A 349552-nucleotide genomic window follows, 5' to 3' on the forward strand; every position below is an offset into this window, starting at 1 on the left:
CGGGGAACTGCGCGACAAGCCACCCCAGGTGGTGGGTCGCTCAGCGAGCAGGGCCATCCGCACAGGGTGGTTGCTCGCGCAGTTCCCCGCGCCCCCATTCGGGATGCTCAATTGCCTCAGGTTCCCCGCCCCCTGGACGTTTGCATGGCCCGGGTCTATCTTCGGTTTTGAGCGAGTGCTCAAAAACGGGGGCGGCCATGGCCACAGCAGAAACCCGCGATGCGCTGATCGAAGGTGCGATCGCGACGCTCCGCGAGAAGGGGCACGCGCACGCCAGCGCACGCGAGATCGCGGCGCGGGCGGGCTGCAATCAGGCGCTGATCTTCTATCACTTCGGTTCCGTCGAGCGCCTGCTGCTCGCCGCGCTGGACCGGGTCGCCGAGTCAAGGCGTGCGCGGTACCAGGCGATGGTGGACGAGAGCCGGAGTCTGAAGGAGCTCGTCAGGACCGCCCGCGCCGTGTTCGAGGAGGATCTCGACCACGGCCACGTCGCCGTCCTCGTCGAGATGATCGCCGCCGCCCAGTCGGACGACTCCCTGCGTCCCGAGGTCGCCGAGCGGCTCCAGCCCTGGCGCGGCTTCGCCGCCGACGCGTTGCGCGGGACGCCCGCCGCGCGGCTGGGCGGGCCCGACGAGCTCGCCCACGGCGTCGTCGCGCTCTATCTCGGCCTGGAACTGCTCGCCAACCTCGACGGAGACCGCGCGCCCGCGCTCGCGCTGTTCGACCGCGCCGCTTCCCTCGCCTCGCTGCTCGATCTCTTCACGCCACGGAGGAAATCGTGAACCCCCAGCGTTCCAGCCGCAGTTGGCCCTGGTTCCTGGCCTGGGCCGGAGTCGGCGCCGGGGCGGTGACCGCACTGCTGACGATCCTGACGATCGGCCTCTACGTCGGCGCTCTGACGCTGGTCGGCTTGGTCATGCTGGGACGCCTCCAGCGTTCACAGCGCGGCACGCCCGGCCTGATCGCCGGCGCGGGCCTGATGCCGCTGTGGATCGGCTGGCTGAACCGCGGCGGCCCGGGGAACGTCTGCGACGCGCACAGCTGCACCGAGGAGTGGAGCCCCTGGCCCTGGCTCGCCGTCGGCGTCGTCCTGGTGGTGGCCGGAACAGTGATCTGGGCCCGGTGGGGAAGGCACTCCCCGACCGGGCCCAGTCAGCGTTGACGACGACTGCGAGCGTCAGCGCTTGTTCGCGAGACCTGACGCCCAGTCGCCCCACAGGAACGAGTCCAGGTAGGCGGCGGTCGGCGAGCCGACACCCGTGGCGTTGTCGAAGCCGGGGGTCGCCTGCAGGCTGGTGTCCTCGCCGAAGGCGATCAGGCGGACCCGGAGCGAGCCGCCGATCACGCCGAAGTCGACGACGTTGCTCAGCGGCGCCTTGTGGTGCAGTGCCTGCTTGTTGACGACGTCACGGAAGAGGCCGAGCTGCGAGCGGAGGTAGATCTCCGGGTTGGCGAAGCCGATCGGCGAGCCCTGGGCCTCGATCGCGTCCGCCTGGACCGCGGAGAACAGCGGCGCCGAGACGCTGGTGCCGCCCACGCCGCCCTCGCTGTAGACGCCGCCGCTGGTCTGGCCGACCAGGACCGAGGTGTACAGGTCGCCGTTCATCGCCACGTCCGGGGTGACCCGCTGCGCGGTGCTGCTGTGCGCGCCGGTCATGAGCGTGTGCGAAAGGGAACCGGGGACGACGCCCTGCTGGTACCACGGCTGGGCGAAGTCCTCGCTGGTGCCGCCGCCACCGCCGAAGTAGAAGAAGCCGGGGTTGGGGTTCCAGGACTTGCCGTCGACCGAGAGGACCGAGCGGAGGTTGCCCATGGAGGTCTCGAAGCCGTACTTGCCGCTCTTGTCGGCCAGGCCGAGCGCGGTGCCGCCGACGTCGGTGACCCAGGGGCTCGACGACGGATAGTCGGCCTGCGCGCGCGGGGTGTCCTTCTGGCAGTTGACGCCGGTCGCGGCGGCGGTCGGCGACTGGTCGCCGCAGTCGCCCGCCGAGAAGTCAAAGCCGATGCCCTCGATCGCGCCCTGCTGGAAGATCTGCTCGTACGCCGCGATCGTGGTCTGCGCCATGTCGCCCTGGTCGGTGGTGTGCATGATCTCGCTCCAGGAGTTGGAGACGACATCCGCCAGGTGCTGGTCGACGACGGTGGCCAGCGAGGCCATCAGGTCGGGGTCCATGCAGGAGTTGGCGCCGACGTAGACGACCTTGGCGTCGGGGGCGAGCCCGTGCACCATCTCGACGTCCAGAGACTCCTCGCCGGCCCAGCCCGCGGCGCCGCCGCAGGCGTCCTGCTGGGTCCACTTGGACTGGTCGACGACCTCGGAGTACTGGCCGGCCCGGAATGCCTGGTCACCGTGGGCGGTGGCGAAGGTGTTCGCGTCAGACAGCATCGTCGGCGAGCCGTAGGCGTCAATGACGGCAACGGTCGCGCCCTTGCCGGTGAGGCCCGAGGCGGTGATCCCGTAGGCCTTGCGCAGCTGCGAGGGGACGAAGGAGCACTGGTCGAAGGGGACCGCGCCGTTGACGTAGCCCTGGGGGGCGCCGGTGGCGATCTTCTGGCCCCAGTAGTCGGAGCAGGTCGAGACCTGCGGCAGGCCGTCGCCGGGCTTGCTGCCGGAGCCGGCGAGCGTGTCGCGGACCTTGACCGACTGCGGCTTGGCGACCTGTCCCACGTGGGAGCTCAGTCCGATGACGCCGAGCACCGAGTCGGCGACCGCGGCCGGAACGACCACGTCGCTCACGGGCGCGTGGACCAGCTTGCCGCCGACGCTGAACTGGTGGATGCGGGTGCCGAACGCACGGGCCATGGCCTCGCTGCTGCCGGAGACCTTGACAGCGTGCTGCGTCGTGCTGAGGACCGTCACGCCGGCGCCGCGCAGCCACGACTGGACGGCGGCGATCTGCGCGTCGGTCGCGCCGAAGCGGGCGCGGAACTGCGAGGTGGAGAGGAACTTGCGGTAGCTCGGGTTGTTCCGGTCCGAGACCGCCTTGGCGTAGGCGGCGAGTCCGGCCGGGTCCTGGCCCTGCAGGTAGACGGTGGCCGTGAGCTGCGTCGCCGCAGCGAGGCTGCCCTGGTCGGCGTGGCCGGTCGCCCAGGCGGGGTGGCTGTCGGCGACGGTCTTCGGGGCCGGAACGGGCGTGCGGGCCTGAGAGGGGGCGGCCAGGGCCAGCGAGCCGGAGGCCAGCGCCAGCGCGGCGGTGGCGACCGTGGCTATCCGGGCGCGGCTGACACGAGAGGTGTGGTTCGCGGTGGTGATGACGACTCCAAGATGACGGTCCGTCAGGGCAAGAAGAGCGGCGAGGAGCGACAACTGTTCGATCGATCCCGGTCTGATGTGTACACGGGCTGTGTTTTGTGGCGCAAGAGTCGTCCGAGGGGAGATTCGACATCTGCCACCCCTGGGAGTGGATACAGCGTCAGCTTTGGCGCAGCATGTTCTGATTGTCCGCCAAATGAACAATCAGCTACGGATATAGGACGCGAGGAGGCGGGCAGCGGCGCGACATCCAAGGCATACCCGGACAAGAGGGCGCCCATGACGCCCGTGGAATCAGGCGCAGTTGTGGGGCGCAACCGATCTCGCGCACGCCCCCCGGTCGGGGGCCCCCGACCGGCGGGAATTTCTCTTCGTGTTCAGACGACCTGATGCAGCCAGCGAACCGGTGCGCCGTCGCCGGCGTGACGGAACGGCTCCAGTTCGTCGTCCCAGGGCTTGCCGAGCAGGCGGCAGATCTCCGACTCCAGCCCGCCGTCGCCCAGGCGCGCGCGGAGCAGCGCCGCGCGGAGGCGGTCCTCCGGGATCATGATGTCGCCGTGAACGCCCGTCACGGCATGGAAGATGCCCAGCTCGGGCGTGCTGCTGAAACGCTCCCCCTCGGCGCCGGTCACCGGCTCGGCGGTCACCTCGAAGCGCAGCAGGTGCCAGCCGCGCAGCGCCGAGGCGAGCCGGGAGGCGGTGTCGGGCGCGCCCTGCCAGGAGAGCTCGGCCCGCCAGGTGCCGGGTGCCACCGGCTGACGGATCCAGTCCAGGCTCACGCGCTGCCCGAGCACGCCGGCCACGGCCCACTCGACGTGCGGGCAGAGTGCGCGCGGCGCGGAGTGCACATAGAGAACTCCACGAGTCGTCACCGGACCTCCATTGTGGTGCGAGGGGCGCCTTCCCCAGCGGTCTCGTCCCACGTCGTTCCGGTACGTCTGATGACGGTATGTCCGGTATTTCTGTTATGGGCTGACGACTACCCATATCAGATTGCGATAAACCACCGAACGACTCCACAGCCGAGATTCTCGGATCGGGCCGTGCGCGCCGGACCTGTCGACCACGTGACCCTGGGCAGAAACGGTACCGCTGAACTCGGCCGCGCGGGCCGTAGTCCAGCGGAACCACCCGGACGGCACGTTGATCCGCCCGAGTGGTCGCACCACTGCTGACTGATTGTCAGACCGGCTCAGCCGATCCGACTCAGCCGATACCCCTCAGCCGATCCGGACGAGCATCTTCCCGGTGTTCGCGCCGCGCAGCAGGCCGAGGAACGCGTCCACCGCGTTGTCGAAGCCGTCCACCACCGTCTCCTCGAAGCGCAGCCGGCCGTCACGAAGCCAGCCGCCGACCTCGGCGACGAACTCGGGCTGCAGGTCGTAGTGGTCGCCGACGAGCATGCCGTTCAGGCTGAGCCGCTTGCCGATCACCATCGCCAGGTTGCGCGGAGCGGCCGGCGGGGTGGTGTCGTTGTACTGGGCGATCGCGCCGCAGAGCACGGCGCGGCCGTGCACCTTGAGGGCGCCGATCGCGGCCTCCAGGTGCTCGCCGCCGACGTTGTCGAAGTAGACGTCGATGCCTTCGGGGGCGGCCTTCGCCAGCTGCCCCGCGATGTCGCCGTTCTTGTAGTTGAAGGCGGCGTCGAAGCCGAACTCCTCGACCAGCCTGCGCACCTTCTCGTCCGAGCCGGCGCTGCCGACGACCAGCGAGGCGCCCCGCAGCTTCGCCACCTGCCCGACGACGCTGCCCACCGCTCCGGCCGCACCGGAGACGAAGACGGCGTCGCCCTCCTGGAACCGGCCCGCGCGCAGCAGTCCGGCGTAGGCGGTCAGTCCGGGCATGCCGAGTACGCCGAGGTAGGCCTCGATCGGCACGGCCGACGCGTCCACCTTGATCGCGTGCTGGGCGGGGACGTCGGCGTACTCGCGCCAGCCGAGCCCGTGCAGCACCGCGTCGCCGACCTGGAAGCCCTCGGCGGCGGAGGCGACGACCCGACCGACGGCTCCGCCCTGCATGGCCTCGCCCAGCTGGTACGGCGGGGCGTAGGACTTCACGTCGTTCATCCGGCCGCGCATGTAGGGGTCGACCGAGAGGTACTCGTTGCGGACCAGGATCCGGCCCGGCTCCGGGGCGGCGACGGGCGCCTCGACCAGGGCGAAGTCGGCGTCGGCGGGCCAGCCCTGCGGGCGGGCGGCGAGCTGCCACTCGCGGGCGGTGGCGGGGACGGTCGGGATCGGCTCAGTCATGGCGGTTCTCTTTCAGCCTGAAACGTTGACTACCTCAAGCAACGTTGGGGGAAAAGGTTCAGCATGTCAAATATTCAGGTAGCCTCGAAGCATGCACCAGCACACCGAGCCGGCCGATCCGACCAATCCCGGCGACCCCGGCGACCCCGGCGACCCGCTCACCCAGGAGGTCGTCGAGCTGATGGCCGCCCTGGTCGGGGTCTTCCACAAGGAGTACGACGTGGCCGCGGCCGCGCGCTCGCTCACCGGCGCCCAGGCCAAGGTGCTGGCCCTCCTCCGGCGCGGCCCGCTGCCGATGCGCCAGATCGCCCAGACGCTCGCCTGCGAGCCCTCCAACATCACCGGCATCGTCGACCGTCTGGAGGCCCGCGGCCTGGTCGAGCGCCAGCCCGACCCCGAGGACCGAAGGGTCAAGCGCGTCGTCGCCACCGAGCCCGGCCGGACCGCGGCCGCCGAGCTTCGGGCCTCGCTCGGCTTCGCCCGAGAGCCGCTGGCCGCCCTCGATGCGGAGGAGCGGGCGCAGCTCCGCGATCTTCTGCGACGCATGCTGGCCGGGGCCCGGCGTCAGGACTGATCACACTCCTGAAGGATGGAACCCCGCGCGCACGGGCGGCGTCTCACCAGCTATGCTGCGGCGAGCGGCCCAAATACAGGGCCGCTCGTGCTGATGTACGACAGGCGCGGCATAACGGGGCTGTAGCTCAGCCGGTTAGAGCAGGGGACTCATAATCCCTTGGTCGTGGGTTCGAGTCCCACCGGCCCCACTCAGGTTGACCTGGCTGTACGTTAGCGAAAAGGCTCCGCGGTGCATGCACCGCGGAGCCTTTTTCACTCGAACGGGGGCGGGCGACGCCCGAGGGCCGCCGAGGACCTGCCCCGGCTACGGCTGACGCTCCGCCACCCCGCGCGAGCGACGGAAGAGCGCTGTCCCCGCCGCCGCGCAGGCCACCGTCGGCAGCAGCATGGCCAGGGCGACGCCGCCGCCGCCCGCAGCACCCGCGAAGGCTCCCATCACCGCCACCCCGAGCGTCGCCCCGACCTGGCGGGCGGAGTTGAGCAGGCCGCCCGCCGCGCCCATGCCGCGCTCAGGGGCGGTGGCGACCACGGCGGTGACCAGCGCCGGCAGCGCGAAGGAGACGCCGAAGCCCGCGCAGAGCAGCCCCGCCGCGAGCAGCGGATACGGCGAACCCGCCCATACCGCCACGGCGAAGACCAGGCTGCCGACCGAGAGCAGCGCGAGACCGCCCGTCGCCGGCTTCCACGGCCCGACCTTCGCGACCAGACGCCCGGTCAGCAGCGGGTTGAAGCCCGGCGGCAGGGTCATCGGCAGGAAGGCGGCCCCGGCGAGCGCCGGGGAGAGGTGAAGCGTCTGCTGGAGCAGCAGCGGCAGCAGGAAGAGCACGCCCAGCATGGCGAAGTTGACCGCGGCACCGGCCAGCAGCATCGTTCGCATGCCGGGCGCCCGGAGCACCGAGGCCTGGAGCACCGGCGCGGGGCTGCGCCGCTCGCGGACGACGAACGCCACGCCCGCGACGAGCGCTCCGGCGGCCGACCAGCCCGCGTGGGCCCAGGCGGTCGAGCCGAGCGCGATCAGCGCGTCGGTCAGTAGGGCGAGCACGGCGCACGCGGCCGCCTGGCCCCACCAGTCGACGCGGCGCTCACCGCGCGGGCAGCGCAGCGAGGGGCCGACCGTGAGGGCCAGCACCACGACCGCCAGCGGCACGTTCACCCAGAACACGGCCCGCCAGCCGTCCAGGCCGACCAGTACACCCCCGACGACGGGCCCGAAGGCCATCGCACAGCCGCTGACAGCGGCCCAGACCGCGATGGCCCGCGCCCGCTCGGCCGGCACCGGGTAGAGCCTGCCTATCAGACCCGACCGGCGGGCGCGACGGCCGGCCCCCGACAGCCCGGCTCAGCCGCGCAGGGCCGCCACCACCCTGGCCATCGCGTCCTCGGCGGCCGCCGGGTCGGTGCGCAGGAAGCCGTGACCGGCGCCCGGGTAGGCGACGAAGCTGTGCCGCTCCCCCGCCTCGGCCAGCGCGGCGGCGATCCGGCTCTGCTCCGCGAGCGGGATGACGTGGTCCTCCTCGCCGACCAGGTAGAGGAGCCTGCCGGTGATCTTCGAGGTCAGGGCGAGCGTGGGCTCCGGGCGGCTGAAGGGCATCTCGGTGCCGGTCAGCCAGCCGCCGTAGAAGACGGCCGCGACCGGCAGGTCGTAGGCGGTGGCGGCGAGGTAGGTGAAGTGGCCGCCGACGCTCAGCCCGAGCATGCCGGCGGGCCGCACGCCGAGCTCGCGCATCCGCGTAAGCGTCGCGCCGACGTCTGCGAGGATGCCCTCGCGGGTCAGCCCGGCCAGCAGCTCGAAGCCGTGGGACCGGCCCGCGTCGTCGCGCGGGCACTCCGCGTCGGGCTCCAGGCGGTGGTAGAAGTCGGGGGCCAGCGCGGTGAATCCGCGCGCCGCGAGGTCGTCGCAGACCTTACGGACGTGGGCGTCCACGCCGAACAGCTCCATGGCGACGATCACGCCGGGGTGCTCCCCCTGGCCCTCCGGCCGGGCGAGGTAGCCGCCCATGGGCGGACCGTCGGGGACCGGGATCTCGATACGCTCGGTGGTGATCATGTCTCGACGCTAGACCGCCCCGAACGGCCGGACCAGACGGCGCGCATCCCGGTATCGCGAGCACCCGAATACCGCAACCCGTCGTGTACCCCGGGCGTTACCATGCAGCACAGCTGTCGCGGCCTGCTGACTCGTCCTCATATAGCCGAGCCCGCCGACATTTTGGGGACGAACGGGGGAAATCCGTCATGACGGATCGTGCGGACGGTGTCGAACCCGGTACGGGCGAACGGACGGCGGACGCGCAGCCCTCGCTGAACCTGCGTACCGACGTCCCGCACTCGGCCCGGATGTACGACTACTACCTGGGCGGCAAGGACAACTTCCCCGCCGACAGGGCCGCCGCCGAGCACGTGGTCAAGCTGTTGCCGACGGCCCCGGCCGGCGCCCGCGCCAATCGCAGATTTCTCGGCCGAGCCGTCCGCTTCGCCGCCCAGGAGCTGGGCATTCGTCAGTTCCTCGACATCGGCACCGGCATCCCCTCGGCCAACAACACCCACGAGGTCGCGCAGTCCTTCGCGCCCGACTCCCGCGTGGTCTACGTCGACAACGACCCGATCGTGCTCACCCACGCCCGCGCGCTGCTGCGCGGCACGCAGGAGGGCCGCACGGCCTACCTGGACGCGGACTTCCGCGAGCCGGAGAAGATCCTCGCCGCCCGGCAGGCCCGCGAACTGCTGGACTTCTCCGCCCCGGTCGCTCTGCTCGCCGTCGCCCTGCTGCACTTCGTCCCCGACAGCGACGAGCCGGGCCGCGTCCTGGCCCGGCTCGCCTCGGAACTCGCGCCCGGCAGCGTGCTGATCATCTCCCACATCACCGGTGACCTGCTCCCCCAGCAGGACCGCGCGGCCGGCGGCGACAACGTCGTCCCGACCTACCGCAGCGCGGGCGTGCAGCTCGTGCCGCGCAGCCACGAGCAGGTCGCGGCCCTGTTCGCGGGATTCGAGCTCTGCGAGCCCGGCATCGTCCCGGTCCACGAGTGGCGTCCCGACGGCAACCCCGAGGACGCCGCCCTGCCACGTGCCCACGCCCACGCCTACGGCGCGGTCGGGATCAAGCGCTGAGGCCGACGCCTTCGGGCGCTAAACGCCGGGCGGAATCGACTTCGCCCGGCTGCGGACCTGGATCCCGGTGGCGATCTCGACCACGCCCATCACCAGCAGCCAGATGCCCGCGAAGACGGTCAGCACCGCGATCGACGCGAACGGCGAGACCAGCACCACGATGCCGCCCAGCGTGCTCACGACGCCGCCGAAGATCTGCCAACCCCTGGCCGGCATGAAGGGGTCGGAGACGGCGGCCATGGTGTGGGTGATGCCCCGGAACAACCAGCCGATGCCGATCCAGAGCGCCAGCAGCAGAATCGATTCCAGCGCGCCACGGAAACAGAAAAGTCCCAGCAGGATCGAAAGCGCTCCGCTGATGAACGCCATCACGCGCAGCGCCGTCGAAACATGGGTGCCGAACGCGGCCACCAGCTGGAACACACCCGCGAGCAGCAGGTAGAGACCGAAGAGCACGCCGACGACGGTGAGCGACGCCTTGGGCCAGGCCAGCACGGCGACGCCGAGCAGCAGCGTCAGCACGCCGAGCACCAGCACCACCTGCCACGCGCTGCGGGCAAGCTGCTGGAGCGGGCCGGGGAGTGATTCCGAGGAGGGGTCCATGACCACCATCGTCGGAGAGAAGCGTCGGTCGCGCACGGCGAGGACGCTGGAAAGAGGGGCTCCCCCAATTGGACTCGAACCAATAACCTGCCGATTAACAGTCGGCTGCTCTGCCAATTGAGCTATGGGGGATCGAACTTCGGCACTGCAGGGATACTGCGCTCCCCCAATTGGACTCGAACCAATAACCTGCCGATTAACAGTCGGCTGCTCTGCCAATTGAGCTATGGGGGATCGTTCACCGCAGCTGCCCCACCCCGGCGGACCGTGGTGGCGCTTGCTGCGGGTCATACATTAGCGCACGTGGGGGGGTGCTCCGCCAATCCATTGCGGTTCGGGGCCTCCGGCCGGCGGTTCGGGGCCTCCGGCCCGGGGTAGGCGCATGTGACGGGGCTCTCGCCGGACCCCGGCGGCGCGCCGAACAGGCAGCCCCGAGCGGCCCCGCCTAGGCTCCAGGGAGAGCGGCGGCCGAGCAGCAGCCGAGCAGCAGAGCAACTTACGCAGAAGGGCGGAGGGTATGCGCAAGCTCACTTTCATCGCGGGCCTGGCCATCGGCTACGTGCTGGGCACGCGTGCGGGGCGGGAGCGGTACGAGCAGCTGCGCAAGACGGCGCGGGACCTCCAGCAGACTTCCGCGGTGCAGTCCGCGACCCGTAACGCGAAGCAGGCGGCGGGCAGCGCCGCGAGCAAGGCGGGCCAGGCGGTGGCGGGCAAGGTCGGCGACCGCCTGCCGAACGCCGTCACCGACCGCATCCCCTACCTGAGCAACCGGGCCGGGACGCTGGACGACTGGGACAGCCAGGCCTGAAGCCACGCCCTTCATCCTCGCAGCCCGAACCCACGCGTTTGAGTGACCGGATGAGGCATGATCTCGGCATGGCCATCGCCGCGGGAATCGACTGCTCGACCCAGTTCACGAAGATCGCCGTCTGCGACACCGACACCGGCGCCGTGCTGCGCGAGAGCCGCGCTCCGCACCCCGGCGTCCCCGCCGGCTCGGCCCCGGCCGAGATCGACCCCCAGGCATGGCTCCGCTCGCTCGGCGCGGCGGCCGAAGGCGGCCTGCTGGAAGGCATCTCCGGCATCGGCGTCTCCGCCCAGCAGCAGGGTCTCCTCGGCCTGGACGCGGGCGGCGTGCTGGTCCGCCCCGCGATGCTGCGCAACGACCCGCGCGCCGCGCAGTCCGCGATCGCCCTGGTCGAGGAGCTGGGCGGCCCGGCGGCCTGGTCGCACGCGATCGGCGCGGTCCCGCTGGCCTCTGCCACCGTCGCCAAGCTGCGCTGGCTGGCCGACCACGAGCCGCAGTCGGCGAAGCGGCTCGCCGAGATCCTGCTCCCGCACGACTGGCTGGTCTGGCAGCTGCTCGGCCAGTCCGCCCGCCGGACCACGGACCGCGGCGACGCGTCCGGCACGGGCTACTGGTCGGCGGTCGAGGAGCGCTACCGCCCCGACCTGGCGGCGCTGGCCCTCGGCCACGAGCTCCAGCAGTTCCCCACCGTCCTCGGTCCGGCGGAGGCCGCCGGACACAGCCCCGAGGGCCTGCTGATCTCCGCGGGCACGGGCTCCACGATGGCGACCGCGCTGGGCCTCGGGCTCGGCGCGGGCGACGCGATGGTGGCCCTGGGCAGCTCGGCGACGGTGCATGCGGTGCACGAGGAATCCCTGACCGACCCCGCCGTCGCCACGTACGCGGACGGCACCGGCCGCTACCTGGCACAGGTGGTCACCCTCAACGCGGCCCGCGTGCTGCGCGCGACAGCCCTGATGCTGGGCACGGACCTCCAGGGCCTGAGCGAGCTCGCGCTCCGCTCGACACCCGGCGCGTACGGCCTGGTCCTGCTGCCCTTCCTGGAGGGCGAGCGCACGCCACCACTCCCGCATGCCGCCGGCACGCTGGCGGGGCTGCGGGTGGAGTCGATGAAGCCGGAGCACATGGCCCGCGCGGCGGTGGAGGGCATGCTCTGTGGCCTCGCCGACGCGCTGGACGCGCTGCGCGCGGCGGGGGTCCCGGTCCGCCGGGTCTTCCTGACGGGCCTGGCGAGCCGCCTGCCGGCCGTGCAGGCGGCTGCGCCGGGCATCTTCGGGGTCCCTGTGGTGGTCCCGGCGCAGGCCGAGTTCGCAGCGATCGGCGCGGCGCGCCAAGCCGCGTGGGCCCTGGCGGGCACCGCCGAGCCCCCGACCTGGGAACCGCCGACGCCTCACACTGTCCTCGACCCCACGGACGACGCCGCGGTCGGCAGCGCGGTCCGCGCGCAGTACCAGGCGATCCTGAAGCAGACCCACCCGGAGCTCAACTCTTCACGCTGAGCTTGGGTTGCACCTCCAGGGGCGCGGGGAACTGCGCGAGCAACCACCCTGCGCGGATGGCCCTGCACGTTCGGTCTGCCAGCTCCGTGGGTGGCTTGTCGCGCAGTTCCCCGCGCCCCTGGAGGTGCAACCTGAGCAGTTGCCCTACGCTGCGCGCCGTTTCAGTCGAGATAGCCGCGGAGTTGGTCCGCGAAGGCGTGGTCGCGGAGCTTGTTCAAGGTCTTCGACTCGATCTGGCGGATGCGTTCGCGCGTGACCCCGAAGAGCCGTCCGATCTCCTCCAGCGTGCGCGGACGGCCGTCCGCCAAGCCGTACCGGAGCTGGACCACCTTGCGTTCGCGTTCGCCCAGGGTGTTGAGGACCGCCTCAAGATGCTCGCGCAGCAGCAGGAACGCCGCCGACTCCACCGGCGAAGCCGCGTCTCCGTCCTCGATGAGATCACCGAGCGCGACGTCGTCCTCCTCCCCCACCGGCGCATGCAGCGAGACCGGTTCCTGCGCCAGCCGCAGTACCTCCATCACCCGCTCCGGCGCCAGGTCCAGCACCGCTGCCACATCCGCCGTGCTCGGCTCCGCTCCGCGCTCCTGGAGCAGCCGCCGCTGGACCCGCACCACCCGGTTGATCAGCTCAACCACATGCACCGGCACCCGGATGGTCCGGGCCTGGTCGGCCAGCGCGCGGCTCATCGCCTGGCGGATCCACCAGGTCGCGTACGTCGAGAACTTGTAGCCCCGCGCGTAGTCGAACTTCTCCACCGCGCGGATCAGCCCGAGGTTGCCCTCCTGGACCAGGTCCAGCATGGTCAGGCCGCGGCCGACATAGCGTTTGGCCACCGAGACGACCAGCCTCAGGTTCGCCTCGATCAGGCGGCGCTTGGCCATCCTGCCGCGGACGATCAGCTGGTCCAGCTCGTCGGCGAGCTGGTCGTCCACGATGTCGTGACGGAGCGCCAGGTACTCCTCCGCGAAGAGACCGGCCTCGACGCGGCGGGCCAGTTCGACCTCGTCCGCCGCCGTCAGCAGCGGAATGCGGCCGATCTCGCGCAGGTACTGGCGGAAGAGGTCCGCCGAGGGGCCGCCGCTGTCGTCGAGTGACGGCAGCGGCTCGTCCTCGACCGCGCGCAGGTCGTCCTGGGTCGGTTCCTCCACCGGGAGGGGAGCAGGCGGGGGCGGGTCGGTTGCGGGGACCGACTCCAGAGCTGGCGGTCGTGGAACGGGAACGGTCGAGGGGGGGTAGAGGGCCGTGGCAACGTCCACGTCCATCCCTTCCGGCGCCGGAGGACGCCCCGGAGGAGGGGCCGACGCCTGCTGGGGGGCGGCGATCGGGACACGCGGCATCGGGACGCGGGGCGGTTCGCCGCCCTCCGTCCGGGAAGCCTGGGGCGCGGCACCGCCGGGGTCGACGGCGCGCGACTGAGAGGAATGGGGCACCGAGACCAGTGTGCGGCAGGCCCGGGGCGGCAGCAGAGACCCGTGCGGAGAGTTTCTGTAAAGGAGCGGTCACCTAGGGTAAAGAGGAACGATCTCCGGACGCTCCGTCAGAGCCCTTCCGCGCCACGGGATCGGAGCGTCTGGCCGTACTGCTGCAACATCCACAGCTCGCCCTGGACGGCCGCCTGCTGCGCCGGGTCCGCGTTCGAGCCCAGCCGCTGCAGCTGCCCCCGGCATGCGGCCACCCGCCGCTCCACCGCCTGGAGCCGCAGCTTGACCAGGAACTCCCCCGCGTAGACGGCGTCCGGCGCCCGCCTGGTCCGCACCGGTTCGACCGCCAGCTCGGTGATCAGGCCGCGCACGGCGTCGTCCGGTGCGACCTCGCGCAGCACGTCGACCCAGACGTCCGCGGCTGCCGCCCCCGCGGTGACCCCGCCGGCCGCCGTGATCGCCGCGCGCACGGCGGCGTAGGGCGGCGTGGGGAACTCCTCGGGTGCGAAGGCGTCCAGCACCGGGGCGACCAGTACGGGGAACTGAAGGGCCAGCTTGAGCAGTTCGCGTTCGACGAACTGGGCCGGGTTGCGCGCGTCCAGCCGGAACGCGGGCCGCTGCGGTGCCGCCTGCGGCGCCTGCTCCTGCCGCCGCTGCTGACCGCCCGCGCCGCCGCCCGCCGCCTCGCGCCGGGCCTCCCAGCGCGCGAGCTGACCGACCCGCCGCACCACGAACTGCTCGTCGAGGATGCCCAGCAGCCCCGCCAGCCGCACCGCGTACTCGTGCTGGATGGACCGGTCCTTGATCCGCGCCACGATCGGCGCCGACTGCTCCAGCGCGGCGGCTCGGCCCTCCGCGCTCTCCAGGTTGTGGCTGCCCACGGCCGCCTTGATGGCGAACTCGAAGAGCGGGACCGGGTGTTCGATCAGGTTGCGGACCGCGTCGTCGCCCTCGGCGATGCGCAGCTCGCACGGGTCCATGCCGCCGGGGCTGACCGCGATGGAGGTCCGGGCCGCGAACTTCTGGTCGTCCTCGAAGGCCCGCAGCGCGGCCTTCTGACCGGCCGCGTCGCCGTCGAAGGTGAAGACGATCTCGCCCTTCCAGGCGGAGGTGTCCATCAGCAGCCGGCGCAGGATCTTGATGTGGTCCTCGCCGAAGGCGGTGCCGCAGGTCGCCACCGCCGAGGGGACGCCCGCCAGGTGACAGGCCATCACATCCGTGTAGCCCTCGACGACGACGGCCCGGCCGGTCTTGGCGATCTCCTTCTTGGCCAGCTCGATCCCGTACAGGACGTGGGACTTCTTGTAGAGCGGGGTCTCCGGTGTGTTGAGGTACTTCGGCCCGGTGTCGTCCTCGCGCAGGCGGCGCGCGCCGAAGCCGACGACCTCGCCGGTCAGGTCGCGGATCGGCCAGATCAGCCGGGCCCGGAACCGGTCCATCGGGCCGCGGCGGCCCTCCGAGCAGATGCCGGAGAGCAGCAGCTCACGGTCGCTGTAGCCGCTGCCGCGCAGGACCCGGGTGAGGTTCTCGAACCCGGCGGGCGCGTAGCCGACGCCGAAGTGGGCGGCGGCCTCGCGCTCGAAGCCGCGCTCCTTGAGGAAGCGGCGGCCGATCTCGGCCTCGGGGCTGTTCAGCTGCTCCTGGAACCAGGCGGAGGCCAGCTTGTTGATCTCCAGCAGTCGGGTGCGCTCACCCTGCTGGCGGCCGGGGACGTAGGAGCCGCCCTCGTATCGCAGCGTGATGCCGACCGACGGCGCGAGCCGCTCCACCGTCTCCACGAAGGAGAGGTGTTCGAGCTTCATCACGAAGCCGATGGTGTCGCCGCTCTCCTGGCAGCCGAAGCAGTTGTAGACGCCCTTGCTCGGGTTCACGTAGAAGGACGCGGACTTCTCGTCGTGGAACGGGCACAGGCCCTTGAGCTGGCCGCCGCCGCCGTTGGCGAGCTGGACGTACTCGCCGACGACAGCGTCGATCCGCAGCGCGGTCTTCACCGCCTGCACGTCCTCGTCCTTGATGCGTCCCGCCACGCTCTGCAGTCTACGGGCGCACCAGGACAATCCAGCGACGTCGGAGCAGCGCTACTGCCCCAGCAACTGCTCCAGCGGGACGGAGGGGTCGGCGAGGCGGTCGGGGTCGACCGGGAGGCGGGACCGGACCAGGGCCTGGATCGGCGTTGTGACGTCCCACACGTTCACGTTCATGCCCGCCAGCACCCGGCCGTCGCTCCCCTGCCAGAAGGCCAGGAACTCGCGCTTGCCCGCGTCGCCCCTGAGCACCACGCGCTCGTACTCGCCGGGCGCGGCGAAGCCCGAGTACTCCATGCCGAGGTCGTACTGGTCCGAGTAGAAGTAGGGCACGCGGTCGTAGACGACCTCCTGCCCGAGCATCGAGCGCGCCGCCGCCGGGCCGCCGTTCAACGCGTTGGCCCAGTGCTCGACGCGGAGACGGCGCTCGAAAAGCGGGTGCCAGGCGCCCGCGACGTCTCCGGCAGCGAAGATCGCCGGGTCGGAGCTGCGCAGCGAGGCGTCGACGGCGATGCCGCCGCCTTCCTCGCGCGGGGCCAGCTCCAGGCCCGCCTGCTCGGCCAGCCCGGTCTCCGGGATCGCGCCGACCCCGATCAGCACCGCGTGCGCGGGGTGCTCCTCGCCGTCGTCGGTGTGCACGGCGAGGACCATCCCGTCGCGGCCCTCGATCTCGCTGACCGTCGCGCCGAAGTGGAACTTCACGCCCCGGTCCTGGTGCAGCTCCGCGAAGAACGCGCCGAGCTCCGGGCCGAGCGCGGCCTGCAGCGGCGTGGACTGCGGCTCGACGACGGTGACCTCCGCGCCGTAGCCGCGCGCGGCGGCGGCCACCTCCAGGCCGATCCAGCCCGCGCCGACCACGACCAGCGTGCCGTTCTCCCGCCCGAGCGTCTGCAGCGTCGCCCGCAGCCGCTCGGAGTCGGCCAGCCGGCGCAGATAGTGGACGCCCCCCAGAGCCGTGCCGGGGATGTCCAACTGCCGTGGGGCGGAGCCGGTCGCCAGCAGCAGTCGGTCGTAGCCGATGACGCCGCCGTCTCCGCCGAGCCTGAGCTCGCGCGCCTGCCGGTCCAGGCCGACGACGGGCGAGCCCAGATGCAGCTCGACGTCGTGCGCCGCGTACCAGGCGGAGTCGTGCACGAAGACCTCCGCCCGCTCGGTCGTACCGGCCAGGTAGCCCTTGGAGAGCGGGGGACGCTCGTACGGCTGGTCGCGCTCGGCGCCGATCAGTATCACGCGGCCGGTGAAGCCCTCCGCGCGCAGGGTCTCCGCAGCCTTTGCGCCGGCCAGTCCGGCCCCGACGATCACCATCGTCGCGTGCGCGTCCGCCATGTCCCGTTCTCCTCTGTCGGCTCGCTCGGTGCTCGTCCCGCTGTCCCTCGGCGCCCCGTGGGTGGGTGGTCCGTGCCCGGGCGCTCCTGCGAGCCTCCCGCATGGCCACCCCGAGGTGAAGAGGGCGTCACTGATCGTTCGTCATGTGGCTGCCTTCGTCCTGCCGGGTGTCAGGAAGTCATGAAGATCATGTGATCCTGGTGAGCGCTCGGTGCCGGGCCAGCGCCGAGGCGTCGGTGAGGGTCGCGATCTGGTCGATCACCGCGCGCAGCCGCCCGGCGTCGTCGGCGGCCTCCTCGTAGAGCGTGCGGAAGACCGGATCAAGGCCCTCGGGCGCAGACCTGACCAGGGCCTGGGCCAGCTCGCCGATCACCACGCGCTGCCGCTGGCGCAGCAGCTCCTGGTCGTCACGCTGCATGACGTAGCGGTCCGCCACCGCCTTGAGCACGGCGCACTCCAGCCGGACCGTGCGCGGCACGATGAGATCCGCCTGGTAGCGGGTCAGTGGCCCGGGCCCGTGTGCGGCGCGCGTGGCCGCCTCGGCGGCGGTACAGAAGCGGCCGATCAGCTGACTGGTCATGTCCTTGAGGCGGGCCCGGTCGCGGGCGGAGCCGTTGTAGCTGTGCGGCCACCACTCCTCGGCCCGGAGCCGGTCCAGCGCGTCGGCGAACTCGTCCGGGTCGGCGTTGGGCGCGTAGCGGGCGGCGACCTTGCACAGCTCGGCGCGCTCGGTGCCGGAGGCGAGCGCGGTCGGGTCCAGGTGGCCGGCGTGCAGGCCGTCCTCCACGTCGTGGACCGAGTAGGCGACGTCGTCCGACCAGTCCATCACCTGCGCCTCGAAGCAGCGCCGGTTCGCGGGCGCGCCCTGCCGCAGCCAGGCGAAGACGCCCTGGTCCTCCTCGTACACGCCGTACTTGTGCGGCAGCTCGGGGTGCGCGCCGCGCCGCCACGGGTACTTGGTCGCTGCGTCGAGTGTCGCTCTGGTCAGGTTGAGGCCGACGCTGATCGGGCGGCCGTCGGCTTCCGCGTGCGGGACGAAGCGCTTGGGCTCGAGCCTGGTGAGGATGCGCAGGCTCTGCGCGTTGCCCTCGAAACCGCCGCAGGCCTGGGCGGCCTTGTCCAGGGCCTCCTCGCCGTTGTGGCCGAAGGGCGGGTGGCCGATGTCGTGCGCGAGGCAGGCCGTCTCGACCAGATCCGGATCACAGCCGAGCGCGGCCCCCAGCTCCCGCCCGACCTGGGCGCACTCCAGCGAATGCGTGAGCCTGGTCCGCGGGAAGTCGTTCTCCAGCGGGGCGACGACCTGCGTCGTCCCGGCGAGCCTGCGCAGGGCGGCGGAGTGCAGCACCCGCGCGCGGTCGCGCTGGAACGCGGTGCGGCCGGGACGCTTGTCCGGCTCCTCCACCCAACGCGCCTGCGCGGCGGGGCTGTAGCTGGTGACCTGCGCGGTTTCGTCCATCCACGCCACGGTAACGCGCTGGGCCGACACGGCGGGTCAGGCTCGCAGTCCGGTGCCCCGTCCGACGTCCGGTCAGGCGCGCAGAAGCCGCCGCCAGCGGGGTAGCTCTGTGACACAGCAGGCCAGCGCGAGAACGGTGACCAGCACGGCGACCCAGCTCCAGAAGAGCAGCCAGGCGGCAGCGACGGCACCGCCGAGCTCGGCGAGGACCATCACGACGGTCACCTACCCGGGCACGGCGATGACCGTCCCCGGCTTGTCCCCGGGCGTCTGCAGCACGGCGGGGACGCCGATCAGCAACACGTCCACGCCGATGGCGAGCAGGATCGAGTGCGACCAGAGCGCGATCGGCAACCCGATCCAGCCGACCACCTCCAGCCCGGCCCGCAGCGCGGTGGCATAGCGCGGCTCGACGTACGGCGCGGCCGCCTGCTCCATGGATTCCCCCTCAGCACCGCGCGACGACGTAGCCCCGCAGCGGATCAGGCTACCGAGCGCACTCCTGCGCCGCTACGAAGATCGAGAGCCCTCTGGACACCGCGGCCCGAGCGCACGGGCACTGCGTGAGCGGACCCACGGCCGGCCGCGAGGCGGTGCCGGCGACCGACTCACGGCAACCGCCCTGCGGGCACAGCGTCAGCGGACCGACGGCCTGCGGTCGGCGGCGAGATACCCGGGGGCCAGTGCACGGCACGCGCCGCGCAGGCACTGCCTCAGGGCAAAGAGGCGGACGGTGGCTGGCAGCTGGCCGCGAGGCGGGTGCCCGTCGAGCTACTCACGGCAGCCGCCCTGCTGCGGGCACAGCGTCAGCGGACCGACCGCCTGCGGACGGCGGCGAGATACCCGCCCGCCGACTCACGGCCCGCGCCGCGCGGCGCGCAGGCGCAGTGTCAGGGCTGCGAGGCGGACGGCGAAGCCGAAGACGAGCCGGACCCCGGCCCGGGCGGCGTTGCCGCGGCGGACGCCGAGGGCGCGCCCGCCGCTGCGGCCTGGGTGTAGAGGGCCTGGGCGCGGTCGGCGAAGGCGGCCGAGTAGGAGACGTCGTCCGAGTCGCCGCCCTCCTGGTACCCCCCTATCACCCCGACCATGGTCCCCAGGCCGGTCACCGGGTCGATGCCGCGCAGCAGCGGGCCGCCGCTGGTGCCGTCGGTGAACCCGGTGCAGTCGAACTCCGACTGCGTCGCGCTGTAGGCCGTCAGCGTGTTCAGGCATGAGATCGGCCGGTCCGTGGCGCCCGGGTAACCGATCACACCCACCGTCATCGGCCGGGCCGCGCCGAAGGCGATGCGCTCCGCGCCCACCACGTCCTGGATCCGCGCCGCGGCGTCGCCGTCCTTGTGGACCACCACGAAGGCGAAGTCGGAGTCGGGGTCGCTGTTCGCCGCCCAGTGGGGGTCGACCAGGATCGCGCTGGACTTCCAGATCCCGAAAGGCTGCTGTCCGTCGTGGTAGCCGGGCACGAAGACGACCGGCGTCACCGTGGAGGTCCCCTGGGCCGGGTCGCTCAGGCAGTGCGCGGCGGTGGCGATCACATCCCCGCCCGGCGAGTCGACGACGCTCGCGGTGCAGAAGTGGTGACCGAGACCGTTGGAGCCGTCGCCGACGAAGAGGGTGCCGACCGCAGGCAGGCCGAGAAACTCGGCGCTGTGACCGTTCGGGGCGGCCTGCGGCCCGGCGAGCGTCGCGGGCACCGAGGCACGCGGGCCGGTGAGGCCGCGCGGACCAGCGGGGCCACCGGCCCGGTCCTCGGCCGTTGAGGGTCCCGCTCCGGACGCGCCCGTCCCGCCATGCACCAGAACCAGCAGGAAGCAGACAACGAAAGCCAACGCTCCAACAGAGCGTGAGATTCGTCGCAGCTGCGCTCGGTCCACCCGACGGATCATAGACAGAGCCCACCAGGACCTGTCGAGCGGCGCGACGTGGCCATTCACAGGTTCTTCGACAGTTCTGTCACGAACGTCCGGGTAAGAGCTCCCGCTCACCTGTCATCGCTAGCCTGCAAATAGCATGAAGCTGCCTGCGATGCCCGCCGCCGGCGGGCATCCTGACCACCGGGCCTGTCCATCTCCCGATTGCGAAGCGAAGAGACCCAGACGTGAGCCTCACCGGAACAGCCTTCTTCTACCTGCTCATCATCGCGACCATCGTCGCGGTCGCGGGCACCCTGGTCCTGTGGGGCATGATCCGGGGACCGCAGTGGCTTCGCTGGACGAGCCGGTTGGCAATGATCGGCGTGTGCCAGTTGACGGCGATCGCGGTGGTCGCGGTCTGGATCAACAACGCCAACGGCCTCTACACCTCGTGGGCGGACCTCTTCGGCCAGTCGCAGCAGGCGAACATCCCGATCGCGAGCCAGGACAGGAACCAGGGGCTCAAGTTCTCCAACGACCGGGCCGGGTTCCAGCGGGCCGGTTTCTACGGCAAGGCGTCGGGCATGGGCGGCGAGATGCTCGTATGGACTCCGCCGCAGTACAACGATCCGCAGTTCCGCAGCTACGACTTTCCCGTGATCATGCTGCTCCCCGGTTACCCGGGCAGCCCCTGGTCGTGGATCGGCGGCGGCGGCGTGCCCGGCGTGCTGGAGCAGATGATGGCGAACGGCACCCTCAAGCCCGCCATCGTGGTGATTCCGAGCATCACCCCCAGCGGCCAGAACACGGACTGCACCGACGTCGGCAAGGCCAAGAACGGCACCTGGCTCGGCGTCGACGTACCGAACATGATCAAGAGCCAGTTCCGCGTCATCAAGAACGCGCACGGCTGGGGCCTGGTCGGCTACTCCACCGGCGGTTACTGCGCCCCCAAGCTCACCCTGCAGTACCCGACGACCTTCGGCGCCGCCGTGGGCCTCAGCCCCGACGACTTCCGCGGGGACCCGGGGACCATCCGCGACCCGAAGATCAGGGCGACGCAGAACCCGCTGGCCATCGCCGCCCGGGCGAAGAACGCCGACGTGTCGATCCTGCTGGCCACGAGCAAGAGCGACCGGTTCAGCACCCCGGCCAACGTCGAGGCGCTGCGCAAGGCGGTGAAGTGGCCCGTGCAGATGCCGGCACCCATCGTGCTGAAGGACGGCGGCCACAACTGGAACACCTGGCGCGGCCTCTATCCGGTGATCTTCCCCTGGCTGAACGATCAGCTCATGGCCCCGCAGATGGCCGCGGCACCGCCCACCAGCTCGCCCTCACCGGTCGTGAAGAGCGCGGCCTCCACGATCAGCCTCGGCGTCCTCGCGACGCCGGGCAGGCCCCACAGCTGACGGCTGCCCCCGGCCCCTGATGGCGGTGGCCCTGGTCGACGACACGTCGTCGACCAGGGCCACCGCCATCAGTCGTTACTCGTCACTCGTCCCGGTCGCCGTGCTCCGCCAGGAACTCCTCGAACGCGCGGCCGAGCTCGTCCGCGGAGGGCAGCTCGACCGGCTCCGCCAGCAGGTTCTCCCGGTCGGCCGCGCCGGCGACCGCGTCGTACTGCTGCTCCAGGCCCAGGATCGCGCCGCGCAGCTCCGCGTCGCCCTCGGCGATCTGCTGGTCGATGTCGGCGCGCACGTCGTCCATCCGCTCGCGCAGGCCCGTGCCGGGCAGCATCAGACCCGTCGCGGACTGGACGGCCTCCAGCGCGGCCACGGCGGCCTGCGGGTAGGGCGTGCGCGCGAGATAGTGCGGGACGTGGGCGGCGAAGCCGATGACGCCGTGCCCGGCCTCGTCGAGGCGATACTCCAGCATCGCCCCGGCGCTGGCCGGAACCTGGACCTTCTCGAACCAGCGCGGGTGCGTGCCCAGCAGCTCCTTGCGGTTGCCGTGCGGGGTGAGCCCGACCGGGCGCGTGTGCGGGACGCCCATCGGGACGCCGTGGAAGGTGACCGCGAGGCGCACGCCCAGCCGCTCCACGACGTCCTTCACAGCCGCGGCGAAGCGCTCCCACTCGACGTCCGGCTCCGGCCCGGTCAGCAGCAGGAAGGGCGCGCCGACGGCGTCGTGGACCCGGTACAGATCGATCGTGGGGGCCTCGTAGGAGGCCCAGTGGTCGTGGTCGAAGACCATCACCGGACGGCGGGCCCGGTAGTCCACCAGACGGTCGGCGTCGAAGCGGGCGACGAGCCTGCGCTCAGGGTCGTCGAGCAGCTCGGCGACGATCTGCTCTCCGGTCTCGCCCGCGTCCATGAAGCCCTCGAAGAAGTGCAGCAGGATCGAGGCGTCCGCAGCCAGCTCCTCGGCGTCCGGCTCGAATGCGTACAGCCCCTGCGGTTCCAGCACCTGCGCCCCACTCCCTGTCCATAGCTGTCCGTTGCCGTCCTGCGACGCGTGTCGCCGTCCGGCGGAAACAGCTTCTTTTACCCTGGTTCAAGCATCCCGGAACGTACGTTCATTCCCCAACTCGGTGCGCGAATGCCCTCCGCGCGCCCCTCGGACACGCCGTGCACGTCGGATTCGCGCGGCTGGGGTGACTTAGACCCTCAGGCCGGGTATGGTCCTCTCGCTGCACTCCACTCTCGGCAACCCGCACGCTGCGTGGAGACGGCCCGCACGACCCTCGCTTCGCACCTTGCCTTCACTTGGCCGCCCGCTGTCCTTCGCGCTCTCGTTTCCTCCTCGGCCATCTTTCGGACACACACTGTCCCCTCGCTCCCCGCGCGCCCCACGGCGAACGCGATCCGTCGCCGTACCCAAAACGCGCCGGGGGGCAAGTCTCCCGACCCCACCCGCCGAAGGACCTAAGGCCAAGTGCCCGTACCCGTCTTCCTCTGCGGCCGCACTGTGCGGCTGGAGCCGCTCGCCGAGCGGCACATCGAGGCCCTGGCCGCGGCCGCGGCTGAGGACCGCAGCAGCTATGCCTTCACGCCGGTGCCCCATGGCGTCGAGGCGACGGAACGTTACGTCAACGAAGCGCTGACCGCCCAGGCGGCGGGCCGGGCGCTGCCCTTCGCCACGGTGAGAGCCACCGACGGTGTGGTGGTCGGCTCGACCCGGTTCCTGGAACTGGACTACTGGCAGGGCCCGGTCATCTGGCCGCCGGCCCCGCGCGGTCCGGTGGGCGACCCGCTGACGGCGATCCCCGACGCCACCGAGATCGGCGCCACCTGGCTCTCCTCACGGGCCCAGGGCACCGGGATCAACACCGAGGCCAAGCTCCTGATGCTGCGTCACGCGTTCGAGACATGGGGCGTCCGCCGCGTCTCCATGCGCGCCGACGCCCGCAACGTGCGCTCGCGCGCGGCGATCGAACGCCTCGGCGCCGTCCTGGAGGGCGTGCACCGCATGCACACCCGTGGCCTCGACGGCATGGTCCGCGGGACGGCCTTCTACAGCATCCTCGACGAGGAATGGCCCGAAGCGCGGACCTCCCTCGAACGCCGCGTCCTGACCGGCCCAACCCCGGTCCTGAGCACCCGCCCGCTCATCTCGGCGTAGCCGAGGTGCCGCCTCCGGCGCGTGGGCGCGACAGGTTAAGACGCAGGGCCGGTTGCACCTCCTCAGGGGCGCGGGGAACTGCGCGAGAAACCACCCTGTGCGGATGGCCCTGCGCGTTCGGCCAGACACCTGCGTGGGTGGCTTGTCGCGCAGTTCCTCGCGCCCCTGGGGGAGATGCAACTAGCCCTTGACGACGACGGTGACCTTCCAGGTCGCTCCGGAGGCGGTCCCGCTGGTCAGCACCGCCGTGCCGTCCGTCGCGCCGATGAACATCGCGGGGGTCACCCCGAGCGGCGCGGTCATCACGCCGGTACTCGTCGGGGCGAGGACGCCGTCGCCGGAGGCGTGGACCGGTTGCCACTGACCGCCCTTCGCCGCTGTCAGGAAGACGTCCACCCGCTCGCCGCGCGGCAGGCAGTACGCGCCGGTCTGCTGTTCCGTCAGCATCCCCGCCGAGTGCGGGAGCACCGCGTCCGGCAGCCTCGTGCAGGCCACCGCCTGCGGCGTGGGGACGGCCGTCGGCGGAGTCGACGCAGCCGCGTCGCACGCCGTCGTCGTGACGAGCAGCAGCAGCGCGGCCGGGCAGAGGCGCAGAACTCGGTTCACTGGATACTCCTCCGTGCAATGGCCGAAGGCCGAGCCCGACCCGGGGAGGGCGGCGGACTCGGCCTCAGGACTGTGTCAGCGTCAGTGCTGGTTCGTCGCGCTGGTGTAGGAGGTCACGCAACCACCCGCACCGCCGCTGAAGTTGTTGCTCCACAGCGACTGAACTGCGAAGTTCGCGCCGTTCAGGCTGATGATCGAGGACGCACCCTGGCCGCTGGCGATCCAGGCGCACTTGTCGCCGGTCTCGTATCCGGTCGAGTCCACCCAGCCGCTGCTGGGCGCCGGGTCGGTCAGCGTCTCGGCGTACTCGTGACCGCCGACGATGGTGACACCCTCGGTCGCGCCGTTGACACCGGTGCCGCCGGTGGCCACGAAGTTCGCGCCACAGCCGGAGCCCGCGTCCGAGACGTACGGCATGTTGGTGTACGGGAGGTCCGCGCCCGTCCCGGTCGTGGTGTGGTCGTGCCAGGCGCAGTACTGCGTCTTGAAGCCGGAGGGCGAGAGGCCCTGCGGGACGTCGACGATGATCTGGACGTTGTCGCCGGAGACCCCGAAGTGGGCGGCCGCGCGCACCGCCTCGGCGGCTATCTGCGAGGTGCCGATCCGCTTCGGCGCGGTGACGCCACTGTCGAGCCAGGTGCCGCCGACCGGGTTGGACGCCGGGTGCCCGACCGCCGTGCCGGCGCCGTTGCACTGGGTGGTGCCGACGGCCACGCCCTGGCAGTACTGGGTCTGCGAGTTGGACCAGGTGTCACCGTTGCCGTAGGCGTGCTGGAAGAAGCTCAGCTGCAGCGGGGCCTCACCGGCCGGGTCGTTGGTGACGGTCGAGCCGCTGCCCCACTGGCTGCCCCAGTAGACGACGTAGACGGTCGGGCTCGTGACGACGTTGCCACCCTTGTACGCAAGGTTGCCACTGCCGGTGGTGGCGGCCGCGGCGAAGTGGGGGTTCATGTGGTGCGGCGCGAGCTCGTTGGCGCCGGCAGGTGAGGCGGCGAGCATGGTGGCAGCGGCAAGCGCGGTGGCGCCGGCGGCGACGAGTGCGGAACGAAGCACGGGTAGTGCCCTTCTCGATGGGGAGCGGGAGGGCTGTGCAACGCCGCTGGCCAAGCGGCTGGATGGTGTCACCACGGTGAAGGGTTGCTCTGGTGTTCCGAGACGTTAGTGATCTGACACCCCGTGTTCAAGAGCACGTCCCCCGGCTCAGAGCGAACTCTGAGGCTCCGGAAACAAAGTGTCAGCGCGCCGCAATAAATGACTCGACATAACGACCCGCAGCACAAAGCCGGGGCGGGAACGGACGCCGTTGTCCGTTCCCGCCCCGGCGGGAGTCCGCTGCGGCTACTCTGCGCCGAGCTCCGCAGCAGACGTTCGGTGCGGGCAGCGCCCCCTCCGTCCTTGCATCAACTCATCCTTGGTCGGGGACGGTGACGATTCGGAGGGGGGTTACCTCGCGCTGGCACCCGATGAGGGACCGGGTGAGGGTATGTCAGCGCGAGTCGCTGCCCGCCGTCTCGATGGCGGCGCGGCCTGCCTCCAGGCGCGCCACCGGGATCCGGAAGGGAGAGCAGGACACGTAGTCCAGCCCGACCTCGTGGAAGAAGTGGACCGACTCCGGGTCGCCGCCGTGCTCGCCGCAGACGCCGAGCTTGAGGTCGGGGCGGGTTTTCCTGCCCTCCGTCACGGCGTGCTTGACCAGCGCGCCGACGCCGTCGCGGTCGATGGTCTCGAACGGGGAGACCCCGAAGATGCCCTTCTCCAGGTAGGCGGTGAAGAAGCTGGCCTCGACGTCGTCGCGGCTGAAGCCCCAGACCGTCTGGGTCAGGTCGTTGGTGCCAAAACTGAAGAACTCGGCGGCCTCGGCGATCTGACCGGCGGTCACCGCGGCACGCGGCAGCTCGATCATGGTGCCGAGCGAGATCTTCAGGTTGACCCCGGTCGCGGCCTGGACCTCGGCGAGGACCTGCTCCGCGTCGTCCCGCACTATCTCCAGCTCCTGGACCGTGCCCACGAGCGGGATCATGATCTCGGCACGCGGGTCGCCGCCGTTGAGCTTGCGCTCGGCCGCGGCCTCGGCGATCGCCCGGACCTGCATCGAGAAGAGGCCGGGGATGACCAGACCCAGGCGGACGCCGCGCAGACCCAGCATCGGGTTCTGCTCGTGCAGCCGGTGCACGGCCTGGAGCAGGCGCAGGTCGTTCTCGTTCGAGTCCTTGCGGGCCTCGGCGAGCGCGACGCGCACCGAGAGCTCGGTGATGTCGGGCAGGAACTCGTGCAGCGGCGGGTCCAGCAGGCGGACCGTGACCGGCAGGCCGTCCATGGCCGTGAAGAGCTCGACGAAGTCGTTCTTCTGCAGCGGCAGCAGGACGGAGAGCGCGGCCTCGCGGTCCGCGTCGTTGTCGGCCAGGATCAGCCGCTCGACCGACTTGCGGCGCTCCTCGCCGAGGAACATGTGCTCGGTGCGGCACAGGCCGATGCCCTGGGCGCCGTAGCGACGGGCGCGGTTGGCGTCCTCGGCGTTGTCGGCGTTGGCGCGGACCCGCAGGCGGCGGACCGAGTCGGCGTGCGACATGAGGCGGTGGACCGCCCGGACCAGGCCGCCCTCCTCGTCGGCGCCGGCGTGCAGGGTGCCCTCGAAGTACTCGACGACCGGGCTCGGTACGACCGGTACCTCACCGAGGTAGACCTTGCCGGTGGAGCCGTCGATGGAGATCAGGTCGCCCTCTTCGACGACCCGTCCGTCGGCGGTGGTGAACCGGCGCTTCTTGGTGTCGACCTCGAGCTCCTCGGCGCCGCAGACACAGGTCTTGCCCATGCCGCGGGCGACGACGGCGGCGTGCGAGGTCTTGCCGCCGCGCGAGGTGAGGATTCCGTTGGCGGCGATCATGCCGTCGAGGTCGTCCGGGTTGGTCTCGCGGCGGACCAGGATGACCTGCTCGCCGGAGCGGGACCACTTCACCGCGGTGTAGGAGTCGAAGACGGCCTTGCCGACAGCGGCGCCGGGCGAGGCCGCGATGCCCCAGCCGATCCGCTCGGACTTCGCGTCCTCGTCGAAGCGCGGGAACATCAGCTGCGCGAGCTGCGCGCCGTTGACCCGGTGCAGCGCCTCGTCCAGGTCGATCAGGCCCTGGTCGACCAGCTGGACGGCGATCCGGAACGCGGCGGCGGCGGTGCGCTTGCCGATGCGGGTCTGCAGCATCCAGAGCTTGCCGCGCTCGATGGTGAACTCGATGTCGCAGAGGTCGCGGTAGTGGTTCTCGAGCTTCTGCATGATGGCCATGAGCTCGTCGTACGACTTCTTGTCGAGCTGCTCCAGCTCGGCCAGCAGCACCGTGTTGCGGATGCCGGCGACGACGTCCTCGCCCTGGGCGTTCTGCAGGTAGTCGCCGTAGACGCCCTCGTGTCCCGAGGCCGGGTCACGGGTGAAGGCGACGCCGGTGCCGGAGTCCTCGCCGAGGTTGCCGAAGACCATGGTGCAGATGTTGACCGCGGTGGCCAGGTCGTGCGGGATGCGCTCCTGGCGGCGGTAGAGCTTGGCCCGGTCGCTGTTCCAGGAGTCGAAGACGGCGTCGACGGCGAGGTCCATCTGCTCACGCGGGTCCTGCGGGAAGTCGCGGCCCGTGTGGTCCTTGACGATCTTCTTGAAGGTCTTGACCAGGGCCTTGAGGTCCTTGGCGTCCAGGTCGAGGTCGTTCGCGGTGCCCTTGGCCCGCTTGACCTCGTCCAGGGCCTCCTCGAAGAGCTCGCCCTCGACGCCCAGCACGGTCTTGCCGAACATCTGCACAAGACGTCGGTAAGAGTCCCACGCGAAGCGTTCGTTGCCGCTCTGCTTGACCAGACCGGCCACCGAGGCGTCCGAGAGGCCGATGTTGAGGACCGTGTCCATCATGCCGGGCATGGAGAACTTGGCCCCGGAACGGACCGAGACGAGAAGCGGGTCGGCGGCGTCGCCGAGCTTCTTGCCCATGGCCGCCTCCAGCGCGACGAGGTGCGCACTCACCTCGTCCCGCAGCGCGTCCGGCTCGGCGCCGGTCTCGAGGTAGACCTTGCAGGCCTCGGTCGTGATGGTGAACCCCGGAGGGACGGGGAGCCCGAGATTGGTCATCTCGGCGAGGTTCGCGCCCTTGCCGCCGAGAAGATCCTTGAGGTCCTTGTTGCCCTCGGTGAAGTCGAAGACGAACTTTTCCAACTTGCCCTGAGTGGCCACGAGCCGGTCTCCTGCCGCACGGTTGCCCTGACGCCGGAGAACATACCCAGATCAAAGGCAGTTGGCTGCCCCCACTAGGCCGTCAGTGGCTGGTACCGACAGGTAACCAGCGAGATCGAAAGCCCGGAATCGGCCTTCGCCTGCGAAAGTAAAATCGTCGCCCTGACGCTAGCTCGCGTTCATAGGTTGAACGCGGGGAAACCAGAAGATCACAGAATGCTGGAGTCCGCCACACGGTCGGCGACGAACGTGTTGCCTTGGCTTGATGTAGTGGACACAACCGGGGCGCGAGACGTGAGGGAACGTTCGGGAAGCGTTTCACACCCCGCGCCACCTGCGGTTTTACGTCCATCTGACGCAAAGTGACCGCGAATGTGGCCGGAGTCACGCCTCGTTTGCAGGCCCGTCTCACCCCTCGTACGTACCGGGTCTCACCATCCGTCGCGCGGCGTCCACCCTCCGTTCCCAACGAGAGGCCACACTGCGCGCAGCAGGACAGCGCACGGGCGAACGCCGGTCGGTCTCAGCCGCCGGAGGTGTCCAGCTCGGCATCCGCCGACGGCACGGCGCAGTCGTACGGGTCGTCAAGCCAGCCCTCCGGCAGCACGACGCGGGCCGCGCCCGAAGTGCGGCCGCGCGGGCCGTCGGCACTGTCCGGCCAGTGCTGAGCGGCGTCGATGCGGGAGAGGTGGTCCTCCAGCTCCGCCAGGGAGGAGGTGGTCGCCAGCGCGTTGCGCAGCTCCGAGCCGACCGAGAAGCCCTTGGTGTACCAGGCCACGTGCTTGCGGAAGTCCACGACGCCGCGCTTCTCGTCGCCGATCCACTCCCCCAGCAGCTCCGCGTGGCGCACCATCGTCCGGGCCACGTAGCCGAAGTCGGGGCGCGCGTAGTCGATCTCTCCCTCGAAGACGCTGACCAGCTCCTTGAAGAGCCACGGCCGACCGAGGCAGCCGCGGCCGACCACCACGCCGTCGCAGCCCGTCTCGCGGACCATCCGCGCGGCGTCGTCCGCCGACCAGATGTCGCCGTTGCCGAGCACCGGCACGTGGGAGGGGACGGTCTCGCGCAGGCGGGCGATCGCGGACCAGTCGGCCTGGCCGCTGTAGTGCTGGATCGCGGTGCGCCCGTGCAGGGCGATCGCCGCCACGCCCTCCTCTGCGCCGATGCGCCCGGCGTCGAGGTAGGTGATGTGGTCGTCGTCGATGCCCATGCGCATCTTCATGGTCACCGGCAGGTCGCCCGCGTTGCGCACGGCCTGGCGGAGGATGTCACGGAGCAGGTTCCGCTTGTAGGGCAGGGCCGAGCCGCCGCCCTTGCGGGTGACCTTGGGGACCGGGCAGCCGAAGTTGAGGTCGATGTGGTCGGCCAGGCCCTCCTCGGCGATCATCTTCGCCGCGCGCCCGACCGTCTCCGGGTCGACGCCGTAGAGCTGGACGGATCGCGGCTGCTCGCTCGGGTCGAAGTGGATCAGCTGCATGGTCTTGGCGTTGCGCTCGACCAGGGCCCGGGTGGTGATCATCTCCGAGACGAACAGCCCCTTGCCACCGCTCTGCTCGCGGCAGAGCGTGCGGAAGGGCGCGTTCGTGATCCCCGCCATCGGCGCGAGCACGACCGGCGGCCAGACCTCCAGCGCGCCGAGGCGCAGCGGTGCGGCGGTGGCGGGCGCCACCGGGGCAGCGGTGTCCGTGGTGGTCATCCGGGCGGTCCTTCGCTAGGGCAGGCAGGTACGCAAGGCGCAAGGCAAGCAGGCAGAACCTCTAGTGTCCCATCGCCGCCAGTCGCGCCACGCGCTCCCTGGTCTCCGGGTCCGCCGGAACATAAGTGATCATGCGGTGGCCGGGACGGGGTCCGAGCCACAGGTTGGTGTACTCGAAGTTCAGCAGGCCGACCTCGGTGCTGAGGAAGCGCTTGTGCCCCTCCGAGGAGCCGGTCACGTCGTGGTGCTCCCACTGCTCGGCGAACTCGGGGGAAGCCAGCTGCAGGCGCTTGAGCAGCGATTTGTAGCCGGGCTCGGCCACGTGGTCGCCGAGCGCGACCCGGAACTTGGCCACCATGTGCCCGACGGCGACGTCCCAGTCCGGCAGCAGCGTGCGCCAGCCCGGCTCGGTGAAGGCCAGCCAGAGGAGGTTGCGCTCCTCCGGCTCGTAACGCTCCAGGCCCCCCACGATCCGGGAGTAGACGTCGTTGCTGGCGATGACGTCGAAGCGGCTGTTCAGCACCAGGGAGGGCATCGGCGCCAGTTGGTCGAGGATGGCGCGGACCACCGGGGTGACGACCGGACACACCTTCGGCCTGGCCGGGTCGCTCGCACCGGCCAGCACGAACAGATGCTGCCGCTCGACCTGGTCGAGCAGCAGGCCGCGCGCGATGGCGTCGAGCACCTGCGTGGAGACCTGGATGTCGCGGGCCTGCTCCAGCCACGTGTACCAGGTGACGCCAACAGCGGCGAGCTGCGCGACCTCCTCGCGACGCAGCCCGGGCGTCCGGCGTCGGCCGCCTGCGGGCAGGCCGACCTGCTCCGGCGCGATGCGCTCACGTCGGCTGCGCAGGAACGCGGCGAGCTCACGACGGCGCAGCTCGCCGGGCCGGCCGGAGGGGGGAGCCGAGTGGACGAGCTCCAGGGGTGGGGTGGACGCCGCAGCGGTGGTCATGTATCCCAGGATGCATCGGTTCTCATCCCGTTGCCAGGTACTCCTGGTACCAGGATAAGCAGACACTGGTACCAGGGTACTGGGCGGCGGACAGTAGTCCTCGTGAGCATCCACAGCACACCCCAGCAGACCGCCGGGACACCCACCCGGGCCAACGTCCTGCCCCGCGTCATCCGCGTCGGCGGCACCTCTCCTGCTACCCCCACGTCTCCTCCGTCGTCAGGGACCGCTCCTCGGCTGAGCACCCTGGGCCTGGTCACCGTCCTGCTCGGCGCCTTCCTGCCGATGCTGGACTTCTTCATCGTCAACGTCGCGCTGCCGACCATCGACCGCGACCTCTCCGCCGGACCGGCGACGCTGGAACTCTTCGTCGCGGGCTACGGCATCGCCTACGCGGTGCTGCTGGTCCTCGGCGGCAGGCTCGGCGACCTCTACGGCCGCAAGAAGCTCTTCATCGCGGGCGCGCTGCTCTTCGGACTCACCTCACTGGCCTGCGGACTCGCCCCCACCGCACTGGCCCTGGTCGTCGCGCGCGTCGCGCAGGGCGCCTCCGCCGCGCTGATGCTGCCGCAGGCGCTGGCCACCATCCAGGCCGCGACCGACGGCGAGCGCAAGGCCAAGGCCATGGGCATCTACGGCGCGGTCGGCGGCATCTCGGTCGTGATCGGTCAGGTGCTGGGCGGCGTGCTGCTCTCGGCGAACCTGTTCGGGACCGGCTGGCGCTTCATCTTCCTGGTCAACGTGCCGGTCGCGCTCGCGGCGGTGCTGCTGGCGAGCCGCTCCGTCCCGGAGACCCGTTCGGCCAACCCGGCGCGCGTCGACGTCCCCGGCACGGTGCTGCTGGCTTCGGCGCTGCTCGCGCTGCTGGTCCCGCTGATGGAGGGCCGCTCGCTCGGCTGGCCCGCGTGGACCTGGGCGCTGCTGGCCGCGTTCCCGTTCCTGCTGGCCGGCTTTATCGCGGTGGAGCGGCGCGGTGAGCGGACGGGCCAGGTGCCGCTGGTGCCGCTTTCCCTGGTGAAGCTGCGCGGGCTGCGGGTCGGCCTGACCATGGCCGTGCCGTTCTTCGCGGGCTTCGGCGGTTTCATGATGGTGATGGCCGTCGCGCTCCAGGTGGGCCTGCACGAGGGCCCGATCGCCTCGGGTCTGGCCATGGTGCCGATGGCGACCGGCTTCTTCGCCGCCTCGCTGGCTGGCCCTCGGCTGCTGAGCCGTTTCGGCTCGCGCGTCATCGTCACCGGTGCGGTGATCCAGGCACTCGGCCTGGGCGTGCTGACGCTGACGGTGCTGAACGACTGGTCCGGGCTGAGCCCGTGGACGCTGCTGCCCGGCATGGCGATCGCCGGTACCGGCCAGGGCCTGGTCATGCCGCCGCTGATCCGGCTGGTGCTGGGTCAGGTCCCGGTCGAGCGGGCGGGCGTGGGCGGCGGGATCCTGGCCACCACCCAGCAGTCCTCGCTGGCGCTCGGCGTCGCGACCCTGGGCACGCTCTTCCTCTCCCTCTCCCCCACCATGGGCATGCACCACGCGCTGGCGCTGGTCCTGGCCCTGCAGTTCGCGGCGACCTTCGTGGTCATCGCCCTGGCGACGCGGCTGCCGCGTTCGGTCGGGTGAGCGCGGTGACTCCCCCTGTGGATAACCCTTCGCTCGGTGTCACACCCTCGTGCAAGCATCCTTCCCATGAGCGCGCACGAGATCGACACCCACGGCCACCCTGCTGCGACCCGTAGCCGGGAGCAGCTCGCCGCACTGACGGCAGCCGGCGCGCGTCCCAAGTGGCTGATGTTCTGGGGGCATCAGCCACAGAAGGACGGCAGCGTCGGCTCCGGCGCGCTCAGCCAGTGGTGGCCCTGCCGCTTCGAGATCGAGGGCGTCGAGTACCGCAGCGCGGAGCACTGGATGATGGCCGCCAAGGCCCGGCTGTTCGATGACGAGGCGTCGGTCGCACCGATACTCGCGGCCCATACCCCGGCCGAGGCCAAGGCGCTCGGCCGCCTGGTGTCGGGCTTCGACGAGTCCCGCTGGGCGGCGGCGCGCTTCGAGCTCGTCGTCGAGGGCAACGTCGCCAAGTTCGGCCAGGACGCCGCGCTCCGCGCCTACCTCCTCGCCACCGCCAACCGCGTCCTGGTCGAGGCCAGCCCCCGCGACCGCATCTGGGGCATCGGCCTCGGCGCGACCAACCCCGCCTCCACCGACCCCTCCCGCTGGCGCGGGCTGAACCTGCTGGGCTTCGCGCTGATGGAGGCGCGGGATCGGCTGGCCGGTCAGCGGTAGCGGATAGAGATCGCCCCGCTGGTGGCCGTGGCGGTGAGGCCAGCGTCCCGATGGTGTCGTAGGTGCCGAGCCGGCTGTCGTCAGTTGCGCAGGCAGTGACGGGCGGTCCGTCCTAGCGTGGGACTCATGGACCACGAGCCGACCGCCCCAGCCGAGCTGTTCGAGGAACTCGCCCCACGGGAGGCCGTGCGGCAGATGTGACCGGGCAGACCGACCCTGGAGACGACATGGCACATGAGACTTTCGAGGTGCACCCGAGGAACGGGGCAGATCTCCACTCCCTTCGGGGCTGGCTTGAGCGGGATTCCTCACTGGCCGGCGCACAGCTGACGCAGCAGCCCGAGATCGAGGAACGCGGCGGTGGCGACGTCGCCATGTGGCTCAGTGTCGGCATTTCCGGCGCTCAGCTGGCTCAGGCGCTGATCACCAGCGTGTGGACGTGGACCCGCGCGCAGCCCGCACCCACCAGAGTTCGGATGCGGCGGGGCGACGCCGAGATCGACATCACGGCGAACCTGACCCCGGATGCGATCGAGCGGCTCGTGGAGCGCTTCCTGCAGAGCTGAGTCAGGCTGCCAGAACGTGTCTTCTCTCGCTGGCGGCCGGTAACAACGATCAATGCCAGCGCTCTGCGTGCCGATCAGCAGAACATCGAGGCCCCGCTGGACTTCCCCCTCAGCGGGGCCTCCGCCCTGACGGGTGGCAGAGTGCGGCGTCAGCGCCCTCAGCGAAGGCGTAGCCCGCCCAGCCTTCAGCCACTTCGTCTCCCTGCGGCAGAAGGCCCGGTCTGGGTTCTTGGCCGCTTGGAAGATCCGCGTGCGGATCTGAGGTGCCCCGCCTCTGGAGGCTGGCGCGGCCTCAACCTCCTCGGCTTCGCACTGATGGAAGCGCCGGTGCGGCTCTCGGCGGAGCGCCCCTCTCGCGGGTGCGCCACGAACTTCGCGACGAGGAGACCCGTTGACCGGCGCAGCCGACTTCCGCGATCTTGCTACCCAAGGTAGTAACATCAAGGCATGAGCCAGGACGCGCAGCCCGGCGAGCGAGCCGGCCAAGCCAAGAAGTACAGCGTCTCCATGCCCGAGGACATAGCGTCCGAGGTCCGTGAACTCGTGGGCAAGGGATCGTTCAGCGCCTACGTCACCTCGGCGGTCCAGCGGCAGCTCGAGCGGGACCGCCTCGCCGAACTCGTCCACGACCATGAGCAGCGGCTGGGGCCGATCGACGACGATCTCGTCGAGGCAGCCGCCTCCGAGACCGCCGAGGCCGAGCGGAGGTACGCCACGTGGCTCGCGGCACAGGAGCAGCGCCGAGCCGGCTGACCAACGGGACGCTGTTCCTGGATTCGCAGGGCTTGTCACTGCTATTCGACGACGATCTCCGCATGGCCGCACGCCTCAAGGACGCGGTGCAGCAGGACCTCCGTATCGCCACGAGCGTGGTCACGCTGGTCGAGGCGATGAACCCGAAGCGCGCGCAGCCGCGCTGGCAGTACGTCCTGTCCAGGATCAATGTGCTCGATGTGACCCGCCCGATCGCGGACCATGCGGCCGATCTGCTCCGTGCCGCCGGCCTTCACGGCCACAAGTACGCGATCGACGCGATCGTGGCGGCAACCGCCATGGCCCAGCCGGGGCCGACCCGACTGTGCACGAGCGACGTCGACGACGTGTCCCGGCTCTGCGACGGCAGCATTCTGCTGATCGCGGTCTGAGTCGTCCCGCGCCTCGAGCGCGGCCCGGGCACGGCCTGCGCTCACCGCTCATTCGAGTGAGAGCGACGCATGATTACTGCCGACGCCGCACGGTGCGGCCTATCGTGAGTCGTATGACCGCACGTCTGCCGATCCGCCAGCTGCAGCAGCACGCCAGCGAGCTCGTCGACCGCGCCGCCGCGGGCGAGCGCATCGAGATCACCCGCAACGGGCGGCTCGTCGCCGTGCTCACCCCACCGCCCCCGGAGCAGCGGGTCCTCGAGGACCTGGTCAGGGACGGCACGCTCGATCCCCGCAATGTCGAGCAGGCGCGTGGGCTCGGCGACTGGGAGCCGCTGCCTGGCCGGTCCCTCTCCCGTCCGCTCTCCGAGGTCCTCCAGGAGCTCCGCGACGAGGAGGACAGGTGATCTACCTGGACTCCTGTGCGTTGCTCAAGCTCCTGGTGACCGAGCCCGAAACGGATGCACTGCGCGCATTCCTGACCGCCCGGGCCACCGAGGGGCATGCGAGCAGCGCATTGGCCCAGACCGAGGTGGGCCGCGCGCTCGTCCGAGTCGACGCCGACCAGGAGCTGCTGGAGGGAGCGGACGAGCTGCTCCACCGAATCCTGCGGATCCGCGTCACCGACCCGATCCTCCGGGCCGCAGCCCGCCTGCCGATGACGCACCTACGCAGCCTCGACGCCATCCATCTGGCCAGCGCCGAGTTCCTGGAGCAGGCACTGACCGCCTTCGTCAGCTACGACAAGCGCCTGCTCACCGCAGCCGAGGAGCGTGGGCTGCCAGTGGAGTCGCCCGGCCGTCATCGGTAGTGAATGTCGATCGCGCCGCTGGTCGCGGTAGCAGTGATGGAGCCGGACGACGCGGATGTCGGCGCGGGGGTGGCGCCTGGGGCTGAGGGGGCGCTGGGGGGTGAGGTGACGGCGAGGCCCTGGTCGATGGCGGGGTCGCCGCCGGAGTAGGTGGAGGCGGTGATCCGGTACTGGCTGCCGCGCGGCAGGGAGAGGTTGATCGCGCCGGAGGTGACCTTCGCGGTGACCTGGGTCGGCGGTTTGGCGAAGTCCAGGGATACGGCGCCCGAGAAGGCCACGGCCGAGACCTGGGCCGACTGGAGGCTGTCGCCGGTGATCTCGCCGCTGGAGGCCTGCGCCCTCACCTCCCCGGAGAGGTTGTTCAGATGAATCGCCCCCGAGCTGGTCTCGACGTCGACCGAGCCGGACAGACCGGTGATCGTGGTCGAGCCCGAGTCGCTCTGCGACAGGACCGAGGCCGCGGCCGGCACCTGGATGTCGAGCTGTGCGCCGCACCCTCCGCCACCGAGGAACTTCTCCGGGGAGTCACAGCGCACCGCGATCTTCAGGGTCCCGCTGGCGGGGTCGAGCGTCTGGTCGACCACCGGCTTCGAGGTCACCCAACTCAGATTCTCCGTGACCGAGGCCGTTCCGTCCTGTCCGGCGACGACCCGGATCGAAGCGGACGGGGCGTCGACCTTCACGGTGCGGACATTGCTGTTCGCGTAAGGCGTGGTGTGGCTCGCGTGCTGCTCGACCAGCCAGGTCACCACGCTGGTCCCCGAGACCGCCACCGTGACCACCACGACCAGCGCCGCGAGCGCATACCAGAGGCCGCGGCGCGGCCGGACGAAGGCAGACGTCATGAGGACTCCTCCGACTCCAGGAACCGCAGCACCGCCATGACCCGCCGGTGCTCGCCGTCCGTCGGGGCGAGCTGGAGCTTCATGAAGATGTTGTTGATGTGCTTGGCCACCGCGCTCTCGCTGACCACCAGCCCCTGCGCGATCGCCGCGTTGGAGCGACCCTCCGCCATCAGCGCCAGCACCTCCCGCTCGCGCGGGGTCAGCAGATCCAGCGGGCCGCTCTGCCGGCGCAGCAGCAGCTGTGAGACGACCTCCGGGTCCAGCGCCGTGCCGCCCGCCGCCACCCGCTCCAGCGCGTCGAGGAAGTCGTCAACATTGCCGACCCGCTCCTTGAGCAGGTAGCCGACACCCCGGGTGTTGCCGGTCAGCAAGTCGGCGGCGTAGCGCTCCTCGACGTACTGGGACAGCAGCAGCACCGCCGTCTCCGGGTGCTGACGCCGGATCAGCAGCGCGGCCCGGACGCCCTCGTCCGTGAGCCCCGGCGGCATCCGCACGTCCGTGACCACCACGTCCGGCCGGTGCTCGTCCACGGCTGCCAGCAGTTGCTCCGCGTCGCCCACAGCTGCCACGACCGTGTAGCCCACAGCCTCCAGCACCTTGACCAGGCCTGCCCGCAGCAGGACCGAGTCCTCGGCGATTACAGCACGCACGGCAGCTCCACTCGAAGAGTCGTCGGGCCCCCGAGGGGGCTGGTGATCTGCAGGATCCCGTCCACCGAGGCGGCGCGCTGGCGCAGCCCGACGAGGCCGGTGCCCTTGGCCGGGTCAGCTCCGCCGACGCCGTCGTCGACCACTGTGATGATCAGACGGGAGACATTCTCGCGGACCACGATCTCCGCGCGGGACGCCTGGGCGTGCTTGGCGATATTGGCCAGCGCCTCGGAGACCACGAAGTAGGCCACCGCCTCCACGGCAGGCGCAGCCCGCCGCTCCAACGCGACATCGAGCTTCACCGGCAGCGGCGCCCGCGCCGCGATCCCGGACAGCGCCGCGTCCAGGCCCCGGTCCTCCAGCACCACCGGATGCAGGCCGCGGACCAGGTCGCGCAGCTCGGCGATGGCGGCCTGGGCCTCGTTGTGGGCCTCCTCGATGACCTCCATCGCGCGCGGCGCCTGCTCCTCGGCGGGCAGGTTCTTCAGCATCCGGCGGGCCAGGCCCAGGTTCATCGCCAGCGAGACCAACCGTTGCTGCGCACCGTCGTGCAGGTCGCGCTCGATCCGGCGGCGCTCCGCGTCCGCGGCGTCCACGACCTCGGCCCGGCTCTCCGCCAGGTCCTCGACCCGGCGCGCGAGTTCGCGCGTCCGGCTCGGTCCGAGCAGGCCGGCCGCGGCTCGCGTGTCCATCCACCGCCCCAGCCACGCCAGCCACGGCGCCGCCAGCAGCAGGACGACGCCGAGCGTCGTCGTCCACATCAGGCTGTGCGAGTTGGCGCGCACGTCGACGCTGTCCGGGAGCGCGAAGTACCAGGAGGGCAGGCTCGCCAGCACCACTCCGGCCGCCAGGACGAAGAGCACGCCGACGCCGTAGAGCGCCACGACCGCGTTGACCAGGACGTGGTAGGCGAACTGCCGCCAGGTCGCCTCCGCGGTCACGATCCGCCAGCGCGCTCGCGGGCTCGGGACCACCGGGATGTCCAGGCGCAACTGTGAGAGGAAACGGCTGCGCTGGACGCGAGTCAGCCACGGCAGCAGCACGAGTGTGGCCACCGGCACCAGGGCCAGCGTGACGCTGCTCGGCGCGCTGAAGAAGACGGTCGCCGGCAGCAGGGCCGGCGGCACGGCCGTGGCGAGGAAGGCGATGTCGCGCAGACCCTGACGCCCGTAAGGGGCCAGGACCCAGCGGATCACCCGAACGATTGGCATGCGCCCAGGCTAGAGGCTGATGATCACACCTGTCGCTGAACCCTGAGCCCCCCTAAGGGTGTACCTGGCACCACCCTCAAGACGGCGACGGACACCACCGATTTTCACAGAGAGATCGGCCAGTCTTGGCTGAAGCACGGACCCGACGCCAGGAGGACACCATGGGCGACACCGAACTCAGCACGCTCGACCTGGAGTTCCGGGGCCTCCCGCTGCTGGACTCCCCCTGGTCGGTCCGCTTCGCGCAGGGCACGCGGGGACGCCGGGCGCTGGAGGTCTACAACAACGGCCTGCTGCTGGACGTGATGGTGGAGACCGCGCTGGCCCCGCAGCTGCTCCGCGGCGCGCGGCGCGGCGCCCGCGACGGACGTCGCTCGGTGCTCGCCTGGGGCCACGTACCGCCTGGCGGCGAGCCCCCACGGGTCGTCCTCGGCCGGACGGGCACCGAGGCCGAGGCTATCGTCGCCGCCGGCGGCTTCTGGCTCGCCCTGGCGGAGGGCGACGCGGACCGCGTCATCGCGCGGAGCGCGGACGGAGTTGAGGAGCAGTTGCGGGTCCGGGCCGGCTGGTCGCGCTAGCGCGGAAGGGGCGCGAGGAACTGCGCGAGCAACCACCCTGTGCGGATGGCCCTGCTCGCTGAGCGACTCACCACTTGGGGTGGCTTGTCGCGCAGTTCCTCGCGCCCCTGATGGTGCAACTGACCCTGCTGCCGACCGGTCGCGCCCAAGCGGCGGAGCCGCAAATCAGCAGAGCCTCGCGCCCCTGATGGTGCAACTGACCCTGCAACCGACCCGCCGCATATCAGCAGAGCCTCGCGCCCCTAAAAGTGCGACTGAGCGTCTGCTACTAGCAGCCCAGCAGGCGCGGAGCCAGGAAGTTCTGGACCTGGTCCAGCGACACGCGCGTCTGCTCCATCGTGTCGCGCTCGCGGATCGTCACCGCGTTGTCGTCCAGGGTGTCGAAGTCCACCGTGATGCAGAACGGCGTGCCGATCTCGTCCTGGCGGCGGTAACGACGGCCGATCGCGCCGGCGTCGTCGAACTCGACGTTCCAGTTCTGGCGCAGGTCCGCGGCCAGACCGCGGGCCTTCGGGGAGAGGTCCGCGTTGCGCGACAGCGGCAGGACCGCGACCTTGACCGGAGCCAGGCGCGGGTCCAGGCGCATGACGACGCGCTTCTCCATCACGCCCTTCGCGTTCGGCGCCTCGTCCTCGCGGTAGGCGTCGATCATGAAGGCGAGCATGGCGCGGTTGACGCCCGCCGCCGGCTCGATGACGTAGGGGTACCAGCGCTCGCCGGACTCCTGGTCGAAGTACTTGAGGTCGACGCCGGAGGCCTCGCTGTGCGACATCAGGTCGTAGTCGGTGCGGTTGGCGATGCCCTCGAGCTCACCGAACTCGTTGCCGCCGAAGTTGAAGCGGTACTCGATGTCCACGGTGCGCTTGGCGTAGTGGGAGAGCTTCTCCTTCGCGTGCTCGTAGAAGCGGATGTTCTCCTCGCGGATGCCGAGGCCGGTGTACCAGTCCCAGCGCTCCTGGAGCCAGTACTCGTGCCACTTCTCGTCCTCGCCCGGCTTGACGAAGAACTCCATCTCCATCTGCTCGAACTCGCGGGTGCGGAAGATGAAGTTGCCCGGCGTGATCTCGTTGCGGAAGCTCTTACCGGTCTGGGCGATGCCGAACGGCGGCTTCTTGCGCGAGGTGGTCTGCACGGCGGCGAAGTTGATGAAGATGCCCTGGGCCGTCTCCGGACGGAGGTAGGCCAGGCCGGAAGCGTCCTCGGTCACGCCCAGGTGGGTCTTGAGCATGCCGGAGAACTGCTTGGGCTCGGTGAACTGGCCCTTGGTGCCGCAGTTCGGGCAGTTGACGTCGGCCAGCCCGTTGGCGGGCAGTCGGCCGTGCTTGGCCTCGTACGCCTCCTCCAGGTGGTCGGCGCGGTAGCGCTTGTGGCAGGAGGTGCACTCGGTCAGCGGGTCGTTGAAGGTGGCGACGTGTCCGGAGGCCTCCCAGACCTCGCGGGCCAGGATCACCGAGGAGTCCAGACCCACCACGTCCTCGCGCCCGGTGACCATCGCCCGCCACCACTGGCGCTTGATGTTCTCCTTCAGCTCGACGCCCAGCGGCCCGTAGTCCCAGGCGGCGCGCTGGCCGCCGTAGATCTCACTGCACGGGTACACGAAGCCACGGCGCTTGCTCAGGCTGACGATGGTGTCGATCTTGTCGGCGGCCACAGTGCTCTCTTCAGGTACGACGAAGGCGGTCAAGGATGGATTTCCATGCACGCGGATATCACAGGCTACCGGGCTGCGCCGGTCAGGTTTCAAATCGATTGTCCCTCGGACCATCATTTGACAATCATTTTCATCTTAAGTGAACATGGTTTTCATGAACACGCGCTCCGTTCCGCCTCGCCGCTCCCGTCGTCTCCGCATGACCATCGCCCTGGCGGCCACCGTCGCGGTCGCCGCCACCGCCGTCGTCAGCGGCTTCGGCATGGTCGGCAGCAGCGCGGAGGAACGGGACGCGAACGGCAGGCTCGACGTGGTCGCGTCGTTCTATCCGCTGGAGTACCTGGCGAAGACGATCGGCGGCAGCCACGTCCAGGTCACCGACCTCACCGCGCCCGGCGTCGAGCCGCACGACCTGGAGCTCAGCCCCAAGCAGGTGGCCGCCGTGGGCGAGGCCGACCTGGTGCTCCAGCTCAAGGGCTTCCAGCCGGCCGTCGACGCGGCCGTGAAGCAGGCCGCCCCGGCCCACGTCACCGACGCCGCGGCCCTCTCGCCCCTCGTCGAGCACAGCGGAACAGGCGAGGACGGCCACGACCACGGCGGCGCCGACGCGCCCGACCCGCACATCTGGCTCGACCCGAGCCGCTACGCCGCCGTCGCCGAAGGCGTCGGCGCGCGGCTCGCCACCGCCGACCCGGCCCACGCCGCCGCGTACCGGGCCAACACGGAGGCCCTCACCGCCAAGCTGAAGGCCCTCGACGCCGACTTCCGCACCGGCCTGAAGAACTGCGCCGGCAAGGACTTCCTCACCAGCCACGCCGCCTTCGGCTACCTCGCCGACGCCTACGGCCTGCACCAGATCTCCGTGAGCGGCATCGACCCCGAGGCCGAGCCCAGCGCCGCGCGCCTCGCCGAGGTCAAGCGGGAGGCCAGGGAACACGGCGTCAGCACCGTCTTCACCGAGACCCTGGCCAGCCCCAAGCTGGCCGAGACCCTGGCCAAGGAGCTGGGCCTGAAGACCGCCGTGCTCGACCCCCTCGAAGGCGTCGGCAACGGCCACGACTACTTCTCCGTCATGCACGCCAACCTGCGCGCCTTGCAGGACGCTCTGGGGTGCACGGCATGACCACCCCGACCGCGCTGACCGTCCCGACCGCGCTGACCATGCGCGCCGTCCACGTCGTGCGCGGCGGCCGGCCGGTGCTGCGCGGGCTGGACCTCACCGTCCGGCCCGGCGAGATCGTCGCGCTGCTCGGCGGCAACGGCTCCGGCAAGTCCACCGCCGTCCAGGCCGCCGTCGGCGCGCTGCCGCTCGCGGCCGGACGCGTCGAACTCTTCGGCACCCCGCTCCCCCGCTTCCGCGCCTGGAAGCGCCTCGGCTACGTGCCACAGCGCAGCACCGCCGCGAGCGGTGTCCCTGCGACCGTCCGCGAGGTGGCCGCTGCCGGGCGGCTGGCGCACCACCGGCTGCTCCCCTTCCGCCGCGTCGACGCGGACGCCGTGGACGCGGCCCTGGACGCCGTCGGCCTGCTGGACCGCGCCGACGACGGCGTCGAGTCGCTCTCCGGCGGCCAGCAGCAGCGCGTGCTGATCGCCCGCGCGCTCGCCGGACGGCCGGACCTGCTGGTGATGGACGAGCCGCTGGCCGCCGTCGACACCGCGCAACAGCAGGTGCTCGCCGACGCCGTCGCGGCCGAGGCCTTCCGCGGCACGGCCGTTCTGCTCGTGCTGCACGAACTCGGCCCGATGCGGGGCCTGATCGACCGCCGCGTCGTCCTCGACGCCGGACGCGAGCTGAAACCCGACACCGGCTGCTGCCCCGGCCCGGTCGGCTCCCCCGCCGACCTCACCGCGACGATCGGCCTCCTCGCATGAACGGCCTGCTCTCCCACGAGTTCATGCGCAACGCGCTGCTCGCCGCGATCCTGGTCGGCGTCGCCGCGCCCGCGGTCGGGATCTACCTGGTCCAGCGGCGACAGGCGATCATGGGCGACGGCATCGGGCACGTCGCGCTGACCGGTGTCGCGCTCGGCTTCCTCTTCCAGACCAGCCCCGTCTGGACCGCCGTCGTCGTCTCCGCGCTCGGCGCGGTGGCGATGGAGCTGATCCGCGCCCACGGCCACGCCCGCGGGGATCTGGCCCTGGCCATGCTCTTCTACGGCGGCATGGCCGGCGGCGCGCTGATCATCAGTCTCGCCCCCGGGGCCTCGATGGCCAGCCTCAACACCTACCTGTGGGGCTCGATCCTCACCGTCTCCCGCGCGGACCTGCTGGTCATGGCCGTGCTCGCGGCACTGGTCTGCGCGATCTGCTTCGGGCTGCGGCGGCAGCTCTTCGCGGTCTGCCAGGACGAGGCCTTCGCCAGGGTCACCGGTCTCCCGGTCCGCCTGCTCAACCTGCTGCTCGCGGTCACCGCCGCCGTGACCGTCACCGTGGCGATGCGGGTCGTCGGACTGCTGCTGGTCAGCGCGTTGATGGTGGTGCCGGTCGCGGCGGCGCAGCGGGTCGGCCGGGCGTTCGCGCTGACGCAGGGGCTGGCCGTCGTCATCGGCGTGCTGGTCTGCCTGGGCGGAACGGTCGGTTCCTACTACGTGGACGTGCCCTCCGGGCCGGCGATCGTCGTGCTGGCGATGGCGGCCTTCGCGTCGCTCGCGGTGGCCGGATCCGTGCTCGCCAAGCTCCGCTCGCCCAGACTCTCCCGCAGTTCGGCATCCGATCGGCCTCGAACTGGCACAATGGCGGCTGAAGTATCCGTTCGAGAGCCGCAGGAGAGCCGGTGACCCCCGCGAACCAGTCGTCCCCCGCCAGGTCGACCCGTCAGCGCACCGCCGTCGCCTCGCTGCTCGCGGAGGTCGACGACTTCCGCAGCGCGCAGGAGCTGCACGACCTCCTCAAGCACCGGGGCGACTCGGTCGGCCTGACCACGGTCTACCGCACCCTGCAGTCGCTCGCCGACGCGGGCGAGATCGACGTGCTGCGCACCGACGACGGCGAGGCCGTCTACCGCCGCTGCAGCAGCGGTCACCATCACCACCTGGTCTGCCGCTCCTGCGGCCGGACCGTCGAGGTCGAGGGGCCGGCCGTGGAGCGCTGGGCCGAGGGCGTCGCCAGCGAGCACGGCTTCGTCGACATCGCGCACACCTTGGAGATCTTCGGCACCTGCGCCGAGTGCGCGGCCGCCCAGGCCGCCGCGCAGTCCTGACCTCAGCTCTCCCCGGACTGCGCCGGAACCGTCGCCTCGTTGGGCAGCGCCCCGCCGTAGCGGCGGTCGCGCATCGCGAACTCCTCACAGGCCCGCCACAGGTCACGGCGGTCGAAGTCCGGCCAGAGCACGTGCTGGAACACCATCTCGGCGTACGCGGACTGCCAGAGCAGGAAGTTGGACGTGCGCTGCTCGCCGCTCGGGCGGATGAACAGGTCCACGTCCGGCATGTCACGGTGGTACATGTACTTCGCGAAGGTCTTCTCGTTGACCTTGCCCGGGTCGAGCCGCCCCTCCGCCACGTCCTTGGCCAGCGCCGCCGCCGCGTCGGCGATCTCGGCGCGGCCTCCGTAGTTGACGCACATGTAGAGGGTCATCGCGTCGTTGTCGCGGGTCATCTCCTCGGCGACCTGGAGCTCCTGCACGACGGACTTCCACAGCTTGGGCATGCGGCCGGCCCAGCGGATCCGGATGCCCATGTCGTTCATCTCGTCGCGGCGCCGGTGGATGACGTCGCGGTTGAAGTTCATCAGGAAGCGGACCTCGTCGGGCGAACGCTTCCAGTTCTCGGTGGAGAAGGCGTAGAGCGAGAGGTTCTTCACGCCCAGCTCGATGCAGCCCTTGAGCACGTCGAGGACGACGGCCTCGCCGACCTTGTGCCCCTCCGTGCGCGGCAGCCCGCGCTCCTTGGCCCAGCGACCGTTGCCGTCCATGACGATGGCGACGTGTTCGGGGACCAGCTCACCCGGGATCTTGGGCGGCTGCGCGCCGCTCGGGTGCGGGGTGGGCGGGAGGTACTCCCGGGTTCGCCTGCTGCCGAAGAGTCCGCGCCGTGCCGTAGCCATGTGCCTCTGCTTCTTCTCTCGATCAGTGGGCTGCTTCTCCAGTGTGCGGCGTCTCTAGTGAGCGACGTACTTGAGAGAACGCAGGCCCCGCTCCAGGTGCCACTGGACGTAGGCGGCGACGAGGCCGCTTCCCTCCCGGCGGTGCCGGGGCTCGCAGGCGTCCGCGGTCTCCCAGTCGCCGGACAGCAGCGCGCCCAGCAGCGCCAGTGTCTCAGGGGAGGGTACGACACTCCCCGGCACCCGGCAGTCGCTGCACAGGGATCCACCGGTCTGCACCGAGAAGAACCGATTCGGCCCGGGAAGACCGCATTTGGCACAGGCCTCGAAGGAGGGCGCGTAGCCGTTGACCGCGAGCGAGCGCAGCAGGAACGCGTCCAGAACCAGATGCGGCTCGTGCTCGGCACCCGCTAGGGTCCGCAGCGCGCCGATGAGCAGCAGGTACTGCTGGACGGCGGGCTCGCCCTCGTTCTCGGTGAAGCGCTCGGCCGTCTCCAGCATGGCCGTCGCGGCGGTGTAGCGGTCGTAGTCGTTGGCTATCCGGCTGCCGTACGGGGCGATCGTCTCGACCTGCGTGAAGAGTGCCAGATGCCGCCCGACCAGCTCGTCCCCCCGGCAGAAGAACTGCACGTCGACATGGCTGCACGGCTCCAGCCGCGCGCCGAACTTCGACTTGGTCTTGCGCACCCCGCGCGCCACCGCGCGGACCCGGCCGTGCTCCCGGGTCAGGATGGTGATGATCCGGTCCGCCTCCCCCAGCTTCTGGGTGCGCAGCACCACCCCGTCATCGCGGATCAGACTCATGCGCCCATTCTCACCCCTCGCGACCGTGCAAGGGACCTGAGCCCGTCGGCTGCTCAGGAACGGGGCGTCCGCGCCGCCGCCGCCAGCGTGGCGTCCGTCTCCTCGCGGCCCAGCCCGAGGCACTGGCCGACGACCCGCAGCACGGACCGCTCCGCGGGCCGGTAAGGTCCGTCGGCGAGGGCGATCAGGGCGCCCTGCGTCAGCAGCCTGGTCAGTCCGGGGCCGAGCAGGTGCGGCGCGAGCGGTTCGATCGCGGTGTGCAGTTCGACGAGGAGGGCTGCACCGCAACCGCAGATGTCGATGCCGACGTCCGCGCCATCCGCGCCGTCGGCGCTGTCCGGGTCGCCGTCGTCCGAACCGGCCACGGCGAGCTCCGCGAGCAGCTTGGGCGCGTCCAGGTCGGTGTACCCGGCCCCGCGCAGCGCGGTGACCGCGGCGTCCCGCACGCCGGGAGCGGCGTCCTGCCCCCCGCTGGCCGCGAGAACAGCGAGGGCGATGGCGTGGTGGGCGTTGCGCAGCATGGCCAGCAGCAGGCTGGAGGTGGGGTGCGCGAGCGCGTCCATCCCGTAGCGGGCCCGGCAGGAGGTGCACTGCAGGGTGGCCGCGGTGCGACGCAGAGGCAGCAGCGGGATCCCGGCGACGCGAAGCCAGTTGCGCCCGCGCTGTCTGCGGTAGTTCCGGTCGCCGCCGCAGGCGAGGCAGTAGAACTCCCCAAGCAGCTCGGTGTGCCACCGGGCTGAGACAGCGACCACGTGCGTCACGGCGCGCTCCCGACTGCGTCGACCGGAGCGGCCCCGTCGCTGCTGCCGGCTGACCAATGATGCTGCCACGCAGATGACGTGATGTCAGCACCCCCGGCAAGCGCGGATGCCTTTGGGCAGGCGGGGGGGCCTTCGCCCTGATCGGTGGACACGCTGATACTGGATCTGCTTGATCCGGAGGAAGCGAGAACACCGCCGATGGCGATGAAGGACTACTCGGACGAGTTCAAGGCCGACGCCGTGGCCTTGTACGAGTCCACGCCCGGGGCGACCTACAAGGACATCGCCGCTGACCTGGGCATCAACAGGGCGACGCTGCGCGAGTGGGTGCTGCGGGACCGCGACCGCCGCGGCATCGCGCCCGCTGACGCCCGGCAGGGCGGGACGGCACCGGCTCGGGCAGGACAGTCGCCTGCGTCCGCCGATCCCGACGAGCGGATCCGCCAGTTGGAGGCGCGGGTGGCCGAGCTTGAGGCGAGCGAGCGGAAGCTGGCCACCGAGCGAGACATCCTGCGGAAGGCAGCCAAGTATTTCGCCGGCGAGACGAACTGGTGAGCTGCTTCCAGTTCGTCCACGACCACCGGGACGCCTACGAGGTGAAGCGGCTGTGCCAGGTCCTGGACGTCAACCGTTCCAGCTACTACAAGTGGCTGGCCGGGGCCGACGCCAGAGAAGCTCGTCGACGCCAGGACCGGGTCCTGGCCGAAGAGATCCGCCGGATCCACGCCGGTTCCGGCGGCGCCTACGGCTCTCCGAGGGTGACCGCAGAACTGCGGGACACGGGTGAGCGGGTCAACCACAAGCGGGTCGCCCGGGTCATGCGGACGCACTCCATCGTGGGCATCCGTCTGCGAAGAAGGGTCCGCACCACCGTTCCGGACCCGGCGGCAACGACCGTCGCGGACTTGTTCCAGCGGGACTTCAGCGCCCCGGAACCGGGACACAAGTACATGGGCGACATCACGTATCTGCCGCTGGCGGGCGGGGAGTTCCTCTACCTGGCGACGGTGTTGGACTGCTTCAGCCGTAAGGTCGTGGGCTGGTCCATCGCCGACCACATGCGCACCGACCTGGTCGCCGACGCACTGCGCATGGCGGCCGCGACGCGCGGTGGCCTGGATGGGGCGGTGTTCCACAGCGACCACGGGGCGCAATACGGGTCCCGGGCTTTCGCCGAGCTGTGCTCGGATCTGGGCGTCACCCAGTCGATGGGCGCCGTCGGCAGCAGCGCGGACAACGCGGCCTGCGAGAGCTTCCACGCCTCCCTGAAACGCGAGACGCTCCAGGGCGCCGGCAACTTCGGCGACCCCGTCGGTTGCAGGAGGACCGTCTTCGCCTGGCTGACCCGCTACAACACCCGCCGCCGACACTCCGCCAACGGACACCTCAGCCCCAACGACTACGAACACCGACACCACACGGCTAAGCTCACGCTCGCCGCGTGACAACCAACCGCGTGTCCACCTTCACGGGCGAAGGCCCGGGCAGGTGCACTACCTCAGGGGCGCGGGGCTCTGCTCGATGAACCGCGTGCGCGACAACCCACCCTGTGTGGTGGCTCGCCGAACGAGCAGGGCCATCCGGACAGGGTGGTTGCTCGCGCGCGCAGTTGATCAAGCAGAGCCTCGCGCCCCTAACGAACTGCGACTTGTCCTAGTGACTAACGCTGCGCCCTGTTGACCGCAGAGACGATCGCCTTGATCGACGCCCGCACGATGCTCGTGTCGATGCCGACGCCCCAGACGACCTTGCCGTCCACCGCGCACTCCCAGTACGCCGCCGCCTGCGCGCCCGAGCCCTGGCTCAGCGTGTGCTCCGCGTAGTCCAGGACCCGTACGTCCACGCCGATCTGCGCCAGCGCCGCGACGAACGCGTCCGCCGGGCCGTTGCCCGTGCCGCGCAGGGTGACGTCCGAGCCGTCGACGACCGCGTCGACCATGATCGTGTCGGTGCCGTCCGCCGTGGAGGACGCCTGGTGCGAGCGCAGCTGCACGCGACCCCAGGGAGCGTCCGGCGTGGGCAGGTACTCGTCCTCGAAGACCGACCAGATCTGCTGGGGCGTGACCTCGCCGCCCTCCGCGTCCGTCTTGGCCTGGATGGTCCGGGAGAACTCGATCTGCATCCGGCGCGGCAGGTCCAGGTTGTGGTCGTTCTTCAGGACGTACGAGACACCGCCCTTGCCGGACTGGCTGTTGACCCGGATGACCGCCTCGTACGAGCGGCCCACGTCCTTCGGGTCGATCGGCAGGTACGGGACGCCCCAGGTCTGCTCGCCGACGGGGATGCCCGCCGCCTTCGCGTCGGCCTCCAGCGCGTCGAAGCCCTTCTTGATCGCATCCTGGTGCGAGCCGGAGAAGGACGTGTAGACCAGGTCGCCGACGTAGGGGTGGCGCTCCGGGATCGACATCTGGTTGCAGTACTCCCAGGTGCGCCGGATCTCGTCGATGTTGGACAGGTCGACCTCGGGGTCGACGCCCTGCGAGAACAGGTTCAGCGCGACGTTGACCAGATCCAGGTTGCCGGTTCGCTCGCCCTGCCCGAACAGGCAGCCCTCGACGCGGTCCGCGCCGGCCATCACGGCCAGCTCCGCCGAGGCCACGCCGGTGCCGCGGTCGTTGTGCGGGTGCGTGGACAGCGCGACGAACTCGCGGCGGGACAGATTGCGCGACATCCACTCGATCTTGTCGGCGTAGACGTTCGGCGTGGAGCGCTCGACCGTCGTCGGCAGGTTCAGGATGATCTCGCGGCCCTCGCTCGGCTGCCAGACGTCCATGACCGCCTCGCAGACCTCCAGCGCGTAGTCCAGCTCGGTGTCGATGAAGACCTCGGGCGAGTACTGGTAGCCGAAGACCGTGTCCTCGCCCAGGATCTTCTCCGCGTACTCCATCACCAGACGGGTGCCGTCGACGGCGATCTGCTTGATCTCGTCCTTGGAGGCGTGGAAGACGACCCGGCGGAACAGCGGCGCGGTCGCGTTGTACAGGTGGACCGTCGCGCGCGGGGCGCCGCGCAGGGACTCCACCGTGCGCTCGATCAGTTCCTCGCGCGCCTGGGTCAGCACGGAGATGGTGACGTCCTCGGGGATCGCGCCCTCTTCGATGATGGAGCGCACGAAGTCGAAGTCGGTCGCGCCGGAGGAGGGGAAGCCGACCTCGATCTCCTTGTAGCCCAGCTTGACCAGCAGGTCGAACATGGCCCGCTTGCGGGCCGGCGACATCGGGTCGATCAGGGCCTGGTTGCCGTCACGCAGGTCCGTGGACAGCCAGCGGGGGGCCTTGCTGATGACCTTGCTCGGCCAGGTGCGGTCCGGCAGGTCGATCGTGCCGAAGGGAACGTAGCGCTGGAACGGCATCCCGGACGGCTGCTGGCGCACGCCGGCGGCAGTGATGGGCGTGGGGCGCTCGTTGAAGGGCTGCTGGCTCATGGTGGGTAATCTCCTGCGAGTCGTCGCTCCGAGAGGCGGCCGACGACTGCGGCATCCAGAAACGCGCAGCACCCACCCCCGCGGCGAGGGAGTCGGCCTCGATTAACTCGGGCCCTCGCCGCGGCAGCTAAGAAGAAGCAGCCCGTAACGCATGATGCTGCCAGAGTAACCCAAGCCGCGCGGAGGTCTAAGCGCCTCCCGCGAGTATTCCGCTCTGTGAGACGAGGCAGCCGGGGGGCGAAGTCAAGACAGAGTCAAGACCCTGAGGCACTCCTCTTTCGTCGCTCCTCGGAGCACACTGATTACTATGCGCATCATGGTCACCCGTACGGGCGGGTTCACCGCGATCGAACACCGGGCTCTGCTGGACACGGAGGGGCGCCCGGACGCCCCCCACATACACGCCATGGTGCGCGAGGCCCTGGGCGCCTGCGGGCGCAGCCCGTCGCTCGGCGTCCCGGACGGCTTCCACTACGCGATCACTGTGAACGGGCGCCCGACGGGCTACTGCGCCGATCCGCAATTGACGTCCAGTCAGCGATCGCTGATCACTCTGGTGCTGAACGGCAGCTGACGCACGGCCGGGCCCTGGGCGCTCCGTGCAAAATTGCAGAGATTTCTCTGCAGAGGACTCTTTGCAGAGAAGCCTCTGCGGTGTAGCTTCTTGCCATGAGCAAGGAAGAGCACGCCGAACCCACCGCCGAACCCACCGCCGAACCCCCGCGCACCCTCGATCCGCGCAGCCTGCGAGCGCTGGCCCACCCCCTGCGGATGCGGCTGCTCGAGCTGCTCACCGAGGGCCCCGCCACCGGCACGATGCTGGCCGAGCGCGTCGGCGAGAGCACCGGCACCGTCAGCTGGCACCTGCGCAACCTCGCGCAGCACGGCTACATCGAGGAGGACCGGGGCCGGGGCAGCAAGCGCGAGCGCTGGTGGCGTCGGGTCGAGACGGCGACCGTGGTCAACACCGCGGAGCATCGCGGTGACCCGGAGGCCCGCGCCGCGCTGTCCGTCTATCTCCAGGAGACGGTGCAGCTCCAGTTCCGGCGAGTCAGCGACTACCTCAGCCAGGAATGGCCGGAGGACTGGCGCGGCACCGGCAATGTCTCCGACTTCAGCCTCCGCCTCCCTCCCGAGCGACTCCGCGAGCTCAACGCGGAGCTGATGGCCGTCGTCGAGCGCTACCGGCCCTCCGCCGACACGTTGCCCGAGCCGGGCGCACTGCCGGTCACCGTCCAGTTCCAGACCTTTCCGAGAAGGGAAACCGACGCATCATGACCAGCCTCCTGCGCCGCCACCGCGACTTCCGACTGCTCTGGACCGGCGAGGTCGCCGGCCAGTTCGGCAGCAGCGTCACCGGCGTCGCGATGCCGCTGATCGCGCTCACCGTGCTGCACGCGGACGCCTTTCAGGTCAGCCTGATCACCGCCGCAGGCTGGCTGCCGTGGCTGCTGATCGGCCTGCCCGCCGGAGCCTGGGTGGACTGGCTCCCGCACCGGCCGGTGATGGCCGCGGCGCAGGCCGTCGCGCTCCTGGTCGTGCTGAGCGTGCCGCTCGCCGCCTGGGCCGGGGCGCTCAGCATCGCCCAACTCCTGGGCGTGGCGCTGCTGCGGGGCGTGGCGCAGGTGTTCTTCCAGACCGCGTACACCGCGTACCTGCCCGTCCTGCTCGAAACCCCTGACCGCGCCGAGGGCAACGCGAAGCTGCAGGGCAGCGCCTCCGCCGCACAGATCGCCGGGCTGGGCTCGGGCGGAGCGCTCACTCAGATCCTGGGCGCGACCGGCGGCATGCTCGTCAACGCGGCCACCTTCGTCCTGTCGCTCGCGTGCCTCGGTGGCATCCGCCACCGCGAGGCCGGCTCCGGCACGACGAAGCAACGCCGCGCGCTGCGCGAGGAGATCGGCGAGGGCCTGCGCCTGGTCGCCGGCGACCGGTGGCTCCGCTCGTTCACGATCTTCGGCGCGAGCTCGAACCTGGCGCTGACCGGCTACCAGTCGATCCTGGTCGTGTTCCTGGTCCAGCGTGCGGGGGTCGGCGCGACGGCTGTGGGCATGCTCATCGCAGCGGCGAGCCTCGGCGGCGTCCTGGGCGCATTCGCGAGTCGCAGGCTCGCTGCGCGGATCGGCACCGCACGGGCCATGCTCTTCTTCGAGCTGGGGCTGCCGGTGTTCGCCCTGCTGATTCCGCTGGCCTCGCCGGGGGCCGGAGTCTGGCTCTACCTGGTCGGCGGGTTCTGCGTCTCGCTCGGGATCGTGGCCGGGAACATCATCAAGGCAGGCTTCCAGCAGCGCTACTGCCCCCCGGAGCTGCTCGGCCGGCTCAGCGCCAGCTCCGCGGTGCTGAACTTCGGGACCATCCCGCTCGGCGCGGTGCTCGCCGGCACCCTGGCCGGCGCGCTGGGCCTCCAGACGGCGATGTGGATCACCACGGCGGGCGTCCCGCTGGCCGCGCTCCTGTTGCTGGCCTCCCCGCTGCCGCGCTATCGCGACCTGCCGACCGAGGACCGGCTCGCGGTTCCCCTGCCCCGGCAAGCGGCAGCGACGGCGACGGCGACGGCGACGAGCGGGAGCGTGGCGGCCCCCGTCGCGGTTCCGAACGCGAACTGAACGCGCGTCGATCCGCACGACCATCCGCACGACGATGCGAGCGACCCCGCCGCCCCGAGCCAGGCACGGCTCAGGGACGACGGGGTCGCTACGCCGCGTCAGCTCGGGAGAGGCACCTCCAGCGCGACGCTCAGCGGCAGGTCCGCAACACTGCGACCCGCCCGTACCTGGTAGTCGCCCGCGCGACCCACCCAGCCGTCCACGCCGCCCCAGATCTGGAACGCGCGCAGCGGCAGCTCGATCCGCGCCTCGGCCAGCTCGCCCGGCGCGGCCGTGACCACGGCGAACCCTGCCAGCGCACAGCCCGGACGCGTCACGTCCCCGTCCTGCGGGCACAAGTAGACCTGGACGACCTCGCGCCCGGCCCGCGCCCCGCTGTTGCGGACCCGGACCACGGCCTCGGCCACCCCCGCGTACGGGTCGGCACCGCCGGACGCCGGTGCGAGCAGGCGCAGCTCCAGGCCCTCGTAGGACCACTCGGTGTAGCCCAGCCCGTGGCCGAACCAGTACGCGGGAGCGGCGCCGTCGCGGCGCTGCCAGGCCCGGTAGCCGATGAATAGGCCCTCCTCGTAGTCGAGTCGGCCGTCCGTCGGGGCCACCTCCCAGACCGGCACGTCCGCCTCGGTGGCGGGCCAGGTCGTCGGCAGCCGACCGCCCGGCTCCGCCGCGCCAGTGAGGACGTCGGCCAGCGCCGAGCCCGCCTCCTGGCCGGGGAACCAGCTCAGCAGCACCGCTGCGACGTCCTCGCGCCAGGGCATCAGCACCGGCGCGCCCGCGTTGACGACCACGACCGTGCGCGGGTTGGCCGCGGCGACCCGCGCCACCAGCTCGTCCTGGCGTCCGGGCAGGGCCAGCGAGGCGCGGTCGACTCCCTCGCTCTCGACCTCCTCGGTCGTGCCCACGACCACCACGGCGACGTCGGCGGCGGCAGCCACCGCCACGGCCTCGTCCAGCAGTTGGTCGTCCGTGCCGATCGGCTCGCCGTGGCCGAGGAGGAAGGAGACCAGGCCGAAGCCGGCGAAGCCGCTGTTCTCCGGCAGCAGGTAGCGCAGCTTGAGCGCGACCGGCGCGGTGGCGTTTAGCTCCAGCTCGAAGACGCGCTCCGGCGGGTTCAGGAAGGCGGCGGCCGGGTCGGTTCCCTCGGGGGCGAGCAGGCCGTCGAAGAGGACCTCGCCGTCCGCCTCCAGCGCGAAGGAGCCCACACCGCGGATGCCGAGGCGGTGCGCACCCGTGCGCTCGGGGGTGAGCGTGCCGGTGAGCTCGACGGCCGCCAGGCCCTCGAAGGAGAGCCCGGCCGGCAGCTGGCCGATCCAGCGGGCGGTGCCGTCGGGCAGCGCGACGCTGCCGAGCTCGCCGCCGTCGCGGTCGAGGAAGCGGGCCTGGGTGGCTGCGGCCAGCGGACGCAGGTGGACGTTGGGGTCCGCGCCGATCGCGAAGCTGAGCGCGGTGCCCTGCGGCAGTGCGGTCCGCAGGCCCTCCAGCGGGCTGACCACGCGGGTCGGGAAGACCTGCGCGGAGCCGCCGCCCCCGATCCGCGCCTCGGCGGCGGCCGCGCCGATCAGCGCGACCGAGCCGAGTCCGGCCGCCAGCGGCAGCACGCCGTCGTTGGCGACCAGCGTCATACCGGCTGCGGCGACCTCGCGGACCAGGGCCTCGCCGTCGATCGGCGCGGGCAGCTGCTCCGCGGGGACGACGGCGGGCGCGTCCGCGAGCAGACCGACGCGTGCGGCCAGCAGCAGCACCCGGCGTGCCAGCGCGTCGACGGTCTCCTCGGGCACCAGGCCCTCGTTGACCGCGTTCACCAGGTGCTCGCCGTAGACGGTGACCGGGCCCGGCATCGCGATGTCGAGGCCGCCCAGAGCGTTGCGAACGGTGTCGCGGGCGCCGGTCCAGTCCGAGACCAGGATTCCGTCGAAGCCCCAATCCTCGCGCAGCACCCGGTTGTTGAGCTCGTCGTGCTCGCTCATGCTGTGGCCGTTGACCCGGTTGTAGGCGGCCATCAGGCCCCAGGGGGTGGCCTTGCGCACGATCGCCTCGAACGGCGCCAGGTAGAGCTCGCGCAGGGTCCGCTCGTCCGCGCGGACGTCGACGGTGTAGCGGTCGGTCTCGGAGTCGTTGGCCACCCAGTGCTTGGGCGTGGTCCCCACACCGCCGGACTGGATGCCGGAGACGTAGGCCGCGCCGATCTCGCCGGTCAGCAGCGGGTCCTCGGAGTACGCCTCGAAGTGGCGGCCGCCGCGCGGGCTGCGATGCAGGTTGATCGTCGGGGCGAGCACGACGTGCGCGCCCTTGCGGCGGGCCTCCTGGGCCAGCAGCCGGCCCGTTTGGTGGGCAAGCTCCAGGCTCCAGCTCGCGGCCAGGGCGGTGGGCGAGGGGACGGAGACGGACGGGTCGTCAGCCGTCCAGTTCTCGCCGCGCACACCGGCCGGGCCGTCCGACATCACCAGCCGACCGAGGCCGATGTCCTCGTTCGCCGGCAGCGACCACATGTCCGCTCCCGCGAGCAGGGCGACCTTGCCGGTCAGGTCCAGCTTGCCGAGCGCCGCCTCGACGGCGGTCTCGCGCTGCTGATCGGGTGTCATCTCTCCAGCATCCTTTCTCACTCCCCCGCCTACGTACTGAGTTTGCGTCAGATCCGTGCTGTGCTGGATCCGTGCTGTGCCGGATCCAGCCACCTGTCAGATCCAGCCGTCGAGGGAGGTCATGAAGCCCGCGAAGTCGTCGCGGTGGATCGTGTGCCCCGCACCCTCGACGGTACGCACCTCGAAGCCCCGCTCGCGGAGCGTCTCCTTGTCCTCCGCCGAGAGCAGGAAGCTCGGGTCCGCCACCTGCACCAGCGAAGGCACGACCGGCTTCTGCGGCAGCACGGCGAAATCCGCCAGCCCGGAGAGGGCGGTGGCCGTGGCCGGGTCCCAGACGGCGAGGGTATCCAGCTCGACCTGGACGTCCTCCGCGGCCCAGCGCGGGTTCATCGCCGCGACCGTCTCCCGCGTGGCCATCGCCGCGAACTGGACGAACATCGCCGGGTCGAAGCCCTGCTCGGGCTGGACGAAGTGCCAGGCCGGGTCGGAGAAGACGGCCCGCTCCGGCTGCAGCCGGTCCACCGCCAGCGAAAGCGTCAGGCCACCGAGGGAGTGGCCGATGGCGAGGTCCGCGCCACCGGGCAGGGTCTCGGCGAGGTCGTCCGCGTAGTCCGCCGGGGCGTACTCGCCACGCCCTGACGCCCCGTGGCCGCGCAGGTCGACGGCGATGACGCGGTAGCCGCGCTCCGCCAGCGCCGGGCCGACCAGCCGCCAGGTGCGCGAGTCGGACATGATCCCGTGGACCAATAGGGCGACCCGGTCGCCGCTGCCCCATTCGCGGGTGTTGAGCTTCATCGGTGCATTGCCTTTCTAGCGGACGGAACGGATCGGTCGGACGGCCAGCGCCCCGAGGACGCTGAGCACGCCGCCGAGGGCGAAGAGCGTGTCGTAGCCGGCGAGGCTGACGACCGTGGACGCGATGAACGGCGCGATGATCTGCGGGCCGGCGTTGGCGATGTTGAGCACGCCCATGTCGCGGGCGGCGTCCTCGGCCTTGGGCAGGACCAGGGTGACCAGCGCCGTGTCGACCGCCATGAAGCAGCCGAACGCGAGGCCGTTGACGACGGAGAAGATCAGCATCCCGGTGAAGTTCGGGCTCACGATCGGGATCAGCGCCGAGACGCCGGAGGCCGCGGCCGAGACGCCCACGAAGCGCTTGCGGGCGTCGAGGCGGTCGGAGAGCGGTCCGCAGACCGCGATCGAGACGAGCATCGAGACGGCCGAGAGCGGCGTCAGTACGGCAGCCGCGGCGGTCGCGCTCATGCCGTGCGGCAGGGTGATGTGGTCCTGGAGGACGTAGAGCTGGTAGCCGCTGATCGCGAAGTAGCCGAGCACCAGCAGCGCGCGGCCGATGAAAGCCCAACGGAAGTCGTGCGCGCGCAGGCTGTCGGTGAAGGCGCGGACCTGCTCCCTGAACGAGACCGGGCCCTTGGCCGGACGGCGCTGCTCCTTGCTCAGCCCGGAGACCAGCAACGCGGCCATGGCGACGAGCACGCCGAGGATCAGGTAGCCGGTGCGGAAGCTGCTCGCGCAGGCGTTGCCGACCAGCACGCCGACGATGCTGCCGACCGGCAGGCCGAGCCCGACCGCCGCCGAGGCGGTTCCGCGCTTCGCGGCGGGCACGCGGTCGGGGACGATCGAGGTGATCGCGGCCTGGTAGACGTTCATCACGGCCTGGCCGAGACACCAGGCGATGGCGACCAGCAGGATCGAGTTGACCGCACCGAGCAGCGCCATGGCCGGGACGGCCAGCAGGCCACCGGCGAGGATCCACGGATTGCGCCGGCCCGAGCGGTCCGACAGCGCGCCCGCGACGGGGTTGAAGACGGCGGCGAAGATCGCGCTGACCCCGGAGACCAGGCCGAGCATGGCGACCTTGTCATGCGGGGCGATGTGCTGGATCTGGAGCGGCAGCAGGATGGCACCCACGCCGACATAGAGGGCGTACATGGCCGCGTTGCCGGTGAACAGCAGCGGCAGCAGACCTCTGGACGGCTGGGCGGGTGCCCCGGCGTCGACGGCGTGGACGTCGGCGGGGGTGGGGGTGGGGGTCGACTCGGAAAGGGCCACGTTGCCCTCCTGTTTCGTGAGGTGGCGCGTGATGGGGGTGGGTACGTCCCGGCCGGCTGAGGGGAGCCCGCCGGGACCTGGGGTCTCGCAACCCCGCGCCGCTGCTCGTGTTTCGCATTGGTTACACGTGTCATGATGACTCGTGTAATCACATGTTTTAGCACCCGTTTCAGCGGCGCACCAGCCCTTGGTTCTGGAAAGATGTGGAGCGCAATGACACAGCCATCACCCACGGCGGCTACCGCCGCTCCCACCAGCGCCGACGTCGCGCGCCTGGCCGGCGTCTCGCGCGCCACGGTCTCCTACGTGCTCAACGACACCGTCGGCGGTCGCGTGAGCGAGCAGACCCGGCTCCGGGTCCGCGCCGCCGCCGAGCAGCTGGGCTACGTCCCGCACGCCGCCGCGCGCTCCCTGCGGGCCGGACACTCGGGCCTGGTGCTGCTGGCCACGCCGGAGATCACCTTCGGCCCGCTCTTCAACGAGTTCTTCGGCGAACTGCGCGCGGGACTGCGCGACCACGGCTACACGGCCGTCCTCTACGGCAACCGCTCCGACCTGGCCGGGCACGACGTCGCCCGGGCCTGGGCCGAGCTGCGCCCGACGGCCGTGCTGGCCGGAATGGGCGACGAGCTCACGCCGGAGGGGGTCGAGATGCTCAAGCGCTCCGGCACCCGCGCAGTGCTGACCCTCGCCGGGCGGCCGGTGCCCGGCACGCACTCGCTGATCCTGGACCAGCGCGAGGTCGGAGCGACCGCCGCCGCACACCTGCTCGCGCGCGGCCATCGCGCCATCGGGGTGCTGATGCCCACCGACCGCACCCTGCGGCAGTTCAGCGAGCCGCGCCTGGCCGGCGTCCGCGCGGCGGCGGCCTCGGCGGGCATGGCCACGCCGGGCGGCGTCCGGGTGGAGCCGCTGGAGCTCGACTACACCGAGGAATCGGCCGCGGCCCTCGCGGCCCGCTGGCGCTCACTCGGGCTGACGGCGCTCTACTGCTACAACGACGAGTACGCGGCGCTGACCCTGGCCGCCTTCCAGGACGCGGGCATCGCAGTCCCGGCGGAGGCCGCGCTGGTCGGCGCGGACGACCTGATGCTGGCTCGGGTGCTGCGGCCGCGCCTCACCTCGGTCCGGGTGGCCCTCCCGGCCGGACGCGGGCTCGCGGACCTGATCGACCGTCTGATCCGCGAACCCGACCACGAGGTGGAGACCCATCACCTCGGCAGCAGCCACATCATCGTGCGCGACAGCGGCTGACCGCCGTTGAGGATCAGAACCCCAGCTTGCGCAGCTGCTTCGGGTCGCGCTGCCAGTCCTTCGCGACCTTGACGTGCAGGTCGAGGAAGACGGGCGTACCGAGCAGCGCCTCGATCTGCTGGCGGGCGACGGTGCCGACGTGCTTCAGGCGCGCGCCCTTGGCGCCAATGACGATCGCCTTCTGGCTCTGGCGCTCGATGTAGACGTTCGCGTGGATGTCCAGCAGCGGCCGGTCGGCCGGGCGACCTTCGCGCGGCAGCATCTCCTCGACCACGACGGCCAGCGAGTGCGGCAGCTCGTCGCGCACGCCCTCCAGCGCGGCCTCGCGGATGAGCTCGGCGATCATGACCTGCTCGGGCTCGTCGGTGAGGTCGCCCGCCGGGTACAGCTGGGGGCCCTCCGGGAGCAGCGGGATCAGCAGGTCCACGAGCAGGTCGACCTGCTTGCCCTCCTTCGCCGACACCGGGATGATCTCGGCCCACTCGATCCCGAGCTCCGCGCCGATCTTGGCGACGTCGAGCAGCTGCTCAGCGAGGCGCTTGGAGTCGACCAGGTCGGTCTTGGTGACGATGGCGACCTTCGGGCGACGTTTGATCGCCGCGATCTCCTTGGCGATGAACTTGTCGCCGGGGCCGATCTTCTGGTCGGCGGGGAGGCAGAAGCCGATGACGTCGACCTCGGCCCAGGTCGTCCGCACGACGTCGTTGAGTCGCTCGCCGAGGAGCGTGCGGGGCTTGTGGAGACCGGGCGTGTCGACGAGCACGAGCTGCGCGTCGGGGCGGTGCACGATGCCGCGCACGGTGTGCCGGGTGGTCTGGGGACGGTCGGAGGTGATCGCAACCTTGGTGCCGACGAGCGCGTTGGTGAGCGTGGACTTGCCGGCGTTGGGGCGCCCGACGAAACAGGCGAAACCCGAGCGGTGCTGCTGGGCGGGGCTGGAACTCATGCGGCCATTCTCCCCTACGCGGGGAGCGGGCTCATGACCAGTCGTCCATCCTCCCCAAGTCGATGGTCAGTGGAAAGGGAGCGCTGAGGTTCAAGACACCGCGATGCGCGCCCTTCGACTCGTAGGAGCGCGCCACCGGGTCGAGCTCGTAGACATGAACCACGGGCTCGCCGTTCTCGTTCTCCACAAGCCAGTAGTGCTTGATACCGGCAGCCGCGTACTTGCGGGGCTTCAGCTCCTCGTCGCGCTCCATCGAGTCAGGTGAAACAACCTCCACGGCCAGCACGACGTCCTCAGGCCGGTAGAAGGTCTGGGTTCGATCTCTCATGGCTTCGGCGTGGACGACCATCACGTCCGGCTCCGGCCGGTCTCGTTTGTCCAGGACGAGGGACATCTCCCGGACGGCCTTGAACTCCTCAGGGCGCGCCTGGAGCAGGCCGTAGTGCAGAAGGCTGACAGCGGCGTAGTGAAAATTGCGCTGCGGACTCATGAAAACGAGGTTCCCGTCGAGCAGCTCCGTGTGCGGAGGCAGGTCGGGGAGCCCGTCGAGATCCTCCGCGGTCCAACCGCCGTCCGGCGGAACTGGCCAGGTGGGGGTGTTCGTCGGTGCGACGGTCATCGTTGCTCCCATGGGCGAGATCCTCGTCGTCCTGCCCAGCGTACCCACAGGCTTTCGCTGATCACTCACCCGAACGTGGGAGCGCACAACCGTGGCACGCTACTTTCCGCGCTTGAAGAGCGCCCCCAGCCCCCCGATCAAGGTGAACAGCGCCACGATGATGGACGCCGCCAGCCAGCCGGGGTTCTGGTCCTGCTGCCAGTGACCCATGCCCATCAGCACGAACAGCACGCCCGCGATGAACGCGATGCCCTTCACCCGTACCCACCCCCACCGGTCGCCCGGAACGCCACCGCCCCGACCCTAGCGGGCCCCAGGCGGTTGGCAAGACGTCCGTGCAGGTACCCGCGTCAGTCCAGCACGACCGTCTGCCGGACGGCCGCGTCCGTGTCGGCCAGGAAGACGGACGTCCCGGCACCGCCCAGGTCGCGGGCGGCGGCGAGGTCCTCGTCCGCCAGATGGTTGGCGTCGCCGACGACCGCCGCGGCCTCCAGGCCCTTCGCGCCGCTCGCGACCGCCATCGCTACTGCCGTCTGCAGCGCGCTGAGGTGCAGCGACGGCAGGGAGACCGTGCCGGCGACGTAGGTCCGCCCGGTCTCGTCCCGCACCGCCGCGCCCTCGGCCACACCGTTCCGCGCACGGGCCGAACGGGCCAGGGTGATGATCTTCTTGTCTTCTGCGTCAAGCTCGACGGGCTGCTGCTCGCTCATGCCAAGAGAATACGGTCTACCGACCGCACGCGATCGGATACCTTCGCCGCCATGACAGACCTTCGTATCGGCGTGATGTTCGACCGCTCGTGGGACCCGGCCGGGTTGCCCGGTTTCGCCAGGGAGGTCGAGCGGCTCGGTGTGGACGACCTGTGGGTCGTCGAGGACCTGGGGTGGAACGGCGGGATATCGGCCGCCGGCGTCGCGCTCGGGGCGACGGAGCGCATCAGGGTCGGGCTCGGCATCGCGCCCGCGCCGCTGCGCAGCCCGGCGTTGCTGGCGATGGAGGTGGCCACGCTGGCGCGCGTCTTCCCCGGGCGGTTCGTCGCCGGGATCGGGCACGGCGTGCGGGAGTGGATGGAGCAGCTCGGCGTCGCGCCGCGTTCGCCACTCGCGCTGCTGGAGGAGACGCTGACCGTCGTGCGCGCGCTGCTGCGCGGCGAGTCGGTGACCGTGGAGGGACGCGAGCTGCGGCTCGACGGGGTGCAGCTGGTGCACCCGCCCGCGCCGGACGCGGTGCCGCCGGTGATCGCGGGGGTGGTCTCGCCGAAGTCGCTGGAGCTGGCCGGCCGCGCGGCCCAGGGCACGCTCGTCGCCGAGGGCCACGGCCCCGACGACTTGCGGACCGTCCGCGCCGCGGCGGAGCGTGGCGGCGCGGACGCGGACTTCACCCTCACCGTCTTCGCCTTCCTCGGCGTCGGCGAGGCCGCCGTCCCCGCCCTGCGGGAGGCCGTCGCAGGCCACGCCGAGTGGCTCGGCCGCGGCCCCAAGGACACCTTCTCCGTCTCCGGCTCCCCGGCCGAGGCGAGGGCTGCGATCGAGGCCCTGGGCTCCGCCGGGGCCGGGACCGTCGTGCTCCGCCCGGTCGGCCCCGACCCGTTGGGACAGCTCGCGGCCGTCCTGACGACGCTCGGACGCTAGCGCCGCGCCCGGTGCGTGCAGCTGCAAGGCGGCGGAGCGCCCTCGCACTGGACCGTACTTGGGTGCTTCGCCAACGCAGCAGATGAGCGTGCCGGGCTCCCCCAGCCTTCGGCCGGGAAGTGCCCCCTGCGGCGGGGCGAAGGTTCGCGGGCGCGGCGTGAGCGCCCGCTACTCCCGCGCCAGCCGGGCGATCGCCAGCTGCGCCAGCAGCGCCGCGCCGTCCGCGAGGACGGAGTCGTCGAACAGCGCCTCCGGCGAGTGGTTGTACGCCGCCGTGGCGTGGTCGCGGTCCGGCGGGCACGCGCCGAGGAAGAAGTAGGCGGAGGGGACCCGCTCGCAGACGTAGGAGAAGTCCTCCGCGCCCGCGAGCGGCTGTGCCATCGGACGGAAGCGGTCCTCCCCGAAGAGCTCGCGCACCGTACGCGCGGTGAACTCCGCCTCCGTACCGTCGTTGACCGTCACCGGGTAGAGCCGCTCGTAGCGGGCGTCGACCTCCAGGCCGTGCGCGGCGGCGACGCCGCGCACCACCCGGAGCGTCTCCTCCTCGGCCCGCGCCCGCGCCTCCGGCGAGAAGGAGCGGATCGTCGCCTCGAAGGTCGCGTCGTCCGGGATCACGTTGTTGATCGTGCCGCCACGGATGTAGCCGACGCTGAGGACGACCGGGTCGAAGGCGTCGAAACGGCGGGTCACCATCGTCTGCAGCGCCGTCACCGCCTCGCACAGCGCCGGGATCGGGTCGAGCGCGGCGTGCGGCGCGGAGCCGTGGCCGCCGCGTCCGCGCATGGTGACGTGGAGGGTGTCCGCCGCCGCCATCGCCGCGCCCGGACGGCCCGAGACCACCCCGCCCGGCAGCATGCCGCTGACGACGTGCAGCCCGTACGCGGCGACGACCGGCGCGCCCGCCGCGTCCAGCAGCCCTTCGTCCAGCATGATCTTCGCGCCGCCCCGGCCCTCCTCGCCGGGCTGGAACATGAAGACGACCGAACCGGCCAACTCCTCCCGCCGCTCCGCGAGCAGCTTGGCCGCGCCGACCAGCCCCGCCACGTGCAGGTCGTGCCCGCAGGCGTGCATCGCCCCGTCGATCGTCGACGCGTACGGCAGCCCGCTCGTCTCCTGCACCGGCAACGCGTCCATGTCCCCGCGCAGCAGCACCACAGGTCCAGGACGACCGCCCCGCAGCACCGCCACCACGCTGCTGAGCTTCTCACCCAGCGTCAGCTCAAGCCCGAGCCCCGCGAGCGCCGCCACCACCCGCGCCTGCGTCAACGGCAGCTCCAGGCCGATCTCCGGCTCTGCGTGGATCGCCCGCCGCAACGCGGCGAGCTCGGGCTGGAGGAGCGCCGCGGAATCGAGCAGGGTGGGTGTGGGCGTGGCTGACGGTGCGGTCATGGACGGGCCTCCCGAGGGTGATGATCACACTGGCTGTTCCGAGGCTAGCCGCCCGACGCTCGCTGCGGCAGGAGTCACGCGCAGCGCCAGCGCCACCGGCACGCCGAGCGCGCAGAGCAGCGCGCAGGCGGCCCAGATCGCGACATACGCGTCCTGCGTCGGCACGCCGGGACGCAGCAGCAGCGCGTCGAGCACGGCCGCGCCGACCGCGCCCGCTGCCGCGCCCGCGAGGGGCGTCGGGTGGGCGAAAGGATGGCTAATCTGGGTGCCCATGACCCGCCGCCGCACGAATCGGCAGGCAGCTGCCTCCGCGCGCAAGGATCAGCCATGATCGGCGAACTATGATCGACGAACTCGACCTCGCCCTCGTCGACGCGCTGCGCGTCGATCCCCGGGCTCCCTGGTCCAAGTTGGCCGGCCCGCTCGGCGTCGATCCGGCGACTCTCTCCCGCCGCTGGGCCCGCCTCTCGGGCGACGGGGACGCCTGGGTGACCTGCTACCCGTCGGCGGAACGGATGGGCGTCGGGCTGACCGCGATGGTCCTCGTCGAGTGCCGGGCCGACTCCGTCGCCTCGGTCGCGGCGACGCTGGCCGGGGACCCGCAGACCCCGACGGTGGAGGTGGTCAGCGGCGAGGCGGACCTGATGCTCACCGTCGCCGCGCTGGAGCCGGGCCAGATCACGGCCTATGTGCTGGACCGGGTCGGGCGGGTCCCCGGCGTGCTGCGCACCCGTACCGCGTTCGTGGAGCGCACCCTGCGCGAGGGCAGCCGCTGGCGCGAGGGCGCGCTGGACCCGGCGCAGCGCGAGGCGATCGGCGGCGGCTTCACCGCGCCCGCGCTCCCCGTCGACCGGGCCCTGCGCGAGACGCTGACCGGCCGCGCCCTGGCGGACCGCGCGCTGATGCAGGCCCTGGGCGGGGACGGCCGGATGCCCTTCGCCGAGCTGGCCGAACGCACCGGCCTGCCCGCCACCAGCGTCCGCCGCCGGGTCGGCGAGCTGCGGCAGTCCGGCCGCCTGGTGCTGCGCTGCGACGCGAGCCCGCGCCTCGGCGGGCACGTGGTCGGCACGATGCTCTGGCTGGACGTGCCCGCCCGCGAACTGGACGCCACGGCCGGGTGGCTGGGCGAGCTGCCCGCCACCCGGATGTGCGGACTGGTGGCCGGCTCACCGGCGAACGTGGCCGCCTACGTGATGACCCACCAGGTCGGCGACGCCCGCCGGATCGAGGCGTCCCTGGCGCAGCGCCGCCACCACCCGCGCCTGCGTCAACGGCAGCTCCAGGCCGATCTCCGGCTCCCGGTGCAGTTCTCGACGCAACGCGGCGAGCTCGGGCTGGAGCAGGGCGGCGGACTCGGCAAGCGTGGGCGACATCGGCGTCTCCTCCGGGGACACGGGCTGGTGGCCCCATCGTCAGCCGCAGACCGCTCTTCCCGGCAGAGGCGCACGGATCGACCGCCGACGAGCGGCAGCACGCACGGATCAGCCGCGCACGGATCAGCCGGCCAGCGGTCGGATCCTCGAACGGCGGCCCTCGGGGGAGGCCAGCCACTCCAGCTTGCGCAGGGTGTCCGTGCCCGGCAGGGCGTTGTGCAGCACCACCGTGAGGTCCGGCCGGTCAGGGACGCGCAGCTGCGTGCTCTCGAAGCACAGCTCGCCGACGAGCGGGTGCTGCAGCTGCTTCGGCCGGGTGCCCGCCGGACGGACATCCCCGCGCGCCCACATCTCCGCGAACAGCTCACTCTTGGCGCTGATCTCGTCCACGATCGCGACGAAGCCCTCGTCCCCGGGGAACTCGGCGGCCGCGGCCCGGTACTCGGCGGCGACCAGCGCCGCGTCCTGCTCCCAACCGACATGCCGAGTGCGGTAGATGGGGTCCGTGAAGTAGGCGCAGAGGCAGTTCGTCCAGCGGTCGGTGAAGTCGAAGGCGTCGGTGGCGGCCGCGTTGAAGGCGATGTTGTTCCAGTAGCGGTCGATCACGTTGGCCGGCAGCGGCATCCACGCGTCGATCAGCCGCTGCATCGACTCCGTGACGGCGGTAGCGCTCCGCGGCACGACCGCGAGCGGCGGGTTGAGGCCCGCCAGCACGTAGAGATGACGCCGCTCGGGCTCGTCCAGCTTGAGCACCCGCGAGACGGAGTCCAGCACCTGCCCCGAGACGGTGATGTCCCGCCCCTGCTCCAGCCACTGGTACCAGCTCACACCGACCCCGGCGAGCACCGCGACCTCCTCCCGCCGCAGCCCCGGCGTCCGCCGGCGCGCACCGCCGTCGGGCAGCCCCGCCTCACCAGGACTGACCTTCGCCCGGCGGCTCATCAGGAACTCGCGCAGATCCGCGCGCCGCCGCGTCGCAGCGGCCGTGCTGGTGCGAACGTCCACAGTCTCCCCTGCCTGGTGGTTGTACCAACAGGATAAGCGCCCTCTCTCCACCACCCTTGGAACGGCGGAAGCATGATGGACATGGCGATCGACACCACGACCACGACGGCCGGCCAGCAGCCGGCGGCCTCCGCTCCCGCAACCACGGACGAGAAGCTCTCCCTACGGGCCAGGCTCGTCCTCTTCGTCCTCTGCGCCGCCCAGTTCGCGGTGGCCCTCGACTTCTCCATCCTCAACATCGCGCTGCCGACGCTCGGTCAGTCGCTCCACCTCTCGCAGGCGAACCTGCAGTGGGGCATGACCGCGTTCGCGCTCCCGTCCGGCGGGTTCCTGCTGCTGTTCGGGAGGATCGCCGACTCGGTCGGACGTCGACGCGTCTTCCTGATCGGCCTGACGCTGTTCACCGCAGCCTCCGTGCTGGCCACCGTGGCCTGGTCGCCCGCGAGCTTCCTGGCCGGGCGCGCGCTCCAGGGTCTCGGCGCGGCGGCGATCGTGCCCTCCGGCATGGCGCTGCTGACCACGACCTTCAAGGAGGGCCCGCAGCGTGACCGGGCGCTCGGCGTCATGGGCAGCCTGATGGCGATCGGCTTCACCTGCGGCATGGTGCTGGGCGGTCTCCTGACGCAGCTGCTGACCTGGCGGTCCACGATGGGCCTGAACGTGCTGATGGGCGCGGCCGTGCTGGTCGCGGCTCCGCTGCTGCTGACCGAGTCGCGCAACGCCGTCCGCCCCCGGATCGACGTCCCCGGCGCGGTGACGGTCACCGGCGGGCTGCTCTCGCTGATCTACGCCCTGTCCACCGCGGCGCAGCGCGGCTTCGGCGACACCTCGGTGATCGCGACGGTGGTCGCGGCGGCGGTCCTGCTCACCGCGTTCGTGGCGATCGAGGCGCGGACTGCCGAGCCCTTGGTCTCGCTGCGCATCCTGCGCCGCCCGACCGTCGCCTTCGGCAACCTCGGCGGGATGGCGACCATCGCCACCATGACGGCGGCGGTCTTCCTCGGCACGCTGTACCTGCAGCAGGTCAACGGCCTGTCGCCGGTGCTGACCGGTCTGGTCTTCGGCGCGCTCGGCCTGACCTGCGCGGTGACCGGCACCTTCGCGCCTCGGCTGGTGGCCCGCTTCGGCTCGGCGAAGGTTCTTTCCGGCGGCCTGCTGCTGCAGGCGGCGCTGACCTTCGGCCTGCTGGGCATCGGAGCGGGCGCGGCGGGCACCTGGCTCTTCCTGGTGGTGATCTCGCTGGCCGGCGTCGGCCACATGGCGGCGATCGTCGCCTACAACGTCACGGCGACCTCGGGCCTGCCGGACGACGAGCAGGGCCTCGCGACGGGCCTGGCGACGACGACCCAGCAGGTCGGCATCACCGTCGGCATCCCTCTGCTGAGCGCGCTGGCCTCGACCCGCGGTGACGTTCTCAGCGGCGTGAAGCTGGGCCTGGGCGCGGACGCGCTGGCGGTGACGGCGCTGGGGATCGCTGTCGCGATCGGCCTCGGAGCTTCTGCCAAACGACGCTGAGGTAGTTGCCATTGCTGGGGGCGCGGGGCTCTGCTCGATCTACTGCGTGCGCGACAAGCCACTGACGAGCAGATGGTCCTCAACGCGCAGGGCCATCCGCACAGGGTGGTTTCTCGCGCACGCAGTAGATCGAGCAGAGCCCCGCGCCCCTTACGTCTCAGTCGGATTCCGGCCGCAACGCAGCTTCTTCCTCGTCATGGCGGGAGGCCCTCGGGACCGCGACCGCGAGGAGCGTGCCGATGCGGTTGCGGCGGCCGGCCGTGCTCTCGGCCGTCAGGCGGATCGCTGCGATGGGGAGTTCGTCGTCGTCGGGGACCGGGACCTCCGCGTCGGAGCCGGGGATCGGGACGCGGCCGAGGGCCTTGGCCAGCAGGCCGCCGACCGTCTCGACGTCCTCGTCCTCCAGTTCTATGCCGAAGAGCTCGCCGAGCTCCTCCACCGGCAGCCGCGCCGTGATCCGGTAGGAGCCGTCCGCGAGCGGTTCGACCGGCGGGGTCTCGCGGTCGTACTCGTCGGTGATCTCGCCGACGATCTCCTCCAGGATGTCCTCGATCGTCACCAGCCCCGCCGTGCCGCCGTACTCGTCGATCACCACCGCGACGTGGATGCGGTCCCGCTGCATCTCGCGCAGCAGGTCGGCGACCGGCTTGCTGTCGGGTACGAAGGTCGCCGCGCGCATCACGTGGCCGACCGGCTCGTTCTCCGCGTCACGGTTGGCGTGGGTGCGGCGGACCAGGTCCTTCAGGTACGCGATGCCGACGACGTCGTCCTCGTTCTCTCCCACCACCGGGATCCGGGAGAAGCCGCTGCGCAGCGCCAGCGTCAGCGTCTGCCGGACGGTCTTGCCGCGCTCGATCATCACCAGGTCCGTGCGCGGCACCATCACCTCGCGGACGATGGTGTCGCCCAGCTCGAAGACCGAGTGCACCATGCGGCGCTCGTCGTCCTCGATCAGGTCGTCCTTCTCGGCCAGGTCGACCAGGGCGCGCAGCTCCGCCTCCGAGGCGAACGGCCCCTCGCGGAAGCCCTTGCCCGGCGTCAGCGCGTTGCCCAGCAGGATCAGCAGGCGCGGGATCGGGCCCATCACCCGGGCCAGCGGCAGCAGCACGAACGAGGCCGCCGTCGCCGAGTTCAGCGGGTGCTGCCGCCCGATCGTGCGCGGCGAGACGCCGACCGCGACGAAGGAGACCAGCACCATCGCCCCGATCGCGACCAGCACCGCCTGCCAGGTCTGGTGGAAGCTGCGCACGCAGACGACGGTGACCAGCACCGCCGCCGCCATCTCACAGGTGACCCGGATCAGCGTCGCCAGGTTCAGGTACCGAATCGGGTCGCTCGCCAGCGCGAGCAGCCGTTTGGAGCCGCGGCGGCCGGCCCGGACCGCCTCCTCGGCACGGAAGCGCGATACGCGCGAGATGCCCGCCTCGGCGCAGGCGGCGAGCCACGCGCAGATGACGAGCAGCACCGCCCCGACGAGGAAGCTGGTACTACTGCCGCTCATTTCCCCGTACCCGCTTATCGGGTCGTGGGAGCCGGGGACGGACCGGTCTCGCCGCGCGAGGTGCGCCAGTCGTCCAGGATCCGCTTCTGCAGACCGAACATCTCACGCTCCTCGTCCGGATCCTCGTGGTCGTAGCCGAGCACGTGCAGCACGCCGTGGACGGTGAGCAGCTGGAGCTCCGCGTCCATGGAGTGCCCGTTGGCCGCGCCCTGCTTGGTCGCGACCTCCGGGCAGAGCACGATGTCGCCGAGGAGCCCCTGGGGCAGCTCCTCGTCCTCCTTGCCGGGCCGCAGCTCGTCCATCGGGAAGGACATCACATCCGTCGCGCCCGGCTCGTCCATCCACTGCACGTGCAGGGCCGCCATGGCCTCCTCGTCGATGACGATGACGGAGAGCTCGGACAGCGGGTGGATGCGCATCCGGTCCAGCGCGAAGCGGGCGACGTCGAGGAGCGCCTCCTCGTCGACCTCCGTGCCGGATTCGTTGTTGATGTCGATCGCCATGGCGGGTGCGGGTCTCGGCTTTCTACTGACGTGCTGTGAGTGAGTGGTTACGGGTGATCAGTCGGAATGGCGGTGCTCGTGGTGCGGTGCCGCGCTGTGGGCGTCGTAGCGGTTGTAGGCGTCGACGATGCGGCCGACGAGCTTGTGCCGGACGACGTCCGCACTGGTCAGGCGGGTGAAGTGGATGTCGTCCACGTCGCCCAGGATGTCCTGGACGATGCGCAGGCCGCTGATCGTGCCGCCGGGCAGGTCGATCTGGGTGATGTCACCGGTGACCACGATCTTGGAGTTGAAGCCGAGCCGGGTCAGGAACATCTTCATCTGCTCGGCGCTGGTGTTCTGCGCCTCGTCGAGGATGATGAACGCGTCGTTGAGCGTGCGACCGCGCATGTACGCGAGCGGCGCGACCTCGATGGTCCCGGCCGCCATCAGGCGCGGGATCGAGTCAGGGTCGATCATGTCGTGCAGCGCGTCGTAGAGCGGGCGCAGGTAGGGGTCGATCTTCTCGTAGAGCGTGCCGGGCAGGAAGCCGAGCCGCTCGCCGGCCTCGACGGCGGGCCGGGTCAGGATGATCCGGTCGACCTGCTTGCTCTGCAGCGCCTGCACGGCCTTGGCCATGGCCAGGTACGTCTTTCCGGTACCGGCCGGGCCGATGCCGAAGACGATGGTGTGCCGGTCGATCGCGTCGACATAACTCTGCTGGTTGAGCGTCTTGGGGCGGATGGACCGGCCCCGGTTGGACAGAATGTTCGCTGTGAAGACGGACGAGGGGCTCTCGTGCGCCTCCGGGCTGGAGGGGTCCTCGGCGGCCTTGCGCAGCATGGCGATCGAACGCTCCACGGTGTCTTCGGTCAAGGGCTGGCCGGTGCGCAGCACCAGCATCATCTCGTCGAACACGCGCTGCACCAGAGCGGTCTCGACCGGGTCTCCGGTGACGGTGACCTCGTTGCCGCGGGCATGGATGTCGACGGTGGGAAAAGCGTTCTCGATCACACGGAGGAGTGAGTCCCCAGTGCCGAGCACCATCACCATCGGATGCTTCTCCGGAATGACGATGCGCTCCTGGGTCCGTGCCCGCCCTGCCTGCGCGGGCTGAGTGTCGGAGGGCGCCTGTGTTTGAGAAGTCATAGGTCGGCGCTGAGGCCTGCCTCATCCCATTTCACTGTCGGGTCCATCGTGCCGGATAGGAAAAGGGTACGACGGACGGAACGGCCGGGAACAATGATGCTGCGCTGCTCAGCGGAGATCCGCCAGTGTTTTATGCCCGTTCACGCGCCCGCCCGTTCATGTGCGCGTCGGCACCGCTACCCGCATCAGGTCCTCGGCGACGACGATCTCGCCGTCGAAGTGGTGCCGGGCCTCGGCCAGATGCCCGTCCAGACCCGGGTAGCGCTGCGAGAAGTGCGTCAGCACGAGCGTGCGCACGCCGGCCTCGGCGGCGACGCGCGCCGCCTGCGCGGCGGTGAGATGACCGTGCTCCTGGGCCAGGTGGGCGTCCGCGTCCAGGAGGGTCGCCTCGATGACCAGCAGATCCGCTCCCTCGGCCAGCGCGTGGACGCCGTCGCAGAGGCGGGTGTCCATGACGAACGCGGCCCGCTGACCACGCCGCGTCTCGCTCACCTCGCCGAGCGTGACGTCCGGCCGGCCCGCGCGACTCAGCCGCCCGTCGCGCTGGAGCCGCCCGACATCGGGACCGCCGATGCCGAGGGCGCCCAGCCTCTCCGGCAGGATCCGGCGGCCGTCGGGTTCGACCAGGCGGTAGCCGTAGGACTCGACGGGGTGCGAGAGCCGCGCCGCCTCCAGCGCGAAGGGCGCGCCCTCCCGGCCGGGCGCCTTGAGGGCCCCGCCCTCACCCGTGACGGGTTGGGGCTGGAGCTCGACCGTCTCGTAGAACGCGCTGGCGTTCCGCAGCCGCTCGAACCAGTGCGCGCCGGAGGCCGGGAAGTACGCCGTGACCGGGTGCGGCACCCGGTCGAGGTTGATCCGCTGGATCACGCCGGGCAGGCCGAGACAGTGGTCGCCGTGGAAGTGCGTGACACAGATCCTGGTGATGTCGTGCGAGCTGACCCCGGCGTACAGCATCTGCCGCTGGGTGCCCTCGCCCGGGTCGAAGAGCAGGCCCTCGCCGTCCCAGCGCAGCAGGTAGCCGTTGTGGTTCCGGTGCCGGGTGGGCACCTGGCTGGCCGTACCGAGCACGACCAGCTCGCGCGCGGACACCTGTCTCAGACCAGCCGCTCGCGCAGCCCGGCGTTTCCGCCGAGCACGTGCACGTGGGCGTGGAAGACGGTCTGACCGGCACCGCTGCCGGTGTTGAAAATCAGCCGGTACCCGCTGTCGACGACCTTCTCCTCCTCGGCGACCCGCCCCGCCTCGGCGAGCACGACCCCGGCGAGCTGCGGGTCCGCGTCGGCGAGGGCGGCGGCGTTGGGGTAGTGCGCCTTGGGCACGACGAGGACATGCGTCGGCATCTGCGGGTTGATGTCACGGAAGGCGAGCGTGTGCTCGGTCTCGCGCACCTTCGTGGACGGGATCTCGCCCGCCACGATCTTGCAGAACAGGCAGTCCACCTGGGCCTCGCCGGCCATCCCGCACGCTCCCTCAGTCCGTCACCACTTGGCCTGCATCGTACGCCAGCCGGGCAACACCCCCAGGGGCGCGAGGCTTTGCTTGATTCACTGCGTGCGCGACAAGCCACGGTGTGTGGTGTGCCGCCGAACGAGCAGGGCCATCCGCACAGGGTGGTTGCTCGCGCCCCTGGGTAGTGCACCTACCTGTCGTGCTCCGACCGGTCACCTCGGTGCAACTGCTGCAGGGCCCTCTCGAGTCGCGCCTGCCTGGCCTCCGGCGTCAGCGCCTGCAGCAACGGCAGGATCAGCTGGTAGCGCCCGGAGCGGTCGAGAGCCTCGAAGGCTTTCCGTGCCTCAGGGGCCGCGTCGAGCCGCGCCGCGAGGTCGGGTGGCACCGTCGCCGTCCGCTGCGATGCGTAGGCCGCCGCCCACCGGCCGTCCGCCTGGGCCCGGCGCACCTCGGCCAGCCCCGGCTCGCGCATCCGCCCGACGGCCGTCAGCCCCGCGACGCGGTCCACGTTGACCTGCGACCACAGGCTCCTTGGCCTGCGCGGCACGTATTTCTGCAGGTAGTAGCGCTCGTCGAGGGACCGGCGCTGCCCGGAGATCCAGCCGAAGCAGAGCCCTGCGTCGACCAGTTCGTCGTCGGTGACGCTGGGAATGCCGGAGTTCTTCTTGGCCACCTTGATCCACACACCCTCGCGGCGGGTGTGGTGCTCGGCCAGCCAGCTCTCGAACACCGCGCCACTCGCGAAAGTGACGACCTCCACACCGTCGACCTCATCCATGCGGGCCAGGCTAGCGCCGTGGCGGCCGGACTACCCCCAGCGGCCGCTGCGCCCCAGCAGCAGGGCACCGGCCGCGACGCCGGCGGTCGACGTGCGGAGCACCGACGGGCCGAGCAGGTAGGCGCCCGCGCCGGCGGTGGCGAAGGCGGCGAGCTCGTCCGCGGAGACGCCGCCCTCCGGGCCGACGACGAGGACGACGGAGCCGGTCGCCGGAAGGTCGGCGGCGGCGAGCGGCGCGGCGCCCTCCTCGTGCAGGACGGCAGGGAAAGTCGCCGAGGCGAGCAGGGTGGCGACCTGGCGGGTCGTCATCAGGTCGTGGACGAGCGGGAAGCGGAGCCGGCGCGACTGCTTGCCCGCCTCGCGGGCGGTCGCCCGCCACTTCGCCAGCGACTTGGCGCCGCGCTCGCCCTTCCACTGGGTGATGCAGCGCGAGGCGGACCAGGGGACGATCTCGTCCACGCCGACCTCGGTCATCAACTCGACCGCGAGTTCGCCGCGGTCGCCCTTGGGCAGCGCCTGGACAACGGTGATCCGCAGCGGCGGCTCCGGCTCGGCCAGCACCTCGGTCACGCTGACGTCCAGCGCGTCCTTGCCCTCCACCGCGGCGACCGTGCCCCGCACGCCCGCCCCCTGACCGTCGGTGAGCACCAGCTCCTCACCGACGGTCAGCCGCTTGACCGCGACCGCGTGCCGCCCCTCCGGGCCGTCCAGGCGGATCACCCGGCCCACGGGGGCGAGGCGGTCGGTGTCCAGCAGGAAGACGGGGGCGGTCACGTGCTGCTCTGTTCTGTGCGGAGGATCGGGCGTCGCCGCGTCAGCGGCCGTTGAAGGCGTCCTTGAGGCGCGAGAAGAGACCCTGCTGCCCCGGCGCGAACTGGCCGGACGGGCGCTCCTCCCCGCGCAGCTTGGCGAGCCTGCGCAGCAGATCCTCCTGCTCCGCGTCGAGCTTGCTCGGCGTCAGGACCTCGACATGCACTATCAGGTCGCCGCGCCCGCCGCCGCGCAGGTGCGTGATGCCCCGGCCGTGCAGCGGGATGGACTGGCCGGACTGGGTGCCGGGCCGGATGTCGATCTCGGCCACCCCGTCCAGGGTCTCCAACGGGACCTTCGTGCCCAGCGACGCCGCCGTCATCGGCAGCGTCACCGTGCAGTGAAGGTCGTCGCCGCGCCGCTGGAAGGTGTCGTGCGCGATCTCGGAGATCTCGACGTACAGGTCACCGGCCGGGCCGCCGCCGGGGCCGACCTCGCCCTCGCCGGCCAGCTGGATCCGGGTGCCGTTGTCCACGCCCGGCGGGATCTTGACCGTCAGCGTCCGCCGCGAGCGCACCCGGCCGTCGCCGGCGCACTCGGGACACGGGGTCGGCACGACCGTGCCGAAGCCCTGGCACTGCGGGCAGGGACGCGAGGTCATGACCTGGCCCAGGAAGGAGCGGGTCACCTGGGAGACCTCGCCGCGGCCGCGACACATGTCACAGGTCTGCGCCGAGGTGCCGGGGGCCGCGCCCTCGCCGTTGCAGGTGGTGCAGACGACGGCGGTGTCCACCTGGATGTCCTTGGTGGCGCCGAAGGCCGCTTCCTTCAGATCGATGTCGATCCGGATCATGGCGTCCTGGCCGCGCCGGGTCCGCGAACGCGGGCCGCGCTGGCCGCCGGCCGCGCCGAAGAACGCGTCCATGATGTCGCTGAAGCCGAAGCCCGCACCGGTGCCGAAGCCGCCCGCCCCGCCCGCGCCGCCGGTCGCGGAGAGCGGGTCGCCGCCGAGGTCGTAGACCTGGCGCTTGTTCGGGTCCGAGAGCACCTCGTAGGCGGCGTTGATCTCCTTGAACCGCTCCTGGGTCTTCGGGTCCGGGTTGACGTCAGGATGCAGCTCACGCGCCAACCGGCGGAAAGCCTTCTTGATCTCGTCCTGACTCGCGTCCCGTCGGACGCCGAGTACCGCGTAGTAGTCCGTGGCCACCAAAATGCTCCGCTAGTCTCCGTGTGAGGCTCGTGCCGTGTCGTGTCGTCGTCTTCGTTGTCCAGGACCAACATCGTCCAGGACCAGGTAGGACTAGGACGCGGCCAGGATCTGACCGACGTACCGTGCAACCGCTCGGACGGCCCCCATGGTTCCCGGGTAGTCCATCCTCGTCGGCCCGACCACCCCGAGTTTGGCGACGGTCTCATCGCCCGAACCGTAGCCCACCGAGACGACCGAGGTGGAATTCAGGCCCTCATAGGCGTTCTCGTGACCGATCCTGACCATCACCCCTGGATCTCCGGTCTCACCCAGCAGCCGAAGCAGAACCACCTGCTCTTCCAGCGCCTCAAGGACCGGCGCGATGGTGAGCGGGAAGTCGTGCGGGAACCGGGTCAGGTTGGCGGTGCCGCCGAGGACGACGCGCTCCTCGGTCTGCTCGACCAGGGCCTCGAAGAGGGTGGACAGCACGGTCGTGACCGCCGCCCGGTCCTGGTGGGCGAAGCTCTCCGGCAGGTCCTGCAGCAGCGTCGGGACCTCGGCGAAGCGGCGACCGGCCGCGCGCGCGTTGAGCCTGCTCCGCAGGTCGGCCAGCATCGCCTCGCCGACCTGGCTCGGGCAGTCGACCAGCCGCTGCTCGACCCGTCCGGTGTCGGTGATCAGCACCAGCATCACCCGGGTCGGCGTCAGCGCGACGAGCTCGACGTGCCGGACGGTGGAACGGGTGAGCGAGGGGTACTGGACCACCGCCACCTGTCTGGTCAGCTGCGCGAGCAGCCGGACCGTGCGGGCGACGACGTCGTCCAGGTCCAGGGCGTGGTCGAGAAAGTTGGTGATCGCCCGGCGCTCCGCCGTCGAGAGCGGCTTGACCTCGGTCAGTCGGTCGACGAAGAGGCGGTAGCCCTTGTCCGTGGGCACCCGGCCGGCACTGGTGTGCGGCTGGTGGATGTAGCCCTCCTCCTCGAGGATGGCCATGTCGTTACGGACGGTAGCCGAGGAGACACCGAGATTGTGGCGCTCGACCAGCGCCTTGGAGCCGACCGGCTCCTCGGTGCCGACGTAGTCCTGCACGATGGCGCGCAGCACCGCGAGCTTGCGGTCGTCGAGCCGACGCTCCTCACGCACGGGTACGCACCTCCAGTCGTCGGGTCCAGCAGCCGGTCGTCCAGTGCTGGGAGGGGCGCGGTCGGCGCCTTGATCCCGTCACTACACCTGCCCTGGCACTCTTGACTTACGAGTGCCAGCTTTCGTCGTGTGCCAGTGTAAAGCGCCAGGGTCCGCGACCGGAACGACTGGACCTCGTCAGACGTACCACATAGCGAGGGCGACACGGCAGAATGGCGTCCGCAGTTCACCGCCCAGGAGGGACACCATGTCCAGGACTCGTTTCGCACCGGACCGCGGGCTGACCACCCGCATGCTGATCACGATGTTCATGATCGGCCTGCTCTTCGTGGTCTTCGTCGGCGTGCTGCTGGTGGTGCTGCGCGGGGCGTGGCCGCTGGTCGCCATCATCGCGGGCGGGCTTTTCATCGCCCAGTTCTGGTTCAGCGACAAGATCGCCGCCTTCAGCATGGGCGCCCGCGAGGTCACACCCGAGGAATACCCGGAACTGCACGGCGCCATCGACCGCCTGTGCGCTCTCGCGGACATGCCGAAGCCGAAGGTCGCTGTCGCGCAGAGTGACATGCCCAACGCGTTCGCGACCGGCCGCAACGAGAAGAACGCCATCGTCTGTGTGACGACCGGGCTGCTGCGCCGCCTGGAGCCGGAGGAGCTGGAGGGCGTGCTCGCCCACGAGCTCTCCCACGTCGCGCACAAGGACGTCGCCGTGATGACCATCGCCGGCTTCCTCGGCGTCCTGGCCGGCATCCTCACTCGCGTCGGCCTCCAGTTCGGCCTGTTCGGCGGCTTCAACAGCCGCGACGACCGGGACGGCGACAACGGCAACGTCGCGCTGATCGCGGTCATCGCTGTCAGCGCTGTGGTCTACGGGATCAGCTTCCTGCTGACCCGCCTTCTCTCGCGCTACCGCGAGCTCTCGGCCGACCGCTCGGCCGCGCTGCTCACCGGCAAGCCTTCCGCCCTGGCCTCGGCGCTGACCAAGGTGACCGGCGACATCGGCGCGATCCCGACGCAGGACCTGCGCCAGTCGCAGCCGTTCAACGCCTTCTACTTCGCCCCGGCCCTGTCGGCGCGCGAGGTGGCGAGCAGCGCCTTCTCCACCCACCCCTCGCTCCAGCAGCGGCTGGAGCAGCTGGGCAAGATCTCCGCCGAGCTCGGCCGCAACTGAAGCGCTCCGCGCGGCCGCACGTGACAAGCGCTTCGCGCGCCTGAGAGGACACATACCGCGATGGGTTTCCTGGACGCCCTGCTCGGCCGGACCAAGCCGGTCAAGCCCGATCTGGACCAGCTCTTCGGCCTTCCCTCGGCCGCCATCACCCTGGAGGCGGCCGCGGGCTTCAAGCCCACCGGCGTCGGCTCGGTCTGCTTCGCCGCGGCCGAGGGCAACGCCTTCGCCCAGGTCCAGCAGGACGTCCAGGCCCTCCTGGACGCCGACACCGCGCGCGGCGGCCAGCCGGTCGAACTGACCCCGCGTGACGCCTACGGCTACACCTGGCTCACCTCCCGCCAGGACCCGGACGACATCGTCTCGCTGGTCAACGACGTCCACGCAGTCAACTCCGCACTGGAGTCCCAGGGCTTCGGCCCGCAGCTGCTCTGCTCGCTGGTCAACTTCTCCGACGTGCAGGGACGCCGCCTCGCCCTGGTCTACCTCTACAAGCGGGGCTCCTTCTACCCGTTCGCGCCGCTGGTGGGCGAGAAGCGGGACAACCCGCTGGAGTTGCAGATCAAGGCGATGCTCGGCAACGACCTGCGGCTCGAGCAGGACCTCACCCGCTGGTTCCCGGTCTGGGGCGCACCGGGGCTGTAGCGGTCGGCGCTCTGCGGCCCGAGTTCTGTAATGATCGGTCGGTGAGCCGATACGACGCCCGTGGCCTGACCGATCTGACGCCCCCGTGGAAGCGTCAGTCTCCCGTGCCGGAACTGCCGGCCGAGCGGGACCTGGTGGTCGAGGAGGCGTCAACCGGCTTCTGCGGGGCGGTCGTCCGCTGTGAGAAGACGGCCGAGGGCTTCACCGTCACGCTCGAGGACCGGCACGGCAAGCTGCGCGTCTTCCCGCTGGCCCCCCGCGGCTTCCTGGTCGACGGCGAGCCGGTGACGCTGGTGCGGCCGCAGCCGGGCGGGGCGCGGCCGGTGAGTCCGACCCGTACGGCGTCCGGCTCCGTCGCCGTGGTCGGCGCGAAGGCGCGCGTCGCGCTGCCGAGCCGGATCTACGTCGAGGGCCGCCACGACGCCGAACTGGTCGAGCGGGTCTGGGGTGACGACCTCCGGATCGAGGGCGTGGTCGTCGAGTACCTGGAGGGCATCGACGACCTCCCGGCGATCGTGACCGAGTTCGGCCCGGAGCCGGGACGGCGGCTGGGCGTCCTGGTGGACCATCTGGTGCCCGGTTCGAAGGAGTCCCGGATCGCGGCGCAGGTCACCGGCGCGCACGTGCTGGTGGTCGGGCACCCGTTCATCGACATCTGGGCGGCCGTCAAGCCCGCCGCCGTGGGCGTCACGGCCTGGCCGGACGTGCCGCGCGGCGAGGACTGGAAGACGGGCGTCTGCGCCCGGCTGGGGTGGCCGCTGGACACCCCAGCCGCGTGGCGCCGCATCCGCGGCTCGGTGCACTCCTACAAGGACCTCGACCCGGCCCTGCTCGGCCGGGTCGAGGAACTCATCGACTTCGTCACCGCGCCCTGATCAGGCCAGCAGTTCGACGCAGTCGTAGGCGAAACCGGGGCTCAGAAACCGCGCGCCGCTCATCCCGCTCACGACGTTGATCCGCAGCACGTTGACGCCCGCCGTGAAAGCGTTCGCCGGAACCGTCCAGCTGAACATGTGGTTGCTGCCGCGATAGGAACCGACCGTGAGCGACCGGGTGCTCGGCTCGGTGGCGGCAGGCAGAACCGGGGAGGTCCAGCGGTTGACCCGGATCTGCGGTCGGCCGTTGGCGTAGGCGGTGGTGATCCCGATCCTGAGTACGTGCGCCTGGGCCGCCTGGGCCGCGGTCAGCGTGAAGCGGACCTGCAGGCCGTCGTTGACGTCTCGCCACTGGTAGGCGGGGAAGGAGGCGACCGGCGTCGAACCCACGGTGAAGTCGCCCGTCCAGGCCGCCGCGCGGGCGTCCGACGGGTGCATGTGCGTCATCAGCGCGGCGTTCTTGAACCCGAGCGGCGTGCCGTCCCAGTCGCCGATCCGCCACAGCGCCCTCGTGCTGCTCGGGTCGCCGCTCGGGCCGCCGCTGAGGGCGATCGTGTGCAGGCCGGTGGTCTGCCCGGCGCGGACGGTCACCGAGCCGCTGTGGACGGCCAGTTCGCCCTTGTAGACGGTGACGGCGTAGCTGCCCGGCAGCATCCGCACGCAGGAGAAGGCGCCGGTCGCCGGATCGGCCGTGGCCCAGTACTGCGCCTGCGTGTTGGCGAAGCCGACGGTGTAGGCATGGCCGGGGGCGCGTCCGCTGATGCCGACCCCGGCGACCCGGCCCCGGCCCTTGTCGCCGACCCAGCCGACCAGTCCCAGTCCGTCCACCCAGCCGGTGTCGATCCGGTCGTGGGCGAGGGTGGCGGCGGGCGCGCCGCCGTCGGTGAACGCGAGCACGTAGGGGCCCTGGAGCCCGAAGCGCATCGGCTCGGTCTGGTTCTCGCCGTAGTAGAGGATCTCGTAGAGTCCGGCGCCGTCCTCGTAGTGGTGGCGCATCAGCGAACGGTAGAACGGGCCGCCGGAGGCCTTCTCGTGGTTACTGCGCACCATCCACAGGCCCACCGCGCCGGTGCTCCAGCCGACGTGGTCGTAGTCGATCACGCGCTGGTTGGAGTAGTGCTTGGAGCGGGTGGTGCCGTCCGGCTTGCGGCGGACGTCCTGGGCCTCGATCAGGACGTCGGTGCGGGAATCCCAGCTGTCCGGATTGTCGCAGGGGAACAGCCCCGGACGGACGCGGACGATGTACCGGGTCGCGGTGATCGAGGCGTCGGCTTTGTTCGTCCACAGGTAGACGTTGTTCTCACCCGGCCGGGCCGCGTAGTAGTGGTGCATGGTGCCGTGGACGACGGTGACCAGAATGGCCCCCGGCGTCTTCCCGATCCGCACCGAGGAGGCGCCAAGGCCGGTCTCCACCTGGGAGTTGCGGCCGCCGTAGCCCTGGTACTCGGTGCCCCGGTAGACCAGGGAGACCAGATCGCCGTTGCTCTTGCTGACCTTGAAGACGAGCTGCGCTCCGGTGTCGACGACGAAGTTCGCGCCGTCGTCGGCCCAGCCGAAACGGCCGGTGACCGCGCCGGAGGCACCTTGGGAGGCGGCCTGAGCGGCGGAGAGCAGGGCCCCCGCGGTCGCGCCAGCCGAGCCCAGCCCGAGGCTGGTCGCGCCCGCGCGGACCAGGAAGGTCCGGCGTGGCAGCCGGTGTCCTTGCTGCGTGTTCATGGGAGGTACGGTCCTTTGCTCGCGGTTCACAGCGCGGGGAACGTCGGGAAGACACACGCGGGTACCGAGCCGCTGCCGCCGACCGAAGTGACGCTCACGCCCGTGCCGGAGGGCACCATGTTGTCGGCGTAGCGGGTGATCGCCGCGTAGGCGGCGGTGTCGGCCGTCGCGTCCATGGAGACGTTCAGCAGGGCGAGACCGAGCGGGTGACTCGGGTCCAGGCCCACGAAGGTGGACTTGGCCCCGCTCGCTGACGCCGTCGACCGGAAGCCGTCGACGGTGATCCGGGTGAAGAACGGGACTCCGGAGCCGGTTCCGCTCGCGTAGTGGGTGTCGAAGACCATCGGCGCGCGCACGGCGGTGACGCAGGTGTCGAGGTAGGTCACGTCGCTGACGGTGCCGCCGTTGGCGGGTGAGGACTTGATCCGGATACCGGTGCTGCTGCCGCTGGCGTTGCCGAGGCTGTCCACGCCGGTGAGCGTGTTGTTCCGGACCAGGATGTTGCTGACCCCGCCATTGGTCTCGCTGCCGATGGAGATGCCGTGGGTGCCGTAGAAGTGGCTGTTCTCGATGGTGATGTTGCGGCTGGCCGAACCGCCCTTGATGGCCACGCCGTCGTCGCCGGTCATGATGTAGCTGTCATTGACGGTGACGTCGGTGGCGCCGGCCGGGTCGATGCCGTCGGTGTTGCGGGCGTTGTCGGGCGTCCTGATCCGCACGCCCCAGGCGGTGAAGCCGGTGCCGCCCTGGTAGACCACGTGGAAGTTCGGCGAGTTGAGCACGTCCAGGTGGTAGAGGGTGAAGTTGTCGGAGTTGACGGCCTGGATCAGACGCGGGTTGTTCTGGTTCTTGCCCGCTTTCTGCGCGGCGGTGGCCAGGCCCCACCAGGTGGTGCTCTGGCCGAGGATCGCCTGGTCGCCACGCCCGTCGATCCGGCCCTGTGAGCCGTCGGCGGCGCGTACCGCCTCGATCCCGGCGTTGGCCCCCGCGACGCTGATCAGCGGCCTGCAGCCACCGTGGGCGGTGGACAGCGTGCCGCAGGTGGGCTGGCCGCTGACCTGGTAGTCCGCCGGGTTGCGGGAGGCGTAGAGGGTGACGCCCGAGTCGAGCAGCAGCACCTCTCCCCGGTGCACGGTCAACGGGCCGCTGAGGAAGGCGTTGTGAGCGGCGTCCGTGGCGGTGAGCCGGACGGCGACGGTCGCCGTGCCCGTCTGTGTGCAGGCGTCCAGGGCCCGCTGGATGCGGGCCGTGTCGGGCGGGCTGCTCTCGGCGGCGCCGCTCGCCGTGCGGGCGGGCATGGCCAGGCCGGCCGCGACGGAGGCACAGACGGTGCCCGGCACGGCGGGCTCACTGACCTTGCGGGCGTCACCGGTGGCGCTGCCGACGGCGGGAGTGGTGGGTGGCGGCGAGGTGGGCGGCGTGGTGGTGGGCGCGGCGATGGGGTTCCAGCCGTCGGTGCCGGCCAGGTACGTCTGGGCGGTGTACTTCGCCGCCTCGGACGTGCTCAGCTGGGGGCTGTTAGCGCTCACATCATTGGCGTTCGCGCCCGTGCCGCTGTTGCGGTAGGAGCCGAAGCGGGCGGACTGCCACGGGTACCCGCCCATGCTCGCCCACGGCGCGGCGCCCCTGATCGCCGCCGGGAGCACGGTGTTCCGGACCACCACCTGGGCGACGGCGCTCGGCGTCGGGTGCCAGGAGCGGCCCAGGTAGTACGTCCTGGCCTTCGCCGAACTGGTCACCGTGCTGTCGGTGATGAGGAAGCCGTACGCCTTGCTCGCCTCGGTGTTCGCCGCCGTCAGGGAGCCGTTCAGGCCGTCGGCGGCAGCGCCGTCGTCCAGGGCGTTGATCGTCGCGTGGTCGAAGACGGCGGTGGCGTTCCCGAAGAGGAAGTCGACGTCGCCGCTCACGTACACCGAGCGGAAGTACTGCCGGGTCTGCGCGGTCGGCGAGGGGGACCAGGCGAGCAGGGTGTCCTGGTGGCCGAGGAACCGGTCGTTCAGGTAGACCTGCCGGTCCCCCTCGGCGGCCAGGGCCACCGCCTGGCTGCCGTTGATGCCCGGGTTCGCGGCCTTGGAGAAGGAGTTGGCAACGGTCAAGTTCTTCACCGACATGCCTGCTGCGGCGAAGGTCGCGGTCGCGCTGCCCATGGTTCCGTAGCGGGAGCCGTCCGGCCTGCCGGCGCCTGCGGCGTTGCCGAAGGTGATCACGACGTCCGCGGCGCTGCCGGTCGCCCCGACCAGGTTAAGCCCGGTCTTGGTCGCCGGAACGGTCACCGTCTCATGGTAGGTGCCCTTGGCGATGAGGACGGTGTCGCCTGCGGAGGCGGCGTTCACCGCGGCCTGCACGGTCCGGTACTGCGCGCCGCCGCCGGCCGCGACGGCGAGCGTTCGGGTCGAGTGCCCGGTGGTGGCGGGGGTGCTGCTTGCGGATGCGAGCAGGGGTATCGCCGCGATGCCGCCGCCGGCCACCAGCAGGGCGGCGGCGAGGGCCGGGGCACGCCGGACGAGGCGGGAGCGGCGGTGCGTCGTGGGTTGAGGCGTCGGTGACACAGGGTCAGTCCTCTGTTTCCGGTGCTGCTGTTCGGACGGTTACCCCTCTCAGTGGTCCGGGGCGCGCGAAAGGTTGCCCGAGTGGCGTGAATTTCTCGCAGCAGGGCCGGTTGGCAGGGCTACTGCGCGGCGACCGGGTAGAAGTTGCCGTAGACGAGGACCTGGCTGCCGTGACCCGTCGCCGTGGCCCGGTAGTCGTCCTGACCGGCGTCGCGGCCCCCGGCTGCGTGGTTGTACTGGCCCGCGAAGGTGCAGGTCCCCGGCGCCAGGGTGACTCCGGGCTTGAGCGTCCACTCGTAGACCAGGTCGCCGCCCTGCCTGGTCACGGTGGCGACCAGGTCCTGCGCGGGCACGGAGGACCAGATCCCCGTGCTCCCCACCCCGGGCGTGAGCGCCACACGCAGCCGGACGTCGAGCACGGTGAGCGTGAAACTGCTCTTGAGGGTGACGTCGCTCTGCGCCCAGTTCGCCGTGCTGCCCGGGCCGATGGAGCCGTCCGACCAGAGAAAGCCCTGCTGGACACGGGTTCCGGCTGCCGACGACGCGGCCGAGGAGGCGGGTGGAGCAGGCGACGGAGAACCGGATCCGGACGGTCCGGACGTCGGCGCGGTGGAGGCCGACGACGCGGCGCTGCGTCCGCCCATCGGCCCGGCGCCCGGCCCGATCGGCGAGGCCGAGGGCCGCGGGATACTCGTCGCGGACCCCAGTTCGGACGAACCACCCGGCGCCGTGCGCGAGGCGGGCTCCGGGCTGACGTACCGTCCCACCGCCGCCCAGGTCCCCGCCACGCTCAACCCCAGCAGCAGCGCCGAGACCACGCCGAACCCCGCCAGCCGCGCCACCGGCCGTCGCGACCGCGTCACGGGCCGCGTGGACGCCCGACCGGCGGTGACGCGGGCCAGCATCGCCTCCCGGTCGGGCCTGTGCCGCGCGACCTCGTCGCGCAGGGCCTCGCGGAGCCGATCCTCACGGGGCTGACCTTCGCCGGGCTGACCTTCGCTGGGCTGATCCTCGCGGGGTCGTCCGGAGGACGTGTGGTGACGCTCCATCAGTTCTCCTCCCCCGCCTGCCGTGCCGACACCAGCCATGCCTCCGAGCGCCGTCCGCCCAGGAGTTGCGCGAGTTGCGCCGCTCCTCGCGAGGTCTGGCTCTTGACCGTCCCCACGCTGATCCCCAGCGCCTGCGCCGTCTCCCGCTCGGAAAGGTCGAACGCATAGCGTAGGACGACGCAGGCCCGGCGTCGGTACGGAAGCTGCCGCAGCGCGCCGCGGACGTCGACGACGGCGGGCACGTCGGTCGTGTGAGCGTTCTCACGCCACAGCGCGCTCCATCCGCGCAAGCCGCTGCGCTCCCGCCCCAGGCGGCGGAGCCGGCTCCGGCAGAGGTTGGCGAGCACCCCGCGCGCGTAGGCCGCCGGGGAGTCGGCGGCGCAGACCCGGTCCCAGTGACGCCAGACCTCAAGCAGCGCGTCGGCGGCGAGGTCGTCGGCGGCGTCGGGCTCGCCGCTGAGCAGGTACGCGAGGCGTGAGAGCTCGGCATGGTGCCGTTCGAAGAACGCGTGGTACGCGCTCTCGGCCGCGCCGTCCCGCATGGCCACCCGAACCCTCCCCAACGCCGCCCACAGGACAACTGCCGCGCAACCGCCGCAGAGGCCGCGAGCCTACCAATGCGGTCCGGCGAGCGAACAACCCCCCGGCAGCAGCGCGGGACAGACGCCGCGTCAGTCGACGAGGTCCCGGACCACCGCGTCCGCGAGCAGACGGCCGCGCAAGGTGAGGACCGCGCGACCCTCGCCGAACGGGCCGGATTCGAGCAGTCCCTCGGCGAGCGCGCGGTCCGCCGCCGCGCGGCCTTCCGGGCGGAGCAGGTCCAGCGGGCAGCCGGCGGAGAGGCGCAGCTCCAGCAGGATCCGCTCGACCCGGCGATCCTCCGACTCGAGGCGTTCGCGGCCCTGCGCCGGGGTCTCCCCTGTCGCCAGCGCCTGCGCGTACGCGGCCGGGTGCTTGCGGTTCCACCAACGGACGCCCCCCACGTGGCTGTGGGCGCCCGGCCCGGCGCCCCACCAGTCGGCGCCGGTCCAGTACAGCTCGTTGTGACGGCAGCGGGCGGACGCGGAACCGGCCGTGGCCCAGTTGGAGACCTCGTACCACTCCATCCCGGCGGCGCTGAGCAGTTCCTCCGCCATGAGGTAGCGGTCGGCGTGGACGTCGTCGTCCGTCATCGGGATCTCACCGCGCCGGATGCGGGACGCGAGCTTGGTCCCCTCCTCCACGATCAGCGCATACGCGGAGATGTGGTCCGGCTCTGCCGACAGCGCGGCCTCCAGCGAAGCGCGCCAGTCCTCCGCCGACTCCCCCGGGGTGCCGTAGATCAGGTCGAGATTGACGTGCTCGAAGCCCGCGGCGCGGGCCTCCGCGACGCAGGCCTGCGGGCGACCGGGCGTGTGGTGGCGGTCGAGCAACTGCAGCACGTGCGGGCGGACGCTCTGCATGCCGAAGCTGAGCCGGTTGAAACCGCCCTCGCGCAGTTCGGCCAGGTAGGCCGGGTCGACGGATTCGGGGTTCGCCTCTGTCGTGACCTCGGCCCCCGCCGCCAGCCCGAACTCGTCCCGGATCGCCCCCAGCATGCGGACCAGGTCCCGCGCGGGCAGCAGCGTCGGCGTCCCACCGCCGAGAAAGACCGTTTCGACGGGCAGGTCCGCAGCACCCAGCACCTTGCGCGCCAGCCGGATCTCGGCGATCAGGTGCTCCGCGTAGGTCTCCTGCGAGGCGACCGTGCCGGAGGAGCGCAGCTCGGTGGCGGTATAGGTGTTGAAGTCGCAGTACCCGCAGCGGGTCGCGCAGTACGGGACGTGGACGTAGAAGCCGAAGGGACGCGTACCGAGCCCGGCCAGGGCGGTCTCGGGGAGCGAACCGTCGGCCGGGACGGCTTCGCCGTCGGGCAGAGCGGAGGGCATGTACTCCATTGTCCGCTATTCACGCATGCGAGCGTGCCGACGGGCGGCCCGGTAGGGCGGCTCGTCGGCACGCTGACGCTCTATCGCGGGTAGCGGGTATTCGGGGGTGGCGGGGCCCCGTCGGGCCTCCCCGTCACGCCTCCCGCGCGCCCGCGTACATCGCCTCGATCAGCTCCGCGTTCTCGCGCTCCACGACCGGGCGCTTGACCTTCAGGCTCGGGGTCAGCTCACCGTGCTCCACGTCCAGGTCGCGCGGCAGCACGGTGAACTTCTTGACCGTCTGCCAGCGCTGCAGCTGGCCGTTGAGCTGGTCGACGAAGCCGCCGATCAGCGTGTGGACCTCGGGCGAGGTGCAGACGTCCGCGTAGCTGCGGCCGGCCTGACCGTTTCCGCCGGCCCACTGCATGATGGCCGGCTCGTCCAGGGTGATCAGCGCCGTGCAGAAGTTGCGGCCGTTGCCGATGACCAGGATGTTGCTGACGAACGGGCAGACCGCCTTGAACCGGCCCTCGACCTCGCTCGGGGCGACGTACTTGCCGCCCGACGTCTTGAACATGTCCTTCTTGCGGTCGGTGATCCGCAGGAAGCCGTCCTTGTCCAGCTCACCGATGTCGCCGGTGTGGAACCAGCCGTCCTCCTCCAGCACCTCCGCCGTCTTCTCGGGCTGGTTGTGGTAGCCGCGCATGACGCCGGGGCCGCGCAGCAGGATCTCGCCGTCCTCCGCGATCCGCACCTCCGTGCCCGGCAGCGGGCGGCCGACCGTGCCCACCCGGTAGCTCTCGCCCGGGTTGACCGTCGAGCCCGCGCTGGTCTCGCTCAGCCCGTAGCCCTCCAGGATGTGGACGCCGGCACCGGAGAAGAAGTAGTTGATGTCGGGCGCCAGCGCCGCCGAGCCGGAGACGCAGGCACGCAGCCGACCGCCGAAGGCGGCACGGATCTTCGCGAAGACGAGCTTGTCCGCCACCGCGTGCTTGAGCTGCAGCGGCAGCGGGACGGTGCGCGAGCCGGTCGCGATCTCGTTCTTCTGCGCGGTCTCGGCGTACTCTCGGGCCACGCCCGCCGCCCACATGAAGATCTTGTACTTGGCGCCGCCCTCCGCCCGGGCCTTGCTGGCGATGCCGTTGTAGACCTTCTCGAAGATGCGCGGCGCGGCTGCCATGTACGTGGGCTGGACCAGCGGCAGGTTGGTGATGATCTTGTCGATCCGGCCGTCCACCGCGATCACCGAGGCCTGCTGGATGTGGCCGGAGGTGAGCGTCTTGCCGAAGACGTGGGAGAGCGGCAGCCACAGGTACTGCACGTCGTCCTCGCCCGTCAGCCCCAGCGAGGACTGTGCCGCGGCCTGGTAGGCCCAGCAGTCGTGGACCAGGCGGACGCCCTTCGGGCGGCCCGTCGTGCCGGAGGTGTAGATCAGGGTGGCGAGCTGCTCGCGCTTGATCGCGGCCACCGTCTTCGTCACCTCGTCCGGGTGCTCCTTGAGGTAAGCGGCGCCGCGCTCCTCCAGCTCGGCCAGCGAGAGGACCTCGATGCCGGCCGCCTCCGCGACACCCGCCGCGTCGCCCTCGGGCTTGCTGCCGTCGATGGTGACGATCGCCTTCAGCTCCGGCGTCTCGGGAGAGGCGGTGAGCATCTTGGCGAGCTGCTTCGCGTCCTCGACGATGATCGCCCGGCTGCCGGAGTCGGAGAGGATGTAGGCCGTCTCCTCGGCGTTGGTGCTCGGGTAGACGGCGGTGACGGCCGCGCCCGCGCACATGATGCCGAGGTCGGCGAGGATCCACTCGATCCTGGTGGAACAGGAGATGCCGACCCGCTGCTCGGGCTCGACCCCGAGGGTCATCAGTCCGGCCGCGATGTCCTGAACTCGCGCTGCAGCCTGACCCCAGGTCATCGGGCGCCACTGCTCGGCGCCTGGCCTGCTGTCCGCCGCGTGCTCGTCGACGGGCACGGGATAGCGGTAGGCCACCCGGTCCGGGGTGGCCGCCACGCGGGCCAGGAACAGCTGGGCCACAGACTCGGGGCGGTTGTCCAGCAGCGGTGCTGCGACGAGCGGCTTCAAGCTCACGGCTACCTCCGGGGCCCGCGCGGCCGGTGTGGGTCGGCCGACGGGCGAATGCAGTGCGGACGGCGGGGCGTACAAGCGGTGGGGCGTTCAAGCGGTGGGGCGGGCGCTTCAAGCGGTGGAGCGCTATTTAACTCGCGAGTAACTGGCGGGCAACGATCAGCGTAGGACGTTATGGCCTCGGACGTAAGGGGGAGAAGGTGACGCGGGTCACGTTACTTGCCGGTCGGCAAGTAAGCTCTCTAGTATGACGCGGCGACCTCGTCCAAATAAAGAGATGGCCCCTGCGACGGCCAACCGGGTACGGTGTACGCAGATGAATATCAGCAGCCTTCACGACAGCAGTACCGACAGCACCGGCACCGCCGACAGCACCACTCCTTCCGCATCCGCCCGCCGAGCCATCCTGAGAGACCCGTTGTGCTGATCCGACTCCTGCGCGCCCACCTGGGGCCCTACTCCAGGCCGATCACCGTGCTGGTCCTGCTCCAGCTGATCCAGACGATCGCGACCCTCTACCTTCCCACCCTCAACGCCGACATCATCGACAACGGCGTGGTCAAGGGCGACACCGGCTACATCCTGCAGACCGGTGGCATCATGATCGGGGTCACTGTCGCCCAGGTCATCTGCTCCATCGGAGCCGTCTACTTCGGCGCCAAGACCGCCATGGCGCTGGGTCGGGACATGCGCGCCTCGGTCTTCGACCGGGTGCAGTCCTTCTCCGCGCGCGAGGTCGGCCAGTTCGGCGCGCCGTCGCTGATCACGCGCAGCACCAACGACGTGCAGCAGGTCCAGATGCTGGTGCTGATGACCTTCACGCTGATGGTCTCCGCGCCGATCATGTGCGTCGGCGGCATCATCATGGCGCTCAACCAGGACGTGCAGCTCTCCACCCTGCTCATCGCGATCGTGCCGATCCTCGGCATCCTGATCGGCGTCATCGTCACCAGGATGCGCCCGCTGTTCCGTTCCATGCAGGAGCGGATCGACACCGTCAACCGCGTGCTGCGCGAGCAGATCAGCGGCCTGCGCGTGATCCGCGCCTTCGTGAAGGACACCCACGAGCGCGAGCGCTTCGGCGTCGCCAACGACGAGCTGACCGATGTCGGTCTGCGCGTCGGCCGGCTGATGGCGCTGATGTTCCCGCTGGTGATGATGGTCGTGAACCTCTCCAGCGTGGCCGTCATGTGGTTCGGTGCGAAGCGGATCGACAGCGGCGGCATGCAGATCGGCGCGCTGACGGCCTTCCTCAGCTACCTGATGCAGATCCTGATGTCGGTCATGATGGCCACCTTCATGTTCATGATGGTGCCGCGCGCCGAGGTCTGCGCCGAGCGCATCCAGGAGGTGCTGGACACCGACACCACGGTCGTTCCGCCCGCCTCCCCCGTGCGGGAGCTCTCCCGTCGTGGCTTCCTGGAGCTGCGCGGCGCCGACTTCCGCTACCCGGGCGCCGAGGCGTCCGTGCTGCGCGACGTCAGCTTCACCGCCCGGCCCGGCGAGACCACGGCGATCATTGGCTCCACGGGTTCCGGCAAGACGACCCTGCTCAGCCTGATCCCCCGGCTCTCCGACGCGACCGACGGCTCGGTCCTCGTCGACGGTGTCGACGTGCGCGAGCTGGACCCGGTGCTGTTGGCGAAGACGGTCGGCCTGGTCCCGCAGAAGCCCTACCTCTTCTCCGGCACCGTGGCCACCAACCTTCGCTACGGCAACCCCGACGCGACCGACGACGAGCTCTGGCAGGCGCTGGAGACCGCGCAGGCCAAGGACTTCGTCAGCGAGCTGACCGACGGCCTGAACGCGCCGATCGCCCAGGGCGGCACCAACGTCTCCGGCGGCCAGCGGCAGCGCCTCGCGATCGCCCGCGCGCTGGTCCGCAAGCCGGAGATCTACCTCTTCGACGACTCCTTCTCCGCGCTCGACTACGCGACGGACGCGCGCCTGCGCGCCGCGCTGTCGCAGGAGACGGCGGACGCCACGGTCGTCATCGTGGCCCAGCGCGTCAGCACCATCCGCGACGCGGACCGGATCATCGTCCTTGACGAGGGCCTGGTCGTCGGTGAGGGCACGCACCACGAACTGATGGACGACAACGAGACCTACCGGGAGATCGTGCTCTCCCAGCTCACCGAGGAGGAGGCGGCATGAGTTCCGGCGGCGACGAAGCGAAGGCGGCAGCAAGCCGCCGCCCCGGTGCGGCGGTCGGACCGGCCCGCTGGATGGGCGCGCAGCCCACCGAGAAGTCGATGAACTTCAAGGAGTCCGGCAAGCGCCTGCTCGGCCGACTCCGGCCCGAACGCCCGCTGATCGCGGGGGTGCTGGCGCTGGCCACGGTCAGCGTGACGCTCTCGGTCATCGGCCCGAAGATCCTCGGCCACGCGACGGACCTGATCCTCGGCGGCGTCTTCGGCAAGAAGCTTCCGGCCGGAACCGACCCGAGCCATCTCAAGCTCAACCACGACCAGCAGCAGATGCTGTCGTCGATCCACTTCACCCCCGGCAAGGGCATCGACTTCGGCGCGGTCGGCACGGTCCTGCTCTGGGTCGCGGTGATCTACGCCTTCGCCGGTCTCTGCGGCATCGTGCAGGCGCGGCTGGCCAACGTCGCGGTCCAGCGCGCGGCCAACCGGCTGCGCGGCGACGTCGAGGACAAGCTGTCCCGGCTGCCGCTGAGCTACTACGACAAGCAGCCGCGCGGCGAGGTGCTGAGCCGGGTCACCAACGACATCGACAACATCGCCCAGACGCTGCAGCAGACCATGTCCCAGATCATCACCTCGCTGCTGACCGTGGTCGGCGTGCTGTCGATGATGTTCTACATCTCCTGGCTGCTGGCGCTCATCGCGCTGGTCTCGATCCCGGCCTCGGCCGTCATCGCGGCGAAGGTCGGCAAGCGCGCGCAGCCGCAGTTCGTGCAGCAGTGGAAGTCCACCGGCAAGCTGAACGCCCACATCGAGGAGATGTACAGCGGCCACGCGCTGGTCAAGGTGTTCGGCCGGCAGGAGGAGGCGGCGCAGCAGTTCCGCGCCGAGAACGACAAGCTCTACGCCAGCAGCTTCAGGGCGCAGTTCATCTCGGGCCTGATCCAGCCGTGCATGATGTTCATCGGGAACCTCAACTACGTGCTGGTGGCCGTGGTCGGCGGTCTGCGGGTCGCCTCCGGCGCGCTGTCGATCGGTGACGTGCAGGCGTTCATCCAGTACTCCCGGCAGTTCAGCCAGCCGCTGACCCAGGTTGCCTCGATGGCCAACCTGGTGCAGTCCGGCGTCGCCTCGGCCGAGCGGGTGTTCGATCTCCTGGACGCGCCTGAGCAGTCGGCGGAGCCGGAGCACCCGACGCGCCCGGCGCGCGTCGAGGGCCGGGTCGCGTTCGAGCACGTGGCCTTCCGCTACGACCCGGAGAAGCCGCTCATCGAGGACCTCTCGCTGACGGCCGAACCCGGCCACACGGTCGCCATCGTCGGACCGACGGGCGCGGGCAAGACCACGCTGGTCAACCTGCTGATGCGGTTCTACGAGCCGACGGCCGGGCGGATCGTGCTGGACGGCGTCGACGTCGCGGCGATGAACCGGGAGGAGCTGCGCGCCAACATCGGCATGGTGCTCCAGGACACCTGGCTCTTCGGCGGCACGATCGCGGAGAACATCGCCTACGGGTCAGAAGGGGGGGCGGCGCGCAGCGCCTCGGACAAAGGTGGTGGCGGGCGACGGGTGGGCGCGACGCGCGAGCAGATCGTGGCGGCGGCCAGGGCCGCGCACGTCGACCGGTTCGTGCGGACGCTGCCGGAGGGCTACGACACCGTCATCGACGACGAGGGCACCGGCGTCAGCGCGGGCGAGAAGCAGCTGATCACCATCGCGCGGGCGTTCCTGTCGGAGCCGTCGATCCTGGTCCTCGACGAGGCGACGAGCTCGGTCGACACCCGCACCGAGGTGCTGATCCAGCGCGCGATGGCCAAGCTGCGCACCGGCCGCACGGCTTTCGTGATCGCGCACCGGCTCTCCACGATCCGCGACGCGGACACCATTCTGGTGATGGAGGACGGCGCGATCGTGGAACAGGGCGACCACGCCTCGCTGCTGGAGCAGGGCGGCGCGTACGCGCGGCTCTACCAGGCGCAGTTCGCGCAGGCGGTCGCCGAGGTGGACTGACGCCCGGACGACGGCAGGGAGGGGGGTGGGTGCTTCGTCGAAGCGCCCACCCCCCTCCCGTTGCCGCTACCGCACGCTGACGACGGGGCTCGGGGACGGCGGCGAGGGCGTCGGGTCGTGGTGGGTGCCCTGGGTGAGCATCCAGGCGACGGCTGCTCCCGCGATGAGCATGCCGCCGGCTCCGGCGAGCCGGGGGTCGAGCAGGGGGTTGCGCGGGACCGCAGGGTCCTTGTCGTCCTTCGCTGCCGCCACCCGTCCAGGCTAGTGTTCAGCCGCCGCGGACGTAACGGGTCGGCGGGACGCCGACGACGGCGGTGAAGTCCCGGGTCAGGTGGGCCTGGTCAGCGTAGCCGAGGTCAGCGGCGAGGGCGGCCCAGTCGACCGCGCCGCTGTCCGCGCGCTGCGCGGCCTCCTGCAGGCGGGCCCGTCGCAGTACCCACTTCGGCGAGACGCCGACGTACTCCGCGAACAGCCGTTGCAGGGTGCGCGGCGAGAGGTCGAAGCGGGCCGCGACCTGCTCGACGCGGAGCAGCATGTGATCCGCCGTCATGACCTGCACGATCTCGGCGATCTGCGCGGCGAGGGGATCGGCGTCCGGCGTCGGCAGGAACGCCTCGACCAGCCGGACCATCTCGCTCGTGTCCTCACACGCCAGGACCTCGCCGTTCAGCGCGTCGACGCCGGGGCCGAAGAAGCGCGCGGCGGGCAGGACCTGGTCCGTGAGCTCCTGCACCGGGCCCGCCGTGAAACCCCGGAAGCCGCCGGGCAGGAACTTGACCCCGTGCACCTGACCGGCGTCGACCAGCCGGCGCGTGTAGACGCCGCGGTTCACGCCGTAGAGGAGCGGCCCGGGTTCTTCGAAGACCAGGTGGACGCTCGGGTGCGAGAGCACCTGCTGCTCGTACGGCGGCCTGCCGGTCACGTCCCAGCAGACGATCCAGTGGTACTCGACGAAGGGCGCGAGCGCGGGGCCGGGCGGAACAGGCGTGACCGTGAACAGTCCCGCTCCCTGCTCCGGACGCAGCACCCCGCGGGGGCCCTCGCCGCCTGCCGACCTCTCCATGCTCGCAGCCTAACTGTCGCGTTTCTTCAAGACCGGCAGCGACCTGGGCGCCTACCGTCGTGCTCATGAACGAGCTGCCTGAACTGCACGAACGACTGAGCACCGTCGCCGCAGAGACCGTCCGCGTCGTGCGCGGCATCGACCCGTCCGCCCTGGACGCGGCGACCCCCTCCGCGGAGTGGGACCTGCGCGCCGTGGTGAACCACCTGACCCTCTGGACCGCGCACAGCTTCGCGCTGCGCGCGGAGGGCGCGTCCGTCCCGGCCGACTGGTACGAGCGCGACTTCACGGCCGAGCCCGGCTGGGGCGAGGCCTACGCCGTCCAGGTCGACAAGGCGCTCGCCGCCTGGTCGGACCCATCGGTGTGGGAGCGGGAGATGCCGATGGGCGACTCCGCCGTCCCGGCGACGGCGATCGCCGGGATGATCCTGCTGGAGTTCGCCCTCCACGGCTGGGAGGCAGCGGAGGGCTCGGGTCAGACCTACACCCTCCCGGAGCCGGCCGCGGCGGCGGTGCTGGGACAGGTGGAGCAGTGGGCGGAGATGTTCCGCCAGTACGACGGCTTCGCGGAGGCGGTGCCGATCGGCGACGACGCGGGCGCCTTCGCCCGTGCGTTGGCCCTCTCGGGACGCAGGCCGCGCTAGCGGTCGCGGCCTCGGTCAGCACCCTCCTAACAGTTGCTGGTGCTGCGCAGGGCCGGCCAGGTGTTCGGGCCGACTCCGCCGTCAGCGCTGAGGCCCATACAGCTCTGGAACGCCTCCACGGCCTTCGCCGTGCCGTCGCCGAACTGCCCGTCCATCCCGCCGACGGGGGCCAGGATGGCCTGGTACTTCGAGCCGCGGTACCAGAGCAGGCACTGCACCTCCTTGTTGGCGGCGGTGTTGGAGTTGTGGGGCGCGTACTTGTCGGTCTCCTCGCTGCCGGAGTAGTAGGTGCAGTTCTGGATCCAGGCCGGCGGGGGCGGAGGGGGCGGCGGAGCCGAACTGTGCGTCGCGGCGGGCGTGGACTGCTGCGGCGCGGGGGTGCCCGGCGTGGTCGCGGGAACGCCGCCGGGTTGGCCGCCGGGCTGGGCGGAGCTGCCGCCCGCCGGGGTTGTCCCCGGCTGGGCCGCCGTGGAGCGGGAGGCGCTCGCGGAGGGCACCGCCGACGTCCCGGCGTTCGAGGGTGCCCCCGATCCGGAGGCGGAGGCGGAGGCGCTCGCGCTCGCCGGAGCCCCGTCCACGCTGCCGCCGGTGCCCTGCTGCTGGGCCACGGTGTGCGGGTCGGCGGGCTTGCTCCCGCCCGTCAGCGCGATCGTCGTGCCCGTGAGCGCGGCCACCGCGATGACCGCCGCGACGGCGAGCAGGACGCCGCGGCTGCTGCGGCGTCGCTCCTCCGGCTGCGCCGGGGTCAGGCCGGGCGCGACGGAGAGGTAGCCGGGCAGCACGGGAGACGGCGACGGTACGGCCGTAGGCTCCGGCATGGCCGGGACGGTCGGCGGGGTCGGCCGTCCCTGCGCGAACGCGGTCGGTGGAGTGGGCGGCACGGCAGGTGTGGGGGCGCCGGCCACCGGGGCGCCGGAAGCCGACGCACCCGCGACAGCCGCGCCGCCTGCGCCACGGCCCAGCAGGATCGTGCCGTCGTCGGCCACCGGCGCCTCGGTCGTGGGCAGCGGCAGGCCCTGAACGGCGGTCGCCACCTCCACGCGGCTCATGATCGCCGCGCTCAACTCCGCCGACCAGGGCGCGGCCACCTGCCGGGGCGCCGCGCGGTCGATGACGTCCTGGGCGGTGGGGCGGGCGTCCGCGTTCTTGTCCAGGCAGGCGCGCACCAGTTCCGCCAGCGTGGGGTCGACCACCTCGATCTCGCCGAGCACCGCCTCCTTCGGTTCCTCGAAGGCGACCCGGTGCAGCACGTCGACGGTCGTCCCGTCGCCGAAGGGGCCGTGACCGGTGAGCGCGAAGGCGATGACCGAGCCGAGGGCGAACAGGTCGGACGAGCTGGCGACCACCTGGCCGCGCACCTGCTCCGGGGACATGTAGGCCGGAGTGCCCACCTGCTGGCCCGTGGTGGTGATGGAGCTGGTGTCCGCGGCCTGGGAGATGCCGAAGTCGATGACGCGGCAACCGGCCGGTCCCAGAATGACGTTGGACGGCTTGATGTCGCGGTGGACCACGCCGACCCGCTCCATCGCCGAGACCGCCTGGGCGAGTTCGAGTGCCAGGCGCCATGCCGCCGTCGCGCCCACCGGACCGGACGTGGCCACGGCCTCGGAAAGGCTGGGGCCAGGTATGTACTCCGTTGCCATCCAGAGCAGGTCGCCGTCGTAGCCGCTGCCGAGCAGCACCGCGGCCTGCTCGCCGCGCACGCGTCCAAGGGCGGACGACTCGCGCTCGAAGCGCCGCCGGAAGCCCTCGTCCTCCGCGTACTCCGGCCGGATCACCTTGACTGCGGCCAGGCCTGACGCGCCGTCCACCGGACGCCCGAGGTAGATCCGTCCCATTCCGCCGCCGCCGAGAAGCGCGAGCACCCGGTACGGGCCGACCTGGCGCGGGTCCATCGCGCGCAGCGGGGACGCGCCGAGGCGGTCGAGTCCCGTCGAGCCGAAGAGTCTGGGATCTGCGAACACGTCGTTCTGCTCGGTCATTTCGGCGGGCCCCCGGTTGGCAGAGCGGTCAGAAGGTCGGTCAAATGCGGTCACACAGGCACCGGGAGATTACCGCAATCACCTAGCGATCGGACAAAATGCGAGACCCCCACACGTCTGAGCGTGCGGGGGTCTCGATCTGTCCGTTGCTGCCGGGCGGGCTACTTCTTCTTCTCGCCCGCCGGGCCCTCGGCGTCCGTGGACAGCGCGGCGATGAAGGCCTCCTGCGGGACCTCCACGCGGCCGACCATCTTCATCCGCTTCTTGCCTTCCTTCTGCTTCTCCAGCAGCTTCCGCTTACGGGAGATGTCACCGCCGTAGCACTTGGCCAGCACGTCCTTGCGGATCGCGCGGACCGTCTCACGGGCGATGACGCGCGAGCCGATGGCGGCCTGGATCGGCACCTCGAACTGCTGGCGCGGGATCAGCTTCTGCAGCTTGCCGGCCATCATCACGCCGTAGTTGTAGGCCTTGTCGCGGTGCACGATCGCCGAGAAGGCGTCGACCTGCTCGCCCTGGAGGAGGATGTCCACGCGGACCAGGTTCGCGCTCTGCTCGTCGATGGGCTCGTAGTCCAGCGAGGCGTAACCGCGGGTCTTGGACTTCAGCTGGTCGAAGAAGTCGAAGACGATCTCGGCCAGCGGCAGGTTGTAGCGGATCTCGACACGGTCCTCGGAGAGGTAGTCCATGCCCTGGAGCGCGCCGCGTCGTTGCTGGCAGAGCTCCATGATCGCGCCGACGAACTCGTTCGGGGCGAGGATCGTGCCGCGCACGATCGGCTCGTACACCTCAGCGATCTTGCCGCTGGGGAACTCGCTCGGGTTGGTGACGACGTGCTCGCTGCCGTCCTCCATGACGACGCGGTAGACCACGTTGGGGGCGGTGGAGATCAGGTCGAGGTTGAACTCACGCTCCAGCCGCTCCCGGATGATCTCCAGGTGGAGCAGGCCGAGGAAGCCACAGCGGTAGCCGAAGCCGAGCGCGACCGAGGTCTCCGGCTCGTAGACGAGCGCGGCGTCGTTGAGGCGCAGCTTGTCGAGGGCGTCGCGCAGCAGCGGGTAGTCCGAGCCGTCCAGCGGGTAGAGGCCCGAGAAGACCATCGGCTTCGGGTCCTTGTATCCGCCCAGCGCCTCGGTGGCGCCCTTGTGCATCGAGGTGATCGTGTCACCGACGCGGGACTGCCGGACGTCCTTGACGCCGGTGATCAGGTAGCCCACCTCGCCGACGCCGAGACCCTTGGACGGGATCGGCTCGGGCGAGATGACGCCGATCTCCAGCAGCTCGTGGGTGGCGCCGGTCGACATCATCTGGATGCGCTCGCGCTTGTTGAGCTGACCGTCGATGACTCGGACGTAGGTGACCACGCCGCGGTACGCGTCGTAGACGGAGTCGAAGATCATCGCGCGGGCCGGGGCGTCCTTGACGCCGACCGGGGCCGGGACCCGCTCGACGACCGCGTCGAGGATCTCCTCGACGCCGAGACCGGTCTTGGCGCTGGCGCGCAGCACCTCGCTCGGGTCGCAGCCGATGATGTGGGCGATCTCGTCCGCGTACTTGTCCGGCTGGGCGGCCGGGAGGTCGATCTTGTTCAGCACCGGGATGATCGTGAGGTCGTTCTCCAGCGCCAGGTAGAGGTTGGCGAGGGTCTGCGCCTCGATGCCCTGGGCGGCGTCGACGATCAGCAGGGTGCCCTCGCACGCGGCGAGGGAGCGGGAGACCTCATAGGTGAAGTCGACGTGGCCCGGCGTGTCGATCATGTTCAGAATGTGCGTCGTGCCGACGTCGGCGCCCGTGCGCGGAGCCCAGGGCAGACGGACCGCCTGCGACTTGATGGTGATGCCGCGCTCGCGCTCGATGTCCATCCGGTCCAGGTACTGGGCGCGCATCTGCCGGGGGTCGACCACGCCGGTGATCTGCAGCATCCGGTCGGCAAGCGTGGACTTGCCGTGGTCGATGTGGGCGATGATGCAGAAGTTGCGAATCAGCGCCGGGTCGGTGCTGGCGGGCTCCGGAACGTTGACGGGGATGGCGGACACGCAGGATCCAGTTCTTCTGATCGGCCGGGGGACTCGGTCGCGGTGAGGTGGTCGGGGTCAGGGTCGTTCGAGTATCAGTTGCGACGAGGCTCGTCGCAGGCCTGACTTCGTCAATCCGTCCTATGGTCCCATGGCCCGGCGCTGGTGCAGAATCCTGGGCCATGATCATGGAATCCGCGCTGCTCGACGTCCGCCCCGGCCAGGAGGACGCCTTCCTCGCCGCCTTCACCGAGGCCCGCCCGCTGATCGCAGTGCAGGCGGGCTTCCGCTCGGTGGAGCTGCGCAGGGGACTCGACGAGGGCAACCGTTCGCGTTTCCTGCTGCTGGTGGAGTGGGAGCGGCTGGAGGACCACAGCGAGGGCTTCCGCAGGTCCGCCGAGTACGAGAAGTGGCGGGCACTGCTCCACCACTTCTACGAGCCCTTCCCCCTGGTCGAACACTTTGGCGAGTCGCTGGTCTGATATCGTGGGCCATTGTGTTTGTGCTGTGCCATGCCCTCTAACCTGGCTCGGCGCGAGCACGGTCCCAGAAGAATCAACTCAGACTGAGGCTCATTCGTGGCGAACATCAAGTCCCAGATCAAGCGCATCAAGACCAACGAGAAGGCTCGTCAGCGCAACAAGGCTGTCAAGTCCTCCCTCAAGACCGCCATCCGCAAGACCCGTGAGGCTGTGGAGGCGGGCGACTTCGAGAAGGCCGGCGTCCTGGCCCGTGAGGCGTCCAAGGAGCTGGACAAGGCTGTCAGCAAGGGCGTCATCCACAAGAACCAGGCGGCCAACAAGAAGTCCGCGCTTGCCATCAAGGCTGCCGGCCCCAAGGCCTGATCTTTCTTGATCCCATGCTCGACCGGATGCGCTCCCTCTCAAGTGCCCCGGACGAGTCGCACAACCTGGCAGCCCACGCGGCCTGCGTTCGCCACGCGGGTGGGCTGCGGTAGCTGAAGCTGACGGAAGGGCCCCGCGATCCTCTTGGATCGCGGGGCCCTTCTGGTTGTCCGGCTCCTCGGAGTGTCAGCGCTGGTTCTGGGAGCGGGCGGCTCTGGCGACCGCCACCACGCACTGCTCCAGCGCATACGCCGGGTCGCCCGAGCCACCCTTGACCGCGGCGTCCGCCTCGGCGATCGCGCGCAGTGCGGTGGCGACGCCGTCGCCCGTCCAGCCGCGGACCTGTTGGCGGACGCGGTCCACCTTCCACGGCGGCATGCCGAGCTCGCGGGCCAGATCGGCCGGGCGCAGCGAACGGTCGGCGGTGGCCACGCGGCCGATCGCACGGACGCCGGAGGCGAGCGCGAAGACGATGCCGGTGGGCTTCTCCCCCACCGCGAGTGCCCAGCGCAGCTGGCCCAGCGCGTCGGCGGCGCGGCCGGCGACGGCGAGATCCGCGACCTGGAAGCCGGTCGACTCGGCCCGGCCGGTGTAGTAGCGGGCGACGACCGTCTCGTCGATCGTGCCCTCCGTGTCGGCGGAGAGCTGGCTGCAGGCGGAGGCGAGCTCGCGCAGGTCGCCGCCTACGGCGTCGAGCAGGGCGCGGCAGGCGTCCTCGCTGGCGGAGCGCCCGGCGGAGCGGAACTCCGCCTTGACGAAGGCGAGCTTCTCGGCGGGCTTGGCCAGCTTCGGGCAGGCGACCTCGCGGGCCCCGGCCTTCTTGCCGGCGTCGAGCAGGCCCTTGCCCTTGACCCCTCCGGCGTGGACCAGGACGAGCGTGACATCGGGGGCCGGGTCCTCGATGTAGGCCTTGAGCTCCTTGACGACGTCCGCCCCGGTGTCCTGTGCGGCGCGGACGACGATGACCTTGCGCTCGGAGAAGAGCGAGGGGCTGGTCAGCTCGCTCAGCATGCCGGTCTGGAGCGTGCCGGGCTGGAGATCGCGCACGTCCGTGTCCGCGTCGACGGCCCGCGCGGCGGCGACGATCTGCGCCACGGCGCGGTCGAGCAGCAGCTCCTCCTGACCGACGATCAGGGTCAGCGGGGAGAGCAGGTCTTCGATCGGTTTCCTGGCCATTGCCCCTCACCCTATCCGGGCACACCGACACGCGGCCGCCGCCGGCCGGGATGGCCTAGCAGTCCTCGAGCCACCCGTCGTACTCGGCGGCCAGTGCGGTGAGGTCCGCAGTGGTGAGGGTGGCGGGCAGGGGTGGGGCGAGTACCACCAGCCACTGGGCGTCCTCGGCGTCGTCCTCCCCCGCGAGCGCCTCGCGGTGCAACTCGGGCTCCGGAAGGGTGGGGTGGCTCGCGGTGAGCTTCTCCGCGAGAGCCTCGGCGGCGTCGCGGTCGGGCAGCACCAGGACGTAGTGGTCGATCGGGTCACGCTCTGTGGTCACCCGCCCATTATCCGCCCCTCCCCGAGCTGCCCCGCTCCCCCTGGGGGTCACGGCCGTCGGGTGGCGACGGCGAGGTGGCCGTCGGTGTCGAGCACCGCGAGATCGCCCTGCTGGTCCGTGCGGACGACGGCGGTGCCGAGGGAGCGCAGCAGCCGGAGAGTGACCGGGGCCGGGTGGCCGTAGCGGTTGTCCGGGCCGACCGAGATGAGGGCGAGCCGGGGCCGGAGGGCCGCCAGCAGGGCTGGATCCTGCTGGGCGGAACCGTGATGGGCGACCTTGAGCACGTCGACGCCGCGCAGAGCGGGGAAGTCGGCCAGGTCGGCGAGGAGGCGCTGCTGGGCGGGAGGTTCGAGATCGCCGAGCAGGGCGACGCGCAGCCCCGGGGTGGTGACCAGGAGAACGACCGAGGCGTTGTTGGGACCGCGCGGCGTGGTCGGGTCCGCCGCGTCCGGCCAGAGGACCTGCCAGCTGAGCCGGCCGAGCGTTCGGCGCTCGCCGCGCGCCGCACGCAGCAGCGGGACCTGGGCCTCGGCGGCCCAGCGGCGGACGTGGGCGTACTCCGTCGCGGGTTCGTCCACCGTCGTCGTCTCGATCGCGCCGACGCGGCGGCCCCGGAGTACGCCGGGCAGGCCCTCGACGTGGTCGGCGTGGTCGTGAGTGAGGATCACCAGCGGGATCACCGTGATCCCGAGGGCCCGCAGGCAGACGTCGACGGCGTGCGGGTCAGGACCGGCGTCCACGAGCAGCGCCGTGTCCGGTGCGCCGCCGGGCGAGAGCACCAACGCATCGCCCTGGCCCACCTCGCACGCGACGACGCGCCAGCCGTCCGGGGGCCAGCCGGTGGCGAAGCGGGCCAGCGGCGCCGGGCGCAGCAGTGTCAGCAGCAGGCAGAGGGCGAGCAGCACCGCGACGAGCGGCCGCCGCAGGAAGGCGGCCGCGGCGACCAGCGCGCAGGTGAGTGCGATCAGCAGCCCGGCCCCGAACCAGCCGCCCGGCCAGTCGATCTCCGCGCCCGGCAGCTCGGCCCCGAAGCGGGCCAGGGCGATCAGCAGCGCGACCGGGACAGCCGCGAGGCGGGCGATCCACTGCGCGAGAATGAGCGAGATCGGCGCGACTGCGAGCACCGCGAAGCCCAGCACGGTGGCGGGCGCGACGCAGAGCTCCGCCAGCAGGTTGCACGGGATGGCCACCAGGCTGACCCGTGCCGCGCGCAAGACGAGCAGCGGACCGCACCAGGCCTGCGCGGCGAACGCGGCGGCGAGGGGCTCGGCGAGCCGGTGCGGGCAGCCGTGCGCCTGCAGCGCCTCCGCCCAGCGCGGGGCGGTCGTCACGATCCCGGCGGTGGCCAGTGCCGAGAGGGCGAATCCGTAGGAGTGGGCCAGGGCGGGATCACCCAGGATCAGCAGCAGCGTCGCCCCGGCCAGCGCAGAGAGCGGCGCGGCCCGGCGACCCGTGGCCAGGCCCAGCAGCATGATCAGCCCGGTCCCCGCAGCCCGCAGCACACTGGGCTCCGGCCGGCACAGCACCACGAAGCCGACGCACAGCAGCGCACCGCCGAGTGCCGTGGCCCGGAGCGGCAGCCCGATGTGCGCGGCCAGCCCACCGCGTTCGGCGGTGCGCGCCCGGGAGGCCCGGCCGAGCAGCAGCACCAGGATGACCGACAGGTTCGCCCCGCTCACTGCGGTGAGGTGGGTGAGGTCCGTGGCGGAGAAGACCTCGTCCAGCTCGGGCGTCATCGCGCTGGTGTCGCCGTCGACGAGGCCCGGCAGCAGCGCCCGCTCCTCGGCAGGGAGCGGCGCGACCGCCCGCAGCAGACCCGCCCGGAGCGCACCCGCCGCACGCTGGACCGTGCTGGGCGGCGCAAGCACGCGGGGCTGATCCACCGTCAGCAGCGTCGCCGCGATGTCGGGGCGACCGTCCGGACCGGGCAGCTGCGCGCGGGCGGTGACGGAGACCCTGGTGGACGGCAGCAGCCCCAGCCAGGCCGCTGCGGCCTGTCCCCTGACGACGAGGGTGACCGGCGTCCGGGTGGCAACGCCGCTGTCGGCGACGCTGACGCGTTCGACGACGGCCCCGAGGGTGGTTGCGCCGTCGGTCTCGCGGGAGTGCGGGTCGGTGTCGACGGTGAGCTCCACCTCAGCCGGGTGCCCGGCTCGGGCCAGCGCCGGCACCGGGCCGCCGGCCAGCGCGGCCCCGGCGAGCCCCGTGCTGAACGCCGCCGCGGCAGCACTGAGGAGCAGCGCGGCCAGGACTCTGCCCCGGCCACGCAGGAGCAGCACCACGGCGAGCAGCGCCAGTCCGAGAGCCGCCCCGAGCACCCAGGCCGTGTGGGCTCCGCGCAGCCCGAGAAGCAGCGCGCTCACGCCCCACACCGTCGCGGCCGGCCCGACCAGCCGCAGATCCGGCGCGGCCCGCTCGGTGACGGCCCCTCTGGCTGTCATGGCCGGAGCTGGGACCGGAGGTCCTGGAGGCGGCGCTCGCCGAAGCCCGGCACCTGACGGAGCTGGTCCACCGACCGGAAGCCTCCGTGCTGCTCACGGAACTGGATGATGCGCTTGGCCAGCACCGGTCCGACCCCGGGGAGTGCGTCCAGCTGGGCCTCGGTCGCGGAGCTGAGGCTGAGCGGCCCTGCGGCCGCGCCCGCTGCCGCAGCGGCAGCGGGGCTGCCGACGATGATCTCCTCGCCGTCGTTGAGCTTGCGGGCGAGGTTGAGGCCGGTGAGATCGGTGCCCGGGAGCGCGCCGCCGGCGGCGGTGACGGCGTCCTGGACCCGGGAGCCGGGCGGGAGCGTGCGCAGGCCGGGCGAGCGGACGCGGCCCGACACGTCGACGACCAACCCCGCGATCGCCGTCGCCGACGCGGCCGCCGAGGGCGATCCCGCTCCCGCCGCGGCCGTCCCCTCCACGGCCGGGGCGGGGACGGCGACCGCTTCGGGCCGACCGGCCCAGAAGTGCTGGACCCCGTAGCCGAGTGCCAGCACGAGCAGGACCGCGAGCCCCAGGACCGCGCGCCGGTCCAGATCCCACCGCTCCTTGAGCGCGAGGGCGAAGGACAGCCGGAACCTGGGCGGCGGCGGATCCGGCGAGGCGGCGGGGAGGGACGCGGCGGCACCCGACGCGGCGGCGCGCGAGGCCGCAGCGATCGGCTCCTGAGGCAGCGGGAGCGGCAGCGGGATGGGCAGGGGCAGTGGGTCGGGCAGGGGCAGCGGCGGCGGCATGGGTACCGCTGAGGCGACTCGCTGGGCCACCGGAAAGAAGGGGTCCTGCGGACCGAAGAGAGTGTCCATCCGGTGGCGGACCAGGGCGGTCGTGGCTTCGCGGCGGGCACGGGACGCGGGAGTGAAAGCGGTTCGCATGCGACAGACGCTAGGACGCGCGACGCACAATCGTCCCTGGCGAGCTGACGGCCTGTGGAAAAACCGGCCCTGTGGAAAACTCGCTCACCCGCACGAGCTACAACGCCGACTCCTCCGGCAGGAACTGGTACGCGCAGTGACGGCAGTACAGCAGCCGTTCCCAGTCCCCGCGGATCCGACTCGCGCCCTCGACGGCCCGGGCCACGGCGAAGCCGACCACCGCGGCGGTGAGCAGCAGCAGCATCCCCAGCAGAGTGTTGCCGGCCGCGAGCGCGAGCAGGCCGAGCAGGGCGACCGCGACGGGACCGGTCCAGCCCGCCACCCGGGTCGGCGGCGGCGCGAGCGCGGATTTGAGCTCGGCGTCCTGGGCGAGCGACCTCCAGAAGGCGTCGAGCTTGAAGACCTGTCCGGGCAGCCCGCAGCTGGGGCAGGCGAAGGCCATGGTTCCTCCTCCCTCTTGTGGGGAGACTGCCCATTCCAGGCCAGAGAATTCACGCCCGCGCGGCGCGCCGAGCCCTCGGTCGGGTGACCGCTCAGCGCGGCGACACCACCACGGCCAGCAGGCCGGGACCGACGTGCGCGCCGATGACCGCGCCGACCTCCGAGACCGTCAGCTCGCCCAGATTCGGCACCCGCTCGCGCAGGCGCTCCGCCAGCGCCTCGGCGCGCTCCGCCGCCGCCAGGTGATGGACCGCCAGATCCACCTCCGCCGCGCCTGCGTGGGCGAGGGCGAGCTCCTCCAGGCGGGCGATCGCCTTGCCCGCCGTGCGGACCTTCTCCAGCGGCTGGATCCGGCCGTCGGCCAGGTGCAGCAGTGGCTTGACGGCGAGCGCCGAGCCCAGCATGGCGCGTGCCGCGCCGATACGGCCGCCTCGGCGCAGGTACTCCAGGGTGTCGACGTAGAAGAGGCCCGCCGTCCCCTTGGCCCGCGCGTTCGCTGCGGCGACCGCCTGGTCGGCGGTGCCGCCGGCCTGCGCGACCTCCGCCGCGGCAAGCACGCAGTAGCCCAGGGCCATCGCGACCATGCGGGTGTCGACCACCCGCACCGGCAGCGTCGCCTCCTCGGCCGCCAGCAGGGCGGCCTCGTAGGTGCCGGAGAACTCCGCCGACAGGTGCAGCGAGACGACCTCGGTCGCGCCCGCCTCGGCCGCCGCGCGGTACGCGGCCGCGAAGGCCTCCGGGTTGGGCCGGGAGGTGGTGACCTGGGCCTTGCGCAGCAGCGCCGCGGCGACGTCGCTCGGCGAGATCTCGGTTCCCTCGGCGAAGACCTGGTCGCCGATCACCACGCTGAGCGGGACGACCGAGATCCCGTAGCGGGCCACCGCCTCCGCCGGAAGGTACGCGGTGGAGTCGGTGAGGATGGCGACTGACATGGCCTGGAGGTTACCTGCCGATGCACCGGAAGGGACAGGCGGACCCGTCCCTTCCGGATGATTGGTGTCAGCTCGTCGGACGCGGCTGCCCCATCCGACACGCCCGCTGACTCAGCAGACCGAGATGACTCAGATGACGATGTTGACCAGCTTCGGCGCGCGGACGATCACCTTGCGCACCTCGGCACCGCCCAGCGCCGCCACGACGGCCGGGTCGGCCAGCGCCAGCGTCTCCAGTTCGGCGTCGCCGATGGCCGGCGGCACCTCCAGGCGGGCCTTGACCTTGCCCTTGATCTGGACGACGCAGGTCACCGAGTCCTCGACCAGGTAGACCGGGTCGGCCTCGGGCAGCTGCGCGTGCACCAGCGAGGTGTCGTGGCCCAGCTTCTGCCACAGCTCCTCGGCGATGTGCGGGGCCAGCGGGGCGACCAGCAGCACCGCCTGCTCGGCCACGGGGCGCGGCGTGGAACCGCGCTTGACCAGGAAGTTGTTCAGCTCGGTGGCCTTGGCGACCGCCGTGTTGAAGCGCAGGTTGGCCATGTCCGTGCGGATGCCGTCGATCGCCTTGTTCAGCGCACGCAGCGTCTCCTCGTCCGGCGTCTCGTCGGTGACGACGACAGCACCGGTCTCCTCGTCGACGATGTTGCGCCACAGCCGCTGCAGGAAGCGGTACGAGCCGACGACCGCACGCGTGTCCCAGGGGCGCGAGACGTCCAGCGGGCCCATCGCCATCTCGTACAGGCGCAGCGTGTCGACGCTGTACTCGGAGGTGACCTCCTCCGGCGCGACGACGTTCTTCAGCGACTTGCCGATCTTGCCGATCTCCCGGCTGACCACCTCGTCGCCGTGGTACCAGACGCCGTCCCGCTCCTCGACCTCGGCGGCCGCGACCGGGAAGCCGCGCTCGTCGCGGTAGACGTAGGCCTGGATCATGCCCTGGTTGAACAGCTTGTGGAACGGCTCGGGCGAGCTGACGTGGCCCAGGTCGAACAGCACCTTGTGCCAGAAGCGCGCGTACAGCAGGTGCAGCACGGCGTGCTCCGCGCCGCCGACGTACAGGTCGGCGCCGCCGGACTTCTTGGCCGCCGTCGGACCCATCCAGTACGCCTCGTTGGCCGGGTCGACGACCTCGGCGTCGTTGTCCGGGTCGACGTAACGCAGCTCGTACCAGCAGGAACCGGCCCAGTTGGGCATGGTGTTGGTCTCGCGGCGGTACGACTTGACGCCCTCGCCGGCGCCCAGGTCCAGCTTGACCTCGACCCACTCCTCGGCGCGCGACAGCGGCGTCTCGGGCGAGGTGTTCGCGTCGTTCGGGTCGAAGGTGCGCGGCGAGTAGTCGTCGATCTCGGGCAGCTCGACCGGCAGCATCGACTCGGGCAGCGGGTGGGCGACGCCGTCCTCGTCGTAGACGATCGGGAAGGGCTCGCCCCAGTAGCGCTGACGGCTGAACAGCCAGTCGCGCAGCTTGAAGTTGACGGTGCCCGCGCCGATGCCGCGCTCGGCCAGCCAGTCGGTGATGGCCTTCTTGGCGTCGACGACACCCAGACCGTCCAGGCTGATCGACTCGTTGGCGGAGTTGACGATGGCCGCGTCGTAGGAGACGAAGGCGTCGTCCCAGGTCGACGGGTCGGTACCACGGTCGTCGGAGGGCTGGACCACGCAGCGCATGGGCAGCTGGAACGCGCGGGCGAAGGCGAAGTCGCGGACGTCGTGCGCCGGGACGGCCATGATCGCGCCGGTGCCGTAGCCCATCAGCACGTAGTCGGCGATGAAGACGGGGACCTGCTCGCCGCTGACCGGGTTGATCGCGTAGGCGCCGGTGAAGACGCCGGTCTTGACCTTGGCGTCGGCCTGGCGCTCCACGTCCGACTTGGCGGCGGCGGTGCGGCGGTAGGCGGCGACCGCCTCGGCGGGCGTGGCGAAGCCGCCGGTCCACTCGGCGGGCAGGCCGCCTTCGGCGGAGGGCCAGGCGGCCGGGACGATCGAGTCGACCAGCTCGTGCTCGGGCGCCAGCACCATGTAAGTGGCGCCGAACAGGGTGTCCGGGCGGGTGGTGAAGACGGTGATCGCGGCGTCGCCGCCGGTGCCGTCAGCCGTGTGGACGGCGAAGTCGACCTTGGCGCCCTCGGACCGGCCGATCCAGTTGCGCTGCTGCAGCTTGATCGCGTCGGGCCAGTCCAGCATGTCCAGGTCGTCGATCAGGCGGTCCGCGTAGGCGGTGATCCGCATCATCCACTGGCGCAGGTTGGCCTTGAACACCGGGAAGTTGCCGCGCTCGGAGCGGCCGTCCGCGGTGACCTCCTCATTGGCCAGCACGGTGCCCAGCCCGGGGCACCAGTTGACCGGGGCCAGCTTGATGTAGGCCAGGCGGTACTCGCCCAGGACCTCGTCACGCTCGGCCGGGGTCAGCGCGGACCAGGCGCGACCGTCCGGTGTCGCCTGCGCGCCGGAGGCGAACTTCGCCACCAGCTCGGTGATCGGACGGGCCCTGCCGGCCTCGGGGTCGTACCAGGAGTTGAAGATCTGCAGGAAGATCCACTGGGTCCACTTGTAGTACGACGGGTCGATCGTGGCGATCGACCGCCGCAGGTCGTGGCCCAGGCCCAGGCTGCGCAGCTGACGACGGAACTCGACGATGTTCGCCTCGGTCGTCACCCGGGGGTGCGTGCCGGTCTGCACGGCGTACTGCTCGGCCGGCAGGCCGAAGGCGTCGAAGCCCATGGTGTGCAGCACGTTGTGGCCGGTCATCCGCAGGTGACGGGCGTACACGTCGGTGGCGATGTAGCCCAGCGGGTGGCCCACGTGCAGGCCCGCGCCCGAGGGGTAAGGGAACATGTCCATGATGAACGCGTGCGGCTGCTCGACGGTGTCGTCGCCGGGCTCGGCCAGGCTGCCGACCGGGTTGGGCGCGGCGAAGACGCCGTCCTTCTCCCAGCGGTCCTGCCAACGGGCCTCGATCTGCGCGGCCAGCGCGGGGGTGTACCGGTACGGAGCGGCCGCAGCCGCCTCGGGGGTGCTCTCGCTCATCGTCCTCAGACTCCAGGGGTGCCAGCTCGGAAGGGTTAGCCGGAAACGAAAAAACCCCTCGTACATGAGGGGTCGCCACGCTGACTCCGGCGCTCGCTTAGAGCCGGCCGGTCCGTGTCAGCGCGGCCGGCTAAGGAGCAGGCGCGCAGTTCGCATGGGCACAGGGTACCGCACGGCGATACCCGGGCAGCCAGTTGCACTCACCTCAGGGGCGCGGGGAACTGCGCGACAAGCCACCCTGTGCGGATGGCCCTGCGCATTCGGGGCTCTACCTCGCAGGGTGGCTTGTCGCGCAGTTCCCCGCGCCCCTGATAGTGCAACTGAACGCTCTGGGAACTTCAGCGCAGCGCGGGGGCGCCGCCGCGGGGGCCGTAGGAGGGGAGGTAGCCGGCGGAGGGGGAGCCGACGCCGGTGACGGCGTCGTAGCCGGGGGTCGCGTGCAGGGAGGTGTCGTGGCCCAGGGTGCGCAGCGAGGTCACCGTGCCCGAGGTCGCGTCGACGCCGTTGCGGTAGTCCAGCCGGACCTCCGCCAGCTGCACCTTCTTGCCGAACGGCGTGTCCGTGACATCGTGCAGCGCCTGCGTGCCGAAGCGCTCGTAGATCGCCGGGTTCGCGAAGCCCAGCGGTGCGCCCGCCTCCTGCTGGGCCAGGGCCTGGAGGCCCGCGATCACCGGCGCCGCCAGGCTCGTGCCGCCGATGCGGTACTCGCTGTACTGGGTCGTCCCATCAGGGAGGCTCTGCGTCTGGCCGACCAGGAAGCCGGTGCTGGAGTCCGCCACCGCCGCGATGTCGGGGACCACCCGGTGCCGGGCGCCCGCCACGAGCGCCAGCGAGCCCGGCACCACCGGGCGCTGGTAGTCCGGCTCGGTCACCCGCGCGCTGGTGCCCCCGCCCGCGCCGGCCACGAAGGCGCCCGGCAGGCTCGACCAGGAGGTGCCGGACAGCGACAGCAGCGCCTTGTCCGTGCCCCATCCGGTCTCGAACAGGTACTCGCCGTTCGGGCCGATGGCCAGCGAGGTGCCGCCGACCGCGGTGACCCATGGCAGCGACGCGGGCATGTCGGTCTGCTTCGTGCCGGTCGCGGCCTTCTCGTCGCCGCCGTCACCGCTGGAGAAGTAGAAGCCGATGCCTTCCAGTGCGCCGGTCATGAAGATCTTGTCGTAGACCGAGTCCATCGACGGGTCGCCGGCGTTCTCCGGCTCGCCCCAGGAGTTGCTGACGATGTCGGCCAGGTGGCCGTCGGTGATCTTGTTCAGTGAGTCGACCAGGTCGGCGTCCATGCAGGAGGCCGCGCCGACGTAGGTGATGCCGGCGGCGGGGGCCATCGCGTGCACGGCCTCGACGTCGAGCGTCTGCTCGCCGTACCAGCCGGAGGCGCCGCAGCCGTCCGGGCTGCTCGGACCGTTGGGCGCGGTGTGTGTCCAGCTCGCGGCGTCCTGCCGGGTCAGCTGGTCGGGGGCGTAAGCCGCGTCGCCGTGGGCGGAGGCGTACTGGCTGGTGTCGGAGAGCAGCGTCGGTGAGTCGTAGGCGTCGACGACGGCGACGCGGACGCCCGCGCCGGTGAGGCCGGAAGCGGTGGCGCCGTAGGCGGAGCGCAACTGCTTGCCGGTGTAGCCCTTGACCACGTACGGCATGGTCCGGCCGTACGCCTTGGGCGTCGCGTTCGCAGACTGTTGTCCGTAGTAGTCGGACATCGGCGGTGCGTTGACGAAAGCGTTGGCGGGACCGGGGAGACTGTCGCGACGACCGTGGTGGGCCTGGTGCGGCGAGGTGTCCAGGCCGGTGACCGCGAGGACCGCCTCGGCCACCGAGGCGGGCACGGTGGTCAGCCCGTCGGGCGCGGTGTAGACGTGGCCGTTCTTCCGGTACGCGTGCAGGTGCGCGCCGAAGGCCCGGGCAGCGCCCGCGGCGTCGCCCTCGACCGAGAGGTAGTGCGAGTTCGTCGCGGTGATCCGGAATCCCGCGGCGGCGAGCCAGGCGCTGACGGCGTCGACCTGCGCCTTGCTCGGCCCGAAGCGGGCCTGTAGCTGTGCGGGCGTCAGATAGTGCCTGTACGAGGCGGACCTCGGGTCGGAGACGGCGTGCGCCTGCGCGGCGAGGGCGCCGCGCTCGCGTCCCGCCAGGTAGACGCGGGCGCTGACGGCGGCCGTGCCGGGCACGCTGCCCTGGTCGGCCTGGGGCGCGGTCCAGACGGGTGCGGAGCCGGGCAGCGGAATCCGCTCCGGTCGGGATTCGGCGCCGGCCGCGGTGGGGAGCGCGGCCGCGGCCGTGACGCCTGCGCAGAGCAGGGTGGCCGTCAGGGCCAGGAGCCTGGAGCGACGCATGGAAGGAACACCTCTCTTGTCGGTACGCGATCCACTGGAGGATGTGCCGACGGAGAGGAGCCGCAGCAGGCTTGCGGCCGATCGCTCCGATGATTGGCTGATTATTCATCAGTTCGGGTTGATTGCCCGGTTCGAGCGCGTGTGCGCAGATAGTGCTCCGTTCGGGGCGGAGCTGTGCACGTTTTCGAACAACTCATCAGACAGTCGGCCGCTGTCAGTAGGTCTCGCTAGCATCACGGACACATCACGACTTCCCCGGCGTCACAGCCCACGAGTGATCACAGCCCACGAGCGATCGGAGGCCGCAGAGATGACGAAGAGGCAGCGGAACGGGGGGTTACCGTTCCCGGTATTCCTGCTCGCCGTGTGCGCGGCGGTGACCGTCGGCGCGACGTCGGTGCGCGCGCTGGCCGCCGGTGGCGGCATGGGCGGCGGCGCGGGCGCGGCGGTGGCCGGTACGGCGGAGCGACTGCTCGCCTTCCTGGACTACTTCGCCGGGGTCTTCACCCTGCTGGCGCTCACGGCGGCGGTCGTCTGCGGGCTGGCGGCGACGGACCGGCTGGTCCTGACGCCGAGGCTGCGCGTCGCGGCGCAGTCGGTGCACCGCGCCACGTCGGTCGCTGCGCTCGGGTTCCTCGGCACGCATGTGGCCGTCAAGCTCGCCGAACACGACGCGACGCCACTCGGCGCGCTGCTGCCCTTCGGCGGCGGCGCGACCTTCGCGGTCGGCCTGGGCACGCTGGCTGCGGACCTCCTCGTGCTCGCGGCGGCGACGGGCGCGGTCCGGGGCCGCTTCGCCGGCTCGCGCAGGCCGTGGCTCTGGCGGGTGCTGCACGCCTCCGCGTACGCGTGCTGGCCGCTGGCGCTGGCCCACGGGCTGACGGCGGGGCGCGCGGCGGCGGTCTGGGTGCTCTGGAGCTACGGCGGTTGCGCGACGCTGGTCGCCCTGGCCCTGCTGCCCCGCGCGCTCGGCGCGGCCGACCGCCTCAGCCCGGGCAGTCACCGCGGCACGCTCCGCGCCCACGCCCCCGCTCCCCCGTCCCGCGCCGCCCTCAGCGCGCTCCGCGCGCTGTCGCGCGAACACGCCCCGGTTCCGTACGCCGCGCGCGCGGCGGAGCAGCCGTCGGCGAAGGCGGCGACTCCGGGGGTGCGGCGGCGCGAGCACGCGGCGGCCCCGTCCCGCCCGGCCTGGTCGGTATCCCGGACGACCTCCGAAGCGCGACCGAGCTACGCCCCCATGCCTGGCGCGTGGCCGGAGGCACGCGAGCATCCCCCGCTGGCCGAGACACCACCCCACGGGATCCCGGCCCCTGCCGGGCCGCTCGCTCCGCACGCGATCTCCGAGATGTGGGCCGCCCAACCCGCCGGCGCAGCAATGAGCACAGACCTCTGGTCGTCGCTCGGCGAGCCGCCCCACGACACGCCCTGGCCCCTCACTCCTCACCCGACCGCCGAGACGTGGGCCACCCAACCCGCCGGCACAGCCACGAGCACCAACCCATGGCCATCGCTCGGGGCAACGCCACCCGACCATATATCCGGTTCGACCTGGCCCCCTGCCAACGGCGGACAGGGGGCGCGGACCACACAGGCACGGGTCGGCTGCGGCGACTGCACGGCGCAGGCCGCACCCCGGGCTGACTGGTCGTCAACCATGGACCCGATGGGCTGGGCTGCCCCCGTCTGGCCCGAACCTGCCTGGGTGGAAGCGCCGTCGGGAGTGGCGGCTGCCCGTGAGTGAGCCGCTGGTCGTGCCTGAGGTGCGGCGGCTCGGGCCTGCGCGGTTGACGGCGGGAATGGACCGGTGGGACCGGCTGGACTTCGCCGCGCATCGGCGGACTCACGGCCCGCTGCCGCGAGCGAGCCGTTCCGAGCTGCTGGCCGTCGCCGACCGGATCGACCTGCGCGGGCGCGGCGGGGCCGCGTTCCCCTTCGCACGCAAGGCGCGGGCCACGCTCGGGGCGGCGGAGCGGAGCGGGCGCGCACCGGTGCTCGTCGTGAACGGCGCCGAGGGCGAGCCGCCGAGCGTCAAGGACGCGACCCTGCTGGCCCGCGCGCCGCACCTGGTGCTGGACGGGGTCACCCTCGCGGCCCTCGCCTTCGGCGCCGCCGAGGTCGTGGTCGCCGTCGCGAGCGGCAGCGCGGCGGAGCTGTCCGTCCCGGCCGCGATAGCAGAGCGCGGCCGGGACCCGGTGCCGATGCGGACGCTCTGCGTACCCGACCGCTTCGTCTCCGGCGAGTCGGGCGCACTGATCCGCGCCGTCAACGGCCGGGCGGCGCTCCCGCCGAGTCGACCCGTGCGTGCCGCCGAGGGCGGCCGCGGCGGGGTGAGCGGCCGTCCGACCCTGCTCTGCAACGCCGAGACCTGGGCCCAACTCGCCCTCGCCGCCCGGCTCGGCCCCGACGCCTTCGCCGTCGTCGGCACGCCGGACGAGCCGGGCACGCTGCTGGTGACGGTGAATCGGTCCCCGCGCCCGCCGGTCGTCGTGGAGGTTCCGGCCGGGGCCTCGCTCGCCGTCGTCCTCGACGCCTGCGGCGTCGACCCCGGTGCGGGCGTCCTGGTCGGCGGCTACCACGGCGCGTGGCTGCCGCCGCACCTCGCGCCGGACCTACCGCTCTCCCGCACGGGCCTCGCCGCCGCCGGTGGCACGCTCGGGGCCGCGAGCGTCGTCGCGTTGCCGCGCGGGGTCTGCGCGCTGGCGGAGATCACGGCCGTCGCCGGCTGGCTGGCCGACGAGTCCACAGGCCAGTGCGGCCCCTGCCGACGCGGCCTGCCGGAGACCGTGGACGCCCTGCGCGCCCTGAGCCGCGGCGCCGGCTCGGCAAGCGCGGTACGCCGTGCGGCCGCGCTGGGACGCGGCCGCGGCGCGTGCGCCCACCCGGACGGAGTGGCCCGGTTCGTGCTCTCCGCGCTCACCGTCTTCGCGGAGGACATCGCCACGCACGCATCCGGTTCCGGCTGTGGGCTCTCCTCCGGCCTGACGCTGCCGCTGCCGCGTCAGGCAGGCGAACGGCTCGCCGTGGACTGGGCCCGCTGCGCGGGCCACGGCCTCTGCGCGTCCCTGGCCCCGGACCTCATCACCCTGGACCCGCACGGCTTCCCGCTGCTGCGCGAGAACGCGAACCTAGCTCCCTGGCAGCGGCCGCAGGCGCGCCGTGCCGTCGCCCGCTGTCCGGCGCTGGCCCTGCGGATCGGCCGGTAACGCCACCGAGGTTTCCACCCCGACCGTGCCCAGCCACGGGCATCGGTAGCCGCCCTGACGCCGGCGACGCCGAGCCCGCCGTACACAGTTCCGGGGCTGCGCCGAGCGCCGCCCCGCGCACCACCTACCACTCCCCGCGAGGAATGGCGTCGGCACACGGAAATCGGGGAACAGGAAAGGGCCGGAATCCATTTCGGATTCCGGCCCTTGTGCCATTCTGTGGAGCTACGGGGAATTGAACCCCGGACCTCTTGCATGCCATGCAAGCGCTCTACCAACTGAGCTACAGCCCCGCACACCTCGCGGCGATGTGCCTACTGTACACGCTGCGCGAGGCCGCCCACCAATCAGTTCCGCCGCCCGGCGTCCGTCGTCCGTGTCAGTCCCTTCCGGCACGATAGGGCCATGACGACCGACGCGCCCGATCGCCGTAGCCAGCTCGCCGCGTTCCTCAAGGCTCGACGGGCACGGGTGACTCCGGAGCAGGTCGGGATGGCCCCCGGGCTGCGTCGGCGCACGCCTGGCCTGCGGCGGGAGGAGGTCGCGCAGCTCGCCGGGGTCGGCGTCACCTGGTACACGTGGCTGGAGCAGGGGCGGGCGATCAACGCCAGCGAGCAGGTGCTGTCGGCGATCGCCAGGACCCTCCACCTCGACCTGGCCGAGGAGTCCCACCTGTTCCGGCTCGCCGGGCTGCGCCCCGCCGCGCCGGACTCGCCCGAGTGCGCCACGCAGCCCCAGGTACAGGCGATCCTGGACGCGCTGGACCCGCTGCCGGCCGCGATCAGCACCGCTCGCTACGACATCCTGCGCTGGAACGCCGCCTACGAGTCGATCTTCCCCGGCGCCACGCTCACCGACGCCTACCGGCGCAACTCCCTCTGGGCCGCCGCCGTCGTGCCCTCGTGCTGCAGCGCCTTCGTCAACAGGGACGAGGAGCTGCCCCGCATGATCGCGGTGCTGCGTTCGAGCTACGGGGATCACGTCGGCGATCCGGAGTGGGAGCAGTTCATCGCCGATCTCATCGCGGCCAGCGAGGACTTCGCGAAGCTCTGGGCGCAGCAGGACGTCGCGCTGCAGTCCGCGCGGCTCAAGGTCTTCCGGCACGGCTCGGTGGGCGAGATGCGGATGACGGCGACCAATCTCCAGGTGGTGGGCATGCCCACGGCCCGTATGGTCGTCTACACCCCCAATGACGAGGAGAGCCGCCTGCGCATCGCGCACCTCCAGGCCAACCCCGGCCTGCCGATGGTCGACCACACGCACTGAGGCCCCGGCGCACGGAGGCCACACGCACTGAGGCGAGGCAACGAGAAACCGCCCCCGGCGCGGGCCGGAGGCGGTTCGAATTCTGTGGAGCTACGGGGAATTGAACCCCGGACCTCTTGCATGCCATGCAAGCGCTCTACCAACTGAGCTACAGCCCCTCACGATCCTGCTGTTCATTTGTTTTGCGTGGAGCTACGGGGAATTGAACCCCGGACCTCTTGCATGCCATGCAAGCGCTCTACCAACTGAGCTACAGCCCCGTGGTCCGCGTCCGGCATCCGCCTCACTGTGAACAGCTGCGAACACCTGCGAACGAGGAAGACTTTAGCGGTTCGGGGGCCGAACTGCGAAATCCGGCCCCTCCCCCTCGAACCGCAGGCTCACGTGTCGTCGCCGATCACCGGCTCGGGCAGCGTCCCCGCGTTGTGCTCCTCCAGGCGCCAGCCGCGGTAGCCCTCGCCCAGGACCGACCAGCAGCAGTTCGAGAGGCCGCCGAGGGCCTCCCAGCTGTTCGGCTCCAGACCGATCAGGCGACCGATCGCCATCCGGATCGTGCCGCCGTGGCTGACCACGACGAGGGTGCCGCTCTCGGGCAGCCGGTCCACGGCGTCCAGCACCACGGGGACCGCGCGGTCGGCGACCTCCGTGTGCAGCTCGCCGCCGCCGCGCCGGACCGGCTCGCCGAGCTTCCAGAGGCGGTACTCCTCGGCGTACTGCGCCTGGATCTCCTCGTTGGTCAGGCCCTGCCAGGTGCCTGCGTAGGTCTCACGCAGGCCCGGGTCGTGCTTGACCTCGAGGCCGGTCACCTCGGAGAGCTGCTGCGCGGTGGCGGAGGCACGCTGCAGGTCGGAGGCGACGATGGCGTCCGGGTTCAGCGCGGCCAGCAGGCGCGCGGCACGGCGCGCCTGGGAGAGACCGGTCTCCGTCAAGGGAATGTCCGTGCTGCCCTGGAACCGGCCTTCAAGGTTCCAGGACGTCTGGCCGTGCCGCCAGAAAACGACGCGCCGCCCGCCGGCCCGGCCGCTCAGCGCCGCGCCTTGGAAGCCTTGGTCGCGGCCTCGGCCGCCAGGACTGCCTCCACGTGTGCGAACTCGCGCGGCTGCTCGACGGGGGCCTCGTCCGACTCGGCGGCACGCTGGCGGCTGGCCTTGGCGTCCTCCGGCAGCTCCAGCTCGGGGCAGTCCTTCCACAGCCGCTCCAGGCTGTAGTAGGCACGCTCCTCGGAGTGCTGGACGTGGACGACGATGTCCAGGTAGTCGAGCAGAATCCAGCGGCCCTCACGCTCGCCTTCGCGGCGAACGGGCTTGACCTCGTGCTCCTTGGCGAGCTTCTCCTCGATCTCGTCCGCGATGGCCTTGACCTGGCGGTCGTTCGGCGCGGAAGCGAGGACGAAGGCGTCTGTGATGGCCAGGACCTCACTGACGTCGAAGGCGATGATGTTGTGGGCCAGCTTGTCAGCGGCGGCCTGGGCGGCCGAGGAGACGAGTTCGAGGGCCCTGTCAGTTGCGGTCACAGCATGCTTTCCGTCAAAGGGTAGATACGTCCAGGATCTCATGAACTGCGGACAGCCCGCGAAGCCGTTTGCTCCGCGGGCTGTCCGCAGCGCCCCTGGCGGCCGTCCGAAGCCCGGCCGCGACCACATCCGCCCAGGTCAGGCGCCGACCTTGTAGTCCTTCCCGAGGGTGACCACTAGGTCGACCGACTGTCCCGAGGCTCCCTGCTTCACCGCCGAGGCCGGAAGTCCGAGGCTGGTGGCCACGGCCAGGGCGTCCGTCTTGCGGCTGGGGTCGGTGTAGGTGATCTCGCTGGTGCTGCGGGGCGAGGCTTTGGCGATGCCGGGGACGAGCGTGAAGCCCGCGTTGGTCACCGCCGCCTGGGCGAAGTCCGAGGCCTTGGCCTTGCCGGTGGCGTCGACCAACTGGACTCGGGCCACCGTCTGCTGGCCGTTCTGGCTGTTGACCTTGCCCTGCAGCACGCCGGAGACGATGGTCGCGGCGTTGCTGCCGAGCGTGCCGTTGGGCTGCACCGGCAATGTCTCGGTGGAGTAGGCGCCCGAGTGGGCGTCGGTGGAGAGCTTGGCGAGCAGCGCGCCGAGCGTCGCGTCGGAGAGCGAGGGGTCGGCGACCGCGCCCATGCGGTCGATCTGACCGGCGGCGGAGGTCGGGTCCGTCGGCATGGCCTTGACCAGGGCCTGCAGCATGATGCCGAATCGGTTCAGCTGGGCCTGGTCGCTCTCGCCCTTGGCCTTGTAGGTGGCGAAGGCCATCGCCGCCGCACCGTTCATCGTGGACTGGCCCGGCGAGACCAACTGCTTGCCGTTGACGGTGATCGCGACGTCGGAGTTGATCTGGAGGCCGCCGAGCAGGTCGACCAGGTTCTGCAGGAACGGGGTGTGGATGTCCCAGGTGGCCGAGATGTCGGTGCCGAGCAGCGTGTTGATCCCGGTCCGGGTGCCGTAGGTGCCCTGGTTGTCCACCGCCGTGGAGAGCGCGACGAGCGCTCCCCCTGAGCTGTCCTGGGGGATCCCGAGCGTGCCCGGCAACAGCAGGGTGATGCCCTTCGCGGGCGAGGGCTCGGAGACCAGCAGGGCGCTGTAGACGTTCTTGTTCAGGTCGTGCATGTGGATCGCGACGACCTCGCGCTGGGTGCTGGCGGCGACGGCCGCCGGGCCGGACTGGAAGATCTTCCCGGTGGCCCACAGGTAGCCGACCGATCCGACCGCCACCAGCGCGAGCGCGAGCGCGCCGGCGACCGCCCGGCTGCGCAGCTTGCGGCGTCGCTCGTCGCGGCGCTCGCCACGGGTCTCGGAGAACTTGACCCAGTCGATGACGTCCTCGGACTCCTCCTCGTCGTCGACGAAGGTGAAGGACTCCGTGCCGTAGTCACGCCCCTTGGCGCCGGCGCCGGCGCCGCCACCGGGCGCGCCGGGCGCAGCGCTGGGCGCGGCAGCGGCGGGCTGAGCCTGGTAGGCGGGCGAGAAACCCGCCTCGGGCTGTGCCTGCGACTGCGACCGGGACTGGGGCTGCGGCTGGTACGGCGGGGACTGTGGAGCCTGCTGGGGCGACTGGTACTGCTGGGGCTGCTGCTGATACTGCTGCGCCTGGTAGTAGTCCTGCTGCTGACCGTAGTCCGGCTGCTGCGCGTAGCCCTGCTGCTCGTACCCGGGCTGACCGTAGTCCTGCTCGCCGTAGTACGGCTGCGGCGGCGGCTGTGCGTGTGACTGCGGCTGCTGCGACTGCTGTTCGTGTCCGGGCGGCTGCTGTTCGTACGGGTCGTAGGCAGGCCGCTGTTGCTGCGAAGGGAAGACCCACTCACCCGTGTAGGGGTCCTGGTATGCCTGCTCGTAGGAGTGCTGCTGCGGTACCTGGCCGTAGTACTCCTGGTACTCCTGTCCCCCCGGTCCCCTGCGGTCTGCGGTTCCGGTCACGCCGCCCCTATCCCAGTTCCCTCGTTCGGCCCGCCCTGGCCACCCGGCTCGGTCGCGGCGTAGAGGTGGCGCTTGTCGATGTAGCGCACCACGCCGTCCGGAACCAGGTACCAGACCGGTTCGCCCCTGGCGACCCGCACGCGGCAGTCGGTGGAGGAGATGGCCAGCGCCGGGACCTCCATCAGCGACACGCCGCCCTCGGGCAGACCGGGGTCCGTCAAAGTGTGCCCTGGCCGGGTCACTCCGATGAAGTGCGCCAGGTCGAACAGCTCCTGCGCGTTGCGCCAGGAGAAGATCTGCTCCAGGGCGTCCGCCCCGGTGATGAAGAAGAGGTCCGCGTCCGGATGGAGGGCCTGCAGGTCACGCAGCGTGTCGATGGTGTACGTCGGGCCCTTGCGGTCGACGTCGATGCGGCTGACCGAGAACTGCGGGTTGGAGGCGGTGGCGATGACCGTCATCAGGTAGCGGTCCTCGGCGGGCGAAACGGGCCGCCTGCCGCTCTTCTGCCACGGCTCGCCGGTCGGTACGAAGACGACCTCGTCGAGGTGGAACATGCTGGCCACCTCGCTCGCGGCGACCAGGTGGCCGTGGTGGATCGGGTCGAACGTGCCACCCATCACCCCGAGCCGCTTCTTCTGCGGCTCGGCACCGGCCTGAGACTCGGCGTGCTCTCTCATAGGCGGTCACCCTACGCGATCCGGCCGGGCCACGACCGTCCCGCCCGTGACCCGACTGCCGACCGTGACGGACCCGGGACTAGCGGTCCTTGTTGAAGCTCATGGTGACGACCAGGAGCAGGATCAGGATCGCCAGGGCGCCACCACCGGTGAGCCACGGCTGGAGCGAGTCGTGCATGCCGTTGCCCTCGGCGAGCTGGGCGACAGTGGCGGCAGGAGAGGTCATCTGTGGTCGGACTTTCTGACTCGGCGACAGGTGTGGCAGGTCGTGCTCATGCTACGCACTCCGGTCAGTCGCCGTAGCCGCGCAGCAGCAGCCATCCCAGAAGCACCACTCCGACGACGGCCACGATGACGATCACCCGGAGGAACATCCCGGGGCCGCTGCCGTCGGAGATGGCCGCGAGCTGGAGCAGCGCGTCGGTGGTGTGCATGGGAGGAGCCCTTCGAACGGAGAGGTGGCGCGCATCGAGACTAGCCCCGCCCCTGCGGGAACCTCACACCGGCCCGGAACGTCTCCCCCGTGAGGGGACGAGCTTCAGACCGTCGGTCTTGGCGCGACGGAGAGTCCAGTCCACAGGACAGCGGGGGACGGTGGCAGCACCGGGACCGCTGGATCCCGGGAGGAAGCAGCAGATGACCCAGCCCAACGACAGCAGCGGCAACGTGCCGAGCCGCACTCGCAAGCGCTTTCCCGGGATCTCCACCCGGGCCTGGGAGCACCCGGCCGACCGCTCGGCGCTCGTCGCCCTGCGCAGGCTCAGCGGTTTCGACGACATCCTGAAGAAGCTCGGCGGCCTGGTCTCCGAACGCGCGGTGCGGCTGATGTTCCTGGCCTCCGCCGTCCGTGCCTCCGAGCGGCAGTTCCCGCACCTGCACGAGATGGTCAGGGACGCGGCCTACACCCTCGACCTGGAGAAGGTCCCGGCGCTGTACGTCACGCAGGACCCGGTCCCGAACGCCATGTGCATCGGTATGGACAACCCCGTCATCGTGGTGACCACCTCGCTGGTCGACCTGCTCGACGAGGAGGAGATGCGAGCGGTCGTCGGCCACGAGGTCGCGCACGCGATGTCCGGCCACGCGGTCTACCGCACGATGCTGATCATCCTGACCAACATCGCGCAGCGGATCTCCTTCATTCCGCTGGGCGGCCTGGCCATCACGGCGGTGATCACCGCGCTCAACGAGTGGTTCCGCAAGGCGGAGCTGTCCTGCGACCGGGCCGGTCTGCTCGTCGGCCAGGACCTGCAGGCCTCGATGCGCGGCCTGATGAAGCTGGCCGGCGGTCACCACCTGCACGAGATGAACACCGACGCCTTCCTGGAGCAGGCCGAGGAGTACGACAAGGCGGGTGACCTGCGCGACAGCGTGATCAAGCTGCTGCAGGTGCTGCCGCAGTCGCACCCGTTCGCGGCGGTCCGGGTGGCGCAGATCAAGAAGTGGGCCGAGAGCGACGAGTACGGCTCGATCATGGCCGGTGCCTACCCGCGTCGCGAGGACGACTCGAACACCTCCGTCCGTGAGCAGGCCAAGGCGGCGGCGGACTCCTACGCGCAGTCCTTCAAGGACACCAAGGACCCGTTGATGGGCCTGATCCGCGACGTCGCGGGCGGCACAGCGGATCTGGGCGGCAAGCTGCGCGACGTCTTCGCCGGACGCACCAGCGGCGGCTCCGGCGGCTCGGGCGAGCAGCAGCCGCCCGCCGACGGCGAGAACCACGGCAGCGGCGGTAACAGCACCTCCTGAAAGCGCAGACGAGAGGGGCCCTCCAGCGCACGACTGGAGGGCCCCTCTCGCGCGGTGCGCCGCCGCTGCCGCGCTACAGGCTCCCGGAGAGCTGACCGCAGACCGTCCAGGCGCTGCGGTTGTGGTCGAAGGGGTCGATCCCGTTCGGTGCGCCGGTCGCCGTGGCGCCGGTGCTCGGACGCGCGGACGGCTTGGCGCTCGCGTGCTGCTGCGGGAAGAGCGGCTGAAGGTAGGCGCTGTTGTCCGCGTCGCAGCTGGTGGCACCGGCCTGGACCACGGAGTCGACGAGCTGGACGTGCCGGCCGGCGATGTCGTCCGGCGTCAGCCAGTAGGTGAGGGAGCGGCGGACTGCGAAGTAGACGATCGGCGTGGCGGTGGGCGGCGTCGCGACCGGGCCGACGGAGACCGGGGCGGTGCCGGACGGGGTCGCGGAGGCCGAGGCGGAGGCCTGCGCGCTGGAAGAGGCGGCCTGCTTGGGGCTCAGCGCGTAGAGGAAGGTGTAGTCGCTGGTCACCTGGAGGGTGTTGTTGTCCAGCTCCTGGTAGTTGATCTTGCCGGGAGCCACCAGCACCTGGTCCGTCGCGAGCTGCACCTTGGTCGGGTCGAAGCGGACCATCCAGCCCGTCGCCTCGTGGAGCTGGTCGTTCGCCGGGTGGTCGACGCTCGTGTTGAACTGCGGGAACTGGCCCGGGGAGATCCACTCCCTGACCCGCTCGGCGTTCTGCCCCACCAGCACCTCGGGGTTGAGCGAGGAGGCCCTGAGGTAGCCCTGGACGGTCTGCAGGGCGGAGCTCACCTGGTCGTGGCTGAAGTGGTCGGTGGCCCGCACGTTCGGCAGATTGAAACCCGTGTCCCCGACGGCGAGGAACTCGCCGTTCGGCAGACCGGCGTAGGCCGGGTCCAGGCTCGGCGTCGAGGAGCCCGTCGGCGAGGAGGACCCGGAGGGCGACGTCGGCCCGGCACTGGCGCCGGCCCCGCCGCTCGGCGAGGCGGATCCGGAGGCCGTGCCGGGGAGGGCCCCGGACGTGGACCCGGACACGGACCCGGAGGGCTTCGGGACGGCCGTGGCACTGCTGCGGCCGGTGGGGATGCCCGCAGGCCCCGGCTGCAGCGGGATGATCTGGACGCTGAGGTTGGCGGCGACTCCGGAGACCGGCGTCGGGTAGGGGTGACGGACGCCCATGTAGACGGCGGTCGCGAAGGCGAACCCGATCAGCAGCATCAGGGCGAGCGCCTGGCGCGGCAGCCCGCCGCGCCCGCCGCGTCGCCGGACGGAACGGTGCGCGCCGGAGAGGCGCTCGCTCGCGGACAGCTCCTGGATGCGCGCAGCCCGAATGAACGACTCGTCGAACACGACGGGTCGGAACTCGTCCTCGCCCCCGGCGCCACCCTCGGGCCCGCCCTCGGGGGGCTCTGCCCGGCCACCCATGCCTCAAGGGTAAATCGCCGCGAGGGGAGTGGAGAGGCCCAGCCGCGACAAGTTCTGTTCCAGAAGTGGCCTTGATTGCTCGTCAGCTGACGTACAAATGGGACATAGCTGACATATGGCATGAAAGGTCGGCGCAACGGTGGGCTGTGTCAGCTGCGCGCGAGGGCCGTGGGCGCGGGCGCGGAAGGGCCCGGCGCGTGGTTGGTGCCCGGCCCCGAGCCTCCGGAGGCCCGGTAGACGGCCGCTGCGGCGCCCAGTACGGCGATGATTCCTATGACCACGAGCATCACCCGCGCGAGCATCCGCTGCCAGCCGCCCGTGCGGCTCGGCTCGTACGGCATCGGCTTGAGCTCCAGCGGGAGGCCGTCCGGATCGTCCTCGTCGTCCTCGGCCAGCGCGTAGTCGAAACGCGGGGTCCGGGTCGGCCCCCCGGCCAGGGCGCGCTCGTGCGCGGAGGGCTCGTGCACCAGTGCCGACCGGACGAACGCCTCGTCGAACACCACGGCGGCGAACTCTCCGTTCGCCGGGCCGTGGTCGTCGTCGCCCGCGCCTTCGAACCGGTCGAAGCCGCGGTCGGGACCGTCGGACACAGCATCAGCGTAGGGCAGGGTGCCCGCTTTGTCTGCGGGTTCGACCAGGTCGGCGCGTCAGCGGCGAGTCAGCGGGGCGTCAGCGGGCATCAGCGGCGGATGTGTCCGTCGCCGGTGACGATGTACTTCGTCGACATCAGCTCCGGCAGGCCCATCGGGCCGCGGGCGTGCAGCTTCTGCGTCGAGATGCCGATCTCCGCGCCGAAGCCGAACTGACCGCCGTCGGTGAACCGGGTGGAGGCGTTGACGGCCACGGTGGTGGCGTCGACCAGCTGGGTGAAGCGACGGGCGGCGGCCTGAGAGGTCGTCACGATCGCCTCGGTGTGGCCCGAGGACCAAAGCCGGATGTGCGCGACCGCGTCGTCGAGCGAGTCCACGACGCCGGCCGCGATGTCGTAGGAGAGGTACTCCGTCTCCCAGTCCTCGGCGGTCGCCGGCACGATCACGGCCTTGCTGCCCTCGCGCTCCGCGACCTCCTGCACGCGCGGGTCGGCGTGAACGGTCACCCCCGCCTCGGCGAGCGCGTCGAGGGCGAGCGGGAGGAAGGCGTCGGCGATGTCCCGGTGGACCAGGAGGGTCTCGGCGGAGTTGCAGACGCTGACGCGGCTGGCCTTGGAGTTGATCAGGATCTCGACGGCCATGGCCAGGTCGGTCTCGGCGTCGACGTAGACGTGGCAGTTGCCGGTGCCGGTCTCGATCACCGGAACGGTGGACTGCTCGACGACCGTGCGGATCAGCGAGGCGCCGCCGCGCGGGATCAGCACGTCGACCATGCCACGCGCCCGCATCAGCTCCTGCACGGAGTCCCGGCCCTCCCCCGGCACCAGCTGGACCGCGTCCGCGGGCAGCCCGGCACCGCCGACCGCGTCGCGGATCACCTCGACGAGCTTGCGGTTGGAGGCGATGGCGGAGGACGACCCGCGGAGCAGGACGGCGTTGCCGGACTTGAGGCAGAGCGCGGCGGCGTCGACGGTGACGTTGGGCCGGGCCTCGTAGATGATCCCGATCACCCCGAGCGGGACCCTGACCTGGCGCACGTCGAGCCCGTTGGGGAGGGTGTAGCCACGCACGACCTCACCCACGGGGTCGGGCAGCCCGGCGACGCGGCGCACGTCGTCGGCGATGGCCGCGACGCGCTCGCGGGTGAGCGTGAGCCGGTCGATGACGGCCTCGTCCGTCCCCGTGGCGCGAGCCCGCTCGACGTCCTCGGTGTTTGCCTCGACGATCTCCCTGGTCCGCACTTGCAGCGCGTCGGCGATGGCGAGCAGCGCGTCGTCCTTCGGCGTCCGAGGCAGCGGCGCGAGCGTCGCGGCGGCGGCCTTGGCCCGGTAGGCGGCCTGCAGCACGGCTGACTTCGGCAGCGGCGACGGCAGGTCGGGCGAGGGAAACTCGGCGGAGTGGCTGCTCATACGCACAGCGTACGGCCTGCGGCCGGGCCCGAATGAGACGTTTCCGCTGACTGAGACACCTTCGGCGCTGCCGCATGTAGTTGCACTTCCAGGGGCGCGGGGAACTGCGCGACAAGCCACCCACGCAGGTAGAGCCCCGAACGAGCAGGGCCATCCGCATGCCGGTGGTTTCTCGCGCAGTTCCTCGCGCCCCTGGAGGTGCAACTGCAGCTCAGTAGGGATGGACTCCGCCCAGGAAGGCAGGGGGTTCGCCGTAACCCTCGGCGATGCGCTTGTGGTAGGTCGGGCGGTCCACGACTTCCAGGCCCACCACCTCCCACGGCGGCAGCGCCGCCGAGACGCGGTGTTCGCCCCAGAGGCGGAGGGCCATCGCCGCCGCGTCCTGGAGGTCGTCCGCCTGTTCCCAGTAGCGGATCTCCGCGTGGTCCGAGGCGTAGCGCGCGGTCAGGAAGGGCGGGTGCTCATGGGCGAGCTGTTCGAGCCCCTGCTTCAGCTGCGGCAGCGGCGTGACCTGGCCCGCCACGTTGAGCACCACGTGCCATATCCGGGCGCGCTGCCCGATCTCCGCCGCGCTGGAGCCGGGCGCGATCCGCTCCGCCGGTCCCTGACCCTGCGTGCGGCCCGGGACCGGCGATGGCTCCGCGCCGCCCTGGATGCTCGTCAGCACGACTCCCGACCGCCCTGTCTGCCGCACCCCACGCGTCTTGTTCTCACTGCCGTCGCTGCCACTGCCGTTACTGCCCACGGGCCCCGCACCTTGGCGCCTGCGTCCCACCGGCGGCCTCCCTGTCGGCGTTTCGTCCCCGCGGTCCGGGCAGCCGCCGCCGACCCGTCAGCCGGACAGCACGACGAGGTCGTCGCGGTGCACGACCTCCCGCTCGTACGCGGGGCCCAGCTCCCGGGCCAGGTCCCGCGTCGACCGGCCGAGTAGCCGGGGAAGTTCCCTTGCATCAAAGTTGACCAGTCCGCGCGCGACGATGTGGCCGTTTTCATCAAGAAGGTCCACCGGATCGCCCGCAGCGAAATCTCCCTCAACTCCGGTCACACCGGCGGGGAGCAGCGAGGTTCGGCGTTCCACCACGGCCGTGACCGCACCCGGGTCGAGGGTGACCGCGCCGCGGGGCGAACTGGCGTGCTCCAGCCAGAGCAGCCGGTCGGCCGCGCGGCGGCCGGTGCGGTGGAAGAGTGTGCCGGTGTCGCGGCCGGCCAGCGCGTCCGCGGCGTGGCGGGCGGCGGTGAGGACGACGGGAATGCCCGCGCCGGTGGCGATCCGCGCGGCCTCGACCTTGGTGACCATGCCGCCGGTGCCGACGCCTGCCTTGCCCGCGCTGCCGATCTCGATGCCCTCGAGGTCGTGAGGGCCGCGTACCTCGGTGATCCTGCTGGTCCCCGGCTTGCTCGGGTCGCCGTTGTAGAGGCCGTCGACGTCGGAGAGCAGCACCAGCAGGTCGGCGCGGACCAGGTGGGCGACCAGCGCGGCCAGCCGGTCGTTGTCACCGAAGCGGATCTCCGCGGTGGCCACGGTGTCGTTCTCGTTGACGACCGGGACCGCACCCATGGCCAGCAATTGCTCAAGCGTGCGATACGCGTTGCGATAGTGCGCGCGGCGGCTGGCGTCGTCGGCGGTCAGCAGGACCTGGCCGACGCGCAGGCCGTAGCGGGCGAAGGATGCGGTGTAGCGGGCGACCAGCAGTCCCTGGCCGACGCTCGCAGCGGCCTGCTGCCGGGCGAGGTCGGAGGGGCGCTTCTCCAGGCCCAGCGGCGCGAGACCGGCGGCGATCGCGCCGGAGGAGACCAGCACGATCTCGACGGGCTCGGCCTCGGTGCCGCGCTCGCGCGCCTTGGCCAGCACGTCGACCAGCGCGTCCACGCGATCCGCGTCCAGGCCGCCGGACGCGGTGGTGAGCGAGGAGGAGCCCACCTTCACGACGATCCGCCGCGCCCGCAGCACGTCTTCCCGAAGGGTGGTGCCTGTCACGCCGTCGCTCCTGTACGTCCGTACGCCTGATGCGTCTCCGCTGCGCTCAGCAATCTACGCGAACCGGACCAGACGACTCACCCGGGTTTCAGCCCTCGGGACGTCAGGCCGCTCGAACCGGTCGAGCCGCCTGACGCCCCGACAGAAGCTGTGCCCCTGCGGGTCAGTAGTCCTCGTCGCTCTCGATCGCGTTGCGACGCAGCGGGTCGAAGGCCTCGAACTCCTCGGACGCCGAGTCGGCGCGCATGCGCTCGCGCTCGCGGCGGCGGGCGACCGCGTCGCGCGGGGCCTCGAAGCGGTGGTCCTCGCCACGGCGGCCGAGCATCTCCGCGCCGGCGGCCATGGTGGGCTCCCAGTCGAAGACGACGGCGTTCTCGGTCGCGCCGATGACGACGGTGTCGCCCTCGCGGGCGCCCTGCTTCATCAGCGCGTCCTCGATGCCGAGGCGGTTGAGGCGGTCCGCGAGGTAGCCGACGGCCTCGTCGTTGCTGAAGTCCGTCTGCTTGACCCAGCGCTCCGGCTTGGAGCCGGTGACCCGGTAGAGGTCCTCCGCCTCGTCGTAGACGACCGTGAAGCCGGCGTCGTCCACGGCCTTCGGACGGATCACGATGCGGGTCGACTCGTCCACCGGCTTCGCGGCGCGCGCCTCGGCGACGATGCCGGCGAGGGCGAAGCTCAGCTCGCGCAGGCCCTTGTGGGCCACGGCCGAGACCTCGAAGACCTGGTAGCCGCGCTCCTCCAGACCCGGGCGGACCAGGTCCGCCAGATCCTGACCGTCGGGCACGTCGATCTTGTTGAGGGCCACGATGCGCGGGCGGTCATCGAGACCGCCGTACTGCTTGAGCTCGTCCTCGATGACGTCGAGGTCGGTGATCGGGTCGCGGTCGGACTCCAGCGTCGCGCAGTCCAGCACGTGCACCAGGACCGAGCAGCGCTCGACGTGACGCAGGAACTCCAGGCCCAGGCCACGGCCCTGGCTCGCGCCGGGGATCAGGCCCGGCACGTCGGCGATGGTGTAGACCGTGTCGCCCGCGTTGACCACGCCCAGGTTCGGGATCAGCGTGGTGAAGGGGTAGTCCGCGATCTTCGGCTTGGCGGCGGAGAGCACCGAGATCAGCGAGGACTTGCCCGCGCTCGGGTAGCCGACCAGCGCCACGTCGGCGACGGACTTGAGCTCGAGCACGATGTCCGCGTCGTCGCCGGGCTCGCCCAGCAGCGCGAAGCCGGGCGCCTTGCGGCGGGCCGAGGCCAGCGCCGCGTTGCCCAGGCCGCCACGGCCGCCGGCCGCGGCCACGTAGGTGGTGCCGTTGCCGACCAGGTCGGCCAGCACGTTGCCCTGCTTGTCCAGCACGACCGTGCCGTCAGGGACGGAGAGGATCAGGTCCGTGCCCTCGGCTCCGGTGCGGTTGGCGCCGGCACCGGGCTTGCCGTTGGTGGCCCTGCGGTGGGGGTGGTGGTGGTACTCGATCAGCGTGGTGACCTGCGGATCGACGACGAGGGTCACGTCACCGCCGCGTCCGCCGTTGCCGCCGTCCGGGCCGCCCAGCGGCTTGAACTTCTCGCGGTGAACGGAGGCGCAGCCGTGGCCCCCGTGACCCGCGGCGACATGCAGTTCGACGCGGTCGACGAAGGTGGTCATGATGCGGGCGCCTCTCAGTCGGCAAAAAGCTCAGTAATCAAAAAGCTCGGTAAGTCTTCTCAAACACCAAGGGTGGACCGGAATGTTCCGATCCACCCTCAGCGAGGTACTGCGTTGTCCTACGTGTCGGCCGAGAAAGCTCAGGCGGCCGGGACGATGTTGATGACGCGGCGGCCGCGGCGGGTGCCGAACTGCACCGCACCGGCCTCCAGCGCGAACAGCGTGTCGTCGCTGCCACGGCCGACGCCCGCACCCGGGTGGAAGTGGGTGCCGCGCTGGCGGACGATGATCTCGCCCGCGTTGACAACCTGGCCGCCGAAACGCTTCACGCCCAGGCGCTGAGCGTTCGAGTCACGACCGTTACGGGTAGAGCTTGCGCCCTTCTTGTGAGCCATGGTTCCCCTCGCCCCTTACTTCGCCGAGTCGATGCTGGTCACGCGAAGCGCGGTGTGGCGCTGACGGTGGCCCATACGCTTCTTGTAGCCGGTCTTGTTCTTGTACTTCTGGATGCGGATCTTCTCGCCCTTGTGGTGGTCGACCACCTCGGCGCGGACCTTCACACCCGCCAGGACCCACGGGTCGCTGGTGATGGCGTCACCGTCGACGACCAGGATCGTCGAGAGCTCAACGGTCTCGCCAACCTTGGCGTCGACCTTGTCAGCCTCAAAAACATCGCCGACGGCAACCTTGTGCTGCCGTCCGCCGCTACGCACGATCGCGTACACGTTGAACCCTTCTCGATTCGGTCGGAACCCCTGACGCCAGCCGCACCGGCACCGATCGGCCGGGGGCCTCCCCCGAGCGCTGGGCGCCTGGGAGGTGTTTGCTCAGAAGCGGGCGCAGCTCGCTGAATGCAAAGCACGCCGAGGGTCAAGACTACGGAAGCCCGGACCCGGGGTCAAACCAGCCCATCAGGGCGCAGGCCCGGACGTCTGTGCAGCTCGGGGCCGGTCCGCGGATGGCGGACCGGCCCCGAGCCGACTGACCTTGTCGCCCCGTGTTACTCCGCGGCGGGCTCGGCCGCGGACTCGCTCGGGGCGGTCTTCTTGGTCGTCCGCTTGGCCGCCGTCTTCTTGGTGGCGGTCTTCTTCGCGGCGACCTTCTTGGCGGCCGTCTTCCGCGGCGCGCGCTTGCGTGCCGGGGCGGGAGCCTCGGCCTCCGCGTCGGCGGTCTCGGTGGCCGCAGCCTCGGCCACCGGCAGCTCGGTCTGCACCGGCTCGGCGGCGACCTCGACGGCCTCAGCCACCTCGGCAGCCGGGGTCTCGCTCGCGATCACGACGACGGCGGGCTCCTGGCCGACCGTCGTCGTGGCCTTGCGCACCGCGCGGCGGCGGGTGCGGCCACGCGTGGCGGGGGCCTCGATCATCGCGTCGACCATGGCCTCGGCCTCGGCCTGCGCCGCGGCGTCGACCACCGGGGCGACGGGCGCGGCAGCGGCCACGACGGGCACGGCGACCTCAGTGCCCTCGACGGTCTCGACGACCTCGGGCTCGCGGGAGACCAGCTCGATGTCCTCGTGCTCGTGGTCGTGGACCTCGTGCTCGTGGATCTCGTGCGTCTCGGGCGACTCCGCCTGGGCGTCGCCGCCACGGCCGCGACGGCGGCGCTTGCTGCCGCCCTCCTCGGCCTGCTGCGGCTGACCGCCGCCGACACCCGGCTTGGGGCCGGCGAAGCCCTTCGGCGCGGGCACCGTCTGCTCCATGTGCACGATGACGCCGCGGCCGTTGCAGTGGACGCAGGTCTCGGAGAAGGACTCCAGCAGGCCCTGGCCGACGCGCTTGCGGGTCATCTGCACCAGGCCCAGCGAGGTGACCTCGGCCACCTGGTGCTTGGTCCGGTCCCGGCCCAGGCACTCCAGCAGACGGCGCAGCACCAGGTCGCGGTTGGACTCGAGCACCATGTCGATGAAGTCGATCACGATGATGCCGCCGAGGTCCCGCAGCCGCAGCTGACGGACGATCTCCTCGGCCGCCTCGATGTTGTTGCGGGTGACGGTCTCTTCGAGGTTGCCGCCCTGGCCCGTGAACTTGCCGGTGTTGACGTCGACGACGACCATCGCCTCGGTCTTGTCGATCACCAGCGAACCGCCGCTGGGCAGCCAGACCTTGCGGTCCAGCGCCTTCATCAGCTGCTCGTCGATCCGGTACGTCGCGAAGACGTCGACCTCGGAGGTCCACTTCGTCAGACGCGGGGTCAGGTCCGGCGCGACCCCGGAAACGTACTCGTGGATCGTCGACCAGGCGTTCTCGCCAGAGACGATGACCTTGGTGAAGTCCTCGTTGAAGATGTCGCGGACGACCCGGACGGTCATGTCAGGCTCGCCGTAGAGAAGGGTCGGCGCGTTACCGCTGCTGGCCCTCTTCTGGATGTCCTCCCACTGCTGCTGCAGCCGCAGGACGTCGCGGGTCAGCTCCTCCTCGGACGCGCCCTCCGCGGCGGTGCGCACGATGACGCCTGCGTCGTCGGGAACGATCTTCTTGAGGATGTTCTTCAGGCGCGCCCGCTCGGTGTCCGGCAGCTTGCGGCTGATGCCGGTCATCGAGCCCTCGGGCACGTAGACCAGGTAGCGGCCGGGCAGCGAGATCTGGCTGGTGAGGCGGGCGCCCTTGTGGCCGATCGGGTCCTTCGAGACCTGGACCAGCACGGACTGCCCGGACTTCAGCACCGACTCGATCCGCCGCGGGCCGTTCTTCAGGCCGAGGCCCGAGAAGTTGACCTCACCGGCGTAGAGCACGGCGTTGCGGCCCTTGCCGATGTCGACGAAGGCGGCCTCCATCGACGGCAGCACGTTCTGGACCTTGCCCAGGTACACGTTGCCGACGTAGGAGCTGGCCTGCTCCTTGTTGACGTAGTGCTCGACGAGGACGCCGTCCTCCAGCACGCCGATCTGGGTGCGCTCGCCCGTCTGGCGGACGACCATGACCCGCTCGACCGCCTCGCGGCGGGCCAGGAACTCGGCCTCGGTGATGATCGGGACGCGGCGGCGGCCCTGCTCGCGACCCTCGCGGCGACGCTGCTTCTTCGCCTCCAGGCGGGTCGAGCCCTTGATGGACTGGACCTCGTCGGGGTCGAACGGCGCCTCGTGCGTGCGGTGACGCGGCTCGCGGACCTTGACGACGGTGCGCTCCGGGTCGCCTTCGCCGGCCTCGGGCTCCGGGCCGGAGTCCCCGCTGCGACGCCGACGGCGGCGGCGACGGCGGCTGGACGCGGAGAGTGCGTCGCCCAGGGCGTCGCCGTCCTCCTCGTCCTCCTCGGACTCGGGCTCCTCGCCTTCCTCCTCGGCGGAGCCGGCGGCCTCGTGGTCGTCGCCCTCGCCACGGCGACGGCGACGGCCGCCACGACGGCGACGACGGGAGGGACGGCCCTCCTCGGCCTGCTGCTCGTCGGCCTCGGTCTCCTCGTCCTCCTCGGCCTCTCCTTCGATCTCGACGGGCTCGGCGCCCTCGGCGATCACGAAGGCGGGCGAGGCGGCACGACGGCGACGGCGACGCCCGTGGGCAGGCTCAGCGGCCTCGTCCTCGACCGGCTCCGCGTCGGCCGACAGCGGCGCACGAGTCGAGACCTGCTCGAAGACGGCGGGCTCGGTCGGTGCGGCCGGAGCGGCGGCACGGGTGCGGCGGGTGCGGCGACGGCCACCGGCCGTCTCCTCGGCGACCTCCTCCGCGACCTCGGCCGGGGCGGCGGCCACGGCGGGCGCGACAGGCGCACTGGCCGGGGCCTCGGCGCGACGGCGGGTGCGGCGACCTGCGGCCGGGGCGGCCTCGGCGGCGGTCTCGTCCGGCACGACGAAGGCGGCGGCGGGCGCGGGAGCGCGACGCTCGGCCGGAGCGGGCGCCTCGGCCGCGGCGGGCTGCGGGGCCTGGAACACCGGCGGCTGGAAGACGGCGGTGGCGGGACGCACGGCGCGGCGACGGCCGCGCGGGGCGGTCTCCTCGGCGGCGGCGACGGGCGTCTCCACGACGGGAGCTGCGGCGACCGGCGCGGGGGCAGGCTGCGCGGCGCGCTGCTGAAGCGCGGCGAGGCGCTGCTCCAGCTGGCTGCCGGCCTCGACCGTGAGCGCGCCGCTGACGCGGGCGACCAGGTCGGCGACGAGCGCCTCCAGCTCGGTCCCGGCGGCGAGCAGGCCGGACTCGACCCGCTGCTCGACCTGGTCCAGCTCGCCGAGCAGCGCGAGGCTGTCGGTGGCGGGCGCCTCCGGAGCGGTCTCGGCCTTCTTGCGGGTCCGGCGGGCGCGCTTGACCGGCTCAGCGACGGCAGCGGGCGTCTCGGCCGCGGGCTCGACCGGGGCGGCCGGGGCAACCGGTGCAGCCTCGACGACGGCCGACTCCTCGGGAGCGACCTCGGCCTTCTTGCGAGTGCGGCGGGCGCGCTTGACCGGCTCAGCGGCCGCAGCGGGCGCCTCGGCGGACGTGGCGCTCGCGGACTGCGCGGCGACGGGCTCGGCAGCAACAGGCTCGGCGGCGGCGTCTGCCGCGCCCGGCGCCTCGTTCACCGGCGGGCCGGCCGGACGGCTGGCGGCGCGACGGCGACGCGGGGCGACCTTGGGGGCCGCGGCCTGCGCTTCGCTCTGTTCGTTGTTGTCATTGGTGATATCGGGCATGCGGGCGGTTCTCCCGTCACGCCCCCGGGCGCCGCACCTCTTGGGCGGGCGCCGCACGGGGGCTCGCGTATGTCTTTGGGTGGCGTCCCCGCGAGGCTCGCGGGCGCGCCGAAGTCTTCAGGCCGCGCCCCTGGTGACCGGGCCCCGGATGGCTCCCAGGACCCTGATCGGGCGCCGACGGCGCCGCGCTGCCGACCGGTCGCCGCTACGCGTTCTGCGGCTCGGCCGCCTCGGATGGGAGGGCCAGAGCCGCGTCGCGGTCGGACGCGAACGGGTCGGTCACCGCACCGGTCTCCTCGTCGAGCGGCCCCTGCGCCAGCCTGGTCACCCCAGCGGGGACCGGCAGCGCGAGGTCGGCCGTCGCACGAAGACCGGAGAGGACGTCGTCGGGTCGGACGGCGGGTGTGGCGTGCCGAACAACCAGCCGCAGTATCGCACAGGCGCGGCCTGCGCGGATATCGGTCGTACTTTCGGGTAGGCCGAGCGCACCCGCGTCGACCTGCGGATCCACGACCTCGAGAGAGATCACGGCGCCGCGCGAGTCGAAGGTGCGCAGGCCGTTCTTGGTCTGTCGCGAGACCTCGACCTCGTCGGCTGCGAGAAAGGCGGCGACAGCGGTACGGGCGGCGTCGGGCTCGACGTCGTCCAGACGGAGCAGCCAGACGGAAGCCTGCAGCCGCTCCATGAAGTCCTTGCCGAACGCCTCGACCGCGTCGATCACGTCCAGGCCGGGCGGCAGCGACTCGTCCAGCTGCTTGCGCAGCAGCTCGGGCTCGCGCCGCTCGGAGAGGGCCAGCTCCACGTATTCGGCCTCACTCGCGGCACCGGTGGGCGCGGCGTTCATGAAGCTGATCTTGGGGTGGGGGGTGAAGCCGGCGGAGTACGCCATCGGAACGGCGGATCGGCGCAGGGCGCGCTCAAGGGCCCGCTGGAAGTCGCGGTGGCTGGTGAAGCGGAGGCGACCACGCTTGGTGTAGCGGAGACGGATCCGCTGGACCGCGGGTGCGGGCGGCGGACCGTCGGGCGTGCGGCGTGCCAGTGCGCTCAGTCCTTCGGCAGTAGGGGCGGTGTTGCGCCTCCAAGGGTACGCGGCGCTGTCAGGGGATGGTCCCGGGCTCTGCGAGCCGCCCGATAAGCGCGCATTTTCGCACGACTTCCGCATACGGCCATGCTGCACCAGCGCCCGCGTCCAGCCGGCGATCGGTCGTAGTAGAGCCAGCGGCAGTCCTCCGCCGCGCAGGCCTTCAGGCGGAGCCAGTCGCGGCCCGCTGCGGCAATCGCGGCAGCGACCTGCGCAAACAACAGCTCCGTGGGCGGCAGGCCCGGCGCGAGGACGAGCTCGACGCTCCCGTCATATCGCGGCGACAGCACCAGAGCGGCGAGTGAGAGCTGCTCGCTGAACATATCGAGCGAGTCACTGGAGATATCCAATCCCGCATGCGCCATGCCCGCCTCCCGCAGCAGTTCGCGGAAGTCGCGCACCCGCTCGACGTCGACGCCCTCCCCCACGAACGCCTCCAGCTCGTCCACGCCGCTCTCGACATCGAGCGTGTTGACGAGCTCCTGCACGAGCTTCAGCGGACCCGGGGCGTCTCCCATGCTTGCGATGTTACCGATAGTGCGGCAGCATCCAGTAACGGCAGTGGTTACCCACAAACCGCATCTATCGGTAACGGAGTCTCGACATGATCGGCACCCTTCGCGCTTACGCCCTCGACTGTCCCGACGCCACGGCCCTCGCCGGGTTCTACGCCGAGCTCGTCGGCGGCAAGGTCGTGGAGGAGGAGGACGACTGGGTGGAGCTGGTCGACGAGGGTCGACCCACCCTCGCGTTCCAGCGGGTCCCGGACTATCGCGAACCCCAGTGGCCGGGCGGGGACGTGCCTCAGCAGGGCCACATCGACATCGGCGTCACCGATCTCGACGCCGCCCAGGCCCAGGTCGTCGCGCTCGGCGCGACCCTGCTCGAGGACTGGGGCGGCGCCAAGACCTGGCGCGTCTTCGCGGACCCGGCCGGTCACCCCTTCTGCCTCTGCGCCTGCTGATCGGCAATTTCGCTCCGGAAAGGGGCGTAAATGACATCTGCCCCTTTCCGGGTGTTCCGTCAAAAAATAAACACGGTAGTTACCTTGCGGTAGCAATCAGCCCTGTGTCAGATTCTGCGCACCGGCCGGTGAACCCCACCCCTCATCTGGAGTTCACCCATGATTGGATCCGCCAAACCGGTGCGGCTTACCGTCGCATCGCTGACCACGCTTTTTGTGCTCTTTCCGCTTTTCGGTGGAACGGGCGCCGCACACGCCAGCTCGGGAGGCGCCGTCGTCTCCATGGGCGACAGCTACATCTCCGGCGAAGCCGGTCGGTGGCTGGGCAACAGCGACACCTCCTCCGGCAGTCGCGACGGCACCGACCGCGCCTACGTCAACGGCGGCTACGACCCCACCGTCGTCTACGGCCCGACCTATGCGAGCGGGTGCGACCGCTCGGACACGGCCGAGGTCAACGGCGCAGCCGGCCTTACCGACAGCCACTTCAACATCGCCTGCTCCGGCGCCACCACGGCCGACGTCTTCCGCGCGGTCGACGGCGGCCAGACCTACAAGGGCGAGGCGCCGCAGGCGGACCAGCTCGCGCAGATCGCCGCGAGCAACGACGTGAAAACCATCGTCCTCTCGATCGGCGGCAACGATCTCGGCTTCAGCAGCGTGATCACCAAGTGCGTCGAGGACTACGAGGTCTGGTACAGCTACTGCAACCCCTCGCAGCAGCAGGTCATCGCCTCCGCGCTCCCCGGCGCGATGGCGAACGTCGGCAAGTCCGTCGACGAGATCAACGCGGCCATGGCCGCCGACGGTTACGCCGCAGGGAGCTACCGGATCATCCTGCAGTCCTACCCGTCCCCCATCCCGCGCAGCAGCGAGAACCGCTACCCGGAGAGCGGCTGGAGCCGCACCAACAACGGGGGCTGTCCGTTCTGGAACGGCGACTCCGACTGGGCCAGGGACACGCTGATCCCGGAGATCTCCTCCGCGCTGCGGAACGTCGCGAACGCGAAGGGCGTCCAGTTCCTCGACCTGCAGAACGCCTTCCAGGGCCACGAAACCTGCGCCGCCTCGGCACAGTTGGCGACGGCCACCCAGCCACCGTCCGCTGCGACCAGCGAGTGGGCCCGCTTCCTCACCACGGGCGCCTCGCAGGGCACCATGCAGGAGTCCTTCCACCCCAACGCCTACGGCCAAGCGGCCCTCGGCCGCTGCCTCGCGCTGATCTACGCCCAGCCCACGGGTGACTTCACCTGCGACAACACCCCCGGCACGGACGCCTCCGGCATGACGCTCACGGCACTGCCCTGAACACCTGAATGACAGAAGGGCGGCCCGGTCGAATCGACCGGGCCGCCCTTCGCCGCAACTGCGACTACTTGTTGACCACGCTCAGCGGCAGCAGCTTCTGGCCGGTGGGGCCGATCTGGATGTGCGTGTCGAGCTGAGGACACACGCCGCAGTCGAAGCACGGGGTCCAGCGGCAGTCGTCGACCTCGACCTCCTCGAGGGCGTCCTGCCAGTCCTCCCAGAGCCAGTCCTTGTCGAGACCGGAGTCCAGGTGGTCCCAGGGCAGGACCTCCTCGTACTGGCGCTCGCGCGTCGTGTACCAGGCGACGTCGACGCCGGTGCCCTCGAAAGCCGACTCCGCGCAGCGGATCCAGCGCTCGTAGGAGAAGTGCTCGCGCCAGCCGTCGAAGCGGCCGCCGTCCTCGTAGACCGCGCGGATGACCGCGCCGACGCGGCGGTCGCCGCGCGAGAGCAGGCCCTCGATGATGCCGGGCTTGCCGTCGTGGTAGCGGTAGCCGATGTTGCGGCCGTACTTGCGGTCGTTGCGGATCGCGTCGCGGAGCTTCAGCAGTCGGGCATCCGTCTCCTCGACACCCAGCTGCGGGGCCCACTGGAACGGCGTGTGCGGCTTGGGCACGAAGCCGCCGATGGAGACCGTGCAGCGGATGTCGTTGGTGCCGGTGACCTCGCGGCCCTTGGCGATGACGTTCTTCGCCATCTCGGCGATCTGCATGACGTCTTCGTCGGTCTCGGTCGGCAACCCGGCCATGAAGTAGAGCTTCACCTGACGCCAGCCGTTGCCGTACGCGGTGGCGACCGTTCGGATGAGGTCCTCCTCGGACACCATCTTGTTGATCACCTTGCGCAGGCGCTCGCTGCCGCCCTCGGGGGCGAAGGTCAGGCCCGAGCGGCGGCCGTTGCGGCTGAGCTCGTTGGCGAGGTCGATGTTGAAGGCGTCCACGCGGGTCGACGGGAGCGAGAGGCCGACCTTGTCGTCCTCGTAGCGGTCGGCCAGGCCCTTGGCGACGTCGGCGATCTCGGTGTGGTCGGCGGAGGAGAGCGAGAGCAGGCCGACCTCTTCGAAGCCGGTGGCCTTGAGGCCGCGCTCGACCATTTCGCCGATGCCGGTGATGGAGCGCTCGCGCACCGGGCGGGTGATCATGCCCGCCTGGCAGAAGCGGCAGCCGCGGGTACAGCCGCGGAAGATCTCCACCGACATCCGCTCGTGGACCGTCTCCGCCAGCGGCACCAGCGGCTGCTTCGGGTAGGGCCACTCGTCGAGGTCCATCACCGTGTGCTTGGAGACGCGCCACGGAACACCGGAGGCGTTCGGCACGACGCGCGCGATGCGGCCGTCGGCCAGGTACTCGACGTCGTAGAACTTGGGGATGTAGAAGCCGCCGGTCCGCGCCAGGCGCAGCAGCACCTCGTCGCGCCCGCCGGGCTTCCCCTCGGCCTTCCAGCCGCGGATGATCTCCGTCATGTCGAGAACGGCCTGCTCGCCGTCGCCGACGACGGCGGCATCGAGGAAGTCCGCGATCGGCTCGGGGTTGAACGCGGCGTGGCCTCCGGCCAGCACGATCGGGTCCTCGTCGGTGCGGTCCGCCGCGAGCAGCGGGATGCCGGCCAGGTCGAGGGCCGTCAGCATGTTGGTGTAGCCGAGCTCGGTGGAGAAGCTCAGACCGAAGACGTCGAAGGCCTTCACCGGACGGTGCGCGTCGACGGTGAACTGCGGGACGCCGTGCTCGCGCATCAGCGCCTCGAGGTCCGGCCAGACACTGTAGGTGCGCTCGGCCAGGACCCCCTCGCGCTCGTTGAGGACCTCGTAAAGGATCATGACGCCCTGGTTGGGCAGTCCGACCTCGTAGGCGTCGGGGTACATCAGGGCCCAGCGGACATCGCAGGCGTCCCAGTCCTTGACGGTGGAGTTGAGCTCACCGCCGACGTACTGGATCGGCTTCTGGACGTGCGGGAGGAGGGCCTCCAGGCGCGGGAAGACCGACTCGACAGACATAGAGGCAGGGACTTTCGTGTGGACACCGGGGTGACCCTCAAGGTTACCGCAGGGTCTAAGGTTGCTGGTTTGACCGATTTGCCACCGCGATCATGATGCTAGGAAGAGACGCGTGCCCATCCCCAAGGCGGAACTGCACCTGCACATCGAGGGGACGCTGGAGCCCGAGCTGGCCTTCGAACTGGCCCACCGCAACGGCGTCGACCTCCCCTACGCCGACCCCGAGCAGCTGCGGGCCGCCTACGCCTTCTCCGACCTGCAGTCCTTCCTGGACCTCTACTACCAGCTGATGGACGTGCTGCGCACCGAGGAGGACTTCACCGAGCTCGCCGAGGCCTACCTGGCCCGCGCGGCGCGGGACGGGGTCCGGCATGCGGAGATCTTCTTCGACCCGCAGGCGCACACCGCGCGCGGCGTGGAACTGGACGCGGTGGTGCGCGGCCTGGACCGGGCGCTGTCGCGTTCGTTCGAGCGGCACGGGGTCAGCACGAAGCTGATCATGTGCTTCCTGCGCGATCTGCCGGAGGCTTCGGCGCTGGCGACCTTCGACGCCTGCCGCCCGTACTTCGGCGACGTGATCGCGGGCATCGGCCTGGACTCGGCGGAGGTCGGGCACCGGCCGGCGAAGTTCGCCACGGTCTACCGCCGGGCCAAGGAGGCCGGCCTGCGGCTGGTCGCGCACGCGGGCGAGGAGGGCGGTCCCGACTACGTGCGCGAGGCGCTGGACCTGCTCGGCGTCGAGCGGATCGACCACGGCATCCGGGCCCTGGAGGACCCGGAGCTGGTCAAGCGGCTGGCCGAGGAGCGGATCCCGCTGACGGTCTGCCCCTTCTCGAACGTCCGGCTGCGCTGCGTGGCCACCCTGGCCGACCACCCGTTGGTCGCGATGCTGGACGCGGGGCTGGTCGCGACGGTGAACTCCGACGATCCGGCGTACTTCGGCGGCTACGTCGAGGAGAACTTCGCCGGCGTGCGCCGCGCACTTGGCCTGACGGACGACCAGCTGCGGCTGCTGGCACGCAATTCGTTCGAGGCGAGCTTTCTGGAGGACGATGAGAGGCGGGAGGCGTTGATCGCAGAGGTTGACGCCTACCGATTCCCGTGAGACCTCAGGGGCGCGAGGCTCTACCGAGATGCGGCTCCGCCGCGTGAGCGCGACAAGCCACCCGCGAGGTGAGTCCCCGAACGCGCAGGGCCATCCGCAGCGGGTGGTTTCTCGCGCTGTTCCTCGCGCCCCCAGGGTGCTGCCATCATCCCCCGCAGCAAACGGCTCGGCTCGATCCCCAACTCGCCTTCCAGCAGTCGGCGGTAAGCCTCGTAGTGGCGCAGTGCCTCGGAGACGTTGCCCTCGCGCAGGTGTATCTCCACCACCGCGCGGTGCGCGCTCTCGCGCAGCGGGTCGACCTTGACGGCGGCCAGGGCCATGGCGAGCGCGTCCGCGTACTCGCCGCGGGCGCGCAGATGCGCGGCGACGCGCTCCATCGCGTGCAGGCAGGACTGCCGCAACTCCTCCTGGTCCACCAGGAGCCAGTCGTCGTACCAGTCCGGCAGCAGACAGCTCTCCCCCAGCCAGGCCGCGTCGGGCAGCGGCGGCTCCGGTACGCGGGCCAGCGTGCAGCGAAGTTCCCGCAGGTCGAGGCGGACTTCGGGCCCGAGCTCGACCCAGTCCCCGCGCGTGATGATCAGCTGCTCCAGGCAGCGGCGGATTCGCCAAAGGGTGGACCGGAGGGAACCGTTCGCCTGGTGCTCGGGTGTCTCCGGCCAGAGCGCGCCGACCAGGTGCTGGCGGGTGGCCGGGCCTCGGACCGCGACGTAGGCCACCACTCTTCGTCCCGACTCCGGCAGGGCGACCGGGATCCCGTCCGCAGTCAGGCGCCATCCGCCGAGCAGGGACAGATCGATCATCACCACCACCGCCGTCCTCGGGTGCCGTGCCTCTTCGCACTCTTGACTGGCCGCAGGCGGAAGTCAACCGCGTGGCGGGTCGGGCACGGGCGTGCGCGGGTGGTGACGCGCCGGTGACGCGCGCCGCGTAGGCATAGGGGTGTTCCCACTCAGGGAGCACATCTGACGACTCCTTCAAGGAGGAGAGCATGCCCGCACAGCCGGCAGTCAAGGACCGCGTCGCCCTGCTCGGGAGCGAACGCAAGCCGCGCAAGGGCCAGTTGCTTATCGGCCCGGCCGACTCCCACGAGAAGATCACCGTCACCGTCCAGGTACGCCGCAACCCCGCGTCCACCGCGCCCCTGCCCGACATGGACGAGCTCGGCCGCCAGCGGCCCAGCCGCCGCCCCGCGATCAGTCGCAAGAGCGCGCTCGCGCCCTTCGCGGCGGACCCCGCCGACCTGGACCGGGTGCGCAAGTTCGCAGAGCAGCACCAGCTGCGCGTGGTGGAGAGCAGCCCCGAGCGGCGCTGCGTCACGCTGCAGGGCACGGTCGCGCAGTTCGACGCGACCTTCGGGGTGCAGCTCAAGCAGTACCGCGAGGGCGACCACAGCTACCGCAGCCGCCAGGGACAGGTCTACGTGCCGCGCCACCTGCACGGGATCGTGGAACGCGTCTCCGGCCTGACGAACCGTCCGCTGACCCAGCCGCACCTCAAGATGACGCCGAAGCTGCAGCAGGGCGTGACCGCGCAGCAGGTGGCGCAGCTGTACGACTTCCCGCAGGGCGTGGACTGCTCGCGGCAGAACATCGCGATCATCGAGCTCGGCGGCGGCTACAGCCAGAACGACCTGACGGCCTACTTCGGTCAGCTCAATCTGCCGCTGCCGACGGTCACCGATGTGTCGGTGGACGGCGGCGCCAACGCCTACGGCGACCCGAGCGGCGCGGACGGCGAGGTGGAGCTCGACATCGAGATCGCCGGGACGATCGCGCAGGGCGCGAACATCCAGGTCTACTTCGCACCCAACACGGAGCAGGGTTTCATCGACGCGATCCTGACCGCCGTCCACAACCAGCAGAACCCGCCCACGGCGATCTCCATCAGCTGGGGCGCACCGGAGGACGCGGGCTGGACCTCGGCGGGGCTCGCCGGCATGGACGCGGCGTTCTACCAGGCCGCGGTGGCCGGCATCACCGTCTGCGCGGCGTCGGGCGACAACGGCAGCAACGACGGTGTCTACGACGGGCAGGCGCACTGCGACTTCCCGGCCGCCGACCCGTACGTGCTGGCCTGCGGCGGCACGCAGCTTCAGCTGGACGGCAACGGCGCGCTGCGCAACGAGGTGGTCTGGAACAACGGCAACGGCTGGGCCACCGGCGGCGGCGTCAGCGACCGGTTCCCGCTCCCCGCGTGGCAGCCGACCGCCGAGATCCCGCACCAGGTCGACTCCGGCATGGTCGGCCGCGGCGTCCCGGACCTCGCGGGCAACGCGGACGCGCTGGTCAGCCCGTACGAGGTGGTCGTGGACGGCACGTGGATGTCGGTCGGCGGCACCAGCGCCGTCGCGCCGCTCTACGCGGGTCTGATGGCCGTCATCGCGGCGAGCAGCGGCGTCCAGCCCGGCTTCCTCAGCCCGTACCTGTACCAGCTGATGAACCAGCCGAACATCTTCTTCGACGTCGACTCCGGCTCCAACACCGTCCCGCCCGCCCCCGGCTACTCGGCGATCAAGGGCTGGGACGCGTGCAGCGGCATCGGCCGCGTGAACGGCAACCTGCTGCTGGCCCAGATCTGAGCCCAGCTCAGTCCAGCAGATCCAGCAGGGGTGCGAGCCCGGCCGGTCGGTCATCGACCGGCCGGTGCTCGACCGCGTGGAACGGGCATCCGAGCGCGGTCGCGCCGCCGTCGGCCGTCAGGTCGTCGCCGACCATCAGCACGTCGGCGGGATCGTGGCCGAGCTCCCGGCATGCGGTCTCGAAGATCGCAGGGTCGGGCTTCTGCACTCCCTGCTCGAAGGAGAGGACGTAGGCGTCGACCAGCTCGTCGAGGCGGTGGCGCCGGAAGACCGGCCGCAGGTCCCAGCCGATGTTGCTGACCACGGCGACCGGCACGCCGCGACGGCGCAGCTGGGTGAGGACCGCGGCGGTGTCCGGGTAGGGACGCCACGCCTCAGGGCTCCGGTGGCGCTCGTAGAGGGCGTCGGCGAGCCGGTCGTCCGGCAGGTCCGCCGCGCGGGCGAGCCCGGTGTACGCGGCGCGGTGGCGGACCATGTCGAGGTCACGCTCCTGCCACAGCGTGGCGAGCTCCTCCGGGACGGTGCCGGAGGGACTGCCGGGGAGGGCGCCGAGCCGCCTCAGGCGCGCCACGCACGCGGCGGCCCCGGCCTCGGGCAGGTCCAGGCCGAGCTCGGCGACAGCCGCCTGCCACCACGCCTCGACCGACTCGATCCGGAAGAGCGTGCCTGAGAAGTCGAACATCACCGCTTTGATCATGCCCGGCACGCTACCCCAGCCCGACGGAGCGGCCTCAGCCCGCCATCGAGCGCTGCATCTTGACCGACTGGAGCAGGCCGATGCCGATCCAGATCGCGAACATCGAGGAGCCGCCGTAGCTGACGAAGGGCAGCGGGATGCCGGCCACCGGCATGATCCCGAGCGTCATGCCGATGTTCTCGAAGCCCTGGAAGGCGAACCAGGTCACCACGCCCGCCGCCAGCACGGTGCTGTAGAGGTCCGAGGCCTCGCGGGCGATCCGGCAGGCGCGCCAGAGGATGATGCCGAGCAGGCAGATGATCAACATCCCGCCGAGGAAGCCGAGCTCCTCGCCGGCCACCGTGAAGACGAAGTCGGTCTGCTGCTCGGGGACGAACTGCCCGGTGGTCTGCGTCCCGTGGAAGAGACCCTTGCCGGCCAGGCCGCCGGAGCCGATCGCGATGCGGGCCTGCGCGGTGTTGTAGCCGACCCCGGCCGGGTCGAGGGCCGGGTTGGCGAAGGCCGCGAAGCGGGCGATCTGGTACTGCTTCAGCAGGTGCAGCTGGACGACCGCCGCCGCGCCGGCCGCGCCGATCAGGGTCAGGCCGCCGATCGCGCGGGCGGGCGCACCGGAGGCGAGCAGGACGCCGAGGATGATGACCACCATGACCATGGTGGAGCCCAGGTCCGGCATCAGCAGGACGATCCCTATCGGGACCCCGGCGAGCATCAGCGCCTGGAGGACCGAGCGGCCGTTCGGCTGCTGCATCTCCCCCGCGTCCACGCGCGCGGACAGTATCGTCGCGCAGATCAGGATGATGGAGATCTTGCAGAACTCCGAGGGCTGCATCGAGAAGCCGCCGCCGAGCACGATCCACGAGTGCGCACCGTTGACCGTCGAGCCCAGCGGGCTGAGCACGGCGAGGACGCCGAGGATCGACAGGCCGTAGATGAACGGCACCGCCGTGCGCAGCCGGTGGTGCCCGAGTAGCACGACGGCCGCGCACAGGCCGACGCCGATGGCGAGGTTCACCAGGTGCCGGACCAGGAAGTACTGCGGGTCGCCGTGGTTGATCTCGACGCGGGAACGGGTCGCGGACCAGACCAGCAGCGAGCCGAGGCCGGACAGCGCGAGCGCGGCGAGCACCAGCGGCCAGTCCATCCGCCGCAGCGGCGACTCCCGGTGCAACAGCCGGCCGAGGCCGTCCTTGCGCGGGGTGTAACGGGGAGTCGAATAACCGGTGCTCAAGCCGCTCATGCGCCCGCCTCGCTTCGCTCGGCAGCCGCTTCGCGGAATGCGCACCTCTTGATGGTGATCTCGCTTCGCTCGCTCACGCGTCTGACCTCCGCTCCGGCGCGAGCGCCGCGATGTCGAGGGCGGCCAGGGCCGGAGCGTTGGAGCCCGCCGGGGGCAGCAGCGCCGGGGCGGTGAAGGAGACCGGCTGGGTCACCGTGCCGTCCGGGTGGAAGCTGGGCAGCGCGTTCTGCGCGGCCGGGCGGATCGCCTTGCTCGGGTCGATGCTGCCGTTGGCCTGGATGCCGTAGAGCGCGTTGTAGATGTTGCGCACGGCCGGTCCTGAACCGCCGGACCCGGTACCACCCTGGGAGATCGTCATCACGATCGCGTAGTCCTTGGTGTACGTGTCGAACCAGGAGGTGGTCTGCTTGCCGACGACCTCCGCCGTTCCCGTCTTGGCGTGCAGCTGGACCTTGTCCTGCGGCCAGCCCTGGAACTTCCAGGCGGCGGTACCGCTGGTGATGACGTTGGCCGTGGCCTGGTCGATGTAGTCGATCATGCGCGAGGTGGTCGGCAGGTGCCCCTGGACGACCGGCCGGATCGGCTGCACGGTCTTGCCGCCGGGGCTGACGACGGCCTTGGCGATCTGCGGCGCGTAGAGCGTGCCGCCGTTGGCCAGCGCCGAGTAGACGCGGGCCATCTGGATCGGGGTCACCAGGGTGTCACCCTGCCCGATCGCGTAGTTGACCTCGTCACCCGCGCGCAGCGTGGCGAAGTCGACGCAGTCCTCGGTGGCGATGGCCCGCAGGTACGGGTCCGTCTCCGTCTTGGCCTGCTTGCACCAGGTGTCCTTCATCGCGTCGTAGTAGTTCTGGTGCCAGGCGCGGTCCGGGACCCGGCCCTTGACCTCGCCCGGCAGGTCGATGCCGGTGGTGGCGCCGAGGCCGAACTGGTGCGCGGCCTTGTAGAGCCAGTCCTGCGGGTGCTTCGGCTTGGTGCCGCCGTCGCTCAGCCACTGCTGGTAGGCGATGTTGTAGAAGACGGTGTCGCAGGAGACCTCGAGCGCCTTGGAGAGGTTGATCGCGCCGAAGTTCTCGCCCTCGAAGTTCTTGAAGAGCCGGCCGCCGATGGTCATCGACGAGGTGCAGGGGAAGGTCGAGTCGTAGCTGTAGCCGGCGTTGAGGGCGCCCGTCGTGCTGACCACCTTGAAGGTCGAGCCGGGCGCGCTCTGCCCCTGGATCGCCCGGTTCAGCATCGGGAAGTCGGAGTTCTGGCTGTTCAGCGCCGCGTAGTCCTTCGCGGAGATGCCGCCGCTCCAGATGTTCGGGTTGTAGGTCGGCGCGCTGGCCATCGCGATGATCCGGCCGGTGTGCACGTCCATGACGACGACCGCGCCGGAGTCGGCCTTGTAGTTCTGTGAGGTCACCTTGTCCCAGGTGCCGCGCAGCGTCACCATCGCCTGGTTGAGCTGCTGTTCGGCCAGCGCCTGGATCCTGGCGTCGATGCTGGTGACCAGGTCGGCTCCGGGCACGGGGGCGTTGCCGCCGGCCGTGCCGATGACCCGGCCGAGGTTGTCGACCTCCAGGTTGGTGGTGCCGTTGGTGCCGCGCAGCGCCTTGTCGTACTGGTACTCCAGACCGGCCCGGCCGACCTGGTCGGAGGCGGCCAGCGAGGACTTGCCGTTGGCGTCCGTCGCGGCGGTGATCTCCTCCTCGGTGACCGGGGAGAGGTAACCCAGTATCTGCGCCGCGTTGGCGCCGGAGGGCGCCGGGTAGAGCCGGACCGCGCTGGTGCTCGCCGTGACGCCGGGGAAGTCCTCCTGGCGCTCCATGATCTGCATGGCCTGCTGCGTGGTGGCCGTCTGGGTGACCGGGATCGGCTGGTACGGCGAGCCGTTCCAGCAGGGACGCGGCGTCTTGGCGTCGCAGAGCCTGACCTTGTCGTGCATGTCGAGGTAGGTCATGCCGAGGACCTGGCCGAGCCGGGTCAGCACGGCCTTGCCGCCGTCCTTCTGCTGGAGCAGCGAGGTGCGCGAGACCGAGACGACGAGCTTGGTGGTGTTGTCGGCCAGCGGCACACCGTTCGAGTCGAGGATCTCGCCTCGCACAGCGGGGACCACGACCGTGCGGATGTGGTTGGACGACGCCTGCTGGGCGTAGGACGCGCCGGAGCGGATCTGCAGGTACCAGAGTCTGCCGCCGAGCGTGCCGAGCAGTGAGAGGACCAGCACCTGGAGCACCAGTAGCCGACCGGTGACCCTCCGGGTCCGGCCCGTCTCCGGGATGTTGCCCACGGGGTGCCCCTCCTCGTGCTTCTGAACTTCGTCTTCTCAGCGGCGTCCGCGCGTCAGCGCTTGACGGCCTTGCTGAGCTTGCTGGTCATGCCGAACTTTCCGCTGGTCTTGCCGCCGCTGCCGCTCTTGCCGGCCGAACCGCTGCCGAAGCCGGGGACGGTGCCGAGACCGGCAGCGCCGCCGGTCCGGGTGCCGCGGTCGCCGAAGAAGGCACCGCGACGGTTGAGCCCGGTGCGGCGCGGCTTGCTCGGCGTGTTGCCCTGCCCGGCGCCGCCGCCCGCGGTGTCGCTGACGGTGCGACGGGCCAGGGCCATGACCGCAGGCACCACGAACGGCGCCAGCAGTACGTCGTAGATGACGGAGGAGACCAGCAGCCCGGTCAGTCCCACGTGCCGGGCGGCGGTGTCGCCGACCAGCGCGCCGACGCCCGCGTAGAGCAGCGTCGCGCCGAAGGCCGCGCCCGCGACGACCATCAGCGGCGTCGTCACCGAGCGGAGCTGTCCGTTCTCCGGGCGCAGCAGGCCGGCGATGTAGCCGACCAGGCAGAGCACCAGTGCGTAGCGGCCCACCGCGTGGTCGGACGGCGGGGCGAGGTCGGCGAAGAGGCCCGCGAAGAAGCCGATCAGACAGCCGGTCACGTGCCCGTAGACCAGGGCCAGGCCGATCACCACGAGCAGCAGCAGGTCGGGGACGGCGCCGGGCAGGCCGAGCCGGGACAGCACGCTGACCTGGACGACCATCGCGAAGACGACGAGCGCCGCGGAGAGCAGGACGCGTTGGATCCACATGACGTCAGCCCTTCTTCTTCACATGGGCGGACGGGGTCGCCGGCGGGGTGGCCGGCGGCGGGGTGTTGCCGGGCGTCGGCGGCGCCTGCTTGGGCGGCAGCACGGCGTAGCGCGGGTCGGTGGCCGGCGGCTGGACGACGACGCCGACCAGGTCCAGCTTCGTGAAGCTGACGAAGGGCTGGACCAGCACCGTCTTGGTCAGTTCGCCGGGGGTGTTGACGATCTGGGTGATGGTGCCGACCGGGACACCGGGCACGAAGGGCTTGTCGTTCTGCGAGCCGAAGGTGACCAGCCGGTCGCCGACCTTGACGTCGGCCTGGCCGTTGAGCAGCTCCACCCGCATCGGGGCGTCACCCTCGCCGGTGCCGAAGCCGATCTCGCCGCTGCCCTCCATCTTGGCGCCGACGGTGAACCGCGGGTCGACCGCGAGCAGCACCGTGGAGCTGTTCGGCGCGACGGTGGTGACCCGGCCGACCAGTCCGTCGCCGTTGATGACGGTCATGTCGCGCTGGATGCCGTCGATGCTGCCGATGTCGATGGTGATGGTCCAGGAGAAGTTCTGGCTGGCCCCTACGGCGGTCACCTGGGCGGCCTTGATGGTGTACTGGCCGGCCCCGGCCTCGCCGAGCAGCTTGGTCAACTCGCCGTTGCGGCCCTTGACCAGGTCGGAAGAGGAGAGCTGCTGCTTGAGCAGTTCGTTCTGCTGCTCAAGAGCCCTGATCCGGTCCCCCTGGCTGCCGGAGTCGCGCAGCGAGTGGAGGCCGTCCGCGAGCGGGTTGACCAGCCCGGAGACGCCGCTCTCCACCGGCCCGAAGACCGAGGCGGCGGCGGTGCGCGGCCCGTTGAGCGGCGAGTCGGCACCGCCGCGGATGTCCACGGTGATCAGTGCGAACGCGACCGCCACCAGGAGGATCAGCAGGAGCCGGCTCTCTCGTGTGTCCCTCACGATTCTCGGCAGAGCCCTTCAGTCAACGAGCACTCAACGAACAGTCAACAAAGCAGTCAACGAACGAGGGAAAGATGGCGGGCGGGGTCAGCGACGGGGCTGGGCGTCCAGGACCTGCTGAAGCGCCTCGAACTCCTCCACGCACTTGCCGGAGCCGAGCGCGACCGAGTCCAGCGGGTTCTCGGCGATGTGCACCGGCATCCCGGTCTCGCGGCGCAGCCGCTCGTCCAGGCCGCGCAGCAGCGCACCGCCCCCGGTGAGAACGATGCCGCGGTCCATGATGTCACCGGCCAATTCGGGCGGGCACTGGTCCAGCGTCGTCTTGACGGCGTCGATGATGGTGTTGACCGGCTCCTCGATGGCCTCGCGCACCTCGGCCGCGGAGATCACCACGGTCTTGGGGAGCCCGCTGACCAGGTCGCGGCCGCGGATCTCGCTGTGCTCCTCCTTGTCCCCGTCGACGGGGTAGGCGGAGCCGATGGTCATCTTGATCGACTCGGCGGAGCGCTCGCCGAGCAGCAGCGAGTACTCCTTCTTGATGTGCTGGATGATCGCGTTGTCGAGCTCGTCGCCGGCCACCCGGATCGACTGGGCGGTGACGATGCCGCCAAGCGAGATCACCGCGACCTCGGTGGTGCCGCCGCCGATGTCGACGACCATGTTGCCGGTCGCCTCGTGGACCGGCAGGCCGGCGCCGATCGCGGCGGCCATCGGCTCCTCGATGATGTGCACCTGGCGCGCCCCGGCCTGGGCCGAGGCCTCGATCACGGCGCGGCGCTCGACCCCGGTGATGCCGCTGGGCACGCAGACGACGACCCGCGGGCGGGCGAGGTAACGGCGGCGGTGGATCTTCAGGATGAAGTAGCGCAGCATCCGCTCGGTGATCTCGAAGTCGGCGATCACGCCGTCCTTGAGCGGGCGGATGGCGACGATGTTGCCGGGCGTGCGCCCGATCATCTTCTTGGCCTCGGAGCCGACCGCCAGGATGCCGCCGGTGTGGGTGTTGACGGCGACGACCGACGGTTCGTTGAGGACGATCCCTCGGCCCCTGACGTACACCAGCGTGTTGGCGGTGCCGAGGTCGACAGCCATGTCACGACCGATGAACGACATGTTGTTCGCCATGGGGATGCGGGGCCTTCCCGGAGCTCGCGGATGAGGGGGGCGACGGCGGCGGATGGGCAGGCGAACACGCCGGCTCACTGGCCGTCAGCTACTGCGACCATGAACGAAGCTGCCGTCGAGCAGTCACCATGGTAGCGACGGGACCTTTATCGCCATTGTCCGTGCAGACGATCGGATATCCCGCCATTGGGACGCCGTGTGTCGAGGATTGAGTTCCGTAAGGCCGAGGTTGATGCCGTGGGAATCCGGTGAAGAAAAGGTGTGGCCGACCAGGATCGACCGTGACCAGCCCAGTGAACAGGCTGGTGACCAGCTCAGTGATCAGGCGTGGCCGGGGAAGAAAATCTTGATCTCGCGCTCCGCCGAGGACTCCGAGTCCGAGGCGTGGACGAGGTTCTCCCGGGTGATCGTCGCGAAATCGCCGCGAATGGTGCCGGGGCCCGCCTCGAGCGGGTTGGTCTTTCCGGCGAGCAGCCGGATGCCCTCGATGACGCTCTCGCCCTCGACGATCATCGCGACCGAGGGGCCGGAGGACATGAAGCCCATCAGCGGCTCGTAGAAGGGCTTGCCGACGTGCTCGGCGTAGTGCTGCTCCAGCGTCGCGGCGTCCAGGGTCCGCAGCTCCAGCGCGGCGATCCGCCAGTTGGCCTTGCGCTCGATCCGGGAGACGATCTCGCCGATCAGGCCCCGGGCCACGGCGTCGGGCTTGAGCAGGACCAGGGTGCGCTGAGTCGAGGACATAGGGGACGGCTCCCGGGATTTCGAGGTGGCGAAGTCGCTCACCGTGATGCTACGTGATGTGATGATCGACACGAGACTACCGGAGTGGTCGGAGCCCGGCCGCAGAGGGAGTGCCGCGAGAAGCCCGCACCCGACCCGGTCGAGGACCTACTCCTGTGCCAACCGCGCGGCCTTCATGGAATCAATCCTGCGGCCGTAGTGGACCGAGGCCCACCAGAGCGCGGCGAAGATGACGCCCAGGCCGTACATCATCGACACGACGGCACCGCTCGCGATGAGAGCGAGCTGCAGGACCCACCCGATCGCGACAGCGCCCCTGCGTCCCAGCATTCCGCAGAGCAGCAGACAGAGCAGCATCGCCGCCCCGGACACCGACCAGAGCGTCGCACCGGAGACGGATGAGAGCCGCATCGCGACAAGCGCGGCGAAGCCGATGATCATGGCTTCGCTGATCAGCGTGGAGGAGCAGAGGGTACGCACGGCGGACAGTTTAGTCCGCCGTGCGCGGCCCTCCCTCGGCAGGGGTTCGGCTGGAGGCTCAGGGCTTGCCGAGGAGTCAGTTTTTGCCTAGAAGCAGCCTGGCCTCGCCGATCGTGATGATCGAACCGGTGATCAGGACGCCCGCGCCGCCGAGGTCGCCCTCCTCCTCGGCCAGCGTCACCGCCGCGTCGATCGCATCGTCCAGACGGGGCCAGACATGGACCCGGTCCGGGCCGAACACCTCGGCCGCGACCTCGGCCAACTGGTCCACGTCGAGTGCACGCTGCGTCGAGTTCTGGGTGACCACGATCTCCGCGAGGACCGGCTCCAGCGCCTCCAGGACGCCGATCACGTCCTTGTCGCTGCTCGGCGAGAAGACGCCGACCAGGCGGGTGAAGCCGAAGGACTCCCCGATCGCCTGCGCCGTGACCTGGGCGCCGCCGGGGTTGTGCGCGGCGTCGAGGACGATCGTCGGGCTGCGCCGGATGACCTCCAGCCGGCCGGGGGAACTGACGTCGGCGAAGGCCTCGCGCACCTTGTCGATGTCGAGGGGCTGGTCGTGCGCGGTCCCGACGCCGAAGAAACCCTCGACGGCGGCCAGCGCGATGGCCGCGTTCTGCGCCTGGTGAGCCCCGTGCAGCGGCAGGAAGATCTCCGGGTACTCGTGGCCGCCGATCCCGCGCAGGGTGACCAGCTGGCCGCCGACCGCGACGTCGCGGTGGATGACGCCGAACTCCATGCCCTCCCGGGCCACGGTCGCGTCGATCTCGACGGCACGGCGGAGGATCACCTCGGCGGCGTCCAGCGGCTGCTGGGAGACGACGGCGAGGCCGCCCTTCTTGATGATCCCGGACTTCTCGCCGGCGATCGCGGCGGTGGTGTCGCCGAGGCGGTCCATGTGGTCCAGCGAGATCGGGGTGATCACGGAGACGGCCGCGTCGATGACGTTGGTCGCGTCCCAGGTACCCCCTATCCCGACCTCGACCACGGCGACGTCGACGGGCGCGTCCGCGAAGGCCGCGTACGCCATCGCGGTGACGACCTCGAAGAAGGACATGGGGATCGGCTGCTGGGCGTCGATCATGCCCACGTAGGGCTTGATGTCCTCGTAGGTCTGCACGAACAGCTCGGGGCTGATCGGCTCGCCGTCGAGGCTGATCCGCTCGGTGATCGACTCGACGTGCGGGCTGGTGTAGCGGCCGGTGCGCAGCTCGAAGCCACGGAGCAGCTGTTCGATCATGCGAGCGGTACTGGTCTTGCCGTTGGTGCCGGTGATGTGGATGGACGGGTAGGCCCGCTGGGGCTGGCCGAGGATGTCCATCAGTGCCTTGATCCGCTCCAGGGAGGGATCAATTTTGGTCTCCGGCCATTTGGCGGCCAGTTCCGCCGTGACGGCGGTCAGCTCGTTGTCGCTCACGGCGCAAGTGTACGGACGCGTGGACAGAACTCTGACAACGCTGGCCAGCGCCTCAGGGGCGCGAGGAACTGCGCGAGCAACCACCCTGTGCGGATGGCCCTGCGCATCGAGGACTCTACGCACAGGGTGGCTTGTCGCGCAGTTCCCCGCGCCCCTGATGGTGCAACTTCAGGAAGTGCCTAGCTTGCGGCAGGAAGCGCGCTCAGCTGGGCGGTGAGGCGCTGGATGTCCCCTTCCGCCTTGGTGAGCCGGCCACGGATCTTGTCGATCGCCGCCGGGGCCGCCTTCGCCAGGAACGCCTCGTTCCCGAGCTTCGCCGTCGCCTGCGCCAGCTCCTTCTCCGCTGCCGCCAGGTCCTTCGAGAGGCGCTTGCGCTCCGCCTCGAAGTCGATCGCTCCCGAGAGGTCCAGCGCCACCGTCGCGCCCGCGATCGGGAGCGTCGCCGTCGCGTGGAAGGACTCGTCGGCCGGAGTGAGTCGCGCCAGCGCGCGGAGCGCGCCCTCGTGGGCGACCAGCGGCGTGCCCGCGAGCGTCAGCTCGGCGGCGACCTTCTGGCCGTCCCGAAGCCCCTGCTCCGTGCGGAAGCGGCGAACCTCGGTGACGACCTGCTGCAGCAGGTCGATCTCCCGCTCGGCCTCCGCGTCGCGGAAGCCGCTGTCGGAGGGCCAGTCCGCGATGACGACAGACTCGCCACCCGTCAGACCGGTCCACAGCGCCTCGGTCACGAACGGCACGACCGGGTGCAGCAGACGCAGCGTCACGTCCAGCACCTCGCCCAGCACCCGCCGCGTGACGTCGGCCGCCGGACCGCCCGCCGCCAGCGCGGGCTTGGTCAGCTCGACGTACCAGTCGAAGACCTCGTCCCAGGCGAAGTGGAACAGCGCGTCCGAGAGCTTGGCGAACTGGTAGTCGTCGTAGAGCGCGTCGACCTCGGCCACGGTCGCGTTCAACCGAGACAGGATCCAGCGGTCCGCCGCGCTCAGCTGCTCCGCAGCCGGCAGCGGACCCGCCACCGTCGCGCCGTTCATCAGCGCGAAGCGGGTGGCGTTCCAGACCTTGTTGCAGAAGTTGCGCGAGCCCTGGACCCAGTCCTCGCCGATCGGCACGTCCGTGCCGGGGTTCGCGCCGCGCGCCAGCGTGAAGCGGACCGCGTCCGCGCCGTAGGCGTCCATCCAGTCCAGCGGGTTGACCGCGTTGCCGAAGGACTTCGACATCTTCTTGCCGAACTGGTCGCGGACCATGCCGTGCAGGGCGATGGTGTGGAACGGCGGGGTGCCGTCCATCGCGTAGAGACCGAACATCATCATCCGGGCGACCCAGAAGAAGAGGATGTCGTAACCGGTGACCAGCACCGAGGTCGGGAAGAACTTGTCCAGCGACGGGGTCTTCTCCGGCCAGCCCAGCGTGGAGAAGGGCCACAGGCCGGAGGAGAACCAGGTGTCGAGCACGTCGGTGTCCTGGCGCCAGCCCTCGCCGGTCGGCGGCTGCTCGTCGGGGCCGACGCAGACGATCTCACCGTTCGGGCCGTACCAGACCGGGATCCGGTGGCCCCACCAGAGCTGACGCGAGATGCACCAGTCGTGCAGGTTGTCGACCCAGCCGAAGTAGCGGGACTCCATCTCCTTCGGGTGGATCTGCACCTGGCCGTCGCGGACCGCGTCGCCGGCCGCCTTCGCGAGCGGGGCGACCTTGACCCACCACTGCATGGACAGCCGCGGCTCGATGGTCGTCTTGCAGCGCGAGCAGTGGCCGACGCTGTGCGTGTAAGGGCGCTTCTCGGCGACGATCCGACCGTCGGCACGCAGCGCGCCGACGATGGCCGAGCGGGCCTCGAAGCGGTCCAGGCCGAGGAACGGGCCGTGCACGGTGATCACGCCGTGCTCGTCCAGGACCGCGATGTTCGGCAGGTTGTGACGCTGACCGATCTCGAAGTCGTTCGGGTCGTGCGCGGGCGTCACCTTGACCGCGCCGGTGCCGAACTCCGGGTCGACGTGGGTGTCGGCGACGATCGGGATGCGACGGCCCGTCAGCGGCAGCTCGATCTCGGTGCCGACCAGGTGCGCGTAGCGCTCGTCGTCCGGGTGGACGGCCACGGCGGTGTCGCCGAGCATCGTCTCGGCGCGGGTCGTGGCGACGACGATGGCGTTGTCGCCCTCGCCGTAGCGGATCGAGACGAGCTCGCCCTCGTCGTCCTGGTACTCCACCTCGATGTCGGAGATCGCGGTGAGGCAACGCGGGCACCAGTTGATGATGCGCTCGGCCCGGTAGATCAGCTCGTCGTCGAAGAGCCGCTTGAAGATGGTCTGGACGGCCTGGGAGAGACCCTCGTCCATGGTGAAGCGCTCGCGGGACCAGTCGACGCCGTCACCGAGGCGGCGCATCTGACCGCTGATCTGGCCACCGGACTCGGCCTTCCACTGCCAGACGCGCTCGACGAAGGCCTCGCGGCCCAGGTCGTCGCGCGACTTGCCCTCCTTGGCGAGCTCGCGCTCGACGACGTTCTGGGTGGCGATGCCGGCGTGGTCCATGCCGGGCTGCCACAGGACCTCGTAGCCCTGCATGCGCTTGCGGCGGGTGAGGGAGTCGATGATGGTGTGCTCGAAGGCGTGGCCGAGGTGCAGCGAACCGGTGACGTTCGGCGGCGGGATGACGATGGTGTACGGCGGCTTCTCGCTCGTCTCGTCGGCCGCGAAGTAACCGCGCTCTACCCAGCGGTCGTACAGCGGCCCCTCTACCTGCGCCGGCGTGTACTGCGTCGGCAACGTTTCGAGGGCGCTTTCGTCCCCGGTCTGGGCGGGGCGCTGGTTCATGTCGGTCACGACGGCAAGTTTAGAGGCCAACGGCCCATGGTCACGAACGGCTTTCACGCGGTGAACGACCCGGGAATCGTCATGGACAGGCAGTAGCCGAGCTGGTCTGATAATCGCCATGTCGATGAATCCGCCGCCGGGTGGCTACCCGCAGCAGGGCTCTCCCCAGCCCGAGTACCCGCAGCAGGGCTACCCCCAGCCGGGTCACCAGCAGCCGAGCGTGCCGCAGCAGCAGGGCTATCCGCAGCAGAGCTATCCGCAGCAGGGTTACCCCCAGCAGCCGGAGTACCAGCAGCCGGGCGGGTACGGCCAGCAGCCGGCGTACGGCCAGCAGCCCGGCGGGTACCAGCAGCCGGGGTACGAACAGCCCGGCTACGAACAGCAGCCCGGATATCAGCAGCCCGGCGTCCCGCCGATGGATCCGTCCGCGGCCTGGGGTTACGCACCACCGCCGCCGCGCAAGCGCAGCGGGCTGAAGATCGCGCTGATCTCGATCGGCGCCTTCGTACTCGTCGTCGGCGGGGTGATCGGCTACTTCGTCTATGACCAGACCTCCAAGATGGGCCTCTACCGGCTCGACGCCCCCGCCACCTTCAACGGCCTGGTGAAGGACGACAGCAACGCGGTCGTCCAGTCGATGCAGAGCAAGGGCTCCTCCGGGCTCGGCGCGGCCGGGGCGACGCCGGTGATCACCAGCTACTCCACAGCCGTCGGCGACAAGCTGCCGAAGATGCTGGTCGTCGGAGCCTACGGCGACCTGCTGGCGCCCAGCGTCCAGCTCGACGAGGGCTGGAAGTCGATCGGCAGCGGCGGCAACACCGTCACCGGGAAGGTCGACGAGAACGCGGGCCCGCTCGGCGGCTCCATGCAGTGCGCGATGGTGAACGAGAGCGGCGCATACTTCCCGACCTGCGCCTGGGCGGACAACAGCACCATGGCGATCATCATGGACACCGCGCACATACAGAGCAGCACCGGTGACCTCAACGCGCTCGCGGCGACCACGCTGCAGCTGCGTACCCAGATGGAGGTCAAGAAGTAGTACCGGCCGGGTCCGCCCGCCGCGCCTGTCACGTGCCCCGTCGTCCTACCGGTCACACTTGTGTGCTGACAACGGTAGGCAACGGGGCACGAACGTTTTGAGGAGCACAAGGTGAGCGAGGACCCGGGCGCGGCGCGGCGGGCGCGGATCGAGGCGCTGCGCGCCCAGGAGGCGGCCAAGGCACGGAAGCGGAAGATGCTGGCCTGGGGCGGTGGCGGAGTGGCGCTCGCCCTGATCGTCGGCGGTGTGCTGTGGGCGACGCTCGGCTCGTCCAGCAGTTCCTCCAGCGGCTCGTCCGCCGCGGCCTTCTGCGGCGACGTGGCCTCCGGCAGCCCCAACAACAAGCAGTGGCCCAACCCGCCTGCGATGAGCATCGACACCAAGTCGACGTACTCGGCGACGCTGAAGACCTCGTGCGGCGACGTCGGCATCAAGCTGGACGCGCAGCACGCGCCGCAGACCGTCAACAACTTCGTCTTCCTGGCGCAGCAGAACTACTTCGACCACACGAAGTGCCATCGGCTGACCACGAACGGGATCTACGTGCTGCAGTGCGGCGACCCGACGGCGACCGGCAGCGGCAGTCCCGGTTACAAGTTCAACGACGAGTATCTGAACGACCCGGCGATCAAGAACGGCATCTACCCGGCCGGCACCGTGGCGATGGCCAACTCCGGCGCGAACACCAATGGTTCGCAGTTCTTCCTGGTCTACAAGGCCAGCCAGCTCCCCCCCAACTACACGCCCTTCGGGACGATCACCTCGGGGCTGGACATCCTCGATCACATCGCCAAGGACGGCGACGACAGCTCGAACGGCCAGGGCGACGGCAAGCCCAACGACAACGTCGTCATCAACTCGGTCGCGGTGACCAAGCAATGAAAAGAGGGGGGTGCCGGGCTTTCGCCCGGCACCCCCCTCTTCGACCGCCTTACGCGCTCTTCTCGCGGCGCTCGCGCTGGCCGCGGATGTCGCGCGGGACCAAGGTCGGGTTCACGTGCTCCAGGACGACGTTCTCGTCGACGACCACGCGGGCGACGTCCTTGCGCGAGGGAACCTCGTACATCACGGACATCAGCACCTCCTCCATGATCGCGCGCAGGCCGCGCGCACCGGTGGAACGCTTGATCGCCTGGTCGGCGATGGCGTCCAGGGCCTCCGCCGTGAACTCCAGCTCGACGCCGTCCAGCTCGAACAGCCGCCGGTACTGCTTGACCAGCGCGTTCTTCGGCTCGGTGAGGATCTGCAGCAGTGCGTCCCGGTCCAGGTTGTGGACCGAGGTGATCACCGGCAGACGACCGATGAACTCGGGGATCATGCCGAACTTGACCAGGTCCTCCGGCATGACCTCGCGGAACATGTCGCTGGAGTCGATCTCGTGCTTGGAACGGATCTGGGCGCCGAAGCCGATGCCCTTCTTGCCCGCGCGGCCCTCGATGATCCGCTCCAGGCCGGAGAAGGCGCCGCCCACGATGAACAGCACGTTCGTCGTGTCGATCTGGATGAACTCCTGGTGCGGGTGCTTGCGCCCGCCCTGCGGCGGCACCGAGGCCGTGGTGCCCTCGAGGATCTTGAGCAGCGCCTGCTGCACGCCCTCGCCGGAGACATCGCGGGTGATCGACGGGTTCTCGCTCTTGCGGGCGACCTTGTCGATCTCGTCGATGTAGATGATCCCGGTCTCGGCCTTCTTGACGTCGTAGTCCGCCGCCTGGATCAGCTTGAGCAGGATGTTCTCGACGTCCTCGCCGACGTAGCCGGCCTCGGTCAGCGCCGTGGCGTCCGCGATGGCGAACGGCACGTTCAGCATCCGGGCCAGGGTCTGCGCCAGCAGCGTCTTGCCGGAGCCGGTGGGGCCGAGCAGCAGGATGTTGGACTTGGCGAGCTCGATGCCCTCGTCGCGGCCGTGCTTACCGTTCTCGCCGGCCTGGACGCGCTTGTAGTGGTTGTAGACCGCCACCGAAAGCGACTTCTTGGCGGTCTCCTGACCGACCACGTAGCCGTCGAGGAACTCGTAGATCTCGCGGGGCTTGGGCAGCTCCTCGAAGCGGACCTCCGAGGTCTCCGCCAGCTCCTCCTCGATGATCTCGTTGCACAGGTCGATGCACTCGTCGCAGATGTACACGCCGGGCCCGGCAATGAGCTTCTTCACCTGCTTCTGGCTCTTGCCACAGAACGAGCACTTGAGCAGGTCACCACCGTCACCGATGCGTGCCACGAGGTGCTTCCCCTTCGCCAAAGGCTCCCTGGGGGGCGGAGCCTGGTGCTTGGTATCCGACGGTACTCCGTCAGGACTGCCGATTCGCCGTCTTCGGCGGTCTTCCCGCTTCCGCCCTGGGCGAATATGCGAATCGGCCGGAACGATACGTCGGTACTGACGATGGTGCCAGGCGTCGCCCCCGGCTCCAAGAGCCGGGGGCGTTCTGACTGCGTGGTGCTGGTCTCAGGCACGCCCGCGCGCCTCGATCGCCTCGAGCGCGCCGGGAGCGTCCGGGACGCGCCTTCGGGTGCGCCTGGGGTGCGCCTGGGGTGCGCGGCGACCGCTCAGTCCAGCTGCGAGGTCTTGCGGGTGGAGATGATCTGGTCGATGAAGCCGTATTCGAGCGACTCCTCGGCCGTGAGGATCTTGTCGCGCTCGATGGCCTCGCTGATCTCCTGCTGGCTCTTGTGGGAGTGCTTGGCCAGCAGCTCCTCCAGCAGCTCACGCATGCGCTGGATCTCGTGGGCCTGGATCTCCAGGTCGGAAACCTGACCGCGGCCCGTCTCGGTGTAGGGCTGGTGGATCAGCACGCGGGCGTTGGGCAGCGCCATGCGCTTGCCCGGCGTGCCGGCGGCCAGCAGGACAGCCGCGGCGGACGCGGCCTGGCCCATGCAGACGGTCTGGATGTCGGGCTTGACGAACTGCATGGTGTCGTAGATCGCCGTCAGCGCGGTGAAGGAGCCACCGGGCGAGTTGATGTACATGGAGATGTCCCGGTCGGGGTCCATCGACTCCAGGCAGATCAGCTGCGCCATGATGTCGTTCGCGGAGGCGTCGTCGACCTGGGTGCCCAGGAAGATGATGCGCTCCTCGAAGAGCTTCGCGTACGGGTTGTACTCACGGAAGCCCTGGGAGGTGCGCTCCACGAAGGTGGGCAGGATGTAGCGGCCCTCGGCGCGCATGTTCTCCAGGCGCCCCTGCGCGCTGGACAGGCTGGGGATGTTCATCGGGATCTTCCGTCCTCCGGAACGAACGAACGTGGGTGTGGTCGGTGCTCGCGACGCAGCGGGCTCAGGCTGGAGCGGATCGCTCGGGCGGGGCCGCTTCAGGCAGGGCTGCTCAGGCGCCCGTGCCGCCGCCGCCGGGGACGTCCGCGGCGCTGTGCATGATGTTGTCGATGAGGCCGTACTCCTTGGCCTCCTGCGGCGTGAACCAGCGGTCGCGGTCGGAGTCGGCGGTGATCTGGTCCGTCGTCTGGCCGCTGTGCTGGCCGATCAGTTCGGCCATGCGGTGCTTGAGCCGTACCAGCTGCTGCGCCTGGATGCGGATGTCGGTGGCGGAGCCGCCGAGGCCGGCCGAGGGCTGGTGCATCAGGATCTCGGCGTTCGGCAGCGCGAAGCGCTTGCCCTTGGCGCCGGCGGTGAGCAGGAACTGGCCCATCGAGGCCGCCATGCCCATCGCGATGGTGACCACGTCGTTCTTGATGTACTGCATGGTGTCGTAGATCGCCATGCCGGCGGTGACCGAGCCGCCCGGGGAGTTGATGTAGAGGAAGATGTCCTTTTCCGGGTCGGCCGCGAGCAGCAGCAGCTGCGCGGTGATCCGGTTGGCGATGTCGTCGTCGACCTGCTGGCCGAGGAAGATGATGCGCTCGTTGAGCAGACGGTTGTAGACCTGGTCTCCCAGACCGCCGCCACCGATTTCGCCGGCGGCACGGGGAGTCACAAGACCGGGCATCGAGATCTGCGGAATCGTCACGTATCCACCTGCTCGTTGTTGACACGACGGCTGGTCGTCGAAGGCCGCCGTCACAGCGTTTCCACCGACCCTAACGCGCGGGCCTGGCCAGGCCATCCCTCACACCGACCTGTTCGCTTTGAGCGTCACGTGCACGGACGGTGCGCGATCGTCGCGCGGAACGGCGCAGGGCCCGGACCGCACGAAGCGGTCCGGGCCCTGCACTGATCAGACGCGTCCAGACGCGTTCAGACCCAGGAGGCTCAGGCCTCCTTGGTCTCCTCGGCCTCGGCCTCGGCGGCGGCCTCGACCGTCTCCGTGGTCTCGTCCTCGTCCTCGTCGTCCGCGAAGTCGACGACGTTGCCCTCGGTGTCGACGACCTTGGCGGCCTCGACGACGGCGGCGAGCGCCTTTCCACGGACGACCTCACCGACGAGCAGCGGCACCTGGCCACCCTCGACGACCTGCTGGGCGAACTGGTCCGGCGTCATGCCGGAGCCCGCGGCACGGCGCAGCAGGTGCTCGGTGAGCTCCTCCTGGGAGACGCTCAGCTCCTCCTTGGACGCGATGGCGTCCAGCACGAACTGGGTCTTGATGCCCTTCTTGGCCTGCTCGTCGAGCTCGGCGTCGAAGGACTCGGCGGTCTTGTCCTGCAGCTTCAGCCAGCCGTCGAGGTCCAGGCCCATCTGCGGGAGCTGGTGGTGCTCGAGGTTGTGCTTGCGGGTCTGGACCTCGTCCGCGAGCAGCTTCTCCGGGTACGGCATGTCGACGAGCTCGAGGAGCGCGTCAAGGACCTTCTCCTGGGCCTGGGTGGCCTGGTCGAACTCCTTCATGCGGGCGAGCCGCGTGCGGGAGTCGTCCTTCAGCTCGTCCAGGGTGTCGAACTCGCTGGCCATCTGGGCGAACTCGTCGTCCAGGGCGGGGAGCTCCTTCTCCTGCACCGCGGTGACGGTGACAGTGACCTCGGAGTCCTGGCCGGCGGCGCTGCCGCCCTTGAGCTCGGTGGTGAAGGTCGCGGTGCCGCCGGCCTCGAGGCCGATGACGGCCTCGTCGATGCCGTCGAGCAGGCGGCCGGAGCCGATCTCGTAGGTGACGCCGGTGGCGGTGCCGTCCTCGGGGACCTCACCGTCGACCTTGGCCTCGAGGTCGACCACGACGATGTCGCCCGCCGCGGCTGCACGCTCGACGGCGTTCACCGAGGCGAAGCGCTCGCGCAGCTGCTCGAGGCTCTTCTCGACGTCCTCGTCGGTGACCTCGATCGGGTCGACGGTCACCTCGATGCCGGCGAAGTCGGGGAGGGTGATCTCCGGACGGATGTCCACCTCAGCGGTGAACTTCAGGTCGCCACCGTCGGCGAGCGTCTCCACGCCCTCGATCTCGGTGATCTCGGGCTGGCCGAGGACGTCGATCTTGCCCTCTTCCACGGCCTGGCCGTAGAAGCGCGGAAGCGCGTCGTTGACGGCCTCCTCCAGCACGGCGCCGCGGCCGAAACGCTGGTCGATGACGCGAGCCGGGATCTTGCCCTTGCGGAAACCCGGAACCGTGACCTGCTGGTTGATCTTCTTGTACGCCGCGTCGAGGCTGGGCTTGAGCTCCTCGAAGGGCACCTCGACGGTGAGTCGAACCCGGGTCGGGTTCAGAGTCTCCACGGCGCTCTTCACGGTTGGGTCTCCTTGGGGGCTTTACGGTCGGTTGTCCGCCTCGGCCCGGTCTTCGGGCACGCGGCGAGACGGGTGATGCGTCCTGAGTGACTATCGCCCGCCGGGCAGGTGGATCCTTGGCCGCCTCCGCAGTCTCTGCGAAGGTACGTGCGCAGACGCCACCAGCGACCCATCCTACCGGTACCACAATCTGCCTTCGCCCCGTCGGGCGGACACGGCGTCTTTGCAGGTCAGAACCACACTGCTTGCGCCTTTTCGCGCTTTGGCCGCGCTTGGCTGGTCGGGGTGACCGGATTCGAACCGACGACCTTCCGCTCCCAAAGCGGACGCGCTACCAAACTGCGCCACACCCCGTTCGTCTGGCGAGACGTAGCGTACATGCTCCCCCGCGCCCACCCGAGCGATTTCCGCGCACGGACACCCAGCGACACCCGCAGCTCAAGCGGTGTGCATCCGCCGCCCCGCGTCCGCTACCCTGATCCCCGAACACCCCATGCGGGCGTAGCTCAATGGTAGAGCCCTAGTCTTCCAAACTAGCTACGCGGGTTCGATTCCCGTCGCCCGCTCCAAACGGCTCGGCCCCAGCTCAGCGACATGATCGCTGGGCTGGGGCCGATCTTCGTTCCGGGGGGTCACTCCCCCGGCGTGCCGTCTTCGGGCCGTCCGTGTGCTCGGCACAGGGCAGACCTGCTGGCCGCGCCTTGAGTGCGGGCGGGGGCGTCCGAGGACGTGCTGGTCGTCCCGCCGTGGCCTGACCCGCTACTGCCATACCTGCCTAGAGCCGACTCGCTGGCCCGCCTCCGCCTCGTAGGCGGTGAGTGCCAGGCCTTCCTCATGCCCGTCCACGACGTTGACCAACAGCGTGCTTCCTTCTTCGAAGCGCAGGGTGAACACCGGATCGAGGTCCATGAGAAGGCCGAAGACCTCCCGGTCGTCGTCGGACAGGGGAGGATCGAGGACCGCAGCAGACATCCAGTCGGCAGCAGTAACGCGGATCGTGGCCCGCGCGCCGAAAGTGCCCAAGCAGGTCGACCGATTGGCCCACCACTCAAGCGTCGCAATGCCCGCCCAACTGTCCATCGCCCCAGCATCGCGGACACATTGGCGACCAAGCATCCACAATCCTGTTTGGTCAGCCGGAGTTGCGGGGGTGGTGACGGGCGGTGCGTTCGTTGCCGCGGCGGTAGTTGCCGGTCCAGCGGGCCATGACCAACTGGGGGTTCTCCGTGCGGAGTTCGGCCAGGAACTGTTCCGCGCGGGCGCCGCGGAGTTGGGCGGCGAGGCGGCCGCGGTGGGTCACCACGACTGTGCCGTTGCCGCGCTCTTCGTAGCTGAAGCCCGATGCACCGGTCATGGATGAACCCTAACGGGAGCGTCAGCCGAGCCGGAGGTCGGCGACCAGGCGGAAGCGCTCCAGGACCAGCTGAGTCGTGTCGTCGACGGTGAAGGCCGGGTCGTCGAGGGCGGCGCGGACGTCGGCGCCGTGCCAGTAGGCCTCGTGGTCCGCGCGCCAGGCGGCGAGGGTGGTGTGGCCCTCGCCCTCGGCCACCGCGTGGGCCAGGTCGACATCGGCCAGGGCCGTCAGCCGGACGTCGGTGACCTCGATGATCCCGACCGGGCGGTCGTCGGAGTCGACCACCGCGAAGCGGTGACCCGGCTCGGGGAGGGGTTCGTGCTCGTGGGCGTAGTCCGCGACGAGGCCGGTCGTCGAAGTCTTCGAGCCGTCGAGGATCGCCGCGACGAGGCGGTCACGCAACGGGCCGGGGAAGGCGAAGGTGGCCTTGGGGAGGGCGTCCGGGTCCGTGTTCGTCATGAGCGGACCCTACGCGGCGGCGGGCGGCTCGCGCCGAGAGGACGGAAGGTCTACCCCGCTCAGGCGTGGTCCGTGCGGAGGAAGGCGGGCGGGGCGACGCGCCAGGCCGCAGGGGGCGGGACTTGGTCCAGGGCGGCGGCGATGCGGCGTTCCTCGTAGGTGAAGTGGGTCTCCATCAGCGCTGCCAGGCTGTCGAGTTCGGTGCGCAGGCTGCGGGAGCCGGGGTCGGGGTCGGTGAGGAGGGCTTCGAGGCGTTGGAGTGAGTCCTCGATGAGGCCGTGGTCGCGACGCAGTTCCGCCAGCACCTCCGCCAGTCGCGGGAACTCGGCCGCCAGGCGGGTGAAGGCGTCGGTGTCCTCACCGGAATGGTGGCGGGTCAGAGCCGCGCAGAAGGTCACGCACTGGATGCGGAGTTCGCGGGGGCGGAGCCGGTCGTCGGGGGCGGCGAGGTAGGCGTCGGCGTCGGCGCGGAGGGCGTCGAGCTGGTCGCGGAGCCAGTCGTGGACCTCGGCGAGCTGACGGCCGAAGGCCTGAAGGCGGGGTTCGGGGTGTGCGTCCATGGCGGGATGTCCCGGGGATTCGGCGCCTCCATGCCCCCGGCGGTCTGTCGGCCGGGTACACGCGACGCTGAGAGAAGACTCCATCATCACGGCCGGTGGGCAGTCAACCGAGGACTCAGCGGCGCGGCCGGCGAGCGCGGGGAAAAGGAATCGCGCCCGGCGCGCGCGTGGTGGCACGCTGCGCGTAATGAACCGCGAAGCGATCTCCGCCATCTCCCACGCCGATCACCCGATCAAGGCGCCCCTCGGCGACGAGTCCGTCCGGGCGCTGCTCGCACGCGCGCTACCGCGCGGTGACGAGCGACTGCTCGATCTCGGCTGCGGGAGCGCCGAGTGGCTGCTGCGGGCGCTGGAGGCGCACCCGGGCGCGCGGGCCGAGGGGGTCGACATCTCCACGACCGGGCTCGCGGAGGCCCGGGAGCGGGCCGAGGAGCGCGGCGTCGGCGAGCGGCTGGAGCTGCACCAGGTGCCGGCGGCCGACTTCAAGCCGGAGCAGCCGTTCGACGTCGTGCTGAGCGTGGGGGCCGTGCACGCCTTCGGTGGACTGCTGCCGACGGTGGAGGCGGCCGGGCAGCACCTCGCGCCCGGCGGGCGGATCCTCGTCGGTGACGGCTTCTGGCAGTCGGCCCCCAGCGCCGAGGCGATCGAGATGCTGGGCGACTCCGCTGACCTCCCCGGCACCCTGGAACTGCTCGCGGCGGCCGGCTGGACGACGGTCCACGGGCACGTCAGCACCCGCCGCGAGCTCGACGACTACGAGTGGGCCTGTTGGGGCAACGTCGCGTCCTGGGTGGTGGACCACCCCGAGGATCCGGACGCCGCCGAGCTGCTGGCCTTCTCCTCGGAGCGGTTCCGCGAGTGGACCCGGCTGTACCGGGACTGCTGGGGCTTCGTGACGCTGATCCTCCGCCGCACCCCGGAGGCGCTCACCCCAGAGGCGCTCAAGCCGCGCCCGTGACGCCCGGGGCGACGAAGCGGCGGTGCAGCGGGGAGAAGCGGACCTCGGGCTGGCCCTGGATGCCGGCTTCCTGAACGCCCGGCGTCAGCTCTTCTTCGAGAAAACGGCCGAAGTGGGCCTCCGACTCCCACACGTCGGTGACGTGGAGCGCGCCGTCCTCGAACCAGGCGACGTGGATCGAGCCGCCGGCGGGCGCCAGCTCCTCCCAGCGGACACGGTCGCGGACGGCGTTGTACTGGGCGGGCGTGACACCGGCCCAGAGCATGGACATGACGACGGCCATGGGGTTCTCCTCGGCTCTGTATGTGCATGGCAAGTCCCCCACTCCGACGCTACGACGTGCCGCCCGTTCCCGCCCGACGGCGCATGCCGGTCGAACGGGGGCGCGGAGGCGTGCGGGAGGGGCGCGTCCGCGCGCGGTACGCTCGGCGCGGCTTCACCGGAGTGTGCGGGTCAGGCCTGGGCACGAGTGGAGGCGGACGAGTGCGACCGGAGCAGCGGCTGGACGTGATACGGCGCAGCGTGGTGCGGGAAATGGCCGCGCTGGGGCGGGAGTTCCACGTCGAGGACGGGGTCGTCCGCGGACCGGGGCGGACCGCCGTCGCCGTTCGCGAGCACCGGGAGAAGGGCGCTGACGCCGGTGCCGCGCCCCACCTTGATCTGGGCTACGCGCTGCGGCTGGGCGACGGGGAGGGTCCGGTCGTCTGGGACTGCGTCAGCGGTCTCGGCCGGACCGAGGAGCAGCGGATGGAGAACGGCGTCCGGATGTGGCGCACCACCACCGCCTCCGCCGTCGTCGAACTTCTGGAGCAGCGCGGGCTGCACGGCGACGTCTACCCGCCCGGGGCCGCCGCCGGGGTGCCCGGCTGGCACACGGTGCAGGGGCCCGCCTGCGTCTTCGGTTTCCGGAATGGCCCGCTCAGTGAGTGGGTCACCGACCATCATCTGCTGCCGAGCGTGGCTGAACACGTCCTGCCCAGGCTGGACGGGCGGTCGCTGCACGGGGTGCGGTTCTTCTTCGGCGGGCGCGCCGACGACGAGGTGGCCGAGGTTCGGGTGAACGGCGAGCCGGTGCCGGCCGCGTCCGCCGCGCTGCGAGCGCTGGGCTGGCCGCGGGGCGAGCACCTCGCGTGGGGGCGCTGCTTCCTGTTGTTGACGCGCGCCCCGGAGGCGCTGCGGGACGCCGAAGCAACCGCTGGACTACGGGACCGCGAAGGAGGCGGTGACGGCGACCGGGGCCCGTCGCCGACTCAGCCCTCCGCGCCCACCGGACTGCTGCGCAAGCTGCTCAACGTCTGACGTCGGCTGACCTCCGGGGAGTCAGTGCGTGATCTGGTTCACCGTGGTGGCGATCTGGGTCAGGAAGGTCTGGATCGGCGCCGCCGCCGAGGTCTTGGCGAGAAAGAACCCGAAGAGGACGGCCAGCAACGTGTATCCGAGTTTGATGCTCTTGTTGCGGATGAAGACGACGAGCAGGATTCCCAACAGGACAACAGCGGAGATGGAGAAGGTTGTCACGGGCCCCACTTCCTCGATCGAGCGTGACGACGGGTACGTCTACGTCTGAGGGACGCCCGGCAGCCGAGAACACGCACCGTGATCACGGCACCACCCCCAGCTCACGCTCGCCCGCATAGTCAGTCTCTCCGGATCAAGGCGCTCCGTAAAGCACTTCCGGCCCACACCCACCCCGGGAGTGCACAATCAGCCGAGATTGTCCGAAGATCGTGTGACGGATGGTACAAGTGCGGCTGGCGATAAGGCTATTCGCGCCAGAGCAGGAGCAGCGCACGGTCGTCCATCCGGTCCTTGGCCACTGTCTCGATCAGCCGCCAGGCCGAGCCCGCGAAAGCCGTACCCATCAACCGGTCGGCCTCGCCCATGAGTCGATCCATGCCCTCGGTCAGGTCTTGTCCTGGCGCCTCGACCATGCCGTCGGTGCAGAGCATCAGCACGTCACCGCGGGCCAGCACCCCGCGGACGCCCTCGAACTTCGCACCGTCGTAGATGCCCAGCAGAGGGCCCTCGGCCTCCTTCATCTCCCAGCGCCCGGTGCCGTTGCAGCGCTGCATGCCGGGTAGATGGCCGGCCGACAGCAGCTCGTACTCCCCCGTGTCCAGGTCGAGCACGAGGTGGACGGCGCTGGCGAAGCCCTCCTCCCATCCCTGCCGCAGCAGGTAGCCGTTGGCCGCGGGGAGGAAGTCGTGCGGCGGCAGCGAGCCGAGCAGGCCGCCGAACGCGCCGGAGAGCAGCAGGGCGCGCGAGCCGGCGTCCATGCCCTTGCCGGAGACGTCCGCGAGCACCGTCTCCAGCACCCGCTTGCCGCCGCCGGTGCGGGAGGCGACGACGAAGTCGCCCGAGAAGGACTGGCCGCCGGCCGGTCGCAGCGCCATCTCCGCGTGCCAGCCGCCCGGCAGCGAGGGGATCCTGCTCTGCACCTTGAGCCGCTCGCGCAGGTCGAAGAGCATCGAGCCGCCGCGCCGCCACGGCACGCCGACGCGGTTGCGGAACTGCGCCAGCACCAGCCCGACCGCTCCCACCGCGCCCACCACCAGCACGCACCCAGGGGTCACCCGGCCGGGGTCGCCGCCGGAGTAGGGGCCGAGCAGCACGGACTCGGTCGCGAGCGCGAAGGCCGAGGCGGCGTAGAGCAGGACGAGGCTGCTGGGCCGCAGCAGCAGCGCACCGGAGATCACCGGCAGCACCAGCGCGGTGGGCGGGCACCAGACCGGGGTCAGTACGGTGGCCACGGTCATCAGCGGGACGATCAGCAGCAGCGCGACGAAGGCGATCCAGTCGGCGCCGTCGCCACGGAAGTAGTCGACGGCCGCTCGGCGCACCCGACGCCAGGCCCGGCGCTGCGCCCTGCGCAGCCGAGCCGTACGGGTGTCGTCCGGGTGCCCCCCGGCCTCGCGACGTGCCATTCCGGCAGACCCTATCGAGCGCGGCCGGGGCACGTCGATGCGTTTCGGGTGTGGGATGCAACCGATGCCGTGAAAATCTGCTCGCGTCTGGGCCGACTCACTGCTAGGCAGGTCGTATGGACGCTTCGAACCTGCCGTGGACTGCTTCATCCACCGCCTCCCCCGAGCTGCGCATCATCGGCGCCGACGACTTCGAACCCTGGTTCGCGTCCCTCGTGGGCGCCTTCGGCGGAGTGCCTGAGGCTCCTGAGGAGGCGGCACTGTGGCGAGAGCTTACCGAGCTGGATCGCTCGATCGGCGTATTCGACGCGAAGACGGCGGTCGGGTCGGCCGGGGCGTTCAGCTTCCGGCTGGCGGTCCCGGGCGCGGCGGCAGCCGAGCAGCCCCTCGTTCCGGCGGCCGGGGTGACGATGGTGGGCGTGCGCTCCACGCACCGGCGGCGTGGCCTGCTGACCGCGATGATGCGCAGCCAACTGGACGACGTGCGTGAGCGCGGTGAGCCGGTCGCGGTGCTGACGGCCTCTGAACCGGCGATCTACGGCCGATTCGGCTACGGGGTGGGCTCGCTGCGAGCACGCGTGACGATGGACCGGCATCGGGTACGGATCGCGAACGCCGGACTCGGACGCGAACTGCGGCTCTGGCAAGTGGATCCGACCGAGTCGCTCGACGCCTGCGAAGAGCTGTACGACCGGCTCGGGCCGCTGCGCCCGGGGTGGCTGCGGCGCCCGGCAGGGTGGGAGAAGGCCGCGGTGATCGACCCCGCCTCGGGCCGGGAGGGCCACTCCCCGCTCTTCTGCGTGCTGGTCGAGGATCCGGCGAGGGGCGGGCTCGGCGGCTATGCCCGCTACGCGGTCAAGCCGGCCTGGGAGCGCTCGGGCCCGAGCGGCTCGGTGGTCGTCCGCGAGCTCTACGCCTCCTCGGCGGAGGCGACGGCGGCGCTGTGGCGGTACCTGCTCGACATCGATCTCACCGACACGGTGACCTGCCACAGCCTTCCGGTGGACGACGCCCTGCTGAGTCTGGTCAACGACCCGCGTCGATGCGACGCCGTGATGGGGGACGGTCTCTTCGTCCGCCTGGTGGAGGTGGGCGCGGCGCTGGGCGCCCGGGTGTACGGGCGGCCCGTCGACGTGGTGTTCGAGGTCGAGGACGCGTTCTGCGGTTGGAACGCCGGGCGTTGGCGCCTCAGCGGCGACGAGAAGGGCGCGGTGTGCGAGCGCACGGCTGATCCTGCGGATCTGGCTCTGACGGTGCGTGAGCTGGGCGCGGCGTACCTGGGCGGCGTGACGCTGCGCTCTCTCGCGGCCGCAGGCCGGGTACAGGAGCTGCGGGCGGGCAGTTTGGCGGCGGCGTCGGCGGCGTTCGCGACGGACCTCGCACCGTGGCTGCCACGGGGGTTCTGAGCACTCTGAGGTAGTTGCACTCACCTCAGGGGCGCGCTTAAGGGTTCTCATGTGCCGGAAGGGGCGGGTTTGACGAGGCCCGCGTCGTACGCCGCGATGACGAGTTGGGCACGGTCGCGGGCGTTGAGCTTCATCAGGAGGCGGCTGATGTGGGTCTTCGCCGTCGAGAGGCTGACGTGGAGGTGTTCGGCGATCTCCGTGTTGGAGAGGCCGAGGCCGACCAGGGTCAGTACCTCGCGCTCGCGTTCGGTCGTGTCCGCCAGCGCGGAGGCGACCGGCACGCCGCCGGGCGCTGGGCGGCGGGTGAACTCCTCGATGAGGCGGCGGGTCACGCCGGGCGCGAGCAGCGCGTCCCCCGAGGCGACCACACGGATCGCTTCGAGGAGCTCGGCCGGGCGGGTGTCCTTGAGCAGGAAGCCGCTCGCGCCCGCGTGCAGCGCGGAGAAGACGTACTCGTCCAGATCGAAGGTGGTCAGGATGAGCACCCGCACGTCGGCCGTCGTCGGATCCGCCGCGATCCGGCGCGCGGCCTCGATGCCGTCCATGACCGGCATCCGCACGTCCATCAGCACGACGTCCGGCCGCTCCCTGCGCGCCAGATCCACTGCCTCCGCGCCGTTGGAGGCCTCGCCCACCGACTCCAGGTCGGGGGCCGTGTCCACCAGGACACGGAAACTGCCGCGGACGAGGGCCTGATCGTCGGCGACGAGGACACGGATCACCGGCTGACCTCCACAGGAGCGAGCGGGAAGCGGGCGCTGACGCGGAAGCCGCGCCCGGGGAGCGGACCAGCGCTGAGCTCGCCGCCGTACATGACGACGCGTTCGCGCATGCCCGCGATGCCGTGACCACCCGAGGAGGACGAGCCACCGACCGCGCCGGTGTCCGTGACCTCCAGGGTGACGGACTCCGGACGGTATTCGATGGCGACGCGGCAACGGTCGACCCGGGCGTGCTTTATGACGTTCGTCACGGATTCCTGGACGACCCGGTAGATCGCCAGCTCCAGCCCGGCCGACAACGGTGGCCGATCCCCCGTCACCTCCAGCTCGACGCGGACGCCGGCCTCGGCGGTCCGGGCCAGCAGCGCCTCCAGGTCGGAGAGGGCGGGGGTCGGCGCGTCCGGGGCGGGGGCGCCGCTCTCGGCGTCGCGCAGGACGCCCAGCAGAGCGCGCATCTCGCGCAGCGCGCCCCTGCTGGTCTCCTCGATCGAGCTCAGCGCGCGCCGGACCTCGTCCGGGCGTTCGGCCGCGACGTGGTTGGCGACACCGGCCTGGACCGCGATCACGCTCATCGAGTGCGCCAGCACGTCGTGCAGCTCGCGCGCGATGCGCAGCCGCTCATCGCTCAGCGCGCGCCGGGCGTCGGCGAGTTCGGCGGCGGCGCGCTGCTGGGCCTGCGCCGCGAGCGCGTCGGCGTAGCGGCGCTGCTGGGCGACGAGAAGGCCCACGGCCCACCCGGCGACCACCAGCAGCATCAGGGCCAGGATCGGCCCGGGGCTGTAGAAGTACGGCCTTGACCGAAGCACGGGCAGATGCCCCGTCAGCCCGGCTGCGGAGACCAGCAGGGACCCCGCCAGCAGCGCGAGCGACTCGCGGCGCGAGAAGCGCTGGGCGACCGTGTACATCACGAAGGCCAGCGCGACCAGGGGCACGAACGAGGTGCTGAGCGTCGTCCACAGCGCCGCGACAGCGACCACGACGACCAACCCGGAGCGCGACCAGCAGCGCCGACACCCGGCGGCGACGAGCGCCAGGACGATCGCGGAGCCGTCCGCCCAGCCGGGACCTTGCGTGACGCGCCGGGACAGCAGGGCGGAAGCGAGCACCACGAGCACGACGGCCGCGCAGTCGATGGCGACCCAGTGCCGCGTCCCGAGGCGCTTGAGCAGGGGTGGTCGAAGGGGCTCCATGCGGCCACCGTAATCGCCTGGCCGACGCGCGGCGTCAGACCGGAGTCCGACGCAACGGGTGGTACTTCAGGCCGGGCAGAGCCTCCAGAATCCGCACTGCGGCCTGACGATTCGGCCGCCCCTCCGCCCGCATCGTGGTGACCCTCACCGCACGGCGAAACGGAGGAACGTGATGACCGCCGTCATCGAGGCCCACGGCCTCGGCAAGCAGTACCGAGGCCGGTGGGCGCTGGCCGACTGCACCCTGTCGATCCCGGCCGGCTACGTCGTGGGCCTGGTCGGGCCCAACGGCGCCGGCAAGTCGACGCTGCTGAATCTGGTCACCGGCCTGCTGCGGCCGACCGTCGGCAGCGTCGAGGTGCTCGGCGGCCGGCCGGGCGCGAGCCCGACGCAGCTGGCGAGGGTCGGCTTCGTCGCCCAGGACGCACCGATCTACGCCGCCCTCTCGGTCGACGACCACCTGCGGCTGGGTGCGCGGACGAACCCGGGGTGGGACGCGCCGTACGCGCAGCGCCGCATCGCGAAACTCGGGCTGGATCCGAAGTCGCGAGCCGGGCGGCTGTCCGGCGGGCAGCGCGCGCAGCTCGCGCTGACGCTGGCGGTGGCCAAGCGGCCGGAGCTGCTCGTGTTGGACGAGCCTGCCGCGAGCCTTGATCCGCTGGCCCGCCGCGAGTTCCTGGACGATCTGGCCGACGCGGTCGGCGAGCGCGCCATGAGTGTTGTGCTCTCCTCGCACCTGGTCGGCGATCTCTCCCGGGTCTGCGACTACCTGGTGGTGCTGAGCGCCGCCCGGGTCCAGGCCGCCGGGGAGATCGAGGAGCTGGTCGCCGACCACCGCGCCGTCACCGGCGTGCCCGAAGCGGATCTGGAGGATCTGGTGCTGGCCCATCTGAGCCGGGGCCGCAACGAGCAGGAGGCCGCGGCATGATCTGGTTGACCTGGCGTCAGTTCCGGGCTCAGGCTCTCGCTGCCCTCGGTGCGATCGCCGCGCTGGCGCTGCTCTTCGCGCTCACCGGCGCGCATCTGGGCCACCTCTACGACAGCAGCGGGCTCTCCGGCTGCAGCGGCGCGGAGGCGTGCTCCACCGCGAAGTCGACGTTCTTCACCGACCTGAAGGCGAACAGCCTCTATCCGGTCCTCTATTTCGCGGGCGTGGTGCTGCTGTATCTCGCGCCGGCGGTCATCGGCATCTTCTGGGGCGCGCCGCTGGTCGCCCGGGAGGTCGAGGCGGGAACCTTCCGACTGGCCTGGAGCCAGAGCGTCACGCGCTCCCGCTGGCTCGTCGTCAAGCTCGGCCTGCTCGGGCTCGGCGCGGTGGCGACGGCCGGACTGCTCAGCCTGACGGTCACCTGGTGGGCGGGCCCGATCGATCGCGCCGCGGCGCTGCCCGGCGGCGGGCAGAGCCTCGGCGAGGCGCTGCCGAACCACTTCATGCCGCTGATCTTCGGCGCGCGCGATCTCGTCCCCATAGGCTGCGCCGTCTTCGCCTTCGCGCTCGGCGTGACCGCCGGGGTGCTGGCACGGCGGCTGCTGCCGGCGATGGCGGTCACACTGCTGGTGTTGGCTGCGGTGCAGGTGGCCCTGCCGATGGCTATGCGCGCCCATTACCTGGCTCCGGAGCGCACCACGACGGCGCTCACAGTGTCGCCGAACACCCCGGGGGTCAACCTGCGGATCGACGGCGGGAACACGCAGGTCAACAAGCCCGTCGACATACCGGGCGCCTGGGTCACCTCGGTCCGCACGGTCGACGCGGCGGGCCGCCCGTGGAACGGGCCCGCACCCCAGATCTGCCTCTCGCAGTCCAGTACGCCCGAGCAGTGCCTCGGAGCCATCAATCAGCTGCACCTGAGCCAGGTGGTCGACTACCAGCCCGCCGACCGCTACTGGACCTTGCAGGGGATCGAGACCGCTCTCTACCTCGTGGGCGCGGCCGCCCTCGGCGGGTTCTGCGCCTGGAGGGTGCGCTCGTTGCGGTTGAACTGACGCAGAATCAGGCCGCCTGGCAGCGCGGACACCAGAAGAGGTTCCTTGCCGCATGCTCCTCGGCACGGACCGGGGTCCCGCAGACCAGGCAGGCCTGGCCGGTGCGCCGGTAGACGTAGACCTCGCCGCCGTGGTCGTCGCGGCGAGGAGGTCGGCCCATCGCCTCGGGCGTGTGCTCGGGGCGGACGGTGTCGATCCGGCCGAGACGGACGCCTTCGCCCATGAGCGGGCGCAAGTCCGCCCAGATCGCGTCCCATTCGGCGCGGTCCAGGCTGCGGCCCTCGCGGTGCGGGTTGATGCCCTGCCGGAAGAGGACCTCGGCGCGGTAGACGTTGCCGACGCCGCAGAGGACCTTCTGGTCCATCAGCAGCGCGGCGATGGTGGTGCGGCTGGCGCTGATCCGCTTCCACGCGGCGTCGCCTGTGTCCTGCGGACGCAGCGGGTCGGGGCCGAGCAGATGCTCGACGTCGCGCTTCTCGAAGGTACTGATCAACCGGCACTTGGTGGGTCCGCGCAGGTCCGCGTAGGCGCCGCCGCCGGCCTCCGTGGCGATCCGCAGCCGGACCTGACCGACGGGCGCGGGGGCGGGGCCGTGGCCCCAGAAGACCTTGCCATAGAGGCCGAGGTGGATGTGGATCCAGCCCGCTCCGGCGAAGCCGAGGAAGAGGTGCTTGCCCTTCGCGTCGGTCTCGCTCAGCGCACGGCCGTCCAGTCTCGTCGCGGCGGGTGCGAAGGGACCCTGCGGGCTGGAGACGGCAACGGCCTGGCCGCCGAACACCCGGTGGTATTCGGCGGCCAGTCGGTGGATGGTGTGACCTTCGGGCACTGGACGCGGCCTCGGTCAGCCCTGCGGGTGGTGCGCCGGGACGGGCGGCAGGTCGCCGGTGGTCTCGTAGTCCGTCAGCATGTCGATGCGACGGATGTGACGCTCCTCCGCCGAGAACGGCGTGTTGAGGAAGGTCTCCAGGAAGGAGGTCGCGTCCTCCTCGCTGTGCATGCGGCCGCCGATGCTGATCACGTTGGCGTTGTTGTGCAGACGACCCAGCTGGGCGGTCTCCACACTCCATGCCAGCGCGGCGCGGACGCCCTTGACCTTGTTGGCGGCGATGGCCTCGCCGTTCCCACTCCCGCCGATGACGACGCCGAGCGCCTCCGGGTCCGCAGCGGTGCGCTCGGCAGCACGCAGGCAGAACGGGGGGTAGTCGTCGACGGCGTCGTAGATGTGCGGACCGCAGTCGATCGGCTCGTGGCCGGCCTCGGTGAGCCACTTCACGAAGTGCTGCTTGAGCTCGTAGCCGGCGTGGTCGGATCCCAGGTAGACGCGCATGGGATGGATTATGTCAGCCCTTCTTGCCGATCAGCTTCCACACCGCCGGGAGCAGGCCCATCGCCAGAGCGACCTTGACGGCGTCACCGAGCAGGAAGGGGTAGAGGCCGAGCGAGGCCGCCTGGGCCAGCGGCAGGTGGGCGGCGACGGCGAGCCACGGGACGCCTACGGCGTAGATGGCGAGATTGCCGAGCACCATCGCGCCGGCGGTGCGGAGCGGGCTGCGGTCCGCGCCGCGCCGGGCGAGCGCGCCGACGAGCGCCCCGGCCAGGACGAAGCCCACGACGTAGCCGATGGTCACGCCGGAGCCGGAGGCGCCACCGGCGAACCAGGGCAGACCTGCGAGGCCGGCGAGCAGGTAGAGGCCCATCGAGGCTGCCCCGCGGCGCGTGCCGAGCGCCGTGCCGACGAGCAGCGCGGCAAGCGTCTGGCCGGTCACCGGCACCGGCGAGCCGGGGACGGGCACGGAGAGCTGCGCGGCCAGCCCGGTGAACGCGGCGCCGCCGAGAACGAGCACGGCGTCGCGGACCAGCGCGCGGCCGCGGTCGGCGGCGGGCAGCAGGTCGGCGAGGACAGCGCCGGGACGGACGATCGGGGCGGCGAGACTCACAGCAGGACTCCTGGGCTGGCTGAGTGAAGATCACAGTGAACGCTCGTGAACCTATCGGCCGCAGCGCGGTGGGCGCCTGAGGGGCTTCCCACAAAACCGCAGGTCGTCGATTGGGCGGGCCGACACAGGGATCACGTCCACTTGACAATCCCGAGCCCGGCAGCCGTAACCAGCAACGACCCGGCGACGCTCCGCGCCGCCGGGTCTCAGGAGGCGATTCCTCCTGAGCGCAAACGCCAGGATTCCTCGCCAGATCGTGCTGAAGGCAGGGCCTTACTCGAAGCTCGGGCCTGCGGTCCGCGTGCGCTTGAGTTCGTAGAAGCCCGGGGTCGAGGCGACCAGCAGCGTGCCGTCCCAGAGGCGGCCGGCCGCGTCGCCGCGGGGGGTGGGGGTGACGACGGGACCGAAGAAGGCGACCCGCTCGCCCGTCGGGCCGGGGACGGCGATGACCGGGGTGCCGACGTCCTCGCCGACCAGGCCGATGCCCTCGGCGTGCGAGGCGCGCAGCGCCTCGTCGTGGTCGTTCGACTCCATCGCGTCAGCGAGGGAGAGCGGGAGGCCGACCTCCTCCAGCGCGGACTCGACCGTCGCCCGGTCGCGCAGCTGACCGCCGTTGTGGAAGCGGGTGCCGAGCGCAGTGTAGAGACCCCCCAGCACCTCGTCCCCGTGCTCCTTCGCCGCAGCGATGCAGACGCGGACGGGACCCCAAGCCTCCTCCATCAGCTTCGCGTACTGCTCGGGCAGGTCGCGCCCCTCGTTCAGCACCGCGAGGCTCATCACGTGCCACTTCACCGCGACAGGGCGTTCCTTCTCGACCTCCAGCATCCAGCGGGAGGCCATCCACGCCCAGGGACACAGCGGGTCGAACCAGAAGTCCGCCGGAACGGGCGCGGCGGGGGCGTCGACAGACATACAGGAGCTCCTTGGGACGACAGGTCCTTCGACAGGTGAGTACCCACCAGGCAACGCACACCCTCGCCCGACCATTCCCGCGCGCCTACAGGCGGCACGCCGCTCGTGACAAGATGCCAGCACAGACAGGAGATCCTGGGTTCAGCGGCGCGGCCACCCCACGCGCCCGAAACGCACGAGGGAGTACCGACGTGCCCGGCACGAATCTCACCCGCGACGAAGCCCGCGAGCGGGCGCGCATCCTCGACGTCGACGGCTACACCGTCGAGCTCGATCTTCGCAGCGCACTCGGGGAGACCGGCGTCTTCCGCTCCCGGACGACTCTGCGTTTCCGCTGCTCCGAGCCGGGCGCGGACTCCTTCGCCGACCTGCTCGCGCCCGCGGTGCACAGCGTCACGCTGAACGGCCGCGCAGTCGACCCGGCCGAGGTCTTCGACGGCTCGCAGATCGCCCTGCCGGGCCTCGCCGCAGAGAACGAGCTCGTCGTCGACGCCGACTGCGCCTACAGCCACACCGGCGAGGGCCTGCACCGCTTCGTCGACCCGGTCGACGGCGAGGTCTACCTCTACACCCAGTACGAGCCGGCTGACGCCCGACGCGTTTTCGCCAACTTCGAGCAGCCGGACCTCAAGGCCCCGTTCTCCTTCACGGTCACCGCGCCGGGCCATTGGGAGGCCTTCTCCAACTCCCCCACCGGCGGGGACGCGATTCGCAACGACGACGGATCACTGACCTGGAGCTTCACCCCGACGCCGCGCATCTCCACCTACATCACCGCCGTCATCGCCGGCCCCTACCACGTGGACCGTGACAACTACAGCCGCGCGCTGCCCGACGGCCGGACACTGGAGATCCCGCTGGGCGCGCTCTGCCGCAAGTCGTTGGCGCAGTACTTCGACTCGGACGAGATCTTCACCGTCACCAAGCAGGGCCTGGACTTCTTCCACGACGAGTTCGACTATCCGTACCCGTTCGGCAAGTACGACCAGGCCTTCGTGCCCGAGTACAACATCGGCGCGATGGAGAACCCGGGCTGCGTCACCTTCCGCGAGGAGTTCATCTACCGCTCCAAGGTGACCGAGGCCGCCTACGAGGGCCGGGCCAACGTCATCCTGCACGAGATGGCCCACATGTGGTTCGGCGACCTGGTCACCATGCAGTGGTGGGACGACCTCTGGCTGAAGGAGTCCTTCGCCGACTTCATGGGCGCCTTCTCACAGGTCGAGGCGACGAAGTACCAGGCGGGCTGGATCACCTTCGCCAACCGCCGCAAGGCCTGGGCCTACCGCCAGGACCAGTTGCCGACCACGCACCCGATCACCGCCGACATCCGCGACCTCGAGGACGCCAAGCTCAACTTCGACGGCATCACCTACGCCAAGGGCGCCTCGGTGCTCAAGCAACTGGTGGCGTACGTGGGGCGCGAGGCGTTCATGGAGGGCGCGCGCCGCTACTTCAAGCGCCACGCCTTCGGCAACACCACCCTGGACGACCTGCTCGCCGTGCTGGCCGAGACCAGCGGGCGCGGCGCCGAGGCGATGGCCGAGTGGTCCCGCGCCTGGCTCCAGACGGCCGGCGTCAATGCGCTCACCCCAGAGCTGACCGTCGACGCCGAAGGCCGGATCACGGACTTCGCCGTGCTCCAGGATGCCGCCGACGAGCAGCCGACGCTGCGCCCGCACCGGGTCGCCGTCGGCTGCTACGACCTGACGGAGGACGGCCGCCTGGTCCGCAGCGAGCGCGTCGAGCTCGACGTGCGCGCGGGCGCCCGTACGCCGGTGCCCGAGCTGGTCGGTACGCCGCGTCCGGCGCTGGTGCTGGTGAACGACGATGACCTGACGTACTGCAAGATCCGCTTCGACGAGGGCTCGTTGGACACGCTGCGCGCCTCCCTCGGCGACATCGAGGACCCCCTTGCGCGAGCTCTGTGCTGGTCGGCGGTGTGGAACATGACGCGTGACGGCCTGATGCCGGCCCGCGACTTCCTCGACCTGGTGCTGCGCTTCGCCGGCCGGGAGACCGACATCGGTGTGCTGCAGCAGCTGCACGCGCAGGCCAAGCTGACGCTGGAGCAGTACGTGGCCCCCGAGGGCCGCGAGGCTGCGGCGCGGGCGCTGGCCGAAGGCGCGCTGACGGAGCTGCGCGCGGCCAGGCCCGGCGGCGACCACCAGCTGGCCTGGGCGCGGTTCTTCGCGCAGTCGGCCGGCAGCGAGGCCGATCTGCGGCTGGTCTCCGGCCTGCTGGACGGCAACGCCAGGATCGACGGCCTCGACGTGGACCAGGAGCTGCGCTGGACGCTGCTGCAGGCCCTCGTCTCGGGCGGCGCGGCTGGGGACGCCGAGCTGACGACGGAGCTCGAGCGGGACAACACCGCGAGCGGCAAGCGTCTGGAGACCGCGTGCCGGGCCTCCGCGCCGACGGCCGAGGCCAAGGCGCGGACCTGGCACCTGGTCGTGGAGACGGACGAGCTGCCGAACGCGCTGGTCGAGGCGGAGATCAGCGGCTTCCAGCAGGCCGCGCAGCGCGAGCTGGTCGCGCCCTACGCGGAGCCGTACTTCGAGGTGCTGGAGAAGGTCTGGGCCGAGCGCTCGATCGAGATCGCGATGCGGATCGTGAACGGCCTCTTCCCGCGCCTGGTCGGCACGACCGCCACGCTGGAGCGGACCGACCTGTGGCTCCGCGAGCACGAGGACGCGGCCCCGGCGCTGCGCCGCCTGGTGCGCGAATGCCGCGACGACCTCGCCCGCGCGCTGCGCGCGCAGGAGCGCGACGCGGTCTGAGACCGGCGCTGGCCACCCCGTTCGGCCCTCTACGATGGCCGGACGGGGGCGTGGCGCTGAATGCCCCCGCGTTGACTGACCGTCAGTCGACGAATTCGGGGAGGCGCACGGCATGACAGACCAGAGCCCGGCGTCCGGCAGGGCACCGCAGGGGGCCGGCCAGGACGAGGACGACTACCGCCTGGCAGCGGGCGAACCCCAGGACGCGGTGCCGCCCTCAGCCCGGCGAGCGGAGACGCCGGTCCAGTACTCCGCCACCGAGAACGCTCCGCCACCGCAGCAGTCCGGGCAGCCGGGCTGGTCCTACGCACCGACGGAGGCGGCGACTCCGCAGGTGCCGCCGGTCCAGATGCCCGCGCAGCCGCCGCCGATGCAGGAACCTCAGTACCAGCCCGAGTATCAGCCGCAGTACCCGCCGCAGGGCGGCGGTTACGGCTATCCGCAGCAGCAACAGCCGTACCCGCCCGCGCCGCCGACGCAGGGGTACGGCTACCCGGGCGTCCAACAGCCGCCGCCGTACCAAGGCCAGCAGCAGCAGATGGGCGACGGCTACGGCTACCCCCAGCCGCCGATGGTCCAGCCACCCCTGCAGCAGCCCGGCTACGGCTACCCGGCCGGTCCCGGCATGCCGCCGATGGCGCCGCCGCCCAAGAAGGGCCTGGGCGCGGGCGCGATCGGCGGCATCATCGCCGGTGTCGTCGTCCTGGCCGGCATCGCCACGGTCGGCGTCGTCCTCACCAACCAGGGCGGCAGCACCGCTGGGAGCGGAGGAGGTGGTGGCGGAGGCGGCCCGCGTACGCTGGCGGCCGGCTGGTACGTCCCCGGCAACGGCGCTACCAAGCACCAGCTCGGCGCATGGCTGACGACTCAGTACCTGATCCGGGGCACCGACAACGGGGTCACCGCTTACAAGGTGACCGACGGAAGCGTGGCGTGGACCGCAAAGCCCCTCTCCGGTCCGGGCGTCCCGTGCACGATGTCACCGACCGTCTCGGCCACCGGCATCGGCACGATCGGCTTCGGCCCGGACGTCGACCACTGCTCGTCGATCGTCGGCGTGGACACGCGCTCCGGCCAGACGCTCTTCTCCACTCCACTGACGAGCAAGGACCACACCTCGGCGTCCTCGGCCTCCACCTTCGTCGACGGCAACGTCGGCGTGATCCTCAACGACAACGTCATAGGCGGAGTCGACCTGACGGACGGTAAGCCCGTATGGGGCTACAAGTCCCGTGGTCAGTACTGCAACGAATACCCCTACGGCGGCGCGAGCGTGGTCCTGGTCGACGACTACTGCGCCGACGCCAGCCCCACCTATGCGCTCACCGCCCTCGACGCCGCCACCGGGAAAGAGGTGTGGCGCAAGGCCGGCACCGACCACGTCGAGATCGAGTCCGTGCTGGCCGGCCCGAGCCCGGTCGTCGCCCGGCTGCTGAGCGGCAGCACCGCGACGAACACGCACATCTACGACGCCACGGGCGAGCCGCGTCCGCTCAACTCCCCGAACGAGATCGTCTCCGACGGCCTGAGCTCGCGCATGCTCGACAGCTCGACCCTGCTGCTGGAGACCCGCAGTCAGACTCCGGTCTACGGGCTGACCGCGTTCAACCTGACGACCGGCGCGGTCTCCTGGTCCTACGACGGCGAGTCCCACAAGGGCGCGATCCTCGCCCACTCGGCCCAGGACGCCGGCGGCAAGCTGTACGCGATCTCGCTGGCGGACTACGGCTCCCGACCGCAGCTCGTCTCCCTCGACCCGACGACGGGCAAGTCGACGGTGCTCGCGACCCTGCCCGCCTCGGACAGCGAGATGATGCTGATGAACGGCACGGTGTTCGTGCTGCCCGACCCCAAGGTCCTCTTCGTGAGCGCGGACAGCTCGACGGCGGAGATCCAGACCTTCAAGTAGCCCTGTGCGTCAGCGGGGCGGCGGCTGCTCGTGGCTGCCGCCCTGCTGCTGCGGCGGCGGGTAGGTGTAGTTCGGCAGTCCCTGGTACGGCGGCTGCTGCTGGTTTTGCCCCGGGTACTGCCCAGACGGCGGCTGGGACGGCTGTGGCGCCGTCTGGTACGGCTGCTCGGACCCGGACGCCAACGTATTCGAACCACTGCCCCGACGCGACCGGGCGACAACCACGATGATCAGGCCGAGGACTACGACCCCGCCAACGATGCCAAGCAGCAGCCCGGTGGAACTGCCCCCACCCGAAGAGCCGTCGGCGGTCGTAGTGACGGGCGCGGCACTGCTGCTCGTGTCACCGTTGGCGGCCGGAGTCGCCTGCGGCAGCGGGCCTGCGACCGGGCCGGGGGCGACCGCCGTGGTGAAGTCCGGTGAGGCGATGCCGTAGCCGAACCCGGCGTCAGGAGCGGTCAGGCTCGTGGGGAGGAGCGCGGTCTTGATGACGTAGTTGACGATCTGTCCCTGCGTCAGCTGCGGATGCGCGGAACGGTAGAGCGCGGCGATGGCGGAGACGTAGGCGGTGGCGAAGCTGGTGCCGTCGCCCTTGCCCATCTGCGTGTCGCTGCCGTCGTTGTCGCACACGATGCCGACCCCGGGAGCGGCGACGGTCACGCCACCGGTGTTTGACTGGCTCCAGAGGTGGCCGCTCTCCTCGACTGCGCCGACCTTGATCACGCCGGGGTAGGAGGAGGGGTACTCCTTACCGTCCGTTCCGCTGTTACCCGAAGGCGTCACGACAACAACGTTGTGCGCTTCCGCGTAAGCCACCGCCTGCTCGTCAGCCGGGCTCTCGATAGGACTGCCCAGTGAGATGTTGATGACCTGTGCGTGCTGGTCGACCGCGTAGCGGATGGCCTCGGCCACGTGGTCGGTCCCTGTGGCGCCTGCCTCGCCCGTCCCGACACCAATGGGGAGGATCTTGACATCCGGAGCGAGACCCTTGATGCCGTTCACGCCGTTCGTCCCGTGACCGTGTGCGGCGATGATGCTCGCCACACACGTCCCGTGGCCCTCGGGCGAGTGATCGGTCTGACCATTGCCGCCAAAGGCGAAGTCGGTCCCCTGCAGCACTTGGCCCGTCAAGTCGACGTGACTCGCTCGAACTCCGGAATCGATGACCGCGACAGTCACACCTTTGCCCGTCGAATGCGGCCAAACGGTCTTGGCGGCGTTGTAGACCCTCAGGGCCCACTGGGCAGATCGCGCCTCGTCGGCATGCGCGACTGGTGCTGCGCCGACGGCAAGGGCTCCAGCGAGCACCGTCCCCCCGACCGCGTGCAGTGCTCGCTTGAAGCCCATCCCGTCACCCCGCTCGCATACGTTCCAACGACGAGCAGGACACTACTTGACTCCTAGAACGTAATCACGCCTGGGTTCGCGTCGCCGTCGACGTCCCAGGTCTCTTCGTCCTCGACGAGGTAGTCGGCGCGAGCCTTGCGCTTCTTCTTGTTCCCACTGCCGGAGCCCATGCCACCGCCGCCCATGCCCATGCCGCCTTCGCCGTTGGCACCGCCGCTGACACCCTCGCCCGCAGCGCCCAGCTTGGCCTTCTCGGCTGCGGTCATGCCGTGCTCGCCCTCGGCGCCGGCCATGCCGTGGCTCTCGTCGAGCCCTCGGCCGAGACCGCCGGCCCGTCCGCGCCCGCCACCGAAGCCGGCTCCCCTGCCACCGAGCCCGCCTCCGTGGAGGCCGCCCATGCCGACTCCGCCGCCGCCCATGAAGCCGCCATGGCCGGCGCCGCTCCCAGTACCGATGCCACCGACGCCGCCGGCTCCCGGACCGCCGTGCAGGCCGCCACCCGCGCCGGAGCCGCCGTGCAGACCGCCTGAACCGCCGTCCAGCGTGCCGCCGACCCCGATGGGGGGTCCGCCCGGCTGACCGCCGTGGATGCCGTGGAACTGGCCACCGACCGGGTACTGGCCGACTCCGGTGGAATGGCCGGGCACGAAGGTGTCGTGTCCGCCGCCGTTGCCACCGATGATCGGCTTCTGGCCGACCTGGCCACCATGTCCAGGACCGCCCGGTGTCGGGCCGGTCCCACCGACAACCGGGGAAGGGGTCGCGGGCGGCGGCGGCCACGCGGTGACCCCACCTCGGCTCGGCGGCGGAGCCACCAACTGCGCTGCCGAGGCGTTGTACTGCGTGCCCAGGGACTCCATGACGACGACAGCCTGCTGGTGCACCTGCTCCCAGGCGCTCAGGTCCCCACCGTCCATCTTCACCGCCTGAGCCAGGCCGTACTTCGCAGCGTCCTGCTTGAACTGGATGTCACTGGAGCCGCCCAGCGCGCTGCCGAGCTGGTCCATCGTGCTCGGGGCGCCGGGGAAGTCACGCTTAGCCACCGATAGCGCCTGGCCCGCGTTGTTCATGGCGAAGTGCGTGTTGGACGCGTACTGCGCACCGTTCGTCAGACTCTCGTGCAGGGTCCCCGCGTTGGTGCGGAAGGCCTCAGCGCTGGCGCCCGACCAGTGTTCGAGCATGGTGTTGACGTGTGTGACGAGCTCGGCCGCCGTCTCGTTCAGCGACTTGGCTATCGAGTCCCAGTGACCCGCCACGTTGATGATCGCGCCCGGGTCGGCGTGCTCGATCATGTGCTTGAGGCCGTAGAAGCCGCCGGCCTGTTCGAAGTTGGTGGTGAAGCCGTTGGGACCGGTGTTGCCGCCCTTGTTGGCGTCCAGCACCTTCTGCCATTGCTGATCCGCGGCCTTCTGCTTCTGGCGCTGCTGCGCAGCGAGCGCCGCGGCCTCCCCTGCCCCGCCCATCAGGCCCCCTTGGAGAACGTGTACTTCACGGCGTTGTCCGTGCCCGCGTACTGGTCGTGCGTGTGGCCGGTCTTGTCCTTGAACTCCTGGATCATCTGCTGAAGCGTGGAGATCATTCCGTTCAGCTGCGTCTTCATGTTGTCGTGCGCCGAGTAGAGAGTGCCGGCCTCGACGAAGGCGTCGCCCCCGAACTGCGACCTGTTGAGATTGGTCTGGTAATTGGCGACACCACAGGTGGTGTCCATGCCGTCCACCACTCCCTGCAGCTTCTTCAGCGTGTCCTGCAGGTAACTCAGGTCTACTTGGTACCCGTCGCCCATCGCGCGCCTCCCCGTTCGTCGGCAACCAACCGGTACACATCATAGATAAAGCCGACGACAAGGTCCCTAGGGGATCAGCTCCTGCAACCAATCCGCGACAGCACGCACAACATCCGGCAACACGTCAGTTTCGCTCTTCCGTACCGCGAACGCGTGATTGCCCGCGCTGAGGCCCACCAGGCGGTGCGTCCGGCGCGGCAGCGGCGGGAACTCCTCCGGCGCACCGAACGGGTCGCGCGCGCCCTGGACGACCAGCGTCCGCAGGCCTGTGGACAGCAGCTCGTCCGCGCGCGAGCGCTCCGGCTTGCCCGGTGGGTGGAGCGGGAAGGCGAGGGCGAGGACGCCCGCCGCGCCCGTCGTCGCGCCCGTGCGGCAGGCAACCCGCGCGCCCGCACTGCGGCCGCCGACGAACAGTGGCGTCGCCTCGCCCACCGCTGCCCGTACGTGCGCGACGACCGGCAGCCAGCCGGCGTCCAGCGTCTTCGGCGCGGGGGCGAGGCGTTTGCCCGCGACGCGCCAGGGCTGCTCGACGAGCGCGACGGCCACCGAGTCGATCCCGGCCGCCAGCGCCTGGAGGTCGGGGGCTTCGATGCCGCCGCCCGCGCCGTGGCCGAGCAGCAGGACGCCGCGCCGGGCGGCGCGGTCGCGTCCGTGCCAGGTGATGCGGGCGTCGCCGAGTTCGGTGGGGACGAGTTCGCTGTCAGCGGGGATCGGTGCCATGACCCCGATTCTGCTTGGCTGCCTGGATCGCAGCCTTGCGACGCTCCCGAGCGGCCTGGATCTCGGGGCCGGGCTTCTGGAAGGGGTTGGTGGTGAAGTCGATCAGGTACTGCCGTGCGTCGTCCCCGTAGCCCCGGTTGAAGTGCTCGGTCCAGGCGAGGACGAGGAGCCGGTTGACCCGGTCGTCGTGGATGCTGATCTTGTACTCGGATGTGATGCCGGCGCGTCGGACGAAGGTGAAGGCCGGGGACGTGGGACCGACGAACTCGATCCGCACCGCGCTGACCTCGCTCAGCCCCGTGTAGCCGTTGGCCAGCCGGCTGAGGCCCTTGCGGCTCCCGACGAGTTGGCCGATCTCCGGCTGCTCGATGTGCCAGCTGTCCGCGATCTCCCAGACGATCTTCTCCCGGCAGCGTCCCAGGAGCTGCTTGTCGGGTGCGGCTGCCGCGCCGCAGCCCACCGTCCCGAGCAGGCGGTCGGGCTCGGCGACCGGGAAGACCCGCAGCAGATCCGCCATGTGGTAGGGAAAGTCCATAGCCATACGCACCACCGGCTTTCCCCGGCCTCCGTCGCGGACGTCGAACGCCGTGTGCTTGCGCCCGTAGTCCACCCTGACGGTGAACTCCCGCAGGGACTGGAGTACGTCCGTCATCGGCGAGCCCTCCCCGGGATCCGGTTGTCCTGCCCGGCCGTCCGGCTGACGTCCGAGATCAGGTGTGCGATGTCCTCGACCTCGGCTCCGGCCGCGAGCCGCTGGTAGATCGTGTTGGCCAGCTCCCGCTGACGCGGGCTGCGGCGGGCCTCGATCCCGGCGCCGAAGCGCTCCGAGACCGCCTCCCGCTCGGCCTGGGCCGGATCCTGGTTCTGCATGATGTTCCTCCCTCTCAGGCCGCGGGCAGCATCGCGATGCGCGCCGACCCCGCCGTGGACGACCAGAAGCCGTCCTTCTCGAACTCGAAGCCCCGCTGCTCGACATCGTTGACCAGGCTGCCCATGGTCGGCATCGGGGAGTTGACCTGCTTTACCACGTAGTCGATCGCGGGTCCGATCGCGTCGACGAGCTTGCGGATCTGCTCGTAGATCGCCTGGATGACCACGATCGCGGTGATGATGCGCTTCACGATCTTGTAGATCTTCATCAGCCGGGTCACGTCCCAGATCAGCGCGGCGACATCCGCGAGCGGGTCCTCGGGGCCGAGGCCTGCCGCCTCTATCGCCGCGGTCCCGGCGGCCATCTCCACGAACTGGCGTGCCAGGGCGGCGATCTCGGTCTCGACCAGATCGGCGATCTCCTTCAGCGCCTGGTGCACCAGCGGGATCATCGCCTCGTACGCGACCTTGAAGGCCTTCGCGGTGACCTTCGCCGCATCGCCCACGCCGCCGATGCCCATGCTCCACTGGAACAGGTACTGGTCGAAGTTGGTGCCGGTCTGGCCGACCCACTCGCTGCCGAGCTTCCAGGTGCCCTTGCGCAGCGTTCCGGCCACCGTGTAGACGGCATCGCCGAGTTGGTCGTAGGCGTGGCTGAGGTAGCTGAGCCGGCCGAACTCGCCGAAAAGCGGATGCAGCAGCAGCTCGAAGAGGTTCTGGCCGGTGCACCACTGGAACAGGGTGTTCGCCATCTTCAGGTCGGAGTGACCCCTCAGAGCCATGACCTGCAGGTGGATCGCCTTCGAGGTCGTCTCGTTCGCGTCCGCCGGCTCCTTGAGGTCGACGCCCGCGTCCTGGAAGTTACCCAGGGAGCTCGCGCCCGGGATCGAGGCGATGCTCGGGAAGCCCGAGAACGCCGACGGGTAGAGCGAGCGCATGTCGCCCGCGACGCCGTGGTCGGTGCTGGTGTACTCCGCGCTGGTCTGGTTGATCTTGTCGCCGACCAGGTGCATTCCACGCCCGCACTGGGCGAGCTTCCCGTCGAAGAACTGCGAGACCTCTGGCACCAGCGCCTGCAGCGGCAGCAGCAGGCCGTCCAGGCCCGAGCTGTTGGCGCACTGTCCGGTGCTCCAGGAGGCCAGCGCCCCGAAGTGCTCGCCCTGGTGACCGAGCAGCGCCTCGTAGGACGCGAAGTCGCCGGCCGGCGGCGTACGGAAGCCGTCCACGTGAATCCCCTCCCCGTTCATACACATGTACGGCCCGACACAGTAGTCAACCGCGCGACGGCACCGCCACAGTCGCCCCGGGCAATGGGCGGTAATGGGCAGGGGCAGCCGACCGGAACGTGCAAAGATGCCGAGGAAGACCAAGTCGACAAAGGAGTCACGCAGCGTGCCTGGCACCAACCTGACCCGTGAGGAAGCCCGTACCCGGGCCGCGCTCCTCCACGTGGACGCCTACCAGATCGAGCTCGACCTGAGCGCGGCGCCGGAAGGAGGCACGTTCCGTTCCACCACCGTGGTGCGCTTCACCGCCACCACGCCGGGGGCGTCCAGCTTCATCGATCTCGTGGCCCCGACCGTGCACGAGGTGACGCTCAACGGCACCGCCCTCGACCCGGCCGAGGTCTTCGCCGACAGCCGGATCGCACTGCCCGCCCTGGCCGCCGAGAACGAGCTCCGCGTCGTCGCCGACTGCGCGTACAGCAGCTCCGGCGAGGGACTGCACCGCTTCGTCGACCCGGTCGACCAGCTGACCTACCTCTACACGCAGTTCGAGGTCCCGGACGCGCGCCGCGTCTTCGCCTCATTCGAGCAGCCCGACCTCAAGGCGACGTTCCAGTTCGACGTGACCGCGCCGACCGGCTGGAAGGTCATCAGCAACGAGGTCTCCCCCGAGCCCGAGAAGGGCTCCGTCGAGGGCACCGAGCTGCACCGCTTCCCGGTCACGCCGCGCATGTCGACGTACATCACCGCGCTGATCGCCGGTCCGTACCACGGCGTCTTCGACGAGTACGTCAGCGCCGACGGCCAGCAGCGCGTGCCGCTCGGGGTCTACTGCCGTCCGTCGCTGGCGCAGTTCCTCGACGCGGACCACATCTTCGATGTGACGCGTCAGGGCTTCGACTACTTCCAGGAGAAGTTCGACTTCCCCTACCCGTTCAGCAAGTACGACCAGCTCTTCGTGCCGGAGTTCAACGCCGGCGCGATGGAGAACGCGGGCGCGGTCACCATCCGCGACCAGTACGTCTTCCGCTCCAAGGTCACCGACGCCGCCTACGAGGGCCGCGCCACGACCATCCTGCACGAGCTCGCGCACATGTGGTTCGGCGACCTGGTCACCATGGAGTGGTGGAACGACCTGTGGCTGAACGAGTCCTTCGCGACCTTCGCGGAGACCGTCTGCCAGGCCGAGGCCGTCGGCACCCGCTGGCCGCACATCTGGACGACGTTCGCCAACCAGATGAAGACCTGGGCCTACCGCCAGGACCAGCTGCCGTCCACGCACCCGATCATGGCGGAGATCAACGACCTGGAGGACGTGCAGGTCAACTTCGACGGGATCACCTACGCCAAGGGCGCGTCGGTCCTCAAGCAGCTGGTCGCCTACGTCGGCCAGGACGCCTTCTTCGCCGGTGTCCGCGCCTACTTCAAGCGCCACGCCTGGGGCAACACCCGCCTGTCCGACCTGCTGGGCGCGCTGGAGGAGACCTCCGGCCGTGACCTCAAGGTCTGGTCGAAGGCGTGGCTGGAGACGGCCGGCATCAACGTCCTGCGCCCGGAGATCGAGGTGGACGCCGACGGCGTCATCACCTCCTTCGCTGTCCGCCAGGAGGCCCCGGCCCTGCCCGCCGGCGCGCGCGGCGAGGCCGTGCTGCGTCCGCACCGCATCGCGATCGGCCTGTACGAGGTCGAGGGCGGCGCGCTGACGCGGGTCGAGCGGATCGAGCTGGACATCGCCGCCGCCGAGCTCACCGAGGTGCCGGAGCTGATCGGCCGGGACCGTCCGGCCGTGGTGTTGCTCAACGACGACGACCTCTCCTACGCGAAGATCCGCCTGGACGAGGTGTCGCTGGCCAACGTCACCGCGCACATCGCCGACTTCACCGAGTCGCTGCCGCGTGCGCTGTGCTGGGCGGCCGCCTGGGACATGACCCGCGACGGCGAGATGGCCACCCGCGACTACCTGGAGCTGGTGCTGCACGGCGTCGGCCGGGAGTCGGACATCGGCGTGGTGCAGTCACTGCAGCGTCAGGTCAAGCTGGCCGTCGAGCTGTACGCCGCGCCCGAGTGGCGAGTCACCGGCCGTGCCCGGCTGGCCGCCGCGGCCGAGGAGCTGCTGCGCGCCTCGGCGCCGAGCAGCGACCACCAGCTGGCGTGGGCGCGGGCTTTCGCCGCGTCGGCGGCGAGCGAGGACCACCTGGCGCTGCTCTCCGGGCTGCTGGACGGCTCGGTCGAGATCGAGGGCCTGGCCGTCGACACGGAGCTGCGCTGGACGCTGCTGGAGCGCCTGTCCGCGACGGCCGTCGCGGACGAGACGGCGGTCGTCGACGAGCTCGGCCGCGACGCGACCGCTGCCGGTGAGGCCCACGCGGCGACCTGCCGCGCGTCCCGCCCGACGGCGGAAGCCAAGGCCGCCGCGTGGGCCTCGGTGGTGGAGGCGGAGACGCTGACCAACACCGTGCAGGAAGCCGTGATCGCCGGCTTCGTGCAGATGGGTCAGCAGGACCTGCTGGCCCCGTACACGGAGAAGTACTTCGCCGCGATCAAGGGCATCTTCGAACAGCGCTCGCACGAGATGGGCCAGCAGATCATCGTCGGTCTGTACCCGTCGATCCAGGTCTCCCAGGAGACCCTGGACACGACGGACGCCTGGCTCGCGGCGAACGACCCGGCCCCGGCGCTGCGCCGCATGGTGGTCGAGTCCCGCTCCGGCATCGAGCGCGCGCTGCGCGCCCAGGCCGCGGACCGCGCGGCGGGCGAGAAGTAGCCCACGCGCACGGTCGTCAACCGGCGTTCCGTCAGCCCCCGTCGCCCGCAGGGCGGTGGGGGCTGACGCCTGCTCGGCCCGCCGGGGTCACTTGCCGATGGCGGTCAGCACCTCGTTCGCCGCGCGCTGGCCCTCCAGTGCGCCGCCCTCCATGTAGCCCTGGAAGTTGTACGCGGTGTGTTCGCCGGCGAAATGCAGGTTGCCCTGCGCGGTGCCTTCGTAGCCGGCGTACGAGGTGACGTAGCCGACGGGCCAGCAGGAGTAGGCGCCGAGGGAGTACGGGTTGCTGGGCCAGTCGGAGAGGGTGGCCTTGCCGGTCCAGGCGGCAGTGGTGCCGGGGAAGACCGTTTCGATCTGGGCGAGATACTTCTTGGCGAGCGTGTTGGTGTAACTGACCGAACTGTCGGTGAAGGGCGCGGGCGGATTGAGCCCGGCAGCGAGGCTGCCGCTACCGAACTGGACCAGGATGCCGCTGCTGCCCGCCTGGCCTCGGGTCACGTCCCAGGTCTGCTGAATGGCCTGGTCGGTGAACATCTCGCCGTTGGAGACCCCCGGCCAGGGGCCGGTGTAGGCCCAGGGGCGGGAGGTGAACTGCATGTTGAGCTTGGTGCACATGCCCATCGTCATGTGGCTCAGCACGCCCTGCATCATCGGGTCCAGTCCGGCCCGGGACAGGTCGATGCGCTGCTGGAGGATCGGCAGCGGCACGGTGAGGACGGTGTGGTCGGCGACGACGGTCGCGGTGCCGCCGCCGTCGAGGGCGAAGGTGAGAGTCTGGGTGCCGTCGCTGTTGCGGACGATCGCCTCGAGCGTGTAGCCCTGCTGGACGCTGCCGGCCGGCAGCGCGGCCGCGACGGCGTGCGGGACCTGGTCGTTGCCGCCGGCGATGTGGTACCGCTCGTCGGAGCCGCCCCAGATGTTGAAGCTGCCCGGATTCACCTGCCAGGCGAGGAGGGTGAGCAGCGCGTAGGTGGACTGGTTGGGGGTGTCCGAGCCGTACTCGACGTTGTAGGCGACGTCGAGGAAGGCGCCCAGCTTGCTCGCGTAGCCGCCGGGGACACGGGTGTTGATCCAGTCGCGGACGGACATGTGGTCGAGCGTGACGTTGTAGGCGGTGTGGTTGTTCCAGGTCGGCGAGTAGCCGTTACCCGCGTTGACGTCGCTCTGGATGTTCTGCCAGACGGGCTTGAAGTCGAGGTCCGCCTGGGAGCGCGCGTAGTAGCCGCCCTGGAACCAGAGGATCTGGTCGGCCTGCGAGCCGTACACGTGGCGGACGGCGGTGGTGGCGAGGCCGAATCGCTGGCAGAGGTCGAGGATGGTGTGGTGGCCGGTATCGATGAGCTCGCCGCCCCATTCCGACACCTGGCCCTGGGCCCAGTAGCCGGGGTTGGCGGGCGAGCCCTGGGAGTACATCCGACCGCCGATCCGGTGCGGGTTGGCCTCGTAGACCGTGCTCGCGACGCCCTTGTCGGCGAGAGTGAGCGCGGCGTTCAGGCCGGAGATGCCTGCGCCGATGATCGCGATGCGCGGCGAGCCCGGGGTGGCCTTCGCCACGGGGACGGTCGTCGCGACCGTGTCGGCGCGGGCGGGGCGCACCCCCGCTCCGAGGCTGACGGCTGCCGCACCCAGGCCAACGGCCGCAGCGCGGCGCAGGAGCACCCGGCGGGACGGCCCTTCGGGGTCCGCCAGGGCGGAGTCCCGCAGGTCGCGGTATTCGTCCACCGGTAGCCCGAGCCGCTGCGCGGCGGCGTGGTCGGCGGCGAGGCCTTGCAGGAAACGGAGCTGCGCGGAACGGGCCATGAAGGTCTCCTGAACCAACGGCGACACGGACGGCAACAGGGTGACGGCGCGCGGCGGGCGACGGACACGCGCAGCATGTAGCCGCGTTGGTTAAAGGATTGACGTCATGTCAGTTCTGCTCCGCAACTGGAACGCGAAGTCCGGCACAGGCTCACTCCGCCCGCAGGACCGCTCCCAGCTCGGCCGTGCGTTCAGCCGCCGCCAGGCGTTCCAGCGTGGCGGGCTTGCCCTCCGCGTCGGCGATCGGGAGGCGCCAGTTGGGGTACTCGTTCGAGGTTCCCGGCAGGTTCTGCGGGCGGGGGTCGCCGAGGACGTCGGGGAGCCAGACGCCGACCAGCTTGGCCGGGGTGCGCAGCAGGTACGTGTGCAGGGCCGCGACGGCCTCGGGAAGGTGGCGGCCGTCCGGCGGTTCGAGCAGGTCGGCGGCCGGGCCCTCGCCGTAGGGGGGCACGGTCATCAGGCCTTCGCGGGCCAACTCGCCGAGCCACTCCTCGCGTTCGGCCTCGTCCTCGGCCTGCTCCTCCGCCAGCGGGCGGTCCAGCAGGCCGAGGCGGTGCCGCAGCTCGACGTGCTCGCCGCTGAGGCGGGCCGCCGTGCTGGGCAGGTCGTGCGTGGTCAGCGTCGCCAGGCAGTCCTCGCGCCAGCGCTCGGGCGGGAGCGGGGAGCCGCCGCCCTTCTCGGACCAGTCGCGCTCGAACCAGAGCACGGAGGTGCCGAGCACCCCGCGCGAGGCCAACTCCTCGCGTACACCGGGCTCGACCGTGCCCAGGTCCTCGCCGATCACGACCGCGCCCGCACGCTGCGCCTCCAGTGCGAGGACGCCCAGCATCGCCTCGTGGTCGTAGCGGACGTAGGCGCCCTCCGTCGGCGGCCGGCCCTCCGGCACCCACCAGAGCCGGAAGAGACCCATCACGTGGTCCACGCGCAAGCCGCCCGCGTGCCGCAGGTTGGCCCGCAGCAGGTCCGCGAAGGGCGCGTAGCCGGCGTCGGCGAGCGCGTCGGGCCGCCACGGGGGGAGGGCCCAGTCCTGGCCGTGCGCGTTGAAGGCGTCCGGCGGCGCGCCCGCGCTGATGCCTTCGGCCAGGCAGTGCTGCAGTGCCCAGGCGTCCGCGCCGTCCGGGTGGACGCCGACGGCGAGGTCGTGGATCAGCCCCAGCGGCATCCCGGCCGCGCGCGCCGCGTCCTGGGCCGCGCCGAGCTGTTCGTCCACGAGCCAGGCGAGCCAGCGGTGGAAGTCGACCCGGTGCGCCAGCTCCGCGCGGGCGCGCAGGACGGCCGCGCTGCCGGGGTCGCGCAGACCGCCGGGCCAGCTCCGCCAGGCCGGGCCGTGAACCTCCGCGAGCGCGCACCAGGTCGCGTACTGGAGCAGGCCGTCGCCCTCGCGCCGCAGGAAGGCCTGGTAGTCCGCCTCGCGGCCGACGCCGCGCGGGACCGCGTGGAGCACCTCCAGCGCCTCGCGCTTGGCCGCCCAGACGGCGTCGCGGTCGATCAGCGCCTCGTCGATCAGCACGCCCTCGCGTAGCCGCGCGCCACGACGGGCGGCATCCTGGACGCGCTCGCGGGCCTCCGGGGTCAGGTACGGATACTCGGGAACGGCCTCGACGCGCAGGTGCACGGGATCGGCGAAGCGGCGGGAGGACGGCCGGTAGGGGGAGGGGTCCGAGGTGCCGTCGGGCCCCGGCGGCATGCCCGCGTGCAGCGGGTTGACCTGGACGAAGCCCGCGCCGAGTGTGTGGCCGGACCAGAGCGCGAGCTCGGCCAGGTCGCCGAGGTCGCCCATGCCCCAGGAGTGCTCGCCCAGCAGCGAGTAGAGCTGGACCAGGAAGCCCCAACTCCGTTCGGCCGGTCCGGCCAGCCGGTTCGGGGCGACCAGCAGCGGCGCGGCGGCGGAGAGGCGGTCGCCGAGCCGCGCGCAGAGCGTGTGCCGACCGACCGGCAGGTCGCCGGGCAGCGGCCGGGTCTCCCCCGTCTCACCCTGGTGCGCCCCGCGCGGAAAGGGCGTGCCGACGGTGACGCTGCCTCCGCCCTCCAGCTCCACCCAGGCTTCGGCGGCTCCGGGCAGCGGCACCTCCTGGCCGCGCCCGGCGCGCACCACGATCGCCCGCGGCAGCAGGCGCTGCGCGCGCCGGGCGTGCAGGCCGGCCAGCGCGTCCTCCGCCGCCGCGGTGGTCCCGGCGTCCACGCCCATCGCGGCGAGGACGGCGACCAGCGTGTCCGGCGCGACGGCCCGCCCCTCGAACTCGGTGTCCACGCCGTAGGCATGGGCGAGCGTCTGCAACCCCCCTGCTGCGGCGGGGGACGGACGATGAGCGGCGGCAGCCACGGAATCTCCTCGCGGGGGGCAGTCGGTGACGAGTGAGTGGACGGTCGATGTCATGTGCGGTCGTGCTGACGGGGCCGGCGCGGGGGGACGAGCTGTCGGGGCGGTCTGATCCCGCGTCCGCTCCGGGCCCGGCCCGGGCCCGCGCCCGAGGCGGCCTGGACCCGCCCCGGAGCGGGGACGGGCGCTATCCACCTACCCATCCGGTGGGGGCTCCGACACCGGCCATCGGGGTGGTCGCGGGCGTCCGTGCGTGTGGCCGGGGGTGCATTGTGGGGACACGCCCGTGCATTGACATGCAAAGGGCAGGGATGGTGGGCTTGGGCCGTTCGGACGCAAGCTCTGGCTGCGGCCGTGCACTTCGGGGGCGTGAGGAACTGCACGAGAGATCACCCTTTGCGGTGATGTGTCGGACATTTCCCCGCGCCCTCGCTCATTGCGCGGGCACGGTCCCGTGAACGACGTTCGTATCCGACCAGGCAGCAGGAGTCCCCGTGGACCACCGGCCCGCACCGGCCGCCGACGGCATCGTCGCGGCGCTCGGCAGCAGCCTGCGTCGGACCGTGGCGGAGCACCAGACGCTGCGCCAGCTGCTCGGCTCCGCACCCGCGCTGACCGCGCGCCGGAGCGCGGCCCGTACCGCGCGCCGCCTCGCACCGGAGACGGCGGACCGGCTGATCGCCCAGCTCAAGGGCACCGCTCCGCTGCTGGCGCTCACCACTCAGGTGCGCACGCGAAGCGCCGCCCTGCGGGCGAGCGCGGCGTTCACCGTGGCCGCCGTCGTCGGCAGCGGGCTGGTCGCCGGGGCCACGCCAGCCGGCGCGAACGACACCGCGCCCCACGCCGTGACGCAGGTGCTCGCCGACACCGAGACCACGCCGGGCGACCCCACGACGACGACCAGCGGGGCGGACGCCTCCGGCCCCGCGATCTACCCCCGACCACAGCGCGAGCGGGCGCAGGGAACGGCCGTGGCCAAGCCGTCGCGCGTCGCGCTCGCCGTCGCACCGCAGGCCGACCCCGGCGCGCTCGCCGCACTCCAGGCCGCGCTCGCGACGGCGGGCGTACAGCGGGTCGACACCGTCTCGCCCGAGGCCGATCCGCAGCCGGGCGTGCTCACTGTCTACCTCGGCGGCCTGACCGAGGGCGCGGGCGGCGGGACGGACCGCGCGCTGCGCTCACTCGGGAGCGCGGCCGAGGCGGCGCCCTCGCCGATCGGCCTGCCGGCGGGCGGATACGTGCTGGCAGCAGGGACGACCACGGCGGGCAAGGCCGGGGTCGCGGTGCTCGCGGGCGTCGACGCGGAGGGCACCTACCACGCGGTGCAGTCCTTCCGGCAGCTGCTCGGCAGCGGCGGCACGCTGCCCGGCGTCGTCGTCCAGGACTGGCCCGCCGCCCCCAGGCGCGGCGTCACCGAGGGCTTCTACGGCACCCCCTGGACCGCGCAGCAGGCCATGGAGATGGTCGACTTCCTCGGCCGGACCAAGCAGAACTACTTCCTCTACGCGCCGGGCGACGACCCCTACCGGGGCACCCAGTGGCGCGAGCCCTACCCCGCCGACCAGCAGGCGGAGCTGGGCGCGCTGGGCCGGCGGGCAGCGTCGGAGCACGTCACGCTCGGCTACTCGCTCTCCCTCGGCGACTCGCTGTGCTTCACCTCCGGCAAGGACCAGGACGCGCTGATCGCCAAGGCCGAGGAGCTGTGGGCGCTCGGTTTCCGCTCGTTCCAGCTGGACTTCTCCGAGAGCACCTTCTCCCACTGGCACTGCTCGGCCGACGCGAGCGCCTACGGCCACGGCCCGGCCGCCGCGGCCCGCGCGCAGGCCGACCTCGTCGACGTCGTGCTGCGGCGCTTCCTCGCGAAGCACCCGGACGCGGACGCGCTGACCGTGCTGCCCAGCGAGTACTACCGCAGCGGCGCGACCCCCTACCGCACAGCGCTGGCCAAGGCGCTGAACCCGCAGGTGCGGATCGCGTGGACCGGCGTGGGCGTGCAGCCCGCGACGATCACCGGCTCGGACCTGACGGCGGCCCAGCAGGTCCTGGCGCACCCACTGGTGACCCAGGACAACTACCCCGTCAACGACTCCGCACAGGACCGCCTCTACCTCGGCGCGTACCAGGGCCGCGACGCCTCGCTCAGCACCGGCGCGGCGGGGCTGCTGGTCAACGCCATGCAGCAGCCCGTCGCCTCGCGCATCCCGCTCTTCACCTCGGCCGACTTCGCCTGGAACCCCTCGGGCTACCAGCCGCAGGCGTCCTGGCAGGCCGCCGTCGCCGACCTGGCGGGCAGCGCGCCCGACGTCCGGGCGGCGCAGGCCGCACTCGCCGCGCTGGCCGGCAACAGCGTCTCCTCCCCGCTCGGCCAGCAGGAATCCGCCTATGTGCGGCCGCTGCTCGCCGCCTTCTGGGCCGCGTTCGAACCGGCGTCCCCCCGACCGGACGCCACGGACCAGGCCGCGACGGCCGCCCGCGCCCAGGCCGCCGCACAGCTCCGTGCCGCGTTCACCACGATGGCACACGCCACTGACAACCTCGCGGGGGTCGACGGCGGACAGCTGCTCGCCGAGGACTCCTCCTGGCTCGACCAGCTCACCCGCTACGGCCGTGCCGGCCAGGCCGCGGTCGACATGCTCGCCGCGCAGCGTGCCGGGAGCGGCGCGGCGGCCTGGGACCAGCGGGTGGCCCTGCGTCAGCAGCTGGAACAGCTCGCCGACTCGGGCGTCACCATCGGCGCGGGCGTGCTCGACCCTTTCCTCCAGCGCGCGCTCAAGGCCTCGGACAGCTGGGCGGGCGTCGACGGCAACCAGCTGACGGCGACGAGCACGATGGGCACCGCCCAGGACCACGACCCCGCGTTGATGGTCGACGCCGATCCGAACAGCTACTACTGGTCCAGCGCGCCGCCGCAGTCCGGCGACAGCGTCGGGGTCGACCTCGGCAGCGCGACGCCGGTCCGGGAGGTCCACATCCTGATGGGCGGCCCAGCGGGTGATGTCGCCGAGGGCGACTACCTGCATGACGCGGTGCTGGAGTACGCGACCGACGACGGCGGCTGGCAGCGGGTCGCGAGCTACCACGGGCAGCGCGAGATCGACGCGACGCTCCCGGCCGGCACGGTCGCCCGCTACCTGCGCCTGCGCGCGACGAGCACCCAGGACAACGCCGTCGCCGTCCGCAGCTTCAGCGTCACCGCGCCCGACGCCACCGCGATGACCGCGACCGGCCCGGCGGCGCTGGACGGTTCGCCGGTCTCGAACGTCGTCGACGGCTCCCTCGACTCTCCGTACCGCGCGGCCGCCGCCCCGCAGCCGGGCGACGCACTGACGGTGGCACTGGGTCAGACCCGCCCGCTCAACCGCGTCGTGGTGCTGGCCGACGGCCGGGTGCACGCGCCGGGCTGGGTGGAGGTGCACAGTCAGGAGAAGGGCTGGACCCGGGCGGGCGCGCTCGCGGGCGGCGGCTACACCGAGCTCGCGACCGATCCGAAACTCAAGGTGGACCAGATCCGTCTGGTCTGGGCGGACGGCGCGCAGGCGCCGGTCGTCTACCAGATCGTCCCCTGGTTCGCGGACACCCCGCCCGCGACGCTCCAGCTCGGCCGTCAGAGCATCGACCTCCAGGCGGGCGGCACCGCGGTGACCCTGCCGGGCGTGCTCCAGGCCCAGGGCGTCGGCGGCGCGACGGGCACGGTCACCGCGCAGCTGCCCGCGACGGCGAAGGGCGTGACAGTGACCGGCACCGGCGCGGTCGCGCTGCCGCGCGGGGGCCAGGCGGGCGTCCCGCTCTCCTTCGCCGCGGCGGCGAACACCCCGACGGGCGTCTACCCGGCGCACGTCGTCTTCACGGTCGGCGGGCGGGTCGCGACGCAGGACGTCACAGTGCACGTCTACCCGCGCACGGGCGGCCCGGACCTGGCGCTCACCGCGACGGCGAGCTCGTCGGGCGACGAGACAGCGGACTTCCCTGCGTCGAACGTCAACGACGGCGATCCGACGACGCGGTGGTCGTCCCCGGCGCAGGACGACGCGTGGGTCCAGCTGAAGCTTGCGACGCCGGCGACGCTGGGCGAGGTCGTCCTGCACTGGCAGGACGCGTACGCGGCGCGCTACCAGATCCAGACCTCGACGGACGGTCAGACCTGGACGACCGTGGCGACGGTGGACAGCGGCCGCGGCGGCGACGAGACGGTCCGCTTCGGCGCGGTGAACGCGCAGTACGTCCGCATGCAGGGGGTCTCCCGCGCGACGCGCTTCGGGTACTCCCTCTACGGCCTGGAGCTCTACGCCGTGACCGGCGCGCCCACGCCTCCGGCAACACCCCCTGCGACTCCCCCGGCCACCCCACCGGCGACGGCTTCGCCGTCCGCTTCGCCGACACCTTGACGTTCGAGCAGTCGGCCGGTTGCGCCTCCTCAGGGGCGCGGGGCTCGACTGATTCGCGGCTCCGCCGCTTGGGCGCGACGGGTCACGACGAGAGGTCCGCTGCACCACCAGGGGCGCGGGGAACTGCGCGACAAGCCACTGGCATGCGGATGGTCCTCAACGCGCAGGGCCATCCGCACAGGGTGGTTTCTCGCGCAGTTCCCCGCGCCCCTGGAGGTGCAACTCCCCCATGCGCCGAGTCTGGAGCCAAAAGCAGAAAGCCCCGGCGAGCCTCGCGCGATTACGCGCTGAGCTCGGCCGGGGCCGATGCCATGGCATGATGCGATGGCGAGAGGTGCGAGAGCTCCTCCGCCGTGCCGTACGGCTCCAGATACGGGCGCCACCGCGGGTCGCGGTGGCCCGTGCCGATGATGCGCCAGGCCAGCCCCGTCGGTGGGGCCGGTGTCCGCTTCATGCGCCACCCGATCTCGGAGAGGTGCCGGTCCGCCTTCACGTGGTTGCAGCGGCGGCAGGCCGCCACCACGTTGTCCCACGCGTGCTGGCCGCCCCGGCTGCGCGGCACCACGTGGTCGACGCTGGTTGCGACGCCACCGCAGTACACGCAGCGCCCACCGTCGCGGGCGAACAGCGCCCGCCGGGTGAGCGGGACGGGCCCGCGAAAAGGGACCCGCACGAAACGGGTCAGTCGGACGACGGACGGCGCCGATATGGCGCTGGTCGCGCTGTGCAATAGAACCCCGGTCTCCTCAAGGCTCACAGCCTTCTTGTCGAGGACGAGGACCAGGGCGCGTCGTAGTGGCACGACGCCCAATGGCTCGTAGGACGCGTTCAGGACCAGAACATGCGGCACGAGGGCCTCCCTTTCCGCCTACGGCGCGTGGCTCGCGCCGGGACGACCGATCACCCGGACGGGGTGATCTCCTGACAGTGTCGCCGCCGAAGGTGCCGGGGCGCCACCATGACCTGAGGTCCGACCGGGTGTGTGCTCCCCCACACCGGAAGCCCACACCGCCATCATGCCCACGGTCACCGCAGGTCAAGCCCAGTAACGGACGGTCAGCGGGAAGCGTTTCAGGGGACCTCGCGGCTTGTGGATTCGTCCTCCGGTCTCGGTAGTCTGGGGCGATGGCCAGCCATACCCCCAGCACCCCCGCCCCGACGCCCACTCCGACTCCCGCCTCGAGCACGATCCACGAGGCGAACCAGGCTGTGAGCTACGTCAGCGCGCACTGGCAGGGGTGGGTCACCAGTGGGATCCGCATCCTCTTCATCGCGGTGATCGCCCTGATCGTGCGGGCGGTCGTGGTCCGGCTGATCGACAAGCTGGTCGCCCGGATGTCGCACATGCACCACACCGCGGCGCACAGCGCCCTGCTCACGGGCCTGCTCGCCAACGCGGAGCGGCGGCGGCAGCGGTCACAGGCGATGGGGTCCGTGCTGCGCAGCGTCGCGTCCTTCCTGATCCTCGGCACGGCCGCGATCACGATCCTGCCGGTCCTCGGAATCAACCTGGCCCCGCTGCTGGCGAGCGCGGGTGTGGCGGGTGTGGCAATCGGTTTCGGCGCGCGGAACCTGGTGACGGACTTCCTCTCCGGCGTCTTCATGATCATTGAGGACCAGTACGGCGTCGGCGACCAGATCGACACCGGCGTGGCCACCGGGACGGTGCTGGAGGTCGGCCTGCGGGTCACCAAGCTGCGCGGCCTGAGCGGCGAGATCTGGTACATCCGCAACGGCGAGGTCAAGCGGATCGCCAACCTGAGCCAGGGCTGGGCCACGGCGAACGTGGAGATCCCGCTCGGCTACCACGAGAACATCGACGCGGTCGAGCAGGTGATCCTCGCGGCGGCCGAGGAGATGGCGAAGGAGGAGCGCTGGGCCGAGCAGCTGTGGGAGCCGACGGAGCCGGTGAAGGTCCTGGGCGTCGACTCGCTGGCCGCCGACGCGATGATCCTGCACGTCTCGGCGAAGGTGATGCCTGGCAAGGCGCTGGGCGTGGCGCGCGAGCTGCGCCGCCGCCTCAAGATCGCCCTGGAGGCGGCCGGCGTCCACCTCGGCCCGACCCCGCAGGTCGGGGACGTCCCCGCGCCCCGCAGTGGGCCTGGCGGCCCGGACATGTCGGCGCCCTCGGCCCTCGGCGACCCCAACAGCGCACAGTCCCGCGCGACAGCGCCGATCCCGGGCCTGGACGACCCGAACCAGCACTAGCACGTCGGCAAGCGAGGTAGTTGCACCATCCAGCGCCCCGGATAACGCTTCGGTCTCCAAGGAGACCGAGCCGTTCCCGGGGCATTGACATCTGCGCGGGTGCAGCCGTACGTTCCTGCCAACCAATAGGAAAGTTTCCTAATAGTTCAGCCAATCCGCACCCACTAGGGTGCTGGGCACCCACGCGAGGAGAGTGATTGAACGCCATGTCGACCGGCACCGGCAACCCCTCGCAGCCCGGCACTCCGAGCCTGCTGCGTGCGATCAACGACCGGGCAGCGCTGGAGCTGCTGCTGGAGCAGGGGCCCCTGTCCCGCAGCCAGCTCGGCACGCTGACCGGGCTGTCGAAGCCGACCGCCTCGCAGTTGCTGGCCCGACTGGAGAGCGCCGGGCTGGTCGTGCCCGTCGGGACGACCGCCGGACGGCCGGGGCCCGGCGCGCAGCTGTACGAGATCAACCCGCGCGCCGCCTACGTCGCCGGCCTGGACGTGAACCCGAGCCGGATCCGGGTCGCCATCGCCGACATCACCGGCGGCATCGTCACCGAGCACCGCCTGCCGCTGCCGGAGGGCAACCCGGGCGAGGCCCTCGCCCAGATCACCATGGCGCTGGACACGGCCACCGCCGCCGCCGGTCTGGACCGCGGCGCGCTGCGGCAGATCGTCATCGGCACGCCGGGCGCGCTCGACCCGGCGACCGGCGAGCTCCGCTACGCCGCCCATCTGCTGGGCTGGCACGCGCCGCGGCTGGTCGACGACTTGACCGACGCGCTGCGCTTGCCGGTCGCCATGGAGAACGACGTCAATCTGGCCGCCGTCGCCGAGCAGCGGGTCGGACTGGCGCAGGGCGTCCGGGACTTCGTGCTGCTCTGGGTCGAGGAGGGCATCGGTGCCGCCCTCGTCCTCGGCGGCCGGATGCACCGGGGCCACACGGGCGGCGCGGGCGAGGTCGGCTACATGCCGATGCCGGGCGCGCCGCTGATCAAGAACGTCCACCTCGAGGTGGAGAACTCCGGCGGCTTCCAGGAGTTGGCCGGTGCTCCCGCCGTGCTGGCCCTCGCCCGCGAGCACGGTCTGAGCGGGGGGACCGCGAAAGCCGTCGTCGCCGAGGCCGTCGAGCGCGGCGCGGACGCGTTCCTGCGGACGCTGGCCGAGCGGATGGCCACCGGCCTCGCCGCGATCGTGGCGGTGGTTGACCCGGAGCTGGTCCTCCTCAGCGGCTCGGTGCCACGCGCCGGCGGCGAGGCCCTGCGGGCGCTGGTGCAGGAGGAGTTGACAGGACTGGCCGTGCCCCGACCACGCCTGCTGCTCAGCGAGCTGGCCGGATCACCCGTCGTCATCGGCGCACTGCAGACCGCGCTGGCGACAGCCAGGGAACAGGTCTTCTCCACCCACTGATCCAGCACCGCTGAACCAGCACCACTGATCCAGCAACACCTCCAGACCAACCAACCGCACCCCCATGAACGGCAACGGACCGGCAAGCACTGCGCCGCGCCCGTAGCTCAGTGCACCTCGACAGCGCCCTTCGAAACTGGTCCGAACCCCACTGGAGAACCCGTGTCGACCGTTCAGTCAACGCACCGCAGAGGCCGCCGCACCGCCGCCGCCCTCGCCGTCGCCGCCTCGCTCGCGCTGACCGCCGCCGCCTGCACCGGCCAGAGCGGCGGCAGCGCGGGCAACACCGGCAGCAGCAGCGCCCCCGTCACCATCACCTTCTGGCACGGCTGGAGCCAGCCGAACGAGCTCAAGGCGATCAACGACAACATCGCCGCGTTCGAGGCCTCGCACCCGAACATCAAGGTGCACGCTGTCTCCAACGTCACCGACGACAAGATCAACCAGGCGCTGCGGGCGGGCGGGGCGAACGCCCCCGATGTCGTCTCCTCCTTCACCACCAACAACGTCGGCCAGTTCTGCAACAGCCACGAGTGGGTGAACCTCGACCCGTTCCTGCAGAAGGACGGCATCGACAAGACGAAGACCTTCTCCAAGGCGATGCTCGACTACACCAACTACAAGGGCAACCAGTGCGCCCTGCCGCTGCTGGGCGACGCCTACGGTCTCTACTACAACACCGACATGTTCAAGGCGGCCGGCATCGCGAACGCGCCGAAGACCTGGACCGAGTTCGAGCAGGACGCCGTCAAGCTCACCAAGTCCAGCGGCGGCAGCTACTCGCAGCTCGGCTTCATGCCGCTGTACCACGGCTACGAGACCACGACCGAGCACTACGCGGCGCAGTTCGGCCCCACCGGCTGGTTCGGCTCGGACGGCAAGTCCGCCCTCACCACCGACCCGGCCTTCGCGAACGCGCTGAAGGAGCAGAAGAAGCTGACCGACCTGCTCGGCGGCTACAAGCAGCTGGACAAGTTCCGCACCACGTTCGGTGACGAGTTCAGCGCCAAGAACCCGTTCGAGACCGGCCAGCTGGCCATGTCGATGGACGGCGAGTGGCGCGTGAGCAGCATCAAGAGCGACGCCTCGAAGATCAACTACGCCACCGCGCCGCTCCCGGTAGCCGACGACCAGGTCGCGACCTACGGCAAGGGCTACCAGACCGGCACCATCATCGGCCTGGCGGGCACCAGCAAGAAGCAGGCCGCCGCCTGGGAGTTCCTCAAGTTCCTCACCACGGACACCAAGGCGCTCGTCTCCTTCGCCAACGCGATCTCCAACGTGCCGAGCACCTACGCCGCGCTCAAGGACCCGACGCTGGACCACAGCGCCGCCTTCCAGACCTTCCTGGACGTCGCGGCCAACCCGAACAGCAACACCACCCCTGCCACGCCCAACGGCGGCGCCTACCTGGTGACCTTCCAGAACCTGGGCTACAAGTACGAGTCCGGCCAGGTGACCGACCTGAACGCGGCGCTGAAGTCGACCGCCGCCCAGATCGACGCCGACCTGGCGCAGGCGCAGTAAGCCCCCACCGGGCCCGGCCACCGCGGCCGGGCCCGGTCCCGCTCCCCCACTCCTCTGGCGGTGACCGACATGTCTCTCGCACCCGCGCTGCGTCGCAAGCGGCGCAAGGAGCTGGCGACCGCCGCCGGCTTCCTCTCCCCCTGGCTGATCGGCTTCGGCGTCTTCTTCGCCTATCCGCTGGTCGCCACCGTCTACTTCTCGCTCACGCACTACGACGGCTTCAACCCGCCGTCCTTCGTGGGCCTCAGGAACTACGACTACGTCATCACCAAGTTCCCCTTCTTCTGGCAGTCGGTGCGCAACACCGTCTGGCTGGTGCTGGTGATGGTGACCCTGCGGACCGTCTTCGGCATCGGCATCGGCATGCTGATCACGAAGATCAAGACCGGCGCCGGCTTCTTTCGCACCGCGTTCTACCTGCCCTACCTGGCCCCGCCGGTGGCGGCGACGATCGCCTTCGCGTTCCTCTTCAATCCGGGCACGGGGCCGGTCAACCACTACCTGGCCGACCTGGGCATCGCCCACCCGCCGGGCTGGTTCAACGACCCGAACTGGTCCAAGCCCTCGCTGGTGCTGCTCTCGCTCTGGGGCATCGGCGACCTGATGGTGATCTTCATGGCCGCGCTGTTGGACGTGCCCGCCGAGCAGTACGAGGCCGCGTCGCTGGACGGGGCCAACGCCTGGCACCGCTGGCGCTACGTCACGCTCCCCAACATCATGCCAATCATCATGTTCGCCGTGATCACGGGCGTGATCCAGACGCTGCAGTACTACACCCAGGCCATCGTGGCCGGGCAGGTGGCCTCCGGCCAGATCGGCGGCTCCGGCCAGCAGTTCGAGCCGGGCTACCCGAACGGCTCGACCTGGACCCTGCCCCAGCTCGTCTACAACATCGGCTTCCAGCGCTTCGACTACGGCGCGGCCTGCGTCGTCTCGATCCTGCTGTTCCTGATCGCCATGGCGTGCACCTCGCTGCTGATGCGCCGCCGCTCCGGCCTCATGGCTGAGGACTAGGAAGGACTCCCACCCATGAGCAACGTAGCAAGCACCACTGACAGCGGCGGTCTCACCACGAAGCCCGCGCGCGCCAACAAGGGCGTGCCGAACAGCTCGGCGATCGCCTTCCGCAAGGCCAAGCGGCGCAAGACGCTCGAGTGGATCGCGGTCCACTCGATCGGCATCGCGATCGCACTGATCTTCGTGCTGCCGTTCGTCTTCCTCTTCCTCACCTCGGTGATGAGCGACGACCAGGCGCTGAGCAGCAACTACTGGCCCACGCACTGGGTCTGGAGCAACTACAAGGCGATCTTCGACGTCCCCGGCTTCGGCACCTGGTGGAAGAACACCGCCGAGTACGCCGTGCTCGGCACGCTGCTGACGGTCGTCTCCTCCGTCCCGGTCGCCTACGCGCTGGCGAAGTTCCGCTTCCCCGGCCGCCGGCTGGCGATGATGCTGGTCATCTCGATGATGATGCTGCCGCCGCAGGTGATCATCATCCCGATGTACCTGTTCTGGGCCAAGCAGATGAACATGGACGGCACGCTCTGGCCGCTGATCATCCCGATGGCCTTCGGTGACGCCTTCTCCATCTTCCTGCTGCGCCAGTTCCTGCTGACCATCCCCAAGGAGTACCTGGACGCGGCCAAGGTCGACGGCTGCGGCGAGCTGCGCACGCTGCTCAAGGTCGTGCTGCCGATGGCGAAGCCGGCCATCTCCGCCGTCGCGCTCTTCCAGTTCTTCTACTGCTGGAACGACTACTTCGGCCCGCAGATCTACGCCTCGGACAACCCCGCCGCCTGGACGCTCTCCTACGGACTGCAGTCCTTCCACGGCGCGCACCACACCAACTGGAACCTGACCATGGCCGCCACCCTGCTGGTGATGGCGCCCGTGATCATCGTGTTCTTCTTCGCACAGAAGGCCTTCATCGAGGGCGTCACACTGACAGGAGTCAAGGGCTGATGAGCCTCAAGCTGGTCGTCGTCGGGGGCGGCTCGACGTACACGCCGGAGCTGATCGACGGCTTCGCCAGACTCCGCGACAGCCTGCCGATCGGCGAGCTGGTTCTGGTGGACCCGGCTGCCGAACGGCTGGAGCTGGTCGGCGGGCTGGCCCGCCGGATCTTCGCCAAGCAGGGCCACCCGGGCACGATCACCACCTCCACCGATCTGGACGCCTCCGTCCAGGGCGCGGACGCGGTGCTGCTGCAGCTCAGGGTGGGCGGCCAGGCCGCACGCGACCAGGACGAGACCTGGCCGCTGGAGTGCGGCTGCGTCGGCCAGGAGACGACGGGAGCCGGCGGGCTCGCCAAGGCGCTGCGGACCGTACCGGTCGTGCTGGACATCGCCGAGCGGGTGCGCCGGGCCAACCCGGACGCGTGGATCGTCGACTTCACCAACCCGGTCGGCATCGTCACCCGCGCGCTGCTGACGGAGGGTCACAAGGCCGTCGGTCTCTGCAACGTGGCGATCGGCTTCCAGCGCAAGTTCGCCGGGATGCTGGGCGTCGCGCCGGAGCGGGTGCAACTGGACCACGTCGGCCTGAACCACCTGACGTGGGAGCGCGGCGTCCGCCTGGACGGCAAGGACGTGTTGCCCGACCTGATCGCCGGACACGGCACCGCAATCGCCGAGGACCTGCACCTGCCGCTGTCGCTGGTGCGGCAGTTGGGCGTCGTGCCCTCGTACTACCTGCGCTACTTCTACCAGCACGACGCGGTCGTCGAGGAGCTGAAGGTGCAGGGCTCGCGGGCCTCGCAGGTCGCGGCGATCGAGCGCGAACTGCTGGACATGTACGCGAACCCGCTGCTGGACGAGAAGCCCGAGCTGCTCGGCCAACGCGGCGGCGCCTTCTACTCCGAGGCGGCGGTGCAGCTGGTCGCCTCGCTGCTCGGCACGCAGGGCGGTGCGCCCAGCGAGCAGGTCGTGAACGTTCTCAACGACGGCACCCTGCCGTTCCTGCCGGACGATGCGGTGATCGAGGTCCCCGCGCTCGTGGACGCGACCGGTGCGCGCCCGCTGCCTGTCCCGGCCGTCGAGCCGCTCTACGCCGGCTTGATCGCGCACGTCACCGGCTACGAGCAGCTCGCGCTGGACGCGGCGCTGAGGGGAGGGCGCGACCGGGTCTTCCAGGCCCTGCTGGCCCACCCGCTGGTCGGCCAGATCGACTTGGCGGATCAGTTGACGGACCGTCTGATCGCGCACAACCGCGAGCACCTGGCATGGGCGTGACGACCTTCATGACCGCAGAACAGTCCGATCCCGACTCCGACCCCGGTTCTGAACCCAGTTCCGACTGGGACGAGGAGGTGGGGAACCCGATCGGCACCGGCACCGTCGGCGCGGTGGGGACCGAGTTGGTCGCGGGCGTGCTCGCGATCGACGCGGGTAACAGCAAGACGGACGTGGCCCTGGTGACCGCGACGGGTTCCGTCCTCGGCCGCGCCCGTGGCGGCGGCTTCCGGCCGTACGAGATCGGCCCCGACGCGTCGATCGACGAGCTGGCCGAACTGGTGGCCGCGGCCGCCGGGGAGGCCGGGTTCGACGTCCGCGGCGGACAGGGCCCGCTGGTCACGCACGTCTCGGCGTGCCTGGCCAACGCGGATCTGCCGGTCGAGGAGCGCGCGCTGCAACAGGCGATCGCCGCGCGCGGCTGGTCGCGCACGACGGTCGTCGCCAACGACACCTTCGCGCTGCTGCGCGCGGGCACGGACGCGCCGCGCGGGGTCGCGGTGGTCTGCGGCGCGGGGATCAACTGCGTCGGCCTGCTGCCGGACGGCCGCACGGCGCGATTCCCCGCGCTCGGCCAGATCACCGGCGACTGGGGTGGCGGCGGGGGCATCTCGCTGGAGGTCATGTGGGCCTCCAGCCGCGCCGAGGACGGCCGTGGCGCGCCCACCGCGCTGGCGGCCGCGGTCGCCGAGCACTTCGGGCTCGTGAGCGCGAGCGCGGTGGCGGAGGCGATCCATCTGGGCCAGATCGCCGACGGCCGACTGCACGAGCTGGTCCGGGTCCTCTTCCGCTGCGCGGAGGCGGGCGATCCGGTGGCGGTGGCGCTGGTGGAGCGCCAGGCGGAGGAGATCGCCACCCTGGCGACCGTGGCCCTGCGCCGTCTGGACCTGCTGGACTCCCCCGCCGACGTGGTCCTCGGCGGCGGCGTTCTGGCGGCTCGTCAGCCCCTGCTGATGAACGCGGTCCTGGCCCGCCTCGCCGCCTCGGCACCGTTGGCGACGCCGCGAGTCGTCACCACCCCGCCGGTGGTCGGCGCGGCCCTCCTGGGCCTCGACCACCTGGCCGCAGCGGAACTGGGCGGCGGCCCGGCCGCGCAGGACCGCCTGCGTGCGGCCTACGGGGTGCGGGCGTAGCAATCTCCGCCTCGAAGGCCTGGCGCGGCCCACACATCCAGGAGGGGATGGGCCGCGCCGGGCCTTCGAGGCGTGCGGCGTCCGTTTTTGACTGATCATGTACACACGGCGTGCCACCCGTGGCACTCTGGTCACGACAAGTCTCAGGAGTTCCTTCTCTGCGGCGGTGGACAGTTGACGAACGCGACCGACACGGGCGACGCAGGCGGCGTCGCATTACTCGTCGAGGAGACCGAGCAGGCCACCCGACACCTCTGCGCGGGCGCGCACCTCGACGAGGACTTCGCCCGCAAGGTGATCGAAGAGTTCGAGGACGAGCCGCACCGGGCCTATGCGCCCGCCTACGGCGTCAACATCGAGCTGGTGAAGCAGCATGCGCGAGGCGCCCTCACCCGGCTGACCGAGCGGGACCAGCGGCTCACCGCCTGCCTGATGGTCTCCCTGGTGCTGCAGCCAGCTGTCACGCTGGTGATGTGGGTGGCGCTGGCCTTCCTCGCCGGAGCCCCGACGCTGGACCCGCGGCCGAACCGGATCAAGGACGAGGCCACCGGGCGTACCAGCACCTCTCGGACCAAAGTGGTGGTCGGCGCGGTGGCACGGCTGATCGCGTCGGTGGTCGTGCTGATCATGGTCGCCTTGTTCACGCAGCCGCTGCCCAGGCCGTGGGTCTGGTTCCCTGACCTGGCGCCCGCACTGATCCTCGGCATCCCGCTGCTGGTCCTGCTGCCCTGGACCATCGTCTGGAACGAGCGGACGATCGCCTGGCACACCGTCAGCCGGGAGCTGACGGGCAAGGGTTTCGCCGCGCGGCCCGCGAAAGGTCGCCCCGAAGCCCCGGCGACGGACGGCAACATCACCGTCTACAGCGGCTATTCGCCGTTCATCGGCTCGGGCGTGGAACTCGACTCCTGGTCCACCACGACGCGGCTCACACCCACCAGGAACCTGGTCGGCGAGATTCCCGCCCAGGCCACGCCGTGGACGGTACCGACCGCCGCCGAACTCGTGGACGGCCTGCTGACGCAGTTGACCGCGCTGCGCGCCGAGACCGCGGGCTCACTCGACGGCATCGAGGAACTCACGGTCAGCGAGAAGCTCTTCGTCGACGGCACCGTGCTGCGTCAGCCGGAGGTCGAGCGCACCGGACTCACCCGGGCCGTGCTGCCGGAGGAGCAGGGCAGACCCAGTCACGCGATCGACCCCGAACTGGTCCGGCGCTACCGCGGCCACCACCGCGGTCCGATCCGACACTGCCTGCGCAGCCAGGTCGCCGCCTGGGGCACGGATCTGGTGCTCTCGGTCTATCTGCAGGTCACCGTGAGCGCGGGCACGCTCTACCTGGAGTCGACGACCCTGCTGCTGCCCCCGGTCAAAGACGCCTTCCGGGTCGCCGACACGGTCGTGGAACAGCCCGCGCCGGAGTCCTCCTACCTGCCCGCGGGCCAGGTGGGCGGCGATGACTCGGTGCTGGGCGCGCAGGCGGTCGCGGCCGCGTTCCAGGCGCTCCTGGGTGCGCCCTTCCGGGTCTACCGCGCCCTGCGCGCACCGAGCCGGCGCGTCCGTCGCCACGAACAGCTGCGCTCCGCCATCAAGAGCGATCTCGGCTTCGACTACGGAGCGCGAATGAGTCTGCGGGACCTGGCCTCCGGACCGAACTACCGCAACTACTTCCAGCGGGTCGACGTGGCCCGCATCTCCCGGCAGATTCACCTGCGCACGCTGGACTTCCTGGCCACGACCTTGGCCGAGCGCGGTGTCGACGTCTCCGACCTGCTGGAACGCCGGACCGCCGTCTACAACTCCGGCATCCTGATGACCGGCGGGGCGATGACCGGCACGATCGTGGCCGGTGAGGGCAACACGGTCGTCAAGCAGGCCGGAGCGAAGCCCGAGAGGAGCAAGAAGAAGTGACCGAGACGAACGGGGGCCGCGTGGACGGCACGGACGGGCCGCAGGGGAACGTCAACAAGGGCGTCTCGATCAGCGGCGGAACCATCAGCGACTCCGTGATCAGCGCGGGCACCGGCAACAAGGTCACCATCGTGCACGGCGGTTCGGGCGGGGGCGCGGCGCTCACCGCGGCCCGCGAGCGCGCGGCCGAGCTGGTCCGCCTGCTCGCCGACAGCGGCAACGCCCTCGCCTCCCAGCCCGCGGAGCAGGCCCAAGCGGCCATGGCCGCAGGCGAACTGGTCGAGGAGCTGGCAGCGAAGGCACCGGACCGCGGCCGGGTCTCCAAGTGGCTCGCCCGGCTCGCCGCCCTCGTGGCCGGCGCGGCCCCGCTCGCGGAGATCGTGGTCGCCATCGAGGAGAGCGTCAAGCTGGCCCTGGGGGCGTGATCGAGCCCGAGATGTGTTCGCCCGGATCAAGTCCGCCTACGGCGGCCAGCAGGACGACGGAGTCTCAGTTCGCCCACGGCGGGGCGAACCGGGAGCCGTCGGCCATGACGGCCTCGAGGCCGATCGAGGTGGTGGTCCAGATCCTGGCAGGCTCGTCGCTCTCGTTGTCGACGCGGAGGGTGCTGCCCGGATTGGCGAGCAGGACGTCGCCCGCGACGAGTTCCGCCTGCTCTCCGTCGAGGGTGAAGCGGAGTCGGCCGTCCAGCAGGTAGAGGATCTCCTCCTTGGTGATCGTATGGGCCACGCCGGCCGTGTCGGCCGGGATCTCGCCGCGCCAGGCACAGATCTCCTTGCTGCCCGAAGCGGGGTTGGCGTAGCCGAAGAAGCGGACCCCGTGGATCTCGTGGACCTGGGCTTCCGTGCTGCGAATGAAGGGCATGGCAGGATCGACCTCTCCAGAGATGGACAAGCACCTTGTCTACATGGACAAGCTACTTGTCTACTGCGGTAAGGTCAACCCATGTCCGACGCCGATGACGCCCTCGCCTTCGCCGCCCTGGTCCTCGCCCTCGCGGGGGAACTCGTCCAGGGCATCCACCAGCGCGTGCTCGATGCCGGCTTCGCCGATCTGCGCCCCACCCACGGCTTCGCCTTCGCGCGGATCTCCCAGGGCGGCGCCACCGCCGCCGACCTCGCCGAGCACCTGGGCGTGACCAAGCAGGCGGCCGCGCAGCTCGTCGACGAGCTGGTCCGCAAGGGCTACGTCGAGCGCACCGCGCACCCCACCGACGCCCGCGCCCGGCTGCTGCGTCTGACCGAACACGGCTGGGCCTGCACCCGCGCCGCCGACGCGGCCGCCGCGCAGGCCGTCCAGCCTTATCGCGACCTGCTCGGGCCGGAACGATTCAGCGCGCTGGTCGGGGATCTGGCGGCACTCGGACCGAAGGGCCCCATTCGCCCCGCCTGGTGACAGCTTGTGTCACAGCTCTGCCGCGAAACCTCAAGATCGCCGCAACTATGGTGTGCCTGTCCGAGCGGACGGCCATACTGCTTGCGACGAAAGCACGAGGGGGAAGGGGGCGCGCGGCGTGGCGACATCGCTACAGGAACGTCCGACCAGAGAACGACCGGCCCGGGAACGGGCCGTCGCCGCGTTGACGGCGACGCCGCCGCGGCGACTGCGCACCGGCGCGACGCTATTGGCGCTGCTCGCGCTGCTCTTCGGGGCGCTGACAGCCTGGCAGGTGAGCGCGCGGTCGGCCGCCGCCGACAACGTGGTCAATCACAGCCAGCCGCTGAGCGACGACGCGGCGCAGATCTTCCGCTCCCTCGCCGACGCGGACACCACCGCCGCCACGGCGTTCCTGCAGGCGGGCGGCGAGACGGCGGCCGTGCGCAACCAGTACGCGAGCGACATCTCGACCGCTTCGCGGCTGCTCGCGCAGGCCGCCGCGCAGACCGGTGCCGGCGATCCCGGCCAGGCGTCGATCCAGCTGCTCAACACCCAGCTCCCGGTCTACGCGGGGCTGGTGGACACCGCCAAGGCCGACGACCGGCAGCGGCTGCCGCTCGGCGGCGCCTATCTCCGCTACGCCTCGGCGCAGTTGCAGCACCAGATGCTCACCGAGGCGCAGCAGCTCTACCAGACCGAGACCAAGCGGTTGCAGGACGACTACTCCGCCGCGAGCTCGCTGCCCTGGGCCGCGCTCGGCCTCGGGCTCGTGCTGCTGGCCGCCCTGGCCTGGGCGCAGGTGCGGCTTTTCAGGAGCACCAACCGGGTCTTCAATCCCGGCCTGGTCGTCGCGACCGCCTGCGCGACGGTCGCGCTGCTGTGGCTGGCGGTCGGCCAGAGCGTCGCCGCCTCCTACCTGTCCGACAGCGACACCCACGGCGCCACTCCGCTCCAGGTGCTCAACCAAGCGGGCATCGAAGCGCTGAAGTGCCGGGCCGCCGAGAACCTCAATCTCGTCGCGCGCGGTTCGACGACCGCCTACGAGCAGACCTGGGACGCCGAGAGCGCCGTGCTCGCGGGCAAGACCGGATACCTGCCGCAGGCCCAGAACCTGACCACGGACGACGCCACGGCCCAGGGGTCGATCAAGGCCGCGCTCGCCTCGTGGCACGACTGGCAGTCCCGGCACGACACCGCCCGCAGCGCCAACCAGGCCGGCAACTACCAGACCGCCCTGGACGACACCATCGGCAGCGGCTCGACCACCATCAACGCCGCCTTCACCACGCTCGAGACCAGCCTGAACGACGCCGCCTCGCACGAGCAGGCGCAGTTCCGCAGCCTCGCCGACAGCGGTCGCGGCGCGACCTCGCTGCTCGCGCCCGGCGCGGGCCTGCTGGCCGCGCTCGCGGCGGTCGGCGTCGTGGTGGGGGTCAACCGACGCGTGGCCGAGTACCGGTAGGGGGAGAGCAGAGATGACACAGGGCAACTGGCTACGGCGCCCGGGCGTCTGGGCCGTGACGGCGGCGCTGCTGCTGGGCGGCTTCGCCTTCGCGGGCAGCTCGGCGGCGGAGACCGGGGCCGGCCGGGTGAGCGCGAACGCGCCGCTGCGGATCGAGCTGGCGCCGAGCGCGGACACGTGCGACAAACAGGCGACCGTCCCGCCGAGCATGAGCGACAGCGGCGTGGACGTCCAGCGGATCAAGGCGCGCGGCAAGCTGATCGCCGGGATCGACACCAACAGCTACCTGTGGGGGTTCCGCGATCCCAACACGGGTGACCTGCAGGGCTTCGACATCGATCTGGTGCACGCGCTCGCGAGCTCGATCCTCGGCGATCCGAACGCCGTCGAGTTCCTCGCGGTGCCGACCGACCAGCGGATCCCGGCACTCCAGAGCGGTCTGGTCGACGTGGTGGTGCGCACCTTCACCATCACCTGCGCGCGGGAGAAGTCCGTCTCCTTCTCGGCCCCCTACTACGTGACCGGCCAGCAGGTGCTGGTGCCGGGCAACTCCACCGTCACCGGCCTCAACGACACGATCAAGGGCAAGCGGATCTGCACCGCCAAGAGCTCGACGGCGGAGCAGCAGCTCCAGGGCAGCCCCTACAAGGCGCAGGAGGTGCCGGTCGCCAACCAGTTGGACTGCCTGGTGCTGATGCAGCTCGGGCAGGTCGACGCGACCATCACCGACGGAGCCCTCGCGGCCGGGCAGCGGGCGCAGGACGAGTCGGTCCAGCTGGTCGGGCCCGAGCTGGACACCGAGTTCTACGGCATCGCGGTCAAGCTCGGTTCGCGGGACCTGGTCGCGCGGATCAACGCGGTGCTGGAGTCCTACGAGCGCAGCGGCGGGTGGCAGGCCAGCTACAAGACCTGGATCTACGGCGTCACCAAGCGCACCAGCAGCCCGCCGGCGGCCCATTACACCGCCTGACGCCGCGATCGACACCGCACCCGACGCCGCCCGACACCCGCCCGTCAAGGAAGCGACAAAGAGTGGCCCCGCTTCCCCCACACCGATCGGGATCTGACAATCTGACCATCGGTACGACCTTCAGGGAGACAAGCAAGCATGGCGTTTACCGGACCCAGCGGTCCTGTGATGACCCGCGAGGAGGTGGACCGCGCGCTCGCCCGCCTCGGCACCGAGCGCGAGGCCGTCGAAGCCTCCCTGCTGGCCCTGCAGGACCACCCGGGCCGACGCCTGCTGGAGGGCGCGGAGCTCACCGGCCGAACCCGTGAGCGCTGGTCCGCCGCCGAGCCGGGCCTGCAGTTGCTCTGGACGCTCTTCGACACCTACGCGGAGGCGCTGGCCGCCGCCCGCGCGGTCCGCTCGCGGCGCAGCCGGCCCAGCCAGTCCGAGCTGATCGAGCTGACCGAGCTGCTGCACGGCAGCGGGGTCACCGTCTCCGGCAGCCAACTTCCGGAGACGTCCCGTTCGCTGACCGGCGGCGCCCGGCTCAGCCAGCAGGTCAGCCTGACCGAGCTGGTCGACCGGATGAACGACTGGTACGGGCGCATCATCGAGATCGCCTCGGCGGCCGACGCGGTCTGGTCGGCGCTGCCGGCCAGGATCGACCTGCTGCTCGCCGAGCTCGGCCGGGTCCAGGCGCTGGCCCGCTCGGTCGGCGTCCACCCCGGCGAACACCCGGCGGGCGACGCGTTGGACGAGATCGGCAAGGAGCTCGCCTCGCTGCGCAGCGAGGTGGTCACCGACCCGCTCGCCTTCTGGACCCCACGTCCAGCCGGCCCCGCTCATGGGCGGGCGCCCGTCGGCGGCACCGTCGAGACCGGCCGCTACGACCGTGCCGCGCGTGCGGTGGACGACATCCGGTTGGAGCTCACCGACCTGCTGCGGCTGCGCGACGACGCGGACGAGCGACTGGAGCGCGTCGGCGAGACGCTCGCCCGTGCCGACGCCACCCTGGCGGAGGCGCGCCGGGCGCGCGGCGAGGTGCTCGCCAAGATCGCCGCGACCGAGGTACCGACCGTGCCGGGGCCGGCCAGCGCGATGCGCGAACGGCTGGCCCAGGCGGACCAGTTGCGCGCGCACGGCCAGTGGCACCGGCTGGCTCCGCTACTGGACACACTGGAGTCGGCGTCCCTGCGCGAGCTGGAGCGGGCCAGGGAGTCACTGACGTCCGTGACCGCGCCGCTCGCAGTCCGCGCGGAACTGCGCGGACGCCTGGACGCGTACAAGGCCATGGCGGCGCGACTCGGCGTCAGCGAGGATCCGGAACTGATCGAGCGCTACGACCAGGCCCGGCGGATGCTCTGGAGTGCGCCCTGCGACCTGCGCGCCGCGGACTACGCGGTCCAGCGCTACCAGCAGGGGCTCCGCGCGGCCCAACAACACACCGCCCCGCCCGGTCCCCGTGACGGACGGCCCTACGGTGCCTGACGGCCAACGGGGGGAAGCATCATGACAGACCGACACACCAGGCAAGACCAGACCCAGGGCAAGCAGACGACTTTTGCGGCACAGGCCGCAGGGGGATGGCGGGGATGAACGCGGTACCGTGCACACGGCCGGACTGCACCGGCACGGGAGTCATCGACGCGGACGGCTACTGCACGGAGTGCGGGCTCGCCCCGCTCCCGGCCGCCGTCGCGACAGGCGTCGGCACGAGGGCCGGGGCTGCCGCTCCGGCCGCTGCTGCGGCTGCGGCCTCCTCGGCCGCGATGACCGGGCCGGGGGCGCCCTGCATCCGCCCCGACTGCACCGGGACGGGCGTCATCGACGCCGACGGCTACTGCACCGAGTGCGGGCTCGCGCCGCTCCCGGTCGCCGCCGCCTCGTCGATCCCGGCGCAGTCCTCGGGCGTGACCCGCAGCAGCTCGACCTCCCACGGCTCGACCTCGCGCAGTTCGCGCAGCTCCCGTTCGCTGTCCGGGCGTTCGCGCACCGGGCGGACCGGGCGCGGCACCTCCGTCTCGGTGCGCAGCACCCGGAGCACCAGCCAGGGCACCCGCGGCGCGCTCGGCGCCGGCCTGGTCACCGTGCCGCCGGTCCCGCGTCCCGACCCGCGCTCCGCGGTGCTGGCCAACCCCGAGGTGCCGGAGCGGAAGCGCTTCTGCAGCAAGTGCGAGTCGGCGGTCGGGCGGTCACGCAACGGCACGCCAGGGCGCACCGAGGGCTTCTGCAGCAAGTGCGGCACCGAGTACTCGTTCACACCCAAGCTCTTCGCCGGCGATCTGGTCGGCGGCCAGTACGAGGTGGTCGGCTGCCTCGCCCACGGCGGTCTGGGCTGGATCTACCTGGGCATCGACCGGCGCGTCAACGACAAGTGGATCGTGCTCAAGGGCCTGCTGGACACCGGCGACGAGGAGGCGCTGGCCGTCGCCATCGCCGAGCGCCGCTACCTGGCCGAGGTCGACCACCCCAACATCGTCCGCATCATCAACTTCGTCGAGCACCCGGACGCGCGCAAGGGCACCCGTGACGGCTACATCGTCATGGACTACGTGGGCGGCAAGTCCCTCAAGGACATCGCCGACGCGCGCCGCGCGCCCGACGGCCGCCGCGACCCGCTGCCGGTCGAGCAGGCCATCGCGTACGCGTTGGAGGCCCTGCCCGCCCTCGGCTACCTGCACAGCAGGGGCCTGATCTACTGCGACTTCAAGCTGGACAACGTGATCCAGTCCGAGGACCAGTTGAAGATCATCGACATGGGCGCGGTCCGTCGCCAGGACGACGACGGCGCGATCTACGGCACCATCGGCTACCAGGCCCCCGAGATCGCCACCGACGGCGTCTCCCCGGCGTCCGACCTCTACACGGTCGCGCGGGCGCTGGCGGTGATGAGCTTCGACTTCCAGGGCTTCTCCACGGTCTACCGGGACACGCTGCCCGGCCCGGAGGAGGTCGAGGTCTTCGACCGCTACGAGTCCTACTACCGGCTGCTGGTCCGCGCGACCGACGGCGATCCCGGGCGGCGGTTCGCCTCCGCGCAGGAGATGGCGGAGCAGCTGACCGGCGTGCTGCGGGAGGTCCTGGCGCTTCAGGACGGCAAGCCGCGGCCTGCGCTGTCGACGCTCTTCGGGCCGGAACTGCGGGTCGTGGACACGGATCTGGTCCACGGTGAGCTGGAGGAGCCGCCGGCGTCCGCTCGGGGCAGGAAGGGCCAGGCCGCCCGGGTGCCGAGCGTCAACCCGCAGGCGACGATCGCCGCCGGGCTGGTCGTCGCCCCGAAGGTGCTGCCGCTGGACACCCGGGCGGCGGCGCTGGCGCTGCCCGTCCCGCGCATCGACCCGGGCGACCCGAACGCCGGCTTCCTCGCCTCGCTGATGGCGACCGCGCCGGAGGAGGTGCTGACCGCGCTGCAGACCGCGCCGGTCAACTCCGTCGAGCTGCGGCTGCGCGGCCTGCGCGCGCTGATCGAGCGGGGCGACCTGGAGGCGGTGCAGGCGGCGCTGACCGAACTGAGCGCGGGCTTCCCCGACGACTGGCGGGTCGTCTGGTACCGCGGCCTGGCGGCGCTGGTCGCCTCCGCGCAGCCGAACGGCCCCGAGGCGCGCGCCGCGCTGTCGGCGGCGGCCGAGGCCTTCGACGCGGTCTACGACGCGTTCCCCGGCGAGGCGGCGCCCAAGCTGGCGCTGGGCGTCTGCGCGGAGGCGCTCGGCGAGCGCGAGGACGCGGCGGAGTTCTACCGCCTGGTCTGGACGACGGACCGCGCCTATGTGAGCGCGGCGTTCGGGCTGGCTCGGGTGCTGCTCGCCTCCGCCGACCGGCCGGGCGCGGTGGCGGCGCTGGAGTCGGTGCCCGAGGCCTCGACGCACTACGTCGCGGCGCGGGTCGCGGCGGTCCGCGCGCGGCTGCGCGACCGTGCGGCGCAGGAAGCGCTCCGCGCGGACCTGGACGCCTCCTCGCGTCAGCTGGACGGCCTGGGCCTGGACGCGCGGCGCCGCGAGGAGTTGTCGGTCGAGGTTCTGGGCAAGGCCCTCGGCTGGGTCCTCGCCGGCCGCCCGGACGGCGGCGCTCCTGCCCCGGGACCGCTGACACTGCTGGGCCACTCGGCGGAGGAGCGCGACCTGCGCTTCGCCCTGGAGTCGTCCTACCGCGTCCTGGCGCGCCTGGCGGACAGCACGGAACAGCGAATCGCATGGGTCGAGCGGGCCAACCGCACGCGCCCCAAGACCTGGGTGTGATCGACAGCATGGACCAACTGACCCTTTCCTGCCCCAACTGCGCCCAGCCGGTGGCGGAGTCGGACCGCTACTGCGAGGAATGCGGCATCGACCTCGCCGCCGCCCGCGCCACGGCCAACGACCCCCGCCGCGACGCCCGCTCGGACGCGACCGACCACCCCCTCGGCGGCGCCCCCACAGCCGGCTGGCCGACGAGCGGAGCGCTCCCCGACGCTGATCCCGCCGCAGGCGGCTGGCCCGGCACGGCGCCCGGTTCGGGCCAGGCCGAAGGCGGGTGGCCGAGGAGCGGAGCAACTCCCGGCGTCGGCCAGGCCGCAGGCCCCGCCGCGGGCACAAGCCAGGCGGGTACGGGCGGCGATCACCCCCCGGCGGGCACCGCCGAAGGCGGGAGCCACTCGGGCGCAGCGGGCGACCATCCGCTCGGTGGCCAGGCCGCCGCAGGCGGGTGGCCCGGCGGCCGGACGGTTTCCGGTACTGCGCAGGCAGCAGGCGCGGGTGGCGAGCACCCGCTCGCGGGTCGCGCTCCCGTGGGCACCGCCGTAGGCGGGAGCTCCGGGGCGACCGGGGACTTCGTGTTGGCTGCGCCGGTGTTGGTCAGTGAGGGGGAGGCAGCCGAGGCAGCCGCCGAGGGGCCGCGTTGCGTCGGGTGTGGGGCGCAGCGGATCGACACCGATGGGTACTGCGAGGTCTGCGGTCGAGCACAGCCGCGGCCGAGGGATCATCAGGAGCGCGCGCTCGCCGGCGTCGTCGGGGTGAGCGACCGTGGGCACCGGCATCACCGTAACGAGGACGCCTTCGCTGTCGCCGCCACCTCGCGGCCCGGTGGGGCGCCCGCCGTCGTCGCCGTCGTGTGCGACGGGGTGTCGTCGGCGACGCGGCCCGACGAGGCCTCGCAGGCAGCCGCCGACTGCGCCAGCGAGTCGCTGCTGGAGCAGTTGGAGTCCGGCGAGGCGCTGGAGACGGCCATGCACAAGGCCATCCTCGCCGCCGCCGCCCGCGTCGACGCGCTCGCGTCGGAGTTCGAGCGCGAGCCCAGCCGCAACTCCCCCGCCTGCACCATCGTCAGTGCGGTCCTGACCGAGGGCCAGGTCACCATCGGCTGGGTCGGCGACAGCCGGGCCTATTGGATGCCCGACGACCGCAGCGGTGCGGCCCGGCTGACCGTCGACGACTCCTGGGCCACGCGGATGGTCGAGGCCGGGCTGATGTCGGAGGCCGAGGCCTTCGCCGATCCCCGCGCGCACGCGATCACCGGCTGGCTCGGCGCGGACGCGATCGAGGTCGAGCCGCACACGCTCAGCTTCGTGCCGGAAACCACCGGCACCGTCCTGATCTGCACCGACGGCCTGTGGAACTACCTCGAGGCCGCCGCCGACCTCGCCACCGTCGTACCCGCCGACGCCCGCACCCGGCCGTTGGAGGCCGCGCAGAGGCTCGTCCGCTACGCCTGCGACCGCGGCGGCCACGACAACATCACCGTCGCCCTGCTGCCCATCGACCGCGTCGAAGGCGTCGACGCCGCCGAGCCGGACCATCCGGCCACCTTGGCGGTCGAGACGCTCGATTCACCCACCATTCAGCTACGCGAGGGGGAGAGCTGACACCATGGCCAGACTCACCAAGTCCAACTTCCCGCAGTTCTCGGTCGACATCTTCCAGAACACCTACCTCGCCCAGGGGGCGAGCGAGGTCAACGCGATCGTGACCGTCACCTCGACCGGCGGCGGTACCGGCGCCTCCGTGTCGGCCTCGGCCGGCCCGTCCGGCTACGGCCTCGCCGACGGCCCCGACGCCGCCGTGGTCATCGCGGTCGACTGCTCCGGCTCGATGGACTACCCGCCCACCAAGATCCGCAACGCCCGTGAGGCCACCGCCGTCGCCATCGACTGCGTGCGCGACGGCGTGGCCTTCTCCGTCGTCGCCGGGACGCACGAGGCCAAGGAGGTCTACCCGGGCGGCGGACAGCTCGCTGTCTCCAGCTCGGGGACCCGCGAGGAGGCCAAGCAGTCGCTGCGCCGGCTGACCCCGGGCGGCGGCACCGCGATCGGTACCTGGCTCACCAAGGCCGACCAGGTCTTCTCCACCAGGCCCGACATCACCATCCGGCACGCGATCCTGCTCACCGACGGCCGCAACGAGCACGAGAAGCCGGAGCAGCTGCAGCGCACGCTGGACCGCGTGCAGGGCCGGTTCACCGCGGACTGCCGCGGCGTCGGGACCGACTGGGAGGTCGCCGAGCTGCGCCGGATCTCCTCCGCCCTGCTCGGCACGGTCGACATCGTCGCCGACCCTTCCGGCCTCGCGGACGACTTCCGCGCGATGATGGAGAACGCCATGGGCAAGGAGGTCGCCGACGTCGCCCTGCGCGTCTGGACGCCGGCCAACGCCCGGGTCAAGTTCGTCAAGCAGGTCGCCCCGGCCGTCGAGGACCTGACGGACCGCCGCAAGGACTCGGGACCGCGTGCGGGCGACTACCCCACCGGCTCCTGGGGCGACGAGAGCCGCGACTACCACGTCTGCATCGAGGTGCCCCCGGCGGGCGTCGGCGACGAGATGCTGGCCGGCCGGATCAGCCTGGTCGTCCCGCAGCCGGACGGCACCAGCGAGGTGCTCTCGCAGGGCCTGGTCAAGGCCGTCTGGACGGACGACCTGAACGCCTCGACGAAGATCAACCCGCAGGTGGCCCACTACACCGGCCAGGCCGAACTCGCAGGCGCGATCCAGGAGGGGTTGGAAGCCCACCGGCGCGGGGACCTGGACAGTGCCACCGCCAAGCTCGGCAAGGCGGTCCAGCTGGCTGCCGAGTCGGGCAACGAGGACACCTTCAAGCTGCTGTCGAAGGTGGTCGACGTCGTGGACGCACGGGAAGGTACCGTTCGCTTCCGTAAGAATGTGAGCGAAGAGGACTCGATGACGCTCGAGACTCGTTCGACCAAGACCGTCAGGGTGAAGAAGTAGCGGCGACTTCGCCCGACCGCGACCGCCGCCGAGCACCACCAGAGGGGGGCTCCCACGATGCCGATCTGCCCGCACGGACACAACTCGCAGACGACCGACTACTGCGACTACTGCGGCACGCCCATCACCGGTCAGCCGGCCATGCCGCCGCAGCCGATGCCGGGCGGGCAGCCGGCGCAGCCGACGCCGACGGCGGGGCTTCCGGTCTGCCCGATCTGCGCGACGCCGAAGACCGGCCGCTACTGCGAGGAGTGCGGCTACGACTGGGATCTCGCCGCGCAGCAGCAGCCCCGGCCGGGCCAGACGCCCATGCAGCCGCCTGTTCAGCAGCAGCCGATGGCGCCGCCCGCGCAGGTGTCCCCGCCGCCCACGCCGCCCGCGCCTGCGCCGGTGTCGGCGCCGGTCAGCGGATACACGGGCTACGTCACCGGCGACACCAGCGGTGGCAACACCGAGTACCGGATCGCGCCGCCCAACCCCGCCCCGAGCGCCGGCGGCGGATACCCGCAGCCGGACCCGTTCGGCCAGCAGCAGGCGGACCCCTTCGGCCGGCAGCAACCGCCGCAGCCGCCCGCCCCCGCCTACCGGGGCACCTGGATCGCCGTGGTCAGCGCCGATCGCGAGTACTTCCAGGCCATGATGACCCGCAGCGGCCCCGATGCCGCCGGGCTCTACTTCCCGCCCTACTCCCCGGAGCGGCGGGTGCCGATGACCGGCCAGGGCCAGCTCCGTATCGGGCGGCGCAGCCAGCAGCGCGGCACCGTGCCGGAGATCGACCTGTCGATCGCCCCGGAGGACCCCGGCGCCTCGCACGAGCACGCCGTGCTCCAGGAGCAGCCGAACGGCGGCTGGGTCGTCGTCGACCAGGACTCCACCAACGGCACGACACTCAACGGCGCGGAGGACCCGCTGCCGAAGTTCGTCCCGGTCGAGCTCAAGGACGGCGACCGGATCCACGTCGGCGCCTGGACCACGATCACGGTCCACTGCGCCTGACGCCCAGCACGGTCGAATCGGGGGGAGACGATTCCTCCGGCGTCGGGGCCTTCGCGATGCCCCGACGCCCGACCGCCCCGGTCTGAGAGGATGGTCGGGTGGATCAGATCAAGCGCGGGACCTTGCAGACGGAGACGTTCTACGAGCAGGTCGGCGGCGAGCCGACGTTCCGACGCCTGGTCCACCGCTTCTACGAGGGCGTCGCCGAGGATCCGCTGCTGCGTCCCATGTATCCGGAGGAGGACCTCGGTCCGGCCGAGGAGCGTCTCTTCCTCTTCCTGAGCCAGTACTGGGGCGGTCCGCGCACCTACAGCGACGAGCGCGGCCACCCGCGGCTGCGGATGCGGCACGCGCCGTTCGTCGTGGACCGCGCGGCACATGACGCCTGGCTGCGGCACATGCGGACCGCCGTCACGGAGCTGGAACTGGGCGAGGAGCACGAGCAGCAGCTCTGGGACTACCTGGTCTATGCCGCCGAGTCGATGATCAACTCTCCCTGAAACGGCCCGACAGCCGCCCAGGCAATTCCGCGAATCTCTTTCGCCACCACTCCTCTCCGTGACAGGATCGCCCGCGAACATCCGCTGATGGACGTGCGGTGACACACGGGGGCTCGGGGGTCGACGCGTGGGTGGCTTTGTCCTGCATCGGCTCCGCGCGCACCGGCTGCTGATCCTGGCGGCCGTACTGACGGTGCTGCTGACCACCGCCATGCTGGCGGCGCTGACCGGGCTGGCCTCAGGGGTCAGCGACGCAGCAGCGCGGCGCGCTCTCCAGGTGACCGACCGAGCGGCGACGCCGCTGATGATGTCCGTCAGCGCGAAGCAGTCCGCGAACCCGGACCTGCGGCGGGTGGCCTCGTCGATCACGCGCAACGCCTTCGCCGGGCTGCCGGTGACCCTGCGCACCCTCTCGATCTCCGATTCGCTCGGGCTGCCGTACCGGCCCGGTCAGAACGTGAACAACCAGGACCTGACCTCGGTCGCCGACCTGGATCGGTCCCTGACCCGGCTGACCGCGGGTCGCTGGCCCAGCGGCGGCCTGAACCACGGGGTGCTCGAGGTCGCCGTGCCCCAGGCCGCCGTCACCGGCGTCGGGCCCGCCGGTACCGAGCTGCGGGTGCGCGACCGCTTCAGCGACGCGCAGCTCACCCTGCGGATCGTCGGCGTGTTCGCGGTGAAGGACACCCAGGACGTCTACTGGCAGCTGGACCCGCTGGGCGGTCACGGCGTGCAGCCGGGGGTGGGCGCCCAGGAGACGCAGTACGGCCCGCTGCTGGCCGACCCGGCCGTCTTCGCGCCGGGCGGGGTGACCCAGCAGACCGTGGCCTTCGAGGGTCTGGCCGACTTCGGGCAGATCACCGCGGACCGGCTCGACGCTCTGGCGCAGTCCTACCAGGACGCGATCAACGCGCCTCGCCCCAGCGTGGCGTCCTCGCTCCAGGCCGGCTCCCACCTGCCGCAGATCGTCGCCGAGTTGGACCAGAGCATCCTGGTGGCCCGGTCCACCCTTCTGGTGCTGGCGCTGCAACTGGTCCTGCTGGCCGCCATGACCCTGCTGCTCGCCGCCCGGCTCCTGGCCGAGCAGCGCGAGGCGGAGAACGCGCTGCTGCGTGCCCGCGGCGCCGCGCCACGGCGGATCGTCCGGCTCGCCGTCATCGAGGGCCTGCTGCTGGCCCTGCCCGCAGCGGGCCTCGCACCGCTTCTGGCCGGGCCGCTGCTGCGGCTGGTGGACTCGACCGGACCGCTGCGTCGGTCCGGCGTCCGGTTGGACGGCCCGCTGCCCGCCGCCGCCTGGTGGGCTGCCGCGCTCGCCGCCCTGTACTGCGCGGTTCTGGTGGCCGCGCCGACGTTGGCGCGCTACCGGACCTTCACCGAGACCCGTGCCCGGCGCGGTCGCCGGCTGTCCCGTCCCGACGTGCTGCGCGGCGGCGCCGACCTCGCGCTGCTGGCGCTCGCCGTCGTCGGCTACCTGCAACTGCGCCACTACGCGGACGAACCCACCGGGTCGGGCGCGCTGACGTCCGGCGCCTCGGGAACCCCGAGCATCGACCCGGTTCTGGTGACCGCGCCTGCGTTGGCGCTGGCGGCCGGCGCGGTACTGACGCTGCGTCTGGTGCCGCTGATCAGTCGACTGGGCGAGCGGATCGCGACGCGCGGGCGCGGCCTGCCGGCCGCGCTGACGGGCTGGCAGCTGTCGCGCCGTCCGCAGCGCGGCGCGGGTCCGGTGCTGGCGCTCGCCCTGGCCGCGGCCATCGGCACCCTCGCCCTCGGGACGAGCAGCAGCTGGGACCGCGCCCAGGGCGACCAGGCGGCCTTCGACACCGGGAGCGATCTGCGGCTGACGGCGTTGCACTCGCCCGCGTTCGGGCAAGGCGGCGGGGTGGCGACGACCCCCGGCGTAGTGGGGGTGATTCCGGTGCAACGGGAGACGGTGTCACTGGACAACGGCAGCTCCGCCGAGCTCGTCGAGCTGGACTCCCGATCCGCCGCGAGCGGGCTGTCGCTCCGCTCGGATCTGGCGATCGACCCGGCGGGCGCCTCGGCGGCTCGACTGCTCGCGCCGCTGGCCGAGAAGCCGCCGTCAGCCGCCGAGGCCGGACTGGAGATCCCCGGCCGTCCCCGTACGCTCAGCCTCGACATCCAGGTCCGCCGCACGGCTTCGCCCGATCCGACCGTCGTGCCGGGCGGCAACCAGGACTCGGTGACGCTGGGGCTGACCGACCGCTTCGGCGTCAGCTGGTCCTTCTCGCTGGGCGACGTTCCCTTCGACGGCGCCGTCCACCGACTGACGATCGACCTCGCGGCGGCCGCGGGCACCGGCACGCCCGCCTACCCGCTGACGCTGAGCCGGGTGGAGATCAACCCGGCCTGGGACCAGGACCCGTGCCTGCGCGACGGGCACCGCGCCGGCATCCAGCACTTCACCGTGCTGGCCATCCACGGGGACGCGGCGCCGGTGCTGCCGCCGTCGGGCATCCGCTGGGCGAGGAACGACGACTGGGGCTCAACCAACCAAATGACGGGCCCGAGCGGCTGCTTCTCCGGCAAGCTCACGGTGGCCGGGGTGACCTTGAGCGCCACGGCGAGTCGGAGCTCTCCGCTCGACGTGACCCTGCAGAACGGGATCTACTACCCCGGCCAGTCCACGCCGCTCGACCCCGCGAACGGCATCGCGCAGTACACCCGGCTGGTCCTCACGCCCGCGACCGCGGAACCGCCCGCGGCCCTGCTGCCGGCCGTGGTCGATCAGCGCTTCCTGGCCACCACCAACACCCACATCGGGTCGGTCCTGAGCCTGCCCGCGCATCTCGCTCCGTGCCAACTGGTCATCGTGGGCGTGGTCTCGCACCTCCCGGGCACCGGGACGGACGCCGAACAGGGCCTCAGCGGCTCGATGCTGAGCTCAGGAAACGACATGGGAGCCTCGGTGGGCGGCACCGTGCTGGTCGACCAGCGCAGCTACGACCGGCGGTTCGAACTGACCGGCGACAGCCTGACGACGAGTTCCCCGCAACCGATCGAGTGGTGGGTGACGACCGCGCCCGGCCAGGAGCAGGCGGTGGCCGCGAAACTCAGAGCCCGGCCCGACACCGGCCTGGTCTTCGTCCGGGACGAGGTCGCCGCCTCCTTCCGACAGGACCCGATCGGCAGCGGCCCGCAGGCGGGGCTCTTCGCGGCGGTCGGCCTCGCGGTCCTGCTCGCCGCCGTCGGGTTCGGCGTCGACGCCTCGGGCACGGTGCGGGCGCGCGGAGGTGAGTTCGCCGTGCTCTCGGCCCTCGGGCTGCGACGCCGCGAGCTGGCCCGCTCCACTGCTGCCGAGCTCGCCCTGCCAGTTCTGCTCGGGGTGGGTATCGGCGCGCTGCTCGGTGAGCTGCTGACCCGATTGGTGGTGCCGCTGCTGGTGCTGACGCCGCGAGGCGTCCGTCCCGTGCCGCCCGTCCTGGTCTCCGTCCCTGGGCTGTCGCTCGCGCTGCTGCTGGCCGCGATCGCGGCGGTGCCGCTGACCGTGGCCGGCCTGGTGGGCTTGCGTGGTGGCGACACCGCCCGCCGCCTGCGCCGGCCAGAGGAGTCCTGATGCGCATTCCGCTTCCCCTCCGCCGCTCGCCTCGCGAGGCAGCCGCGAAGGTGCCCTGGGTCCGCGCCCGGCTGCGCCGGGCGCCCGGACTCTTCGCGGGCCTCGCCCTGCTGGTGCTGGGTACCACCTTCCTGGCAACGGCGCTGCCACTGGCGCTCGACCACTACCAGGACTCCGCCCTGCACCAGATTCTCCGCGACACCTCGCTGTCGGGGCGGACCCTCCTCGCGCTGCCGGCCGGGCCCGCAGCGACCAACACGCTGCCCCCGGAGCAACTCCCGCCGCTCTCCGATGTGAGCGCCACCGGCAACGACCCCGGGAACGCCCGATCCGTGCTCGATGCGATGCGGACGGTCGCCGACCAGGCCGTCGCCGACGTCGGGGCTCCGATCGCCATCGACAGGAGCGCCATCTCCTACGGCGTGCACAGCTCCGCCGTCGGCACCGAGGTCGCGAACCCGGCCGGTCGGCCACCGCTGCCCGCCCCGGACGGCGTGCCCCCCAGAGTGATCATGGGTTGGCAGCCCAGCGGCATGCTCCAGCTCGTCGCCGGCCGCCTGCCGCACGATCCCGTGCTGCAACTGGGCGACAACGGCGTGCCAGTCGTCAAGGGCACACTGGAGGTAGCGGTGAGCCGGGCCACCGCTACGGAGATGAACTGGACCGTCGGCAGCCGCATCGTGCTGACCGGACTCAAAACCCCCGCTCCGCAGACCGTGATCGTCGGCATCTACGCCAACCCGACGGCACAGCAGGCGCGGAACCTGTCCTGGGAGAGCGAGCCGCTGCTCGGCGCCCCGCATCTGACACCCGACCAGAACCGGCCGGCGAACTACTTCTGGCGCCTGGAGGCATGGGTGCCGCCGGGAGCAGTGGCGGCGTTGTCCGAGTTCCACGGCTCGCAGGCGTACTGGTGGCTGCCCATCGCCACCGACAAATTGACGGGCCGCCAGGCTCCTGCCGCCGCCGCGGAGATCAACTCGCTGACTGCCGGGGACGCCGCCACGCAGCTCATGACGATCGGCCAGGCGCCCGGCGGCCTGACCGTGAGCTCAGAACTCGGTCATGAGCTCAACACCTTCGTTCAGCAGCGCGACGCGATCACTCCCGTGATCACGGTCGGCGTGGCCGGGACCGCGGGAACCGCGGCCGCCGTGCTGCTGATGGTCTTCGGTCTCGCCGCCGAGCGGCGCGCCGAGGAGCTGGCCCTGCTCCGCGCCCGGGGCGCGGGCCTGCGCTTCCTCCTCTCCCGACTGCTGGCCGAGAGCCTGCTCTGCACCACCCCCGCGGCCGCGGTCGGCATCCTCGCCGCCCTGCTCCTGCTGCCGAGCGGCGACCTGAGCACCGCCGTGCTCTTCGGCGCGGCGGTCTGGGCCTTCGCCACGGTGGCCGGCGTGGTCCGGGCCGTGGCCCGGCGGCGCGGAGCAGCGGCAACCCGCAGCGACGTGACCGTCAGTCGGCCGTCCCGCCGTCGAACCGTGATGGATCTGTTCGCGCTGGTACTGACGGCCGCCGCCGTGGTCGCGCTACGGCAGCGAGGGCTGGGCCGGCTCGGCCAGGGCGGCCTGGGAATCGACCCTCTGACGGCGGCGGCCCCGGTCCTGCTGGGTTTCAGCGGCGCGCTGCTGCTGATGCGCTGCTACCCGCTGCCGCTGCGGCTGGCCACCCGGCCGACGGTGCGGCGCCGCGGGGCGATCGGCTTCCTCGGGCTGGCCCGCGCGGCGCGGACACCGGCGACCGGCTCGCTGCTGCCGCTGCTGGCCCTGCTGCTCGCACTGACCACCGCGGTCTTCGGCCAGACGGTGCTGAGCGGCGTCGCGGCCGCCCGCGCGGACGCGACGGTGAAGGCCGTCGGCGCGGACGGCCGGGTGGAGACCAACGGTCCCACGATCGATCAGCGACTGGTGGACGAGCTTCGCCGCACCCCCGGCGTGCGCGACTCCGCGACCGTCGAGACCGACCCGCAACTGGCGATCAATCCGATGGCCGGCACCCGGGTCACCCTCGACGTCGTGGACCCCGTTCCCTACGCCCGCATCTCGGCGGCCGTCGGCCTGGGGCCGTTCGACCCGTCGCAGCTCGGGAGCGGGACCGCGAGGCCCGGGGAGCCGATTCCCGTCCTCGCCTCCCAGGCTGCGGCCGACCAACTGGGCACGCACCCCACCAACCTCGTCACGATCTTCGGTCCGGTCACGGTCCGCCTGGTCGGCGTGCTGCCGACCACACCGGCCAGCCCGACCGGCGACTTCGTCCTGGCGCCCGCCGGAGCCGTGCTCGCGGTCGAGCAGGCGAGGACGGGCTCGAGAGCGTCGGCCGACCTCGTGCTGCTGCGCGGTCATGTCGACGGCGCGGTGGTGCGCGCCCTGGTGAACGCCTCGCCGGAACGCGACGTGCTCGGCGTCTTCATCCGAGCCGAACTGCAGGCGACCCTCGACTCGACCCCGCTGCCCTCCGGAGCCACCCGGCTCTACCAGGCAGCCGTGGTGGCCACGACCCTTCTTGCGCTGCTGGCCGTGCTGCTTTCGCTGATCCAGGCGGCCCCCGCGCGCGCCGCGCTCCTGGCGCGCCTTCGCACGATGGGTCTGCGGCCGCGCCAGGGATACGCGCTGATCCTGACCGAGGCGCTGCCGGTGATCGCACTCGCCGCCGTGGCAGGCTCCGTACTGGGGATGGTGTCGGTTCCGGTGCTGGGCGCGGGCATCGACCTGAGTCAGCTGTCCGGGGCGGTCAGCGGCTCGCCCGCGGACGCCACCCCCGCCGCCCCCGCGATCCGCGCGGCCGCGGTGATCGGTCCGGCGGGGGCGCTGCTGCTCCTTGCCGTGCTCGTGGTCGCGCTGGAGAGCGCAGTGATCGGACGGCGCCAGATCGGCGCCCAGTTGAGGGCGGGTGACGGGGCATGACTTCCACGACAGAGGGAACCCGCCAGGGCGTCCCGGAGGGCGTTCCGGACGGCGTCACGCTGGACGAGCTGCGTCGCCGGGCAGCGGGCGACCGGGACCGGCCGCAGTACGGGCACGACGCCCTGATCGTCTGCGACCGGCTGGTGCGGATCTACAGCACGGAGGGCATCGAGGTGCAGGCCCTGCAGGGCCTGGACCTGACCGTGACCAAGGGCGAGCTGATGGCCCTGGTCGGCGCCTCCGGCAGCGGGAAGTCGACCTTGCTCCACATCCTGGCCGGGCTCGACGTACCGACGGCGGGCAAGGCCCGCGTCGGGGACAGCGACCTGCTCGGCATGAGCGCCAAGGAGAGGCTGCGGTACCGCCGCGAGGTCGTCGGCTTCGTCTGGCAGCAGACGACTCGCAACCTGCTGCCGTTCCTGACGGCCCGCCAGAACGTCCAGCTCCCGATGCAGCTGGCCGGGCGCGACGGCGGGCGGGCCCAGCGCGCCCGGGCACTGGAGCTGCTGGAGCTGCTGGATGTGGCGGACTGCCGCGACCGCCGCCCCGACCAGCTCTCCGGCGGGCAACAGCAGCGCGTGGCGATCGCCGTGGCCCTGGCGAACCGTCCGGACGTCCTGCTGGCGGACGAGCCGACGGGAGAGTTGGACTCGGAGACGGGTGCCCTGATCTTCGAGGCCTTCCGGACCGTGAACAACGAACTGGGCTCGACGGTGGTGATCGTCACCCACGACCCCCTGGTCGCGGGTGAGGTCCGCCGCACGGTCGCCGTCCGCGACGGCCGCGCCGCGATGGAGGTCCTCAGGCGGACCTCGAAGGACGCCGACGGCACGGAATCGGTTGTCGAACACGAGTACGCCATGCTGGACCGCGCGGGCCGCGTGCAGCTGCCGCGAGCGTTCCTGGAGGCCCTGGGCATGGAACACCGCGTGGAACTGACCCTCGAACCCGACCACGTCAAACTCTGGCCGGAACACCGCGCTGCCGACTGAGCGGGCGAGCCAGTTGCACCTCCAGGGGCGCGGGGAACTGCGCGACAAGCCACCCTGTGCGGATGGTCCTCAACGTTCAGGGCCATCCGCACAGGGTGGTTTCTCGCGCACGCAGTTGATCAAGCAGAGCCTCGCGCCCCTGAGGAGGTGCAACTACTTGACGAGATGTGAGTTCACGACGCGGGCCTCGGCCGCCAGGCCGGGGAGTTCCAGGACCGTCGCGCCCGCGGCTTCCAGGAGTTCGACCCCCTGGCAGTCCGCGACAAAGAGCGCAGGCTCGCGCCACGCCAGGACGACGCGGCCGATCCCCGCGGAGCGGATCAGCTCGGCGCATGGGGAGGGCCGCGACGCGCGGACCGAGCACGGTTCCAGCGTCGAGTAGATCGTCGCCGTCCGCAGCCGTGGGTCCGCCGGGTCGAGTTTGGCCAGCGCGGACTCCTCCGCGTGGACCTTGTCGTCCCCGCCCTCGCGCGAGAATCCGCGCGCCAGTTCGACCCCGTCCGCGCCGACGATCACCGCGCCCACCGAGTACGCCGTCTCCGAGCGCGGGCACTCCCGCGACAGCGCGATCGCGGCCCGCATCCAGTCCACGTCCGTCTGCGTCACCCGTGACGCGTCCGACCGGCGCGCGCCGTACCGCAGGACCGTCAGATCCCCCAGCACCTCCGCGCCGAGCAGCGTCATCCGGTGCGCCGCGTCCTGCGGGAACGGCGAGGCCCCTGGCGGGGCGAAGCGCGGGGCCCCGGCGTCGCCGACGAAGAACGGGGCCACCGCCAGCTGGATCTCGTCGACCAGACCCGCCGTCAGGAACAGGGTCTGGATCGCCCCGCCGCCCTCGATCATCAGCCGTCGCACGCCCCGCGCCGCGAGCTCGTCCAGGACCCGCGCCGGATCCAGCTCCGGCCCCGTCCCCACCACCTCCGCCGCCGCGCGCAACTGCTCCCGCAGGCCCCGCACCGCCGCGTCCGGTGCGAGGACCAGCTTCGCGCCGCCGCTCTGCCACAGCCTCAGGTCGGCACTGAGCCCGCCGCTGCCCGCGAGGGCCACCTTCAGCGGGTGCGCCGGCAGTCCGCGCGCCTCGCGCGCCGCGCGGCGGGCCGGATCGCGGACCTCCAGCCGCGGATCGTCGGCGCGCAGCGTTCCCGCACCGACGAGGATCGCGTCGCTCTCCGCCCGCAGCCCGTCCACCCGGTCGAAGTCCTCGGCGGAGGAGAGCAGGAGCCGCTCCGGCGAAGCGTCGTCGATATGTCCGTCGAGTGACATGGCCGCGCTGATCAGCACGGACGGGCGCGTGGGGAGAGGCTGCTGGCTCATGTCCTGCTGCAACGATCGTGTCTTTCTCGGTATGCCCCGACTTCTTGGCAGCGCACGCAAAGTAGTGCCACACTCACTTCACGTTATCTTCACCAAGTGGGGGAACACGCTCCGCGGCGGCCTGGGAACCGTCCGTGCTGAGCCGAACGTGGGTAGTTGCGTGTGACACACACCACGCCCGGGGACACATGTCGGCAGTCACCCGCCCAGAACGCATCGATCCTTCGCGCGCGCCCGGCCACGGCCGCCCGTGATGTGACTCGACGTCAGCAGGCGCTGCCGTAGGGGGATGAATGAACGGGGGACGTTCGTGCGTTGGCTGATCTCGTCGAGCCTGCGGCTGGCCGCCGCAGTCGTGGTGGCAGCGCTCGTGGTGATGGGGCTCGGCGTCAATGCGCTACGCCACGCCGCCGTCGACACGCTGCCCGAGTTCCTGCCGCCTCAGGTCCAGGTGCAGACGGAGGCCCTGGGGCTGTCCGCCAACGAGGTGGAGCAGCTGATCACCGTCCCGATGGAGGACGAGCTCAACGGGCTGCCCTTCCTCGACCATCTGCGTTCGCAGTCGCTGCCCGGTCTGTCCGCCATCGAGCTGACCTTCAAGCCGGGCACCGACATCTACCAGGCCCGCCAGCTCACGCACGAGCGCGTCGCCCAGGGCCCCGCTGTGGTCAACATCGGCACGCCGCCGGTGATGATCCAGCCGCTCTCCGCCGAGTCCCGGGCCATGATGATCGGCCTCTCCTCGACCTCGGTCAGCCCCATCGACCTGTCCTCGCTCGCGCGGTGGCGGATCCGGCCGCGGCTGCTGGCCGTTCCCGGCGTCGCCAACGTCACCATCTGGGGCCAGCGTGACCAGCAGCTCCAGGTGCTGGTGGACCCGGCGAAGCTGCACGCCAAGGGTGTGACGCTCTCCCAGGTCATCAACACCACCGGCGACGCGATGTGGACCTCGCCGCTGACCTTCGTCGAGGCCTCCTCCCCCGGCGCCGACGGCTTCATCGACACGCCCAACCAGCGGCTCTCGGTCCAGCACCTGCTGCCCATCTCCACCCCTCCCGACCTGGAGAAGGTCCCGCTGGAGAGCGACACCGGGGCCGCCCGGCTGAAGCTGGGCGACGTCGCGCGGGTCGTCGAGGACCACCCGGCGCTGCGCGGCGACGCCGTGCTCACCTCGCAGTCCGCCGACGGCACCGGCTTCCTGCTGGTCGTCGAGAAGTTCCCCGGCGCCAATACGATCGCCGTCGACCGCGGCGTGCGGCAGGCCATGGCCGAGCTGCAGCCGGGCCTGTCCGGGGTCACCATCGACACCCAGGTCTTCCAGCCCGCCTCCTACCTGGACTCGGCCCTCGCCAACCTCGGATGGGCCGGGCTGGTCGGGCTGCTCCTGCTGGTCGCCTGGTTCGGACTCGCCTGGCGGTCCTGGCGGGTCGCCCTGCTCGGGCTGGTCGCCGTCGGACTGCCGCTGATCACCGCGGCCTGGGTGCTGCAGCTGCGCGGCGCGACCTTCACCTCGCTGACGCTCGCCGGCCTCGCTGTCGCACTCGCGGTCGTCGTCGACGACGCCGTCTCCGCCATGGCCGCGCTGCGGCGCAGCCTGGACGCCCCCGATCCTGACGGCGACTCACGCGAGTCCCGCGCCGCGGCGATCACCGACGCGCTGCTCGGCGTGCGCCGACCGCTGGGCTACGCGCTCGCGGTGGTGCTGCTCGCCGCCGTCCCGCTGCTGATGGTCCCGGGGAGCAACGGCTCGCTGACCCGGCCGATGCTCTTCACCTACCTGCTCACCGTCGTGGCCGCGACCGCCGTCGCACTCACGGTCACCCCGGCGCTGGCGCTGCTGCTGCTCCGCCGCGCGCCCGAACGCCGCGTCGAACCGCCGGTCGCGCGCTGGATCGAGGCCGCGTACGACCGCGTCGGACCGGCCCTGGCACGACGGCGTGCCGGCGCCGTCGCCCTGGCGGCGGTGCTGGGGCTGGCCGCGCTGGCGATCATCCCGCAGTTCGGCGGCGGCGGGCTGCTGCCCGTCCCGCAGGACCGTGACCTGCTGGTGCAGTGGAGCGCCGCCCCCGGCACCTCGCTGCCGGCCATGCGGCAGACCACGGAGGCGGCGGGCGCAGAGCTGCGCGGCGTCGCCGGGGTCACCAACGTGGCGAGCGACATCGGCCAGTCGCTGCTGGGCGACCAGATCGTCAGCGTCGACTCGGCCCAGACCTGGATCACGATCGCCAAGGGCGCCGACTACGGCCGCACCAAGGCCGCGGTCTCGACGATCCTCGCCCACTATCCCGCCCTGCGGCACCAACTGCTGATGTACGCGCAGACGGCGCTCGCCCAGGCCCCCCGGTCCGACACCGCGCCCGGTGGCACCGCCCCGCTGACCGTCCGCCTCTACGGCACGGACTGGACGTCGCTGTCGGCACAGGCGGAACGTTTGCGCGGAGTCGTCGACGGCGTCTCCGGCGTCGGCGATGCGACGGTGCACGAGCCGACGCAGGAGCCCTCGATCACGATCGCCACGGATGTGGACAAGGCCGCGAGGTACGGTCTCAAGCCGGGCGACGTACGGCGCGCGACGGCGGTGCTGATCTCGGGCATCCCGGTCGGCAGCTATTACCAGCAGCAGCAGATCTTCGACGTCGCGGTGTGGAGCGAGCCGACCGTCCGGTCGAACCTCGGCGACATCCAGAACCTGATGCTGGACACTCCGAGCGGCGGCCAGGTGGCGCTCAAGAACGTGGCGACGGTCAGCATCGCCCCTGCCCCGACCGAGATCGACCACGACCAGGCGTCACGGTACCTCGACATCACCGCGAACGTGCACGGCACGGACCTGGACACGGCACTCGCCCGGGTGCAGACGGCGGTACGGGGGGTGGGCCTGCCGTTGGGCTACCACGCGGAGGTCTCCAGCGGCCTTCTGGAGCAGCAGAGCGGCGCGCTGCGGGTGATCCTGGTCGCGATCGGCTGCGTGCTGGGCATGCTGCTGCTCTTCCAGGCCGCCTTCCGCAGCTGGTCGCGGGCGCTCGTGCTGCTGCTGTCGCTGCCGCTCTCGCTGGCGGGCGGGGTACTGACGGCGCTGATCGCCGGGCGCTCCCTGACGGCGGGTGAGCTGATCGGCTTCATCGGCGTGCTGGCCCTGGCGGTGCGCGGCGGACTGCTCGTCCTGCGGCGCGCGCAGGCGCTGGAACGCGAGGACCGCCCCGACCCAGCGCTGCGCGCCGCGCGGGAGGCGGCGTTCCCCGTGGTCGCCTCGGCAGTGGGATTGGTGCTGCTGGTCCTGCCGTTCACGCTGCGCGGCGACATCGCGGGCCTGGAACTGGTCCGCCCGCTGGCCCTGGTCCTGATCGGCGGCGCGGTCTCCGCGACCCTGGTCACCCTGCTCCTCCTCCCGGCCTTCGCCGGCCGGGGCCGCAGGGACGAGGGCAGCGACGAGCGCCTCTTCCCGCCCCCGGACTCCGACTCCCCCGGCCTCTCCCTCGCCACGACGAGCGCGGTCGCGGGCGACGGTGGCGGTATCCCGCGCACCGCCTCCGGCCCGGCGGTCCCCGCGGCCAAGGCCAGCCAGGGCAACGAGGGCAACCCCGCCGGTGGCGCCGAGAGCGCCGCTGCTGCGGCCACAGCCGCCAACGGCGACTCGCTCGACTCACCCAACGGCAGCCGCAGCACCCGGCGCCCGGCCGGCGACGACGCGGTCGGCATGCCCAAGGGCAGCACCCGGCGCCCGGCCGGCGGCGACGCGGTCGGCATGCCCAAGGGCAGCACCCGGCGCCCGGCCGACGGTGACGCAGTCGGCGCGGGACAGGACGAGAGCGGCCGCACCGCCGCTGGCGCAGCCGGCGCGATGGGGGCCAGCCACGGCGGCGACGCGGTCGACACGCCAAACGGCAACCACAGCCCCCAGCGCTCAGCCGACGGCGACGCAGTCGGCGCAGACCAGGACGAGAGGAGCCGCACCGCCGCTGGCGCAGCCGGCGCGATCGGGGCCAGCCACGGCGGCGAGACGGTCGGCACGCCCAACCGCAGCCGCAGCGCCCAGTCCTCAGCCGTCGGCCAGGGCGACGCGGTCGGCACGGTCGGCGCGGCAAGCGAAGGGGCGCACGCGGGCGGGGAGTCTGCCGGGGCAGAGGAAGGCGTCGGCCGATGACGCGGCGTCAGCAGAGGGCGCGTGCCGCGCTCGCCGGGCTGGCGTGCGTGGTGGCGCTGAGCGTCAGCGTCGCCGGTTGCGGCCCGAAGAGCGAGACGCCGCGCGGCGAGTCGCCCGCCACGCTCGTTCCGCTGCCCGGCAGCTCGCCGAGCCGCACCGCCGCGTACGGGCAGGTGCGCAAGGTCGTGCTGACCGCCGTCGCGGACCAGCGGTTGGGGATCCGTACCGTCCCGGTGCAGACCGACGGCGCCGGGGACGAACGGGTGCCGATCACCGCGGTGATCTACGACCCCAACGGCGTCCCCTGGGTCTACCTCCCCGCCGGGACGCACGCCTACCTGCGCCAGGCCGTCACCATCCGGCGCTATGAAGGCGACACCGTCGTCCTCAGCCGTGGGCCGTCCGCCGGCTCGCAGGTCGTCGTGGTCGCCGCCGCCGAGTTGCTCGGCGCCGAGTACGGAGTCGGGGAGGAATAGCCGTGGCCGCAGAACGGGGGGCAAGCAAGCGCCGCGAGGGCGGCGCCCGGGGCGGGGTGATGCGCGCCATCGTCGGGTGGAGCCTCAACTTCAGGTTCCTGGTCGTCGCCGCCGCCGTCGCCATGATGACGGTCGGCATCGCCAGCGTCCGCAGCACGCCCGTGGACGTGTTCCCGGAGTTCGCGCCGCCGCAGGTGCAGATCCAGACCGAGAGCCTCGGCCTGTCCACCTCCGACGTCGAGAAGCTGGTCACCGTCCCGCTCGAACTCGCCATGAACGGCATGCCGGGCCTGACCCAGATGCGCTCGACGTCCGTCCCGCAGCTCTCGTCGATCATCATGGTCTTCTCGCCCGGCACCGACCTGCTGCACGCGCGTCAGCTGGTGCAGGAGCGGCTGGCCACCGTCCGGCCCACGCTGCCGCGCTGGGCCAGCCCGCCGGTCATGCTCGCGCCGGTCTCCGCGACCGCCCGCGTCCTGCAGATCGGCATGACCGCGAGCGGCAACGGCCCCAACGGCAGGCCGATGACGCCGATGGAGCTGTCGCAGCTGGCCTACTGGACCATCAAGCCGCGACTGCTGCACGTCGACGGCGTCGCCGACGTCTCCATCTGGGACCAGCGCCCGGAGGCGTTCCAGGTCCAGGTGGACCCGGCGAAGATGGCCGCCCAGAAGGTCACCCTCGACGACGTCGAGCGGACCACCGCCGACGCGCTCGACTCCGGCGCGCTCCAGTTCTCCACCGGCGCGGTCGTCGGCGCGGGCGGGTTCCTCGACGGCACACCCGGTCTGCCGAACCAGCGGCTGCCGATCGCCCACCAGCTCTCCATCCAGGACCCCGCCGACCTCGCGAAGGTGCCGCTGGAGGACCAGGCCGCCAACGGCAGGACGGTGACGCTCGGCCAGATCGGCAAGGTCGTCCGCAACTACCAGCCGCTGATCGGCGACGCGATCATCAACGGCAAGCCCGGCATTCTCCTGGTGGTCGCGAAGCTGCCCTGGGGCAACACGCTCAAGATCACCTCTGGCGTCGACGACGCGCTCACGTCCATGCAGCCGGGCCTGTCGGGCGTCGCCTTCGACTCCCACATCTTCCGGCCGGCCGACTTCATCGACAACTCCGTCCACAACCTGCTGAACTCACTGCTGCTCGGCTTCCTGCTGGTCGTGGTGATCCTGGTGCTCTTCCTCTTCGAGTGGCGCGTCGCGCTGATCAGCCTGGTCAGCATCCCGCTCTCGCTGACGGCGGCGGTGCTGGTGCTGCGCGCGATCGGGGCGACGGTCAACACGATGGTGCTGGCGGGGCTGATCATCGCCCTCGGCGCGGTCGTCGACGACGCGATCATCGACGTCGAGAACATCCTGCGCCGGCTGCGCATCGCCCGCCGGACCGGCGCGGACGAGGGCGGCACGCAGCAGTCCACCGCCCGGATCATCCTCGGCGCCTCGCTCGAGGTCCGCAGCCCGATCGTCTACGCGACGCTGATCATCGTCGCCGCCGCCGTGCCGGTCTTCCTGCTGCACGGCCTGACGGCGGCCTTCTTCCGGCCGCTCGCACTCGCCTACACCCTCGCCATCCTCGCCTCGATGGCCGTCGCGCTGACGGTCACCCCGGCGCTGACCCTGATCATGCTTCGGAAAGCGAAGCTCAAGCGCTTCCAGTCCCCGCTGGTGCGGGTCCTGCGGCGCTGGTACGAACGGGTGCTCGACCGGATCGTGGCCCGGCCCTCCGCCGCCTATGGCGTCTTCGCGGCCGTCGTGCTGTGCGGGGCGCTGATCGCGCCGCAGCTCGGCCAGTCGCTCTTCCCCAGCTTCCAGCAGCGCGACCTGCTGATCCACTGGGACGCCATCCCCGGCACCTCCGACGCGGAGGTGGTGCGCACCACCACGCAGCTGGACTCCGAACTCAAAGCGATCCCGGGGGTCGAGGACTTCGGCGCCCACATCGGGCGCGCGCCGCAGGGCGAGGAGATCGTCGGCATCAACGCGGCCGAGGTGTGGATCCACATCTCGCCGAACGTCGACTACGAGCGGACCGTCGACAAGGTGCGGGCGGTCGTGAACAGCTACCCCGGCCTCTACCGCGACGTGGAGACCTACCTGAACGAGCGCATCGAGGAGGTCCTCAGCGGCTCGAAGCAGGCCGTCACCGTCCGCGTCTACGGCCAGGACCTGGCGGAGATGCGGAACACCGCGCAGTCGGTGCTCGGCCAGGTCTCCTCTGTGCCCGGCGTCGTCGACCCGCACATGGACCTGTCGGTGGACACACCGCAGATCCAGGTCGAGGTGGACCTGGCCAAGGCCGCGAGGTATGGCCTGAAGCCGGGCGACGTGCGGCGCCAGGCGGCAACCACGGTCGCCGGGCAGGAGATGGGCAACGTCTTCGAGAACAACCAGGTCTACGGCGTCTATGTGTGGAGCCTCCCGTCGGTGCGGAACAACGCGGGCGCGATCAGCAACCTCCAGCTGGACACCCCGGGCGGCGGCCACGTCCGGCTGGGCGATCTGGCGACGGTGCAGTTGGCGGCGGACCCGTACCTGATCACGCGCGAGAACAACTCCCGCTACATCGACGTCGGTGCGAACGTGCAGGGCCGCGACCTGTCGGCGGTCGTCTCCGAGATCCAGAACAGGCTCAAGACGGTGAACGTGCCGCGCGGTTCGCACTACCAGCTGCTCGGCGAGTACCAGGAGCGCCAGCAGGCGCAGAACAGCCTGCTGACGACGGCGCTGCTGGCGGGGGTGGCGATCCTGCTGCTGCTCCAGCTCGCCTTCGGCTCCTGGCGGCTGGCGGCGCTGCTCTTCGTGACGCTGCCGATGGCGCTGGTGGGCGGGCTGATCGCGATCTGGTTCGGTGGCGCGGAGGTGACGATCGGGGCGCTCGTCGGCTTCTTCACCGTCTTCGGGATCGCCGCACGCAACGGCATCCTGATGATCAATCACTGCCAGCACCTGGAGCAGGAGGAGGACATGGCCTTCGGCCCGGAGCTGGTCGTCAGGGGCGCGAGCGAGCGGCTCGCGCCGATCCTGATGACCTCGCTGGCGACGGCGCTGGCGCTGGTCCCGCTGGTGATCGCGGGTGACGCGCCGGGCCGGGAGATCGAGTACCCGCTGGCGGTCGTGATCCTGGGCGGGCTGGTGAGCTCGACGCTGCTGACGCTCTTCGTGGTGCCCTCGCTCTACCTTCGCTTCGGGCGGCCGAGGGCGACCGCTCCGGAGGAAGGCACCGGCGGGTCGGCGGAGCCGGTGGCGGGCGCGTAGCCGGGGCGGGCGCGTCGCCGGGCGGGCGCGTCGCCGGGCGGGCTCAGGTCCGCTCGGCGATGCCGTCCAGCACCATGGTCAGGTACTGGCGGGCGATCTCCTCGGGGCTGTGCCGGCCGCCCGGCCGGTACCAGGAGGCGGCGACCCACACCGTGTCGCGGACGAAGCGGTAGGTCAGCCGGATGTCGAGGTCGGCGCGGAAGACGCCGTCGGCGACCCCGCGCTCCAGCGTGCGCAGCCAGGCCTTCTCGAACTTCTGCTGTGATTCGGCCAGGAAGGCGAAGCGTGGCTGGGGTGCCAGCTGCTTGGACTCCTTCTGATAGATCGCGACGGCGGCGCGGTGCCGGTCGATCTCCCTGAAGGACTCGGTGACCAGGGCTTCGAGCGTCTCCCTCGGGTCCAGTTCGGACTCGAGCACGGCGTCGTAGCCGGTCCAGAGCTCACTGAGGAAGGCGGTCAGGATCTCCTCCAGCATCGACTCCTTGGAGTCGAAGTGGTAGTAGAGGCTGCCCGCGAGCATGCCCGCCTGGTCGGCGATCTTGCGGACCGTCGTGGCGTTGTAGCCCTGCTCGGCGAAGACCTCCGCGGCGGTGTCCAGGATCTCCTGGCGCCGCGCGGGCGACGCGCCCGCGTCGGGCTTCTTGGCCTTGCTCTGACTCTTGCCCTGGCTCTTCTGCGTACTCGGCACCCGCCCATTGTCCCTGTCGATTCACCCGGACGAAGCCTGTGGATAACTCGACGGCGATCCTCGGGCTCGACTAACCTACCTAACACTTGTTAGATCAGCTCATGGCCAGGGGGTCACATGGATGCCTCGCTCGACGGGAAGGTCGTCATCACGGGCGCGGCGCTCGGCCAAGGCGCGCTGCCGGAGCCGAAGTCCGCGCCGGCGAGGGCAGCATCCTGGTTGCGACTGCGGGCTGAGCAGATATGACGGGCCGTCGGCGCGTCCGTCTGCAGTGGAACGCGCAGGGCGGCGCGTAGTGCGAGGGCGTCCGGCGCGAGCGCGGTGAGCAGCGTCAGCCCGTCCCCCAGCGGGAACGCGGCGGCCTCCACACCCGGAACGGCGGGCAGGGCCGGGGTCGGGCGGGTCCGAGGGCGATCGGTCGGGGCAGGCGTCCCCGCGTGCGCAGGGCCATCCGCGCAGGGTGGTTTCTCGCGCAGTTCCTCGCGCCCCTGGGGGGATGCCTGGCTGAGCTCGGTGAAGGGGGCGTGGCCGGTAGTGAGCAGCTGGCCCAGGGCGCGGTGGTGGGCGAGCACGGCGGGGCCGTCCCAGCCGGGCGCGCCGGATGGTGAGCCGCCGAGGTCGGTCGACTGGTCGAGGACGAGCCGACCGCGCTGGCGGACCGTCAGGCGGCCCGCGAGCCGGCCCGGCAGCTCGCCGTGGCGTCCGAGCACCTGCTCCTCGCGGAACAGCAGTCGGGCTCCCTCGTCCAGCCGGATCCGGGTCCACAGTCGCAGCTCGCTCCCCGCGGCGGCAATCACCGGCTCGGGCAGCCACTCCAACTCGGCGTCGCGGCCGACCGCGAGGTCCAGCTCGTAGTGGGCGGCGGCCGGCTCGCGTCCCGGCAGGCTGACGGTCGCGGCGGCGCTGGTCACCCGCAGTCGCGCGCCGGGCTCGACGACGACCTCGATCCGCAGCCGGTCGCCGCCGAGCGGCGCGGCCATCGCGCCCACGACGACCACGTGGGCGGCGGCCTCGTCCCCCGGATGCCGGCTGCGCCGCAGCGCGATCGGCCCGTCCCCGACCAACACCGGCAGCGCGGTCCCGCCGCGCCGGTCCGGCGCGGCGACGATGCGCGCGACCGCGCTGACGCTGCTCATGCCCGCTGCCACTGCGCGAGCCGCTCGCGCACCCATGCGGCGATCGGCGCGACGCCGTCCGGCTTCGCGAGCGAACAGAACACGACGGGCAGGTCACCGCGTTGTGCGGCGGCGTCCCTCGCCATGACCGAGAGGTCCGCGCCGACGAGCGGGGCGAGGTCCGTCTTGTTGATCACGAGGAGATCGGAGGTGGTCACCCCCGGCCCGCCCTTGCGCGGGATCTTGTCACCGCCGGAGACGTCGATGACGAAGATCTGGTGGTCGACCAGCCCCCGGCTGAAGGTGGCCGTCAGGTTGTCCCCGCCGCTCTCGACCAGCACCAGGTCGAGCGGGCCGACTCCTGCCTCCAGCTCCTCCACCGCTTCGAGGTTCGCGCTGATGTCGTCGCGGATCGCGGTGTGCGGGCAGCAGCCCGTCTCCACGGCGGAGATCCGCGCGGGCGGCAGGACGGCGTTCCTGAGCAGGAACTCGGCGTCCTCGGTGGTGTAGATGTCGTTGGTGACGACGGCGAGCGAGAGCTCGTCGCGCAGCGCGCGGCAGAGGGCCGCGACGGTGGCCGTCTTGCCGGAGCCGACCGGACCGCCGAGGCCGATCCGCAGGGCGCGGCGGGCGCCCGCGCCCGAGAGCGGCGGTGCGGCGTGGTGCTCGTGGGCGGGGAGGTCGGGGTCACGATGCATGGTGGCTGCTCCGATCGTCGAAATGTGTATCTGTTCGTCCGTCAGTCCCGTGGACCTGCTGGACCTGCTGGACCTGCTCACGAGGCGAACAGTCGGACCGGCCACGCCGCGTGTTGCTCCGCGTAGATGTCCAGCAGGGGAGCACTCGCCGTCGGCAGCAGGTCGAGGTCTCCCGCCTCCGCCGCCATGACGGCTGCGGTCACCGCGGCCTCGGCGACCTCGCCGATCGCTCCCGCGAGTCTCGCCAGGACCGCAGTCGCCTGGAAGGGGTCCAGTCCGATCAGCCGCACGCACGCGGTCACCGGCCCCGACACCGACTCGTAGGCCACCGCCGTCGCCGCCTCGGCCGGTCCGAGCCCGGCCGCCGCGGCGACCACCCCGAAGACCACCGGCTGATACCCGCCACCCGGCAGCTCCCGCGCCACCGCCGCCAGGGCCGACTCCGGTGTTGGGGGCCAGGCCGCCCGCGCCGCGCGCAGCAGCTGCCGTCCCAGCCGCCGCGACGTCGCCCTCAGCGCGGGCGACGGCGTCCGCGCCTCCGCGGCCTCGTCCAGCGCATGGAGATCCATCCCCAGTGCCGCGCTCGCGGCGAGCGCGGCCGCTGTCAGCCCCACCGTGCCCAACCGCCCCGCGCAGAACGCCTCCAGGCTCCCCGCGTCGTGGACCCGGCCCGCCCGGACCGCCGCCTCGACGCCGCCCGAGTGCGCGTGGCCACCGGCCGGGAATCGCCCGTCGGCGAGCACGAGCAGTGCCGGGTGGAGCACGGAGCCTCCCCTCCTCTCTCGTCTCAGAACAGGAAGTACCGCTGAGCCATGGGCAACTCCTCGGCCGGCTGCGGCTCGACGACCTCGCCGTCGATCCGCACCGTGAAGCTGTCCGGTTCCACCGTCACCCTGGGCCGTGCGCTGTTCTCGCGCATCGCGTCCTTCGTCACGCCCCGGGTGTCCGTGATCGCCGTGAACGCCTTCGCCACGCCCAGCTGCTCCCCCAGGCGCTCCGCCAGGCCGTCGTCCAGCGCCCACTGCGTGGTGAAGTTCAGCGAGTTGGCCGACGGCGCGCGTCCGACCCCGCCGAACATGGGGCGCGGCAGTACCGGCTGCGGCGTGGGGATGGAGGCGTTCGCGTCGCCCATCTGGGCCCAGGCGATCTGGCCGCCCTTGATCACCAGGTCGGGCTTCACCCCGAAGAAGGCCGGCGTCCACAGCACCAGATCGGCGAGCTTTCCCGCCTCCACGGAGCCAATCTCCCCGGCCATGCCCTGGGCCAGCGCCGGGTTGATCGTGTACTTGGCCACGTAGCGCCGCGCGCGCTGGTTGTCCGCGCGCCCGTCGCCGGGCAGCGCGCCCCGGCGGCGCTTCATCACGTGGGCCGTCTGCCAGGTGCGCAGCACCACCTCGCCGATCCGGCCCATGGCCTGCGAGTCCGAGCTGATCATCGAGATTGCGCCGAGGTCGTGCAGCACGTCCTCCGCCGCGATCGTCGTCGGCCGGATCCGCGACTCGGCGAAGGCCAGGTCCTCCGGCACGTTCGCACTCAGGTGATGGCAGACCATCAGCATGTCGAGGTGTTCGGCCACCGTGTTGCGGGTGTGCGGGCGGGTCGGATTGGTCGAGCTGGGCAGGATGTTGAGCTCGGAGACGACGGTGATGATGTCCGGCGCGTGCCCGCCGCCCGCGCCCTCGGCGTGGTAGGCGTGGACGCCGCGTCCGGCGATCGCGGCCAGCGTGTCCTGGACGAAACCGGCCTCGTTGAGCGTGTCCGTGTGGATGGCGAGCTGCGCGCCGCTCTCCTCGCAGACGCGCAGGCAGGCGTCGATCGCGGCGGGCGTCGCTCCCCAGTCTTCGTGGATCTTGAAGCCGACCGCGCCGCCGCGCAGTTGGGCGCGCATCGCCTCCGTCGAGACGGTGTTGCCCTTGCCCAGCAGGCCCAGGTTGACCGGATAATGCTCGGCCGCCGCGAACATTCTGGCCAGGTGCCAGGAGCCGGGGGTGATCGTGGTCGCCTTGGAGCCCTCGGCCGGGCCGGTCCCGCCGCCGACCAGCGTGGTGACGCCGCTCGCCAGCGCCTCCTCGAAGAGCTGTGGACAGATGAAGTGCACGTGCGCGTCGACGGCCCCGGCGGTCAGGATCCGTCCGTTGCCGGCGATCACCTCCGTCTCCGGACCGATGACCAGGTCCGGATGGACGCCGTCCATCGTCTCCGGGTTGCCCGCCTTGCCCAGCGCGGTGATCCGGCCGTCGCGGATGCCGATGTCGGCCTTGACGATGCCCCAGTGGTCCAGCACGACCGCGCCGGTGATGACCGTGTCCGGCGCGCCCTCGGCGCGCGAGACGCGGCTCTGGCCCATCGACTCGCGGATCACCTTGCCGCCGCCGAAGACCGCCTCGTCCCCGCCGCCGCACAGGTCCTGCTCGACCTCGATCAGCAGATCGGTGTCGGCGAGGCGGATCCGGTCCCCGGCCGTCGGCCCGTAGAGGTCGGCGTAGCGCCGCCGCGTGACCGTCAGCCCGGCCGCTGCCACGCCCTTCCGCGCGCTCATCCGTCCACCCGCCCGTCGAGCGCTCCGCCTGTCTCGCCGCGAAGGCCCAGCACTTCGCGCCGCCCGCCCAGCGGCACCAGCTCCACCTCGGCCGGAATGCCCGGCTCGAAGCGGACCGCCGTCCCCGCCGGGATGTTCAGCCGCTGCCCGCGCGCGGCGGCGCGGTCGAAGCTGAGGCGGGGGTTGGCCTCGGCGAAGTGGTAGTGCGAGCCGACCTGCACGGGGCGGTCTGCGGTGTTGACGACGGCGAGCACGGTCACCGGCCGTCCGGTGTTGAGCGTGATCTCGCCCTCGTCGAGCAGGAGTTCACCTGGGATCACGAACATCTCCCCTTCTCGTCCCGCTGCTTCAGTGGATCGGCTCGTGCAGGGTCACGAGCTTCGTACCGTCGGGGAAGGTCGCCTCGACCTGGACGTCGTGAATCATTTCGGGCACTCCCTCCATCACGTCCGCCCGGCCCAGCACGGCCCGCCCGGACTCCATCAGCTCCGCGACAGTCCGCCCGTCCCGGGCTCCCTCCAGGACGTGCACCGTGAGGATCGCGAGCGCCTCGGGGTGATTGAGTCTCAGCCCGCGCGCTCTGCGGGCGGACGCGACGTCGGCGGCCACGTGGATGAGCAGGCGCTCCTGCTCGTGCGGGGTCAGTCTCATGGGGCGCTGGACTCCTCGGGTGGGAGGCTGAACCGCTCGAAAAGACGTGGGCACGCCCTTGTGCCGCGAGTCCGGCCACCGTAGCCGAAGCACGGCCCGCTGGTCAGCGACCTGGACCGAAAAACTACGCGCGTCACACGGAAGTAACCTGACGGCGCATTGCGCGACTCACCCGAAGGTCGGGCGCGGTCGGCCGCGGTCTGCGGCGACATGGCCTCTTCCGCCGCCGCCGTCGCTGAGTCACCATGGGAGCGCGAGCAGTCACCAGCAGACGCGGCACCACCGAGCAGGGGGTTGTCATGAGGTTGGGCAAGATCGTCGCCACGGGTATCGCCGAGGACGTGCTGGACGCGTCCGTCGAGGAGTCCCTCCCCGGGACCGCGAACGAGACCGAGACCGAGACCGCCCGCGTGGTGGTCGTCGCACCCGTCCCCGCGCAGGCGGGGTCGAGCGCGGAGCGGTGACGCCGTTCCGGCGCGCTCCCAGGGAGCGTCCGGACCGGCCACCGGTCGGGTACAAGATCGCCCGCCCGATGCTCTCCGCAGACGGCGCCCGGCTGGGCTTCCGCGGGGTGTCGCTCGGGGGCGACATCGTCTACGGGCCGCTCGACGCCGCCCGTTGCGGCTACGAGCGGCGGCATCGCCCGCCGTCGCGCTGGTGCGCGTGCGGCTTCTACTGCCTGCACGAGGCAAGCGCGGCGATCGAGCTCGGCTGCGCGACGGAGTACCGGGACACGGTGCTGCTCGAGGTCGCGATCCTGGGCGCGTACCTGCGCCACGAGCGCGGCATGCGCTTCGAGCGCCAGCGCGTGCGCCGGATCCTCTGGCCCCGCTGCGCCTGCGGCCGTCCGTCCGAGGGCGTGCTCGACACCGGCGAGGGCATCCTCGGCTGGCGTGCGCTGACCGGCAGCTGCGCGATCTGCGCCGGCCACCGCACTCTGCTCCGCTTCGACGCGTACGCACGCCTGGGCGGTTCGGGGGTCACCGCCGCCTGCGACGAACGCCTCGCACCCCCGGCCCCGATCCGCGCCTCGCTTCCGCCCGACCTCTCCCTCTCCCTCGACAAGGCCGGCGGCCCCGACGGCCTCGTCCCCCAACTCGCCGCCGAGGCCGCGCTGCTCCAGGCCCGCCTGGACTGGTTCCAACTCCAACTCGGCCGCCTCACCGACCCCACGGAACCCTGAGCCCGGGCCGGGCCGGGGCCGGGGCCGGGCCGGGCGGCTCATCCGGCATCCTGTGCGGCCCAGGGGATCAACATGAAGCTGATCCGGGTGGAGCCGGTGGCGGCTCAGACCGCGGTCGCCGGTCGGTCACGGCCGCGCCCAGGGCGGTGGGCCCTCACCTCGTTGACGTGACCCGCCCAACGGGGCGGCAGTGCCCTCGCGCCACCGGCGGTTAGGGTGGCTCCATGTCGCAGGAGCTTCCCATCACGCCCGTGCGGGTCGATGCCTGGATCTGGTCGGTACGGCTGGCCAAGACCCGGTCCGCCGCCGGTGCCGCCTGCCGCGCCGGGCACGTGCGAGTGAACGGCGAGCGGGCCAAGCCCGCGCAGCCGGTGAAGCCGGGGGACGAGGTGCGGCTGCGGCAGGAGGGGCGGGAGCGCATCGTGGTCGTGACGAGGACCGTCGCCAAGCGCGTCGGCGCCGTGGTCGCCGCCGAGTGCCTGATCGACAAGAGCCCGCCGCCTCCGCCCCGCGAGCTCCTCGCCGCCCTGCCCGTCCGCGACCGCGGAGCGGGCCGCCCCACCAAGCGCGAACGCCGGGAGACGGACCGCCTCAAGGGTTTCTGAGCCCGGCGCGCTGCGGTCTCAGGCGCTGCGGTCTCACGCGCTGCGGGTCTCAGGCCCGCTTGACCGAGACCACGCCGTAGCCCGCCACGTCCTCCGCCGTCAGCGCGCGGTCGTCGTCGCTGACGTCCTCCGTGCCCACGTGCCACTCGTTGACCGGGACCACGCCGGGGGCGACCGGTTCCCAGTCCGCGCCGGAGGCGAAGCGCATCACCTCGTCGTGCGAGCGCGAGGTGATGTTCAGACCGGAGGCGGAGTAGACGCGGGTCACCGCCTCGGCCACCTCGGGCGAGAGGAAGTCGCCGGTGCCATGGGAGACGATCAGCACGCTGCCTGCGGGAAGCACGCGCTTGTAGCGGTCGAGCAGGCCGTACGGGTCCTCACTGTCGGAAAGGAAGTGCAGCAGCGCCACCACCAGCAGGGCGATGGGCTGGTCGAAGTCGAGGAGTTCCTTGGTCCCCGGGGCGTCCAGGATCGTCTCGGGGTCGTGGAAGTCCGCGTCGACGTAGGCCGTGCGGCCTTCGGGGGTGCTGCTCAGCAGCGCGCGGGCGTGGGTCAGGACCATTGGGTCGTTGTCCACGTAGACGACCCGCGCGTCGGGCGCCAACAGCTGGGCGACCTCGTGGGTGTTGTTCGCGGTCGGGATGCCGGTGCCTATGTCGAGGAACTGACGGATGCCCAGGGAACCCGCGTAGCGGACGGCGCGGCCGAGGAAGCGACGGTTGGCGCGTGCGCCGGCCGGCGCGGTCGGCAGCAGCTTGACGACCTGCTCGGCGGCCGCGCGGTCGGCCGGGAAGTTGTCCTTGCCGCCCAGGTAGTAGTCGTACATCCGCGCCGGGTGCGGGATGTCGGTGCGCAGCTCCGTCGGGCGTGCGGCCGCCTCGCCGTCCTCGCCCGTCGCCCAGTCCCAGCTCTCGTCCACCGCGGACCCCTTCCACGTGTTCCCGCACGCGGGAACCCCACACCCCGGACCGGGGTGACATTCCGCCGCCCCGCAAATCCCCATCATGCTAACTGTGGCACGGCAGACTGGCGGCATGCATCACGGATCTTTCACGCCTGGTCAACTTCGTTCCTACTGCCTTGAATTCAACGGCGCGGAGGAGACCTTCCCCTTCAATCCCGAAACCTCGGTCTTCAAGGTCGGCGGCAAGATGTTCGCCGCCTCCGCGCTGGACACCGAGCCGCCACTGCGGGTGAGCCTCAAATGCGACCCGGAGCTGGCCGTCCGGCTGCGCGCGGAGCACCCGGCGATCACCGGCGGCTGGCACCTCAACAAGCGGCACTGGAACACGGTGCTGCTGGACGGCTCGTTGCCGGAACAGCTGGTCCGCGAGATGGTCGAGGACTCCTACGATCTCGTCGTCGCCTCCCTACCGCGCAAGCAGCAGTTGCTGCTCGACTGGCCGGGCACGCGCAAGCGCGAGCACGAGAGCGGGAGCGGGAGCGGGAGCGGGAGCGACTGACTCGCGCGCGCCTCGCGGACGCTCAGAGATCGATCGTGATGTAGGTCTTGCGCAGCGTCTCGTGGACCTCCCACGCGCCCGTCCACCCGGCCGGGGTCACCAGGGTGTCGCCCGGACCGATCTCCACCGGCGCACCACCGTCCGGCGTGATCGTCGCCCGGCCGGAGAGGATCTGGCAGATCTCGTGGTAGCCCTCGCGCGTGGCCGTGAAGCGGCCCGGCGTCGCCTCCCAGATGCCGGCCTCCACGCCCTCGGGAGCGGTCCAGACGGTCAGGGCCGCCTCCTGCTGCCCCTGGGTGGTGCTGGTCGGCTTGGGCGCGAAGACGCCGAGCTCGGCCTGGTCGGCGCGGTGCAGGACGATGGCCATGGACGGGTGCTCCTTCGGTGACGTGCGAAGGCGCCCACGCTGCCAAACCGTCGCCCGCCCGGCCACCCGCAAGGTGTAAGGGTGTCGCCGGACCGGTTCGCAATCCGACAATTCCCGGGGCACCCAGGGTCCCGGCGGCGTACCGTCGTTGCTCCGGCAGGTGGCGTGTGGGGCGGCAGACGAGGACGGCCGCGGGCGGACGGCACCGGTGTGCGGGCCGAAGGGGGCGTCAGATGAAGGTCGCGGGGGCGGCGTCGTGGACGATCGTGGTGGACGAGTGGAGCTCACTTCTCGAGTTCCCGCTGTGGCTGCGCGCAGCAGAGCGGATCGAGGTCACTCCGGGCGGCCGGGTGCCGGGCGCGCTGGCGATGGACACGCTGCCCGACCCGTCGCTGGAGTCCGGCCTCGCCGCGGATCCTGCCGTGGCCGAGGCATGGCGGGACTGGTGGGAGTCCTCCGTGACCCAGGCGTTCTCCACACCGACCGGGGACTTCGCCCGCGACACAGGGGTCCGGGCCCGCTTCGGCCCGCCCGGCTTCGAGGCGCTCGCGGCCGGACCGCTGCGGGACGCCGCGCAGCGGCGCTGGCCGGAGGCCATGAAGTGGCACCACGCGCGCAAGCGCGCAGGCATCGAGGCGATGATCGCCGGTGGCACCCGCCCCGAGGGCGAGGTCGTCCGCGCGGTCGAGGCGGAGCTCGGTCGCCGCGCGGAACCCTTCTCGGTCTCGCTCACGGTGATCCCGGTCCTCGACGACCGGATCCGCAGCGTCGGCGGCCGAGCCTTCCTGATCCCCGAGCACCTGCGCGGCACGCCCGCCTACGCCGACTGGCTCCACGGGCTGGTCCGCGCGCTCGCGTAGGACCTGCCTCGGGCGCGGGTTCCGCTCCGAGTCCCGTTGCGGGTCCCGTCCCTTCTGTCCGCGTCCCGTCCCGGTCAGGCAACAGTCCGGGGGTGGGCGCTGTGTCCTCCCCTCAGCGAGCGCTAACGTGCGGAGCAGAGACACCGAATCGGGAGGGCAGCAGCCATGCAGGCTGAGATCAAGGGCAGCACCATGCCGGTGCTCGAGGTGCAGCTGGCGCCTGGCGAGAGCGTGGTGACGCCGCACGGCGAGCTGTCGTGGATGTCGGCCAACGTGCAGATGTCGCAGACCATGGCCACCGGCGGGCAGAGCGGCGGCGGCAGCGGTTTCATGGGCGCGATGAAGCGCGTCCTGGGCGGCGGGAGCCTGTTCCTGACGCAGTACCAGGCACAGGGCACGGCCGGTCTGGTCGCGTTCGCGGCCAAGGTGCCCGGCCACATCGTGCCGGTCGACATCACCCCCGGCCGGTCCTTCATGGTCCACCGGCACGGGTGGCTCTGCGGGACGCCGGGAATCACTCCCTCCGTCGGCCTTCAGCAGTCCTTCCGTGGCGGGCTCTGGGGCGGCGACGGCTTCGTCATGCAGAAGCTGGAGGGGCAGGGCCGCGCCTGGATCGAGCTCTCCGGCGAGCTGACCACCTACACCCTCGGCCCCGGTCAGACCATGCTGGTGCACCCGGGCCACGTCGGTATGTTCGACCAGCAGGTGCAGTTCACCATCACCCGGGTCCCCGGCATCGCCAACAAGATCTTCGGCGGCGACGGCTACCACCTCGTCGCGCTCACCGGGCCGGGTCAGATCTGGCTCCAGAGCATGCCCCTGCCCAACCTCGCGCACGCCCTCGCCCCCTACCTGCCCGCGTCCGGCGCGGAGAACGCCGAGTCGGCGGGCGTCGGCGGCCTCCTCGGCGGCATGATGCGCTGACGCGCACCTTCTGCACGGCGAGACGTTGCACCATCCAGCGGGCGAGGCTCAAGGTCACGACAAGGGGAAGTTGCAGCCGCCAGGGGCGCGGGGAACTGCGCGACAAGCCACCCTCCGACGTGGCAGGCCGAACGAGCAGGGCCATCCGCAGAGGGTGGTGTCTCGCGCAGCTCCCCGCGCCCCTGCAAAGTGCATGCCTGGCCCTGACGTAAGACTTCCGTAGTCGGGTCGAACCGTCCCAACCGCACCGCGCGGCGGTCTCATGGAGGCATGAAACGCCGCCCGCCGCTGCCACACCTGCCGCCGCTGCGCCGACCGCTGGACCTGCCGCTCCCCCAGCCCCCGAGCGCCCTGCGGCGCGGACCGCTGCGCGAGGGCACGTTCCGGTCCCGGCTGCACGAGCCGCGCACCGCCGTGGTCATCGGCCGGTGGCTGGGCGCAGCGGTACTGATCTGCTTCGTGACGGGTCTCATCAGCCACGAGCTGCAGCAGCCGCCCGGCTGGCTCCGCGACCACCTGCCCAGCCGACCCGTCCAGGGGTACCGGATCACCCAGGGGCTGCACGTGATCAGCGGCATCGCCGCGATCCCGCTACTGGGCGCGAAGCTCTGGACCGTCTACCCCAAGCTCTTCGCCTGGCCGCCCGCGCGCACCGTCCGACACGCGCTGGAGCGCCTCGGCATCGCGCTGCTGGTCGGCTCGATGGTGCTGGAGCTGTTCACCGGGCTGCTCAACACGCTGCAGTGGTACCCGTGGCCGTTCCCGTTCCGGCAGACGCACTTCTGGCTCGCCTGGATCGCCGTCGGCGGCCTGCTGCTGCACATCGCCGCCAAGGGACCGGAGATCGCCGAGCACTGGCGCCGCCGCAAGCCCGCGCTCGCGGGGCGAAGGGCGATGCTGGGGACGGTCGTGGCCGCCGTCGGCGCGGTCACCGTGGTGACGGCCGGTCAGACCGTGCCGTGGCTGCGCTGGCTCGACCTGCTCGCTCCGCGCCGGCCGGACCTCGGCGCGCAGGGCCTGCCCGTCAACCGCACCGCCGCCCAGGCGGGCACCACGCACACACCCCCGGACTGGACGCTGCGCGTCGACGGACCCCGCCCCTACACGCTCACCATGGACGAACTGCTCGCGCTCCCGCAGTCCGAGGCCGAACTGCCCATCGCCTGCGTCGAGGGCTGGAGCGCGTCCGCCCGCTGGGGCGGCGTCCGGCTGCGCGACCTACTGGACCGGGCCGGTGCGCCGCCCGGGGCGCTGATCCGCGTCACCTCGCTGGAGCGCGGCGGTCCGTACTCCGTGATGGAGATGCCGCACACCTACGCGCGCGACCCGTTGACCCTGCTGGCGCTGCGGGTCAACGGCCAGGTGCTGCAGCCCGACCACGGCTACCCGGCCCGGATCATCGCCCCGAACCGGCCCGGCGTGCTGCAGACGAAGTGGGTCTCCCGGCTGGAGGTGCTGTGATGACGCGCGGCCCGCAGGTGGTACGGACGGTGACCGGCGCGGCCGGGGTCGGCGTGATCGGTTACGGGATCTACGGACTGCTGAACGACCCCTACATCCGCGACCCGCTCTCGGTGCTGTTCTGGGGCCTCGGCGGTCTGGTGCTGCACGACGGGTTCTGGTTGCCGCTGGTGCTCCTCGCCGGCACGGTGCTGGTCCGTCGCCCGCTGCTGCGCGCCGGACTGGTCGTAGCCGCCGCGCTGACGGCGGTGGGACTCCCGGCCGAGCTGCGCGCGGGCGTCGACCACGGGAACGCGAGCCTGCTGCCGCTGCCGTATCTGCGCAACTGGCTGCTGTCGCTGGCGGCCGTGGCGGTCGTGGTCGGCGCGATCGCCGTCGCTCCCAAGGTCCCACCCGCGCTGCGCAGGATGCGGCTCGCCCGGCGGGCCCGGCTCGACCGCCGGGCCCGGCGGAGAGCTGAGCGGCGCGCCTGAGAGAATGGCTCGTAGGCCGACCATCAGGCGAAAGAGGTGCCGCAGGACATGAGCGACATAACCGTCGAGGCAATGGTGACCGCAGTCAGCCGGGACGCGAAGCACTCCTTCAGCAAGGCGAACGAGCCCGGCATCCGGCTGCTGGCCGGTCTCGGCGTCGAGGGGGACGCTCACCTCGGCGTGACGGTCCAGCACCTGTCACGCATCGCGGACGACCCGACGCAGCCCAACCTCCGCCAGGTCCACCTGATCCACGCGGAGCTCCACGACGAACTGCTCGACGCCGGCTTCGAGGTCGCTCCCGGCGCGATGGGTGAGAACGTCACCACCCGCGGCATCGACCTGCTCGGCCTGCCGCGCGGCGCGCGCCTGCGGCTGGGCACGGAGGCGGAGATCGAGATCACCGGCCTGCGCAACCCGTGCCCGCAGATCAACAACTTCCAGCCGGGCCTGCTCAAGCAGGTCGTCGGCAGGAACGAGGCGGGCGACATCGTCCGCAGGGCCGGGATCATGGGCATCGTGCTGACGACCGGCGAGGTCCGTCCCGGCGACGTCATCACCGTCGAACTTCCCGATGGTCCGCACCGGCCGCTCGAGCGCGTCTGACGGAACGCGGTGCCGCCGCGAGGCGCCGGGCGGCCGTTCTCAGCCCCGTCCGGCCCCGAGCGCGTCAAGATGTCGGCCAAGATCCGCAAAGCGCCACCCAACGGATAGGCTCCGATTCCAGGCCGCCGGGCCACCCCTTGCCGCGGGGCCGCACGCAACGGAGAGGCAAGCACGCCCATGTCCGACATCGTCCTGCTCACCGGCCGCACCATGCCCCGCGAGGTCTCCGAGAACGACCTGCTGGCGGACGAGTTGCGGCAGCTCGGCGTCAGCGCGGAGATCCAGCCCTGGGACGAGCCGCTGGACTGGAGCGAGCACGGCTTCGCCCTGGTCCGCACAACCTGGGACTACTGGGACCGGCTCGGTGAGTTCGTCGCCTGGGCCGAGCAGACCCAGAAGCGGACAACGCTGCGGAACCCGGCCGAGGTCATCGTCTGGAACTGCCACAAGGGTTACCTCGTCGGCCTGGGCACGCTCGGCATCCCGGTGATACCCACCCGACTCCTGCGCGAGGGCGCCGACGAGGGTGAGATCGCCGCCGCACTCGCCGAGTTCGGCGAGCGGCACGGCGAGGCCGAGCTCGTCGCCAAGCCCGCCGTCTCCGCGGGCGCACGCGGCGCGCTCCGCACCCGCGCCACCGCGCCGGACGCCGCCGCCCACCTGGCGGGACTGGTCGCGAACGGCGACGCGCTGCTGCAGCCGCTCGCGGAGTCCGTACTGACCCGCGGCGAGACCTCGCTGGTCTTCTTCGGCCAGGAGTTCAGCCACGCGGTCCGCAAGGTGCCGGCGCAGGGCGAGTACCGCATCCACGAGCACCACGGCGGCAGCGTGCAGCCGCACACCCCTTCGGAGGCCGAACTCGCCGCGGCGCGCGCCGCGTTGGCGGCGGCGCCGGCGGAGACCGCGTACGGTCGGGTCGACCTGGTCGAGCTGCCGGACGGGCCCGCGGTGATGGAACTCGAGCTGATCGAGCCCGAGCTCTTCCTCCCCTTCGCGGACGGCGCGACCGCGCGCTACGCCCGCCACCTCGCGGAGCTGTTGCCGTGACAGGGGCCGCCGCCGGGGTGGACGGGGCGGCGGAGCGCGTCGAGCTCTGGCTGCTGGACGTGCGCGGACCCGTGCCGGGCCTCGAGTCCGCTCGCATCGACGATCTCCTCGACGAGAAGGAGCGGACCAGGGCGGCGGCGTTCGTCCGCGAGAGCGACCGCGTCCTCTATCGGGTCGCGCACGCGGCGCTGCGTGCGGTCCTCGCGGCGCGGACAGGCTTGTCCCCGGCGGCCGTCCGCTTCACACGCGAGCCCTGTCCGTGCTGCGGCGAGGCGCACGGACGCCCACGCCTGGAGGCCCCGGGCGGGCCGCAGTTCTCACTCTCCCACGGCGGTGACCTGGTGCTGATCGGGCTGGCCGCTGCCACCGCCCCGATCGGCGTCGACGTCGAACCGCTGCCTTCGCCGCAGGCGACGCGCGAACTCGCCACGGTGCTGCACCCCTTGGAGCAGGCCGAGCTCACGGCGCGGAGCGGTGGCGCCAATCCGACACCGGCGGCCTTCGCCCAGCTGTGGACGCGCAAGGAGGCCTACCTCAAGGGCCTCGGCACCGGCCTAGGCCGCGATCCGGCCGAGGACTACACCGGCGAGGCCAACCCCGGGGCCCTGCCCCCCGGTTGGACCCTCGCCAACATCCCGGCCGGCCCCACCCACGCCGCCGCCCTCGCCGTCCTGGCCCCCACCGCGACCTTCACACTCCACACTTCGCTCCTCGACAGCGCCTGACGCCACCGCTTCGGCGCCAACGCCCACTTCAGCTCCGCGCCCTGCTGCCGAGCTCCCCGGGGGGCCCATACCCTCCCCAGTCAGACGAATTCGCCCACCCCCGGGGAGAGCAGGCCGCACCCCGGCGACCCGGGCGGATGCGCGCGTGCGCTCGCCCAGCTGACCCCAGCGGAGGTCGCACTCCTCTGCCTCCCCGCTCACAGCGCCCGCCCCGGGAGAGAACGCCGCGCCCCACCACCCGCGCGGATGCGCGCCTGCGCGCACCTACGCCGGGACGGCTGGGCCGCTCGCGTCGAGGGTGACGGGGATGCCTCCGACGAGCCGTTCCAGTTCCGCCTTGAGCGCTGCCGACTTCGCTCCCGCCGCGCTGGTGTTGACCAGCACGCCGGAGGCGTCCTGCGCGGGGCCGAAGCCGTCGATCGGAAAGCCCAGGGCGCCCTTCGCCACATGGGGCACCAGCAGCTGCGCCGCCCGGTCAAGTCGCGCCTGCGAGTAGAGGCAGAGGTAGTAGTCCAGGCGGTTGAGGTCTGCCTTCGGGTCGGCCTGCTTCGCCGCAGCGGCGAGCCGGTGGCCTGCGGCGAGGTCGGTGACGCAGAGGGCGACGCGTCCGGCGGGGAAGTCCGTGATGTGAGTGCCGTAGACGTCGGCGAACGCCGCCACGCGGCTCTGCGCGCCGATCGCCTGAGAGAGCTCCTCCCCCTGCGGCGTGTTCGCCGGGGTGCCGTTGTAGGAGGTCGGCGCGGGCTTGCCCAGCCACTCGCCGGGGACGGGACACGGCTTGCCCATCTGCCGCACAGGAGCCGCTGGTGTCGTCGTCCCGGGCGCGGACTTGACCACGGTCGTGCCGGAGTTCGAGGTCCCGCAGCCCGACGCGAGCAGGGCGACGGCCGTACCGAGGCCCAGCGCGATGGAAAGTCTTCTGATGCCGGACATGGTCACCGCAGTTCTCCCGTTCGAGTGGTATGCCGCTGTGACGCGCGGTGAGGCCCGCCGGTTCCCCCCTCCCCCGGCGTGGCCTCGCGCCCGGACCCCAGGGGACATCACCTCTCGCGTCAGGTCTGCCGCAGCGGCTGGTACGCCTGGGCGGGCAGGCCGAACGTCCAGGCGACGCCCTCCCGTGCGGTGCCCGTCGTCGGCGGGACGCGCAGCCAGCAGACCCGGTGCGTACCGTCCGGCTCCGGCGTCGCGTTGACCACCTCGACCATCACCACCGGCTCGTCCCGCTCCAGCTCGATCCGCCACAGCACCCCGGACTCGTCCCGGTGCACCGGCTGCGCGCCGGACTCGGCGAGGTAACGGTCGTAGCCGTAGTGCTCCAGCATCACCCGGCGCAGTTCGGCGTTGGGCTGCTCGCGTATCTCCTCGGGCGTCACCGAACCGAGCCGCTCGAACAGCGAGCCCGGCACCGGCATCCCGCACCACGCGTGCAGCGCGAAGCCGTCGCCGTAGGCGAGGGCCGCGCCGTCGCCGCTGTGGAGCCGCCCGGCCTCGTCCTGCCGCAGCAGCACCGGGCGCTCCGTCAGCAGCACGACGTCGGCGTACGGCCACCACCACCCGGCGCTGCGCGCGACTGCCGCCAGGCCGTCAAGCAGCGGATCCTCGGCCAACGCGGCCAGCCACGCCGCGTCGTGCTGGCCGAGCACGGCGTCCAGCAGCGCCAGCCGGGCCGCGGCACGGCCGTGCGCCTGGGCGGCCGGACGAGCGGCGTCCTCCGGCCCGGCGAGGGCGTCGACGACGGCGTCCCGGATACGCTGGGCCAGGCCGTGCAGGCGGGGCCAGAGCTCGCCCGCCGTCGCCGTCCACTGCTCGGACCAGGCCGCCTGCCCGAGCGCCACCTGTCGTCGCCCGCGCGCCGCCTCCCACGGGGCCGTGCGCACCGCCTCCCTGACGCTGACGCACTCGTCGGCCCCGGGCGCGCGGACCCCCTGGGCGGCGAGGGCGGAGCGCGCCGCCTCGAAGACCCGCTCCGCCTCGGGCCCCAGGCCGTCGGCGAACACCTGCGCCGCCCCGCCGGTGAGCAGCAGCGCCGCCGCAGTGGCGGTCAGCGGCGACGCGCACCACACCACGGCCCGCGGCGCCGGCAGACCCGCCTGCCAGTACGCGGCGCGCACCCCCGCCTCCGCCTCGGCCCGGTCCGCCGGACCGACCCGCAGGCCGATCCGCGTCCAGTCCTCCCGCTCCACGCCCATCCGGCTCTCCCCCTCGCTCCGTCGGTCCATCCGCGCGGCCCCTCAGTCCGCGACGACGCGGACGGCTCCGGGCGTGTACTCGCGCTGCCTGACGACCCGGTACCAGCCGCGCGGCAGCGCGATCGCGGCATGCTCCTCGTGCACGACCCGCCCGCCCTCGGTCAACTGCAGCCATGCCTCGCCGAACTGATCCCCCGCCCGCAGCAGTCGGCCGGGCCCGACCACGGCATGCGTATGGCCGGTGGCCTCGCCCCGCACCAGCACCAACCGCCCCCGCCCGTCCCGCTCCTGCGCCGCCATCGACGCCACCCCCGCCGGCACGGCCACCTCGGCGACGGGGACCAGCAGGACGTCTCCTTGGCGATACATCGACCCACCCTCCGTCCTGACCTGCGCGGCGACGATGCGTCACCCCGTACTCAGCACAGTAGGAGGGGGGTCTGACAAGTCGCTGAACCGGTGGGAGCAATCCCGTGGAAATGCGCGATGATCTTGGAAGGTCGGGCAGGCAGGCGCAGCACTCTACCGGCAGGTAACAAGGTCGGGAAGGACCTCCGGCCCAGCGCGCGGACCGGGGCCACGGCGATCATTTCCGGCCACCGGCGCGCCCAGCGATCCGTACACGCCGCATCCCGCTCCCGTCGGCGCGAACCGCCCCCGCGTCCGCCCCCGGCCAGGGGCGCGCACCCGCCGACGAACGGCTCACACCTTGCTGTCGTCCGCCCGCGTCGGCCGCAGAGGATGGATGCGCTCGGCGTGCCGCCCGGGCCGCCTGGGGGTTAGGTGGAGGAATGGGAGGAGGAGAGAACCGTGGGTACTGAGATCGATACGGAGTCCGGAGCTGCGATATCGCAGGACCAGGCCGAGGGCCACATCCACGGCGTGTGCTTCAAGACGGGTCCGCCCGGAAGCGCAGGCGTCGAACTCGAGTGGCTGGTCGTCGACCGCGCGGAGCCGCGACGACCGGTGCCGCTGGAGCGGCTCGACGCCGCTCTCGCGCCGCTGACCGGCCTCGACGGCCAAGCCGGCCAGGACGGCGGGCCTGGCAGCAGACAGGGCCCTAGTCCGGGCAGCAGAGCCGGCGGGCTGCCGGGTGGCACCGTGCTCACCAGGGAGCCGGGCGGCCAACTGGAGCTCAGCACACCACCCGCCGCAGGCCCGGTCGCCTGCGTCGCGAGCGCGGCGACCGATCTCGACCTGGTCCGCCGGGCGCTGCGCGCCGACGGCCTGCACCTCGTCGGCTACGGGCTGGAGCCCTTCCGCAACCCGCCGCGCGTGCTGGACCATCCCCGCTACGCGGCGATGGAGGCCTACCTCGACCGGATCGGCCCGTGGGGCCGGATGATGATGCGCGCCACGGCCGCCGTGCAGGTCAACCTGGACGCCGGGACGGAAGGCGGCGGCCTCGACGGCTACCGCGCCCGCTGGCAGCTCGCCCACCGGCTCGGCCCGGTCCTGGTCGCGGCCTTCGCGAACTCACCCCTGTGGCAGGGGAAGCCCACCGGCTGGCGGTCCACCCGCCAGGCTGTCTGGGAGCACCTCGACCCCAGCCGCACCCGCCCGCCGCAGGGCCCCGCCGCCGACGGAGACCCGCGTGCCGCCTGGACCCGGTCGGCTCTGGACGCCGGCCTGCTCTGCCTGCGGCGTACCCCGCCCGCCGACTGGACCGCCCCGCCCGGCCACAGTTTCGCCTCCTGGCTCCAGGGCGGCGTCACCGAGCGTCGGCCCACCCTCGACGACCTCGACTACCACCTCAGCACGCTCTTCCCTCCGGTGCGGGCACGCGGATGGCTTGAAATGCGCATGATCGACGCGCAACCCGGCGACGGCTGGATGGTGCCCGCACTCCTCGCGACGGTGCTGTTGGACGACCCGGTCGCGACCGAAGCCGCCTGGGCGGCGACAGAGCCGCTCTGCCCGAACGGCTCGCCGCTCCCGCCGCACGCGGCCTGGACCCGCGCCGCGCAGCTCGGCCCGGCCGCCCCGGAGCTGGCCAAGGCCGCACTCGACTGCTTCGCGGCGGTCGACGCCGCCCTCGACCGGCCGGACGTCCCCGCACCGCTCCGCCGCGCGGTCTCCTCCTTCGCCGAGCACTACACCGAACGCGGGCGATGTCCCGCCGACGACCTGTTGGACGACCGTGACGGCGCCTGCCGGTCCGACCGTCTGGAAGGAACCTCCCGATGACCGACCCCGCGGCCCCCGTCGACCCGACCGCGACCGGAACACCCGCCGAACCCGACGCCTCCGACGCCTCCGACGCCCTGCGCTCCAGGGCACGCGCCGCGCTGGAGCGGGCGCGGCTACGGACCTACGCGCTCACCGACTGCCTGGACGAGGACGAGCTCGGCGCGCAGCACTCCCCGCTGATGTCGCCCCTGGTCTGGGACCTCGCCCATATCGGCAACCAGGAGGAGATCTGGCTGGTCCGCGAGGGCGGTCGCGCCCCCGCGCTACGGCCCGACCTCGATCCGCTCTACGACGCCTTCCAGCACCCGCGCGCCGAGCGTCCCACGCTGCCGCTGCTCCCACCGGAGCCCGCCCGGCGTTACGTCGCGGCGGTGCGCGAACGCGCACTGGAGGTGCTCGACGCCGCCCCGCTCGGCCCCGCCGGGGACCCGCTGCTGGCCCAGGGCTTCGTCTTCGGCATGATCGCCCAGCACGAGCAGCAGCACGACGAGACCATGCTCGCGACCCACCAACTGCGCCGCGGCCCCGCCGTCCTGCACGCTCCGACGCCCGATCCGGCCCCCGCCGACGCGGCTGCTCTGCCGACCGAGGTGTGGATACCCGGCGGTCCCTTCACCATGGGCGCCAGCGGTGACGACGAGCCCTGGGCCCTCGACAATGAGCGGCCCGCCCACCAGGTCGACGTGCCCGGGTTCTGGCTGGACACGGCGCCCGTCACCAACGCGGCCTACCAGGCCTTCATGGCTGACGGCGGCTATCACGACGCGCGCTGGTGGTCCCCGGCCGGCTGGGCCCACCGGCTCCAGGCGGGACTCGGCGCGCCGCTGTTCTGGACCCGCGCCTCCGAGAGCGACGACGCCGAGGCCGAGGTCTCCGGCGGCTGGCTGCGCCGCCGCTTCGGCGTCACCGAGCCGGTGCCGCTGGACGAGCCGGTCCTGCACGTCTGCTGGTACGAGGCCGACGCCTTCGCCCGCTGGGCGGGCCGACGCCTGCCGACCGAGGCGGAGTGGGAGAAGGCCGCCCGCCACGACCCGGCCACCGGACGCTCCCGCCGCTACCCGTGGGGCGACGCCGACCCGACACCCGAGCTGGCCAACCTCGGGCAGCTCCACCTCCAGCCCGCCCCGGCCGGCAGCTACCCGGCGGGCGCCTCGCCGTACGGGGTGCGGCAGTTGATCGGCGACGTCTGGGAGTGGACCTCCAGCGACTTCGCCCCGTACCCGGGCTTCACGGCCTTCCCGTACAAGGAGTACTCGGAGGTCTTCTTCGGCCCCGACTACAAGGTGCTGCGCGGGGGAGCCTTCGGCGTCGACCAGGTCGCCTGCCGGGGCACCTTCCGCAACTGGGACTACCCGATCCGCCGCCAGATCTTCTGCGGCTTCCGCACCGCGCGGGACGCGTCCCCCGGCGAGGCCGCACGCCCCGACGACGGGGGGACGACCGCCTGATGTGTCGTCATCTCGCGTATCTTGGACCCCCGGTCACGCTGGCCGAGGTGGTCCTGCGCCCACCGCGCGGGCTCTTCGAGCAGTCCTGGGGCCCGCGTCGGCAGCGTCACGGCACGGTCAACGCGGACGGCTTCGGCATCGGCTGGTACCCGGAGCCCGGTACCGGTGCCGGTACGGGATCCGGCGCGGACGCGTCGGGGCCGGAGGCGCCCGTGCCCACCCGCTACCGCCGGGCGGTGCCGATCTGGGCCGATCCGAACCTTCCCGAGCTGGCCCGAGCCGTCCGCAGCGGCGCGGTGCTGGCCGCCGTCCGCTCGGCGACGGCCGGGACCAGCCAGGACGAGTCCGCCGCAGCGCCCTTCCGCGACGGCCGCCACCTGTTCAGCCACAACGGCGCCGTCCCGGACTGGACCCGGCTCCCGGCCGCCGTCGCCGCCGGCGGCGGACCGGGCGCGGGCTCCGCCCTCGGCGCGGCCGAACTACTGGCCCTTGAGGCGCGCAGCGACTCGGCCCTGCTCTGGGCGATGCTCGTCCGGCGACTGCGCCGTGGCGAACCCGCCGGCGGCGCGCTGGCCGCGCTGGTCCGCCAGGTCGCCTCGGTCCGGCCCGATGCGCGGCTGAACCTGCTGCTCACCGACGGCTCGACGATCGCCGCGACCCGCTTCGGCGACACGCTCTGGTACCGGCAGGCGCCGGACCGAGTCCTGGTGGCCTCCGAGCCGGACGACACCGCGTCCGGCCAGGACGCGGGCTGGCGCGAGGTGCCGGACCGCTCCTTGCTGCTGGCCACGCGCGGCCAGGTCCGCGTCCTCGCCCTGCGACCACCCGCCTCCCCCGTGCACCCCTCCTCCCGTAGATCCCGCAGCCCCCGCAGACCCCAGCTCCTGTCCGCCACAAGCGGCAACGAACCGGAGACGCACCGCATGACCACCGACAGCAGTGACCGCATCGAAAGCCCCAGCTTCACCCTGGACGACCGGCTTCCCGCCGACCACCTCGCCACCGAACTGCGCAGTGACGTCGTCGAAGGGCTGACCGCCCACCCCAAGTCCCTGCCGCCCAAGTGGTTCTACGACGCACGCGGCAGCGAGCTCTTCGAGGAGATCACCCGGCTTCCGGAGTACTACCCCACTCGCGCCGAACAGGAGATCCTCACCCGCCGCGCCCCGGAGATCGCCGCGCTCACCCGCGCGGCGACGCTCTTCGAGCTCGGCTCCGGCTCCTCGCGCAAGACCCGGCTGCTTCTCGACGCGCTCACGGCGGCGGGCACGCTGGTCTGTTACGCACCGCTCGACGTCAGCCCCAGCGCGCTGGAGCAGGCAGGCGAGGCGCTGATCCGCGACTATCCGGGGCTGCGCGTCGCCGCCACCGTCACCGACTTCGAGGGCGACCTCACCCTCCCACCCGAGGCGCCCGGACCGCGCCTGGTGGCCTTCCTCGGCAGCACGATCGGCAACCTGGACGCGGACCAGCGCCAGTCCTTCTACAAGGCGCTGCGCTACACGCTCAGCGCCGACGACGTGCTGCTGCTCGGCGCGGACCTGGTCAAGGACCGCGAGGTGCTGGTCCGCGCGTACGCCGACAGTCAGGGCGTGACGGCGGAGTTCAACCGCAACGTGCTCAACGTGCTGAACCGCGAGCTGGACGCGGACTTCGACCCGGCGGCCTTCGAGCATGTGGCGCTCTGGAACGAGGAGTCCGAGCGGATCGAGATGCACCTGCGCTCACGCGTCGCGCAGACCGTCAAACTGACCGCGCTCGGACTCTCCGTGGACTTCGAGGAGGACGAGCGGCTCCGGACCGAGATCTCGGTCAAGTTCCGCCGCGAGTCCCTGACCGCCGAGCTGGAGCGCGCGGGCTTCACCGTCCGGCACTGGTGGACGGACGAGGAGGAGCGCTTCGCCCTGCTGCTGGCCGTGCCGAGCAGGTGACGCGGTACCGCCCGGCCTGGGCAGCCACCTCTCCTGCCTGGGCCGGGCGGCGCGGAAGGCGTCCGCGAGCGCCGGTGGTACGTGCCTGAGGGGCAGCGGGGGCCGGAGTACCGGCGCGTGCAGGCGGGCGAGTGCCGCCAGGCCGGTGGGGTCGCGAGCGCCGTGGCAGGGCGGGCAACGCGGTCGACCCGACCGTCCGCCGACGACCGGGCCCACCCACCACGAGCTGTCCTTCTCCTCCCGCCGAACCGCGCCGTGGCCCGACCGGTCCTACTCCGTGCGCAGCGCGACCGCAGTCCGCACCTTCGCCGCCCAGCCGGCCGGTGCCATCGCCCCCAGCAGCGCGATGGTGACTCCGCCCAGCCCCAACAGGCCTAGTTCGCCCAGCTGGTAGACGGAGAGCATCGGAGTCGTCAGGCCGGTCCCTGCCGCCTGCCCGACGATCGGCATGACGAACACGTGCAGCGCCACCCCGGCCGGCACCCCGATGATGCCGCCCACCACACCGAGTCCGGCCACGGAAGCGAGCACCTGCGCGATCGTCTGACGCGGCGTCATCCCGAGCGCCTTGCAGACCCCCAGGTCCCGCACCCGCTCCCTGGTGTCCAGGACCACGGCGTTAAGCACGCCCAGCCCGGCCACGACCACCAGCATCAGGGTCAGCAGTCCGGCCATCGCCTCCAGCATCGTGATCGACGCGTGCGCTCCCCCGTTCCCGCCCGGAATGACCTGCGCGCCCAGTGGCTCCAGCGCCGTGTTCAGCGGCGCGGCGTACTCCTGAGCGGAGACCCCCGGCTTGAGCGTGACCCCGTACAGCTCCACCTGGATCGCCGGACGGACCGCCGAGAAGTCGGAGAGTTCAGCGAAGACGTTCATGCCTCCGTTCGCCGGCGCGAACGCCTCGCCGACGATCCGCAGGGACACCGACTCGCCGCGCACGGTCAGGGTCAGCGCGTCGCCGATCCGCTTCCCGCTCGACTGAAGGAAGTGCGTCGGCAGGACCACCTGCCCAGGCCCGGTCAGCCAGTGACCGGCGACCAGCTCCGTGGCCGTGAGCGAGGAATCGCCCTGGTAGAGAGTGGTCCGCACGGCGCCGGAGACGCCCTGCGCGGTGCTCTCGGTGATGGCCATGCCGTAGGAGGAGGCGGTGCCCGACTGGGCGGCGACGACCGACCCCACCCGCGCGATGGTCTCCGAAGTGACCTTGACCGAGACCGCGCCCGAGCCCTTGGGGTGCTGCATCGTCATCAGCCCGTGCCCACCCGTGTCGACGATGACCGCGACACCCGAGCCCGGCGACTCCGCCACGCCGATGGCGCTGAGCGAGGAGGTCAGCCCGACGGCGAAGGTGGCCGCCATGGTCCCGAACACGACGGCCGCGAGCATCCCGGCGGTCCGGACCGGGCGGGCGAACGGCGCGGCCAGGCCCAGGGTCACCGGCCGGGGCAGCGGCAGCCGAGCAGCGATGCCTCCCCAAGCTCTACGAGCAGGGGATACCCCATGCGCCCGCTGTCCGCGCCCGCCCCGGGGCGTGCGCCCGGTGGCGATCACGTCGACCGTCCGCAGCCGGCCGGCCCGCAGCGCCGGGGCCAGCGCCGACAGGGCGACCAGGCTCAGCACGGCGAGAGGCGCCACCGGGCTGACCCACCAGGTCACCGACAGGGCCCCGGTACCGAACGCCTGTTGGGCGTCGTGCAGCAGCGGAAGGACCAGCGCGTTGCCGAGCAGCACACCCGCGGCCGCACCGACGGCGGTCGGGATCAGCGCCTGCGCCACATACGCCCGGACGACCTGGCCCGGCGTGAAGCCGATCGACTTGAGGATGCCGATCCTGCGCAGACTCGCACCGACCGCCCCGCTGACCACACTCGCGACGATGATCACGGACATCAGCAGGCCGAGCGCCCCGATGGCCGTGATGAACGGCACCTGCGCGGCCGAACTCTCGTCGGCCGCCAGCCTGGTGTCCAGATAGGACTGCGCGCCGAGCAGCGCGCCTGTGGGCAGCGCGGCGCCGAGCTCCTCGCGGTCCGCGTTGATCTGCGCGGTCGTGCCGGCACTGGCGAAGCGGTACATCATCTGCACAGTGCCCGGCGCGCCCGCCGCCCGGAACGCGTCCACCTGCGCCGGAGCAAGCCAGCCTTCGGCCGACTGACTGACCGAGCGGGCGAAGCCGACGATCGTCAGCGCGGTCGCGCCGGCAGAGTCCGAGGAGCTGAGCTTCGCGCCGAGGGCGAAGGGGCCGTTCTCAAAGTCCGTGGAGAGCACGACCTCGCCCGGCTCGGTCGCCCAGTGACCGGAGTCCAGCGTGAGGTCGTCCAACGCACCGCCTGCGGTGGACCGGCCGACCATGGTCAGCGTGCCCATCTTGTTGCCGTTCGAGTCCAGCGGGTTGAGCGTCACGGTCCGGTAGGGACCGGCCGTCCCGGTGACGCCGGCGAGCCGGCCCGTGGCGGTGATCTGTGCGGCACCCGCCTTGGACTCGTCGATCTGAGCGATGACGTGCGGCCCGTGCTGCTGGGCGAAGGCGTGGTCGAAGGGAGCCGACGCGGCGATCATCAGCGAGCCCGCGACGATCATCGCGGTCACCGCCACCATGGCGGCGACGCCCATCACGATCGCCTGCACCCTGCGCCGGGCGACGCCGGAGCGCACCACCCGTCCCATCGCGCTGCCGCGTCGCGGCGTCGTCCCCTGGTCGGTCGGGTTCGAACGGCGGCTCATCGCGCGACGTCCGGGTTCTGCGCCGAGCCGACCGCCGCCATGGCCGCCGCGTTGACCGCCGCCTTGACCGCCGCCTTGACCGGCTGCGCGTCGGCGTAGGTGTGCGCGGTGCGCCCGCAGCTGCGGTCCTCCGCGACCATTCCGTCCACCAGCCGGATCATCCGGCTCGCACACGCCTCCGCCAACGCCAGGTCGTGCGTGACCAGCACGATCGTCTGGCCGCCCCGGTGCAGGTCGAGCAGCAGTTCGCGGACCTCCTGCCCGGATGCGGAGTCCAGCGCGCCCGTCGGCTCGTCGGCGAGCAACAGTGCCGGACGGTTGATCAACGCCCGGGCCACCGCCACGCGCTGCCGCTCGCCGCCGGAGAGGCGCCCAGGGTAGGCGCGGCTGTGCTTCGCGATGCCCAGGGTGTCCAGCAGCTCCGCCGCTCGCTGCGCCGAGGCCCGCCTTGGCGCTCCGGCCAACTGCGCCGGAAGCAGCACGTTGTCGAGCACGGTCAGGTCGTCGAGCAGGTTGAAGAACTGGAAGACCATGCCGATCCGGTCCCGCCGGAAGCGGGCCAGGGCGCTCTCGCCCAGGTTGTCGATCCGCTCGCCGCCCACGCTCACCGTGCCGACGGTCGGCTTGTCCAGTCCCGCGATCAGGTTGAGCAGGGTCGACTTGCCACTTCCCGAGGGGCCGACGATGGCCAGCGCCTCGCCCTCCGCGACGGCGAGCGTCAGCGGGCCGAGTGCCGGGGCGTCCACCTCGTCGTAGCGTTTGGTGGCCTCTGCCAGTTCGATCACGTTGCCCATGGGGCTGCCGTCCTTCGGTGCCGGATGCGGTGTGGTGCTGTCCTGTTGACGAGTTCGACGCTAGGTGCGGGCCTGCGACGGGAGCGTCGGCCGTCGCACCGACATCCGGTCGGCCGCGAGGACGAGCCGCGCGCGGGGTCATCCTTGCGATGTACATCGCTCGGACGGGCGGTCCGCCGAACGTGATCGTCGAGACGGACGCCGCGCGCGGCCCGCGCACGTGAGAATGGCCCGGTGATCACGGACATACGAGAGAACTGGACCTGGCGCGAACAGGCCCGCGAGGCCCTGCGCCCGGACCCGCCCGCCGCTCCGCTCTCGACCCGGGCGACGGTTCTCGACGCGGCCTTCGCGGTAGCGCTCATGGTGGCGGCCCTGATCGTCGCGGCGACGCACCCGCTCGGCTTCCAGGCCGTGGACCTGCACGGGCAGCACCTCGACCCGTCGGGCGTCGCAGGCGGCGCTCCCCCGGCGCCGGTCGCCGAGCCGCATGCCGTGGTCGCCGTCTACGAGCCCTGGTACCGGGCCGTCCTGTCCACGCTCCCGCTGGCGCTCCGGCGGCGCTACCCGCTCGGCACCTTCTGGGTGGTGATCGTCGCCTCGGAGTCGGTGCACACGGGCGCGACCTGGGTGAACCTGCTGGCCTGCGTGATCGCCGCCTACAGCGCCGTCACCTACAGCCGTTACCGGGTGCAGGCGACGGCGAGTCTGGTCCTCGGCGCCACGGCGGTGGCGATCGCGTTCCGGCACGCGGACCCGATGCTGCCGGGGTGGTCCGGTCCGTTCGTGGTGATGCTGCTCGCCGGTGGGCTGAGCAGCATCTCCCGCACCTGGCGACAGCGACTGACTGACAGTCAGGAACGGTTGGCCGAGCTGCAATCCGCCCAGGAGGACGCCATGCGTCGGGCCCTGGAGGAGGAGCGCTCACGCATCGCGAGCGAACTGCACGACGTGGTCACGCACAACGTGAGCGTGATGGTCATCCTGGCGGGCGCCGCCCGGACCGTACTGGACAAGGCCCCTGAGGAGGCGAAGCGGTCGCTGCTGGCCGTCGAATCCGGCGGGCGCGCGGCGATGGCGGAACTTCGGCACGTCATGGGCCTCCTGGCAGCGTCGAGCGGCGCCCGTCCGGACGGCGAGGGCGGCACGGTCGGCTCGGGCGACGAGTTGGAGCCGCAGCCGGGCCTGGACCAGCTCGGGGGCCTGGTGGAGCGGGTCCGCGCGGCGGGCGTCGACGTGACCGTGGACATCGCCGATCTGCCCCCGGATCCGCTGCCCTCAGGGCTGGATCTGGCCGTCTACCGGGTGGTGCAGGAGGCGCTGACCAACACGATGAAGCACGCGGCGGGCGCGCGGGCCACCGTCTCGATCGGCCGCGACGGGGCCTGGCTGCGCATCGAGGTGGCCGACGGAGGTGGGTTGCGGAGCCCGCAGGCGGCCACGGGCAACGGACGCGGACTGCTCGGCATGCGGGAGCGACTCGCCGTCTATGGCGGAACCCTGGAGTCAGGGCGCAGAATCGGCGGCGGATACAAGATCACCGCACGCGTCCCCTGGAAGACCGACTGACCCCGCCGCTCCGACGATCCGCCCACGCCGTGAATGAGGACCGCCACCGCATGTCTACGCCCACACCGACGTCTCTTCCTCTCCGGGCCGTCATCGCCGACGACCAGGCGCTCGTCCGCACCGGCTTCCGGATGATCCTCGCCGCCGACGGCATCGAGATCGTCGCCGAGGCCGCCAACGGCGAGGAGGCCGTCGCCGCGGTCCGCCGCACCCGCCCTGACGTGGTGTTGATGGACATCCGCATGCCGGAGATGGACGGCCTGGAGGCGACCCGCCGCATCCTCGCCGACGGCCCCGGCGAGACGCGGGTCCTCATCCTCACCACGTACGACCTGGACCACTACGTCTACGCCGCCCTGACGGCGGGCGCCAGCGGCTTCCTGCTCAAGGACGTGACGCCGGAGCACCTCGTCTCCGCCGTCCGCCTGGTCCAGTCCGGCGACGCCCTGCTCGCCCCAACCATCACCCGCCGCCTGATCGAACGCTTCGCCCCCAAGGACGAGGAGAAATCCACCGTCCACCGTGACCTCTCCGAGCTCACGCCCCGCGAGCTCGAGGTACTGCGCCTCCTCGCGACGGGCCTCAGCAACGCGGAACTCGCGGAACGGCTCACCCTCAGCGCGACGACGGTGAAGACCCACGTGGCCCGCATCCTCGCCAAACTCGGCCTGCGCGACCGGGTCCAGGCGGTCGTCCTCGCCTACGAGACCGGCCTGGTCTCCGCCGGCGCGCCCACCCCGGAGGGGTGAGCACGCGACCCGGCGTCGGTCAGCCGGCAGGTACGGGTGCGGGTGTGACCGCGGTGGCCCCGCCTCCGCCGTCGGCTCGCTCCACCGCCTTGATGTGCCGCCGGGCCAACAACAGTGGGACAGCGCCGAAGAGTCCGAAGGACATGTCGATCGGCAGCCACCAGAGCGGCAGTCCACGCATCGGCCCGCAGATGAGCGCGAGCGGGATGATGCCCGCGCAGGCAATCAAGCCGAAGTCGAGCACCCACACATTGCGCACCGGGTCCCGCAGCGGCCCGACGAACGCGACGGCGATGGTCAGATGCGCGAAGGCCAGCCAGTCAGTTCCGTAGGCGAGGAAGGGGTAGGTCTGCGAGGTCTGCGCCAGCCCCTCGTGCACGTGCCGCACCCACGCCACCACCGACGGCAGGTGGCCGACCATCCCGGACAGCGGCGAACTCCGGTCGGTGGCCCACCACACCAGCCAACCCGACTCGGTCACCAGCGGAAACGCGGTGAGCCCGGCCAGCACCAGGCCGACCATGAAGACAACGATCCACACCCTTGCGCGCCGAAGGCGCTCCCCCGTGTTCATGGGCGAGAGGGTAGACCTCTCCTCTGCCGCGACCTGGAGCGGGTACCGCCTCGTCGGACGTCCCAGGGCACGCATACCCGTTCGATGCCGAGCAGATCACCATCCCGTTGGGCGCGGAGCCGGCGATGCGGAGCAGGCAGGTCATGCGGACGCGGGACACGCGACGTTCGACGGGGACGGCGCTGATCACGCTGGCGCTGCTCGCGGTCGCCGTCGCGGCGACTCTGCACGGGGGGGCCGGCGCTGGTTTCCTCACGTCGACTCGTCGGCACCCCGGGGGCTCTGTCGGTGACCGCGTGTTCGACCTACGGCTCGGGCAAGGACGCGCACACGGCGTGCCTCAGCCCACTCCGAGGTGAACCGGAAGACTGAGCAGACCACGGGCCCGAATGGACGGCCGCCAGCGCAGTTCGTCAGGCGGGGTGTCCAGCGTGAGGTGAGGGAAACGGTCCAGGAGGGCTGCCAGAGCGATCTCGGTCTCCATCCGGGCGAGGGGCGCACCCAAGCAGTAGTGGATGCCGTGTCCCAGGGCGAGGTGGCCCGTGGAGTCACGGCTGATGTCGAGTCGATCCGGTTGGCTGAAGCGGCGTGGGTCGCGCTGGGCAGCTGCCAGTGAGAGCAGGACCGTGTCACCTACAGGGATCGTCACGCCGCCGATGGTGATGTCCTCGACGGGGAAGCGACGGATCGCCAGCGGCGCGGGCCCGTCGTACCGAGCCAACTCCTCCACCGCAGCGCCGAGTCGGCCGGGGTCGCTGCGCAGGGCCTGCAACTGGTCGGGGTGGCTGAGCAGGGCGAGGGTCGCATTGCCGATGAGGTGGACGGTGTTCTCGTATCCGGCGAACAGAATCAGGAAGGCCAGCGACATCAGCTCGTCCTCGCTCAGCCGGTCCTCCTCGTCGCGCACCGCGATCAGCGCGGACAGCAGGTCGTCTGCCGGGTTGGCCCGCTTCCCGGCGATGAGTCGGGTGAGGAAGGCAAGCATGCTGCCGACCGCTTCCTTCGCCTGGGTCGGCCGCGCGGGATCAGGGGTGATGAGGGCATCGGTCCAGGCCCGGAAGTCACCCCGGTCGGCGGGGGTCACGCCGAGCAGTTCGCAGATGACAGTGATCGGCAGCGGCGCGGCATACGCGGCGATCAGGTCGGCGCGACCCTGCGGGGCGATGGCGTCCAGCAGTTGATCGGCGGTCTTCCGGGTCGGGTCGCGGAGCTGCTCCACGCGGCGCGGAGTGAATGCCTGAGCGACCAGCCGCCGGATGCGGGTGTGGTCCGGCGGGTCCATGTTGAGCAGATTCGCGTCCAGCGCCGGCGGCAGGGCGAGCCCGCGGTAGCCGCCGGGGGCCGCGTTGCGCTTGTCCAGGGAGAGCCGGGGATCGCCGAGCGCCTGACGGACATCGTCGTATCCGGTCACCAGCCACGCCGGCAGCCCGTCCGTGCCGGCGATCCGGTGGACGGGTCCCACCTCGTGGAGCCCCCGGTACACCGCATAGGGGTCCGCGATCAACTGGGCGGGGTCAACAAGAGGCGGCAGGCCGGGCGTTGTGGTTGACATGCATGCACCCTAGCCAGCCCAAACGGCACGCAGGCGGGCGGGGCGCCAGCGGTCCAAGCCCCTGCCGGGGTCGCGACTGCTCGGTCGAAGCGGTCGATGGAACCAGTTCGAGGGAACGCTCGACACCAGGGACCAGCGCCGCGCGGCGCCGGACTGCCCCTGTTGCCAGTGGCAGAGCTTTGGTAATGTACACGCCATATCAGTTCAAGCCCCTGAACTGTGGAAACGCGGCCCGCGATCCGGGCGTAGCAGGGGCTTTCAAGTGTGCCCCCAGCAGGACTCGAACCTGCGGCCAAGTGCTTAGAAGGCACCTGCTCTATCCGCTGAGCTATGGGGGCCTGGCGTGGAGCCTGGCGGGTGAGCCGGGTCCTGTCGTGGGACAGGATAAGCAGCGCAAGGCTTGGTGCCGGGTGCGTGCGGCCGGGTCGTTTGGGCGAATCCTGCCGCGAGGCGGTCTGATAATCGCAGGTGGGGTGGCTCGAGCGCAGCGGTCGCGGAGCAATGGGGCGCGGCTGTTGTTCACTCGTTACGGCGCTGCTGCCTCAGCCGTTATGCAGTCGCACGGCCGGACGAGGGGCCACGGCCCCCGGCAAACTGCACCCGTTCGAGTGGCCGAGTTTTCCACATGTCCCAGTTGTCCACAGGCTACGCGATCAGTGGAGACCGGTAGGGCAGTGGGCAGGCACTGTGGTCCCAGGCGGCCCGGCAGGGCCGGAGCTGGAGGGTTGGGGGCTGCACGATGATGAATGGCACGATGGTCACGCTCGTCGGCGTCGCGGTGAGCCAGGTGCGGTATTCGACGACAGTCGGCGGGGTGCCCGTGGCGCACTTCCGCCTGGCGGCGACGGAGCGGCGGTTCGACCGTCCGCGCCAGGTCTGGGTGGAGGGTGACACCAGCTTCTTCACGGTCTGGGCCTGGCGCAGCCTCGCCGAGAACGCGCTGACCTCGATCGGTTCCGGCGATCCCGTCCTGGTCACCGGCCGGATGCGGATCCGCGAGTGGGAGCGGCCCGACGGCCAGCCCAAGGGCGTCTCCGCGGAGATCGAAGCGACGGCGCTCGGCCACGACCTCGCCAGAGGGACGACGGTGTTCCGCAAAACCGTCCGGGGCAGGCCGGAACTGGTGGCCTCGATCTCCGAGCGCACCCGCCTGAACGAGCGGCGAGCCCTCATGCGGCGCGAGAGCCCGCGCGGGCAGGTCACGGGCTCGGAAGGGCAGCGGACGGAGGCCGTCCGGCCGGAAGCGCGGCAAGCCGAGGGTTTGCGGTCCGAGAGTGGGCTGGTGGAGGTCGGCGAGCGCACGGCGGGTGAGCGTCAGGAGGACGCCGCCCGGGCGGGTGAGAAGGTCCTCGCCCTCGCCGCAGTCCGGGGCGGCGAAGCAGGCGAAGCGGGCGAGGTCGGCGAGCGCGAGTGCGCGCTGTGATCAACGGGCGTTCGGGCGGTCCCTTCGGGTGCGGCACAATGGAAGGCTGTAGCCACACCCCAACGACGCCGGACGGTTCACCTTGGCTGAGTTCATCTACACCATGCGCAAGACGCGAAAGGCGCACGGCGACAAGGTCATTCTTGACGACGTGACGCTCAGCTTCCTGCCTGGAGCGAAGATCGGCGTCGTGGGGCCCAACGGCGCCGGTAAGTCCACCGTGCTGAAGATCATGGCCGGCCTTGAGCAGCCGTCCAACGGTGACGCCTTCCTCTCGCCCGGCTACACGGTCGGCATGCTCCTGCAGGAGCCCCCGCTCGACGAGACCAAGACGGTCCTCGAGAACGTCCAGGACGGCGTCGCCGAGATCAAGAAGAAGCTTGACCGCTTCAACGAGATCGCCGAGCTCATGGCGACCGACTACTCCGACGCCCTCCTCGACGAGATGGGCAAGCTCCAGGAGGACCTGGACCACGCCAACGCCTGGGATCTCGACGCCCAGCTCGAGCAGGCCATGGACGCGCTGGGGTGCCCCCCCGGCGACTGGGCGGTCGGCAACCTCTCCGGTGGTGAGAAGCGCCGTGTCGCGCTCTGCAAGCTGCTGCTGGAGGCCCCCGACCTGCTCCTCCTCGACGAGCCCACCAACCACCTGGACGCCGAGTCGGTCCAGTGGCTGGAGCAGCACCTGGAGAAGTACGCGGGCACCGTCGTGGCCGTGACCCACGACCGGTACTTCCTCGACAACGTCGCCCAGTGGATCCTCGAGCTGGACCGTGGGCGCGCCTACCCCTATGAGGGCAACTACTCCACCTACCTGGAGACCAAGCAGTCCCGCCTCAAGATCGAGGGGCAGAAGGACGCGAAGCGCGCCAAGCGCCTCAAGGAGGAGTTGGAGTGGGTCCGCTCCAACGCCAAGGGCCGCCAGGCCAAGTCCAAGGCCCGCCTCGCCCGCTACGAGGAGATGGCGGCCGAGGCCGACAAGATGCGGAAGCTGGACTTCGAGGAGATCCAGATCCCGCCGGGCCCGCGCCTGGGCTCCATCGTCATCGAGGCGGAGCACCTGGCCAAGGCATTCGGTGACAAGGTCCTGGTCGACGACCTCAGCTTCACGCTGCCGCGCAACGGAATCGTCGGCGTGATCGGCCCGAACGGGGCCGGTAAGACGACGCTCTTCAAGATGATGCTCGGCCTGGAGCCCAACGACTCCGGCACGGTCAGGGTCGGTGAGACGGTCAAGGTCTCGTACGTCGACCAGAGCCGCGCCAACATCGACCCGAACAAGACGCTCTGGGAGGTCGTCTCCGACGGCCTCGACTGGATCCACGTCGGCCAGGTCGAGATGCCGTCGCGTGCCTACGTCTCCGCGTTCGGGTTCAAGGGCCCGGACCAGCAGAAGCCGGCCGGCATCCTCTCCGGCGGTGAGCGCAACCGCCTCAACCTGGCGCTGACCCTCAAGGAGGGCGGCAACCTGCTCCTCCTCGACGAGCCCACCAACGACCTGGACGTCGAGACGCTCAGCTCGCTGGAGAACGCGCTGCTGGAGTTCCCCGGCTGCGCCGTGGTCATCTCCCACGACCGCTGGTTCCTGGACCGAGTGGCCACCCACATCCTCGCGTACGAGGGCAACTCGAAGTGGTTCTGGTTCGAGGGCAACTTCGAGTCGTACGAAAAGAACAAGATCGAGCGGCTGGGCTCCGACGCCGCCCGCCCGCACCGGGCCACCTACAAGAAGCTGACCCGCGACTGACCGCACGACCGCACGGCCCCGCGAGACCTGCGTCACTTGAGAACCGCAGGTCATCGCCACGCAACATCGCCGGGGCAGGATGGAAGTCCACAGTCCTGCCTGCCCCGGCACCCTGCCTACCGACGGAGATTCCGTGGCCCGCCACATATATGCCTGCCCGCTGCGCTGGTCCGACATGGACGCTTTCGGGCATGTCAACAATGTGAACTTCCTCCGCTATCTGGAAGAGGCCCGGATCGACTTCACCTTCACCAACGCTGGCGAGGCCGGCGAGAAGGCCTTCTCCGAGGGTTCGGTGGTGGCCCGCCACGAGGTGGACTACCTGCTTCCGCTGGTCTATCGCCCCGAGCCGATCGTCATCGAGACCTGGCTGACCAAGCTGGGCCGGGCCTCCTTCACGGTCGCCTACGAGATCAAGGACGTCGGTGCCGGGCTGGAGGGCAAGGACCGGGTCTACGTCCGCGCCAGCACCGTCGTCGTCCCCTACGACCTGGCCGCGGCTCGCCCGCGACGGCTCACTCCGACCGAGCGGGCCTTCCTCGCGGACTACCTGGAAGCCGAGCCGGTCGCCGCATGAGCACCGCCGTGGAACCGCTCAGACTCGCCGAGCCCAGGGAGACCGCGATTCTCGCGGACTTCCTCGGACGGTTGCTGCGCTACGACCGCGCGGCCGCAGTCCGGCTGCAGACAGCGGGCGAGACGCTGGCCGTCTTCGCCCGGATTCCCCTCGGCGAGTCCGGGCCGCTGGCGATCCGCACGGCCCTGCTGGACGGGGCCCAGCCGCTGGACGTCACCGTCTCGGCGGGCCAGTGGCTCGAGGAGCTCGCTCGCGCGGCGGACGACGGACGCAGCGGGCTGGTGCTTCCGCCCGCGATCACCGGTCCTGCCTGGGCGGGGCTGCTGCCGCCGCGAGTCGGCTGGGAGCACGTCGAGGACCTGCCCACCGACCCGCTCGCCGCGGCCGTCGCCGCCGCGATCACGGAGTTCCGCAAGGCGGCGACCCAGCCCTCCGGCGGGGACGCCATCGCGGAGGCGATCTGGTCCCGCCGGGTCCACCCGGCCGGCCTGACCCTGCGCGCGCTCCACGCCGCCCACCTGACCGGGCTGCTCCAGCAGGCCCCACAGGTGACCCTGCACCGCCACGCGGCGTGGCTCCGGCTGACGGCTCCGCGCGGCTCGGTGGTCATCCGCCGCGCCTCCGCTCCCGGCTCCGGCCTAGGCCTGACGCTCGGCTGAGGCGCGAGCCGCTCGGCGCGAGAGGTAGTTGCACCTCCTCAGGGGCGCGGGGAACTGCGCGAACAACCACCCTGTGCGGATGGCCCTGCGCGTTCGGTGCTCTACGTCCCAGGGTGGCTTGTCGCGCAGTTCCCCGCGCCCCTGAGGTGGTGCAAGTGACCCGTCTGCCCAGGGTTGTCAGTGGTGGGGTGCAGGATGCGAGGACAGCGAAGCACGTCCCCGCACGAGAGCAGGCACCGGTTGAAACTCCGACTTACCCGCGAAACTCTGGCCGAGGCCGTCGCCTGGGCGGCGCACGCGCTGCCCGCGCGATCGACCGCACCCGCCCTGTCCGGGCTGCTGCTGACCGCTGATCAGGACGGCGGCACGCTGACGGTGTCCGGCTTCGACTACGAGGTCTCCGCGCGGTTCCAGGCCGGGGCCGAAGTGCTGGAGCCCGGCTCGGTGCTGGTGCCTGGCCGGCTCCTCGCGGATCTCGCGCGGGCGCTGCCGGGCGGGGGGCACCACGTGGAGTTGTCGACGATGGGCTCCGATGTCGCGCTCGTCTGCGGTCCGGTGCAGTTCGAGCTGCCGGTGATCCCTCTGGAGGACTACCCGCGGCTACCGGCCCTCCCCGCCCCGCGCGGCACCGTCGACGGCGCGCTCTTCGCCGAGGCGGTCGCGCAGGTCGCTGTCGTGGCCGGCCGGGACGAGGCGCTGCCGTTCCTCACCGGCATCCGGCTGGAGTTCCACGCCGAGACGCTTCGGCTGGTGGCCACCGACCGCTACCGCCTCGCAGTGCGCGAGCTCCCCTGGGCGCCGACGACCGCGTCCGTTCCGGCCGAGGAGCCGGTCGTCGCCCTCGTGCCGGCCCGCAGCCTGCACGAGATCGCCCGCTCGCTCACCAAGGGCGAGCGCATCGCGATCGCTCCCGCCCTGGAGGAGGGCAACGGCAACGGTGGGCTCATCGGCTTCGCCGCCGGTTCTCGGGAGGCGACCACGCGCCTGCTCGGCGCGGACTTCATCAGGTATCAGGCGATCTTCCCGAACGCCTACACCGGCAGCGCGGTGATCGAACGCGGGCCGCTGCTCGAAGCGGTGAAGCGGATCGCCCTGGTGACGGAGCGCCACCAGCCGCTGCGGCTCTCCTTCTCCACCGGCCAGGTCGTCGTGGACGCGGGCGGCAGCAGCGAGGCCCGCGGACGGCAGGCGCTCGACGCGCGCTTCGATGTGGAGCCGATCGTCCTCGCCGCCAACGCCGGCTACCTGGTCGACGGGCTCACCGCGATCCGCTCCCGGTACGTGGAGCTCAGCTACACCACGCCCACCAAGCCCGCCGTCCTCACCGGCCGCGAGGACGTGGAGCTGCCGGACTCCTCCTACCGCTACCTCTTCATGCCGCTGCGCGCCGGCTGACCTGATCGGCCACCCGGCGCGCAGTGGATCCCACCGTCCTCCAGCCCCAGTGCTACTTGGACTGCTCCCACTCGCGCCGGTAGTCGGCGAAGATCTCCTTCAGGTGGTGGCCGATCTTCAGGTAGTCCAGGTCGTCCAGGTTGGCCAGCGAGACGCGGACCGACCACTCCGGCCCGTCGAAGCCACCGCCGTTGAGCAGCACCACACCCGTCTGCTCCGCGAGCCGGAACAGCGGCTCGGTCGCTACGTAGTTGTCCTGGAGGTACTCCGCGAAGTCCTGGCCGGCCACCCGCTCGGCCTCGGCGAGCAGGTCGAGCTCGATGTAGTAGCCGGCCCGGCCCGCGTCCTCGTTGATCTTCATCGCGGAGCCCTCGAGCAGCAGGTCGAGCCGTTGCTGGACGATGCTCTGGATCTTCGCCTTGTAGTCCTGCCCCTCGGGCAGCAGGTCGAAGAGCGAGAAGAGCGCCATCTGCACCTGCTGCGGCAGGCTGAGGCCGGCGGTGTGGTTGAGCGCCACCTGCCGGGAGTCGGCGACCAGGCGGTCGATGAATAGGATTTTCTCCGGCTCCAGCGTCAGCGTTCCGTAGCGCTTGGCGAGGCGCGCCTTCTCCTCCGGGCCGAGCGCGGCGATCGTGTCGTCGATCACGTTGTCCTGGTGCAGGCCGATGACGCCGAGGCGGTGGCCGGTGCAGCCGTAGTGCTTCGAGTAGGAGTAGACCAGCAGCGTGTTGCGCGGCAGGTCGGTGGCGATCGTCCGGAAGCCGTTGACGAAGGTGCCGTAGACGTCGTCGGTGACGATCAGCAGGTTCGGATTCCTGGTCGCCACGATCTGCTTGATCTGGTCGGTCACCCGCTGCGAGAGCGCCAGCGAGGGCGGGTTGCTCGGGTTGACCAGGCAGAGCAGCTTGACGGCCGGGTCCTCCAACTTGGCGATCTCCTCGGCCGGGTAGCGCCACTCGCGCACCCCCGCCTCGGCGAACCGGCTCGCTTCGACGTTGACCACGTCGAACTCGTAGTCCTCGAGCTCAGGGATCTCGATGTAAGGGGTGAAGACGGGCACCATGAGGGCGATCTTGTCGCCCTTGTGCAGCACGCCGTTCTTCATGAGGGAGTCGAAGATGTAGCACATGGCGGCGGTGCCGCCCTCGGTGGCGAAGAGGTCGAGCTGGTTGTCCTTCGGCGGCTTGCCCTGCATCAGCTCGTCGTGGATGTAGCCGCGCACCACCTGCTCGACGTGGACGAGCATCCGGTCCGGCACGGGGTAGTTGTCGCCGACGCTGGAGTCGACGAGCTCGTGGATCCAGGCGTCGCGGTCGAAGCCGAAGCGCTGGACGCCGAGTTCGATGCAGTCCTTGAGCAGCTCGATGCCGGGCAGCTCGGGGTGGCTGCGCACGTAGGCGTCGAAGCGGTCGCCGATGCCTGATTTCTCCGGCATGCCGCCGAGGTTGTCGGCGGTCCAGACCCGGCGGCTCTCGGTCAGCCCGTAGTAACCCAGGGCGTAGAAGGCCTCGCGCGGGCTGGTGGCGATCCAGTTGGGGTTGCCGCGCCCGGCGTTGAGCATGTGCGCGGCGGACTTGCCCTTCTGCCCGTCGGCGTACTTCTCGGCGAGGGCGATGAAGGCGCCCTTCAGCTCGAAGGGGCTGAGCGAGGAGAGCCGCTGCATCTCTTCGCGACTGACGGACGGCTTGGCCATGACGTGCCTTTCAACGAACGGGACGGGTGGGAGCTGGCCGAGAAGGCGTTCAGGCGAGGAGCGCGACGATGATCGCACCCCAGATGGTGAGCAGGACGTTGCCCACGGCGTAGGGGATGGTGTAGCCGAGGGTGGGGACCTGCGATTCGGCCGCCTCGTTGACCGCACCGATGGCGGCAGTGGTGGTCTGCGACCCGGCGACGACACCCATCAGGATGGGCGTTCTGATCTTGAAGATGTAGTGGCCGACGAGAATGCCGACGAGCAGCGGGATCACGGTGGCCACGGCTCCCCACAGCAGCAGGCCCCAGCCGGCCTGGGAGAGGCCACTGGTGAAGCCGGGTCCGGCGTTGATGCCGACGATGGCGACGAAGAGGCAGAGACCCAGGGTGTCCATGAACCACTGCGCGCCCGGCGGCACGTTGCCGTAAGTGGGGTACTTGCCGCGGATCCAGCCGAAGACCAGACCCATGATCAGAGCGCCGCCGGAGGTGGAGAGGCTGATCGGGACGCCGCCCGCGGTGAGCGAGGGGATGCCGATGCAGCCGCCGAGGAAGATGCCGAGCCCGATCCAGACCATGTCGGTGGCGAAGCTGGTGGGCACCGGCTTGCCGATGGCCGCACCGGCCGGGTCGACCAGTCGCTTGGGCCCGGTCAGGATGACGGTGTCGCCGCGCTCCAGCTTCGTCGAGAGCCGGTAGGGGAACTCGGAGCCGGAGCGGTAGATCTTGTCGATGAAGACGCCGACCATGAACGGCTCGGCGCGCAGCTCGGCGACGGTCTTGCCCAGCTGCTCCTTCTCCGAGGCGACCACATGCAGCGACTCGGTCTGGTAGCCGAGCAGTTCGACATCGTCGGTCTCCACGCCGATCGCGGTGGCCGGCCGCATCTCGACGAGGTCGTGGCGGAGTGCGCTCACCGCGACGACATCGCCGTGCTCGACCACGGTCTGCTGGGTGTGCGCGAGGATCTTGCCTTCGCGACGGATCCGGGTGATGTAGATCCGGCGGCCGAGCTCTTTCTGCTGGGCCTCGAAGGCGTCGATGGTCTCGCCCGCGACGGGGGTTCCGTCGACGCTGTAGGCGCGCAGCACGACCTCGTAGTACCCCTCGCCCAGGTCCGGGTTGGACGCGGGAGCGTCGAGCTCCTTCGCCAGCTGCGCGGAGTCCTTCTTCAGGTCGCTCTTGAGGAACCGGGGCGCGATGTTGGCCAGCAGGATCGCGCAGAGGATGGTGCCGAGCGGGTAGGTGACGGCGTAGCCGATGGGCACCAGGTTCTGCTGCGCGGTGATCTGGTCGTGGGTCAGGTTGTGCAGGTTGCCGATGGCGTCCTGCGCCACACCGATGACGGCGGACTGGGTGAGCGCACCGCCGAGGAGGCCGGCGCCGAGCCCGGGGCCGTAGCCGAGCATCTTGTCGAAGCCGTAGCAGACGCCCAGTCCGGTGAGGCAGACGATGAGGGCCACTCCTGCCTGCGGCAAGCCGTCCTTCTTCAGTCCTCGGAAGAACTGCGGGCCGACCTTGTAGCCCAGCGCGAAGAGGAACATGATGAAGAAGACCGACTTGACGGTGCCGTTGATGGTGACGTCGGTGGCCCAGCCGGTGAAGAGCCCGGCGATGAGACAGCCCGTCACCGCGCCCAGCCCGATGGCCTTCCAGTGCAGCTTTCCGACCAGGAAGCCGATCGCCGCGGTGAGGAAGATCAGCAGCTCCGGATAGGGCTTGAAGATGTGGTCGGTGAGCCAGTGCACCGGCACGACCCCTCTCTGGTTCTGGCGCGGACGGAGTCGTTGAGCGCCCGCATCTGCACCTTATGCAGAAATCACACTAAATGTCCGAATCGGCGACCGGTTGAGTGAGTCGCCACCAGCGCACGGCGTGCCTCTCCTGTCAGTGGCCGGTGCTACGTTCGCGACAGAGACGGACGAGAGACAAAGCCAGAGACAGAGCAGAGATCGACAACGGGGACGAGAGTGGCTGAGCTGCGCATCGCGGTCGACGCGGACCAGGACGGTCCGGGCGGGCGGCTCCAGCCACTGGGCGAGGGAGGGCAGCCGACCGGCCCGATCGAGCGCGTGCGCGACCTCGCCCCAGCCATGGCCGAACGCGAGCGGGCGGAGCGCCCGCGCTGGGTCTGGGCCGCGACTGACGAGGTCTATCCGCGCCTGCTGCCGCAGCTCCCGGCGAGCAGGCTCGGCCGCTGCCACGACGTGAAGCTGATCGAACCGCTGCTCCTCGCCCACGAGGGGCTCTACGGCGAGCCGCGCTCGCTCGGCGCGGCCTGGGCACGCCTCCAGGGTCTGCCGGTCCCCGAGGATCTCCGCCTCGGCCTGGCCGAGGCGGAGACCGACGCCCACGCGCAGGACGCGCTCTTCGCGCCGGACCGCAGCCGGCTCGGGCCCGGCGTCGATTCGCTGACGGCGCTGGTCGCGGTCCACGCCGAGCAGTTGCGTCGGCTGGCCGCCCTGCCGGAGGCGGTCAGGCCAGGGCTGCGACTGCTCTGCGCGGCCGAGTCCGCAGGCGGCCTGGTGGCCGCCGAGATGACCTACGACGGGCTCCCGTGGAGCATCCCGGTCCACGACGCCCTGCTGGAGGAGCTGCTCGGCTCACGTCCGACGGCGGCCCAGGCGGCCAGCGGGGCCCGCCCGCCGAAGCTGGCGGCGCTCGCGGTCGAGCTCCAGGAGGCCCTGGGCGGGCGTCAGATCAACCCCGACTCCCCCGGCCAGGTGCTCCGCGCCTTCGCCGAACAGGGCGTCAGCCTCCCCTCCACCAGGAACTACCTGCTGCGCCAGGTCGACCACCCGGCCGCACCGCTGCTGCTGCGCTACAAGGAGCTGTCGCGCATCTACGCAGCGCACGCCTGGGCCTGGCGCGACGCGTGGGTGCGCTCGGGCCGATTCCGGCCGGAGTACGTCGTGGGCGGTGTCGTGTCCGGGCGCTGGGCCAGCCGGGGCGGCGGCGCACTCCAGATCCCGCGCATTCTGCGCGGGGCGGTCGTCGCCGATCCGGGCTGGCGTCTGGTGGTGGCGGACGCCGGCCAGCTGGAGCCGCGTGTGCTCGCGGCCCTGTCCGGCGACCCCGGCCTGATCCGCGCGGGTGCGGCGGGCGACCTGTACGCGGGGTTGGCGGCCGACGCCTTCAAGGGAGACCGGGCGCGGGCCAAGCTCGGACTGCTCGGGGCGATGTACGGCCAGACCAGCGGCGAGGTGGGCCCACTGCTCGCGGTGCTGCGGCGCCGCTTCCCGCAGGCCATGGGCCTGGTGGAGGCGGCGGCGCGGACGGGCGAATCGGGCGGCGTGGTCCAGTCCCGCCTCGGCCGCGTCTGCCCCCCACCGTCCGCCTCCTGGCAGGACGTCACCGCGGCCTCCGCCGAGGAGGGCGAGGACCGGGCCGGCTCTGCGGCCCGCTCCCGCGGCCGGTTCACCCGCAACTTCGTGATCCAGGCCAGCGCCGCGGACTGGGCACTCGCGCTGATCGCCGCCCTGCGCCGACGGCTCGCCGAGATCCCGGCGACACCGGACGGCGGGCGGCCCCGGCTGGTCTTCTTCCAGCACGACGAGATCGTGGTGCACAGCCCGAGGCTCATCGCGGAGGCGGCCGCGGCGGCGGTGACCGCCTCGGCGGACGAAGCGCGAGCGCTGGTCTTCGGCGACACACCGGTGCGCTTCCCGATGGACACCCACATCGTCGAGCGCTACGCCGACGCCAAGGGCGGCGAGAAGGCGGACGGCGACTCGGAGCTGGACGAGGACGAGACCTACTGACGCGCGGGCGTCGGCCGCGACGTCCAGGGAACCACCGGCCCACTGGCCGGAACACTGGCCGGGCCACCCGCGGGCGCCCGCAGGGCTACGCCCGGGGCAGCCGGGATACCACCGACGCACCAGCATGGCGCCCGCCGGGACAACCGGGGCGCCAGCCAGGACTACCGACCGGGACAGCCGACGCGCCCGTCGGGCTACAGCCGGGGCACTGGCCAAGCCACCGGCCGGGCTTCCCGCCGGACTGGCGGTCGGGACAGGCGGGGTACCGCCGGGGCACCCATCGGGGCGCCCGTCGAGCTACGGCCGGGATAGCCGGGGTACCGCCGAGGCACCGGCCGGGGCACCATCCGGACTACCGACCGGGACAGCCGGGGTACCGCCGACGCACGAGCATCGGCGCCAGCCGGACTGCCGGTGAGACAGCCGGACTACCGGCCGGGACAGCCGGGGTACCGCCGAGGCACCAGCCGGGGCGCCCGCCGAACCGCCAGCCCGGGGTACCGGCGCGGGTAGCCGGGGTCCGCCAAGGCACCGGCCAAGGCAGCCGGGGCATCCCCGAGCTGCCGGACGAGCCGCCGCCGGGCTAGCGGGCGTCGCGGCTGACGAGCTGCCAGAGGCCGGGGAAGGCCGCGTCCACCTCGGCGCGGCGGACGCGGTTGACCCGGCGGGCCCCCTCGTCGCGCTGCTCGATCAGCCCGGCGTCGCGCAGCACCGCGAAGTGGTGACTGAGCCCCGCCTTCCCGACCGGCACGTCGAAGGATCCGCAGACGCGTGACCAATCCTCGCTCGCCCAGAGCTGCCGGACGATCTCCAGCCGCACCGGGTCGGCGAGCGCGGCGAAGACCGCCTCGACCGGGACGTCCGAGGGATCGCGGTGCTGTGGGGCGGGGCGATGGCCTGCCATGGTCTGCCACCTATCGACTGAACCCGGACGAAGATCGGGCCAATGGACTTGAAGTGTTCGATGAAAGTCATACACTCAAGGTGTTCGACCTTCACCGAACACTTTACCGCTTCAGCTACCACTGGGGGATGACTGTCATGCGCGCTGTCGTATTCGAGGAGCTCGGTGGCCCTGAGGTCCTGCAGGTCGCGGAGGTATCGGCACCGGAACCTGGGCCGGGTCAGGTCGCGGTCGACGTCGCCTGGTCGGGCGTCAACTTCGCCGACGCCAAGGCCCGGTCGGTCGGGTACCGGGTGGAGTCCTTCCCCTTCCGCCCGGGTCTGGAGGTCTCCGGCACGGTCCGCGCCCTGGGGGCCGGCGTGAGCGGTCTGACCGTGGGCCAGCACGTGGTCGCGATGGTCAACGGCGGTGGCTACGCGGAGACGGTCCTGGTTCCGGCGGAGACGACCTTCGCCGTGCCCGAAGCGCTCGATCTGCGTGACGCCGCCGCGCTGACGACGGTCCTGGCCACGGGTTACGCGCTGCTGCACGAGGTGGCCCGGCTGCGCGAGGGCGAGACGGTGCTGATCCAGGGCGCGGCCGGTGGCGTCGGCACGGCGACCGGACAGCTGGCCCGCGCGGCGGGCGCGGGACGCGTCTTCGGCATCGTCTCCAAGGCGGAAAAGGCCGCCTACGCGAAGGACTTCGGCTACGACGAGGTCTTCGTCGGTGAGGACTTCGACGAGCAGGTACTGCGCGCCACGGACGGCCGCGGGGTCGACGTCGCGCTCGACCCGGTCGGCGGCGAGAGCTGGCGCCGCAGCGTCGCCTCACTGGCCCGCTACGGCCGCGCCGTGGCCTTCGGCAATGCCAGCGAGGCCGCGCCCTGGCAGATCGGCTTCGGCGACCTGGCGGTGCGCGGGCTGTCGGTCTCCGGATTCAGCATCCTCGGCCTCGGCGCCACCGACCCGGCCCGGCTGCGCGAGCTGACCGAGCGGGCCTTCCGCGAGGCCGAGCGCGCCGGCATCACCGTGCCGATCACGGCGGAGTTCCCGCTGGACCAGGCCGCCGCGGCGCACGAACTGCTGGAGAGCCGGACCAGCATGGGCAAGCTGCTGCTACGAGTCCGCTGACACCGCGGGCCGGGGCGCCCAAACGCGTGCCTCGGTGGCATAGTCGGCGCGTGCTCCTCACCACGCCCCGCCTGCGGCTCTGCCTCACCGCTCCCCCCTTCGACCCCTCCGCGTTCGACTGGATCGCGGAGGCGCCGGGCCCCGGGGTCTGGGAGCTCGCCGGCATCGCCGCGCGGGCGGCGGAGGTGGACTGGTACCTGCCGCCCTGGGGCCTGTACGTGATCGTCCGCGCCGCCGACGACCGCGCCATCGGCGGCATCGGCTTCCACGGTCCGCCGGGGGCGACGGGAGAGGTCGAGCTCGGCTACGAGCTCGCCCCCACCGCGCGCGGCGCGGGCTACGCGACGGAAGCGGTCCGTGCTCTTGCCGCACTGGCCCTCGACTCCCCGGAGGTCAACGTGGTGAACGCCCGCACCACCAGCGCCAACGAGGCCTCCCAGGCGGTCCTGCGCCGCTGCGGCTTCGCCCTCGTCCCCGTCCCACCCCCCGACGGCTTGGTCCACTTCCGACTGCCCCGCCCCGACCGCTGACCACGCGGTCACGCGGCCGCTGCGCCCCAGGCCAGAAGGCCGCGACGGTCGGTCGGGCCCAGGCGCAGCCGACCAGGCGAGCCGCGCGCCGCACCCCACCGCACATCGGCCGTCACAGCCCTCGCCGGCGAGAAAACCGCAGCCGTCAGTCTGCCCCGCCCCGACCGCTGACCTCGCGGCCCCACGGTCACGCGTCCGCTGCGCGCCAGGCCGGAAGGCCGCGACGGCCAGTCAGTCGGGCCTACCAGGCGAGCCGCGCCGCACACCGGCGGTCCCGGACCTCGCCGGCGAGAGAACTGTGCAACCGGCCGCACTCGCTCGTCGTCCCGCAGGTCACCAACGAGAAGACCGCAGCCGGCGGTCGGCAGGGCCAAGCGCACCCGGAACCGCCTCCCGACCCTCCCCGCGTCACGTTCGCCACCCCCCAAAGCCTGCGGCCGCGCCAGGGGCGCGCAGCTCAGCGCTCGTCCCCAGTCCCGCCCGGGCGAGACTGGGGCAGCACCCCTGGCGTCCGTCCCGGATAACGGTTCGACAAGGCAGGTCCCCTCTTGCGTACGCTTGTCTACGCAATGGGAACCCAGCCGCAGAACACCGCCACCTCTCGCCGCCCGCGCTCCGCGCCCCGCGCCGCCGCCTCCGGGCCGGTCGGGGTACTCGCCGCACGGCTGAGTTCACTGTCGCTCCGGGACGAGGAGCGCCTCGGACGCAGGCTCGAGGGCCTGCGGAAGGTGCGTGAGCCCGAGAAGCGCGAGCGCACCCTCTCCGCGATCACCGCCGACGTCGAAGCCGCAGAGCTGCGCCTGGAGAACCGGCGCGCCACGATCCCCACCCCCGCGTATCCGGACGGACTGCCGGTCAGCGCCCGCAAGGACGACATCCTGGCGGCCATCCGCGACCACCAGGTCGTGATCGTCGCCGGTGAGACCGGCTCGGGCAAGACGACGCAGATTCCCAAGATGTGCCTGGAGCTCGGCCGCGGCGTCCGCGGCCTGATCGGGCACACCCAGCCCCGCCGGATCGCCGCCCGCACGGTCGCCGAACGCGTCGCGGAGGAGCTCGGCACCGAGCTCGGCAACACCGTCGGCTGGAAGGTCCGCTTCACCGACCAGGTCAGCGAGCAGACCGCCGTCAAGGTGATGACCGACGGCATCCTGCTCGCCGAGATCCAGAACGACCGGCTGCTGCGGCAGTACGACACGCTGATCATCGACGAGGCCCACGAGCGCAGCCTCAACATCGACTTCATCCTGGGTTATCTCAAGCAACTGCTGCCCAAGCGCCCCGACCTCAAGGTCGTCATCACCTCGGCGACGATCGACCCCGAACGCTTCGCCCGCCACTTCGCGGACGCGACGACCGGCGAGGACGCCCCGATCATCGAGGTGTCCGGCCGGACCTACCCGGTCGAGGTCCGCTACCGCCCGATCATCGAGGACGGCGACGAGGAGGACCCGGGCTCCGACATCGACCGGGACCGCGACCAGGTCCAGGCGATCTGCGACGCCGTCGCCGAGCTCGGCGAGGAGGGCCAGGGCGACATCCTCGTCTTCCTCTCCGGCGAGCGCGAGATCCGCGACACCGCGGAGGCGCTGGAGAAGCAGAGACTCAAATTCACCGAGGTCGTCCCGCTCTACGCCCGGCTCTCCTCCGCCGAGCAGCACCGCGTCTTCCAGCAGCACTCCGGCCGCCGGATCGTGCTGGCGACCAACGTCGCCGAGACCTCTCTCACCGTCCCGGGCATCCGTTACGTCATCGACCCCGGCACCGCGCGCATCTCCCGCTACAGCCACCGCACCAAGGTCCAGCGGCTGCCGATCGAGGCGGTCTCGCAGGCCAGCGCCAACCAGCGCAAGGGTCGCTGCGGCCGTACCAGCGACGGCATCTGCATCCGGCTCTTCTCCGAGGAGGACTTCCTCTCCCGCCCCGAGTTCACCGACCCGGAGATCCTGCGTACCAACCTGGCCTCGGTCATCCTCCAGATGACCGCCGCCGGGCTCGGCGACATCACCGCCTTCCCGTTCCTGGAGCCGCCGGACCGCCGCAACATCAAGGACGGCGTCGACCTGCTCCAGGAGCTGCACGCGCTGGAGGCCGGAGCGTCCGACCAGGGCCGGCAGATGCGGTTGACGCCGATAGGCCGCAAGCTCGCGCAGCTCCCGGTCGACCCGCGGCTCGCCCGGATGGTGCTGGAGGCCGAGCAGCACGGCGTCATCCGCGAGGTCATGGTCATCGCCGCCGCGCTCTCCATCCAGGACCCGCGCGAGCGTCCCGTCGAGAAGCGCGCGCACGCGGACCAGCTGCACGCCCGCTTCACCGATCCGACCTCGGACTTCCTCACCTACCTCAACCTCTGGCGCTATTTGAAGCAGCAGCAGAAGGCACTCAGCAGCAGCCAGTTCCGCCGCACCTGCAAGGCCGAGTTCCTCAACTACCTGCGCATCCGCGAGTGGCAGGACATCGACGCGCAGCTGCGCCAGGTCGCCAAGTCCCTCGACGTCGACCTGGGCGAGCCGCACATGCCCGACGAGGTCGACGGCGACGCGGTGCACCGCTCCCTCCTCGCCGGTCTGCTCTCGCATGTGGGCTCCAAGGACGCCGAGAAGCAGGAGTACTTCGGCGCACGCGGCGCGAAGTTCGCCGTCTTCCCGGGGTCCGCGCTCTTCAAGAAGACGCCCGCCTGGGTGATGGCCGCCGAGCTGGTGGAGACCTCCCGGCTCTGGGCCAGGATCGCCGCCAAGGTCGAGCCGCAGTGGATCGAGGAGCTGGCCGCCCACCTGGTCAAGCGCACCTACAGCGAGCCGCACTGGGAGAAGGACCGTGGCCAGGTCGTCGCCTTCGAGCGGGTCACCCTCTACGGGCTGACCCTCGTCGCCGGGCGCAAGATCGGCTACGGCAAGATCGACCCGGAGCTCTCCCGCGAGCTGTTCATCCGGCGCGCGCTGGTCGAGGGCGAGTGGCGCACCCACCACCGCTTCTTCCACGACAACCGGAAGCTGCTCGACGAGGTCGAGGAGCTGGAGAACCGCGCCCGTCGCCGCGACATCATGGTCGACGAGGAGACCCTCTTCGACTTCTACGACCAGCGCGTGGGCCAGGAGGTCGTGTCCGCCGCCCACTTCGACAGCTGGTGGAAGAAGACCCACCGGGCCAAGCCCGAACTGCTCACCTTCACCCCGGAGCTGCTGGTCAACGAAAGCGCCGAGGCGGTCACCGAGCGGGACTACCCCTCGGTGTGGCGCCAGGGCGACCTCGAACTGCCGCTGACCTACCAGTTCGAGCCCGGCACCGAGCAGGACGGCGTCACCGTCCACATCCCGCTCACCCTGCTCAACCAGGTGCGTCCGGCCGGCTTCGACTGGCAGATCCCCGGGTTGCGCGAGGAGCTGGTCACCGCGCTGATCCGTTCGCTGCCCAAGGCGCTGCGCCGCAACTTCGTCCCGGCCCCCGACTACGCCAAGCGACTGATGCAGACCCTGGCGCAGCGCAGCTCCAAGACGGGAGACCCGGCCGCCGACGACAAGCCGCTCGTCGAGATCCTGGAGTGGCAGCTGCACCACCTGCGCGGCATCCCGGTCCCGCGCGACAGCTGGAGCCTGGACGCCATCCCCGACCACCTGCGGATCACCTTCCGGGTCGAGGACGAACGCGGCCACAAGCTGGCCGAGGCCAAGAGCCTGGACCGGCTCAAGCTGGACCTCAAGGCCCGAACCCAGCAGGCCATCGCCAAGGCCGCCGGCGGGCTGGAGAAGCGCGGCCTTACGGACTGGACGATCGGCGAGCTGCCGCACACCTTCGAGCAGAAGCGCGGCACGCAGACCGTCAAGGGCTATCCGGCGCTGGTCGACGACGGCGACTCGGTCTCCGTGCAGCTGCTGGACACCCCCTTCGAGCAGCAGCGCGCGATGGCGGCCGGTACCCGGCGGCTGCTGCTGCTCGGGGTCAACTCGCCGGTCAACTCGATCCAGTCGCGGCTCGGCAAGGGCGCGAAGCTGGCGCTGGCGGCCAACCCGCACGGCAGCACCGAGGCGCTCTTCGCCGACTGCGTGACCGCCGCCGCGGACAAGCTGATCGCCGACGCGGGCGGCCCGGCCTGGGACGGCGAGGACTACGCGAAGCTGCGCGACCATGTCCGCGCGGAGCTGTACGAGACGACGGCCGAGGCCGTGATCAGGACCGCCAACGTGCTGGCCGTGCACCACCGGGTGCAGGAGCGGCTGAAGGGCATCGGCAACAGCCTCGCCCTGCTGACGGGCCTGACGGACATTCGGGCCCAGCTCAAGGAGCTCGTGCACCCGGGTTTCGTGGCCGACACGGGCGTGCGCCGCCTGCCGGACCTGCTGCGCTACCTCAAGGCGATCGAGCGCCGGCTGGTCAAACTGCAGGACGACCCGATCCGCGACCGGGACCGCACCAGCGCGATCATCCGGATGCAGGACGCCTACGCCGAACTGCTCGCGGAGCTGCCGCCGGAACGCCGCGACGAGGAGGGCGTGCGGCAGATCCGATGGATGATCGAGGAGTTGCGCGTCAGTCTGTGGGCGCAGCCGCTGGGCACGCCGTACTCGATCTCGGAGCAGCGGATCCTGCGGGCGATCGACGCGCTCCTCGGGTGACGGCCCGGGAAACGACAGGCGGGCCAGTGGGGCAATCGTCGCAGATACCGAATATCGGAACCTTCGTTCGGTAAACTGGATCCCCTTGTCGACAAGGGACGAGGGCCCGATGACCATCGCCACCACCGCTCAGCCCGCCCAGCCTGCACCGACGGCGTCTCCAGCGCTGTTCACGGCAGGCGGGGGCGCGTCGCCACGCACACTGGTGGACCTCCTCGACGCGACCGTCCGCGCCCACCCACAGGAGCCCGCGCTCGACGACGGACACGCCCAACTGAGCTACCGCGCTCTCGCCGCCGCCGTCGAGGCGCAACGCAAGCGGCTCGCGGCGGCCGGGATCAGGCCGGGCGACCGGGTCGGCGTGCGGATCCCGTCCGGGACCAACGAGCTCTACGTCGGCATCCTGGCCGTGCTCGCCGCCGGTGCGGCGTACGTTCCCGTCGACGCGGAGGATCCGGACGAGCGTGCGGAACTGGTCTTCGGCGAGGCCGAGGTCCAGGCGATCCTGGGCGCTAACCTCTCCCTGACACCGCGTCACCCCGGTGCGGCGACATCGGCCGTGCCCGCCTTCCCGCAGAGCCCGGTGTCCCGGCCGGACCTGAGCAGGCCGGCAGGGTCGCCAACAGCGGCCCAGGCTCCGGCCGTCGCCACCGCCACCGCCACCGCCACCGCGCCAACAGCACCACAGGAAGCAGCAGCACAGCCGGCACCGGCAGCCACGACGACACGAGGCGTGCCGGACGCCCCGACGGCGCGAACCGCGCCCGCCGCCCAGGGTTCAGCCGCGTCCACCGCCGGCCCCACCCCCGAGCACGACGCCTGGATCATCTTCACCTCCGGCTCCACCGGCAAGCCCAAGGGTGTCGCCGTCACCCACCGCAGCGCCGCCGCCTTCGTCGACGCCGAGGCCGCCCTCTTCCTCCAGGACGAGCCGATCGGCCCCGGCGACCGCGTCATGGCCGGGCTCTCCGTCGCCTTCGACGCCTCCTGCGAGGAGATGTGGCTGGCCTGGCGGCATGGCGCCTGCCTGGTCCCCGTTCCGCGCTCCCAGGTGCGCAGCGGCGCCGACCTGGGCCCCTGGCTGGTGGACCAGGAGATCACCGTCGTCTCCACCGTGCCGACCCTCGCCTCGCTCTGGCCCGCCGACGCGCTGGGCGAGGTCCGCCTGCTGATCTTCGGCGGCGAGGCCTGCCCGCCCGAGCTGGTGCAGCGACTGGTGACCGAGGGCCGCGAGGTGTGGAACACCTACGGCCCGACCGAGGCCACCGTCGTGGCCTGCGCCGCGCTGATGGACGGCTCGCAGCCGGTCAGGATCGGCCTGCCGCTGAACGGCTGGGAGCTGGCCGTGGTCGACGAGGCCGAGCAGCCGGTGCCGCTGGGCGGCAGCGGACAGCTCGTCATCGGCGGCCTGGGCCTCGCCCGTTACCTCGATCCGGCCAAGGACGCGGAGAAGTACGCGCCGCTGCCCTCCCTCGGCTGGGAGCGGGCCTACCGAAGCGGCGACCTGGTCCGCGCCGACGCCGAGGGGCTGGTCTTCCTGGGCCGTGCCGACGAGCAGATCAAGCTCGGCGGCCGCCGCATCGAGCTGGGCGAGGTCGACGCCGCGCTCCAGGCGCTGCCCGGCGTCGCGGGCGCGGCAGCGGCCGTGCGCACCGCGCCCGGCGGCAACCAGCTCCTCGTCGGCTACCTGGTGACCGCACCGGACTGGGACCGCAGGGACGCCGTCGAGCGGCTGCGCAAGGAACTGCCCGCCGCGCTCGTCCCCGTCCTCGCCGTCGTCGACGACCTGCCGACGCGCACCTCCGGCAAGGTCGACCGCAACGCGCTGCCCTGGCCGCTCCCCGGCAGCGAGCCCGACCCGGCCGCGCAGCGCTTCCAGGGCACCGAGGCCTGGCTGTCCGAGCGGTGGACCGAGATCCTCGGCGTCCCGGTGACCGATTCCCACGACGACTTCTTCAGCATCGGCGGCGGCAGCCTGGCCGCCGCCCGGCTGGCCACGCTGCTGCGCGAGCGCTACCCCGCCGTCGCCGTGCTCGACGTCTACGCCTACCCGACGCTGCGCAAGCAGGCCAAACTGCTCGACCGCTCGGCACACACCGACGGCGAGAAGCGTGAGATCGCCCCGACACCGCGCCGCGCGCAGGCGATCCAGCTGGCGCTGCTGGTGCCGCTGTTCACTCTCGTCGGGCTGCGCTGGACGGTCGGACTGCTCGCCCTCGGCAACGTCCTGCACTGGTTCGGGGCCTATCCTTGGGCGCCGACGAGCTCCTGGTGGCTGGTCGGCGCGGGCGCGATCCTGCTCTTCAGCCCACCCGGCCGGATCGCGATCGCGGCCGGCGGCGCCCGGCTGCTGCTGCGCGGGGTCGGGCCCGGCCGCTACCCGCGCGGCGGCGCCGTGCACCTGCGGCTGTGGACGGCGGAGCGGCTGGCCGAACTGAGCGGCGCGACCGCCCTGACCGGATCCTGGCTGGTCCGCTACGGCCGGGCGCTGGGCGCGCGCATCGCGTCCGAGGTGGACCTGCACTCGCTTCCGCCGGTGACCGGGCTGCTCAGGCTGGGGCGCGGCTGCGCGGTCGAGTCCGAGGTGGACCTCTCCGGCTGGTGGCTGGACGGCGACCGACTGGAGATCGGCGCGATCAAGGTTGGCTCGCAGGCCGTGGTCGGCACGCGAACGGTGCTCTTCCCCGACGCGCGGGTCGGCAAGCGCGCCGAGGTGGTCCCCGGCTCCGGCGTCGTCGGGCTGATTCCGACCGGCCAGCGCTGGGGCGGCGTCCCTGCCGTCAAGATCGGCAAGGCCGACCGCGCCTGGCCCAAGCAGCGGCCGCCGCGCCGACTGCACTGGTCCGCCGCCTACGGCGCGAGCGGCGCGTTCCTGACCCTGCTCCCGCTGCTGGCCGCCGCCCCCACGGTGCTGGTCGCGGCGGAGTTCGTGCCGCAGACCGGCAGCCTGTCGGCCGCCCTGCGCGGCGCGCTGCTCGCCGTCGTCCCCGCGTCGCTCACCTACGGCGCGGTGTTCGCGCTGCTCGTGCTGGTGGCGGTCCGGCTGCTCAGTCTCGGACTGCGCACCGGCTTCCATCCCGTACACAGCCGGATCGGCTGGCAGGCCTGGACCGTCAGCCAGCTGATGGACGCCGCACGCGGGACGCTCTTCCCGCTCTACGCCGGGCTGGTCACCCCCGTGTGGCTGCGACTGCTGGGCATGAAGGTCGGCCGTGGCGCGGAGGTCTCCACCGTCCTCGCGCTGCCCAGCCTGACCACCGTCGGCGAGGGCGCGTTCCTCGCCGACGACACCCTGACCGCCCCCTACGAGCTGGGCGGGGGCTGGCTGCGCATCGGGCGCGCCGAGATCGGCCGCCGGGCCTTCCTGGGCAACTCCGGCATGACCGGCCCAGGCCGCTCGGTCCCGGAGGGCGGCTTGGTCGGAGTGCTCTCCGCGACGCCGAAGAAGGCCAAGAAGGGCTCTTCCTACCTCGGCCTGCCACCGGTCAAGCTCCCCCGCGCGGCCGAGAAGGGCGACGAGGGCCTCACCTACGACCCGCCCGCCCGGCTGCTCTGGGCGCGCGGTCTGGTCGAGCTCTGCCGACTGCTGCCGGTCTTCTGCTCCACCGCGCTCGCCGCGCTGACCGGCGCGGCGCTCTGCGCGCTGTGGCAGGCCGGGGCGGCCTGGCTGGCCGGTGTCGCCCTGCTTGGCGCGGGGACGGTCGCGGCGCTGCTGGCCGTGGCGGCGAAGTGGCTGCTGGTCGGGCGCTTCCGCGCGGTGGACCACCCGTTGTGGAGCGGCTTCGTGTGGCGCAACGAGCTCGCCGACACCTTCGTCGAGGTGCTGGCCGTGCCGTGGCTGATCGGCTCGGTCCCTGGCACGCCGGTGCAGACGCTCTGGCTGCGCGGCCTGGGCGTGCACGTCGGCCGGGGCGTGTGGTGCGAGAGCTACTGGCTGCCCGAGTCCGACCTGGTCACCCTGGGCGACGGCGTGAGCGTGAACCGGGGCTGCGTGTTGCAGACGCACCTCTTCCACGACCGGATCATGCGCATGGATACTGTGGTCCTCGATCAGGGCGCCACCCTCGGCCCGGGTGGCATCGTGCTCCCGGGCAGCCGCGTCGGCGCCCGGACCACGCTCGGACCAGCCTCGCTGGTCATGGGCGGCGAGACCGTCCCGGCGGACACCCGTTGGCTGGGCAACCCGATCGAGGCGTGGCAGGCCTGATCCCGCCCCGCCCCGTCGGCGCAGGACACAGCTCGGCACAGCACGGCACGGCACGGCACGGCACGTACGTCGCAGGGAGCGGAACACCGGTGAGTCCCCAGCAGGCCCCGCAGCGGCAGACGGCCACCGGCGCGGGCGCGCCCCCGGTCACCGACTCGTACTTCCCGGCCAGCGGCGACCCCCGCCACCACGTCCACCGCTACGAGCTCGCGCTCGACTACCGCCCCGGCCCCAACCGGCTGGCCGGCACGGCCAGGCTCAGCGCCATAGTGACCACCGGCGGCGCTCCGCTCGCCGAGTTCGCGCTGGACCTGGCTCCGAACTTCCACGTCGGCCGGGTGCTGGTCGACGGCCGGGCCCCGCACTACGCCCACCGGGCCGGCAAGTTGCGCGTGCGCCCGGCAAAGGCGCTGGCCCCCGGCGCGGTCTTCACCGTCGAGGTGCACTGGACCGGCAACCCGAAGCCGGTGCGCAGCCCCTGGGGAGGGCTGGGCTGGGAGGAACTGACCGACGGCGCCCTGGTCGCCAGCCAACCGGTCGGCGCGCCGTCCTGGTACCCCTGCAACGACCGCCCGGCGGACAAGGCGGCCTACCAGATCTCACTCACCACGCCCTCCCCCTACGCGGTGGTCCTGGGTGGCCGGCTGCTCACCCGCACCGTCCGGTCCAGCAGCACGACGTGGGTCTACGAGCAGTCCGCGCCGACCTCCAGCTACCTGGTCGGCCTGGCGGTCGGCCCGCTCCAGGACGTCCGGCTGGACGATCCGGCCGCAGAGGACGTCCCGCAGACCGGCTGGGCCCCGCACCGGCTCATGCCCGCCTTCGAGGCGGCGTTCGCGCGGCAGGCCGAGATGATGCGCCTGTTCCAGGAGCTCTTCGGGCCGTATCCCTTCAGCGAGTACACCGCCGTCGTCGTGGACGAGGAGCTGGAGGTGCCGGTCGAGGCGCAGGCCATGGCCACATTCGGCACCAACCACCTGGTCGACGGCTGGGAGTCGGAGCGCATGGTCGCGCACGAGCTGGCGCACCAGTGGTTCGGCAACAGCGTCACCGTGGCGGACTGGCGGCACATCTGGCTGAACGAGGGCTTCGCGAAGTACGCGGAGTGGCTCTGGTCGGAGCGCTCGGGTGGGGCGACGGCTACGGAACGCGCAGCCAGGTCGTACCAGTTGCTCGCGGCGCTGCCGCAGGACCTGCGGCTGGCCGACCCCGGCCGCCGGCTGATGTTCGATGACCGGCTCTACCAGCGCGGCGGCGTGACCGTGCAGGCGCTGCGCGTCGCCCTGGGCGACGAGGCGTTCTTCCGCATGCTGCGGGACTGGACCCGGCTGCACCGCCACGGCGTGGTGGGGACCGACACCTTCGTCGCGCACGTCACGCGCTACGCGTCGGCGCCGATCGACGAAATGCTGCGCGAGTGGCTCTTCGAGACGGCCCTGCCGCCGTTCCCGGGGCGGTAGGCCAGCGCCAGGACCGAGAACGGTCAGGCCCGGACGCCGGCCCTGCTGAGCTCAGGCAGCAGCTTCTGCAGGATGTCGTGGAGCTGGTCCCGCTCGGCCTCGTCGAGGCGGTCCAACGCGTCGTGGACGGTCTGCATGTCCTCGCGTACGGCGGCGAGCGCGGCCCTGCCCTGCTCCGTGGCCGTGACGATCTTGATCCGGCGGTCCTGCGGCCCCGGCTCCCTGCGGACCAGCTCGCGGGCCTCGAGCCGGTCCACGATCCCGGTAACGTTCGAGGCATCGCAGACCAGTTGCTCCGCGAGCGCCCGCATCGGCTGCGGCGCGCGTACCACGGCGCCGAGCACCTTGGCCTGGACGGGGGTCAGCCCGTGCCGGGCCGCGACGGCGGCGAAGTCCTGGTAGTACGCGCCGCCGACCGCTGCGATCACATCCATCAACGCCGACTTGCTGGTGCTCATGGGCCGAGTTTACGGCCGCAACTTGAGCTGCTCAACTATCCTTGATCATCAAGCACTGCCGTGGAACACGAGGGGACGCACCACAGATGAGCATGCGCACCACCACACTCGGCACCGGAGGCCCGGCCGTGGGCGTCGTCGGACTCGGCTGCATGGGCATGTCCCACGCCTACGACCCCGCCACCCGCGACGACGACGCCTCCGTCGCGGTGATCCGGCAGGCGCTCGACCTCGGGGTCACCCTGATCGACACCGCGGACGTCTACGGTCCGTTCGTCAACGAGGAGCTGGTCGGCCGCGCCCTCGCCGACGGCCACAGGGACCGCGCGGTGCTGGCCACCAAGGTCGGCCTGCAGACGCCCGAGACCGGCCTCGGCGCGAGCTCCGCGGGTCTGCTGCGCAACGGTCGCCCGGAGCACGTCCGCGCCGCCATCGACGCGAGCCTGCGACGTCTCGGCACCGACCGCGTGGACCTCTACCAGTTGCACCGAGTGGACCCGGAGGTGCCCATCGAGGAGACCTGGGGCGCGCTGGCGGAGGCGGTCACGGCCGGAAAGGCGCTCCGGATCGGCCTGTCCGAGGTGGGGGTCGAGGAGATCAGGCGGGCACAGGCGGTGCACCCGGTGGCCTCGGTCCAGTCCGAGCTCTCGCTCTGGACCCGAGACGCCCTCGCCGAGGTGCTGCCGTACTGCGAGAGCGAGGGCATCGCCTTCCTGCCCTTCTCGCCGCTGGGCCGAGGCTTCCTCGCGGGCCGCTTCGCGAGCGCGGCGGACCTCCCGGCCGACGACTGGCGCGCGACGCTGCCGCGCTTCCAGGCGGAGGCGCTGGCCGCGAACCAGGCGATCGTGGACACCGTTCGCACCGTCGCCGACCGCCACGACGCGACGCCGGCCCAGGTCGCCCTCGCCTGGGTCCTCGCCCAGGGCCGCTACGTCGTGCCGATCCCCGGCACCAAGACTCCCAAATACCTCACCGACAACGCGGGCGCGGCGGCCCTGACCCTGACCACCTCCGACCTCGCCGACCTCAACGCCCTCCCGTCCCCCACCGGCGACCGTTACTAGCGCTCGCGCGCTGCCACCCGGACCGGGGCAGGCCGAATCGACCGGGCAAACGCCGGACGATCACCTCACCCCGACCGGGTCCGCCTCTCGGCCCGAGCCCGGCGAGGACCGCCGCGTAGAGTGCCGGCCCGGCAACTCGTCACACCAGCCCCACCCTGCCGAAGCCCGCGGTAGGGGAGCCCCACGGCAGCAGCCTCCGACGCGGCATTCCGAGCCACAATGCACGAGGGGCGCGCCGATCCCCGCCCCAGGTCGGCGCGTGCGAACGCCGCACGGAACCGACGGGACGTCAGGTGCGTCGAAGGGGTATGACCGCAGACACGATCTGGGCCGATCAGGTTCCGCCCACACCGCCGTTGCCGCCGGCGCCGCCCGGAGCCGGCGGTCCGCCGCCGAAGCGGGTGAACCGGACCGCGTTGGCCGTGCTGATCTCGCTGCTGATGCTCGCCGGACTCGCCGTCGGGCTCGTCGTGCTGATCGGCTCCTCCGCGAGCGCCGTCGGGGGCTGCGGCGGGGGCTGACCCGGCTCGCGACAGGGACGTCCCTCAGCGCAGCAGGTACGGCAGGCGTTCGCGCAGGAAGCCGCGGGGGAACTCGTCCCGCAGCCGCCACAGCCCGGCGTCGACCACGAAGTGCGCCATCACCCCGCCGAGATAGGCCCCGTAGAGCGCACGCTCCGCGGGGCCTCCGCTGTGCAGGTGGGAGGCCAGGCCGAGGACCAGGCCGAGCAGCAGGCCGATGTTGAGCAGCAGGGCCAGCGAGATCAGCCTCGGTATCCGCCCACCCGCTCCGCCCGCCGCGACCATGCCCATCATCAGCAGGTACTGCAGGCCGTGAGCCATCGTCAGCCCGGCCACCGCCGCGTACGGGGAGCTGAACAGGAAGACCGGCAGGAAGAACCCCAGCGCCGCGCAGAACAGCGCCGTCACCTGCCACGGACGCGCCGCCCTCGGCCGCCGCAGCAACTGCGTCGCGCCGTAGCCGACCGCGACCGCGAACAGCCCCGCCGCCACAGGGAAGAGCCCGTCGAGATGCGGCACCGGGCCGCCGAGCTGGAGCAGCGCCGGATGGAACAGCAGTCCGGCCGTGCCGCAGACGCCCGCCGCGGTGATCGCGACCCGCTCGCCGCGCCGCAGCGGACCCGCGCCGTACGCGGAGGAGGCGAGCGCGGCGAGGCCGAGGTTCTGCTTCTGGAAGTGGAAGAACTGCCAGGCGAAGAAGGCCAGCAGCAGCAGCGTGAACGGCCCGGGCGGGACCGCCGCGCCCAGCACCGCCATCACGGCCACCAGCGCGACCGGCGCCACGACGTAGCGCCCGCGCCGGGCCACCATGAAGCGGCGCACCTCGGGGACCGTGCAGAACCATGCGCTGCTGGCGACGTGCACCGAGGAGCCGAGGAAGAGCAGCGCCCCCAGTCCCGCCCCCGCGTGGGCACCTGCCGCAGGGGCGGCCAGCACCGCGCCGACCAGCGAGCCGAGCGTCAACAGCAACATCCCGCAGAGCCACGCGTCGCGCGGCGCGTCACGCCGCGCGGTGTGCGGAAACGGGTCGACGGCTGCCATCGCGCCAGCATAGGCCGGGCGACCGACAGCCGTCGGTGGGGGTGCCGACCCCGCTCACGGACGCCGGAGCGGGGCCGTGACAAGCGTTCAGGTCTTCTGGCGCATACCGGTCCAGAGCGACGAGCCGCCACCGACCAGCACCAACGCGCCCGCAAGCTGCAGCAGATGACGGATCCAGTCCACGCCGCTGGTGTGCCGGACACCGATCCAGCCCGCCACGGCGTTGCCCAGCAGCGCCCCGCCCATGCCCAGCAGCACGGTCAGCCAGAACGGGATCGCCTGCTTGCCCGGCAGCAGCATCTTGGCCAGCACCCCGAGCACCGCCCCGACGATCACGATCCAGATCAGTTGGAACATCTCTGCCTCCCAAGGCCGCCCGAAAGGGGCCAATCCGACGTGGCCCCAGGTTCGGCCGATCATGGTCACCGCGCACGCCGAATGACCCGAATGGGTGGAGTTCGGGGGGCTTCGCGGACCCTCTTCCTCGGTAGGTGACCGGTAAGAGAAGTCTGTCGTCGCCCTGCGTTCAACCTCCCGCCGCCCGGAAGTAATTCCGGCCTACTACTCATGTCGCGGGCACTCCGCCGGAACCCGACCAACGCATCAGCGCGACGAGGAGAACTACCTTGACCCGACGTACCCTCCGCCTGGCCGCTCTGCTCGGCTCCACAGGCATGCTGGGCGGGGCCTTCTTCGCCCAGGCCGTGGCGTCCCCGATGAAGAGCGCCCCCTCCCAGGACCAGCGCCACGTGCTGCTGCTCTCCGTCGACGGTCTGCACCAGACCGACCTGGAGTGGTACATCGCCCAGCACCCGGACTCGGCCCTCGCTCAGCTCGTGCTGGGTGGCACGGAGTACACGCACGCGAAGACCACCACCCCCTCGGACAGCTTCCCCGGCATGGTCGCCCAGGTCACCGGTGGCGGCCCCGGCACCACCGGCGTGTACTACGACGACACCTGGAACGCCAAGCTGCTGCCGGCCGGCACCACCCACTGCAAGGGCGTCAAGCCCGGTGTCGAGATCGACTTCACCGAGGACCTGGACAAGAACAAGGCCAGCATCGACGCGGGCCAGGGTCTGAAGAACCTGCCGGGCTCGATCCTGCAGATGACCGGCACCCCGCAGAAGCTGCTCGACCCGAGCAAGCTGCCGGTCGACCCGAAGACCTGCAAGCCGGTCTACCCGCACTCCTACCTGCAGACGAACACCGTCTTCGAGGTGGCCAAGCAGGCCGGCCTGCACACCGCCTGGTCCGACAAGCACGCCGCGTACGACATCCTCAACGGCCCGAGCGGCACCGGCATCGACGACCTCTTCGCCCCGGAGATCAACTCCGACGCGATCGGCTACCCCGCCGGTGACGACTGGACCAAGGACAACAAGGCCACCCAGCAGTACGACAACTACAAGGTGCAGGCCGTCCTCAACGAGATCGACGGCTTCAACCACCAGCGCACCAGCAAGGTCGGCACGCCGTCGATCTTCGGCATGAACTTCCAGGCGGTCTCCACCGCGCAGAAGCTGCCCACCTCCAACGGGCTCCAGGGCGGCTATGTCTCCAAGAACGTGCCCGGCCCGCTGCTCGCCAAGAGCCTCGACTTCGTCGACGCCGAGCTCGGCCGGATGACGGCGGAGCTGAAGAAGCGTCACCTGGACAAGTCCACCACCATCATCCTGTCCGCCAAGCACGGCCAGTCGCCGACCGACCCGCAGGCGCTCACCCGCGTCGACGACGGCCCGCTGCTGGACGGCCTCAACGCCGCCTGGAAGAAGGCCCACCCGGCTGCGGGCACGCTCGTCGCCCACGCGGTGGACGACGACGGCATGCTGCTCTGGCTCAACGACCGCTCGCAGGCGGCGGCGGACTTCGCCAAGAACTACCTGCTGGCACAGAGCGGCACCGGCACGGACGTCAACAAGGCGGCCAAGCCCTTCACCCACGGTGGCCTGAGCAAGGTCTACGCGGGCGCCGAGGCGGCGCAGTACTTCGGCGTCAAGAAGGGTGACGCCGCGGTGCCGGACGTCTTCGGCATCGCCCAGTACGGCGTCGTCTACACGGGCGGCACCGGCAAGGTCGCCGAGCACGGTGGCGCCCACGCCGACGACCTGAACGTCCCGCTGGTGATCAGCGGCGCGTTCGTGCCGAACCAGGTCATCGACAACGCCCCGGTGCAGACCAAGCAGATCGCGCCGACCATCCTCGCCCTGCTCGGCCTGAACCCCGCCGACCTGATGGCCGTCCACAAGGAGGGCACCCAGGTCCTCCCGGTCCGCTGACGTCGGCCGACGGCCGACAGTAGCCAGCGAACCACGCCGCACGACCGCGGGGCCCGGACCACGACACGGTCCGGGCCCCGTCCCGCTCTCGGGCCAGTTGCACTCTCCAGGGGCGCGGGGCTCTGCTTGATCAACTGCGCGCGCGAACAACCACCCTGTGCGGATGGCCCTGCGCGTTCGGTGCTCCACGTACGCGGGTGGCTTGTCGCGCAGTTCCCCGCGCCCCTGGAGAGTGCAACTGGCCCTACGCGGTGGGCTCTCCGTCCCAGGCCAGCAGGAGCAGCGCCGCGTCGTCGCGGAGGGGGCCGCCGGCGTGGCGGGTGAGGTCGGCGTAGAGCGCGGCGAGGCCGGCGTCCAGGTCGCCGTCGGCCGCGCGCAGGAGCGCCGGCGCACGGTCGGCCAGTGGGTAGAAGGAGCCGTCCGCCCCGCGTGCCTCGATCACGCCGTCGGTGCAGAGCAGCAGCAGATCGCCCGCGGTGAAGCCGGCCGTCCAGGACCGGGGCCCGCCCATCGCCAACTGCGCGAGGCCCAGCGGGACCCAGGGGTCCGGCGGGTCCAGCGTCACCGCGTCGCCGACGCGCCGGACCAGCAGCGGCGGGACGTGGCCGCAGTGGACCAGCTCGATCGTGTCCGGCTCGCGGAACTGCACCAGTAGCGCCGTGGTGAACTCTCCCGACGCGGCATGCCGGGCGACACTCCGCTCCAACCGCTCGGCAACCCCGGTGAGCTCCCGCTCGTCGTACGCGGCCTCGCGGTACGCGCCGAGCACGAGCGAGGCCGTGCGGACGGCCGACAGGCCCTTGCCGCGCACGTCGCCGATCAGCGCCCTCACGCCGAACGGCGTCTCCAGCACCGCGTACAGGTCGCCGCCGATCTGGGCCAGGTCCGCCGCGGAGACGTAGCGCGCGGCCAGCCGGACCCGGCCGACCCGCGGTTCCGGCGGCGGCAGCAGGGCCAGCTGCGCGGCCTCGGCGACCGTCCGCACCGCGACCAGATGCCGGGTCCGCACGATCCGGAAGTGCGAGATCAGCACCGCCGCCAGGGTCAGCGCCGCGTAGGCGATCAGGGTGCCCTGGAAGAGCCGGTGCGACTCCAGGTCCCCCAGGCCGTCGTAGCGGGTGAGCAGCACCATCAGCAGCATGCCGATGGAACTGGTGACCACGACCTCCAGCGGATAGAGCATCAGCGCCGCCAGTGGTGGAACCACGGACATCAGCGAGGCCAGATAGGTGTCCCGGCCGGAGAGGACGTCCGCGAGGCAGACGACGACCATCGCCGCCCCGACGGGCACCAGTCGCTGCCAGAGCGGGGCCTGGAGCAGGGCCGCACCGTCGTCGAGCGCCGGGGCCGCCGAGGGGGCGGAAGCGCCCACGTCCTCCGCCGGCCGAGTGCTCGTCACGGTCCTGAATCTATCGGAACCCCAGGTAAGCGACACGTTTGGAGCTTCTCGGCGAGCGCCGCGAAAGTATGACAAAAAGGGTGCAACGAACGTCCGGCGAGAGGTCTCCACGATGTCCGCACCGGCCGCCTCACCCCCGCCCCGGCTGCCGGGTACCGGTCCGGCCCCTCTCACGCACCGGTGGCGTACCTGGTTCTTCGGCGGGCTCGCCCTCTGGGTCGCCGCCGTGCTGGTGACGTACTGGACCAACAACTCCAACCTGGTGCCGACCATCGTGCTGCTGGGCAGCTTCCTGGTGCCCGGCAGCTTTGTCGTCTGGGCCTACGAGCGCTACGGCCAGGATCTGGGCACCGACCGGATCGTGGCCTGCTTCGCGGTCGGCGGGATCATCGGGGTGCTGGGCGCCTCGCTGCTGGAGTACTTCCTGCTGGACTCCTCCATCTGGATCTACGTCGGCGTCGGCCTGATCGAGGAGGCGGTCAAGGCCTGGGCGCTGATCCTGCTGACCCGGCGGATCCCCGGCTCAGGAGTTCGGCACGGCCTGGTCCTGGGCGCGACGGTGGGCTTCGGGTTCGCCGCCTTCGAGAGCGCCGGCTACGCCTTCAACGCGGTGCTGGCGGTCCACGGGCTCTCGCTGCGCGATCTGGTGTCCACCGAGATCCTGCGCGGCGTGCTGGCCCCGGTCGGCCACGGGCTCTGGACGGCGATCCTGGGCGCGGTGCTGTTCCGGGAACGGCGCGGCAACCGCTTCGTCTTCAACCTGCCGGTGATCCTCACCTATCTCGGCGTCTCGGCCCTGCACGCGCTCTGGGACAGCTCGCACGGGATCGCGGCCTGGATCGTCGGCAGGATCACCGAGAGCAACTGGCAGAAGACCATCTTCAACTTCGGCTACCTCCCCAAGCCGACGCACAGCCAGGTCGAACTCTTCGCGGTCTTCTCGACGCTCGGCCTCGTCCTGGTCGCCGCCCTGGGCCTGGGCTGGCTCTGGACCCTGATCCTGCATGCCCGCAGGGACGGCCACCTCCCGGTCCGGCCGCGGCGGCCGAAGCCGCGACCCGAGCTCCAGCCGCACCAGCGCTGGTACCAGCCGCCGAAGTGACCCGGTGCCGGGGCCTGCGTATTCCCGGCTGCGGCAGTGGTTCATCTCACTCCCGTCAAGGGTTACCTACGGTGGCGTAAGTCACTTCATGCAGTGAAGTATCTCCAGCATGCCCACAAAGCGATCACCCCAGGAGCTCCCACAGATCACCTCCTACGCGGCTCTCGGTGACAGCTTCACCGAGGGCCTGAACGACCCCGGCCCCGACGGCGGTTTCGCCGGATGGGCCGACCGTCTGGCCCGCCTGCTGGCCGAGCGACGCCCGATGACGGACAGCGGCCACTACGACTTCCGCTACGCCAACCTCGCGGTGCGCGGCCGGCTGCTCGACCAGATCGCCGCCGAGCAGGTGCCGCAGATCGAGCAGATGCGGCCCGACCTGGTCAGCCTCGCCGCCGGCGGCAACGACATCCTGCGGCCCGGCAGCGACCCCGACGACGTCGCCGAGCGCTTCGAGCAGGCCGTCGCACGGCTGGTCCCGCACGCGGGCCAGGTGCTGATCTTCACCGGCTTCGACACCAGGGACACCCCGGTGCTGAAGCACCTGCGAGGCAAGATCGCGACCTACAACGCCCACCTGCGGGCGATCGCCGACCGGCACGACCTCGCCGTCGCGGACGTCTGGGCACTTCGCGCGGTCCGCGACCGCCGCGCCTGGAGCGAGGACCGGCTGCACCTCTCCCCGGAGGGCCACGATCGCGTCGCCCTGCTGTCGGCGCGCGCCCTGGGCCTGCGGGCCGGTGACCCCGAGGCGGCCTGGCCGCCGACCGCCGTGCACAGCGCGGCCGAGGCGCGCAGGGAGAACCTGCAGTGGGCCCGTGAGTACCTGCTGCCCTGGGTCGGCCGCCGCCTGCGCGGCGAGTCCTCAGGCGACCACGTCGAGGCCAAGCGCCCGGAGCTGGAACTGCTGTAGCGCGCGCGTGCGAGCCGAAGGGGCCCGCTGTCCACGCCTTCGGGCGCGGGCGGCGGGCCCTTTCGCTACCTGGAGTGACTCCTGACTACGCTCGGTTCCCCTGGGAAATTTCCGCACGCCCCACCGCGCGAGGGAATACCCCAGGGGGGTATGGTGTTGTGCAAGCTGAACGACGAACGAGCAACAGAAGCACCTCAGGAGGCAGACATGACCACCGCCGTCTTCACCGTTTCCGGCATGACCTGCGGCCACTGCGAGAAGTCGGTCTCGGAGGAGGTCGGCGCGCTGCCCGGCGTCACCCAGGTCTCCGCCGACGCCAAGTCCGGCCTGGTCACGATCGAGTCCGAGCAGCCGCTGGACGACGCCACGGTCCGCGCCGCCGTCGACGAGGCCGGCTACGAGCTGACCGGCCGCACCGCCTGACGCAGCGCGGCTCCGAGCGTCACACGCCTGAGGAGGGAACCAGCATGACCACGGCCACACCGGGCACAGCCCCGGCCGTCAACAGGGTCGAACTCGCCATCGGCGGCATGACCTGCGCCTCCTGCGCGGCCAGGATCGAGAAGAAGCTGAACCGGATGGACGGCGTCGCCGCCACCGTCAACTTCGCCACCGAGAAGGCCAGCGTCGAGTACACGTCCGGCGTGGCCATCGACGAACTGATCGCCACGGTCGAGAAGACCGGCTACACCGCCGAGGTCCCCGCGCCCCCGGCGCAGGCCGAGGCCGGAGCGGAAGGCGAACGACCTCAGGACGACGAGACCGCCCGGCTGCGGCAGCGGCTGCTGGTCACGGTGGCGCTCAGCATCCCGGTGATCGTGCTGGCCATGGTCCCGGCGCTGCAGTTCCGCAACTGGCAGTGGCTCTCGCTGACCCTGGCCGCGCCGGTCGTGGTCTGGGGCGGGCTGCCCTTCCACAAGGCCGCCTGGACCAACCTGCGGCACGGCGCGGCCACCATGGACACCCTCGTCTCGGTCGGCACGCTCGCGGCCTTCGGCTGGTCGGTGTGGGCGCTCTTCTTCGGGGACGCCGGGATGCCCGGCATGAAGCACGGCTTCGACTTCTCGCTCTCCAGCGGAAACGCGTCCTCGACGCTCTACCTGGAGACCGCGGCCGGCGTCACCGCGTTCATCCTGCTCGGCCGCTACCTCGAGGCGCGCGCCAAGCGGCGGGCGGGCTCCGCGTTGCGGTCGCTGTTGGAGCTGGGCGCGAAGGACGTCGCCGTGCTGCGGGGAGGGCGTGAGCAGCGCATCCCGGTGACGCAGCTGGTGATCGGCGACCGCTTCGTGGTCCGTCCGGGCGAGAAGGTCGCCACCGACGGGCAGGTCGTCGAGGGCAACTCGGCCGTCGACGCGTCGATGCTGACCGGCGAGTCCGTGCCGGTGGAGGTCGGTCCGGGCGACTCGGTCACCGGCGCGACGGTCAACTCGGGCGGCCGCCTGGTCGCCGAGGCGACCAAGGTCGGCGCGGACACCCAACTGGCGCGGATGGCTGCGCTGGTCGAGCAGGCGCAGACCGGCAAGGCCGCGGCGCAGCGGCTCGCCGACCGGATCTCGGCCGTGTTCGTCCCGGTGGTCCTGCTGATCGCGCTCGGCACGCTGGGCGTCTGGCTCGCCGTCAGCGGCAGCGCGACGGAAGCCTTCACGGCCGCCGTCGCGGTCCTGATCATCGCCTGCCCCTGCGCGCTGGGCCTGGCGACCCCGACCGCGCTGATGGTCGGCACCGGTCGCGGCGCGCAGCTGGGCATCCTGATCAAGGGCCCCGAGGTGCTGGAGAGCACCCGCCAGGTCGACACCGTCGTGCTGGACAAGACCGGAACGGTCACCACCGGGCGGATGGCCCTGGTGGGCGTCCGGGTCGCGGCGGGCGAGGACGAGGCGCAGGCGCTGCGCCTGGCAGCTTCGCTGGAGCACGCCTCCGAGCACCCGATCGCCGCGGCGATCGCGGCGGCGGCTCCGGAACTGCTGCCCGTCGAGGGCTTCCAGAACGTGCCGGGTCTGGGCGTCCAAGGCGTCGTCGACGGCCACGCGGTGGTCGCGGGCAGGGAGCGGCTGCTGGACGACTGGGCGATGCGGTTGTCGCCGGAGCTGGCGGCGGCGAAGGCGGCGGCCGAGACGGCGGGCCGCACGGCGGTCCTGGTCGGCTGGGACGGCGCGGCGCGAGCGGTGCTGGAGGTGGCGGACACCCCCAAGCCGACGAGCGCGGAGGCGATCGCCCGGCTGCGCGCGCTGGGCCTCACCCCGGTGCTGCTGACGGGCGACAACGCGGCGGTGGCGCGGTCGGTCGCGGCTGAGGTCGGCATCGACGCCGACCAGGTGATCGCGGAGGTCCTTCCCGAGGACAAGGCGAGCGTCGTCGCCAAGCTGCAGGCGGAGGGTCGCACGGTCGCCATGGTCGGCGACGGCGTCAACGACGCCGCGGCGCTGGCCCAGGCGGACCTGGGCCTGGCCATGGGCACCGGCACGGACGCCGCGATCGAGGCGGCGGACCTGACCCTGGTCCGCGGGGACCTGCGGGCGGCGGCGGACGCGATCCGCCTCTCGCGCCGGACCCTGGCGACGATCAAGGGCAACCTGTTCTGGGCCTTCGGCTACAACGTCGCGGCGCTCCCGCTGGCGGCGCTGGGCCTGCTGAACCCGATGATCGCGGGGGCGGCGATGGCCTTCTCCTCGGTCTTCGTCGTCACCAACAGCTTGCGCCTCCGGCGCTTCCAGGCAGCCTAGGCGGACGCTTCAGTTGCACCATCAGGGGCGCGAGGACTTCTGCGCAGACAGCCAGTTGCACTACCAGGGGCGCGGGGAACTGCGCGAGAAAACCACTGACGAGCGGATGGCCCTGCACGTTCGGGGACGCACCGCCGAGGGTGGCTTGTCGCGCAGTTCCCCGCGCCCCTAGCGTGCTGCAGCTACCTCATCTGCCGAGGAGTTCACCGCCGTTGCAGTGCAGGATCTCGCCCGTGATGTAGCCGGCTTCCGCGCTCGACAGGAAGAAGACCGCCGCCGCCACATCCTCCGGCTCGCCGACCCGTCCCACCAGCGTACGGCCCGCCCTCCGCACGAGTTCCAACTCGTTCAAGCGGTCGCCGAAGAACTCCGTGCCCGCCACCGTCCCCGGAGCCACCACGTTCGCGGTGATGCCCGAGGGCCCCAACTGCGCAGCCAGAAAGTGGTTCCACGCGTGCAGGGCCGCCTTGGACGCGCCGTAGGAGCCCGCGCCGCGGACCGCCGCGATCGAACTGATCGTCACCACCCGCGCCTCGCCCGGAGTCAGCCGGTCCCGCACCGACTCGGTCAGCAGCACCGCGGTCAGCACGTTGCGCTCGAAGTCCCCGCGCCAGCGGGCCAGAACCGCGTGTGGGCCTGCTCCCGCCATCGACTCGCGGCTGCCCGCGTTGTTGACCAACACGTCGATGCGGTCCGGCAGTTCACCCAGCAGCGCCTCCACCGCGTCGGCGTCGGCGAGGTCGCACGCGAGCGGGCGCACCCGCGGCCCCAGCAGCTTCGCCGCGTCCTCCAGGACACCCCTGCGGCGGCCGACGATGGTGACCTCGTCACCGTTCTCGGCGAATCGGCGCGTGACCGCGAGACCGATCCCGGTGCCCCCGCCCGTCACGACAACGTTCCGGCCCATCAGGCCCCCTGTCTCCCTCTCCGGCGCCTTTCGGATTCACGTGATTCCTACCACGCGCCCTTTCGTCCGCTTCACACCGGCTCGCCCCGACCCGCCCCGTCGTGCCCGTGGACAGCGGGCGCACACACGGCCACGAACCGCGATGAGAGGGGCGTCACATAGGCCGACCGTAACTTCGCGAGCCCAACTTTGTGTTAGAACTCGTGAGCCGGGGTTCCGGCGGATCCCGGTGACCGGCCGCCGTCGCTGGGCGGCCGACAGCGCACGGCGCGGGCGTGAACAGGGTGGTTGAGCGGCCTCCCCCACGCCCCGCCGTGCGCGCCGGCGCCCCGATGCCCGGACAGACGGAAACGGGCCCGCACAGCCGCCGTGGCGGCCGCGCAGACCCGTTCGGAGTAACGCTCCCGCCGTGACTACCGCGCGTCGATCGCGACGTAGTCGCGGATCACCGGGCCGGTGTAGATCTGGCGCGGACGGCCGATCTTGCTCGTCGGGTCCGTGATCATCTCCTGCCAGTGGGAGATCCAGCCGGGCAGCCGGCCCAGCGCGAACAGCACGGTGAACATGCTGGTCGGGAAGCCCATGGCCCGGTAGATCAGACCGGTGTAGAAGTCGACGTTCGGGTAGAGCTTGCGCGAGACGAAGTAGTCGTCGGTCAGCGCGTGCTGCTCCAGCTTGAGGGCGATGTCGAGCAGCTCGTCGGACTTGCCCAGCTGGGCCAGGACGTCGTGCGCCGCCGCCTTGATGATCTGGGCGCGCGGGTCGAAGCTCTTGTAGACACGGTGGCCGAAGCCCATGAGCCGGACGCCGTCCTCCTTGTTCTTCACCTTGCGGATGAAGGCGTCCACGTCGCCGCCGTCGCGCTTGATGCCCTCGAGCATCTCCAGCACGGCCTGGTTGGCGCCGCCGTGCAGGGGGCCCCAGAGGGCGTTGATGCCGGCCGAGATCGAGGCGAACAGGTTGGCGTGCGAGGAGCCGACCAGGCGAACCGTGGAGGTGGAGCAGTTCTGCTCGTGGTCCGCGTGCAGGATCAGCAGCTTCTCCAGCGCGTTGACCACGACCGGGTTGAGCTCGTACTCCTCGGCCGGCACCGCGAAGGTCATCCGCAGGAAGTTCTCGACGTAGCCGAGATCGTTGCGCGGGTAGACGAACGGGTGGCCCTGGGCCTTCTTGAAGGCGTAGGCGGCTATCGTCGGCAGCTTGGCCAGCAGGCGCACGCCCGAGATGTAGCGCTGCTCGGGGTCGAACGGGTTGTGGCTGTCCTGATAGAACGTCGACAGCGCGCTCACCACGGACGAGAGCATCGCCATCGGGTGCGCGTCCCGGGGGAAGCCCTGGAAGAAGCGCTTGATGTCCTCGTGCAGCAGCGTGTGCTGGGAGATGTCGTGCTGGAAGACCCGGAGCTGCTCCGCGTTCGGCAGCTCACCGTTGATCAGCAGGTAGGCGGACTCCAGAAAGGTGCCCTGCTCGGCCAGCTGCTCGATCGGGTAACCGCGGTAGCGGAGGATGCCCTGGTCGCCGTCAATGTAGGTGATCGCGGACTTGCAGGCGGCGGTGTTGCCGAAGCCGTTGTCCAGGGTGGTCAGGCCGGTCTGGCCCAGCAGCTTCGTGATGTCGAAGCCGGCGTTGCCCACGGTGGCGTCGACCACCGGGTACTCGTACTCGCCGCCCTGGTAGCGGAGTACTACAGAGTTGTCGCTCACGTGTTCCCTCATCACCAGCGGAATGAAACCTGTTCAAGGGTTCAAGGGGTGCCCTGACTCCCTCCTACCTTCCCGCAGGCGGGTTACACCTGTGCAGGCGGGGTGGCCCAAAAGAGCCGAAGGTCACAAAGAAACAGGCCATTCGCTTTCAAGTTCTGACAGCGGAACCTACCCCCGAGTCAGCCTATGGTCCAAAGCCGTGTGTCGGCGACCGGCGGAAACCGCGCGCACCGCCTGGCCGAGCGCGCGTCGCGAGCCGACCAGCACGACCAGCTTCCTGGCGCGGGTGACGGCCGTGTAGAGGAGATTGCGCTGGAGCATCATCCAGGCGCTCGTGGTGAGCGGGATCACAACGCAGGGGTACTCGCTGCCCTGCGAACGGTGGATGGTCACGGCGTACGCGTGGGCCAGCTCGTCCAGCTCGTCGAAGTCGTAGCCGACGTCCTCGTCCTCGTCGGTCCGGACCGTCAGCCGCTGCTCCTCCGGGTTGACCGCGGTGACCACGCCCACGGTGCCATTGAAGACGCCGTTCTTCCCCTTGTCGTAGTTGTTGCGGATCTGGGTGACCTTGTCGCCGACCCGGAAGGTGCGGCCGCCGAAGCGGCGCTCGGGCCGGTCCGGGTGGGCCGGGGTGATCGCCCCCTGGAGCAGCGTGTTGAGATTGCCCGCCCCGGCCGGGCCGCGGTGCATCGGCGTGAGGACCTGGACGTCCCGGCTCGGGTCGATGCCGAAGCGGGCGGGGATGCGCCGGGCCACGACGTCGACCACCAGATCGGCCGTCCGCTCGGTGTCCTCCTCGGCGAAGAGGAAGAAGTCCGCCAGGCCGTCGGTGATCGGCGGGACGCCCTCGTTGATCCGATGCGCGTTGGTGACCACGCCGGACTGCTGGGCCTGCCGGAAGATTCTGGTCAGCCGGACGGCCGGGACCGGGCTGCCGGGGGCCAGCAGATCGCGCAGCACCTCGCCCGCGCCGACGGAGGGCAACTGGTCCACGTCGCCCACCAGCAGCAGGTGGGCGCCGGGCGGGACCGCCTTGGCGAGCTTGTTGGCGAGCAGCAGGTCGAGCATGGAGGCCTCGTCGACCACGACGAGATCGGCGTCGAGCGGGCGGTCGCGGTCGTAGGCGGCGTCGCCGCCCGGCTTGAGCTCCAGCAGTCGGTGGACCGTCGCAGCCTCGCAGCCGGTCAGCTCGGCGAGGCGCTTGGCCGCCCGGCCGGTGGGCGCGGCGAGGACCACCTTGGCCTTGCGGGCCAGCGCCAGTGTCACGATCGAGCGGACCGTGAAGGACTTGCCGCAGCCGGGGCCGCCGGTGAGCACGGCGACCTTCTGGGTGAGGGCGAGCCTGACCGACTGCTCCTGCTCGGGCGCGAGATCCGCTCCGGTCTGCGTGCGCAGCCAGGCCAGGGCACGCGGCCAGTCGACGTCCGCGAAGGCGCCCAGGCGGTCGTCGGGGGCTCGGAGCAGGCGCGTCAGCTGGGCGGCGAGCGAGACCTCGGCCCGGTGGAAGGGGACCAGGTAGATCGCGCTGAGCTGCTCCGCGCGGCCGTCCTCGGCGTGTCCCTCTCCCGGCACCTGTTCGCGGACCACGCCCTCCTCGGCGACCAGCTCGGCGAGGCAGTCGATGACCAGGCCGGTGTCGACGGCGAGCAGCTTGACCGCGTCGGAGATCAGCTGCTCCTCGGGCAGGAAGCAGTGGCCCTGGTCGGAGCTCTGGGAGAGGGCGTACTGCAGGCCGGCCTTGACCCGCTGCGGGCTGTCCTGCGGGATGCCGACGGCCTGGGCGATCCGGTCGGCAGTGAGGAAGCCGATGCCCCAGACGTCGGCGGCCAGGCGGTAGGGCTCGTTCCTGACCACGGAGATCGAGGCGTCCTGGTAGTTCTTGTAGATGCGGACGGCGAGCGAGGTGGAGACGCCGACGCCCTGGAGGAAGACCATCACCTCCTTGATCGCCTTCTGCTCCTCCCAGGCGGCGGCGATCATCTTCGTCCGCTTGGGGCCGAGCTTGGGCACCTCGATCAGACGGGCCGGCTGCTGCTCGATGACGTCGAGCGTCTCGACGCCGAAGTGGCCGACGATCCGCTCGGCGAGCCGTGGCCCGATGCCCTTGATCAGGCCGGAGCCGAGGTACCGCTGGATGCCCTGGACCGTGGCGGGCAGCACGGTGGTGTAGTTCTCGACGGTGAACTGGCGGCCGAAGCGGGGGTGGCTGCCCCAGCGGCCGTGCATCCGCAGGCTCTCCCCCGGCTGGGCGCCGAGCAGCGCGCCGACGACGGTGAGCAGCTCGCCCGCGCCGCGACCGGTGTCGACCCGGGCCACCGTCCAGCCCGTCTCCTCGCTCGCGAAGGTGATGCGTTCCAGCACCCCCTCGACGACCGCCAGTTGGTTCATGGGGAGCACGGTAGCGGGTGGGACTGACAGTCTGCGGGCTGATCATTTCTGTTCGATTCGGCTCGAAAATGACCGAATAAAATTCTTTGCGACCAGGCCGTCCCGGAGACCCCGAATTGTCAGTGGCGCGCGCAAGACTGTGAACCGGTCCACCAAAGGCGTTCGGCCGCGGCGGTCGAACGCGCGCTCACCCCCAGGAGCCCCCGCCCTCGGGAGCCCCGACATTCAGGAGCACAGCATGCTGAGCCTTGACTACACCCCTGGCACCCCGCGCTGGATCGACCTCGGCAGCCCGGACACGGCGGCCACGGCCGCGTTCTACACCGGCCTCTTCGGCTGGACGACGGAGGACGCCGGCCCCGACACCGGCGGCTACGGCTTCTTCAACCTCGACGGCAAGATGCTCGGCGGCTTCGGCCCGCTCATGGACCCGAACGCCTCCCCCGCCTGGACCATCTACTTCGGCACGGACAACGCCGAGGCCACGGCCAAGTCCGTCGAGCAGGCGGGCGGCACGGTCCGCGCCCCCGCCATGGACGTCATGGAGTTCGGCCGGATGGCCCAGCTCTCCGACGCCCAGGGCGGCGAGTTCGCCGTCTGGCAGCCCAAGGCGAACCCGGGCTTCCACGTGGTCAACGTCCCCGGTGCGCTGGCCTGGGCGGAGCTGCACACCAGCGACATCGCCGCGGCCCGCGCCTTCTACCCCTCGGTCCTCGGCTGGTCGCTGAACGACCAGGACATGGGCGAGTTCACGTACACCATCGCCTCGATGGGCACGGAGGAGAGCGCCTTCGGCGGCCTGATGCCGCACATGCCGGGCGAAACGGCGACGTACTGGCTGCCTTACTTCGAGGTCGCGGACTGTGACGCCACGGTGGCCAAGGTCGCCGGCCTGGGCGGCACGGTCATCATGGGCCCGGACACCCTCGCGGGCGTCGGCCGGATGGCCGCGATCAAGGACGTCCACGGCTCCGTCTTCTCCGTCATCACCAGCGAGATGCCGAGCTGAGTCTGCGGGAAGAAGCCGGGCAGGGGCGCGGTTGAGGCTGGCGTAGGAGTCTCACCCGCGCCCCGACGAAGGATCATCGATGAGCCTGTACGACATCCCGCTGAACACCCTCACCGGCGAGCCCACCAGCCTGGCCGCCTACGAGGGCAAGACGGTGCTCCTGGTCAACGTCGCCTCCAAGTGCGGCCTCACGCCGCAGTACGCGGGCCTGGAGCGGCTGCAGCAACAGTACGGCGAGCGCGGGTTCACCGTGCTGGGCGTGCCGTGCAACCAGTTCGCCGGTCAGGAGCCCGGCTCGGCGGAGGAGATCCAGACCTTCTGCTCCACCACCTACGGCGTCTCCTTCCCGCTGCTGGAGAAGGCGGACGTGAACGGCCCGGCCCGGCACCCGCTCTACGCCGAGCTGACCACCGCCCCGGACGCCGCAGGCGAGGCCGGTGACATCACCTGGAACTTCGAGAAGTTCCTGATCTCCCCCAAGGGCGAGGTCGCGGGCCGGTTCCGCCCGCGCACCGAGCCGGAGGCCGCCGAGCTGGTCTCGGCCATCGAGGCGCTGCTCCCGGCCTGATCCGGACGGAGTTCGGGTCCCGCCGGTCTAGGGTGACGATCATGACCGATCTCACCTTTCGGCGGGCCACCCGCGAGGATCTGCCCGCCATCGTCGCCATGCTGGCCGCCGACTCGATGGGCGCGGGCCGCGAGAATCCGGATGATCTGACGCCGTACCAGGCAGCCTTCGACCGGGTCGGGGAGGACGCCAACCAGCACCTGATCGTGGCCGACCGGGACGGCGAGGTGGTGGGCACGCTTCAGCTCTCCGTGATCCACGGCATCTCGCGACAGGGGACGACACGGACCATCGTCGAGGCGGTCAGGGTCCGTGCGGATCAGCGGGGCGGTGGCCTCGGCACCGCACTGATGGAGCACGCCGTCGCCGAGTCACGCCGCCTGGGCGCGAGTCTGGTCCAGCTCACCAGTGACCAGTCACGCGCCGACGCGCACCGCTTCTACGAGCGGCTCGGCTTCACCGGCTCGCACGTGGGGTTCAAGCTCCAGCTGACCTGAGACCCAGGCAGAGCGCCGGATCAGGACTGCGGCTGGTCGGCGGGCGCCTGCTCCTCGTTGCGCTGGACGGAGCCGCGCGTGCCGTCGGCGCGGTGCCACTCGACCACCAGCTCGTCCTTGACGCCGAAGCGGACCAGATGGCGACCGACGACGTCCTCCAGCCGGTCGAGGTGCTCGGCGTCGCCCTCGACGACGAGGAGCAGCGCGCCGGAGGTCGCCGTCATCGCACCGGTTCCGGCGCTGAAGGTCAGGGAGCCGAGGCCGGTCTCGTCGTCCCAGTTCGTCTCGACCTTGCGGCCGAGGTGGGAGGCGAGCTGCTTGGCATAGCGATGCGGGCGGTCGGTCACGACGCGGGCCTGGGAGCGGGCCATGGGGGAACCTCCACTAGAGCCTTGGGGACGCAGGAAGACTTCCTACTTAGGCGAGCCTAACGCATAATGAGCCTTACTCTCTAATTATTTCCGCCATCCCGTTCACCCGCTACACGGCGGACCGGAGCTCCGGCCCCGGCCGCTATCGATATTCTGGCCTCCCCCCGACGCAGGAGCCCCTCCGTGACCGCCGCCGCCCCGCCCGCATCCGCGCCCGAGCCGATCCCCACCGAGGTCGAGCTTGCCGACGCGATGATGCGCGCCAGCAAGCGGATGCGGAAGGCCACCTTCCACCGGCTTGCCCCGCACGGTCTGACGCCCTCCCAGGGGCGCGCCCTGGACATGCTCTCCTGGAGCGGCGACCGCGGCATCCGGCTCAACCAGCTGGCCGAACGCCTGCGGATCGCCCCGCGCTCCACGACCACGGTCGTCGACGCGCTGGAAGCGGCAGGTCTGGTCACCCGCTCCCCCGACCCGGACGACCGCCGGGCCACCCTGCTGCAGCTGACCGAGGCGGGCGACGCCGCGGTGGCCCGAATCGCCACGGTCCGGCGCGAGGTCGCCGAGGAGTACTTCGGTCCGGTCAGCGCCGCGGACCGGGTGACCCTGCTGCACCTGCTGCGAGTGGCGGAGGAGTCGTACGAGCAGGCTCATCCCCACCACGGCCCGCACGCCTCCGCGCCGCACGCGCACCCGCGTCCGCACCACGAGGGTGCCGCGCCCGAGGCCCGCTGATCGAGGCCAAGGCGATCCCGGCGATCACCAGCAGCGCGGCACAGAGCGAGAGCAGGGTCAGCGCCTCGCCGCGCAGCAGCCAGGCGGAGGACATCCCGAACACCGGCACCAGCAGGGAGAACGGCGCGACCACGGAGGCGTCGTGATGCCGCAACAGATATCCCCAGAGCCCAAAGCCGACCAGGGTCGCCCCCCACGCCACATACAGCAGTGAGGCCGAGGCGGAGAGGCTGAACCCGCCGAGCGCGCGCAGGTCGGCGGTCGGTCCCTCGACCAGCAGGGAGAGCGCCGCCAGCGGAAGCGGCGGCACCACGCTGACCCAGACCATCCAGCGCAGCGCGTCCGGTGGTGCGGCCTTGCGGGTGATGATGTTCGACAGCCCGAACGCCGCGGCCGCGCCGACCACCAGTATGAAGGCGCCGAGCGGTCCCGAGCCGCCGCGCGAGGCCTGATCGAGCCCCGCCACCGCCATGCCGGCGACCGCGATCCCCAGGCCCGCCAGCCGCCTCCGGGTGATCCGCTCGCGGAGCAGGACCGCGGCGAAGCCGGCCGTGAAGACCGCCTGCCCCTGCTGCACCAGTGAGCTCAGCCCCGGCGGCATACCCGCCCGCATGCCCTCAAAGAGCAGCCCGAACTGCAAACCGCCGAGCACCAGACCACCGGCGAGCACGTAGCGCCAGGGCACCCCCGGCCGGCCGACCAGGAAGACGGCGGGCACCGCGGCCACGGCGAAGCGGAGCGCCGTGAAGAGCAGCGGCGGGTAGTGGGCCAGCCCGGCATCGATCGCGACGAAGTTCACGCCCCAGATCGCGGCGACGAGAACGGCCAAGCCCAAGTGGCGAGCACTCAGGCCCGTGGTCGTGGAGGTCATGCTCCGAGCATCGCCGGAGCCATTTGTTCAGCACCAGCAAATAGTTCTTCATGGAACAGTTCAGAGATGGTGAACTGATCGCTCCGACAGGCCGTCACCCGCTTGCCTGCAACGGTGGCAGCCGCTGCGGCTGTCGCAAAAGATACGGTTCATGACGCTTCGTTCGTTGACTGCCGTCGGCGTGCTCCTGGCCTGCATCCTGGCCGCTGCCCCTCAGGACCAGGTCGCCGCGGCCGGAGCGCCGGATTCGACCGCGTTCGGCGGAGCGTCGCGCATCGGCGCCATCTTCGGGGCTTCGGCCGGTCGGCCCGACCACCACTTCTGCAGCGGCGCCGTGGTCGAAAGCCCCAGCCGCGACATAGTGGTCACGGCTGCCCACTGTGTCATCGGTCCCGGCACCGGCCGTGCCCGCGGCGGCCTCACCTTCGTCCCCGGCTTCCACGACGGTCGGCGCCCTTTCGGCACCTGGTCGGTGGCGACCGTGGTCGCCGACGCGGCATGGACCACGCGAGGCAGCGCCGACGACGACGTCGCCTTCCTGATCCTGCGTCCGGACGCCGCAGGCCACCGCATCCAGGACGCGACCGGCGCGGAGGCCCTCTCCTTCAACCCGGTCCCCGGCACCCGAGCCGTCACCGTCGGCTACCCGAGCCGGACCGACCGCCCGGTGTACTGCTCGTCGACGCTGCGCTCCTTCGGCCCCCACCAGCTGGAGTTCGACTGCCCCGGCCTGCCCGGCGGCACCAGCGGCGGCCCGATGCTGACCGGCGTGGACGCCGCCGCCCACGGGCGCGGCGCGGTGGCCGGCGTCATCGGCGGCTACGAGGAGGGCGGCGACACGGACGACGTCTCCTACTCCTCCTACTTCGGCCCGGCCATCGCCGCGGTCTACCGCGCGGCCCTGGCCCACGGCTGACGGCTGCCGGCTGCCGGCTGCCGAAGGAGTGAGGCAGACCACTCCTTCGGGGGCCTCTCGTCGCATCCCCAATGCGGGCGTCGCAGCCTAGGCTGCCTCGCATGATGGATCTCGGACGACTCCGCGCCCTGAACGCCGTCGCCGTGCACGGCTCCGTCGGTCGTGCCGCCGCGGCGCTCGGGTACACGCCCTCCGCCATCTCCCAGCAGATCAGCAAGCTCGAGCGGGAGACCAGGACCCCGCTCCTGGAGAAGCGCGGACGCGGCGTCGTGCTCACCGACGCCGCGCACGACCTCGCGCAGACCGCGCAGGCGGTCCTCGCGCTGGTCGAGCAGGCCGAGGTCGGGTTGGAGGCCCGCCGGGGACAGGTCTCCGGGCGCCTCTTCCTCGCCGCCTTCGCGACCGCCGCGCGTGGGCTGCTGCCTCCCGTGCTCGCCGATCTCGCGACCCACTACCCGGAGCTGGAGCTCCGCGTCCTGGAGAGCGATCCCTACCTGATGGCCGAGCTCGTCGCTCGCGGCGAGGTCGATCTCGCGGTCGTGCAGGACTGGTCGAACACGCCGCTCGCCACCCCCGAGGGCGTGGCCCGCCGCCCCATCGGCGTGGACGCCGTCGACGCCGTGCTGCGCGCCGACCACCCGCTCGCCGAGCGCGACCTGCTCACGGTCGAGGACCTGCGCGGGCAGCAATGGGTCAACACGCCGCCCGGGACCATCTGCCACGACTGGCTGATCCGGACCCTGCGCGAGGCGGGCGAGGAGCCGGACATCCGCTTCCAGGCGAGCGAGTTCGACACCCAGATCGCGCTGATCCGCGCCGGACTCTGCATCGGCCTCGTCCCCCGGCTCGGCCGGGCCCCGCTACCGGCCGGTGTCGTCGCCCGGCCGGTCACTCCCGAGCCGACGCGCCGGGTCTCGGTCCTCTGGCGTGAGCAGGCGTCCCGTCGGCCGGCGATCGCAGCCGCTCTGGAGGCGCTGCAGCGCCACTGGCCCGAACGGTCCGCCGCCCCGGAGCCGACGATCGTCGCGCAGCGCGTCTGAACGCCCGCAGCTCGACGACCGTCCCGCCCACCGGGAATCGGTCAGCTGTTGGCCAGGCCGATGACCAGCCACATGAAGGCCGTGCCGGCAACGGTGCAGAGCAGCGTCGAGCGGGAGGGGTGCGGGCTGTGCGCCTCGGGCAGGATGTCGGAGGTGGCCAGGTACATCAGGAAGCCGCCGAAGAAGCCCAGGTAGAGCCCTACCACGTGCTCAGGGATGGTGAACAGCAGCGTGATCGACGCGCCCAGCACGGGTGCGACCGCGTCCAGCGCCAGCAGCGTCACCGCCCGCCGCCGGTCGTTCCCGTAGAGGCGGGTGATCGTGTAGGTGTTGTAGCCGTCGGCGAAGTCGTGCGCGAGCACCGCGACCGCGATCACCGCGCCGAAGCTGTTGCCGACCTGGAAGGCCGCGCCGATGGCGAAGCCGTCCATCACGCTGTGCACGCAGAGCCCGGACGCGGCGGCGATGCCGAGCTTCTGGCTCCGCCCGTTGGCCGGGAGCGCCGCGGCGGCGCCGTGCGAGTGACCGCCGCCGTGCTGGTGGGCGGCGTACTCGCCCTCGTGGGCCCGGTGGATCGCCACCGACCGCTCGGCGATGTGCAGCACCAGGAAGCCGAGCACGAACATGAGCAGCGCCCCGGGAACACCCCAGAGCTTCTCGCCGGCCGCGCTCAGGGCCTCCGGCAGCAGGTCGAACGAGACCACGCCGAGCATCAGTCCGGCGGCGAGCCCGAGCAGCAGGTGCCGGCGGTCCCCGAACTTCCCGGCGACCAGCCCGCCGAGCAGGGTCATCACGAAGGCCCCAGCGGCCACCAGTACCGGCATCAACGCCCTCGCGTTCTCCTCGCAACCACCGGGCGGTAGTGACAATGCTTGCCGATAATCGCTCCGGCACGCCCGCGGGATGAGGCCAGGCTTCAAGGCCGGGGCCGGGGCGGGCGGGTAAAGGCCGAGAGCGGCGGCGCCCTGCCCAGTCGCCGCCGCTCTCGTTGCGGGCCCACCCTCGGCGCCCTGTTCTCCATCCTCGCTGACGACCCGTCCGACCGCACGCCCACTGCGCCGCACGGGTGGGAACCGGCCGTGCCCGCGCGAATCGCCGCATCGGGGGATGGGCCGCGTTGTGTGTCCAGGCGGAGCGAGCGACGGCTGCCAGCACCGCGTCGCAGCGGTCTTGCCCTGGCGCGGCCGCATCGTGGTCCGACGCCCAGGCCCACGAAGCCCCACCACCCGGACGGACGCGCGGTCAGCGCTCGTCGGCCTCGGAGTAGACCTGCCAGAGGGACGGGGCGCCGTCCGTCGCCCAGTCGAGGCCGATCGAGGTGACGTCGAGCTCCCGCCCCGTCGACAGTCGGATGAACGGCCGCCCGTCGGAGAGCAGCACCCAGCTCGCGCCGGCGATGGAGGAGACGATCACCGTCCCGAGGTAGAGCCCGGCGTCGTGGCCGAGTTCGGTCACCTCCTGCGGGTCCTCCCGCCACACCGGGGGCAGTTGGTCGAGGGCGGCGAGCGAGTCGGGCGTGTCGTCCAGCTCCAGACCCGCGTCACCCGCGCGGCCGCGCAGCAGCGCGCACTCGCCGAGCATCTCGGCGAGGCTGCCGGGGTCGTCCACGCCCCCGGGGTAGAGCGCGGCCTTCGCCTGCGCGGCATCACGTCGCGGTCGCCAACGATCCATGAAAGGGAACCCCATGCCTCAAGGGTGACACCCAATCCCGCCGCGGCAAGTCGCCTTCCGGCCGGGAGAATCCGCGCCCCGCCACCCGGCCGGCTATCCGCCCAGCTCCGCACCCAGGTGTTCACGGATCAGCGCGCGCAACTCGCCGCCGTCTATCAGCCGCAGGCCCGGCCGCTCCGCCGCGGCGATGACCGCCTGGGGGTGGAAGCTCCCCGTCGTCGCCCAGATGGCGGCGGCCGCGGACTCCTCCGCCATCACCTCGGCGACGTTCTGCACCGCCTCCGCGGTCACCACCGCCGGGCGCCGCGCCACGCAGACCACGTGCGGCTCCTCGGCGAAGGTCTCGCCGTCGCCGTGGGCGACCGCGAGCAGGCCGTCACGGCCGAGCAGCCGGGCGTCCCAGTCCGGCAGGCCCATCGCCGCGAAGAGCTCCGACGCCAGATCCGCGAACTCGCCGGGTGAGAGCTCCTCCGGCACCGGGGCCATCGCGCCGCCCACCGCGAAGGGCGTGACCGGCGCGGGGCCGTAGGGGTCGGCGGTGATCCGGCAAGGCAACTCGCGCAGTCGCGCGATCGCGTCCTGATGGTCCGTCGGCAGCAGCGTGCGCGCGTAGAGGTCCACCCGGCGCGCGTCGACGCTCAGCAGCGCGGACTCGCCTGCCTCGGCGGTGACCACACGTCCGTTCAGCACTATTCCGTCGAGATGCGATTCGGTGTCCGCCGCCAGCAGCGCGTCCAGTGCGCGCAGGGCAAGGCGTGCGACGAGCAGCAGGTAGCGCGCGACGCACTCCTCGCGCGGGCGCGGGACCGGCTCCACGCCCCCCTCCGCCTCGTCCGGTGCGACACGGAAGGCCAACGCCGGGGGGACGACGCCGACGCCGGGCAGCACCAGGTCGACGACGGCGGTACGGGTCAGCGGCCGGTAGGCCACCCGCGCGGGGACCTCCAGGCCCGGCAGTCGGCCGGCCGCGGCCAGTGCGCGTTCGAGCACCGACTCGACGGCGACGGGCTCGCCCTCCTCGTAGGAGCGTCGATAGTCGACCAGCCGCTCGTTGTACGAGCGGACGGCGTGGGCGCGCTCCTGCTCCTCACGCTCGTAGCCGAGCCTGACCTCCTCCGCCCGGTCGCGCAGTGTCCGCTCCTGTTCGCGGTACTCGCGCAGCGCCCGCTGGTGATCGAGCCGTGCGGTGGCGAGACGCTGCTGGTAGGCGGCGTCGAGCAGCGGGCTCCCCGGCCGGGCGGAGGCGGCCTGGGTCGGATCGGGTGCGTAGTCCACCCAGCGCGGCGGCTCGGAGACCGCCGCCGGTGGGAGCGGGCGTGGCGTGTAGTCGCGGCGCAGCGCGTCGAAGTCGACCGCCGGGGACGGCTCGGCGGCCAGCGCCAGCAACTCGTCCAGGCGACGCTCCGCGCTCTCGGCCACGTCGGTGTACTGCTGCGCCAGAACCGCTCGCCGACGCCCCGTCACTTCGCCGTCCCCTCCAATGTGCCGCTCACGCCACAAGGCGCCAAGCATCTCATCAGCCAGCGCATCCATCTGCTCAATCAGCCGTAACGCGCGTGACAACGGACCCTCGGCCCGCTGCCCGCCCACGGTCAGTCGTCGAAGCTGTACAGCGCCACCAACAGATGGACCGGGACACCTTCGGGATCGGCCGGCTCCGCGTTCACCTCGTCGACTAGTTGCCTGAACCGCTCGTGGAAGACCGCGGCGCGTTCTGCGGGCATGCGGAGGTCGCCGACCATCATCAGGGGACGGCGTGCGGACTCGGTCGCCGTGACGTCGACCTTGCCGGAGCGCACCGCCGAATCGAAGTCCCGCAGGAAGCTCGTGGTCGCCGTGCCGACCATGTCGATCACCGCGTTCCGCCGGGTGTCGCCCTCCTCGTCGGCGGGGGCCGAAGCGAGGAACGTACGGCTCAGCTCAAGATGGCGCTGCGCGCCGACATAGCGCTGCTCGACGATCCCGGAGACCAGCCGGGTCTCCGCGACCTTGATCAGGCCGACCTCCTCGAGGTGCTTGAGGTGCCGGTAGAGCTTGGTCTGCGGCTCGCCCAGCCCGCCCGCGAGCTCCTTCGCCGTCCAGGCCCGCGGCTCGGCGGAGCCGTCCATCATCAGCCGCAGGATGCTCAGCCGGAGCGGGTCGGAGAGCGCTTTGAGCGTCTCCACGTCATCCACCATCCGCACGCCCACGCGCGCCTCGGTGCCTTCGTCCTTCACTGCGTCCATCTCTCCATCTTGCCAGGCGCTCACCGATGCGCCATCATTCACGTGAGAGTGAACGTCAATTCTTTCGAGAACGTTTACGCATCGGGGAGGAACTGCCATGACCGAGACGGCGACCGAGACCGTGAGCGAGTCCGCAGTGGAGATCAACACCACCACCGCGACCCCGCCGCTGCCTCCGCTCAGGCGCAACTGGCGGTACCAGCTCCTCTGGGTCGGCTCCGCCGCCTCGCTCACCGGTGTGGCCGCCGCTGACGTCGCCTACCCCCTGGCGATCCTGGCGCTGACCGGATCGGCCGCCTGGGCCGGCCTCTTCGGTCTGCTGCAGGCGACGGCGACGGTGCTGTGCGGACTGCCCGCGGGTGTGCTGCTCGACCGGCTGGACCGGCGACGCGTGCTGATCGCCACGGAGACGATGCGGGTCGCCGCGACCGCGTCGGTCGCCGTCGCCTTCCTGCTCGGCGCGCTGACGCTCGTTCAGTTGATGGTCGTCGCGCTCGTCCTCGGTGCGGCCCAGCCACTCGGCGGCGCGGCGCGCATGCTGCTGGTCCGCGCGGTGGTCGACCCTGAGCAACTGACGGCCGCCCTCACCCAGGACGAGCTCCGGGTCGGCATCGCCGAACTTGCCGGCCCGCCGCTCGGCGGCCTGCTCTACGGGTTGAGCCGGGCCCTTCCGTTCGTGTTCAGCGCGTTCGGCTTCGCGCTCTCGCTGGTCTGCGCCCTGATCGTCCGCCCGCAGCAGCGCACCGAGTCCGACCCGTCCGCCGACTTCCGCACGGTCTTCGACGGCATCCGGGCGTTGTGGCGCGAGCCGGCCCTGCGGGCGGCGCTGCTCCTGGTCACCGTCCTGAACGCCTGCGGCGCGCCGCTGAGCCTCGCGGTCATCTACCGGCTCCGCGAGCAGGGCACCGCCGCCTGGGCCATCGGTGCGGCGCTGACGGGTACGGCACTCGGGGCTCTGGCGGGTGCGAGCCTGGTCGGCTTCCTGCACCGGCGCTTCCGTCCCGGCACGCTGCTGATCGGTGTCGTCGCAGCCGAAGCCCCGGTCTTCGCCGCCCTCGGCTTCGTGCACGGGCCGTGGTTGACGGCAGCGCTGCTGGTGGTCGGCATGCTGGGCATCCCCACGCTGAGCGTGCTGCTGGACGTCCTGATCTTCCGCCAGGTCCCGGACGCCCAGCGGGGACGCACGATCACGGCGACGATGACGGTGGTGGGGCTGGGCATCCCGCTCGGCACCGGCTCGGTGGGCCTGCTGCTCCAGTTGCTCGGCGGCACGGGCGCGGTCCTGACCCTCGCCGGCGGCCTCGCCCTCGGCGCCGCCTGGGCCGCCTCCCAGCGCGGCCTCCGCGCCGCGGCCTGGCCGGCCGCCCAGTCCTGACCCACCCACCCGCACCGGCCCGGCGCCTCCCGCTCCCTGAGCGGCAGGCGCTCCGGCACGTCACCGGCCGGAGGCCGGGAACGGGGCGGGGACGAGGCGGGGCGGGGACGAGGACGGGGCGGGCGACGAGGCCGGGGGATGCCGGGAACGGAGGCCGGGGACTGAGGCCGCGCAGGAGGCCGTGGCCAGGGACGGAGGGCGGCGCCGTGACTTTGAGCTGGAGGCTGGGGACTCAGCCCGGGCAGGGGACGGAGACCGCGCCGCAGGGCCGTGCCGCAACGTTGAGCCGGAGCCGGAGGAGCCGGAGGCTGGAGGCTGGCGCCTCAGCCCGGGCAGGGGACGGAGCCCGCACCGCAGGGCCGTGCCGTCGCCCTGAGCCGGAGCCGGAGGAGCCGGAGGAGCCGGAGGCTGGAGGCTGGCGCCTCAGCCCGAGCAGGGGACGGAGCCCGCACCCCAGGGCCGTGCCGTCGCCCGGAGCCGGAGGCTGGAGGCCCGGGCCGGGAACAGGGCCCGGGGCCGCGGGCTGGGGGCGGAGGGTGGGGATCGGCGGGCGCGGGTGGGGTGCCGATTCGCGAGGAGTCGCGGCAGGACGTTGGCGGGCGTGGCACTAGCAGGAGGTGTGAGTGGGTAGTTCCCTCCGGAGGAAGACGGCGCGGGGTGGTGGTGGGATGATCGGCGATCTGTGGGTGCTGGCAGCTCGGTTGGAGGATCCCGCGCGGGACGGCGTCACCGTCGCCGAGCCGAGGATGCTGGCGCTGGTCGCGGAGGACGGCGAGGCGCAGCGGGTGGACGGGTGGATTCCCGTCGACCGGGTCGAGTGGGACGCCTGGCGCGCTGCCGCCGGTCGCTACCTTGCCGTGGTCCAGAGCGCGGGGGCGGCGCTCGGCGCCGCCGAGCGGCGGGCCCAGCGGGCAGCCGGGCGGCTGCTGCCGGGACCCCGACGCCGCGCCGCGCACGCCGCCGAGACCGAATTCCTCGTCGCCGCCGGTGACTACGCCGCAGCCGTCCGCGCCGCCACCACCGCGTACTGGCCGATCCACTGCGAGATCGAGCGCAGGCTGGAGTCCCAGGCGGCGGCCCGCCGCTGGCTGGAGATCAGGGGCCGGTTCGCCGGTCAGGGTATTGAACCCGTCTGGGGATGGTCCTTGCGCGAGCTCGATCCCGAGCAGGGGCCCGGCCTGGTCGAGCTCACCGTCTTCCGCTGGGACGGAGAGGCCACGGCCGCCCCTGCCGACTTCGTCTCCCCCGACCGCTTCGGCGCCCAGGAGCTGGACCGCGAACTGCTGCGGCTGCGCGCCGAGTGGACCGTCCGCCGGATCGTCTGGGCCGAGGCCGCGCGGCGCCGTGTCGAGGAGGAGAACGGCGGCGTCCCCTTCGCCCTGTGGTGGCGGGCGGTCACCGCCCGCGTCGACGCCTCGGAGAAGGTGGTCCCGCCGCGCTCGCCCGGCGACGCGTTCACCGGTCCCCCGCCCGCCGGCCCGGGCCGGCGCCGCGTCGAGGTCCTGCAACTGCCGGAGTAGTTCCGGCGTGGGCTCCGCGCCGCTCCGGAACCGGGCCCGGTCACGTGTGTGGGTGCGTTCGCGCGCCGCGCCGCCCCGGTCGTCCGAGACGGTGGACACGTCCCGGTCGTCGTCGCGAGGCAGAGGTCGCGCGCGGCCTCGCGGTGCCGGGCGCCCCCGTAGGCACGCCGCGCGCCGCCCTGCCCGCGGCCCAGGGACCCGTTCGTCGCGGGTGCGGCACGGGTCGGCCTGCGGGTTCCCGCCCGGGGCCGCGGGCGCGGGTGAGCCCTGACGTCCCCGAAGGATCGTCGCCGGCCCGTGACTCCCTTACGCCGCCGCCGCGTTGGACGCGCCGGTCACGGTGTCGTGGGCGGCGCCACCCTGCTCGCGCGACTGCGCGGGGACGGCGAGCTCCGGCCACTCCGGCTGCTCCGCCGAGCCCGCGCGGGCGACGACGACCAGCGGGCCGGTCACCGCGACGAGGACCAGGGCGAGGGTCGCGCCCATCGCCGGGTAGCCGGCGTTTGACGCAAGCAGTGTGCCGGCCAGCGGGCCGCAGGCGACCCCGATCGAGGAGGCGGAACCGGCGAGCACACCCCAGCGGCCCTCCCGGTCCAGGGAGGCGGCTAGGCCGAGGAGGTAGCTCAGCACGAACGGGTAGACCGCGTTCCAGGCGATCTCGCCGACCGCGAAGGACGCGGCTCCGTGCGCACCACCGGTCAGCAGGACGCAGCCGGCTATCGCGAGCGTGCCCGCGCCGATCGGGAGGGCCGGTCCGAAGCGCGAGCCGACCAGGCCTGCGCCGAGGGTGCCGATGAGGCCTGCCCCGAGCGCCACCGCGAAGACCGCGCCGAGGACCGCCTCGGTCAGGCCCGCCCGGTCCAGGCCGATCCTGCCGCTCACTCCCCACAGCGCGTTCTGCGTCAGCGACCAGAGCATGAGGCAGACCGCAAGGGTGATGCCTGACCTCAGACGCGGCAGCGGCAACGACGCGCGCCCTCCCGAAGGCCGCCGCCCGGCCGCCGCCCCTACGCCGTCACCGACGCCGCTGCCGACCCCGCCGGGAAGACCTCGCATCGCCGGCAGCGCGAGCGCGCCGGTCACCGCGATGGAGGCGAACGCCAGGCCGTGGCCACTGCTGAGATGCGGCAGGGTCAGGAAGATGGCGCTCGCCAGGCCGGAGGTCACCAGCAGCCCGACCACCGATACCCGATGCGGATCGCTGCGCCGGGCCAGCACGGAGGCGGCGACCGCCGTCGCCGCGCCGGAGCCCGCCCCACCCAGCACACAGCCGAGCAGCAGCAGCGGCAGCGCGTGGGTCACCGCCGCCAGGCCGAAGCCGATGGCGAGCACCACGAGGGCGGTCCGGGCCACCCGCACCGGGCCGAGCCGGGAGACCCGGCCGGTGAGCGCGATGCCGGCGAGAGCGGAGGCCAGCAGCAGCCCGCTGCCCACCCCTCCCGCCTGGGTCGGGGTGAGCCCGAAGTCGGTGCCGAGGCGGCCGACGAGGCTGGGCAGCAGGTAGGGGGCCAGGTACCCGGAACAGAACAGGGCGACCAGAGCGAGCACGGCGGCCTCGGAGGAAGCTGGGGGCGGATCAGGGCGGTGGTGCGGCGCGCCCTACCCCCGTGCCGTGGTGCCGTTGAGCGGTGCGCAGAGAATGTCTATCAAAGCGGAAGGTGATCCAACAGATGGCCTTGAGCCACCTGTTCGCTCTGTTGTCCGGTTGCCGCTACGTCGACATAGAGACGAAATCTGACATTCCGTTGGCATCGACCGACGCCGCCCGGTCCCCACGGCCCTCGCCGTGCTCCGCCGCGCCTCAGCGCACCGCCGCCGTCGCCTCCTCCTCGCCCACGAAGGCACGCCACAGCCGCGCGTACGCGCCGCCCGCGCGCAACAGCTCGACGTGGGTGCCGTCCTCCACGATCCGGCCGTGGTCCATGACCACCACCCGGTCGGCGCGCGCCGCCGTACTGAGCCGGTGCGCGATCACCACCGTCGTGCGCCGCTTGCCGCCGTGCCGTGCCAGCCGGTCGGCGGCGCGGTTGACCGCCGCCTCCGTGGCCAGGTCGAGCGCGGCCGTCGCCTCGTCCAACAGCAGCAGGTCCGGGTCGACCAGCTCGGCGCGGGCGAGCGCGATCAGCTGCCGCTGACCCGCCGACAGGTTCCGGCCGCGTTCGCTGACGCGGTAGAGGTAGCCGCCGTCCAGGCGGGCGATCATCTCGTGCGCGCCCACGGCGCGCGCGGCCGCCTCGACCTCAGCGTCGCTCGCGTCCGGTCGGCCGTAGGCGATGGCGTTGCGGATGGTGCCCGCGAAGAGGTACGCCTCCTGCGGCACCACGCCGAGCCGGTGTCGGTATCCGGCCAGGTCGAGCTCGCGCACGTCGCGGCCGTCCACCCTGACCGTGCCGCCGGTCACGTCGTAGAACCGGGCCAACAGCTTGACCAGCGTCGACTTCCCGGCACCGGTCTCGCCGACCAGCGCGACCGTCTGGCCGGCCGGTATCCGCAGCTCCACGGCGGTGATGGCCTCGGGCTTGCGGGCCGGCGCGACGCCCGCCGCTGCGGTGGTCGCCGTGCCCGCCTGGTCGCTCTCCGGATCCGATGTGGCCGCGAGCGCCGCGTTGTAGGCGAAGTGGACGTCGTCGAAGTGGACCTCGCCGCGGAGCCTGCCGACCTCCGCCGGACGCGCGGCCTGCGGCGTGGACGTCGGGGTGCGCAGCAGCTCGCGGATCCGGGTGAGGCCGACCGCCGCCTGCTGGTAGCCGTCGAACACCTGCGAGAGCTGCTGCACCGGGGAGAAGAACAGGTCGATGTAGAGGAGGTACGCGACCAGTGCGCCCGTGGTCAGCGTCCCCGCGGTGACCCGGTTGGCGCCGACGATCAGGACCAGCGCCGCCGCGACGCTGGAGAGCAGCTGCACGAACGGGAAGTAGAGCGAGATGTACAGCTGCGCCCGGACCCTGGTGCGCCGGTACTCGTCGCTGCGCTCGGCGAAGCGGTCGCGGTTGTGCTCCTCGCGTAGGAAGGCCTGCACGATGCGCATCCCGGCGACGTTCTCCTGCAGGTCGGCGTTGACCGTGCTGACCTTCTCCCGGCTCAGCTTGTAGACCTTGGACGACTTGGCCCGGAACACGAGCGTCGCCAGGATCAGCACCGGCAGCACCGCGAAGACGTAGAGCGCCAGGCCCGCGTCCAGCACCAGCAGCACCACGAAGATGCCGCCGAAGGTGAGCAGGCTGACGACCGCCGTGACGACGCCGGTCTGCAGGAAGGAGGTGAGCGCGTCGACGTCGGTGGTCATCCGGGTCATGATCCGGCCGCCGAGCTCCCGCTCGTAGTAGTCCAGACCGAGGCGCTGCAGGTGCGCGAAGATCTTGACGCGCAGGCCGTAGAGGATGCGCTCGCCGGTGCGCCCGCTGACCTGGGTCTCGGCCATCTGGACGCCCCAGTCGGCCAGGACGATCAGCAGGGCGATGACCGACACTACGGCGACCGCGCCGCCCGCGGCCTTGGTGACGCCGTCGTCGATGCCGTGCCGGATCAGGATCGGCAGGGCCAGCGCGGCCAGCGCGTCGAGGGCGACCAACAGCAGGGCCAGCAGCAGCGGCCCCTTGAACGGTGCCAGCATCCGGCGGAGGTTGAAGCCGGGATCGGGCGTGCGGGCCTGGTCCAGCGGGACCGCCGGGGTCTCGTCGGCCGGGGGTAGCGCGGCGACCTTGGCCAGCAGTTCGGGCGTGGCCGCCATGCTGCCCATGGTGGCGTGCATGCCGCCGGGGCCACCGGGGTGACCGCCCGCGCCGCCGGCCTGGCCGGCCGGGGCCGGCGCGTCCGGATCGAGCTCGGGGTGACGCTCGCGGTCCCAGAGCCCGGGGGTGACACCATCGGGGCGCTGCTCGGCGTCAGCGGCCGCTTCGGCGTCCAGCTCGGCGACGCGGCGCTCCGCGTCCTCCAACTCGGCGGCGAGGAGCGAGTCGGTCAGCAGCTGGGCCGCCGGGTCGGCCTGGCGGACGTCCCCGGCCATCGCGTCGGGGTCGGTGAGCAGTGACCGGTAGAGCGGGCAGCGGGCTTCGAGCTCCGCGTGGGTGCCGATGTCGACCAGGTGCCCGCGCTCCAGCACGCCGATCCGGTCGGCGAGCTGGAGGGTGGAGCGGCGGTGGGCGATGAGCAACGTGGTGCGGCCGGCCATCACGGTGCGCAGGGCCTCGTGGATCTCGGCCTCGACCTGGGCGTCGACAGCCGAGGTCGCGTCGTCCAGCAGAAGGATGCGCGGGTCCGCGAGGATCGCGCGGGCCAGCGCGACGCGTTGGCGCTGGCCGCCCGAGAGGGTGAGCCCCTGTTCGCCGACGACCGTCTCGTAGCCGTCGGGCAGTTCACCGATGAAGCCGTCGGCCTGCGCGGCGCGCGCGGCGGCCACGACCTCCTCGTCCGTGGCGTCGGGACGACCGTAGGCGATGTTGGTGCGCACCGACTCCGAGAAGAGGAAGCTGTCCTCGGGGACGATGCCGATCGCGGCGCGCAGCGAACGCAGCGTCAGGTCGCGGACGTCGTGGCCGTGCACCCGGACGGCGCCGGCGGTGACGTCGTAGAAGCGCGGGACCAGCATCCCGACCGTCGACTTGCCGGAGCCGGAGGAGCCGACCAGTGCGACCGTCTCCCCGGCCCGCAGGCTGAGGTTCAGCCCGCGCAGCACGGGCTCGGCGGAGGAGGCGTAGCCGAAGTCCACGTCCTCGAACGAGACGGCAGGGACCGGCTCGGCGCCGCGCCCCGCCGCGTCCCGGTCGAGCTCGTCCAGCCCGTCGAGCTCGTCCAGTTCGTCGAGACCCTTGAGACCGTTGAGGTCTTCGAGTTCGTCGAGTTCGAGGTCGATCGCGGAGGCGCTCTCCTTGATCACGGGGCGCTCGTCGATCAGCTGGAGCACCCGCTCCACGCTGGCGCGGGCCTGCTGGCCCACGGTCAGCAGCATGGTGAGCATCCGGACGGGGCCAGTCATCTGCGCGATATAGGTGGAGAAGGCGACGAAGGTGCCCAGGGAGACCTGGCCGCGGACTGCCAGCCATCCGCCGAGCGCCAGCACGGCCACCTGGCCGAGCGCGGGGATGGCCTGCATCGCGGGGCTGTAGCGGGCGCTGAGCCGGATGCCGCGCAGACGCTTGGCGTAGAGGCGGCGGCTGGTGGACTCCAGCCGGCCGAGCTCCTGCTCCTCCTGCCCGAAGCCCTTGACCACGCGGACACCGGAGACCGCTCCGTCGACGACCCCGGCGACCCGGCCGGCCTCCTGCTGCGCGGACCAGGTGGCCGGGAAGAGCCGCTTGCGGCTCAGCTGCGCGAACCACCAGAGCGCGGGGGCCATCGCCAGCGCGATCAGCGTCAGCATCGGTGACAGGAAGAACATCACCACGAGGGAGGTCAGGAACATCAGGATATTGCCGGTCATCATCGGCAGCATCGAGAGCATCCCGACGATCATCTGCAGATCGGAGGTGGCCCGGCCGACGACCTGCCCGGTGTCCAGGCTGTCCTGCTTGGCGCCGTCGAGGCGGGTCAGCGAGTCGAAGAGGTCCTGCCGCATGTCGTGCTGGACGTCCATGGCCAGTCGGCCACCCCAGTAACGGCGTACCAAGGTCAGCAGGAAGACCAGAACGGCCGCCGCGACCAGGGCGATGGCCCAGGGCGCGAGCGGACTGCTGTGGGTCGTGATGACGTCGTCGATGATGTGCCGGGGAATGAGCGGCACCAGCGCGCTGATGGCCATGCCGAGCAGCGAGGCGCCGAAGGACAGCAGTACGTTGCCGCGGTAGCGCCAGGCGTAACCGCTCAGCCGACGCACCCATCCGGGCCGGGACCCGGTCGAGGGGGCTGCGGCTTCCCCCGGAGACTTATGAGCCTGAGACATATTTAGCGATACTAATCTTCTCGTCGGTCAGCTGTCCATGCCCGTAATGGGACTTACATCGAGGCGCTCGCCGAGCCCTCGGCCACCCGGTGGAGGCGATCACCAGCCGCCCCAGCCATAGCTGCGCTCCACCGCGATCCGGACGACCAGACGGCGGTCGGCCACCATGGCCGCGCGGTACTCGTCCCAGTCCGGATGCTCGCCGGCGATCCGCCGATAGACGTCCACCAACTCCTCGACCGTCGCGTCGTCGGGTGCGGCGGAGACGGGAGTCAGCTCGGCCGTCCCCTCGACCACGGCGTAGCCGCCGAAGTCGGGGCGGGTCACGTAGAAGCTCACCCGGGGATCGCGGCGCAGGTTCGCGACCTTGGCCCGATCGGCCGTCGTGGAGAAGCGGATCAGGCCGCGACCGCCGACGTCCGAGTCGAAGACGAAGCTGACATTGGAAAGCTGCGGGCGCCCGTCCCGCTTGAGCGTGACCACCGCCCCATGACGCGAGCCTGCGATGAGGCCGGCGAGATCCTTCTCTGCCATCGTGCGTCCTCCCGTGCGCCGGATGCCAACTGGGTCAGCACCAGAGTGGCTCGCGCTGTTCCCGACCGCACCAGGCGCGGGCCCCAGCCGTGCGCGGCCTTGGTCGTAGGCCTTGCGACCGAGCGCGGACGAGGCCGGGACGCGGGTGCGGGCGGAAGCGGGGCGCGGGCGCAGGCGGAAGCGGGGGCGGGCGGAAGCCGGAGTGCGGGCGGAAGCCGCTACTTCGCCGACGCCGCCGCCGCCAGCGCGCCCAGGGCGAGCCGGTGGAGCAGGGCCGCCATCGCCGCGCGGCCGTCGGGATGACCCGGATCGCCGAGACCGGCCGTGGCGCCGTGCGGGGTGGAGTGCGGAGTGGAGTTCAGCAGGCCGAAGACGGCGTGGACGGCCGGGCGGGCCTCCGCCCCGAGCCCGGGGAAGACCTGCTGGGCAACGTCGACCCACAGTTCGACGTACTGGCGCTGAAGGCTGCGGACCCGGCGGCGCTCGGGATCCGGCAGATTGAGCAGTTCCCGGTCGTGCAGCGTGATGAGCGCGCTCTCGTCCAGGGCGAAGTCGACATGGCACTGGAGCAGCGAGTCCAGCGCCTCCCTCGGCCCGGCCGCCGCGTCCACCCGGCTGCGGCCCTGCTCCAGCAGCCGCTCGCTGATCCCGACCAGCAGGTCGGCCAGCATCGCGTCCTTGCCGGCGAAGTGCCGGTAGAGGCCGGGACCGCTGATGCCGACGGCGCGCCCGATCTCGTCCACGCCCACGCCGAGGAAGCCACGCTCGGCGAAGAGCCGCGCGGCTTCGCGACGGATCTGGGCACGGCGGGGATTCTCAGTCGGAGGGCTGGACGGACTCGACGGCTTTGCCATTGGGCCATCGTAGACAGAGCTGTTAGGCGGCGTTAACCTGAGGGCGATAAGTTAACGCTCGTTCACTGGCGCAAGCTGGAGCAAAGGAGCTCTTGGCGATGGCAGCTGCTCCCCTCCCCACCGGTTTTCCGCCGGGCCCGCAGGCCCCCGCGGCCGCACCCCGGCTGGAGAGCGCGGCGGACCCGACCTCGGCAACCTTCCGGGCCAATGTCGCGGCCCACCAGTCGCTGACCGACGAGCTGCGGGCCAAGCTGGCCGCAGCCGCCGAGGGCGGTGGCGCGCGGGCCCGGGAGCGCCATACCTCGCGCGGCAAGCTGCTGCCGCGCGAGCGGGTCGACACGCTTCTGGACGCCGGCTCCCCCTTCCTGGAGCTGTCGCCGCTCGCCGCCGACGGCCTCTACGGCGGGGACGCCCCCGCTGCGGGTGTGATCGCCGGTATCGGGCGGGTGGCCGGGCGCGAGGTCGTCGTCGTGGCGAACGACGCCACCGTCAAGGGCGGCACCTATTACCCGATGACGGTCAAGAAGCACCTGCGGGCGCAGGAGATCGCCCTCGACAACCGACTGCCCTGCGTCTACCTGGTCGACTCGGGCGGCGCCTTCCTGCCGATGCAGGACGAGGTCTTCCCCGACCGGGACCACTTCGGCCGGATCTTCTACAACCAGGCACGCCTCTCCGCCGCCGGCATCCCGCAGCTGGCGGCCGTGCTGGGCTCCTGCACGGCGGGCGGCGCCTATGTCCCGGCCATGAGCGACCAAGCCGTGATCGTGCGCAACCAGGGGACGATCTTCCTCGGCGGACCGCCACTCGTGAAGGCGGCGACGGGCGAGGTCGTCACCGCCGAAGAGCTCGGCGGCGGCGAACTGCACTCCCGCACCTCCGGCGTGACGGACCACCTGGCTGAGAACGACACTCACGCGCTGGCCATCCTGCGCACTGCCGTCGCCGGGCTCGGCCCGCGTGCGGCGCGGCCGTGGGGGGTCGAGCCGGTCGAGGAGCCGAGCGTGGACCCGGCCGGCCTCTACGGCGCCGTGCCGGTAGACCCGCGCACGCCGTACGACGTGCGCGAGGTCATCGCCCGGGTGGTGGACGGCAGCCGTTTCGCGGAGTTCAAGGCCGAGTACGGCCAGACCCTGGTCACGGGCTTCGCCCGGATCCACGGCCACCCGGTGGGGATCGTGGCCAACAACGGCATCCTCTTCGCCGAGTCGGCTCTCAAGGGCGCGCACTTCATCGAGCTCTGCGACCAGCGCGGCATCCCGCTGCTCTTCCTGCAGAACATCTCCGGCTTCATGGTCGGCCAGAAGTACGAGGCGGGCGGCATCGCCAAGCACGGAGCCAAGATGGTCACCGCCGTGGCCACCACCCGCGTGCCCAAGCTCACCGTGGTGGTCGGCGGCTCGTACGGCGCAGGCAACTACTCGATGTGCGGGCGGGCCTACTCCCCTCGCTTCCTGTGGATGTGGCCCGGCGCCAAGATCTCCGTGATGGGCGGCGAGCAGGCCGCCTCCGTGCTGGCCACCGTGCGCCGCGACCAGTACCAGGCGCGCGGCGAGGAGTGGCCCGCCGAGGCGGAGGAGGAGTTCCGCCGCCCGGTGCGCGAGCAGTACGAGCGCCAGGGCAACGCCTACTACGCCACGGCCCGGCTCTGGGACGACGGCGTGATCGACCCGATGGACACCCGCACCGTGCTCGGCCTCGCGCTGAGCGCCTGTGCCAACGCCCCCCTGCCCGAGCCGCGCCCGTACGGCGTCTTCCGCATGTGACATGACGAGAGGTCACCTCCTGTGCCTATGTTCGAGAGTGTTCTGGTGGCCAACCGCGGCGAGATCGCGGTTCGGGTCATCCGCACGCTGAGGCGCCTGGGCATGCGGTCCGTCGCCGTGCACAGCGCCGCCGACGCCGGGGCGCCGCACGTCCGGGCGGCCGACACCGCTGTACTGATCGACAGTTACCTCGACGGCGCCGAACTCGTCGCCGCCGCGAGGCGTGCCGGAGCCGAGGCCGTGCACCCCGGCTACGGGTTCCTGGCCGAGAACGCGGCCTTCGCCCGTTCCTGTGCCGAGGCCGGACTGGTCTTCATCGGCCCGCCCGCCGAGGCGATCGAGCTGATGGGCGACAAGATCCACGCCAAGGAGGCCGTCCAGGCCGCCGGCGTGCCCGTCGTCCCCGGCAGCAGCGGCGACGAGTTGGACGACGCCGCACTGCTCGCGGCGGCCGCCGAGATCGGCCTGCCGGTGCTGCTCAAGCCCTCCGCCGGCGGCGGAGGAAAGGGCATGCGCCTGGTCCACGACGCGGCGCGGCTGCCCGAGGAGATCGCCGCCGCGAGGCGCGAGGCCCGCACCTCGTTCGGCGACGACACCCTGTTGCTGGAGCGGTGGATCGACCGCCCCCGACACATCGAGATCCAGATCCTCGCCGACGCGCACGGCAACGTCGTCCACCTGGGCGAGCGCGAGTGCAGCCTCCAGCGGCGCCACCAGAAGCTGATCGAGGAAGCCCCTTCCGTGCTCCTCGACGAAGCCACCCGCGCCCAGATGGGTGCCGCCGCCGTGCGTGCGGCGAAGTCCTGCGGCTACACGGGCGCAGGCACCGTCGAATTCATCGTCCCCAGCGGCGATCCCTCCTCCCATTTCTTCATGGAGATGAACACCAGGCTCCAGGTGGAGCACCCGGTGACCGAACTCGTCACCGGCCTGGACCTGGTGGAGTGGCAACTCCGCGTTGCCGCGGGCGAAGTGCTCCCCTTCGCCCAGCACGACGTCACTCTCACGGGACACGCCATCGAGGCGCGCATCTGCGCCGAGGACCCCAGCCGTGGGTTCCTGCCCTCCGGAGGGCAGGTCCTCTTGCTGCGTGAGCCGGAAGGGGAAGGGGTCCGGGTCGACTCCGGACTGGCCCCCGGCCTGGTCGTCGGCAGCAGCTACGACCCGATGCTGTCCAAGGTCATCTCATACGGCCCCGACCGGGCCACCGCCCTGCGCAGGCTGCGCGCCGCCCTTGCGGAGACGGTCGTGCTCGGGGTCGTCACCAATGCCGGCTACCTGCGCCGGCTACTCGCTCATCCCGACGTCGTCGCGGGTCGTCTCGACACCGGTCTGGTCGAGCGCCACCCGGAGCTGACGCTAACCCCGACCGATGACAAGAGCCAAGCCGACTCCGTCGAGCCTGTGGATAACCTGCCGCTGCTCGCTGCCGCCCTACTCAGGCAGCTCGCGCTCGCGCCCGCCACCGGCGCCGACGACGCGGGCGCGGGCGCGGCAGGCTCCGGCTGGGTGGACCCCTTCGACCGGCCGACCGGCTGGCGCGTCGGCGGCACCCCGGCTTGGGCCCGGCATCACCTGCGACTCCCCGGCACCGACCCGGTTCTCGTCCTGGTCCGACCGTACCGGGGCGGCGGCTTCGAGGCCCGTGTCGGCGAAGGCCCGGTCGTGCGGGCCGAGGCGCGGGCCGAGTTGGAGCACGGGGCGGGTCGGCTGACGGTCACCGTCGCCGGCATCACCCGCGGCTTCGCCTGCGGCGTCGAGGGCGCCAGGAACGGCGACGGCACGATCTGGCTGGCCCGCGACGGAGACAGCTGGGCCTGCCACGTCCACGACCCGCTCGCCGACCTGTCCTTCGGCGCGGCCGGCGCCCACGGCGGCACGCTCACCGCGCCGATGCCCGGGACGGTCACGCTCGTCAAGGCCTCCGTCGGCGACCAGGTGAAGCGCGGTCAGGCCGTGCTCGTGCTGGAGGCGATGAAGATGGAGCACGTCATCACCGCACCGCACGACGGCACGGTGCAGCAGCTCAAGGTCGTGCCCGGCGGCACGGTTGCGATGGACGAACTGCTCGCCGTGATCGCCCCGCTCGCCGAGAACACGGAATCCTGAGGAGTGGTGATGACCGATCACGAACCCACCGTGCTGGAGCTGGGCCTGCCCGCTCCGGTGCGCTCGGACGGATTGCCCGCGCGGGTGCGGATCCATGAGGTGGGGCCGCGCGACGGGCTGCAGAACGAGTCCGTGGCACTGCCGGTCGAGGTCAAGGCCGAGTTCATCGCCCGGCTCGCCGGGGCCGGGCTGCGCACCATCGAGGCGACGAGCTTCGTCCACCCCAAGTGGGTGCCCCAACTCGCGGACGCGGAGGAGCTCTTCCCGCGCCTCGCGGGGCTGCCCGGGGAATATCCGGGGCTGCGGCTGCCGGTTCTGGTGCCCAACGAGCGCGGCCTGGACCGTGCGCTGGCTCTGGGCGCCACCGACATCGCCGTCTTCGCGAGCGCCACCCAGACCTTCGCGCAGCGAAACCTGAACCGTTCGGTGGCCGAGTCCCTGGAGATGTTCGCGCCGGTGGTCCGCCGGGCGACCGAGGCCGGAGTGGCTGTCCGCGGCTACCTCTCCATGTGCTTCGGTGACCCGTGGGAGGGCCCGGTCCCGACCGATCAGGTCGTCGCCGTGGGCCAGGCCCTGCTGGAACAGGGCTGCACCGAGCTGAGCCTGGGCGACACCATCGGAACCGGCACGCCCGGCCAGGTCGAAGCCCTGCTCGCGGCCTTCGCCGGCGCGGGCATCGGCCCGGAGCTGCTGGCCGTCCACTTCCATGACACCTACGGGCAGGCGCTGGCGAACACTCTGACCGCACTGCGCTGCGGAGTCAGCGTGGTCGACGCGTCGGCCGGGGGCCTCGGCGGCTGCCCCTACGCCAAGAGCGCCACCGGCAACCTCGCCACCGAGGACCTGCTCTGGATGCTGCAGGGCCTCGGCATCGAGACCGGCGTCGACCTGGCCGCCCTCGCCGCCACGAGCCAGTGGCTGGCCGGCCGACTGGGCAGGCCCAGCCCGTCCCGAGCCGTCCGCGCACTGGTCGGCTCCGGCTGAGTCGACCCTCGTCCGCTGCCGCACTGCGGTGAATCCGACCGCCGACGGCACTCGTCTCGTCCCTCACGCCTCCCCACCCTCAGGAGACCGTCATCATGCTGGACCACCGTCTCGACCCCGAGCACGAAGAACTGCGGCGCACCGTCCGCGAGTTCGCCCAGGACGTGGTCGCCCCCAAGATCGGCGACTACTACGAGCAGAACGAGTTCCCCTACGAGATCGTCCGCGAGATGGGCCGGATGGGCCTGTTCGGGCTGCCCTTCCCGGAGGAGTTCGGCGGCATGGGCGGCGACTACTTCGCGCTCTGCCTGGTGCTGGAGGAGCTCGCCCGGGTCGACTCCTCGGTGGCGATCACCCTGGAGGCGGCCGTCTCGCTGGGAGCGATGCCGATCTACCGGTTCGGCACCGAGGAGCAGAAGCGCACCTGGCTGCCGAAGCTCTGCTCGGGCGAGATGCTGGGCGCCTTCGGCCTCACCGAGCCGGAGGGTGGCTCCGACGCCGGCGCCACCCGGACGACGGCCCGGTACGACGAGGCCACCGACGAGTGGGTGATCAACGGCTCGAAGTGCTTCATCACCAACGCCGGCACCGACATCACCGGTCTGGTGACCGTGGCCGCGCTCACTCCTTCGAGCGAAGATTCGAGCGATTCCTCGCCGACGCGGTCCATCTCCACCATCATCGTGCCCACGGGGACGCCGGGCTTCACCGTCTCCAAGAAGTACTCGAAGGTCGGCTGGAACGCCTCCGACACCCGCGAGCTCTCCTTCGCCGACTGCCGGGTGCCCGCGGCCAACCTGCTCGGCGAGCAGGGCCGGGGCTACGCCCAGTTCCTGCGGATCCTCGACGAGGGGCGGATCGCCATTGCCGCTCTGGCCACCGGTCTGGCCCAGGGCTGCGTAGACGAGTCGCTGCGCTACGCCGCCGAGCGCCGGGCCTTCGGCCGCCCGATCGGCGCCAACCAGGCGATCCAGTTCAAGATCGCCGACATGGAGATGCGGGCGCACACGTCGCGTCTGGCCTGGTACCACGCGGCCAGCCGGATGCTGGCGGGTGAGCCCTTCAAGAAGGAGGCGGCGATCGCCAAGCTGCACTCCTCCGAGACGGCCGTGACCAACGCGCGCGAGGCGACGCAGATCCACGGCGGCTACGGCTTCATGAACGAGTTCCCCGTGGCCCGGTTCTGGCGCGACAGCAAGATCCTGGAGATCGGCGAGGGCACGTCCGAGGTGCAGCGGATGCTCATCTCGCGCGAGCTCGGAATGACCTACTCACCGATGACGTACTGACCTGAGCCCAGGCTCAGGGGATGACGACGACGGGGCGGTTGGCGCGACGGGCCAGCCGCCCCGCCACCGAACCGAAGAGCCGACCCAGCAGCCCGTGCGTACCGCCCACGACGATCGCGTCCGCGGCGTACTCCCGCGCGACCTCTTCGAGCTCGTGGCAGATGTCCCCGCCACGCTCCACCAGCAGCCACGGCACGTCACAGAGGAACTCCGCACAGGCCAGCTCGAGCCCGAGCACCTCGGTGCGGTGGTCCGGCACGTCCACGAAGACGGGCGGCTCGCAGCCGGCCCACACCGTGGCCGGAAGTCGGTTCGCCACGTGCACCAGTACCAGTCCGGAGCCGGAGCGTCGCGCCATGCCTACCGCGTAGGCCAGCGCGCGCTCACTGGAGACGGAGCCGTCGAACCCGACCACCACACCGTGGAGGAACGCCGGGTCGCACGGGCGCGCCTGCTGTGACTGGACTTCAAAACTTGGCATCGGCAGTTGGGGTCCCGTCGGCTGCTTGTGTTCGCGGGGCTCTGGATGCTCGTAACCGGCCATGGCTTCTAGGCGTTTCGCGAGGTGGGATCCGAGGATGGTACGCGGGGAGGAACGCGGGGAATGAGCTGACGTCTTGGCGAGGTTGGCCGACAAGCAGCCGGTTTTCCTCTTCCTTCCAGGGTACGGCGACAATCTGTCTCCGCACAGATGCGGAGCGCACAGGGGCCGCAGTTCCCGCGAACGGAGGATGCGTGCGCCCAGGGCGTGCATGGAGCATGCCTGAGCGCCGCCTCTTGTGCAACGGTCTGGGCCCGCACAAACCGCCGGTATGTCGCACTGATTTTCGGACAAAAGCCACCCCTACATCTGCCGCATATGCCAGAAGACTGGAACGATGCGGCCATGCCGCCTCTGCTGCTCTTCGATCTCGACAACACCCTCATCGATCGGAACCTGGCCTTCCGCGGTTGGGCGCAGCGCTTCCTCCACAACTGGGCACTGCCGGTCGAGGATCTCGGCTGGCTGTCGACGCTCGACTGCGGCGGCTACTTCCCCCGCGAGTCGCTGATGCGGGCGACGGTCGCCCGATACGGACTGCGTGTGTCCCTGGAGGCACTGCTGCGGGACTACGCCGACACCATGATCGAGTTGATCAGCTGTCCTGAGCCGCACCGCGAGGCCCTGCGGCGGGCGCGGGACGCCGGATGGACGCTCGGAATCGTCAGCAACGGCCAGACGGAACCGCAGCAGGCCAAGATCGAGCGAACCGGACTGGCCGGATTGGTCGACGGCTGGGTGATCTCCGAGGAGGCCGCCTGCGAGAAGCCGGATCCGCGGATCTTCCGGTTGGCTGCCGACCGCTGCGGTCTTCCGACCCGGGCCACCACGGCAGACGGCTCCTGGACCAGCAGCACCTGGATGGTCGGCGACCACGCGCCGGCGGACATCGCCGGGGCGGCGGTGGCCGGGCTCCGCAGCGTCTGGCTCGACCACGGCCGCCCCTGGCCGGAACTGGGCTACCGCCCCACGCTGACCGCAGGTGGGCTACCCGAAGCCGTGACGGAGGTGCTGAGCGCACCGCTCCACGCCTGAGCGGCCCGGAACGCCGGATCGGGCCTGTGGCGGCTCCCGGGGCGGCGGGGGCCTCTCAGGCGGCGCGGATGTCGGTGCAGGGCAGCCGCGGCAGCGGCGTCGCTGGTCGGACAAGCGGCGGGCAGGCGGGCAGGCGGGCTCGCCGTCGCGATGGCCTGCAACGGACGGCTGTCCCGCCCGCTGGGCCGGGCTGATTCCCGCACCGGCGCGCCGCGCGGTGCGCTGCTGATGGCGGCCGACCGCCACCATCACGCTGATCGCGGCTTGTGCCCTGGACAGCGCCGTCTTGCCGCCGGCCGTCATTCTCAGCGCCGCAGCACCGGGCGACCCGGAGGAGTCGACGAGCTTGGAGAGCGGGTCGGCAGAGGTCTGCCGCTCGGTCCCGGGGCTGCCTGGCGAGTAGCTGCAGTGCCGGAGCTGCGGGCTCTCCGGGATCTCGGGCCAGACGGAGCGCCCGCGGCAGGTCACCGTGCACGGCCGGCAGCCCGGGTCACCAGCGCGGCTGCGCCGGAGTACCCGTGTGGCGCCACCAGCGCGAGAGGCCGCGCTCGCTGAAGCCGAGGCGGCGGTAGAGCGGCTCCCCCAGCAGCGTCGCCGTCAGGGTCGCAACCCGGTCAGGGTGGGCAGCCAGGGCAGCGCGCATCAACGTGGCGGCCGCACCGCGTGAGCGCTGATCGGGAAGCGTGGCCACCCAGTAGAAGCCCACGGCGGCGCCGTCGTCCCAGGTGACACAGGCCGCTGCGGGACGGCCGTCCACTCGGGCGAGCCAGCTGCGACGTCCCGGCAGGTGCGAGTACTCGGCCGGGAACTGGCCGCCGCGGCGCCAGGGCTGCCGCGTGGCGATCGGGAAGCCATCCACCACGACTCGCTCGACCTCGGCGAGCTGAGGCTCGGCCAGGGCCTCCTCCGCGGACACCTCTGGCCGCCCAGCCTGCCCCCCAGCCGTGACGGGCACGCCGGACGTGACGCCCACGTCAGGCCCGAGCGGCGACGCGTCGCGAACCATCACCGGCATGGCCAGCGCCGCCTCGCAGCCCTGCTCGGACAGATCGAGCACCAGGTACGGGTCCTCCAGGCACAGCTGATGGGTTCCCCACTCCCGAAGGAGCGTCAACAGCTCGGCCGTCAGCGCCGCCGGGTCTCTGGGCGGAGCGGTCAACAGCACGCGATCGGCGTCGTTCGCCCGGACCACCGTGAAGTCCGGGCGGGTCACGCACATCCAGCCACGCGCCTCCGCCATGGCCCTCCAGTGACCTGCGGCATTGGCGACCGCGAGTTCGAATCCCACCCGGTCACCCTAGTGCCGTGGGCGGACAGGTCCACCGAGCCTGGGCCCCGGGACGGCGCCGAGCAGCCGCGAGGGGCCCTCGCGCGCGCGGTGTATGCGCCCCCGCGCACTCCCGAGCGCCTCTTTTCGGTCAACTTGGAGACACATGCCCGACGTTGGCCGTACCCGCAGCCCAGACCCGCCGACTGAGCTGCTGCGGAGCCGTCAAGTGCGTTGCAGCCGTGCGACAACTGGCCACCGGGCCGCATGCCCCCTTCCCTGACAGGTGGATGGGTGCCAGTCTTCGTGATCGAATGCTTCACGCCAAATTGCCATGTCGATATAGCGTCTGATGGTGAACTAGTCGCAACACCATCGTCCGAGCCAGTAGATTCGATCTTGATGGGAGCGGGACGAGGAGCGGGGGCTCGACAGGCGCCATCGCAGGAACGGTGCAGACGACACCGTGGGAACCACACCACCGGGACGACCATGACAGCGAGGGGGGCCGGAGCGCCTTGAGCAGGGTCAGCAGGATTACCGCCACCGGGGACGAGGCGACGGCCGGCGTCCCGGTCGGCGCCACCGGTTCCGCCAACCTCACCGCTGTCACCCGCAAGCTCTCGGGGCGCCGCCGTCCGGAGATCGTCGCCGTCCTGCTCTTCAGCGGCGGTCCGATCTTCGAAAGCTCGATCCCGCTCTCCGTCTTCGGGATCGACCGGCAGGACTCCGGGCTCCCGCACTACCGCCTGCTGGTCTGCGCCGGGGAGAACGGTCCGCTCGCGACGACGGGCGGGCTCACCATGACCGCGCCCCACGGCCTCGAGGGCCTGGCCCGGGCCGGCACCGTCGTCGTGCCCGCTTGGCGATCCGCCGCGCAGACACCCCCGCCCGAGGCGCTCGCGGCCCTCCGCAAGGCCCACGCCGAGGGAGCCCGGATCATCGGCCTCTGCACCGGCGCGTTCGTGCTGGCCGCCGCAGGCCTGCTCGACGGTCGGCCCGCGACGACCCACTGGATGTACGCGCCGACCCTCGCCAAGCGCTACCCGCAGGTCCAGGTCGACCCCCGCGAACTGTTCATCGACGAGGGCGACGTCCTCACGAGCGCCGGCACCGCGGCCGGGATCGACCTCTGCCTGCACGTGGTCCGCGCCGACCACGGCGCGGACGCCGCCGCCGCGCTGGCACGCCGACTCGTCGTCCCGCTGCGCCGCTCCGGTGGACAAGCCCCCTACGTCGACCGGTCTTTACCTGAGGAAATCGGCAACGATCCGCTGGCCGAGGTCGTCACCTGGGCCCTCGACAACCTCTCCAAGCAGTTCGACGTGGAGGTGCTGGCGGCTCGCGCCTACATGAGCCGCCGCACCTTCGATCGGCGCTTCCGCTCCCTGACTGGCAGCGCGCCGCTGCAGTGGCTGATTTCACAGCGGGTACTGCAGGCCCAGCGACTGCTGGAGACCACCGAACTGTCGGTGGACGAGGTCGCGCGCCGTTGCGGCTTCCGTTCGCCGGTCGCACTGCGCGGGCATTTCCGCCGCCAGCTCGGCGTCTCACCTGCGGTGTACCGGAGCAGCTTCCGGTCGCGTCGGCCCGAGTCCGCTCCGACGACCGGCGGTACGAATGCCCCCGCAGCCGGGCCGGCCCCGCTGACGGGAGGACCTACGGGCGGGCCGACGGATCCGTTCGGTGCGCCCCTGCCGACGGTGCCGCCGCAGGGCGGCCCGGGCGGCGGACGGCCTCCGGCTCGGGCGGGGGGCCGCGCTCGCCAGGGCGCGGGCAGGCCGGCAGCTCCGGCCGACCACACCTCCCCTGCGGAGGACGGTCGACCGGGCCCGGCCCAGGCGCTCAGCCACCCGGACGGCGCAACGGCGGCGCTCCGGAGCCGGAGCTCGGAACACCGGTAGCGCAGCACCGAGAGTGTCACCTGAGGAGCCCGCCCCGGGCTCCCGTCAGGGTGTCGGCCGCGTGAGACGGCCTCGGCACGCGCGACGTGGCGACCGCAGTCCAGGTGGACAGGGCTCTTGCCGCGTGGGCGGGTGGCCGGAGGCCCGGCGGCCGATGGGACAGATCACCGCGTGCCCGGACACCCTCGCGACACGACCGGACCCGCCTGGCCAGCGAGGCCGACGAGGCCGGCCCGGTCGTGTCGACTTGCGTGCGTGGAGGGCGATGATCGACCATGACGGGTCAACCGGTCGCCCACACGAGTCTCACGCGCGGCCCCCGGTTGACGCCGACAGCAGCAGTACGCATGCACAAGCCCTGGGACGGTGAGCCGGATGAACGATCGCATGGTGTGGATCGACTGCGAGATGACGGGACTCGACCTGGGAAGAGATGCTCTGGTGGAGGTCGCCGCCCTGGTGACCGACTCCGAGCTGAACATCCTGGGTGAGGGCGTCGACATCGTGGTTCGACCGCCCGCTGAGGCGGTCGAACAGATGCCGGAGATCGTCCGCGAGATGCACACCTCCTCCGGCCTGCTGGACGAACTCGCCGACGGCACCACGCTCGCGGAGGCGGAGGCGAAGGTGCTCGCGTACATCCGCGCGCACGTGCCCGAGGCCGGCAAGGCGCCGCTCTGCGGGAACTCCGTCGCCACCGACCGCGGCTTCCTCGCCCGGGACATGCCGGCTCTGGAGTCCCACCTCCACTACCGGATCGTCGACGTCTCCTCGATCAAGGAGCTTGCCCGGCGGTGGTACCCGCGGACGTACTACAACAGCCCCAAGAAGCAGGGGAACCACCGTGCACTCGCCGACATCCGGGAGAGCATCGCGGAGTTGAAGTACTACCGGGAGGCCCTGTTCGTGCCCGCACCCGGACCGGACACCGACGCGGCGCGCGCGATCGCGGCCCGGTACGAGCTGCCGCCGGCCTGACCGGACGACTGCTGCGGCGGCCTGACCAGCCCGGAAACCTGGTCGTGAGCACCCCACGGCATCCTGTAGAGTTATCTCCGTCAGCGCGCGAGAGCGCGCCGGACGGATGGTGGGTGTAGCTCAGCTGGTAGAGCACTGGGTTGTGATCCCAGGTGTCGCGGGTTCGAGCCCCGTCACTCACCCCATCAGCTCAGGGCCCGACCGTCTTAACGGTCGGGCCCTGAGTCGTTCCTGTCCCCCGCGTGGCTGAACTCCGGTCCGAATCAAGCCTCTTCGGGCTTCGCCCCGGCATCCCTCGGCTGGGCCTCCAACTCGGGTGCCGGCAGGCCCTCGATCTCGGGAATGACCAGACCCTCGGCCTCCAGCTCGGCGTCCGCCTCGGCTTCGAGTTCGGGAAGGCTGGCCGCGGTCGACTTGGGTGCGGCCCGCCTCGGAGCCGCTTCGGGCTTGGGCGTCATGCCGTCGAGGAAGCGCAGCAGTTCGACCGGGAAAGGCAGCACGAGCGTGGAGTTCTTCTCCGCGGCCACCTCGACGACCGTCTGCAGCAGACGCAGCTGGAGCGCGGCCGGGGTGTCGGACATGATCGTCGCGGCCTCGGACAGCTTCCGTGACGCCTGGAACTCACCGTCCGCCGTGATGATCCTGGCGCGGCGCTCACGCTCCGCCTCGGCCTGGCGGGACATCGAGCGCTTCATCGACTCGGGCAGCGCGACGTCCTTGATCTCCACCCGGTCGATGTGGATGCCCCAGCCGATGGCCGGACTGTCCAGCATCAGCTCCAGGCCCTGGTTCAGCGGCTCACGGTTGGTGAGCAGGTCGTCCAGCTCGCTCTTGCCGATGATCGACCGGAGCGAGGTCTGCGCGACCTGGGACATCGCGAAGGTGTAGTTCTGCACGTTGACCGTGGCGAGCACCGGGTCCTCGACCCGGAAGTAGACCACCGCGTCGACGCGCACCGTGACGTTGTCCCGGGTGATGCCCTCCTGGGCGGGGACCGGCATGGTGATGATCTGGACGTTCACCTTGCGCAACCGGTCGGCGACGGGGAGCAGGAGCGTCAGCCCCGGCTGCTTGATCCCGCTGCGCACGCGCCCGAAGCGGAACACCACGCCGCGCTCGAACTGCTGGACGACCCGCACCCCGGTGGCCAGCCACAGCGCGCCCGCGCCGAGCACCCCCAGGACGACATCAACAGCCAGCATCGCCATCACCCGACTCTCGCCCAAGGGCACGCGGAACCGGCCCCGTCACCTCCACGCTACTCGCGTGCCCGGCCCGGAAGGAACGCCCGTGCGGACCTCCGCGATCAGGGCCAGGAGAGCCGACCACACTAGGCGGACTCCCGGACCACCAACTCGGTCGAGAGGATGACCTGCCGATGACTCCGGCTCGGCGAGGCGATCTCCTCCAGCAGCAGCCGGGCCATCGCGCGACCCATCTCCTCGCTCGGCTGGCGGACCGTCGTCATCGGCGGCTCCGTGTGACGGGCCACCGGGGAGTCGTCGAATCCGACCACCGCGACATCGGCCGGGATCCGCCGCCCGGCGCGGCGCAGGACACGCATCGCGCCGGCCGCCATCAGGTCGGACGCCGCGAAGACCGCGTCCAGCTCGGGCTCGAGCTCCAGCAGTTCGGCCATGGCCCGCTCGCCGGAGCCCTCACTGAAGTCACCGTGAGCGACCAGCCTGGGCTCGTCCGGCAGGCCCGCCTCGGCCAGGGCACGACGGTAGCCGTCGAGACGCACGACCGCGGCCTCCATGTCGAGCGGGCCCGTAATGGTCGCGATCCGGCGGCAGCCGAGACCGAGCAGGTGACGCACGGCCGACCAGGCCCCGCCCAGGTTGTCGGGGTTGACATAGCTGATCGGCTCCAGCTCCGACCGACGGCCGCCGAGCACGGTGGGCAGCCCGGTGTGCTCGAGGAGATCGACCACGGGGTCGTCGGCGTGGACGGAGACCATCAGCACGCCGTCGACGCGACGGCCGTCGAGAAAGCCGGCCAGACGCCGCCGCTCCCGTTCAGTGCTCACCAGTATCAGCAGCAACTGCAGTTCGGTGTCCGAGAGTTCGCTGGCCACGCCGCGAATGATCGAGGCGAAGAAGGGCTCCGAGGCGAGCCGAGTCTCCGTCTCGGGGATCACCAGGGCGATGGCGTCGGCCCTGCTGGTGGCGAGCGAACGCGCGGCGCGGTTGGGGACATAGCCGAGCTCGGCAATCGCCTGCTCCACGGCCGTACGGGCCTGCTGACTCACCCCCGCGGCGCCGTTGACCACGCGCGACACCGTGCCGCGGCCGACGCCGGCGCGCGCAGCGACTTCCTCCAAGGTGGGGCGGCCCTCGCCGCGGCCGACGGACTTGCTGCTCATGGCGCTCCCTTCGCGACCGCATTGCGCGTTGCCGTGCGGCACCACCCTAGCGCCTGGGTCGCCCGATCTGGGAGCGCTCCCAGTCTTTCGAGTGAAAGATGCAAAAAGGCTCTTGACCAGCGATACGAGTAGGAGCGAGTATCCATCACAGAAGGAGTGGGAGCGCTCCCACTCCCCTTCGAGGCAAGAACGCCGAAAGACAGTAACGCTCCGTAGCTCACGATCGTTGGACCAGGCGTGCATGTGTTCGCCGCTCTGCTCGTCACCGCACCCCAGCCGGCGCCCGCCTCAGGACCGACGCCGACCCCAGACACGCACGTCGGGACCATGGCCTGGCTCCTGCCGGTCCTGCTCGGCCTGCTACTGACAGCCGTCGCCTGCTACAAGCACCGGGGGCTGCCCGGCGGCCACTGACCGGCCGGGCGGCGCCATCCCCTCCCGTCGTGTGACGCAGTGTCACGGGCCCGCCGGCCGACCTACTGACGGAAGACCTCCTCCGGTGGCACCGGGGAGGCCTCCGCCTCCGCGTCGCGAACCGGCAGCGCGCCGGCCTGGAAATCCACCAGGTCGGCACCCTGCTCGATACGGCCGAGGACCGGATCGCCGGCCATGGACCGGCCGAGTTCCGCGAGCGGCAGCGGAGTCGTCGCGGCGAGCAGGATCAGATTGCCGAAGCGCTTGCCGCGCAGCACGGCCGGGTCGGCCACCAGGGCGACCTCGGGGAAGACCGCCCTCAAGGTGGCGACCTGACGCCGCGCGAAGGGCAGCCGGCCACCGTCGGCGATGTTCACTGCGTAGCGGCCACCCGGGGCCAGCGCCCGGGCCGCCGCCTCGGCGAACTCCACAGTGGTGCAATGGGCGGGGACGCGGGCCCCGCTGAATACATCGGCGATCACCAGATCCGCCCAGCCCTCGGGCGTGCGGGTCAGTACCTCGCGGGCGTCACCGCCGCGCACACGGATCTGCCAACTGCGGTCCAGCGGCAGTTCCCGCCGGACCAGTTCGGTCAGGGCGGTGTCGATCTCCGCGACCTGCTGCCGGGAACGCGGCCGGGTCGCCGCGACGTAGCGCGGCAGCGTCAGGCCGCCGCCGCCCAGGTGCAGCACGCTGACCGGTCGGCCCGGCGGAGCGGCGAGGTCCGCGATCCGGCCGAGCCGCCGCTGGTACTCGAAGGTCAGCCGACTCGGATCGGCCATATCGACGTGCGACTGCGGCGCGCCGTCCAGCAGCACCGTCCAGGCCTGCGGCCGGTCGCGATCAGGGACGAGCTCTGCCGTACCGGAGCCGACCGGCTCGGCGACCCCCAGCCGTGCACCCGACCCGTTGCCACGCCCCCCGGCCTCGTCCGCCTGGCCGTCCTGTGCTGCTCTTCGCTTCCTCGCCACGCGTCCAGTATCCGTGACCGTCGACGGCGGCTGCTTCGGCCGACGGAACGGAGGCCCAGCTCAGCGGCGCGGCAGGGCTGGGGGCAGGACCCGAATTCATCGCGCTCCAACGCATCCGCGGATCCGGCCGGGGACTCTGCTCTCGGCGCCGGGGCCAGGGCTGTCTCCCAGCCGTCCTGCAGCCGTCTTGGGCGGGGCACAGGCGGCCTCGGGCCTACACAGCTCGTCGGCGCACAGCGGCGCAAGCGGAGCCGACACAGCGCGGCGCGCAGTGGGCCGGGGCCCAGAAAGGGGCCACGCGGGCACAGACGCCGCATGCTCGCTCGTGCGGTGAGTGTCAGAAGCCGTCGCTGGCGGCGAGCGTCCGGGCGGCCTCGCCCAGGGCGGCGCGCAGTTGCGCCGGGTCGGTGAGTGCGGCGCGGACGCCGCCGGGGGGCGGCAACAGCCAGTCGCGCTCCGGACCCGGGACCGGCACGTGCCGACAGGAGCTGCCCGGCAGCTGCCACCCGTCCGCCGTGCCGAACGGGACCAGGAAGGAGAGCGTCGACTCCGAGTCCTCGTGCAGCACCGCGCCGCAGCCGCCGCGCAGTCGCAGGATGTCCACCGTCTCCAGGCCCTGGCGCTCCGGCACCGTGACCACATCGCACTGGGTGCGCTTGCCGCGTCTCGGCTCCGCCTGCCGCGGCTGCCTCGCCTGCCGCCCTGCCTCCACCTGCACAGCTGCCTCCTTGGCCATGGGGATCGCATCGGCGGCGTGCTCCGCCGGCCGGGCTCTCCTGATTCCGCTGTATCCCCAACAACGCTCGGCGCGGGCTGCGGCCACGGCGGTTTGCCCCAGCAGGGCATGGCATTTCATGGCAAACCGATGCGATCACGCCCGAATTGTCGGTCTTGCCCTAGAACTGAGCGTGTTCGAATTCTCGCTCAGAGTAATGTCTCCCTTGCAATTCCGTACCAGGGGGTGCCGTATGGCTCACGTCTCTCTCCCTTCGCCCGCCTCTCCCAACCTGCGGATGCGCGAACGCCGCGGGAGCCTCTCTCCTCGCGAGTTCGCCGCGTCGGTCCGACGCGCGGCCCGCGAGATCGGGGAGCACGTCTCCTGTGACGCCCGCTATGTCGGCCGGGTCGAGTCTGGCGAGATCCGGTGCCCCAACTACGCCTACGAGCGCGTCTTCCGCCATATGTTCCCCGGCACGAGCCTGGCTGATCTGGGCTTCACGGCCCGAGGGGGGTCCCGGCGTTCGGCCGTGCTCCCGGCGCCACGCGATGAGGAGAACGACGACGTGCAGCGACGCACGTTCCTGGCCGGCGGCCCACTGGCTGTGGTCACCGCTCTGAGCTGGGATCTCCCGGCCGCGGCACGGGGCACCCAGGGCTCGCTCGTTCCGGCTGCCCCAGCAGGAACCCAAGCAGGAACCCAGGCGGCAGCCGGAACGGCAGGCGCCGTCCCGTTCCCGGTCCCGTTGCCGGGCGCCAAGGTCGGCGCCCGTGAGGTCAGAGAGGTCGAATCCGCGGTCCGGCAGATCCGGCTCCTGGACGACGTCCACGGCGCGGACACCCTGTTCGAGCGAGCCGGGCACACCCTGCGCTCTACCTACCAACTGCTCAACTGCGGCACCTACTCAGCCCGGGTCGAGCAGCTTCTGCAGGCCTGGGCGGGCGAGTTGGCGATCTCCGTCGGCTGGCTCGCCCACGACTCCGGCCGCCTGGCGGAAGCCCGTTCCCTCTACGCCGAGGCACTGGCCACCGCCCGCATGGCGGGAGACGCGGCGTTGGAGGCGCACGCCTTCTGCAACACCGCCTTCCTGGCCCGCGACGCGGGTCGCCCGCGCGAGGCGGTCCGCGCGGCGCAGGCCGCGCGGAGTGCCGCCACGGGCCTCGGGTCCGCGCGGCTGCTCTCCCTGCTGGCCCTGCGCGAGGCCGGCGGCTGGGCCCTGCTGCGCGATCGCGGCGCTTGCATCCGGGCGTTGGGCGAGGCGCGCACGGCCTTCGAGAGCGGCGTCTCGGATCAGGACCCCGAGTGGATGTCCTTCTTCAACGAGGCCGAGTTGGCCGGGCTCACCGCCCAATGCTGGGCCGCGCTGGGCGAGTTCGAGCCCGCGACGGAGTGGGCGCGACAGGCCATAGCGCTGCAGCCCGCCCACTTCGTGCGCAACCGCGCGCTCTACACGGCCGAGTTGGCGCACGATCAGCTGGGCCGCGGCGCAGTGGTCGAGGCCGCGGAGACCGGCTCGACGGCGGTGGGGCTGCTCGCACAGGTCCGTTCGACGCGAATCCGCGGCATGGTGTCGGCGACGGCCGAGCGGATGCGCCCGCTCGGGGCTGTGCCGGAGGTCGCGGACTTCCTGGAGAAGTACCAGTTGGCGTTGGCGAGCTGAGGTCGTACCTCTGCATGCGTGAAGTGGATCAGCACGCTGTGCTGCGGTCGGCGGCAGCCGTGGCGACGCCGTCAGCCCGGACCGGATGTCGGGACTGGGGGACAGAGCCGACCGACAGCGGAGCTGATCCGTTTGCCACCGCGCGCCGGACGTCGGCCGCGGCCCCTGAGGCGATTTGCGGCCGATTACCGGCCACGGGATCATTGGAGGTAGGAGACTGACAGTCTGTCGGTTTGTGGGGCGATGGGGGATGCTGTGAGCGACGGGACCGCTGGAGCGGCTGACGCGCTGGACCTTGCGGATGCGATCACGCTGCTGCGCGACCAGGTCGCCGAGGCCCAGCACCGGATCAGCAAGAACGGGGACGCGGGGGTGCGCTTCGCCCTGGGCGAGATCACGCTCGAGCTCGGCCTGGAACTGGCCCGCACCCGTGGTCTGGACGGCGGGCTGCGGTTCAGTGTGGTGGGCCTGGGCGGCAAGCGGGAGAGCACCCACACGACCACGCACACCCTGACGGTGCGTCTCAATCCCCACTTGCCCGGCGGCGTCATCGGCGATGTCGACGTCAGCGACCGCGACGACGACGCGTAGGAACCTGGCGGCGGGGCGGGGGTTGAGGTGGAGTTCGACCGTGTGGTGCAGCTCCGGGCCCGCAGGCCGGACGGCGTCTGGCAGATCGGCACCGGCTACCTGGTCGCGCCCCGCCTGGTGCTGACCGCCGCGCACGTGCTGGGCACCAGGCCGCGGGCGCAGCCGGTCCAGGTGACGGTGTCCCGACCGGACCTGGGCACGGATCGTTTCGGCGCGCGGGTCGTCTGGTCCCGCAATGACGACGACGGCCTGGTCGACGCCGCTCTGATCGAGGTCGACGCCAGCACCGCTACCGGCTGGCAGCCTCCCGCGTCCCTGCGCGACCTACGCGCCCGCCCGCCCCAACGCTGGGGCCTGCTGATCGGCACCCGCCCCCATCCGGTCGCCGTCCGCGGCTTCCCCCGCATGCAGAAGGGCCCCGCCGGGCGCCTGGAGGAGCAGCTCGAAGGCACCATCCGCCCCGGCACCAGCACCACGGCCGGCCGCTACGAGATCCTGAGCACCGACCCGGCCCTGCCCTTGGGCGCGGAGCCCTGCTCCACCGCGACGAGATGGTCCGGGATCTCCGGCGCCGCCCTGCTGTGCGGGGACCAGCTCACCGGAGTCGTGCGCCGCGACCGGCAGTCCACCGGCGGCACCCGGCTGACCGCCACCCGCGCCCACGACCTGATCGCCGACCCCGCCTTCCGCGACCTGATCACCCGACACAGCGGCTGGGAGCCGCTGCTGGAACCCGTCGAACCCGGCCACCTGCTCGCACCGGCCGCACGCGTTCGCGAGCTGCGCTCACCCGCCGCCCTCCTGCGGGCCGAGAGCGAAGCCGTCACCTTCCACGGCCGCGACCAGGAACTCCAACACCTGACCGACTGGTGCCACGGCGACCACGACACGTTCGCGGTCCGTGTGCTCACCGGACCGGGCGGCCAGGGCAAGAGCCGCCTCGCCCGCGAACTGGCCGCCCGCCTCCGTGAAACCGGCTGGATCGCCGCCCACCTGCTCGCCAACCCCGCCGCCGAGACCGCCGGACCGGACCCCGACTTCACCGCCCTGGACACCGCCCTCCCGCTGCTCCTGGTCGTCGACTACGCCGAGACCGTGCCCCACTTGATCCGCCGCCTGATCGAGCACCTGCGCCACACCCGGCACCGCACCCGTCTGCTGCTGCTGGCACGCGGCGAGGGCGACTGGAAGAACGACCCGCTGGGAGCCGGACCCGACACCCGCACGATCCTGGCCGGCGCGCCCATCACCGAGCTCGGCCCGCTGCTGGCCCGCACCGCCGCGTCCGGGGACCGCGCCACCGCCTACGCCACCGCAGCCGCCGATCTGTCCCGGCTGCTGCCGCAGGTCTCCGGCCTGCCACAGGCCGACTGGGCCACCCTGGCGGCGACCATGCCTCCGCCCGGCGACCTGGCCGACCAGCGCCACGACTCCGCCCTGACCCTGCAGATGACCGCCCTGGCCGCACTCCTGCAGCACGGACCCGACCCCGTGGACAGCGACGAAGGCAGACCGGTCGAGGCCGTCCTGCTGGACCACGAGGCGCGCTACTGGCACGGCACCGCCCACTCGCCCATGTTCGGCCTCCACCTCCGCGAGGCCACCCTGCGACGGGCGGTCGCCACCGCCGTGGCATTCGGAGCCGCCGACCAGGCCGAAGCCCTCGCCACCGTCCACAACATCCCTGGACTGCCGCCCGGCTCCGCCTTGGACGTCGCGGAATGGCTCCACGCCCTGTATCCGCCGGCCCCCGACCGCTACTGGGGCTCACTGCAACCCGACCGCCTCGCCGAGTACCACGCCTCCACCCAACTCACCGGAGGCGGTGCCGAGACCCCGACGTCCCTGTGGACCGGTGCTTCCGGCACCCAGCAGACCCAGGCCATCACCGTCCTGGCTCGAGCCGCCGTCGCCCACGCCAACGCCGGTCGCACCCGCCCCGGCACCGTGACCCTGCATGCCCTGGACGCCGCCCTGGACACCACGACGCCCAGCCGCGAAGTCCTCCGGGCGGTGACAGCCGCTCTGCCCCAACGCTCACGCACCCTGGCCCCCTTGGCCCTGCGCCTCAACCGCGACCTGGCCGCGGTGTACCGGCGGTTGGCCTCAGCCGCCCCTGACGCCTACGAACCCGCCCTCGCCACAGCGCTGAACAACCTCTCGGTCGACTACGGGCAGGTCGGACGGCGCGCGGAGGGCCTGACCGCGATCGAGGAGGCCACCGCCATCCGCCGCAGGCTGGCCGAGGCCAACCCCGACGCCTACGAACCCGCCCTCGCTTCCTCGCTGCGTAACCTCTCGGTCGACTATGGGCAGGTCGGACGACGGGCAGAGGGCCTGACCGCGAGCGAAGAGGCCACCGCCATCTACTGGCGACTGACCGCGACCAACCCCGACGCCTACGAACCCGACCTCGCTTCCTCGCTGAGCAACCTCTCAGTCCGGTACGGGGATCTAGGTGTATTGATCCGCAGCGTTGTTGACTCGGCTGATGGGGGTTTGGCCTCCGAGTGCGGTGTGGCAGCGATGGTAGTTGTAGCGGTGGAGGAAGCCG

294 protein-coding genes, 10 tRNA genes and 4 pseudogenes are annotated in these 349552 nt (G+C 71.5%); 136 read left to right on the forward strand and 172 right to left on the reverse strand.

What is annotated here, in order from left to right; translation table 11 throughout:
• The first annotated feature begins 197 nt into the window (after nt 1-197).
• Nucleotides 198-782, forward strand: a complete 585-nt coding sequence (locus ABIA32_RS07850) for a TetR/AcrR family transcriptional regulator (RefSeq protein WP_370093168.1) — start codon at nt 198-200, stop codon at nt 780-782.
• Entirely contained in the window at nt 779-1162 is a 384-nt protein-coding gene (locus ABIA32_RS07855) for a hypothetical protein (RefSeq protein ID WP_370093169.1), read from the forward strand. Before ABIA32_RS07850 ends, ABIA32_RS07855 begins: the two co-directional genes overlap by 4 nt.
• A 15-nt stretch (nt 1163-1177) precedes the next feature.
• Here the strand turns inward: ABIA32_RS07855 and ABIA32_RS07860 are convergent, their stop codons facing one another.
• From ABIA32_RS07860 to ABIA32_RS07870, 3 genes are all read right to left on the reverse strand, one after another.
• Nucleotides 1178-3307: a protease pro-enzyme activation domain-containing protein gene (locus ABIA32_RS07860; RefSeq protein WP_370093170.1), complete on the reverse strand. Its 2130-nt coding sequence runs from the start codon at nt 3305-3307 to the stop codon at nt 1178-1180.
• A 323-nt stretch (nt 3308-3630) separates the two neighbouring features.
• Entirely contained in the window at nt 3631-4125 is a 495-nt protein-coding gene (locus ABIA32_RS07865) for a DUF3145 domain-containing protein (RefSeq protein WP_370093171.1), read from the reverse strand.
• Between the two features lie 348 nt (nt 4126-4473).
• Entirely contained in the window at nt 4474-5502 is a 1029-nt protein-coding gene (locus ABIA32_RS07870; protein WP_370093173.1) for an NADP-dependent oxidoreductase, read from the reverse strand.
• 91 nt (nt 5503-5593) lie between these two features.
• On the opposite strand from ABIA32_RS07870, the gene ABIA32_RS07875 reads away from it, so the two are divergent.
• Complete coding sequence (locus ABIA32_RS07875) at nt 5594-6076, forward strand: MarR family winged helix-turn-helix transcriptional regulator (RefSeq protein ID WP_370093174.1); 483 nt, start codon at nt 5594-5596, stop codon at nt 6074-6076.
• Nucleotides 6077-6192: 116 nt separating this feature from the next.
• Nucleotides 6193-6266 (forward strand) — tRNA-Ile (locus tag ABIA32_RS07880).
• A gap of 116 nt (nt 6267-6382) precedes the next feature.
• Here ABIA32_RS07880 and ABIA32_RS07885 read toward each other — a convergent pair.
• Both ABIA32_RS07885 and ABIA32_RS07890 read right to left on the reverse strand, forming a co-directional pair.
• The gene (locus ABIA32_RS07885; protein ID WP_370093493.1) at nt 6383-7411 is read right to left on the reverse strand and encodes an MFS transporter; all 1029 of its coding nucleotides are present in this window, start codon (nt 7409-7411) and stop codon (nt 6383-6385) included.
• A 6-nt stretch (nt 7412-7417) separates the two neighbouring features.
• Nucleotides 7418-8125 carry a dienelactone hydrolase family protein gene (locus tag ABIA32_RS07890; RefSeq protein WP_370093175.1) on the reverse strand — a complete coding sequence of 236 codons (708 nt, stop codon included), beginning with the start codon at nt 8123-8125 and terminating at the stop codon, nt 7418-7420.
• A 188-nt stretch (nt 8126-8313) separates the two neighbouring features.
• Between ABIA32_RS07890 and ABIA32_RS07895 the strand changes: the two genes are divergently transcribed.
• On the forward strand, nt 8314-9189 hold the full coding sequence (locus tag ABIA32_RS07895) for an SAM-dependent methyltransferase (protein WP_370093176.1): 876 nt from the start codon (nt 8314-8316) through the stop codon (nt 9187-9189).
• A gap of 18 nt (nt 9190-9207) precedes the next feature.
• Here the strand turns inward: ABIA32_RS07895 and ABIA32_RS07900 are convergent, their stop codons facing one another.
• From ABIA32_RS07900 to ABIA32_RS07910, 3 genes are all read right to left on the reverse strand, one after another.
• Nucleotides 9208-9828, reverse strand: coding sequence for an HdeD family acid-resistance protein (locus ABIA32_RS07900; protein ID WP_370093177.1), 621 nt, complete (start codon nt 9826-9828; stop codon nt 9208-9210).
• A gap of 23 nt (nt 9829-9851) precedes the next feature.
• Nucleotides 9852-9924, reverse strand: a tRNA-Asn gene (locus ABIA32_RS07905).
• A gap of 29 nt (nt 9925-9953) precedes the next feature.
• Nucleotides 9954-10026: transfer RNA gene (locus ABIA32_RS07910), tRNA-Asn, on the reverse strand.
• Nucleotides 10027-10309: 283 nt separating this feature from the next.
• Between ABIA32_RS07910 and ABIA32_RS07915 the strand changes: the two genes are divergently transcribed.
• Both ABIA32_RS07915 and ABIA32_RS07920 read left to right on the forward strand, forming a co-directional pair.
• Nucleotides 10310-10600, forward strand: coding sequence for a hypothetical protein (locus ABIA32_RS07915; protein WP_370093178.1), 291 nt, complete (start codon nt 10310-10312; stop codon nt 10598-10600).
• Nucleotides 10601-10668: 68 nt separating this feature from the next.
• On the forward strand, nt 10669-12099 hold the full coding sequence (locus tag ABIA32_RS07920; RefSeq protein ID WP_370093180.1) for an FGGY family carbohydrate kinase: 1431 nt from the start codon (nt 10669-10671) through the stop codon (nt 12097-12099).
• 161 nt (nt 12100-12260) lie between these two features.
• Here ABIA32_RS07920 and ABIA32_RS07925 read toward each other — a convergent pair whose 3' ends face one another.
• From ABIA32_RS07925 to ABIA32_RS07955, 7 genes are all read right to left on the reverse strand, one after another.
• A complete protein-coding gene (locus tag ABIA32_RS07925; protein ID WP_370093181.1) occupies nt 12261-13529 on the reverse strand; it encodes an RNA polymerase sigma factor in 1269 nt (422 codons plus the stop codon).
• A 107-nt stretch (nt 13530-13636) separates the two neighbouring features.
• Complete coding sequence (gene dnaG, locus ABIA32_RS07930) at nt 13637-15547, reverse strand: DNA primase (protein WP_370093182.1); 1911 nt, start codon at nt 15545-15547, stop codon at nt 13637-13639.
• A gap of 51 nt (nt 15548-15598) precedes the next feature.
• Nucleotides 15599-16870 (reverse strand): NAD(P)/FAD-dependent oxidoreductase, encoded by a 1272-nt coding sequence (locus tag ABIA32_RS07935; RefSeq protein ID WP_370093183.1) that lies wholly within the window; start codon nt 16868-16870, stop codon nt 15599-15601.
• A 187-nt stretch (nt 16871-17057) separates the two neighbouring features.
• Nucleotides 17058-18326, reverse strand: a complete 1269-nt coding sequence (locus ABIA32_RS07940; RefSeq protein ID WP_370093184.1) for a deoxyguanosinetriphosphate triphosphohydrolase — start codon at nt 18324-18326, stop codon at nt 17058-17060.
• Nucleotides 18327-18398: 72 nt separating this feature from the next.
• Nucleotides 18399-18542, reverse strand: coding sequence for a hypothetical protein (locus ABIA32_RS07945; RefSeq protein ID WP_370093185.1), 144 nt, complete (start codon nt 18540-18542; stop codon nt 18399-18401).
• 9 nt (nt 18543-18551) lie between these two features.
• Nucleotides 18552-18764 carry a hypothetical protein gene (locus ABIA32_RS07950; RefSeq protein WP_370093186.1) on the reverse strand — a complete coding sequence of 71 codons (213 nt, stop codon included), beginning with the start codon at nt 18762-18764 and terminating at the stop codon, nt 18552-18554.
• 452 nt (nt 18765-19216) lie between these two features.
• Nucleotides 19217-20152: a serine protease gene (locus tag ABIA32_RS07955; RefSeq protein WP_370093187.1), complete on the reverse strand. Its 936-nt coding sequence runs from the start codon at nt 20150-20152 to the stop codon at nt 19217-19219.
• A 269-nt stretch (nt 20153-20421) separates the two neighbouring features.
• Here ABIA32_RS07955 and ABIA32_RS07960 point away from each other — a divergent pair, with 269 nt between their 5' ends.
• Nucleotides 20422-21585: an alpha/beta hydrolase gene (locus tag ABIA32_RS07960; RefSeq protein ID WP_370093188.1), complete on the forward strand. Its 1164-nt coding sequence runs from the start codon at nt 20422-20424 to the stop codon at nt 21583-21585.
• An 82-nt stretch (nt 21586-21667) separates the two neighbouring features.
• On the opposite strand, the gene ABIA32_RS07965 is transcribed toward ABIA32_RS07960, so the two are convergent.
• Entirely contained in the window at nt 21668-22582 is a 915-nt protein-coding gene (locus tag ABIA32_RS07965) for a proteasome assembly chaperone family protein (RefSeq protein ID WP_370093189.1), read from the reverse strand.
• Between the two features lie 468 nt (nt 22583-23050).
• On the opposite strand from ABIA32_RS07965, the gene ABIA32_RS07970 reads away from it, so the two are divergent.
• Nucleotides 23051-23737: a GNAT family N-acetyltransferase gene (locus tag ABIA32_RS07970; RefSeq protein WP_370093190.1), complete on the forward strand. Its 687-nt coding sequence runs from the start codon at nt 23051-23053 to the stop codon at nt 23735-23737.
• 180 nt (nt 23738-23917) lie between these two features.
• Here ABIA32_RS07970 and ABIA32_RS07975 read toward each other — a convergent pair whose 3' ends face one another.
• From ABIA32_RS07975 to ABIA32_RS07995, 5 genes are all read right to left on the reverse strand, one after another.
• Nucleotides 23918-24343, reverse strand: coding sequence for a hypothetical protein (locus ABIA32_RS07975; RefSeq protein WP_370093191.1), 426 nt, complete (start codon nt 24341-24343; stop codon nt 23918-23920).
• 81 nt (nt 24344-24424) lie between these two features.
• A complete protein-coding gene (locus ABIA32_RS07980) occupies nt 24425-25396 on the reverse strand; it encodes a hypothetical protein (RefSeq protein ID WP_370093192.1) in 972 nt (323 codons plus the stop codon).
• A gap of 433 nt (nt 25397-25829) precedes the next feature.
• The gene (ppdK, locus tag ABIA32_RS07985) at nt 25830-28547 is read right to left on the reverse strand and encodes a pyruvate, phosphate dikinase (protein WP_370093193.1); all 2718 of its coding nucleotides are present in this window, start codon (nt 28545-28547) and stop codon (nt 25830-25832) included.
• 523 nt (nt 28548-29070) lie between these two features.
• Nucleotides 29071-30243, reverse strand: coding sequence for a tRNA dihydrouridine synthase DusB (gene dusB, locus ABIA32_RS07990; RefSeq protein WP_370093194.1), 1173 nt, complete (start codon nt 30241-30243; stop codon nt 29071-29073).
• A 61-nt stretch (nt 30244-30304) separates the two neighbouring features.
• On the reverse strand, nt 30305-31198 hold the full coding sequence (locus ABIA32_RS07995) for a helix-turn-helix transcriptional regulator (RefSeq protein ID WP_370093195.1): 894 nt from the start codon (nt 31196-31198) through the stop codon (nt 30305-30307).
• A 171-nt stretch (nt 31199-31369) separates the two neighbouring features.
• Here ABIA32_RS07995 and ABIA32_RS08000 point away from each other — a divergent pair, with 171 nt between their 5' ends.
• From ABIA32_RS08000 to ABIA32_RS08030, 7 genes are all read left to right on the forward strand, one after another.
• Nucleotides 31370-32809: an MFS transporter gene (locus ABIA32_RS08000; RefSeq protein WP_370093495.1), complete on the forward strand. Its 1440-nt coding sequence runs from the start codon at nt 31370-31372 to the stop codon at nt 32807-32809.
• Between the two features lie 66 nt (nt 32810-32875).
• Nucleotides 32876-33469, forward strand: coding sequence for an NADAR family protein (locus ABIA32_RS08005; protein WP_370093196.1), 594 nt, complete (start codon nt 32876-32878; stop codon nt 33467-33469).
• Between the two features lie 227 nt (nt 33470-33696).
• Complete coding sequence (locus tag ABIA32_RS08010) at nt 33697-34035, forward strand: hypothetical protein (RefSeq protein WP_370093197.1); 339 nt, start codon at nt 33697-33699, stop codon at nt 34033-34035.
• 447 nt (nt 34036-34482) lie between these two features.
• Nucleotides 34483-34788 carry a hypothetical protein gene (locus ABIA32_RS08015; RefSeq protein ID WP_370093198.1) on the forward strand — a complete coding sequence of 102 codons (306 nt, stop codon included), beginning with the start codon at nt 34483-34485 and terminating at the stop codon, nt 34786-34788.
• A complete protein-coding gene (locus tag ABIA32_RS08020) occupies nt 34752-35180 on the forward strand; it encodes a PIN domain-containing protein (protein WP_370093199.1) in 429 nt (142 codons plus the stop codon). Before ABIA32_RS08015 ends, ABIA32_RS08020 begins: the two co-directional genes overlap by 37 nt.
• A 113-nt stretch (nt 35181-35293) precedes the next feature.
• Complete coding sequence (locus ABIA32_RS08025) at nt 35294-35587, forward strand: type II toxin-antitoxin system Phd/YefM family antitoxin (protein ID WP_370093201.1); 294 nt, start codon at nt 35294-35296, stop codon at nt 35585-35587.
• A complete protein-coding gene (locus ABIA32_RS08030; RefSeq protein ID WP_370093203.1) occupies nt 35584-35991 on the forward strand; it encodes a type II toxin-antitoxin system VapC family toxin in 408 nt (135 codons plus the stop codon). Before ABIA32_RS08025 ends, ABIA32_RS08030 begins: the two co-directional genes overlap by 4 nt.
• Here ABIA32_RS08030 and ABIA32_RS08035 read toward each other — a convergent pair.
• The 3 genes from ABIA32_RS08035 to ABIA32_RS08045 are packed head-to-tail and all read right to left on the reverse strand — an operon-like array spanning nt 35982 to nt 38697.
• Nucleotides 35982-36836, reverse strand: a complete 855-nt coding sequence (locus ABIA32_RS08035; RefSeq protein ID WP_370093204.1) for a DUF4097 family beta strand repeat-containing protein — start codon at nt 36834-36836, stop codon at nt 35982-35984. The two genes, ABIA32_RS08030 and ABIA32_RS08035, sit on opposite strands and share 10 nt — an antisense overlap.
• Entirely contained in the window at nt 36833-37486 is a 654-nt protein-coding gene (locus ABIA32_RS08040) for a response regulator transcription factor (protein ID WP_370093205.1), read from the reverse strand. The genes ABIA32_RS08035 and ABIA32_RS08040 overlap by 4 nt, the downstream gene beginning before the upstream one ends.
• Entirely contained in the window at nt 37474-38697 is a 1224-nt protein-coding gene (locus ABIA32_RS08045) for a histidine kinase (protein ID WP_370093206.1), read from the reverse strand. Before ABIA32_RS08045 ends, ABIA32_RS08040 begins: the two co-directional genes overlap by 13 nt.
• A gap of 161 nt (nt 38698-38858) precedes the next feature.
• Here ABIA32_RS08045 and ABIA32_RS08050 point away from each other — a divergent pair, with 161 nt between their 5' ends.
• Nucleotides 38859-39275: a hypothetical protein gene (locus ABIA32_RS08050; protein WP_370093207.1), complete on the forward strand. Its 417-nt coding sequence runs from the start codon at nt 38859-38861 to the stop codon at nt 39273-39275.
• 268 nt (nt 39276-39543) lie between these two features.
• Here ABIA32_RS08050 and ABIA32_RS08055 read toward each other — a convergent pair whose 3' ends face one another.
• Nucleotides 39544-40926 carry a glycine--tRNA ligase gene (locus ABIA32_RS08055; RefSeq protein WP_370093496.1) on the reverse strand — a complete coding sequence of 461 codons (1383 nt, stop codon included), beginning with the start codon at nt 40924-40926 and terminating at the stop codon, nt 39544-39546.
• 199 nt (nt 40927-41125) lie between these two features.
• On the opposite strand from ABIA32_RS08055, the gene ABIA32_RS08060 reads away from it, so the two are divergent.
• Genes ABIA32_RS08060 through ABIA32_RS08075 form a run of 4 tightly spaced genes read left to right on the forward strand, consistent with a single transcriptional unit; the run spans nt 41126 to nt 44125 of the window.
• Nucleotides 41126-42049: a metal ABC transporter substrate-binding protein gene (locus ABIA32_RS08060; protein ID WP_370093208.1), complete on the forward strand. Its 924-nt coding sequence runs from the start codon at nt 41126-41128 to the stop codon at nt 42047-42049.
• A 38-nt stretch (nt 42050-42087) separates the two neighbouring features.
• Nucleotides 42088-42798: a metal ABC transporter ATP-binding protein gene (locus tag ABIA32_RS08065; protein ID WP_370093497.1), complete on the forward strand. Its 711-nt coding sequence runs from the start codon at nt 42088-42090 to the stop codon at nt 42796-42798.
• Complete coding sequence (locus tag ABIA32_RS08070) at nt 42795-43703, forward strand: metal ABC transporter permease (protein ID WP_370093209.1); 909 nt, start codon at nt 42795-42797, stop codon at nt 43701-43703. Before ABIA32_RS08065 ends, ABIA32_RS08070 begins: the two co-directional genes overlap by 4 nt.
• Nucleotides 43700-44125 (forward strand): Fur family transcriptional regulator, encoded by a 426-nt coding sequence (locus tag ABIA32_RS08075; RefSeq protein ID WP_370093210.1) that lies wholly within the window; start codon nt 43700-43702, stop codon nt 44123-44125. The genes ABIA32_RS08070 and ABIA32_RS08075 overlap by 4 nt, the downstream gene beginning before the upstream one ends.
• Nucleotides 44126-44127: 2 nt before the next feature.
• On the opposite strand, the gene ABIA32_RS08080 is transcribed toward ABIA32_RS08075, so the two are convergent.
• The 3 genes from ABIA32_RS08080 to ABIA32_RS08090 are packed head-to-tail and all read right to left on the reverse strand — an operon-like array spanning nt 44128 to nt 46532.
• A complete protein-coding gene (locus ABIA32_RS08080) occupies nt 44128-44970 on the reverse strand; it encodes an isoprenyl transferase (RefSeq protein WP_370093211.1) in 843 nt (280 codons plus the stop codon).
• A 54-nt stretch (nt 44971-45024) separates the two neighbouring features.
• Nucleotides 45025-45771 (reverse strand): DNA repair protein RecO, encoded by a 747-nt coding sequence (recO, locus tag ABIA32_RS08085; protein WP_370093212.1) that lies wholly within the window; start codon nt 45769-45771, stop codon nt 45025-45027.
• Between the two features lie 53 nt (nt 45772-45824).
• A complete protein-coding gene (locus ABIA32_RS08090; RefSeq protein ID WP_370093213.1) occupies nt 45825-46532 on the reverse strand; it encodes a TerB family tellurite resistance protein in 708 nt (235 codons plus the stop codon).
• A 198-nt stretch (nt 46533-46730) separates the two neighbouring features.
• On the opposite strand from ABIA32_RS08090, the gene ABIA32_RS08095 reads away from it, so the two are divergent.
• Nucleotides 46731-47977 (forward strand): IS3 family transposase gene (locus ABIA32_RS08095; protein WP_370093214.1). Its coding sequence is split into 2 segments (ribosomal slippage): nt 46731-47073 and nt 47073-47977, totalling 1248 coding nucleotides; the frame shifts between segments, so codons are not numbered across the junction.
• A 215-nt stretch (nt 47978-48192) separates the two neighbouring features.
• Here ABIA32_RS08095 and leuA read toward each other — a convergent pair.
• Nucleotides 48193-49956 (reverse strand): 2-isopropylmalate synthase, encoded by a 1764-nt coding sequence (gene leuA, locus ABIA32_RS08100; protein ID WP_370093215.1) that lies wholly within the window; start codon nt 49954-49956, stop codon nt 48193-48195.
• 316 nt (nt 49957-50272) lie between these two features.
• Between leuA and ABIA32_RS08105 the strand changes: the two genes are divergently transcribed.
• The 3 genes from ABIA32_RS08105 to ABIA32_RS08115 all read left to right on the forward strand — a co-directional run bounded on the left by ABIA32_RS08105 (nt 50273) and on the right by ABIA32_RS08115 (nt 52562).
• On the forward strand, nt 50273-50530 hold the full coding sequence (locus tag ABIA32_RS08105) for a protealysin inhibitor emfourin (RefSeq protein WP_370093216.1): 258 nt from the start codon (nt 50273-50275) through the stop codon (nt 50528-50530).
• 95 nt (nt 50531-50625) lie between these two features.
• On the forward strand, nt 50626-51234 hold the full coding sequence (locus ABIA32_RS08110) for an ArsR/SmtB family transcription factor (protein WP_370093217.1): 609 nt from the start codon (nt 50626-50628) through the stop codon (nt 51232-51234).
• Nucleotides 51231-52562: an MFS transporter gene (locus tag ABIA32_RS08115; RefSeq protein WP_370093218.1), complete on the forward strand. Its 1332-nt coding sequence runs from the start codon at nt 51231-51233 to the stop codon at nt 52560-52562. Before ABIA32_RS08110 ends, ABIA32_RS08115 begins: the two co-directional genes overlap by 4 nt.
• Nucleotides 52563-52660: 98 nt before the next feature.
• Here the strand turns inward: ABIA32_RS08115 and ABIA32_RS08120 are convergent, their stop codons facing one another.
• The 3 genes from ABIA32_RS08120 to ABIA32_RS08130 form a co-directional block, all read right to left on the reverse strand.
• Nucleotides 52661-55144: a glycoside hydrolase family 3 protein gene (locus ABIA32_RS08120; RefSeq protein ID WP_370093219.1), complete on the reverse strand. Its 2484-nt coding sequence runs from the start codon at nt 55142-55144 to the stop codon at nt 52661-52663.
• Nucleotides 55145-55240: 96 nt separating this feature from the next.
• Entirely contained in the window at nt 55241-55939 is a 699-nt protein-coding gene (locus tag ABIA32_RS08125) for an alpha/beta fold hydrolase (RefSeq protein ID WP_370093220.1), read from the reverse strand.
• A gap of 15 nt (nt 55940-55954) precedes the next feature.
• Nucleotides 55955-57214 carry an MFS transporter gene (locus ABIA32_RS08130; RefSeq protein ID WP_370093221.1) on the reverse strand — a complete coding sequence of 420 codons (1260 nt, stop codon included), beginning with the start codon at nt 57212-57214 and terminating at the stop codon, nt 55955-55957.
• A 213-nt stretch (nt 57215-57427) separates the two neighbouring features.
• On the opposite strand from ABIA32_RS08130, the gene ABIA32_RS08135 reads away from it, so the two are divergent.
• Nucleotides 57428-58468 (forward strand): LacI family DNA-binding transcriptional regulator, encoded by a 1041-nt coding sequence (locus tag ABIA32_RS08135; RefSeq protein WP_370093222.1) that lies wholly within the window; start codon nt 57428-57430, stop codon nt 58466-58468.
• Nucleotides 58469-58481: 13 nt separating this feature from the next.
• Here the strand turns inward: ABIA32_RS08135 and era are convergent, their stop codons facing one another.
• From era to ABIA32_RS08155, 4 genes are all read right to left on the reverse strand, one after another.
• The gene (gene era / locus ABIA32_RS08140) at nt 58482-59414 is read right to left on the reverse strand and encodes a GTPase Era (RefSeq protein ID WP_370093223.1); all 933 of its coding nucleotides are present in this window, start codon (nt 59412-59414) and stop codon (nt 58482-58484) included.
• A gap of 31 nt (nt 59415-59445) precedes the next feature.
• Entirely contained in the window at nt 59446-60033 is a 588-nt protein-coding gene (locus ABIA32_RS08145) for a Uma2 family endonuclease (protein ID WP_370093224.1), read from the reverse strand.
• Nucleotides 60034-60132: 99 nt separating this feature from the next.
• Nucleotides 60133-60291, reverse strand: a complete 159-nt coding sequence (locus ABIA32_RS08150; protein ID WP_370093225.1) for a hypothetical protein — start codon at nt 60289-60291, stop codon at nt 60133-60135.
• A gap of 92 nt (nt 60292-60383) precedes the next feature.
• Nucleotides 60384-60743 (reverse strand): cytidine deaminase, encoded by a 360-nt coding sequence (locus ABIA32_RS08155; protein ID WP_370093226.1) that lies wholly within the window; start codon nt 60741-60743, stop codon nt 60384-60386.
• Between the two features lie 51 nt (nt 60744-60794).
• Here ABIA32_RS08155 and ABIA32_RS08160 point away from each other — a divergent pair, with 51 nt between their 5' ends.
• Nucleotides 60795-61664: an LLM class flavin-dependent oxidoreductase gene (locus tag ABIA32_RS08160; RefSeq protein WP_370093227.1), complete on the forward strand. Its 870-nt coding sequence runs from the start codon at nt 60795-60797 to the stop codon at nt 61662-61664.
• 168 nt (nt 61665-61832) lie between these two features.
• Here the strand turns inward: ABIA32_RS08160 and ABIA32_RS08165 are convergent, their stop codons facing one another.
• Nucleotides 61833-63053, reverse strand: coding sequence for a M20 family metallopeptidase (locus ABIA32_RS08165; protein WP_370093228.1), 1221 nt, complete (start codon nt 63051-63053; stop codon nt 61833-61835).
• A 24-nt stretch (nt 63054-63077) separates the two neighbouring features.
• On the reverse strand, nt 63078-63326 hold the full coding sequence (locus tag ABIA32_RS08170) for a hypothetical protein (protein WP_370093229.1): 249 nt from the start codon (nt 63324-63326) through the stop codon (nt 63078-63080).
• A gap of 68 nt (nt 63327-63394) precedes the next feature.
• On the opposite strand from ABIA32_RS08170, the pseudogene ABIA32_RS08175 reads away from it, so the two are divergent.
• Nucleotides 63395-64054: pseudogene (locus ABIA32_RS08175) on the forward strand (AsnC family transcriptional regulator); the annotation flags it as partial.
• Nucleotides 64055-64219: 165 nt separating this feature from the next.
• On the opposite strand, the gene ABIA32_RS08180 reads toward ABIA32_RS08175, so the two are convergent.
• Nucleotides 64220-64426, reverse strand: coding sequence for a hypothetical protein (locus tag ABIA32_RS08180; RefSeq protein ID WP_370093230.1), 207 nt, complete (start codon nt 64424-64426; stop codon nt 64220-64222).
• A gap of 123 nt (nt 64427-64549) precedes the next feature.
• The gene (locus tag ABIA32_RS08185) at nt 64550-65368 is read right to left on the reverse strand and encodes a helix-turn-helix transcriptional regulator (protein WP_370093498.1); all 819 of its coding nucleotides are present in this window, start codon (nt 65366-65368) and stop codon (nt 64550-64552) included.
• 144 nt (nt 65369-65512) lie between these two features.
• Between ABIA32_RS08185 and ABIA32_RS08190 the strand changes: the two genes are divergently transcribed.
• Complete coding sequence (locus ABIA32_RS08190) at nt 65513-66946, forward strand: MFS transporter (protein ID WP_370093231.1); 1434 nt, start codon at nt 65513-65515, stop codon at nt 66944-66946.
• Between the two features lie 157 nt (nt 66947-67103).
• Here ABIA32_RS08190 and ABIA32_RS08195 read toward each other — a convergent pair whose 3' ends face one another.
• The 9 genes from ABIA32_RS08195 to hrcA form a co-directional block, all read right to left on the reverse strand.
• Complete coding sequence (locus tag ABIA32_RS08195; protein WP_370093232.1) at nt 67104-68447, reverse strand: hemolysin family protein; 1344 nt, start codon at nt 68445-68447, stop codon at nt 67104-67106.
• Between the two features lie 14 nt (nt 68448-68461).
• Entirely contained in the window at nt 68462-68950 is a 489-nt protein-coding gene (ybeY, locus tag ABIA32_RS08200) for an rRNA maturation RNase YbeY (protein WP_370093233.1), read from the reverse strand.
• Nucleotides 68951-69007: 57 nt separating this feature from the next.
• Nucleotides 69008-70078: a PhoH family protein gene (locus ABIA32_RS08205; RefSeq protein WP_370093234.1), complete on the reverse strand. Its 1071-nt coding sequence runs from the start codon at nt 70076-70078 to the stop codon at nt 69008-69010.
• A 156-nt stretch (nt 70079-70234) separates the two neighbouring features.
• Nucleotides 70235-71167: a ribonuclease Z gene (locus tag ABIA32_RS08210; RefSeq protein WP_370093235.1), complete on the reverse strand. Its 933-nt coding sequence runs from the start codon at nt 71165-71167 to the stop codon at nt 70235-70237.
• A gap of 5 nt (nt 71168-71172) precedes the next feature.
• Complete coding sequence (locus ABIA32_RS08215) at nt 71173-71535, reverse strand: histidine triad nucleotide-binding protein (protein WP_370093237.1); 363 nt, start codon at nt 71533-71535, stop codon at nt 71173-71175.
• Nucleotides 71536-71717: 182 nt separating this feature from the next.
• Nucleotides 71718-72305, reverse strand: a complete 588-nt coding sequence (locus tag ABIA32_RS08220) for a YdeI family protein (protein ID WP_370093238.1) — start codon at nt 72303-72305, stop codon at nt 71718-71720.
• Nucleotides 72306-72335: 30 nt separating this feature from the next.
• Complete coding sequence (locus ABIA32_RS08225) at nt 72336-73079, reverse strand: 16S rRNA (uracil(1498)-N(3))-methyltransferase (RefSeq protein ID WP_370093240.1); 744 nt, start codon at nt 73077-73079, stop codon at nt 72336-72338.
• A 40-nt stretch (nt 73080-73119) separates the two neighbouring features.
• Complete coding sequence (dnaJ, locus tag ABIA32_RS08230) at nt 73120-74262, reverse strand: molecular chaperone DnaJ (RefSeq protein WP_370093242.1); 1143 nt, start codon at nt 74260-74262, stop codon at nt 73120-73122.
• Nucleotides 74263-74355: 93 nt separating this feature from the next.
• Nucleotides 74356-75387 carry a heat-inducible transcriptional repressor HrcA gene (hrcA, locus tag ABIA32_RS08235; protein ID WP_370093244.1) on the reverse strand — a complete coding sequence of 344 codons (1032 nt, stop codon included), beginning with the start codon at nt 75385-75387 and terminating at the stop codon, nt 74356-74358.
• Nucleotides 75388-75634: 247 nt separating this feature from the next.
• On the opposite strand from hrcA, the gene htpX reads away from it, so the two are divergent.
• The 3 genes from htpX to ABIA32_RS08250 are packed head-to-tail and all read left to right on the forward strand — an operon-like array spanning nt 75635 to nt 78072.
• Nucleotides 75635-76555 carry a zinc metalloprotease HtpX gene (htpX, locus tag ABIA32_RS08240; protein WP_370093245.1) on the forward strand — a complete coding sequence of 307 codons (921 nt, stop codon included), beginning with the start codon at nt 75635-75637 and terminating at the stop codon, nt 76553-76555.
• Nucleotides 76556-76615: 60 nt separating this feature from the next.
• Nucleotides 76616-77197, forward strand: coding sequence for a hypothetical protein (locus ABIA32_RS08245; RefSeq protein ID WP_370093246.1), 582 nt, complete (start codon nt 76616-76618; stop codon nt 77195-77197).
• Between the two features lie 41 nt (nt 77198-77238).
• Nucleotides 77239-78072: a DUF3097 domain-containing protein gene (locus ABIA32_RS08250; protein WP_370093247.1), complete on the forward strand. Its 834-nt coding sequence runs from the start codon at nt 77239-77241 to the stop codon at nt 78070-78072.
• On the opposite strand, the gene ABIA32_RS08255 is transcribed toward ABIA32_RS08250, so the two are convergent.
• The 6 genes from ABIA32_RS08255 to ABIA32_RS08280 all read right to left on the reverse strand — a co-directional run bounded on the left by ABIA32_RS08255 (nt 78073) and on the right by ABIA32_RS08280 (nt 87355).
• Nucleotides 78073-79788, reverse strand: coding sequence for a rhamnogalacturonan lyase B N-terminal domain-containing protein (locus tag ABIA32_RS08255; protein WP_370093248.1), 1716 nt, complete (start codon nt 79786-79788; stop codon nt 78073-78075).
• Between the two features lie 26 nt (nt 79789-79814).
• Entirely contained in the window at nt 79815-82337 is a 2523-nt protein-coding gene (locus ABIA32_RS08260) for a pectinesterase family protein (RefSeq protein ID WP_370093249.1), read from the reverse strand.
• 119 nt (nt 82338-82456) lie between these two features.
• Entirely contained in the window at nt 82457-83386 is a 930-nt protein-coding gene (locus ABIA32_RS08265; protein ID WP_370093250.1) for a hypothetical protein, read from the reverse strand.
• Nucleotides 83386-83928 (reverse strand): SigE family RNA polymerase sigma factor, encoded by a 543-nt coding sequence (locus ABIA32_RS08270; protein ID WP_370093499.1) that lies wholly within the window; start codon nt 83926-83928, stop codon nt 83386-83388. The genes ABIA32_RS08265 and ABIA32_RS08270 overlap by 1 nt, the downstream gene beginning before the upstream one ends.
• A gap of 129 nt (nt 83929-84057) precedes the next feature.
• Nucleotides 84058-85293 carry a radical SAM family heme chaperone HemW gene (hemW, locus tag ABIA32_RS08275; RefSeq protein WP_370093251.1) on the reverse strand — a complete coding sequence of 412 codons (1236 nt, stop codon included), beginning with the start codon at nt 85291-85293 and terminating at the stop codon, nt 84058-84060.
• A gap of 133 nt (nt 85294-85426) precedes the next feature.
• Nucleotides 85427-87355 (reverse strand): long-chain fatty acid--CoA ligase, encoded by a 1929-nt coding sequence (locus ABIA32_RS08280; RefSeq protein ID WP_370093252.1) that lies wholly within the window; start codon nt 87353-87355, stop codon nt 85427-85429.
• 417 nt (nt 87356-87772) lie between these two features.
• Between ABIA32_RS08280 and ABIA32_RS08285 the strand changes: the two genes are divergently transcribed.
• Both ABIA32_RS08285 and ABIA32_RS08290 read left to right on the forward strand, forming a co-directional pair.
• A complete protein-coding gene (locus ABIA32_RS08285) occupies nt 87773-89506 on the forward strand; it encodes an ABC transporter ATP-binding protein (RefSeq protein ID WP_370093253.1) in 1734 nt (577 codons plus the stop codon).
• The gene (locus tag ABIA32_RS08290) at nt 89503-91509 is read left to right on the forward strand and encodes an ABC transporter ATP-binding protein (RefSeq protein ID WP_370093254.1); all 2007 of its coding nucleotides are present in this window, start codon (nt 89503-89505) and stop codon (nt 91507-91509) included. The genes ABIA32_RS08285 and ABIA32_RS08290 overlap by 4 nt, the downstream gene beginning before the upstream one ends.
• 66 nt (nt 91510-91575) lie before the next feature.
• Here the strand turns inward: ABIA32_RS08290 and ABIA32_RS08295 are convergent, their stop codons facing one another.
• Nucleotides 91576-91761: a hypothetical protein gene (locus ABIA32_RS08295; RefSeq protein ID WP_370093255.1), complete on the reverse strand. Its 186-nt coding sequence runs from the start codon at nt 91759-91761 to the stop codon at nt 91576-91578.
• Between the two features lie 16 nt (nt 91762-91777).
• A complete protein-coding gene (locus tag ABIA32_RS08300; RefSeq protein ID WP_370093257.1) occupies nt 91778-92572 on the reverse strand; it encodes a helix-turn-helix domain-containing protein in 795 nt (264 codons plus the stop codon).
• Between the two features lie 65 nt (nt 92573-92637).
• Here ABIA32_RS08300 and ABIA32_RS08305 point away from each other — a divergent pair, with 65 nt between their 5' ends.
• Entirely contained in the window at nt 92638-93216 is a 579-nt protein-coding gene (locus ABIA32_RS08305; protein ID WP_370093258.1) for a TIGR03086 family metal-binding protein, read from the forward strand.
• A 26-nt stretch (nt 93217-93242) separates the two neighbouring features.
• Here the strand turns inward: ABIA32_RS08305 and ABIA32_RS08310 are convergent, their stop codons facing one another.
• Together ABIA32_RS08310 and lepA are read right to left on the reverse strand one after the other, a co-directional pair.
• A complete protein-coding gene (locus ABIA32_RS08310) occupies nt 93243-95198 on the reverse strand; it encodes a protein kinase (protein ID WP_370093259.1) in 1956 nt (651 codons plus the stop codon).
• Between the two features lie 161 nt (nt 95199-95359).
• A complete protein-coding gene (gene lepA, locus ABIA32_RS08315; protein WP_370093260.1) occupies nt 95360-97234 on the reverse strand; it encodes a translation elongation factor 4 in 1875 nt (624 codons plus the stop codon).
• A 161-nt stretch (nt 97235-97395) separates the two neighbouring features.
• Between lepA and ABIA32_RS08320 the strand changes: the two genes are divergently transcribed.
• Together ABIA32_RS08320 and rpsT are read left to right on the forward strand one after the other, a co-directional pair.
• A complete protein-coding gene (locus tag ABIA32_RS08320; protein WP_370093261.1) occupies nt 97396-97695 on the forward strand; it encodes an antibiotic biosynthesis monooxygenase in 300 nt (99 codons plus the stop codon).
• A gap of 96 nt (nt 97696-97791) precedes the next feature.
• Nucleotides 97792-98058 (forward strand): 30S ribosomal protein S20, encoded by a 267-nt coding sequence (gene rpsT / locus ABIA32_RS08325; protein WP_370093262.1) that lies wholly within the window; start codon nt 97792-97794, stop codon nt 98056-98058.
• 186 nt (nt 98059-98244) lie between these two features.
• Here rpsT and holA read toward each other — a convergent pair whose 3' ends face one another.
• The 8 genes from holA to ABIA32_RS08365 form a co-directional block, all read right to left on the reverse strand.
• Nucleotides 98245-99234, reverse strand: coding sequence for a DNA polymerase III subunit delta (holA, locus tag ABIA32_RS08330; RefSeq protein ID WP_370093263.1), 990 nt, complete (start codon nt 99232-99234; stop codon nt 98245-98247).
• 55 nt (nt 99235-99289) lie between these two features.
• Complete coding sequence (locus ABIA32_RS08335) at nt 99290-99553, reverse strand: hypothetical protein (protein ID WP_370093264.1); 264 nt, start codon at nt 99551-99553, stop codon at nt 99290-99292.
• Between the two features lie 47 nt (nt 99554-99600).
• Nucleotides 99601-101994 (reverse strand): ComEC/Rec2 family competence protein, encoded by a 2394-nt coding sequence (locus ABIA32_RS08340; RefSeq protein ID WP_370093266.1) that lies wholly within the window; start codon nt 101992-101994, stop codon nt 99601-99603.
• Nucleotides 101991-102908 (reverse strand): helix-hairpin-helix domain-containing protein, encoded by a 918-nt coding sequence (locus tag ABIA32_RS08345; protein WP_370093267.1) that lies wholly within the window; start codon nt 102906-102908, stop codon nt 101991-101993. Before ABIA32_RS08345 ends, ABIA32_RS08340 begins: the two co-directional genes overlap by 4 nt.
• A 97-nt stretch (nt 102909-103005) precedes the next feature.
• Nucleotides 103006-103350: a hypothetical protein gene (locus ABIA32_RS08350; protein WP_370093268.1), complete on the reverse strand. Its 345-nt coding sequence runs from the start codon at nt 103348-103350 to the stop codon at nt 103006-103008.
• A gap of 91 nt (nt 103351-103441) precedes the next feature.
• Entirely contained in the window at nt 103442-104281 is an 840-nt protein-coding gene (locus ABIA32_RS08355) for a DegV family protein (protein WP_370093269.1), read from the reverse strand.
• Nucleotides 104282-104410: 129 nt separating this feature from the next.
• A complete protein-coding gene (gene leuS / locus ABIA32_RS08360) occupies nt 104411-107308 on the reverse strand; it encodes a leucine--tRNA ligase (protein WP_370093270.1) in 2898 nt (965 codons plus the stop codon).
• Between the two features lie 338 nt (nt 107309-107646).
• On the reverse strand, nt 107647-109632 hold the full coding sequence (locus ABIA32_RS08365; RefSeq protein ID WP_370093271.1) for a protease pro-enzyme activation domain-containing protein: 1986 nt from the start codon (nt 109630-109632) through the stop codon (nt 107647-107649).
• A 310-nt stretch (nt 109633-109942) separates the two neighbouring features.
• Between ABIA32_RS08365 and ABIA32_RS08370 the strand changes: the two genes are divergently transcribed.
• Both ABIA32_RS08370 and ABIA32_RS08375 read left to right on the forward strand, forming a co-directional pair.
• Nucleotides 109943-111373 (forward strand): hypothetical protein, encoded by a 1431-nt coding sequence (locus tag ABIA32_RS08370; protein WP_370093272.1) that lies wholly within the window; start codon nt 109943-109945, stop codon nt 111371-111373.
• Nucleotides 111366-112835, forward strand: coding sequence for an NADH-ubiquinone oxidoreductase-F iron-sulfur binding region domain-containing protein (locus ABIA32_RS08375; protein ID WP_370093274.1), 1470 nt, complete (start codon nt 111366-111368; stop codon nt 112833-112835). The genes ABIA32_RS08370 and ABIA32_RS08375 overlap by 8 nt, the downstream gene beginning before the upstream one ends.
• Before the next feature lie 220 nt (nt 112836-113055).
• Here ABIA32_RS08375 and ABIA32_RS08380 read toward each other — a convergent pair.
• Nucleotides 113056-113128, reverse strand: a tRNA-Ala gene (locus tag ABIA32_RS08380).
• A gap of 112 nt (nt 113129-113240) precedes the next feature.
• On the opposite strand from ABIA32_RS08380, the gene ABIA32_RS08385 reads away from it, so the two are divergent.
• Nucleotides 113241-114101 carry a helix-turn-helix transcriptional regulator gene (locus tag ABIA32_RS08385; protein WP_370093275.1) on the forward strand — a complete coding sequence of 287 codons (861 nt, stop codon included), beginning with the start codon at nt 113241-113243 and terminating at the stop codon, nt 114099-114101.
• 85 nt (nt 114102-114186) lie between these two features.
• Here ABIA32_RS08385 and ABIA32_RS08390 read toward each other — a convergent pair.
• From ABIA32_RS08390 to ABIA32_RS08425, 8 genes are all read right to left on the reverse strand, one after another.
• Nucleotides 114187-114259: transfer RNA gene (locus ABIA32_RS08390), tRNA-Ala, on the reverse strand.
• Nucleotides 114260-114288: 29 nt separating this feature from the next.
• Nucleotides 114289-114361, reverse strand: a tRNA-Ala gene (locus tag ABIA32_RS08395).
• Nucleotides 114362-114481: 120 nt separating this feature from the next.
• Nucleotides 114482-115129 (reverse strand): histidine phosphatase family protein, encoded by a 648-nt coding sequence (locus ABIA32_RS08400; protein ID WP_370093500.1) that lies wholly within the window; start codon nt 115127-115129, stop codon nt 114482-114484.
• Nucleotides 115126-115614: a ribosome silencing factor gene (rsfS, locus tag ABIA32_RS08405; RefSeq protein WP_370093276.1), complete on the reverse strand. Its 489-nt coding sequence runs from the start codon at nt 115612-115614 to the stop codon at nt 115126-115128. Before rsfS ends, ABIA32_RS08400 begins: the two co-directional genes overlap by 4 nt.
• A gap of 138 nt (nt 115615-115752) precedes the next feature.
• Nucleotides 115753-117528 (reverse strand): LytR C-terminal domain-containing protein, encoded by a 1776-nt coding sequence (locus tag ABIA32_RS08410; protein ID WP_370093277.1) that lies wholly within the window; start codon nt 117526-117528, stop codon nt 115753-115755.
• Nucleotides 117525-118205, reverse strand: coding sequence for a nicotinate-nucleotide adenylyltransferase (gene nadD / locus ABIA32_RS08415; RefSeq protein ID WP_370093278.1), 681 nt, complete (start codon nt 118203-118205; stop codon nt 117525-117527). The genes ABIA32_RS08410 and nadD overlap by 4 nt, the downstream gene beginning before the upstream one ends.
• A 79-nt stretch (nt 118206-118284) precedes the next feature.
• Complete coding sequence (locus ABIA32_RS08420) at nt 118285-118431, reverse strand: hypothetical protein (protein ID WP_370093279.1); 147 nt, start codon at nt 118429-118431, stop codon at nt 118285-118287.
• A gap of 64 nt (nt 118432-118495) precedes the next feature.
• Nucleotides 118496-118639 (reverse strand): hypothetical protein, encoded by a 144-nt coding sequence (locus tag ABIA32_RS08425; protein WP_370093280.1) that lies wholly within the window; start codon nt 118637-118639, stop codon nt 118496-118498.
• 202 nt (nt 118640-118841) lie between these two features.
• Between ABIA32_RS08425 and ABIA32_RS08430 the strand changes: the two genes are divergently transcribed.
• Nucleotides 118842-119954 carry a M48 family metallopeptidase gene (locus ABIA32_RS08430; RefSeq protein ID WP_370093281.1) on the forward strand — a complete coding sequence of 371 codons (1113 nt, stop codon included), beginning with the start codon at nt 118842-118844 and terminating at the stop codon, nt 119952-119954.
• A 73-nt stretch (nt 119955-120027) separates the two neighbouring features.
• Here ABIA32_RS08430 and ABIA32_RS08435 read toward each other — a convergent pair whose 3' ends face one another.
• The 11 genes from ABIA32_RS08435 to ABIA32_RS08485 form a co-directional block, all read right to left on the reverse strand.
• Nucleotides 120028-121383: a hypothetical protein gene (locus ABIA32_RS08435; RefSeq protein WP_370093282.1), complete on the reverse strand. Its 1356-nt coding sequence runs from the start codon at nt 121381-121383 to the stop codon at nt 120028-120030.
• 149 nt (nt 121384-121532) lie between these two features.
• The gene (locus tag ABIA32_RS08440; RefSeq protein WP_370093283.1) at nt 121533-121973 is read right to left on the reverse strand and encodes a hypothetical protein; all 441 of its coding nucleotides are present in this window, start codon (nt 121971-121973) and stop codon (nt 121533-121535) included.
• A gap of 89 nt (nt 121974-122062) precedes the next feature.
• Nucleotides 122063-123382, reverse strand: coding sequence for a glutamate-5-semialdehyde dehydrogenase (locus ABIA32_RS08445; RefSeq protein WP_370093284.1), 1320 nt, complete (start codon nt 123380-123382; stop codon nt 122063-122065).
• 211 nt (nt 123383-123593) lie between these two features.
• Complete coding sequence (locus ABIA32_RS08450; RefSeq protein WP_370093285.1) at nt 123594-124127, reverse strand: hypothetical protein; 534 nt, start codon at nt 124125-124127, stop codon at nt 123594-123596.
• Nucleotides 124128-124214: 87 nt separating this feature from the next.
• Nucleotides 124215-125333 (reverse strand): glutamate 5-kinase, encoded by a 1119-nt coding sequence (gene proB / locus ABIA32_RS08455; RefSeq protein WP_370093501.1) that lies wholly within the window; start codon nt 125331-125333, stop codon nt 124215-124217.
• A 190-nt stretch (nt 125334-125523) separates the two neighbouring features.
• Complete coding sequence (gene obgE, locus ABIA32_RS08460) at nt 125524-126999, reverse strand: GTPase ObgE (RefSeq protein WP_370093286.1); 1476 nt, start codon at nt 126997-126999, stop codon at nt 125524-125526.
• Nucleotides 127000-127139: 140 nt separating this feature from the next.
• A complete protein-coding gene (rpmA, locus tag ABIA32_RS08465; protein WP_370093287.1) occupies nt 127140-127394 on the reverse strand; it encodes a 50S ribosomal protein L27 in 255 nt (84 codons plus the stop codon).
• A 15-nt stretch (nt 127395-127409) separates the two neighbouring features.
• On the reverse strand, nt 127410-127724 hold the full coding sequence (rplU, locus tag ABIA32_RS08470) for a 50S ribosomal protein L21 (protein ID WP_037605169.1): 315 nt from the start codon (nt 127722-127724) through the stop codon (nt 127410-127412).
• Nucleotides 127725-127999: 275 nt separating this feature from the next.
• On the reverse strand, nt 128000-131599 hold the full coding sequence (locus ABIA32_RS08475) for a ribonuclease E/G (protein ID WP_370093288.1): 3600 nt from the start codon (nt 131597-131599) through the stop codon (nt 128000-128002).
• A gap of 205 nt (nt 131600-131804) precedes the next feature.
• Nucleotides 131805-132638: a TIGR03936 family radical SAM-associated protein gene (locus ABIA32_RS08480; RefSeq protein WP_370093502.1), complete on the reverse strand. Its 834-nt coding sequence runs from the start codon at nt 132636-132638 to the stop codon at nt 131805-131807.
• Between the two features lie 5 nt (nt 132639-132643).
• Nucleotides 132644-133198, reverse strand: coding sequence for a CGNR zinc finger domain-containing protein (locus ABIA32_RS08485; protein WP_370093289.1), 555 nt, complete (start codon nt 133196-133198; stop codon nt 132644-132646).
• Nucleotides 133199-133284: 86 nt separating this feature from the next.
• On the opposite strand from ABIA32_RS08485, the gene ABIA32_RS08490 reads away from it, so the two are divergent.
• Both ABIA32_RS08490 and ABIA32_RS08495 read left to right on the forward strand, forming a co-directional pair.
• Nucleotides 133285-133644, forward strand: coding sequence for a VOC family protein (locus ABIA32_RS08490; RefSeq protein ID WP_370093290.1), 360 nt, complete (start codon nt 133285-133287; stop codon nt 133642-133644).
• 282 nt (nt 133645-133926) lie between these two features.
• Nucleotides 133927-134952, forward strand: coding sequence for a GDSL-type esterase/lipase family protein (locus ABIA32_RS08495; RefSeq protein WP_370093291.1), 1026 nt, complete (start codon nt 133927-133929; stop codon nt 134950-134952).
• A gap of 64 nt (nt 134953-135016) precedes the next feature.
• On the opposite strand, the gene ABIA32_RS08500 is transcribed toward ABIA32_RS08495, so the two are convergent.
• Nucleotides 135017-136945 (reverse strand): TIGR03960 family B12-binding radical SAM protein, encoded by a 1929-nt coding sequence (locus tag ABIA32_RS08500; protein ID WP_370093292.1) that lies wholly within the window; start codon nt 136943-136945, stop codon nt 135017-135019.
• 112 nt (nt 136946-137057) lie between these two features.
• Here ABIA32_RS08500 and ABIA32_RS08505 point away from each other — a divergent pair, with 112 nt between their 5' ends.
• A complete protein-coding gene (locus ABIA32_RS08505; RefSeq protein ID WP_370093293.1) occupies nt 137058-138050 on the forward strand; it encodes an adenosine deaminase in 993 nt (330 codons plus the stop codon).
• 20 nt (nt 138051-138070) lie between these two features.
• On the opposite strand, the gene ABIA32_RS08510 is transcribed toward ABIA32_RS08505, so the two are convergent.
• Entirely contained in the window at nt 138071-138850 is a 780-nt protein-coding gene (locus ABIA32_RS08510; RefSeq protein ID WP_370093294.1) for a BTAD domain-containing putative transcriptional regulator, read from the reverse strand.
• A gap of 188 nt (nt 138851-139038) precedes the next feature.
• Here ABIA32_RS08510 and ABIA32_RS08515 point away from each other — a divergent pair, with 188 nt between their 5' ends.
• On the forward strand, nt 139039-140628 hold the full coding sequence (locus ABIA32_RS08515) for a protease pro-enzyme activation domain-containing protein (protein ID WP_370093295.1): 1590 nt from the start codon (nt 139039-139041) through the stop codon (nt 140626-140628).
• Between the two features lie 7 nt (nt 140629-140635).
• Here the strand turns inward: ABIA32_RS08515 and ABIA32_RS08520 are convergent, their stop codons facing one another.
• The 10 genes from ABIA32_RS08520 to ABIA32_RS08565 form a co-directional block, all read right to left on the reverse strand.
• Entirely contained in the window at nt 140636-141322 is a 687-nt protein-coding gene (locus tag ABIA32_RS08520; protein WP_370093503.1) for an HAD family hydrolase, read from the reverse strand.
• 37 nt (nt 141323-141359) lie between these two features.
• Nucleotides 141360-142562, reverse strand: a complete 1203-nt coding sequence (gene rodA, locus ABIA32_RS08525) for a rod shape-determining protein RodA (protein ID WP_370093296.1) — start codon at nt 142560-142562, stop codon at nt 141360-141362.
• Between the two features lie 73 nt (nt 142563-142635).
• A complete protein-coding gene (gene mrdA, locus ABIA32_RS08530; RefSeq protein ID WP_370093297.1) occupies nt 142636-144834 on the reverse strand; it encodes a penicillin-binding protein 2 in 2199 nt (732 codons plus the stop codon).
• Between the two features lie 53 nt (nt 144835-144887).
• A complete protein-coding gene (mreD, locus tag ABIA32_RS08535; protein ID WP_370093298.1) occupies nt 144888-145622 on the reverse strand; it encodes a rod shape-determining protein MreD in 735 nt (244 codons plus the stop codon).
• Nucleotides 145623-145626: 4 nt separating this feature from the next.
• Complete coding sequence (gene mreC / locus ABIA32_RS08540) at nt 145627-146568, reverse strand: rod shape-determining protein MreC (RefSeq protein WP_370093299.1); 942 nt, start codon at nt 146566-146568, stop codon at nt 145627-145629.
• A gap of 87 nt (nt 146569-146655) precedes the next feature.
• On the reverse strand, nt 146656-147681 hold the full coding sequence (locus ABIA32_RS08545) for a rod shape-determining protein (protein WP_370093504.1): 1026 nt from the start codon (nt 147679-147681) through the stop codon (nt 146656-146658).
• A 333-nt stretch (nt 147682-148014) separates the two neighbouring features.
• Nucleotides 148015-148434 (reverse strand): nucleoside-diphosphate kinase, encoded by a 420-nt coding sequence (gene ndk / locus ABIA32_RS08550; RefSeq protein WP_370093300.1) that lies wholly within the window; start codon nt 148432-148434, stop codon nt 148015-148017.
• A 147-nt stretch (nt 148435-148581) separates the two neighbouring features.
• Nucleotides 148582-148914 carry a DUF4233 domain-containing protein gene (locus ABIA32_RS08555; RefSeq protein ID WP_370093301.1) on the reverse strand — a complete coding sequence of 111 codons (333 nt, stop codon included), beginning with the start codon at nt 148912-148914 and terminating at the stop codon, nt 148582-148584.
• A 76-nt stretch (nt 148915-148990) separates the two neighbouring features.
• Entirely contained in the window at nt 148991-150358 is a 1368-nt protein-coding gene (locus tag ABIA32_RS08560; protein WP_370093506.1) for a folylpolyglutamate synthase/dihydrofolate synthase family protein, read from the reverse strand.
• Between the two features lie 152 nt (nt 150359-150510).
• Nucleotides 150511-153141: a valine--tRNA ligase gene (locus ABIA32_RS08565; RefSeq protein WP_370093507.1), complete on the reverse strand. Its 2631-nt coding sequence runs from the start codon at nt 153139-153141 to the stop codon at nt 150511-150513.
• A 118-nt stretch (nt 153142-153259) separates the two neighbouring features.
• Here ABIA32_RS08565 and ABIA32_RS08570 point away from each other — a divergent pair, with 118 nt between their 5' ends.
• The gene (locus tag ABIA32_RS08570) at nt 153260-154183 is read left to right on the forward strand and encodes a hypothetical protein (RefSeq protein WP_370093302.1); all 924 of its coding nucleotides are present in this window, start codon (nt 153260-153262) and stop codon (nt 154181-154183) included.
• 111 nt (nt 154184-154294) lie between these two features.
• Nucleotides 154295-155065: a peptidylprolyl isomerase gene (locus ABIA32_RS08575; protein ID WP_370093304.1), complete on the forward strand. Its 771-nt coding sequence runs from the start codon at nt 154295-154297 to the stop codon at nt 155063-155065.
• A gap of 49 nt (nt 155066-155114) precedes the next feature.
• Here the strand turns inward: ABIA32_RS08575 and clpX are convergent, their stop codons facing one another.
• The 5 genes from clpX to ABIA32_RS08600 form a co-directional block, all read right to left on the reverse strand.
• Nucleotides 155115-156398 (reverse strand): ATP-dependent Clp protease ATP-binding subunit ClpX, encoded by a 1284-nt coding sequence (gene clpX, locus ABIA32_RS08580; RefSeq protein WP_370093305.1) that lies wholly within the window; start codon nt 156396-156398, stop codon nt 155115-155117.
• Between the two features lie 326 nt (nt 156399-156724).
• Nucleotides 156725-157387: an ATP-dependent Clp protease proteolytic subunit gene (locus tag ABIA32_RS08585; RefSeq protein WP_370093306.1), complete on the reverse strand. Its 663-nt coding sequence runs from the start codon at nt 157385-157387 to the stop codon at nt 156725-156727.
• A gap of 112 nt (nt 157388-157499) precedes the next feature.
• Nucleotides 157500-158117, reverse strand: a complete 618-nt coding sequence (locus ABIA32_RS08590; RefSeq protein WP_370093508.1) for an ATP-dependent Clp protease proteolytic subunit — start codon at nt 158115-158117, stop codon at nt 157500-157502.
• A gap of 263 nt (nt 158118-158380) precedes the next feature.
• On the reverse strand, nt 158381-159778 hold the full coding sequence (gene tig / locus ABIA32_RS08595) for a trigger factor (RefSeq protein WP_370093307.1): 1398 nt from the start codon (nt 159776-159778) through the stop codon (nt 158381-158383).
• A 277-nt stretch (nt 159779-160055) separates the two neighbouring features.
• Nucleotides 160056-160132: transfer RNA gene (locus ABIA32_RS08600), tRNA-Pro, on the reverse strand.
• 141 nt (nt 160133-160273) lie between these two features.
• Between ABIA32_RS08600 and ABIA32_RS08605 the strand changes: the two genes are divergently transcribed.
• Nucleotides 160274-160347 (forward strand) — tRNA-Gly (locus ABIA32_RS08605).
• Nucleotides 160348-160537: 190 nt separating this feature from the next.
• Here ABIA32_RS08605 and ABIA32_RS08610 read toward each other — a convergent pair.
• The 4 genes from ABIA32_RS08610 to ABIA32_RS08625 are packed head-to-tail and all read right to left on the reverse strand — an operon-like array spanning nt 160538 to nt 162151.
• Nucleotides 160538-160858, reverse strand: a complete 321-nt coding sequence (locus ABIA32_RS08610; protein ID WP_370093309.1) for a hypothetical protein — start codon at nt 160856-160858, stop codon at nt 160538-160540.
• Nucleotides 160859-160910: 52 nt separating this feature from the next.
• The gene (locus ABIA32_RS08615) at nt 160911-161132 is read right to left on the reverse strand and encodes a hypothetical protein (RefSeq protein ID WP_370093312.1); all 222 of its coding nucleotides are present in this window, start codon (nt 161130-161132) and stop codon (nt 160911-160913) included.
• 21 nt (nt 161133-161153) lie between these two features.
• Nucleotides 161154-161591 (reverse strand): ASCH domain-containing protein, encoded by a 438-nt coding sequence (locus ABIA32_RS08620; RefSeq protein ID WP_370093314.1) that lies wholly within the window; start codon nt 161589-161591, stop codon nt 161154-161156.
• A 59-nt stretch (nt 161592-161650) separates the two neighbouring features.
• Nucleotides 161651-162151 carry a hemerythrin domain-containing protein gene (locus tag ABIA32_RS08625; RefSeq protein ID WP_370093316.1) on the reverse strand — a complete coding sequence of 167 codons (501 nt, stop codon included), beginning with the start codon at nt 162149-162151 and terminating at the stop codon, nt 161651-161653.
• 187 nt (nt 162152-162338) lie between these two features.
• Here ABIA32_RS08625 and ABIA32_RS08630 point away from each other — a divergent pair, with 187 nt between their 5' ends.
• Nucleotides 162339-163109 carry a cyclopropane-fatty-acyl-phospholipid synthase family protein gene (locus tag ABIA32_RS08630; protein ID WP_370093317.1) on the forward strand — a complete coding sequence of 257 codons (771 nt, stop codon included), beginning with the start codon at nt 162339-162341 and terminating at the stop codon, nt 163107-163109.
• Here the strand turns inward: ABIA32_RS08630 and ABIA32_RS08635 are convergent.
• Nucleotides 163093-163392: a hypothetical protein gene (locus ABIA32_RS08635; RefSeq protein ID WP_370093319.1), complete on the reverse strand. Its 300-nt coding sequence runs from the start codon at nt 163390-163392 to the stop codon at nt 163093-163095. The genes ABIA32_RS08630 and ABIA32_RS08635 overlap by 17 nt on opposite strands.
• A 200-nt stretch (nt 163393-163592) precedes the next feature.
• Between ABIA32_RS08635 and ABIA32_RS08640 the strand changes: the two genes are divergently transcribed.
• Nucleotides 163593-164408, forward strand: a complete 816-nt coding sequence (locus tag ABIA32_RS08640; RefSeq protein WP_370093321.1) for a DUF6348 family protein — start codon at nt 163593-163595, stop codon at nt 164406-164408.
• A gap of 21 nt (nt 164409-164429) precedes the next feature.
• On the opposite strand, the gene ABIA32_RS08645 is transcribed toward ABIA32_RS08640, so the two are convergent.
• Entirely contained in the window at nt 164430-164627 is a 198-nt protein-coding gene (locus ABIA32_RS08645; RefSeq protein ID WP_370093322.1) for a hypothetical protein, read from the reverse strand.
• Between the two features lie 245 nt (nt 164628-164872).
• A complete protein-coding gene (locus ABIA32_RS08650; protein ID WP_370093323.1) occupies nt 164873-166033 on the reverse strand; it encodes a PP2C family protein-serine/threonine phosphatase in 1161 nt (386 codons plus the stop codon).
• Between the two features lie 116 nt (nt 166034-166149).
• Here ABIA32_RS08650 and ABIA32_RS08655 point away from each other — a divergent pair, with 116 nt between their 5' ends.
• Nucleotides 166150-167439, forward strand: a complete 1290-nt coding sequence (locus tag ABIA32_RS08655; RefSeq protein WP_370093325.1) for a GNAT family N-acetyltransferase — start codon at nt 166150-166152, stop codon at nt 167437-167439.
• Between the two features lie 47 nt (nt 167440-167486).
• On the opposite strand, the gene ABIA32_RS08660 is transcribed toward ABIA32_RS08655, so the two are convergent.
• Both ABIA32_RS08660 and ABIA32_RS08665 read right to left on the reverse strand, forming a co-directional pair.
• Nucleotides 167487-168161, reverse strand: a complete 675-nt coding sequence (locus tag ABIA32_RS08660) for a response regulator (RefSeq protein WP_370093326.1) — start codon at nt 168159-168161, stop codon at nt 167487-167489.
• Nucleotides 168158-169351, reverse strand: a complete 1194-nt coding sequence (locus ABIA32_RS08665) for a sensor histidine kinase (RefSeq protein WP_370093328.1) — start codon at nt 169349-169351, stop codon at nt 168158-168160. Before ABIA32_RS08665 ends, ABIA32_RS08660 begins: the two co-directional genes overlap by 4 nt.
• A gap of 172 nt (nt 169352-169523) precedes the next feature.
• Here ABIA32_RS08665 and ABIA32_RS08670 point away from each other — a divergent pair, with 172 nt between their 5' ends.
• Together ABIA32_RS08670 and ABIA32_RS08675 are read left to right on the forward strand one after the other, a co-directional pair.
• A complete protein-coding gene (locus tag ABIA32_RS08670; RefSeq protein ID WP_370093329.1) occupies nt 169524-170279 on the forward strand; it encodes an ABC transporter ATP-binding protein in 756 nt (251 codons plus the stop codon).
• The gene (locus tag ABIA32_RS08675; protein WP_370093330.1) at nt 170276-171337 is read left to right on the forward strand and encodes a transporter; all 1062 of its coding nucleotides are present in this window, start codon (nt 170276-170278) and stop codon (nt 171335-171337) included. The genes ABIA32_RS08670 and ABIA32_RS08675 overlap by 4 nt, the downstream gene beginning before the upstream one ends.
• 7 nt (nt 171338-171344) lie before the next feature.
• On the opposite strand, the gene ABIA32_RS08680 is transcribed toward ABIA32_RS08675, so the two are convergent.
• The 4 genes from ABIA32_RS08680 to ABIA32_RS08695 form a co-directional block, all read right to left on the reverse strand.
• Nucleotides 171345-172163 carry an Fpg/Nei family DNA glycosylase gene (locus ABIA32_RS08680; protein ID WP_370093331.1) on the reverse strand — a complete coding sequence of 273 codons (819 nt, stop codon included), beginning with the start codon at nt 172161-172163 and terminating at the stop codon, nt 171345-171347.
• 15 nt (nt 172164-172178) lie between these two features.
• A complete protein-coding gene (locus tag ABIA32_RS08685) occupies nt 172179-172664 on the reverse strand; it encodes a ribose-5-phosphate isomerase (RefSeq protein ID WP_370093333.1) in 486 nt (161 codons plus the stop codon).
• A gap of 13 nt (nt 172665-172677) precedes the next feature.
• Nucleotides 172678-173274: a biotin transporter BioY gene (locus ABIA32_RS08690; RefSeq protein WP_370093334.1), complete on the reverse strand. Its 597-nt coding sequence runs from the start codon at nt 173272-173274 to the stop codon at nt 172678-172680.
• 273 nt (nt 173275-173547) lie between these two features.
• Nucleotides 173548-174186 (reverse strand): DsbA family protein, encoded by a 639-nt coding sequence (locus tag ABIA32_RS08695; protein ID WP_370093335.1) that lies wholly within the window; start codon nt 174184-174186, stop codon nt 173548-173550.
• Nucleotides 174187-174377: 191 nt separating this feature from the next.
• Here ABIA32_RS08695 and pepN (ABIA32_RS08700) point away from each other — a divergent pair, with 191 nt between their 5' ends.
• Complete coding sequence (gene pepN, locus ABIA32_RS08700; protein WP_370093337.1) at nt 174378-176966, forward strand: aminopeptidase N; 2589 nt, start codon at nt 174378-174380, stop codon at nt 176964-176966.
• 112 nt (nt 176967-177078) lie between these two features.
• Nucleotides 177079-178875 carry a PQQ-binding-like beta-propeller repeat protein gene (locus tag ABIA32_RS08705; protein WP_370093338.1) on the forward strand — a complete coding sequence of 599 codons (1797 nt, stop codon included), beginning with the start codon at nt 177079-177081 and terminating at the stop codon, nt 178873-178875.
• A gap of 9 nt (nt 178876-178884) precedes the next feature.
• Here the strand turns inward: ABIA32_RS08705 and ABIA32_RS08710 are convergent, their stop codons facing one another.
• The 7 genes from ABIA32_RS08710 to ABIA32_RS08740 all read right to left on the reverse strand — a co-directional run bounded on the left by ABIA32_RS08710 (nt 178885) and on the right by ABIA32_RS08740 (nt 184821).
• Nucleotides 178885-180222, reverse strand: coding sequence for a S8 family serine peptidase (locus ABIA32_RS08710; protein ID WP_370093339.1), 1338 nt, complete (start codon nt 180220-180222; stop codon nt 178885-178887).
• Nucleotides 180223-180275: 53 nt separating this feature from the next.
• The gene (locus tag ABIA32_RS08715) at nt 180276-181685 is read right to left on the reverse strand and encodes a WXG100 family type VII secretion target (protein WP_370093340.1); all 1410 of its coding nucleotides are present in this window, start codon (nt 181683-181685) and stop codon (nt 180276-180278) included.
• The gene (locus ABIA32_RS08720) at nt 181685-182005 is read right to left on the reverse strand and encodes a hypothetical protein (protein ID WP_370093341.1); all 321 of its coding nucleotides are present in this window, start codon (nt 182003-182005) and stop codon (nt 181685-181687) included. The genes ABIA32_RS08715 and ABIA32_RS08720 overlap by 1 nt, the downstream gene beginning before the upstream one ends.
• A 66-nt stretch (nt 182006-182071) precedes the next feature.
• Nucleotides 182072-182725 carry an alpha/beta family hydrolase gene (locus ABIA32_RS08725; RefSeq protein WP_370093342.1) on the reverse strand — a complete coding sequence of 218 codons (654 nt, stop codon included), beginning with the start codon at nt 182723-182725 and terminating at the stop codon, nt 182072-182074.
• Nucleotides 182706-183377 (reverse strand): hypothetical protein, encoded by a 672-nt coding sequence (locus tag ABIA32_RS08730; RefSeq protein WP_370093343.1) that lies wholly within the window; start codon nt 183375-183377, stop codon nt 182706-182708. The genes ABIA32_RS08725 and ABIA32_RS08730 overlap by 20 nt, the downstream gene beginning before the upstream one ends.
• Nucleotides 183374-183595, reverse strand: a complete 222-nt coding sequence (locus ABIA32_RS08735) for a hypothetical protein (protein ID WP_370093344.1) — start codon at nt 183593-183595, stop codon at nt 183374-183376. Before ABIA32_RS08735 ends, ABIA32_RS08730 begins: the two co-directional genes overlap by 4 nt.
• Nucleotides 183596-183609: 14 nt before the next feature.
• Nucleotides 183610-184821 carry a hypothetical protein gene (locus ABIA32_RS08740; protein WP_370093345.1) on the reverse strand — a complete coding sequence of 404 codons (1212 nt, stop codon included), beginning with the start codon at nt 184819-184821 and terminating at the stop codon, nt 183610-183612.
• Nucleotides 184822-184987: 166 nt separating this feature from the next.
• Here ABIA32_RS08740 and pepN (ABIA32_RS08745) point away from each other — a divergent pair, with 166 nt between their 5' ends.
• Entirely contained in the window at nt 184988-187585 is a 2598-nt protein-coding gene (gene pepN, locus ABIA32_RS08745) for an aminopeptidase N (protein ID WP_370093346.1), read from the forward strand.
• An 87-nt stretch (nt 187586-187672) separates the two neighbouring features.
• On the opposite strand, the gene ABIA32_RS08750 is transcribed toward pepN (ABIA32_RS08745), so the two are convergent.
• A complete protein-coding gene (locus ABIA32_RS08750; RefSeq protein WP_370093348.1) occupies nt 187673-189385 on the reverse strand; it encodes a flavin monoamine oxidase family protein in 1713 nt (570 codons plus the stop codon).
• A gap of 151 nt (nt 189386-189536) precedes the next feature.
• On the reverse strand, nt 189537-191762 hold the full coding sequence (malQ, locus tag ABIA32_RS08755; RefSeq protein ID WP_370093349.1) for a 4-alpha-glucanotransferase: 2226 nt from the start codon (nt 191760-191762) through the stop codon (nt 189537-189539).
• A gap of 437 nt (nt 191763-192199) precedes the next feature.
• Between malQ and ABIA32_RS08760 the strand changes: the two genes are divergently transcribed.
• Entirely contained in the window at nt 192200-196090 is a 3891-nt protein-coding gene (locus ABIA32_RS08760) for a beta-N-acetylglucosaminidase domain-containing protein (protein ID WP_370093351.1), read from the forward strand.
• A gap of 280 nt (nt 196091-196370) precedes the next feature.
• Here ABIA32_RS08760 and ABIA32_RS08765 read toward each other — a convergent pair whose 3' ends face one another.
• Nucleotides 196371-196940: an HNH endonuclease gene (locus tag ABIA32_RS08765; protein ID WP_370093352.1), complete on the reverse strand. Its 570-nt coding sequence runs from the start codon at nt 196938-196940 to the stop codon at nt 196371-196373.
• A 275-nt stretch (nt 196941-197215) separates the two neighbouring features.
• Between ABIA32_RS08765 and ABIA32_RS08770 the strand changes: the two genes are divergently transcribed.
• The 9 genes from ABIA32_RS08770 to ABIA32_RS08810 all read left to right on the forward strand — a co-directional run bounded on the left by ABIA32_RS08770 (nt 197216) and on the right by ABIA32_RS08810 (nt 207921).
• Complete coding sequence (locus ABIA32_RS08770; RefSeq protein ID WP_370093354.1) at nt 197216-198298, forward strand: mechanosensitive ion channel family protein; 1083 nt, start codon at nt 197216-197218, stop codon at nt 198296-198298.
• Between the two features lie 206 nt (nt 198299-198504).
• Nucleotides 198505-199695: an ROK family transcriptional regulator gene (locus ABIA32_RS08775; protein ID WP_370093355.1), complete on the forward strand. Its 1191-nt coding sequence runs from the start codon at nt 198505-198507 to the stop codon at nt 199693-199695.
• Nucleotides 199696-199857: 162 nt separating this feature from the next.
• A complete protein-coding gene (locus ABIA32_RS08780) occupies nt 199858-201222 on the forward strand; it encodes an ABC transporter substrate-binding protein (RefSeq protein ID WP_370093356.1) in 1365 nt (454 codons plus the stop codon).
• Between the two features lie 69 nt (nt 201223-201291).
• Nucleotides 201292-202236, forward strand: coding sequence for a carbohydrate ABC transporter permease (locus ABIA32_RS08785; RefSeq protein ID WP_370093357.1), 945 nt, complete (start codon nt 201292-201294; stop codon nt 202234-202236).
• 15 nt (nt 202237-202251) lie between these two features.
• Nucleotides 202252-203184 carry a carbohydrate ABC transporter permease gene (locus ABIA32_RS08790; protein WP_370093359.1) on the forward strand — a complete coding sequence of 311 codons (933 nt, stop codon included), beginning with the start codon at nt 202252-202254 and terminating at the stop codon, nt 203182-203184.
• Nucleotides 203184-204452, forward strand: a complete 1269-nt coding sequence (locus ABIA32_RS08795; RefSeq protein WP_370093360.1) for a 6-phospho-beta-glucosidase — start codon at nt 203184-203186, stop codon at nt 204450-204452. Before ABIA32_RS08790 ends, ABIA32_RS08795 begins: the two co-directional genes overlap by 1 nt.
• An 8-nt stretch (nt 204453-204460) precedes the next feature.
• Complete coding sequence (locus tag ABIA32_RS08800) at nt 204461-205585, forward strand: N-acetylglucosamine kinase (RefSeq protein WP_370093361.1); 1125 nt, start codon at nt 204461-204463, stop codon at nt 205583-205585.
• A 174-nt stretch (nt 205586-205759) separates the two neighbouring features.
• Nucleotides 205760-207496, forward strand: coding sequence for a hypothetical protein (locus ABIA32_RS08805; protein WP_370093362.1), 1737 nt, complete (start codon nt 205760-205762; stop codon nt 207494-207496).
• On the forward strand, nt 207493-207921 hold the full coding sequence (locus ABIA32_RS08810) for a hypothetical protein (RefSeq protein WP_370093363.1): 429 nt from the start codon (nt 207493-207495) through the stop codon (nt 207919-207921). Before ABIA32_RS08805 ends, ABIA32_RS08810 begins: the two co-directional genes overlap by 4 nt.
• 64 nt (nt 207922-207985) lie before the next feature.
• On the opposite strand, the gene ABIA32_RS08815 is transcribed toward ABIA32_RS08810, so the two are convergent.
• Nucleotides 207986-208360, reverse strand: a complete 375-nt coding sequence (locus ABIA32_RS08815; protein WP_370093365.1) for a cupin domain-containing protein — start codon at nt 208358-208360, stop codon at nt 207986-207988.
• A gap of 81 nt (nt 208361-208441) precedes the next feature.
• On the opposite strand from ABIA32_RS08815, the gene ABIA32_RS08820 reads away from it, so the two are divergent.
• From ABIA32_RS08820 to ABIA32_RS08875, 12 genes are all read left to right on the forward strand, one after another.
• Nucleotides 208442-208891, forward strand: coding sequence for a MarR family winged helix-turn-helix transcriptional regulator (locus tag ABIA32_RS08820; RefSeq protein ID WP_370093366.1), 450 nt, complete (start codon nt 208442-208444; stop codon nt 208889-208891).
• Nucleotides 208892-209009: 118 nt separating this feature from the next.
• The gene (locus ABIA32_RS08825; protein WP_370093367.1) at nt 209010-210335 is read left to right on the forward strand and encodes a hypothetical protein; all 1326 of its coding nucleotides are present in this window, start codon (nt 209010-209012) and stop codon (nt 210333-210335) included.
• A 13-nt stretch (nt 210336-210348) separates the two neighbouring features.
• Nucleotides 210349-211305 (forward strand): glutamate ABC transporter substrate-binding protein, encoded by a 957-nt coding sequence (locus ABIA32_RS08830; protein WP_370093368.1) that lies wholly within the window; start codon nt 210349-210351, stop codon nt 211303-211305.
• Between the two features lie 138 nt (nt 211306-211443).
• On the forward strand, nt 211444-212772 hold the full coding sequence (locus ABIA32_RS08835; protein ID WP_370093369.1) for a hypothetical protein: 1329 nt from the start codon (nt 211444-211446) through the stop codon (nt 212770-212772).
• Nucleotides 212773-212876: 104 nt separating this feature from the next.
• A complete protein-coding gene (locus tag ABIA32_RS08840; RefSeq protein ID WP_370093370.1) occupies nt 212877-215519 on the forward strand; it encodes a tetratricopeptide repeat protein in 2643 nt (880 codons plus the stop codon).
• A gap of 8 nt (nt 215520-215527) precedes the next feature.
• On the forward strand, nt 215528-217120 hold the full coding sequence (locus ABIA32_RS08845; RefSeq protein ID WP_370093371.1) for a protein phosphatase 2C domain-containing protein: 1593 nt from the start codon (nt 215528-215530) through the stop codon (nt 217118-217120).
• 4 nt (nt 217121-217124) lie between these two features.
• Nucleotides 217125-218477 carry a VWA domain-containing protein gene (locus tag ABIA32_RS08850; RefSeq protein WP_370093372.1) on the forward strand — a complete coding sequence of 451 codons (1353 nt, stop codon included), beginning with the start codon at nt 217125-217127 and terminating at the stop codon, nt 218475-218477.
• Between the two features lie 57 nt (nt 218478-218534).
• Nucleotides 218535-219473: an FHA domain-containing protein gene (locus tag ABIA32_RS08855; protein ID WP_370093374.1), complete on the forward strand. Its 939-nt coding sequence runs from the start codon at nt 218535-218537 to the stop codon at nt 219471-219473.
• A 98-nt stretch (nt 219474-219571) separates the two neighbouring features.
• Nucleotides 219572-219973, forward strand: coding sequence for a globin (locus ABIA32_RS08860; protein ID WP_370093375.1), 402 nt, complete (start codon nt 219572-219574; stop codon nt 219971-219973).
• A gap of 127 nt (nt 219974-220100) precedes the next feature.
• Entirely contained in the window at nt 220101-223550 is a 3450-nt protein-coding gene (locus ABIA32_RS08865; RefSeq protein WP_370093377.1) for an FtsX-like permease family protein, read from the forward strand.
• Nucleotides 223550-226450 carry an FtsX-like permease family protein gene (locus ABIA32_RS08870; protein WP_370093378.1) on the forward strand — a complete coding sequence of 967 codons (2901 nt, stop codon included), beginning with the start codon at nt 223550-223552 and terminating at the stop codon, nt 226448-226450. Before ABIA32_RS08865 ends, ABIA32_RS08870 begins: the two co-directional genes overlap by 1 nt.
• On the forward strand, nt 226447-227442 hold the full coding sequence (locus ABIA32_RS08875) for an ABC transporter ATP-binding protein (RefSeq protein WP_370093379.1): 996 nt from the start codon (nt 226447-226449) through the stop codon (nt 227440-227442). Before ABIA32_RS08870 ends, ABIA32_RS08875 begins: the two co-directional genes overlap by 4 nt.
• Before the next feature lie 153 nt (nt 227443-227595).
• On the opposite strand, the gene ABIA32_RS08880 is transcribed toward ABIA32_RS08875, so the two are convergent.
• Nucleotides 227596-228756: a dihydrofolate reductase family protein gene (locus ABIA32_RS08880; protein WP_370093380.1), complete on the reverse strand. Its 1161-nt coding sequence runs from the start codon at nt 228754-228756 to the stop codon at nt 227596-227598.
• 310 nt (nt 228757-229066) lie between these two features.
• Between ABIA32_RS08880 and ABIA32_RS08885 the strand changes: the two genes are divergently transcribed.
• The 3 genes from ABIA32_RS08885 to ABIA32_RS08895 are packed head-to-tail and all read left to right on the forward strand — an operon-like array spanning nt 229067 to nt 236636.
• Complete coding sequence (locus tag ABIA32_RS08885) at nt 229067-232900, forward strand: efflux RND transporter permease subunit (RefSeq protein ID WP_370093381.1); 3834 nt, start codon at nt 229067-229069, stop codon at nt 232898-232900.
• Nucleotides 232897-233376: a hypothetical protein gene (locus ABIA32_RS08890; RefSeq protein ID WP_370093382.1), complete on the forward strand. Its 480-nt coding sequence runs from the start codon at nt 232897-232899 to the stop codon at nt 233374-233376. Before ABIA32_RS08885 ends, ABIA32_RS08890 begins: the two co-directional genes overlap by 4 nt.
• 2 nt (nt 233377-233378) lie before the next feature.
• A complete protein-coding gene (locus tag ABIA32_RS08895) occupies nt 233379-236636 on the forward strand; it encodes an efflux RND transporter permease subunit (RefSeq protein ID WP_370093383.1) in 3258 nt (1085 codons plus the stop codon).
• A 43-nt stretch (nt 236637-236679) separates the two neighbouring features.
• On the opposite strand, the gene ABIA32_RS08900 is transcribed toward ABIA32_RS08895, so the two are convergent.
• The 7 genes from ABIA32_RS08900 to ABIA32_RS08930 form a co-directional block, all read right to left on the reverse strand.
• Complete coding sequence (locus tag ABIA32_RS08900; RefSeq protein WP_370093509.1) at nt 236680-237237, reverse strand: TetR/AcrR family transcriptional regulator; 558 nt, start codon at nt 237235-237237, stop codon at nt 236680-236682.
• 200 nt (nt 237238-237437) lie between these two features.
• Nucleotides 237438-238460, reverse strand: coding sequence for an urease accessory protein UreD (locus ABIA32_RS08905; protein WP_370093384.1), 1023 nt, complete (start codon nt 238458-238460; stop codon nt 237438-237440).
• Nucleotides 238457-239137 (reverse strand): urease accessory protein UreG, encoded by a 681-nt coding sequence (gene ureG / locus ABIA32_RS08910; RefSeq protein WP_370093385.1) that lies wholly within the window; start codon nt 239135-239137, stop codon nt 238457-238459. The genes ABIA32_RS08905 and ureG overlap by 4 nt, the downstream gene beginning before the upstream one ends.
• 77 nt (nt 239138-239214) lie before the next feature.
• Nucleotides 239215-239901 carry an urease accessory protein UreF gene (locus ABIA32_RS08915; protein ID WP_370093386.1) on the reverse strand — a complete coding sequence of 229 codons (687 nt, stop codon included), beginning with the start codon at nt 239899-239901 and terminating at the stop codon, nt 239215-239217.
• A gap of 23 nt (nt 239902-239924) precedes the next feature.
• Nucleotides 239925-241676, reverse strand: coding sequence for an urease subunit alpha (locus ABIA32_RS08920; protein WP_370093387.1), 1752 nt, complete (start codon nt 241674-241676; stop codon nt 239925-239927).
• Nucleotides 241673-241996, reverse strand: coding sequence for an urease subunit beta (locus ABIA32_RS08925; protein WP_370093510.1), 324 nt, complete (start codon nt 241994-241996; stop codon nt 241673-241675). The genes ABIA32_RS08920 and ABIA32_RS08925 overlap by 4 nt, the downstream gene beginning before the upstream one ends.
• Before the next feature lie 28 nt (nt 241997-242024).
• On the reverse strand, nt 242025-242327 hold the full coding sequence (locus ABIA32_RS08930) for an urease subunit gamma (protein WP_370093388.1): 303 nt from the start codon (nt 242325-242327) through the stop codon (nt 242025-242027).
• 299 nt (nt 242328-242626) lie between these two features.
• On the opposite strand from ABIA32_RS08930, the gene ABIA32_RS08935 reads away from it, so the two are divergent.
• The 3 genes from ABIA32_RS08935 (at nt 242627) to ABIA32_RS08945 (ending at nt 244115) form a co-directional block, all read left to right on the forward strand.
• Nucleotides 242627-242791 (forward strand): hypothetical protein, encoded by a 165-nt coding sequence (locus ABIA32_RS08935; protein ID WP_370093389.1) that lies wholly within the window; start codon nt 242627-242629, stop codon nt 242789-242791.
• 68 nt (nt 242792-242859) lie between these two features.
• A complete protein-coding gene (locus ABIA32_RS08940; RefSeq protein ID WP_370093390.1) occupies nt 242860-243510 on the forward strand; it encodes a hypothetical protein in 651 nt (216 codons plus the stop codon).
• Nucleotides 243511-243734: 224 nt separating this feature from the next.
• Nucleotides 243735-244115 (forward strand): RNA-binding S4 domain-containing protein, encoded by a 381-nt coding sequence (locus ABIA32_RS08945; RefSeq protein WP_370093392.1) that lies wholly within the window; start codon nt 243735-243737, stop codon nt 244113-244115.
• A gap of 49 nt (nt 244116-244164) precedes the next feature.
• Here the strand turns inward: ABIA32_RS08945 and ABIA32_RS08950 are convergent, their stop codons facing one another.
• Entirely contained in the window at nt 244165-245034 is an 870-nt protein-coding gene (locus tag ABIA32_RS08950) for an SAM-dependent methyltransferase (protein WP_370093393.1), read from the reverse strand.
• A 115-nt stretch (nt 245035-245149) separates the two neighbouring features.
• Between ABIA32_RS08950 and ABIA32_RS08955 the strand changes: the two genes are divergently transcribed.
• Nucleotides 245150-245578, forward strand: a complete 429-nt coding sequence (locus tag ABIA32_RS08955) for an MmcQ/YjbR family DNA-binding protein (protein WP_370093394.1) — start codon at nt 245150-245152, stop codon at nt 245576-245578.
• Nucleotides 245579-245600: 22 nt separating this feature from the next.
• Here ABIA32_RS08955 and ABIA32_RS08960 read toward each other — a convergent pair whose 3' ends face one another.
• On the reverse strand, nt 245601-245945 hold the full coding sequence (locus ABIA32_RS08960) for a cupin domain-containing protein (protein WP_370093395.1): 345 nt from the start codon (nt 245943-245945) through the stop codon (nt 245601-245603).
• Between the two features lie 233 nt (nt 245946-246178).
• Here ABIA32_RS08960 and ABIA32_RS08965 point away from each other — a divergent pair, with 233 nt between their 5' ends.
• From ABIA32_RS08965 to ABIA32_RS08995, 7 genes are all read left to right on the forward strand, one after another.
• The gene (locus ABIA32_RS08965) at nt 246179-246805 is read left to right on the forward strand and encodes a hypothetical protein (protein ID WP_370093396.1); all 627 of its coding nucleotides are present in this window, start codon (nt 246179-246181) and stop codon (nt 246803-246805) included.
• A 165-nt stretch (nt 246806-246970) separates the two neighbouring features.
• Nucleotides 246971-247729, forward strand: coding sequence for an AIM24 family protein (locus ABIA32_RS08970; protein WP_370093397.1), 759 nt, complete (start codon nt 246971-246973; stop codon nt 247727-247729).
• Between the two features lie 270 nt (nt 247730-247999).
• Nucleotides 248000-249190, forward strand: a complete 1191-nt coding sequence (locus tag ABIA32_RS08975) for a molybdopterin-dependent oxidoreductase (protein WP_370093398.1) — start codon at nt 248000-248002, stop codon at nt 249188-249190.
• On the forward strand, nt 249190-249663 hold the full coding sequence (locus ABIA32_RS08980) for a hypothetical protein (protein ID WP_370093399.1): 474 nt from the start codon (nt 249190-249192) through the stop codon (nt 249661-249663). Before ABIA32_RS08975 ends, ABIA32_RS08980 begins: the two co-directional genes overlap by 1 nt.
• Before the next feature lie 48 nt (nt 249664-249711).
• Entirely contained in the window at nt 249712-250269 is a 558-nt protein-coding gene (locus ABIA32_RS08985; protein ID WP_370093400.1) for an MOSC domain-containing protein, read from the forward strand.
• Nucleotides 250270-250446: 177 nt separating this feature from the next.
• Complete coding sequence (locus ABIA32_RS08990; RefSeq protein WP_370093401.1) at nt 250447-251316, forward strand: RimK family alpha-L-glutamate ligase; 870 nt, start codon at nt 250447-250449, stop codon at nt 251314-251316.
• A complete protein-coding gene (locus ABIA32_RS08995) occupies nt 251313-252041 on the forward strand; it encodes a 4'-phosphopantetheinyl transferase superfamily protein (RefSeq protein ID WP_370093402.1) in 729 nt (242 codons plus the stop codon). Before ABIA32_RS08990 ends, ABIA32_RS08995 begins: the two co-directional genes overlap by 4 nt.
• Nucleotides 252042-252305: 264 nt before the next feature.
• On the opposite strand, the gene ABIA32_RS09000 is transcribed toward ABIA32_RS08995, so the two are convergent.
• The 3 genes from ABIA32_RS09000 to ABIA32_RS09010 all read right to left on the reverse strand — a co-directional run bounded on the left by ABIA32_RS09000 (nt 252306) and on the right by ABIA32_RS09010 (nt 254599).
• Entirely contained in the window at nt 252306-252980 is a 675-nt protein-coding gene (locus tag ABIA32_RS09000; protein WP_370093403.1) for a hypothetical protein, read from the reverse strand.
• Nucleotides 252981-253093: 113 nt separating this feature from the next.
• Nucleotides 253094-254230, reverse strand: a complete 1137-nt coding sequence (locus ABIA32_RS09005) for a DUF6745 domain-containing protein (RefSeq protein ID WP_370093511.1) — start codon at nt 254228-254230, stop codon at nt 253094-253096.
• A gap of 42 nt (nt 254231-254272) precedes the next feature.
• On the reverse strand, nt 254273-254599 hold the full coding sequence (locus tag ABIA32_RS09010) for a hypothetical protein (RefSeq protein WP_370093404.1): 327 nt from the start codon (nt 254597-254599) through the stop codon (nt 254273-254275).
• A gap of 441 nt (nt 254600-255040) precedes the next feature.
• Between ABIA32_RS09010 and egtA the strand changes: the two genes are divergently transcribed.
• From egtA to egtD, 4 genes and pseudogenes are all read left to right on the forward strand, one after another.
• Nucleotides 255041-256417, forward strand: coding sequence for an ergothioneine biosynthesis glutamate--cysteine ligase EgtA (gene egtA / locus ABIA32_RS09015; RefSeq protein WP_370093405.1), 1377 nt, complete (start codon nt 255041-255043; stop codon nt 256415-256417).
• A complete protein-coding gene (egtB, locus tag ABIA32_RS09020) occupies nt 256414-257868 on the forward strand; it encodes an ergothioneine biosynthesis protein EgtB (RefSeq protein WP_370093406.1) in 1455 nt (484 codons plus the stop codon). Before egtA ends, egtB begins: the two co-directional genes overlap by 4 nt.
• Nucleotides 257868-258623 (forward strand): annotated as a pseudogene (gene egtC / locus ABIA32_RS09025) (ergothioneine biosynthesis protein EgtC); the annotation flags it as partial. The gene egtB and the pseudogene egtC, both read left to right, overlap by 1 nt.
• 168 nt (nt 258624-258791) lie before the next feature.
• A complete protein-coding gene (egtD, locus tag ABIA32_RS09030; RefSeq protein ID WP_370093512.1) occupies nt 258792-259799 on the forward strand; it encodes an L-histidine N(alpha)-methyltransferase in 1008 nt (335 codons plus the stop codon).
• Between the two features lie 270 nt (nt 259800-260069).
• On the opposite strand, the gene ABIA32_RS09035 is transcribed toward egtD, so the two are convergent.
• Both ABIA32_RS09035 and ABIA32_RS09040 read right to left on the reverse strand, forming a co-directional pair.
• Nucleotides 260070-262523 carry an ABC transporter permease gene (locus ABIA32_RS09035; RefSeq protein WP_370093407.1) on the reverse strand — a complete coding sequence of 818 codons (2454 nt, stop codon included), beginning with the start codon at nt 262521-262523 and terminating at the stop codon, nt 260070-260072.
• Nucleotides 262520-263317, reverse strand: a complete 798-nt coding sequence (locus ABIA32_RS09040) for an ABC transporter ATP-binding protein (RefSeq protein WP_370093408.1) — start codon at nt 263315-263317, stop codon at nt 262520-262522. The genes ABIA32_RS09035 and ABIA32_RS09040 overlap by 4 nt, the downstream gene beginning before the upstream one ends.
• A gap of 234 nt (nt 263318-263551) precedes the next feature.
• Between ABIA32_RS09040 and ABIA32_RS09045 the strand changes: the two genes are divergently transcribed.
• Both ABIA32_RS09045 and ABIA32_RS09050 read left to right on the forward strand, forming a co-directional pair.
• Entirely contained in the window at nt 263552-264886 is a 1335-nt protein-coding gene (locus ABIA32_RS09045; RefSeq protein ID WP_370093409.1) for a sensor histidine kinase, read from the forward strand.
• A 50-nt stretch (nt 264887-264936) separates the two neighbouring features.
• Nucleotides 264937-265635 carry a response regulator gene (locus tag ABIA32_RS09050; protein WP_370093411.1) on the forward strand — a complete coding sequence of 233 codons (699 nt, stop codon included), beginning with the start codon at nt 264937-264939 and terminating at the stop codon, nt 265633-265635.
• A 19-nt stretch (nt 265636-265654) separates the two neighbouring features.
• On the opposite strand, the gene ABIA32_RS09055 is transcribed toward ABIA32_RS09050, so the two are convergent.
• The 3 genes from ABIA32_RS09055 to ABIA32_RS09065 form a co-directional block, all read right to left on the reverse strand.
• A complete protein-coding gene (locus ABIA32_RS09055; RefSeq protein ID WP_370093413.1) occupies nt 265655-266209 on the reverse strand; it encodes a hypothetical protein in 555 nt (184 codons plus the stop codon).
• Nucleotides 266210-266549: 340 nt separating this feature from the next.
• Nucleotides 266550-267761, reverse strand: coding sequence for a cytochrome P450 (locus tag ABIA32_RS09060; protein ID WP_370093415.1), 1212 nt, complete (start codon nt 267759-267761; stop codon nt 266550-266552).
• Nucleotides 267762-268026: 265 nt separating this feature from the next.
• Nucleotides 268027-268099: transfer RNA gene (locus ABIA32_RS09065), tRNA-Arg, on the reverse strand.
• Between the two features lie 401 nt (nt 268100-268500).
• Here ABIA32_RS09065 and ABIA32_RS09070 point away from each other — a divergent pair.
• The 5 genes from ABIA32_RS09070 (at nt 268501) to dnaN (ending at nt 273562) form a co-directional block, all read left to right on the forward strand.
• Entirely contained in the window at nt 268501-269184 is a 684-nt protein-coding gene (locus ABIA32_RS09070) for a single-stranded DNA-binding protein (protein WP_370093416.1), read from the forward strand.
• 82 nt (nt 269185-269266) lie between these two features.
• Nucleotides 269267-270931: an energy-dependent translational throttle protein EttA gene (gene ettA / locus ABIA32_RS09075; protein ID WP_370093418.1), complete on the forward strand. Its 1665-nt coding sequence runs from the start codon at nt 269267-269269 to the stop codon at nt 270929-270931.
• A 133-nt stretch (nt 270932-271064) separates the two neighbouring features.
• Nucleotides 271065-271508 (forward strand): acyl-CoA thioesterase, encoded by a 444-nt coding sequence (locus tag ABIA32_RS09080; protein WP_370093420.1) that lies wholly within the window; start codon nt 271065-271067, stop codon nt 271506-271508.
• On the forward strand, nt 271505-272167 hold the full coding sequence (locus tag ABIA32_RS09085; RefSeq protein ID WP_370093421.1) for a hypothetical protein: 663 nt from the start codon (nt 271505-271507) through the stop codon (nt 272165-272167). The genes ABIA32_RS09080 and ABIA32_RS09085 overlap by 4 nt, the downstream gene beginning before the upstream one ends.
• 240 nt (nt 272168-272407) lie before the next feature.
• Complete coding sequence (gene dnaN, locus ABIA32_RS09090; protein WP_370093422.1) at nt 272408-273562, forward strand: DNA polymerase III subunit beta; 1155 nt, start codon at nt 272408-272410, stop codon at nt 273560-273562.
• Nucleotides 273563-273614: 52 nt separating this feature from the next.
• Here dnaN and ABIA32_RS09095 read toward each other — a convergent pair whose 3' ends face one another.
• Together ABIA32_RS09095 and aspT are read right to left on the reverse strand one after the other, a co-directional pair.
• A complete protein-coding gene (locus ABIA32_RS09095) occupies nt 273615-275255 on the reverse strand; it encodes a bifunctional aspartate transaminase/aspartate 4-decarboxylase (RefSeq protein ID WP_370093425.1) in 1641 nt (546 codons plus the stop codon).
• Between the two features lie 49 nt (nt 275256-275304).
• Nucleotides 275305-277005: an aspartate-alanine antiporter gene (aspT, locus tag ABIA32_RS09100; RefSeq protein WP_370093426.1), complete on the reverse strand. Its 1701-nt coding sequence runs from the start codon at nt 277003-277005 to the stop codon at nt 275305-275307.
• Nucleotides 277006-277227: 222 nt separating this feature from the next.
• On the opposite strand from aspT, the gene ABIA32_RS09105 reads away from it, so the two are divergent.
• Nucleotides 277228-279018, forward strand: a complete 1791-nt coding sequence (locus ABIA32_RS09105; RefSeq protein ID WP_370093427.1) for a bifunctional 3'-5' exonuclease/DNA polymerase — start codon at nt 277228-277230, stop codon at nt 279016-279018.
• Nucleotides 279019-279601: 583 nt separating this feature from the next.
• On the opposite strand, the gene ABIA32_RS09110 is transcribed toward ABIA32_RS09105, so the two are convergent.
• A complete protein-coding gene (locus ABIA32_RS09110; RefSeq protein ID WP_370093428.1) occupies nt 279602-279922 on the reverse strand; it encodes an ArsR/SmtB family transcription factor in 321 nt (106 codons plus the stop codon).
• Nucleotides 279923-280059: 137 nt separating this feature from the next.
• Here ABIA32_RS09110 and ABIA32_RS09115 point away from each other — a divergent pair, with 137 nt between their 5' ends.
• The 5 genes from ABIA32_RS09115 to ABIA32_RS09135 all read left to right on the forward strand — a co-directional run bounded on the left by ABIA32_RS09115 (nt 280060) and on the right by ABIA32_RS09135 (nt 291844).
• Nucleotides 280060-281034 carry a zinc-binding alcohol dehydrogenase family protein gene (locus tag ABIA32_RS09115; RefSeq protein WP_370093430.1) on the forward strand — a complete coding sequence of 325 codons (975 nt, stop codon included), beginning with the start codon at nt 280060-280062 and terminating at the stop codon, nt 281032-281034.
• Between the two features lie 50 nt (nt 281035-281084).
• Nucleotides 281085-281564 carry a GNAT family N-acetyltransferase gene (locus tag ABIA32_RS09120; RefSeq protein ID WP_370093431.1) on the forward strand — a complete coding sequence of 160 codons (480 nt, stop codon included), beginning with the start codon at nt 281085-281087 and terminating at the stop codon, nt 281562-281564.
• A gap of 569 nt (nt 281565-282133) precedes the next feature.
• Nucleotides 282134-286177, forward strand: coding sequence for an ATP-dependent RNA helicase HrpA (hrpA, locus tag ABIA32_RS09125; protein WP_370093432.1), 4044 nt, complete (start codon nt 282134-282136; stop codon nt 286175-286177).
• Between the two features lie 109 nt (nt 286178-286286).
• Nucleotides 286287-290384 carry a Pls/PosA family non-ribosomal peptide synthetase gene (locus ABIA32_RS09130; protein ID WP_370093433.1) on the forward strand — a complete coding sequence of 1366 codons (4098 nt, stop codon included), beginning with the start codon at nt 286287-286289 and terminating at the stop codon, nt 290382-290384.
• Between the two features lie 89 nt (nt 290385-290473).
• On the forward strand, nt 290474-291844 hold the full coding sequence (locus ABIA32_RS09135; RefSeq protein WP_370093435.1) for a M1 family metallopeptidase: 1371 nt from the start codon (nt 290474-290476) through the stop codon (nt 291842-291844).
• A 23-nt stretch (nt 291845-291867) separates the two neighbouring features.
• Here the strand turns inward: ABIA32_RS09135 and ABIA32_RS09140 are convergent, their stop codons facing one another.
• Entirely contained in the window at nt 291868-292302 is a 435-nt protein-coding gene (locus ABIA32_RS09140; RefSeq protein ID WP_370093436.1) for a MarR family winged helix-turn-helix transcriptional regulator, read from the reverse strand.
• A gap of 92 nt (nt 292303-292394) precedes the next feature.
• Here ABIA32_RS09140 and ABIA32_RS09145 point away from each other — a divergent pair, with 92 nt between their 5' ends.
• Together ABIA32_RS09145 and ABIA32_RS09150 are read left to right on the forward strand one after the other, a co-directional pair.
• Entirely contained in the window at nt 292395-293366 is a 972-nt protein-coding gene (locus ABIA32_RS09145) for an aldo/keto reductase (protein ID WP_370093513.1), read from the forward strand.
• A gap of 308 nt (nt 293367-293674) precedes the next feature.
• A complete protein-coding gene (locus ABIA32_RS09150; protein WP_370093437.1) occupies nt 293675-293887 on the forward strand; it encodes a hypothetical protein in 213 nt (70 codons plus the stop codon).
• Nucleotides 293888-293911: 24 nt separating this feature from the next.
• Here ABIA32_RS09150 and ABIA32_RS09155 read toward each other — a convergent pair whose 3' ends face one another.
• Nucleotides 293912-294928, reverse strand: a complete 1017-nt coding sequence (locus tag ABIA32_RS09155) for a hypothetical protein (RefSeq protein ID WP_370093438.1) — start codon at nt 294926-294928, stop codon at nt 293912-293914.
• 87 nt (nt 294929-295015) lie between these two features.
• Nucleotides 295016-295285 (reverse strand): GlsB/YeaQ/YmgE family stress response membrane protein, encoded by a 270-nt coding sequence (locus ABIA32_RS09160; RefSeq protein WP_370093439.1) that lies wholly within the window; start codon nt 295283-295285, stop codon nt 295016-295018.
• A 269-nt stretch (nt 295286-295554) separates the two neighbouring features.
• On the opposite strand from ABIA32_RS09160, the gene ABIA32_RS09165 reads away from it, so the two are divergent.
• Nucleotides 295555-297207, forward strand: coding sequence for an alkaline phosphatase family protein (locus ABIA32_RS09165; RefSeq protein ID WP_370093440.1), 1653 nt, complete (start codon nt 295555-295557; stop codon nt 297205-297207).
• 244 nt (nt 297208-297451) lie between these two features.
• Here ABIA32_RS09165 and ABIA32_RS09170 read toward each other — a convergent pair whose 3' ends face one another.
• Nucleotides 297452-298606 (reverse strand): PP2C family protein-serine/threonine phosphatase, encoded by a 1155-nt coding sequence (locus ABIA32_RS09170; RefSeq protein ID WP_370093442.1) that lies wholly within the window; start codon nt 298604-298606, stop codon nt 297452-297454.
• A gap of 112 nt (nt 298607-298718) precedes the next feature.
• Between ABIA32_RS09170 and ABIA32_RS09175 the strand changes: the two genes are divergently transcribed.
• The 4 genes from ABIA32_RS09175 (at nt 298719) to ABIA32_RS09190 (ending at nt 303344) form a co-directional block, all read left to right on the forward strand.
• Nucleotides 298719-299708, forward strand: a complete 990-nt coding sequence (locus ABIA32_RS09175; RefSeq protein ID WP_370093443.1) for a PrsW family intramembrane metalloprotease — start codon at nt 298719-298721, stop codon at nt 299706-299708.
• A 109-nt stretch (nt 299709-299817) separates the two neighbouring features.
• Entirely contained in the window at nt 299818-300621 is an 804-nt protein-coding gene (locus tag ABIA32_RS09180) for an SGNH/GDSL hydrolase family protein (protein ID WP_370093444.1), read from the forward strand.
• Between the two features lie 207 nt (nt 300622-300828).
• Nucleotides 300829-301044, forward strand: a complete 216-nt coding sequence (locus ABIA32_RS09185; RefSeq protein WP_370093446.1) for a heavy-metal-associated domain-containing protein — start codon at nt 300829-300831, stop codon at nt 301042-301044.
• 44 nt (nt 301045-301088) lie between these two features.
• On the forward strand, nt 301089-303344 hold the full coding sequence (locus ABIA32_RS09190) for a heavy metal translocating P-type ATPase (protein ID WP_370093447.1): 2256 nt from the start codon (nt 301089-301091) through the stop codon (nt 303342-303344).
• A 187-nt stretch (nt 303345-303531) separates the two neighbouring features.
• Here ABIA32_RS09190 and ABIA32_RS09195 read toward each other — a convergent pair whose 3' ends face one another.
• The 3 genes from ABIA32_RS09195 to ABIA32_RS09205 form a co-directional block, all read right to left on the reverse strand.
• On the reverse strand, nt 303532-304251 hold the full coding sequence (locus ABIA32_RS09195) for an SDR family NAD(P)-dependent oxidoreductase (protein ID WP_370093448.1): 720 nt from the start codon (nt 304249-304251) through the stop codon (nt 303532-303534).
• A gap of 413 nt (nt 304252-304664) precedes the next feature.
• On the reverse strand, nt 304665-305954 hold the full coding sequence (locus tag ABIA32_RS09200) for a citrate synthase (protein WP_370093450.1): 1290 nt from the start codon (nt 305952-305954) through the stop codon (nt 304665-304667).
• Nucleotides 305955-306122: 168 nt separating this feature from the next.
• A complete protein-coding gene (locus ABIA32_RS09205) occupies nt 306123-308342 on the reverse strand; it encodes an ATP-dependent RecD-like DNA helicase (RefSeq protein WP_370093452.1) in 2220 nt (739 codons plus the stop codon).
• Nucleotides 308343-308580: 238 nt separating this feature from the next.
• Here ABIA32_RS09205 and ABIA32_RS09210 point away from each other — a divergent pair, with 238 nt between their 5' ends.
• From ABIA32_RS09210 to ABIA32_RS09220, 3 genes are all read left to right on the forward strand, one after another.
• Complete coding sequence (locus ABIA32_RS09210; protein WP_370093453.1) at nt 308581-309351, forward strand: VOC family protein; 771 nt, start codon at nt 308581-308583, stop codon at nt 309349-309351.
• Nucleotides 309352-309430: 79 nt separating this feature from the next.
• Nucleotides 309431-309919, forward strand: coding sequence for a glutathione peroxidase (locus tag ABIA32_RS09215; RefSeq protein WP_370093454.1), 489 nt, complete (start codon nt 309431-309433; stop codon nt 309917-309919).
• Nucleotides 309920-309960: 41 nt separating this feature from the next.
• Entirely contained in the window at nt 309961-310416 is a 456-nt protein-coding gene (locus ABIA32_RS09220; RefSeq protein ID WP_370093455.1) for an N-acetyltransferase family protein, read from the forward strand.
• Between the two features lie 20 nt (nt 310417-310436).
• Here ABIA32_RS09220 and ABIA32_RS09225 read toward each other — a convergent pair whose 3' ends face one another.
• The gene (locus tag ABIA32_RS09225) at nt 310437-310787 is read right to left on the reverse strand and encodes a DUF2218 domain-containing protein (protein WP_370093456.1); all 351 of its coding nucleotides are present in this window, start codon (nt 310785-310787) and stop codon (nt 310437-310439) included.
• Between the two features lie 273 nt (nt 310788-311060).
• Between ABIA32_RS09225 and ABIA32_RS09230 the strand changes: the two are divergent.
• Nucleotides 311061-311294: pseudogene (locus tag ABIA32_RS09230) on the forward strand (MarR family winged helix-turn-helix transcriptional regulator); the annotation flags it as partial.
• Nucleotides 311295-311370: 76 nt separating this feature from the next.
• Here ABIA32_RS09230 and ABIA32_RS09235 read toward each other — a convergent pair.
• The gene (locus ABIA32_RS09235) at nt 311371-312372 is read right to left on the reverse strand and encodes an EamA family transporter (RefSeq protein WP_370093514.1); all 1002 of its coding nucleotides are present in this window, start codon (nt 312370-312372) and stop codon (nt 311371-311373) included.
• A gap of 172 nt (nt 312373-312544) precedes the next feature.
• Between ABIA32_RS09235 and ABIA32_RS09240 the strand changes: the two genes are divergently transcribed.
• Entirely contained in the window at nt 312545-313309 is a 765-nt protein-coding gene (locus ABIA32_RS09240; RefSeq protein ID WP_370093458.1) for a serine protease, read from the forward strand.
• A gap of 101 nt (nt 313310-313410) precedes the next feature.
• Nucleotides 313411-314349: a LysR substrate-binding domain-containing protein gene (locus ABIA32_RS09245; RefSeq protein WP_370093459.1), complete on the forward strand. Its 939-nt coding sequence runs from the start codon at nt 313411-313413 to the stop codon at nt 314347-314349.
• A gap of 41 nt (nt 314350-314390) precedes the next feature.
• Here ABIA32_RS09245 and ABIA32_RS09250 read toward each other — a convergent pair whose 3' ends face one another.
• From ABIA32_RS09250 to ABIA32_RS09265, 4 genes are all read right to left on the reverse strand, one after another.
• Nucleotides 314391-315173, reverse strand: a complete 783-nt coding sequence (locus ABIA32_RS09250; protein WP_370093515.1) for a ZIP family metal transporter — start codon at nt 315171-315173, stop codon at nt 314391-314393.
• A 418-nt stretch (nt 315174-315591) separates the two neighbouring features.
• Entirely contained in the window at nt 315592-316035 is a 444-nt protein-coding gene (locus ABIA32_RS09255) for a DUF6278 family protein (protein WP_370093460.1), read from the reverse strand.
• 78 nt (nt 316036-316113) lie between these two features.
• Nucleotides 316114-317484 (reverse strand): restriction endonuclease, encoded by a 1371-nt coding sequence (locus ABIA32_RS09260; RefSeq protein WP_370093461.1) that lies wholly within the window; start codon nt 317482-317484, stop codon nt 316114-316116.
• 128 nt (nt 317485-317612) lie between these two features.
• On the reverse strand, nt 317613-318245 hold the full coding sequence (locus ABIA32_RS09265) for a helix-turn-helix domain-containing protein (RefSeq protein ID WP_370093463.1): 633 nt from the start codon (nt 318243-318245) through the stop codon (nt 317613-317615).
• A 97-nt stretch (nt 318246-318342) separates the two neighbouring features.
• Between ABIA32_RS09265 and ABIA32_RS09270 the strand changes: the two genes are divergently transcribed.
• The gene (locus tag ABIA32_RS09270; protein WP_370093465.1) at nt 318343-319620 is read left to right on the forward strand and encodes an MFS transporter; all 1278 of its coding nucleotides are present in this window, start codon (nt 318343-318345) and stop codon (nt 319618-319620) included.
• Between the two features lie 668 nt (nt 319621-320288).
• The gene (locus ABIA32_RS09275; RefSeq protein ID WP_370093467.1) at nt 320289-321140 is read left to right on the forward strand and encodes a hypothetical protein; all 852 of its coding nucleotides are present in this window, start codon (nt 320289-320291) and stop codon (nt 321138-321140) included.
• Nucleotides 321141-321446: 306 nt separating this feature from the next.
• Here the strand turns inward: ABIA32_RS09275 and ABIA32_RS09280 are convergent, their stop codons facing one another.
• The 4 genes from ABIA32_RS09280 to ABIA32_RS09295 all read right to left on the reverse strand — a co-directional run bounded on the left by ABIA32_RS09280 (nt 321447) and on the right by ABIA32_RS09295 (nt 328406).
• A complete protein-coding gene (locus tag ABIA32_RS09280) occupies nt 321447-322688 on the reverse strand; it encodes an MFS transporter (protein WP_370093469.1) in 1242 nt (413 codons plus the stop codon).
• 253 nt (nt 322689-322941) lie between these two features.
• Nucleotides 322942-327018 carry an ABC transporter ATP-binding protein gene (locus ABIA32_RS09285; RefSeq protein ID WP_370093471.1) on the reverse strand — a complete coding sequence of 1359 codons (4077 nt, stop codon included), beginning with the start codon at nt 327016-327018 and terminating at the stop codon, nt 322942-322944.
• A 99-nt stretch (nt 327019-327117) separates the two neighbouring features.
• Entirely contained in the window at nt 327118-327552 is a 435-nt protein-coding gene (locus tag ABIA32_RS09290) for a PPOX class F420-dependent oxidoreductase (protein ID WP_370093473.1), read from the reverse strand.
• A 218-nt stretch (nt 327553-327770) separates the two neighbouring features.
• A complete protein-coding gene (locus ABIA32_RS09295) occupies nt 327771-328406 on the reverse strand; it encodes a TetR/AcrR family transcriptional regulator (protein WP_370093475.1) in 636 nt (211 codons plus the stop codon).
• Nucleotides 328407-328504: 98 nt separating this feature from the next.
• Between ABIA32_RS09295 and ABIA32_RS09300 the strand changes: the two genes are divergently transcribed.
• From ABIA32_RS09300 to ABIA32_RS09315, 4 genes are all read left to right on the forward strand, one after another.
• On the forward strand, nt 328505-330172 hold the full coding sequence (locus ABIA32_RS09300) for a carboxyl transferase domain-containing protein (RefSeq protein ID WP_370093476.1): 1668 nt from the start codon (nt 328505-328507) through the stop codon (nt 330170-330172).
• Between the two features lie 27 nt (nt 330173-330199).
• Nucleotides 330200-332281 (forward strand): biotin carboxylase N-terminal domain-containing protein, encoded by a 2082-nt coding sequence (locus ABIA32_RS09305; protein ID WP_370093477.1) that lies wholly within the window; start codon nt 330200-330202, stop codon nt 332279-332281.
• 9 nt (nt 332282-332290) lie between these two features.
• A complete protein-coding gene (locus ABIA32_RS09310; protein ID WP_370093478.1) occupies nt 332291-333265 on the forward strand; it encodes a hydroxymethylglutaryl-CoA lyase in 975 nt (324 codons plus the stop codon).
• Between the two features lie 98 nt (nt 333266-333363).
• Nucleotides 333364-334554, forward strand: a complete 1191-nt coding sequence (locus ABIA32_RS09315) for an acyl-CoA dehydrogenase family protein (RefSeq protein WP_370093517.1) — start codon at nt 333364-333366, stop codon at nt 334552-334554.
• A gap of 13 nt (nt 334555-334567) precedes the next feature.
• Here ABIA32_RS09315 and ABIA32_RS09320 read toward each other — a convergent pair whose 3' ends face one another.
• Entirely contained in the window at nt 334568-335098 is a 531-nt protein-coding gene (locus ABIA32_RS09320) for a universal stress protein (protein WP_370093479.1), read from the reverse strand.
• A 342-nt stretch (nt 335099-335440) separates the two neighbouring features.
• Here ABIA32_RS09320 and ABIA32_RS09325 point away from each other — a divergent pair, with 342 nt between their 5' ends.
• Entirely contained in the window at nt 335441-336130 is a 690-nt protein-coding gene (locus ABIA32_RS09325; protein WP_370093480.1) for an HAD family hydrolase, read from the forward strand.
• A gap of 490 nt (nt 336131-336620) precedes the next feature.
• On the opposite strand, the gene ABIA32_RS09330 is transcribed toward ABIA32_RS09325, so the two are convergent.
• Nucleotides 336621-337418 (reverse strand): GNAT family N-acetyltransferase, encoded by a 798-nt coding sequence (locus ABIA32_RS09330; RefSeq protein WP_370093481.1) that lies wholly within the window; start codon nt 337416-337418, stop codon nt 336621-336623.
• A 623-nt stretch (nt 337419-338041) separates the two neighbouring features.
• On the opposite strand from ABIA32_RS09330, the gene ABIA32_RS09335 reads away from it, so the two are divergent.
• The 3 genes from ABIA32_RS09335 to ABIA32_RS09345 all read left to right on the forward strand — a co-directional run bounded on the left by ABIA32_RS09335 (nt 338042) and on the right by ABIA32_RS09345 (nt 340464).
• Nucleotides 338042-339301, forward strand: coding sequence for a helix-turn-helix domain-containing protein (locus ABIA32_RS09335; RefSeq protein WP_370093518.1), 1260 nt, complete (start codon nt 338042-338044; stop codon nt 339299-339301).
• A 375-nt stretch (nt 339302-339676) separates the two neighbouring features.
• Nucleotides 339677-340279, forward strand: coding sequence for an oligoribonuclease (gene orn, locus ABIA32_RS09340; RefSeq protein ID WP_370093482.1), 603 nt, complete (start codon nt 339677-339679; stop codon nt 340277-340279).
• Nucleotides 340280-340388: 109 nt separating this feature from the next.
• A tRNA-His gene (locus ABIA32_RS09345) sits at nt 340389-340464 on the forward strand.
• A 78-nt stretch (nt 340465-340542) separates the two neighbouring features.
• Here ABIA32_RS09345 and ABIA32_RS09350 read toward each other — a convergent pair.
• Together ABIA32_RS09350 and ABIA32_RS09355 are read right to left on the reverse strand one after the other, a co-directional pair.
• The gene (locus tag ABIA32_RS09350; RefSeq protein ID WP_370093483.1) at nt 340543-341481 is read right to left on the reverse strand and encodes a slipin family protein; all 939 of its coding nucleotides are present in this window, start codon (nt 341479-341481) and stop codon (nt 340543-340545) included.
• A gap of 128 nt (nt 341482-341609) precedes the next feature.
• Nucleotides 341610-342644 carry a LacI family DNA-binding transcriptional regulator gene (locus ABIA32_RS09355; protein WP_370093485.1) on the reverse strand — a complete coding sequence of 345 codons (1035 nt, stop codon included), beginning with the start codon at nt 342642-342644 and terminating at the stop codon, nt 341610-341612.
• Between the two features lie 237 nt (nt 342645-342881).
• Here ABIA32_RS09355 and ABIA32_RS09360 point away from each other — a divergent pair, with 237 nt between their 5' ends.
• Nucleotides 342882-343058: a hypothetical protein gene (locus tag ABIA32_RS09360; RefSeq protein WP_370093487.1), complete on the forward strand. Its 177-nt coding sequence runs from the start codon at nt 342882-342884 to the stop codon at nt 343056-343058.
• Between the two features lie 62 nt (nt 343059-343120).
• On the opposite strand, the gene ABIA32_RS09365 is transcribed toward ABIA32_RS09360, so the two are convergent.
• Nucleotides 343121-343951 (reverse strand): spermidine synthase, encoded by an 831-nt coding sequence (locus ABIA32_RS09365; protein ID WP_370093519.1) that lies wholly within the window; start codon nt 343949-343951, stop codon nt 343121-343123.
• A 415-nt stretch (nt 343952-344366) separates the two neighbouring features.
• Entirely contained in the window at nt 344367-344747 is a 381-nt protein-coding gene (locus ABIA32_RS09370) for a hypothetical protein (protein WP_370093488.1), read from the reverse strand.
• A gap of 250 nt (nt 344748-344997) precedes the next feature.
• On the opposite strand from ABIA32_RS09370, the gene ABIA32_RS09375 reads away from it, so the two are divergent.
• The 3 genes and pseudogenes from ABIA32_RS09375 to ABIA32_RS09385 all read left to right on the forward strand — a co-directional run.
• Nucleotides 344998-346407: a tetratricopeptide repeat protein gene (locus tag ABIA32_RS09375; RefSeq protein ID WP_370093489.1), complete on the forward strand. Its 1410-nt coding sequence runs from the start codon at nt 344998-345000 to the stop codon at nt 346405-346407.
• 255 nt (nt 346408-346662) lie between these two features.
• Complete coding sequence (locus ABIA32_RS09380) at nt 346663-346998, forward strand: trypco2 family protein (RefSeq protein WP_370093491.1); 336 nt, start codon at nt 346663-346665, stop codon at nt 346996-346998.
• Nucleotides 346999-347133: 135 nt separating this feature from the next.
• A pseudogene (locus ABIA32_RS09385) lies at nt 347134-349191 on the forward strand (ATP-binding protein); the annotation flags it as partial.
• Between the last annotated feature and the right edge of the window lie 361 nt (nt 349192-349552).

The organism is Streptacidiphilus sp. MAP12-20 (assembly GCF_041262525.1).
Lineage (GTDB): Bacteria > Actinomycetota > Actinomycetes > Streptomycetales > Streptomycetaceae > Streptacidiphilus.

What these genes read in the sequence shown, in the direction of transcription:
- ABIA32_RS08770 (WP_370093354.1), top strand. Translation starts at nt 197,216, where the DNA reads ATGGCCAGCCATACCCCCAGCACCCCCGCCCCGACGCCCACTCCGACT.
- ABIA32_RS08420 (WP_370093279.1), bottom strand. Translation starts at nt 118,431, where the DNA reads ATGACCTCTCCTGCCGCCACTGTCGCCCAGCTCGCCGAGGGCAACGGC.
- ABIA32_RS08725 (WP_370093342.1), bottom strand. Translation starts at nt 182,725, where the DNA reads ATGGCACCGATCCCCGCTGACAGCGAACTCGTCCCCACCGAACTCGGC.
- ABIA32_RS09310 (WP_370093478.1), top strand. Translation starts at nt 332,291, where the DNA reads ATGACCGATCACGAACCCACCGTGCTGGAGCTGGGCCTGCCCGCTCCG.
- ABIA32_RS08310 (WP_370093259.1), bottom strand. Translation starts at nt 95,198, where the DNA reads ATGACCGAGCAGAACGACGTGTTCGCAGATCCCAGACTCTTCGGCTCG.
- ABIA32_RS09350 (WP_370093483.1), bottom strand. Translation starts at nt 341,481, where the DNA reads ATGCTGGCTGTTGATGTCGTCCTGGGGGTGCTCGGCGCGGGCGCGCTG.
- ABIA32_RS08125 (WP_370093220.1), bottom strand. Translation starts at nt 55,939, where the DNA reads ATGAAGCTCAACACCCGCGAATGGGGCAGCGGCGACCGGGTCGCCCTA.
- ABIA32_RS07850 (WP_370093168.1), top strand. Translation starts at nt 198, where the DNA reads ATGGCCACAGCAGAAACCCGCGATGCGCTGATCGAAGGTGCGATCGCG.
- ABIA32_RS09300 (WP_370093476.1), top strand. Translation starts at nt 328,505, where the DNA reads ATGGCAGCTGCTCCCCTCCCCACCGGTTTTCCGCCGGGCCCGCAGGCC.
- ABIA32_RS08255 (WP_370093248.1), bottom strand. Translation starts at nt 79,788, where the DNA reads ATGAACACGCAGCAAGGACACCGGCTGCCACGCCGGACCTTCCTGGTC.
- ABIA32_RS09240 (WP_370093458.1), top strand. Translation starts at nt 312,545, where the DNA reads ATGACGCTTCGTTCGTTGACTGCCGTCGGCGTGCTCCTGGCCTGCATC.
- ABIA32_RS08920 (WP_370093387.1), bottom strand. Translation starts at nt 241,676, where the DNA reads ATGAGCGCGCGGAAGGGCGTGGCAGCGGCCGGGCTGACGGTCACGCGG.
- ABIA32_RS08965 (WP_370093396.1), top strand. Translation starts at nt 246,179, where the DNA reads ATGAAGGTCGCGGGGGCGGCGTCGTGGACGATCGTGGTGGACGAGTGG.
- ABIA32_RS09290 (WP_370093473.1), bottom strand. Translation starts at nt 327,552, where the DNA reads ATGGCAGAGAAGGATCTCGCCGGCCTCATCGCAGGCTCGCGTCATGGG.
- ABIA32_RS09250 (WP_370093515.1), bottom strand. Translation starts at nt 315,173, where the DNA reads ATGCCGGTACTGGTGGCCGCTGGGGCCTTCGTGATGACCCTGCTCGGC.
- ABIA32_RS08105 (WP_370093216.1), top strand. Translation starts at nt 50,273, where the DNA reads ATGGTCACCCGTACGGGCGGGTTCACCGCGATCGAACACCGGGCTCTG.
- ABIA32_RS09190 (WP_370093447.1), top strand. Translation starts at nt 301,089, where the DNA reads ATGACCACGGCCACACCGGGCACAGCCCCGGCCGTCAACAGGGTCGAA.
- ABIA32_RS08710 (WP_370093339.1), bottom strand. Translation starts at nt 180,222, where the DNA reads ATGGGCTTCAAGCGAGCACTGCACGCGGTCGGGGGGACGGTGCTCGCT.
- ABIA32_RS08720 (WP_370093341.1), bottom strand. Translation starts at nt 182,005, where the DNA reads ATGGGCGACGGGTACCAAGTAGACCTGAGTTACCTGCAGGACACGCTG.
- ABIA32_RS08435 (WP_370093282.1), bottom strand. Translation starts at nt 121,383, where the DNA reads ATGGGTGGCCGGGCAGAGCCCCCCGAGGGCGGGCCCGAGGGTGGCGCC.
- ABIA32_RS09195 (WP_370093448.1), bottom strand. Translation starts at nt 304,251, where the DNA reads ATGGGCCGGAACGTTGTCGTGACGGGCGGGGGCACCGGGATCGGTCTC.
- ABIA32_RS08445 (WP_370093284.1), bottom strand. Translation starts at nt 123,382, where the DNA reads ATGAGCAGCCACTCCGCCGAGTTTCCCTCGCCCGACCTGCCGTCGCCG.
- ABIA32_RS08975 (WP_370093398.1), top strand. Translation starts at nt 248,000, where the DNA reads ATGAAACGCCGCCCGCCGCTGCCACACCTGCCGCCGCTGCGCCGACCG.
- ABIA32_RS08980 (WP_370093399.1), top strand. Translation starts at nt 249,190, where the DNA reads ATGACGCGCGGCCCGCAGGTGGTACGGACGGTGACCGGCGCGGCCGGG.
- ABIA32_RS09060 (WP_370093415.1), bottom strand. Translation starts at nt 267,761, where the DNA reads ATGTCAACCACAACGCCCGGCCTGCCGCCTCTTGTTGACCCCGCCCAG.
- ABIA32_RS08025 (WP_370093201.1), top strand. Translation starts at nt 35,294, where the DNA reads ATGACCGCACGTCTGCCGATCCGCCAGCTGCAGCAGCACGCCAGCGAG.
- ABIA32_RS08215 (WP_370093237.1), bottom strand. Translation starts at nt 71,535, where the DNA reads ATGGCCGGCGAGGCCCAGGTGGACTGCCTGTTCTGCAAGATCGTGGCG.
- ABIA32_RS09005 (WP_370093511.1), bottom strand. Translation starts at nt 254,230, where the DNA reads ATGGGCGTGGAGCGGGAGGACTGGACGCGGATCGGCCTGCGGGTCGGT.
- ABIA32_RS08015 (WP_370093198.1), top strand. Translation starts at nt 34,483, where the DNA reads ATGAGCCAGGACGCGCAGCCCGGCGAGCGAGCCGGCCAAGCCAAGAAG.
- ABIA32_RS08985 (WP_370093400.1), top strand. Translation starts at nt 249,712, where the DNA reads ATGAGCGACATAACCGTCGAGGCAATGGTGACCGCAGTCAGCCGGGAC.
- ABIA32_RS09320 (WP_370093479.1), bottom strand. Translation starts at nt 335,098, where the DNA reads ATGGCCGGTTACGAGCATCCAGAGCCCCGCGAACACAAGCAGCCGACG.
- ABIA32_RS08195 (WP_370093232.1), bottom strand. Translation starts at nt 68,447, where the DNA reads ATGAGCGGCAGTAGTACCAGCTTCCTCGTCGGGGCGGTGCTGCTCGTC.
- ABIA32_RS09275 (WP_370093467.1), top strand. Translation starts at nt 320,289, where the DNA reads ATGATCGGCGATCTGTGGGTGCTGGCAGCTCGGTTGGAGGATCCCGCG.
- ABIA32_RS08485 (WP_370093289.1), bottom strand. Translation starts at nt 133,198, where the DNA reads ATGGGAGACGCCCCGGGTCCGCTGAAGCTCGTGCAGGAGCTCGTCAAC.
- egtB (WP_370093406.1), top strand. Translation starts at nt 256,414, where the DNA reads ATGACCGACCCCGCGGCCCCCGTCGACCCGACCGCGACCGGAACACCC.
- ABIA32_RS08585 (WP_370093306.1), bottom strand. Translation starts at nt 157,387, where the DNA reads ATGAACATCCCCAGCCTGTCCAGCGCGCAGGGGCGCCTGGAGAACATG.
- ABIA32_RS09115 (WP_370093430.1), top strand. Translation starts at nt 280,060, where the DNA reads ATGCGCGCTGTCGTATTCGAGGAGCTCGGTGGCCCTGAGGTCCTGCAG.
- ABIA32_RS09150 (WP_370093437.1), top strand. Translation starts at nt 293,675, where the DNA reads ATGACCGCAGACACGATCTGGGCCGATCAGGTTCCGCCCACACCGCCG.
- ABIA32_RS09160 (WP_370093439.1), bottom strand. Translation starts at nt 295,285, where the DNA reads ATGTTCCAACTGATCTGGATCGTGATCGTCGGGGCGGTGCTCGGGGTG.
- ABIA32_RS08695 (WP_370093335.1), bottom strand. Translation starts at nt 174,186, where the DNA reads ATGTCTGTCGACGCCCCCGCCGCGCCCGTTCCGGCGGACTTCTGGTTC.
- ndk (WP_370093300.1), bottom strand. Translation starts at nt 148,434, where the DNA reads ATGTCCTCGACTCAGCGCACCCTGGTCCTGCTCAAGCCCGACGCCGTG.
- ABIA32_RS08820 (WP_370093366.1), top strand. Translation starts at nt 208,442, where the DNA reads ATGTCCGACGCCGATGACGCCCTCGCCTTCGCCGCCCTGGTCCTCGCC.
- ABIA32_RS08545 (WP_370093504.1), bottom strand. Translation starts at nt 147,681, where the DNA reads ATGTCGTTCATCGGTCGTGACATGGCTGTCGACCTCGGCACCGCCAAC.
- ABIA32_RS08565 (WP_370093507.1), bottom strand. Translation starts at nt 153,141, where the DNA reads ATGAACCAGCGCCCCGCCCAGACCGGGGACGAAAGCGCCCTCGAAACG.
- ABIA32_RS08685 (WP_370093333.1), bottom strand. Translation starts at nt 172,664, where the DNA reads ATGCGCGTCTACCTGGGATCCGACCACGCCGGCTACGAGCTCAAGCAG.
- ABIA32_RS08515 (WP_370093295.1), top strand. Translation starts at nt 139,039, where the DNA reads ATGCCCGCACAGCCGGCAGTCAAGGACCGCGTCGCCCTGCTCGGGAGC.
- ABIA32_RS09295 (WP_370093475.1), bottom strand. Translation starts at nt 328,406, where the DNA reads ATGGCAAAGCCGTCGAGTCCGTCCAGCCCTCCGACTGAGAATCCCCGC.
- ABIA32_RS08795 (WP_370093360.1), top strand. Translation starts at nt 203,184, where the DNA reads ATGAGCCTCAAGCTGGTCGTCGTCGGGGGCGGCTCGACGTACACGCCG.
- ABIA32_RS07935 (WP_370093183.1), bottom strand. Translation starts at nt 16,870, where the DNA reads ATGGCGGACGCGCACGCGACGATGGTGATCGTCGGGGCCGGACTGGCC.
- ABIA32_RS08675 (WP_370093330.1), top strand. Translation starts at nt 170,276, where the DNA reads ATGATCTGGTTGACCTGGCGTCAGTTCCGGGCTCAGGCTCTCGCTGCC.
- ABIA32_RS08815 (WP_370093365.1), bottom strand. Translation starts at nt 208,360, where the DNA reads ATGCCCTTCATTCGCAGCACGGAAGCCCAGGTCCACGAGATCCACGGG.
- ABIA32_RS08890 (WP_370093382.1), top strand. Translation starts at nt 232,897, where the DNA reads ATGACGCGGCGTCAGCAGAGGGCGCGTGCCGCGCTCGCCGGGCTGGCG.
- ABIA32_RS08190 (WP_370093231.1), top strand. Translation starts at nt 65,513, where the DNA reads ATGGCGATCGACACCACGACCACGACGGCCGGCCAGCAGCCGGCGGCC.
- ABIA32_RS08475 (WP_370093288.1), bottom strand. Translation starts at nt 131,599, where the DNA reads ATGCCCGATATCACCAATGACAACAACGAACAGAGCGAAGCGCAGGCC.
- ABIA32_RS08350 (WP_370093268.1), bottom strand. Translation starts at nt 103,350, where the DNA reads ATGGCCTTCGCCTGCCCCAGCTGCGGGCTGCCCGGACAGGTCTTCAAG.
- ABIA32_RS08855 (WP_370093374.1), top strand. Translation starts at nt 218,535, where the DNA reads ATGCCGATCTGCCCGCACGGACACAACTCGCAGACGACCGACTACTGC.
- ABIA32_RS08650 (WP_370093323.1), bottom strand. Translation starts at nt 166,033, where the DNA reads ATGGCACGTCGCGAGGCCGGGGGGCACCCGGACGACACCCGTACGGCT.
- era (WP_370093223.1), bottom strand. Translation starts at nt 59,414, where the DNA reads ATGAGTTCCAGCCCCGCCCAGCAGCACCGCTCGGGTTTCGCCTGTTTC.
- ABIA32_RS08115 (WP_370093218.1), top strand. Translation starts at nt 51,231, where the DNA reads ATGACCAGCCTCCTGCGCCGCCACCGCGACTTCCGACTGCTCTGGACC.
- ABIA32_RS08170 (WP_370093229.1), bottom strand. Translation starts at nt 63,326, where the DNA reads ATGGGCACCCAGATTAGCCATCCTTTCGCCCACCCGACGCCCCTCGCG.
- ABIA32_RS08845 (WP_370093371.1), top strand. Translation starts at nt 215,528, where the DNA reads ATGGACCAACTGACCCTTTCCTGCCCCAACTGCGCCCAGCCGGTGGCG.
- ABIA32_RS08730 (WP_370093343.1), bottom strand. Translation starts at nt 183,377, where the DNA reads ATGACGGACGTACTCCAGTCCCTGCGGGAGTTCACCGTCAGGGTGGAC.
- ABIA32_RS08220 (WP_370093238.1), bottom strand. Translation starts at nt 72,305, where the DNA reads ATGGATGAGGTCGACGGTGTGGAGGTCGTCACTTTCGCGAGTGGCGCG.
- ABIA32_RS08110 (WP_370093217.1), top strand. Translation starts at nt 50,626, where the DNA reads ATGAGCAAGGAAGAGCACGCCGAACCCACCGCCGAACCCACCGCCGAA.
- ABIA32_RS09355 (WP_370093485.1), bottom strand. Translation starts at nt 342,644, where the DNA reads ATGAGCAGCAAGTCCGTCGGCCGCGGCGAGGGCCGCCCCACCTTGGAG.
- ABIA32_RS08135 (WP_370093222.1), top strand. Translation starts at nt 57,428, where the DNA reads ATGACACAGCCATCACCCACGGCGGCTACCGCCGCTCCCACCAGCGCC.
- ABIA32_RS08010 (WP_370093197.1), top strand. Translation starts at nt 33,697, where the DNA reads ATGGCACATGAGACTTTCGAGGTGCACCCGAGGAACGGGGCAGATCTC.
- ABIA32_RS08245 (WP_370093246.1), top strand. Translation starts at nt 76,616, where the DNA reads ATGGGTTTCCTGGACGCCCTGCTCGGCCGGACCAAGCCGGTCAAGCCC.
- egtD (WP_370093512.1), top strand. Translation starts at nt 258,792, where the DNA reads ATGACCACCGACAGCAGTGACCGCATCGAAAGCCCCAGCTTCACCCTG.
- ABIA32_RS08345 (WP_370093267.1), bottom strand. Translation starts at nt 102,908, where the DNA reads ATGCGAACCGCTTTCACTCCCGCGTCCCGTGCCCGCCGCGAAGCCACG.
- ABIA32_RS08500 (WP_370093292.1), bottom strand. Translation starts at nt 136,945, where the DNA reads ATGTCTGTCGAGTCGGTCTTCCCGCGCCTGGAGGCCCTCCTCCCGCAC.
- ABIA32_RS08790 (WP_370093359.1), top strand. Translation starts at nt 202,252, where the DNA reads ATGAGCAACGTAGCAAGCACCACTGACAGCGGCGGTCTCACCACGAAG.
- ABIA32_RS08155 (WP_370093226.1), bottom strand. Translation starts at nt 60,743, where the DNA reads ATGAGCGAGCAGCAGCCCGTCGAGCTTGACGCAGAAGACAAGAAGATC.
- ABIA32_RS08840 (WP_370093370.1), top strand. Translation starts at nt 212,877, where the DNA reads ATGAACGCGGTACCGTGCACACGGCCGGACTGCACCGGCACGGGAGTC.
- ABIA32_RS08165 (WP_370093228.1), bottom strand. Translation starts at nt 63,053, where the DNA reads ATGACCGCACCGTCAGCCACGCCCACACCCACCCTGCTCGATTCCGCG.
- nadD (WP_370093278.1), bottom strand. Translation starts at nt 118,205, where the DNA reads ATGAGAGAGCACGCCGAGTCTCAGGCCGGTGCCGAGCCGCAGAAGAAG.
- ABIA32_RS09130 (WP_370093433.1), top strand. Translation starts at nt 286,287, where the DNA reads ATGACCATCGCCACCACCGCTCAGCCCGCCCAGCCTGCACCGACGGCG.
- ABIA32_RS08495 (WP_370093291.1), top strand. Translation starts at nt 133,927, where the DNA reads ATGGGCGACAGCTACATCTCCGGCGAAGCCGGTCGGTGGCTGGGCAAC.
- ABIA32_RS08065 (WP_370093497.1), top strand. Translation starts at nt 42,088, where the DNA reads ATGCGCGCCGTCCACGTCGTGCGCGGCGGCCGGCCGGTGCTGCGCGGG.
- ABIA32_RS08160 (WP_370093227.1), top strand. Translation starts at nt 60,795, where the DNA reads ATGACAGACCTTCGTATCGGCGTGATGTTCGACCGCTCGTGGGACCCG.
- ABIA32_RS08510 (WP_370093294.1), bottom strand. Translation starts at nt 138,850, where the DNA reads ATGATCGATCTGTCCCTGCTCGGCGGATGGCGCCTGACTGCGGACGGG.
- ABIA32_RS08300 (WP_370093257.1), bottom strand. Translation starts at nt 92,572, where the DNA reads ATGGAGAGGTCGGCAGGCGGCGAGGGCCCCCGCGGGGTGCTGCGTCCG.
- ybeY (WP_370093233.1), bottom strand. Translation starts at nt 68,950, where the DNA reads ATGGCGATCGACATCAACAACGAATCCGGCACGGAGGTCGACGAGGAG.
- ABIA32_RS08955 (WP_370093394.1), top strand. Translation starts at nt 245,150, where the DNA reads ATGCATCACGGATCTTTCACGCCTGGTCAACTTCGTTCCTACTGCCTT.
- ABIA32_RS08715 (WP_370093340.1), bottom strand. Translation starts at nt 181,685, where the DNA reads ATGGGCGGGGCAGGGGAGGCCGCGGCGCTCGCTGCGCAGCAGCGCCAG.
- ABIA32_RS08045 (WP_370093206.1), bottom strand. Translation starts at nt 38,697, where the DNA reads ATGCCAATCGTTCGGGTGATCCGCTGGGTCCTGGCCCCTTACGGGCGT.
- ABIA32_RS08960 (WP_370093395.1), bottom strand. Translation starts at nt 245,945, where the DNA reads ATGGCCATCGTCCTGCACCGCGCCGACCAGGCCGAGCTCGGCGTCTTC.
- ABIA32_RS09255 (WP_370093460.1), bottom strand. Translation starts at nt 316,035, where the DNA reads ATGGGGTTCCCTTTCATGGATCGTTGGCGACCGCGACGTGATGCCGCG.
- ABIA32_RS09285 (WP_370093471.1), bottom strand. Translation starts at nt 327,018, where the DNA reads ATGTCTCAGGCTCATAAGTCTCCGGGGGAAGCCGCAGCCCCCTCGACC.
- ABIA32_RS07895 (WP_370093176.1), top strand. Translation starts at nt 8,314, where the DNA reads ATGACGGATCGTGCGGACGGTGTCGAACCCGGTACGGGCGAACGGACG.
- ABIA32_RS07995 (WP_370093195.1), bottom strand. Translation starts at nt 31,198, where the DNA reads ATGACCACCGCTGCGGCGTCCACCCCACCCCTGGAGCTCGTCCACTCG.
- ABIA32_RS08185 (WP_370093498.1), bottom strand. Translation starts at nt 65,368, where the DNA reads ATGAGCCGCCGGGCGAAGGTCAGTCCTGGTGAGGCGGGGCTGCCCGAC.
- ABIA32_RS08610 (WP_370093309.1), bottom strand. Translation starts at nt 160,858, where the DNA reads ATGGACAGTTGGGCGGGCATTGCGACGCTTGAGTGGTGGGCCAATCGG.
- ABIA32_RS07870 (WP_370093173.1), bottom strand. Translation starts at nt 5,502, where the DNA reads ATGACTGAGCCGATCCCGACCGTCCCCGCCACCGCCCGCGAGTGGCAG.
- ABIA32_RS08800 (WP_370093361.1), top strand. Translation starts at nt 204,461, where the DNA reads ATGACCGCAGAACAGTCCGATCCCGACTCCGACCCCGGTTCTGAACCC.
- ABIA32_RS08180 (WP_370093230.1), bottom strand. Translation starts at nt 64,426, where the DNA reads ATGTCGCCCACGCTTGCCGAGTCCGCCGCCCTGCTCCAGCCCGAGCTC.
- ABIA32_RS09225 (WP_370093456.1), bottom strand. Translation starts at nt 310,787, where the DNA reads ATGGCCCGCTCCCAGGCCCGCGTCGTGACCGACCGCCCGCATCGCTAT.
- ABIA32_RS08670 (WP_370093329.1), top strand. Translation starts at nt 169,524, where the DNA reads ATGACCGCCGTCATCGAGGCCCACGGCCTCGGCAAGCAGTACCGAGGC.
- ABIA32_RS09040 (WP_370093408.1), bottom strand. Translation starts at nt 263,317, where the DNA reads ATGGGCAACGTGATCGAACTGGCAGAGGCCACCAAACGCTACGACGAG.
- ABIA32_RS09095 (WP_370093425.1), bottom strand. Translation starts at nt 275,255, where the DNA reads ATGGCCAAGCCGTCCGTCAGTCGCGAAGAGATGCAGCGGCTCTCCTCG.
- ABIA32_RS08005 (WP_370093196.1), top strand. Translation starts at nt 32,876, where the DNA reads ATGAGCGCGCACGAGATCGACACCCACGGCCACCCTGCTGCGACCCGT.
- hemW (WP_370093251.1), bottom strand. Translation starts at nt 85,293, where the DNA reads ATGCCCTCCGCTCTGCCCGACGGCGAAGCCGTCCCGGCCGACGGTTCG.
- ABIA32_RS08665 (WP_370093328.1), bottom strand. Translation starts at nt 169,351, where the DNA reads ATGGAGCCCCTTCGACCACCCCTGCTCAAGCGCCTCGGGACGCGGCAC.
- ABIA32_RS08705 (WP_370093338.1), top strand. Translation starts at nt 177,079, where the DNA reads ATGACAGACCAGAGCCCGGCGTCCGGCAGGGCACCGCAGGGGGCCGGC.
- ABIA32_RS08785 (WP_370093357.1), top strand. Translation starts at nt 201,292, where the DNA reads ATGTCTCTCGCACCCGCGCTGCGTCGCAAGCGGCGCAAGGAGCTGGCG.
- ABIA32_RS08625 (WP_370093316.1), bottom strand. Translation starts at nt 162,151, where the DNA reads ATGGACGCACACCCCGAACCCCGCCTTCAGGCCTTCGGCCGTCAGCTC.
- ABIA32_RS08930 (WP_370093388.1), bottom strand. Translation starts at nt 242,327, where the DNA reads ATGAGACTGACCCCGCACGAGCAGGAGCGCCTGCTCATCCACGTGGCC.
- ABIA32_RS09055 (WP_370093413.1), bottom strand. Translation starts at nt 266,209, where the DNA reads ATGAACACGGGGGAGCGCCTTCGGCGCGCAAGGGTGTGGATCGTTGTC.
- ABIA32_RS09070 (WP_370093416.1), top strand. Translation starts at nt 268,501, where the DNA reads ATGATGAATGGCACGATGGTCACGCTCGTCGGCGTCGCGGTGAGCCAG.
- orn (WP_370093482.1), top strand. Translation starts at nt 339,677, where the DNA reads ATGAACGATCGCATGGTGTGGATCGACTGCGAGATGACGGGACTCGAC.
- ABIA32_RS09175 (WP_370093443.1), top strand. Translation starts at nt 298,719, where the DNA reads ATGTCCGCACCGGCCGCCTCACCCCCGCCCCGGCTGCCGGGTACCGGT.
- ABIA32_RS07950 (WP_370093186.1), bottom strand. Translation starts at nt 18,764, where the DNA reads ATGGAGCAGGCGGCCGCGCCGTACGTCGAGCCGCGCTATGCCACCGCG.
- ABIA32_RS09265 (WP_370093463.1), bottom strand. Translation starts at nt 318,245, where the DNA reads ATGGACGCAGTGAAGGACGAAGGCACCGAGGCGCGCGTGGGCGTGCGG.
- ABIA32_RS08880 (WP_370093380.1), bottom strand. Translation starts at nt 228,756, where the DNA reads ATGAGCCAGCAGCCTCTCCCCACGCGCCCGTCCGTGCTGATCAGCGCG.
- ABIA32_RS07915 (WP_370093178.1), top strand. Translation starts at nt 10,310, where the DNA reads ATGCGCAAGCTCACTTTCATCGCGGGCCTGGCCATCGGCTACGTGCTG.
- ABIA32_RS09035 (WP_370093407.1), bottom strand. Translation starts at nt 262,523, where the DNA reads ATGAGCCGCCGTTCGAACCCGACCGACCAGGGGACGACGCCGCGACGC.
- ureG (WP_370093385.1), bottom strand. Translation starts at nt 239,137, where the DNA reads ATGCATCGTGACCCCGACCTCCCCGCCCACGAGCACCACGCCGCACCG.
- ABIA32_RS08370 (WP_370093272.1), top strand. Translation starts at nt 109,943, where the DNA reads ATGACGAAGAGGCAGCGGAACGGGGGGTTACCGTTCCCGGTATTCCTG.
- ABIA32_RS09010 (WP_370093404.1), bottom strand. Translation starts at nt 254,599, where the DNA reads ATGTATCGCCAAGGAGACGTCCTGCTGGTCCCCGTCGCCGAGGTGGCC.
- ABIA32_RS08080 (WP_370093211.1), bottom strand. Translation starts at nt 44,970, where the DNA reads ATGGCTACGGCACGGCGCGGACTCTTCGGCAGCAGGCGAACCCGGGAG.
- ABIA32_RS08290 (WP_370093254.1), top strand. Translation starts at nt 89,503, where the DNA reads ATGAGTTCCGGCGGCGACGAAGCGAAGGCGGCAGCAAGCCGCCGCCCC.
- ABIA32_RS08035 (WP_370093204.1), bottom strand. Translation starts at nt 36,836, where the DNA reads ATGACGTCTGCCTTCGTCCGGCCGCGCCGCGGCCTCTGGTATGCGCTC.
- ABIA32_RS08630 (WP_370093317.1), top strand. Translation starts at nt 162,339, where the DNA reads ATGAACCGCGAAGCGATCTCCGCCATCTCCCACGCCGATCACCCGATC.
- ABIA32_RS08425 (WP_370093280.1), bottom strand. Translation starts at nt 118,639, where the DNA reads ATGCACACCACCGACGCGCTGCTCCAGCTCGCGGCCATCTCCGACGGC.
- ABIA32_RS08385 (WP_370093275.1), top strand. Translation starts at nt 113,241, where the DNA reads ATGACGACCGACGCGCCCGATCGCCGTAGCCAGCTCGCCGCGTTCCTC.
- ABIA32_RS08990 (WP_370093401.1), top strand. Translation starts at nt 250,447, where the DNA reads ATGTCCGACATCGTCCTGCTCACCGGCCGCACCATGCCCCGCGAGGTC.
- mreD (WP_370093298.1), bottom strand. Translation starts at nt 145,622, where the DNA reads ATGTGGATCCAACGCGTCCTGCTCTCCGCGGCGCTCGTCGTCTTCGCG.
- holA (WP_370093263.1), bottom strand. Translation starts at nt 99,234, where the DNA reads ATGGCCAGGAAACCGATCGAAGACCTGCTCTCCCCGCTGACCCTGATC.
- ABIA32_RS08655 (WP_370093325.1), top strand. Translation starts at nt 166,150, where the DNA reads ATGGACGCTTCGAACCTGCCGTGGACTGCTTCATCCACCGCCTCCCCC.
- ABIA32_RS08970 (WP_370093397.1), top strand. Translation starts at nt 246,971, where the DNA reads ATGCAGGCTGAGATCAAGGGCAGCACCATGCCGGTGCTCGAGGTGCAG.
- ABIA32_RS08205 (WP_370093234.1), bottom strand. Translation starts at nt 70,078, where the DNA reads ATGACTTCTCAAACACAGGCGCCCTCCGACACTCAGCCCGCGCAGGCA.
- ABIA32_RS09110 (WP_370093428.1), bottom strand. Translation starts at nt 279,922, where the DNA reads ATGGCAGGCCATCGCCCCGCCCCACAGCACCGCGATCCCTCGGACGTC.
- obgE (WP_370093286.1), bottom strand. Translation starts at nt 126,999, where the DNA reads ATGACCACCTTCGTCGACCGCGTCGAACTGCATGTCGCCGCGGGTCAC.
- ABIA32_RS08340 (WP_370093266.1), bottom strand. Translation starts at nt 101,994, where the DNA reads ATGACAGCCAGAGGGGCCGTCACCGAGCGGGCCGCGCCGGATCTGCGG.
- ABIA32_RS09270 (WP_370093465.1), top strand. Translation starts at nt 318,343, where the DNA reads ATGACCGAGACGGCGACCGAGACCGTGAGCGAGTCCGCAGTGGAGATC.
- ABIA32_RS07940 (WP_370093184.1), bottom strand. Translation starts at nt 18,326, where the DNA reads ATGGACGAAACCGCGCAGGTCACCAGCTACAGCCCCGCCGCGCAGGCG.
- ABIA32_RS07920 (WP_370093180.1), top strand. Translation starts at nt 10,669, where the DNA reads ATGGCCATCGCCGCGGGAATCGACTGCTCGACCCAGTTCACGAAGATC.
- ABIA32_RS09220 (WP_370093455.1), top strand. Translation starts at nt 309,961, where the DNA reads ATGACCGATCTCACCTTTCGGCGGGCCACCCGCGAGGATCTGCCCGCC.
- ABIA32_RS07875 (WP_370093174.1), top strand. Translation starts at nt 5,594, where the DNA reads ATGCACCAGCACACCGAGCCGGCCGATCCGACCAATCCCGGCGACCCC.
- malQ (WP_370093349.1), bottom strand. Translation starts at nt 191,762, where the DNA reads ATGACATCGACCGTCCACTCACTCGTCACCGACTGCCCCCCGCGAGGA.
- ABIA32_RS08355 (WP_370093269.1), bottom strand. Translation starts at nt 104,281, where the DNA reads ATGTCAGTCGCCATCCTCACCGACTCCACCGCGTACCTTCCGGCGGAG.
- ABIA32_RS08430 (WP_370093281.1), top strand. Translation starts at nt 118,842, where the DNA reads ATGACCCAGCCCAACGACAGCAGCGGCAACGTGCCGAGCCGCACTCGC.
- ABIA32_RS08835 (WP_370093369.1), top strand. Translation starts at nt 211,444, where the DNA reads ATGGCGTTTACCGGACCCAGCGGTCCTGTGATGACCCGCGAGGAGGTG.
- ABIA32_RS08120 (WP_370093219.1), bottom strand. Translation starts at nt 55,144, where the DNA reads ATGACACCCGATCAGCAGCGCGAGACCGCCGTCGAGGCGGCGCTCGGC.
- ABIA32_RS08945 (WP_370093392.1), top strand. Translation starts at nt 243,735, where the DNA reads ATGTCGCAGGAGCTTCCCATCACGCCCGTGCGGGTCGATGCCTGGATC.
- ABIA32_RS08875 (WP_370093379.1), top strand. Translation starts at nt 226,447, where the DNA reads ATGACTTCCACGACAGAGGGAACCCGCCAGGGCGTCCCGGAGGGCGTT.
- ABIA32_RS08775 (WP_370093355.1), top strand. Translation starts at nt 198,505, where the DNA reads ATGTCGACCGGCACCGGCAACCCCTCGCAGCCCGGCACTCCGAGCCTG.
- ABIA32_RS09210 (WP_370093453.1), top strand. Translation starts at nt 308,581, where the DNA reads ATGCTGAGCCTTGACTACACCCCTGGCACCCCGCGCTGGATCGACCTC.
- ABIA32_RS08490 (WP_370093290.1), top strand. Translation starts at nt 133,285, where the DNA reads ATGATCGGCACCCTTCGCGCTTACGCCCTCGACTGTCCCGACGCCACG.
- ABIA32_RS09185 (WP_370093446.1), top strand. Translation starts at nt 300,829, where the DNA reads ATGACCACCGCCGTCTTCACCGTTTCCGGCATGACCTGCGGCCACTGC.
- ABIA32_RS09180 (WP_370093444.1), top strand. Translation starts at nt 299,818, where the DNA reads ATGCCCACAAAGCGATCACCCCAGGAGCTCCCACAGATCACCTCCTAC.
- rodA (WP_370093296.1), bottom strand. Translation starts at nt 142,562, where the DNA reads ATGAGCGGCTTGAGCACCGGTTATTCGACTCCCCGTTACACCCCGCGC.
- ABIA32_RS08935 (WP_370093389.1), top strand. Translation starts at nt 242,627, where the DNA reads ATGAGGTTGGGCAAGATCGTCGCCACGGGTATCGCCGAGGACGTGCTG.
- ABIA32_RS08940 (WP_370093390.1), top strand. Translation starts at nt 242,860, where the DNA reads ATGCTCTCCGCAGACGGCGCCCGGCTGGGCTTCCGCGGGGTGTCGCTC.
- rpmA (WP_370093287.1), bottom strand. Translation starts at nt 127,394, where the DNA reads ATGGCTCACAAGAAGGGCGCAAGCTCTACCCGTAACGGTCGTGACTCG.
- ABIA32_RS08265 (WP_370093250.1), bottom strand. Translation starts at nt 83,386, where the DNA reads ATGGAGCGTCACCACACGTCCTCCGGACGACCCCGCGAGGATCAGCCC.
- ABIA32_RS09305 (WP_370093477.1), top strand. Translation starts at nt 330,200, where the DNA reads ATGTTCGAGAGTGTTCTGGTGGCCAACCGCGGCGAGATCGCGGTTCGG.
- ABIA32_RS09205 (WP_370093452.1), bottom strand. Translation starts at nt 308,342, where the DNA reads ATGAACCAACTGGCGGTCGTCGAGGGGGTGCTGGAACGCATCACCTTC.
- ABIA32_RS08570 (WP_370093302.1), top strand. Translation starts at nt 153,260, where the DNA reads ATGTCGATGAATCCGCCGCCGGGTGGCTACCCGCAGCAGGGCTCTCCC.
- ABIA32_RS08050 (WP_370093207.1), top strand. Translation starts at nt 38,859, where the DNA reads ATGGGCGACACCGAACTCAGCACGCTCGACCTGGAGTTCCGGGGCCTC.
- ABIA32_RS09140 (WP_370093436.1), bottom strand. Translation starts at nt 292,302, where the DNA reads ATGAGCACCAGCAAGTCGGCGTTGATGGATGTGATCGCAGCGGTCGGC.
- ABIA32_RS09050 (WP_370093411.1), top strand. Translation starts at nt 264,937, where the DNA reads ATGTCTACGCCCACACCGACGTCTCTTCCTCTCCGGGCCGTCATCGCC.
- ABIA32_RS09375 (WP_370093489.1), top strand. Translation starts at nt 344,998, where the DNA reads ATGGCTCACGTCTCTCTCCCTTCGCCCGCCTCTCCCAACCTGCGGATG.
- ABIA32_RS09245 (WP_370093459.1), top strand. Translation starts at nt 313,411, where the DNA reads ATGATGGATCTCGGACGACTCCGCGCCCTGAACGCCGTCGCCGTGCAC.
- htpX (WP_370093245.1), top strand. Translation starts at nt 75,635, where the DNA reads ATGTCCAGGACTCGTTTCGCACCGGACCGCGGGCTGACCACCCGCATG.
- ABIA32_RS08070 (WP_370093209.1), top strand. Translation starts at nt 42,795, where the DNA reads ATGAACGGCCTGCTCTCCCACGAGTTCATGCGCAACGCGCTGCTCGCC.
- ABIA32_RS09085 (WP_370093421.1), top strand. Translation starts at nt 271,505, where the DNA reads ATGAGCACCGCCGTGGAACCGCTCAGACTCGCCGAGCCCAGGGAGACC.
- ABIA32_RS08620 (WP_370093314.1), bottom strand. Translation starts at nt 161,591, where the DNA reads ATGACGAACACGGACCCGGACGCCCTCCCCAAGGCCACCTTCGCCTTC.
- ABIA32_RS08735 (WP_370093344.1), bottom strand. Translation starts at nt 183,595, where the DNA reads ATGCAGAACCAGGATCCGGCCCAGGCCGAGCGGGAGGCGGTCTCGGAG.
- ABIA32_RS09155 (WP_370093438.1), bottom strand. Translation starts at nt 294,928, where the DNA reads ATGGCAGCCGTCGACCCGTTTCCGCACACCGCGCGGCGTGACGCGCCG.
- ABIA32_RS08590 (WP_370093508.1), bottom strand. Translation starts at nt 158,117, where the DNA reads ATGCCCGGTCTTGTGACTCCCCGTGCCGCCGGCGAAATCGGTGGCGGC.
- hrpA (WP_370093432.1), top strand. Translation starts at nt 282,134, where the DNA reads ATGGGAACCCAGCCGCAGAACACCGCCACCTCTCGCCGCCCGCGCTCC.
- ABIA32_RS08305 (WP_370093258.1), top strand. Translation starts at nt 92,638, where the DNA reads ATGAACGAGCTGCCTGAACTGCACGAACGACTGAGCACCGTCGCCGCA.
- ABIA32_RS07890 (WP_370093175.1), bottom strand. Translation starts at nt 8,125, where the DNA reads ATGATCACCACCGAGCGTATCGAGATCCCGGTCCCCGACGGTCCGCCC.
- ABIA32_RS08830 (WP_370093368.1), top strand. Translation starts at nt 210,349, where the DNA reads ATGACACAGGGCAACTGGCTACGGCGCCCGGGCGTCTGGGCCGTGACG.
- dusB (WP_370093194.1), bottom strand. Translation starts at nt 30,243, where the DNA reads ATGACCACCACGGACACCGCTGCCCCGGTGGCGCCCGCCACCGCCGCA.
- ABIA32_RS08060 (WP_370093208.1), top strand. Translation starts at nt 41,126, where the DNA reads ATGACCATCGCCCTGGCGGCCACCGTCGCGGTCGCCGCCACCGCCGTC.
- leuA (WP_370093215.1), bottom strand. Translation starts at nt 49,956, where the DNA reads ATGAGCCAGCAGCCCTTCAACGAGCGCCCCACGCCCATCACTGCCGCC.
- recO (WP_370093212.1), bottom strand. Translation starts at nt 45,771, where the DNA reads ATGAGTCTGATCCGCGATGACGGGGTGGTGCTGCGCACCCAGAAGCTG.
- ABIA32_RS08145 (WP_370093224.1), bottom strand. Translation starts at nt 60,033, where the DNA reads ATGACCGTCGCACCGACGAACACCCCCACCTGGCCAGTTCCGCCGGAC.
- leuS (WP_370093270.1), bottom strand. Translation starts at nt 107,308, where the DNA reads ATGAGCGAGAGCACCCCCGAGGCGGCTGCGGCCGCTCCGTACCGGTAC.
- ABIA32_RS09145 (WP_370093513.1), top strand. Translation starts at nt 292,395, where the DNA reads ATGCGCACCACCACACTCGGCACCGGAGGCCCGGCCGTGGGCGTCGTC.
- ABIA32_RS08870 (WP_370093378.1), top strand. Translation starts at nt 223,550, where the DNA reads ATGCGCATTCCGCTTCCCCTCCGCCGCTCGCCTCGCGAGGCAGCCGCG.
- ABIA32_RS08320 (WP_370093261.1), top strand. Translation starts at nt 97,396, where the DNA reads ATGATCATGGAATCCGCGCTGCTCGACGTCCGCCCCGGCCAGGAGGAC.
- ABIA32_RS08635 (WP_370093319.1), bottom strand. Translation starts at nt 163,392, where the DNA reads ATGGCCGTCGTCATGTCCATGCTCTGGGCCGGTGTCACGCCCGCCCAG.
- ABIA32_RS09325 (WP_370093480.1), top strand. Translation starts at nt 335,441, where the DNA reads ATGCCGCCTCTGCTGCTCTTCGATCTCGACAACACCCTCATCGATCGG.
- ABIA32_RS08365 (WP_370093271.1), bottom strand. Translation starts at nt 109,632, where the DNA reads ATGCGTCGCTCCAGGCTCCTGGCCCTGACGGCCACCCTGCTCTGCGCA.
- ABIA32_RS08750 (WP_370093348.1), bottom strand. Translation starts at nt 189,385, where the DNA reads ATGGCCCGTTCCGCGCAGCTCCGTTTCCTGCAAGGCCTCGCCGCCGAC.
- ABIA32_RS09215 (WP_370093454.1), top strand. Translation starts at nt 309,431, where the DNA reads ATGAGCCTGTACGACATCCCGCTGAACACCCTCACCGGCGAGCCCACC.
- ABIA32_RS08850 (WP_370093372.1), top strand. Translation starts at nt 217,125, where the DNA reads ATGGCCAGACTCACCAAGTCCAACTTCCCGCAGTTCTCGGTCGACATC.
- ABIA32_RS08905 (WP_370093384.1), bottom strand. Translation starts at nt 238,460, where the DNA reads ATGAGCAGCGTCAGCGCGGTCGCGCGCATCGTCGCCGCGCCGGACCGG.
- ABIA32_RS08270 (WP_370093499.1), bottom strand. Translation starts at nt 83,928, where the DNA reads ATGCGGGACGGCGCGGCCGAGAGCGCGTACCACGCGTTCTTCGAACGG.
- ABIA32_RS08615 (WP_370093312.1), bottom strand. Translation starts at nt 161,132, where the DNA reads ATGACCGGTGCATCGGGCTTCAGCTACGAAGAGCGCGGCAACGGCACA.